Origin of the sequence: Rickettsia endosymbiont of Ceutorhynchus obstrictus, assembly GCF_964026565.1 — a bacterium.
Taxonomy (GTDB): Bacteria; Pseudomonadota; Alphaproteobacteria; order Rickettsiales; family Rickettsiaceae; genus Rickettsia.
The window spans coordinates 1,088,381-1,545,154 of record NZ_OZ032162.1; the positions used below are offsets into that span (position 1 = coordinate 1,088,381).

The following is a 456,774-nucleotide window of genomic DNA, read 5'->3' on the forward strand; positions in this document are numbered from 1 at the left end:
TAGCAGTTTCGGTAATACGATTACTAATATGTCCGGCTAAATTATCTTGAAAAAATTTATGACTATGATACTGAGTGTAATCATAAAGCTCGTCTAGGATTTTACCTTTTATATAAGGCATGGTTTTAAGATAAAGATAATCATATACACGATATGTAATATTAATTGCCTCCCACCAAAGACCGTAAGTTACTGCCCAGAAGATCATAGAAGATACAAGATTATTTGCACGTTCATCGCCGAAAGACTCAATTAAGTCAATAATCTTTTGTAATAATATGCTATCAACGGCCGGTATCATACCAAATATTACGCAGCTTACGGCTAGTAGAATAATTTGTATCTTCTTGAATTTTAGAAAATAACAGCCTAAACTCATTGTAGATTTAGAAAGATTTGGAGTTTCCGTCACAATATATGTCCTATAATTTATAATTTGCAAATAGAATAATAAACAAACCTTGCTTCTTTTTGTAAATAATGCTACAAAAAATGGATAAAATAACCTTAAATCATTAGAAATGAAAGAAAAAGAATTGTCTTCTAATCTTTTAGAAACTCAAGAAAAATCATTAAAAAATAACGATTCGCCTTTTTTTGATGTAAAATATATTTGTCAGGCAAGTTCGTTAATTACCGAATCGATACGAAGAGGGTTTGACGTAACCCAACTGCCTAATGGTGATGTTAATGTAACGGAAGTAAGAATCGTAAATGTTCATTATAGCTGGGATCCTGTAAAAGAAAAATTTATAAAAACCGGTCAAAATGAGTATAATCATATCAAAAACGACTAATTAAAGCAAATATAATATGGAATTTGATCAAGTATTATTATCAAGGATACAATTCGCTTTTACTATAAGTTTTCATATAATTTTTCCGGCATTCACTATCGGGCTTGCTAGTTGGTTGGCTGTCGTGGAAGGATTATGGCTAAAAACAAAAAATAACATTTATCAAGAAATATATAAATTTTGGGTAAAAATTTTTGCCGTTACTTTCGTTATGGGAGTAGTCTCCGGTGTGGTAATGTCTTATCAATTCGGTACTAACTGGTCGGGTTTTTCGGACAAAGTCGGTAACGTACTCGGTCCTTTATTAGGCTTTGAAGTTCTTACGGCTTTTTTTCTTGAGTCCTCTTTTCTCGGTATTATGCTATTCGGCTTTAACAAAGTTAGCAAAAAAATGCATTTTATAGCTACTTTAATTGTAGCGATCGGCACGGTTATTTCGGCCTTTTGGATTCTGTCCGCTAATAGTTGGATGCACACCCCAACCGGCTTTAGATTAAGCGAAGACGGTTTTTTCTATCCTTTAAATTGGTTAGAAATTATTTTTAATCCTTCTTTCCCTTACCGCTTCTTGCACATGCTTACCGCTTCATATCTTACTACTTCTTTTGTCATTGGCGGTGTAGGTTGTTGGTATCTACTAAATAATCGCTATAAAGAGCATGCTAAAATTATGCTTTTTATGGCGGTGTTAATGGCATTATTCGTTGCTCCTATCCAGCTTTTTATCGGCGATCGGCACGGTTTAAATACGCTGCAATATCAGCCTACAAAAATAGCTGCTATGGAAGGAATTTGGGAAACGGGTGAAGGAGTGGGGTTTAATCTTATCGGCTGGCCGGACGAAAAGGCAGAGGAAACGAAATATGCTATTGAAATACCGAAAGCCGCTAGTTTAATATTAACCCATAGCCTTAACGGCAAGATACAAGGTTTAAAAGAGTGGAGAAAAGATCGGCGTCCACCGGTTGCTATAGTATTTTGGAGCTTTCGCGTAATGATCGGCATCGGTTTTTTAATGATATTTACCGGTATTATCGGCTTATGTCTTTATTTACGTAAAAAATTATTTACTACCGAATGGTTTCAATATTGGTATATAGCAATGGCTCCCTCCGGCTTTATAGCAGTACTAGCGGGCTGGTTTGTTACCGAAATCGGTAGGCAACCTTATATTGTTTATAATATTCTTAGAACATCGGAAGTAGTATCGCCCGTGCTTGGGGAGTATGTATTTATTTCTCTTATTGCCTTTATACTGGTTTATGCCGTGGTGTTCGGTTCCGGATTATATTATATCATGCATTTGATTATTAAAGGGGTAGAGGTAATAGACAGTAAGGAAATGTACGGTGAGCATAGCTTGAATAATCCATTGTAATGGATATATTAAAAGTTAATTTGTTCATATTAACTTTCTGGATTCCCGTTTTTAGCTAGAATGACATCGAAAATTCGAGCCATGCGACAACATCAGTCAAGTCATATACAGCATAAATTTTAACATAAATAAATAAAACCCTAACCGAAGTTAGAATAAATTTTATTCTAACTTCGTCTCCTTGACAAAGCAGCTAAATAACTATAATTTCTTTCCTTCTATAATTATCACATTTTTTTATATGACCACTAAAGTAAAAATTCAAAAACTCTCGAATTTCACAAGCTTATTGCCTAGTTATGCAACGGAATATAGTGCAGGTATGGATTTATTTGCCGCAAATATAGAACCTGTTGCTATCAAAGCAGGGGAAATAGTATTAATACCCACCGGTATTGCTATAGCTCTGCCTTTTTCATTTGAAGCTCAAATAAGACCACGCTCTGGACTTGCTGCTAAACACGGTATTACGGTTGCTAATTCTCCAGGCACTATTGATGCTGATTACCGCGGTGAAATAAAAGTTATTTTAATTAATTTAAGTAAGCAAGATTTTATTATTGAACGAGGCATGAGAATTGCTCAAATAGTAATTGCTAAATATGAGCAAATATCATGGGAAGAAAGAGATTCTCTGGAGGAAACGGCGCGAGGCTTAAATGGGTTTGGTTCTACCGGTCACTTATAACTTGTTGCGTGGAACGTTAAACGTCATTGTGAGGAGATGTTGTTGCGTAGATACTAGAATCGTCATTGGGAGAAGCTGTAGGCGTTGTTGCATGGATACCGGAATCGTCATTGCGAGGAGGCATTTATGCCGACGCGGCAATCAAGTATAAACATATTTTTATGCTAAACTATGTTTAGCATTCTAATTAAATCCCTCTTTACATTCGGGATAGCCTGGATTGCCACAGCCACTTCGTGGCTTCGCAATGACGGGTTTTTATTAATTTTCGAGCCATGCAACAACGCCCACAAATGCTCGCAATGACGTTTTGGGTATCCACACAACAATACTTTTTTCGCAATGACTTTTTAGTAGCCAATAACTAAACTAACTAATAGTTATTAAACTTTCATTTTAAGCCATTCAGCAACGCTATTGGTATCGTTTGCATAGATCAACTATAATTATTCATTAGATAATTAAATTCTGCACCGTAAATGAAAATCATATTGATAATATAAAAAAATATTAACGTAACTATTATGCTGCCCAAAGATCCGTACATTATGTTTAATTGATTATAATATACAATATAAGTAGAAAGTAAGTAGCCGCTTATTATCCATAATATTACCGTTAAAAAAGCACCGGGAAATACATCGACAAAATTTAGTTTTATATTAGGTAATATATAATATAGCGAAGAAGCTCCGAGGAATAGTAAAGCTAAAATTAAAGCATATCTTATAAAATTTAAAGTATTTTTATGTTGGTCAATAACTTCTAATATTACCGGAATTTTTGTAAGTATTATCGGGATAAAAACTAAAAGAAACATCGTAAGGGTAATTAATATACTTATTATAAGAAATTGTATAATGCTAAGTAATCTTCTTCTTATATAAGGCGGAGGAGATTTTATTTCATATACGCGGTTTAATATTGTTCTAAGGCACTCGACAAATGATGAAGCCGTCCAGACGCTACCTACCACCGCAAGAGTCATAAGGCTTTGAGGAGGAGCGCTTAATAATTCTTTTATTCTTTTTTGAATTGATTCGGTTGCTTGTTCAGGCATGCTTTCTAGAAAAATTTGTATAAAATTTTGTCCAAGTTCCGAAGCGCCCAAAAAACTTGTAAGAGCTAATAAAAATACTAAAAAGGGAAAAATAGATAAGAGTATCATAAACGACATATAACCGGAATGTTCAATCCCGTCGTGTTCTATGGTTCTGAAAAACGCATAATAAAGGCAGCTAACAATTTTACTCATTAAAGATTTTTTATTTTAGTATACAACTTGGAAAGCATACAAAGTTTTATAGTAAAGTGCAAAGTGATATTAAAAATATATATATTTAAATTATTATAGGTATAAAAAACCACGTTTCTGTTTTTTTAAATTATCTTTTAGTAAAATTTTAAAATTCTTCTTGCTTAAGACTTATAACTCTATATAATACCGGAAATTAAAAAATTTTTATAAGTTGCAATTATTTATATTTTTCAGTAGAAAATAATTTTTAACAACTAGCTGATTTGTTAAAATATAAAGCAGCTACAATTTTTATTAACTTGATCTCTATCTGCGATATTTACGTGATATTTTTACCATATATTTTTATAAAAATATTTTTAAATATTATCGTCAAAAATTAAGTTATTTTTAAACGAATACTAATATACTGCTAAAGTATAAATTTAATAAGAAATATTTTAAATTTATTATAATTTTTTTTTATTTTTAGGTTTCATTTCAAATATATTAAAACATACTTAAGAAATATTTAATAAATAATTACAAAAAGCTTAAAAATTGTTATTTTATAGTTGTATGTAATATTAAAATATGGTACAATTTCCACTCATAATTGTATAACATTTATAAATACTGGATTTTTAGTAATCAGTATTTTTACAACACGCAATAATTGACAATTTTGTTAGAAGAACAATTACTATAACAGTAAACAATAATTAATCAGGGAGATAATAATGGTAAGAAAAAATGACTTCATACAAAAAATTGATGATTTTATCGGAAAAAAGATTTATTCCTTGCGCCTTGCAAAAGGTTTGTCTCGTCAACAACTTGCAGAAGTGATAGATGTTACCCATCAACAACTACAAAAATACGAAAAAGCAATTAACAGGATTTCAGTCGGTAGATTAGTATTTATTGCAAAAGCTTTAGATAGAAATATTGATTATTTTTTTGACGGCTTAGATGAAGCCGATAACCCGCAACCTATTCATACTCAACATCAACGTATGTGTATTGAAGTTTCAAGAAATTTTATGAAAATTGATAGTACGGAACAACAAGCAATTAACAATTTAGTAAAGTGTTTGGCTAACAAAAAGAAAATAAAAGAAAAATTATAAACTCGAAAGCTTTTAAAACCGATATCATCCCCGCGCAGGCATTGGGGTTTGGATAGTTAAAAGCACCTTCGATGTCATTCCTAGCTAAAGGCGGGAATCCAGGCTTTCTTTTGTCATGCTGAAACAAGTTCAGCATCTTTTGAGAAATATCCTGAAATAAATTCAGGATAACTCTATAATTTTTCTGGATTCCCGCTTTTAGCTAGAATGACATCGAAAATTCGAGCCATGCAACAATGCCTCCTCACAATGACGGCTTACGTTTTTGCTCCTTAAGTTGACACCTATACGCGAAGGCGGGAATCCGGAAAAGTACTAAAAAGCCATCCTGAATTTATTTCAGGATCTACTAATGAGATGCTGAACAAGTTCAGCATGACAAAAACTAGATTGCCACAGCCACTTCGTGGCTTCGCAATGACGGGTTTTTTATTAATTTTAGAGCCATGCACGCCGCGCGAAGGGGCGTTGTTGCATGGCTCTAAAAAAGTGCCGTATGTCATTCTAGCTAAAAGCGGGAATCTAGAAAAAAAATAGTCATCCTGAATTTATTTCAGGATCTATTAATGAGATGCTGAACCAAGTTCAGCATGACAAAGAAAAGTCTAGATTCCCGTTTTTATAGGAATGACATAGAAGAGTGCGGGAAAATGAGCTGTATTTTCACTCCCTCGAAATCAATAAAGTACCAACCGGTATGTCCACGCCTCGTAAAAATTCCTCAGTTATTAGCGATCTCTTGCTCTCTTGTTGTAGCTTTTTAATTATCAATATACCGCTGCCGCAAGCTACTTCTAATTTTTTACTAATGACCGTACCGGCTGGAAAATCATGAGGTTGGTCTAGATAATCCGCCTCAAGAATTTTGATAATTTTATCTTTATAACTAAAATATACTCCGGGCCATGGGTTCATTCCGCGGATTTTACAATCTATTTGATAAGCGGTTTCTTCCCAATTAATTTTTCCTTCTTCTTTAGTAAGTTTATGCGCATAACTTACGCCTTTGTCAATTTGAGGAACAGGCGGCAAATTATCTATTTCATCTAATGTTTTAATTAAAAGTTCGGCTCCCATAACAGCACATTTATTATGCAACTCCTCTAACGTCATTCTCGCCGGTATATCAAAATTTTGTTTTACTATTATATCGCCGGTATCAAGTCCCTCATTCATTCGTATAATACATACAGCACTTGTCTTATCGCCGCAGATAATAGTACGCTGCAAAGGCGCAGCCCCACGATGCCTTGGCAAATCAGACGGGTGAATATTTAAACAACCGTATTTCTTAGCATTTAAAATTGCCGTCGGAACTATAAAACCGTAAGCTACTACTATTATTATATCGGCTTCTATAGAATTGATAAGGTTAGTTACTTCATCTGATTTTAATGTGACAGGAGTATAAACAGGTATTTGATGCTGCAGAGCTAATTGATGTACAGGGGATTTTATCTCGTGAAGCCGCCTGCCCTTAGCCTTTGGTCTTTGCGTAAAAACGCTAACTAGGCGGTGGTTATTAGAGGCTATAAGTTTTTCAAGGGCGGGCAGCGCAAAGGCAGGCGTCCCCATGAGGATTATTTTCACACTATATTATTTTTAAGTTTTCGGAGTTTTCTTAGCGCAACATCTCTTTTTAGACTGCTTAAATAGTCGATCATTAATTTACCTTCTAAATGATCATATTCATGCTGGATAACTCTTGCTAGCCAGTCATTCGCCTCAAGCTCTTGCGGATTATTATAATAATCTAAATATTTTATTTTTACGGATTCAGGTCGTGTTATTTCATATCTTTGCTCAGGAACAGAAATACAACCTTCTTTAGCGGTTACTAATTCTGCTGATTTTTCTATTATTTCAGGATTTACTATAAAAAGAGGATAAAAATTTGCAGGTCTTGGCACTTCATCGTGATCTTTCATATCAATTACCAAAATTCTCTTCAAAGCACCGACCTGTACCGCAGCAAGACCGGAGCCATCCTCATGATACATAGTTTCCACCATATCATCCATGAATTTTTGAGTTTCTTTAGTAATTAGCTCTACCGGCAAAGATTTTTGCTTTAATCTATTATCCGGAGCCGTTACTATCGGTAATATCGACATAAATACCTTAGTTTAATATTTATATATTATACTATAAAATAGTGAATATGTAAATACTCGCAAAACGGCTAGAAATATTTATGAATTATTAAGGGGGGAATAAGTGATTTATTGATTATTTTGCGGTGGAGTTGTCTCTCCCATAGGCTCGACGTCGACGACAAGCCAGTCTTCTTCTTCCCTAATAGTAAAATTATTACTACCCGGTTGCTCACTTACTAAATCATTAACATACTTAGTAATAGTATCTGCAATACAAACTACAATACCGGAAGCAGCTCCGGTTGCACTTCTTACTGTACGTGCAAGACCATAAGAAAAAAAATCTAACATTTGAAATTTATTTTTTATATTATAAATAACTTAACACACGGAAATTGAATTATTATTTATATCCCCTATCGGCAATACTTCTTCCATGGTACAATTTTGTAAATCCGAATATGCTAAGGGATATTGATTTATCAACACTAAACTGCCATATTCATGTTCATCAAATAATACAACATCTTTCCCTGTAGATTTTACAGCTTTAAACTGAGCATTGTCCTTATCATTTCTTAATATCGGTTGAGTTCCATTCCAACCCTCTACTGCATAAACAAGCTTATCTAAATCAGCAAAATTATGAAGCTTATGTTGATTGATTTGCTCCATTATACTTGTAATACCTAAATAATCAGCACTTGTTTGAACTATAGAGCCGATTGTATTATACAAATATTCGCCCCATCCCAAAAATCCTGAAGCCTTCGGTGTTTTTTGCTCTTCTACTATATTATTTTTTACTTGCGGAAGAACTAAATTTACTTCTCCCAAGTGATTATTAGTAGTATTGATAAAATTAGGTTTTGCATTATATATTACGGAATGCTTAGCTAATTCTTCTATTGAAGCCTTAACTTCACCCGTAAATAGCTTGTCTTGAATAGCATATTTTACTACTTCACTTGAACCCGGACTATCAAAAGTTGTCGATTTATCAAACTTAAAATTACGCGAATATAACTCCACCGCAGTTAAATCTGATACAATCGCCCCTAGAGAATGCCCGCTAGTGCTAAAAGTATAATTTTGTACTGCTTCTTCGCTATTTTCTTCTTTGGCGATTTTTACAATTATTTCATCAATAAATTCTTTAACCGAGGCTAGTTTATTAGGAGTATAATGAAAAGTAATTAATACATCATCCCATAAATCATACTTATCAGCTTTTGTTCCTGCACTAGCAATATGAATTTCTTTAGTCTGCTTATTAATAAACGCTACGGCTTTATAACCATACTGCGAAGTATTCAACTCCCTTGATGCGGCAAGTATTTCAAAACCGCTACCGACTAACTCTTTACCGTCTATTTCTAAAGCCTTTGCTAAATATTTCTCTGAATCGGCACTATTATAGGCAAGATTTATTGCTGAGTGAGCAAGTTTACTAGAACTTATAGATTTATTAGGAATCTCCGTTAAAGAAACTAGTTCTATATCCTCTAAATTTATGTCTGTAGCAGTATCTAAACTTATTAGGTTTCCACTCATAAAAATATACCCTAAATTAATTTAGGCAAAATATACTAACATTTCATCTAAAAGTCAAGCATTATTTAATTTTTATTAATTAATTATAAAAAACAAAGTAAATTAGTGTTTATAAGTTACCTTACTTCTCCACCCACCGATCTTTTTCATTTTTATGATATTTTTTTTCGACTGCTGCCCAAGCTACTTTATGCGCTACTGTTTCTCTTGAATCATTACCGCGTCTTTTTTCAGGTGATTTATATTCTTCAAAAGCATGGTTAAAAGCTTCTCGATAAATATCTTGAGCATGGGCAGGAAGATGATTTTTAACTGTTTCAGGTAGGCTATCGTTATTTTTGTACGGCATAAATTCCTCTCAATTTAATATATAGGTTCTGTGAACAAAATTAAAATTAATCTATCTAATAATATAATATTTAAGCTTTAAATTCCATACGAAAATTTCACGACCATAAATTTTTCATTTTATTAAAAAAATTACTATCATTATCTTTATCGTTTCCCGATTCTTTTTTAAATTCTTCTAATAATTCTTTTTGTCTTTTGGTTAAATTTTTAGGTATCTCAATATGAATATGGGCAATCATATCGCCCCTAATAGTTGCTCTAATCTTAGACATTCCTTTGCCTCGAAGTCTTAGCTGATCACCGCTTTGCGTACCGGCAGGAATTTTTAAATTTACTTTTCCGCCTTCAATTACCGGCACTTCTATATCATCGCCAAGAGCAGCTTTTACAAAACTAATCGGTAGCTTACAATGTAAATTTACTCCCTCTATTTTATAAAGGTCATGAGGTTTTATGGCAATATCAACATATAAATCCCCGTTACTTCCTCCTCGAATTCCTGCTTCCCCCTCACCGGTATGCCTTATCCTCGTCCCGTTTTCCACGCCCGCAGGAATATTTACCGTTAAGTTCCTATGTTTAGCATAGCGCCCGTTACCACGACATTTTTTACATGGGTTTTTTATAATTTGTCCGCTACCCTGACAATGATTACAGGCCTGCTCTAAGGTAAAAAATCCTTGTTGCATCCTTGTTACTCCATGACCGCCGCAAACACTGCAACTAGTCATTCCTTCATTAGTTTCAGAACCGGTACCGTGGCATGAATCACATTTTACTTCACTAGAAAAACTAACATTTTTATCGACACCGTGAAAAGCTTCTTCTAAACTAATTGTTAAATTATATTTTAAATCCGATCCCCTAATTTTGCTTGAAGTAGAACGCGATCTTTTATTTCCGCCCATGAAATCACTAAAAAAATCTCCGAATATGTCATTAATATCGGCATGAAATCCGCCGGCTTGACCTTGCCCATGATTTTGTGAACCGCCACCGCCTCTATTTTGAAAAGCATCATGCCCGAAACGATCATAAGCCGCTCTTTTTTGCTCATCTTTTAGAACATCATAAGCGGCGCTTATTTCTTTAAATTTTTTCTCGGCGTTTTTATCCTCGACCTTATTATTATCGGGATGATATTGCTTAGCTAGTGTATGGTAAGCTTTTTTTAGCTCTGCTTGAGTCGCGGACTTACTAACGCCAAGTATTTGATAGTAATCAGTTTGTGACATGATTTAAGAATAATTAATTGTATGTTTTTTTAATATCATTGATGCCATTCCCGTGAAGGCGGGGCATTGTTGCATGGCTCAATAAAGCAACAGTATGTCATTCTAGCTAAAGGCGGGAATCCAGAAAATTATAGTCATCCTGAATTTATTTCAGGATCAAATACAAAAAGATGCGCAAAACTTGTTCAGCATGACAAAGAAAAGTCTGGATTGCCGCGTCGATGTTAAAGCATCTCCTCGCAATGACGTTTGAGGCATCCACGTAACAAACTTACTTCTTCTCTATATCTTCAAAATTAGCGTCTACTACTTTTTCGTCATTGGTAGTTTCAGGCTCGGCAGTATTAGTATTTTCCGCTTGAGATTTATACATTGCTTCACCGACTTTCATACTACTAGCCGTTAATGCTTCCGTTTTTTCTTTAATCTGAGCTACATCTTCCGACTCTAAAACAGCTTTTAAACCTGTAATAGCTTCCTCTATTCCGGCTTTATCTTCAGCAGATACCTTATCACCGTAATCTTTAAGAGTCTTCTCGGTAGAATAAATTAGACTATCGGCGTTATTTTTAGCTTCAATTAACTCTTTTCGCTTTTTATCTTCTTCGGCATTTTTTTCGGCATCTTTAACCATCTGCTCAATCTCCGCTTCACTAAGTCCGCCCGATGCTTGGATAGTTACTTTTTGCTCCTTACCGCTAGCTTTATCTTTAGCGGAAACATGCACTATACCGTTAACGTCAATATCAAAAGTCACTTCTATTTGCGGCATGCCGCGCGGCGCAGGAGGTATACCTTCAAGATTAAATTGCCCAAGCAATTTATTACTGGCCGCCATTTCTCGCTCACCTTGGAACACCCGAATAGTTACCGCATGCTGATTATCGTCGGCGGTAGAGAATACTTGGCTCTTTTTGGTCGGAATTGTAGTATTACGATCGATTAACCTGGTAAATACGCCTCCAAGTGTTTCAATTCCAAGCGATAAAGGCGTAACGTCTAATAATAATATATCCGTTACTTCTTTATTTAATACTCCCCCTTGAATAGCAGCACCGAGTGCCACTACTTCATCAGGATTAACTCCCTTATGCGGTTCACGACCAAAAAACTCTTTAACTTTCTCGATCACTTTCGGCATTCTAGTCATACCGCCAACCAATACGACTTCCTGAATATCAGAGGCTTTTAAGCCGGCATCCTTTAACGCCTTACGGCAAGGCTCGATAGTATTATCAATTAAATCGGCTACTAACGCTTCTAATTTTGCTCTAGTAAATTTAATATTTAAATGTTTCGGACCGGTATTATCTGCCGTAATATAAGGCAAGTTAATATCGGTAGTTAAAGCGGTAGATAATTCTTTTTTAGCTTTTTCGGCAGCTTCTTTTAAACGTTGCAATGCGAGTGGATCGTTGCGTAAATCGACGCTACTTTCTTTTTTGAATTCATCTATTAAATAATTTAATATTCTAGTATCAAAATCTTCACCGCCAAGGAAAGTATCACCGTTAGTCGACTTAACTTCAAATACGCCGTCGCCTATCTCAAGTATTGATATATCAAATGTTCCTCCGCCAAGATCATAAACCGCAATGGTTTTACTAGCTGATTTATCGAAGCCGTAAGCAAGGGCCGCAGCCGTCGGCTCGTTAATTATCCGCAAAACTTCAAGACCGGCAATTTTACCGGCATCCTTTGTTGCCTGACGCTGCGCATCGTTGAAATAAGCAGGTACGGTAATTACCGCTTGCGTTACCTTCTCGCCTAGATAATTTTCGGCGGTTTCTTTCATTTTTTGCAAAATATAAGCACTAATCTGACTCGGCGAATATTTTTGTCCGTCTACTTCAACCCATGCATCGTTATTATCGGCTTTTACTATTTTATAAGGAACAATATCTTGATCCTTTTTAACCATCGGATCGGTAAAATTTCTTCCTATTAATCTTTTTACCGCAAAAACGGTATTTCTTGGATTAGTTACCGCTTGCCTTTTTGCCGACTGACCGACTAATTTTTCGCCGTTAGCAAAAGCTATGATAGACGGCGTAGTCCTCTCACCTTCTGAATTTTCTATTACTTTGGGTTCCTTACCCTCCATTACGGCAACACAAGAGTTTGTGGTTCCCAAATCAATACCTATTACTTTTCCCATAATTATCCTCTTTAAAATTTTATTCTTGCAGTATTTTCTTATTTGTGTTTATTATACATCTTTTATTATTGACCTTTTTGATATAATGCTAGGGTGATAATTTTACAAGAGGAATAAATGAAAAAAGTCTCAATTTTAATAAAAATTTTATTTATCATTAGCTTATTTTTCGTAAATATTGTTAATGCGTCCGGCACTTCTAGCACTCTAGAACATACAAAAAAAGCCATAGTGACTATTGACAGTAGAATCGCCGTATCCGCCTATAAGGATATAGGTAGCTGGACCGGTACCGGTTTTGTAACCGATAAAGAAAACGGTTTTATCGTTACTAACGCGCATGTGATCGGTAGGGCTTCTATCGGCACTTATTTTGTTACCTTTCATAGCGGTCAGCAAGCCGAGGCAAAACTTATTTATTACGATAGCTGGCAGGATTATGCTATTTTAAAAGTAGCAAAATCAGACTTACCGGAATCGGTTGAACAAATAGTTTTTTCGGGGGAAGTACCTAAATTAAATCAAAGCGTTTTTGTGGTAGGTAATACCGAAGCGCAAGGTTTTTCCTTTCATAGCGGCTATTTATCCGATTTATATAGTATTGACGGCGAGATGCCGCAAGGCTCTTATATAATTAATCTTAATATTACCGGAGGTGCTAGCGGCTCTCCGGTGTTAAATGAAAAAAATGAAGCTATCGGCATAATATACGGCGGCGGACAAACTTACGCATTCGCTCTGCACTCGGATTATGTGCAACGTAGTTTAGAGAGCCTTAAAAATAATAAAGTTCCAAATAGGAACCATATCGGTATTATTACCGAATTATATTCTTTAAATAAAGCGGTAAGGCATCGTAATTTTCCGCAAGCGGAAATGGATGCATATTTAAAAAAATTCCCCGACGCACGAAATAGAGTAGTGATTGTAAAAACTATTATACCGGCCTCTCCTGCTGAAAAGCTTCTTAAACCGGGTGATATTATTTGGGAAATTAACAATATAGAACTCGGCGGCAATCTTACCGTATTCGATAAAGAAATGGATAATAGTAAAAACACTAATATTAAACTGACAATTTACCGAGAAGGGAAAAAAATAGAACAAACTATAGATTTATATAATATCAATAATAACAAAATAGAGCAGCTTGTTAATTTCGGCGGTGCAATCTTTTTTGAAGCCGATGATTATTGTAGCAGCAAATCAGGTGTACCTCTTAAAGCATTGACGATAGCAACTGTTCAATCGGGCAGCAGCTTTAGTGCTATACCTGCTTATTTTACCCAAGATTATAAAAATTTATATAGAACTCATATCTATGAGATAGAGAATCATAAATTAGATAATATTAAGGATTTAATAAAATATATGCCTGATATTACTAAAGAAAAATTTATAACTATTCGATTTAGAAATTATCAACCTTATTATTCTTCTTTCGGTCATAGTTTTATTTCTTCACATGATGATATGATAGCCGATATAGTCCTCGATTCTATCGATACCAAACCGTATATATTAAAGTATAATAGCATCTCTAACGAATGGAGTACGGAGGATATAGAGTTAAGGGATTAAAATTTATTCTATGTCATTCCTGTGAGGCATTGTTGCGTGGATTGAAATTAATAAACTCGTCATGGCGAAGCCACGAAGTGGCTGTGGCCATCCAGGCTATCCCGAATGCAATGAGGGATTTAATTAGAATACTAAACAAGTTTAGTATAAAATATGTTTTACTGGATGGCCACGGCACCAAGAGGTGCCTCGCCATGACGATTCCAGAAGCCATGCAACAACACCTTCCCGTGAAAACGGGAGTCTAGACTTTTTTCCCTTGTCATGCTGAATTATTTTTTACTAATTTATTTTTCTTTTAAATAATTTATAAACTTCTGCATCATTTCTTTTTCCTATTATAAAAATATAAAATATTTCTTTATTTTTTTGATAAATTATCCGAAATTCTCCTACATCTACTCGATGATACTGTTCTTCAGAGCCTTTTAACAGTTTGCTATCGTGCGGATGAGCTATTACCTCGCTTAGTTCTTTAATCTTAATTGCTATTTGTCTTGATTGTTTCGGGTTTAGTTTTTCTATAAATTTTTGTGAATCTTTTGATATTATTAGAGTCATAATTTACTGCTCTAACATTTTAGTTAAAAAATTTGCACTTTCTTTTTCTGAAAGAAAACCTTTTTTGCTAGCATTTTTTGCTTGCGTTATCCAATACATATCTTCAAGTTGATTAAATTTTTCATATTCTTCATGAGAGATAAGAACTGCAGCAGGTTTACCATACTTATTTATAATTACCGGTCCTTTCATTGCATCATTCATTAATTCTCCAAAATTATTTTGTGCTATTTTACTACTAATATTTTTTTCCATATTATTTACCTAATGATTTATAGTTATGATCACTATAACATATATAATAGTTATTATCAATATAATAGCTATTACTGCTATCTTAATTTATTTCACTAAGAAATAACAAACAAACCCACGAAGATAACAAAAAGCAATCCTTGAAAGCAAAATAATATATCACTATAATAGACTTAAATTAATATAGGCAGCGCAATCGTGACTAATAATAAAGATTATCCTAATTTAATACCGGTAAATATCGAAGACGAGATGAAATCGTCTTATCTTGATTATGCAATGAGCGTTATAGTAAGCAGGGCAATACCGGATGTGCGGGACGGACTGAAACCCGTACACCGCCGTATAATTTACTCAATGTACGAAGCCGGTAATCACGCCGGCAAACCTTATCGCAAATCGGCAAGAATAGTCGGTGACACAATGGGTAAATATCATCCACACGGCGATAGTGCTATTTATGATTCATTAGTTCGTATGGCGCAGGATTTTTCGTTGCGTCTACCGCTCGTTGACGGTCAAGGTAATTTCGGTTCAATAGACGGCGACGCCGCGGCGGCAATGAGATATACCGAATCGCGCCTTGCCAAGGTTGCCCATAAATTAATAGAAGATATCGACAAAGAAACTGTAGGCTTCGTTCCCAATTATGACGGTTCCGAAGAAGAGCCGTTAGTCTTACCTTCAATATTCCCTAATTTACTAGTTAACGGTAGCGGTGGTATTGCTGTCGGTATGGCGACCAATATCCCTCCCCATAATCTCGGTGAAGTTATTGATGCTTGTTGTTTATATGTCGATAATAACGATATAGATATTTTGGACCTTCTAGAAGTAGTAAAAGGTCCTGATTTCCCGACCGGCTCAATGATTTTAGGCACGCACGGTATCAAATCGGCATATTTAACAGGGCGTGGAAGTATCATAACAAGAGGACGGGCGCGAATTGATGATCTTTCAAATAATAGACAAGCTATTATTATTACCGAAATTCCTTATATGGTCAATAAAGCCAAATTGGTAGAGAAAATTGCCGAAATGGTTAAGGAAAAGCGTATTGAAGGTATTAGTGATTTACGTGATGAATCAAATAAAAACGGTATAAAAATATATATCGAGCTAAAAAAAGACGTGGTAGCGGAAATAGTATTAAATCAAATATATGCCTGTACTCAACTCCAAACAAGCTTTGGCGTGATTATGCTTGCCCTGAAAGACGGGTTACCGAAAGTTATGAATTTAAAAGAGGTGATCAGCGCTTTTGTTCATTTTCGGGAAGTAGTAATTACTAATCGCACGATATATTTACTTAATAAAGCCAGAGATAGAGCGCATATATTACTCGGACTCACTATCGCAGTTAGTAATATCGACGAAATTATCCGTATAATTAAATCGGCCCGTGATCCAAATAGTGCGAAACAAGAATTAATGGCAAGAAATTGGGACGCTCAAAGTATTTTACCGCTCGTGAAGCTAGTTGACGATAAAGCTATGATAGATGACCAAGGAAGATGTTATTTTACCGAAGCTCAAACTAAGGCTATCTTAGAAATGAGATTGCAACGTTTAACAGCTATGGAAAAAAATAAGTTAGAAGAAGATCTTAAAAATCTTGCTACCGAAGTTAGTGAATATCTTAATATCCTTGAATCACGGGATAGACTTTTAGAAATTTTAAAAGATGAATTAATTAAGGTTAAAGAAGAATTTGCTACCCCTCGCCTCACCTCGATTGAATTCGGTGATTTCGATCAGGATATGGAAGATTTAATTCAGCGTGAAGAAATGGTAGTAACCGTAACGCTTGGTGGTTATATAAAACGTGTTCCTCTAACGAGCTATCGAGCGCAAAAACGCGGCGGCAAAGGTAGGTCGGGTCTATCAATGAGGGATGAAGATATTACCACTCAAATATTTGTCGGTAGTACTCATACGCCGATGCTGTTCTTTTCCAATATCGGGCAAGTTTATAGCTTAAAGCTTTATAAATTACCGCTAAGCAATCCGCAAGGGAAAGGTAGACCGATTGTTAATATTTTACCTTTAAAAGATAAAGAATATATTACTAATATTATGCCGCTGCCGGAAAATCAAGATGAGTGGGATAATTTAAATATTATGTTTGCAACTTCTTTAGGGAATATTAGAAGAAGTGATTTAGTGGATTTCAAACGTATCCAAGCAAACGGCAAAATCGCCATCAGGCTTGACGATAATGACAAATTAGTGGACGTAAAAGTTTGCAAAGAAGAAGAACATATTTTACTTGCCACAAAAGCCGGTAAAGCTTTAAGATTTCCGGTTGAATCACTCCGAATTATCAAAAGCCGTACCTCTGACGGCGTCCGAGGAATGAGACTAGCAAAAGATGACTCGGTAATTTCTATGACCGTGCTTAAAGGCGTTTCTTGTACTATGGAAGAGCGCGAAGCTTATTTATCAATCCCGACGGAGCGAAGGCTCGCAATTGCTAAGGGAGAAGCATTTTCACCGGAAGAACTCGGCTCAACGCTCAGCTCAGAGATGATTTTACAAATGGCAATTTCAGAAGAATTTATTATGACCGTTAGCGAAAACGGTTTCGGTAAAAGAAGCTCGGCTTACGGCTATAGAATTACTAATCGCGGCGGCAGCGGCATTGTCAATATGGATATATCCGACAAAACCGGTCTTGTGGTCGGTGTAATGCCCGTTGCTATGGATGATGAATTAATGTTAATTACTAATAGCGGTAAGTTAATTCGTTGTAAACTCGAATCGGTGCGTATAACAGGGCGTAATACCGGCGGGGTAATTTTGTTTAAAACCGAAGAAAATGAAAAAGTCGTATCCGTATCATTAATTGCCGAAAATTCTGATGACGAAGAGGAAAGTGAAATTGAAGAGGAAGCTAAAGAAATATAATAGTATTTTATAAATGTTCCGGCAAAAAACCGCCTATTTGTGCAGCTCACAAGGTTTTATACAGTCCATTATTCATTAAAAGTGCATTATGCGTACCGTCTTCGATAATTTTCCCTTTATCAAAAACCAAAATGCGACTCATATGCAAAAGAGTCGATAAACGATGGCGTTGTTGCATGACTCAAATTTTCGATGTTATTCCCGTAAAAACGGGAATCCAGCCTTACTTATGTCATGCTGAACTTGTTTCAGCATCTAATTACCCAAATATCCTGAAATAAATTCAGGATGACTTAAAAGTATTTTTTCTAGATTCCCGTTTTCAAGCGTTGTTGCATGGCTCGAAAATTAATAAAAATCCGTCATGGCGAAGCCACGAAGTGGCTGTGGCCATCTAGGCTATCCCGAATATAATTAGGGATTTAATTAGAATACTAAACAAGTTTAGTATAAAAATATGTTTATACTTAGATGGCCACGGCGCCAAGAGGCGCCTCGCCATGACGATTCCGGTAGCCATGCAACAACGCCCGCAGGCGGGAATCCAGAAAATGTTTAAGCAAATTGTGTGGTAAATTTTTGTGTAGTTTTGTTTATTTTGGGTATTTTTTCTGGATTCCCGCCTGCGCGGGAATGACATACGGCACTTTTTTAGAGCCACGCAACAAAGCCGCGACCAAAGGGAGTGCGGCAATCCAGAAAATAATAAGTTTCATAGCATTTTTTGCTATTTTTTCCTAGATTGCCACGTCGATGCTACACATCTCCTCGCAATGACGGGGTAAGATCGAGCCATGCAACAAGGCTCACCGTAGCTAGAAATAACATTATGGATGCTTGCAAAAAATGCAAGCCTTTAAGAAAACAACTTACCCATACCTTGGCGCATGAGGCTTTTAGGATTCATATTACTTGCTTTTTTCATCATATCGCTTATTTGCTTGAACTGCTTTAATAGTATATTGACTTTTTGAACAGTCGTACCTGCTCCTTGCGCGATACGTTTCCGACGTGAAGCATTAAGTATATCGGGGGTTTTTCTTTCTTTCGGGGTCATAGATAAGATAATAGCCACTTGCTGCTCAATTAACTTACCGCTTAATTTAGATTGATCAATTTGATCCATAATTTTACCGGCACCCGGTAGCATATTAACGATACCGCTAAAACCGCCGAGTTTTTTAATACTTCGCATTTGCTGGAGATAATCATTTAAATCAAATTTACCCTTTTTCATCCTAGCAGCTATTTTTTCTGCCTCTTCCCTATCTACTATATTTGCTGCTTTTTCGACAAAAGAGAGTATATCCCCCATATCTAATATTCTTGAGGCTATGCGTTCAGCATCAAATTCTTCTAAATCGGTTAATTTCTCGCCGCTACTTAAGAATTTTATCGGCTTTTTGGTAATATATTTTACGCTTAAGGCAGCTCCACCTTTAGAATCGCCGTCAATTCTTGATAAAATTAGCCCCGAAATTTCTAATTTTTGATTAAAACTACTAGCCGTTACTACTGCATCTTGTCCCGTCATACTATCAATTACTAATAATGTTTCTGCCGGCTTTACTAGCTCTTTTATAGCCAAAGCCTCTTCCATCATTTCGTTATCAATCTGTAACCTACCGGCCGTGTCGTATATTACAACGTCATAAGCTGATATTTTTGATTCCACAAGCGCCCGTTTGACAATATCAAGCGGCTTCTCGGTTGATATAATAGGGAGCGAATCAACTTCTATCGATTTTGCAAGTATTGCTAATTGTTCCTGCGCAGCCGGACGATAAATATCAAGCGATACTAGCAGAACTTTTTTATTTTGATTTTTAAGCCGTAAGGCGAGTTTTGCGCTAGCGGTAGTTTTACCGCTTCCTTGTAAGCCCACCGCTAAGATATTTACCGGCGGTTTTGAATTTAATTGTAACTTTGCTTCATTTGAGTCCGATGCAAGAAGATTTATCATTTCTTCATGAATGATTTTAATTATCATCTGCCCCGGTGAGACGGATTTGATAACCTCCTGCCCTAAAGCTTTCTGTTTTACTTCCGCTATAAAATCTTTAACTACCGGTAATGCTACATCAGATTCAAGAAGAGCAACTCTTATATCTCTCATAGCATCGTCTATTTGAGTTTCCGATAAAGTACCGGAACTTCTAATATGATCAAAAATTTTTGTTAAATTTTGTGTTAATGTTTTAAACATATAATTAAAATTATTCTGTGAGATTATTAAGGCAACCCACACCTAAAGTGAAAGTCAATCGTGTATAATTAGTATAATATATTTAGGGTCTAATATATTCACACCCCTATTATTTAGCAACAATATATAATATTTTATTTTTAAGTATTTTTAGTTATACAATCTTTTTGATACAGAATACAACTAGTAATTATGTTATTATTTTAGAAAATAACTTAATTTTCTTGATTATTTTTATTATTTTGCTAATATGCAAACCGTTAATGATGTTTAAACTCCATTATTGCAAAATAATCTATTAAATTTCAACCACAATAACAAAAAGCTATTGTTTTTAGGATTAAGTTCAATATTTATTACTTCTTTCTAATTAATTTAATAGATTATTTAATAATATTACAAATGGAGTTAAAAATGACCGATAAAAATAAAGTTGATACAAGTTATTATGATGCAATAATAGAGTCAAAGAATTTAAGTAGAATGAATGAAGTAGTAAAATATTGTGATGAAAAATTAAAACTTAATCCTTATGATATCGTTGCATTATATCGCAAATCCGAAGCATTAGAAGCTTTTGGAAAAATAGAAGACGCAATAGAGATATTAAAAAAAGCTCTTATTGCCGTTGCTAAATTAAGTAAAGAAAATGAAAAAGGATATAATAATTAAAAATTCTACGTTTTTGCTTTTTAAAATTTTTATATGAGTTGATACTATGCGTGCTTATGAGGTTGTTAGCTTAAAACAATACTTGATAAATTGTTAATAATTTAGTATGTAGTTAGCAGTCATTGAAGAAAATAAGTAAAATGAGAACGCTATGTTAGATTATGATATTAAATTGATCGGACCTAAAGTTGAAGAAATATACCCTTCGATGAAAGCTGGATTAGAAAAATTTTCTGATAATGAAGGAAAAATTAATTATGTGCGAGGTAGATTATTTGAATGCATACAGAATGATGATATTATTACTGCTTTAGCAATAGTTGATTGTTTTATCGGGATTACCGGAAATTCAGGTAAAGATTTGAGCCTGCAAAAAAATGACTCTGATTTAATATCTATAGAAAAAATGGCTTATGATACGGAACACGGCGATTTTGCTTTTAGTTTTATTGGACAATGTAAAGCTTTACATTATTTTGATGAATAATAACTAACCTTATAATATTAATAAAAGAATGAAAAAAAGATATTTATATATAGATAGCTCAGACGAAGAAAGAGAGAAGAATGTAATAAAAAATGTTACAAAAATAAATTATAATAGTTATTTATCAAAGAATATATTGAATATAAAAAACATAAATAGTGGGGACGAATTTAAAGCAAAGTTAGGATTAATATTGCATAATTTAGCCGATAGATTATTTAGAAGTCCAGCGATTAATAGTATTTATCAAAAAATTAAAGAGCAAAAATTAAGTTTAAATGAAAATACTTATAAGAAAATATTAACCGATATAAAAACTGCTTTTAATAAAAAGCTAACTCAATTATTTATTGACGATAATAAAGAAAATAAGCCGGCTGATAAAGATTATATTCAATTATTTAATTTTGTATTTAATAAAAAAACTCCTCTTCCGGAAATATTTACTTTAAAAAACAATGTCAAAATAGTTGATGTAAGGAAAATATTACTTAAAGAACTGAAAATTGCTAAAATTAATTTAAAGCCGCTATATAAAAATCCACTAAATATTGATTTAGAATCCGGAAGTTCCAATGAAATCCTCTCGTGTTCTAAAATAGCTAATAGAAATAATAAAAACAAAATAAAATATTTAACTGTAGTAGAAACGGATAATCATAGTTCTTCTAGTATTTATAACATCAGTAATTCCCAATTAGATTCTTTTACCGATAGTCATGTAATACATTATAATACCGGCAATGTTCAAACTGAAATATTTGGTTTCGGTAAGTATAAAGAAATATTACAAAAAATACCTCAAAATGCTTTACATAAGAGTGCTATGGTAAAGCATATTTTTAATATAATCCAAAATAAAGAAATTAATATTGAAGAGCTAGAAATAACTCAAGGCTTAAATAATTTTGCCGAACAATTAGCTCATTTGCTATTTATTGTTGAAATGCAAAGAAATAACGCCACATTATTTACCGCGCCGATGTTCCTTGAACTTATTGCTCAAGATGAAAAATATTTAAAATATGAGAAGTTTTTTCCCATGTCGGCAAAAACTGCCGTTGCTCAAGCAAGGGGAGTAGCTAAAGATAATGGTGAGAAATTACCTAATACTCATAACATGGATTATGATACGACTAACGTAAAAAAAAGCGATCTATTACTTAAAAGAGAAGGAGATATTTTCGTTGAATGGCTAAGTGAGGTGATCGGTAACAATAAATTAAATTGTATAGCTCAAATATATAATGGAATTGATTTAATACAATCTATTAATAGTAAAGAAATAGATAAAGTAAGTATTAAAAATTTACAAAATTTTTTAGAAGATATAAATAAGATAGAAAATTGCCCTCATAATTTATTAACTGACTTAGAGGAAAATCTAAATATATTAGTACTGAAATTTGGCAAAAGACCGGAGCAATATTTAAAGCTTTTTAAGAAAGATCTTATTGAGTGTATAAACTCTAAAGAAGATATTAAAGACCTAATAGAAGTAACATATTGTATATTTCAAGAAACGTTACCTAAACTTGAAAGCTTTTTACTACAAACACAAATAAAATTAGCCGCCGATATTGAGAAGGTTTTACCGGAAATTCTTGCTGTGTTATGCGAGAAAATAAAAGAATGGTATAATATTGAAGTGCCTGAATATATTACCGCTAACCCGCTTCCTAAAGATGTTACGGATAATAAAGCTCTTAAAGATATTATTACTAGTATCTATAATAATAATACTAAATCTTTAAAAATTTCATTTCTTAATCCTAACTTTAATAAAAAAAGAGAGAGAAATGAAAACACTGAAAATGATAGTAATAAAAAAATACTAACTGAAAAAAGCATAGATAATTTTTTTAATATAATGGAGGAACTACCGGTAATAGGTGAAGATTCAAGTTATAGTCTTTAATTTTTTACTTCAATTTTTCTAAAATCAGTGATGATTGTATAATCTTTTTCCGGTCCTAGAATTTGATAATTTAATATAAAGGAGTCTGATTCAAGAAAAGTATAAGTAGCTTCATATCCATCTTGATTACATACATGAATACCAGTCGCCTGTAATAAAGGTGAATGAGCAGTAAAGTTTAGTTGATAAAATAAATTATTATTTTCTTTGGAAATAAAATATTTTGTAATTTTATTATCTTCAAATATATATTGATATTCTTTAACGGCGGCTATTTTATAGTCTATAGTATGATAATTAATTTCTAACTCTTCCTTATATAATAAACTATCAGTGTCATTTTTTAAAAAATATGCCACTCCTTCACCAATGCCGTATTTACCGATAATCCTTTTAATAAAGTATTTTCCCGGAAGTTGTGAAAATATTTTTTTTGTTATTTCACTTTCTAACATTAGTTTAATTATTTTTCAAAAATTGCGTTAATATCATTCCTAGCTACGCCGGGCGTTGTTGCATGGCTCGAAATCCTTATAAAAAAACCCCGTCATTGCGAGGAAGTACGTAGTCTAGAGCGGCAATCCAGGAAAAAATAGCAAAAATTACTATATTTCGGGTATTTTTTAAAAGTACCGCGGTGTCATCTAGTTGCTTGACCACGGCATCCAGTCTTTTACTAAGATTTTTTCTGGATACCGTGGGAGGGGCCTCGGTATGACAAGTTTTAAGCGATTTTAACCATCCACGCAACAAGGCCTTGCGAGGAGGAGCCGCGGGGCCTTGCTGCAATCCGGATTAATATTTATGCTAAACTTGCCATCTTATAAACTTTTTGGCATTCTAATTAAATCCCTCATTACATTCGGGATAGCCTGGATTGTCGCAGCCACTCCGTGGCTTCGCAATGACTGGTTTTTTGTATTAATTTCCGAGCCACGCAACAGCGCCCGCAAGCGGGAATCCAGACTTTTCTTTGTCATGCTGAACTTGTTTCAGCATCTATTGCAAAATATCCTGAAATAAATTCAGGATGACTTAAAAAGTATTTTTCTAGATTCCCGCCTGCGCGGGAATGACATACGGCACTTTTTTAGAGCCGGGCAACAACGCCATGCCTATACGGGAATGACATCGAAAGCATTTAATCTTGCTAAACTATTTTCTTTACCCAAAATCTCAGCCATTTCAAATATTCCAGGGGAGGCAGTCAGGCCGGTCATTAAAGCCCTAACCGGCTGCATCAGCTCATTAAGCTTTAAGCCGTTATGCTTTGCTATTTCTTTAAACTTACTTTGCAACAAATCTTTGTTAAAATGCTCAAGCTCTTCTAAAGCCGTTATTACCTGATTAATTAAATCACGATTGCACCCCTTTATTATTGCTTTTGCTTCTTCCGAATAATTAATAGGTGTATTAACCAAATAAATTTTAGCAAGATTTGCAAGGTCGATTAAAGTTTCGCTTCTAACCGTTAAGCTTGGCAAAGCTTGCTTGATATAATTTATTTCTTGTAGGTTAACTATATGATTTTGTTGTAAAATCTCTATAATCATTGAAATTAAAGTATCATCATCAAGCTCTCGTAAATAATGCGCATTGATATTATTCATCTTGACGAAATCAAGCTTAGAAGGTGACTTGCCAAGCCCCTCAAGGTCAAACCATTCTATAGCTTGGTTTAGGTTAATAATCTCATCATCTCCATGCCCCCAACCGAGCCTTAATAAATAATTACATAAAGCACTCGGTAAGTAGCCCATTTCTTTATAAGCTTCAACGCCAAGCGCACCGTGCCTTTTAGATAATTTAGCCCCATCGGCGCCGTGGATCAAAGGTATATGGGTCATGGAAGGAATTTGCCACGTAAGAGCTTGATAAATGGCAATTTGCCTAGCAGCATTGGTTAAATGATCGTCACCCCTGATAATATGAGTGATGCCCATATCATGATCATCCACCACCACCGCTAGCATATAGGTAGCGCTACCATCGGCGCGGAGCAACACCATATCGTCAATATGGGAGTTTTCAATTACTACCTCCCCTTGCAAGGTATCATGGATCGTGGTACTACCTTCTCTACTAGCTTTAAGCCGTATTACCGGTTTTTTGTCACTTGGGTAAGTAGAAGGATCGCTATCACGCCAAGGACTATCAAAAATAAAATGCTGTTTATTCTCTATGGCTAGCTTCCGCTGCCGCTCTATTTCTTCTTGCGCTGTAAAACAATAATAAGCTTTCCCTTCTTTTAATAATTTTAAAGCGGCTTCCTTATATAGTTCATTGCGTTTTGATTGAAATATAACTTCACCGTCCCAATTTAAGCCAAGCCACTTAAGCCCTGAAAATATAGCCGTAACTGCTTCTTCCGTTGATCTTTCTCTGTCGGTGTCCTCAATGCGCAGAAAAAATTTCCCGCCATTATGCCGAGCAAATAAATAATTAAATAAAGCCGTCCTTGCCGATCCAATATGCAAAAAACCGGTAGGAGACGGCGCAAATCTAGTAATTATATTTTTGTTCATAAAGTTTAGTTAGCTTTATCAAATTTTAAATATCCTGAAGCGTATTTATGTAAAACGCTGGAAATCAAGGTTTGATAAGGCATCCCCTCTTGAGCTGCAATCCTTTTAATGTGATTTAAGTCATGCCCTGGAAGTCTAATATTAATCCTTGCAGTTTTTTTAGAAAAATTAACTGCGGCAACTTTGGCTATATTTTTTTGTCTTTTTAATTCATCCTCAGACAAATGCAAAAGTTTATTATTCTCAAAATAGTCTAATATTCCTTTTTCTTCTTCAGATAATTTATATTTTTTCATTTTGTTCCCTACTATCTTTAATTTTTAAATAATTTTCAGTAGCTTTCCTGCTTGGTATAATGGTTTTTAAAAAAATCTCTTTCCCATTAATGATACAAGGCACTAAATAGCAATATCCATCCACCTCTATAATATAAATTTTTTGGTTTGGGTATTTGCTCTGATTCGGACGATCTATTATATCTAATATGCAATTTTCTTCTATCAAAGCAATTATTTGTTCAAAACTTATACCTCTTTCTTTTAATAAGGTAATATTTTTTTCAGGATTAAATGCAAAGTAAAATTCTATTTTCATATTTAGATTATCATGTTCTGTCTGCCTTTTGTCAACAAAACTTTATTTTTACTATTTTTTACTTATCATATTTTATTAAATATGCAAAGTAATTCACGTCTATATCATCGCTTAATTGCCACTTATTGTTAGCGATGTCAAATACTAAACCTTTTAGTTCTTCTATACTTATGTTATTACCCTTTAATATTTCATAAATCTCCGACGGTTTTAGAAACTTATTATAATCATGAGTATTTTTCGGAACCCAGCTTAATATATATTCCGCTGCTATTATCGCTAGTAAATAAGCTTTTTTAGTGCGGTTAATCGTTGAGATTATTGTCATGCCGCCCGGCTTTACTAATTTTGTCAGATTTAGCATAAAAGCCGGGACATTATCAATATGCTCTATAACTTCCAAGCAAATTATTACGTCATATAATTTAGTATTAGGCAATTCCTCTATCGTCGATCTTAGGTAATTTATCGTTAAATTATTTTTTCTAGCATAATCGTTAGCCGTATTAATATTACCTTCTAACGCATCAATAGCGGTAACGTTAAAACCTAGCTTACTCAGCGGCGCACTAACCAATCCGCCACCACAACCAACATCAAGGATATTTAAATTGGATGAAAAAACATCTTTTTCATTAAGATTGTAATGTGATTTTATCGTATCTACAATATAGGCTAAACGAATAGGAGTTATTTGGTGCAAAATACCGAATTCTCCGTCTTCATTCCACCATTCATGCGAAATTTTAGCAAATTTCTCTAATTCCTTTTTATCAATCGAAGACATAATAGACATTTTTTTATTAGTATTAACAGATTAAAGGTTTATTAGCGTCCCATTATCTGCTATTTTTTATCCTTTGTCATATATAATTTAAAATGATTCCGATAATACTTGCCTTAATTTTAATTAGCCTAATTTTTGCACCGCTTGGCTGTATTGCTTTATGGAAGAAATACGTTTATTTCGGTGACGGTCTTGCTCATGCTAGTTTTCTTGCCGCAAGTATCAGTATTATCGCTAACTTTCCGTTAATATATTCAGGAATAATCGTTGCCGTTTTTTTTGCGATTTTTGTTTTTATTTTTAAAAATTATTCCGGAAGAAATGCCGTTATAAGCTTAATATCAAGTTTTATGCTATCTCTGGCATTAATTATAAATTATCTTAGCTCTAGCCAGAATAATATTACTAACTTATTGTTCGGCGATATTTTATTAGTAGACTTCGGCGATTTGATTTTATTATCGATGATGCTGATGCTAATAATATGTTTTATAGGATATTTTTATAATCAAATTATCCTGATTATAATTAATAGAGATATTGCGGTAATAAAAGGGATCAAAGTTAAAACTATTGAATTAATATTTTTGCTTCTTCTCTCATTATCGGTATTTTCTACTATTAAAATAGTCGGGGCATTAATGGTGACGGCTATTTTATTAATTCCCCCTATGACGGCAAGATTTATTTCCCGCACTCCGCTGCAGATGATTATCCTCTCAATTATCATCTCGATATTTATAAATTTTTGCGGATTCATCGCTTCTTTTTATCTCGATATACCTCTTACGCCGGTAATTATTATAATAGGTACGTTTATTTACGGTATATTTTATGTTGGGAATGTATATAAGCGGAGGTGAATTGAAACGGTGAGGTTGTGGGGATTATAATTATCGTATTATGGTTATTACAAGCAGGGTGTCATACCGTGGCTTGACCACGGTATCCAGAAAAACCTTGATTAAATAAAAAGACTGGATGCCGTGGTCAAGCCACGGTATGACACCGAAACGCTTTGCAAAAGATGGTAAAAATTACTATTTTCTTACCGACACAACAACGCCTTCTCGCAATAGCGAAATTCTTTACAAACTTTCAAACATTTGCTTACGAGCAACTTTTCTTATTCTTCTTGCAGCTTCTTGACCTTTGCGAACACGCTTTGCTGAGCGAGTTTCATAATAACGCTGTTCTTTCATTTTACGAAAAATAAGCTCTCTTTGTGACTTTTTTTTCAAAGTTTTTAGAGTGTTATCACAATTGCCGGCGTGAACATTTACTAATATCACTAAAATTACTCTCCTTAAATAATTGTATATATCGTTGAACAATATTCGTATTATCTATATACTAGACTTATGTGTCAAGCCTAAATAAATATAGGTATCCTAATATGAATATTACTCAAGAATACTATACCAAAAAGATACGATTTATGCAATCGTTATTAACTTTATTACCTTTTAATGAGTGGAATAATAAATTGCTTGCGGAAGCTGAAGAGCAATGCAGGTTTGCTAGTGCGTATAATACGCTACTTTTCCCTGACGGTTTACAAGAAGTGGTAGACTTTTTTGAAAGCCAACAAGATGATAAAATGCTAATGCAGTTAGCAGCAGTTGAAGCTCCAAAAAAAATAAGAGAAAAACTATCCTTAGCTTTAAAAATTAGAATTAAGGATTGTGCTTTGCCGATTATTCATAGTAAAAACGCTGCTTATCTTGCAATGCCTAATAATATATTATTTGCAACAAACTTAGCTATGCGTAGCTGTGATATAATTTGGCGTTATGCCGGTGATAAGTCCCTTGACTATAATTACTATACTAAAAGAGGATTACTATTTACCGTTTACCTGCCTGCAATTCTATATTATATCCAAGATGAATCGGAGAATTATGTTAAAACCGATCAGTTTATTGATGAGTCCCTGGAAAATATAATAAATGGTTTTACACATTTTAAGAATTTGTGTAAATTAGCCGCACCTTCAAATATACCGATTATTAGGCTGTTTGTATGATTTTGTGTCATACCGTGGCTTGACCCACTACTGTACGAACATTTAAATAAAGAGGTAAAAATTCTGTCATTCCGTGGCTACGACCACGGAATCCAGCTTATAATATCATAAAAAGATTCTAAAATAAGTCTAATATGGCTTTATTTTCCTGGATGCCGTGATCAAGTCACGGCATGACACAGCCTTTTTTCAACGTTCGTACAATAGTGGGTCAAGCCACGGTATGACAATATTACCAAATAACTTTTTTATAAAAAACTAAATATCTTAAATAATGACAAAAAAATATTACCCTGAAGTAGGTTCAAACGCTGATTTTGCAGCCATAGAAAAAGAAATATTAACCTACTGGCAAGAAAATAACATATTTCAAAAATCTATAGATAGTAGAAGCGGCGAATCCGAATTCATATTTTATGATGGTCCGCCTTTTGCGAATGGCTTACCGCATTACGGACATTTACTTACCGGCTTTATTAAAGATGTGTATGCTCGCTACCAAACTACGAAAGGTAAAAAAGTTGAAAGGCGTTTCGGCTGGGATTGTCACGGCTTGCCGGCGGAAATGCAATCCGAGAAGGAGCTTGGTATTTCAGGAAGGTTAGCTATTAATAACTACGGCATTGAAAAATTTAACGAGCATTGCCGCCGGTCGGTTATGAAATATGCCGACGACTGGGAAGAATACGTAACTAGACAAGCAAGATGGGTAGACTTCAAAAATCCTTATAAAACGATGGATAAGAATTTTATGGAATCCGTTTTATGGGCTTTCAAGGAGTTATATAATAAGGGATTATTATATGAATCGATGCGAGTAATGCCTTATTCTTGGGCTTGCGAAACTCCGTTATCCAATTTTGAAACTAGGCTTGATAATTCATATCGTGAAAGAGCTGACAAAGCGGTAACGGTTAGTTTTGTGCTAAATCAGATTCCTGCTTTCGCAGGAATGACATCGGGGGAGCATTACGAAGAATATCGCATTCTTGCTTGGACAACTACCCCCTGGACATTGCCATCAAATTTAGCGTTAGCAGTCGGTAGCGATATCGAATATGCGTTAGTTCCTAAAGATAATATTTGTTATATTTTAGCTAAGTCTTCCGTTAGTAAATACGCTAAAGAATTAGGGCTTAGCGGTGAAGAAAATTTTGAGATAATTAAAGGCAGTGAATTAGCCGATCTTTCATATAAGCCGTTATTTAATTATTTTGCCAATCATCCGAACAGCTTTAAAATATTTGCAGGTAGCTTTGTTGTCGAAGGTGACGGCACCGGTATAGTACATATGGCGCCGGGTTTTGGTGAAGATGATCAAATACTTTGCGAATCGAAAGGAATAGAACTCGTTTGTCCGGTAGATAATAGCGGAAAATTTACTAAAGAAATTCCGGATTTTGAAGGATTACAAGTATTTGATGCCAACGATAAAATAATTATTAAACTTAAAAACCAAGGAAATTGGTTTAAGACCGAACAATATATTCATAACTATCCGCATTGCTGGCGAACTGATACCCCTTTAATATATAAAGCCGTGCCGTCATGGTATGTTAAGGTTAGCGAATTCAAAAATAGAATGGTAGAGCTGAACCGGCAAATTAACTGGATACCTACACATGTAAAAGATAATTTATTTGGTAAATGGCTTGAAAATGCCCGTGATTGGTCAATAAGTCGTAATAGATTTTGGGGTACGCCTCTGCCGGTCTGGAAGTCCGACGATCCGACTTATCCACGCATTGACGTATACGGATCGATTGAAGAATTAGAGAAAGATTTCGGCGTTAAAATTACCGATTTACATCGTCCGTTTATTGATGAGCTGACAAGGCCCAACCCGTCTGATCCAACAGGCAAATCCACGATGCGAAGAATAGAAGACGTATTTGATTGTTGGTTTGAAAGCGGGTCGATGCCGTACGGGCAAGCTCATTATCCGTTTGAAAACAAGGAATGGTTTGAAAATCATTTTCCTGCTGATTTTATAGTTGAGTACTCAGCTCAAACTCGTGGCTGGTTCTATACGTTAATGGTATTGTCTACTGCACTTTTTGATCGTCCGCCTTTCTTAAATTGTATATGTCACGGCGTGATCCTTGACGCTACCGGTCAAAAATTATCGAAACGCCTTAACAACTATGCCGATCCACTAGAGTTATTTGATAAATACGGCTCGGATGCTTTAAGGGTTACAATGCTGTCTTCAAATGTCGTTAAGGGGCAGGAATTATTAATTGATAAAGACGGCAAAATGGTATTTGATACTTTACGCTTATTTATTAAGCCTATTTGGAACGCTTATCATTTCTTTACGATGTATGCCAATGCTGATCAAATCAAAGGTGAATTAAATTTTAATTCCGTTAATGTGCTAGATATTTATATAATATCAAAACTTAAAATAGCTGTACAAAAAATCGCAGAAAGTTTAGATAATTTTGATACGCAAACGGCTTATTATGCAGTGACGGATTTTTTTGAAGTTTTAAATAACTGGTATATTCGCCGTAGTAGGGCTAGATTTTGGAAAAGTGAAAAAGACGAAGATAAACAAAATGCCTATAATATTTTATATTCCTGCCTTATAACTATGTCTCAAGCAATGTCGGCATTATTGCCGCTAATTTCAGAGGCTATTTATTTGGGGTTAATGGACGAAAATGTCATACCGTGGCTTGACCACGGTATCCAGAAAGAAAAAGGCCTAGACCCCGTGGTCAAGCCACGGGGTGACAACTCAAGTATAAGCGTACACTTAACCGACTTCCCTACCCTTTCGGAATTTGAAATAAATCACGAATTAGTAAGCACGATGGATAAGGTACTAGATATTTGTAGTAATAGCCTATTTGTCAGAAGTCTTGAAAATATTAGAGTACGCCAACCGCTAGCATCTTTGAGTGTTATAAGCAAAGATAATGATTCTTTGAAAATTTTTGAAGACTTAATTAAAGACGAAATTAATGTTAAATCGGTAATTTACCGTGATGATTTAGAAAGTTACGCAACTAAAAAATTATCAATTAATTTTCCGGTACTCGGTAAACGTTTGCCGCATAAAATGAAAGATATTATAGTAGCGTCTAAAAAGAATGAGTGGGAACTAACAAAAGAAGGTTTAAAAATTAGCGGTGAGATATTAACTTCCGATGAGTTTAGTGTAATTTTAGAGCCGCATCAAACTATAAAAGGCGCAAAAGCTTTTGCCGATAATAGCGGTTTATTGGTACTTGATTTAGAGTTAACAACCAATTTAATCCAAGAAGGTACGGCAAGGGATTTGGTGCGTTCTATTCAACAAGCTCGGAAAGACGCCGATTTTTCAATAAGCGACCGGATTATGATCGAAATCACCGGCGATTTAGATTTATCGGAAATATTAAAGCAATACGGCGATTTTATCCAAGAACAAACTTTAGGTGAATTTAGCCACGATTTCACCGCCAATTATGTAAGCGATGTAGAACTTGAAGGACACAAACTTAAAGTGAAAATTAAGAAATATGCCGAATAATATATATCTTGTAACAATATCATTTGACTGTAGTAACCTCTTACTACCTAAAAAACAAGAAGAAATTTTAGATTTAGCTTGGAGCTTTGTAGCATTTTTATATAAAAACGGTAACATATTAAAACATGCAGAACTTTTTAATCTTGATAAAACACACCTAATTACTTACAACGTAATTCCTAATAAAAACGCCTTAGATGATAATTTTTTAGATACGTTTGCGTTGAAATACAGAAGTGAGTTAGAAGCCGCAGGAGTAATAATTCATTATAATATTACCGGTGAATATGTTAATGAAGGAATGTTATGTTTGGAAAAAAATATAGAGGATATAAAGTTTTTTTATTTATATCCTCTATATATATCGGATGATGAGTTAATATTAAGAACCGATAAGGGAAAATATTTGCCGTTATACATGATTAAGAATAGTGAAAATCCATATCTTACTGAAAAAATAACTTTTTGGAAAAATGATTATGCGGCAGCCGGAAGATTATGGCTTTCAAGCTATAAAAAGCTGGAGCCGCTAATAGCTAAACAATTAGCAAATCTAAATAGTGATATTTCTGTAGAAGGCAGAAAGGTTAGTGAGCAAATAGCAAACCATTTTAATAAAAAAGTTTTTTATCCTTTAGCTGAACTTTGGTCTAGTAAAAAAAGGAAATATACTCGCTCAAATTATACTCAATGCCCGTCTTGCTCCAAAGATTGGCAATTAAAAAAAGAATTTCATAATATTTTTGATTTTAAATGCAACAAATGTTCCTTATTGGGATATGAGTTATCTGTTATATAATGGAAATAATATTGTAAAAATCTAAAACAAAAGCACCTATGAAAACCGCTTTACCTAAACGTTCGCTTGAAGTTCGAGATCGGCTTGATTATAGGTTTAATATCATTCCCGCAATCCTTTATACCATTCCTAGCTAGGGCGGGCGTTGTTGCATGGCTCGAATTTTTGATGTCATTCTAGCTAAAGGCGGGAATCCAGAAAAAACACTCTCTAGTCATCCTGAATTTATTTCAGGATCTATTATAGAGATGCTGAAACAAGTTCAGCATGACAAGAAAAAGCCTGGATTGCCGCGTAGGCACTTTGTGCCTCCTCGCAATGACGGACTTTATGGACCTTTATGGCTTAAGTTGACACTCATGCGCCTTCGCGGGAATGACATACGGCACTTTTTTAGAGCCATGCAACAACGCCATTGTCGCGTGGGAATGACATCTTCTAATACTTAATACCCCCTCCGACATTCATCGATAGGCTTGCCGAAACAAATTTTTCTAAATCGCCGTCAAGCACGCCTTTAGTGTCGGAAGTCTCGTAACCGGTGCGTAAATCTTTCACCATTTGATAAGGTTGTAGCACATACGACCTAATTTGATGCCCCCAACTATTATCGGTTTTAGCGGCATTTTGTTCATTAACGCTATCGGTACGTTTTTGTAGTTCAGCTTCGTAAAGTTTTGCTTGTAACATTTTCATCGCTTCAGCTTTATTCTTATGCTGCGACCTGCCGCTTTGGCACTGGGTTACGGTATTAGTCGGCAGGTGAGTAATGCGAACAGCCGAGTCGGTAGTATTAACATGTTGCCCGCCTGCTCCTGATGATCTGTAAGTATCTATTCTTAAATCTTTATCATCAATAACGACTGCGATATTATCGTCAATCTCCGGAAATACCCAGCTGCTGGCAAAGCTGGTCATTCTTTTACCGGCGGCATTAAAGGGCGATATTCTCACTAATCGATGCACTCCCGCTTCGGTTCTAAACCACCCGTAAGCTTGATGACCTATTACTTTAATAGTACATGATTTTATGCCTGCTTCTTCGCCGTTAATTAAGTTAATTATCTCGGTTTTAAAACCTAAACGCTCGGCAAATCGTAAATACATACGCATCATTATCGATGCCCAGTCATGGCTTTCCGTTCCACCGGCACCGGCATTAATTTCTAGAAAACAATTATTATTATCGGCCTCGCCGGAAAATAAACAAGCCGTTTCAAATTTTTCGGCAATAATGCTTAATTTTTGTAAATCCTTCTCTATTTGGTTAAGCGTTACGGGATCATTCTCAATGCCTGCCAGCTCTTCAAATTCTAAGGCGTCGTTTAAATCAGCTTTAAGTTTGTGAAAGGAGTTTAATTTTTCTTCTAAAATACTTTTTTCTTTTAGGAGTTTTTGCGCACCGGCTCGGTCATTCCATAATTCCGGTTTTGCCGCTAATTCTTCTAGCTCGGCTAATCTTGCCGTAGAAGTTTCGACGTCAAAGTGACCTCCAAAGCAGTTCTAAAGATTGCTCAATTTTTTTTACATAAGTTTCAATTTCGGCACGCATTATTTTTTCCTACTATAAAGTTTTGTTTTGTTATATTATTACTCGTGAATAAAAGGGAGTCATACCGTGGCTTGACCAACTACTGTACGAACGTTGAAAAAAGGCTGTGTCATGCCGTGACTTGATCACGGCATCCAGGAAAATAAAGCCATATTAGACTTATTTTAGAATCTTTTTATGATATTATAAGCTGGACTGAAGTGGTCGTAGCCACGGAATGACAGAATTTTTACCTCTTTATTTAAACGTTCGTACAGTAGTGGGCTTGACCACGGTATCCAGCGTTATCGTCATCCTGAATTTATTTCAGGATCTACTCAAAAAGATGCTGAAACAAGTTCAGCATGACTTTTTGTTTCTGGATGCCGTGGTCAAGCCACGGGGTGACATTTTGTAATTAAACCAAATTATATCACATATATCATGAACAATCAAAAATTTATCCGAAACTTTTCAATTATTGCCCATATCGATCACGGTAAATCTACTTTAGCAGATAGGTTAATTGAATATTGCGGCGGGTTGCAATCAAGAGAAATGAGCCATCAAGTGCTGGACTCGATGGATATAGAAAAAGAACGCGGAATTACTATTAAAGCGCAGACTGTTAGGCTAGTATACCAAGCCAAAGACGGCAATAGTTATTATTTAAATTTAATGGATACGCCCGGTCATGTCGATTTTGCTTATGAAGTAAGTAGATCGCTTGCGGCATGCGAAGGGTCGTTGTTGGTGGTGGATAGTAGTCAAGGGGTAGAGGCTCAAACGCTGGCAAATGTCTATCAAGCAATCGAAAATAATCATGAATTATTCCGGTACTTAATAAAATTGACTTACCGGCAGCAGAGCCTGAGCAAGTTAAACAACAAATAGAAGATATAATAGGTATCGATGCCAGCGATGCGGTATTAATTTCCGCGAAAAGCGGCATCGGTATAGAAGAGGTATTAGAAGCGATTGTTAAAAGACTACCGCCGCCGGTAGAGAATAATACCGATATTTTAAAAACATTGCTGGTGGATAGTTGGTACGACCCGTATCTTGGAGTAGTTATTTTAGTTAGGGTAATTGACGGGGCTTTGCGTAAAAATATGCGCATAAAAATGATGGCAACGAATTCCAGTTATATAGTGGAAAATGTCGGTTATTTTACTCCTAAAAAACATATTTCCGATATTTTATATGCCGGAGAAATCGGCTTTTTTACCGCTTCAATTAAGCAAGTAGCCGATTGCAAAGTAGGAGATACTATAACCGACGAAAAAAAACCCTGCCTTCAAGCTCTTCCGGGTTTTAAACCAAACCTGCCGGTGGTATTTTGCGGTTTATACCCGACAGATAGCGCCGAGTTTGAGCATTTAAAGGATTCCCTTGCCAAGCTTCGTCTAAATGATGCAAGTTTCGAGTTTGAAACGGAGAGTTCGTCGGCTCTCGGCGTTGGCTTTAGGTGCGGATTTTTAGGGTTATTGCATTTAGAAATTATCCAAGAACGTCTAATGCGTGAATTTGATTTAGACATGATTACCACTGCCCCAAGCGTGGTGTATAAAATTCACCTGCGGGACGGCGAGAGTTTTGAGATTCACAATCCGGCAGATTTACCCGACCTGCAGAAAATCGAGTCTATGGAAGAGCCTTGGATCAAAGCAACTATCATGGTACCGGATGAATTTTTAGGAGCCGTTTTATCGTTATGTACGGAGAAAAGAGGTATTCAGCTTGATCTTGGTTATATAGCCGGTAGGGCAAAACTTGTTTATAAATTACCTTTAAATGAAATAGTTTATGATTTTTACGATCGGCTAAAAAGCTGTTCAAAAGGCTATGCAAGCTTTGAGTGGCAAATGGATAACTACCGACCTTCGGAGCTTGTTAAACTCGGAATTTTAGTAAACGGTGAAATGGTAGACGCACTGTCGACAATAGTCCATCGTACGCGGGCTGAGCAAAGGGGCCGGGCGCTATGTGTGCGCCTTAAAGATTTAATTCCGAGACAGCAAATCGATATCGCTATTCAAGCATCGATCGGTAGCCGAATAATAGCACGAGAAACTATTAAAGCACTTCGTAAAGACGTACTGTCTAAATGTTACGGCGGCGATATCACCCGTAAACGAAAACTACTCGAAAAGCAAAAAGCGGGAAAGAAAAAAATGAGACAATACGGCAATATCGATATTCCGCAATCGGCTTTTATTGCCGCTTTAAAAATCGGTAATGAATAAATAGTTCTTTGCTTTTGTTAACAAAAAATATAAAGTTAAAAATAAGTTAAATTTTTTTAATGAGGAATAATATGACGGTTAAAGTAACTATTATATATTATAGCGGATACGGCCATACTACTAAAGTAGCGGAGGCGATACATAAAGGAACGAGTAAAGCCGGAGCTAATAGTTCTTTGATTCAAATAAGTAAGGATAATGTAAATAATTTAGACTGGCGTCCACTTGACGAGGCGGATGCAATTATTTTCGGAGCGCCGACTTATATGGGTAGTATAGCCGGACCGTTTAAAGTATTTATGGATGCCACTTCTCTTAAATGGACTGAACAAAAATGGAAAGATAAAATAGCTGCAGGTTTTACAAATTCCGCTTCTTATTCAGGAGATAAGCTTTGCAGTATTCAACAGCTATTTCATCTAGCTATGCAGCACGGTATGATTTGGGTAGGACAAGGGGAAGCATGCCCTAACTTTGCCGATCATGAATTACCGAATCATGATATTACCAATCGCTTAGGTAGTTGGTCGGGGCTTATGACTCAATCAAATCATAAATCTTCCCCCGATATTGCTCCCCCTAAAGGAGATTTAGCAACCGCCATTTTATTCGGCACACGAATTGTCAATATAACAAAGAAGTTAAGAGCATAATTTTGCAGCCCACCATGCGCGAGGGGCGTTGTTGCATGGCTACCGGAATCGTCATTGCAAGCGACTGCAGGCGTTGTTGCGCGGATAGTTAAAATCACTTAAAATTGTCATACCGTGGCTTGACCCACTACTGTACGAACGTTGAAAAAAGGCTGTGTCATGCCGTGACTTGATCGGCGTTGTTGCATGGCTCGAAAATTAATAAAAAACCCGTCATTGCGAAGCCACGAAGTGGCTGCGGCAATCCAGGCTATCCCGAATGTAATGAGGGATTTAATTAGAATACTAAACAAGTTTAGTATAAAAATATGTTTAACTGGATTGCCACGTCGGCATAAATGCCTCCTCGCAATGACGATTCTGGTAGCCATGCAACAACACCGACTTGATCACGGCATCCAGGAAAATAAAGCCATATTAGACTTATTTTAGAATCTTTTTATGATATTATAAGCTGGACTGAAGTGGTCGTAGCCACGGAATGACAGAATTTTTACCTCTTTATTTAAACGTTCGTACAGTAGTGGGTCAAGCCACAGCATGACAGATAGCATTTTTTAAAATAGAACTAATTATTTTTTTTCATCTTCAAAACTATCTTCGCTAAAAACTTGATTATCTAAATCAGAATAATCTTCTCCTATGTAAATATCCGATCCGCCCGGTATATAATCAAAATTTTCAGTGTTTTCCTCTATTTCACTATCACCGTTATCGTAATTAATAGGCTCAACTCTGCTTTTGGTACGTAAACGATTTAGCAACTCACTTTCTAAATGAGGAATCGATACCTGACCGGCAGCAATTTGACGAAGTATACTTACCGTCGGTTTATCACGCTTTTCTTTATTATTAGGATTAATTTCCGCTCTAGAATTTATATATTTAGCCCCTTGCGCCGCAAGGGCTACTAGCTTAAATTTATCATTAACTTTTTGAGCGCAATCTTCAACTGTAATTCTTGCCATAATTTACTCCATTTATTAAACTTAACTATACACTATTTTATCAAAAAATTATACTCTTATAATATTTGCGCCGCAATTATTTAGTTTTTTTTCAAGTGTTTGAAATCCACGATCTAAATGATAAATCCTATGAACTATCGTTTCATCTTTAGTGCTTAGCCCCGCTAAAATCAGCGAAACCGAAGCTCTAAGATCGCTTGCCATAACTTCCGCACCTTTTAAAGCCGACACTCCTCGCACTATTGCCTTATTACCGTGTACGGTAATATCCGCTCCCATTCTACATAATTCAGGGACATGCATAAGGCGGTTTTCAAAAATATTTTCGGTAATCACCGAAACGCCGCTTCCAAGCGTCATAAGACTCATAAATTGGGCTTGCAAATCTGTTGAAAAGCCGGGATACGGGTTAGTCTCCACATCTACCGAGTTTAATTTATCCATATAGGTTACTTGGAGTCCATTGTCAAACGGTGTAATTTTTATTCCGGCTTCAATAAGCTTTAGAGCTATATTTTCAATGATATGATAATCAATCCCTAAGATTTTTAAATCACCTTTGGTAATTGCCGCCGCAAACATATAGGTACCGGCCTCAATACGATCCGGCATTACTCTATAACTTGTTTCATTTAAAGAAGATTTGCCTTTAATTGTTATTTCGCTAGTACCGATTCCGGAAATATCCGCACCCATTTTATTAAGACAATGACACAAATCGACAATTTCAGGTTCTTTTGCACAATTAAAAAGTACAGTTTCTCCTATCGCTAGAGTTGCAGCCATTATTGCATTAATTGTTGCTCCGACGGAAATTTTATCAAAAACAAAATGAGTAGCTTTTAAGCGACCGTTACTTACCGCCTTTATATAGCCATTCTCAATTTCAATTTTAGCACCCATAGATATTAAGACGGCAACATGCAAATCTAACTGCCTTGCCCCTATGGCGCAGCCGCCGGGCAAAGATACTTCTGCTTTACCGTAACGGCTAACTAGCGGCCCAAGAACCCAAATAGAGGCTCGCATTTTACGAACTATCTCATAGGAAGCAGTGAAATTATTTATATTATTACAATTAATCGTCAGCTCAAATTGCTCAGGATGCTCTACTATATCAATAATACTACCGTGACTTTTAAGCAAATCCTGCATAGTATATACGTCAGTCAATTTCGGGACATTAGTGATATGTAGCTTATCGGTAAGCAAGGAAGCTGCCATAATAGGCAATACGGCGTTTTTAGCACCGCTAATATTAATATTACCTTTAAGCGCCTTCCCTCCTCTAATTATTAATTTCTGCATAATGTTTAGTATTTTATATTTTTGTCGTAAAGCATTGTTGCGTGGATCGAATTTTTGCAAAGCGACCGGTGTCATACCGTGGCTTGTCCACGGTATCCAGAAAAAACCTTAATAAAAAGACTGGATACCGTGGACAAGCCCACTACTGTACGAACGTTGAAAAAAGGCTGTGTCATGCCGTGACTTGATCACGGCATCCAGGAAAATAAAGCCATATTAGACTTATTTTAGAATCTTTTTATGATATTATAAGCTGGACTGAAGTGGTCGTAGCCACGGAATGACAGAATTTTTACCTCTTTATTTAAACGTTCGTACAGTAGTGGGACAAGCCACGGTATGACACCATACTTGTAATAACCATAATACATTATAAGCCACACAACAAGTGTCCACAGTAACCCAAAAACTTAAGCTTTTATAAGCTCCTTATAGTGTTTTGCCAAAACCTTCACTCCGTACATCCAAACAACGCAAACAATAATAAAAACAAACATAAGCATCCCCGCAAGGTCATTATGTACTGCATTCGGAAAAATACTAAAAGAGATAAATTGAATAATTGCCCCTATTGATTTACCTATTTTATAGCCCATAACATCAACGGCAGCTTTACCTTTGGTTTTCATCTCGCTATCAAGAGGAATATATGTCATTTCTTTACTTGAATCAAAAAGCGAATATTTAACACCTTTGGCAAGTACATGCCATAATCCGCCGATCAAAACCGTAATCATTAAAGGCGAGGCATAACCGAGTGCTACAACAATATCTCCTAAATGATTCTCAAGCACTGTAAAAGAGAAAAACATAACTCCGGATATAAACATCATAATAGGTGTTGCGATAGCTCCCCAGAACCACCCGAAAACTCTAATTAAACTACTTCCTAAAAAGGCACTAATCAAAGTTAATATCCCCGTCCAAAATAATACTTCTCCTTGATAGGAAATAAAGCTTTGCGTTGTCGGATAAAGCCGCTTTGTTTTGGACATCCATAAGCCTTCAATCAAATTAATGCTCATAGAATATGAAATCATTAATATACAAATAAGACCTAAATATTTAGAAGTTAGAACTATTTTTGCGCTATCTATTAATCCTAATTTTAATATATCGGTTCTTTGATTTTTAAATTTAATATTTTTATCGGATTCTACTATTGTAGAATCAATAAGTTTATGAAGACCTAAGCAAATTACTCCCGATATTAAAATAACCGTAGTAAACGACTTTAAAAGAATTTCCGTTTTATCGCTTAAATTAGCAAATAACGGTAGCAAGAAATGATTACCCTTCGCAAAATAAACGATTATCGTCCCTGAAATTAATAAATTAGTCTGACCGAATAAAGTAAAGAAGGAGTAAAATCGAGGTGCTTCTTCAACTTTAGTAATTTTATTAGCCAGCTGCCAATATAACAAAGTAAAAACAATTACGGGCCATAATTCACCCATAATATAAAATAATACTAAACTCCATTGTCCCCAAATTACTATGAACCATTTTAAGTGGGGCAACAACGTTATGTAATATTTAATTATTTCGGGATCGGGATGGAAATATTCTCGGTAAGGAAATAAGATAAAACCAAAAACGGCAAAGAAACAAAGAAAAACACAAATTATTATTCTAAAAACCTGCTCCGTCGTCATAATATTACAGAGTTTAGAGTAAAGAATAACGAACAATATCCCCATAGGCATTTCGCCCCAAAGCTTTATAAAACTAATTACCTCAGAGCTAATTAAAGTAACGACGAAACTATCTTTAGTGCTACGAACTAAATTTTGATTAAGCAAAATAAAAAACATCAATAATGCCATCGGGATGAATTTAGTTAATTCATACGATCTAATCGGCCATACAATGTGCCTAAATTTACTATTTCTAGCCTTATTCCAGAGTGTAAAATTAGAATTCACGGCATCCATTAATTACCTTTAAGCTTATTTTAAAGCAACCTAAACCATAAGAAAAACTATGTCAAGATTTTTTAAGTTCGATGTATTTCTTAAGCTTTATAAACAAATATTTAACTTAAAAAGATATTTTGATCTTCATAAAATTTTATAGCCTTTTTCAAATCTTCTTCCGTATCAACGGAAATAGGAATATTATCAACTAAGCATGTACCGATACTCATACCGTTTTCAAGCGCTCTTAGCTGCTCCAAACGTTCTATTTTTTCCAGCGTTGTAGGCTCAAGCTCTACAAATCTTTTTAAAGCACTTTTTCGGAAAACATACATCCCTACATGATATAAAAAATCCTTGGCACCATTTGGAATTATACTGCGTGAGAAATATAACGCTTTACCTTTAAGATCAACCACCGCATTTACATTGCTGTGATCTTTTACAATATCAATACCGACTTTAACTACCGGCGTCATAATATCGTAATTGCTCTTTTTTAGCTCTTCAATTGCTTTTATAATTGAGCTAGGTTCAATAAAAGGCATATCTCCCTGAACATTCACAATATAATTAATATTTGTATTATCAGGAATGTGCTTAAAAGCTTCATATACTCGGTTTGTACCGCAAGAAATATCGCTATCGGTAAATATTATTTTTCCTCCAAGCTTAGTAACTCTATCGGCTATTGCCTGCGAATCGGTTGCCACGTAAATATGTTCAAGTTTGGTTTGTTTTACATTAGTAAATACACGTTCAATTATTGATAATGAACCGATAAGCTTTAACGGTTTTTCAGCTAGCCTAGTTGAGCCAAGCCTTGAAGGAATAATTATTGCAACGTCGGAATGATGCATAAAGATACTATCTATATAATTTGAAATTATTAGGTTATTAAGGAAAATAATTGTTGACAGACTAACCTTTTTCCACGATAAAGTAAAACATAATTTGAATGTAGTTTTAGGTGTTATATTATATAGCACTTTAAATAGCAAGAGCATTGTTGAGTGCAAAAGCACCTTGGATGTCATTCCCGCTCTAGGTGAGGAATCCGGACTTTTCTTTGTCATGCTGAACTTGTTTCAGCATCTCCTTAAATAGATCCTGAAATAAATTCAGGATGACTATAATTTTTCCGGATTCCCGCCTACACGGGAATGACATCACCGTTTAAACTGCCCTGCTATTCTAATATTTAAAACTTATATTCGAGCTCGTAGCTCAGTTGGTAGAGCACTTGACTTTTAATCAGGTTGTCCCGGGTTCGAGCCCCGGCGAGCTCACCATATTTTTAGTTATTTTGAAGATTAATCACCAAGTATACGCGAAGTATTTCAAGAATTGGATTTTATTTTGATGGGCGAGCGTACGCGAGTATGCGAATCCCTCATAAAATGAAAGAGCAATTCTTGAAAGACAAGCAGTATACGGGTTTGTAGCTCAGTTGGTTAGAGCACACGCCTGATAAGCGTGAGGTCGGAAGTTCAAGTCTTCTCAAACCCACCATTTTGACTATCTGCTTTGGTCAATTATTTTCCCCTGTCCTTACCTCTATTTCCTGTTTATTATTTGTTAGTTTATGATTTCTGAAAGCATCATTGAAGAGTTACAAAATAATAGCTTAACTGCTGCATGGCTTAAACTCGGTATTATATCTCTAGGGCTTGCCGGAGTATATTCGGTGATTTTAGTAATTCTTCGTACTCCTCAGCTAGCTAGCTTTTTCCAAAATCCTGAAATTTTTAAATCCGCTTTAATTGTGCATGTTAATTTATCGGTATTAGTTTGGTTGTTATCAATTACGGCTAGTATTTGGAGTTATGGTTTAAGTTCTAAATCGTCATTGCGAGCGGTCAAAGACCGCGCGGCAATCCATAATTTTACTAGATTGCTTCGTCAAAACTTGCAGTTTTTCCTCGCAATGACGTTAAATATCTATCCCAAACTCGCTTTCTTAGGCACCATACTTATAGCTATTTCTCCGATAGCGGGACAAAATCCGGTAATGAATAATTACATACCGATGTTAGAGAATATTATATTTGTTCTAGGACTCTCTTTATTTGGAGTTGCCACATTATTATTTGCCGTAAATACTATATACTACTCATCTTTCAATTCTCGAAATACGAGCAGTATATCTTTACTTAATCGGCAAAATTGGCAGAGTTTAATGAATTTCACTATTTTATCCACGGCAATAATGTTTATTTTAACCTGGGTGTGCTTTACCTGTTCTTACCTCCAACTGCAGCGCATTATTGATGTCATCCCGATTGAGATAGAATTTTATTACGAACTACTTTTTTGGAGCGGTGGACATTTATTACAATTTATATATACGCAAATTTTAATGATTATCTGGGTGATGTTATTTGAAATTTGGTTAGGCAAAAAATTACGATTTCAAAAATTTTATCTTTTTTTATTTTGGTCAAATTTTATTTTTAGCGTGCTTATTGTTGCCGGACATGTTTTTTATGATATTATCGACGGTGAATTTAAGGAATATTATACGAGTCACATGAAATATTTCGGCGGGGTTGCACCAATTAGCTGTTTAGTAGGAATGGTTTTAGAATTGCTTTTTCTGGATTCTCGCTTGCGCGGGAATGACATAGGAAGCGGGAATGACATCAAATCTTGCACCAAAGTAACTATAATCTGCTCTAGTATATTATTTTTATTCGGCGGACTTATTGCTTTCAGCATCGCAGGAATAAATGTAGTAATACCCGCTCATTATCACGGTTCAATTGTTGGAATAAGCATAGCCGGGATGGGGTATTGTTATATTTATTCTGTTTGTGATGTCATTCCTACATCTCATTATGTCATTCCCGCGCGGGCGGGAATCAGGAAAATAATAGTCATTCTGAATTTATTTCAGAATCTACTAAAAAAGATGTTGAAACAAGTTCAGCATAACGTTAGACTGGATTCCCGCCTGCGCGGGAATGACATAGGAAGCGGGAATGACATAGGAAGTAGGAGCGACATAGGAAGCAGGAGCGACATAGGAAGCAGGAGCGACATAGGAAGCAAAAATGACATAATGAGCATAACTATCTGCATACTAACATTCGGGCAGATTTTACATATTACAGGTCTAGCACTCGCCGGCGGTTACGGCGTTCTTCGCAAAGACGCAAGCCCTGAAATGTCTTTGTCTGCCAAGTTATTAATGGGGATGATGGGCGGCGGCGGACTTATTGCTATAGTGGGCGGCTTGATGTTTGTCTTTATTTGTGGTAAGAATATATTTTTTACGAAAGCAAATTTAAAGTATATTCGATGAACTTCAAAAATTGCCTTACTCTTTTGCTTTCAAGAATTGCTCTTTCATTTTATCGAGGATTCCTGTGTTCACGTACTAAGCTGTACGCTGCGCTCAGTCACCTCTCAAAATAAAATTCAATTCTTGAAAGCATGCGAGTATATGTCGTCTTATAAGTTCTGCGGTGTTCACGTATTATTATACGCTGCGCTCCGAGGGCTTTAGACTTCTTGCTCTTTTTGAAGTTGATCTTCGTCTACCAACTTTTCATTCCATAGGAGTATATGATACTTAACAAACCCTCGAAAGAAGAAGCCAAAGAAGCAGTAAGAACGCTTCTTAAATTTATCGGCGAAGACCCGAATAGAGAGGGGTTACTTAAAACACCTGAGCGTATAATTAATAGTTACGCTGAAATGTTTTCCGGCTATGAAAAAGATATAGCGGAAATATTAAGCACTAAATTTTACGATACTTGTAATTTTCAAGATTTTATTTTATTGCGGGATATTCATTTTAATTCCTTTTGCGAGCATCATATATTACCGATGAGCGGCACGGTTGATATAGCTTATATCCCCGATAATTGTATAATCGGTATAAGTAAGCTGGCAAGGATAGTAAACGTCTTTGCGGGAAGGCTGCAAATCCAGGAAAAAATGACCGTCCAAATTGCCGAAAGTCTACAAGAGCATTTAAAGCCCTTAGGCGTTGCCGTAAAAATTTCCGCTTTGCATAGTTGTATGTCGATTCGGGGAGTAATGCAAAATAATAGTATTATGAATACTATGCATTATACGGGTATATTTGCCGAGCAACAAAAATATCGTCATGAATTCCTTAACCTTACTTCAAGAAGGTAAGATATTGTTTTTGGTGTCATACCATGGCTTGACCCGGCTTGGAAATTGCTTTTTATTTCATTCCCGCACAGGCGGGACGTTGTTGCATGGCTCGAAAATTGCTATATTTTGGGTATTCTTTAAAAGTACCGCGATGTCATGCCGTGGCTTGACCCACTACTGTACGAACGTTGAAAAAAGGCTGTGTCATGCCGTGACTTGATCACGGCATCCAGGAAAATAAAGCCATATTAGACTTATTTTAGAATCTTTTTATGATATTATAAGCTGGATTCCGTGGTCGTAGCCACGGAATGACAGAATTTTTACCTCTTTATTTAAACGTTCGTACAGTAGTGGGCTTGACCAAGGCATCCAGTCAGGCTTTTTAATTTTTTCTGGATACCGTGGTCAAGCCACGGTATGACAAGTTTTAAGCGATTTTAACCATCCATGCAACAACGCCTACAGTCGCTCGCAATGACGTTTGAGATATCCATAAGCCACGGCATGACACTATAACAACTATAAATATAGTAAAAAAGTAAATAAATTATGTTATTGTCCAAATATTTCCTACCGGTATTAAAAGAAGAGCCGGCAGAAGCACAAATAATATCCCACAAATTAATGCTTAGGAGCGGGATGATTAGACAGCAGGCAGCGGGTATTTATAGCTGGCTCCCTTTAGGTTTAAAAGTTCTTAAAAATATCGAAAATATCGTACGGCTAAATATGAATAAAGCCGGCGCCCTTGAGGTGTTAATGCCCTGCATTCAACCGGCTTCCTTATGGGTAGAGTCGGGACGTTTTGAAAATTACGGCAAGGAGATGCTGAAATTTCAAGATCGTCACGATAATATTTTATTATTCGGTCCGACTAATGAAGATATGATTACCGATATTTTTAGGCATAATATCCAATCATATAAGGATTTGCCGAAAAATTTATACCATATTCAATGGAAATTTCGCGATGAGATTAGACCCCGCTTCGGTGTTATGCGAGGGCGGGAATTCTTAATGAAAGATGCTTATTCCTTTGATATAGATGAAGAAAACGCCGTTAAGACCTATAACAATATGTATAAGGCATATATTAATACATTTCGTGATCTCGGTGTTAGCGTCGTACCGGTAATTGCCGATAACGGTCCTATTGGCGGCAATCTAAGCCATGAATTCCATATTATCGCCGAAACCGGCGAAAGTACTATTTATTACGATAAAAGATTTAAAACGTTAAAAGAAAATACCGAAATCGATATAGAGGAACTTAAAACTTGGTATGCCGCTGCCGAAGAAAAACACAACCCGACTAAATTATCGATTTCGGAAAATGAAATAATCAGTAGTAAAGGAATCGAAGTCGGGCATATTTTTTATATCGGTGATAAATATTCTATTGCGATGAATGCAATGATAAACGACAAAAACGGCAAGCTCGTACCCGTGCAAATGAGTTCGTACGGCATCGGCATTTCACGGCTAGTTGCCGCCGTAATAGAGGCAAATTACGATGCTAAAGGTATTATATGGTCGGAAAATATTGCGCCTTTCAAAGTCTCTTTAATTAATTTAAATATTCTTGATAGCCGATCTTGCCAAATAGCCGAGCAATTATATAAACAACTTACAGCTCACAATGTGGAAGTGTTATATGACGACACTAATGAACGAGCGGGTAGTAAATTCGCCACGCATGACCTAATCGGCTCACCTTATCAAATCATAATCGGACCTAAAAAAGCGGCAAATAATCTAGTGGAATTAAAAAACCGTAGATCCGGCGTGATAGAGGATATAGAAGTTGATAATATTATTGAGCGGTTTATTAAAACTCGCTGTCATGCCGTGGCTTGATCGGTATTGTGGTGTGGATCAAAATTTGCCTTAAAAAGTATGTCATTCCCGTGAGGTGTTGGCGTTGTTGCCTGGCTCGAATTTTTTTAAAGCAATCCGGTGTCATGCCGTGGCTTGACCCACTACTGTACGAACGTTTAAATAAAGAGGTAAAAATTCTGTCATTCCGTGGCTACGACCACGGAATCCAGCTTATAATATCATAAAAAGATTCTAAAATAAGTCTAATATGGCTTTATTTTCCTGGATGCCGTGATCAAGTCACGGCATGACACAGCCTTTTTTCAACGTTCGTACAGTAGGGGGCTTGACCACGGCATCCAGCATTGTCGTCACCCTGAATTTATTTCAGGGTCTACTCAAAAAGATGCTGAAACAAATTCAGCATGACTTTTTGTTTCTGGATACTGTGGCTTGTATTAAGCGATCGCGATGACGCTGTACCATAACGGCAGTGATAATTTTATATCAATACCCTCTACTTTAATCGCTAAATCTTTCTTAGCAATATATTTTTCCTCTCTAATTAAGGCAATCGCTTTATTTTTATAAGCTGAGCATATCACACCGATTTTATCCTGACCTGTAAAAATCTCATCTTCTTTTACTAAAATAGATAAATCTTTTTCGGCAGAAACTTTAAATATTTTTTTTCTGATAACCCCTTGATATTTTGCTCTTGAAATAACCTCTTGTCCAACATAGCAACCTTTATCGTAACTAATAGCGTTTAATTCTTCTGCCCCGTATTCGATAGGAATAGATTTATTACTAATTAAATCTTCATAACCGTCGATAATTGAAAAATTATATTTATCTTCTAAATATAGTTTTCCAGTAGTAATATTTTGCTTTAAATCGACTCCTTTACTAATTATCGAACGAAACCCTAAAAATATATCACGAGGATCACGAATAGCAATTAATGATCCGGTATTAGGGATTTGATGAGAATAAATTACTTGATAAATATCGCTTAAATCCGTTATCTCTATTTTAGAACGTAATTTATAAAAAATTAAATGACTTATAAATGCTTCTTTATTATTTTTATTTATATCGATAAAAACCTGTTCAATCGAGGGAATAAAAACAAAAAAATCAAATAAATATCTTCCTTGATTGTTTAGGAGATAAGTATAACAATAATTAGTTTTTGTAAGATCGTTAGTTGTCAGGTTTTGTAAAAACTTTACTGCATCCTTGCCGGTAACTTCAATAATCGATCTATCGTTTAATATTTCATACATACTCTGTTACCTGAATAGTTTAGATTTATGTCATTAGCTCGAATTTTCGATGTCATTCCCGCGAAGGCGGGAATGACATTAAAAAATTCACTTATGCACAGTATACTATAATCTTATATTGACTTTATAGCTTTATAACTACTATACTTCAACCATACAATAATTATCTATCAATAATATTTAATAATATCATGAGATGTTCATCTTACTGTACTGCCTCTGAATATAAGATGGACGATTTAGTTGCAAATTTAAACAAAATCGGTCTTGAGCCGCAACATTTTGACGATGTTTTATATGTTCAGAAACAAAGAAGTAAAGATTCAGGTTACATAGATATCTTCTTTTTTCCGTTTGGCTGCCTTACTATTTGGGGAGCCGACGAGAGTCAAGAAAAAATAATTTTAAGCGATATTGAATCAATTACCATAGGTAAAATAAACGAACCGGTTGCCGACTTTATCTATTGTGAATATAATGAAGAAGTAGAAAAAACATTTATCGATGAAGAGCAGAATAAAATTATCCTCGCCGATAAATCAACTTTTGTAAAGCTCTCTATTTCCCATGCGCTTGCTCAATCGGTAAAATTAAGTGTTTTAGAAAAATCGGTAAGTAACTTAATTGTTCAAACAACACCGATTCAGCAAGAATTAGCACGAACAGGCAGCGTATCACTTTCAAAAAAAGAAATATTACAGCAAATAGGTATCTTATTTAACGAGCGATACTCCATTAGCTTACATAGTGATATACTCGATACTCCCGAATTTTTTTGGCGTCGTCCTAGTTATGAACCATTATACCTAATGACTGCCGAATTTCAAGATATTCAAGTACGGCAAAATATTATGAATCACCGTTTAAATATGATTCATGAATTATTAGATATTCTTTCCAATGACCTTAACTATAAACATTCTACTAAACTCGAATGGATCATTATAATTTTGATTGGCTTAGAAGTAGTTTTATCCGTTGCCCATAACAATCTTTTTTATAAGCTTCTTGGAGCTTTTTAATTAGAAATAAGGAAAAATGATAGCTTAAGGCGGCTTAGCGCTATCATTTTTCCCTATAATCCGACATTGTTGCATGGCTTACCAGGATCGTCATTGCGAGGAGGCATTGTTGCGTGGCTCAAATTTTCGAGGTCATTCCCGTGAAAACGGGAATCCAGAAAATATTTAAGCGAATTATATAGTAAATTTTTATATAATTTTGTTTATTTTAAGTGTTTTTCTAGATTCCCGCCTTTAGCTAGAATGACATACTGCTGCTTTTATCGAGCCACGCAACAATGCCTTGCGAGCCGCTGTAAGCTTTGTTACAATTCAGTCCTGCCATGCTGAACCTGGTTTCAGCATCTACGTAAAGAGATCCTGAAATAAATTCAGGATGACCTTTTCCTAGATTGCCGCGTCGGCATAAATGCCTCCTCGCAATCACGGCTTTTTTGTGTTAACTTCTAATCCACACGGGCATTGCCTTGCAGGAATGACATCAACAGCTTAAAGCTTCGGCAAAATTGCGAGATATTTTTCTTTTGAAAGCTCATTATAAAGAACAGGATCAATATTGCCGCCCGATATCAGCACTAATATCTTTTTGCTCCTCGATTGAGTTTTTAACCAATCAACTACCCCTACCATATTTATAGCACTTGACGGTTCGCATATAACTTTTAGTAAATGAGTAAGCCAAGCAGTCCAGTAATATATCCCATATTCATCGGCTAAAAATAATTTATCGAGTTTTTTTAAATAATGAAAAGTACGCGGCGAAATACTTAAAGTCCTAAGACCATCCGCAATAGTCTTCGGGGATTCGGCAAATTTATATATTGAGTTGTTTTTAAGAGATAAAAAAGCATCATTTGCTTCCATAGGTTCACAGCCCATAAGCAAGCTTGAAGGAGAAGCTAGTTCTTTTGCCAGATATGAACCGGCAATTAACCCCCCTCCTCCGCAAGAGGCAAAAATAGCATCGGGACTAAACCCTAATTGCCGTAATGCTTCGTAACACATAGTACCGGCTCCGGCAATGGTCGAATCACTATCTGAAGGATGCAAATAGTAAAAACCATTTTCTGCGTCTTCTTTTGCCTTATCTTCCGCCTCTTGCCTTGTTTCCGTAAATATCACTTCCCCGCCGTAATGCTTTGCCGCTTGCTGTTTGACTTTTGAAGTATTTTGCGGCAAATAAATTCTAGCACGCACGTTAAGCAATTGCGCTACCCAAGCAAGACCGATGCCGTGATTACCCGTACTATACGCTACAATTTTATCGGGTAATTTCCTCTGTTCTTTTAGCTCTAATAAATGATTTAAAACCCCTCTAACTTTAAAAGCTCCGGTTTTTTGAAGTGATTCAACTTTAAAGAAAATATCATGCCCTAGCATTTCATTTAAAGTTTCTGATTGAATTATAGGCGTTAAATGCAGATATTGTTTTACTCTATCATGCGCTATTGCTATTGTTTCAGGAGGTTGAAGTAATAAATTCATATATATTAGATCGGTAGCTTGAAATAAGGTTAATGTTATATTATATATACGTAAGTAACGCGAACTATGGATAAGAATTATCCATAGTTAGGGTTAAGTATAGCCTGAATGAGTGTAGTTTATGTCATTCCTTCAACGGTGCATAGGTATCAATTTAAGCGATAAAGGTCTATAAAGTCCGTCATTGCAAGGTGCCGCGAGACTCCGCGCAATGACGGCTTACGTTTTTGCTCCTTAAGTTGACACCCATACGCCGCACCGGCTTTGTTGCATGGCTCAAATTTTTGATGTCATGCTGAACTTGTTTCAGCATCTTATTAATAGATCCTGAAATAAATTCAGGAGGACTATAATTTTTCTAGATTTCCGCTTTTAGCTAGAATGACATACGGCACTTTTTTAGAGCCATGCAACAACGCCCGCCGCAGCTAGAAATGATATCGAAAAAACCAACTCTTCATTTACGAGCAGTATTTTAATAACTATATACCTAATAATTGGCTTAAACCATATAAAATTTCTTTAAGGTTTTAAATAATGAGAAAAAAAACCCTGCCGTTAATGGCATTACGGGATATAGTAATATTTCCGGGGATTATTGCCCCTGTTTTCGTAGGAAGACAAAAATCCCTTCAAGCGTTATCTAATACCACAATTTCCGCAGAAGATAATAGTAAGCATATGTTATTATCTCTACAGAAAAAAACGAGTCAAGACTTGCCGAATAAACGAGAACTTCATACTATCGGCGTTCTTGCCAAAATTATTCAAGTAGTAAAATTACCGAATAGCACGGCAAAAATTCTTATTGAATCAATCACTAGAGTAAAATTATCCAATATTTCAGATGAAAACGGGTTTGAAGCCGATTACGAAATTATACCCGATGAAGAAATCTTTGATGCCGCTAATATGCGAGAATTGGTAAATAATGCCGTTCAATTATTTACTCAATATGCCGTTACTAATAAAAAAATTAATGCCGAAATTATTGATGCCATAACTAAAGAAATAAACAATAACACTAACTTTATTAATATAATTAATATTTTAGCTTCACATTTAATTACTTCACTTGATGCCAAGCAGAGTTTATTAGAAGAAACAAGTCCATTTAAGCGTATTACCACCATTATTGGAATACTTAATTCTAATTTAGTACATTCAGAAACTGAGCAGGCATTGCAGCAACGAGTAAAAAAACAAATTGAGAAAACTCAGCGCGATTATTATTTGCATGAGCAAATGAAAGCTATCCAGAAAGAATTAGATGAAGATAAGTCGGAGCTTGCACAAATTGAAAAGAAAATTAAGAGTTTAAAACTTTCCAAAGAAGCAAAGGAAAAAGCAGAAGCCGAATTAAAAAAATTGAAGATGATGAATCAAATGTCGGCTGAATCCTCGGTAGTGCGTAATTACTTAGATATTTTGCTTAGCTTGCCTTGGGGTAAGTATGATCAAAATAAAATCAACATTAATCAGGCGGCAAAAATTTTAGAACGTGATCATTTCGGACTTGAAAAAGTTAAGGAGAGGATTATCGAGTATCTAGCCGTACTTGAACGCTCTCAAAAAATTAAAGGACCGATATTATGCTTAATCGGTCCGCCGGGAGTCGGCAAAACTTCATTAGTAAAATCTATTGCTGAAGGGATGGGTAGAAAATACACTAAGCTTGCTTTGGGCGGCGTTAGAGACGAAGCTGAAATTAGGGGACACCGAAAAACATATCTCGGATCAATGCCGGGTAAACCGATTAATTTAATCAAGAAAGTTAAAACCGGTAATCCGGTAATGTTATTAGACGAAATTGATAAAATGGGGTCTGATTTTAGAGGTGATCCGGCATCTGCTTTGCTTGAGCTATTAGACCCCGAACAAAACAGCCACTTTGTCGATCATTATTTAGAAGTAGAATACGATCTTTCAAATGTCATGTTTATTGCCACGGCTAATTCTTATAATTTACCTAGAGCTTTAAGAGATAGGATGGAAATTATCGATATTTCCGGTTATGTGGAAGAAGAAAAAATACAAATTGCTAAAAATTATTTGATACCTAAGCAATTTAAAATGCATAAGATTAAGAAAGATGAAATTAAAATTACCGATGAAGTTATTTTAGATTTAGTTAGATATTATACTAAAGAATCAGGCGTAAGATCTTTAGAGAGAGAAATAGGAGCATTAACAAGAAAAGCTCTTAAACAGATTTTATCTGATAAAGCTATCAAGCATATAGTTATAAATAAAGAAAATCTTGAGGGATATTTAGGAGTCAGAAAATATAATTTCGGGCTTGCCGAAAAGGAAAATCAAATTGGTAGCACTACCGGTCTTGCTTATACCGAGGTAGGAGGAGAACTTTTAACGATCGAGGCGTTAGCATTTCCGGGAAAAGGTGAAGTCAAAACTACCGGTAAGCTTGGGGACGTAATGAAAGAATCAGCTTCAGCCGCTTATAGTTGCTTCCGTAGTAGAGCTAGCAATTTTGGCTTAAAATATGAAGATTATAAAGATCTTGATATTCATATCCACGTTCCGGCAGGTGCTATACCTAAAGACGGTCCTTCAGCCGGCTGCGCATTATTTACTACTATTGTTTCTTTAATGACTAAAATACCCGTTCATCGCACCGTTGCCATGACCGGAGAAATTACCTTAAGGGGGAATGTTCTACCGATCGGCGGACTTAAAGAAAAGCTACTTGCCGCTAGCCGCGGGGGCATTACCACCGTATTAATTCCGGAAGAAAATATCAAAGATTTAAAAGATATTCCGCCGAATATAAAAAATAGTCTTAAGATTTTGCCGGTTGCCAATATTGATCAAGTATTAAAATTAGCCTTAGTAAATAATGCAAATATAACTTGCAGCTCCTCGTAAGGCATTAGCGTTGTTACATGGCTCGAATTTTCGATGTCATTCCCACGCAGGAGGGAATCCAGCCTTACTTATGTCATGCTGAACTTGTTTCAGCATCTCATTAATAGATCCTGAAATAAATTCAGGATGACTATAATTTTTCTGGATTCCCGCCTTTAGCCATAACTGTCCGAAGTTAAAAAATTAAGATTATTAAATAGTACTTTTTTTGCCGTTAATGCTAAAAATACTACTATTTTGATATATAATAGAGTGAAAAACTCAAACAGTTTCTCTATTTATTTTTCAACTTCGGACAGTTATGGCCTTTAGCTAGAATGACACCCTTTTTATGGCAATTTCTAATCCATGCAACAACGCCGGCTTGACCACGGCATCTAGTCTTTTACTAAGATTTTTTCTGGATACCGTGGGAGGGGCCTCGGTATGACACCATACTTGTAATAACCATAATACGGTAAATTATGAACCATGCAACAACGCCCAATCAAGTATAAACATATTTTTATGCTAAACTATGTTTAGCATTCTCATTAAATCCCTCATTACATTCGGGATAGCCTGGATTGCCACGTCGGGACTTTGTCCATCCTCGCAATGACGGATTTTTTATTAATTTTCGTGCCATACAGCTAAATTCAGAAAGATTTAGACAAGATGAATTTAAAGGTGAGCTAAGCTACCGTACTAGAGTAGGTGAGCACAGGCGAGTCTGGAAAAATTCACTTGTATCAACCTTTCTGAATGACGCTGTACAACAACGCTTCCAGTCGCCTGCAATGACGTTTGGGGTATCCACACAACAACAATCTCCACACTTAATGTCTTTTTATCTATTATTAAGTAAAATTTATTATTTAGTAAAATTTACTTAAAAAATAGTTTGCAATATTTAACTTCTTTTCTTATAGTAATGCGCAACAAATATATTCTGAGGATACTATGACAACAATTGTTAATGCTAAGTTAGGTTATGATAACTCTAAACCTACATTTGATCATGATTTTGTAAAAACTAATAGGATATTATCTCTTTCCGGAGGCGGAGTAAAAGGCATAGCTGAATTAGTAGTACTTGTTGAAATTGAAGAAAGAACAGGAAAATCTATATCCGAATTATTTCCTATTATTGCGGGTACCAGTGTTGGAGGATTAATAGCTGCCTTATTAACTATTCCTAAAGAAGAAGGTTCAAAAGAAGCCAAATATTCAGCAAAAGACGCATTAGAAATATTTACTAACAGTGCCTCCGAGATTTTTCCTAATGTATTTTTAGGATCATTAAAACAGATATTTACACATAAATATAGTCAAGCTTCTTTAAAAAAAATATTAGACGAATATTTAGAAAATGATAGGTTAAGCGATACTACTTCTCGTCTTATTATTCCGGTAACCGATTTAAATGCCAAAGAAAAAGAAGCCGCAATCTTTGATAGTAATGATAATTATAGTTCACATGTTAAAGTAAAAGACATAATACTCGCAACAACGGCAGCACCGACTTTTTTTAAACCCATTACAAATAGGGAATATACTAAAGGCCGCCAAGAAGGAGATATGTATGCTTATGCGGATGGGGGACTCGGAGCAAATCGTCCGGCTTATGAAGCTTTAAAAACACTTAAAAAAGGTCATAATAGAACGGAACAAGCAGAAATTCTAGATCATACGATGATTTGTTCTATTAACTTTAATAACGATATAAATGTAAATACGTCAGTACCGAAAATTGGTTTAGACGGAGTGCTAGGATGGTTGATTAAAGGTAAATTAGTAGACAGACTCATGCAGGGTAATGAAAATTTATCTACGGCAGAAGTTAAGGTTGATTTACCGGGAGAAGATGAATTTATTGAAATATCAATCCCTATTACTAAAGAAACTAAGAGCTTGGATAATGCAAATTCCAAAAATATAGAAAATTTGATAGCGGTAGGACAAAAATATATAGCAGAAAATAGCGAATCGATTCAAAAATTATGTGATAATCTACTTGATAATATTAACAAGGAACAAGGGTTTAATACAACAGAAAGCCTTTCTGAAATTACTTCCGATAACGCAAATATTATTGACGTTAGCGATGATGAGGAAGGAGTTGATAAAGAACAAGTTTTAACAATAATACAAGAATATGCTGAAGCATTTTGTGAAAAAAACCCTCTTTTAAAAGAAAATATAGATAAATTTTTTAATGCATTAAAAAATTATACTTACGATGAACTAGAAAAATTAGTCTTAAACTTTAATGAGTTAGGAGACCTTAGTGAAAATGAATTAGAAGCATTTGTTACAAATTTCAATATGTTAGAAAATTATACTAGCAATAACCTACAGAATTTAATTTTAAATTTATCTGAAACTACTAACGAAATATCAAATACACAAAATAATTTCACTCCCTTTACTAGTTGCAGTATGGAAGCATTAAAGGAAGATTCACCGCTTGAAGGAATTGATATAGAAACAGATGATGTATATGCTTAATCTGTAATAAATAAACATCTATTTAAGCGATAAAGGTCTATAAAGTCCGTCATTGCTAGGAGGCGTTGTTGCGTGGCTAATAATTTACCGTATTATGGTTATTATAAGTACGGTGTCATCTAGTTGCTTGACCCACTACTGTACGAACGTTTAAATAAAGAGATGAAATTCTGTCATTCCGTGGCTACGACCACGGAATCCAGTTTTATAATATCATAAAAAAGACTCTAAAATAAGTCTAATATGGCTTTATTTTCCTGGATGCCGTGATCAAGTCACGGCATGACACAGCCTTTTTCTTAATGTTCGTACACTAGTGGGCTTGACCACGGTATCCAATTTTATAATATCATAAAAAAGACTCTAAAATAAGTCTAATATGGCTTTATTTTCCTGGATGCCGTGATCAAGCCACGGCATGACACCGAAACACTTTGCAAAAATTTGAGCCATGCAGCAATGCCACTTGTTTCAGGATGACTTTTATTTCTTGGTGTTTCCTGGATTATTTCGGTTAAAGCCTTACAATAATGCTTTTTGCTTTTTCAATTATTTTATTATCGCTATCTACAGTTAATCTGAAATATTATTATCAAAAAATAAAAAAACTAATTTTTATCTAAAATCCAAGAGTTTATATCTACTATAAATATTTAAATTTTTGTTTTTCCTTTATCTACAAAAAATTAATACCGGATAAAAATGGTGCCGGGAGCTAACTTCAGTCATTGAATAAACAACCTCCTCTACTTTTTATGCATGCATAAAAAATAGAGGGCTCCCGGCATAAAAACCAAGATTTTTTAAAGTTGGTATTATCAATGATGGAAGTTAAGCATCATTAGAGTAGACATGATACCTAAATAATAGAAATAGTCAAGTAATAAATTAATTTATAGTATCAAAAAATGCGAATTAAGATTAAGAATTATCTTCTAGTATTAATATGAATTTCCGGCAGTTTTTTATAGCCTCAATTATAATGAAAATATTGACACTAAAACGGCGATATGTAACCATTAAATTTTATTTTAAATCTGACCAGATGCGGTTTTTAGCAATATAAAATAATATAGTAAATACTACTAAAAACATCATTACTTTAAGTCCCATCGATTTACGGTGTTCCATTTCCGGCTCTGCTGCCCATTGCAAAAATACGGCAACGTCTCTACTCATTTGCTCAATAGTTGCAGGCGTGCCGTCTATATAAGTCACCTGCCCGTTTATAAGCGGCGGCGGCATAGCAATTTGATCATTGGCAAAATACGGATTATAGCTTAGCCCCGACATTAATTTAAAGCCGGCAGGTGCATCGGCATAACCGGTAAGCAAAGAATATAAATAATCGGCTCCGTCATGACGGGCTTTAATAATCAATGACAAATCAGGCGGATAGGCGCCGTTATTCGCACTTCTCGCTGCCTGCTCGTTCGGATAGGGATGTACAAAATGATCAGCCGGCAAAGCCGGTCTATCAAACATTTCGCCCTCATCGTTCGGACCGTCCTTAACGGTGTAACCTTTGGCTATTTCCTTTATTTCATCTTCGGAAAAACCGATATCTTTCAAGTTCCGGTAAGATAAATTATATAGCCCGTGGCAAACGCTACATACTTCTTTATAAACCTGAAAACCCCTTTGCGCTGCCTCACGGTCAACACTACCGAACACCCCGTCAAACGGCCAATTCATCTTTTTCGGCGGCAAAGCTTCGTTGCCTAGCGTTAAGCTGGAAGTTAGTAGTATAAAAATAGAAATGATAAATTTAATTTGCATGTAACGAATTATTTTAAAATATTTAGGAGCTCAAAGAAAATAATATAAATAAATATAATAATAAGAGTAATTAATAAACTTTGGTTGCGATATACTATCTTAAAATTCATTTGTTTATCCCATGAGGTACTTTGAAATTTGATTAAATTCCTATAAGATAAAAATATTGGTATCAAACTAATAATAGGAATTCCTAATGCCATCCCTTTTAATAATGCTAAGAATTCACGTTTAATAAGTCTAATAAGGCTTGGCTCCATATTATTTGATTCCAATACTTTTATACCTAATATTTTTTTTCCAAGCGTATTACCAAAATAATACATTAAAAATGCATTAACAAATAACCATATATAAGTTGTTATCACCCATTGTATAAGATAGCTATTATCGAATTTGTCTTTAATTGTGCAAAAAAAATAATTTGTAGGGAAAGCATAGTTAATCATTTTTAATGTTAAATTGACCAAATACCAATAAAAAAGGCAATCAATACCTCTAGCAAAAAATCTCCTCCAAGCATGTGAGGCTGTTACTTTTTGGGGTTCAGTCCAGTTTGTATTTTTCATAATAATGCTCTCAATGTCATTCCAGCGAAGGCGGGGCGTTGTTGCATGGCTCGAATTTTTGCAAAGTGTTTCGGTGTCATCTAGTTGCTTGACCACGGCATCCAGTCTTTTTACTAAGATTTTTTCTGGATACCATGGTCAAGCCCACTATTGTACGAACGTTTAAATAAAGAGGTAAAAATTCTGTCATTCCGTGGCTACGACCACGGAATCCAGCTTATAATATCATAAAAAGATTCTAAAATAAGTCTAATATGGCTTTATTTTCCTGGATGCCGTGATCAAGTCACGGCATGACACAGCCTTTTTTCAACGTTCGTACAGTAGTGGGTCAAGCCTCGGTATGACATCGTACTTATAATAACCATAATACGGTAAATTATGAGCCATGCAAAGCCCCACCTTTAGCTAGAATGACACCACAAACAATTACCTATCCACGTAACAATACTTATATCTCTTCCGGCAGCGGCAACGGCTTTTCATATTTGCTAATTAACGGTAATGCTACTAAAAAATGGAAGAAATAATAGCTTGCGGCAAAACGACTTAACGTAATATACGGCTCTTCTGCCGGTTGACCGCCTAAATAACCGAGTAGTAAACAATCTGCAATAAATATCCAGAAAGCAACGCGATAGATAGGTCTGTAATTGCTACTCCTTACCTTTGAGCTATCAAGCCAAGGTAGAACAAATAACACAAATATACTTGAAAACATCAGCAATACCCCGCCAAGCTTTGACGGCACGGCTCGCAATATTGCATAGAAGGGTAAAAAATACCATTCAGGGACGATATGTGCCGGCGTTACTAACGGGTTCGCCGGTATATAATTATCGGGATGCCCTAGATAATTCGGCTGATAAAAGATAAAATAGGCAAATATTATAAAATAAACGCCGAATCCGACAAAATCCTTAACAGTATAATATGGATGAAAAGGAATAGTATCTTTAAGCGTTTTAACATCGATACCTTTCGGGTTATTCGAGCCGTGCCTGTGCAGAGCAACTAAATGTAACATCACTAAAGCGACAATAATAAACGGCAGCAAATAATGCAGCGCAAAGAATCTATTAAGAGTGGGGTTATCAACCGAAAATCCACCCCACAGCCAGGTAACTATAGATTTACCGACAAATGGAATGGCGGAAAATAAATTAGTAATTACCGTTGCACCCCAGTAACTCATTTGTCCCCAAGGGAGTACATAGCCCATAAAAGCCGTTGCCATCATGGTTAGGAAAATAATAATACCGATATGCCAAAGCAATTCACGCGGCGCTTTGTATGAACCGTAATACATCCCACGACAAATATGTAAATACACGGCGGCAAAAAACATTGAAGCCCCGACCGCATGCGCATAACGTATTAGCCAGCCGTAATTAACGTTGCGCATTATTTTCTCGACGCTATCAAATGCGTAATCGACATGAGGCGTATAGTGCATAGCTAAAACTACACCGGTAATTATTTGAATTACTAACGCAATGCCGGCTATCGAGCCTAAATTCCACAAATAACTTAAATTTTTAGGAGTTTGATACTGACTAAAATGTTTTAAGAAGGAAAAAACGGGTAATCTATAGTCAATCCATTCTATTATTGAGCCAGAAGATTTTTCCGGAGTATTATTTTCGTGCATAAATAATTATCCGATTCTGATTTTTTTATCGCTGATAAAGCTATAAGGCGGAATTGCTAAATTTAAAGGCGCAGGACCTCTACGGACTCTACCGGAAGAATCATATTGCGAACCGTGGCACGGGCAAAACCAGCCGTCATACTCACCTTGATTAGCCAAAGGAACACATCCCAAATGCGTACAAATGCCGATTGTTATTAGCCAATTATCATGCCCGGCTTTAACTCTATCTTGATCCGCTTCGGGATCGATTAACTCCGACAATTTAACATTCCTTGCTTCGGTAATTTTATCAGGAGTGCGATTAGTAATAAAAACAGGTTTCCCTTGCCATTTCACGGTAACGGTTTGACCCACGGCAATGTTAGATAAATCAACTTCAATTGATGATAAAGCAAGCACATCGGCAGAAGGATTTAAGGAATCAATTAACGGCCACGCAGTACAGACTGCTCCAACCGCTGCTATACCGGTAGCGGATAGTACCATAAAGTCCCTACGTGTCTGCTTATTTGATTCGTCTTCCAAGAATTGCTCTTTCATTTTATCAGGGATTCGCATGCTCACTTATTAAGTATAAGCTGCGCTTGCTCACCCCTCAAAATAAAATTCAATTCTTGAAATACTTTCCATATATTTATATTATCTTCAGTATTTGACATAAAAGTAGAAGTAGATTTTATTTAATATTTTTTTATATGTTAGGATAAAAACATATTTATAGTTTACTAATTATTATTATCAGTAGTAGTATTTTTAGCCGGGTCATAAGGATTTACTACAGGAGTAGCAGGTTCCGGTATTGTCCCATCCGGTTGGTTTTGTATAAGCTTATCCATGCTTTGTTGCAATTGTTTTTCACCGGTACCCTCTCTAACTTCATATTTTCCCGGGTCGCCCAAACAATCCCAAAATCTAACCAGATGATTCCAGTCAGCTCCGAGTTTTGGAGTACAATTTTGAGCAACTGCTTTTGTCTGTTCCAACTCCTCTGAAACAGTTTTAGTTACATAATCTATAAACCCTATATCGTCAAGCCCCTTTGCTACATAATATAGTATGATTAATGATGTAATTGCCACCATTAAGTACCATTTGCTAATAATACCCCAGAGAAACAATCCCATAGGGTTAGCCGCAATTAGCCTTCTTAAAGCTTGCCACATAAATTTTTCCCAACAATTATCAATATATACTCAAATATCTTATACTATCACTTCAATAAAACAAAGAAAATAACTTAATATGCTCTAAATACTATAAATATTTCTAATTAAATACACGGATAAAAAAAATAAAATCGGTAAAAATATTAAATTGATGCCGGTCATAATAAAAATCAATCCCAAATTATCATGTATGTTATTATTTTGCAAAATTAAACCGGTCATTATTACACTCGGTATTAATAAAGGCATAATAAACATACCGAGAAAATTAGCATTAGCCCTAAAATAGCTTTGCATACTACTTGATAAGACAACTAAAGCACTTGCTAACATGAATAAAAGGCATAAGCTAATAAACAAATATATAATTTCCGATAGTTGCAGGCTAAAGAAAACGTAAATAACCGGCATAACTAAAATTATACCTATAAAACTACTTATCAATATAGCACAAAATTTAGCCAATATAATCTTTTCCGAATTAAAGTTTGATAACAATAACTCTAAACTACCGTCTTCTAAATCAGATTTAAATAAAAGCGGCGTAAAACCGATTAACGAAATTAATAAACAAATTACCGAGAAAACTAAACCGAATTTTTTAATATCATCTTGGCTATTAATTAAACTAGTGCTAATAGTACAAAATAAAAAAAATATAACAAGATATTTAGTAATATTATTAATACGATTTTGCACTAATAATTCCCACTTAATCAATAAAAACAAGTTTTTCATGATCAATTTTAATATTTAGTTAGCTGTTGTGTAGATAGGTTAAGCGTGTTTTATGTCATTCCCATGAAAACGGGGCGTTGTTGCATGGCTCGAATTTTCGATGTCATTCTAGCTAAAGGCGGGAATCCAGCCTTACTTATGTCATGCTGAACTTGTTTCAGCATCTCATTAATAGATCCTGAAATAAATTCAGGATGACTATAATTTTTCTAGATTCCCGCCTTTAGCTAGAATGACATACTGCCGCTTTTATCAAACCATGCAACAAGAGTTCCAGTCGCTCGCAATGACGTTGAGGTATCCACACAAGCAATGTCTCCTCGGTTAGCTCTCATACGTAATTAACATATAAATCAAATACATAATTGCCGCAACGCTAAGACCGATACCTATTTCAATTATAAATATTCCGGCATGCTGGGTCGATAATTTATCGATTGTAAAATTTGCCAGAGAATAATAATTTAAATAGTTATCGTTACACAATAAGGATATCACGCCGACGGAAGCATATATTATTACCCCTAAAGTCGCAATAAAAAGCAAAGAATCGGTAGAGAAATATTGTTTTTTACTATCACCGTAAACTAAATCAAAGCCGATAAGGCTTGATGCAAATATAACACCCGCTTGAAACCCGCCCCCAGGTGAGACCTCACCGTTAATTTGAATATATAAACTGTATAAAAATATATAGGGCAATGCAAAAAGCGTAACGTTACTAATAATCGGATAATTTTTAAGCATTTTTATTTTTCCTTGATAGTAATAATAATACCGAAATTCCGGCAATTAAAATTACGCTAGTTTCTCCAAGAGTATCAAACCCCCTATAGCTTGCAAGCAGCGCTGCAACAAATGAGTCTATACCGATATCATTACTAGTATTTTCAATATAATATTTACTTAAATGCGTGTGTAGAGGTGCATTAATGTCACCGTAATGCGGTAATTCAAGCCCTACATAAAGCATTGTTATTATAAAAGCTAAGCATATAATAGCTGCCGGAATAATTTTTGCCGAAGCAATTTTTATTTTTTTGATATTATCTTTTAGCTCTAGCGGTAATTTCTTTAACAGACTTAAATATACGCAAGTCGATAGACAGGCTCCTAGTGCCGTTTCGGTCATGGCAACATCCGGTCCGTCCATAAGAAGATAAGATAAGCTAATAAGTAAACTAAATACCGACATAGCAATTACCGTTTCTAATAAATTTTTAGCAATAACAAGTTTTATGGAGATAATAACCAATAAAAGAGCGATTAGATTAAGTAAATAATTACTTAACTCAAAATCTATAATTGCCGGAAAATTAAAAAAAGAATTATTCATTTTTGTATTTATTTTCTTTTTTCAGAAATGAGCTACCTCTGGATATCATTCCCGCGAGGCAATGCCCGCGTGGATCGTTAAACGTCATTGCGAGCGACTGGAAGCGTTGTTATATGGCTCGAATTTTCAATGTCATTCTAGCTAAAGGCGGGAATCCAGAAAAATTATAGTCATCCTGAATTTATTTCAGGATCTATTAATGAGATGCTGAAACAAGTTCAGCATGACATAAGTAAGGCTGGATTCCCGTTTTCACGGGGATGACATCGAAAATTTGAGCCATGCAACAACGCCGGGCAACTATCATAAAGACATTAATACCGACTTATAACTGTTTTTTCTCTTCAATAAGCTCGAAAACTTCAACTACGTCGCCTTCTTTTATATCTTCGTAATGTTCAAAAGCTATACCGCATTCAAAATTTTCTCTAACTTCTTTAACTTCTTCTTTAAAACGTTTTAGAGTTTTAAGCTTGCCTTCGTGAATTACCACATTATCACGCAATAAGCGCACGCCGGCACCTTTCTTTATAACTCCTTTCGTTACATAAGAGCCGGCTATTTTTCCGACTTTTGAAACGTTAAATACTTGTCTAATTTCTACCGAACCGATATATTGCTCTCGAATAATGGGATCAAGCATACCGCTCATTATCGCTTTTATGTCATCTAATAAATCGTATATTATACTATAGTACCTAATTTCCACCTTTTCTTTTTCCGCCATTGCCGTAGCATTATTACCGGCTCTAACGTTAAAGCCAAGCACAATAGCCTTGGAAGCTTGCGCTAATGTTATGTCGGATTCCGTTATCGGTCCTACCCCGCTATGCAGAACTCGAAGTTTCACTTCATCATTCGGTAATTTTAACAAGCTACCGCTAATAGCTTCAACTGAACCGTGAACATCCCCTTTAATAATTACCGGCAGTTCTTTTATTTTACCCGTGCCGGCAGCTTTAAGGAATAACTCCTCCAAGCTTGATCGCGGAGCAATAGAGATTTTACGCTCTTTTACGATACGTGTGCGATATTCTACGATATCTTTTGCTTGTTTCTCATTTTGAACTACGTTAAATTTATCGCCCGCATGCGGAACTTCATTTAAGCCGTAAACTTCAACCGGTACAGACGGTAATGCTGAATGTATTTCTAATCCTTTATCGTTATTCATTCGTTTAACTTTACCGTAAGAAGTACCGGCAATTATTATATCACCGTTTTTTAAGTTACCTTGTTGTACTAATATAGTTGCAACTATGCCTTTTCCCTTTTCAACTCTTGATTCGATCACGACTCCGGCTGCGGCACCGACCGGGTTTGCTTTAAGATATTGCATTTCGGCAACTAGTAAAATTGCCTCTTCTAATTTATCTAAATTTATTTTTTTCAAAGCAGAAACCGGTATAACCATAACATCCCCGCCAGTCTCATCACTTATAATTTCATGAACAAAAAGCTCATTTTTAACCTTCTCAATATCGATATCGGGCTTATCAATTTTATTAATGGCAACAATTATAGGAACATGAGCAGCTTTGGCATGATTAATTGCTTCGATGGTCTGAGTTTTAATTCCATCGTCTGCGGCAACTACTATTATTACTATATCCGTTACTTGCGCTCCTCGACCGCGCATTTCCGAAAAAGCTTCATGTCCGGGGGTATCAATAAAAGTAATGGCTTTACCGCCCTCCAAAGTAACTCTATAAGCACCGATATGCTGAGTAATTCCGCCGGTTTCCTGTGCCGCAATATCGGTAGATTTTAAAGCATCGAGTAATGAAGTTTTTCCGTGATCTACGTGCCCCATAACAGTCACAATAGGAGCGCGCGGCTTTAAATCTTCATCTTTTTCATTTTTATTAATTAAAATATTTTCAATATCCGATTCTTGAACTCTTTTTACCGTATGACCTAAATTTGTAGCGACTAATTCCGCCGTATCTGCATCGATCATTTGGCTGGTATTTGCCAAAATCCCTAATTTCATTAGTTCTTTTATAACATCAACAGCCCGCTCCGACATACCGCTTGCTAAATCGCTAATACTTATAACTTCAGGGATCGTAACTTCTCTATATATTTTTTCCGGTTGCTGCTGCTGCGCTTTTCGTTTCTCTTTGTCTCTAGCTCTTTTTATTGATGCAAGGCTTCTAGTTTTGCCCCCCAAATCACCGCCGTCTTCACCGAGCATATTAAAGATGTCGGTCTTTTTTAATTTCTTTGGTTCTTCAATTTTGATTTTCGGCGCAACTATTTTTCCTTCCGTTAACTTCTCTCTTCCTATATCACTTTCCGATTCAATGCCAAAACGGCTACGAACGCCGATCAAAGGAGATTTTACAAAAGCTTCTACTTTCTTTTCCGGTTTTTGTAAGTCTGCATTAGTCGTAGTAGCATCTTCTTGCGTCTCTTCAAACCTTACCGATTTGGTATCATTTTCAGGCGGTAAATCTTCCGGAGGTTCTTCTTTTTGAATGGTCGCTTGATTCATACTAGCAAGTCTGCTTAAAGTGCTTATAGGCGCATTTTCGTTAGACCTTGCCTGCTCTGCAGCTTTTTTAAGAATAGATAAACGCCTATTAAACTCTTCATTAGTCGATTCTAGATTTTGATTTGAGTTATTTTTTTCTTTACCTAAAGAAAGTGTACCGCCGGTTACGGTACTTTTTCTAACTTCAACTAATGTTCTAGATTTAGAATTAACAAAGCTTTGAGGCCCACTAAGAGACTCAATAGGTTTATTAAGCGATAGTTTTGAATTGCCAAGCGTCAACTTTTTGGGTTTGATTTCCTGGTTATTCGTCATAAATGTTAAACCTTTCCGTAGCAATATTATATTTAGTATAAAGTTTCTCGAAATACGAGTAGTATAACTTTACCGCCTATAATTAGCAATTATTAAATTATTATAGTCCAATAACGTCATGGCGAGACGCCTCTTGGCGTCGTGGCCATCCAGTAAAACATATTTTTATACTAAACTTGTTTAGTATTCTAATTAAATCCCTCATTACATTCGGGATAGCCTGGATGGCCACAGCCACTACGTGGCTTCGCCATGACGAATTTTTATTAATTTCCGAGCCACGCAACAATGCTTTCCTGCCCTCGCAGGAATGACATACAGCTCAACTAACTATATTATCCTTTTCTTGACTCTCTTTAAATTCTCCGTGTTGACGGGCGGTTTTAATTAACAATTTAATGTTTTCATCCGTCATATTAGAATTCGGAGCTAAAGTTTTAAATTCGGTTAAATTCACTTCTCCCAAATCTTCTATTGTTTTTATGCCGTACTCGGCAAATTTTAATATAGCATCAGGTTGAAGTTCTAATATATCTATTAATTCTTGTTCAACTCCAAGCTCTTCAAGCTTTTTAACAATTTCTTCGTTTTTAATATCAACGTAATCAACCGCTCTTTTTTTGATCTCTATAGCAAGCTCTTCTTCAAAACCTTCGATCGCCGTTAGCGAATTAATTTCACTATTTGCTATTTGCTCGACGGAAGTAAATCCCGTAACCGATAAAAGTTGAGCTATAACTTCTTCAACATCTAAAGCTTCCATAAATAATTCTGTTGAAGTTACAAATTCATCATTTCTTCTTTTTGATTCTTGCTCTTCCGTCATTATATCGATATTCCAGCCCGTTAGCTTTGAGGCTAAGCGCACATTCTGCCCTCGCCTGCCGATAGCTATACTTTGATTTTCCTGAGATACTACAACTTCCACCTTTCTCTTATCTTCATCAATTAAAATTTTGGTAATTTCTGCCGGTGCCAAAGCATTAATTACGAATTGAGCAACGTTATTAGTCCATAATACTATATCTATCTTCTCACCGTTTAGCTCATTTGTCACCGCCCGAACTCTATTACCTCTAATACCGACACATGACCCTACGGGGTCAACACTGGTATCCGAAGCAAATACCGCTATTTTAGCTTTTGAACCCGGATCACGTGCTACTGCTTTTATTTCGATAATATTATCATAAATTTCCGGTACTTCTAATTCAAATAGTTTAATTAACATTTGATTATCGGTTCTAGATAAGAAAATTTGCGGTCCTTTAGCTTCTAATCTTACATCTTGTACATAAGCTTTAACACGATCATTAATTTTAAAGCTTTCTCCTCTAATTAATTGCTCTCTTTTAAGTATTGCTTCGGTACGCCCCAAATCAACAAATACATCACCATATTCTATTCTTTTAATTATACCGTTTATAATTTCACCTTTTCTATCTTTGAAATCATAATATTGTTTTTCTCTTTCTGCTTCTACCATACGTTGGGTTATTACTTGCTTTGCAGCTTGCGCCGCCACCCTTGCATGATCGATCGGCGGTAAGTATTCATATATCTCATCACCGATTTTAGCATCCGCTGTTTTTTCAAGGGCATCCTTCAGAGAAATCTGAGTTAAATAATCTTCTACCTTTTCTACTATTTCAAGAACTCTTAAAAGATTTATTTCACCTGTCTTCTTATTAATTTGCGCTTTAATATTATATTCGTTACCGTATTTTTTTCGTCCCGCAACCTGGACTGCTTGCTCAACTGCCGAAATTAAATTTTCTTTTGATATACCCTTTTCACGAGCTACGGAATCTATAATTTGTAAAATTTCTACATTACCTATGTTAGACATAAATTTTTACCATAAATTTTTTTACCATAAATTTAGTATATTTTTAATGCAAATAAAGTTTTTACGCTATTTTTTGCCTAGTAATTCCTTAAACATTTCATCAGTTAAAACTAAAGAAGCATTTTTAATTAAGTTAAAATTAATTACTAACTCTTCTCCTTTAAGATTTACGTAAACTTTATCATCTTCGGCTTTAATTATCTTACCTTGATAACGAGTTTTACCGTTTAATAATGCTTTAAGTTTTATATTAACTTCTCTACCGCTAAATCTATTATAATCTTCAAATTTCACTAATGGGCGTTCCACACCGCTTGATGACACTTCTAAATTATATGCGTCATCAATAATATCTTCTACATCAAGAATAGCGGAAATATTTTGGCTAACTTTTCGGCAATCTTCTATCGTTACTTTTTCGCCGTCTAACCTATCAATTAATATTTCAAGTGTTTTATAATTTAATCCTCGCAAACGTACAACCACCGGCTCAAACCCCATAGTTGTTAGGGTTTCTTCTATCAAGCTTATTATTTGTTGTTCAATGGATTGCATTTTTAAATTTTACTTATTATTGGTTACAGCTAAATTCAGAAAGCTTCCGACAAGATGAATTTGAGGAAGGGCCTGCGCAGCGTACAGGAGTACGTGAGTACAGGCGAATGCCGAAAAATTTACTTGTATCAAGCGATCGCGATGACGCTGTACCCCAAAGTGTTTCAGTATCGTGGTCAACTAAGCCTTGTTGTGTGAAGCGTAAAAACGCTCTCGATGTCATTCCCGCGTAGGCGGGAATCCAACCTTACTTATGTCAGGCTGAACTTGTTTCAGCATCTCATTAATATATCCTGAAATAAATTCAGGATGACTATAATTTTTCTAGATTCCCGCCTTTAGCTAGAATGACACCCTTTTTATGGCAATTTCTAATCCATGCAACAACGCCGGCTTGACCCCGGTATCCAGAAAAAATCTTAGTAAAAGACTGGATGCCGTGGTCAAGCCACGGCATGACACCATACTTGTAATAACCATAATACAGTAAATTATGAGCCATGCAACAACGCCCCGCCTACGCGGGAATGACATACTACCGCTTTTATCAAGCCACGCAACCACGCCGGTCAAGCAACTAGATGACAATTTTCATGGGATACTTTAAGTATACCACCAACAAAAAAGGTGGGTTAACCCACCTAATTTCCCACCCATATATCGTATTATAAGCAAGATACACCAGTTAGAATATATTAGCAATATTTAATTCAAAATTATGAAATTTTTCGTCTCCCGTAGATTAAAAATTCTTTATTACCTTTTGCCCCTAAAATAGGACTGGCTATTATACCGAATATTTTAAAATTATGCTCGCGCTCAAGCCATGAACTAATTTTATCGCATACTTTTTGATGCAAAAGAGAGTTTTTAATAATCCCGCCTTTTTCTACTTCATGCTTTTCAACTTCAAATTGGGGCTTTATTAAAGCCACAAGCTCACAATCTTGTTTAGCCAGAGTTAAAGAAGCCGGCAATATCGTTGTTAAACTAATAAAACTAGCATCACAAACGATTAAATCAGGCGGTGTAGTAATCTGTTTATCGGTTAAATAACGTGCATTAGTTCGCTCTAACACTATTATACTTGGATTATCTCGTAATCTATGATGTAATTCTCCGTAACCGACATCTACGGCAAAAATTAATTTCGCTTTTCTCTCAAGTAATATTTCGGTAAAACCGCCGGTACTGCTGCCGATATCTAGACAAACCAAATTTTGCGGATTAACTTTAAAATGATCTAAAGCGGCAATTAGTTTTAAAGCTCCTCGTGATACATAATTATGCTGCGGCTGTTTCACGGTAATATTAGTACTATTAACAGCAACTTGCATGCCTGGTTTAGTTAATTGCGTAAATTCGTTATGTACCTTCCCTTGTATGATCAGGCTTTGCGCTAAATTAATGTTTTCAACGAGACCCGACTTTAATAAATATTCATCAAGCCTAATTTTACTCATAATATACCTAAGTGAAATTAAAGTCCGTCATTGCGAGGAGGCAATGCCCGCGTGGATACCCTAAACGTCATTACGAGTGAGGGACGAAGTCCCGACGTGGCAATCTAGTCCTTGTCATGCTGAACTTGTTTCAGCATCTTTTTTTAGTAGATCCTGAAATAAATTCAGGATGACTATGTTTTTCTGGGTTGCCACAGCTACTTCGTGGCTTCGCCATGACGGATTTTTATTATTTTTCGAGCCAGGCAACAACGCTAGTGCCTCCTCGCAATAACGGTTTCTTGTTATGTTTTTATTCAGCCTTAACCAGTATGTGCTTCTTCTTACCGACGGAAAGCTTAATTACCTGTCCATCCAATAAAAAATTACTGTTAATTAACATATTTTCATCAAGCACCGTTTGATCGTTAACTTTGCTGCCCTTACCTCTAATTAATTTACGGCTTTCGGATTTTGAAGAGCTAAGCCCGGCTTTATAAAATAATTCAAATGCCGGAATACCTAGTTGCAATATTTGCTGCTCAATAATAATAGTCGGTAAATTCTCGTCAATTTCTCCTTGTTCAAACAATTTAATTGACGTCTCTAACGCCGATTTTGCCGCCCCCTCTCCGTGACAAAGTTTGGTCAAATTAAAAGCTAATTGTTTTTTTGCACCGTTAATATCCGACTCTGCCAAATTTTCAAATTCCGCTAAAGCATTTTTCGATAACTCACTATATAGCCGAGCAAATCGTACAACATCCGCATCTTCACAATTACGCCAATATTGATAATATTCGTAGGGACTTAAAAGGTCTTCGTTAAGCCATACCGCTCCACCGACCGACTTACCCATTTTCTCCCCTGAAGAAGTCGTAAGTAGCGGCGTCGTCATCCCGAATACTTCTCTGCCGGTTAGCTTTCTGATAAGCTCGGCACCCATCACTATATTACCCCATTGGTCACTACCGCCTAACTGCAATACGCAATCGTAATTTTTGCTTAAATGGTAAAAATCATAAGCTTGCAATAACATATAGTTGAATTCTAGAAAACTTAAATGCTGCTCACGATCTAAACGTAACTTTACCGAATCCATCGTTAACATCCGATTAACGGAAAAAAACGCGCCGAAATCCCTTAAAAAATCCAAATAATTAAGAGAATCTAGCCACTGCGAATTATCTAGCATAATAGCGTCGCTTTCACCGCTACCGAACTTAATAAATTTCGACAAAGATTTTTTAATACCTTCGGCATTTTTGACAATATCTTCTTTAGTTAGAGCCTTACGTTCTTGATTTTTACCCGAAGGGTCACCGATTTTACTAGTACCGCCACCGATTATCACGATCGGTTTGTGTCCCCATTGCTGCAGCAGCCGCAAAATCATTATCTGCATTAAACTACCGATATGTAGCGACGTAGCCGTACAATCAAAGCCGATATAAGCGGCTATTTTTGTTTCTGCCGTTATAGCGGTTAGCCGCTCAAGGTCGGTGCATTGGTGCAAATATCCTCTATTTGCAAATTCTTTAATAAAAGTCATATGTATTTTTTAGTTTACGGTAATTTATAAAGTTAATGTTTGAATATTATATATACTATTATTTAATTTAATTGTATTATAAATTATAATACAATGCTAGTATTTAATGTAATAATAATTTAAATGGTATTTTTATATGTATATTAATACACTTACTATTACCTCTCAAGGGCAAGTATCTTTACCAAAGAAAGTAAGAGAAGTTCTAAATAGTAATATTATCTCTATCGAAATTAATGAAAGTAATCAAGTCATATTATCCCCTATTTCCGATGTTGGCGGTGCACTTGCCGCTTATAAAAAAGATTCCAAACTTTCATTCAATGAAATAAGAGAAAAAGCGTGGCATGAAAATATCTCTCAAACTCTCAAAAAGAATGAGAAATATTTATGAAATATCTCTGTGATACAAATTTTATTGCACGATATCTTCTGGCAGATAATCAAGAAATGTTTGATAAGACAAAAATAGTATTTGATAAAGTAAAAACAGGTCATATTACTTTAATAATAGAACAGACTGTATTTACTGAAGTAATATATTTACTATCCTCATTTTATAAAATACCACGTAAAGAAATATCATTAACACTATCCGAAATGTTTACTTATAAAGGAATAAAATGCAAAAAAGAATGTTTTTTAACTGCTTTAGAATATTATACCAAATATAATATTCATATAGTTGATTGCATTTTACTTGCTGAAGCTACACTTGAAAATATTCCTATTTGCACTTTTGATCAAAAATTACTTAAATTAGCTAGCGAGTATGGAATATCAATTAAGAAAAAACTATAAATATTCAAAGTTTATTGTAAATAACGACATTTTGTGTGACAAACTCTTATAGATAAAGGAAAACTAAATCCTATTAAGAACCAAGTTAAATAAAATTGATTGCCAAAATACTTTAAAAAAATATCCATTGCTTTACTAAATTTTATTTAATATATAATTAAAGTTATTATAAATAAAAATTATAGATATGAAAAATATTTTTTATAGATTTATATTAGTTATTTTCTTATCTTTCATAAATCTATCTGCGGTTGCTGCAAGTCTTAACGAAAAGATACCTTTGTATTTTAAGTTAGTTGATGAAAATCTAGCCGGCCAGAATTCTTTAAATATTAATCTGTGCGATACGCGAATTAAAGACTGGTGTGCTACCCCTAATAGGGATTTAGGGATTGCAGGACAAAAAATAAACGAATATGTAACTATTGAACCTAAAATTGCCGGCGAATGGCGATTTGATCGGAATTATAATATAATTTTTACCCCGAAAGAGCATTTTTTAGCTGACCAAACTTATAAAGTCACTATTAATGAAAAGGCTATTTTCCCACAATTTATAAATTTAGATCAGAATAATATCACTTTCAAAACTCTGCCTTTATTACCTATTATCAAAGAAATGAATTATCTGCAAGATAACGACAAAAAGCTTATTCAAACAAAAATAGAATTTAACTATCCTATTGATCCTAAAACTTTAGAAAAAAGACTTAGCTTTGTTAAATCTACTACCACAGAAAAATTATTTTTTTCGGTAAAATTTAATGATAATAACACTGAAGCTACTATTATTACTAATATAAAGTCTTTAGAAGATAGCGAATATATCGTTTCTTTCATCATCGAAGACGGCGTTAAACCATTATATGGCGGAGAGGATTTTAATCATAAAAATATAAATTCTCAAAAATATTCGTATAAACAACAGTTATTAATACCTAGCCTATCATCATATTTAAAAGTTACAAAAGCAGTAGCTACCATAGTTAAAGATAATAAATATATCCCGCAGCAAATAATAATAGTTACGACTAATGCCCCTATATCAGGTGAAGAGGTTAAAAACCACTTAGAATTATTATTATTACCGAAAGACAAACCGGCTTCTTCTCAAGGAAGCTTAGGGAAAAAGGATTATGCTTGGCAAAGCCCGAAGGAAATTACCGATGATATACTGAAGAAAGCCGAAAAAGTAAATTTTGAACTTTTGCCCACTGCTTCAGAAAATAACACATTAGACCGCTTGCATAACGTAGCTAATAAAGAGGAATTTGAAGGAAACACGGAACGCAGCACCGCAGCGTACTCTAACGTACGTGAGGATGCGAGTACCGGCTTGACGTACAAATTACCTTTAGAAGCAAGTTATGCAACAGGTCTATTACACAGCTTTAAAATTAATACTATTCCCTCTAGGTATTTGTTACTTAAAATAAAGCAAGGCATGGAAGCTAAAGGAAATTTAGTTTTAGGAAATGATTACAGCCAAATACTGCAAGTACCTAACGAGCTTAAAGAAGTTAAATTAATGTCTAACGGCTCAATATTATCGCTTTCAGGTGAGAAGAAACTTTCAGTTTACTCAGTCGGTATAGATAAATTACACGTAGAAATCGATAAAATTAACCAAGCTGATATTAACCACTTAATCAGTCAAACTAGTAGATATAATAGCTTCCAAAATCCGACATTTATCAATGAATATTCTTTCAACGAATATAATATTTCTGAAGTATTTGAAGAAGATATAGCTATAGACTCTAAAAATACCGACTTACCTAGTTATTCTACGCTAGATTTCGGTAAATATTTAAAACTTGGCTCTTCAGATTCTTATAGCAAAGGTTTATTCCTAACAAAAGTTTCTTATAAAGATGAAAGAGGTAACAAGGTAGCAGAAGATAAAAGATTAATTTTGGTAACCGATCTTGGATTTATAGTTAAAACCGATAAAGACGGTTTGCAGCATATATTTGTTTCCTCTATCAGCACCGGTAAGCCGGCACAAGGCGTTAAGGCGGATATTATAGGTCTTAACGGTGAGATAATAGCAAGCGGTATAACGGACGGTGACGGTCATACGACTTTGCCCGCCATTCGTGCCGGCATTCGTGATTTCACTAGAGAAAAGAAACCTATTGCTTACGTGCTAACGGGCGGTGATGATTTTTCTTTTATGCCGTATGGGCGAATTGATCGGGAAGTTAATTATTCACGCTTTGATGTATCGGGAGCGCAAAGCTCACCTGAAGGGCTGAAAGCTTATTTATTTTCCGATCGCGGAATTTATAAACCAGGAGAACGCGGCAATATAGGGATATTAGTGAAACAAAGTAACTGGCAAAGCAAGTTTAACGGCTTACCGCTAGAGTTGCAAGTTACAAATCCGCGCGGAAAAATAATAGATAAAAAGAAAATAGTGTTAAATGAAGAGGGATTTACACAGTATTTATTCCAAACTAGCGAAGACTCTTTTACCGGTTCATATAACATAGATTTATATTTAGTTAAAGATAAAGACGCAACTAATTACCTTAATAATTTATCCGTAAGAGTAGAGGATTTCCTACCCGATAGAATGAAAATAAACATAGATTTTGATGATGTTAAAAATAAATTATGGATTGCACCGAAAAATCTAAAAGCTACGGTTAGCTTAAGTAATCTATACGGCACACCGGCTTTAAATAGAAAAATTACTTCTTATATTAATGTTAAACCTGTCAAATTTTCGGTAGCTGCTTTTAAGGATTATATATTTTATAGCGGCAAAGAAAACAAAGAAAGCTTTAATGATCGGCTTGGTGATGTTACAACCGATGATAAGGGCGTCGGAATATTTGATTTAAATCTGGCAAAATATAATGGAGCTACTTACAACCTCACTTTTTCAGCCGAAGGATTTGAACCTGATTCAGGAAGAAGCGTTAACGCTAATAAGTCAATTATCGTCTCCCCCTTACCTTATATTATCGGCTTTAAAACCGATAATGATTTAAAACATATCAAACAACAATCGAAGGCTAAGCTCGAATTTATAGCAATAGATAGCTATGGTAACAAAATAGATGCTACAAAATTGCAGCTTATCTTGAAGAAAATTAATTATGTAAATAGCTTAGTTGCAAGCGGTGACGGTAGTTATTCTTATCAATCGACACCGGTCGAAGCTCCTTTATCCTCAACCGAGATTAATATAACAAAAAAGTCCGGCTATATTTATAACCTGCCTACTAAAGAGCCGGGGGACTATGTTATTTATTTAACGGATAAAAATAATACTATTTTTTCTCAGGCGGAATTTTCAATACTCGGCGAAGGGAATGTTACCGCAAATTTAACCGAGAACGCTAACCTTACTTTAAAACTAAATAAAAGTGACTATAAATCCGGTGAAAAAATTCTTTTAAATATTATAGCTCCTTATACGGGCTACGGCTTAATTACTATCGAAACCGATAAAGTCCATAATTTCACCCGGTTTAAAGCAGGTAAAACTAGCAGTATTCAAGAAATTAAAATTCCCGAAGATTTTGCCGGCAAAGGATTTATTAATGTACAATTTATAAGAGAGCTAGACTCTAAAGAAATTTTTGTTTCTCCTTTCAGCTATGCAAGTTTGCCCTTTACTGCCGATATCTATAAGCATGAGCAAAAAATTGAATTAACCGTACCTGACAAAATAAAATCAGGTGAGAAATTGACAGTAGAATATCGCACCTCTAAACCCGGCAAAATTATAATATTTGCCGTTGATGAAGGTATCTTATCTTTTAGCAATTATAAAACGCCCGACCCGCTTAATTATTTTATTAAAGATAAAGCGTTAGAGGTCAAAACTTCGCATATTATGGATTTAATATTACCGGAAAATTCTATTATGATGAAAAGCTTTATGGCAGCCCCCGGAGGCGATAATTTTATAGATTTAAACAAAAACTTAAATCCGTTTAAAAGATCAGATCAGCCTCCCGTTGCCTTTTGGTCAGGAATTATCGACTCAACGTTAGATAAAAAAGAAGTTACGTTCGATATTCCCGATTATTTTAACGGCACTTTAAGAGTTATGGCCGTTTCGACAACTCTTGATTCGGTAGGTAGCACCGATGCTAAGCTTTACGTTCAATCAGATTTCGTGATTAGCTCGAATTTACCTTTATTCGTTGCACCGACTGACGAATTTATAACTCCCGTAACAATCGCAAATAACGTGAAGGGTTCAGGAAATGCTAAAGTTTCGATAAATATTGAAACAAGCGAAGGGCTTCAAATACTAGACTATCCTCGTGAGATAAAAATAAGTGAAAATAAAGAAACTAGTATTAACGTTAAATTAAAAGCTACTTCACGCCTCGGTTCGGCAAATTTTAAAGTAACCGCCTCTTTGAATAATACGAAATCGGTAATGACTTCTACCGCTAGCGTCCGCCCTCCTCTACCGAACATTACTACTATCGATACGGGATATGCGCCGCTTGATAAAATTACCCTAAAAACCTCTAGAGACTTATATACAGAATTTGCCAAACTTCAGCTATCGGTTGCTAAATCACCGCTAGCTATTACTAGGGGCTTTAAAAGTTATCTTGATAATTATCCGTTTGCTTCTACCGAGCAATTAATAAGCAAAAATTTTGCTAATGTCATATTATATAACGAACAAGAATTAATAAAAACTCTTGAGCTTGAGCGGAAAAAAATTGATGAATCATTATATAAGGCGTTTCAAACTCTCAGCGAAAGACAAAATTATGACGGTGGATTTAATATGTGGAGTAACGCAGCTAATACTTCAAGCGCTAGTATCTCTGACGATTTTATTTCCGTTTACGCTATGCATTTTTTAACGGAAAGCTCGGCAAAATACTTGCCCGTACCGAGCGATACTTTTACGTCCGGCATAAATTACCTTAAAAATACGGCAAATAGGTCAATTAATTCTTTAAATGCCGCACGAGAAAAAGCCTATGCTATTTATATACTTACCAAAAATAATGAGATCACTACTAATTATATTGCTAATGTTTTAAATTACTTAGAAACTTCTCAGAAAGATATTTGGCGGGATGATCTCACTTCGGTGTATTTAGCAGCTAGCTATAAAATGTTACAAATGAATGAGGAAGCTAATAGTCTCCTTGACAGTTTTACTTTAAATAAACCTATTAACCCGTCCACGCTTTCAAACTATCAATATTATAATGCTTTGATAAAATATAGTCAGTATCTATATATAATATCACGGCATTTTCCGGAAAGATTGAAGACTATCGACAAATTAATCGTTCAGGAAATTGCTAACTTATCGAATGATAATTATAATAGTTTAGCGGCAAGTTACGCAATTATGGCAAGCATTGCTTATGCCGATAATATAAATAATGTAGAAGAAAGTAGTATTAAGGTTAAAGCCTATAGTCATGATAAAGAACAGCAAGAGCTTTCAATGCAAGGCAATAAAATAATGACTGTAGACTTTGCGGCAAGCGATACTCAAAATTTAGAATTAATTTCATCGACGAAGGGATTCTTTTATCAGCTCTTAACTTCAGGTTTTGATAAGTCGTTAAACGATAATAAAGAGATCAATAAAGGAATTGAGATAACAAGAAAATATTTGGATGAAAATAATAAAGAAGTTAATAAAGTAAAATTAGGCGATAATGTTACTGTTTCTCTAACATTAAGGTCAGGTAATAAGGATATACTTAATAATATTGTGGTGTTAGACTTACTGCCTGCCGGTTTTGAATTATTACCGGCAAATAATACTATAAATATATTACGAGATGACAACAAAACGCTTATCTGGCAACCTATCAATATCGAGCGTCGCGAAGATAGAGTAATTCTATTCGGCACTATTCCAAATTACGAAATAAAATATCAATATAAAATAAAAGCTATCAATAAAGGAATATTTGCAACTCCTGCCGTCTATAGCGAATCTATGTATAATCCGAATATTTACTATAGAGGAGTAATCGGCAATATTGTGGTGGAGTAGTTTTTTTTGAGTATGGTGTCATACCATGGTCGCCAATGCCCGCGTGGAACGTTAAACGTCATGGCGAGCCGCTGTGGGCTTTGTTGCATGGCTCGATAAAGCAGCAGTATGTCATTCTAGCTAAAGGCGGGAATCTAGAAAAATACTTAAAATAAACAAAATTATATAAAAATTTACTATATAATTCGCTTAAATACTTTTCTGGATTCCCGTTTTCAGGCGTTGTTGTATGGCTAATAATTTACTGTATTATGGTTATTATAAGTACGGTGTCATACCCGTGGCTTGACACCGAAACACTTTGCAAAAATTCGAGCCATGCAACAAGGTCGCCGCCGTAAGCGGCGTGGCATTCTAATTAAATCCCTCATTACATTCGGGATAGCCTGGATTGCCACGTCGGGACTACGTCCCTCCTCGCAATGACGGTGTTTTTTTGTAATGAGTTTGATCTACGCAACAATGCCTTCGCGGGAATGACATACCGCTGCTTTTATCGAGCCATGCAACAACGCCGGCTTGACCACGGTATGACAAGTTTTAAGCGCTTTTAACCATCCACGCGGGCATTGCCTCCTCGCAATGAGGAAACTTACGGTAAAAATGCTTTTTGAATAGGCAATAATTTTAAATCTGGTAGCATCGGCATAATTAAATCTATACCTTTTTTCTCGTTGCTATTGCCGTGTACTAATATAAAAGAGCCTTCTTTTACAATTTCACCTTTGGCGAGCCAGCTTTTACTTCCAAGCGGAATAAGACCGAATTTTTTTAATTTCATAACTAATGTCTTATCGGAAATTAAACCGGGAAAGCGGAAAAAAGGCGACGGCGCAATATTATATTGTAATAATATTTTTTCCGTTTCAAAAACTTCCTTTTCAAAATCCTTTTTATTAGAAAGCAGGAAATTATTTTCAAACGGAGCATCCTTAAAATAAGGGTGAGTAAGGGAATGATTAACCCAAGTTATTTGTAATTTACCGCTATCCTGTTGTTTTTTTAACCATAAAAATTCATCCGTGTGTTTAACTATCCATAACCCCGATATGCATACGGCGATAGGTAGCGGCTTATGTAATTGATCCGATAGCTCCACTAATTTTTTAAAAAAATCTTCTTCAAAGCTTTTAGAAGAGGGACACATATCAATAGTTAGAAAACAACCCTTTCTTTTATACATTGATTCCGTAGCACCGTAATTTTGCCGGATATAAGGAGGATAACTATATTTATTCAAGGCTTTTAAATAAGGAGTTTTATTTAAAGTTTTTATAATATTACGCTGCTTTTTTTTATTACCGGAAAAGGTTACTTTATTAGCTAAGGATATTTCAGTCTTGAATGAATAAGGGTCTACTAAAACAAAAAATGATTCTGAAAAATGCGTATAAGAACGGATAGCGATTTTTATTTTTTTATTTTGTGTAGAAACCGGTAAGAATATCGGTTTATAATCTTGTATGGCTTCAATTTTTTCATTTCCGTATGATGAGCTACTATATATAAAAATTAATATTACATAGATAAATTTCAATATAGAGGGGGTAAAATATTTTTTCATTCTAGCTTTTCCTATTTAAAAGCTAGAATATACACAGAATATTTAATTTTTGTTAAGTTATTTTTAACAAGATGTTAGTTTTTATTAAAATATGGTCATCCACGTAACAATAGGGCGTTGTTGCATGGCTCATAATTTACTGTATTATGGTTATTACAAGTACGGTGTCATACCGTGGCTTGACCCACTACTGTACGAACGTTGAAAAAAGGCTGTGTCATGCCGTGACTTGATCACGGCATCCAGGAAAATAAAGCCATATTAGACTTATTTTAGAATCTTTTTATGATATTATAAGCTGGACTGAAGTGGTCGTAGCCACGGAATGACAGAATTTTTACCTCTTTATTTAAACGTTCGTACAGTAGTGGGCTTGACCACGGTATCCAGAAAAAATCTTAGTAAAAAGACTGGATGCCGTGGGAGGGGCCTCGGCATGACACCGAAACACTTTGCAAAAAGAGCCGTGCAACAACGCCTAACAATAGACCTTCTTAAATTAATACAAAAACAATTTATTAGAGCTTTTATTGATATTTTTGTTATTATTTGCATTTTGATAGTGAGTATTAGTATCTATTGATTTTAAATACTTATTTATCGCTTGCGTAAATTCTTCAGTTTTATAACGGAAAAAATGATCTGCTCCGGTAACTATTTTATAATCAACTTTTATATGTGATTGTTGCTTAGATAATTTATTTGCTAATTTACGTACTTCATCAACTGACACGATGCTATCATTATCGCCTTGTAAGATAAAGCCGGGGATAGGACACGGCGATAGAAAAGAAAAATCATATTTATTTACCGGCGGCGAGATAGCAATAAAATTATTGATTTCAGGACGACGCATTACCAACTGCATAGCTATCCATGCACCGAATGAAAACCCTAATATTAAATTAATACCGCTATTAGGGTTATTTTGCTGAAGCCAATCAAGGGCGGTTGCCGCATCTATTAACTCACCTACACCATTGTCAAATTTACCTTGAGAACGCCCTACTCCTCTGAAATTAATTCGCAGTACCGTAAAACCGTTATCGGCTAAAATTCTATATGAGTTGTAAACTATTTTATTATTCATAGTTCCCTCATATAACGGGTGAGGATGCAGAACTAACGCAAGGGGAGCATATTGTAAAGCAGATTTTGTATAAACTCCTTCAATTCGTCCGACAGGACCGTTAAAATAAATTTGCGGCATATGATTTATAATAAATTTTTATAGGTTAAAACATAACATACTAACTAATGCGGATCAAGAAAAGTAAATAAGCATAATTAATTTGATGTTATTCCGGCAACGGTCTTGTTGCGTAGCTCAAATTTTCGATGTCATTCTAGCTAAAGGCGGGAATCCAGTCTTGTCATGCTGAACTTGTTTCAGCATCTCATTAATATATCCTAAAATAAATTCAGGATGACTATAATTTTCTAGATTCCCGCCTTTAGCTAGAATGACATACTACTGCTTTTATCGAACCATGCAACAAAGCCGGTATATACTGCTGTGAAATGAAAAATTGATAGACGAAGATCAACTTCAAAAAGAGCAAGGAGTCTAAAACCCTCGGAGTGCAGCGTATACTTAATACGTGGCTACCTGCGAGCTTATAAGACGGCATATACTCACATGCTTTCAAGAATTGAATTTTATTTTGAGAGGTGACTGAGCGCAGCGTACAGCTTAGTACGTGAGTACAGGAATCCTCGATAAAATGAAAGAGCAATTCTTGAAAGCAAAAGAGTAGGCAATTTTTGAAGTTCTATCTGAGTATATCATGTCATCGCAATTGTCATAACCGATATCGAACTAGCACCCGCTCGGCGTAAAATTTTAGCGCATTCATCAATAGTGGTACCGGTAGTTATTACATCATCGACTAATAAAATTTTTTGTTTGGTAATTTTGTGTTTTTTATTAAATTTAATACTCTTTTTGATGTTATTCATCCTTTGCTTTTTAGATAAAAATGTTTGTGATTTCGTCCATTTTGCTTTGATTAATATGTCGGCTTTTATATTCTTATCGGTTATTTTGGCAATTTCCTGAGCTAAAATATGAGCGGGATTATACATTCGCAGTAACCTCTTAAACCTATTCATCGGCACCGGTACGATTAAATCGATATCGGCAATTTCTTTGCCGTATCTATTGTATAACAGCTTTGCGAAAGTCTTGGCAAATACGGTTTTATCTTGATATTTAAATTGATGGATTATTTTTTTACTATATTCATTAAATTTAAGCAAGCTGCGCGCTAAATCATAATTCGGTTTGTTGTTATAACAACGAGTACAGCAAAAATTATCTAAAATCGCTATTGCAAGTTTACGACCGCATAATTGGCAATACGGTTTAGCAATAAAATCAAGCTTACCCCAGCAGCTAGCGCAAAATTCTCCTTTACTATTTAGTATTTCTGAACATGATAAGCATCTCGGCGGTAAAATATAATTTATTAAATAATTATAAAATTTTGTTACAGCGTCATTCAGAAAGCTTGATACAAGCGAATTTTTCGACATTCGCCTGTGCTTACGTACTTTAGTACGCTGCGCAGGCTTGTCCTCAAATTCATCTTGTCTAAAGCTTTCTGAATTTAGCTCTACCGTCAAATTAACCTCGTGATGATTCATTTTGTTTTTTATGAGAAGCATTAGTAGGAGTAACAATAGGTGAAGAGATATTCGGTTTATATGCCGTAACGTTGCCGTGTGTTAAGCTCTCTTGCATATGATGCGCTTGTTCTTTTACTTTTTCTTTAGTTACTTCAACCGATTTAGCTGATTCAGCTTTTACTATAGGGGGACTCACCTCAGTATTTTTTGATTTTTCTTTATCCGAGCTATATAATTCTTTTAAATCCCCAAACTGTGACTCAACAAAATAATCTTTTCCCGCTTTTACTGCTGATTTCACTTTCTCATATCTAGTTTTTTCAGGCGGAGGTAAAAATTCCTGCCTTTCTGCTACTTTTGCTCTTGTTACATTAAAATGCTCTCTTAACTGTCCCTCACTTAATTGATCAATTTTAGGGGTTGTAGTTAAAAACTCTTCTAATGCTTTGGTATCTATTTTTGCTTGCCTTTCTTTTTCAAGTAAGTCTTTCGTATTTTCATAATTTCCTATCGATGCTTTTAAATTATTTATTTGATTTTTTTTGGCGTTGTGTTGCTCCATACGTACTAATTTGTTATCAGCTTCACCTATTATATTAACTCCTCCTCCAATAACACCTGCTGCTACAGCGGCTATAATACCGCCTGCCGAACTTGCTTGTGCAACTAAAGCTGTTACTTCTAAAACATTATCTCGTACTGCTTTTAAAATCTCTTTAGTTCTCGTTGTATTTAATTTTTCAGGTTCAGCTTTTTCTTGATAAATTTTAGGTAACTTAGTATCTAGAAAATTTTTAAGTGCAGGGCTATCTTTTGCTTTATCTTTTTGAGTACTAACTACTAACTCTACTTGCTTTACATAATTAGCTTTAATATTTTCTAAGGTTTCTTTCTTTCTATCTAAATGTTTATCCGCTCTTACTTCTAGAGTTTCTTTTCCGACATTATAAGCAACGGCTGTTAAAGAAAGTGCAGCAAGACCAAGCCCGACGGGAGTGGGGTTAAGAGCTAACGATACCATGACGCCGCCAATTCTAGCCGTACGTTTTACCGCTTTACTACCTAACGTTTTATATGTTTTTTCTAGTACATTTGCTGCAGTTTCAGCACCGGGCATCGTTCTGATTTTATTTAATGCCTTATCAGCTAAACTAGGGCTTCGTGGACCTTTTTCTTTAATTTTTGCACCTTGCTGAAGCTTATCAATCGGATCATAAGCTTTTGCCACTTTTTCTCCTACATTAATTGCTGCATCTGCTATATGAGTAGGATCATGGGTAACGGCAACTTTACTGATCCCCTTTACTATTTCAACTGCTACCCCGCCCGCAGCAAGTGCAGCACGACCGGCTCTAGCACCGAAAAGTGCTTTGTCCTCTTTCAGCGTTCTTTTTTCTATTGGTTTATTATTTTGCGATTGCCGTTCTTTTTGCGGTTCAGGATTGGGCCTCGTTATTCCTTCCGGTGTATTAATTGATGATTTAGTGCTTAAATTTTCTTTACTCATACATATCTCATAAAATTACGTTCTATGTTATTTCTGCGTGGACACCAAATCGTCATTGCGAGGAAAATTACATAGTAATTGACGAAGCAATCTCAGGATATTTGATGAGATTGCCACGCAGCCTACAGCTGCTCGCAATGACGATTCTTAAGCCATGTAACACTGCTCACCTCTCTCCCATCGCATAACTAGTAATTAAATTTTTAATAGGTCTAAAGTTATTTATCGCCTTAAACCCTATTTGTCTTAAACATCTTAAATTTTTTGAATAATTTGAAAAAATATTATTTAGCTCATCAGTAATTTTATACATAATAAAATTATCGTCTTGCCTTAATTTCTGATATTGCCGCAAGGTTTCTTCTTTTATTCCCGTAATATTTATCAGTTTTGTTAAGACTTCTATATCTTTTATACCCTGATTAAGACCTTGACCGGCGAGCGGATGGATAATATGAGCGCTATCGGCAATCAGCACTATCCGGTTGTGGAAATACCTATTTGCTAAACGAGCCTTTAAAGGAAAAGCTGAAATTTCACTATCAATAGTAATTTTGCCTAAAGACTTACCGCAATTTCTTTGCACTAAATATGTAAATTCTTCAGCAGATAAATTTTGCAGCAAAGACGCTTGCGTAAGCTCTGTAGACCATATTACCGAAGAGCTATTTTGATCTCTTAACGGCAAAAGAGCAAAAGGACCGAGCGGCAGAAAATGCTCCATGGCGCAATTATCATGCTTTACTTCATGTTTAATATTAAAGGTAAGTGCCGTTTGATAAGATGCCTCTACTTCCTCACTAAAATAATATGAGCGAACTTTCGAGTGATATCCGTCACAGACTATTAGTAAATTACAAGTGATTTTCTTATTATTATCTAGTGTTATAACACAGTGATCGGGGTTGCTTTCTACTTTTTTATATTCACATTCATCGATTAGATTAATAAAAGAACTCTCTTTTATTTTTGTCACTAAAGCTTTTTTAAACTCACTATTTTTTACTACATATCCAAGAGGAGCTGCTAGCTCGTTGATGTCATTCCCGCGAAAGCGGGAATCTAGGTCTTTTTCCATTCCGCATTTATTTTTGGATTTTAGGATGTTTTCCGGATTCCCGCCTGCGCGGGAATGACATCGTAGCTTATTTCTCAAATGCAATATCTCCGGTGCTTTATTATCAACTACATACACGTCCTGCATTTCAGCCGCTAAATTTTCAATTTTCGACCATATCTCAAGATGGCTCAAAAAATTTTTAGTAGCCGGTGTTAGGGCCGTACTTCTTATATCGCTATAAAAGTTATTTGCCTTAATTGACTTACTTTCGATAATAGTAGTTTTAATACCGATTTTTGCCATCGATAGTGCCGTAAGCATACCACTTAAGCCGCTTCCTAATATTATAACGTGTGCTATGTTTACGACCATGTTTAATTCTGATTAGATTGATGTAAAAAATATTTTAAATAAGCATTACTAGCTATAAAGCTTAAGAAAAGATAAATAAGTGCGATATCTAAATAAGAGCTATTTCTTAGATACGATCCGCAAAAACAAATTAATAACGTCATAATGCTTGTAAAGCTATTTAATATTAACAGCTGAGTAAAAGCATCTATTGCCTTAATGAAAAGGTAAGTCATTAAGCAAATAAATAGGAAAAGAATAATTAAACAAATATTAAGCATGACAACCATTGTGTATTTTATAGTGTTGATGCCCTAAACGTCATTGCGAGCGACTGAAGGCATTGTTGCGTGGATACCTGCAACGTCATTGCGAGCCGCTGCAAGCGGCGTGGCAATCCAGAAAATAATAATTTTCATAGCATTTTTTGCTGTTTTTTTTCCTGGATTGCCACGTCGGCATAAATGCCTCCTCGCAATGACGTTTATGGTATCCATGTGGGAATGACATCAAATCTTTACATTACCATAATCGATTATAATATTGCAAACTTCAATAAATTTATAATTAAAGCTTAGTTATTTTTTAAGAAGGTTGATTATTTGTTCATTCTACAATAAAATCCTGTCAAATTTAAATCTATAAAACTATGCACAGCACGGATGTTATAATAATCGGCACGGGACCGGTTGGATTATTTACTATTTTTCAAGCCGGCATATTAGGTATGAAATGTCATATTATCGACTCTCAAGAAATAATAGGAGGGCAATGTATTACTCTTTACCCTGAAAAACCTATATATGATATACCTGCTCACCCTAAAATTATGGGGGAAGAACTAATAAAACAACTAGAGTTGCAAGCTGCACCCTTTAAGCCTACATATCACCTTAACCAGCAAGCTATAGAGTTAAAACAGCAAGACGGAATTTTTGAGGTTAAAACTTCAAAAAATGTTACTATCAAAGGTAAGATTATTATCATTGCCGCCGGTGCCGGTTCCTTCGGAGCGAATAAACCACCTTTAGCAAATATTGAAGAATTTGAAAATAAATCGGTATTTTATTTTGTAAATAACCGCAATAGCTTTAAGGATAAAGAAATAGTAATAGCCGGTGGCGGCGATTCGGCCGTTGACTGGGCTATTTCGCTTTCCGAGATCGCTAGGAAAATATATTTAGTACATAGGCGTGATAAATTCAGGGCAGCAAGTGAAAGTTTGCGACAACTAAAAAATATAGCAGATAGCGGTAAAATTGAGTTAGTTATCGGCTATCAACTAGATGCTTTACAAGGAAATAACGGCATACTTGAAAAGGTCTGCGTAAAAGATTTGCATGGTAATACTCGTTTATTAACCGCTAATATTTTATTGCCGTTTTTTGGGCTTAAACAGGAACTCGGACCTATTGCTAAGTGGGGGCTAAATGTTAGGCTTCATCATATCGAAGTAGAACCTCCTTATTTCCAAACTAATATTGCCGGCATTTATGCGATCGGCGATATAGCAAGTTACCTCGGTAAGCTGAAATTAATTCTTACCGGTTTTGCCGAAGCTGCAAGCAGTCTTCACCACGCTTATAGCAAAGTATTTGACGGAAAAGCTTTGCATTTTGAATATTCTACTACTAAATTTTCGGCGAAAGAGTAAAAAAAGTAGAAGGGGAAATACCTAAAAACCGACGTCATTCCCGCGCAGGCGGGGCGTTGTTGCATGGCTCGAATTTTCGATGTCATTCCCGCGTAGGCGGGAATCCGGGCTTTTCTTTGTCATGCTGAACTTGTTTCAGCATCTCTTGAAAAAGATCCTGAAATAAATTCAGGATGACTTAAAAAGTATTTTTCTGGATTCCCGCCCGCGCGGGAATGACATCGAGAACGCTTTACCTATCCACGTAACAATGCTCTAGCTAGGTATGACCTCAAAAACTTGATTTTACATAGCTATATTTCTAATAAAGCAATAAAACCTATAAATGAGTAAGAAAATAGTGAATAACATAATTGACGGGAAGTATTTAGCCAACAAAATATTAGCCGAATTAAAATTAGAAATTGAGGCAATTAAAAACAATCTAGGTATTTCTCCAAAGCTCGCTATTATAATGGTAGGCGATAACGCCGCAAGTAATATATACGTACAAAACAAAGTAAGAAGCTCGACTAAAATAGGGGTGGATACCCTACAATTAAAATTGCCGGAAACAATACCGACAAGTGAGCTAATAGAACAAATTAATCAATTAAACGATGACCCTAAAATTTCGGGGATTATCGTGCAATTACCGCTGCCGACTAATATAGACAAAGAAAGTATTTTATCGGCGGTTGCGCCTCATAAAGATGTGGACGGCTTCCATCCTTTAAATGTCGGTTATTTACATAGCGGATTAAATAAGGGATTCGTTCCTTGCACCGCTCTTGGTTGCCTTGAAGTAATTAAAAAATATGAGAAACATTTACCGGGCAAAAATGCGGTGATTATAGGACGCTCAAATATCGTCGGTAAGCCACTCGCCGCTTTACTGTTAAAAGAAAATTGCAGCCTCACTATTTGCCACTCTAAAACACAAAATTTAAGTTCTATAACTTCTAAAGCCGACATAGTAATATCTGCTATAGGCTCACCTTTGCAATTAACGGCGAAATATTTTAATTCAAGTGCATTGGTAATTGATGTAGGAATTACTAGATTATCTAATAATAAGATTGTCGGCGATGTTGATTTTGAACATGTCGTAAATAAAGTAAAATATATCACTCCCGTCCCCGGTGGAATCGGTCCTATGACTATTGCTTTTTTACTAAAGAATACCGTAAAAGCAATGAAGCAGCAGCTTAATTTAGAGTAATTTTATAAATGATTATCCTCTTCATAAAAATGAAATTTATTTAATCTTTTATTACCGATTGGTTATAATTAATAGCATTAAGGTTACTTTGAACTATCAAATATTTCATAATTAGCAGTTTAACCTTAAGAAAAAAAATATATTTCTAAAAAAGATGAGCATTATACACTAAAAATACGTTTGTACAAGGAGTTTTGTAGTAAAATTTCTCCTATATTTTCATGAATAAATAATTAAGATAAGTATCTCTTGGCAGCATATAAGCAATTATGTTATAATACTGCATAAGTAAATTTAAAGGTTATCACTAAAAAGAATAAAACTAATTAAATTTGAGAGTAATATTTATATTATGCATTCAAACATCCCTAAAAATAGCGAAGTGGACGCTTATTCTTATATAAAAAATGAATTAGAAAAGCTAGGTTGGATTGTTAAAAATCCTGCTAGAGTTCCGAATGGAGAAGTATATAAACAAAATGAATCACTCTCTAATTTAGAGATTAAAAATGTTTTAATAAGAGACATGCCTGAAGCTATTATCAAGCTTAATGAGTGTGATTTATGGGTTATCGAAAGTAAAAGAGATAAAAAAGATATTGATAAGGCGTTAGATGAGGCTAAAAATCAATATGCTCAAAAAATCAATAAAAGTACTAAAATCAGATGTATTATTGCAACCGGTATTGCGGGTAATGATACTGACGGATATACGGTAATAAATCAATATCTACATAATAATAAATGGGATACGGTTTTATTTAATGGAAAAGATAAAAACACTTTATTATCAAAGGAGCAAGTTAATTATCTATTAATAAATAAAACCCCTAATTGGCTAGAATTTCCAGATTTTCCGGAAGAAAAATATTTAAGCTCAGCTGAAAATATAAACAAAATATTGCATAATGCCGGAGTTAATAAAAATAAAAGAGCTAGGTTTATTGCCGGTTTAATTTTATCTTTATCCTTAAATGAAGAAATTAATTTAAGGACAGATAATACAACAACACTTGTAAAAAATATAAATAATTTAATAGAACAAAAGTTAAACGAAGTTAATAAACAACATTTTTTTGATTTCATTAAGTTAGAGGTGCCACCTAGTAAAGAAAATCATATTAAGTATAGAAGAGCTATCATTGAGGCGTTAAAAGAGCTGCAAACATTAGATATTAAAAATGCAATGGCATCCGGCAATGATATTTTAGGCAAATTTTATGAAAAGTTTTTAAAATATGGAAACGGTGCTAAAGAAATAGGAATTGTATTAACTCCTAGACATATTGCTCAATTTGCCACGGAAGTTTTAGATATTAAATATAGTGATTATATTTTTGACCCTGCTTGTGGAACCGGTGGTTTTCTGGTAGCTGCTTTTGATTATGTTAAAAGTAATTCTAATGTAAGTCAAATAGATACATTCAAGAATTATAATATATTTGGCATAGAACAGGATGATGAGGTTGTAGCTCTTGCACTTGTTAATATGATTTTTAGAGGTGACGGCAGAAACAATATCAGTGAAGGTAATTGTTTTCAAAAGAATATATTAAAAATAAATACAGGCCTATATACAAGTGGTAAATATGAAAAAAGGAATGGTAATCAAAATGACAATCCTTTAATTACAAAAGTCTTAATGAATCCTCCTTTCGCATTAAAAAAGGGAGATGAAAAAGAAAGTCATTTTATTGATTATGCTTTATCTCAAATGCAAGATGGAGGAATGTTATTTGTTATTATTCCAATTTCAGTGATGATTGAAGCTTCTCTTAAGAATTGGAGAAAAGAATTATTAAAAAATAATACTCTTTTATCAGTTGTAACTTTTCCTCAAGATTTATTTAATCCATCGGCAAGTGTAGGAACAATTGGTGTTTTTGTAAAAAAAGGTATTCCTCATAATTTTGATAGCCAAAAAGTATTTTTTGTTAGAATAACTTATGACGGTTACAAAATGAAAAAGGGGAAAAGAATTAAAAACTCTAAAGTTCCTGATATGACATTAGAGTTAAAAGATGAGTTAAAAGCATTTATGATTAATCAAAATCTTAATTTTAAAGATATTCCAGAAGTTAAAAAAATATGTTTATTAGATAAAAACGATAAAAATATAGAATTAGTACCAGAAAACTATATTGATGGTAAAATTCCAACTTTAGAAGAAATCCAAAATGGAATTGAAGATTTAATCAAAAGTTGTGCTTGCTATATTATTAAAAATAAATAGGTAACATGCTCAACATAGACAATTTATTTCATATAGAGAATGCTAAATCCAAAGGATTTGAACATTACGAAGAAGGAAATATCCCATTTATTACAAATGGCGATTATGAGAATTCGATTGTTGGATTTGTTACACCATTAGAAAAAGATAAAATTTTTGATAGAGCATGTATTTGTATATCATCTTTTTGTGAAGCAACAATTCAAAAACCACCTTTTTTACCTAGAGGTAACGGTGGTAGTGGTTTAGTTGTTTTAGTACCAAAAATACCTATGAAAGAGGAAGAAATTTATTTTTATGCATCTCAAATCAATATGATTAAATGGAAATTTAGCTTTTCAAGAATGTTAATTGGTCGGAGGATTCAAAATTTAAAATTTGTAAAATATGAACCGCTTAAGTTTAAAATTAAAGATACATTAAAAAATTTAGTTCCCGAGGTAAAATTAAAAGATAAAATCCAAGAAAATAAAAATATTCAACTTATAAAGGTTCATATGTTATGTTATGTTGAGAAAAAAACATCATTACCTCAGAATATTTTAAATTTACAAGGTAATGTCCCGTATGTAACTACAACCTCATTAAATAATGGTGTGTCTCAATTTACAGATGAAGAGCCAAATTTTAAAAGTAAATGCCTGTCTATTGCAATGAATGGAAGCGTAGGAGAGGTATTTTTTCAAATTGATGATTTTATTACAAGCGGAGATAATGCTGTATTAACATTAAAAGATGAATATAATCCATATTTATTATTATATATAGCCGTATTACTTAAAAATCATCAATGGCGATATAATTACTCTAGGAAATTAAGTCTGAATAAATTAAAAAATCTTGAATTAGCTATTCCGATAAAAAATGAAAAAATAGATTTAAATTATATAAAAAGCATAGTGATTAATTCGTATGGCTTTGATTTATTAAAACAGTATTTATTTTAATTCCATACTTTAACTTAAATTTACATGCTGCTAGTACTTACCTAACATATAAGCATTCGTAGCTCAGCTGGATAGAGCATTGCCCTCCGAAGGCAAAGGTCGTTGGTTCAAATCCAATCGAATGCACCATTCGACATTTTCGGACAAATTCACAAACATATCGGACTAGAGAACGCAGCACAAAGTCTAGCTTTCGCCCGGTTAACTTTATTATTGGGATAGCCAATTTTATTAATCGGTTTTTTTTCTTAATTCTTACTGTCCGCTAAACTGTTATAATTCATTCCCCATAAGGTAATGGCTTTGCTGCATGGCTCGAATTTTCGATGTCATTCTAGCTAAAGGCGGAGCGTTATTGCATGGCTACCGGAATCGTCATTGCGAGCGACTGGCGGCGTTGTTGCGTGGATCAAAAACTCTACGTCATTGCGAGGAGGCATTTATGCCGACGCGGCAATCAAGTATAAACATATTTTTATACTAAACTTGTTTAGTATTCTAATTAAATCCCTCATTACATTCGGGATAGCCTGGATTGCCGCAGCCACTTCGTGGCTTCGCAATGACGGTGTTTTTTTATAAGGATTTCGAGCCATGCAACAAAACCGCATTTGCGCGGAGCGCGGCAATCTAGAAAATAATAGTCATCCTGAATTTATTTCAGGATCTTTTTATATTAGATGCGGCAAACTTGTTCAGCATGACAAGGAGTCGTTTTAGCTGCTTTAACGCTAGCCTCTTCCAAGCGACCTTAGAGATTCCTTACCGATTTATTTATTTTTAAAATCTTTAATTCATATCTGCTATAGTCCTTACAACCCACGCTTCTTCCACCATTCGCCTGTCCAAAATTCAGCTGGTACTTTACTTCTCTCTTCTCCAATTGGATCAGTAATATTATATTCTTTCTCTAAAATATCATACCATTCATCTGAAAGTTCTTTTGGTAATTTAGTACCACACCATGGGCAATATTGTATATAACAACCTATGTCTTTTCCATGCACGGTCATATATTCCCGATGAGGTGGGTAATATTCAATAATTGTTTCTTCGGTCCTAGTATCATAAAGGGATATAAACCTACCATCTTTTTTACTAGGAAAATTTTGACAACAAAATTTCATCTTATTATTTTTTTTACTATTCTATTTACAACCATATCACCTATTCTATAAAAAGTCTGGATTCCGCACCTAAAGCACTACTGTACGAACGTTGAAAAAAGGCTGTGTCATGCCGTGACTTGATCACGGCATCCAGGAAAATAAAGCCATATTAGACTTATTTTAGAGTCTTTTTATGATATTATAAGCTGGATTCCGTGGTCGTAGCCACGGAATGACAGAATTTTTACCTCTTTATTTAAACGTTCGTACACTAGAGCACCTAAAGCAGGAATGACAGAGCGTGCTTTAATTATCCATGCAACAACGCTTTATTATAGAGGCGTCACGCTCTAATCATTCTTAAATAAATTTTTAGGCATTCTATAATAAATAGTTTTATAAAACTTATCACTTTGTGGGAATTTACGTTGCCGGATAGAAAAACTGCCGAAACCTCTTATTTCAATTCGCTTTTCCTCTTTAAGCGATCGCTGTAAATAATCTAAAACTAGCTTTACCGAATCTACAATATCTTCTTTAGAAAGATAATTTAATTCATTATGTATTTTATCAATAAGATGTGCCTTAGAATGAGATTTAGAGGAAGATTTAGTAGCCATTATTGAAAATTGCCTGCATTAAAAATTGCTTTTGCTCCGTGAAAATTATTTTTAAAGAAACTTGGGACAATATTATCAAAATCCTCAAAAATCATTTCAAATAATTTAGGTTTCGGTTTTAGTTTAAACTCTTTTATCTCTAACTCCGGACTAATCTTTCTAACATCATATAACCATTTTAATGCCGTATCTTCGGAGCCGACACTATCCACTAAATTGAGCTTTAAAGCTTGGCGCCCTGAATATATTCTACCGTCTGCTATTTTTTTCACCTCTACAAGCGGAATTTTTCGACGTAATACGACAAGCTCAATGAAATAATCATAGGTATCATAAATATTTTCCATTATAGCAATACGCACGGCTTCCGTAACTTTTTCGGTGGGATTCGGAACGGCTTTTAGTTCACCCGATTTAAAGCTAATAAACTTAATTCCTAATTTTTCAGCCAAATCCGTAACTTCGGCAGTTTGTAGTATCACACCGATTGAGCCGGTAATCGTGCCGTTATGACTCACTATATAATCACCGCCGAGAGATATTAAATAGCCGCCGCTTGCCGCCATCGTTCCCATGACTATCACCACCGGTTTTTTCTCGGATATTTTACGTAAGATATTATAAATTTTCTCTGACCCTACTACCGTTCCACCCGGTGAATTAACGTTAACTATCAACGCTTTAATTTGCGTATCATTAATTATTTTTTTGAGTTTTTTATCACGCTTTGCATCTTCAAGAATTATACCGTCTATTAGTATTGAAGCTATATATTCCTGATTAATAGACAAGTTATCTTTCGATATAAAATTTTTACCGAGAATAGCAACTAAAACTATGATCAATAAAATCGCAATTAATTTCCAAATTAACAATTGTGATTTCTTCTGTCTTCTTTCAATTAAGTAATCAGGGCTTATATTCATTGCTTGCTTAATATTATTTAAAAAATATCTATCTGCTCAAATGCAAGTGGTATTACTCTAGTGGCGCGAAGAGTATTGTTGTGTAGAACGTTAAACGTCATTGCGCGGCGGGACGAAGTCTAGAGCGGCAATCCAGGAAAAAATAGCAAAAAATGCTATGAAAATTATTATTTTCTAGATTGCCGCGCTCCTTCCAGTCGCAGCTTTGTTGCATGGCTAATAATTTACCGTATTATGGTTATTATAAGTACGGTGTCATACCGTGGCTTGACCACGGTATCCAGAAAAACCTTAATAAAAAGACTGGATGCCGTGGTCAAGCCACGGCATGACACCGAAACACTTTACAAAAATTCGAGCCAGACAACAACGCTCTTAAAAAAACATTAGAAATTATATAATTTTAAGTCAACAAAAAATTACCGTTTTATTAAAAAATATTATTAAACAACCTTAAGAGTCATTACGTCCTTTATATTTTTCATCCTCTTCAGCAACCTCATTTGCTTTGTTTTTTGATTCTTTAAATAAATATTCTATTTCTTTTTCAGTTTTTTCTGAACTATCTATAAAATATTTTAACGGAATATTTAAAATTTTTGCAAAAACATATAGCCTACTTACCGGTATTTTACTTAATCCTTCTTCGTATTTTTGTATTTGCTGAGTACTTATATCAATAGCTTTACCTAAATCTTTTTGGCTTACTCCCAAAGCAATGCGTCGTTGTTTTAGGCGCTCGCTAACAATCTTCTCAACATGTTTTCTTGATTTGTTCATCTTTATAATTAATTTAATTATTGAAATGTTTATTCAACTTTAGATGTATTATAATGATAGTTTTTTCTTAATCAAGTAACTTATTAAAAAATTTTTTATTTTTGTCTACGTATTATTCTGTTTATTAGATAATGAGTTGATAACATAGCAATAATAACTATTAAAATGCATTTATTGCCAAATCGTGAATATATAGTAGGATAATTGATTTTCTGAGGAATTAATCCGTCTATATAACCGATTTTATTTAAGTCTAATTTCTTTATTATGCGCCCTAAAGGGTCAATTATAGAGGAAATACCGTTATTTGCTACCCTAATCATAGGCAAACCGTTTTCCACGGCTCTGCTGCGACTAATTTGAAAATGCTGATAAGGGCCGCTCGATTCACCGTACCAAGCATCGTTAGTAATATTAATTATCAAATCGGCAATTTTATTTGAAGTACGAACAAAATCCGGAAAAATCGATTCATAACAAATAAGCGGTTTGATTTTAAGATTAAGCTTTTCAAGGTAAACAAGCTCTCTTTTTCCTTCGGTATAATCAACAAATCCGTGTGTTAGTTTTTTAAAGGGCAATATATTTTTTAAAGGCATATATTCCCCGAACGGGACTAAGTGAGATTTATGATATTCAAATAATTTACTACCGTTTTTTGCGACTGCATACATACTAGTATAAAGCTCAAAATCATCGCCCGGCTCCTCGTTACTATCTACTCCGCCGGTAATTAAAATTGCTTTAGACGGTCTTAACATTTTCAATAATTCAGACTTTACTTCCGGTTGATTAAAGGGAACTACTAATGCTGCTTCCGACCAAATAATTAAGTCGGCGGAAGAATCTTCGGATAATTTAATATGTAGCATTAAATTCTGCCAAAACTCGCCTGCATCCCATTTAGCGGTTTGCGCAATACTCGGTTGTATTAAGCGTACTTTGATATCGGAAAAATGAGTAGGATTATTATCTAATCTAACTTTGCCGTAAATAGTGATGATTGCTATTATAATAATCGAATTAATTAGTAATATTTTTAATTGCTTGTACTGCTTAGTGAATAACGGATAAAAACTAGTGGAAATATAAATCACGATAAAGCTAAGCCCGTATATCCCTATTATACTAACGGCTTGAATTAATATATCCGAAAATGAAAAAGCATAGCCTATAAGATTCCAAGGAAGACCGGTAAATATCCATGACCTAACCCACTCGAATAATATCCAATATAAACAAAATATAAATTGATAATATTCATTATCTCTCACAAAAAAACTACATATACAGCTAGCCGAAATAAAACAAGCTAAGATAAGCGGTAACCCTATTAACGCAAACGGAATAGCCCACCAAAATTCTTCAATATAAACACTAATCCCAAGGCTAATCCAATACATACCGACCAAAAAATGCCCGAAACCGAATATAAAACTAACTATTGCCGCTTGCTGCCAATTTTTGCAGCTCTTAACCTGATAGCATAGATACGATAAAGTAAAGAGTAGCGGCAAAAAAAATGTCGGTGCAAAAACAAGCCCGCTAAGCATGCCGAGTAATAAAGAGGTTATTCTAGAGTTGAGCATATTATTTAATTTTGAAGTAATGTATATTTGCATAATTTCGAGAATTGAAAACCGTCACCCCATGACTTGATCGGCGTTGTTGCATGGCTCTAAAAAAGTGCCGTATGTCATTCCCGCGCAGGCGGGAATCCAGACTTTTTATTGTCATGCTGAACTTGTTTGCCGCATCTTTTTTAGTATATCCTGAAATAAATTCAGGATGACTTAAAAATATTTCCTGGATTCCCGCCTGCGCGGGAATGACATCAACCGCAACTTTTAAACTACCTTAGAAATTTGGTATATATAATTATTTACAAAATAATACATCATGCTATCATTCCAGCAAGGTTTTAATTATTTAAATAGAGGTAATAAATGTCAACTAACTTAGCGAGATTATTAGAAGGAAAAAAAGGGTTAATTACCGGCATTGCAAATAACATGTCCCTATCTTGGGCAATTGCTCAATTAGCCAAAAAACATGGGGCAAGGCTTGGTTTTACTTATCAATCGGAAATCCTTGAAAAACGCATAATGCCTTTAGCTGAAGAAGTAGATTGCGATTTTGTAACAATGTGTAATGTTACGGATGAAAATTCAATTAATAAGTTATTTGAAATTATTAAAGAAAAATGGGGAACATTTGACTTTCTCGTTCATTCTATGGCCTTTGCCGATAGAAATGAGTTAAAAGGGCGTTATATCGACACGAGCTTAGCCAATTTCCTAAATTCAATGAATATATCCTGTTACTCCCTTACAACATTTGCAAAACATGCAGAGCCTTTAATGACTGACAAGGGAAGTATTATAACGTTAACTTATTACGGTGCTGCAAAAGTAATCCCTAATTATAATGTTATGGGAGTCGCTAAAGCTGCATTAGAAGCAAGCGTTAAATATCTGGCAAGCGACATGGGTAGGAATAACATCAGAGTAAACGCTATTTCGGCAGGACCGATTAAAACCCTTGCAGCTAGCGGTATTAGCGACTTTAATTCTATGCTTACCTCTCATGAAGCAAATTCACCGTTACGCCGGAACACTTCAGGGCAGGATGTAGCAGGAGCGGCGGTATATTTATTAAGCGAGCTATCTTCAGGCGTTACCGGTGAAATACATTATGTCGATTGCGGTTATAATATAATGGGCAGTAATAAGATTAAGGATTAGGCTGTATTTTTGTCGTTTTATACTTTTGTACTTTTTCAAAAATTTCGTTATTATCATGCCGTGACTTGACCCACTACTGTACGAACGTTTAAATAAAGAGGTAAAAATTCTGTCATTCCGTGGCTACGACCACGGAATCCAGCTTATAATATCATAAAAAGATTCTAAAATAAGTCTAATATGGCTTTATTTTCCTGGATGCCGTGATCAAGTCACGGCATGACACAGCCTTTTTTCAACGTTCGTACAATAGTGGACTTGACCACGGCATCCAGTTTTTTTAGGTCTTTTCTGTCACCCCGTGGTCAAGCCAGCTTTGTTGCATGGCTACCGGAATCGTCATTGCGAGCGACTGGAGGCGTTGTTGCGTGGTTCTAAAAAAGTGCCTATGTCATTCCCGCGAAAGCGGGAATCTAGATTTTTCTCTGTCATGCTGAACTTGTTTCAGCATCTCATGTAATAGATCCTGAAATAAATTCAGGATGACTATAATTCTTCTAGATTCCCGCTTTCGCGGGAATGACATCGAAAATTCGAGCTTTGCAACAACGTCGGTCAAGCCATGGTATGACAATAATATACTCCCGCTAAATTCAATATTTAAAAATACCCATGATTATTATAAATAACCTAGCTATGAGCTATGGTGCGAAAATATTATTTACCGACGTAAATCTTCACATAAAAAAAGGCAATAGATACGGGCTTGTCGGAGCTAACGGTGCAGGAAAAACTACCTTTTTTAAGGTTTTACTAAAAGAAGAAGAACCGGCTTTCGGTGAAATTAGTATTTCTAGAAACTCCAAAGTCGGCTGTTTAAAACAAGATCAATTTCGCTATGAAAATACGTTAATTATAGATACCGTAATTGCCGGCAAAGAAGAATTATGGAATGCCTTACAAGAAAAAAATAAATTACTTGAAAAAGTGGAATGTGATGAAAAAACAGGCTTTAGACTCGGTGAACTTGAGCAAATAATATATGATAATGACGGCTATACGGCAGAAATTTTTGCTGCAGAATTATTAGTTGGTCTCGGCATAAAAGAAGAATATCACTATCAACCGCTTTCGGTATTATCGGGCGGCTACAAGCTTCGAGTATTACTTGCTCAAGGGCTATTTAATAATCCTGATATATTATTACTTGATGAACCGACCAATCACCTTGATATAATTTCTATTTACTGGTTAGAGAATTACTTAAAAACTTTATTTAGAGGTACTTTAGTTTTTATCTCTCATGACCGCATGTATGGACCTCCCCAATAATGCAAGAAAAAAATAATATTTAATAGTCAACAAGCAAATGCAGTCATGTATTCGGCTTATAATTGATAAATTACTTTAAATTTATCACTTTAAATTTATCAATTAGCCCTGATGGAATTCGCTACCTACTAACTTTTACTTATCACTTTTCCGGCTTCATTAGAGCCTGTGCGGTAATCAGTTTTTTTGTAGGTTAAGGTTTGTCTTATTTACCATCAATATTATTATCTCACGCATATTTCAGGTTGGAATATATTAGTCTCTATTTTAGAGTAATACTTATTAATATTTTATTTACTAAATTTTGTTAACTTATCAGTTACAAACTTTAGTTTCATTATAATCATTGCCGGTGCGTAATACTGCAAATACTACTCGTGCTAATTTATTCGCTATTGCAACAGTAGTTTTATTATGCCCACATCGTTCTAATAAATTAAACATCCATTTAGTAAATTTACTAAAATCTTTTTTATTTTTTTGTGCTTCAGTTGTAAACCTTAGCTTAGCATTTAATACCGCTCTTGCTCCTTGAATTAATAAAGTACGTAAATAAGTATCACCTCTCTTGCTTATACTAAGTAACCTTTCTTTACCTCCACTCGAATATTGTTTTGGTACTAAACCAAGCCAAGTTGATAATTGTCTACCATTACTAAAATTTTTTGCATTACCTATCGAAGCTATTAATGCTGTAGCAGTAATTAAACCTATACCGGGTATAGCTGTTAATCGTTTATATTCTTCTAACTCACCTGCTAGTATTTTTAATCTTTTTTCTAACTCTATTATTTTTTTATCATTATCTACAAATTCTTCTTTCAACTCGCTAAACGTTTGATAACTAAGACGGCTTAAAGTTTCACTATCTAAAATCTCTGTTAATTTACTGATAACTTTATTTATCCCTTGTGGAATAATTAAGCCAAATTCATACAATAATCCTCTAATCTCATTAGCTAGTGCAGTACGATTTCTTACTAGCCTTGCTCTTATTCTATGAATTGATAAAATATCCTGCTGCTCTACACTTTTGATTGGTACAAATCTCATATTTGGTCTCGCTACTGCTTCGCATATTGCTTCTGCATCAGCTTGGTCGTTCTTATTAGTTTTAACATATGGTTTTACAAATTGTGGTGCTATCAATTTAACCTCATGTCCTAATTTTGTTATTTCTCTTCCCCAATAATTAGCTCCGCCGCATGCCTCCATTCCTACTAAACATTTTGGTAAATTAGCTATAAAGCTTAATACTTGATCCCTAATCAATTTTTTCTTTAATATTGTCTTGCCGTTTTTATCTACTCCATGTATTTGAAAAATTCTTTTTGCAATATCTATGCCAATTGTGTTAACTTCCATTTGGACCTCCTTATTGTTGTCTAGGATTAATTTCCTATTCTAGAACTATAACTACTGTTATTGATTCTGTATATAGGGAGGTCCATTCCATTACTTTTCTTAATAATATTGCTAGTCATATTCTCGATATCGATTACGGTGAAATTAAGCCTTATACCGGCAATTATGATAATTTCATTCGAGAAAAACAATTAGTCGCCGAGCAGAAGCTTAGCGAACATGCTTTTTTAGAGAAAAAAATTGCTACAATGCAAGCAGGTATTGATAGATTTCGAGCCGGCACAAGAGCCAGACAAAGCGCATCAAAGGAAAAACAAATTGAAAAAATGCAACTACCGGATTTACAAAAATCTTCACGTATTAGTCCTGTCTTTAATTTTCAGCAAAATAGACCATCCGGAAAATTAGTATTAAAAGTTAATGATATCTCCAAAAGCTTTGCCGATAAAATAGTATTAAGTAAAGTGAATTTCACCGTTTCTAGAGGCGAAAAAATTATAATTATCGGTCCAAACGGCGTTGGAAAATCAACGCTTTTAAAAATTTTACTCGAAAAAATCCCGTCTGATTACGGTAGTTATGAATGGGGATATGAAACCCAAATTTCTTATTTTGCTCAAGACCATCATGAATTATTAAATGAAAATATTAGCATTCTTAACTGGTTAACAACTCAAGCCGAAACAGAGACTGATCGGACCATTCGCAGCACTTTAGGGCAAGTATTATTTCGTCAAGAAGAAGTGAATAAAAATATTCTAAGTTTAAGCGGCGGTGAAGGAGCAAGATTATTATTAGCGAAAATTATTCTAGAAAAAAGTAATGTCCTAGTACTTGATGAACCGACTAACCACTTAGATATCGAAGCTCGCAATACTTTAAAAGAAGCTTTAGTTAACTATGCAGGTACTTTAATCCTCGTTACTCATGATCGAGATTTTGCCGGCCATATTGCCACCAGAGTTATAGCTATTTCTCACAAATCTATAATAGATTTTAAAGGCAAATATGACGAATATTTAAGCAAATATAATAATGATTATTTGAATAGTAAGTGGGTAATAGATAATAAAAAATAACTAATGACATAAATCTTAATAATTGCTAGTATTTTATTGATATAATATTAATAATTATTAAACTTATATGAACTTATTAGAGCAATTACTTTTAGATAACAAAATATATCAAAATAAATTTAGACAAAATAAACTTTTCCAAATCGTTAAAGAAAATAAATTAAGTACCGACGCACAAAAAGAAAATTTTCTTAATTACTTTCAAATATGGTCAGATGAGTTTCAAAAAATGATTCTGGCAAGAATAGTCTTTTCTGAAGGCAAAAGCTATTCTAACCTTGGATGGCAGCATTTAGAAGAAGAATTCGGTCACAATTTACAGCTTTTAAGGAGCCGTAAAAATTATGCAGCTGTCGAAGACCCTGTTTTTGAAGCATTAGCTAGTTGGTTTACTATGAAAATGTTAACGCTTAGCGATGCTGAGCGAACCGTACTGATCCATTTAGTAATAGAATCCTGCGCTACTATATTTTATGAATATTTAGGACCTATCTTTTTAGATAATAAAGAAGAAGAACATTTTAATACTCACCAGGAACTTGATCCGGAGCATGAACAAATCGGCATAGATTTACTAAGAAAAATGAATATTACAGACTTGTCTTTAATAACCGTTCAAAAAAAAGGCTGGGCGATGATTGAAGCTTTATTTACCCGCCTTGCCGAGAATTGTTTGAAATAGTTTTAAAATGATAGAAAAAAATAAACAAGTAAAAAAATTAATAAAATTAGTAAATAATATTTTTGGTAATGATATTTTTACTGTAGTGAATTATTGGTGTGATGAATCTTCGATTGGATTAAAAAAAGATAATAAACTAATTTACGTATGTATTTACAATAAAAATGGTTATTTCTATGAAAGTGAAATTTTGTTAGATGATCCTGAAGAACCTTATATAGTACAAGATAGCAAGAATGTCTCTGAAGAACAATTATTAGAAGTAATTAGTAAATTTTTTGAAATAGAAAGAAAAAAACTTAATTAATAGCGTCCTACCGAGACATAACTAGCTTTGTTGCATGGCTTAATAAAAAGCAGCAATATGTCATTCCTGCCTGACATTATTGCGTGGATTAGAAAATAGTAATTTTTGCTCATTTTTGCAAAGCGTTCTGTTGTCATACCGTGACTTGATCCACTACTGTACGAACGTTTAAATAAAGAGGTAAAAATTCTGTCATTCCGTGGCTACGACCACGGAATCCAGCTTATAATATCATAAAAAGATTCTAAAATAAGTCTAATATTGCTTTATTTTCCTGGATGCCGTGATCAAGTCACGGCATGACACAGCCTTTTTTCAACGTTCGTACAGTAGTGGACTTGATCACGGTATCCAGTCTTTTTATCAAATTTTTTTCTGGATCCCGTGGTCGAAGCCGCGAGATGACATCATTTTATATGCTATTACCTATCTACGCAACAATGCCTTGCGAGAATGACATTATTGACGCTTTGGGGTATCCACGCAACAAATTAAATGATAGTTATTTCATCATTTCCTGATAAAACTACCCATGGATCTTCGGGATCGTCTAATACTTGATAATTGAAATTAGGAACTTCATCAATATTATATATTCTATTTTCTGGAATCTCTATTTTAAGATGATCAGCTAATTTAGAAAAAGCATTATCCTTTGCCCATTTTTCTCTTACATCCTTAGGAAGTTGTTTATAATATTTTTCGATTTCTGCAACATTACCAAGTTCCCCTACAGAAAGTGTTTGTAATAATTCTTTTTTATATGCTTCCTTAGTACGGCCAACAAGCAAAATGGAACCAATCGCTAACGGCACTGCTATCCATCCAAACAATGTTACTACTCCTACAGTTGCGACGTTTATACCTAATGCACCGAGTTCTATTACTGCTTCTTTATTTTGTATATAGCTGTTATAGGACTTGTTAAGTTCTTCAATAATAAGCTTATAATTTGTATCTTTATCTAAATCTTCCTCAACTTTCATAAATATTTATCTCTAATAAAATTAAATAGATTCCGTAGAGTCTAGTAGCATTGTTGCATGGATAGTTAAAAACGCTTTCGATGTCATTCCCGCGCAGGCGGGAATCCGGAAAAATTATAGTCATCCTGAATTTATTTCAGAATATCTTGAATTAGATGCGGCAAACTTGTTCAGCATGACAAAGAAAAGCCTAGATTCCTGCGTTTGCGGGAATGACATCCTTTTTGTGACAATTTTTGATCCATGCAACAACGCTGAGTCTAGTAAAAGATAAATTTTATTATTCGTCAAAAATTTGTTTAATAATTGTGTTAGTTTATTTTTTACTAGTGATTGAAAAACCATAGCTACTGAGTTAGCTCTTCATTCTGCTGTTCTACCGGCTCTATACCGTATAACGATATCATTCGCTCAATTACCCTACCGGCGGTGGGCGTAGCAGTCCAGCTGGCTGTTGCAAAGCCAAAGCTTTCTTTTGTCCCTTTCGGTTCATCAAACCTGATAAAAATAACATATTGCGGGTTAGATACGGGCAGTACACCTAAAAATGAGGAGGCTCTACTATTTTTTAGATATTTCTTTTTGCCGCCAAGGCCTTGTGAAAGCTTTTCCGCCGTACCGGTCTTACCGCCGACAAGATAGCCTTTTACTTCCGCTCTTTTGCCGTTACCGTCTTTTACTACCGATCTAAATAATTTCCTCATTTGGTTAGAGGTGTTTTCACTAAAAACCCTAGTTCCTACCGGATTATTTCCTTTTCTCTTTAACAATGTAAGATCATGTAACATACCGCCATTTACCACCGGTAACATTGCTTTAACAAAATGCAAGGGGCTAATTGAAATACTATAACCGTAAGACATAGTAGCACTTGTTAATTCGTTCCATCTTTTTTCAGACGGAAAAAGTGGAGTGCCTCGTTCCGGTAACTCTATCTGCAACTGATCTAACAAGCCTAATTTCTTTAAATATTCTTTAAAATCTTTTTTACCGATTTCCAGCATAATTTGACTTGTGCCGATATTTGAGGAATGCAGAAAAATCTCAGGCACGCTATGCCATCCCTGCCTCGGTGTATAATCCTTAATCTGAAATCCTCCGACCTTCATGTAGCTTATATCATACGCATCATTCATAGTTATCGAATTAGTATCGAAGCCAACCGCCATCGTTAATGATTTAAAGACCGAACCCATTTCATAAATACCGAGGCTCGCCGTGTTAAACAACTCTTCCGGCTTGGCTAAATTAGGGTAATGAGGGTCAAAATCCGGTTTATTTACTAACGCTAAAATCTCTCCGTTATTCGGATTAGCAATAATCCCTACCGCTCCTATGGCGTTAAACTGTTTGAATGTTTTATCGATTTCTTCACTTAAGATATTTTGCAGCCTTATATCGATAGATAATTTAAGAGGTTCTTTTTGATTTCCCGGCTCGCTTAAATTTGGATCGGAGTTGGTCAAAAATTTATCGTAAGCAAGTTCAAGCCCGCTAAGACCCACAAGATCCCTACCCACATAACCCACAATATGAGATAATAAATTAGAAAAAGTATAAATTCGTTTTTGCTCTTCTTCAAATTCAAAACCCGGTAATCCTAAATTAGCAATTTTTTCTTGTTCTATCGGGGATAAATCTCTTTTTACCCAAACAAAACTTTTATTTGATTTAAGTTCTGCTAACAATTTTGTTTTATTAATTTCAGGTAATATTTCTGCCAATCTGTCTATTGAGGTTTTAGGATTGATAATTATTTGAGGGTTGGCAAATAATGAAGATGAAGGTACGTTAACCGCTAATAAATTATCGTTACGATCAACTATTTCTTTTCTAAATTGATTATGTTTTTTTGAATACCCGGCATTTTTATCATAGCCGTTTGTGGCAACTATTATTAAACGATAGGATAAACTACAAAAAAGGAAAGCAAAACCGCACATAACTATTATTAATCTTGCCTTGATGTTTTTGTTACAAACATTCCAATTGATAAGATTTTTGATAGCAGGTTTTAGCTTTTCTAAAGTTTTTTTCATATTACAGTGATGTCATTCCCGCGCAGGCGGGGCGTTGTTGCATGGCTCGAAATCCTTATAAAAAAACCCCGTCATTGCGAGGAGGGACGTAGTCTAGAGCGGCAATCCAGGAAAAAATAGCAAAAAATGCTATGAAACTTATTATTTTCTAGATTGCCGCGCTCCGCACAAATGCTCGCAATGACGTTTAGGGTATTCTTTAAAAGTACCGTGGTGTCATACCGTGGCTTGACCCACTACTGTACGAACGTTGAAAAAAGGCTGTGTCATGCCGTGACTTGATCACGGCATCCAGGAAAATAAAGCCATATTAGACTTATTTTAGAATCTTTTTATGATATTATAAGCTGGACTGAAGTGGTCGTAGCCACGGAATGATAGAATTTTTACCTCTTTATTTAAACGTTCGTACACTAGTGGGCTTGACCACGGTATCCAGCGTTGTCGTCATCCTGAATTTATTTCAGGATCTACTCAAAAAGATGCTGAAACAAGTTCAGCATGACTTTTTGTTTCTGGATGCCGTGGTCACGCACGGCATGACACCATACTTGTAATACACCTCAAAAACCTAAACCTCATTCCTTTACTCTACTTGAAACGGTTTGAACATATTTACTATTAACAATTTTTTTATAACGCCATTTATTACCGCCCCCGGAAATTTTAGAAATATTAATATTTTGATTAAATTTCACATATTGCACATCATTCGGAGCTAACGGGTCTTTTATCATCTGAGAAGATTTAATAGTGTCCAATTGCAAATAAGCACCGGAGAGTTTTTTAAGTCTTGACGGTGAAATAAGATAGGCTTTTTCTGCTTTCAAAAGGTGGATATTATTGGTTTCGTCATTAATCTGTTTTAATACGCTACTCAATTGATAATCAAGTGTTGAAACTTTATTTTTAATACTAAACAAGATATAAATAGCAATAATTATTACCGTCAATACTAAATAATGAAATTTTTTAATACTCATATCTATTTTACCCCTGCACTTTTTCGGCAGCTCTAAGCTTTGCCGACCTAGAACGCGGATTTACGGAAGTTTCTTTATCTGAAGGATGTAGCGCTTTATTAGTAATAATTTTAAGCCATTTTTCCGGATTTACGATTACGGCAGATTCCTTTGCATATTTAGATTTAGCTACTATTTTTTCGGAATTTTCTCGAAAAAAACTTTTTACGATTCTATCTTCCAACGAATGAAAAGATACGATTATTAACCGCCCGTTTTTCTCTAATATATTACGCACATTTGCTAAAAATCCTTCAAGCTCTCCAAGTTCATTATTTACATAAATACGAATAGCTTGAAAAGTTTTAGTCGCCGAGTCAATTTTACCCTTTCTAAAACCGATACTATTATGGACTATTAAAGCTAATTTTGCCGTACTATCGATTCTTTCGTTTTTTCTATATTCAACAATTCTTTTTGCAATCCTTCGTGAGAAAGTCTCATCACCGTATTTATAAATAATATCGGCTATTTCCTGCTCTTCCGCGCTATTAATAAAATCCTCGGCACTAAATCCTTCGTTGCTCATTCTCATATCTAAAGGTCCGTCATGTGAAAATGAAAATCCCCTAGCCGCTATATCTAGCTGCATCGAAGACACACCTAAATCTAATATCACGCCGTTAAATTTTTTCTCACCTAATTTAGCAAAACTACCGGCAAAATTTGTTTCAATAAAATCAAACCTACCCGGATAATTTTTGGTAATTTCCGCAGCTCGCAACTTAACACTCGGATCACGATCCAAAGCCGTAACATAACAATTGCAGGAATTTAAAATTGCTTCGCTATATCCTCCTGCTCCAAAAGTACAGTCTAAATAAGATTCTCCGGCTTTTGGCTTCAGATTCTTTAGCACTTCCTGTAACATTACCGGCTTATGAGGTTGAGACATAACTAAATATTCTTTAAAGTCAATCGACTATTTTGAGCAATTTCTCTAGCATGCGCTAAATACTCTGCAAAATTTTGCGGTTGCCAAACTTCAAAAATCACTCCTTTACCGACAAAACAAGCTTGATCTTCAATACCTGCATGCTGCATTAAAGATTGCGGTAAAATAATTCTTCCCTCTCCGTCAAACGAAAGCTGCACAGCTTCCCCAAATATTATGGTCTCAAACGCATCACGCTCTTCGGAATAAGGATCAAGCGTCTCGATCATCTGCTTTAATTTCTCGATATGTGAAATACCGCAAGCCTCTATACAATTATTCCTAATCGACGGATAAGCAATTACACCGTTAAATAATTCTTTTCCTAGTACCGCACGGTAATTTGCCGGCACCGATACCCTGCTCTTTTTATCAACACCATTTACACACTTCGATAAAAATACATTCATTGGTATAATTTGGGTTAACTTGGGATTTAATGGAAAATTACAGAATATTATAGGAATATTATAGAGTCAAGAGGTTTTAATAGGTATGAGTTAAATTATTAACTTGTATTTTAACAAGTGAGTAACATATAATTGAAAAAATTTAAGGAAATTGAAATGCTAGTTATTAAAACTTATGATTATTTATCCATGCTAATACGAAAAATTATTAAGCAGAATAATATTATTAAAAAACGTAAAGCAGGCTATTGGAAAAATAAAGTGGTTATAAAAGAGGATTTTGATGACTTACCCGATGATTTTATGGATTTTTTTAAATAAATTTCTATCATATATTTACCTTGAAAATTCATATTATTTAATATATTAATTTAGCTTTAATAATAAGCGTGGGGGTTTTTATGTTTAGACAAAACAGCATTCCATTTATTGCGGACGAAAACGGCGTAATTCATATCCCAGAACAAATATCTAATCTTTCCATGATTCCCTTAAACTTTGAAGGTAATCAAAATATTCAAGAAGAACCTACTAATATTACGCCGGAAACATTGTTTGAACATTCTACGATCAGGATAACAAAAATGCTGCTCAACTTAAATCTCTTATTGAACAGGCTTTTGCTCAAGGCATTGACCCGAATATTACAGATAAATATGGTGGTAACCTTCTATCTTCTACTTATTACCTGAATTCTAAAGATATAACTCAATTTTTATTAAAAAAAGGGCTTAATCCTAATATTCAAGACATATTAGGATATACTCTTTTACATCATGCGGGACTTAGTTTGAGAAATCAAAAAGAAGAAATTAATATAGCAGAACTTCTTCTTAAAAATGGTGCTCTAACAGAATTAACAAATGCATCCGGTTACACACCTCTTCAAAGAGCTGCTGATGAGGGGCATAAAGAAATAGTTAAATTATTACTACAATATGGTGCTGATCTTAATCCAAAGGCTATCTCATCTGGTATTCATAAAGACAAAAGCCTAATAGAATTAGTACCCGATGATACACCGGAATTAAAGGCTTTCTTACAGCTTGCGAAAGCATGTAAAGATAATGATTTTAGCATAATAGTTACTTCTGAATCTGTAAAAGAATTTTATGACTGGAAAATATCAATAAAGCCTAAAGATATTAATTGCAACTTTAAGCTTTTTTCTAAACATTTAAGTGAATTATATAATTTCAAAGAATTTCTAAGAACTAATAAGGAATACGAAAATAGTCAAGAATTAGAAAAGTTAAATTATACTCTAAATTCCTTTACAAACGCTGAATATTTAAAGGAAGGTGAGACGCCGACTTTAACTTTAAAAACCTTATTAGAGTTTAATATTGCAAAAAATCCTGAGCTATATAAGGAAAATCCTAAAGTTACTGACCTATCTACCGATATAGTAGAAAAACTTAAAGAAGATTATGAGATTCAATTAACCGGTAAAGTAAATAAAGCAACAGAAAGCATAATAGAAGAATAAGCAAATGTTGCGTGGATACCCGAATCATCATTGTGAGCCGCTGTAAAGCGGCGTGGCAATCTAGGCTATCCCGAATTACATTCGGGATTTAATTTAGAATACTAAACAAGTTTAATATAAAAATATGTTTATACTTGATTGCCACGTCGGCATAAATGCCTCCTCGCAATGACGTTGAGAGTAATCCACGCAAGAATGACATTAAAAGCGTTTTTACCCCTCAAAGTAACAACAACCCGAATATACTACTCGCATATCAAAGATTAGGTTCTGTGAACAAGATTTAAATTATTTATATTTTAAGGTATTTTTGCACGAAAATTGATAAGATTTTTGCCGAAATAGCTATTCCTATTTCAAAAAAATCTTATAATTTGCAGTCAAAAAGAGCTGAAATATATTAATTTAAATCTTGTTCACAGAACCTAATAGCTTATAGTTAAATTTTTCAAATTTAAAATTTAACTATATGTCCGGCATTCCGATAGATAATATTATAGTCTTTATATATCTAATATCGATTTTACTGATCGGTATATATTATCGTGCTAGGCATAGTAGTTTTAAAAATTATGCAAATGTTGGAGGGAGCGCTAAAAATAGTAGATTACTCTTAATAGCTACAATATTTGCCAGCTCCGTAGGCGGTGCTACTACTTTCGGGATTACGGAAAAAGCATTTTCCGGTTATGCATATTACGGCTATGCTCTAATACTTACGTTGCCGATCGATATATTAATCGCTATTTACGTAGTACCGCGTATTGCTGACCATTACGGAGCCGAAAGTGTCGGGGATATAATGAGTAAATATTACGGCTATGCCGGACTTCTTATCGGCGGTTTTAGTTCAGTTGTCGTATCTATCGGCTTTGTGGCAGCGCAAATTAGCGTCAGCGGCTATATTTTTCAGTATATTTTAAAGATAAACTATATTGAAGGCGTAATTTTAAGCTATAGCATCGTGCTAATTTATACTACCGTCGGCGGGCTGCAATCAATTATATTCACCAATTTATTACAATTTTTTGCGATGATACTTGCTATACCGATTATAACTATCATCGGCTTAAATAAAATCGGTACAATGACTTTCTTTAGCAACTTATCTAGTAACCAAGCAAATTTTGACCGATCTAACTTACTACCCATGACAATTGCTGCCACATTAAGTTTTTGCGTGATGAATCTATACCCAACCTTTATTCAACGAGCTTTAATTAATAAAAACCCTACTCAAACAACTAAAGCAATATACGCAAAATCTGTTATATACGTAGTTTTTTTAATATGCGTTACTTTAAACGGATTAATTGCTTATAATCTTTATCCAAACCAACCTTCTAATTTGGTACTACCATACTTGATTAACCGGATAATACCGCCGTTTGTGCAAGGGGTCGTAATAACCGGCTTGCTTGCGGCGGTTATGTCTACTGCCGATTCCGATTTAAACGTGACATCGGTAGCTTTGGTAAAAGATATACTGAACCCTATTTTTAAAGTCAAAAACCAACAAAAGTTGTTATTGATTGCTAGGGTTACTAATCTCATAATAGGGAGTTTTGCCATACTGGTAGCCTTAAAATTTAATAATGTTATTGATTTGGTAGTATTTATTACCGGTTTTTGGGGACCGGTAATATTAGTACCGCTAGTAATGGCTTTGTTTGGTATTGTCATATCGACAAAAATAATGGTCTTATCATCGGTAAGCGGTTTACTCGCTTTTTTTATGTGGGAACATTTTTCTCTGCAGTATTTTTATTTTAAAGGCGTCTTTGTCGGTACGATGACAAGCCTTTTGGTCTTTGGTTTGGAAGTTATTAGGAGGAAATTGTAGGTATTAGTTCGATGTACGGTATCATGCCTGCACTCTATATCATTCCCGCAAAAGCGAGAATCTAGAAAAATACTTTTAAGTCGTCCTGAAAGGAAAGACTGGATTCCCGCCTTCGCGGGGGAATGACATCGAAAATTGCCGGAGATTTTAGCGAATTTCTAAATATAGGGGATCAGTTGCCTATAGCTGGAATCTCTTATTAGAATACTCATTAATGGGCTGCCAAAATAACCGGTTTATTAGCACGACAAATAGCGACATCATTCCGACCCCTAAAATTATTTTGTTAAAATCCGCCGCTACCGTCATTTCTGCTATATAACTGCCAAGACCTTTAGCTACTATTTTTTGATCACCGAAATTAATAACCTCAGCAACAATACTTGCATTCCACGCTCCGCCGCAAGCGGTAATGCTACCTACAATAAAATAAGGGGTAATTGCCGGTAACATTACTTCTTTCCACCATTCTAAACCTTTGACGTTTAAAATTTTTGTCGCGTCTTTAAGCTCACTAGGCAAAGACGATACCCCGACTATAACGTTAAATAATATATACCACTGCGTACCCATAATCATTAAAGGGCTAAGCCAAATATTAGGATTTAAATCATATTTAGTGATTATAATAAAAACTATCGGGAATAATAAATTTATCGGGAAGGCGGCAAAGAATTGAGTAAAGGGCTGGATAATTGCCGTTAACCGAGGACGAAGTCCGATATATATACCGATAGGCACCCAAAATAGCGAAGCAAGAATTATCAAAACTATAATCCGCAATAGAGTAATCGAGGCTAGAATAAATACTTTAACAATTTCATGCCAACCTATATTACGTAAAAAAGAACCTATATAAAAAAGAGCAACCGCTCCGCTAACAATTAATATGAAATACCATAGATAATTTAACCATAATTTATTACGATTATTTTCCGTAATTTCGGGAGTGTTTACTGCAAGGTTATTTACACCGTTAAATAAAGGGAAATAAAGAAGAAATTCTGCAACATATATTAAAGGCGAAAAAATTTTTTTAACAATTATACTTCTTTGAAATATAGTTAATACCCATGAATAAGTTGCTTTAATTCCGGTGGAGGTTTCATAACGAAACCTATCCGACCATACTATTAACGGACGCAATAATAACTGATCATATAATATAATTATTAGCGACATTGCTAGCACCGCGTATAAAATTGCCGCCGTATTTTGTTGCCCGATTGCTAAATATATATATGACCCGATACCGGGCAAGGTAATTTTGTTATTACCTACCATAATTACCTCGGAAGCTACTACAAAAAACCAACTACTAGACATTGACACCACCATATTCCACACTAAAGAAGGAATAGCAAAAGGAACTTCTATTTGCCAAAATTTGCGCCACCCTGACATTTTAAAAATACTAGCCGCATCGTTTAATTCTGCCGGCACGGTTTTAAACGATTGATAACAACTAAAAATCATATTCCAGACTTGCGAGGTGAAAATAGCAAATATAGCTGCACATTCCGCCCCCATAATACTAGAAGGGAAAAGAGCTAAGAAAGCCGTAACGGTAAATGAAATATAGCCGAGAATCGGTACCGACTGCAAAATATCTAATAATGGAATTAAAATTTGCTCTAGCTTAGGGTTTTTAGCGGCAAGCGTTGCATATATCAGAGTGAAAATTAAAGAGATGACCATTGCAATCATCATACGCAATAGGGTCCTAAAAGAGTAGCCTATTAAATTACTATATTCAAGGGAAACCGGATCAAGCGTTAGAGTATTTAGCGGCTGGGTCATTTCCTTCAAGCCCCAAGAGATAAATATAAAAGCGGCAATAACTAAACTAAAGGCCAAAAAATTAAAAAATAACGATAAGCCGTTCTTTTTTTTGTACAAAAAATATTTAGCAGGATGCCTAACCATTATTAAATAGTCTCCATTAAATATTCTCCGTAATTTTCGCTTGTTTTAATAAACGTTCTACTTCAGCGGCGTTATCAAACCCGTGATCATAATGAAACCGAATATCCGGAGAAAATTTCATGTTAATTTTCTGAGTTATAAAATTTCGTATAGCATTTTTGGAATTATTCAAAGCTTCCATAAGCTCTGCTTCTTTCAAATTAGTATTAAAAGGCAAAAAATAACAATTTGCGAGTTTCAAATCCCCCGTTACTAAAACTTTTGTGATCGTTACCGGACAATCAAGAAGCCGCCCGTCAAGCATTCGTCCACGCCTTAATATTTCAATTAAAGCTTCATTTATTAAAGTTGCTACTTTATGTTGTCTATGTGAATTTGTTTTATCTAGTTTTTTCATAAGGTTAGATATTTTATTTAATAGTTAATGATATTGTCACCCCGTGGCTTGACCACGGGGTCCAGAAAAAAATAAGTACTGGATACCGTGGTCAAGCCACGGTATGACAGCTTTTTACATTAACGAAGTATACAATACGATTCCATAATAACATGCTTTCACTATACAACCAACGCTTAAAAGCTTTAAAAAATTTATTCTAAAAAAACCGGCAAATAAAGAAATAAAACTTCCCCAAAAAGGAAAAATTATTAAAGAAAGCAAAATTACATCATATTTTAAACAAAATTGTGCAAATTTTTTATGTCTTAGGATATTTTTCTCATCTTTAGAAAAATAAAAAATATTTAGTAATATTCTGCCGAAAATATAATTTACGGTAATAGCGGCAAGGCAGGCGCAAACAGCTACTAACAGCATCATTAAAGGATTGTAAATGCCAAACATTTTCATCGAATGAAATATTAGTTCGCGCTGAAATCCTATAGCAAGATTAGCAACAAAACTATCAACAAATAATAAGCTATATGTTTCAAATGGTGTCATGTTAATATTTTAAAATTTAAAGAACAAAAACCGTCATTGCGAGGAGGGACAGGCATTGTTGCATGGCTCGATAAAACAACAGTATGTCATTCCCGCGCAGGCGGGAATCCAGAAAATTAATAGTCATCCTGAATTTATTTCAGGATCTATTAATGAGATGCTGAACCAAGTTCAGCATGACAAAAAAGCCTGGATTCCCGCCTACGGGCGTTGTTGCATGGCTACCAGAATCGTCATTGCGAGGAGGCATTTATGCCGACGTGGCAATCAAGTATAAACATATTTTTATACTAAACTTGTTTAGTATTCTAATTAAATCCCTCATTACATTCGGGATAGCCTGGATTGCCACAGCCACTTCGTGGCTTCGCAATGACGAGTTTTTTATTAATTTTCGAGCCGTGCAACAACGCCCCGCCTACGCGGGAATGACATCGAGAACGTTTGACTATCCTCACAATAACCATCCACACGCAATGATATCTACCTTAATTCATATTATTAACTGATAATACTAGAAGTTTGTACATATATTTAGTAATATCTGTATCATATAAATAAAAATAATTAATAATGAAAAAACAAATTATTTATCCTAAATTAATTCCACGGATTTTTTCTTCGGCTTTAGATTTAGCTTTATTATCACTCGTAACATTTCCTATTTTACATTATTGTTCTTCGAGTTTAATGGTTTTTTTCTATAAAGACTATTTTATTAAACATAATATCGAGCTATATAATTATGCCCAAATGTTTATCGCGACCGTAAGACCGGAATTTGCGGATTATCTTCAAGCCGGTAATTTTAACAAATATCTCTCATATAATATTTCCATGCTCATCACTAACTTAACAATACTCGGTTCTTATTTTGTCGGATTTTGGTATTATAAGGGTGCAACGCTTAGTAAAATGATTATGCATATGAAAATAGTTGATGCAGCAACTCTTGCAAAGCCGACAATATGGCAGTTAATAAGAAGATTTTTAGGGTATATGACTTTTCCAATCGGCATTTGGCTTGTTCTTTTTTCTTCGCAAAGGCAAGCTTTGCATGATAAAATTGCCGGTACGGTAGTTATTAAAACTTAGTATATTGCTTATAATGTCATTCCCGCCTGCGCGGGAATGACATCAAAAATTCGAGCCAGGCAACAAAGCCCGCCGCAGCTAGGAATGACATCAATCTCAACTTTTCAGATTATATTTGAGTATAATATATGAACGATACCAACGAAATAGAGCAATTAATCTATCTTTTTTCTAAGCTGCCCGGTCTTGGCGGACGCTCTGCTCGGCGCATTGTTTTATATCTGTTACAAGATAAAGACGTAAGATTGAAAGGATTAATTACTAATTTAATAAATGTCGAAAATAAAATAGTAAAATGCGAGATTTGCGGCAATATGGATACCACTAATATCTGCCGTATTTGTTCATCTCCGGTGCGAGATAAAGCCGTTATTGCTATCGTGGAAACGGTGGCGGAATTATGGGCTATGGAACGTAGCGGTATTTTTAAAGGCGGGTATCATGTGCTAGGTCATAATTTATCGGCGGCAGCTAGGCAAAACCCTTCAGTATTAAGGTTACCGGAGTTGCTTACTAGATGCCGAGAAGAAAATATCGAGGAAGTTATTATAGCCACCAATTCCACGCTAGAAGGTCAAACCACCGCTTATTTTATTACCGAATATTTAAAATCCCATCCTGCTAAGATTTCACGCCTAGCCAGCGGTATACCTATCGGCGGCGAATTAGATTATCTAGACGAAGGGACTTTGTCAGCTGCTATTACTCTACGCCAACCGTTTGAATAATATAGTTTCGATCTATTGCAGTCTATACATCAAATTTTGTGAGTCTCGCTTGTGCTCACGTACAAGTGTACGCTGTGCAAGCTCGCTCTAAAATTTAATGTCTATACTACAATAGCTCTTTGCTATACCAAATTCTGCAATTATTAGTATGTGATATGAAATATGTTTTACTTACTAGAAGTATCGAAGGAAATAAAGAGACTATTGAAGAAATAGCAAAGCATAATATCAATAATTTAGGCTTTCATTATATCCACTGCCCTTTAATCGAGTATAAAAATTTAAACCTTTCTCCAGAAATTCTCGGTAATTATTCTAATATAATTATAACTAGTAAATATGCTGCCAATATCCTTAGAGAATGGCAAAATAATAACTATAACATTTGGGTAGTAGGAGAAGCTTCAAAGGCAATTTTAGAGCGTAGCGGTTTTATAGTAAAATACGCCGCAAAAAACGTCGATGATTTGATTAAGCATTTTCCAAGCCGGTTATATAATCAAACAATATATTTATCTTCCAACGAAATCACTCACGATTTACCATCCCAAATAAAGAGGCAAATTATCTATAACGTAAAATATTTAGAGCAACTACCGCCAATAGAATTGTTTAAAAGCAATATAGATTATATTTTGCTTTACTCACAAAACAGCGCCAAAATATTCAAAAAATTATTACTGCAAAATCATTTATCGGAAGTGTTGCAAAACTCATTAGTCATAGCTATTAGCTTGAAAGTAGCAAATATAATTAGACCTTTTAGTAAAAATGTGGTTTATTGTAATAATGAAAATTCACATACAATAATAAATTTATTAATGCATGATGCAAAAATCCGAAATCAATCTTAAAAATAAAAATATTTTTTCTATAGCGGTAATATTAATATTTATGCTACTTGCTTTTATGCTTTATTATAATAGAGCTGAAATTTTTAAGTTATTTAGCAATGAAGTTACTCCTTATAAAGAAGATATTTTACCTATAAACAATATTGACAATGTGACTACTAGCAAAAATGAGCAACCGAGCGAATCTTCTTCGGCTAAATCTTTAATAAATTACGTAAATTCATTTATTCCCTCTATTCCTGCAGTTCCTACCGCTAGTATTAATTTTGATATAAATGATTATCGTAATTACTTATTAAACGTGAATCTATTAATATTTAATTTTTTACAAGATCAAAATTATACTAAACAATTGCAAGCAATAGAAATAATCTCATTGCCACCGGATATAAAAAATATTTTAGCCGATTTAAATAGGTATAATAACAATTATTTGCTCGGTAAAATTGCAAGCACTGAAAAAATTTTCCCTGTTAATTATCGATGGTTAGAAAAATTTATAAAAATAGAAAAAAAATCTTCCGCTGAAAAAGAGAAAGAGCAATTACACGCTGCTATTTTGGAAAAGTTAGAATTTTTTATTAACTTTTTTTATTCGGAGAAATTTGTACTGCGTCATCCTGAATTTATTTCAGGATCTCTTTTAATAGATGCGGCAAACTTGTTCAGCATGACTTTTTGAGTATTTATATGTTCAGACTCCTCGCAATTTGTATTATCTTTCTGCTTCTCTATCTTGGATTTTCCGTTATTGAAACGCTTGACTCGCAAGTCGTTTTGACCTTATACGATTATCATATAGAAACTACGTTTTTTTCACTTCTTACTTTCGGGATTTTGTTATTACTCATAAGTTTTATTGTCATTAAAATTTTAATATTAATTATCGATTTACCGTCAAAAATACAAGATATTTTTACTACACGAAAAATTAACAATAATCAATATTCTCTTGTTAGATCAATATCGGAATATATTATCGATAATAAAAGTAAAGCCGGTGCTATCGCGAGAAAAATTTCTTTACCTATAAAAAAAGAAAATAGAGAGCTTTATATTTTAATTTTAGCTAAAACCGAGGAAGAAATAAGTAAAAAAATTGCCTATTTTGAAGAATTAGAAACATCTAAACCATTTACGTTTTTTGCCGCTAAAAACCTCGCTATATTATTTTACCGTAAAAGTTTTTACCAAGAAGCAGAAGGCTACGCTAGTAAAGCTTATAATTTAAATGAATTTGATAGTGCAGTTTTAGAGATTCTTATTAATTGCTACGGAAAACTTGCATTATGGGAGAAATTTACTTTTGTGGTAGCCAAGCTTGCAAAGCTTAATAAATCCAAATTTGCGATGATGAATTCGGAAATCGCCGAATATTACTTATCGGCAGCAAAAATGATGGTAGAGAATAATCATACTGAAGGCGCAATTGATTATTTAGAGTTAGCCTTAAGCTTGAATTGCGTAACTCCGAAAATATTAGAGCTTTATTTAACTTTAAATTCTAATATCAATAACAATAAAAAAATCAAAATACTAAAAAATGCTTTTAACGCCCATCCTTCTTTAGAAATAGTCAAGATATTTAAGAAATTTACAGAATTGCTTAATTATCAAATCTATGAGGAACTAACCTCAGAACTAAATATCACAGATCATTTAACATTATTCTTAGCTATAGCAGCTTATTTAGATTTACCGGATAAAATAGCCTCTTTAAAAGCCGGTCCAAAGCTTTTATCTTTTTCTGAAGCATAATCAAACACTATTACTGAATTTATACCATCTTCCGTTAAAGGCATAATATCCTCGTTAGCAATTTTAATATGATCAGGATGCTTTAAATACTCGGCTCTATCTTTTGAATTAAGAAACTCCATTATAAAAACGTAATTAAATCCTTTATTTAAATTTTCGGGACTAGAATTTTTTCCAAAGCTAAAAGATTTAATCTGCGGAATATAAGTATTTTTTAAATTTCCTAATTTTTGTAATGCCTGCTCTATTTGTTTATCAGTAACATTAGCAGCAAATTTAAATAACACAATATGCTTGATCAAAATAAATCCCTCCTATTAATTTCTTTCCTTCAAAAGATCGGCTATTAACTGATATGATTCAAAAGCTTTGTTTGGGTCCTCGTGAAGTAGTTCAAAACCAAGTTTCTCGTTATTATTGGCTTGCCACAATCGGCAATTATCCGGACTAATCTCATCGGTTAACATTATTATAGTTTCTTCGCCGTTAAATACTCTACCGAATTCAAGCGTACATTCAACAAGCCTAATACCGATGCCGGTAAATAAGCCGCTTAAAAAATCAAATATTCGGATAGCTTGCTTTTTTACGGCGGAAATTTCAGCTTTGGTTAACCAACCGAAATTTAATATTTGATATTCATTAACGATAGGATAGTTTAACTCGCGACTCCTAACTTTAAAATCAATAATCGGTTTATCAAATACATACCCTTCTTCCATACTAAATTCCTTAACAAATCTACCGCAAGCAACGGAAGAAATTGATAATTGCATCGGAAAAACTTCCACATATTGGATTAATTGCTCTCGCATATTTAGTTTTTCTATAAAATGATTTTCAATTCCGAGCATATCGAGCTTACCCATAATAAAAGAAGAAATATTATTATTAAGCACTCCTTTACCGGAAGTATCAATAATTTCTCCGTTTTCTAAAATAGTCTTATCGGTGAAAGCCATGATAATAAGAAAATCTTCTTCAGAAGTGTATAGGGATTTACGAGAACCTTGATAAAGTATTTTTTTCATTTTATTAAAAATTTTTTTGTATATTGTTATGCAGACAGTTAAAAGCACTATCGATGTCATCCTTGCGCAGCATTGTTGCTTGGATCGTTAAACGCCTATAGTCGCTCGCAATGACGTTCAATTCTTAAAACCATGAGAGCATAACGTTTTATAATAATCAACATTTTTAACTTCCGGTCCGATGATTCCAAGCGTCGGGATCGTCACAAATATTTTGCCGGCTATCTTTAGAATATCTGCGGCTGTTATATTCATAATAAGCTCCATAGTTTCCTCTATAGATATATATTTATTAAAAATAGCATAATTTTTACCGATTTCCTCAGATTTGTAAGCAGGTTTTTCCTGAGCCATGTAAATATTACTTCTTAATTGCGTTTTAGCCCTAATAATTTCAGATTCCTGCACCGATTCCATAATTTTCTTTATTTCATTTATCAATTCCGTACTTAATAATTCTAATTTATCATGAGCGGTGGAAGCATAAATAGTAAATACGCCGCTATCGCAATAAGAACTATTATAACTGCCTACTCCATAGGCTAAACCTAATTTTTCCCTAATTTGCTGAAATAATCTTGACGACATACCGCCGCCAAATATTAAAGCGAGTAGCTGGGCTTGATAAAGTTGTTGCATATTAAGATATCCTACCCCTTCAAAGCCTAATATTAAAGTAGTCTGTTCTAAATCTTTGATAACGGGACAATAACCGCCGACATATCTTGCCGGCTCAAAATTATTACTCGTTCCTTGTTTTAAAGAAGAAAATAATTGTTCTGCCGTCTTTATTATTTCCTCATGGGTAATATTACCTGCTACCGATAAGTAAAGATTTTGCGCGGTATAATGTTTATCGATAAAGTTAGAAAAATGTTTTTTATTAAAAGTAGCGAGAGTTTTACTAGTTCCTAAAATAGGCTTCCCCAGCGGCTGATCCTTATAAACGCTATTATAAAATTTCTCATATATTAGATCATCGGGATTATCTTGGCTATGCGCGATTTCTTGTAAAATTACTTGATATTCTTTAGCGATTTCTTCTTCGGCAAAAGTAGAATTTTGGATTATATCCGCCAATATCTCTAGAGCTTTACGGCAGTTTTCCGGTAACACTTTCGAGTAATATATTGTTTGCTCATGACCGGTATAGGCGTTGAAATGCCCCCCTATCTCGTCAAATTCTTCGGCAATTTGTTTAGCGTTTCTCGTTTTTGTACCTTTAAACGCCATATGCTCAAGAAAATGAGAGATACCTTCTTCTGCATGAGTTTCAAAGCGACTGCCGACTTTGGCAATTAAATTTATCGCTACCGAATTTACATAAGGCATATTATAGGTAAGGATAGTTAAGCCGTTATTAAGCTTACTAACATTAAAAGTTTCTTTCATAAATTTGTTTATAGAATCCAATCAATTAATAAAATCAGTATAAAAACCTGGCTCGATAAAAGCAGCAGTATGTCATTCCCGCGCAGGCGGGGCTTTGTTTCATGGCTCTAAAAAAGTGCCGTATGTCATTCTAGCTAAAAGCGGGAATCTAGAAAAAATACTTAAAATAAACAAAATTATATAAAAATTTACTATATAATTCGCTTAAATACTTTTCTGGATTCCCGCTTTTAGCTAGAATGACATCAAAAATTCGAGCCGTGCAACAAAACCTCCGGTCGCACGCAATGACGATTCCGGTAGTCATGCAACAACGCTTTGCCTCCGCGCAATAATGAGCCTCAGCTATCTACGCAAAAATACATCGAATCATTTTAAATTACTAGTTCTTGAGCAAATTAATATATTACCTTGTACCTCCGCAATAAAAATCCTATCGCCTGCTTTAGCTTCTTCCCGCTCACTTTCTTCTAATAAAGCATTCATAATAACCCCCGACCATTTTACTTGTCCCATTTGGCCGGAAGAGATTGTAGGGCTATAAACTTCTACTTCTTTGTTAATCATATCAGAATAATTACTTTGTTTTAGGTTACTATTTTTATAAATATATTTTTTAAGAGGTCGCCATAATATAATAAACCATAACAAAGATAGTAAGCCGAAAATTGTTAATTGCTCTTTTAATAAAATAGGATAATTATATGTTACGATAGCATTTGATAATGCGCCGAAACCAAAAAATAAAAACCCGATATTAGGAGCAGCACCAAATTCTATAATGAAACAAATTACTCCTATTATTAACCATAATTCCGTTAGTGAGATATTGAACATTTTAATTTATCTATCCTATATTATAAAGTTAGTCGGTAACCCTAGAAGATGCTTTTAACTAGCCACGCAACAACACCTATGGGTGTGTTGTTGCATGGCTAATAATTTACCGTATTATGGTTATTATAAGCACGGTGTCATACCGTGGTCAAGCCCACTACTGTACGAACGTTGAAAAAAGGCTGTGTCATGCCGTGACTTGATCACGGCATCCAGGAAAATAAAGCCATATTAGACTTATTTTAGAATCTTTTTATGATATTATAAGCTGGATTCCGTGGTCGTAGCCACGGAATGACAGAATTTTTACCTCTTTATTTAAACGTTCGTACAGTAGTGGGCTTGACCACGGTATCCAGAAAAAATTAAAAAGCCTGACTGGATGCCGTGGTCAAGCCACGGCATGACATCGCGGTACTTTTAAAGAATACCCAAAATATAGCAATTTTCGATCCATGCAGCAACGCCACGCCTATGTAGTAATGACATCAAAATAGTTACTTATCATGGACATATGTTTTTAAGAATAATATAACATCGGCTACGTCTTGCGGTTTTGATAACCCTATAAAAGACATTTTCGTCCCCGGTGCGTATTTACTCGGCTTATGCAAAAAAGAAAATAGACTATCATCATCCCATACGCCGCCGATTTTAGTTAATGCACCGGAATATTTATAATCTTCTATGCTAGCTTTCGGACGCCCTGCAACATCCCAAAGATGAGGACCTATTTTATTTGGTCCATCCTTATCTAAAGAGTGGCATACTAAGCATTTTTTTGCTATTTCTTTACCGTTGTCGGCATTAGCATTTTTCATTAATTCCGGTATATTTATTACCGCCTCTGCAGCCTCTGCATTAATTTGAGATGAAGGCGATTCATCTACCGCGACGCTATAACCTCGATGCGAGGCTTGTAAATTTGGTTTATAAAGTATATTCGCAATAAATCCTACCATCATTGCAATTAAACTAGCCAACAAGACAGCCGCAACGATTTTGTTTAATTCTTTTCCGGACATTTATTTGTATATTTTAGGTTGAGTAACATTTTAATAATTAAAATCTACTAATAATTTACTGTATTTATTTGATTATAAAATTTTAGGAGCCTATTATAATTTGTTATAATTTAGATTATAGAGGTTATTAATTCAATGACTAAAATAAAGAATTTGAAAAAAAACACAATCGATGATTTAGAAATTGAAAATCAAAAAAAAATCTCAAAGCTTAAAGCAACAATTGTTGAAAAAAGGAGTAAAGACGATTTAGCCTTACCAAGCAGAAAAAACTTACCTTTAAAAAAATCACAAACTAGCAATTTTGAAAACACTATCCCGGAAAAAAAATCAAAAATCGGTCAGATATTTGCTAAAATAAAGCCTAAATGGGAGTTTTTTAAAAATAGTAAAGTAGGTAAAATTTTATTCAGCAATAGTTTTAACTATGTGCTGTCTCTTGGAGGCGCTGCAATTGCGCTTACCGGAATTTTTATGCCTATATCTCCCTTAATTATAGCAGTAGCAAGTATAGCGGCAATAGGGGTAGGAATTCAAGCGGTAAACAAAACTTTAAAGATACACTCTTTACGTAAACTTCATAAGGAAAATAACTTATTAGTTCAGAATAGAAATGCTAAAACTACGCAAAATTATATCTTATCTTTAGAAGCCGGCTTAAAAAATGCTTTAAAAAATGAATTATATATACCGCAACAAATAGAACAGAAAAATCCCAATAAAAATAAATATAATATAAATTCAAAAAATTTATCAAGCACCGGCCGAGTGCTAGCAGATAATATAGGTGGAGCAGCTTATATTGCAGCCGGTATTATTGAAGGAGTTAGCGGTAACGTAATCGCTATTTTAAAAGCTACCGGCTACGGTATAATGACTAGTGTATCTTTAATTACCGACGGGCTTAGTGAAAAAGAAAGAAATGACGTTCAAAAAATATTTAAATTAAATATAAATGAAGAGTTTAAAAAACAAGATACCCCGAATTATAAAAATTTAAAACAATTGGAAGAATTTACAAAAGAACAAACTATTCAAACATTAGCTTTAAAAAAGCTAATAACAGATAAAAATTACCGGGGAATGAAAGATACCGATAAACAAGAAAAGTTTCGTGAAATCAAAAAAGAATTTGAAGAAGAAATAAATAACGATGGGCTAAAAGCATTTTTGACAAGAAAAGAGCGGTATATAGATAACAGTGAGGAAAATTATATAAAAGATTTTACTAAAGGACTGAATCCATTTTATGAGTGTCCTACTAAGGCTCAAGAATATACAAATTTAACAAAAGCTATGGAAGCTAATCCTAAATTTTTTGAAGACACAAAAGATATTTTAAATAAGCGGAATAGAAATAATAAGAAAGAGGTTATAGATTTAACAAAAACTCTAAAAACTAATCAAAATGATACTTTAAATAAGCAAAAAGAGAAAGAAACAAACAAAAAATTGAGAATGAGAGGTTAAAAAATAAATATTCGTTTTTTAAATCGTTATAGCATTGTTGCATGGCTACCGGAATCGTCATTGCGAGCCGCGGAACGCCTTGTTGCATGGCTAATAATTTACCGTATTATGGTTATTATAAGTACGGTGTCATCTAGTTGCTTGACCACGGTATGACAAGTTTTAAGCGATTTTAACCATCCATGCAACAACGCCAATCATTATTATTTCAGGCTTATTTTCAAATCTTCAATAATTGAATGATTGGGCTTAAGAACTATCATCTAAAGATTCTGAAAAATTAGTTTGTTTAACTCATGGGTTAAAATAGAAAAATCTACTTTATCAAAGCCTTTTCGAGGGATTATTATCATACCTAAATTAGTTATTTTAAATTTAGGGTTATTAATAATAAGTCTTGTTAAATGCTTTATACGTCTTTTGATTTTATTGCGAATTACTGCTCTTTTATCTAGTTTTTTACTAACTTTTATTCCTAAAAAAATAGTGTTTTGGCAGTTATTAAGGAGGGCAGAGAAATTTTTTACTATTACTAAAATAAAATATTTCCCATGCAGCTTTTTACCGCGCTTATTTACAAGCTCAAATTCTTTTTGATTTTTTAATGAAGTAATAAACAATTTATTAGGCAGATAATTTTTTTCTACCTTTGGCACGGCGCTTTCTTAATATTTCTCTTCCTGCGACAGTAGCCATTCTTGCTCTAAAACCGTGTCTTCTCTTTCTTACTAAATTACTTGGTTGAAATGTACGCTTCATATAATTTTATACCGAACGAAAAATGAAATTTCTAAATAATAAGTATTTATAATTAAATAATTCTAATTTGTCAATGTCATTCTCGAACGTTATTGGTGTTGTCGCCACCGGCATGACACCGCAGGAATAAAACTAGATAGGTCTATATTAAAATGGTGCAGGTTACACCAAAAAAGCATAAGCTAGGCTTAAGAAAGTTAAAAAGCCGAACGCATCCGTTATAGTGGTGAGAAAAACACCGGAGCCGGCAGCAGGATCTATGTCAAAATAATGTAATGCTATAGGTATAGCCGAGCCGAACAATCCGGCAACAAGAAAATTTAAAATAACGGCAATAGCAAAAATTATGCTAAGATTTGTATCAAGTAACATCACAAAACTTAACCCTGCGCCGATAAAAGCAAGAACAAAACCGTTAAAACCGCAAACGGCAATTTCTTTTAATATTACTTTACTAAAATTATTATAATGAATATCTTTGTTAGCTAAAGCTCTCACCGTGACGGTCATAGCCTGCGTTCCGGCATTTCCTCCCATCGAGGCAACGATCGGCATGATAACTACAAGTGCTACAAGTTTTGAGATAGTATCGTTAAAGTGATTGATAATAAGCGAGGTCATGCAGGCAGTAATCAAATTAACGAATAACCAAGGAAAACGATGTTTAACCGTATAAAATAAATTAAAGAAAGTATCTTGAGTAGGAACACCGCTAAGCGATAAGATATCTTTTTCGGCTTGTTCTTCAATAATATAAATTATATTATTTATCGATACGCTACCTACTAATTTCCCGCTTTTATTTACTACCGGTACTATAGTTAGCGCATATTGCCTAAAAATAAAGCTTAGCTCATTTAAATCCGTAAAAGCATCTGCAAGCTTAAAGTCTTTATTTATTAAATCCTTTATTAATTCTTCATTTTCGTGTTTAAGTAAAGTACTGAGTAATATAATACCTACGGGACGAGATTTATTATCGGTTACGATAGCCGCGTGGAAATCTTGTTTTTTGTGTTTAATAAAATTTATCGATTCTCCGACAGTCCAATTTTCTTGAAGGTTAATAAAGTCTCTTTCGATTACTCTACCGACGGTATTTTCCGGATAAGTACACCCTTCCGCAATTTGTTGCCTTTTTTCTTTATTAAGCCCGTTTAAAATTAGCTGTTTTGTATCATCGTCCAAATCTATTATTACTTCAATAGCGTCTTCTATAACCAGCTTATTAATTAATTCCGTAGTTTTTTGTATGCCGAGTGCTTCTATTACTAAAGGCTTACTATTAGCATTTAACCATACTAATGTTTCCGGTTTTATAGTATCTTTTAAAAAAGGAAGAATTTTTTTGTAGGTTCTGTTGTTGACGTTATCTAAAAAATCAGCCAAATCAGCATAATGCAATTCTGATAGCATTTTTGCCGCAGCAGCAAATTGCTTATCATCTAAAAGATCATTAATTTGATCAAAAATTTCAGCAAAATGATCATGATGATCAGGTAATATGCTTTTGAACATATTAGGCATAATTTTTTACCTACTAGCTAGACCTTGTGAAATTTTCTCATTAATTTATATTTTGAGATGTTTTTTAGCGAACATTAATAAGATTTTTGCAGGAATAGTTATTCATATTTCAAAAAAATCTTATAATTTACAGCAAAAAAGAGCCAAAATTAAGTTATTTTAGAAAACTTCACAAGGTCTAAAGACGCTTGGTGTTAACTTAATGGGCAAAGGTCAAAAAATGTCATTCCGTAATCAAGCCGGCGTTGTTGCATGGATGGTTAAAAACGCTCTCGGTATCATTCTAGCTAAAGGCGGGAATCCAGAAAAATACTTTTTAAGTCATCCTGAATTTATTTCAGGATATTTTTCAAGAGATGCTGAAACAAGTTCAGCATGACAAAAAAAGCTGGATTCTCGCCTACGGGCGTTGTTGCATGGCTACCAGAATCGTCATTGCGAGGAGGCATTTATGCCGACGTGGCAATCCAGTTAAACATATTTTTATACTAAACTTGTTTAGTATTCTAATTAAATCCCTCATTACATTCGGGATAGCCTGGATTGCCGCAGCCACTTCGTGGCTTCGCAATGACGAGTTTTTTATTAATTTTCGAGCCGTGCAACAACGCCAATCAAGCCACGGAATGACAAAATAATATAATTGGTGCGGTCGAGAAGATTTGAACTTCCAATCTTTTTACAGAACAGCACCCTCAATGCTGCGCGTCTACCAATTTCGCCACGACCGCTTAACCGAAATGTCAGAGCTAAAGAGGCAATGCCTGCGTGGATACCGGAATCGTCATTGCGAGCCGCGGAACGCCTTGTTGCATGGCTCAAATTTTCGATGTCATTCCCGCGCAGGCGGGAATCCGGCTTTTTTTGTCATGCTGAACTTGTTTCAGCATCTCTTGAAAAATATCCTGAAATAAATTCAGGATGACTATAATTTTCTGGATTCCCGCCTGCGCGGGAATGACATAGGGAGCAGCGGGAATGACATACTGCTGCTTTTATTGAACCATCCACGCAGTCATTGCTTCCTCACAATGACAACTTTTTTAATGATATAGCAAATTATCACGCTAACATCAATAAATAATATTGCTAGTAAATATCTAATTTAGCTTAATAACAAAACTCGGCATTACGTCCTGCTCGGCAGCGGCAATTTTTAGCTGTACTAGTTTTTCATCTAAATCATGATACTTATTATGAAATTTTTCGGCATTACCGGTTAAGACTAAAGCAGAATCGATGCCAAGTTTATTAGCTCCTAAAATATCGGTATAAAAAGTATCTCCGATCATCAAGATACGGTTTTTCGGTACGTTATCTAACTGCTTTAATACTTTATTATAGATTTCGCCGTAAGGTTTTCCCGTATAAACTACTTCCCCACCGAATTGCTTTAATTTTTGTGCATAATAACCGGAACAATATCTATATACACCGCGCTGGTTAATACCGATATCAGGATTAGCGCAAAGATTAATCATACCGCGTTTAACGGACATTTTGAGGATATCGTCAAATTCGTCTAAGTCTAAATTTTCATTTTCATCTCGATAAAGAGTTAAAAGCAAAATATTTGCTTCTTCAATATTGTTAGTAATCGGGCATTGTATACCGTTTATTATATCATTTTCTTCAAAACCTAAATGATATATTATCGGCTTTTCTATAACAAACCGATCAAAGCTTTCTAAAATCATTTCAACGGCTACTTCTCCTGAGCTAATAATCATTTTTGAAGTAGCGTTAAGTCCCCAAGATTTAACCATTTGAAATAAAGAAAAAGTATTACGAGGTGCATTTGAAACAAAAAATACTTTTTTTTGCGCTATTATTTTATTAATGTTATCTACAACATTTGGGTAGGTATATTGTCCTTCAATTACTACTCCCCAAAGATCAAATAAGAATACGTCGTAGTCATTTACTACTTCTAAAATATTTTTAAAATCTAACTTATTCATTAGTGTCTCTAAATTATTTAATTATGCCTTCCCGATTGCGTATTATGGTTATTACAAGTATGGTGTCATACCGTGGCATGACACCGAATTGCTTTGCAAAAATATTGAGCCATGCAACAACGCCGCCTTTAGCTAGGAATGACATCGAGCATGCTTTAACCATCCACGCAGCAACTACTCCTCACAATGACGATTCCTTTCCTTTCAATAACTTTATTAGAAAACTTTACTCTTCCTACAAGTTTGAGTATACTTGTAAGATTCGTTTTATCAGTATGTGAGATATATGTCAAATAATGAACAAAATATTATAGAAGAATTGATTATCGAGGAATCATATAGTGCCGATTCTATTAAAGTTTTAAAGGGTCTTGAAGCGGTAAAGAAAAGACCCGGAATGTATATCGGCGATACCGATGACGGTTCCGGTCTTCATCATATGATTTATGAAGTAGTCGACAACGCTATTGATGAGTCTCTAGCGGGACATTGTGATTTAGTTCAGGTAACTTTAAACAAAAACGGTTCGGTAACCGTGCGTGATAACGGTCGCGGGATACCTATCGACATCCATGAAGAAGAAGGAATTTCGGCAGCTGAAGTAATCATGACGCAATTACATGCCGGCGGTAAGTTCGATCAAAACTCCTATAAAGTTTCCGGAGGATTGCACGGCGTCGGCGTATCGGTAGTAAATGCGCTATCCGAATGGTTGGAGCTTCGTATATGGCGTGCTAATAAAGAATATTTCATTAAGTTTAATAACGGAGCGGCAGAAGCGCCGCTTGCTTGCCTTGGTGAAGCTATTGAGAGAAAAGGTACGGAAATTACTTTTTTCCCGTCAGTTGAAACTTTTAGTAAAATAGAATTTGACTTTGCAACTATTGAACATCGTTTGCGGGAGCTGGCTTTTTTAAATTCCGGAGTAAAGATTTTATTAACCGATAATAGATTTGAAGAATTAAAGGCCGTAGAATTTTATTATACGGGCGGAGTAGAAGAATATGTTAAATATATAGACCGTGCTAAGCATGCCGTGCATCAATGTATATCGATAAATACTAATAACCCTGAATCCGGTATTAGCCTTGAGTTTGCGATGCATTGGAATGATTCTTATCATGAAAATATTTTATGCTTTACTAATAATATCAGACAACGCGACGGCGGTACTCACCTTAGTGCTTTTAAATCGGGTTTGACCCGTGTTATTAGCGCTTATCTTAAAAGCACCGGACTTGATAAAAAAATGAAAAGTGAGTTTATAGGTGAGGATGCTCGAGAAGGTTTATCTTGCGTTTTGTCCGTTAAAGTACCCGATCCTAAATTTTCTTCGCAAACCAAAGATAAGCTAGTAAGTTCCGAGGTGCGTCCGGTAGTCGAAAATGCCGTACATACTAAAATTCTTGAATGGTTTGAAGAGCATCCTAGCGAAGCCAAATTAATTATCAATAAAATCATGGAAGCGGCAACAGCAAGGGAAGCCGCTAGAAAAGCTAGGGAATTAACTAGACGGAAATCCGCTTTAGAGATATCTAATTTACCCGGTAAGCTTGCCGATTGTCATGAAAAAGACCCGGCACTTTCTGAGTTATTTTTAGTAGAAGGAGATTCTGCCGGCGGTACGGCAAAACAAGGAAGAGATAGCAAAACTCAGGCTATTTTGCCTTTGCGCGGTAAAATTCTCAATGTTGAGCGGGCAAGATTCGATAAGATGCTTAATTCCGACCAAATCGGTACTTTAATTACTGCTCTTGGCACTAATATCGGCGTACAGGATTTTTCGCTTGAAAAACTTAGATATCATAAAATTGTTATTATGACCGATGCGGATGTCGACGGTTCCCATATTAGAACCTTGTTGCTGACATTTTTTTATCGTCATATGCCGGAACTTATTAATAAAGGATATTTATATATAGCGCAGCCACCGCTTTATAAAGTAAAAAAAGGCAGCCAAGAACTTTATTTAAAAAACGAACAAGCACTCCAAGATTATCTAATAAAATCAACCATTAATGATGCCTCACTGATCTTATCCGACCAAGAGCAACTAACCGGTCTAGATTTAGAAGAATTTATTACCAAGGTGATTAAATTTAACGGTTTACTTGATCAGGCTAGTAAAAAATTTAATCGCCCGATTGCCGAAAGTTTAGCCATTAATAATTTGCTAAATAACGAAATATTTAATAAGGAAAGGGAAGCTGATCTTCAAAAAGCCTTGGATATCTTAAATGCTACGCAAATCTCACTTGATAAAACTGTTTGGGAAGTATTACTTCATGAAAATAGTGTAGAATTTTTCCGTTTTAGTCGAGGCTTGAAGGAAAGTAAAATATTACTGCGGGAACAATTAGAGTCTTTTGAATTTGGGCAAATATCTAAAATGGCTCTTGCTTTCTCTAATATCTTCAAAAAGCAGTTAAAGTTTTTAACTAAAAACCAAGAATTTAATATATTAACTCCTTATCAACTGTTAAATATTATTACGGAATACGGTAAGAAAGGTATAACCGTCCAACGTTTTAAAGGTCTTGGCGAAATGAATTCCGAACAATTATGGGAAACTACACTTGACCCGACTACCAGAACTTTATTACAGGTAAGAGTAACGGAAATTGACAGTGCCGAAGAAATTTTTTCAACGTTAATGGGGGATATAGTTGAACCGAGACGCCAATTTATTCAAGCGAATGCTTTAAACGTAGTAAATTTAGATGTTTAGGAAGATATAAAATAATTAATTATAAGACATGAAAGATAAAATATCGAATTTTGTGGCGTTGGATTTCGGCAGTAGTAAAATTTCCTGTATTGCTGCTTATATCGGTAAAAAAGGCGAAACTAAGATAGTTAGCCAAAATTTACATCATTCTAGAGGCATTAAGTCAGGTATTATATTAGATTTAAAAAGTGCAGAGAGCAGCCTTATTGGGGCAATTTACGCTTTGGAAAAAGATTGCGGTAAAAATATCAAAAAAGTAATTGTCTCTTTATCGGGAGCTGCCACTAAATCATATTACGTGAATTATAAAATAAAACTTACAAATATAATTGTTTCAGACCAAGACGTTAAAAAATTACTACAAAAAGCATTATTAGAATTTAAAATTAAAGATCAAGAAATTATTCATTATTTTCCTATAGAATTCACCCTTGATAATAATGCGGTTGAAAACCCTATAGGCATGTACGGTAAAGAATTAGCTTGCGAACTGCATGTTATAGCCGCAAATAGCAATATGCTTTCAAATATCGTTAATTGTTTTGCTAAATGTCACGTTGAAATTACTAACATCATACTCGCTATTTATGCCTCAGGAATTGCTTGTCTTTCAGAAGATGAGAAAAAACTCGGCTCTCTTATTATAGATATGGGAGATAAAACCACTTCCTTCGGTATTTTTTTTGCCGGTAAATTAATATATACGGGTCACGTGTATCTAGGGAGCTTTCATATTAGTTCCGACATCGCCAAAGTTTTTGGAGTGGATCTTATTACGGCAGAAAAATTAAAAATTCTCTACGGTAATGCAATATTATCTTCATTTGACAAAGATTCTATTATCAATTTAGAAGATTTACAAATTGATAGTCCTTATAATCTTAATACGCCAATCACTATTTATAAGCTTACCGAAATAATCGGTCCAAGGGTAGAAGAAATATTAACCATGGTAAAAACAGAATATGATAAAGCAACAAAAGGGCAAATGGTTGTTTCTCGGACTATTATCACCGGCGGCGGGTCAATGCTTAGAGGAGTAAAGGAACTTGCCGGTAGAATTTTTGAGAGACAAGCTAGAATCGGCAAACCGGATATTATTGACGGCTTTGCCGAAGATTATAATCCGGCTATTTATTCCACAATTATCGGTATGCTAAAAATTCATGCCTTAAAACAACAACAGGAATCTTTTCATATTGAATTAAACGAAAATATCGGCTTTCTCAAAAAACTTTTCATTTGGTTGAAGGATAATATTTAGTACCGGTATTTAGTTATTAATACTCAAATGATTTGGAAAATTGAAATGTAAAACGAGGGGCGAGTGCGTGAATCCATAAAACCCGTCATTGCAAGCGACCAAAAGCTTTGTTGCATGGATCGAATTTTTGGTGTCATTCTAGCTAAAGGCGGGGCGTTGTTGCATGGCTCATAATTTACCGTATTATGGTTATTATAAGTACGATGTCATACCGTGGCTTGACCCACTACTGTACGAACGTTGAAAAAAGGCTGTGTCATGCCGTGACTTGATCACGGCATCCAGGAAAATAAAGCCATATTAGACTTATTTTAGAATCTTTTTATGATATTATAAGCTGGATTCCGTGGTCGTAGCCACGGAATGACAGAATTTTTACCTCTTTATTTAAACGTTCGTACAGTAGTGGGTCAAGCCACGGTATGACAAGTTTTAAGCGATTTTAACCATCCACGCAACAATACCGCGCGGGAATGACATCAAAAATTTGAGCCATGCAACAAAGCCGCGAACAAAGGGAACGCGGTAATCCAGAAAATAATAATTTACATAGCATTTTGTACTAATTTTTTCCTGGATTGCCGCGTCGAGACTACGTCCCTCCTCGCAATGACGGGGTAAGATCGAGCCATGCAACAAAGCCAATGCCTCCTCGCAATGACATTCCGGTATCCATGCAACAATACCAAAAACAGAGGAGTATTACTTATCATCCATTTCGGCAAAGACCTCTTCCCAAGAGCCGGTAGTTGCCGCTTTGGTATATTCCGTCGGTCTGTTTTCAAAAAAGTTGGTATGTTCAACGCCGTTTAGCATTTCATCAAGCCAAGGCAAAGGATTATGATCAACTAAATAAATTTCTTTAAGACCCAGCTGCATTAACCTACGATCGGCAATATAACGAATATATTGCCTTACTTCCCTGGCAGTTAATCCTTCAATTCCACCTACTTCAAAAGCCAGCTCAATAAAAGCATCTTCAAAATGCACGATGGTAGCGCATGCTTCATAAAGACGGCTACGAAGCTCTTCAGTCCAAACTTCCGGATTTTCTCTAACAAAAGTTTTAAACAACATAATAATCGAATTAGTATGTAACGTTTCATCTCTTACCGACCAGGCAATAATTTGCCCCATGCCTTTCATTTTATTAAAACGCGGGAAATTTAGCATAATTGCGAAAGATGCGAATAATTGTAGCCCTTCGGTAAAAGCTCCAAAGACGGCTAAAGTAGCGGCGATATCTTCTTTTGTTCCAACACCGAAACGCTGCATATAATCATATTTATCTTTCATTTCCTTATATTTAAGGAAAGCTGAATATTCGACTTCCGGCATCCCCACCGTATCAAGTAAGTGAGAATAAGCCGCTATATGAATTGTTTCCATGTTAGAAAAAGCCGATAACATCATTAATATTTCCGTCGGCTGGAATACTCTTGAGTAATGTTTCATATAACAATTATTTACTTCAATATCGGCTTGCGTAAAAAAGCGAAATATTTGTGTTAATAAATGTTTCTCACCGGGTGTGAGATTATATTTCCAATCCTTAACGTCATCGGCCAGCGGTACTTCCTCAGGCAACCAATGAATTTTTTGCTGGGTATGCCAAGCTTCATATGCCCACGGGTAGGAAAACGGTTTATAAATCGGGCTTGCATCAAGTAGTGACATATATTTCCTTTTATTTATTCTTTTAACTTTTCGGTGTTATACCGTGGTCAAGCCGGCGTTATTGCATGGCTCGATTTTACCTCGTCATTGCGAGGAGTATTGTTGCATGGATGCCCCAAACGTCATTGCGAGCGACTGAAAGGAGCGTGGCAATCCAGAAAAATAATAAATTTCATAGCACTTTTTGTCATTTTTTTCCTAGATTGCCACGTCGATGCTACGCATCTCCTCGCAATGACGGTGTTTTTTGTAACGATTTCGACCCACGCAACAACACCGCCTTGACAGTTTTAAACAATTTTAACCGTTCACGCAACATTGACATCGGTAAAATCTATATTTTACTGACAAACTAAACATTCGTCATATTTATTTGCCTCTGCAATTTTACCGGCATCGTCAATTTTCTCATTGTCTTTCTCGATATCTTTAAAATCAACTTTAAGCACGTTATGGGAAACTTTATCTGCTCGTTGGATTGAAGTCGAGCGGCAATAATACAAACTTTTTACACCCTTTTTCCAGGCTTTAAAATGGATATTATTTAAATAATTTTTACTGACGTTACCGGGCAGAAAAATATTTAAGGACTGAGCTTGTGAAATGTGCGGCGTTCTGTCGGCAGCTAACTCTATCAGCCAATTTTGATCTATCTCATAAGCAGTTTTAAACACTTCTTTTTCTTCGTTCGATAAGAATGTTAAATGCTGCACCGATCCTTCATGCGTGGCAATCGAAGACCAAACTTGCTCATTATTAAAACCTTTCTCCATTAAAAGCTTTTCTAAATGTTTATTACGTACGTTAAAAGAACCGGTTAAAGTTTTCTGAATAAAACTATTAGCGGCAAACGGCTCAATTCCCGGTGAGGCATTGCCGGCAATAACCGAAATTGAAGCAGTCGGCGCAATCGCCGTTTTATTACTAAAACGCTCCTTACTTCCCACTTCTTCCGCATCAGGGCAAGCTCCCCTATCCTCTCCCAAAGCTATTGAAGCTTTATCGGCTTCGCTCCCTATATGCTCAAATATTTTTTTATTCCAAACTTTCGCCATTACCGACTCAATCGGTACATTCTTTAATTGTAGGAATGAATGGAATCCCATTACACCAAGGCCGACGCTACGCTCACGCGTGGCTGAGTATTTGGCTCTTGCCATAGTATCAGGTGCTTTATTGATAAAATCTTCTAGCACATTATCGAGGAAAAGCATAATAGCCGGAATAAATTCTTTATCATGTTGCCACTCTTCAAAATATTCCAAATTTAATGAAGACAGACAGCAAACGGCGGTTCTGGCTTTGCCCAAATGATCGATTCCAGTCGGCAAGGTAATTTCACTACAAAGATTCGACATTTTAACTTGCAGCCCTAGTTTTTTGTGATGCTCCGGTATAGCTCTATTAACACTATCAATAAATAACAGATACGGCTCACCGGTCTCTATTCTGGTAGTTAGTAACTTAACCCACAAATCTCTAGCTCTAACTTTACTGACGACTTTTTTAGTTGCCGGACTAATAAGCTCAAAATCCTTATCATGCTCAACGGCTTTCATAAATTCATCGGTTACGGCTATACCGTGATGAATATTTAGAGCTTTACGATTAATATCGCCGCCGGTCGGACGTCTTATATCGATGAACTCCTCAATTTCCGGATGGTTAATCGGTAAATATACGGCAGATGAACCACGTCTAATAGAGCCTTGTGAAATGGCAAGAGTCATGGAGTCCATCACTTTAATAAACGGTATGATTCCCGAAGAATTACCTTTACCGCTGATTACTTCATTGATAGAACGAACATTTCCCCAATAACTACCGATTCCGCCGCCGCGTGATGCGAGCCAAACATTTTCCGTCCATAATTCTACTATATCGTCTAAACTATCATTAGTTTCATTTAAGAAACACGAAATGGGTAAACCTCTATCCGTTCCGCCGTTACTTAAAATCGGCGTTGCCGGCATGAACCACATTTTACTCATATAGCCATATAATCGCTGTGCATGCTCTTTATTTGCCGCATAATAACTTGAAACTCTAGCAAATAATTCTTGAAAATTTTCATTCTTTAAAAGGTAACGATCTCTTAAAACGGCTTTACCGAAAGAGGTAAGCAAATTATCGTTATTAAGGTCAATATTTATTTGAAATTTAGCTTTTGCAGGTGCGTTCATTATATGTACTTAATATATTGATAAATTTAGTAATAGAGTAAGAATTAATATTTAGCGTGGATAGCTAAAATGATGTTATAAAAACTTAAAACAGCCAAAATATTTCCTGCAACAACGCCAGTATTACCTGAAGATATCATTATAACTATAAAGGCGGGAATCCAGAAAAATTATAGTCATGCTGAACTTGTTTCAGCATCTCTTTTAATATATCCTGAAATAAATTCAGGATGACACAAGAAGCCTGGATTCCCGCCTTTAACTAGAATGACATACGGCACTTTTTTAGAGCCATGCAACAATGCATTTTGTACTAATTTTTTCCTAGATTGCCGCGTCGGCACGATGTGCCTCCTCGCAATGACGATTCTAGTATCCACGCAGGCATTGCCCCGCGGTAATGACATCTCAAGAGTTTTACCTATCCACATAACTCATTAATTAGGTACATTTTCGTACCGATTTTGGGTATCATAATATATCCTTAGTAGACACGAGAATAACATTTTATTCAATATAAATATTTAAAATTATAACAGATTTTTTTCTTGACACTAAGCGCTCCCGCATAACCTAGGGAAAGTAGATTTTTTAACAACTACAATGTAAAAACATAGTCAGTATGTTACGGTAGCAGTAATAGTATCAGTGTAAGAACCGGCTTGGGCAAGAGGCTGCGCCGGGAGCGTTGCGTATATTGTGTGGTTATTAGTTCCCGAACCGATAATAAGGGTGAAACTACCGGTAACCACAATATTAGTGAGATTAAGAATTTGCGTTCTAGGATTATCCTTATATAAATTATAATTAAGCGTCTTTATTCCACTTTTCATTTGACGAGGGGTAAAAGTCCCTGATGAGCCGGTACTAAAACCCACACTATAATTAAGAAGTAACCCAACCAGACCTGTGCATGTTACGGACATATTAATAGTAATCGGTGTAGGAGTATTGGCAAAAGGAGCAAAATTACCGAAGGCAACTGTTGGAATAGTTGCGGTACAAACTGCAAAGCTATTAGAAATTAAGCTTAAATTAATACAAATAAAAATTATTAATTTTACTATTCGCATACCACCTCTCCTAAATCTAATATTGAATCTGAGGCAGTAAAATCATTATTAATTGATGCCTCAAAGCGGCAACAATCATCATCCTGACAGGCCTTACCTTTTAATGACTTTAAATCTTTAATATTATGTATATATAACTTACCGTTATATCCGACAAATAATTCCTCTTCTATACCTTCAATCGTAACAATTTTATCGAAAGGTACAACTTGTTTATTTCCGTCTACTAAAACCATTTCTACGCTATTGACTATAGTAACACCAAAATCTACTACAACTGCACTTTTCCATTTTGGAGCTACTTTTAAAGCTAGAGAATTAAATTCGGTATCTAAAGGAAGAGTTTCGTCATCTAACCTTATCTCCGATGATATGTAAGGCAAGACGTTAGGTATAAGCACTTTTCCATCCTTATTAGTATAACCGGTTATTAGGTTATTATTATAAATAGCAACATCTTTTAGTTTTCCTACTTTAACCAGAGCTAGGCTATCATTAATCGGTCTAGTAAAGTAAAAATCTTTGTCTAAAGTAACAATACTTCCCTTAACTTCCAATTGTGAAGTTAAATTTTTATTATATTTATACAAATATAAGGCAGCATCACCGATTTGACCGTTTCTATTAAATTGTAGATTATAATCGGTAGTCTTACCTTGCATTAAATTTGCAGTATATCCAAAGCCAAGCGGTGTACTTATAGGAGCAGAAAAATTAATTTGTTTAGTATTATATTTATTTTGATAAGAATTACTTACACTAGCGCTTTTTGAGCCGCCAAGATTCATGCCAAAAGTCATATAAGCAAAAGTATGTTGGTGTTTTCTATTTAAATCCGTTCCGGCAGTAATATTAAAAAAAGTGTTTTGGGTAATATCTCGTTGATAACTAGTTGATATAATCTGCAAACGCTTACTTTTCCTTTCACTAGTATCTGAAGCAAAAGATAAAAAATTAACGGAAATACTACCTAATGTTTCACCGTTATAACCTGCTGACATTTGATAACTTATCTCGGAAGAAGTAAGCAGCGGATAATTATAAATATCATAATAATTATTACCGTTTTTACTTATATTAGCATTAAAGTCCCAGCTTGAAGACTCATAACTATAACCTATCAGGACTCTTTGAGCATTATTAATGTTATGGATATTAGATGCCAGAGAAGCGGTAATTACCCCATAATTACCGATTTGAACATTATTAGTAGTACCGATAGTGCCAAAACTCTTTAGGGATTCAAAATGCATACCGGTAGTCCAATAATCGGAGACCCCGTACATATAATCGGCATTCGTAATAAAATATTGATATTCGTTGCTTTCTACTGCAAAATTTTGTCTTTGAATACCGGAGGCGAAAGAAAAATTTGATAATCCTTTCGTCAATAAGACAGGGGCTACATAATAAGGAATAGTAACTGTTTGAATCTTACCGGTAATATCTTGAGTTTTAACTACTAAATCTCCTCTACCGGTGATAACAGGCAGATTAAATACATTAAAATCTCCTACTTTAGATTCGCCGTGAAAAATAGAACTAGAATTTGCATAAACGTCAAGAGTACTAGGCAACTCTGATTTACCGGCAAATTCCAATAAAGGATGAGTAATTAAATTCGGTCTTATCGAAAAGTTAGTAGCATATTGCAGACCGATGAACCTGCTGCTATTAGACCAATCCGCTGCCTTTGTTAGACTATCGCCGATTCTCCATCTAGCGACATTCTCGACATTATCAAATGTCCAATTTGTTTCAAGCCGAGTGAAAATATTGTAATCCCGTTTAAAATTCTTTTGTGGTTTAAAACTGGAATTAATAGGCGCACTTCGCATAACAAAAATATTACTCAATGTTCCATATTCACAAAAATAATTTAACTCTTGAAAGCCGGCTAAATATTTAGCGTCGGAGGTATCGGTTAATGTTAAATCATAATTTAGAAATGCTCCGTTTATCGGCTTACCGGCAATTTCTTGCTCCGGCACCTCTATAGCATTAAACTGTTGAAGTTTCATTTGATTTGGAGGAAATTTGATTTCTAAAGCGAGAGTTTCTTCATCCAAACGATAATTTGTTCCCTGAAGTAAATTTAAATTAATATAATGTATCTCGTTTAAATCTATGCTAGCACCGGCTAAATATTCATCTTTAATATTAAAGGCCTTCAGATCATCTAAAGGAACTAACATATGATTTGCGTTATTTCTTACTACTATAGAAAAATTCTCAGAGTCAATATAATTAACTCTTAACGTTACTATTAATGCTCCACTTTCTATATTATATCCTATACTATTTTCTATATTATCGTCGGCAAAGCTAGTAGCTATTAGTAAGGTAATGCTTGCAATTAATAACACCTTACTAAGAAAAACCATCCTAAGAAATTGTTGATTTATTTTCATTCCCACAATCTCTTTTTCATTCCCATGAGGCATTATTGCGTGGATCGAAAGTTGTTGCAAAAAGGGTGTCATTCCCGCGCATGCGGGAATCCAGAAAAATACTTTTTAAGTCATCCTGAATTTATTTCAGGATCTTTTGCAATAGATGCTGAAACAAGTTCAGCATGACAAAGAAAAGCCTGGATTCCCGCCTGCGCGGGAATGACACCAACAACGTTTATCGAGCCATGCAACAAAGCCCCGTTTTTACGAGAATGACATAACTAGTATACTACCCTATAGTTACCGGTACTCTAAACTCTACTACAAATTGAACCTGAGATTGTATACCTGCCTGCCTATGCGGTAGCTCCTTTACCGCAATTCGATAAGCATCTTGGTCCCTGCTATAGCTCATCTTATTAATTAAAGCAATACGTACTAATTGAGTTCTTCCGGCTCCAATTCTAAACATTACAGGTGTTGCTATCAAATCTTCTGTTTCCTTTAAAACTTCTTTACCGTTTTTATATTCTACTTTATAAATTATTAACTGAAAACTCTTCGGTACATCATTATCATTCCTTAAGTTAAGATTAGCTATCCTATTATCTTTATTTATAGTCAGCTTTACCGGGGCAATAGTAAAAACTGCTTGAACAACAGAGGAAGTTAAGCAGATTAATATTAAAGTTAATAAGGAATAAAATTGTTTTTTCATAATGTAATCTCTATTCTAAAATTATGGAAATGTTACCGTTACGGTTATTGTATCCGTATAAGTAGAATCAACAACGGCAGTATTCTGACCCAAAGGAATCCTACCATATACTATTATCCCTTGAGTGTTACCGTTTCCTGTACCTGCTACCGTATCAGTGCCTATTATATCTCCCCAGTTATTATTTCTACCAAAATCAGAATAAAGAAAGTAGTTAAGGATATTAGTTGTAGGTGTTCCTCTCATTTTGCGAGTTGAGGTGGTAGCACCCGGAGCAAGACCGGCATCTAAGCCGATTTTATATGTCGTACCGTTAGTACAAGTTACGTTAATAGTTGTTATTTGGTCTGAATTAGCCGTATATAAATAACTACCGAAGTTAAGAGGATTTGCTGAAACACTGCAGTTATCCGTAATATTAGCGGTAACTAAAAAATTAGTTGTTGCAGGAGAAGAGAGAGCTACACCGCTAAATATTATTAGACCGATAAGAATAAAATAATGAATTAAATACTTCTTCATAAGCTAAGCTCTATGGAAACGTTAAGGTTACGGTTATCGTATCGGTATAAGTAGAATCTACAAAAGCAGTATTCTGACCTGAAGGAATCCTACCATATACTATTACCCCTTGAGTTGTACCGTTTCCGGTGCCCGCTACAGTATCAGTACCTACTATATTACCCCAGTTAGTAGTCCTACCAAAATCAGAATAAAGAAAGTAGTTAAGGATATTAGTTGTAGGTGTTCCTCTCATTTTGCGAGTTGAGGTGGTAGCACCCGGAGCAAGACCGGCATCTAAGCCGATTTTATATGTCGTACCGTTAGTACAAGTTACGTTAATAGTTGTTATTTGGTCTGAATTGGCCGTATATACATAACTACCGAAGTTAAGAGGATTTGCTGAAACACTGCAAGCGTCAAGGATAGTAGCAGTAACCTGAAAAGTGGTATTAGTAGTAGCTGCTGTAGCATTTTCCGTAAAAATCAATATATTTAATATTATGAAGCTAATGTGCCGAAAACACTTTTTAAGATATTTTTTCATAAATAATTTTTAATTAAAAATAAGTAACTTTCTTAATACTATAATTCATATTTTATTAAGTTTCAATTTTAAGTTATTTATTTAACTTGTTTAAACAGTGTGAAGTCTTTGAGAAAGCTTTTCAATAATATTAAAGTATCCTCCTATCCTTATTATATGAATAAAGTAATGATATTTTAAACACACGATACAGTAAACTTGTTCAGCATGATCTCTAACATTTCATAGATTTCCCTCATAGCGGCGTTGTTACATGACTACTAGAATCGTCATTGCGAGGAGGCAATGCCCGCGTGGATCGGAGATTGCCATAAAAAGGATGTCATTCTAGCTAAAAGCGGGAATCCAGAAAAAACACTTTTTAAGTCATCCTGAATTTATTTCAGGATCTTTTTCAATAGATGCCGAAACAAGTTCAGCATGACAAAGAAAAATCTGGATTCCCGCCTTTAGCTAGAATGACACCGAGGGCGTTTTTAACCATCCATGCAACAACGCCGGTCAAGCCCACTATTGTACGAATGTTGAAAAAAGGCTGTGTCATGCCGTGACTTGATCACGGCATCCAGGAAAATAAAGCCATATTAGACTTATTTTAGAATCTTTTTATGATATTATAAGCTGGATTCCGTGGTCGTAGCCACGGAATGACAGAATTTTTACCTCTTTATTTAAACGTTCGTACAGTAGTGGGTCAAGCCACGATATGACACCCTACTTGTAATAACCTTAATACGAAAATACGAATCCACGCGGGCGTTGCCTTCCCGCTTAAACTAGCATGACATAAGAAGCTTCAGAAACGACAAACGACATAAATTATGCAAAAAATTTCTTTTTGATAAAGTTTTTTCGATTTTACTTGAATTAGTGGAAGTTATTTGCTATGAATTTCCTTGGATAGGTGGCCGAGCGGTTTAAGGCACTAGTCTTGAAAACTGGCGTACGTTCACGCGTACCGTGGGTTCGAATCCCACCCTATCCGCGCCTATATTCCGCACAATTCATTATTTTATAGAAGTTTTGAAGAAGCTATAGCTTAATAATATTTTGATATATAGCGTTTAAAATTCTGCCCTTCATATCGGAAAAAAAAGCAACTGACTCACGCTGTTGCTTTTTTTTGAAGTTATACACGATTTGAAATCCACAAAAATAAAATTCTTTTTTAGATATCTCGTTAAAATTGCTGGATCACACTCGTTACTACGCCCCAGATATAAGTATTTTCTTCTATTTTAGTAGGTAAAAAATCCTTATTTTCCGGCACTAAATATGCTTCATTATTTATTATCTTCAAGCGTTTAACGGTAAATTCATTATTAATAACGGCAATGACTATTTTATTATTAGTCGGCTTTATTGATTTATCGACTATTAACAAATCATTTTCTTTAATACCGGCATCCAGCATAGAATCACCGGTCACCTGAACAAAAAAAGTTGCTTTCGGATGTTTAATTAAATGACTGTTTAAATCAAGGCTATTACTCATATACCCATCCGCCGGCGAAGGAAAACCTGCTTGGACTTTTGTTTCGTATAGAGGTAATTCACAAATCTTTTCAACAGAACATTGTGAAATTTTTGCTACCTTCATTATAACCTATAAATATAATTAATCATAAAATTAATTATAATTCATCCTTAGATTTAAATCAAGTAAGAGTTTTAACTTTAACAATAGATTTTAAAACTCAATTTAGTTGAATTTTTTTACTTTTAATAACTTTAGTCTCTTTTAATTTTCAAGAAAAGTAAGTATTATTAAATCATAACAAAAACAAATAGGTTGAAACTAAAATAAATAAATCAGTTGAAATTAAAATAAATTTTACTACTATAGGTATAGCAAAGATTATTAAGGTATAGACGTTAAATTTTAGAGCGAGCTAAGCTACGCGTAGATTAACTACGTGAGTACAAGCGAGACTCGCGAAATTTGATGTGCTGATCCTGAATGCAGGGAAAGTGAGTAGTTTTTGGCAGCGGTGCTTGATGCAACTTTTTTACCGTTTCGCAAGCTATAATAATTTTTTCATTATTTTCCTTTAAAGAATAGGCTTTCAAAGAAATACCGGAAATAGCGCGTTCAAGAAGTAAAGCATTATGTTGCTGCTCTAAAAGCCTTACGGCTCCGTAGCCTTCAAAAATTTTAAGAGCCTCTGCTTCTTGCATAAGGCTTTCCTTATCAAATCCGAGTTTTAAAATAATAGGCTTATCATTTTGAAAACCTGACAAAACATAGTTAAACGATAAATTATCTACGGGTTTAAGTTCAGATAAATGCCATTTTTTTGCTATTGCTGCTATAATTTGCGGCAAGTCTTTAAGCCAAATTTTTCCTTGCTCTTTATATAAACTAATTATATTTTTTGTAAGTATATTCATTATCATTAAAATATATTATGAATATCCATTTGAAAATAGCAAATTTAATTCCCGATTATTTAACGGTAAAAAATTATGGATAATTTAAAATTTATATTTCAAGCAATAATCGGCACTCCTTTTTGAGTTTGGGGAATCTTTATCTATGTGCTATTTGTTGGATTGAAGGCAGCACATACCCGCGTTATTTCTCTTCCAAAACTTTTTATTATTCCTGTTTAAAAATTTCATAAACAATGAAGGCTATGGCATTGCTATAGCAAATTTAGATAACAAAATAGCGGGGCTTATTGCTTGGTCTAAGTCGATGCTTTTTGTATCCGATAAAGTGCGTTTTCATATAGAAGCATTAATAGTTGAGCCAAATTATCGGGGGCAGCAAATCGGTAAAAAACTTATGAATTATTTAGAAGAGCTAGCAGGAAAATACAATCCTGTAATTATTGATCTTACTTCAGGTTATCGCAGAGCCAAAGACGGCACGCATGCATTTTATGAGAAGCTCGGCTATCATAATTCCGGAGAAATGGCTAAATTATATTTAAGAAAAGAGTTATGAATAATAAATCTATACAAGGGATATCCTTAACCTCAGCAACTCTTGCCGATTACCCAACCGTGCAGAATATGGCACGGTTTTACGTTTATGATTTATCCCGTAGTTGTGGTTTTACCTCTGATGAAGATGACTGGACTATACCACGGGATGGATTATACGAAAGCACTGATTTTAAAAATTATTTTATAGAGGCAGATAAAAAAGCATATTTGGTTAAAATACAGCTAAATTCAGGAAAATAAACGGCGTTGTTGCATGGCTACCGGAATCGTCATTGCGAGGAGGCATTTATGCCGACGTGGCAATCCAGGAAAAAATAGCAAAAAATGTTATGAAATTTATTATTTTCTAGATTGCCTCGCTCCTTGCGGTCGCGGCGTTGTTGCATGGCTCGAATTTTCTATGTCATTCCCGCGCAAGCGGGAATCCGGAAAATACTAATAAGTCATCCTGAATTTATTTCAGGATATTTTTCAAGAGATGCTGAAACAAGTTCAGCATGACAATGAAAAGTCTGGATTCCCACTTTTAGCTAGAATGACATACGGCACTTTTTTAGAGCCATGCAACAACGCCCTTGCCGGGTCCTCTTTATATTAACTTTTTACTAACTTAATATCCCTTGTGGAAATTATTTTATCGACCAAACCGAATTTTTTTCCTTCTTCAGGTGACATGAAATTATCGCGTTCCATATTTTTTTCAATGTGTTTTATATCATGACCGGTGTGTTTACTATATAAGCCGTTAAGTAGTCTTTTAACTTTTAAAGTTTCCTGTGCATGAATTTCTATATCGGTAGCCTGCCCTTGATAACCTCCTGAAGGCTGGTGGATCATTATGCGGCTATGCGGCAATGAAGAACGCATTCCTTTCTCGCCGGCACATAATAATAGTGATCCCATAGAACAAGCTTGCCCTATACAGAGTGTGGCGATTTTTGGTTTTATATATTGCATGGTATCGTAAATAGCAAGACCGGCCGTAACCACGCCGCCCGGCGAATTTATATACATGTAGATATCTTTTTCCGGATTTTCCGCCTCAAGAAAGAGCAATTGTGCTACTACAACATTTGCCATATAATCCTCGACGGTACCGCACACAAAAATTATGCGTTCTTTGAGTAGTCTTGAATATATATCGTAAGCTCTCTCACCTCTTGAGGTTTGCTCAATCACTATCGGTACGTATGATGACATTTAATTTTCTCCTGATAATGTTTTTGTTATTTTTCAAAAGCACTCGGTGTCATACCGTGGCTTGACCACGGTATCCAGTCTTTATTTTATTTTTTTCTGGATGCCGTGGTCAAGCCACGGTATGACAAGAACTAGATTGCCACGTCGGGACTACGTCCCTCCTCGCAATGACGGTTAGGACATCCACGCAACAACGCTCCGTTTTCACGGGAATGACACCAACACTTACTCCTTATCCAAAGCACCGGCAATTATATCACCGATATTCATAGTATTATCACTAGAGCCGTGTTCTTTAATTGCTTTCTCGCGCTCTGCTATTTTCAGCGCTTTTATCGATAATAAAATTTTATTTGATTTATCAACAGAGATAATTTTTGCCTCTATTGTATCTTCTAAAGAAAACATTTCAGGTTTTTGCTCTCCTTTTTCTTCCGATAACTCTGATTTTTTAATAAAGCCGTGAGCCTTATTATCTATCATTACTTCTAAACCGTCATCTTTAATTGCCGTTATAACGGCTTTAACGACGGTGTTCTTTTTATATCCTTCGGAAGGCTCTTGAGCAAGATTTTCACTAAGTTGTTTTATACCAAGGCTAATGCGTTCTTTTTCAATATCGACGGCTAAAACTTTGCATTCTATTACATCATTCTTTTTGAATGATTTTAATAACTCCGTACCGTTACCTTCCCAGCTTATATCCCCTTCATGGATCATACCGTCGAGATTATCGCCGAGAGCTACAAATATACCGAAATCCGTAACATTTCTAACCGGTGCCGTAAGTACGCTTCCTACCGGATTTGCTTCTGCAAATTTTATTAAAGGATTATCCCGACATTGTTTAATACTTAAAGAAACTCTATGTTTTTCCGTATCGACTTCTAAAACTACAAATTCTACTTCCTGCCCGATGGTAAGCATTTTTCTAGGATATTGATTAGATTTTAGCCAACTAATTTCACTTGAGTGAACTAACCCTTCCACGCCGTCTTTTAGCTCAATAAATACCCCGTAATCAGCAATATTTGTTACTTTACCGATCATTTTTTTACCGACAGGAAATTCTTCTTTAATATTATGCCATGGATTATGGTCAAGTTGCTTCATACCTAGCGATATTCTTTTTGTCTCTTCGTTAAATTTAATAACCATCACTTTAACTTTTTGACCAAGCGTTAGAACTTCTGAAGGATGGTTAACTCTACTCCAAGAAATATCGGTTAAATGTAATAAACCGTCAACACTTCCTAAATCAATAAATGCTCCGTAATCGGTTATATTTTTTACAACTCCCTCAAGTACCATACCTTCTTTAATTTTAGACAACATTTCATCTCTAGCTTCCGATCTTGATTCTTCCAAAATAGCTCTTCTTGAAACCACAATATTACCAAGCTTTTTGTCCATTTTTAAAATCTGGAACGGCTGTTTAATATCCATTAATAAAGAAATATCTTTAACGGGTCTAACATCTACTTGACTACCCGGCAAGAATGCAATTACCCCTGATAAATCTACGGTAAATCCACCTTTAACACGACCGAAAATTATACCGTCGACAAATTCACCTTTAGCGCAAGCAACTTCCAATTGTCCCCATAACTCTTCTCTAACGGCTTTTTCACGGCTTAATATAGTTCTGCCGTTACGACCTTCAATTTTTTCAATATAAACATCGACCACATCACCGATTTGCGGCATCACCTGATTAATAGATAGAGCAAATTCCGTTTTTGGAACTCTTCCTTCATTTTTTAATCCGACATCAACAATAATAACTCCTTCATCAATCCCTACTACCTGCCCTTTAACTACAGTACCTTCTTTAATATGGCTTGTATTTACGCTTTCAAGCATCTGGGCAAAATCACCGTCAAATTGGCTATTAATTTCTGCAAGCTGCGGGACAAATCTTTTCTTAAATTTCGGCATATTTTTCTCGATTAATATTAGTCAGTGCTAAACTAATATAATGTTTTTTTATAGGTTAATAAAATTAAGTATAAACAACTTAGCACTTTGGAGTTTTAAATAATTAATTTTAAAACTTCAAGTTATTTTACTCATGCTTAAAATAAATTATAGGCGTTAGTTTATAGAGTAAAGATATATTCGTCATTGCGAAGAGGTGCGTGAATACCTCAAACGTCATTGCGAGCGACCAAAGGCTTTGTCACATGGCTCGAAAATTGCTATATTTTGGGTATTCTTTAAAAGTACCTCGATGTCATGCCGTGGCTTGACCACGGCATCCAGTCAGGCTTTTTAATTTTTTCTGGATACCGTGGTCAAGCCACGGTATGACAAGTTTTAAGCGATTTTAACCATCCATGCAACAACGTCATTGCTTCCTTGCAATGATAAGCCTTATTTTTTTATCTCTTTCTAACACTACCCCTGCAAAATAAATTGTGTTATTTTTTCTACGATTTCTTCAGGCATAAGGTCGGAAGTATCAATTACTAAAGCGTCTATTGCCGGCAGTAACGGTCCTGATTCTCGCTCTTTATCTCTTTTATCTCGTAGCTTTATCTGTTGTAAAGTTTCCGTAAGCATACAAGCTTTTCCCTTTTTTTGCAACTGATTATATCGCCTTTGAGCCCGAAGCTCGGCATTCGCAGTGATAAAAATTTTTAAATCGGCATCAGGGGCTATAACGGTACCGATATCCCTCCCCTCCATAATGATCCGCGCAGTAGATTTTATCAAATTTATCAAATATTTATTTAAGTTATTTCTAACCTCACTTATTGCTGCAACTTTAGAAGCAATATTTCCTATATATTCATCCTCTAAATCAATATTTTCCGTGATTTCTAAAGATTCCGATAAAGAAATAATTGCCTTAATATCATTAATATCTATTTTTTGATTAATACAATTAAAAGCAAGATTTCTATAAACAATACTTGATTGAAAATATGTAAGAGAAAATTTGCGCGCTAACATTTGACCGATCGTACCTTTACCGGAAGCAGCCGGACCGTCAAGAGCAATTACAAAATTTTGAGTGATATCAGAAGCTTTTGATTCCAGGGTCATAATTTAAGAGTCATTTTAAAAATATTATAAACTACGTAATAAATAATCTTATAAATAGCGCAAATAAAACTTGAAATCTAGACTATTATACAATAAATATAAAGTGTAAAAGTTACAAGGGTGATTAGCTCAGTTGGTTAGAGCATTACGTTGACTTCGTAAAGGTCGGTGGTTCGAGCCCACTATCACCCACCATTCAGCATTTTCTAGCAAATTTACGAAGGTATTGAATGGCGGACGTAGCTTATAATCAAGCTTCTCGGCGCTTAATGTAAGATTCGCAAACACTAAATTTATTACATTTCTTTTTTCTAAAATAGTTGAACAAATTATTTTTTACAACCGACAATTATAAAATACTTGACTTATTCGCGTTAATCCTCTACATTAAAAACTGCTTAATGATGTTTTAACCTCTATCATTAACATATATCGACCTAAGGCTAATATTTATTATGCCGGGAGTCCGCTGCTATAAGTATCTTCCGGATATGAAGTGCAGCGGAAAGTCGTTATGTTAATGACTGAGGTTAGCTCCCGGCACCTCTTTTGTTAGCCTTTAGGTTGATTAATATATCACAATAACTAATATTATTAGGGTTAAAAATAAATAATAAAGAAGAGTTAGAAAAACAATACAGAGAAGAAAGAAAGCAAAGATATATTTAAAATTGTTATACCGGCTTTAATTGTTGTTATGATTCTTATAGGTAAAATTCTGTCATTCCGTGGCTATGACGGCTTTGTTGCATGACTCGAAATCCTTATAAAAAAACACCGTCATTGCGAAGCCACGAAGTGGCTGCGGCAATCCAGGCTATCCCGAATGTAATGAGGGATTTAATTAGAATACTAAACAAGTTTAGTATAAAAATATGTTTATACTTGATTGCCGCGTCGGCATAAATGCCTCCTCGCAATGACGTAGAGTTTTTGATCCACGCAACAACGCCGCCAGTCGCTCGCAATGACGATTCCGGTAGCCATGCAACAACGCTGGCTATGACGGCGTTGTTGCATGGCTCATAATACTTCAGGGATGCAAGTCCTCTTTTAGGCGTAATATATTACTTTTACTAATTACCGACCTATAGACTTGCATATTTTCAAATACTCGCTGAACATAATTTCTTGTTTCAGCAAATGGAATTAATTCAATCCAATTAATTACTTGCCGCATATTTTTTAATTCTCGCGGATCACCGAATCGCTCTATCCAGTTTTTTGTTCTATGAGGTCCGGCATTGTAGGAAATGATAGTTAGAAGATATGAATTATCATGTTGTTGTAATAATAATTTCAGATAATTAGAGCCTAAATTAATATTATATTTTGGATCTTTGATAAGTTTTGCGATATCACATTTAGTATTGATAGACTTAGCAGCATCGCAGGCGGTATTTTTGACAAGCTGCATCAAGCCCATAGCATTTGCCGTGCTAATTGCTGAAGTGTTAAAAACCGATTCCTGTCTAATTATACTATAAGTTAAATGCGCCTCTATCGGTGAATTTAAAATTTGATAAGGAGTAGGAAAGGCATGATCTAAAATACAGCTATGATATTGGCAGGCAATTTTTGCTACGTCCACCGTATGATGAAGATTATTATTAGCTTTGATAATATTGGTAATTAGTAAAATTTCCGCCGGAGTCGATACCGTTGCAATAGCTGCTTTAGCGTAGATAATCGCCAAACTAGTTTTACCGTATTTATTTAATAACTTTACGGCTTTAACAATATCATTTTTTTCTATTTTCTGCGTATGTGCTAATGTTATGTTAGGGTTACTAGGTAAAACTATTTTATGCTCTTTTAGCTCTATATTCGCGACTTGTCCGTAGAAAGTACACGGGTATTTAGCGGCTTTTTGATAAAACTCAGTTGCCGTTTTTTGATCACCTTTTGCTTCATAGCTTCTTGCAAGCCAGTAATAGCCTCGTGATAGACTTATAGGGGTTTTTACTATCTTTATAAATTTATTAAAATGCAATAAAGCTTGATCGGGTTTATTTAAAAAGCTTAAAGCCAGCCAACCGGCAAGCCATTCTTGTTCTCTTACCGTCTCAGGACATTTCGCAAAAGGAATGGTAATAATTTTATAGCTACCGGCAAAATCCTTTTGATCAATAAATTCTCGTGCGTAATAAGATTGCAGGCGACACCATTGTGCAAAATGTTTTTTATCGTTTTTTACCTTTTTAAATAAAGCAATATCTTCACTACTCGCTGATTCTTTTTTCTTTGCATCTAAATAACGAAATAATAAACCGGAAGTATAATATTTTTCAGAGACATTTTTAAAAAGTTTTTCTGCCGATTGCGGGTTATTTATCATCGCGATTTGTGCCTTGAAAGAAGCCTGATATCCTACGCTTACATACGGCATCCCACGCTGCGCCGCTCTAATATCCGATTTCCATAAATGTTCGTCGATTCTGTGAACATGATCTTCTACATCTAAATATTTGTTCCACTTAACATAATATTCTTTTTCTTCCGCGTCGGTAAAATCACCGTATATCCACGCGGCTTTAATAATCGGCAGTAATATTTTCCGGTCTTTCACTAATTTACTAGCAGCTAACGCATAAAATTTATAGCCTTTACCGGTGAGCGGAGGATTTTTGTTAAACCATTCTAATATTATTTTTTTATCCGTATCATGATTTAGATATCCTTCCGCCTTTACTTCCAATAAGCTATTTTGCGGCCATTTCGGATTATCTCGTAAAAATTTTATTACTTCTTTGAAGTTATTATTACAATATTTACTATCTAGAAATTTTTGTGAAAGAACGATTTTTGTTAAAGCCGTGTTATTTATTTCTTTAGTCAATTTTTCAGCTTTCACCCAATCTTTTTTATCTAAATAAATAAAAGTTTCTTGAATTTTATCTTGCGTAATAGCTTTTGCGTAAATATAGCTATCTCCTATGGAAAGCTTTAAGATGCCAAAAATAATTAATAGTTTAAACTTAATTCTCATAATTTCGGTAAATTTAATTTGTAACTATAAAATTTAGCTTTTGATCATTTGGCGTTATAGGCAAATAATCTATTATCTGTTCTTTTAAACAAACTCCGACAGTCAATAAATCTTTATTATTACTTATATACTGGTCAAAAAAACCAAAACCTTGCCCTAATCTATGATTATCCTTACTAAAAGCGAGTCCCGGCATAATGATTAATTCCGGTTGATAATCCTCTTCCTTTTTTGGTTCATAAATATTGAATTTATTTAATATTAAATGTGTATCCTTGGTATATAGACTATAATTAATTTCGTTTTTTACAATTTTAGGTAAGAAAAATATAAGCTCAGGATGCCACTTAATTATTTCAAGTATATTAATCTCAGGTAACATAGGATAATATACTCCGACTGTTGTTACCTTAAACTCATTTATTAATATATTAAGCTTGTGTATTATTAACTTTCTGGTTACTTCAGAATTTACTTTATCCTTATTCTTTCTTAAAAAATTTCTAAAATAAGATCGTAGAGCTGGCTTATCCATATAATAACTCATCTATATTAACTGCACAATATAGCAAAAAGCATTAAGGTATAGACATTAATGATTGAAGCTATATATTAATAGTTCTTTTATCTACTGCTAACGCTGCTTCTTTTATCGCTTCACTTAAAGTAGGATGAGCATGGCAAGTCCTTGCTATATCTTCAGCTGCCGCTCCAAACTCCATAAAAGCAACAAGCTCGGCAATCAAGGTGCCGGCATCGGGACCGATAATATGCGCACCGAGTACTTTATCAGTCTTGCTATCGGCAAGGATTTTCACCAACCCATCGGTAGAGCTAACGGCTCTTGCTCTACTATTAGCTAAAAACGGAAATTTGCCTACTTTATACTCAATAGCTTTTTCTTTTAATTGTTCTTCGGTTTTACCGACACTTGCCACCTCAGGCCGGGTATATATCACACTTGGAATTAAGTTATAATTTACATGTCCGGCAAATCCTGCCATAATTTCAACGGCGGCTACCGCTTCTTCTTCAGCTTTATGAGCAAGCATTGGACCTTTTATTACATCCCCGACGGCGTAAATATTTGCTATCGACGTTTGAAAATGTTCGTTAACCTCTATTCTCCCTTGTTTATCTGCCGTAATTCCCAGCTTCTCTAGCCCTAAATTCTGCGTACAAGCTTTTCTACCGACGGCAATCAATACCACATCGGCAGTAAGTATTTGAGCAGTACCGCCCTCCTCTACTGAAAGCATCACCTTACCGCCTTTCTTCTCGGCAGATGTTACTTTAGTATTAAGCTTAAATTCTATTCCTTGTTTTTGCAAAATTTTAGTAAATTGGGTAGCTATTTCCTTGTCCAACACCGGCACAATGCTAGGCGCATATTCGACCACTGTTACTTTAGAACCCAAACGTCGCCATACCGAACCAAGCTCTAAACCGATATATCCGCCCCCTACCACTATCAAGCTCTCAGGAACTTTTGTTAGCTTTAAAGCACCGGTAGAAGAGACTATATATTCCTCATCTATGGTAATATTCGGGATTTCAATTATATCTGAGCCGGTAGCAATCAAAATATTTTTAGCAGAAATTTGCTCGCTAGCCCTATTCTCATTAGTTTGACCGTTATTTACCTCAACGATATTAGCCGAGATAATCGTGCTATTCCCTGTGATTCTAGTAATTTTGTTCTTAACAAATAAGCTTTCTATGCCTTTTGTTAAGTCGGTTACCGTCTTATCTTTCTTAGCTAACATTTTCGGTAAATCTAGCTTCACTTCAGTCATAATACCGATATCAGCAAAATGTTTTAATGCCTCTTCATATTTTTCCGAGGAATTTAATAAAGCTTTCGACGGGATACATCCAACATTTAAACACGTCCCGCCAAGCATACTGTTTTTTTCTATGCATGCTACTTTCATGCCCAATTGCGCCGCTCTGATGCTACCTGTATAACCGGCAGGACCGCTGCCTATTACTACTAAATCAAATTCTTGCATATAATTACCGTAATATGATGTTAATTTAAAAGTAGCAGATACACAAAATATTTCAAGACTTGAATTTTATTTTATTAAGTAAGTATGCGGTGTCATCTAGTTGCTTGACCGGCGTTGTTGCATGGATGGTTAAAATCGCTTAAAACTTGTCATACCGTGGCTTGACCCACTACTGTACGAACGTTGAAAAAAGGCTGTGTCATGCCGTGACTTGATCACGGCATCCAGGAAAATAAAGCCATATTAGACTTATTTTAGAATCTTTTTATGATATTATAAGCTGGACTGAAGTGGTCGTAGCCACGGAATGACAGAATTTTTACCTCTTTATTTAAACGTTCGTATAGTAGTGGGCTTGACCACGGTATCCAGAAAAAATTAAAAAGCCTGACTGGATGCCGTGGTCAAGCCACGGCATGACAGATTCATTTTAACCTTATACTATTCTTCATAGGCGAAGCAATAAAACTAACTAAAATAATTTGATCTTCAAAAATATTTATATCCTTACTAGCTAGTAAAAAAAGCATTTGTTTGGTAATACCGTAATCAGAGCGTTGAGTTAGGGCATTTGATTCGCCGATATTTTTTATTTCTCTCATTAAATCTAGCGGACTTTCAAACTCTAAGCCGATATTTTCATAATCAATAATTACCTCTAGAAAACCTGCTCCCGCCAATAACAAAGGCATATGATCAAAATGGATGAAAGGCGAAATATGAGGAGAATGATTATAAGCAGTACTTATCTCCACTTCAATTAGCCGATTACGTAAATTTTTAAAACTTCCGCCTCCGACAAAATTACCGATAAAAATACCGTCGGATTTTAGGAATTTTCTAATATTAAATAAAAATTTTTGTATGTCGTTTATCCAGTGCAACCCCAAAGAATAAGTTATTAAATCAAAAGAAGATTCACTAAATTCTAATTTTTCTTCATCGATTAATAATTTATGATCATGAACACAGGAATCTAATAACAAAGCCGACATATCGGTAGCGGTAATTTTAGCATTCGGATAATTTATTTTTAACAAATTAGTTAAATAACCCGTGCGACAACCGATATCTAAAATATGACAAAAATCTTTCTCAATTATTTTTAGCCGCTCAATTATATCTTCCGCCGAATGCTTAATGAATAGACTTTTATCAATAGCGTCTTTAGCGTTATTACGGTTAATTTTTAATTTATTTCGATCAAATATATTAGTAGCCTTATTGTTAATCACTTTTAAATAACGGTAGAGAAATATCACTATCATATTTTTTTCTGGAATGTCGGCGATGCATTTTGTTATCAAACCCTTTCATCTTATTTAAAAATTCTTCCTGCCTTTTAAAATGAATATTCGGCGAAGTAACTTTATAATTATGAATATTGCTATCTTTATAATTATAATTCTCTTCACAAAACTTTAAAAAACTCGAAATTACTAAATCTGTTTTAGTAGCAGGCTCTTCGGCAAAACAATGGGTAGAGAAACTAGCCGGATTATTATGCTTTAGATAATATTGTTCGTATTGTTTATGAATTTTCTTTTCTTTTTTTATTTGTTTTTCTGAAAAAGATAATTTCTTTTCAAAATGAGAGTTAAATATATCGGCGTAATCACTCCACGGTAATATTATTATCCTTTGCTCATCTAAGTTTTGTGCTACCTGCCGGTTATTCTCATTAACATTAGCGTTAGCACTAACCGTATATAATAATAAAAAATATATTATTATTCTAATAGTCATAATATCCTCAAGAATTAGAATTTATTTTACCGGCATGGGTATCATAATACTACTCCTATATTTCTTATTACCACTAAAAAGTGATTTTTTTTGTGCCTTACTGTTATTAGTAAATTTACTAAAATTTTCGCTCTCTTTTATAGCGGTTATATCTTCTACTACCCCATCATTGATGTAATTACTTAATGAAGCTTTATATAATGCCATGTTACTAGCAATTTTTACTACATCCTGCTTATATTTATTACCCAAAGAATGAGTAGCCGAATGATAATGCGCGATAGCCTTATGCCAGCTTCCTAACCGGTCATATTTTGAGCGCAAGAACTCGGCACCGTATTTAACGTTTTTAGCCGGATCAAATGCTTGATCAAGCGAATCAAACGCCTCTAAATGGTGTTTAAGGTTGATTTGCATACAACCCACGTCAATATTTTCTTTGCCTTTAATAATTTGTTTTTTTACAAATATTACCGCTTCTTTTTTACTATTAAAATAATATCCTTTGCCCCCGGCATTGACAGTCCACGGCCACACTACGCTAATTTTATGTTCTTTATGCTTCTTCCCTGATTCTTTTAAGGCTATTGAATGTAAAGTATTGGCAGGAATATTAAATTTCCTTTCAAAATAAGGAAAAAGTTTTGAACATTTGTTAGATTCGGCAATTTCTACATCGGCAAGAGCATAAACTGCAGATAACAAACGAAAAGATAAGAATAATGATGTAAATAAGCGTACCGGCATTATATTCTTAAATAATATTATTACATTGCACAGCGTCATCTCGATCGCTTGATACAAGCGAATTTTTCTAGATTCGCCTGTACTCACGTATTATTTTTACGCTGCGCAGGCTCACCTTTAAATTCATATTGTCTAAATCTCTCTGAATTTAGCTGTAGAATGAAGACTATAGTAAACTAGTTTGATACATTGTCAAAAAAAATTAGTATTAAAAGCTTTTCTTAAAAGTAAATTGATTATTGACTGATTTGTTAAAAATGTTTATTATCTCCGGTAAATATAATAATATATGCGCATAGGTTAATAATTATGAAAGTCGTAAGCTCATTGAAATCTTTGAAGAAAAGGGATAAAGATTGCCAAATCGTTAAAAGAAGAGGAAAAGTTTTTGTAATAAATAAGAAAAATAAAAGATTTAAAGCGAAACAAGGTTAATCAATCTAATATCTAAGCGAAATGGCCGGTCACTCAAAGTTTAAAAATATTCAACATCGTAAAGGCGCTCAAGATAAAAAGAGAGCTAAGGTTTTTACTAAATTAATTCGTGAGATAGTCACCGCCGTTAAAGCAGGTTCCGCCGACCCGAACAACAACCCGCGTCTTAGAAGCGCTTTAACTTCGGCACGCAGTCAAAATTTACCTAAGGAAAGAATAGACAAAGCTATTAATAGTGCAGCCGATTCAGCTAATACCGAAAATTATACCGAAATACGTTATGAGGGTTTTGCCCCCGGCGGTATTGCGATAATAGTCGAAGCCTTAACAGATAATAAAAACCGCACGGCTGCCGAAGTGCGTTCAGCCTTCACTAAATTCGGCGGTAATCTCGGAGAAACCGGTAGCGTGAGTTATTTATTTAATCATTTAGGCGTTATACAATATCCGCTAAATATTGCATCTATTGAAAATATTTTAGAGATAGCTATCGAGGCCGGCGCAACTGATGTAAATTCCGATGAGGAATTTCACTCTATTTATACCGATATTGAAAATTTTTCTCATATCCTTGAATATTTAACTAATAAATACGGGATACCTGAGGAATCGTATATCGGATGGGTGCCGTTAAATACCGTAATTATTGACGACACCGAAAGAGCCGAAAAACTATTAAAGTTTATTGAGATTTTAGAAGAAAGCGATGATGTTCAAAGAGTTTTCGGTAATTACGAATTATCGGATAATATTTATGAAATTCTTCAAGGATACTAATGGATTATCAAATAATTATTTTAGCTGCCGGTAACGGCAGCCGAATGAAATCGGATTTGCCTAAAGCGATGCACCCTATCGGCGATACGCCAATGATTGAAATGGTATTGCGCAATTCCACGCAAGTAACTAATGACATTATTCTTGTTTACTCGGAACAATTAAAAAAATATTTAGCACCTTATCAGGATATATGCCGATTTGCTCTGCAAGAAGAGCCACTCGGTACGGCTCACGCGGTATATTCCGCTTTAAATTTAATTGACGATAATAAAATAATAGCTATATTATACGGTGATCATCCGTTAATTACACCTAAAGTTATTAAAGAGCTAATTAATCACTTGGAGTTAACTAATTCAGCCGTCACAACCTTAAGTTTTGAGAGAGACAACCCGGCACAGTGTGGGCGGATAATTACCGACGAGCAGGGAAATTTTTTAAAAATAGTCGAATTTAAAGAAGCAACTGAGGAAGAAAAAAAGATTAAACATTGTAATTCAGGCGTGATGGCTTTTGCGCCCGGTATATTAAAAAAATACTTACCGGAATGCGTACTAAAAACACGCGAAGAGAAAAAAGAATTTTACCTTACGGAAATAGTTAAAATATGCAAAAATCACGACGAAAAAGTATCTTACTTATTGTCGGAAGATTATAATTTAATTATAGGAGTGAATACTCAAGAAGAATTAGAAGAAGCAAATAATATATTTTTACATAAAAAGTAAAAAACCTCGTTATTGCGAGCCGATATTGTTTGCGTAAAACGATAAAATATTCCTGATGTCATTCCCGCGAAAGCATGGCGTTGTTGCTGGGATCGAATTTTTGCAAAAGCGTTCGGTGTCATGCCGAGGCTTGACCCACTACTGTACGAACGTTGAAAAAAGGCTGTGTCATGCCGTGACTTGATCACGGCATCCAGGAAAATAAAGCCATATTAGACTTATTTTAGAATCTTTTTATGATATTATAAGCTGGATTCCGTGGTCGTAGCCACGGAATGACAGAATTTTTACCTCTTTATTTAAACGTTCGTACAGTAGTGGGCTTGACCACGGCATCCAGTCTTTTTATTAAGGCTTTTTCTGGATACCGTGGGAGGGGCCTCGGTATGACACCATACTTGTAATAACTATAATGCGGTAAATTATGAGCCATGCAACAACGCCCATAGATAATTATTGCGTGGATTGAAAAAGATGTCATTCCTGCGGAAGCGTATGGGTGTCAACTTAAGCGAAAAGGTCCATGGGGTCCGTCATTGCGAGGAGGGACGAAGTCCCGGCGCGGCAATCTAGGCTATCCAAAATGTAATGATGGATTTAATTAGAATGCCAAAAAGTTTATAAGATGGCAAGTTTAGCATAAATATTAATCCGGATTGCAGCAATGCTTCACGGCTCCTCGCAAGGCAATGCCCGCGTGGATATACTAAACGTCATTGCGAACCGGCGTTGTTGCATGGCTCGAATTTTCGATGTCATTCTAGCTAAAAGCCATAACTGTCCGAAGTTGAAAAATAAATAGAGAAACTGTTTGAGTTTTTCACTCTATTATATATCAAAATAGTAGTATTTTTAGCATTAACGGCAAAAAAAGTACTATTTAATAATCTTAATTTTTTAACTTCGGACAGTTATGGCTAAAAGCGGGAATCCGGAAAAATTATAGTCATCCTGAATTTATTTCAGGATCTACTAAAAAGATGCTGAAACAAGTTCAGCATGACAAAGTAAAGCCTAGATTCCCGCCTTCGCAGGAATGACATCGAAAATTCGAGCCACGCAACAATCTTCCTCGTAATAACGATTTTTTTTTTGGAGAGGTGGCCGAGTGGTTTAAGGCGCTCGCCTGGAAAGCGTGTTCACGGCAACGTGTCAGGGGTTCAAATCCCCTCCTCTCCGCCAGTCTGGACAGTTAGCCAATTTTTCGAGTTCTGTGAACGGGAAAGCCAGTTGGTAATGCACCTTGCAGCCCTTCAGCTCTAGGTTCGAGAATATGAAATTTAAAAATTCACGTTTTTCGGAAATCGTCGAACCTTTAAAAATTTCGTATGCATTTGTCGTTACATTTATAAAATCTAAAAGTGATCTTGCAACAAAAAAGAGGACAGATTAAAGAGAGGCGTTTTTAATTTTTTTATAGTTTAACTCGTACTCATTTGGAGTTTTATAATTCAAAGTAGAATGCCTTCTTTTTTGGTTATAAAAAGTATAAATATAACTAATATCTGCTACCCAAATGTTATTCGGGCTTGAGACAGAAAAATTTTGTTTAACTAAATCCTATCCCCTATGATAAGGTTTATTGGACTGTTTTGTAGTCTTTTTAAACTTCTTATACATTTTTGCTTGAATGCCGGTCACTGACATCAATCTAGCTACTCGAGGACGTGAGCAAACAAAGCCTTGTTCTCTTAATTCTGCATGAATCCTTGGGCTACCGTAAGTTTGATAGTTTACTGTAAAAATCTCTTTAATCTTTTCTGTTAATTGCCGATTATCTAAAGCTCTTTTACTTGCTAAACGCTTTATAAAACCATAATAACCAGCTCTTGATACCCCTAAAACTTCTGCCATCTTATCTATGCAAAATTCTTCTTTATTATTCTTCATAAATTCGTACCTTTGCTTTGGGGTGCGGAAAAGATGGCTACTGCTTTTTTTAGGATATCTCGCTCCTGTCTTACTAAATATAATTTTCTTTTTAGTTCTCTCATCTCTTGATTAATCGAATTCCCACTCCCAACAAAGCTTTTTTCTTCATGGTCTCTGTAATTTCTTATCCAAATTAAAAAGGTTGAATGAAGAGCAATACCTGCTAGCAGCCGATGAATTTTTAAGGTGGGTTTATGCGGGGGCAAAAAATTAACAGGCTTAGTAAAAGGCCGTACTATAGAGCGAGCGGTGTTTTTAGGTGAGATAAATTTATGCGTGCTGAATGAGAAAGTATAATTTAATATTGCCATCCCCAACACTTTTTTATTAAAAATAATTAATATAATTGTTAGTTATATTCTAATTTTTTTTTACAACTTAAATAATTTGACAATTTTACTTATTTCATTACTATATAGTCAAAATTTATTGATGTTTAGCCTCTCTTAAATAAATTTATTTCACCGTAATATATTAAAAGGTAAAAAATGATTGATCAGGAAGAACCAACTATTTCTGTTGTAGAAGAAAAGTCAGAGGAAGAATATAGGGAAGAAAAAAGGCAAAGAAATGCACGAGTTTGGAAAGACACCAAAGATATGTTTAAAATTATTATACCGGCTTTAATTGTTGTGATGATTCTCATGCGGATACTAAATAGTTATTTAACAGAAAGACACGCTAAAGAAATGGCATTAGAAGACCAACAAATAGAAGCCGAGTTAGACGCGGAAGAAGCGGCAGAAAAGCTAAAATAATAAATAAAGCTTAGACTACAAAATTTTTTGTTGCGAAAATAAAGCAGATAATATGCAGCTTCATAGAACTTTTTAGATTGTATTAACATAACTTAAGCTTTATATTTCGTATTATTTAAAAATTATTATTAAATTGTAAGATTAAAAAAATACTGCTCATTGCAGTTTATTACTTTAAATTATTAATAGAAAATGTTATAAAGATTGATCTAATAAATTGGGGTTAATTTTTGTGGAAGATATCAATTGCTGGGAAGAAAAATTTGAAATGTGCGGTTATGCTAAAAGGCTATTGGATAAAATTACCTATTTAAACAAGTTAGTAAGACATCCAATAGATATTAGAGAAGTTAAAAAGGGTCTTTATTATGCACGGAAATATCACGGCACACAAATGCGGCAATCAGGTGATCCGTATTACTCCCACCCAGTAGAAGTGGCATATATGGTGGCAGAGTATACGGCTCATGAAGCCCCTAAGCTTTTCATCCCTACTATGTTAAATGCTGCTTTATTACATGATACTATAGAGGATACACCGCTTACAGAAGATGATATCGCTAAAATTTTTGATAAAGATATAGCAAAACACGTGGAAGGTTTAACTAGAATTAAACCTTATGGAAAGATTAATTCTGAAAAATTGGTTAATTTATTAATAGCAGAAAAAAATATAGACGCATTATTTATTAAATTATTTGACAGAATCCATAATATGCAAACTATCAGTGCAAAATCTCCTGAAAAAGCAATGAAAATAATTAAAGAAACAACATTAATTTTTATAACTCTTTCTGCATATTTGGGAAATTTAAAATTAGAAAAAGAATTATATAATTTGTGTCTTCAAGCAGCAATTACTTTTAAAATATTTCCGCTTGTGAATGATCTAGATATAGCTCTTTTGGGTCATAGCGTTCCTCTTTTTTCTCCAGTTTCTCAAAATAATAAAGACCTGAAATATAACCTATAATTACCGGTAACATAATAAATAATAAACCGTAATTACCAAAATACTTGATTAAATAAATAACGCCAAAAGAGGTAATAGCATACATTAAGGCACGTGAAAGTGCATAAGTAAAGTTAGTATAAGTAAAACGTTTAAAAACTGCAAAATTTCTAAAAAAAATAGGTCCTGCCGGATAATCACTAGGACCAAATATTACAACAAAAGATTGAATTAAAAATAAATGGAAGGGGGTACTAATATTATTTAACAAATACGGACATAATAAAGTAAAAATACTAAATATACCAACCATAGCTTTAAGAATTTTCAAAGGATATATTTTATAACTCAAAAATGCTAATATTATCATTGTTGGAAAATGCACTAAGGATACTTGAAAATTTTGGTGAATAACCTGTTCGGCAGTAAAGCCAAATTGTTGTTTTAATATATTTCCGCAATGAATATAGCCAAAATAAGCACAAATCGGCCATCCACATTGAACGAAAAAATAAAATATAGCTGGAACTATGCTGGTCTTTTCTTTGAACATTATATTTTCTTTTAAAGAATCTGTACTTATATTCATTCTTTCAATTTGATTTTTTACTCGGAGTTTTGCATCAGCAAATTCCGGTGTTTCCCTTAATTTTGTCCGTGCTACAGAGCCTACTAAAGCAATTGATGCTCCAATCCAAAAAACTATACGCCAATTAAACCCATAAGAAGTAAAAATTGATGCTACTCCTAATGCTGCAACGATTCCTAACACCCCGAAACACCCAACCATTGCTACCACAGGATATTGTAGTGGTGGTTTTGTTATTTCGCTTAAATAAATTTCCGCCCCTATTAACTCGCTAGAACAAGATATACCTTGTACGACACGGCATATACTCATAATCCATGATGCCGTTATACCTATTTGAGCAAAAGTTGAAAGATTAGCCATAGTAAAACAGGATATAGCCATCATCATTGTTGTTATTACAACCATTGATTTACGACCGATATTATCACCGATCCAGCCAAATACAATGGCACTAAGCGGTGCAAAAATAAACATTGAACAAAAAGCAGTAGCTGAATTAATAGAAAAAGCAAAATCGCTAGAAGGCGGGAAAAATAATTCATTTAAAAGAACCGCCATATGTATATAAATAAACAAATCAAAATGCTCTAAGAATGTTCCTATTGATATTAAGCCTATTGCTTGTTTATCTTCTTTATTTAAACTTCTTTGCTTATTTTCATAGCTTAACATTTTCTTAACATTTTAGTTAAAAACTGCAAAAATGATAGGCTTTTTCTGTTGAAAGTCAATAGGAGTTTTTATTTTTATTTATTTTTTTTGAAATTTTTGAAAAAGGCGTTATTTAAAACGCCTTAGAGTAAGGAAATGTTTAGGTGTAGGGGATTATAATATATCACAATGAGAATGCTTATCGGCATTTTGCCCCATGGGTTTAACCGGGGAATGATGAGGATCATTTTCTCTTGCATAAGGTTGGTGGTAAGCAGTAGTTGTTTGGGGGTGAGGAATATTGGGAGCATGCGTTGTTTCTGCTTGATCTAATTTTATAATATCAATATGACTATTATAAGCATCTAATTTTATAGAATTATTTAAGAGCATGTCTTTTAATACTCCTTCTGCATACACTAAATCCGCTGTCGGTATTTCTGCATCTGGATTTCTTTTATTACTTTTTATAAAATTTACCCATATATTAGCCTCTTTTTCAACATTACTGTAATCTCGTTTAGTGATCAAATCTCTACAAGTTGCATCACCTAATTTATTTCCTATGGAGACAAATAATTTATCTTGATATAGATTTTTTTCTATTCCTAGACCTTCTCTATTCATATAAGCCAGAGCCGCAGCGGCTTCGGCTTTACCGAAAAGAAGAGCTTCAGTTAACCTCCATTTAACTATTTTATAACCGTCTATAGCAAGTTTAGTTAAACCTTGCTGCTCTTTTAATATATTGGTATTCTCAAATCCTTTTAATGCATATTTATATAAGTTATTAGCTGTATATAAGTCAGTTTTATTATCATCAAGATAACGATTGGAATCTGATTTTGCCATATAATTTATCCATTTTTAAATTATTTTATCTAGTATGACCGTCATTTTTATTTTGCTGAGTATTTTTAGCTATTTGTTTATTAACTTCATTTTCTTTGCTGTTGACTGAAGTATTTTTTTGGTTTTGCAAACCTATTTTTAACTCACCGGTTATTTTTTCTATTTCACCCTTTAATGCCGGACGAGATTTTAATTGTTCATTTAAATCCACTATTCTATCACCAATAGTATGACTTTCTTTTATAGGATTTTGGTTATTAGTCGGTGTAGGTTTTTGGTTAATAGAGGGTTCTTCTTTGGCAACAATAGAATTTTTCGATATTTTATCTGCTTTAATTGCTTCTTCCGGCACTTCTGATAAATTGCCAAACTTGCTTAATACTGAATATTTTTGTGGATTGGTTTCTTTATGTTTTTCTATTTCTTTTTCAATTTCTTTCTCGATATCTTTTCTTTGCTCCTTTCTTTTCTCTGTCTCTTCAATAACTTTATCTGCCGTAGCTTTAATTTCTGCAGTTTTTTGTAATTTCGGTTTGAAGTCGGCTAATTTAGCATCTTGTTGAGCTAAGCGGTTTTCTAGAGGTTTTAATTTTAGAGTTTCTTTTTCTCGTTCGGCGGGAGGTAAATCTTTAATAGCATTAAGTTTTTCTGCTAATTCTTTAGCAAGTTTTGCACGTTCTTTTTGCATCTCTTCTTCGTGAGCAAGTGCGTCGGCATGATGTTTATTAGCTTCTGCCTGATGCTTACGTAAACTTTCCAGCTCTTGCTGTTCTGCTTGAGTTTGCTCCGGCGTCTTTTTAAATGAATTTAATCGTTCAGGATCAATTTCCTTGCCTGCCCTAATATCTTTGAGTAATTCCTCTAATTTTTCATTTTCTTTTTGTCTTTCCGCAAGATATTTATCAGCAGTTTTCAAAAAAGTTTCATGTTGTGCGTTAAGCCTTTCATGTTCGATATTGAAATTTTCTAATTTTTGTTGCTCTGCAAGTTCTTGAGGGTTTTGTCTCAAGGCTTCCGCTTCGATATTCTGAGCATTTATACCGGAAGAAACTCTATTTTGTGCGGTTTCTTCTTTGGTAGCTATAGAAGCCTGTAAATTTGTAATTTCTTTTATTAAATCCGGGTTATTGGTACTAGATAATAGACCGGCTGCCTCACCGCCTAACCTTGCAAGCTCAGCAGGGTTTGTAGTAGCGGTAAGCTGCGCCTTAATTGCACTTATTGCATTCTCTAGCTGGGCATCCTTATCGGCAGGCATTACATAACCTTATTTATCTTTACAGTACTAATATAATATATTTTGAATTAGCCGGAAGAAACAAGCTTAATAATTTTTTCAGTCTAATTTGTTAAAAAATATATTAATTGCGTTAATGTTTTATGTCAAGTTATTATCAATATTGAATCGTTTTATTCAACTAAATTCGGTGGCAAAAAAACAATATTTAATAATTTATTAGCGTTAGAAAGTGTTTATAAGGATTGCGTAAAAGTATTTTTGATATCTGCTGGATCTAAAAAATCTAAATTTAACTTTCTTTTATTATTTATTCATTTTTAATATTAAGAAGGAAATTTAATGAAATTCCCTTTTCTTCATTTTTTTCTTGCTGCTGCTTTAAAGCCTTTAAACTGAACTGACCAATCCTTTATACAAGCTACTTTTGCCTCGCGATAAAATAAATCAAAAGAACCGGAAAACTCTTATTTATGCAAAGATTCCATATATTTTTAACAAAGACGAACTTGAAACTTTAGATATTTACATGCATCTTGTTAAAAGATTTTCTGATCAAGCATAACTTTTAAATATGAGCTACGGCTAGTTACATAATACACTAACCCTTAACAACAAACCCATCATCTCATGGAAAAACTGCACTCGTAGCAGCTTCGACCTTCTAACCTTCAAAGCCGAATATCCTGAACTTTACGGGCTGTTTCTCAAAGAAACGACTAGTAGAGTGTTTAGGCTATACTAAAAGTTAGCAATATTAAAACGAATCTTTAAACTAATAAATATAATAATTATCAATTATTAAAACTTAATATTATTTTATTTCTTCCTTTTATTCTCGAAGAATTGTTAAAGAATAGTTATCCACCTTAAATATACATTTTAGTTAAATATCTCTTGGCTTTTTAAACTTCTTTATTATGATCTTTATCATATTTAGTTATTTTTTAACAAAACATTAAGAATTATAGAATTTAATTCAGGAGTAAAGTATGAAAGAGCTAATAGAATTTTTAGAAGTAAATAAATTTAATGATGCAGCTAATGATTTAAAAAAGGGAATAAATTGCCTAGACCTTAGCAACAGCTATCTAGGTTTTGAAGTGGCAGAGAAAATCGCTACAGCAATAAAAAACAAGCATGTTTTTATGAGTTTTGATCTTAGTTCGGCTCATATAGGTGATAAAGGAGTAAAAGTAATTTTTGAAGCTTTAAAAACTAATATACCTCCACGCTATTTTAATCTTACGAATAATGATATCACTGACGAGGGAGCAAAAGAAATTAGCGAGTTTCTAAAAACTAATATAGCCCTGCACTTTCTTAACCTTATGAATAACACTATCGCTGACGAAGGAGCAAAAGAAATTAGCGAGTTTCTAAAAACTAATAAAACTCTTATTTCACTTAATCTTAAATGGAATTCCATAGGAGATGAAGGAATGAAAGCAATTGGTAGCACTCTAAAAACTAATATAACTTTGCGCTACCTTGATCTTGGTTTTAATCCCGCACCTGAAGGGTTAAAGGTAATTGCCGAGGCTTTAAAAACTAATACTTCGCTTATTGAATTGGATTTAGGAGTATCTTACTACAATAGATTGATAGAGGATTATATAACAAGAAATATTAACTTAAAAAGTGAGAATGAAAAAAAAGCAACTATATTAGGCACTCAAGGTGACGTTTTTTGTATTGACAAACAATATGATAAGGCGTTAGAAAAATATAATGAAGCAATAAATCTTATTGCTTGGAAAAACACAGATGTTGCTGGAAAACATATTACTAAAAAATTAAGCATAGAAAAAAAGTATAAAAAACAACAAACCCAAGAACTAATAAGCTTGTTAAAAAAAATGGGAGCTATAATACAAGCAGATAACCTAAATAACGGTGACACTTCTCTAAATCTTCAACAGAATAATTTAACTAATAAAGAAGTAGCGCAAATTGCTAAGGCTTTGAAAAGTAATATAGCGCTTACCTCTCTTACTCTTAGAAGTAGCAGTAAAGGAATAGAGCTAATTACAGATGCTTTAAAAATAAATACAGTACTGACTTCTCTCAATCTAGAAGAAAATAAAGATTCAAAAGTAAAAAAAATATTTTCTTCTCTTATTTGGAATACTAACACAAAAGAAAAGGCAATTAATGAATATTTACAACGAAATATTATATTAAAAGAAGAAAATAATCCACAAGCAGAAGCATTAAATGCTTATGGTAATATTTATTGTGCTCGAAAAGAATATTATAGAGCAATAGAATATTATAATGAAGCAATAATAATAAGTCCGAAGCCTTTGTATATTTCTAATAAAAAAAATGCAAAAAAAAATTATAAGAAAGAACAGTCTCAAAGTTCTAATCAAGTAATTTTAGTAGTAAAAAAGGAAAATGATCAAAAAGCCGCAATAAAAATTATTGAAAAACCTTTATATGAAGAAAATAAAATAAATGCAGAAAAGAATTTAGCAGCAGAAGGTGATGTATTTGAGAAAATAGCAAATGAGATAAACGTTAAAATAGCTAATAATACTACTATAAATGCTAAAGATAAAACTATAATGGAAGATATCATAAAAGATATACCACAAAAAACCAAGCTTCTTACTAACAAAACTGATATAGATCAAATAATAAATAGCCTACAAAAGCTTTTAACCGATAAACTTGTAAAGTCAAAGCTCATGGCTATAGACGAACAGCTTGACGAATTAATAGAGCGGCAAAACAAAACAGATAACGATCTTATAGTAAATATAGTAAAAGAAATAATTTACGACAAGCCGCTTTTGAATCATCCGGAATTGCTGGGGGCTGCTTTGAAAAAGTTTAGCTTAAAGGAAATAGGCGAGCGGATTGATGAATTAAGCCCGTGTTTAATAGATACAGCAATTAATAGCGAGGAGGGGGAGCTTATTATATTGGGTGGTTTGATGAGCTTAGACAATAGCGCAGCACCTGGGAGCTAGTTTATATTAGAAATACAAAAGAGAAAGGGGCAAATTACCTCCATTCTGTTACTAGGTTTATTAGTAAGAGACTTTTAAATTACCGATATAATAAGGCTTTGTTAGGACATCAATCAACTTCAACCTATACTGATTTAGGGTTCGCATTGCGTACCACGCTCTCGCCCCGGTAAAGCGCATATTGTCGGTGACGGCGACGAGCTTGAGCTATTTATTCCTCATTCAGTCGGTAGCATTGTACCTTTCAATCAAATACAAGCAGCAGGTGGATATAATATAGTAGTTAACATGAATATCCAAACTCCTTATATTGCTTCCTTTAACCAAAGCCACAGTCAAATAGCTGCCGACATGGCAAGGCAGATATCCAAAAGTAAGCACAATTTATAAGAATACTAATCTTTCAAAAATTGCTCTTTCATTTTAGCAGAGATTCACGAATAATAAAAAAGATATAAAAATGAACAAGCTTGATACTTATTTGAGTCTTTGCGCGGAAGTGTACGACTTAAGGAGACCTACCCCGCCAAAAGATGCTTATGAATTTTATCGCTCTTATATTAAAAATGCTGAAGGTTTAATTCTTGAACCAATGTGTGGAAGTGGAAGATTTCTACTACCGCTTATTGAAGAAGGTTTTGACATACAAGGATTTGATGCAAGCCCACATATGCTTAAGAGATTATGTCATAAAGCAGAGGTTAAAAATCTTAAGCCTAACGTTTGGAACGGATTTATAGAGGATTTAACGAAGCCAGAGCGGTATGCTTTAATTTTTATTCCAAGTGGTTCATTTTGTTTAATTATTGACCAAGAAGCAGTCAAATCTGCACTTAAAATATTTTATGATCATTTAGCAGAAGACGGCATTTTATTATTTGAAAGTGATACAATTAATACTGCACCAACTACAGGTATTTGGGGAGGCTCAAAATGGTCGCGAGAGGATGGTAAAATGATAATATTTTCTACTTGCACAACTTTGAAAGACAATATTTGTTCTTCTATAGGAAGATATGAACTTATTGATAATAATAAAATTATTTGTACAGAAATTGAAGAATTAAAATTTAGGTTATATAACCAAGACGAATTAACTATATTATTACATAGTGTCGGTTTTAGAGAAGTACGGGCTATTAAAACTTTTAATAAAGATAGAAGCCCTGATGAAGATGATGAGATTGTTATTTTTGAATGCAAAAAATAAAAGTATGAATAACTACCCACGTGTCGGCATCGGCATTATAGTTTTTAATAGTAAAAATGAGATTTTGCTGGGCAAGCGTATTAATTCTCATGGGGAATCTAGCTATGCTCCTGCAGGAGGGCATTTGGAATTTGGTGAGACGTTTGAGCAGTGCGCTATTCGGGAAGTTTTAGAAGAGACAAATCTTATAATTGAAAATCCTGAATTTATAGCCGTTACTAATGATATTTTTGAAAAAGAGCAAAAGCATTACGTCTCGATTTTCCTTAAAGCTCATTGTTTAAATGAAGATCAGCTGCAAAATCTAGAGCCTCATAAGGTTAAAAGCTGGCAGTGGTTCGTCCTTGATAATTTACCGAATAACCTATTTCTGCCACTGAAAAGATTGATTAATAAAGAATGTTATTTATATAAAAAGGTTATATGACTCAAATATTTGATTTACATGGAAAAACAGCTCTAATTACCGGAGCTTCAAGCAGACTTGGAAAACAATTTGCACGTACCTTAAATAGTGCAGGTGTACGAGTTTTGTTAGCTGCCAGAAGTCAGGAAAAACTTGAAGCTTTAGCTTTAGAGCTTAGGAATGCAAAGGCTGTAAAAATGGATATCGGGAGCAAAGAATCAGTTGCGCAGGCGTTTTCTTGCCTGGAAAATGCTAATGAAAAAATCGATATTTGTGTAAACAATGCAGGAATTGCTAAACTGACACCTGTTTTTGAAGAAGATGAAAATAGCACGTTTGAAAGCATTATACAAACAAATCTTATAGGGATGTGGCACGTAACAAAAGCGGTCGCAAACCATATGAAAAAACATAATATTCATGGATCAATTATCAATATTGCCAGTGTGAATGGAGCAAATAGGCTACGTGAAGGGCTGGCTTCTTATGCAGCCTCCAAAGCTGCTGTTATACAGCTTACAAAAGCATCGGTCGGTGAATTATCACCACATAAAATAAGGATTAACTGTATTAGCCCCGGACTTTTTCATACACCGCTTACAGATTATAAACTGAATTCCGATGAGCAAAAACAAATTATAGAACGTACTATTCCGCTTGGTTTCGTAGCAAAACCTAAAGACCTTAACGGTGTTCTACTATTACTTGCATCAAATGTAGATTCTTGCTATATAACGGGGACATGTATCACTGTTGACGGCGGAGCTAGTTGGGGAGGCTCTTAAAATGCAAGACCAACTGCCAAAAACTCTTTTTCCATTCATATGGCACTTTTTGCGAAGCTATAAGTCTGTTGTAATTATTTTTGTTTTGCTTAGCTTAAGCGCAGGCTTTTGGGGACCATTTAACAGCATACTAATTAAGCATATCATTAACCTTCTCCCACAAATTCAGGGGGGTGATACCTCAATTCTTGTATTGCCTGCAAGTCTTATTGTCTTGAATTTTATAGTATTTGATAATTTTACTTGGAGAGGGCTTACTTATATACGCTGCAAATTTGTCCCTAGGATTATCAATCATATTATCTGGCAATCGATGGATTATGTGCTTAAGAAATCTCATCAGTTTTTTCAAGATAATTTATCAGGAAAAATATCTAAACAAATTACTAATTTAGCTGATGGCATTGAAAAACTTTTTAGCAGCGTTGCATCTAATTTTTTAAGAGGTGCTTCATTGTTATTTACCGCTTTTGTAGTTGCTTATTTTGTGAGTCCGATATTTTGTTTCATATTAGTTATTTGGTTTATATTATTTACCGGTAGCAGTATTTTAATGTCAAAAAAGCTTGTTTCGCTATCTGATGCACAAGCTTTTGCAGAATCGATAGTTGTAGGGGAATTAGTTGATTCTTTATCTAATCAGAGCAATATCAGAATTTTTGCTAGAAGAAGCTATGAAAATTCAAGAATGATTCCTTATCTTTACAAACAACAAAAAACCTACACGGCCGTCTATTTTTATGCCCTTATAATGCATTCTATTCAAGGAGGGTTAATAGCTATAATGATGGCGTTTTCTTGTTATTTTTTAGTTCATCTTTATAGCAAAAATTTAGTTACCCTAGGTGATTTTGCTTTAATTCTCGGTCTTTCTATGGAAACAGGTCATATTATGTGGTATACCATGTCAGAAGTCGATGAATTTAATAAAGCAGTCGGTAGATGCAAACAAAGTTTATCTGCTTTGATGATGCCACTGGAAATTCAAGATAAGCCTAACGCAATAGCTCTTAAATGCGAGAGTGGTCAAATCACTTTCGATAATGTTAAGTTTCATTACAAAGGGACTGAACCTCTTTTTCAGAACAAGTCAATTGAGATTAAAGCCGGACAAAAAGTAGGACTTGTTGGTTACTCCGGCAGCGGTAAGTCAACCTTCGTCAATCTCATCCTGCGGCTTTATGATATAACAGCGGGTAGCATTTTAATTGACGGTCAGGACATTTGTGATGTAACTCAAGATTCTTTGCGTGCAGCAATAGCCATGATCCCTCAAGATCCATCATTATTTCACAGAAGTTTAATGGATAATATTCGTTACGGACGTATTAATGCGACTGACGAAGAAGTAATAGAAGCGGCTAAAAAAGCTCACGCTCATGAGTTCATAACCATGCTTCCACACGGTTATGAATCATTGGTTGGTGAACGTGGCATAAAACTTTCAGGCGGGCAACGTCAACGTATCGCAATTGCAAGAAGCTTTCTAAAAAACGCTCCGATCCTTATCTTAGACGAGGCTACTTCACAGTTGGACTCTGTAACGGAAAGTCTGATTCAAGAAAGCCTTTGGAAGTTAATGCAGGATAAAACAACAATTATTATCGCTCATCGTCTATCTACGCTTTTACATATGGATCGTATCCTTGTTTTTGATAAAGGTAAAATTGTAGAGGATGGCACGCATAATAAACTGCTTACAAAAGTCGGCTTATATAAACAGCTGTGGGATGCTCAAGTAGGTGGGTTCTTGGGTGATGAGAAGCAAGAAGATAAAATATGACCATCACAGAACATATATTTTGAAAAAGCAATGAGTGAAAATTATATTAGTATACTCCCTGCAACTCTTACTGATTATCCAGTAATCAATATGGCACGGTGAGTTTGCATAACATCTGAGCCACTTTGCATAGTCTCTTAGCTTTGTTGCATGGCTCTAAAAAAGTGCCGTATGTCATTCCCGCGAGGCAATGCCCGCGTGGATACCCAAATCGTCATGGCGAGGCGCCTTTTGGCGCCGTGGCCATCTAAGTATAAACATATTTTTATACTAAACTTGTTTAGTATTCTAATTAAATCCCTCATATATTCGGGATAGCCTGGAGGCCACAGCCACTTCGTGGCTTCGCCATGATGGATTTTTATTCATTTCCGATCCACGCGGGCATTGCCTAGCGGGAATGACATCGAAAATTCGAGCCATGCAACAACGCTTAGTCTCTTTAATCAATGTAATCGAACCAAAGCCCAAATGCATTTTTAATACGAAATTTAGACTCTTGATTTAGCAAAATAATAATCCCAATTTCTTCTGATGGTATAAAACCAATAAAAGTATTAATACCGTTAATATAGCCCGTGTGAAAAATTAAGTCTTTATTTGAGCGTCCTTTTACTTTAAGGATACGCCATCCAAGAGCATAATATGACTCAATCATTTTTTGATCAATCGGCCAATCTAATTGCCAGTTAAAAATATCCTTGTTTGATTTTACTATTTTGTACATACGATCTAAAGTATTCTTAGAAATAAGATTTGGTTTATAGCAAAAGCTAAGTTTAAATATTTCAATCATTCCATCTATTGAGGCAAAAATACCGGCAGATGCCGGAACTGTTTTTGGGTAATAAGGTGGGAACGGCAAAGGCGTTATCACCTCTTTTCCATCTATTATTTTTTTAGAGTGGGGGTAAGCAAGCTCTGCACTAGGCTCTATTGGTAATATTTGTATATCTTGTGTTTTAAGCGTTGTACGCAAATTATTTATTGCAGCATTTAAGCTTGATTTTTTACAATTTAAAGCTTCTTCAACTAAACTAAAAGTCGTGTTACTATATTGATAACATTGTCCCGGTTTGCAACTAGGTTGTTGTTTTTGCAGTAGCATTAAAAGTTTTGGACGAGTCACCCCTTGCTCAATTTCAGTATTTCCTGAGAATTGATAGCCTGTTGTATGACTCAAAATATTACGAAGGCTGACAGCATTTTTCAAATAAGGTAATTTGAATTTTTCATCAAAATTTAAACTTCCTTGATCTGCCATTAATGCAATTGCTATTGCTGAAACAGGTTTTGAAACTGATGCTAACGGAAATAAAGTTTTATCAGTAATAGCTCCTGTATCACCTTTTTGATTTCCAAATGTCGTTTTATAAACAACCTCGCCCTTGTACAAAATTGCAATTGCCCCTCCTTGCAATTCGGTTTTTTGCAGTTCAAGCTTTTCAATAAAATCTGTTAATTTTTTGTTAATTTTTGCGGTAATTCTACTTGTGACTCTGCAAAAGTTGTACGGCACAACAACAGTGCTATTATACTAAAAAATATGGTAAAAAATTTTTTCAAGCTGGTACTCGTGAATAATAAATTAGTTAGAATTGCATACAACTACTAGTATATTTCATACTTGCAATATAGTAAAGTGTACATATTATATACTCGTCTGATTTGAAAAACATTGAAATAAAGATATGATTAAACCTGGTATCTATAAACATTACAAGGGTAACCAGTATAAAGTAATCGGCATTGCTAAACATACTGAAACAGAGGAAGAACTAGTTGTCTATCAAGCTTTATATGATGATTTTGCTCTATGGGTTCGCCCGCTTAGCATGTTTAATGAAATAGTTTTAGCAGACGGAACACAAGTTCCAAGGTTTAAGTTTATTACACAACTAATAACTAAAGAGCATGCGCCTCAACTTTTAACTGTAACCCTAGAATAGTTAACAAAGAGCCAATATTGTCAAAACTAGGATTACCTTTACTAGAGAGCATTTTATATATATGCTGCCTATTGATATGTGCTTCTTTAGATACTTTTGTTATTCCTCCTCTAGCTATGATAGCCTCCTTTAAAGTAGCAAGGAATAGCTCCTTATTATGGTCTAGAAAATATTGCTCTAAGGCAGTATTAACATATTCTACTAATATTTCTTCATTTTGTAATTTTTCTCTTAAATAATCTGTAAATTTTTCCATATAAAACCTAATCTTTTTTATAAATATCTTCCATTATTTCTTGAGCTTGGCGTTGTTGCATGGCTACCGGAATAGTCATTGCGAGGAGGCATTTATGCCGACGTGGCAATCCAGGAAAAAATAGCAAAAAATGCTATGAAACTTATTATTTTCTAGATTGCCGCGCTCCTTCCGGTCGCTCGCAATGACTATTCCGGTAGCCATGCAACAACGCCTTCCACCTCTAACACTCACAGCATTTAAACAATGCTCTTAACGTCGACGAAGAAATATATCACAACTTTTATACTAGATTATTTTTATAAAATCTAAGCATTCCTAACTAAATATAGCAGTTACATATTACTTTCTTTTATTGAGACCTAAAAACCTCTTTTAATAATTTATTTCTATCATACATAAAAATAAATATAGCAAATTTCGCCTTAAAAGATTACTCTAAACAATGTGTTAAAATTGAGAGAAAAAGAAGCGATGCAGGATTAGATAGAACAGAAGTTTGGCCCACTAATAGATCAATGTAGCAAAGCAATGGGCTATAATGGTGCGAAGATTGTTAGCAGCGGATGAGCTTGCAATATTTAAAGAGTGCCGAATATTGGCAGCAATAGTATAAATATAAGCAAATATGGATAATATATATACTGACTTAAGGAAACTGGAGGAGAAAAAATATGAAGGTCATCTCAAATATTTACTTAACTGTTATAGTGTTGATATTAACCGTGTTTATAACAAATACAGCTAATGCAGCGATAGGGTATGATGCAAATGATCCTATTGGTAGTGCTTTCTGTTTGTTTTATTATAAACGTAACAACATAGTAAGAGCTATAGCAGTAATAGGAGTAGTAGCGTTAGGAATACAAAGTTTAAGAGGTAGGATATCTTGGGTTACTACACTAATAGTTACAACAGGCATTATATTAATGATAAAGGGAGATGTAATATTGAGATTTATATTAAAAATCACCTCCGGGGACGGTGGTTATGTGTGTAGATAGCGATATGTAAAAATAAACACGGAAACGCTAATTGAGGGGTTAAGCTGTGAGATTCATAGACATCGTTTCAATAATTTTATAGCTGAATCGTTTTTATAAGCTTGTAAAATGATACGCTCTTTGGATGGGTTATATTTTTCACTCACTTCTTCCTGAAGATTACTGCCAAACTAACCGAGATTTTGGAGGTAGAAAGTTTAAGCGAATTAAGTTACCAAACGTTTAGTGAGTTGAAAAAGGAATTTGTAGAGAATAACAAATTCTAAGCTTGAAGAAATAGCAGATAAACAATTACTATACTAACTATTATGATAAATGTATAAAATATTATTCTCCCATGGTTGACGTTGTTTCTTCCAGAATGACTGATACTATGCTTACAATTAAATCCCTCACTACATTCGGGATAGCCTGGATTGCCACAGCCACTTCGTGGCTTCGTAATGACGAGTTTTTTATTAATTTTCAAGCCATGCAACAAAGCCTAAATGGTTAGAGGTCACACGCAAAAACTTTATTCACCTAGATCACAGATAAGTATATTTAACATGATTATTAATCATGTTTTACCTTTCCTTTACAACTTAAATAATTTGACAATTTTACTTATTTCATTACTATATAGTCAAAATTTATTGATGTTTAGCCTCTCTTAAATAAATTTATTTCACCGTAATATATTAAAAGGTAAAAAATGATTGATCAGGAAGAACCAACTATTTCTGTTGTAGAAGAAAAGTCAGAGGAAGAATATAGGGAAGAAAAAAGGCAAAGAAATGCACGAGTTTGGAAAGACACCAAAGATATGTTTAAAATTATTATACCGGCTTTAATTGTTGTGATGATTCTCATGCGGATACTAAATAGTTATTTAACAGAAAGACACGCTAAAGAAATGGCATTAGAAGACCAACAAATAGAAGCCGAGTTAGATGCGGAAGAAGCGGCAGAAAAGCTAAAATAATAAATAAAGCTTAGACTACAAAATTTTTTGTTGCGAAAATAAAGCATATAATATGCAGCTTCGTAAAATTTTAGATTATATTTAACATAATTTAAGCTTTATATTTCGTGTTATTTAAAGATTATTATTAAATTGTAAGGTTAAAGAAATACTTCTCATTTTGAGTTAATTTTTATGAAAGATATTCCCTGCTGGGAAGAAAAGTTTGAGATTTGCGGTTATGCTGCAAGGCTATTGAATAAAATCACCTGTTTAAACAAGTTGGTAAAACACCCAATAGATGTTAGAGAAGTTAAAAAGGGTATTTATTATGCACGGAAATATCACGGCGCACAAATGCGACAATCAGGCGACCCTTACTACTCGCATCCGGTAGAAGTGGCGTATATGGTTGCGGAGTTTACGGCGATTGAAGCTCCTAAGCTTTTCATCCCTAGTATGTTAAATGCTGCTTTATTACACGATACTATTGAAGATACGCTACTTACTGAAAATGATATCATCAAAATTTTTGATAAAGATGTAGCAAACCATGTGGAAGGTTTAACTAGAATTAAACCTTCCGGAAAAATTAGTGCCGAGGAAAGTATAAATTTATTAATTCAACAAAAAAGACATGATACGGCAGTTATAAAAATCTTTGATCGAGTGCATAATTTACAAACGTTAGGAGCTAAATCTCCTGAGAAAGCTAAAAAAATTATAGGTGAAACTTTTGATTACTTTGTAGTTTTAGCAGAGTATCTTGAATTGAAAGATATTGCATACAAGTTAAGACAAATTTGTTATCAATATTTATCCCTTAAGCAACAGCAGGAGAAGAGTTATTCAGCGATTTTTGAGGATAAAGCCCCGCTTCTTTCTCCAATTTTTCAAAATGAAGTATACCAAATCCAAATCCGATACTTGTTGGAATCATAATAACCAATAATCCCCAATTACCGAAAAACTTGGTTAAATGAATAATACCAAAAGAGCTAATTACATGCATACAAGCCATCGATAAAGCATAAGCAAAGGTAACATATGTAAAACGCTTAAAAATTGGAAAATGTCTCACACAATTTGGTACGGCCGGCATAACATTCAGTGCGAAGGCCATAATAAATGCTTGAATTATAAATATATGAAAGGGGGTTGTAGCATGATCCAGTAAATACGGGCAAGCTAAAGCAGCAATAGTAAACATGCACAATACTATTTTTAAGAGTTTTAAAGGATACACTCTATAACTTAAACCTGCCAATGTTACAATACTAATTAACTCGACTATAGATAAATTAAAATTTTGTTGAATAACTTGTTCAGGGGTATAATTAAAGGAAGTTTTAAGAATCTCCCCGCAATGTATATAAGCTAAATAAAAGGATATTGACCAACCACAATACATTACAAATAATGCTATTGCTGTTTTTTTATTTATTTTTTCTTTCCAAATAGGGTTATTTTCTAATATTTTGGGGTCTCTATTGGCTTTTTCAAAAATTTTTCGTAACCTAAACTTTGCATCTACAAATTCCGGTGTTTCACGTAGAGCTCTTCGTGCTACCGTTCCGATAATGGCAATTATAGCGCCGATCCAAAAAGCAATGCGCCAATTAAAGCCGAATGAGGTAACAATAGTAGCAATCCCTAAAGCCGCAAATGTTCCAACAGTAGCAAAAACAGTTGCTAGCGCTACTACCGGATATTGTATAGGTGGTTTGGCGCTTTCAGTTAAGTAAATTTCTGTACCTATTACTTCTCCCATAGAAGAAAGCCCTTGAACAATACGGCAAATTATTACCGCAATGGTAGCTATAATACCTTTTTCCGCATAAGTCGGCATCAGTGCCATTGCTACACATGAAATTGCCATCATCATTGTTGTTATAACAACTGTAGCTTTTCTACCATGTCTATCACCTATATAACCAAAAATAAGAGCGCCGATCGGTCTAAAAACAAAAGTAGAGCAAAAAACCGCAGCCGAAATAAGAGAAGCAGTATAAGGATCGGTTTCAGGGAAAAATAACTCATTTAGAAGTACCGACATATGCACATAAAGCATTAGGTCAAAATATTCTAGGAAAGTACCTACAGATAACAAACCGACTGCCCGCTTTTGTTCTTTTGTTAAACTTCGCTGTTCTTTTTGATAACCTAACATTTCTTTACATTTTAGTTAAATTACCAACGAAATTAAATATTTTCTATTGAAAGTCAATAAAAAATATCGCATTCTACGATAAAAAAATGAAACGTGGCTTAAACGCTTCATAATACTAAAACATTGTTTTGAAAATTCTCGAAAAGACCGGCGTTGTTGTATGGCTACCGGAATCGTCATTACGCGCTCCTTCCGGCGTTGTTGCATGGATAGTTAAAAACGCTCTCGGTGTCATTCCCGCGTAGGTGGGAATCTACCGTCTTAAAAGTCAAGAGTAAAAATCGTTAAATTTGATAAAATTTTACAGTTGAGGTGTATAGTGGATTTATGGATAAGTCTAACGACTTACCCACAATTCCACTATAGCAACAACAATTACAACATTTTATTTTTGTTGTTTTATTTTATCATTTTTGCTACCTTGGTAGCGTGTTTAAAGTATGCGTACAGGATTGTAAATGCGGTCTCTTTAGGACCATCCTACCGTTCGTACTACACACTTTGTTGATTATAACGAGTGTACCAAGATTCCCTCGATCTTTTAGATCAATCCAGATAAATGGTATCACTCCTTATTTTCTACTTTGACTCTTTTTAACGGTATTTTCAAGATACAATCTAGAAAATTATAGTCATCCTGAATTTATTTCAGGATCTACTATAAGGGATGCTGAACCAAGTTCAGCATGACAAGGTAAAAAAGTCTGGATTCCCGCCTGCGCGGGAATGACATCGAAAATTCGAGCCATGCAACAACGCCTACGCGGCTCGCAATGACGATTTTGATATTCACACAGGAAGAACGTTAAGAAACAAATATTAGAAAAATCTTTTAGCAGCTCATTCGGTAGCTTTTCTTGTTGGTGTAATTTCCTTAATCTGAGTGGGAATTATTAAAGTATAGACTAGTTCTTGGGCATTATTTAAAGTAATTTCTATTCTACCGTAATGAGCGTTAATTATTTTTGTTACCTCTGACAAAACAAAATTATCATATATTTCATTTGAGGAATTCAATAAATTATCTCTGCTATCCGGCTTTACTTTAATCCTAGTAAAAATTAAAATAATTTTTACGGCATCTTTTTTAGTCTTAAGTAAGCCGCTAGAATCTTGACCATATTCAAGCCCATACTCATCAAGATAGGCATCTTCAAATAAAAAATGCGCAATATTACTTTCCGAACTTAATCGTCCGTAATCTAGCAGAGTAATAACAGCACTCCGCATTAACTCTTCATCAATTTCTAGTTTTTCATATTGCACTCTAAAAATAGTGCTAATTTGCATCTCGGAATTAAAATTAATTTCTTTATAGTGATTGAGTACTCCGGCAAAGAACTGTTTTAATTCTACGCCGGCAGGTTTTATTGGTACTTCATCTTTAATTTTTAATATTACTTCATCTAAATATCCGGCTTCGTTTTTTAATTTTTTGGTTGTTCTTAACAAATTAGCTTTTTCGTGAGCTAATTCTTGTTGTTCAGAATTCCCAATATCAGTTTCTAATGTCTCTAGTTTAGCGTATAGTGATTTAAATAGCTGAAGACAATTCTCATCTAATTTATGCAAAAGCTCTTTTCTCTGTTGGCTTTTTCGATGTTGAGTGACTTTAAATAAATTAAACAAACTAATATTGTTTCTGCGCTCTAAATCTTTTTTATAATTTTCGGATAGCTCATCATATTTTTGTTTCAGTTTAATAAAAGCAAGTAAGATACTACTAAATAATAGCAGAAAATAAATCACTTTAAATTGTATGCTACCGAAATTTCCCGGGATAGGCGCATGAGTATATAATTTAAAAAACTCGCTCGAAATAATAATTCCAAGACCCAGCATTAAGATTGTCATTTGCCAACGCAGTATAATACCCATAACAATCATATTCAGCATAAAAACCATTAGCTGTATTTCACTAAAATGACTAATTATAACTAAAATACTACCGACACAAATAAGAATATAAAATATCGCTACATTCCAATATATCGTTATGAATTTTTCATTTTTAAAGCTATTCGGCCATATTGGATATGATAATAAAATTGTCGACATTATTAGCACGGAATGATAAATAAAATTATAAATCTCTTTATAATGAATTCTTAAATTTTCAGGTATGGTATAAAGGGAAGAATAAGTAGAGGCTATTATAAAAATTCCCAGATAAGTGTAAGTGATTTCTTCTCGCGGTAAATTATTAGTACAAAATCTTAATATATTAAATTCCTTAATATTCGTAATAAAATTTTGTATTTTACGTTTCCGCTCCATTCTAAATACTAGTAAAGGCAGAGGAATTTTTACTCCCACCCATCCTCCCGGTTGCTTTAGCACATAATGGCTAGCGAATAAGAAAATCATATTCATAAAAGTAGCGGGTACTACCCCTACAATATCCGTATTCGGAGAAATATATTTCCATAAAATAATCGAGATAAAGCCGGCTGCCATGCCTATTAAAACCGATTTAGAAGAGCTGCGAAACCCTAATACCGCAAAAAGTATCGGCATTGCAACAATAGGCATATAAAATTCATTAATTAATATAAATAAGTTAAATAAATTGCTAGAAGAGAAGGCCGCTATAATTGCAGATATTCCGACCGCTACCGCAAATAATTGAGAAGAAAATAGTTCATGCTTTTTCACCCACTTTATTCCCAAAGGATTACAAAAATCATGGGCAAATATTATAGCCGAAGCATTTATATAGGAATCCGCCGTCGACATTAACATTGATATTATACCTATTAAAACAAATCCCTTAAAACCCGGATAAGTATAATTATCGATAATATAGCTTAATAAACTATCCGCTGCTATATCATTTTTAACGGATAATAATAAAATTGCTATCCAATCCATAAATAGATAAATAACTATCAGAATTATTCCGGAAATAAAAAAAGTCTTCCTTATTTGTTTAGTGTTTTTAGCCATTGAAACCCTTTGAAACATTGCCGGGTCCAGGCATATGGGATATGCAAAAAGAGGAAAAAGTATTATTAAACTCCAAAAATGCGGATTGTGATAGCTAAATACTTCTTTAAAATCAAAGGCTGAATTATAAGTAATCGTATCAAATACAATTTCCGGATTATGCAGAGTTCCCCAAATTACCAATGCTAGAATCGGTATAAAAGCACCGAAAGTAAGAAATTGGATAATATCGGTAAAAGTAACCGCTTTTATGCCGCCGCCGGCTGAATAGATAATTACTACCATACCGCTAATGATAGTGGCATAGATACTATTTATACCGAAAAAATAACTTAAAACTGTTGAAGCCACCTTAAATTGCATGGCAACGGCACCGGCCGTTAAAGCAATACTGCAAATTGCGGTAATAACCCGAATATTCTTACCGAAAAGATTACCCATAGCTTCGGCAATAGATAAGGTACCCAAAAATTCCGCCATTCTTGGGGCTAAAAAATATGCCGTTATAAAAAAAGCCGATATCTCTCCGACATTTAAAAATATATAAGCTAAACCGTCGCTATAAGTTTTAGATAAAGTTAAAGAAAAAACCCCGCCGCCGATAAAAGTTGCAATAATAGTCGCAACAATAGTCGGAGTAGAAAAATTCCTATCCCCTACCGCATATTCTTTTATAGTTTTAATATTGCGGCCGTAATATATGCCGATACCTAAATTAACGGCTAGAAAGCCGAGAAAAATAACAATATCTAAATTACTCATTATTACATCTTTTTTTAATTAAGCTTTACCTGGGTAGTTATTATAATTATACAAAAAAATAATTCTACTAATAATTTTATTAGTAATAACAGATTTAAATTAAATATTATTTTTATATAGTATTTTAGTCAAAATTTATTTATAATAATATTAACTAAAAAGCTTAGTATTACTATTTTTGTTGAAAAGTTATCGCTTTTTCTAAACAATTAAATTTTAGTTGTTAAACCCGCTTTTTAATAAACCCTTGAAAATAGTAGCTTTTGATAATATTATTTTTCTGTTTATAAATTTTTAGTTATATAATTTTAAAAAATTAGATTTATTATAATTGCTTGCTTTCAATGAGTATTACAAAATAATAATTGCTTAACAACTAAAATAATTAATATAAAGGAGGTATGTTTGGTTGATATTATTACTTGCCTTCTTCATGAGGATTTACTTAAACACGGCATAAAAGCAGAAATATCCGGTAGAATTAAAGAACCTGAATCTATCTTAAGGAAAATAATAAGAAAAGAAACTACTTTAGAACAATTAACTGATATTATTGCATTCCGAGTCATAGTAGCAGATAAAAAGGAATGTTATAAAGCGCGCGATATTATTTATAAGCTTTATAATGTGGATTTACAAAAAAGCAAAAATTTCATCGATAGCCCTAAAGAAAACGGCTATCAATCTTTACATATCGTAATTGAGATTAACCCTTATAAACGAAAAATAGAAATACAAATACGTACAGTAGAAATGCATGAACAAGCGGAAACAGGCAAATCGGCGCATTGGCAATATAAATTTGAGAATGAAGAAAAATTTCAAAGGATTGGTAATAGTAGTATTTTATTAAGAAAAGTATACGAAGCTATAAAACAAAATAATTGCACGGAAAACGACCTACTAGTTTATGAAAAAGCATTAAGAGCTACATTAAATTATATGGTTTGTCACATTCAAGATGAACTTTAAAGTATGTCATTCTAGCTAAAAGCGGGAATCTAGAAAAAAGTATAAAAGTCATCCTGAATTTATTTCAGGATATACTAAAAAAAGATGCGCAAAACTTGTTCAGCATGACAAGAAAAAGTTTGGATTCCCGCCTTCGGGCGTTGTTGCATGGCTCGATCTTACCCCGTCATTGCGAGGAGGCACAAAGTGCCGACGTGGCAATCCAGGCTATCCCGAATGTAATGAGAGATTTAATTAGAATGCCAAAAAGCTTATATAGGTGGCAAGTTTAGCATAAAAATATGTTTATACTTGATTGCCGCGTCGGCACTTTGTGCCTCCTCGCAATGACGATTCTGGTAGCTATGCAATAAATCCGGCTTGACCACGGGGTGACAGTTTTAGACACTTTTTACCATCCACGTAACAATGCGTTGCAAGGAGGCGCGGGTATTACCTATTTACAATATAGCCTTTTGCAGCATATCGTTAAGTCTTTTTGAAAAAGCACCGCTATCCGCTACCGGCTCCCCCTCTAAAATACAAGCCTGATCGAATATTAACTTAACTAGCTCTTCGTTATTTTTATTATTCACTTTTAAATCATTAAAGATTTTTTCTATTATTTTGTTTTTAGGATTTAATTCTAGATTCTTCGCTGAAGAATTAAGGATTTGCTTTTGTTCAATTAAAAATCTCTCCATCCGAATATCCATAGCCGCCTCACTAACGGCAAGGCATGCAGGGCTTGAGGTAAGCTTTCTTGAAATTCTTACTTCTTTTACTAAATCTCCTAATATTTCTTTAAAATAATTAGTTAATTCTTGATATTCATCATCTGATTTTTTAGTATCTTTTTCTTCTTCAGAAGTTCCTATTGCTTTTTCAATATCTATATCACTTCTAGTAGCCGATTTAATAGCATAATCTTTATAGTTATTATTAACATTAACCCAAAAATCATCAACGGTATCGGTAAAGAGTAATACATCGATATTTTTACTTAACAATCCTTCAATTTGTGGACTTGAAAGTAACTTTTCAGGATTATCACCGCTAAGATAATATATTGTATTCTGTCCCTCTTTAAAATTGGCGATATATTCGTCTAAACTAATCATTTTATTATGCAGCGCGCTTCTAAATATACAAACTTCTAATAATTTTTCGTGATCGCTTGTTGCCTCACAAAGCCCTTCTTTTAACGCTCCGCCGAAATTAGCCCAAAAACTGTTATAATCTTCGGGAGAATCTTCTTTCTTTTTCTTTAGCTCCCCAAGCACACGCTTAGTAATAGCATTTTTAATTTTCTCAAGCGTACTATTATGTTGTAGTGACTCACGACTAATATTTAAAGGCAAATCCTCCGAATCTACCACGCCGCGTAAAAACCTTAAATATGACGGGATTAAATCAATATTTTCATCGGAAATAAATACTCTTTTTATATATAGCTTAACACGTCTTTTACGATCGGGATGAAATAAATCATAGGTTTTGGTTGACGGAATAAAAAGCAAATTAGTAAATTCTATCGCTCCTTCATTTTTATTATGCATAGTAAGCCAAGGATCATCGAGGGAATAAGATAAAGTTTTATAAAATTCTTTATATTGTTCTTCGGTGATTTCTGATTTTGCCCTAGTCCATAAAGCCGATGCAGAATTTAATTGTATTTCGTTATTACCTGCTTCATCGATAAAATATATCGGTACTGCTATATGGTCGGAATAGCTTTTAACTATATGTTTTAATCGGAAATGATCAAGATAACTATCTACTTCCTCTTTTTTAACATGCAGTACTACCTCCGTACCTCTAGTAAATTCTCTGCCGGAATCCGATACCGTATATTCTCCTAGTCCGTCAGATTCCCAGCTATAAACGTTATCTTCACCGGCTTTCCTGGAAGTAACGGTAATTTTATCCGCTACCATGAAGCCTGAATAAAACCCTACGCCGAACTGCCCTATTAACATATTATCTTTCTTAGCATCACCGGAAAGATTTTGGAGAAAATTTGCCGTACCGGATCTTGCGATAGTTCCAAGATTCTCGATTAAGTCCTCTTTATTCATACCGATGCCGTTATCACGAATAATAATCTGCCCGCTATCCTTATCGACTTTAACGGTAATTTTTAAAATATTATCCTCACCTAACAAAGTAGCGTTGCTTTGCGATAGATATCTTAGCTTATCGCAAGCATCCGAAGAGTTAGAAATTAATTCCCTTATAAAAATTTCTTTATTACTATAAAGAGAATGAATCATTAAATTTAAAATTTTACCGACTTCGGTATCAAATTTCTTTTTTTCTTGTGTCATATTAAAACCCTAATCTTGAAAATCTTTACATTAATATTATACGGTTTTATAAAAGAAGAAATTGATAAGACCGAAAATCATCATTGCGAGGCGTTGTTGCCTTTCGCCCCTTCTCTTCTATAAAACTGTATGACCTTATATAATCTTTGTTATTCTATATAGTGCTTTAAAAAAGAATTTAAATAGTCTTGCTCTATATTTTTTATCCATATAGTCTTTAAATTGCTTGTTTGACCTTTTATAATTTCCAAATTATTCCTTTCAATACGCCATTCTTTAGATAAAAAACTAATAATTTCCGCGTTGGCTTTACCTTTTTCCGGAATCGCTTTAATTGATAATTTTAAATATAGCTTATCATTTACAGCTATAAAATTATTAACCGAATTAGCTTTCGCGCTAGCCTTAACTTTAAGATTTAAAAATGCTGATTTTAATGAAGGATCATAGGTAAAAATTTCCGGCATCTTAATAAATATTTGAAATTTTTATTTTTAATATCCTATCCGTTAAAAAACAAGTTATTTTTGAGAATGTAAGTTTTGTATTAAAGAAAGCTTGAAAAATAAAAGCTGAACTGATATAAGGTTAGCAATATTCCGGCACCCTTAGCTCAGCTGGATAGAGCAACGGATTTCTAATCCGTAGGTCGGAGGTTCAAATCCTTCAGGGTGCGCCAGTCGTCATTTTTTGACAAATTCACGAACATATCGGACTAGAGAACGCAGAGTATAATCAAGTTTTGAGCCGTCTAATTTATACTTTCATATTCCTTTAATTCTTGCTTAAACACTTCCCAATCAGTTTGCCAATCTTCTAAGCTAAGGCTAGAGGGAAAATCATTTGCGGTTTTATAGAGCATTGTTGCATGACTCGATAAAAGCAGCAATATGTCATTCCCGCGCAGGCGAGAATCCAGTCTTTCCTTTTGTCATTCTGAACTTGTTTCAGCATCTATAAAGAATATCCTGAAATAAATTCAGGATGACAGAAAAGTGTTTTTTCCCGGATTGCCGCTCTAGACTACGTCCCTCCTCGCAATGACGGTGTTTTTTTATAAGGATTTCGAGCCATACAACAACGCCGCTTTATAGAAAAATAAGAAAGCTTAAAACCCCTTTTAATTGTAAAACGGATAATCAAACTTTATATCGCCGTCTATAAACTCTTGTAAATTTTCATCCGGATAATCTGTGCGAACTATGTGAAGCCAAGCATTATGTTCCTCGTCTGTCTTAATATGAATAATAGGGAAAGACGGATTAAAACAGTCTTTTTCAGCATTCGGGGTATAAGAAATATTAAATGCTACTCCCATAGAATTAACCTGTAGGCTTTTATGAGCATTTTTATATAAACAATTTCCTATATCATCAGCTACTTCAGTATTTACCTCAGGATTTTGCCAATGCAAAGCAAAATATACTCCATATATAATCAGTAAAAATATACTAAAAAAAACTGTTAATTTGAGAATGGTTTTAGGGTTTAACACAATTTCTGACCATTCGGTACTTTAGGATCAGCTTTAATTAAACATATATCGTTATTGTTATCCGGAAAACCTACTAATAAGAATTGAGATAAGAAGCCGGCAATATTTTTCTCACCCAAATTTACGCAACCGACTATAGATTCACCTATTAGGTTTTGCGTAGTATAATGTTTTGTGATTTGTGCTGAAGTTTGTAGTATTCCGATTTCTTCCCCAAAGTCAGCCCAAACTTTAAAAGCCGGTTTTTTAGCTCTTGGAAATTCTTCTACTTTAGTAATTGTTCCTGAACGTAATTCAACTTTTTCAAATTCTTCATATGTTATAATTTTCATATTTTTATTATCTTTCTTTAGTTATCTCTTTTGCTTCTCTCCATAATTTTAGCATAAATTCTATAGGTTGACCTTGCAAATTCAGGAGGTTATGTTTTTTAGTAAGTATTTTTAGAGCATTCATACGATTAGCAAATTTTTTATTTGTTCTTCTTAACGTCTCTTCTACATCAAATTCTGAAAAAATACATAAAGAAATTGCGGTATGTAGCAAATCGCCTATTTCTTCCTGCACTCTTTCCGGTGGCTCGGCATCGTCAATAGCTTCTTTTATCTCTCTGCACTCATCAATTGCTTGTTCTAAGATCATCTCATGGTTAGACCAATCAAAGCCAAACGCTCTAGCGTCTTTTTCTAGGGTGATTAAATCTTGCAGAGAATTTTTAGGCTCTAAATTCTTAGCCATATAAACCATATTCCATTTATAATTTTGCGGTTTTAGGTTAAATAAAGGTTTAAAGCCGCAAACTTCATAACTTTTTCCCCATTGCTATATCATGCTCTGAACTTTCATATCCATCCGGATCATTAAACGGCATTTCGATATAATGATTTTTTCTATAAAACGCTAAAGCTTGTGGTGAAGATTCAACATGAATAGTTTTATAATTTTTGCTTTTAAGCCATTTTTCACAAACCTGCAAAAACTTACTGCCAAAATTATTGTTTCTCTTTAGCTCATCAATAACAATGATACGCATTGCAGCTCTTTCATCTGACCATAGCTGGATATGAGAATAGCCGATAATTTCTACTCCTTCATATAGCACTAAATGAGCATGCTGGGTATGATTAAATGTCCAGGTGTAAGGATCTTCAATATTATGAAGTCCGAAGAAATATTTTTGACGGAAATATTTTGCAGCTTCCCATTCTGTTTTATCGTTAGCTTTAAGTATACGTAAAGCTTTGAAACCTGCTTTTTTCAAGGTATAAGGAACTACTTCAATAAGTTTATAGGAGGAACTCATAAAATATATTTGTTTAATAGTTATCTATAATATATATTGCGGTTAAAATTTTAAATGATTTTATGAAAATATTTAATGATATTGCCGTGATTTAATTAACTTGATTATATTAAAGATTTATGATTTAATTGAACAAAATAATTAAAATGATTATTCTTATGGAACAATTAAATGCAACCGATGCAAAACGTGAATTTGGTGAATTACTTATCAAAGCTCAAACAGAGCCTATTAGTATCAGTAAAAACGGTAAGCCTATAGCTGTAATAGTCTCGGATAAAGAATTTCAAGAACTCGAAGCTTTTAAAGAACAAGTATTAAAAATGGCTATTGCTGAAGGAATAGACGATTTAGCAAAAAATAAAATACATAGTCATAAAAATGTTTTTGACAGTTTAAAAATGAAAATTAATGAGCAGATGTAATTTTACGGACAGTGCTAAACGTGATCTTGAAGATATTGTGGATTACACCCTAAAGCATTGGGGAAAACAACAAACCGTAAAATATTTAGACGAGATATATGAAAAAACTATTGCTTTGAGCCATAATCCTAATATAGGAACTTTACGTTCCGATATATATCCTACCATCTTAAGCTTTCCTATAAAAAAACATGTGATTTATTATATAAAGTATGAACAAGGTATTACAGTTATTAGAGTGTTACATACACAAATGCATCACAAGATTCGTAATTTTCCACTTCCTAAATATAAAATAGAATAATGATAAAACTTTTAAAAATTCTACTCTTAAGCTTAATTTGTTTATCTTATAACTGCTTTGCGGAAATCATTCCTACTAATGACTTTAAAGTAATAGAAGAGTATGTAAACAAAGCCGATAAAGATACATTAGTTATTTTTGATGTAGATGACGTGTTAATGATGCCGACCGATGAATTTGCCGTTAATGCTCCAATTAGAAAAGAATTAACACAAAAGTTAAAAGAACGATATTCAAAAGATGAGCTTACATATTTATATAGCTGCGTTTTTGAAAAACGTACTGTTCAGCCTGTTAATTCAAATATGAAAGACTTAATTAACCGCTTAGAACAACGAAATATTCCGGCAATTGCTTTGACGGGATGGTGGACAGGTAAATTCGGTAAAATAACCGAAATGGAAAATTTGAGATTTGACGCTTTAAAACAGCTGGATATTTCTTTTATTAACACTTCTCCTTTTAAAGAAAATATGACTTTCCCGGAATTAAAAAATAAAGGCGGTATCCCTATGCTAAAGTCAGGAGTTATTTTAACGGCTCTTGTAGATAAAGGTTTAGTACTTAAATCTGCTCTTGCCAAATCTAATTTACATTTTAAAAAGATTATTTTTATTGATGACGATTTAAAATACCTTGAATCGGTTGAAAAAGTTTGCCATGAGTTAAATATTGATTTTAAGGGTATCCATTACGGAGCTGCTAAAATAGCTCCTTTGCCTATTCTTGATAAAGAAAAAGAACAATTACGTTATGAAATCCTTGAAAAAGAACATATTTGGCTTTTGGATAAAGAATTAGAAGAAAGATTTTTAAAATAAAATATAGATAACATTCGATTTAAACAGTTTAGCTACTATTTTACCGCTTGAAAAAATAAAAGTGCCGTTTTTGTTATTTAGGTTTTGATATCACAGCATGTTTTGATGAGCGTTGTTGCATGGCTCGAATTTTTGCAAAGTGTTTCGGTGTCATACCGTGGCTTGACCCACTATTGTACGAACGTTGAAAAAAGGCTGTGTCATGCCGTGACTTGATCGCGGGATCTCTTGAAATATGCTATCACAGGTTGCTTTATGAGATACCGTGGTCAAGCCACGGTATGACATTGGGACTATTTTCCGAGCCATGCAACAACGTCCCCATTCTTAAAGAAAGGTTTAAGCCCTCTAACGACAATATACAATCAATTCAACAGAACCTAACAAGTAAAAACAAAAAGCATGAGAAAATTAATATTATTACGCGGTGCGCCCGGAAGCGGTAAATCTACTTTTATCAAAAAACAAAATTTAGAAGGTTTTGCATTATCACCCGATACGGTGCGTATATTAATGGGCGGGATAGTTATGTCGCCTGAAGGTAGAATTATTATTAATTCGGCAAATGATAAAAAAGTATGGATCGAAGTAGAGCGTATTTTAAACGAAAAAATGTTTCGCGGTGAGTTTATAGTAATTGATGCAACTTTTCAGCTGGCACAAGATTTTAAAATGCCGATAAAATTGGCTAATAAACATCGTTATGAAATTTATTGCATAGATTTTACTTCCATATCTATAGAAACGGCATTAGAGCAAAATTTACAAAGAGAATTATATAAACAAGTACCTGAAAATGTTATTACTCGTGCTTATGAACGTTACAAGACAAATCCGATTCCGGAGTTTATTAAGGTTTTTCCGTATGCCGATTTTGAGGAAGTTTCGCTTATAGATAATCTTGACGTGAAAGTCATAGATTTAAACGATTATAAAAAAATTCATCACATAGGTGATATACAAGGCTGTTATGAGCCGATAGCTAAATATTTTGCCGATGGTTTTAAGGTGGATGAATTTTACATTTTCGTCGGTGATTTTCTTGATCGCGGCATTCAAAACGGTGAGGTAATACGCTGGCTAGTAGATGAGGTTATGGAGCGAGGAAATATTGTTATGATATGGGGCAACCATGAAACCCATATTCATAGATATGCCGACGGGCAAGATATTTTAAGTGCGGAATTTGAAAACAACACTCTCCCACAACTTGAAAAAGTTAACTTTACGAGAGATGAGGCTAATCGTTTATGTAATAAATTGGTTGATTGTTTTGTCTATGAGTATGGCGGGGTTAAGTGCCTCGTTAATCATGCAGGCATTGCAGCGATGCCTAGGCATTTAATATTGTTGCCGTCTCATCAATTTTGGAAGGGTACCGGCGTTTATAAGCATCTTGTCGATCAAACTTTTAGTGATAATATGATTAATACTGAGTGGTTGCAGGTACATGGTCATCGTAATACGTCATCATTACCGATTAAAGCGGCAGATAAAAGTTATAATTTAGAAGCAGGCGTAGAATTCGGCGGTAATTTAAGGATCATGACCATAGCCAAAGATAATAAAGTTGCAGAAATTGAAATTCGCAATAATATTTTTTGTAAAGAAGCTAGCCCTAAGGCTTTTAAAGCAACTACCGAAAATGAAGAATATAAAATTAGCAAGTCAACCTTTGAAAAATTGCACAAACATAATTACATTAACCGAAAATATTTTGATTCATACCCGCATATTACTTCCTATAATTTTAGCCGCAAAGCTTTAACTAAAGGAATTTGGGATAAGGTAAGTTTAACCGCACGCGGGTTATTTATAGATAATGATTTGAATATCGTCGTGCGTTCATATGACAAATTTTTTAACCTAGGCGAAAAAAGAGAAACGGAGCTATATAACTTACAAAAAAATTTACTTTTCCCGCTTACTTTATTTGTAAAAGAAAATGGATTTTTAGGGCTTTTGGGTTACGATATAAAAAATGATAGGTTATTTTTCAGTTCAAAATCTACTCCTGAATCAGATTTTACCGGCTGGTTTAAAGAAATTTTAACAACTTCCCTTAATGAGTCACAAATGGATTATCTGCATAAGACCGTTAAGGATAGAAATTTATCGTTAGTATTTGAAGTAAATGATCCTGTTAACGATCCGCATATGATAGAATATAATCAACGTCACGTAGTTTTGCTTGATGCGGTAGTACGCAGCGAAAAATTTAAACGTTTAGATTTTCATGAAATAGAGCAAATTGCTATAAGTTTGGGTGTATCTCACAAACAAAAAGCTATGGTTTTCAATAAATGGGATGCATTTGAGGAATGGTATAAAAATATGGTAGAGCAAGGACAAGATTATACTTTTCACGGAAAGCAAATCGAAGGTTTTGTTGCGGAAGATAGTAACGGTTTTATGTTCAAGATCAAAATGTCCTATTATAGCTTTTGGAAAAGCATACGTAGCTTAAAAGAGCGTATTATTCTAGTACGTAAAACAGGAGGGAATTTAAAGCGTAATCTTTCCGAGCCGGAAGTATCGGCATTTTACAAATGGGCAATAATGCAACCTGATGAAATATTAGAGCGCGATATTATATGGGTCAGAAAAATTTATTTAGCAAGCCGTAATTCATTATGAAAATTATAGTACAAATTAAATGCGGCTCACACCTATACGGCACTTCAACGCCTGCTTCCGATTTGGATATTAAAGGTTTATATATACCGGAAGCGCAGGATATATTATTACAACGTGTTCAGCCTATTATATCTTTTAAACGTCCTAAAATGCACGGTGAAAGAAACACGCCCGACGATGTGGATTACGAGCTTTATAGTATTGAGAGGTTTTTATCTTTACTAACGAACGGTCAACCCATGGCTCTTGATATGCTTTTTGCACCGACAAGCTCGATGCTATTAGAAGCTTTGCCGGAATGGCAGGAAATACAAAATTTAGCACCAAAACTTTTCGTCAAACAAGCGGATTCTTTTCTTAATTATTGTAAAAGACAGGCGAACAAATACGGTATTAAAGGCTCGCGCATTGCGGCAATAAAAACGGCGTGCGATTATCTCAATAAAGCAGCTGCGCGATATGGCGATAATACTAAATTAGCCGCCATTGAAGAAGAACTAAAAACCCTAGTTTTTAATAACGAATATTTAAATTTAGGCATAACTGAAGCTAAAGAAAAATACTTTGAGATATGCAGTAAAAAAGCATTATTAAATAGCTCCGTCAAATTTGCGCTTACAATTGCCGAAAGGCTCATGAACGAATACGGTATGCGAGCAATATCCGCCGAGCATAATGAGGGGATAGATTGGAAAGCTTTGTCGCATGCCGTGCGCGTAGGGCATCAAGCTATAGAATTCTTAACTACCGGCCATATTACTTTTCCTCGCCCCGAAGCTAAGCATTTATTAAATATTAAACTGGGTAAGCTTTCTTTCCGGCAAATAAGCGAAGAAATAGAAGAATTATTAAAGGAAGTAGAATTAGCGGCATTAAATTCACGGCTTCCTAATAATTTTGATCAGTCAATTATTGATGATTTTATTGAGCGAATATATAGAAAACAAATATTAAAAGATTCAGGAATTTATACACCTCATAAACATCACGATCAACGTCTATAAAACTTTTAATGGTTTAACTATTTCGGAAAAACATGAATTTTTAAATTTTATATTCTCGAACCTAGAGCTGAAAGATTGCAAGGTTTATTACCAAGCGGCTTTTCCGCTTTCAAAATCTCTAAAAAATAGTAAGTTGTACCGAATGGCTAGCCGTATAGAACTCGAACCTTGTATTTATATGCTATAAGGTGTTATTATTAGGGTTTTGGTATATTAAGTTTCGGAGAGCGTGACATGGGTGTTGCGAACCCTAAATCAGTACCGCATACCTTATCCAACTTCTCTTAAAGCCCGATGTTCATTGTCGGTGTACACTACCCATTCATCTTCACGATTAAGATATTTTACCAAATTTTCTATAGATAGACGTTTAAGAATATCTATGGTAATGGGGCGTTTATCATTCCAAAAAATAAACGACTCTAGAAATAACCGAGCAGTATATGAGTTTAGTAATTCACAGATGAATCTAGCTTCTTTTTCTGAGTCGCACGGTAAAAAATAAACTGTGTCATCAAAAACAACAGGCTTATTATCCATAGGACCTACAGAGAAAAACTTAAGACTTTTATACAAAGAAGAAATAGCAACTTTCCAGGGAGCAAAAGAGTATTCACCTACCCCAAAAATTGAAAAAGTAGGTTTACTTCTATAGATAGAGCTTTTTCTGCTAGCTAAAGCCTCTACATGAGATTGTAAATATTTCCATGTTAATGATGCACACATTTTTATGGAATTCGTATCTTCACCTATGAATCTTTGAGTTACAATCAGACGTTTTCGGCACATTTTTATTCTTTCATTACCTAAATCCGAACTTTTCAATAGTGGGTATAGATAGTCATCTTCTATTGTAACCTCTTCACCGATACCGTTAATTAAGATATCTCCATTGATTGTAAGCTCCATTACACGACTACAGTCGTGTTTTATTCCAGAACGCCAAGTGTAAAACATACTGGCGCCCTTGAGGAAAGAAAGATTAGTGTAATTATCTATATTTGCCAAAATCATATTATCTTTATAGCTGATATGTTGCGATGGTAATTCATCATCTATGCTTTTATAGATACGGCATTCTTGTTTTTCTTCAGGACTGCCGACAACTGCTACAAATAAACAAGCATCAACAGCAGCACCGAATATTGCTAATGCATCGATTTTATAAATTGAAGCACTTCCAATAGGCTTTTTATGTTTCCAGGCATAGGCAAGAATTTTTCTTGCCACATGGGTTTTACATAAAATTGCTAAAGCCCCATGTTTTTGTTCTAACCATTCTAAATACTTAAGAATCATCCATTCAGAGATATCAAAATTTGCCTTTCCGGTAATAGCCTCAAGACCATTTCTGCTTTGAAAATTATTTTTTGCCGGAAGATTTGAGCCTCCTACTGCACTAATATTAGAGTTTGTAACCCATGGTGGATTACCGGTAATCAGAACAGGTTCTATTAAGGAGGCAAGTACTTTATTCCAATCTAATGAAAAGAAATCAGCATTGATTATGTCAATGTGATTTTTAATGTTCTTTTCATAAATGCTATGGCGTAGATATTGAAGGTAAGATTTGTTAATTTCGATCCCTGTATAAGAATCAGCAGTAGGAAATATATTTGTAGCAGCAAATAAAAAAGAGCCTTTTCCACAGGTGGGTTCTAGAATAGATCGTGGTTGAAAGGGAAGACATTTTTGAACGCGTCTTAATACTTGGATAGAAAAATTTTCCGGTGTCTGAAAATCACCAAATATCTTGATCGTTTTTGTGTTCTGTGCTTCCAACATATCTAGCCTTTTCAATTACCTTATTTTATGAATACCCTCAATCTCTCCTGCTTTTTGTATAACTCGACTATATTGTAGCCGCCATTGTAATGCGTTTGAAATTGTCAAATATCCCTGAAAAGGAGGGTTCACGAGGATTTCTTCAGCAATATTTTTTGCTTCTATTTCATCGATTGGCAGATTCCGATCTTGAATGAATGCAATGAGATCATCTACATTTCCATCACGTTCCAAAATTTCACTAATACCTTTTGTTGTTTGATAATCAGAGGTTCTTTCTTTATCAATAAAAATTGTATATTGTATATCAAGACGAGCTGTTTGATTTTTTACGTCATCAGATTTTTCATATACGAATACAAGCAAGTTATATCCTAGTCCATAAATCTTTTGTCGCGCTGATTTATACGGACATGAAGACTGTGGTTGTTTAATGCTGGTTACTTTCATGTCTATTTCGAGGACTGGAAAGTCTATTCCAAAAGCTGAATTACCTTCAACATATTCATAGTTTTCTGCAAGATATGCTTTAAATTTATGTTCTAAATAAGTGCCAACAGCTTTTCCGTCAGTTACACCATAAAGCACAGGTTCGTCATATTTACTTTCCATTTCCGCAAATAGTAAAGCTTCGTTGAAAAGAATTTCTATGGTAAGAGGCTTTTTCATCTGTTTATTCATATGTTAGGAGCAAATTGAGACTCTAGAAATATCCCTTAAAGTTTCATACAAATTACTATATGCAATACTACATTAAAAAATGAGAAGAGGAAGTTATATTTACAAAATTGTAAGTAATATAAAGTGAATTTATACGAATTTGACAACGCATCTCAAGGGTTTTGAGTTTTGTTTCACGGCACGGATATCATAGTTCTACCGTCAAAATGCTAAGGATACAATGGATAATATCTTAAACTAAATATAAGCTATAGTTGATCTTTGCAGGAATAGCTAGCATCGCAACGACTTCGTTATAATAACCCCACCATAAGCAAAAACAATATTCTTAAAACCAGTATCTTGCCGGCACAGATACAACACCGGGGATTGAAAGTTGAATTACAACTAACCCATTCTAATAAAAGGCTTTATCTTTGGAAATTTTTATCCTATTTTTCTATAAAGGAATAGAGAAAACAGTTGTTGCATGGCTCGATAAAGTAGCAGTATGTCATTCCCGCCTACGCGGGAAGGTGTTGTTGCGTGGATCAGAAAATAGTGATTTGACCATTTTTGCAAAGCGATCCGGTGTCATGCCGTGGCTTGACTCACTACTGTACGAACGTTTAAATAAAGAGGTAAAAATTCTGTCATTCCGTGGCTACGACCACGGAATCCAGCTTATAATATCATAAAAAGATTCTAAAATAAGTCTAATATGGCTTTATTTTCCTGGATGCCGTGATCAAGTCACGGCATGACACAGCCTTTTTTCAACGTTCGTACAGTAGTGGGCTTGACCACGGCATCCAGTCTTTTTATTAAGGTTTTTCCGGATACCGTGGGAGGGGCCTCGGTATGACACCGTACTTGTAATAATCATAATACGGTAATTATGATCCACGCAACAATGCTACGCGGAAATGACATAAAAATATCTATGCAACAAAGTCAGGAATGGGAGCAAATGACGGTATCGGTATCAGCAAAACAAGAACCTGAATCAAAAGGAGTCATACCGTTTGTAACGGAAGTGGCTCGTTACTTCATGGACTTTTTGGAAACCGATTTTCATAAAGTTAAAAACCCTAAACGTCATATCCAGCATCGTAACAGCAATAACCTGCAAATTTGTATAAACCTTAACAAATACAAAAAATACACCTCACTAGTGTGGAAAGTCATTAGACAGGGCTTTGAAGATGGAGTTCCGGGCGAGCTTAAGCGTGGCGTACATACCACCGCTATTCCTCAATCTATCCTGCAGCTAGTACAAGACCAAATAGCTGCGATTAAGTCTGAAGAAGTTGAGAAGGTTATAAAACTATTCTACAATGAAATAGACTTAGGGATATCCAAAAACCCTAACAATACCACCGCTGCCATAACCTGTGCGCTTGATGGCATTGCCCGCGTCATTCGTGAAAAATTCCTTGCCTCCTTCGTGGATAAAATTCGAGAGCCGTTAGATAAAATCCGCACGGCTACGATTGATTCCGTATCTCAAATCGAAGAAGAACTCACTGACATTTTAATAGGCTCACTGGAAGATGCGGTTTCTTCGATCATCAACCAAATTAGCTTAGGAAAAGAGATCGAGACCGAGCAATCGCTAGAGCAGGTTTTTGAACTTAAGGACGTGCAAAATAAGTTAGAAAGCTTTTTTAAGGGTTTTGCTGCCGGCGACTTATTTTTTGAAATTTCCGAACTGGTCAATAATAAGAGCCTTATGGAAAAGCAGGAATTTTACTTATATTTCTGCGACATCAGCTATAACAACAAAACTTACCCGCTATTTTATATTCCCATTCAGATACAGAAAAGCACGGAATGTTTTACCTTTAGTTTTGATTCTCTCTTATATGTGAACAAAAAGGCAATGCAATTCATAGTGCAGAATTACAACGTTGCGGTTGAACGTAAAGGCTCTCTGGATGCATTTGTTGAGCGCATTATTTACCTTGCTGAAAAGCGCCGACATCTGGTGAAAGAAATTGACTCGGCACTTAAGGAAGCAATCAACTATTTTTGTCTAACTCCTTACATTGATATTAACAAGCCGGAACGCCAAGTTGCTAAGGGGCAAGGCTTGCAGATTACAAACGACTGCTATCTCGGTGTGTTTGATAAATCAGACGAATCCTTAGTAAATGATTATGAAGACATTTTGCAAAAGCTACAGGGCGGTGATAATTTTTTAGCTGAAGCCTTTCAATCGATGGTGGATGATTTTATTACAAACAACCCTGTTTCGGTGATAGCAGAAACTGAACATGATTGGGATAATACTAAGGTGAGCGAAAAGCTGGTTTACGCTAGTCCCGTACCGCTGAATGAAGAGCAAAGGCAGATTCTCAGCGCTCTAAATAAAAAGCACTGTAAATACATCACTGTGGAAGGTCCGCCGGGTACGGGTAAAAGTCATACTATTACGGCGATAGTATGCAATGCCATCCTTAAAAATCAGTCCGTTTTGGTGCTTTCCGATAAGAAAGAAGCGCTGGACGTAGTGGAAGATAAAATCACGGAAACCATGAATAAAGTGAGGTTAGATAACCAGTTTCAAAATCCTATTTTGCGGCTTGGACGGGGAGGCAATACCTACTCAAAAATTCTTTCCACTACCTCAATGGAGCACATCAAGGAGCATTATAAAGCGGTTAGGAACGAATACAAAAAACTTGAAACCAATATTGAGCAATCAGTATCGAACCTGAAAAATCAGATCGGCAACACCGTTACCGCTTACGAAAAAATCAAGCTGAACGAAATTGCTGAATTCATCAAACTAGAAAACCGGATTACCGAAGCAGAAAACTTGCCCGTGGAGCTGATGGAATTACACGGTGACCAGTTTTTGGCAGATAATTTAGTTAATCTTCGAGTAGAAATGCTGAAATTGAAGGATAAGCTTAACGACTCACAAAGTAAACTGACGAACCTTTTTAAGAATTTTTACCCTAGTGATAGAAGCGTAACCGCATTCCGGCATTTCATTACCTTCATGGCTATTGTTGATGATTTACGCATCAAGGCAAATAGCCAACTGGAGCATGTTGCTAAAATCCGCAATCCTTCTGCTGATGGGTTAGCCGCTTTGGAAAACTACATAACGAAATGCGAGCAGCTTAAAGCAAGCTGGTTCGGGTTTTTATTCAAAGGAAAACAGATTGCGGCACTAAATGAGCAATTAGGCGCAAAACTGGCTAATGATTTTACCGCACCACATACGCAGTTAGAGCAGCTGAAAAGCATTGCTGAACTGTTTAGAATTTGCAAGCAGCTGAAAGAGGCACAAGAAATAGCTAGCGGCTTTGAGTTTATGCAGGATTTCAATAAAAGCGTTCACCTGCTACTTACACTCAATCTGCCTCTGACAACGGCGACTGAGCGCAAAGATTTATTAGATTCTATTTCCGATATCGTGGCACGCCTTAATCAGTATAGCAAAACTGCTGCAAATATAAATGCGAAAAGCAGCAATATTTTTAGCTTTACTGACAATACTCTTACTAAATATCCCGAAACGGAATTTAAGCAGCTAGCAAGATATCTTTACCTAAAAAATGCTCTACAAGATCACTTCAACAAAATCCCGGAACATAATTACATAGCGGAAAAGAAAACGATTGAAGAACTCATTACCACGCAGATGACCTATAAAATGGACGAGCGTGTGGTTGATTTCTTTGAAAACCACAAGAATGATGCTAAAACGCTGTCCGGCGTGATTTCTAAAAAGCAACGCTTTGATAAAACCAGTTTTGATAAGCTTAAAAAATCCTTCCCCTGCATCCTTGCCAGTATTAGGGATTTTGCCGAATATATACCGCTGGAATCGGAAATTTTTGATTTAGTGATTTTAGACGAAGCTTCACAAGTTAGTATTGCTCAAGCATTTCCGGCTCTGCTGCGCGGCAAAAAAATCGTTGTTCTCGGCGACAAAAAGCAGTTTAGCAATGTCAAATCCAACCAAGCACGTTCTGACACCAATCGAGAATATCTTAACCGCTTGCGCGATGTTTTTGTAGAAACGATTTCGGACGAATCTACTAAACTTGAACGTCTTAGTAAGTTCAATATCAAAACTTCCGTTCTCGAATTTTTTGAGCGTATCAGTAATTATAACATCATGCTTAAAAAGCATTTTCGGGGTTATCGGGAATTAATTTCTTATTCCAGTAAGTATTTTTACGGCGACAGCCTACAAGCAGTTAAAATACGCGCCACGCCGATAGAAAGCACAATCCGCTTTAGCTTTATTGAGCATGATGGACGCATTGAACTAATTGAAAATAGCAATCAGCTTGAACGCGCAGCAATTATTGCCGAAATTGAGCGTATTGCTCGGGAGGAACCTAATCGCTCGATCGGCATTATTACTCCGCACACTAACCAGCAAAAATTACTGGTGGACGCATTTTCAAAGCATCCTGATAATGAGCACTTCGTCAAGCAGCATAAGTTAAAAATTATGACGTTTGACACGTGCCAGGGGGAAGAACGTGATATTATTCTTTATTCGATGGTGGCAAGCGCCGTGTCAGATAAGCTTTGGGGCATTTTCATTAAAGATCGCAATAGCGTAGAGCTTGAAGAAGGCGGGACAATCAAATTGCAGCGTCTAAATGTAGGCTTTAGTCGTGCGAAAGAGCGCATGGATTTTTACTTGAGCAAGCCGCTTGAAGATTATACCGGCTCAATCGGTGAAGCATTACGACATTATCAAAAAACCTGTGAGGAAGCCAAGTGTCTGCCGAATTCGGAAAGCACCGATTCACGTTCACCGATGGAAAAGAAAGTGTTGCACTGGATACAGGAATCGGCATTTTTCAAAGCCAATAAATCCGTTATTGAACTACACACGCAATTTCCTCTTGGCAAATACATTAAGCAGCTAGATAAGCGCTACTCACACCCGACCTTCGTGGTGGATTTCTTACTTGTCTATCTAGATGCGGAAAGTAAGCAACACAAGATCATTATTGAATATGACGGCTTTGAATTCCACTTCCAAGATTTTTCTTCAGTGAATGAGTTTAATTATGATGAATATCACACGGAAAAGCACGTTTACCGTGAAAAAGTGCTGGAAAGTTACGGCTATAATTTCCTAAGGCTAAACCGCTTTAACGTAGGTAAAGACCCTGTGGCAACGTTGAGCCTTCGCCTAGAAGGTCTTATAAAAAAAAAGTCTGCGGTAACCACTCAATAGTTACCGAAATTCATAAAAACATCGATGCTCTTCAAAGCGGGTGTATGAAGGAATGCCCACAATGCAAAAAGGTAAAGGAACAAGATAATTTTAGAGATGAGAAACTTCGCACCGGCTATGGTCGTTTCTGCAATAAATGTAAAGGGAGAAAAGAGTCAAAGCTTCGTGAACCGGCTCTTACGAATGTGAAATGCCCGCGCTGTAATTCTGCAATGATTGTACGAAAAAGAAAGTGGGATAAAAACAAATTTTACGGATGTTCGCGATTTCCGCTATGTAGAGGAACACGATCTTATTAGACACTGTTAACAAAGATAATTAAAATACCTTTGTTAACAGTATCTAAGATTTCTTTATCGCTGAAACAGGCATTTTCTATCTCACCAAATTACTTCATATACAGCTAAATTCATAAAGGTTTAGACAAGATGAATTTAAAGGCAAGCTTGCGCTAGCCGTTAAAAATACATGAACACAGGCGAATGTCAAAAAATTTGCTTGTATCAAGCTTTATGAATGACGCTGTACAGTTGGTTAGAGAGGACGAAGTAATAAAGCAAGTTGAAGATATACTTAAAGGCTTGAAAATTAAAGACCCTGAAATACTTAAACAAACTATGGACTATTTAAAAGATATTAACCGAGGCAGAGCTGATGAAATGAGCGGTGAAGTAAAGGCATTAAGAGAAGAACATACAAAGATTCAAAATAAGCTTGATTCGTTAGTAGATTTAGTAGCGGATGGTGTTTTAACTAGAGAGGAGTTTTTACGTAAGAAATCGCAATTAAAAGAGCGTCAATGTGAATTAAGCGAGTTAATTAAGAGTTATGACGGTATAGACGATAAGCTTTCCAAAAAGCTTTTAGATTTTATAAATGTAACGACAAATGCGTATGAAACTTTTAAAGGTTCGACGATTCCCGAAAAACGAGTCAATCATAAATTTTGTGTAAGTATCTAAAATTCATTTTCTAATAATTCATATTTAAAATCTCCGCAAAGTATCTCAAATTGATTTAAAGCAAGGGACCATTCTCTAATGGGCATGGTCCATTTTTTTGCAGCATTTTTTAGAGCCAGAAAGACGATTTTTGTAATAGATTTATCATCTGGAAAAACTCCCTTATTTTTGATAATTTTACGGATTTGACGATTTACCGATTCAATCGTATTAGTAGTATAGATGACCCTTCTAATTTCTTCCGGAAAGGCAAAAAAAGGCACTATTCCAGTCCAATTACGTTTCCATATATCAGAAATAACCGGATATTTGCTATCCCATTTTTTAGCAAACTCTTCTAATGCTAAATTTGCCATGCTCTCATTATTTGCTGTATAGATTTGTTTTAAGTCAGCCGTTACTTCTTTAAGATCTTTATAAGAAACATATTTTACAGAATTACGAACCATATGCACGATACAAAGCTGTACTATAGTATTTGGAAAGATACTGTTTATGGCATCTCTAAAGCCTTTAAGCCCATCAATACATGCTACATAAATTTGTTCTATACCACGATTTTTTAGCTCGGTTACAACTTGCATCCAAAATTTTGCACCTTCATTTTTGCTAATCCAAATACCAAGTAACTCTTTCTTACCTTCTGTATTAACTGCAATAGCAAGGTAAACAGCTTTATTTATAACCATATTATTATCTCTTGCTTTTACCATTATACAGTCTAAATAAACAATCGGATATATCCTATCTAATGCTCGAGCTTGCCATCTTATTACATCTTCCATTACTCCATCGGTAATGGTAGAGATAAGCTCCTTGGAAACTTCTGTATGGTAGATTTCTTCTAAATGTGCTTGTATCTCACTCATGGTCATACCTCGAGCGTAGAGGGAAATAACCGTATCGTCAAATCCGGAAAATCTTCTAACTCCTTTAGGGATTAGTTGCGGTTCAAACTCACTATCTCTATCACGTGGTACATCAATTACTATTTTTTGACCGCTCTCGTCTATTATTGTTTTTTCTGTTGTACCATTCCTACGATTGCTATCTATCTTCGCTACTTTGCTATGCCTAGAATAACCTAATTCATGATTTAGTTCACTTTCCAATATTCTTTCTACTAGACGCTTCTTTAGTTGCTGAAACAGTCCATCTTTACCAAATAGCTCAGAAGGATTAGCTTGCGATAATAGCTCTTCTACTAGTTCATTATTTATATTTGTTTTTGCTGTCTCTTGTTCTAATTTTTTAGCCATAATTTCCTTTGCTTAAGTTGTTATTTTTTACAGTAATTCTTTATCTGCTTTTTTTCAACTTACACAAATTATATGACTGACTCCGAAAAACGTGAATTTTTAAATTTCATATTTGCGAACCTAGAGCTGAAGGGCTGCAAGGTGCATTACCAACTGGCTTTCCCGTTCACAGAACTCGAAAAATTGGCTAACTGTCCAGACCTGGCGGGGAGCGTGGTACGCAATGCGAACCTTTAACCAGTTTAGATTAGCCTTAGTTCAAGCTTTCGTTAAGCCTTGTTATGCATTAGTACCAACCCTAAATATTTAATTTTAATAAAATTTACTCTATTGTTGTTACATCATACCATACGCTTATTAATCCGGTTAAAATAAGCTCCTCATCATTATTATTAATTGCTTCTTGGATTAAATCAGAGCTTAGTTTACTATTTACGGCAGCTTGCAGCAATTTAGGATGATTTAAAAGCGGCTTATCGTAAATTATTTCTGTGACTGCACATGTTGGTACATCGTTGTTTGTTGCTTTATTCATTTGCGGTGCTATAATTGCCTTAACTGCGTCGTCTATATCTATAAGCTTGCCTCTTGTAATTTGTTTGGTAGTAAACTTTTCCATACGAGCCGTTATTTTTTCTATATGGAATACATTTGTTAATTTCGATACTCCGTTTATTATTTCATTTATAGAATTTTGCATTACAACTTTATTGTTTGCAGTAACAGTGTTGTCATTTTCTAAGTTAGTAATTACCTTTGCTACTACCAGCTTAAATATATTTAATTGATCTATACGTGTTAGGCTATCTATTTTAGTTTGTTGCGATATCATATTATCAATTTCATCTTCTAAATCAATCAGCATTCCCCTAGTTACTTTATTACTATTTATAATGCTTTGTATAATGCTCGCTATATTTTGTAAGTTAATTTGATTTTTCTCTAACTTTTGCATTTTGTTAAGTATGTTATTTTTGTTAGTATTAATAGTACCGGCATTTTCTAATTTATCGATCATTTTTGTTAGTAAGTCGTAAATATTTTCTTCTAAAGCCATAAGACTTGCTTGAGTTGTATCTTGTTTTGTTACTTCTTTAGCTGAATCTTTTATCTCTGCCAGCTTATTCTCATGTGTCACTGAAGTTGCTTGTTTCAACTGTAGGCTCTGCTGTTGTTCTTCTTGTTCCTTTTCTATATTTGCTTTATTAGCTAAATTATCTTTTTTATTCGTCAATAAATCACATATATTTTTAAAACCATTTTTTGTAGCTAAGCTCGATGCAGTTTCGCCGTTATTATTAATCTGATTAATAGCTTGCTCTGACATTTTATTAATAAGCATTTCACAAACTTTTTCTAAACCATAACCAACAGCCCAAGTTAATGCCGTATTGCCGTTTTTACCAATATGATCAATAGCCTGATCGGTCATTTTATTAATAAGCATTTCACAAACTTTCTCTAAGCCGCTACGGGCAGCCAAAGTTAATGCCGTATTGCCGTAATGATTAACGTGATTAATAGCTTTATCAGACATTTTATTAATAAGCATTTCACAAACTTTCTCTAAGCCGCTACGAGCAGCCAAAGTTAATGCCGTATTGCCGTAATGATTAACGTGATTAATAGCTTTATCAGACATTTTATTAATAAGCATTTCACAAACTTTCTCTAAGCCGCTACGAGCAGCCAAAGTTAATGCCGTATAGCCATCATTATTAATGTGATTAATAGCTTTATCAGACATTTTATTAATAAGCAATTCGCAAATCTTTTCTGAGCCACTACTGACAGCAAAAGTTAATGCCGTAGTGCCGTCACAAGTAATGTGATTAATAGCTTTATTAGACATTTTATTAATAAGCAATTCGCAAATCTTTTCTGAGCCACTACTGACAGCAAAAGTTAAAGCCGTATAGCCGTTATTATTAACATTATTAATAGCTTTATCAGACATTTTATTAATAAGCATTTCACAAACTTTCTCTAAGCCATTACCGGCTGCCACAGTTAAAGCTGTATCGCCGTTATTAGTAATCTGATTAATAGCTTTATTAGACATTTTATTAATAAGCATTTCACAAACTTTCTCTAAGCCATTACCGGCTGCCACAGTTAAAGCTGTATCGCCGTTATTATTAACATGATTAATAGCTTTATTAGACATTTTAGATATAAGCAGCTCGCAAACTTTTTCTAATTCTTTATTTGCAGCACAAATTAAAGTTGTTTCGCCGTATTTATCAACTTTGCTTAATTCGTTTGTATTCATTTGTGTAATTAAGCTTTGTGCTTCTGATTCGTTTTTTGCTTTTATTGCTTTTATTAACTCTTCATTTGAGGGTTGAAACCATCTAAACATAACTATATCCTTATTAAATTCTATAATTTTAAATATTTTGTTAAAAATGAGCTATCAACAAATAATAAGGAGCATTTAAGGATGCAATAGATATTTAACTAAAAATTTAAAGGTGTTTCACTATATTCTAAATTTGTTGAACCTGCTAAACCAAGCTCATCATTATTATTAACTGCTTCTTGAGCTAAATTAGGATTTAATTTATTGTTTAATTCAACTGTTCCTTGTAATGCAATTTGTTTATCTAAATAATCGTCTACTCCAAAGAGCCACCCTTTAGTAATAATATTACTTTTGTTATTTATAAACTGCTTCATTGCTTCTATTGTTTGTTGTACTTCTATTTTATCTTTAAAATTCAGTAATTTGCTTGATATATTATTTATTTGGCTTTGCATTACTGCTTTATCGCCTGAGGATGCTGAATGAGTAGCAATATTTTTTTCTAATATTTCTTTTATTTCTGTAATTAGTACTAAATCGTTATCTTCTGTCTCTTGAGTTGCCTGTGGTATTTTAAATTTATCTATTTGTTTCCGTATTTCTTCTGCTTGTAATTGTATATCGGTTATTTGCTTACTAAGAACAGTTAAATGAGTTTTATTAAATAAGTCTTGTTTTGCTTGTATTTCTAAATTTTCAAAAGCTTGTTCAGTAATGCTAATTTTAGCTTTTCGGAATTCTTTCAGAAAATAGATTAATTTTTTTACTTCAGGGTTAGCTTGATCAGAATTATTCAATATATTTTGCATTTCCTTAGTAATCGTGTGTAGTGAAGTTAGCTGTTTTAATAAAGCTTTTCTAGCTTGTACTACTTCATGATTAATATTACTTCGGTTGATTTCTAGCCCTTTCGAAAAAGAAACAAAAGCTTCTTCTTCATATCCTATACTATTTAAGAGTTTTCCTTTATTGTAATAATTATCCTTGATATTTTGATCATATATATCCAAAGTTTTTTGATTCTTCACTAATGGTGATATAAGCGCCTCATTATTATCTTCCATTTTAAGCCTTATATTATTATCATAAATTAATTGATTGGGGTCTTTATTAAGATTAGGCAAATCCTTTAAAGGTACTCCATTATTATAAGGGAAAGTAGTAGAGGTTTTTAATTCAATTGCTTTTTTACCATCAATAATTGCTTCTTCAGGTTTATTTAAAGTAAGTAAAATTTTATACCTATTAAAATAAGCATCTGCAAAATTAGGATTAAGATTTATCGCATGATTATAATATTCTAGAGTTTCTAAATATGCTTCCGGTCTCCGCCCCAAAACAGATAAACTTCTGTTTCCTTGGTTAAAATAAGCTTCTGCATCGGTCGGGTTTAGTTCTATTACTTTTTTAAAATCATCACATTGGCTATAAGTCCCCCGCTGTATAGTGGAATAAACTATTCCTCTGTTATAATAAGCATTAACACATGCAGAGTTTAATTTTATGGCTTCAGTATATGAAGCCACTGCTTTGTGCAATTCGCCCAAGAAATAAAAAGCATTTCCTTCTTGGAAGTAATAAGCTGCATCTTTCGTTACTGAATTATTCTCTCGGTTAAATAATGAATTTTTCATAGTTTTTAGTTAAAATTTTTTTTATATAGTAAATTAATTAGGATTAGGTGCAATTTACATAAATGCACTATCCACACCCAATATAATTGCATCATAATTTATGTTTTGGTAGTCTATCACTTCATTAAGTTGATCTGCTAAATCTATAATATTTCCTTTAGTAATTTTACTTTTACTTAAAAGTTCCTGCATATAATTTGTTATTTGTTCTATGCCGGCCTTATATATTAGAGCTTCACCTTTATGTGCTACATTTTTTATTAGATCTTGCATCATTGGTTTATCATTATCATTAATAGTTTTACTATCAACTATTTTAGTATTTATATCTTCTACTATTGTTTGAAATATATTTTGTTCCTCTATGAAGCTTTTATTTCTTTGTAAATAACCTTCAATTATTTCCATATTTTCATGATCTATATTGTTTTGTCCTAAATCTAAATCTGTAATATTAATATTTTTTCGCAAAGCCTCAATAACTGCTCTCGCTCCTTCATTGCTTATATTATTCATTGCGAGATCAAGATATATTAAACTAGTATTTGTTTTCAGGAGTTCAGCTATTAATCTTGCTCCTTCATCCCCCATCTTATTATTGTGAAGGTCAAGATACAAAAGTAATGGAATGGACCTCCCTATATACAGAATCAATAACAGTAGTTATAGTTCTAGAATAGGAAATTAATCCTAGACAACAATAAGGAGGTCCAAATGGAAGTTAACACAATTGGCATAGATATTGCAAAAAGAATTTTTCAAATACATGGAGTAGATAAAAACGGCAAGACAATATTAAAGAAAAAATTGATTAGGGATCAAGTATTAAGCTTTATAGCTAATTTACCAAAATGTTTAGTAGGAATGGAGGCATGCGGCGGAGCTAATTATTGGGGAAGAGAAATAACAAAATTAGGACATGAGGTTAAATTGATAGCACCACAATTTGTAAAACCATATGTTAAAACTAATAAGAACGACCAAGCTGATGCAGAAGCAATATGCGAAGCAGTAGCGAGACCAAATATGAGATTTGTACCAATCAAAAGTGTAGAGCAGCAGGATATTTTATCAATTCATAGAATAAGAGCAAGGCTAGTAAGAAATCGTACTGCACTAGCTAATGAGATTAGAGGATTATTGTATGAATTTGGCTTAATTATTCCACAAGGGATAAATAAAGTTATCAGTAAATTAACAGAGATTTTAGATAGTGAAACTTTAAGCCGTCTTAGTTATCAAACGTTTAGCGAGTTGAAAGAAGAATTTGTAGATAATGATAAAAAAATAATAGAGTTAGAAAAAAGATTAAAAATACTAGCAGGTGAGTTAGAAGAATATAAACGATTAACAGCTATACCCGGTATAGGTTTAATTACTGCTACAGCATTAATAGCTTCGATAGGTAATGCAAAAAATTTTAGTAATGGTAGACAATTATCAACTTGGCTTGGTTTAGTACCAAAACAATATTCGAGTGGAGGTAAAGAAAGGTTACTTAGTATAAGCAAGAGAGGTGATACTTATTTACGTACTTTATTAATTCAAGGAGCAAGAGCGGTATTAAATGCTAAGCTAAGGTTTACAACTGAAGCACAAAAAAATAAAAAAGATTTTAGTAAATTTACTAAATGGATGTTTAATTTATTAGAACGATGTGGGCATAATAAAACTACTGTTGCAATAGCGAATAAATTAGCACGAGTAGTATTTGCAGTATTACGCACCGGCAATGATTATAATGAAACTAAAGTTTGTAACTGATAAGTTAACAAAATTTAGTAAATAAAATATTAATAAGTATTACTCTAAAATAGAGACTAATATATTCCAACCTGAAATATGCGTGAGATAATAATATTGATGGTAAATAAGACAAACCTTAACCTACAAAAAAACTGATTACCGCACAGGCTCTAATGAAGCCGGAAAAGTGATAAGTAAAAGTTAGTAGGTAGCGAATTCCATCAGGGCTAATTGATAAATTTAAAGTGATAAATTTAAAGTAATTTATCAATTATAAGCCGAATACATGACTGCATTTGCTTGTTGACTATTAAATATTATTTTTTTCTTGCATTATTGGGGAGGTCCATACATGTGGTAGGATTTATTTTTAAAGCGTCACTTATTGCTTTTATTCCTATAGCTCCTATATTATTTTCGCTAATATAAAGATGAGTTAAATTAAGATTTACTTTTAAAACTTCAGCAATTAATCTTGCTTCTTTATCCTGTAGATTAGCTCCTCTCAAGTCAGCCCTGACTATAGTATTATTTATTTCTAAAGCTTCAATAATTAGCGTTAAATTTTCTTCACTTATTTGATTACCTGAAAGGCTAATACTAGTCAGTGTAGTACTAATTTTTATATTATTTGCAATGAGTTTTATATTCTTTGCAATAAAGTTTATTTGTTCCTCATTTAGATTTTGAAAGTTAAAATTAAGGGTAGTGCCTCCGTTCTCTAACTCATTAGCTTGTTGTATTAAGTCCTTATCTTTTAAAACATTTATTAACTTTTGTTTTTGTTGTTCTTCATATTTCTTTTTTGCCTTTTCGTGATTAGTAATATATAAAGGCTTACTATTTAACTCTATGGCTGCACTATATTTTTCTATTGCTTTTTTATATTCACCTTGATCTCTTAAACTATCACCTTCACTATTTAACTCAATTGCTTTTTTATTGTTTTCTTCTTCTAATATACGATTTCTTTGCAAAATTTCTTGAACTTTAGGCGGCTGATTTATAGAAAGGTTACAATAAGTAATATGAGTATTTTTGTTTAAATCTTCTATTATTGATTTTATGCCTTCTGGGCTTATATTGTTACCCATAAGCTCAAGAGAAGTAAGAGTAGTATTTTGTATTAAAGCTTTAACAATTGCTTTCAGCCCCTCATCTCCTATTTTATTATTCATAAGGTCGAGCACTTTAAGGGTATTATTTATTTGTAAAGCTTCTGCTATTGCTATTGCTCCTTTATCTCCTATTTCATTATTATGAAGATAAAGCTGAGTTAAAATTTTATTTGTTTTTAAATTTTGAGCAATTTTAATGGCTTGCTCATCATCTATTTTTTTAGCCTCAAAATTAATAATATTTTTTTGCGGAGATTCTTTTATTTGCAAGTCAATATTAAAATCAGCAATTCTATCATTAATATTTGTAGCGGTAGTATTAGCACTGTTAGGATTTAAATTAGCATTAGGCGAAGGAGTATGTTGTTGTGTATCAGCGGCTCTATGTGATGCGTGCTTTGACGTATGCTTCATAACACGATTTGCTTGACTTACAGGTCGTACTGAATTGTTTAGATGCTGTGTTGAATGATTTGCAGCTTGATGTACTCCGTGCTTTACTCCCTGGTGTGCCGCTGCCTTGACAAAGTGTGATCCCATACTTACCTTCTTAAATATTAAATTTTTGTTTAAAAAAAATAATGTTAACTAATTATTAAGAATATAATAATTAAGAAGTTTAAGAAGGCAAGAGAAATATAATTAAAGGTATAAATAAAATATTAATTAAATTATAGTTGAAAATATTTTTTTAAAAGCTTAGTGTTTTACCAGTTCATAATACGACAGTATATTCATAGCAACATTTAATTATGGAAAAAGTTATGAAACGATTTGTATATAATTCTTATAACAAAAATAACCGTAACAATTCTGCTTTTTCTAAAGTAGAAGAAGATATAGCAGAAGCTTATTATCTAAAAGGCAAAGATTATTATTACAAACAAAATAAAGTGCAAGAAGCTTTAGAGTACTTTACTAAAGCAATAAGCCTGTGTCCTTGGTATGTGCAGGCTTACACAGAAAAAGGTAATGTTTTACGTTTTTTAGGCAATTATATGCAAGCACTAGAATGTCTAAGTCAAGCTATAGAGTTAAGTCCTAATTATATTATAGCTCATTATCAACTAGTTAGAGTTTTATCTGCTATAGGCAAAAAATATGAGGCTATTGAATGCTTTAATTTAGCAGAAAAGCTAGGTTGTTATAATGTTGAAGATTGGTTTGTTAAAGCTCATGCCTTATCTGCCTTAAATTATCAACAGCAAGCAATAACAATTTACGATTGGATTATCACATACAACCCAAACTATGCAGATGTTTACAATTGCAAAGGTAATATCTTATCTGACTTAGAACGAAATGAAGAGGCGATTATTGCTTATGATATGGCTATAAAATTCCTGCCTGATTTTGCTGAAGCTTATAACGGTAAGGGCAATACTTTATCCGCTTTAGGTGACTACAAAGGAGCAATTATTGCTTACGATAAGGCTATCAAATATAAATGTGATCATACGCTTGCTCACTGTAATAAAGCAATAGTTTTATTTCTCTTAGGCTACTATAAAGAAGCAGTTATTGCTTATGATATGGTTATAAGGCTCAAACCTGATTTTTGTGATGCTTACAACGGTAAGGGTGATGCCTTATTTGCTTTAGGACGAAATGAAGAAGCTAGAATCGCTTATGATCAAGCTACAAAACTCAAACTAGATATGGAATTTGCAGATGCTTACAATTGTAAGGGCGATGCCTTGGTTTCTTCCAATAGATATAAAGAAGCGATCATTGCTTATGATCAAGCGATTAAATATAAGCAGGATCATACTCTTGCTTGCTATAATAAAGAAGTAGCCTTATCAGTTTTAAGAAAAAAGCAAGAAACAACTATTGATTATGATATGAATACAAAGCTTAAAGAAAATAATGATAAGGTTGATGATGCTAGAGAGGATGTTACGTTAAGCGGTTCGATGGAAATAGATTGAACCAATACTGAAACTTCTTCAGTATGGTAGTTTTAGGAGGTTGCTAAAAAGTCTGTATAAGTAATTATTCCTCAAATAAAATAGCACATTTGTTTAGAGCGAGTTTTAATTATAAATACTAATATAAATCAATACTGGATCAAGTATAAAAAATTTAGGATATAAAATTATGTGGGAAGAATTAGTCACTACAATACAAGCAAAAAATATACAAGAAGCTACAGATTTAATAAAACGAATGACTCCAGCTGAATTAAATATAATAAATAGCGATGGGAATACAATATTCACTTTTGCAGCATTAAACAATTTGGAAGAAATATGCGAGTTACTGATATACAAAATGAATGATCAAGCTTTAAATGCAATAAATAATAAAGGGCATACAGCTCTATCGGCAGCAGCTAGCAGAAAGTTAGGTAAAGTATCTGAATTATTAGTATCAAGAATGAGCGAAGAAGCTATTAATGCTATTAATGATTATGGAGTTACAGCGTTAATGTCCGCTGCCAGAAAAAGATTAGAAAATGTATGTGAATTGCTAATTTTTAAAATGAATACATATTCCATAAATTCTATTACAAAAAATGGTAATACAGCATTGATATATGCGGCTAATTATAGATTAGAGAAAACATGTACTTTGTTAATACCTAAAATGAATGATGAAGCTATTAATTCAATTAATGCAAAAGGGGACACGGCACTAATTTGGGCAGCTAAAAAAGGTTTTAATATTATATGTGAGACGCTAATTTCTAAAATGAATAATGAAACCATTAATATTGTAAATAATAAAAAGCAAACAGCATTTTCTGTAGCATTAGATAACGATTTAGAAAAGAGTTGTGAATTACTAATACCTAAAATTAGTAACCAAGCTATTAACTCTAAAGATAAAGAAAATTTTACTCTATTAATGATCGTGGCGAGTAAAGGATGGGAAAAAAGCTGTGAATTGCTTATACCTAAAATGAATGTTCAGAGTATTAATGCTATTAATAAGTATGGGGACACAGCTTTAATTTGGGCTGCTAAGTCTCGAATGGAGAAAATATGCGAATTACTAATACCAATAATGGATGATGCTACTTTAAATGTTATTACTGAGAAGGGTAATACAATATTAAGCTGGACAACTAAAAGAGGGTGGGAAGAATTATCTAAATTATTGATATCTAAGATGAGCAAAGAGGCTATTAGTTCTATTAATAAGGATGGTAATACAGCATTAATTTGTGCTATACGTAATGATTTAGAGGACGTCAGTAAATTATTGATATCTAAAATGAGTAAAGAGGCTATTAATTTTAAAAATTTTAAATGCGAAACCCCTTTAAGTTTAGCTACTGAGAAAGGGTTAAAACAAATATGTGATTTATTGGATACTAAAATAAGAGAGGAAACTATTAGCATATTTCTAGAAGAAGATTTTAAAAATGAGTTTCTAATTGAAGAATCTCTGGCAAAAAAAAGTGAAGCATATTCTCAGTATTTTGAGAATTTTATATCGCCACAGCTTCAAAAAAGTATAAAACCTGAAAATTCTACTACCACAAACATTCCTACTACTATAAATAATTTAGAATTAAATGCTAATGGAGTAATTCTAACTGGCGAAGAGCAGGAAATCTCTTCTTATAGCTTATAATAAATATTTATTGCTACTTACTTACAGCTTAACTGTAAGTAGAGATTTGCCCTATAGTAACCGCATCATTGGCAGAAATAAACTATATTGCTTTTAAAGCCGATATATTCTTGATTTTTAAACTAATTATTTACATAATTTACTCTAGAGCGTATATATTCTTATATGAATAACAACTAAAAGTACGGAGAGATTTTAATGTTGAATCCAGATATAATTACAATGAAAGACGAAAATCGCCAATTATTTTCAGCATTAAAAGATGGTGATATTAAAGCAATGCGATTTTGGCTTGACAAAGGAGCTAATTTAACGAGTAGTGATAATTTAAGCAAAACTATAAACATTAGGAATCTCTCAGGCGAAACCATCTTGTTTAAAGCGATAGATGAAGATAAGGCAGACGTCGTAAAATTTTTACTTAAAAAGGGTGCAGATAGCAATATTGCGACGTCATGGGGACTCCCTCCTTTACATTTTGCGGCCTTTAGAGAAAATTTGGAAATAATAGAGCTTTTGATTAAGAGCGGTGCTAAGATAAATGCTCAAGATGTTGATGGAGAGACTGCCTTGTATTATTTATTATGTAAGCATACGGTTAATATACCGTTAGTAAAATTATTCTTCATCAAAGGAGCGAATATAGATATTAAAAATAGTGATGGGAAGAGTCTTCTTGAGATGATGAAGAGTAAAAATATTGAGCTAAAAGCATTATTTGAAGATGAAAGTAATGTTTTAACTACTCCTGAAATAACTTCAAATACTCTTCAAGCCGATACGATAGATATGGATGTAACTACTACTAATATGCTCGGTGAAGATGAAGGAAGAAGTTTATTATATAGTAAATTCAATTGAATTAGAGACTAGGCGCAAGGAGTGATGCCTATAATAATAGATGAGCGACGCGTAACAACATCCCTATTTCAAGTCAATTTACTATAAACCAAGAAAATACAATCAGTTTTATTAGGTCAGTATAATATTTAAATGTGTAAAATTCTTGTAAATACCGATACTTCGGCCGAGATGCTAAGCTAGAGAGGTCAAAGGGCTGTAGTAGGTATTGTCTTTGATTGCAACATTAAATTATATTTAACGCTTAGCAAACATAAATCCACCTCACCTAAAAATATAGCCCGCTCCAGCTTACGACGCTTCACTAGTCCTTTAAGTTCTTTGTCTTTCACAAAGACCCATCGGAGGAATTGATCGGCAGCCTCAGCATATTTACCTTCGTTCAACCTTTTTAATAGTGTTGAGTTTCTAAAGGCTGCGCTACCGCAATTAAAAATAAAAGAGATTAAAGCCGCTTTTTGATTAACGGTTAAATGAACGTGACAATATCTGCTCAAATCCATTTGTACTTGCTTAACATCTTCGTCAAGTAATCGCTCGGCTTGTTCTTTAGTTATTTCACTATCTAATTGCGCTTGCTCATGGGGTTTTATTGCGTGACCATAGCCAATTGTTTTACGACCTGCAGGGCAGTAATAAGGAACAAGCCTTAAGGATTCAAATTGCTTGATTAACTGTTTTGCTAGTTTTTGAGTGGACATTTAACGTAACCTCAATTATTTTTGATTGCCTTATTCTTCAGTGGTTCTGCTGCCTCTTTTTTGCCGATCGGGGTTTTGGTGATTAGCCTTAAGATAATATTAATAATTGCTATAAAAGTTACGCTTATTGCCGTTTTTTGCTCTTCCGGTAATTCAATATTTAAATCAGCAAGCCAAGCTGTTAATAATGCTGTTCCATTAAATATAATTGTTCTAAATCCTTGTAATGTTTTCATAAAAATACCTTTTTGTTAATGTTGATGGTTTTGATGAGTGTATTATTCCCAGTGCCAAGAGCCATGGGGTTTTAGTAGTTGGACGGTTATTTTGACTAAACCGCTAATGAAATTGTTATTATCGTTTAGTATCTTCCGTAACTCCGACGCTAAAAGAGCTACAGCCATATATTTCCTCTAGAACCCTGATATTAACGGCAATGACGTAAGTGTGATGCGGTATTTTTATTGTCGTGTCCGTATATTCCCCCGATAATTTTACATCTTCCTCCAAATGCATTATTTGCAAATACTCGCCGCTACCTTTTTTAATTAGATAATCATTTTGAACTTGCACAGGCGTAACGGATAAAGCTGAAACGTCGATTTGCTCCCAGCTTTTACCGGTAAATCGGTATTTTGTTCCATCTTTATTATGGGTAACTTCTAACCATTTATGGGGAATAATAAACCGCCAGCTATTATCGAGCCTTTGAGCTATTTTATTTGAATGATTTGCAAATTCCCCGGTAGCATTTTGACCGATTATATATAACTGCCCCGGTCTTGGCGAATCAGGCGGCGAGGTTATATTAATCTCGTGAATTACCGAATTTACTAGTACGTCAAGCATATTTAACGCTTCGTTATGGGTAATTTCCTTCTGTGCCTGCCCGCTATGGATAAGCGGCAGTTTTAACCGATTTGTATACATATAATTATTTTAGTTAAGGGTTATAGTAGTGCTGTAGCCTCTGCCGATTTGAGCGGATAGTTGGTAAATAGTGGCGGTTAGTTCTACCGGGGGATTTCTAAAGTCGTTATTTATTTGCTCTTTTGTATAAGTAACTGATTCGGTGGTAGTTTCTAAAGTTCTGATTAATTTCTTTTTCTTGCTTATATCGATTTCGTATTTTTCTAGAGTTTCGCCAATCGGTATATCAACATAGTCCCGCCAATCGTTGTCAATTCTACTCCGACGTATCCAGCTAATTATTATACTGCCTTCTGCATCTTTTGTAGCTTGTGCGTAAACCGGAGCAAAGGGCTTTAAAGCTCTGCCGATATAGGTAAAAGTGAAGCTGTCAGTTTCGGCAAGAGTTTTGCCAAGAGTTACGGCTTTGTAATTTACGGGTTTGCCGATTAAATTATTGGGTATAGGAACGCTAATAATTTCATTATTTAAAAGAATAAACTTATCACTGATTTTATGGCTATTAATTGCCCATTCCGTGCCGCTTCTGCCTCGTAGCAATCTAGTTAACTTATATTTCTGATCTTTGATAAGCTCGGCATTTTGAAATTGAATTAACTCATTCCCGATAAGAGCCTTATTGGCGCCATTAAGCAGTAGCCCATGTAGTAATTGTACTATTTATTTTACTAGATATACCCAGTATTAGAGCCTATCAGTAAATAAAAATTAAAGAATAAAGAGTAGAAAAATAGAAGAAGAAATGTTATATAAGGTAGCAAAAAAGCAAAAGAACTATGAGCTATCCAAGTGAATTACGGGATGAAGAGTGGGAAATAATAAAAGAATATTTTGCCTATAAGAAGAAAGGCAGGAAAATAAAAATAGATAGAAGATCAATAGTAAATGCAATATTTTATCAGAGCCGTACAGGGTGTCAGTGGCAATATTTACCAAAAGAATATCCAAATTATAAAATAGTTAATGAATATTATAATAAATGGAATCGTAGAGGATTATGGCAAAAGATAAATGAAGAACTGGTTTCAAGATGCCGAGAATCAATGGGGAAAAAAAGCAAATCCGAGAATTGGAATAATTGATTCGCAATCAATTAAGAATACGCAAAGAAGTGAAGTAAAAGGGTATGATGCCGGTAAAAAGATAAAAGGAATAAAGCGTCATATAGTAACAGATGCAAATGGTTTATTACTAGCTGTTAATGTACATTCAGCAAGTATACAAGATAGGGACGGTGCTAAAGAAAGCTTGCTTGTAGCAAAGAATAAATATCCATCAATTGAAAGATTTTTTGCAGATGGAGGCTATAGTGGTAATTTACAAAATTGGTGTTTTTTGAATACAAAATCATTGTTATCTGTAGTAAAGAGAAAATCAGAAAAATTTGAAATCTTACCGATTAGATGGATAGTAGAGCGTACTTTTGGTTGGTTAAATAATTTCAGAAGGTTAAGTAAACATTACGAACATACTGTCAAATCTGCTACTAATCAGATTTATATTGCTATGATTCGGTTAATGCTTAATAAACTGATTTGTTAACACTTATTTACTGATAGACTCTAAGAGGAGGAAGAAAAAATTTTCCTTAATTATTTATAACAATAGCTTATTTTCTAAATATTGGATAAAATCTTTAGTTTTTAATAGAGATTTTTTTATTATTTCTTTGTCAGAAATATTTAATTTAGTGTGTAGTAATTCTCGATACAAAGTTGTTTCTATTTGATATAGGTGACAAGCATCTAAATAATTATTTAAAATTTTATTTCCGGTTTTTATTGCAATTATTACGCCTGGGTTATTTTTATCAAATTGGATTATATGAGAAAGATATTTTAATCCTTTATCATTAGTTAAATGCCAGCATTCTATATTAGAAGGATTCACCTTATACGGATTTTGCTCTAACATAGCACATGTTCTAAAAAAATGAATGTCATGAGCTGCATTCCAACTATTATGCATTGTTTCTTCTTTTGCTTTTTTAATATCTCTAAATTTACTCTTTTTAACAAAGTTATTTACCATTTCTTGTAAATTATTATCTAAAAGTGTTTCATTAAAGAAAGAATATTTAGCTACCTCAGCTACTACACCATCGACTAAGCCTATATTATGTGACATGGTATCAATTAGAAGCTTAAATTTATCCAATCTTGATAAATTAGCATAAAACTTATGAATATAATGTATACATAATATACCTGCATATATCGTTAATAAAAATTCGTATTTTTGTTCTTTGTGAAATTGAGATAATATAGTTTCATAAGGTAGTGAATCATAAGCATTTCTAAATTTAGGTAGATAATCTTTTAAAAATATTTCAAAAGCTTTATAATTTACTTTTTTATATTTTTCAGCCGCTTCGCTTAAAGCAAAACCTGGAGATAAAAATATTTCTGGTAGTTCTTGAAGAAGTGTTATTATATTCTTTATATTTTGACTATCATAATTACTTTTACTAGAGATGTTCTGGATATCATTTATTTCTAATCTATTTCTACTGACTATAAACTTACGTATATCGCATAAAATATTTAAATCTATATATATAGTGGTCTCTATCTTCTTAAATGCATTAGAGATACATCTTTCTTTTGTTAAAGTTTGATTAGAAAAAATTAATTCAGGAGAACTGATAACTCTAAATAAAAATAATCGTTTAGTATGTTTCATATTCTTTTGCTATCTATAATAAAAAAGCAATTGAATGATAGCTTAATAAATAGATTATTCAACTATAAATCATATAATATTACCGGCTAACCTTAATTGTCCGTAGACCTTCGGGATTACCTCGCCGTAACTTGATATTTGGACTTTTAGGTCATTTAACCTTGCCCCCTCTCTTGCATCACCAAAGCCAAAATTGTTTTGAGCTTTTTTCTTTTTACCGAATAAATTACCGATAGCATTACCGAGTACTGCACCTTTAATGCCGCCGCCAAAACCCGAAAGCTCCACCGACTACAGGCAGTATTTTACCAAGCCCAAACATTTTAGATTTTTACTAGAGTAATTTTTAATCTCTATCTTTGTACACAGAATCTCTTTTACCGATTCTAATTACTAATACGGTAATTTCTTGATCTTTAATTTGGCAAATTAATCTATAATCTCTTACTCTATAACGCCATAATTTAATAGCATTACTACCTTTAAGTTGTTTGCCATGATTTCTAGGAGATACAGAAACATTTTTAATTAAAAATTGGTAGATAGATTGTTTTATATCTTTAGTTAGTTTACTAAATTCTTTTTCACTACTTGTTGTAAATTCAATCTTCCAAGCCATATTTTTCCTTTATTTCACTTAAAGAGATTGTTTCTTCACCTTTTTCGATTCGAGATAAAGCAAGTAATAAATCGGCTTTTTCTTGTATATAATTTTCTATTGCTTTACGAATAATATATCCTTTTGGTCTATCTGTTTCTTTAGCAATAGTTGAAAGAACCATATCAAGTTCTTCCGGAATTCTAGTAGTAATAACAGTCATAAAATACCTATAATACATTATACTACTTAATATTACAGTATATTAAAAAAAATACAACGTATTATTATAATCTTGAGCTTAATCTATCTATCCCTGGTAAATCAGACTCACCGCGGAAGTTGATAATATTATTAAATTTTTCTATGCAAGTTTTGCTACTCTTATCGCAACCGGCGACTATAGTAAACTCATCACCTACATTAATAACAAAAGGCATCGGTAAAACTAAAGTGATGCGACTATTAATAAAGCTTTTCACTTCCATTTGTAGACCAATATTTTTGCCTGTTTGCCAGCTGATATAGCCATAAGTAAACCAATCGTTTTGCTGCATTAATTTAGCAGAAGTAAAAGTTTGTCGGTCGATTACTTCGGTAACTATTGCCTGCACGGTAAAATTTTCCTGATGCAAATTAAATTTACAACGCTGATCCCCTAAATTTGTTCGGCAATGAGGCAAGTAAGTTTCACACATAGTTTGCGATAGAAATTGCGTTAGCCCTCTTACCTCGGCATGGAATAGATTTTTATTTAATGTTACTTCGCCTAAAATTCCATACTTTTGGATTATTTTACCGGTATTCGGCGATTGATAATTAACTAAAAATATTTCCACTTCAGCAAAATCATATTTACCGGCTAGCAAATCTATTTCAGTTATTTTATTGTCGTGGAATTGTCCGGCTAAATCGAGATTATCAACCGCCATATTACTATTGCTTTCTACATTGGTTGGCGTAAAACCTGCTATTGAGTCGTATTTGATCTCATCAACAAATAAAGCCTGGTCGTGATCGGTAAAAGCAAAAACTTTGTTGTTATCTTTGCGTGTTAATTTCCAGCAAGTGGCAATAGTAGTTACTTCTGCGCTTAAATGATTCTTAAGCTGCGGGCTTAAATTCCTCATATTCTAACTTCAACTAAAGGAATATTGCCCCAAGAGCCTATGGCGAAACTATCTATTGAAAAATCTAGGTGATCGGTATCGAAACGTACTGGTACGTCAAACTCAAAATCGGCGGTTATTTCTTCGTCATTTTTTGGTGCTAAATTAAAACTTACTCCACCGGTTGTAAAATCAATATTAAATCCTTGATTTATAGGCAAAGCATCTATATAGATTTTACAGAAATTATTATTTACCGGCTTATTTATAACTCTAGTATATTCATAATTGCCGCTTGAATAATGTTTAACTAGTTGAAACTCTTTTTGTTGACCATTACCTTTGCCTATTATTTGATGAACAGCTTTATAATCCGACCAATCTTTATAGCGAAAGCCTATTGCTCTGCCTCTTCTTGACCTGAAAAAGGCTATTAGCTGCTGCCATTGTTCTTCCGTTTTTATACCACTACTTATGTCATATCTAGCCCGTGCCTCTTGCCAGTTAATATTGCGCTGCTCGTGACCGCTAAAAGTTGTAACGATATCGGTTGAAAACATCGCTCCACCCTTCGAGCCATAAGATATTTCCGGCGGAAATTGTATTTCGGCAAAGGGATTAATCATATTTAGAGAACAAAGAATGCTTATATTTTAGAAATTGAATTTTATTTTGAAGGGTGAACGCACGCAGCTTATTATAATAAGTGAGTACGTGAATCCCTGATAAAATGAAAGAGCAATTTTTGAAAGATGAGTATTCTTATAGGTTTCGCTTACTTCTGGATATCTGCCTTGCCATGTCGGCGGCTATTTGACTACGGCTTTGATTAAATGAAGCAATATCGGGCGTTTGAATATTCATATTAACTACTATATTGCCCCCACTTGCTCCGGCTGCTTCTAAATTGCCGAAAGGTACTATATTACCGATTGAATGCGGAATAAATAACTCCGGCTCGCCGCCATCACCGACAATATGGGCTTTGCCTGGTTTTACAGTGCCACCTTTAGCAAAAAAGCCGCCAAATGAGCCAAGCCCTGATAAAAAACCGCTGCCATTGCCGCTTTTATTGCTACCACCCAATAACCCTAGCAATCCACCACCGCCTTTAGTACCTATTATATCCTCCTTCAGAGTCATTTTTAATATATCGCTTTGTAACTCCTTGAAAAAATCCCCGCAAGTTTCCTTTAAACTTTTAATATGACCGCCGGCACCGAAAGCAGCATCGGCGAAATTATCAATTAAATTATTAGCGCCTTCTTGTGATTTTTCCTTAATTAGATCAAATACGTCTTTGCTATGCTCGCCGAATTTATCAAGCTGCTCTTCGCTTTGTTTTAAAGCTCTGTTATAGGTCTCTTGATCGATTAAACCTTGTTTTAGTAGTTTATTTAGCTTCTCGATTTGAGTGTTATGTTTTTCAAGCGGTGTTCTGGTTTGCTCGAATATTTGCCTAGCATCGCCTAACATTTCATTACTTTTGCTCATAACTGCCATTTCTTCCTTTTTAGGAAGATTTAGCTTTAAAGCCTCTATTACTCTTGGTTCTGCAAGTGCCTTGTTATGTTCTCTAGCCGCTTCACTGCTTTTATTAAACCATTTTGTTAAAGTTACGAGTCCTGCAATAGTTGCCGATATCGCTACCGCCGTTAACCCCAATGGATTTGCCATTAAGGCAATTGTAAAAGCTCTTACTGCCATAGTGACGCTCACAAACCACGCAGCTAATTTCAGCCCTAAAATAGTCGTAATAGCCGTAATAATAAAAGTAATAGCCGGATGACCTTCACGTATAGCTTCAAAAAATGCCGTCAACATCGGCAATATCGGCACTAAACAGCAGGTTATCAGGCTTATCAGCACTGTCTGTAATTTATTCAGTTCACTATTAAACTGCTCCATCGCTTTACAATCTTCTTCCGATAAAGAAACCCCAAGTTTTCTAGCTTCTTCACGGAGTTTTTGAATTCCTACCGAACCTTGCTCGGCAATTCTTGCCAAAACAGCCCCTTCCGAACCGAATAATTTAGCGGCAATAGTCGCTTTGTCCGATTCATTAACTAGTCTCTCAAACCCTGCGGCTATTTTTTCTAGCTGTTGATCGGGACTTAATTTAATTAGCTCTTTAGCCGATAAACCTAAGGCTTGCAGAGCCTGTTTTGCCTCACCGCTATTTTGTGCAGCTTCCGTAATTCTCATCGACATTTGTTGCAGTCCTGAAGTTAAACTATTAAATTCTACACCGCAATTGCTAGCGACATATTTAAGTTCCGACAAGCTTTTAGTACTCATATCCAACTTACCGGCAAATTTGCCTATTTCCGCCCCGCTATCGATTATTTTCTTTAAAGCATGAGTACTAAAAGCCACAGCAATCGCCGTGCCGATTCTACCGAAACCAAAACTAAGCTTATTTGTTAGCTCTTGCAGTTTTTTAAAATTCTGCCTAATTCTGCCAAAAGCTTCCCTAGTTTTATCGATACCCCGGAACGTTACCCTGACTTCCTTGTTTGTCACTTCCTTAATTTATTCTGTTTTTCTTTTTTAATCTTAAAATAAGCGAGCCAATGATGCCATTCGTCGATTGTCATTTGTTCAATCTCGGCAATTGTCTTATGCAAATGCTCGGCTAAAATAAACATATTAAACAATATTGGCTCATTTATTAGTTTTTTTCCGACATCTCTAAATCGCTTCCTATAGTCGATAAGCCGTATTTTACTTCTGTAATTTCATCTTCGGTGCATTCAAATAGTGGTTTACTGCCGGCTATGCCGCTATCAATATCAAAATACTCCTCTGCTATAATCCCCTTAATTACATAAGACTCACCGAATGCCGGCGTTAAAACTGCATTTACGGCAAATCCTTGCTCAACATCTAAAAACTCGCTAAAATCTTCTTGAAATGCCATATTTTAAATTCGTACTTTTATTTTTAGTTATTTAATGATATACTTATCTAAGTAACTACTTAGGTGAGCTAAATATAATGACTAGATTAAGCATAGATATTCCAATTGAACTACATAAATTTCTAAAAGTTCACACTGCTTATAAAAACGACACAATAATGAATTATGTAAGGGAAGCTATATACAGTAAAATAGAGCAAGAAAAAGAGCTAAATGAAGAATCTATTAAAGTTTTAGAAGAATCCAAACAAGGCTTAAATATAAACAAATATCCCTCTTACCAAGAAATGTATAAAAAGCTTAAATTATAGTATTTTAGTATGATTATCCAAACTTCCACTAAACGGTTTGAGAAAGAATTATTATTGATGCACAAACGTGGAAAAAACATCAAAAAATTAATTACAGTTACTGATTTATTAGTACAAAATATTAATTCCGGTATAGCTCATCATTTATTGCTACCTCCAAAATACTGCTTACATAAAATTGTAAATATGGATAATGTTTGGGATTGTCATATAGAACCTGATTGGTTATTGCTTTACTATTTAGATAATGAAGTATTACGGTTAGAACGAACCGGAACACACAGTGACCTTTTTAAGTAAAAATTGACTTTAGGTATTATTTTCCTCGCTACGGCGAAAGATTCGGCATGTCTAATAGCGATGTCGATATCTTGCATAAGCCTTATTCTTATGCCGCCGCTAGTACCTAAAGCGTATGGATCCACTAGTACGTCTAACACGCCCCATTGCCCAATAATTAGATCGGCGAAATAACCGAAGACCAAGCACGCCAAGCAGCAAGGAATTTCATTGCATTTTGCCAAAAGCTTATTGAAGTACAAACGAGACTAGAAAAGGAAAAAAATAATAAAACTTAATTGAGAGTTGACTTTTTAAGGGATTTATATAAAATCATAACTGGAACAGCTGCAAGGCTGCTCTGGGGTGTTACAACCCGTGTCAATATGGTATGTATCAGCCACAAATGATACACTCCTTGGTACGTTATGGTCTGGGAGATACTAGGACATGTCCAGGGCTTAGAGCATTAGCTTTAAGCCTAAAACCTAGTATAGCTGTTATTGACGGTTTTGTAAACTCCCCGACCACCTTAAAGCAATTTCTGGTGGTTAAAACTTAATAACTTTAAGTTTAACAAAATGGGGTAAACCAAAATGACTAACAATAAAAAAGCAATAATTTTTCTAAAAGCCCTTTCAAATTCTGCAAGTCGCAAACATCGACAAAACCTCATTACTGACTACTGCCACCGACATAAATTTACATTGTTAAAAATCATAGAACATAAAGGATCGTTTGATTATCCTATCTTACACAAATTAATTGATGAGATGATGTGTGAGCCTGTCGGATCGGTTACTGCCCTAGTTGAAGATAAATTATTAAATATCCCTCATAGTATAATACTTTTTGCAGTGCTTGGTACTTTATCACTGACCAAATTAATAAAGGTCGATATCTACCGAAAATCTAACCAAGAATTTAAACTTTATGAGTCTGTATGTTCTCAAAACGACTTGTTAAGCGTTGCTGCGTTTGTTCTTAAATATACCTTAAAAAATTATGAAGATGAAGCTACTAAACAAGAGGTAAAATAATATGAGTAATAAAGCAATTGAGGCATATACATTATCCCGTGTGTCTTCAGATGAGCAAGCTGACGGCTATTCGCTAGAAGTACAAGACGATAGGTTAGAAAAATATTGCGAGCGGAAAGGTATACGTATTTTAGAAAGATTTAGATTGGTTGAATCTTCTAATGGGCTGGAACAAAAAACCTTTTCAATATAGAGGTAAAGAATTTTTATTTAGAGGTATACTCAAATGTGCGGTTACAGGTAAATTAGTTACTGCCGACACAAAAACTAAAAAATACAAAAATGGTGAAGTATCGGAATGGACATATTTACGTACTTGGAATCCTGACGACCCAACAAAAACAATGTGGGTTAGAGAAGACGAGGTAATTAAGCAAGTAGAAGATGTATTAAAAGGCTTAAAAATCAAAGACCCTGAAATTTTAAAGCAAACTATGGACTATTTAAAAGGAATGAATCATGGCAAAGCATATGAGCATAATAGAGAAATAGCAGCTTTAAAAGAAGAACATACAAAAATACAAAATAAGCTCGATTCATATATGGATTTAGTAGCGGACGGAGTTTTAACAAGAGAAGAATTTTTGCGTAAGAAAAAGCAGTTAAAAGAGCGTCAATATGAATTAAACGAGTTAATCAAAAGTTATGATAAGGTAGACGATAAGCTTTCTAAGAAGCTTCTAGACTTCATAAATGTTATGACAAATGCATATGAAACTTTCAAAGGTTCGACAATCGAGGAAAAACGTGAATTTTTAAATTTCATATTTGCGAACCTAGAGCTGAAGGGCTGCAAGGTGCATTACAAACTGGTTTTCCCGTTCGATAAACTGCAAGAAGTAGCTAATTGTACGGAATGGCTCCCCGTATCGTACGTGTTGCGAACCTTAAACGAGTACAGATTAGCCTTGATTCAGGCTTTCGTTAAGCCTTGTTATGCATTAACTTAAAAGTCAATGATTTTAAAAAATATGGCTTACTACCCATATAAATATATGTACATTTAATATAAAACAAACTATTATTAAATTAATCGATTAAAGGTTAAAAATGCATTCTTCTTTTGAATGGGATGAAGAAAAAAATAAAATTAATATCCAAAAACATAATGTAAATTTTTATGAAGCTCAAAAAGCATTTTTAGATATAGATAGGATAATTTTAGAAGATATAGACCATAGTATTACCGAGAAAAGATATTTTTGTTTAGGTAAAGTTGATGATAATATTTTAACAGTCCGTTTTATATTTAGGAATAATTGTATAAGAATTTTTGGAGCAGGATATTGGCGTAAAGGTAAGAGGATTTATGAACAAGAAAATAAAATACACTGATGGGGAAATAGGTACAGTAAAAATAGTAAAAGATTTTTTACCACCCCCTAAAGAGTTATTATTAAAAGATGATTCATTAAAAGTAACTATTTCTTTAAGTAAAGAAAGTATAGAATTTTTTAAAGATCAGGCGGCTATTGCTCATGTTCCTTATCAAAAAATGATTAGAATTTTATTAGATAAATATACTAAACATTATAAAGAAAATAAGCGAGCTTAAAGCTTCTTCTATTATGTGGCTTCCATATCTCATATGTTGCGAACCTTTAGCCAGTTTAGATTAGCCTTGATTCAGGCAACGCTTAAGCCTTGTTATGCATTAGTACCAACCCTAAATATTTAGTTTAAATACAATCTACCCTGCCGGTGCTTCAGCATTTCCTAAGCTTACTAATCCGGCTAAAATAAGCTCATCATCATTGTTATTAATTGCTTCTTGTACTAAATTAGGGCTTAGCTTATTGTTTAATTCAGCTATTTCTTGTATACCAAATTTGCTCAAAGCTGTCTTTAGTAATTCCGGATGATTTAAAAGCGGTTTGTCATAAATTACCTCTACTTTATTTACTATAATATCGTGACTTGGTTTGTTTTGTTGTTCTATTAATTGATCAACCTCCTCTTCTATAACTCCAAGTCTTGCCTTAGTAATTTTGCTGCTTACAATCTCTTTCGTGCTTTCGGTTATTGTTTCTATGTCAGTTTTATTGGCTAATCTCTGCACCTTATCTATTATCCTCTTTACGCTGTTTTGTATTATATCTTTATCTTGTACACTAATAGTTGTATTACTCTCTGTTTTAATCGTTATGTCTGCTACTACTTTCTGAAATATCACCAATTTTTCTGTACGTATATGCTCCTCTAATTTAACCTGTTGTTCTATTATTTCAGTTAAATCCTCTTCTACAACTGCAATTCTTGCTTTAGTAATTTTGCCGCTTACAAGCTCTTTCATACTTTTGGTTATTGTGTATATATCGTCTTTATTTGTAAAAGTCTTTACCGTTCTTGTTATTTCATTTATACTGTTTTGCATTAAAACTTTGTCTTTTGCACTAATGGCTATAGTACTTTTTAGTTTATCAGTTGTTTCTACTAATATTTTTTGAAATATAGCTAATGTGTCTTTAAGATTTTCTTGAACGATATCTTGTTTTTCTGCTTCTTTATATAAATCTTTTATATCTGCCGGCTTATTCTCATTTGCTACTGAAGCTGCTTGTTTCAATTTTAAGCTCTGCTGTTGTTCTTCATATTTCTTTTTTGCATTTATTTTATTTTTTTCATATAATTTGTTTTCTTTGTGTAAAAATTCTTTTGTAATTTTTATTGCTGCTTTATATTTTTCTATAGCTTCATTATACTTTTCTTGACTGCATAAATTATTACCCTCTGCATTTAAGCTTTCTGCTTTTTTTTCTGCTATAGTTTTGTTTCTTTGTAAATAACCGGCTATACCTGCATCACTTATGTTGTTCCCGGAATAAAGGTAAAGGGACGTCATAGAATTATTGGATTTTAGGGCTACTGCTAGTTCGTTTGCTCCGCCTTGATCTATTCTGTTATACTGAAGGTTAAGGAACGTCAAAGAATTATTGGACTTTAAGGCTGCAGCTAGTTCCTTTGCTCCAACGTCACCTATGTTGTTACTGCTAAGGTCAAGGGACGTCAAAGAATTATTGGACTTTAGAGCTGCAGCTAGTTCCTTTGCTCCAACGTCACCTATGTTGTTACTTTCAAGGTAAAGGGACGTCAAAGAATTATTGGACTTTAAGGCTGCAGCTAGTTCCTTTGCTCCGCCTTCACCTATATTGTTACTGTAAAGAGTAAGAGACGTCAAAGAATTATTGGACTTTAGGGCTTCAGCTAGTTCCTTTGCTCCGCCTTCACCTATTTTGTTACCCCTAAGGTCAAGGTACGTCAAAGAATTATTGGACTCTAGGGCTGCAGCTAGTTCCTTTGCTCCGCCTTCACCTATTTTGTTCTCCCAAAGGTAAAGGGACGTCAAAGAATTATTGGACTTTAGGGCTGCAGCTAGTTCCTTTGCTCCGCCTTCACCTATGTTGTTACTGCTAAGGTCAAGCCGCGTCAAAGAATTATTGGACTTTAGGGCTTCAGCTAGTTCCTTTGCTCCGCCTTCACCTATGTTGTTACTGCTAAGGCTAAAGGAGGTCAAAGAATTATTGGACTTTAGGGCTTCAGCTAGTTCCTTTGCTCCGCCTTCACCTATGTTATTATCGTGAAGGTTAAGCGTTGTAGCACCGTTTCTTAAACTATCGGCTTGCTGTTTAAATCCTTTTTTTTCTAAAAACTCTATTAATTCTTTCATATCTTTATCCTTATTAAATTCTATAATTGTTAATATTTTGTTAAAAATGAGCTATAAACAAAATCATAGTAAGGAGTTTTAAAAATGCAATAGAAATTTAACTAAAAATTAACTCAAGAACAATGACCGCTCTAGCTGTCAGCATTTTACCAAGCCTTGCAATTTCGCACCGCCTTTAGCATGCACTCACCGCAGTAACTCATCGGCAGCTGCTGCATATTCACCTCGGTTGAGTTTTTGCCGCAATGTCGATGCTTGAAATTTCCCGCCGCGGCAATTAAAGATAAACGAGATTAAGACGGCTTGTTGGTTTTCGGTTAATGGTATACACAATATTTATATAATACTCTTTGTGCTTGTTTTATATCTTTCTCAAGTAAATCTTCGGCTTGCTGTTTATTAATAGGCTCTCTTATCTTTGCTTGTTCGTGCGGCTCTAATACCTGTAACCGATGGTTTTATGACCTGCTGGGCAGTAATAAGAATTAAGGCATAACCCCCTCAAATTGTTTGATTAAATAAGTAACAATTGTTACGGCTAGCATAAATTTATAGCCTTGTTTTATTTATGCTTCGCTGACCAAACCAAAAAGTCGTAACTCCGAAAAATAATGCCCAATCTTCTTCAGTCCATATCTTGTCTATTAAGTTAAGGTTAATACAGCCGATTATGCTCAAGCAAAAATAAACTATAAAAATCTTCAAAGAGCAGTACATTAAGAAAGTAGCATAAGTAACTACCGGACGCACTAGAGCTGTGATTATTTCAATGGATTTGAATTTAATAGTTTGCACGGGTAACATGTATTTACTTTCTTCAAGGACAGTATAACTCTGTATATCCTCAAGCTTAGCTTACTGCTTTAATTTCATATGCAACAAAATTTACAAGCAGCATAAAAATTTAAAGGGTGAGGCAAACTGTCTCTATCATTACTTAATTAATTAACGTTACATCATACCCTACGCTTATTAATCCGGCTAAAATAAGCTCCTCATCATTATTATTAATTGCTTCTTGGATTAAATCAGAGCTTAGTTTACTATTTACGGCAGCTTGCAGTAATTTTGGATGATTTAATAGTGGTTTGTCATATACTATTTCCTCTACTTTATTCACTATAACATCGTGACTTGGTTTGTTTTGTTGTTCTATTAATTGATCAACCTCTTCTTCTATAACTCCAAGTCTTGCCTTAGTAATTTTGCTGCTTACAATCTCTTTCGTGCTTTCGGTTATTGTTTCTATGTCAGTTTTATTGGCTAATCTCTGCACCTTATCTATTATCCTCTTTACGCTGTTTTGTATTATATCTTTATCTTGTACACTAATAGTTGTATTACTCTCTGTTTTAATCGTTATGTCTGCTACTACTTTCTGAAATATCACCAATTTTTCTGTACGTATATGTGCATCTAATTTAACCTGTTGTTCTATTATTTCAGTTAAATCCTCTTCTACAACTGCAATTCTTGCTTTAGTAATTTTGCCGCTTACAAGCTCTTTCATACTTTTGGTTATTGTGTCTATATCGTCTTTATTTGTAAAAGTCTTTACCGTTCTTGTTATTTCATTTATACTGTTTTGCATTAAATCTTTGTCTTTTGCACTAATGGCTATAGTACTTTTTAGTTTATCAGTTGTTTCTACTAATATTTTTTGAAATATAGCCAATTTGTCTTTAAGGTTTTCTTGAGCTGAATCTTTTATTTCTGTTTGCTTGTTCTCATTGCTTGTGACTAAATTTGTTTGTTTCAATTTTAGGCTCTGTTGTTGTTTTTCATATTTCTTTTCTGCATCTGCTTTATCAGCTAAATTATCTTTTTTATTCATCAATAAATCACATATATTTTTAAAGCCATTTTTTGTAGCTAAACTTACTGCTGTATCACCATTTTTATTTACGTGTTTAATAACTTGTTCTGACATTTTAGGAATAAGGAGCTTGCAAACTTTGTCTAAACCTTTACTAGCAGCCCAAGTTAAAGCCGTATTGCCGTCATTAGTAATCTGATTAATAGCGTAGTTGGACATTTTAGAAATAAGTAACTCACAAACTTTGTCTAAACCTTTACTAGCAGCCCAAGTTAAAGCCGTATTGCCGTCATTAGTAATCTGATTAATAGTGCCGCTGGATATTTTAGGAATAAGTAACTCGCAAACTTTTTCTAAATCATTACTAGCAGCCCAAGTTAAAGCCGTATTGCCGTCATTAGTAATCTGATTAATAGCATAGTTAGACATTTTAGGTATAAGTAGCTCACAAACTTTCTTTAAACCTTTCCTAGCAGCACAAGTTAAAGCTGTATCGCCACCGTAATTATTAACGTGATTAATAACCTGATCGGACATTTTATTAATAAGCAATTCACAAACTTTGTCTAAACTTTTATCTATAGCAAAACTTAAAGCCGTCTCACCTTTATAATTAAAGTGATTAATAGCCTGCTGCGACATTTTATTAATAAGCAATTCACAAACTTTTTCTAAACCATTACTAGTAGCCCAAATTAAAGCTGTATAGCCGTAATTCTTTTCAATAGCATTAATAGCGTTGCTGGACATTTTAGAAATAAGCAGCTCACAAATCTTTTCTAACCCTTTCCAAGCAGCCAAAGTTAAAGCTGTACAGCCGTTGTTATCAACAATATTAATAGCATCGTCGGACATTTTAGGAATAAGCAGTTTGCAAACTTTTTCTAAACCATTACTAGCAGCCCAACTTAAAGCTGTACAGCCGTTGTTGTCAACAGTATTAGTAGCTTCGTTGAACATTTTAGGAATAAGCAGCTCACAAACTTTTTCTAATCCTCTATCGGCAGCATACATTAAAGCTGTTTGACCATTATTGTTAACCTTACTTAACTCGCTTTGGCTCATATTTGCGATTAGTCTTTGAGCTTCTGAGATATTATTTTCTTCTATCGCTTTTATTAGAGTAGTACTAGCACTCGGCTCAAGTAATTCACATACCTTTTTTAAACCATTTTTAGTAGCTAAGCTTAAAGCCGTTTCGCTGTAATTAGTAATATGATTAATAGCCTGATCGGTCATTTTAGGTATTAACAGCTCACAAACCTTTTCTAAGCCTCTATGAACAGCCAAAATTAATGTCGTTACGCCGTAATTAGTAACATGATTAATAGCCTGATCGGTCATTTTAGGAATAAGTAGCTCACAAACTTTTTCTAAACTTCGATCTACAGCAACACTTAAAGCTGTTTGATCATCATTATTAATCTGATTAATAGCTTGGTTCGACATTTTATTAATAAGCAATTCACAAACTTTTTCTGAACCATGACTAGCAGCCAAAGTTAAAGCCGTATCACCTTTATTATTAACCTGATTAATAGCCTGCTTAGACATTTTAGGAATAAGCATTTTGCAAGCTTTCTCTAAACCGCACCTAACAGTCCAACTTAACGCCGTATTGCCGTCTTTGTCAATATGGTTAATAGCCTGAATAGACGTTTTAGGAATAAGCATTTCACAAACCTTTTCTAATCCGTTCTCGGCAGCACACATTAAAGCTGTTTTGCTGTTATTACTAACGTGATTAATAGCTTGGTCAGACATTTTAGGAATAAGTAGCTCACAAATCTTTTCTAAACGTATACCTATCCAAGCAGCATACATTAAAGCCGTAATACCGTCATTATCCACATTGCTTAACTCGCTCTGACTCATGCACTCGATTAAGTTCTGTGCTTTTTCTATATTTTTTGTATGTATTGCTGTTATTAATTCTTCATGTCGTGATTGTGTTAATCCTTTCCGTACAAACATAATTACCTCTTTAGCTTGTGTTTATTAATATTTATTAATCTTGGGTTAACCTTTATATTTACTAAAAAAACTACAAGTATATCAGTAACAAGTCAAATAAAAAAATAAGGAAATGTTAAAAAATTAAATATAGCGTTAAAAAGTGAGGTAATAACTAGAGAATATTATTGTAAGATTTAATTTGGATTAGCTTAATCTAAATACTCTACTATTCGTTTCCTTGAGAAACAGCCCGTAAAGTTCCGGATATTCGGCTTTGAAGGCTAGAAGGTCGAGACTGCAACGTGCGTAGTTTTTCCATGAGATGATGGGTTTGTTGTTCAGGGTTAGCGTATTATGTAACTAACATGTAGCTCATATTTAAAAGTTATGCTCGATCAGAAAATATTTTAACTAGATGCATGTAAATATCTAAAGTTTCAAGTTCGTCTTTGTTAAAAATGTGTGGAATCTTTACATAAATAAGAGTTTTTTGATTCTTTTGATTTATTTTATCGCGAGGTAAAAATACGTATAACCGATGTACATGATCAGACTCGGTATTTAACTTTCGGTCTAAAACTTTGTATAAAGCCGCTATATTTCTTTGCGGTTCAGATAAAAAGGCGGCAATAGCAGAATCTAATTTCTCTTTAAATAAAAAACTTAGTTCTTTATCTTCCTCTAGGTCTTGAATCGATATTATTCTCGCATCATCTAATTTAAAATAAAATTTAATGTCTTCAAAAAAAGAATCAGGATATTTTTGTGAATTTTGAAGCTCGAAGTTTTTAGTAAGTTTATTATCAAGAAATTTTTTGTCTAAATAAAATTGTATTATTCTCAAGTCATTCCCTACTATTTTTTTCTTGTAATGCAATAATTGAATAATAAGAATTACAATTGTGGCAATAAGAGCGGCAAATAATATCGGATATAAAATATTTATTTGATTAAGCATATTTTTAACGGCTATTAATGTAAATAACCTATAGTAATAAAATTTATTATTATTTCAACTTAATTTATTTATTTTCTATCTTAGGAGGTTAAAATTACGTATGAACAAATAATATTTAAATAGCAACATAATTACAGCTAATAGATTTTATTCCTTTCACTTCTAAAAAATCGAGATTAAAAAATTAAGAAAAGTCCCCTACGTGTATAATTGTTACTAGTAATAGTATAATACACTACTACTTTAAATAATCTATTTTGAGAAGGTAATTTAAGAATGGTATAGTTTTATTAAGTAATTTTTTAAAGTACATCATGACTGAAGAAAAAGAGAAGATTACTAAAGAGCTAGAAATAATAAACACGGCTTTAGATGCTTCTATTGTAAATGCTCAAATAATTTCTGGAGAATTAATGCCTTTAATCTCTGGGGATTCTCATACTACACTGATACCGCTAGAAGCCCAAAATCAAATATTACTTCTACCTTCTGAAGCTCTTAATATAATTAAATGTTTAGAATTAAGAAAAGAAAAACCCTGCTATTTAATATATAAGCTCAAATTAGATTCTATAGATGGGAAAAATATAGAAAACCTTGGAGCTTTAGTAAAGATTCATAGTATAAAATTAGAAAAACCCAATGAAAATGGATATAGTTTCGCTTGGGTAGAATTAAGTACCGAAAAAACAGTCAAAATTATTGAAGCAATAACATTTGAATCACAAAAATATGTTAAGATTGAAGAAATAAAATATTTTACTAATTTTAAAGAAGCAGAGCTTAAAAAATTAGTAGAAGAAACGCTTGAAGTCGCAAGGAAACTTTATATAAAAAAAAGAAAAAATCTTGGATCATTACCGGCAATTAATATAGAAGTTCTTAATTACCGAGATTATGCCATAAATTTAAGTATTTATTTCACAGATACCCTATACTCGTTACAAAATTATAAGTCAAAAAGCATTTACATATTATTAGAGCCAAAAATAGAACAAAGAATTTTATATATACAAACTGAATTACTAAATTTAATAAAAGAAGTACCGGAAATAGCAGAAGCAATAAGTACATCTATCCAACAAGTTACTAGTTTACAGTCAGGCTATATTCCTACAATATTTTATAATAGGACAGAAGAAATCATCTCGTTATTTACTCGAAAATTAATATTAGCATTTTTGCATAAAGATACTCCTGAAATCGATATTTTAATGAAACTATTTTATGAAGGACAAAAAGATATAATTTTATTAGATGGTAATATAGAAACTTATTCCCCTAATGATAATTTGCTGCCTGCAATACACGCAAACATTGATAATGTTAATTTACAAAGTGATAATTCATTTTTTATATATGTTACTCCTAAAAAGAGAATAAAGCTGACTGAAATAATCTTATATCAAGGATTACTTTATAGTAAAGGAGAAGAGATACAACCTTTATTACCTACGGATTCAAATAAAGCTAAATTATTAAAAGAATTAGTAGAAGCAGTTATAAAATTATATCAAGAAAAAAAAGATAAATATATTCCGTTTTTTAATTCGCCTCTTTTATCTTTTGAAATATACGCAGAAAATTTAAGCTTTTACGTTGCTGAAAAAATATTTTCTTATCCTTCCAAAGAAAAAATAAAAGAATTCTCGCAAAAAGATTTATATACAAGATTTGAAGACTTAAAAGCGATTTTGAATCCAAAACCAACTGACATACACTCTTGTACTACTGCGCAAGAATGCGTAGAGCTAGCGAATTCTTTACCAAACGGCGAAACAGAAAAAGGATTGAGTTTTTTTAATAAAGCTCTTGAATTTGAACCTTCTAATCAGGATATTTTATACTCAAAAGCGTTAGTATTAAATTATCTTCTAAAAAGATATGAAGAAGCTATAGATACTTATAATAAAATTTCTACAAATATTTATGAGTATAAATACTTAAATGATAAAGGTAATGCATATATAGCTTTAAAACAATATAAGGAAGCTATTAATTGTTACAATAAAGTTCCTTTATCTGCTAAGAGTTACATAAGCGCACGTTATTTTTTGGGTTCTACATATTTTGAATTAAAAAATTATAAAAACGCTATAAAATATTTTGATGAAGCCATTAAATTATGTGAAGAGGCAAAACTATTCGCACCTGAAGGTTTTTCTGATCCTTTATTATATATTATATTTCATACTGTGCCAGAGGAAAAAGAAATAAAAGCATTTGAAATATTTAATAAAATATTAAAGGCAAATCCTAATAGTAAGAGTGCATTAATATTAAAAATACGCCTATTAAGTGATTTAAACGATTATGAAGAGGCATTAATTTATTGTAATAAATTATTTGAATTAAAACCTATTTGTTATACAGCTATTTATATTAAGGCATTAATGTTACTCGGTCTTAAAAAAGTTGAAGAAACGCTTAAATACTTAAATGAAGCTATTTTAATAAACGATTCATATGAAATATGTAATATACTTAAAGCGTTGTGTCTAAGCAATATAGGTAAATACGAAGAAGCAATAAAGGAATGCGATACTATCCTTGCTAAAAATTCTCAATGTAAAGAAGCCTTAATATATAAAGCTTTAGCAATGGCAAAAATGGGAAATTCAGATGAAGGTTTTAAATTCATAGAATCTGCACTTACTATAGATTCTAATTACGCTCAAGCTTGGTTTTACAAGGGTCACATTTATTGTTCTTTAGGAAATTATAGAGAAGCAATTAAAGCATTTGACGAAGCAATAAAATTAAGCCCTAATCCTTCTAAAGAGTTAACAGATTTAACTGTAACCAGAGAAGAGACTTATAATAAATTATGTGAAATACCTTTAGTTAATAGTGACGATATAGCTTATTTAATAGAGAACACACCTTTATCTCCCCAGGCAAAGGCTTATGCTACAATAAATCTTAATTTTGTTCAAACCCTTACTAGTGAGAGCGAAAAAAGCGATCATGTGAAGTATTTAAAAAATTTACTACGACTACCTTGGGGGAAATATGACGATGTTAATATTGATCTTAACAGAGTGGAAAAAGTGCTTGAAAAAGAGCATTATGGACTTAAAGAAGTAAAAAATCGTATTTTAGACTCTTTGGTATTTATGGCGCGCTCTCCTCACGCCAAGCCTTTAATACTCTGTTTAGTCGGTCCACCTGGAGTTGGTAAAACCTCAATAGCAACTTCAATAGCAAATGCCTTAAAACGTAAATGTGTTACTATTTCTCTCGCTGGAGCTTATGATTCTACCTTAATTAGGGGATGTATGAGTGTATATCGTGGGGCAACATCAAGCAAAATTTTATCCTCAATATCGGAAGTTGGGACTTGTAACCCTGTAATGATTTTAGACGAGTTGGATAAAATAGATTTATCTCGAAGTGGTAATTTAGAAGGAGCATTATTACAGCTGATCGATCCATCACAAAATAATAATTTTACAGATGAGTATTTTGATTTTTCTTTTGATTTATCAAAAGTATTCTTCATTATTACGGCTAATGAGTTAAATAAAATTTCCGAGCCTCTTCTTAATCGTATGGAAGTAATTGAATTAACTAGTTATACAGAAAGTGAAAAACTTAAAATAAGTCAGAATTATATATTACCGAAAATATTAGAAGAGGCTAACTTATCTGCTAATGAATTTAAAATTAGCGAAGAGATTATTAAACATTTGATTAACAATTATACTAACGAACCAGGAGTGCGCGAAATCGAGAGGCTACTCCGAAAATTGGTACAAAAATATTTACGAGAAAAACTAAAAGGCAAAAGACCAGTATTAAATTTAAAATTAGTTGAAAAATATTTTTCTACAGGCAATTATCGTATTGCAAAAGTTGGATTTAAAACTTAGTTTTGAGGCGAGTATATAAAAATATATGTTCAGGGTCAGGAGGTGATTACTACTAAAATAATTTCCAATGTGTAGGAATTCGTTGAACATTGTTTTTTTGCAACCGGAATAAAAAATAGTTAAGTGAAATGGTTATATATTTAGTAATAATTTGACATAAAACATTACATATAATTAATATATTCTTAACAAATTAGACTGAAAAAATTATTAAGCTTGTTTCTTCCGGCTAATTCAAATATATTATATTAGTACTGTAAAGATAAATAAGGTTATGTAATGGCTGACGATAAGGATGCCCAGCTAGAGAATGCAATCAACGCTCTTAAAGCGCAACTTGCCGGGGCTAAAACTCCGGGTGAAGTACAAAGAGTACTTGGTGGCATAGCTAATTTACCTACCACTGATGATCCAAAAATGATGGAAAGAGTTAAGGGTTTAGAGGCTGCTGCAATTGCAAAAGAAAATAATTTGAACCAAGGCGTTTCCTCTAATATAACACAAGCAAATATAGACCAAGAACATCAAATAGAGCAGTCACAGAAAGAAATTGATAGCTTAAAAGAGATCGGTAAAGCTCTTGAAAAAGAATATCCCGCCTTTGAAAACTTAAGCAATAAGTATATTGAAGAAAAAGAAGAGGAACTAAAAAAATTACAAGCTTTACGAAACAATATTGAAGATAATTTAAAAAATAACAAACCTATTCCCCAAGAAGAACTTGATAAGCATATAAAAAGTCCTGAGCAAGTTAATAAAGATCGTGAAACAGTAAGAAAAACTCGTGATTATCATAAAAAAGTAACTAATCATCACGATAATTTAACTAATAAAATTGGTGAATTAGAAAAAAGCTTAGAGAATAAAAATTTAACAAAAGAGCAACGGGCAGAAATTACCAAGCAATTAACCGAAGTAAAAACTGAACATGCTAAACATAGTAAAGTAAAAGAAAAAGTAGATAAGCAACTTCAAAAAACTGATGCTTCAATTAATAAATTAGAAGAAGAGCAGAAAGAATATAGCAAAGTTATTGATAAATTACCTGATTCACATCCAGAAAAGCCAAAGTTAAAAAGTTTCGCTAGGTTAAAGAAAGAAGAGCATATAGCTATTACCACAGATACAGAATTACCTAAAACCCCTGAGCGAGATGCAGCATTAAAAAGAGCTGAGGTCAGAGGTACTGGGGACGATGTAAGAAAACCACTAAGTAAAAATACTGTAAAAACAACTACACAAAATAAGATTGGTCCTCCTTACTCTACTCCCTCAAAAGGCGGTGGTCCTGGACCTGGCGGACCTGGAGGAGAAGGCAGAGGTTAAAATATAATTAATAGGTAAATTTATGTCAAAACAACTTTATGTAGACCCTAACCACACAATTACACGAACACCATTGCATTTATATAATTATTGTTTAGATCGGCTAGATAAAGTAGAGAGGGTAAAAGCTGTTCAAGGTATAACAGAAATTGTAACAAGAGAATATAAAGGCATAATATCAAATTTAGGTGAAGCTCTAATGTTTGGTGAAGCTGAAGCAGCTGCAGTTTTAGCGTATCTTTATTATCATGGTTATGGATATAAGCAAAATATTAATAAAGTAAAATTATATATAGCTATAGGAAATAACCTTGGGAGTGAAGTATGCAATAAATATATGAAAGGGCAAGATGATGAAACGCTTGACATCGGTGATTTTTTAAAAACTAAACCGGTATACTCAACTGCTCTTTTAAATACGGCAACCAATTATGCTAATGCTTGCAAAGTCAATGCAAAAAATCACCCTAGTAATGAACTAATCACTTCAGAAATAATAGTGGAAGCTCAAAATATTTTTGAAGCTGCTGATCCCTCACATATTCTTGATGATCCTTTAAATATAGAACATTATGGAAAAACTAACTTAGCTGGTGATTCTGCTAAACATCACCATTGCGATATATTATAATCTTTTTTACCCTGTCATTTCCTCAATCCAAGGCGTTTTATTAACGCCTTTCTTAAAAATTTCAAAAAAACTAAAAATGAAGCGTTTAAGCCACGCTTCATTTTTTTATCGCAAAATGCGAAATTTTTTATTGACTTTCAACGAAAAAAATATAATTTCTTAACATTTAATTAAAATGTTAAGAAAATGTTAGGCTACGAAGAAGAGCAGAGGAGTTTAACAAAAGAACAAAAGCAGGCTGTTGGTATACTTTCTATAGGTACTTTTCTTGAGTATTTTGATTTATATCTCTATGTCCATATGTCGGTTCTTCTTAATGAGCTGTTTTTTCCAGAAGCTGATCCTCATACAGCTAATCTTTATACTGCCGCTGCCTTTTGTTCTACATTTGTTTTTAGACCGATTGGAGCTTTATTATTTGGTTGGATTGGCGATAATATAGGTCGTAAATCGACTGTTATAATAACAACAATGCTAATGGCTATATCTTGCTTCCTTATGGCTAACTTAAAAACGTACGCAGAATTAGGAGAGCTGGCTACATGGTTAATGATATCTTGCCGTATAGTTCAAGGTATGTCTTCTATGGGAGAAGTAATAGGAGCCGATATTTATTTAACTGAATCAATCAAGCCTCCCATACAATATCCCGCTGTAGCAACGTTAGATAGTTGTTGTATATTAGGAGGGTTCGGAGCTTTATGTATGGCTTCTCTTGTTACTTCCTTTGGATTTAGTTGGCGTATAGCATTTTTGATAGGTGCAGGAATTGCATTAGTTGGAGCAGTTGCAAGGACTGCTCTTAGAGAAACTCCAGAATTTATAGATGCAAAACGCCAATTAGAGACAATTTTAGAACAAGCTAATATAGATGGAAAAGAGATAGAAAGCCTTCCTTTATATAAAGAGAAAACCAACAAAAAAACTGTACTAGCTTTTTTTCTATTAGATTGTGCGGGTCCGATAGCCTTTTATGCATCATATATTTATTGCAGCAATATCTTAAAAGATTCTTTTGGTTACAGCCCAGAACAAATTATTCATCAAAATCTATTTGTTGCTGCAGTAGAGTTATTTGGTGCTTTTGTATTAATATATTTAAGTCGTAAAATATATCCTTTAAAAATTCTTAAAATAAAATTAGTAATATTTACAGCTTTTATTTTAATATTCCCATATTTACTTTTTAAAGTTAACACACCATTTCAGGTATTTTTAATTCAAGGATATATTATGTTGTTTGGTTGTTTTATGAGTCCAGCGTTTCCAATTTTTTGCAAGCATTTACCTATTTTTAAACGTTTTACCTATGCTAGTTTTTCTTTTGCTTTATCACGTGCTATGATGTTTATTATTACCTCTTTTGGAACTATTTACCTAACAAAGTATTTAGGTCATTGGGGGCTATTGGTCATCTTAATTCCAGTTACTTTAGGTTTTGGGTTTGGAGTATATTATTTTGAAAAATTGGAAAAAGAGGTTGGTAATTATCCAAGAGACTTATTTGAAATTGATCCTGTAATGGCGTAATAGCTAAACTTTGATAACATAAGTTTGTTAAATATCGTCTTAGTTGTGGAATCTCTAAGTATAAAGTAATTGCGATAAAATTTATTAAAGTTTCTTCTATAATTTTTTTAGCTTTTTCCGGAGACTTAGCTCCCAAAGTTTGTATATTATGCACTCGATCAAAAAGTTTTATAAGTGCTGTTTCGTGTCTTTTTTGCTTAATTAATAAATTTAAACTTTCTTCAGCACTGATTTTGCTATAGGGTTTGATACGAGTTAAGCCTTCTACATGGTTTGCTATATTTCTATCAAAAATCCTTGTAATATTTTCTTCTGTAAGCGGCGTATCTTCTATCGTGTCGTGTAATAAAGCAGCATTTAACATACTAGGGATGAAAAGTTTAGGTGCTTCGGTTGCTGTAAACTCAGCTAACAAATAAGCCACTTCTATTGGATGGGAGTAATACGGGTCGCCTGATTGCCGCATTTGTACGCCGTGATATTTCCGTGCGTAGTAAATACCCTTTTTAACTTCTCTAATATCTATTGGGTGTTTTACTAACTTGTTTAAAGACGTAACCTTATCTAATAGCCTTGCAGCATATCTGCACATCTCAAACTTTTCTTCCCAGCAATTAATATCTTCCACAAAAATTAACCAAAATTATTAGATTAATTCTTATAGCATTTTCTATTGAAAATTTAAAGCAAAAAAATTGCAAAAAGATATATTTTTTTAACCTTATAATATATAATGATTCTTAAGTAATTTGAAATAAAGTATTAAATTAATTTAACTTTTTATTGTATACCTATTGCTCTTGCTATACTTTCCCGCTCAACAAAGATAAATCCACCTCACCTAAAAACACTGCTCGCTCTAGTTGTCGGCGTTTTATTAAGCCTGTTAATTTTTTGTCCCCTACATAAACCCATTTTAAAAATTCATCGGCTGCAGCGGAATATTGACCTTTATTAAGCTTTCGTCTAAGCGTTGATGCTTTGAATGCTCCGGCACCGCAATTAAAAATAAAAGAGATTAAAGCCGCTTGTTGATTAACTGATAAATAAACGTGGCAGTATTTACGCAAAGCTATTTGTACTTGCTTAACATCTTCGTCAAGTAATCGCTCGGCTTGTTCTTTGGTTATTTCAATGTCTAAATATGGCAATTCATGGGGTTTTATCACATGACCATAGCCGATAGTTTTAACTCCTGCAGGGCAGTAATAAGAAACAAGCCTTAAGGATTCAAATTGCTTGATTAACTGTTTTGCTAGTTTTTGAGCGGACATTTAACGTAACCTCAATTATTTTTGATTGCCTTATTTTTCAATGGCTCTGGCGCTTCTTTTTTGCCGATCGGTGTTTTCGTTATCAGCCTTAAGATAATATTAATAATTGCTATAAAAGTTACGCTTATTGCCGTTTTTTGTTCTTCCGGTAATTCAATATTTAAATCAGCAAGCCAAGCTGTTAATAATGCTGTTCCATTAAATATAATTGTTCTAAATCCTTGTAATGTTTTCATAAAATTTTCCTTTTTGTTAATGTTGATGAGAGATACGAGTATATTATTCCCAGTGCCAAGAGCCATGGGGTTTTAGTAGTTGGACGGTTATTTTGACTAAACCGCTAATGAAATTGTTATTATCGGCGGTTAGTCTGATCGGCGTATCGTGCCAATAAGTTAATGGATGGTTAGTTAAGCCGATGTTGGTAGTATCTTTCGTTATGGTTAGTGCATTGCCGTAGCGTTTAGTATCTTCTGCAACACCGACACTAAAAGAGCTACAGCCCTGTATTTCCTCTAGAACCCTGATATTAACGGCAATGACGTAAGTGTGATGGGGAATTTTTATTGTTGTGTCGGTAAATTCTTCCGATAACTTTACATCTTCCTCCAAATGCATAACTTGCAAATACTCGCCGCTATCTTTTTTAATAAGATAATCATTTTGAACTTGCACAGGCATAACGGATAAAGCTGAAACGTCAATTTGCTCCCAGTTTTTACCGGTGAATCGGTATTTTGTTCCATCTTTATTATGGGTAACTTCTAACCATTTATGAGGAATAACAAACCGCCAGCTATTATCGAGCCTTTGAGCTATTTTATTGCTTTGGTTTTTAAATTCCCCCGTTGGCTCAAGCCCAACTATATATAACTGCCCCGGTCTTGGGGATTCAGGCGGCGAAGTTATATTAACCTCTTGAATTACCGAATTTACTAGTATATCAAGCATATTTAATGCTTCGTTATGGGTAATTTCCTTCTGTGCCTGCCCGTTATGAATAAGCGGCAGTTTTAACCGATTTGTATATGTCATATAATTATTTTAGTTAAGGATTATAGTAGTGCTGTAGCCTCTACCTACTTGAGAAGAAAGCTGATAAATGGTTGCGGTTAAGTTATCGGGGATTTCGGTAAAATCGCTTAATATTTGTTCTTTGGTATAAATGATTTTTGAGGTATTGCTTTCTAAAATTCTAACAGTTTTATTTTTCTTTTTTATATCGATTTCGTACTTTTCAAGATCTTCGCCGATCGGTATATCGACATAATCCCGCCAATTGTTATCGATTCTTGAACGGCGTAGCCAACTGATTTTTATATTGCCGTCTGCGTCTTTTTCGGCAGTAGCGTAAATAGGAGCAAGGGGCTTTAAAGCTCTGCCTGTATAGGTAAAAATAACGCTTTCAGTTTCGGCTAAAGTTTTGCCGATTGTTACCGCTTTGTAATTAATAGGCTTGCCGATTAGATTGTTTGGAATAGGAACGCTAATAATTTCATTATTTAACAGAATAAACTTATCGCCGATTTTATGGCTATTAGTTGCCCATTCCGTGCCTTGTCGACCGCGGAGTAATTTGGTTAGCTTATATTTCTGATCTTTGATAAGCTCGGCATTTTGGAACTGGATTAACTCCTCCCCGATAAGTGCCTTATTGGCACCGTTTAATAATGCTAACTCATTGACGCTTTGCAAAGAACCATATAGTAACTGTACTATTATCTCGCTAGATTCGTCGAATAGTAAACTAGAGGCTGCGGGGATTTTATTTAAGACAAAACCTGTAGTGCTTTGAGTATTTACTGCCGCAATAGGTTTATAATTTTCCGTTTCATGGCTGTAATATATAATAGCACCCGACCAATTAGTATCGTCGCTATTTACTGCTAGTGTTAAAACTGCTTGATTGGGGTTGTTATCATTTAGCGGCGGTGCATCTATTACCCATAATATGCTATTTGCTATCGGCTTTGGCAGCTGGTATTTTGTCGGTAAATAATTCGTTTTGCCGCTAAAGTCATACATCGATATATTAAAACTTACAGCAAGGACTTTCATTTGTCCGGAGCGTTGCATGTCGGTTTTGATAATGCGAAGGCTATGGGTAGCATTTTGGCAAATAATATTTATGATATCGCTCGGCTCTAGATAAGCATATTTCGGCGGTAATGTTAATTTATAATTGATACGTTCCTGCCAAGCGTTATAAAGCGTAATATCGGCAATTTGCTTGGCAATGCTATTGTCTAAAACTATCGGCAAAGAAAAATTTATTTGATCACGAGTACTAACTATTTGCCGTTGAGATTCAACTGTTAAAGTATCGTAATTTTGTCCTCTATCAATATGACTGACACTAACCTTTTGCGGCAGCTCTAATTCTTGTGCTACAGTAATTTCTAGGGTTTCTTTGATATCATTATTATTGCCCGGCACTAATTCGGTTTCAGCAATTTCCGTGGTTAACAAGCTATCAGTGCGATGAATAAATTTTAAAATCCCGTCACTTTCCACGCAATCAAAAAAATATGCACTTTGTAGCTGCTCAATTGCTTCCCTAGCCGTTATATGCTGTGATATAATATAACCGCTAACCTCATCAGTTAGCCTTGATACGTCATAATCACTGGGCTTTAAACCGACGTTATTTAAGATATCTGCAACGATTGCCGCTAAATTTGAGTTGCCGAGCTTGCCGTTAAGCCAGTGACCGGTTGCCCATAAATCCCCGTCTTGCCAAATATGCTTTAAATCCGGAAAAAACGGAAAGGGACGAGCATCGTAACACCAAACAAAACGCTTAGCTATTAGCTCTCTTAAGCCTTCTTGCTCATTCTTATTTTGCCAATAATCAAGCGTGGCATTTAGAGCCTGACGTTGAGCATAAAAGCTAGTTTTCCCGTTTGAGCCTCTGGGAAAATGCGACTCTACGGAAGCGGGATCATAAAATACGTTAGGTTGATTACTGCAGCAATCGACTGAAGGAAAGCCGAATTCCGTAAACCATACCGGCTTTAATTTAGGTTGCCAATTTGTTTGAGTTCCATCGGGGTTGTGATGCCTGTTACTCCACCAATGTTCAATATTCTTCCAAGCATATTTAGGATCGTTAAAATAATGTTTTTGGCTTCTTGTGGGATCCCAGTAATATTCCCAACCTTCGCCGCTTCCCCATCCTTGTTTGATTATTTCTTCGGTAATTTGTTTTTGCGGTAGATCTCTGGTTAGAGGAAAATAGGCATCAATGCCGATAAAATCAATATTAGGACTTGCCCAAAGCGGATCGAGATTAAACCAGCCATTTTCGGTATGATGATATTCCGACCAATCAGCGGCGTAAGTAACTAAGCTATTTGAGCCTAATTTATTTTTAACGAGAGATGCTAAATTAACGAGCTGATCTACAGCAGGATATGAGCCTGCCTTATCTGTAAAACTAGTAAGTCCTATTAATTCCGAGCCAATTATAAACGCATCAATTAAGCCATTTGTTAAATTCGCATAATGCAAAATAAAATTATTATAGCCTTGATTTTTATTGAACCATTGTACTATATCATTTGTGTTATTTGCCTTAATACGACCACGCCAAACTTTAGGGTGTGGTTTAATCTCATCGACAAAAAGCATCGGATAAAGCATTATTTTATAACCACGCTCTTTTAGATGGTTACAAATTTCTAAAATAGTGTGATCGGAAGGAGTGCCGCCGTAAGTTGGGGTAAATTCATCAAAATATAATACCGTCTCGGCTTTTTCTCTAGTAATTCCCGCAACCTGCCAATCATGCAGCATTACAGCAGTATCTTTATTATTAAATTCTATTTTAGGAATTATCCGACAATTACCGGCATTGCTAGACGTCGCAAACCAGCAAACAACAACCGCCACCCACTCTAAATTAGGCAGCGTTTTAGCCATCTGCTCAATGCTAAGCAGCATATTAGCTTTACCATTATAGTTATGCATATTGAGGTAGTTTTTGCCCCAAAAATCTACAGTCTTCCTGCCAACTTTTTTGCAGTATTGCTTATAATGCACTGTGCTTGAATAAACAAATTCCCCAGCTCCTGGAATTAACACAATTTCCTTAATTTTATTTTCGACACTTGGCTTAATTAAAGCTTTCTTTTTAACCTCAAAAGTAAAATTAGGGATGTGATTACCAAATTCTGCAAGCGGTAAATCTTCAAATACTACGTAACACAATCCTCGATAGGCGGGATAAGTATTGGGAGCTTTATGTTTGCCGATAATATCGTCGGGCAACTGTTCTTCCGTCCCTAAATGCACGTTAAATTTGCCGTTGCCACTTCTTAGCATTGCTTCAGTTATCAGCGTGCCGTCCGCCCAAATCCTTACTATTTCCTCTACTTCCCCCTCACAGATAGCAATCGCCAGACTTACCGAATAGCTATAATTAATTACTTTTCTAATTCCTTCCCCGTATTCTTCAAAATCTTTAGTTTCTAACTCCTTAATATCCGTTGCCCAGATGATATTACCGGCTAACCTTAATTGTCCGTAGACCTTCGGGATTACCTCGCCGTAACTTGATATTTGGACTCGTAAATCCGAAAGCCTTGATCCTTCTTGCGTCGGTAGATTAACGGCTTGTTTTTTCTTACCGCCGAATAAATTACCGATAGCATTACCGAGTACTGCACCTTTAATGCCGCCGCCCAAACCTCCAAGCATAAAGCCGCCAACAGCACCGAGAACCGGTAATATTGCCCCAAACATTTTCGCTTAAATCATCGCTTAGTTAATTGATCCATGCCGGGCAGATCAGGCTCACCGCGGAAGTTGATAATATTATTAAATTTCTCGATGCAAGTTTTGCTACTCTTATCGCAGCCGGCGACTATAGTAAACTCATCACCTACATTAATAACAAAAGGCATCGGTAAAACTAAAGTGATGCGACTATTAATAAAACTTTTCACTTCCATTTGTAGACCAATATTTTTGCCTGTTTGCCAGCTGATATAGCCATAAGTAAACCAATCGTTTTGCTGTATTAATTTAGCAGAAGTAAAAGTTTGTCGGTCGATTACTTCGGTAACTGCTGCCTGCACAGTAAAATTTTCCTGATCTAAATTAAACTTACAACGCTGATCCCCTAAATTTGTCCGACAATGAGGCAAATAGGTTTCACACATGGTTTGCGATAGAAACTGCGTTAAGCCTCTAACTTCTGCATGAAATAGGTTTTTATTTAATGTTACTTCGCCTAAAATTCCGCACTTTTGAATTATTTTACCGCTTTCAGGTAGCAGGTAATTTACTAAAAATATTTCCACTTCGGCAAAATCATATTTACCGGCTAGCAAATCTATTTCCGTTATTTTATTGTCGTGAAATTGTCCCGCTAAATCGAGATTATCAACCGCCATATTACTATTGCTTTCTACATTGGTCGGCGTAAAACCTGCTATTGAGTCGTATTTGATCTCATCAACAAATAAAGCCTGGTCGTGATCGGTAAAAGCAAAAACTTTGTTATCTTTGCGTGTTAATTTCCAGCAAGTGGCAATAGTAGTTACTTCTGCGCTTAAATGATTCTTAAGCTGCGGGCTTAAATTCCTCATATTCTAACTTCAACTAAAGGAATATTGCCCCATGACCCAACCGCGAAACTATCTATTGACAAGTCAAGCTGATCGGTATCGAATCTTACCGGCACGTCAAACTCAAAATCGGCGGTTATTTCTTCGTCATTTTTTGGTGCTAAATTAAAACTTACTCCACCGGTTGTAAAATCAATATTAAATCCTTGATTTATAGGCAAAGAATCTATATAGATTTTACAGAAATTATTATTTACCGGTTTATTTATAACTCTAGTATATTCATAATTGCCGCTTGAATAATGTTTAACTAGTTGAAACTCTTTTTGTTCACCATTACCTTTGCCTATTATTTGATGAACAGCTTTATAATCCGACCAATCTTTATAGCGAAAGCCTATTGCTCTGCCTCTTCTTGACCTAAAAAACGCTATTAGCTGCTGCCATTGTTCTTCCGTTTTTATACCGCTACTTATATCGTATCTAGCCCGTGCCTCCTGCCAGTTAATATTACGCTGCTCGTGTCCGCTAAAAGTCGTAACGATGTCGGTTGAAAACATCGGTCCCCCTTCGAGCCGTAAGATATTTCCGGCGGAAACTGTATTTCAGCAAAAGGATTAATCATATTTTAAGAGTATAGAATGCTTATAGGTTACGCTTACTTCTGGAAATTTGCCTTGCCATGTCGGCGGTAATTTGATTACGGCTTTGATTGAATGAGGCAATATCGGGCGTTTGAATATTCATATTTACAACTATATTACCCCCACTTGCTCCGGCTGCTTCTAAATTGCTAAAAGGGACTATACTACCGATTGAATGCGGAATAAATAACTCCGGCTCGCCGCCGTCACCGACAATATGGGCTTTGCCTGGTTTTACAGTACCGCCTTTTGCAAAGAATCCACCAAATGTAGAGCCAAGCCCTGATAAAAAACCACTGGCATTGCCGCTTTTATTGTTACTACCAAATAATCCGCCTAACATTCCACCCTTGCTGCTTGTGCCTATTATATCCTCCTTCAGCGTCATTTTTAAAATATCGCTTTGAAGTTCCTTAAAAAAATCACTGCAAGTTTCCTTTAAACTTTTAATATGACCGCCTGCACCAAAAGCAGCATCGGCGAAATTATCAATTAAACTATTAGCTCCGTCTTTAGATTTTTCGCTGATTAAATCAAATACGCCTTTACTATGCTCGCCGAATTTATCAAGCTGCTCTTCACTTTGTTTTAAAGCTCTGTTATAGGTCTCTTGATCGATTAAACCTTGTTTTAGTAATTTATTTAGCTTCTCGATTTGAGCGTTATGTTTTTCAAGCGGTGTTCTGGTTTGCTCGAATATTTGCCTAGCATCGCCTAACATTTCATTACTTTTGCTCATAACTGCTATTTCTTCTTTTTTAGGAAGATTTAATTTTAAAGTCTCTATTACCCTTGGGGATTCAAGTGCTTTATTATGTTTCTCTGCTGCTTCCGTACTTTTATTAAACCATTTTGTTAAAGTCACAAGCCCTGCAACTGTACCGGTGATTGCTATAGCGGTTAAACCCAAAGGATTTGCCGTTAAAGCTATTGTAAAAGCTCTTACCGCTGCAGCAGTAGTTACAAACCATGCAGCTAATTTCAGCCCTAAAATCGTTGTAATAGCAGTTATAATAAAAGTAATTGCCGGATGACCTTCACGCACCGCTTCAAAAAAGCTCGTTACAAGCGGCAATATCGGCACTAAACAGGAGGTTATCAGGCTTATCAGCACCGTCTGTAATTTATTTAGTTCGCTATTAAATTGTGCCATTGCGGTGCATTCTTCTTCAGATAAAGAAACGCCTAGTTTTTGTGCTTCTTCCCGCATTCGCTGAATTCCTACCGCTCCTTGCTCAAGAATCCCCGTTAAAGTGCTACTTTCAGAACCAAATAATTTAGCAGCAATAGTAGCTTTATCTGTGCTATCTGTTAACCTTTCAAACTGCCCGGCTATTTTCTCTAATTGCTGATCAGGGCTTAGACTAGCAAGTTCCTTAGCTGACAAACCTAAGGCTTGCAAAGCTTGTTTTGCTTCACCGCTACCTTTTGCCGCTTCTGTAATTCTTGCAGACATAACAGTTAAGCCTGACGTCAGGCTATCAAACTCCACCCCGCAATTACTAGCCACATATTTTAGTTCCGATAAGCTACGAGTCGACATATCAAGCTTTGCTGACAATTTGCCGATCTGCTCCCCGCTATCAATTATTTTCTTAAGTGCATGGGTACTAAAAGCCGCAGCAATAGCCGTGCCGATTCTACCGAAACCAAAACTAAGCTTATTTGTTAGTTCTTGTAGTTTTTTAAAGTTTTGCCTAATTCTGCCAAAAGCTTCCCTAGTTTTATCGATACCCCGGAACGTTACCCTGACTTCCTTGTTTGTCACTTCCTTAATTTATTCTGTTTTTCTTTTTTTATCTTAAAATAAGCGAGCCAATAATTCCATTCATCTACTGTCATTTGCTGGATTTCCATAATTGTTTTATGTAGTAATTCCGCAAGTGCAAATTGGTTAAATAACATTGGCTCGTTTATTAGTTTTTTTCCGACATCTCTAAATCGCTTTCACTCATAATATTATTAGCAATTCTGATTAAAACATCAGGGTCACAACTACGCATTAATTCAGGCTTATCAGCTCTACTAAATAAGCAATTGCCTTCCTTATCTTTAGCTTTCATAATTAAAGCCTCAACCATCAACCCTAAATCATCCTCTTTAGCCATTTTGTATAAGCGATTCTTTTGAGCCAAAGTTAAAGGGGAACAGTAAATATATAGCGGATTATCCCCGTCCCCCCATTCCGGGACTTCAATTATTTTGATTTCCTTAGCGTCAAAATGTGCTTTAACTCGATCTATAATTTTCTCTTGCATATTAACCTTCAGTTTTAGTTAGTATTTTGTTTTAATTCGCCGTTACCTTGAAAGGTAAAAGAGCTTTCAACTAAGCCGTCAAATGATGCTTGCCTTGAAATGCCGGTAACAATTGCATTGCCGTTAAAATATTTGCCGTTATTATCGCCTTCAGGATAAAGTCGTAATTCTACAGTATTGCCGATAACAAGTTTACCTTGCCCCTCTAAATCTTCCGTATCCCAAAACGCATCAATCGAACCTGACCAGCTTTTAATAGTTGCTTGATTCTTCCGCCACTCCGTACCGATAACACTAGCATCCACAGTGTCGCAAACTTCTTCCAATGACCATGATTTTACCTCCATAATTTGCTTTTCGCCTATTTTGACGATCCCTTCCGATCCTGCATGGGTTGACATTTTCTTTTTCCTCCTTTTTTAGTTAATTTTTATATAATAATTTCCGGCTTGTCTTCCTTGGTTCTGTAACTCACTGAAAATGTCAATGTTGCAACCGCTACAGGCTGGTCACCATCAGAATTAATATTGATGTCGGTTGACTGTAAGCGGTAATCTTTGCAGAGTTTTTTAAGGATAATGCTATTTGCAACTAACCGCTCAATTTCAGCCGCTATATTATCAACCGTTATATTAGCTTCTTTTGTTGCTTTGGCGTAGCACTCGACGATTATTTTAACTATTCGATCTTGTGAGCGTGGCGGCGTTATGGTGTTTGTCGTAACTTCTTCATTGATTGAAAAAACAATAATCCCAGGTAATGAAGTAAACTCCATTGTATAAAGTCTACTATCAAAAACCTTGTGACCGACTAAAGTTTTACCTTGCAACAACTCTATAAATACTTGCCTTATTTTAGTTCTTGCATGCATGATTTAGCTTTGCCTCTCAAGTAATAAACTAGCAAAGCCCGTGCCGTCGGGTTTGATTGCCACAATGCGATAATTTCGGTTTCTTATAGTCAGCAGATCTCCATACTCAACTTCTACAATATCATCCTCAGCACATTCAAATATTGGCTTACTACTAGCAACTCCACTCATGCCGCTATCAATATCAAAATACTCCTCTGCCATAATGCCCTTAATTACATAAGGCTCACCGAATGCCGGCGTTAAAACTGCATTTACGGCGAATCCTTGCTCAACATCTAAAAACTCGCTAAAATCTTCTTGAAATGCCATAAATGTTATTTCCTCGCCACGGCGAAAGATTCGGCATGTCTAATAGCGATGTCGATATCTTGCATAAGCCTTATTCTTATGCCGCCGCTAGTACCTAAAGCGTATGGATCCACTAGTACGTCTAACACGCCCCATTGCCCAATAATTAGATCGGCGAAGTTACCGAATAATAAAGTATCTGCCGGCATTTGGTTAGTCGTGCCGACTCGGTAGCCGTTAAGATAGCCGAATCCTGCCGCCGCGCCTCGACTTTCCCAGATAAATTGTGCCGTATTTTCAGCTTTTTCCGTTTGTTTTAGGTGACCGCGTAAGTTAGCGTTACATAAATAACCAAGCGTACCGATATCGGCATTTTTGGAGGCTAACGCGCTTTCTAAATCAACAATTTTATCCCAATCAATTTGCTCTTCATCGGCAATAGTTACTTTGTTTATATTGTGGTTCAGAATGCCCAAAGGCTCTGCTCCTAGCCCGTTTCCCATTATAGCTGCTCTATCAATCTCAAGTGCTATAGTCGTTGCTAAATCATCCCGCACTAAATTTTCAATATCGGGACTTGCTTGTAATATTAATTTGCGGCTGAAATCGGTATAAGCGGCAATGCTTTTAGGCGATAATGTTACTTGTCCGAATATTTGCTGCGAATGCTGTGGTGCCTGTCCTTCTGCTACCCAGAAAGCAGTTGCACCGCCCGTTTGTTTAGGTATTGCTATGTCGCCTTGTAAGCCGCTCATAACTTTTGCGCCCATTTGCTGCACTAACATTTTGTTACGTAATAACTCGATAAAGTTACTGCTTAAATAGTCCGTACCTACTAAATAGCCACCGGCAATATTGGTTAGTTTTTGCAAATCTCTTTTTTCTAGCATTACGTCGAGCGGAATAAAAAAGCTAGCCGGTTCTCGCCCCACTCGTTTTGCTATTTCAGTTGAAGCGTCACGCTCTAACTCTGCGCCTTTCCAGTTGCCGGCAACTGCTGCTTTAATTGCTTTAAGTATTGAAAAACTACGGGCTTCCCGCTCACTCATACCGATTATTGTCCGGTCGGGTGAAGAGGTGGTGATAGTAATAGGGGCGGAGCTTAGATTTTCTAAAATCTTCTGCCTAAAAGCATCTAAACTTTTACCTTCACGGATAAATTCCATTGCAGCTGATTTCATATTATGCTTATCACCTAAAGCTAATATTTCACTTATTCTAGCAGTTTCATTTTGTCTGACATCTTTGGTAATTTGTTCGGTATTAACATTATTTATTGTTCTTACTTCATTGATAAAATTATTTGCTGTATTTTCAGTAGTTATTTGTTCATCTGCCATTTTACTTCTTACTCCATATTTATAATTAATTGTTTTCTTTGGTTCTTTGTTATCTTGCTTTTCTTTAGCTCTACCAATGCCGACAGTCGGATCGGCAGGAATTGAAACAACTGATATCTCTAGAGGTTCCCAGGTCTTTATTCTAAATACTGCCGCTTTACTGCCTTTTGCTTCTTTTTCTAAAATTATATCGGTTTGTAGATAGCGATATCCCACCGAAATATTACTCCTAATTCCGTCAAGCACATCCTGGTAAATGCTTTCAGCTAAGGCACTTTTACTAAAACGTACCTTTGCCCTAGCTTTGCCGTCACCTGTAAGCTCGGCTGCCTCAATGACGCCGATTTGCTTAGTAGTATCGTGGTCAAGCAGTAGCGGCGCACTACCTGAATTAAGCCAATCTAACTGCACGCTTCCGTGTTTATGGTCAAGTATTTCAAGACCGTAAAATCGTTCTGCCGGTTCTTCACTAGAAAAAGTAATCCAAAATCGGCGATTCCTTGTTTCTTCGATATTAAGCACCGGCATATTAGCATAGCGCCTCTCAATTATCCCTCGAACATTTAAATTATTCATCTGTTTCATCATTTGTAATTTCTTGTCGGTCATTAGTTTCTTGCTCCTTATTTAAATTTAATCCGTATTTTTTAGCGAGTTCCTCTTCAAAAACTATTTGTTTAAATAGCTCTTCAATGTCTATTCCTTGATCGGCTACTATTTGGCTGCGGCTTCGAGTTTTTTGGTCTATTGCAATTTGATTAGCGTGATTGTCTTTTAACGGATCAACCCAAGCCCAGCCGCGAGGTCGCCATATCGGTTTGTTGTAACGATCAAATTCACCTATCGAGATAGGGATTTTGTTGTTAGTAATCGCCATTAACAACCAGCTTTCAAATATCGGATTACAAAAATGTTCTATCAGCCAGTTTTGCAGCATTCGCCAGCTATCGCGATCTTCTAAACTACCGTGCCTGATTGATGAGAAATTGACATTTTCTAAATCATTTGCAAGGGTGGCGTAGGAAATATCAAGACCGCTAGCAATGCCTCTAAGTATTGACTTCTCAAAATCGGCAAAACTAGAAGTCGGATGGTTTGGATCGAATAATTTAACATCCATTCCCGAAGGTAATTGCTCAAAAATTCCCGGTTCTGCTTCCATTAGTTTATTGCCTCGCCCGTCATCACTACCTAAATAACCGCTGCCGTCCGGTGAGACGAAAAAACCCATTTTGGAAGCTCCGACCCTTGCCGCTACTAGCTCCGCCTCTTCATAACCTGCCAGCATACGAAGCCTTAACATTGCGCTATGCATCCAAGGCACGCCTCGACTTTGCGAAGGGCGATCGATTATAAAAGCGTGGATGATTTCACCGGCAGGGATTCGTTGATATTTTTTATTTTCTCTGCATTTAAATAGCTCGCCAGGATGTGAAGTAAGTAGATGATAAGCAACGGGGCGATTCCATTTGTTAAACTCAATACCCATTCTTATATAAGAGCCATCCGTTAGGGTTTTATTTAGCTCTTCGTCTAAATGATCGGCTTCGATAAATTGCAGCGCAAAGCCAAACCCATTATCAAAACCTTTAACGAGCCGGATAATTACTTCGCCGTCTCTAGCTACGGATTCCAAAAACAAACGCTGGCAATCAATCCAGGATAACCTGCCGTCGACGGTGCAATTATTTTTTTTACTCCAGCTTTCAAATTGCGCCATTATTTGGTTATTTATACCGCTTAAGAAATTGCCGCTATTGTCTACGGCTCTAACCTGTAAACGAATCCCGCTATTACCTATTACATTCGTTGAAGTGCGCTTTAAAAACCTGCGGGCATAATCGTTATTAATACATAGCTCTCGTGACCTATTGCGCAGTAACCGCAAACTCTTATAAAGCTCGGCGTCGGCAGACAAACCGCTTGTTATCCAGTCACTAGTGAGCCTATTTATATTTGCGGCGCTATATTGGCGTTTTACCGGCGGTGGACGCTTGAATAGATTAAATAAATTGGGGAATTTCATATTAAGTAAAAATCGTCATAGCGAGGAGGCATTGTTGCGTGGATACCTGCAACGTCATTGCGAGCCGCTGCAAGCGGCGTGGCAATCCAGAAAATAATAAAATCCCTAGTATTCTTTACTATTTTTTCCTGGATTGCTTCGTCAAAACTACGTTTTTCCTCGCAATGACGATGGAATATTTAAGGATTACCGAATCTAACTTTAATAAGGTTGCTACTGCTAAACCCTTTATTAAGCTGTTCTTCTTGTAAATTTCTAGCATATTCAGCTTTATAGATATCTCGCCATTTTAGTAACTCTGTCGGACTTAATCGTGATAGGCTTCTGCCGCTAATCGAGTAAGAAAGCTGATCTCGACTAGCTTTACCAAGAATCGTAGCCTCTAATGCATCGAGTACCTGTTTAACATGACTACGACCGTCGTAAGAATCAAGCAAAGCTAGATTAGGCTTAATGACAAACTCGCCGTTTTCTAGCACATATTGCATTTCTTCTTTGATAATTCGTGACTGCCACCAATAAATAGCCGGTTTATATTTGCTAGTATCTTCAGAGCTTAAACGAATGATATAGTGGACTTCCCGGGCTTCCGCTTTAATTTCAAATCTATATTCAAAATTACGGAAGCAATAAATTAACTGCCAGCCGTCTTTAGGTGGATAATTAACTATTTCTTTCTGCCACTGCACAGTTTCACCGACTGTAAAGCTTGTAGGTTCAATATTTGCAATAGTCATTTTATTTATTTACCAGTTCTTAACAAAACCGCCTATTCGGGGTTTTCTTAGCGGAATATAGGAAGTAAGTAGCTCTTCTTTTTCTTCTTTAATTTCAGGCTTAGCTTCTTGCATTTTATTTGCCAAAACTTCTAAATTAGGATTTAATATATGCAGTGCAGCAAGCGCATAAACTCGGCAGTCTAAGGCTTCGTTACGTCTGCCGCTAGGTTTTTCCCATTTACGAACAGGAAAACCTTTATTATAACGAGTTACGCATTTCTCGGCTGTTAACTGCTTAAAATATTGCTCATCATAAATAGCCGGAAAATGACAATAACCGCTACCGGGTTCTGTAATTTTAAGCCTGCTGTAAATCATTTCTTTTGCTGTATCCGTGCCGATGGAAAATAATTTAACTTTCATTTTATTAGCAATCGAAGGACGGCTTACTAAACCCTTTCCGGTAACAGAAGAACCTTTAACGGCAAATATTCGCCGTAGCTGTCTTTTTTTGCAGTAAGAATAAACGCTTTGCGTATGATGTCCCCCTGAATCGATACAAACGCAAGTGATACGTAATTTAACGCCTATATTATTTTCTATTTGTTTTTCTAATATATTATCTAAATCATCCCATACTTGATTTTGTGCAGGGTCGCCGTAAATTACTCGATAATCAAGTGACCAACTCTCTTCTCCTATCCCGAAGCCGACTATTTCCATTTCTAGCCGATCATTTTGTACATCTACGCCGGCAGTAATTATGACAATTTCTTTTGGAATTAAAACGCCCCAATTTTCCTTACGAGAAAGTAAATTAGTCTCATCAACGCTGTCGCCGCTTTCTTCCCATGTCTCACCTAAACTAGTATTTACCCAGGTTTTAAGGGTTTCGGGCATTAGCTTTGCTTTCAGAAACTCACAGGCTATTTTACTCCAACTAACCCATGGGGAATAAAGCTCGCTTAAATGAAAGCCTGCGACATTCCCGCTTATTCCTTCAGCTCGCCACTCGCCATTTTTTAGCATTTGTTGTTTGTCTGTATCTTGCAAAATACAATTATTTATTTCACACACATAATAAGCTTCTTCAGGCTTACCTTCATCCCATTTAACTTGTGACCATTTTAGCGTTTGATACTCATTGCAATACTTGCAAGGTACGTAATAACGCCTTTGATCACTCTGTAAATATGCTTGTTCAATTCGGCTTAAATCTTTGATGGTCGGGGTGGAGGTTAGGACTATTTTACGATTCCAGAAGGTAGTAGCTCTTTTTTTAGCTAGATTAACGGGATCGCCTTCAGCTCCGGCACTTGCCGGATATCGATCAACTTCGTCACAAAGTACTATTCTTACAGGTCTACTTGCCAGGGAAGACGGTGAGTTACTACCCGCCATAGTGATATGACCGCCTGGAAATTTTTTATATAAAATCTTATTGCCGGAATCTCTACTTCGTGGGTCTTTAACTAAATTCTTAAATACTTCACTGTCCCGTAGCATGGGCGAGAGCCTATCAGTTGACCAGCTTTCCGCTAGCTTCTCGGTCGGTTGCACTACTAGCATCGGTGCGGGGTCTTGGTGAATATGAAACCCCACTATATTATTGATGATTTCCGTTTTACCCACTTGAGCTGAAGACATAACAACAATCATCTCTATTTGCTGATCATTCAGTGCATCCATAATAGCTTGTTGATACGGGGCTTTTGCAGTTTTCCAACTTCCAGGCTCTGCGCTTGCTTCACTAGATAGCTTGCGATAACTATCAGCCCATGCTGATACTGTCAGTTTCGGCGGCGGTGCTAACTTGCTGCTGATTGTTCCCGTTATCTGATTCTTCTTCCGGCTCATATTTGCTAAGCTCTAATAACGCCTCGTATATCTCTGTTTCTAATATTTTCTCAATTTCTACAAAATTACCGCCTGCTTCGGCAAGTGATCTGACTAATTTAGTCGGTAATGCCAGCATCTTTGAACGAAAGGCTAATACTAAATTACTCCACTCAAATTCTACTTCAGACACTTCCATATATTTACTTTCCAATATTTGTACTTCAAGCTCTGCCTTATCTGCTTTCGCTTTTATAAGTCGAGATTTTTCTGCATGCTGATCAATTGAATCAGTCCCTGTTTTACCAAATGCTCGTTGCTGTAAATATTTAACGTATTTTTGAGTACAAGCTTTTAAGTCATATTTTCCTTTATCGGGTTTAGGTATAACTTTATCTTTTACCAATAATTGTATTCTTCTATCGGTTAAATTTAACCATTCTGCTAATTCTAAAACTGTGTATTGAGTCATTTTAACCTTGAAACCGTTATAAATTATAATGCTTTGTAAATAAAAAAACGAAATCGCTTATTTTATTCTGCCGCTAGGGAAGGTGTGGGGTGGGGCGTTACCCGCAAGCTAAAAGGGCAGGAAGTACCTTTTGTTTTATTTGGCGGTGTCTAATGCATAATTAAAGCTCTCGGTAAATACTCTATCAAACTGCTTGTTAAACGTTGATACAGCCATGTTCTTAAAGCCAAAGCGGGGTTTAATATTAGCCTTGGGTGTTAGGGTGTATAGACGCTGTAACCGCCCAGCGCCAAGCCGTCTGTATATTGATTTACCGAGCTTAAAGATATTCTTATTACCTTCTTCTTTCCTTAAAGCATTAGAAGCCCGTAGTTTCTTTGGTACATTAGCTGTTGGAACAGCAATCAGTTTGCCTGAATAAGGTTTTTTTATGCCGCCTTCTTCTTGGATACCCGCAAAATGCGCTCTAGTATAAACTGCGGAACTCCGTATATATTTGGTTGCAAACTCAACTTTTATACCGGTTCTTTGGTGCTTGTCCCACCATTTCTTGCTATTATTGAAGATGCGCGGAATAGCCTTGCAAATTGTTTCTTGCGATAATACCGCTATTTTATTTAAAGCAAGGCTTGTAGCAAACGGCAACTGCTTTTTCTCTAGGTCATTCATATAACGCTCAAGATGTTTGATATTGTTTATTACTGCGATCTCAAAACTCATATTCCGAATAGTTCCTCAAGTGATACCGGTTTATATTTAGGAGCTTGTAATAAAGCGGCAATGCCTATTATCACTCCTTGATTCCCAAATTCTGCAGTTGTAGTTATTACCGGTTTAACATAATTTTTAGCTCCGATATAACCCATCATAAACCTTGTGTTAATGTCGGGAGCTGCTTTTAGCTCAATTATATTGCCGTGATTTTGTTCGTTACTTACTACTTCTTTATCACTGCAATCTACAAAATTAGCCTCTTTATCGTTTGAGTGTTGCAGCTTGATTTGTATGTACCGATCATTATTTAACTGACCGCTTGAGGCTCCTACTAACACCAAAAAAGTTAAGCTATCAAATCCGGCTGTTTTTACTGCTTTTATATCATCTTTATTAGCATTAATTGCTATCGGCGGTAATAGTTGCTCTAAATCGCTATTACTAACTTCTTCCCTAATTATTGCCATATTAAACCTTGCCTGTTGCTCTACTAATTTTATTCTTACAGATTATTATATACCGAGGTTTTCCTGATAGCAATAGGGGGAAAGGCACTAGTTACTTACAGTTATAAAATTTTCTCTTAAAACCTTTTTACTTAGCTAAACAACCTGCAAAACTAATTACTGCCGGTTATATTTTTTAGCGTTTTCCTTACCTTTTACCGATAATTTTTGGTAGATTTCAACTAAATCATCAAGAGCTTCACGTAATCTGGTTGTACCTGCTCCTTTAATCCATTGCGGTATTTGCTTCAATTCAAACTGCCGCATTGGTAGCTCCTTCAAGCAAAAATGTTCAATGATTTCCTGCGATTTCCTGTTTAGACTACCGAATACCAGCTTGTGGCTATGCAGTGCGTCTAGTTGCCTTTCAACCCTGTCGGAATTATAGCCGTTCTTGATCTGCTTAATTCTCTCGGCGTTAATCACGCTGCCGCCTGTTCGTAAGTTAAAAGCTCGCTCATAGTTGCTCACTAACCGATCAGCTGCCCTAAACTGCTCGTAGCTGATACCTCGACATCTATCAAGCGTGATACCGTTTTTTATATCCTCTGCATGGCAGCGGTAAAATTTCGCTATCGGTCTTTTGTCGTGTTTTGATATTTCTGTCGTTTTTGCTATTTTCATTTTTGCCTCCATGATTTTTTATTGTCGTGTTTAATTTTCATAAATCCCCCTGCGCACGAAACCCTAATACTGCGTATAAAGACTTTTATAGTCCTATACTATAAGTATAGGGGGGTTATTTCCCAAACTTGAAATACCCCCTTTAAACCCTAATAACTAATAGGCTTGTAGCGGTTCCAAACTTGATTTTTTGTAAATAAACATTCCGTAAACTTGAATCCCTTTAAATCCTTGATTCTCTGCGGGTTTTGAGAGATTGAAGTTTACGGCTTATTTTTTACATTCCGTAAACTTGAAATTCCTAGTTTGCCTTGTTCTCTTGCGTGTTCCACGGCTTTTTTCATTTTTATTAATTTCAAGTTTCCAAGTACTCCGTAAACTTGCCGTAAACTTAACTGTAAACTTCAAGAAACCTTATATATTAGCCTGTTCCACGGCTTTCAAGTTTACGGATCACACTTTAAACTTGGTTTTCGGTAAATTCTTTATATTCAATTTCTTCTTTATAAATTTTCCAAATTTCAGAGTTTTCTACCGGATATAATTCCTCGAATTCATGATGTAAATAATGAGTAGGAAAAACGTTTTGTATCTTGCCGCGTTTTTTAACTAGCTGCATATTTTCAAAACACATTAAACCATAATTAGAGGTACATTTACCAAAACCATAATCCATAGTGTTTTTAAAAAACTTTATATAGCCTTTTCGTGTTAAAACTTTAATTCTCGATCTAATAGACTCTCTGCTACCTAAAGCCCTCTCACTGTCAAAAGCTTCACAAAAAGCACTAACTGAATACGCACGTCCTTTTTGTGCTTCTTCTTGCAAAATATCCATAATAAGCTGATCTCGGCGGTCTCGTTCGGCATTAAGCCTTGTACTGTAATGTTGATTAGTAACCGGTATATTTAAAGGATTTACTTCAGTCCATAAACCGTTAGTTTTATTAATTATCTTAGTAGGAATATTTTTGCCGTTACGTAGCTCAAATATTAGGTGCTTGTTATCATTTTCCGGTTCAGGCTTATACAGCAATGCTCCGGTAGTGTAGTAACCTCGCAAGCTACTTGCACCGCTGAACGCTTGGAACGGGTCTTCCTCAAACTGTGTATGTGTTATTTTTTTAGTATGATGAACTAAAATAACGCCGGCATTAGGATTTGTTTTATTTCGGAGTACGTCAATCCTATTTTGCAAAAAAAATATCATTGCCTGGTTTTCATTTTCCGTAGCTCCGTCTCTACCGCCGTCAAAAACATTGCGCAATGGGTCAATTGCTATAATATCGGGAATTATGTTTAATTTTTCCTTAATATGCTCGGCTACGGCATTTGTACCGCTCTCGTCTAACAACACCTTATTACTGTGCGTAGTATATAAATTATCTTGCGCCTTATCTATTAACTCCTTAGATAATCGCATATTTTGTAATCTCTCACGCAAATAATGGTAATCTACCTCGGTCTGAAAATAGAAAATCTTTAGCGGCTTACTAGGCTTGAATCCTAAAAATTCTACACCTGCCGCTAGATGCACGAATAACGATAATAAAAAATCACTCTTGCCGACTTTTGGCGCACCGCCGAAAACAAATAACCCTCCAGGCGTTAATATACGTGGTGCTATTAAATCCTGCGGCAATTCACTTTGATCGTCTAAAAAAGCCCTTAGCGAAAAGCTTTTAATTGCTTTAGCATTATTAACAGCTTCTAGTATTTTCCGAGGCTCGCCGTATTTCTTTAAATGTAATTTCCATAAGCCGTTAACCTCTTGTTTTATTCTTTCTAGAGACCAAGAAGGAACAACATTGGCTAAATTATAACTATGTATTTCCTCCAAGGCTTGCGCTTCGGTAATTAATCCATCATGAAGGCGGCGCAACCAGTAGCCTATTATCCTGCTTAATCGGTTGAAACGGCTAGCTTCACCGCTGCCGCCTTCATACACTTTGCTTGTCAAAATATTATTAAAAGGTAAGGAAGTATTGTTAATGTTTGGTAAGTTTTTAGTAAAATTCTGGAGATCTAAAGTATTAACGCCAATTAACTTTTTAACTCCCTCTACTAATTCCTCAAGCGTATACTCTATACGACTATACGACCTAATTTTAACAAGCTTCGCAACTCCGCCTTTGTAATAAACCGAGCCTGCTACCCTAATTGGTTGATGCGCCGATTTAAAGCTTGTATCACCGCCCACGGCTAAAGCTATTTTGTGCCTTAGCTCTAGCAATTGTTTTAACTCCTCACCGCTCGCAGCCTCCATTAATTGCCAATAAACATGCAGCTTAGTATGTCCCTCGCTAGTCATACCTCCCGACTCAACAACCATGCTAGCCTTACCTAAAGCGTTTTCAAGTAATGCTAACTTGCTTTCGGTATCCCCGTCGTCAATATCGATTAGCAGCACTTGCATTTGTAATATATCGCCGCTAGAAGCTTGCCCGTGTTCTGCAACCGCTCCAGGAATTACGTAAAATGCCGTTTGTCGTTGGTTTGTTGTCATAGCAAAATTTAGAGCATTAACAGCCATATCGTCATTTGCTTCAATCCAAATATTAGCAGGGGGCTTATTAGTTCCGCCCCCTTTCTCTTGAAACGATCGTAACGGAATTAATCCGTCTAAATAACCGAATACCATCCAAAAATAAGCCTTAATATCATCTTTTACGGGTAAGATTTCACTCACGGCTTAATCCCCCCAGCATTTAGTTTGATAAGGGCATATTTTGCAGTCAAAAACCTCCTTACTACTAAAGCCCCTAGGTAATGTTTCCCCCGCTTCGGTTGATTTAATAATATTAACAGCCTTATCGCTCATCCTCTGTGCTAATTCGGTATCAAATGGGATAAGCTCATGATATAGTTCCGAAGTATCTTTATTAATTGCCGTGAATAAACAAGGATTCTTGGAAATACCTGTAATAGTCTCTTCCATATAAGCCTGATAAAGAGCAATTTGTGCAGCATATACGGGCTTAGATAATACTAAACCCTTATTAACTGTTTCCCGCCAGTTTTTGCCGTTCATCGTTTTAACCTCCCATAGCATCGGACAAGGTAACTTTAGCGTCAAGGTCAAAGGTATTCCCGTAATAATCCCGTCGACATGTCCGGCAATCTTACCGTGTGCCGCCTTAAAGCCGAATTGCTGCCCGTTTTCGTCTCTAGTATCAAGTCTAAACCCCGAAAATCGTAACCATCTAATGGCTAGCTCCTCGAATACATGCCCCGTTTCAAAAATACGTAAGGTTTGACCGTCAAGGGGGTAGCTCTCGTTATTTTCTGCCGCCATATACTCATATTGCAACGCCCGAGAGCAAGGCATCCCCAAACGAGATGCCCCTAGATATTTACGTGCCGGCTCCATTTGATGCTTAAACCATAACCCCATATCTATATGTTTATTTACTTGCTCCGTTATTGCATTTAAGCTGACGTTTTTGTGATTAAAATTCAACATAATCACCTCCACTCTGCTATATCAGTTATGTCAGCGTTGTTATCCATAAACTTTGCATAATCCTTATGGCTTGGGTCTACAGCAACTTTAATTACATTCTTCTCATGCCCCAAACTGTCAAGCTCTATATCAATCTTAGCTACAAACTCTAATCCGTCTAATTCGCTAAAATCGTTAATCTTGCGAGCTTCTTGTGCTGCTACTGAATCGTCCTTATTGCTAAAACCTCTGGCAGAGTTAAGAATAGAGCGAATAACCCCCCTACCTATATCGCCCCAGCTATTATTGTTCTTCTCACTATAAAGTCCGATCATGCTCCAAATTTTCCGCTTAGCATATTCACCCGACAAAATGGTAAATTCGCAATCTAAGTAAATCGCTCCGCTTATATTGTTGCGAGTAGCATAACCGCCTATCCAGCCTTGAGCTTCATCGTTATAACCGCCGCGTTTTATTCTAAGATTTACCTTGGCTATTGTCCCTTTCGGGATTAAATCAAAGTTTGCTTGATTAGTCGCAGTATTAAAATCGTAATAGTTCATAATGTTACTCCTTAATTAATTGTTGTTTTTAAAAGCTCGTCATTGCGAGGAGCGTAGCGACGTGGCAATCTAGTTTTAATTTTATGAGATTGCCACGCTCCCTTTAGTCGCTCGCAATGACGACGGGTTATGTGATTTGATTTTGTCCATTAAATTACCCAAATGCGGCGGCTCGATCATTTCCAGCTTCCCCGACCGATCTTTAGCAGGGTAGCCGTAAGGGTTTAAAGTGTGATTGATGAAACTCCGAGATTCCCCGTTTTCGGTTTTTACCTGTGCCATAGTAATAACCTGGTCAACTATTCCGGGTAACTCATTAGCAGTTTTGCTGCCGTCTATCTGCAAGCCGAATGTCCGACGATTATATTCGTCTTGCTTCTCTTCCAATATCCCGACAAACCAGATATTTTTATTTCTGGCATGTTGTAGATGCGTTAGCCAGGTGATCATTTCTTGACCGTGCAAGCCGTACATACTCCGCATGTCCTCCTTGCCGGTTCTCTCGCTAACGGCTTGCGGTTGAGATTTACACCATTGCAAACATAAGCGTCCTGCAAACGTTATGGAGTCAATAAAGATAGTTTCGTATTTATCAATAGCGGCAGAATCCCCGAACCTACGGCAAACATCTTCATAATGTGCTTTGCCATAAATGCCGTTGTCCCTAACAGAAGGATTAGCACCGCCGATAAATACGGCAAAGTCTCTACATTCCTGCCATGTACGAGGTCTAACAGAATCACCTTGCCAGCCTTCTACGGCTAAATCCCCAGCCTCTAAATCAAAGAATAAAGTACTTTCAGGCGGCAAAGTCCACAGTAGGCTTGTCTTACCGATGCCGTACCCCCCGAAGATACAGCCCTTAATGCCTCGCTTCTCTGCTAAACGTTCGTCGGCGCTAATAATCGGTAATTTACTCATAAACTACCTCCTCATTTAGCCCTTCCTTATCTAATCTAGTAAGCTTATAAACAGGATTACCGAGTCTAATTATTCTGGCTGGTAGCAGCATATCCTTAAATACTTGCGATAAGCTGTTATATTTAGCTTCCGGCACGTGATAATGAACTTCAATATAGTCCGATAACTTTCCCCCTCTGGCTAGTATATTGCCGGCAATTTTACTAAGTACGCTTTGCTGCCACTCAACTTTTTTCGGTACGTCGCTAGTTATCTTAAAGCCTTTATCCTCATAATGAACAACACCGGTATCCTTCTCTAAATACAGGCGTTTATTTTGTATACGCGCCTCATATTTAAGAGCTATTGCCGATTGTAGCCATTGTTTGAGCCGCTTAGCTTTTTCTAGCTCTTCGGTAGCTTGTACTAAATGCCGGTGTAAATCTTCAACGTCATATTTTGCTAGTAACCCGATCGGCACCTTTAAAATGTCGATGATAGATTTTAAACCCAACAAATTTGAAGGGAGCGGAATGGTGTTTTTACGTTTTAAGAAATGGTTAGTAGACCTTAAGAATAGTGAAGGCGGCTTTGATGAAGTTTATTTTGAAGCGGTACGCAGTCACAAAGGAATAGATGCCGCTCATAAATACGGCGGCTTTCTTGCTCATCTAACGGCTTTTTGTGAACATCATCAAATAGCTTATAAAGGCGTGCCGGTCGGTACTATCAAGAAACATATCACCGGCAAAGGCAACGCTAATAAATATGACGTAATCGATGCAATAAAGGATAAAGGTTTTAACCCTGTAGACGATAACGAAGCCGATAGCTTGGCTTTAATGGATTATGTTTTAGTAAAATACAACAACGGAAAACTATTATGACAAATACAGAAATAACATATGAAAATGCCCATAACAAAGCTCACTTAATTATGCAAGATAAACGCAGCAGTGAGGAAATATATAACTCAATTTTAGAAAAAATAAGGAAAATGTACAACAATAAATTACCTGAAGCTGAAATACACGAAGCAGCAAGAAGATTAATTGAATTCATGAAAATTATTATGGAGGTACAAATGCGTTTAGAAAAAGAGAAAGAAAATAATAAAGCGAGTTGACTTTTTCGGGGAGTTGAGTATAAAATCATAACTGGAATAGCTGCAAAGCTTTTCTGGGGTGTAAGAACCTCTATCCTAAGCGGTAGTATCTGCCGTATAAATGATATAAACCCTCGACCCTACGGTCGGGGCGATTTTGGTCATGTTCAGGGTCTAAAGTGCAAACTTTAAACCTAAAAGCCATTATAACTGTCTTAGGCGGTTTTCTTACCTCCCCGGCCACCATAGGTTAATAAATTCTGTGGTGGTTAAAACTTAACTCAATAAGTTTAATCAAAACGGGGTAAACCAAAATGACTAACAATAACAAAGCAATAATTTTTCTAAAAGCCCTTTCAAATTCTGCAAGTCGCAAACATCGACAAAACCTCATTACTGACTACTGCCACCGACATAATTTTACATTGTTAAAAATCATAGAACATAAAGGATCGTTTGATTATCCTATTTTACATAAATTAATTGATGAGATGATGTGCGAGCCTGTCGGATCGGTTACTGCCCTAGTTGAAGATAAATTATTAAATATCCCTCATAGTATAATACTTTTTTCAGTACTCGGTACTTTATCGCTAACCAAATTAATAAAGGTTGATATCTACCGAAAATCTAGCCAAGAATTAAAACTTTATAACTCGGATTTTCCTCAAAACGACTTGTTAAGCGTTGCTGCGTTTGTTCTTAAATATACCTTGGAATGTTATAAAGGCAAAAATACAAAACAGGAGGTAAAATAATATGAGTAATAAAGCAATAAAAGCAATAATATTGTCAAGGGTATCATCTAGAGATCAAGAAGACGGTTATTCGTTAGAAGTACAAGAAGATAGATTAGAAAAATATTGTGAACGAAAAAATTTACAAGTTATAGAGCGTTTTAAAATAGTTGAGTCATCAAGCAGAGGTAATCGTAAACAGTTCATGGAAATAATAAAATGTATAAAAAAACAACGTGAGCCGATAGCACTTATTATAGACAAGGTAGATCGTTTACAACGTAGGCAAACCGAAACACCAATACTAGATGAGCTTATAAAACAAAGTAGATTAGAACTACATTTTAATAGTGAGGGGTACGTTATTGATCAAAATGCAAGTTCTCATCAATTTTTTATGTGGGGAATAGGAGTTGTTTTTGCTAAATCTCAAACTGATTTATTAAGTGAAACTGTTAAAAAGAGTTTAAAACATAAAGTGGAAGTATACGGGGAATGGTTTGCATATGCTCCTTTTGGTTACTTAAACGCAAGGGATGAAAGAGGTAGAGGGGTAGTAGTACCTGATCCTATTAATGCACCTATAATTAAAAAACTATTTGAAGAATATGCAACAGGTAACTATACTCTAGGGCAATTAGTAATCAAAGCGAAAGCATGGGGTTTACGTACTAAAACAGGGCAACCTATAGCAAAGTCAGTGATTCATAGGCTAATACAGAATCCTTTTTACTATGGTGAAATGCGCTTTAAAGGGGAAATATTACCACATTGTCACGAAACTATTATTACTAAAGAAACATTTAAAGCATGTGAGGCTGTTAGAATGGGCTGGAATAAAAAACCTTTTCAATATCGAGGTAAAGAATTTTTGTTTAGAGGTATATTTAAATGCGCTGCTACCGGTAGAGTAGCTACCTCATACACTAGAACTAAAAAATATAAAAGCGGTAAAGTATCTGAATGGACATATTTACGTGTTTGGAATCCTGACGACCCTACAAAAGAGATGTTAGTACGTGAGGACGAAGTAATTAGACAAATTGAAGAGATACTGAAAGGCTTAAAGATTAAAGACCCTAAAATTTTACAAGAAACTATGGACTATTTAAAATGTATCAATAGAGGCAGAGCTGATGAAATGAGCGGTGAAGTAAAGGCATTAAGAGAAGAACATACAAAGATTCAAAATAAGCTTGATTCGTTAGTAGATTTAGTAGCAGATGGTGTTTTAACTAGAGAGGAGTTTTTACGTAAGAAATCGCAATTAAAAGAGCGTCAATGTGAATTAAGCGAGTTAATTAAGAGTTATGACGGTATAGACGATAAGCTTTCCAAAAAGCTTTTAGATTTTATAAATGTAACGACAAATGCATACGAAATTTTTAAAGGTTCGACAATTAACGAAAAAAGGGAATTTTTAAATTTTATATTCTCTAACCTAAGCTTGAGAGGCGAGAAGGTGCATTACCAACTGGCTTTTCCCTTCGATAAACTGCAAGAAGTAGCCAACTGTCCCACGTGGCGGAGAGAGAGGGATTCGAACCCTCGATACAGTTTGACCCGTATAACGGTTTAGCAAACCGTCGCCTTCGGCCACTCGGCCACCTCTCCATGCTTTCGGCTTTACTTTATACCATTTAACTATTGAAATTTCTATAATTATTTTATAATTTTCATTACTTATTTAAATATTATTCATAATCATGCTTGGATGATTCTGTAGAAGTTTCGCCCATAGCACATATTGTCGTATCATCATAACACCAAAAAACAGGTAATCCTTTCCGGCACTCTAAATGATCAATTAAACATTCTATAGCTTCAAGCTTTGTCGTATTTTTACAAATATTAAAAAGTTGTGTGGTTATGTGACAAATAGAGTCAGTGTCATCTTTATATTTATCTATCACGGATGTTAAGATTTCAATTCGCTTTTCTAAATCAAGAGAGATAGAATTTAAAATTAATAACTTTACTATTTTAAATTTTGTTGCATCGTTACAAATATTAAAAAGCTGGGTTGACAACTAGAATCAGTATCACCTTTATATTTATCCATCATATATGTTATGGTTATGGTTTGCTTTTCTAAATTGCGAGAGATAGAGTCTGAAACCAATGATTTTATTAAGTTAATTTAAAAGTTTTATAAATCAGAAGTTACTAAAAAATTTTGTAATTCTTCTAAATTACTTATATTACTTAATTTAAATGGGTAATTAGTTTTTTTAAGCATGTTTATTAGTATATTTCCGGCACCTATTTCGACTATATTCGTAACCTGTAATTTATTTAATTGTTCGAGAGTTTCTCGCCATCTTACTCGACCGCATATTTGCAAAATTAGATTTTGTTTAATTTGATTAATATCCGTTACCGGCTGAGCGGTAAAATTTTGTATCACCGGAATAAGCGGTTTATTAATAACCGTTTGATTTAACGCAATTTGCATTTTCTCCTCGGAAGGCTTCATTAAACTACAATGAAAGGGTGCGCTAACTTTTAATTTTATAGCTTTATATCCCAAATCCTTGACTATAGAGATAACTTTCTCGACCGCTAGGACTTTACCGCTAACCACTATTTGACCTACTATATTATCGTTAGCTATTTGACATACGCCGAATTCACTTACCTCTTCGACTATTTGCTCAAGCTCCTTTAAATTAATATTTATGCAAGCCGCCATAGCCCCCTCCCCTTCAACGCATGCTTCCTGCATTGATCGGCTTCGTACGTTTAGCAATTTCGCCGTATCCTCTAGGCTAATGCTACCTGCTGCACATAATGCCGTGTATTCTCCTAAAGAATGACCGGCAACGTAACTACATAGCTCATCAATATTTTTTTTCGTTTGCTCTTTAATGACATTTATTATTGCCATGGATACAGCCATTAATGCCGGTTGTGCATTGATAGTTAGTGTAAGTTTATCCAAGGGACCGTTAAAAATAATATCTTTAAGTTTATGCTGTAATACTTCATCGACAATATCAAATGTTTCTCTAGCTATTTTAAAGTTATCGTAAAACTCTTTGCCCATCCCTACTATTTGCGATCCTTGCCCGGGAAAAATAAACGCTGTGTTCATAATTAATTATCTTGAAGGTTAATATAGTGACATTACGAGAATTAGCCTTAACCTGTCAATTATTTTAGTTATTTTTGAGCTTCTTAAATGCTTAACTGTTGCTCAAAATATAATTGTGAAGACAAACGGGCGTTGTTGCATGGTCCGATAAAAGCAGCAGTATGTTATTCTAGCTAAAGGCGGGAATCTAGACTTTTTCTTATCATGCTGAACAAGTTTTGCGCATCTTTTTTAGTAGATCCTGAAATAAATTCAGGATGACTTTTATACTTTTTTCTAGATTCTCGCCTGCGCGGGAACGACATCAAAAATTTGAGCCATGCAACAACGCTTAAAGCAGAAAAGTATCACACTTCTGAAAGTTTTTTTGCTTCATCATCCGCTACTAAAGCTTCGATGAATTCATCTAATTGACCGTTTTTTACTATTTCTTCTATTTTATAAAGGGTTAAATTTATTCTATGATCCGATACCCTCCCTTGCGGAAAGTTATAAGTACGGATACGCTCCGACCTATCACCTGAACCGATTTGACCTTTGCGGGTATCTGCTCGTGACCGGTCTTTTTTACGACGCTCTTCTTCGTAAATTCTGGCTCTTAAGATTTTTAACGCTTTAGCTTTATTTTTATGCTGGGATTTCTCATCTTGCAATGCAACGACGATACCGGTAGGGAGATGGGTAATTCTGACTGCCGAATCTGTCGTATTAACATGCTGCCCTCCGGCACCGGAAGCACGATAAGTGTCAATCCTTAAATCTTTCTCTTCAATTTTAATGTCAACTTCTTCTACTTCGGGAAGCACTGCAACCGTTGCAGCGGAGGTGTGAATCCGACCGTTTGATTCGGTTTCCGGTACTCTTTGAACTCTATGAACGCCGGACTCAAATTTTAATTTAGAAAATACGTCTTTGCCCTTTATTGAAGCAGTGGCTTCTTTATAACCGCCGATGCCGGTATCGGAAATTGACAATATTTCAAAACGCCATTTTTTTAACTCGGCATATCTTTGATACATATTAAATAACACTGCCGCAAAAAGCGCGGCTTCCTCGCCGCCGCTTCCGGCTCTCACTTCGATAATAGCACTTTTACTATCGGCTTCATCTTTCGGCAAAAGGGCTATTTTTACCGCTCGTTCTAATTTAGGAGTCAAATCCTCCAAACGATTAACTTCATCATTCACCATTTCATAAGTTTCGTTATCTAAGCCTTCTTCTAACTTAAGTTCCCGCGCTTGCTCTAACTCCGATACGGCTTTATTATATTGTGTAATTTTCTCAACTATATTTTCAAGTTCCGCATATTCTTTAGAGGCTTTAACAAACTCTTCCCCGACTATACCGGTAGATAATTTTTTGGATAATTCTTCGTATTTATCCAAAATCTTTGCTAAATTATCAGAAAAACTCATATATCTTTTGTTGTTAATTATCTGTAGATTGTGATTGTAGGCGGAGGATTAAAAAAACATTGTCATACCGTGACTTGATCACGGTATCCAGAAAAAACCTTAATAAAAAGACTGGATACCGTGGTCAAGCCTACTACTGTACGAACGTTTAAATAAAGAGGTAAAAATTCTGTCATTCCGTGGCTACGACCACGGAATCCAGCTTATAATATCATAAAAAGATTCTAAAATAAGTCTAATATGGCTTTATTTTCCTGGATGCCGTGATCAAGTCACGGCATGACACAGCCTTTTTTCAACGTTCGTACAGTAGTGGGTCAAGCAACGGTATGACACCGAGCCGTTACTCATTTATATCAGCATCAACGCAGGACTCTCTATAAATTTCTTGAATGAGGATAAAAATTGAGCGCCGACAGCTCCGTCAACGACTCGATGATCGGAAGAGAGAGTAACATCCATAATAGTTGCTATTGTCACTTGATCATTTACTATTATAGGACGTTTTGAGCTAGCTCCTACTCCTAGGATACAACTTTGCGGCGGATTAATAATAGCACTAAAATTTTTGATACCGTACATACCGAGATTTGAAATACTAAACCCTCCCCCCTGAAATTCGGCAGGAGTAAGTTTATTTTCTCTAGCTTTTTTTATTAACTCTTTCATTTCACGAGATAAATCAATAATATTTTTTTGATCGGCATTTCTAATTACCGGCGTAATTAAACCACCCTCAATTGCTACCGCCACTGAAATATCGATATTGTTATAATATTTAATTGCCTCGTCTTGCCAGCTGGCATTTGCAGCCGGGACTTCTTTTAAAGCTTTCCCTACCGCTAAAATAATAAAATCATTTACGGAAATTTTACTATGGTTTTCAGCCCCGAACGACTTATTAATATCCTCTCGTACGATAAGTAACTTATCGACATTACACTCAATAGATAAATAAAAATGCGGTATTGTCTGCTTTGAGTCAAGCAAACGTTTGGCTATAATTTTACGGATATTATTATTCGGGACTAGATAATATTCTTCTTCACTTCTTCTGAAAACCTTATTATTAGCTGTAACAGAAACATTAGAAGCTAATACGTCTTTCTTGACAATCCTGCCGTGGGGACCGGTACCTTTAATGTTTTTAAGACTAATATTATCGATAGCAGCCAGCCTTTTCGCAAGCGGTGAAGCAAATATCCTGTTATCATTGCTGTTTTCTGCAACCTGTATGTGCTTTTCTTCCGAATAATTTTTTTCTTCTACGTTATTAGATAACGGCGGCGGTGATTTCTCTACTAATTTCACAGTAGAGTTATTTTTAACAAAGTCGGCAACTACGGAAAGCTCTTCACCTTCTTCAATCAAAACAGCAATAAGGGAATTTACCGGTACGTTTTCCACGCCTTGCGCTATAACTATTTTAGCAAGAATACCTTCGTCAACCGCTTCTACTTCCATAGTTGCTTTATCGGTTTCGATTTCGGCGATTACATCACCGGGGTTAACGTTGTCCCCTTCTTTTTTTAACCACCTGGCGATATTGCCCTCAAGCATAGTAGGGGATAAGGCCGGCATTAAAATTTTGATTGGCATAATTTAATTTTAAGATTTAAGAAATTCGTCATGGCGAGGCGGCATAGCCCGCCGTGGCCATCCAGGCTATCCCGAATGTAATGAGGGATTTAATTAGAATACTAAACAAGTTTAGTATAAAATATATTTAACTGGATTGCCACGTCGATGCTAACGCATCTCCTCGCAATGACGGTTTTGGTATCCGCGTAACAACGCATTCTTACAATAACTTCTGAAGTATTCACATAACAACATTTATTTCACTACCACTTTAACGTCGGGGCTTACGATCATAATAATTTGCTTACCTTCCATCTTAGCGGGCTGATCAATCTTTGCTAGTCCTTCTAATTCTATTTCAATACGTTCAAATAATTTTTTACCGAGTTCATTATGAATAATTTCCCGACCTTTAAACCATAAAGAAATTTTTACTTTATCGCCGTCTTTCAAGAACTCTTTTATTTTACGCACCTTAACGTCAAAGTCGCCCTGACTAATATTAGGCTTAAATTTCATTTCCTTAAGTACGATAATTTTTTGCTTTTTACGTGCTTCATGTAAACGCTTTTTACTTTCATACTTAAATCTACCGAAATCCAAAATCTTACACACGGGCGGTTCCGCATTGGGTGAAATCTCCACTAAATCGAGACCGGCTTTTTCAGCTTGCTCCATTGCTTCCCTTATACCCACAATACCGTGCATTTCACCGTTTTCGCCTACTAAACGAACTTTGCTAGCTCTAATTTCTCTATTCGCTTTAGGAAAATTATTTTTACCTTTAGAAATAAACTTATCTCCTATTATTTAAAATGTTATACCCAACCAATTTGAAGAGTTACGATTTATATCATTCCCGCCTTCGCGCGGCGTTGTTGCATGGCTAATAATTTACCGTATTGTGGTTATTATAAGTACGGTGTCATACCGTAGCTTGACACCGAAACACTTTGCAAAAATTCGAGCCATACAACAACGCCTACAGCTTCTCGCAATAACGGCTTACGTTTTTGCTCCTTAAGTCAACACCCCTGCATCTTTAGCTAGAATGACACCGATAAAGTAGGAAAACAATAACACTAAAACCGACTCTTCATTTCTTATGAGTAGTATTATACTACTCGCATATAACTTATTCTATATCAAATTACAAGTTAAATAGCATCATATTATTTTATTTGCCTGTAAAAATTATGAATTTGTGTAATTTTTACTTTTTATATATTCATTTTTCTTGGTAATTTTTTGTGAACAAATTATTCCAAAACCGATAATAAATAAAACTAACACTCCGGTAACTGCAAATTCTTTAAGTAACATGAGGAATATTATCGAGCTTAATAAAAATATTCCAAACACAAGCGCACAAATTTTACTTATTTTTGCGTTTTTTTCATAAGCTTTTAAATTTTTTAAATCTAGATCATGACGGTGAATTTGTTCTTTTTGCGCCATATTTATTAGCTTCTCTAAAGTACCGGGGTGAAGATTTTCATATTCGGACATTACATCAATCGGCGGTAAAATATGTTGAAATTTTTTACGGTAAAAATTATTGTCTAGCTCACGCGAGTTTAAAGGTTTAGAATATCCTTTATTTAATCTATTATTTTTTGTAAAAAAATTTTTAGTCTCTTTCATATTCATTTCTATTTTTTGTCACTTCTTATTTTTTGAAACGAGCAATTTAGATCATCTTCAATTATTTTAAAATAATCAACTATATGTATTTCTTTTCTTTTTCTTATAGAATTTTTAGTAATGCTGAACATATTTATAATATCCCGCAAAACAAGTCTTATAAAATTATAATCGGGAATTAAAGGCTCACCCCTAAAATTTATAGCATTATTAAATTTATTGCAACAAGTTATAAATTTTTTATCGCAACCGCTAGTGAGCCGTGTATTCTTGGTAGCTTTAACATTTTCCGGTATAATACTCTCAACTATAATCAAATCACCTAAATGATCAAGGATTTTACTACTAAATAAATTATTACCTAACTTGACTTCCCCGCCTCTATAATATCCACTTTCCTTATCTAAATTTGATATAGTAAAGCTTTTCTTAAAAAATTCTTTTACGTTATAGAGCGAGCTATATAAATTTTTATCTACAGTGCATTTATTATCGCCGAAACTTGCTCGACAGGTTTTACTAAAACTATTAATTATGGTTTTATTGTATTTTACCGTTTCAGGCTTTAAATGCATTTTAAAGTTTAAATCATATTTGGTGTAGATACTACAATAATATGTTATAAAATGCTCGAAAATATCGTTAGTATATAATATTATTTTTACTGCCGCACCTGTTAAATCCATAAACTTCTCTATCCCGCCGCTTTCAAATATTCCTTCTACGGTAATATAATTTTGCGCAGAATCGTTAAACTCCCCTTGTTTTACAAATAAACCTGAATTCGGAAAAAAACTTATATCACCGTTTTTAAGCAGCTTATCGCTACTTGTTAGATATAGCTCTTTTCCTTCAGGTAATTTAATTTGAAAACAATAAGTAAAATTTTGTAGTTTTGCAGTAATTTCTTCAATATTTTCGGATGATAAAATACTCATAATATCACTTCCGTTAATTCTATAGTTGATAATTCAATAGAGCCGTCACTGCAATAAGCATATTCAAAACTATCGCTTTTGAACCTTACGGCTACGTCAAAAATAAAGTCGGCAGTTAAAGTTTGCCCTAGCTCTAGAGTTTGCGGCAAAGTAATTATTCCTTGAGTATAATCTGCAGTATAGTCGGTTTTTACATTATTAATATATAGATTTATACTTCCTTCCACGGGTTTAGTAATAGCGCGGCTATATGGCAAAATAGGATCGTCATATAATTTGCTTAAAACAAATTGTTGCAAATTACCGTCTCCTTTAGCAACAAATTCACCGCTTACTTTATAATCTGCATAATCTCTAAAGCGAAAAGCAAAATTACTACCCCGTCTAGCCTTAAAAAAGCTATTAAAGTGATTGAATTCGCCAGCACTTAACCGACAATCTTTAATTAAATATTTTTGACAAGCATTCATGCGGTCTAAATGCCGAACTTCTCTCCCCGACATAGTTAAAACATGAGAAGTTGAAAATTCCGCCTTCCCCACGGCAAAAACTTCTATAAATTCCGGCATACGTATATTATGAAAATTCATAAATCTACCTCATTATTTTCTATGTGACAAAGGAGTTATATCTTTTTCAATCAATGAACGAAACCCCGCATTCATATCTATAAACCACCTTTTTACATCAATTTTTATTGATATATCAGATTCTTCCAAAACATTTTGCAAAGCAAATAATTGCTCATCACTAATATTTTCCATAATACAAAGATCAAGATCAGAGAATTTTTTGTAATTATCCTTAACCCGTGACCCATAAGCATAAAATTTATACGGATATTTTTGTAATATAGAGCGTAATATTAATAAATCTTGTTTATCAAGATGGATCATTATACTTCTCCAAATTTCTTAAAAGTTCATTTACCGCATTTGAAAAATCATCAAAAATACTAATCACTTTTTCAACATTTTCTTCATTATAAGTATGAACAGTAATATTACGAATTTCAATAAATTTAAACCATATGCGAGGATCTGAAATTAAACCGCTAACGGCAGCCTCACGAAATATTTCTTTTAAAGTATAAGGAGTTTTGCCAGCTTTTTCGCAAAAACGCTTCATTATTTTCCAGCTCAATTCATAACAAAACTCAAATGCCTTAATACTACCTGCTTTATTTTGCTCCGTGTCTAAATGCAAGCGAAACTCTTCAAACTTATTGCTCGCTCGAAGTAAACTACTAATATCGATCCCCTCAATTAAATGTGTCATAATCTATACCCTTATAAAATGAAGAATTGATATACGAAGTTCAACTTGGAAAAGAGCAAGGAGCCTGTAAGCCGAGGAGCGGAGCGTACTCTTGTACGTGAGCATCTGAGGACTTACAAAGGCGACGATGCCAATTTTTCAAGTTCAACGAGTATACCTCATTATTTTTTGCTTTAACAAAGCTTGGTAATTTATTATTAGTTTTGTACTAATCAAGTCATTACTATCTTTGAATTTCATATTACCCGCTTTTATACCCGCTAATATATAATTTTGTAATTCAAATGAATATACGGCTATTTTATTAATAATTTTGTCCGCAAGCTCTAGCGAAATATTACGATTCTTATCATTAGCAAAAATACATATTTCAAATTCTATCCTCGAAATATTTTGTTTCAAATTTGCCATATTATCAACATTTAACATATTAATTAGCAAAAACGGATATTTTGCATCTTGCATAATAGAAAGATATATTTGATCAATGCTTTGCCTTATTTCATCTTCATTGGCGAGTAGCTTATATAAGCTTAATTGAAAATCACCGATAACATCATGATACATATATTTCTAACGCTATAATATTTAAAAATTTACTTTTTTCATCAACATTAATAATACGTTTAATTTCAAATTGCCGTTCCTTAAATAAAATACGCATTTTAGTAGTGACGTTCTTTATGAACCTAATTTTAAAAAGAAAAAACCCCTCCGTTACTACATGCCCGAAATTTATATTCTCTAACGCAATAAATTTATTATCGCATAAAGGTTTTATTTCGGCATAGACAGTTAACTTCTCTTCCCATCGATCTTTATCTATAGAACTTGCGGCAAAATTCTCTAAAAACTTAATTTGATGCTGAAAATTCCTTACTATTGATTTTGTCATTTTATTACCTATTAAATTAAGTAGGGTGTCATGCCACGGCTTGTACCTGCGTTGTTGCATGGATACCCAAAACGTCCTCGGTGTTATTCCCTCGAAGGCGTTGTTGCATGGATGGTTAAAATCGCTTAAAACTTGTCATATCGTGGCTTGACCCACTACTGTACGAACGTTGAAAAAAGGCTGTGTCATGCCGTGACTTGATCACGGCATCCAGGAAAATAAAGCCATATTAGACTTATTTTAGAATCTTTTTATGATATTATAAACTGGATTCCGTGGTCGTAGCCACGGAATGACAGAATTTTTACCTCTTTATTTAAACGTTCGTACAGTAGTGGGCTTGACCACGGTATCCAGAAAAAATTAAAAAGCCTGACTGGATGCCGTGGTCAAGCCACGGCATGACATCGCGGTACTTTTAAAGAATACCCAAAATATAGCAATTTTCGATCCATGCAACAAAGCCTTCGCTCGCTCGCAATGACGATACAACTATTGACACAGTATTACCTAAATTTGAATATTCCTATACGGCAGGTATAAATTTTTTACTTCCTGCGATAAGCCAACCGAGTTTTGCCCCTGACGATCATACATTTCGGCAATATGCAGCATAATTCCATGTTTTACCGAATGAGGAATATTGTTATCGTCAAAGCCGCTAATATATTCTACGGTCAGCTCCTTACTCGCCAATTCCTGCTTTAACCTTAAAATACCATTATCAAAAAAATAGCTACTAGCCTCTTGCTCTTTCCCTTGTATTGTTACCTTCAATATTTCTTTTATAGGCTGATATTTTAGAGCAAAATTATTTTTACCTTGAATGTTACAAATAAATTTTACATATTTTGAGATAAAATTTAGCTTAGTAAAATTTTCTGCTGCCGTGATTGCTGCATCAATTAGCCCTAATATTAAATCATCGTCATAACCGCCTTCAATTCGCATATAATTTTTTACTTGTTCTAAACTCCATATTTTTTGCGGAAATATTTTAATAATTTGAAAATTATTTTTGTGAAACATAGCGAATTCAACTCCTCCTTTGATGATGTCATTCCCGCGTAGCAATAGCTTTGTTGCATGGCTCGATAAAAGCAGCAGTATGTCATTCTAGCTAAAAGCGGGAATCTAGAAAAAACACTTTTAAGTCATCCTGAATTTATTTCAGGATATCTTTTAATAGATGCTGAAACAAGTTCAGCATGACAAAAGAAAGCCTGGATTCCCGCTTTTAGCTAGAATGACATACGGCACTTTTTTAGAGCCATGCAACAACGCCTTCGGTCGCTCGCAATGACGTTTGCAGTATCAACGCAACAATGCCGCCACGGGGTTGACAATTTAACCAAACAACCCAAGCTTAATAGCCTCAGGATTTACTACGTCGCCCCCTACTCTTTTTACTGCATAAAATTTAACAAAAGGCTTTTCGGTATAAGGATCACGCATAATATTAATGCCGCTGCGATCGACTATTTTATACGCTGCTTTAAAATCACCGATCGCAATAGCGCATGTATCTTTGCCGATCGGTTTCATATCCGAACAGCAAATAACCGGCACACCGAAAATAGTTTGTTTAAACGAATCGGAAAGTGATTGCTGCCAAATAAAATGCCCGTTATTATCTTTTAGTTTTTGTATTTCCGATAATGTCACACGATTCATTAACAACGTCGCATTCGCTAAATATTCTTCCTTAAGAGAATTAATAAAATCTAATAATTTTTCCGGAGTGACTTTGTTACCCATCTTAAATTTTTCTATTTTGTCATGGTCAGGCGATAAGATGCCTTTCGGTTTTTTTACTCCGTCACCGTTAATAAAAGCGTCATTCTCCATTTTGACAAAACTATCACGCAAACGCTCCGTTAGCCAATTTTCTACCCTAATCGTTGCATCGTCAAGCAACGCTTGGCTTGCTTTCGGCTGCGCATAAAGCTCATGCACAAAAATTCTTTGTTGTTTTAATTTTGCTGACGACGTTTCTTCTCTTAACTCCACATCACCGACCCAGCCACTGGTGAATTTGCCGTTTTCGCTTATCACGTCAAGGGCACTGGTAGAAATTGTTTCAATTGAAGCTATTTGCCTCATCGGCGAACGAGCATTAATCTCACTAATAATGCTATTATATAAAGTTTGCAATATTAGCACGCCGCCTTCTTCGGCATTACTATTTAAAGATGATGATTTTTGCATTAGCAAGTCTTCATTTCCTTTGCGTATATAATCAATAAAAGCAGTTTTATACTCGGTATCTTCGATATTTAAGCCGGTCGGTCTTGCTAGAAAATTTTGTATACTATGTATTTTTTCTTGCAACTCATTAATTTTCTGGGCATTAATTTGATCGGTGATTACATCTTTGGTTACTATATTTTGCTCCATATTATCCTCTTGTTTAGTGATATATAAAATTTTAGCATTATGGTTGGCAGGAAAAGTTACGATACTTACCTCCACAAGCTCCGCTTCGGTAATTACTCGTTGCTTTACTTCGTTATAATTTGACATTTTCACGTAAAACCCAATAGATAAGCCGTCTATTGCTCCTTGCTTTATTAACTCTATTGCTTCACTACCGGCTTTAACTTTATTGTTAATTACGGCTTCCATCTTTAGACCGTAATCATCTTCCGATAGATACGTAATAACCCCTATCGGTTTTTTGCTATCATGCTGCCAAAGAAATCTAACATTACTATGATTTACTGAAGCAAAAGCTCCTTTAACGATTAAATCGTTATGATGATCCGCAAGATTATAAACGCTTGCATAACCGACAATTACCACTTCATTATCGGTAGCCGACTTTATTATCATATTTTGGAAAGTTTGATTGCTATATATTATTTTTTTCATATATTACCTTTAATTGTAAAAGTGGCGTTGTTGCATGGCTCAAATTTTTGCAAAGTGTTTCGGTGTCATACCGTGGCTTGACCCACTACTGTACGAACGTTGAAAAAAGGCTGTGTCATGCCGTGACTTGATCACGGCATCCAGGAAAATAAAGCCATATTAGACTTATTTTAGAATCTTTTTATGATATTATAAGCTGGACTGAAGTGGTCGTAGCCACGGAATGACAGAATTTTTACCTCTTTATTTAAACGTTCGTACACTAGTGGGCTTGACCACGGTATCCAGAAAAATCTTAATAAAAAGACTGGATGCCGTGGTCAAGCCACGGCATGACACCGTACTTATAATAACCATAATACGGTAAATTATTAGCCATGCAACAAGGCTTGCAGCGGCTCGCAATGACGGATTTAGGTATTTTCTGAGCCATACAAAAAAACCGTAAAAGCTAAAGATAATATATATGAAAAATGGATAGCACTAAGTGGTACAAGCAAAATACGTAAAAAATAGTTTGTACTTTGATATATTACATTATATTAATGGTATATACTGCTAATAAATGAAGGGTTAGAAATGTCACCCCGTGGCTTGACCACGGGATCCAGCCTTTTTATTAAAGGTTTTTCTGGATTCCGTGATCAAGTCACGGAATGACATCGGAGAAACTCTTAAACTCAAAACGCCCCTTAATAAAAATCAAAACAATGCTCCTAAAGAAAATTTTTAAAGATTATCGATTATTTGAAATATTAATTTTAGGAGTAATTAGCGGAATGCCTATTGCTATAATTTTTTCTACGCTGGGAGTATGGCTTAAAGAGTCGGGAATCGACATTGCCGTTATTACCACCTTTGCCGTTGCAAGATTATCATATTCTTTAAAAGTATTTTGGTCGCCTTTAATCGATAGTTTTAAAGTGCCTTTGTTAAGTAAATTCGGTCACAGAAAAGGCTGGCTTATATTATGCAGTAGCCTAATCGCCCTAGTGTTAATTACTATGAGCAGCGTTAAACCCTCGGCTTCTTTAACTTTACTATATTTTTTAACGATAGCACTAGGATTTTTATCCGCCACATTTGATATTGCCGTTGATGCTCTTCGTATTGATAAGTTTGATCAAGAAACACAAAGTTTAGCGAGCGCAACTGCCGTACTCGGTTACCGAATCGGTATGCTTATTACCGGTGCCGGTGCTTTATATTTTACAGAAATAACCGGTGATGATTGGCAAGCAACATTTCTTGGGATGGGTATCATTTTTGCTATTGCAACAATTTTTATAATAACCGTAAAAGAAAAAGAATTGTTAAGAGAAAAAATTAATATTATTTCTTTTACGTCCTGGGTATACGCGGTAATTAATCCTTTTAAAGAATTTTTTACTCGAAAATTTGCGGTAACTATCCTCTTAGCGGTAATATTTTTTAAACTAGGCGATGCGATGCTTGGCGCTGTTGCCTCGCCCTTTTACATAGAACTAGGCTATACAAAAGGACAAATAGCCGTAATTGTTAAATTTTACGGACTGCTTGCAACGCTAATCGGCGGTTTTGCCGGCGGGATTGTAATGTATCGCCTTGGAAATTTCAAAGGGTTAATTATTACCGGCATAGCCCAAAGTCTTACACATTTTGCATTTATCTGGCTTAATCACCAAACGCCGTCTTTTGAAGCATTACTAGTTGCTATTTCTATAGAAAATTTTGCTTGTGCTATGGGAGCTACTGCATTAACTGGCTATATCGGCAATTTATGTAATAAAAAATATTCCGCTACACAATATGCATTACTTAGTAGTGCTGCCTCTTTATGTAACAATACGGTCACTATTTATGCCGGCAAATTAGTAAATATACTAGGATGGGACGGGTTTTTTATATTAACTATAATTTTAGCCTTGCCTGGGCTTGCTATATTAGTTTATCTTAATAAGAAAGTAGAGTTGAGTTAATGTCATTCTAGTTCCTTGATCACGGCATCCAGTCTTGTCATGCTGAACTTGTTTCAGCATCTAATTAAAATATCCTGAAATAAATTCAGGATGACTATAATTTTTTACAAAAAAAAATTCTATGTTAAAAAAAACTTTATTATCTTTTATTGTTTTTATCGTAACTTTTATTGCGCCGATAAGCGAAGCGAAAAAAACTATCAAAATTTCGCCGAAACCCCCTATTCAAACTAGCTTAGTAGTTGATGCAAAAACCGGCAAGGTTTTACATGCTCAAAATGCTCAAATCAGAATTTATCCCGCTTCTCTAACAAAGCTTATGACTTTGTACTTAATGTTTGAAGCAATCGAAACCGGCAAGTTATCTCTAAATAAAAAATTAGTCGTATCAAAAAAAGCTGAAAACATGGCTCCGTGTAAACTTGGGTTAAAAGCCGGTGAGACTATTACCGTAAAAGAGGCAATTATAGCTTTAATCGTGAAATCCGCTAATGACGTCGCAGTAGCCGTAGCGGAGAATATGAAAGGCTCAGAAAAAGATTTCGCTCATTTAATGAATGTTCGCGCACATCAATTGGGCATGAAAGATACTTATTTTAAAAATGCTTCCGGCTGGCATGATCCTTTGCAAAAAACTACGGCCAGAGATCTTGCAAAATTAGCATTGGCATTACAAAAAAATTATCCTTCATTCTATCCTTTATTTTCAAAAACCAGTTTTGTTTTTAGAGGTAATACGGTATATGGTCATAATAAAATTACTCAAAATTATCAGGGTGCCAACGGATTAAAAACGGGTTATCATACCCCTGCCGGTTTTAATTTAGTAACTACTGCCTCTAGAAACGGCAAATCTTTAATCGCCGTAGTTACCGGCAGGAAAACTGCCCTTTCTCGAGATAAACAAATGATCGGGTTGTTAGATCAACATTTTAACGTTGCTCCATCTAAGCCTTCTATTAAACTTGCCTCTAATAATAAATCCAAAGCTAAGAAACTAGGAAAGAAAAAAGTTATACGTAGTTAAAAGTGTATTAGCACCTAGAACTGTGTCACCCCGTGGCTTGACCGGCGTTGTTGCATGGCTTGATCTTCCCCCGTCATTGCGAGGAGGGCATTGTTGCGTGGATGGTTAAAATCACTTAAAACTTGTCATACCGTGGCTTGACCCACTACTGTACGAACGTTTAAATAAAGAGGTAAAAATTCTGTCATTCCGTGGCTACGACCACGGAATCCAGCTTATAATATCATAAAAAGATTCTAAAATAAGTCTAATATGGCTTTATTTTCCTGGATGCCGTGATCAAGTCACGGCATGACACAGCCTTTTTTCAACGTTCGTACAGTAGTGGGCTTGACCACGGTATCCAGAAAAAATTAAAAAGCCTAACCGGATACCGTGGTCAAGCAACTAGATGACAGTTTTAACCTTTTTCACAACAAATTCTTTATTTGTTCTTGTTGCAATTTTTCTTCTTGCTCCAATTTATCTAAAAATTTTTTATAAAAATTATCCGTTACATATGTAAGTTCCATATCAAAGCTAATCTCCGGGGCTTCAAGTATTATTGAACAATCACCGTCCGTAAAAGCAGCGCTTTTACTTCCTTCCGGCTTTATATCTTGTTTTACTAACATATATTTATTTGTTAAAGCGGTATAAAATTCTTCAAACCGGTTTTTATCGATTGTTAAAATTACGGCTTCTACAATGTTAAAATCATTACATATTACTAAAACCTGCGATATCTTTTCTAAATTAATATCTTTAATATCTATAAAATAATTATATCCTTGCCAATAATTAGATTCTTTTTTAGTAATTTTATATTTTTTCATTATGTCGGTTATCGTTGCTTTATTTAATTCGAGTCCGATAGGAACAGGTATTGCATAAGAATTTATATAAAAAAATATAACAAATACAAAAAATGAAATTTTAACAAACATGTGCATAATAGACTTATTTTACGCACCTTAAATAACATAAGTAATAGTAATTTACAATTAAAAATTGCTTAAAGAGTAATAATTAAAATTATTATTAATGAAAAAATGAAATTTTTGGTTATTATAAGTAGGTGTTGTTGCATGGATCAATTTCACTTCGTCATTGCGAGGAGGGACAAAGTCCCGACATGGCAATCCGGTTTTTGTCATGCTGAACTTGGTTCGGCATCTATTGTAGTATATCCTGAAATAAATTCAGGATGACTTAAAGTATTTTTCTAGATTCCCGCCTGCGCGGGAATGACATACTGCTGCTTTTATCGAGCCACGCAACAACGCCTTATAAGTATGACTCCGGATAAAACTTAATAAGCAGCCTATAAATATTATTTGCTATTTTTACTAAGATTCAGTAGGTTCTCTGACGGTTATAGATCATTTGATACAGCTAAATTCAGAAAGCTTCAGACAAGAGGAATTTAAGGGAGAGCTAAGCTACCGTACTAGAGTACGTGAGCGCAGGCGAATCCAGAAAAATTCGCTTGTATCAAGCGATCGAGATGACGCTGTAGTTATTTTTGGCTTTTTTCATGATAATCTTTAGTATAGTTTTCTTTAAAACCATTTCCGTATTGCTAAGCGTAGTAATAGGCTTTTTAGCAGGTAAATACTCAAATGTTGAGAAAGATAGTATTTCTTCTTTATTATTCTATTTTATCTCACCTATAGTATTTTTTACCATTCCCGCTAGTACTACCCTTACACTTTCTGCCTTAAGCGTTACGGTCGTGACGTTTATCATTGCTACTTTGCTATCGCTATTTTCTTATTATTTCTTCGGTAAATTCTGGCAAGATCATACACGTAACATTATAGCATTATCGGCAGGCACGGCAAATGGCGGTTATTTTATGCTGCCGATAGCTGCCGCTCTATTTGACGATTATACTTTAGGTATCTATATGATGGCGGTAATAGGCGTGAATATTTATGAATCTTCGATTGGGTTTTATATTTGCATGCGAAGTTTTGCTAATACTACGGATAGTATTTTAAAAGTAATAAAACTTCCTATTTTAAACGCTTTTTTATTAGGATGCTTATTTAGTTTTTGCGGTCTTACTTTACCGGATTTTTTAGATGATTTTTTGTATAATATGAGAGGGGCCTTTTCTATACTAGGCATGGTTATGGTCGGTCTTGCCCTATCAAGCCTTAAAAAATTTGAAATAGATATAAAATTTACTCTTGCTACTTTCACGGCAAAATTTTTATTTTATCCACTCGGCGTAGGTATTTTTATTTTATTTGATCATTTTATTACCGGATGGTATAATAATGATCATTATAATGCTTTAAAGCTGCTTTCTACGGCACCGCTTGCCGCGAACACTATAGTTATAGCCAACTTACAAAAATTTTATCCTGAGAAAGTGGCAGCTACAGTTTTTTTATCTCTACTTTTCGTAGTAATATATATGCCGACTATGGTAAGTATATTTTTAAATAATTTAAATTAACCTTTTAAAATAAGATTTTAAAAATATCGGTAGCATAAATGCAAACAAATTCAATCAAAATCGGTCCTTATATTAATTGGCTATCTGCGCAATATATTCCGTCGCACAAAATTTCTTATCTTGAATTCGGTAACCATAAAAACCCTAACATAATAGTGTGCGCACATGGTTTAACTAGAAATGCTCATGATTTCGATAAAATTGCCGAAGGGTTAAGTAATAACTTTAGAGTGATTGCTTTAAGTTATCCGGGACGCGGCGATAGCGAAAATTTTGAAATGAATAAGCATTATAATTATCATGTCTATGTTAAAGATACTTTGCTTTTTCTAAAAAAATTAAATATCAAAAGACCTATTTGGCTTGGCACCTCAATGGGTGGTATAATCGGTATGGTACTTGCAAGTAAATATAAGAATATTTTTAAAGCTATGATATTAAACGATATCGGTCCGTTTATTTCTTCAGCTCCTTTGGTTAAAATCGGCAAATATGCTAAAAAAACTGTTATTTTTGATGATTTAGATAGTGCAAAACAACATTTAAAGGTTATTTATTCCCAAATCGGCATTAATAACGAAGAAGATTGGAATTATCTAACTAAATATAGTGTTATCCCTACACTCGGCGGCAAATATAAAATGAATTACGATTCCGGCATAGTTCATAGCATGGCAATTGATGATACTAAATCAAAAGATGTTAATATGTGGATGATATGGCACAGAATAGTATGCAAATTACTAGTTATTCATGGAGTAAAATCTGATATTTTGACCAAATCCACTATTGAAGAAATGCAAAAAACAAAAAACTTTGATCTTTATGAAGTAAGCTATGCAGGTCATACTCCTTCTTTAATGAATGTTGATCAAATTAATTATATAAAATCATGGTTGGAAAAGGTTTAGTATACTCTATGGTTATTATAATATGGTTGTTACAAGTACGGCGTCATACCGTGGTCAAGCCCACTATTGTACGAACGTTGAAAAAAGGCTGTGTCATGCCGTGACTTGATCACGGCATCCAGGAAAATAAAGCCATATTAGACTTATTTTAGAATCTTTTTATGATATTATAAGCTGGATTCCGTGGTCGTAGCCACGGAATGACGGAATTTTTACCTCTTTATTTAAACGTTCGTACAGTAGTGGGTCAAGCCACGGTATGACACCAAACGTTTTACAAAAATTCAAGCCATACAACAATCCTAATAAAACAACAAAATACATATTATGACAATTACAACTAAAATATTAATAATAGGTTCAGGGCCTGCAGGACTTAGCGCAGCAATTTATACGGCAAGGGCAGCCTTAAAACCGATATTAATCCACGGCAGTCAACCTGGCGGGCAGCTTACTATTACTACCGATGTTGAAAATTATCCAGGCTTTGCGGAAAGCGTGCAAGGACCGTGGCTTATGGAACAAATGACGCTGCAGGCAAAGAATGTCGGTACTGAGATTATAACCGATTATGTTGCAAAAGTTGATTTATCGAAAAGACCTTTTTTAGTTTTTACCGGCTCAGGTACGGAATACGAAGCAGAGAGTATAATTATTTGTACCGGTGCGGAAGCGAGATGGCTTAATATTCCTTCAGAAAAAAAATTTCAAGGATTTGGCGTATCGGCTTGTGCTACTTGTGACGGGTTTTTCTTTAAAAAGCAGGAAGTAATAGTAGTAGGCGGAGGCAATAGTGCCGTTGAAGAAGCATTATATTTAACTAACCATGCAAGTAAAGTTACCGTAATACATCGCCGTAACAATTTTAGAGCCGAAAAAATATTACAAGAAAGGTTATTTCAAAATCCAAAAATATCGGTGATTTGGGATCATATCGCCCATGAAATAATCGGTAGCGAAAATCCAAATGCGGTCACGGGTGTAAAAATTCAAAATGTTCATACTAAAGAGATAAGCTTAATTAATTGTAGCGGGGTATTTATAGCTATCGGTCATAAACCTAATACTAATTTATTCAAAGGACAAATTGAAATGGATAGCGATGATTATATTATCACTAAACCGAATTCAACTAAGACTAATATAGAAGGAGTTTTTGCCGCCGGCGACGTACAAGATAAAATTTTTAGGCAAGCGGTTACCGCCGCAGGAACCGGTTGTATGGCTGCCCTTGAAGCAGAAAAATTTTTAAATAGGTGATGTTATTTTCGTATAATATTGGTGTGTGGATACCCCAAACGTCATTGCCGCGCTCCTTTTAGTCGCGGCGTTGTTGCATGGCTCGAAAATTAATAAAAAACCCGTCATTGCGAAGCCACGAAGCGGCTGCGGCAATCCAGGCTATCCCGAATGTAATGAGGGATTTAATTAGCATACTAAACAAGTTTAGTATGAAAATATGTTTATACTTGATTGCCACGTCGGCATAAATGCCTCCTCGCAATGACGATTCTGGTAGCCATGCAACAACACCTTTAGTCGCTCGCAATGACGATTTTGGGTATTATGAAGATAACAAAGACTAATTTTGAAAGTAAAAATATAAAATGGCACGCAATAAAGTTAATAATGAATCAAAAATAGTAAATCTTTCTAATAAGGAGGAAGATAAAGCCCTACCTGTACCTAGAACTTTACCGTCAAATGTTCAAGCCGAACAAATGCTACTCGGAGCAATTTTAACTAATCACGATTCTTTAAACTACGTATCGGAATTTTTGCGCGTCGAACATTTCTTAGAGCCTATTCATCAAAAAATTTATAATGCAATTGAAGTAATTACCGAAAAAGGTTTAATAGCCACTCCTATAACTCTTCGTAGCATGCTACACCAAGATGTTTTATTTCAAGAAATAGCAGGAGTCGAATATCTTACCAAGCTAGTGACCCTGGCGATGATGGTAATAAATCCGTTAGATTACGGCAAAATAATATATGATTTGGCGTTAAGACGTAACTTAATCCAAATCGGTGAAGAAGTAGTAAATAACGCTTATAATGCTTCTTTAGATTTGGATGCGCCTCAGCAAATTGAACATGCGGAAGTAAAGCTTTATAATTTAGCAAGTGAAGGAATAAATGAAAAAAGCTTTATAAAAATAGGTACGCCTATTTCTGAGTCGTTAGCTAGTATTAATAGAGCTATGAAAAATAGCGATCACGTAATAGGCGTCCCTACCGGTTTGAGTGATTTAGATCAAACATTATCAGGGTTTCATAATTCAGATCTTATAATTCTTGCCGGTCGCCCTTCAATGGGTAAAACGGCATTTGCCGTAAATCTAGCAATTAATGCCTGCAAAGCAATGCAGTTAAAAAATACCAAACAACAGGAAGAAATGCAGTCCGTAGGTTTTTTCTCGTTGGAAATGTCTTCGGAACAACTTACCACGCGTTTGCTGTCAATGCATACGGAAATTAATTCTTCTGCGCTACGTACCGGACATCTTAACGAAGAGAATTATAATAATCTCCGCACTGAGGCGGCAAAATTATCTGAATTACCGTTTTTTATCGATGATAGCGCAGCTTTGTCAATTTCTGCTATTCGCACACGCGCAAGGAAAATGAAACGAAAGCATAATCTTGGAATATTATTTATAGATTACCTGCAATTAATTAGAGGAGTCGGTAAATCCGAAAATAGGGTAAACGAAATTTCAGAGATTACCCAAGGTTTAAAAGCAATAGCCAAGGAGTTAAATATACCGGTTATCGCTTTATCTCAGTTATCGAGAGCCGTGGAGCTTAGAGAAGATAAAAGACCGATGTTATCAGACCTTAGAGAATCAGGAACGATTGAACAAGATTCGGATATAGTAATGTTTATTTACCGTGAAGAATATTATTTAACAAGAAAAGAACCGTCTGTAGGTGATGTAAAACACCTTGAATGGCAAGAGAAACTTAATAAAGTTTATAATATTGCCGATATTATAATAGCCAAACATCGTAACGGCAGAGTCGGCAATGTGCAGCTTCATTATGATAGCCAATATTCTAAATTCAGTAATTTAGCAAAAAATCTTTAAGCACTATTATTTAAATCTTGGAAACTAACGTAAGTTGCCGGTTAGACTTTCGCTGTCATTCCCGCGCAGGGGCGTTGTTGCATAGCTCATAATTTACCGTATTATGGTTATTATAAGTACGCTGTCATACCGTGGCTTGACCCACTACTGTACGAACGTTTAAATAAAGAGGTAAAAATTCTGTCATTCCGTGGCTACGACCACTTCAGTCCAGCTTATAATATCATAAAAAGATTCTAAAATAAGTCTAATATGGCTTTATTTTCCTGGATGCCGTGATCAAGTCACGGCATGACACAGCCTTTTTTCAACGTTCGTACAGTAGTGGGCTTGACCACGGTATCCAGAAAAAATCTTAGTAAAAAGACTAGATGCCGTGGGAGGGGCCACGGCATGACACCGGATTGCTTTGCAAAAATTCTAGCCATGCAACAAAGCCAATGCCTCCTCGCAATGACGATGTTTTTGTAACGATTCCAATCTACTCAACAAGGCTGAACTAAAATAACATCGAAAGTAATTCTAAGCGGTAACTCACATTAAACTAATTTTCTTGCACAAATTTATTATTTGCTCACTATATTTTTGTTTACGTAAATATCGACTTTTTAGCTTTAGATTCTTAAAATCTTCTGCCGTTACCGGCAATGCTTGACAAAGCTTTATTAAATCTTCATCTATAATAAAATGTCTACGAGGAATATTTATTTGCTTTACTTGCTCTTCACGATATCTAGCAAGAATTTGCATTTTAGCAATAAATTCGCTTGATTCTCTTCTAAATCTAACTTTTTGCCAAGCATCTGCAGGTTTGACAAAATAGTTTTTAATATTAAGTAAATATTGCAGTTGAGTATTATATTCATTTATTAAATTATTTTCGGTAATTATCTTATATAATTCTTTATAAATTACCTCCAGATATTCTACATCCTGCATTGCGTAATTTAACATTTCTTCTTTTATCGGACGTTTTAACCAATTGGATTTTTGACAAGTTTTATCGATTTTTACATCATAAATTTTATAGCAAAGATCATCATAGCTTAGTTGCTTACCGAAACCGCAAATATCAGCGGCAATTTGAATATCAAAGATATTACAAGGCAACACCCCGAATAAATAATAAAAAATCTCCAAATCTTCGCGAGGAGCATGAAATAATTTAAGGATTTTATCGTTAATTAATATCTGATTAAAAACGGCAAGGTCTAGGTTACTTAAGCCGTCAATTATAGCGCTATAACTTCCGGCTTTAACTTGAATAATACTTAACTTAGCATAATAAGTATTACGGCGTGAGAATTCCGTATCAATACTTATTATATCAATATTAGACAGCCTAACGCAAAACTCATCTAATATTTTTTGATTATCAATAATCAGCATAAATTTAGGAATTTATTAAGAATCGGTATTGCGTGAAACCGAGAGGATTTGAACCTCCGACCTAGCGATTAGGAATCGCTCGCTCTATCCAACTGAGCTACGGCTTCTTACACACATTTTATAACATAGGCAGTAGAGTCAAACAAGGGATATTTGTTAATAATAAATATATTCGTTATTTTGCATATTTTAGCTTGCTTTTTAGTTAGTTGTTTTTTATATTCAAGTTTCGCTTATTATTTAAGTTAAGCGGGTGTAGCTCAGGGGTAGAGCGCTACCTTGCCAAGGTCGAAGTCGAGGGTTCAAATCCCTTCACCCGCTCCAGATATTTATTTAGTTCGTATTATAATTATTATAAGTACGGTGTCATACCGTGGTCAAGCCCACTACTGTACGAACGTTGAAAAAAGGCTGTGTCATGCCGTGACTTGATCACGGCATCCAGGAAAATAAAGCCATATTAGACTTATTTTAGAATCTTTTTATGATATTATAAAGCTGGATTCCGTGGTCGTAGCCACGGAATGACAGAATTTTTACCTCTTTATTTAAACGTTCGTACAGTAGTGGGTCAAGCCACGGCATGACACCGAGCCATATAAGCCACCTATCCCTTTCCTATGTAAAATTTTCGTTTATTTTCCCTTGCATAAAAACTATTCAGAAGCTATTTTTAACATACTAAAATTTAAAATATGTAGAGGGAAATATGTCGTCTAACGAAACTAATACAGCAAATAATAGCGATATAATAGAAATACAGGAAACGGAAGTCGTGCCGGTAGAAACGGCACAAGCTCCGTCAGGATGGACTAGCTTGATCCCGATGGTGTTAATTTTCGCGGTATTTTATTTTTTATTACTTCGCCCGCAAGAAAAACGCCGCCGTCAAAGAGAAAGTTTAGTTAGCGACGTAAAAAAAGGTGAAGAGATTTTAACAAATAGCGGTATTTTCGGAACAGTCAGTAAAGTTAACGATACGGATAATAAAATTGAAGTTGAAATAGCTAAAGACGTCCATATTAAAATCTTAAAAAGCGCAATTGTTGATATTACCAGTCGCCCGAAAGAAATTAAAACCAACAAGAAAGATATTAATAAAAAAGATAAGAAGGTAATCAGTGCAAAATCTTCCTAAAGGGAAAATTTTTCTTTCTATTATATGTACAATAATTGCGATTATCTGCGCTTTGCCTAATTTTATAGCGGTAAATTCTAGATTTTTACCGCATAATACGGTGAATTTAGGACTCGATCTCCGAGGCGGAGCGCATCTATTATTAGACGTAGATTTTGATAGTTATTTAAACGACTCGATGGAGAATTTAGCCGATACTTTACGAAAATCTTTTCGAGAAGATAAAATAGGTTATAAAAATCTTACAATTAGACAAAATATTCTGCAATTAGAATTGCGTAACTCTGAAGAATTGAAACTAGTCAAAAACATCGTTAATAAAATCGATTCTGAAATTACTATTGACTATGAAGATAATAAACTTAAGCTTAGCTATAGCGATGCAAAATTAGATCATCTTCTTAATGAAGTAGTCGATCAATCTATTGAGGTTGTTCGGATGCGGGTTGACAGTACCGGCACAAAAGAACCTACCTTGCATAGACAAGGCGATAAACATATATTATTGCAAGTACCGGGCGAGGAAGACCCGACTCACTTAAAAAATATCTTAGGCAAAACCGCAAAGCTAACTTTTCATTTAGTCGATGAAACGGCAAATATAGAAGAAGCGGTTAAGGGGCATGTGCCTAGCGGCTCGATTTTAGTGAAAGGAGAAAGCGAGAATAATCAAGAATATTATGTAGTTATCAAGAAAAAAGCTATTTTAGGCGGTGATCAACTGACTAATGCTTCAGCCTCTTTTAATCAAAATTCACAGCCGGTGGTGGCTTTTTCCTTCAATAATTTAGGTAGTAAATTATTCGGCGAAATAACTAAAAATAATGCCGGTAAACGTTTGGCTATCGTGCTGGATAATAAATTACTTAGCGCACCGGTAATAAATGAGCCGATTTTAGGCGGTAACGGCATAATTTCCGGTAATTTCACCGTCGAATCGGCAAATGAATTATCCTTATTACTTAGAGCCGGTTCACTCCCTGCCCCGCTAAAAATAATAGAAGAAAGAAGTATCGGTCCGAATCTCGGCGCTGATTCTATCGAAGCCGGTAAAAAAGCCGGGATTATCGGCTTTATTGCCGTAGTAATATTTATGATTTGGTCATACGGTGTGTTAGGACTGTTTGCTAATATTGCCTTAAGCATTGCAATGCTATATATTTTAGCATTATTGTCTCTTTTTCAGGCAACATTAACGTTACCCGGAATTGCCGGCATAATATTAACGATCGGCATGGCAGTTGATGCTAACGTATTAATTTATGAAAGAATCAAAGAAGAGCTACGCAAAGGAGCTTCAAATCTTTATTCAATCAAAATAGGTTTTGAATCTGCTTTTGCTACTATTCTTGATTCCAATATTACGACCTTGATCGTCGCCTTTTTACTTTACATATTCGGTGTCGGAGCAATAAAAGGCTTCGCGGTTACGCTAACAATCGGTATTATTTCTTCGATGTTCTCGGCAATTATTATTACCAAATTACTAGTAGATATTTGGGTTAAATATTATAAGCCTCGAAAATTAGGGTTGTAATTTATACTGTATAACTTGCAGGATTTGGACTGATGTCATTCCTACGCGACAATAGCCTTGTTGCATGGCTCATAATTTACCGCATTATAGTTATTACAAGTATGGTGTCATACCGTGGCCCCTCCCACGGTATCCGGAAAAAGCCTTAATAAAAAGACTGGATGCCGTGGTCAAGCCGGCGTTGTTGCATGGATCGAAAATTGCTATATTTTGGGTATTCTTTAAAAGTACCGCGATGTCATGCCGTGGCTTGACCACGGCATCCAGTCAGGCTTTTTAATTTTTTCTGGATACCGTGGTCAAGCCACGGTATGACAAGTTTTAAGCGTTTTTAACCATCCATGCAACAAAGCCGGTCAAGCAACTAGATGACACCGCGGTACTTTTAAAGAATACCGAAATATAGCAATTTTCGTTCCACGCAACAATACCGCGTGGAATAACATCACAAAAAAAAATTATAAAAATGCAACGTTGCGGATGGACTAAAAGTGAATTAGATATTCTTTATCATGATTTAGAATGGGGGAATCCTGTCTATGATGATCAAAAGTTATTTGAGTTTATTATACTTGAAACTGCTCAAGCCGGTCTTAGCTGGTCAACTATTTTAAAAAAGCAAGAAAATTATCGCAACGCCTATGATAATTTTGATTTTGTTAAAGTAGCCGCTTACAACGATACAAAAAAACATTTATTATTACAAAATTCCGGTATTATACGGAATAAGCTGAAAATTGAAGCATCAATTAGTAATGCGCAAGTTTTTTTACAAATTAGAAATGAATTTAAAAGCTTTAGTAATTATATTTGGCACTTTACACAGGGTGAAGTTATTTATAATAATTTTAATATGCTATCGGATATTCCGACTCAAACAGACCTATCTTTAATAATTAGCAAAGACTTAAAAGCTAGAGGCTTTAAGTTTTTTGGTCCTGTTACTTGTTACGCATTTTTGCAAGCAATCGGTGTAGTTAACGATCATATTACTTCTTGTTTCCGATTTTTAAAACCATAAGAGAAAAGATAATGTCTAATAAATCACAGTTTAAAGGATGGAAGTTTTTAAAAGGTAAAGAAGGAGGAGCTAACGAATCCGGAGAGTATGGCGGTGTATATGAAAGCATAGACGCCAAAACCAAAGCCATGATAAAAAAAGAGGGCTTACCTGCAAAAAATATATCGGAATTTTTAGGCTCAAAAATTTTTGAAGCAATAAGCCCGGGTAACGGCGCACAAGTTTCTATCCTTGCTCCGAATCGGTTAGAAGATAAAATATCTCGCGGAGAAAAATCAAAAAATACCGATTCTAATATCTATGTAAAATCTGAATTCTTTAAAAATTATAGCAATGACATGTATGTTGACATGGATAAATATATGTCTCCTGCAACTAAACCAAATTCTTGGTTTAGAAAAGACGGCGGCAGACCTCTTTTTATGGGAACAAGAAACTTAGTACATAGAACTTATGACAAAGCATTTGAACAACTTAAATATCAAGGTTTTGAAAAAGTTATGCCGGCAAGTTTATTAATCGGTGATTTTGATATCCATGCCGGTAATATAGGAATTATTAGAGATACTAAAACCTCTAACCTTTTACCCCAAATGGTGCGAATAGATTTTGCCGGCAGCCTTGATAAATTAACAAATAAGATTCATCCTAATTCCAGAATGAAACACCTGCCCGGCTTTGGTCCTACCAACCATTTTAGAGAATTTCCGTCATATCTCCGAAGCAATAACCCTGAATTTGCCGATAGTTTGCTAGCAGCTTCCAAAAATAATCTAGATAGCACTATAGATAAAAGTTTTGAAGAAATGTCTAAATATTATAGCAACGACGCCCTAGCTGCTTGGGCAAAACAAGCAATGCCTAAAATATTTAACGATAAAAAGCCACAAGAAGTTACACCGGAAGAAATTAAAAATTCCTTTAAAACTATTATTAAAAAGAGACAAGAATCATTAAAAGAATACGGCTTAGAAGTTAAATTAAGCACTTTAATAACTAAAAAATTTACTTCTCCTTACTATCAAATAGATGAAAAACAGTTAAAAATATTAATTCAAGAATATCCCGACCATTTTGAGAAAATTATTAATTATGAAAAAGGAAAAAAAGGCGGGAAAAAACTTAAATTAAGTGATAAATCCCTTCGAGGTATTTTTCTTAAAAAAAGTAATGTCGAGAAGCATTTAATAGAAAAAATTGCCGATTTAAGAAAATCTATTAAAACAGAAATAATATTAAACTTAACTAGAAAAATTGAAGAACTAGAAGGAAAACTAAAACAAAGAGTAACAGAAGACAATAAAGTTACTACATCCAAAATTTCTAAGCTAAGTCGAGATATTATTAATCAGAAAGCAAATAATCTCCTTAGCGTATTACAAGAAAATATTTTAAATAAGCAGCAAGCAATATTAGCTGCTTTTCAAAAAAAATTCGGTGAGAATAAAATAAAAGACAATTATCTTATACAAAAAGATTTTGAGAATAAAATCAATAGCTTAGAGATATCAGGATATAAAAAACTTCTTGCGGCAGCTGATTTCCGGCCCATAAATTGGGATAGAGCAAAAACCACAAATAAAGAATCTATTAAAACAAAAACCATAAAAAAAGATGATAAAGAATTATTTACTTTAACTGAAACAACTATAAATATTCCAATTAATATTACCGAGAATGATGAAGAAAAAACTATCTTTATTCATAGAAAAATAGATTTTCCTATAAATATCGATTCTCCTGAAACCTCTATTAATCTTTCTTTAGTTTTGCAGGATCATCACGGTCAAAATATGCTGCTAAGTAAAGCAGTTTACTTTACCGTTCATTACAATGAGCAAGGGCAGCTTATAAAGTTAAGTAATCCACTTGGTTTAAAATTTTCCGGCACAGATAAAAATGCAATAGGTTATATTGAGCGAGAAGGTAATATTTATACTTTACCGGTAACTAAAGGTAAATATGAAGAAATGAAGAGAGCAATTGAAAAAAATAAAAACCTTAATAAAGACATCAAAAAATCAATAGAGCCTTTATCGGTAGATTTTCTTTCTACAACCGATTTAGAAATTATACAAAAAGTAAGCGACACTATTACTGCAAAGGAAAATAATACCTACTCTTCTACAATATCTATGACACCTAACAAAAAGGCAAATAGGGGCAAAGGATAAAATATAATCCTTACCCTAAAAGCCACCAATTCTTCAAACCGGCGGTATAGGTGTAAACAAAGATGAACTCCATAATTGCCAAATCAATACAATAAATACCGATAGTATGGCGACTTATCCATTTTAAGTTTATTATAGTTTTTTGAGTAAAATCTCTTGTTACCATCAATATATAGACAGTGATTGATAAAATAATCGTCAAAATAATATAAGCATCGGACAAATTAAAACCGGTCACCGTATGCAATAACGAAATCACTAGCGAGACAAAAACACAAAGCCGCAAATTCAACGGATCATGTTTGGCAATATACCCCAGCACCATAACAGCAATCACGACGGTACCGTAGTCAATAAGAAACCAGCTAACGCACCATAACATCGCAAGCACTACGGCATGACAATAACCGCAATAAAAGAAGTTATTTAAGTCATTGCGAAAATAGTAAAGATACCATTGCCCTAAATAAATAGGAATTAAAATATTGGCGGTAAGAAATTGGTTAAATAATATAGTAGTATATATCTGTAACAAAACACCGAATATTATTATTTTATGTTTTGGCTTATCATGAAAATTATATCCGGCAAAAAAGCAAAAAACCGGCATACTTATCCGCCCGATAACTCTCATAACCGTCACTTCAGGATATAAGTAAAGCCCCGCATGATCGATGATCATCGCTATAATAGCCAAGCTCTTTAACAAATCTTGGTAATTTGATTCATTTTTATTGGTTGTAATCATTTTAGTTATCTTTCTTAAGTGAGCGGTATAATTGTGGATCGAAACCACATTTAAAAAAATCGTCATTGCGAGGAGGCATAGGCGTTGTTGCATGGCTAATAATTTACCGTATTATGGTTATTATAAGTACGGTGTCATACCGTGGCTTGACCACGGTATCCAGAAAAATCTTAATAAAAAGACTGGATGCCGTGGTCAAGTCACGGCATGACACAGCCTTTTTTCAACGTTCGTACAGTAGTGGGTCAAGCCACGGCATGACACCGAAACACTTTGCAAAAATTCGAGCCATGCAGCAAAGCCTACGGCTCCTTGCAATGACTATCCCCGGAGTAATGTAACTTAAATAAAAAAGCCAAACCGAAAAAAACAGTTATGCCGGCTAAAATAGTTCCGCCTAAAGCAAAAATTTTAACTAATAAATATTCAGAATAAAAATATTCTTGATAACAAGATTTTATTAGCCAAATTACTAAAATCATTATTAAACAATTAGCTAAGATTTTATAACAAAAAATTTTTACTTCAGACTCTATATAAAATTTATTTTGTTTTTTACTATAACTATATAATAGCCATAAATTATACCATGCCGCTACGGAAGTTCCAACAGCAATCCCGATATGTTTTAAAGGAACCATTAAAATGATATTAAGCAATGTGTTAACGATAAGTGAGTATAAAGTTATCTTAAGCGGAGTTTTAGTATCTCCGTTAGCATAAAAAATAGGAGTCAAAATTTTTGCTAAGATAAAAGCCGGAAGACCCAGCGCAAAAGCAGAAATCGCCTCTGCAGTATAAATTGTATCTTGCGGGGTAAAAAGCCCTCGCTCATAAATTACATGAATTATAGGATGCGATAAAATAATAATACCGAAAGTAGCAGGCAGGGATAGTAACAACCCCATTTTAATTGCGTTATTTTGAATTTTGACAGCTGCCTTAAAATCATTTAACTTATAGACTCTGGATAATTCCGGCAATAATATAGTAGCAAAACTAGTACCTATCATCGACAGTGGGAATTGATATATTCTATCGGCATATGATAATATGGAAATTGCTCCTTCGATAAAACTAGCGAGAGACTGAGAAATAAAAAGATTTAATTGTTGAACGCCTGAGCTAATAGCCGCCGGTCCCATATTAATTAAAAACTTTTTTACATCCTTATCTTGGGGTTTAAAAACTAACGGAAAAACTAAGCCGGCTCTTTTTACACAAATAAACATAAACGAAACTTGTAATATACCCGCAATTATTAAAGACATACTTATTGCTATTACGGATTCTAAATAATTATCTAGCCATAAAGTACAAATTATTACGCAGATGCTTAGAATGCTAGGGACAAAAGCAAAGGCGGCAAATTTCTTTACCGAATTTAAAATTCCGCCAAACAAAGCAGTTATAGAGATAAATATCAAATACGGCATAGTAATACGGCACAGCAAAACCGTCAGAGTAAATTTTTCCGCGTTGCCGTGAAAGCCGGGAGCGATAATAAACATTAGCGAGGGCATAAAAATTTGCATTAATACTATTAAAATTATTAAAGTTAATAATAAAATAGTAAAAACCTCACCGGTAAAATAGCTAGCAGCCTTTTTTGAGGTTAACATTTTCTCGTTAAAGATCGGAACAAATACGTTTGAAAGCGCTCCTTCGGCAAAAATTCGTCTAAATAAATTTGGAAGTTTAAAAGCCACGTTAACGCCGTCGGCAATATTTGTCGAACCGAATAATGAAGCAATAAATAACTCCCGCGCTAGACCGAAAATACGAGAAATTAACGTAAAAAAAGCTACTATAATCCCTGAACGAAATAAGCTCACTGTGTGTTTCTCATAAGTAGCTTAACTCTTGACGTGTAACCTTATTTTGTTCTATCTCGTTTATAGCTTTATTTAAGCACTTAAAATTGGGGGGACTGGCCATTAAATAAGCTGTTTCTTCATATGATTTGAAATCTTCCAAAGAAATAATTACCGACGGTTTACCTTTTTGACGAGTAACGATTATAGGAGAATGATTTTCGTTTACTTTATCAAAAATACTAGCAAGATTGCCACGAAGCACAGAGTAATTTATAGTATCCATAATAAACCTTTATTTAGACAATAATATTTCTATAGTTTTAATCGGTAAGTATAAAGATTTTGGTTTATTATGAAAATTTATAAAACCAAAATGCTCATAAAATAATTTAGCTTTGTCATTCTTAGCTTCTACTATTACCGCATAGATACCAAAAACATTTTTACTAGCAATATATATTCTTTTCAGGGCATCTATAAGAAGCTCTGAACCGATACCCAAACCTTGATATTTCATATCTACTGCCAGCTTTCCGATTAATATCCCGGGTAAAGGATAATACGGTACAGCGTCATCTCGATCGCTTGATACAAGCGAATTTTTCTGGATTCGCCTGTGCTCACGTATTATTATACGCTGCGCAGGCTCACCTTTAAATTCACATTGTCTAAATCTTTCTGAATTTAGCTGTAACTTCTTTTGTTCAGATAACGATAAATTATCTCTTTGAAATGAAGTAGGACTTAATGTATAAAAACCTGAAAGTTGATTATTTTGCTCCAAAGAGACAAAAACCTTATTCAGCTTACTCTTCATATCTTGTATGGAGTATTTTTTTAAATATTCATCAAGCTCATCAACACCGCATAAAAATGTTGATCTATCATGTTCACTTTTATTTAATAGTATAAATCTATGCATGACCTGCAGATTTACGATATTTTTTTAATGCATTTTTTAAATTTTCATTAGGTAAAGGAGGATTCTCTAAGACTTCTAAAAATTTACTCCAATCATCTTTTGATAAATATATATTTTCATGTTCATTTATAATTTCTTTTGCTTTTATTAAAGAAACATTTTTAATAAAACTGCTTAAAGTTTCATGTGAGAAAGAGGCAGCTTGCTTTAAAATGTTATAAGAATCAAAGTCTATTCTTATTTGCATTCTTTCACTTTTAAGAGAATTTTTATTATTATGAGTTACTTGCATAATTTTATTTTTCTTTTATTGTACTCCAATCAAGCTCACATGTCAAAAGTATTGTATTATTTTCTTGCTCTATCAATCCCTTCTTCAATCAAAGCTTGAGCTTTCACTGCATTTTCCCATCCGGTAACTTTCACCCATTTACCTTTTTCTAAATCTTTATAATGCTCAAAAAAATGTACGATTCGTTGTTTGAGCATGTCCGATATATCTTCTAATTCTTTTATATTATCAAAAGTAATATCAAGCTTAGAGGCAGGCACCGCAATAATTTTTTCATCTAAGCCCGACTCGTCTTCCATCATTAATACTCCGATAGAGCGACATTTAATAACGCAGCCCGGTATCACCGGATAAGGCGCTATAACAAGCACGTCTACCGGATCGCCGTCATTGGAAAGCGTGTGCGGAATAAAGCCGTAATTACAAGGATAGCTCATCGAGGTTTGCATAAATCTATCAACAAAAATTGCTCCCGATTCTTTATCAAATTCGTATTTAACCGGCTTATCATTCATCGGAATTTCAATAATTACGTTTATTTCCTCGGCGTTTGCTTTTGCTTTAATTTTATTGATTAACATATTTACTCTTTTTTTGTATTGTTTTGTATTGTCGGTGGATAGTAATTTTCATCATGTTTGGTTAATAATTGCCGAGCAATAAATTTATTATTTGATAATTTTCCTATAGCTATTATACCTTGATTTTCACGAAATAGAGCAGGAAGTACACCTTTATAAAATATTTCTAAATCTTTAATATTGTCGGTGATAATAAAACTAATTTTATCTGCCTCGATTTTATTTATTGAAGCTACTTTTACAAGCCCCCCTACTCTAAATTCTTTGGTATTATCAATTTCATTAATTTTAGACGGCGGCAGAAAAAAAATTATATTTTTCTCTAAATTATATAATATAATACATATACCTGATGCTGCTAAGAACAAACAAATTATTATTGCTATTAATCTATTTTTTACCCCTTTTTGCATCAAAACTCTTTTGAAAATTTACTTCTTTTTATAGTTAAGCCACGTTTTAATTAAAATTAACGCAAGAACTAAAAAAGTAAATAAATATGATAATAGTAAATAATTGTCCATTTAATTTTTTCTATTTGCGGAATTAATTACTCTTAAAAAATCTATTATTTCATTAGGAGGAGAATCTAAATAAAAATGCTTCAAATATTTACCTTCTGCATCCATTAAATAAACAAAAGATGAGTGATCAATCATATAACTTGACTTATCACTATCATGATTTGCGACAGCATAATATACTTTAAATTTATCAGCCGTCTCTTTAATTTGTTCTTCACTGCCGGTAAGACCGATAAATTTAGGAGAAAAATGTTTTAAATATTCTTTAAGAACAACAGGAGTATCGCGCCTTGGGTCAATAGTAATAAATACCGGCGTAACATCCACGTCGTATTTATCAAGGCTATTTACAACTTCTGTTATTTTTTGCAAGGAAGTCGGGCAAATATCGGGACAGTAAGTAAAACCAAAGTAAATTAAACTTAATTTTCCTTTTAGGCTATTACTGTTAAATATTTTCCCGCCTTGATCTATCAACTCAAAATTGCCGCCGATCTGAACTTCACCGTCATGCATATTACCATACATATTTCCCTGACCGGCAAGAGGTTTTTTAGGCATTTCTATTGATAATAACAAATATAAGGAAATTACTCCTATTACTAAACCGATACCGATAATTATTTTAATAATATTCGTTTGCTTTTGTTTATTCATAATTATTGTTCTTTGTTTTTATTTTGTACTAATTGCAAATCATCTTTTATCAACTTGCGAAAATCTTCACCACATTTGTTATAATCAATTACTTCCACTATAAAAGGCAAATCCGACTCTTCAAAATCTTCGTCAATATGAGACCGGACACTCCAAGGAATATTTTCGATAAAACATAAATCCAAATCTGATAACCTTCTAGGGTTTCCTTTTACCCTAGAACCATAAGCATAAAAATTATAAGGATATTTTGCTAAAATTTCCTGCACTATTTTAAAATGCTTAGGTTCCATATGAATCATAGATTTTCACTTAGTTTAACAATTAACTTATCTAGTTCAGTTGAAAATAAATCAAAAATTTCAATAATTTCCTCTGCTACTTTCTGTTCATAAATATGAGAAGTTAAATTACGTTTTTTTTGAAATTCAAACCATATTTCAGGATCTACAATAATTTCCTCTAAGGCAGCACTTCTAAAGGCGGTTTTTGGTGAACCAGTTTCTATACCCCGCGCCAAAAGAAATCTTTTCATCATTTTCCAGCTAAGCTCATAACAAAATTCAAACGCTTGGATTGCCCCTGCTTTATCTCGATCGGTTTGCATATCAATACGGAATCTTTCAAAAACTTTTTGAGCTTTAACAAGGCTGCTTATATCTATTTTTTCTTGCATCATTTCCTTATATTCAATATTTGCGCAGCCTCAAGCGCTGCATAAGTAAAGATGGCACTTGCGCCGGCTCGTTTAAAACTTATTAACGATTCTAATAAACTTTTATGCCACTCGATCGCTCCGGCTTGTGCTGCGAATTTTAGCATGGCATATTCACCGCTAACCTGATAGGCAAAAATTTTGGTATTAAAATTATTTGCCGCCTCACGAATAACATCCAAAAACGGCATACCCGGCTTGATCATGACTATATCAGCTCCTTCGGCGATATCATGTTCTATTTCCAGCATCGCCTCTTTTATATTGCGTATATCCATTTGATAGCTAGACTTATCTAAATAATTTTTTTTATTACTACCTAACCCATCTCGAAAAGGTCCATAAAAACTTGAGGCATATTTAGCGGCATAAGCAAGAATATTAACATTTATAAAACCTGCATGATCTAAATACTCCCTGATAGCCATAATCCGCCCGTCCATCATATCGGAAGGAGCAACAATATCGGCACCTGCTTTAGCAAGGACTAATGCTTGATTGCAAAGGGCTTTAACTGATCTATCATTATCTACCTCACCGTTATGTAAAATACCGTCATGCGAGTGAGTAGTATAAGGGTCTAACGCCACATCGCAGATAATACCTATATCAATATCGGCATTCCTGATGCTGCGTATCGTTCGACAAATTAAATTATCCAAATTGTAAGCTTCATCGGCATTATCACTTTTCAATTCCTCATCAATACAAGGAAATAAAGCAATAGCATTAATGCCCATTTTATATGCTTGTTTCGCAGTCTCTATTACTTGGTCGATAGATAAACGATATATACCGGGCATGGTTTTAATTTCTTGCCTTTCATTATGACCTTCAACAATAAATAACGGCAATATTAAATCATTTACCGTTAAACGATTTTCTGCGAGCATCTCGCGAAGCCAAAAGGTTTTTCTATTTCTTCTTAGCCTTACTAATGGATACATAAATTTAATCTTTTTAATTTTCCTTTCATTTTAATATTATATCCAAATAATTTCAAGTATTCTATAGCATTTCTAGCTAGAGATGGCGTTATTGCGTGGATTATAATTATTATTTTCCGTTCCGCGCAACAATACTAAACGAGAATGACATTAAGCTTTAATAAAAACTTTTAGGATCAATATCAATTTTCACCTGACAGCTAGCCGGAATTTTCATTAAACTTAGCCAAAATTTTAAATATTTTTGCAAATTAAATTTTTTATCGACTATTATGAGTATTCGGTAGCGATATTTACCGGCAAGTTTCGACATTAAAGAGCTAGCGGGACCAAGAATTTTTGCCCTACTGCTTGGCGCAATCCTTACCAAATTTTTAGCTATTTCAAGTATTTTATGCTCATCGGTACCGGATAAAATTATTGAAGCCATTTTTGTAAATGGCGGCATATCGGCAGTTTTTCTTGTTTGCAACTCATATTGAAAAAATGCATCTTCATCGGGGTTTTTAATATAGGCAAAAATCATATTATCGGGATAATAACTTTGCATTAACACCGTCCCTTTTGCCTCTCCTCTCCCTGCTCTGCCTCCTACTTGATGAAGCAGCTGGTAAGTCCGCTCACTTGATCGCAAATCGGCGTTACTACTTCCGAGATCGGCATCTATTACACCCACTAAAGTAAGATTCGGGAAGTGATAACCTTTTGTTATTACTTGCGTCCCTATCAAAATATCAATCTCCAAATGCTCCATTTTATGCAGTAACTCGGCTATTTTTTCCGGCTTCCCCGCGTGATCTTTACTAATTATCGCAATTACACTATTTGGGAAAAGTGCTTTTGCCTCTTCCTCTATTCTCTCTATTCCGGGTCCGCAAATTGTTAATGAATCCTCCTCTTTGCATTCCGGACAGCTAGTATAAATTTTGCTTTGATAACCGCAATGATGACATTCGAGTTTTTTGGTTCGTTTATGCACCACCAACCAAGCAGAACAAGATTTGCAAGTAAAACGATGACCGCAAAGCTTGCATAGCATTAAAGGTGCGTAGCCTCGGCGATTAAGGAATAATAATATTTGCTTATTATTGTTTAAATTTTCGTGAATAGCTGTTATTAAAGGTTTCGATAAATAAGAATTTTTTGCTAAATTTTCTTTTTTCATATCAATTATTTGCATTGTCGGCAGAGCAGCATCTTTATACCTAGAAGCCAAAGTAATTAACTGATATTTCCCTTGAATTACATTATATATTGTTTCGATAGAAGGAGTAGCGGAGCATAAAACGATTTGCGCCTTATCAAATCCTGCCCTTATTATTGCCGTATCTCGTGCATTATATAATATGCCGTCATCTTGTTTATAAGAATCGTCATGCTCCTCATCAATAACGATTAGACCAAGATTTTTATACGGCAGAAAAAGACTACTTCGCGCGCCGATTACTATTTTAATTTTATTACTTAATATCCCCCGCAAAATCATTTTCTTTTGAGCTTTAGATACGGAAGAATTCCATATTACCGGCGCAAAACCGAAACGCTCGGTGAAACGATTAATAATTTGCATACTAAGAGCAATCTCCGGCAGCATGATCAACGCTTGCTTTCCTTGATGTAAATAATCGGCGATTAAATTAAAATATACTTCCGTTTTACCGGAGCCGGTAACTCCTTTGATTATGATAGGTTTATCGGTTTGCTTTATTAACTTGATTGCCTGCTGCTGTTCGTTAGATAAATCAGGCAACGTAAAATCTGCATTTATTATTTGTTCTTTAACTTTAATCGGTTTCTCGGCAATATCTATAGGCAGCACTAATTTAGCAACCCCTCCTAGTTCACTTAAATAATACTCACTCATCCATTTTATTAATTCTAAAATTTCTAAATTAAGCCTAAATTCCAACGGTACTTTTTCTATTACCGCTTTAAGTTTTTCCTTATCTGTTGTAACCTCTAATTCCCATACTATCCCCGTTACCTCTTTATTTCTAAAAGGCACTATTACCAAATCCCCTAAATGTAAATCTAGATGAGTCGGGACTATATAATCTAACGGAAATAATTTCGGCAGCGGTAATAATATTTTAGCAATTTGCATAATTAGGTATGACGAATTAATGGCCTTGTTGCATGGATGGTTAAAAACGCTCTTGATGTCATTCCTAGCTCAAGGCGGCGTTGTTGCATGGCTCGAAAATTAATAAAAAAACTCGTCATTGCGAAGCCGCGAAGTGGCTGCGGCAATCCAGGCTATCCCGAATGTAATGAGGGATTTAATTAGAATACTAAACAAGTTTAGTATAAAAATATGTTTAACTGGATTGCCGCGTCGGCATAAATGCCTCCTCGCAATGACGATTCCGGTAGCCATGCAACAACGCCGCTCAAGGCGGGAATATAGAAAATACTTAAAACAAGCAAAATTTATATAATAAATCTACTATTTAATTTGCTTATATGACTTCCCGGATTCCCGCCTTGAGCTAGGAATGACATCGAAAATTCGAGCCATGCAACAACGCCCCGCCTTGAGCTAGGAATGACAACCTTTTTGCAACAACTTCCGATCCATGCAACAACGCTCGAATTAATAGAAGTGGGGTTGAGGAATTTTTAGACAAAGTGCAAGCTATACATTTTATTTAAATTATTAATCTAGGGTTCTAGTACATTTTTCAAAAGGCGTGTTTAACCCCTCAATAATTGAGTCGCTTAATTTTTTATTAGAAGCTACAAATAAGGTTTCTTCTATATCTTCCCAATCATCAATTAATTTATATAAGCTTTTTCTAGATTCACTAACAATTAAATATGTCATAATTTATCCTCTTAATTCCCTTACCTATAATGGTACTACATGAAATACTGTTAATCAACAAATATCAGACTCAATTAACGAGCATTGCTAAATAATTCCCTTCACAGAACCTAATGCTAATCAATTTATTATAGTTCTAAAAATACTATTGGATACTATAACTTTCTTATGATAAATTATTATTATATACTATTTTAAATACATATAGAATTAATTATGACATGCAGAGCAAAAGGGGAAATTATACTTCCTTTAAGATTTATTCTAAAAAAAGCTCGTAATACAGTTAATAAATATCATTCTTCTGAAGAAAGCTTGGTAGATAAATTAATTGAGCAGCGCAGAAAAGAAGCTAAAGATGAATAATGTAAATATTGTAGTAATAAGATAAGGTTTTTATTTAAAATGGATCAAAAGAAAAAACTAATTATAGCGATTTCCGGCGCATCGGGAGCTATCTACGGCATTCGGCTACTCGAAATATTAAAAGAGCAAAATATCGAAACTCATTTAGTTATTTCAAACGCCGCCCACCTTACTATTACTGCTGAAACTAAATATTCAGTAAAAGAAGTTAAACACCTTGCCGATCATTATTATAATATTATGGATATGGGGGCCGCTATTTCAAGCGGTTCGTTTAAAACGCTAGGCATGATAATAGCACCTTGTAGTATGAAGACCGTAGCATCGATTGCCCATTCATTTGAAGATAATTTAATTAGCAGAGCAGCGGGAGTAGTGTTAAAAGACAAAAGAAAACTTATTTTAATGGTTAGGGAAAGCCCGCTTCATACGGGATATTTGGAGAATATGCTAAAAATATCGAATTACGGCGGAATAATCGCCCCGCCGGTACCGGCTTTTTATAGCAATCCTGAAAAAATAGGCGATATAATTAACCATTCAGTTACTCGGGTATTAGATTTTTTCGATATCGATACTAAGTTAATCAAACGCTGGCACGGGCTATAAATATAAATTACAATAAAATTTTTAAAATTCTTGAAAATAGATTGCAGACTATTTCCATAAGCATTTCATAATAAGTATCGCTCCGGATAAGATTAAGGTTATTGTTTCTGTTATAATAAGCGGAAATGAATTAATCAGAATACCGTAAATAAGCCATAATACTACACTAGTACAATATATAACATACATAGATAATGAAATATTTTGAGTAGAACGAGATTGATAAGTTTTAATTACTTGCGGGACAAAAGCAATCGTAGTTAATATACCGGCAATATATCCCATAATTTCCGTATAATCTGACATGTGGGTTTTTTATAATTGTGTAAATTTCTTAAATCCGCCAATTTTCTATTTTAAGATTATCAATGCGAGTAAACTCGTTAATATTAGAAGTAACCAATATAAGATCTTCTGCTTTTGCTATACTAGCAATTAATATATCATAAGCTCCTATAGGAGTACCTTTACTCTCTAAAACTTTACGCATCATAGAACACTCTACTGCTGCTTTTTGATCAAAAGGAAGTATGGTAATGTTGGATAAAAATTCTTTAAATACCGTAAAATAAGAATGCGTTTTTTCAAATCTTCTTAATAATCCGTAAGTTATTTCCATTTGAGTTATTGTAGAAGTATATATTAATGTTGGTGATAATATCTTAATTTTATTAAGAGTAGCACTATCTCCTCTCATAAAATCACTAATAGTACAACTATCAAGTAGATACATAAAAAATTTTCCTAAAATAATTCTTTTTTAGATTCATTAAGATTTTGCCTTAATGTCTTAACATCCGGAAAATCCTTAATACCTTTAAATTCCATAATAAGTTTTGACCATTCTTTTCCTTCATGACTATCAATCCAATCTTTTATTGCTTCTCTGACAATTGAATTACGTTTACGGTGAAACTGCTTTGAATAATTCGTTAGTTTAAGCCCCAAATTATCTTCTAAATAAATGTGTAAATTCATAATAACACCATATTTATATATTATAATATATGTTATAATATATATTATGCTTAAATGTCAAATAAAACTATGTATTATATCAGAATCTGAAGGATGGAGGAACTTACATATTCGATATTGCGAGGAGGTATTTTGCGTGGATACTTCAAACGCCCTCGGTGTCATTCCCTCGAAAGAGGGGCGTTGTTGCATGGCTACCGGAATCGTCATTGCGAGGAGGCATTTATGCCGACGCGGCAATCCAGTTAAACATATTTTTATACTAAACTTGTTTAGTATTCTAATTAAATCCCTCATTACATTCGGGATAGCCTGGATTGCCGCAGCCACTTCGCGGCTTCGCAATGACGAGTTTTTTTATTAATTTTCGAGCCATGCAACAACGCCCAAAAGAGGGAATCTACTTAACAATATGACAAAAGTTAGATACCAGCTTTCGCTGGTATGACACCAAAAATTCGATCCATGCAACAAGGTTTTCAGTCGCTCAGCTCAGACATTTGAGGTATCCGCACAACGTTATGATTCAACTTCTTGAAATTCTAAAATATCACCGGGTTGACAGTTGAGATACTGGCAAATATTTTCAAGGGTTGAAAAACGTATAGCTTTAGCTTTACCGGTTTTTAAAATCGATAAATTTTGAACCGTAATCCCCACCGCTTCGGCTAAATCTTGAAGTTTTACTTTCCTTTTAGCAAGCATTACGTCTAGATTTACAACAATACTCATTGAAATATTTTTTTAAATAGTGAATTTATATTCGGTTTGTATTTTGCTTGCCTCAAGCATTACCCACGAAATAACAATAATTAATATTCCAAAAAATATATCTTGTAAATTTGGCGTTCCAAAATACAGAGCAATATAACGTTGCCCGACAGGATTAGACATAGTCACCGCAAAAGTCAGTAACATATCACTTAGAGGCTTTATCAAAACAGCACTTAAGAAAAATATCCAAGCAATATTATTGTAATATTTGGCATTTAAAACATTAAATATTTCACCTACCGAATAATTTATAAAAATCTTTTTTAGGTAATATAAATTAAATAATAAAGGTAATACTCCAAAAAAATAAGCAATAAACCCTAGAAATTTTGAGAATATCGTCCATTTTATTAAACTAAAATTAGTATAAACTCCGTCATAAGAATAAGAAATTGCAACAATACCTCTATTAGTTAAATTTTTCATGATTTCTGAATCTATAAAAATCCAACTTAATAGTAAAAAACTTGGAACCACAATAATTAAGGAGTTAAGAAGCCAGGAAACGTAATAACTTACTTTCTGAATTTTATTCATATATATACCTTGTATAATTCTTAAATAGAAATATATTACGAGATAACTTGCTTGTCAATAATTATTTATCGTTTTTCAATAAATAATTGTTGTAATTCAAATAAAAAATTCAATTGGGTAGCATACAACTAAATCATAAAAACACCGTCATTGCGAGCGAAGCGAAGCAATCTAGCTAGCTTCATAAGATTGCCGCGCTCCTTTTAGTCGCTCGCAATGACGATTTAGGCATCCACGCAACAATGCCATAGGTAGCCGCAAGTAACATCGTCAGCCAATTCAATTCAATCTACTATAACAATTACTGCTTAAATAATGCATAATATAAAATATAAAACCAACCGCAAAAACCGTGAATTATTGCCCATAATATTGATTTGTTTGCATTATACGATACAATTATTGCTAATACCGTTCCAAAGGATACGCCACCGTAACCTAAATAATTCATATATTTATCCTTAATGTTTTAATTTTATAATATTATCTTAAAGATATAATTGATTATTTAAACCATTTATTATTTTTTAACTAAAAAATAATAAATATAAGATATAGGCATGGCAAAACAAAGAATGACAGAGAGGAAAAAAAGAGATATTCAAAAGGTATAGTAACGGAATATTGTAAAGAATGCGAAGCGTTGTTGCGTGGCTCGAAAATTAATAAAAACCCGTCATGGCGAGCGGGCATTGTTGCGTGGCTCAAAAAACGCATTCAGTGTCATACCGTGGCTTGACCCACTACTGTACGAACGTTGAAAAAAGGCTGTGTCATGCCGTGACTTGATCACGGCATCCAGGAAAATAAAGCCATATTAGACTTATTTTAGAATCTTTTTATGATATTATAAGCTGGACTGAAGTGGTCGTAGCCACGGAATGACAGAATTTTTACCTCTTTATTTAAACGTTCGGTACACTAGTGGGCTTGACCACGGTATCCAGAAAAACAACTTACAATGGTAATTGTTTTAGATTTTTAACTGGCTCTAGTTCATAAATCACGGGATGACATCCGTTAGAAGTATCCACGCAACAATGCCTCCTCGCAATGACGAGGTAAAATCGATCCATGCAACAACGCCGCTTTAACCATTAAATTATTGACACTAAATTTTATAGAATTCGCTTGTGTGCTGCGTTTATATTATACGCATAACTATAAACTATCTTTTATTGTGGATTTAACTAGATAATTCTATAAAGGAACTGAAGATAAGAAAGAGGGGTAATAGATTTTTTAAATCGTAAATAATTAGTTAAAGATAGTGACAGCAAAAATCGGACTTTGATATACTCTTCGTCTTTATTAAAATTGGACGTCGTCGTCTGCATGAATTCGTACTTCGTTACGTATCTAAATACGCTCCTCATACTCATCATTTGTCTCCTAGCCAATTTTAAAAATACTTTGAGTATATTTTTTGTAGTATATTCCTTACCAAAGTAAGCAATATACTAAGTTAGTCTTTAAAGGAGGTAATCCAGCCGCAGGTTCCCCTACGGCTACCTTGTTACGACTTCACCCCAGTCGCTAATTTTACCGTGGTTGGCTGCCTCTTGCGTTAGCTCACCACCTTCAGGTAGAACCAACTCCCATGGCGTGACGGGCAGTGTGTACAAGGCCCGAGAACGTATTCACCGCGGCATGCTGATCCGCGATTACTAGCGATTCCAACTTCATGCTCTCGAGTTGCAGAGAACAATCCGAACTGAGATGTCTTTTAGGGATTTGCTCCACGTCGCCGTATTGCTTCCCTCTGTAAACACCATTGTAGCACGCGTGTAGCCCAACCCATAAGGGCCATGATGACTTGACGTCGTCCCCACCTTCCTCCGGCTTATCACCGGCAGTTTTCTTATAGTTCCCGGCCGTTACCGCTGGCAAATAAGAATGAGGGTTGCGCTCGTTGCGGGACTTAACCCAACATCTCACGACACGAGCTGACGACAGCCATGCAACACCTGTGTGTGGTCCAGCCGAACTGAAGGAAAGCATCTCTGCGATCCGCGACCACCATGTCAAGGGTTGGTAAGGTTTTTCGCGTAACATCGAATTAAACCGCATGCTCCACCGCTTGTGCGAGCCCCCGTCAATTCCTTTGAGTTTTAATCTTGCGACCGTACTCCCCAGGCGGAGTGCTTAATGCGTTAGCTACGAAACCGAAAGAAATTCCTCCGATATCTAGCACTCATCGTTTACGGCGTGGACTACCAGGGTATCTAATCCTGTTTGCTCCCCACGCTTTCGTGCATCAGTGTCAGTTGTAGCCCAGATGACCGCCTTCGCCACCGGTGTTCCTCCTAATATCTAAGAATTTCACCTCTACACTAGGAATTCCATCATCCCCTACTACACTCTAGATTAGTAGTTTTGAAAGCTATTCCGAGGTTAAGCCCCGGGCTTTCACTTCCAACTTACTAAACCACCTACGCACTCTTTACGCCCAGTAATTCCGAACAACGCTAGCCCCCTCCGTCTTACCGCGGCTGCTGGCACGGAGTTAGCCGGGGCTTTTTCTGCAGGTAACGTCATTATCTTCCCTGCTAAAAGAGCTTTACAACCCTAAGGCCTTCGTCACTCACTCGGTATTGCTGGATCAGGCTTTCGCCCATTGTCCAATATTCCCCACTGCTGCCTCCCGTAGGAGTCTGGGCCGTGTCTCAGTCCCAGTGTGGCTGATCATCCTCTCAGACCAGCTACAGATCGTAGGCTTGGTAGGCCATTACCCCACCAACTACCTAATCTGACGCGGGCTCATCCATCAGCGATAAATCTTTCCTCCGTAGAGAATATACGGTATTAGCTTTTATTTCTAAAAGTTATTCCGTACTGATGGGCAGATTCCCACGTGTTACTCACCCGTCTGCCACTAATTAATTAGAGCAAGCCCTAATTAACTCGTTCGACTTGCATGTGTTAAGCATACCGATAGCGTTCGTTCTGAGCCAGGATCAAACTCTCAAGTTTGATTCTGTCTATTTTTACTTCAAAAAATTGACAGGTTTAATTAATCACTTAAAGTGATATGTACATTTCGCTGTCACTATCTATATCTAATTATTTACTTTTAAAACAGCTGCGAAACCTTTGTAAGCCATCGCCTTCGTAGGAGTAGTTATAAGCAAGATATCGCCCCTTGTCAACTACATTTTTTAAATTATTTCTATTTTTTTTATTTTATTTTAAATCGTCATTGCGGAAAGTCGTAGGTGTTGTTGCATGGTTTGAGAAATTAATAAAAATCCGTCATGGCGAAGCCACGAAGTGGCTGTGGCCATCTAGGAAAATAATAGTCGTCCTGAATTTATTTCAGTATCTACAAAAAAGATGCTGAAACAAGTTCAGCATGACAAAAACTGGATGGCCACGGCGCCAAGAGGCGCCTCGCCATGACGATTCCGGGAGCCGACGATTTAGTTATTCACGAAAACACTACACTTCCAAACGTTTAATTTTGCTCTTTAGTTCTTCGGTATTAAATTCTATATTAATTACTGCCCCGCCTTGTTTGCTGTTAGCTATATCTAAGGTAGCGCAATGTTCTTGGGCTATTTTCTTAACGATAGCAAGCCCTACCCCCATACCTTTATTCCGAGTAGTTACGTAAGCTTCCGCCGCTCTACCGATTAGCTCCGGCGGGAAGCCTTTGCCGTTGTCTATCATGGATATAGTAACTATCGAAGATGAAGATGCTATAGCAACCGAAATATTACCTTTTGTTGCATTTTTTGTAGACTCTATGGATTCTTCAGCATTTTTTAACAAGTTAATCATTATTTGATTTATTTGCGTAGCATCACAGACAAAATCAATCGAATTAACATCACTATTAAAAACATATGATATTTTGTCATTTATTAATTTACGCGATTTGACTATTTCTTTTATAAGCAAGACTAAATCGCAATGAGCAAAACTAGGAGCGGGGAGCCTCGCAAAAAGCACAAATTCGGAAACAATCTTTTTTATATCGTTAGTATGACGGATAATCATGTACAAATAATTCTCAAATTCTACCTTGTCTTTTACGTCATTACTAAATTTTTTAAGCAATCTTTCCGAAGCAAGTAAAATAGGAGTTAACGGATTTTTAATTTCATGCGCTACTTTCTTTGCAACATCCGACCAGGCAAGCGCGCGCTGGGCAATAACTAAATCTCTTTGTTGACGGCTAAGCTGTTTAATCATTCTATTAAATGCCGAATAGAGCGCGCCTATTTCATCTTTGTCGACTTCATCTTCAGAAACTTGAATAGTTAAATCACCGTCTTTTACTTTATCCGTGGCATTAACTAATTTTTTTATAGGATTTACTATTTTAGCGGTAAACATCACGCCGAAACTTATCGCCACTAACAAAAGCAATAAGGCAATGAAAATAAAAATTATCGAAAATTTAATTTGCATGCCGGAAACTTGATTTTTAAGACGATAATACTCTCCTGCCGCACCGTTAGTTTTATCGATATGATCAATAATTTTATTATCAACCAACCTGCCGACTAATAAATATACGTCATTATATTCTTTGAGCTTAATCAGCATACGGATTTTAGTAGGATCGGACTTTACTTCCACTATCTCACCTAAATCCGCTTTTTTTATTAAATGCGCCGGTATAGTTGCAAAGGATAATGAAAAGCTTAAAAAAGTATTCGCAATAATAGTGTTGGTAGATTTATTCAAAACTATTGCTTCATCTAGTGAGCGCATCTCGGCTTCGGTATTTAGCGTTTTGGTAAATAAAGCGGGATTATGTACCAAGTCGTAATACATATCGCTTAAATCCTCGGCAACGGATAAAACGGTTTCTTTTAGCTGTAATTTATGTTCGTCAATATAAGATTCGGCGACTATTATGGATTGATCTAAAACGGCCGAAATTTTTTTATCAAACCAAACTTGAATACCGAAATTAAAGAAATAAGCGGAAAACACCGAAACAATAATAGTCGGAACGGTAGCAACCAAACTAAAAGCAATAATAATGCGGTTTTGTAATTTAGAAACATTTTGATCGTCGCCCTTAGTAAAAAAGCTTTGAAAGAATTTGCGAGCGAGTAATATACCTAAAATTAAAAAAATTACTAAATCGACTAATATAAATCCTATAACTTTACTAGGGTCTAGCCCGCCTTTTCTTGACTCTACCGACATTACGTAATAAGTAGCACAAGCTAAAATAGTCGCAACGATCATTAAAATAAAAATTATTGTTCTACTGTGAAGATACTGACTATGAAGATATTTTTGTAATAGCGGTTTAAAATAATTTGGCATAATGATTAATTACTATGAGTGTTGTCTCTGGATGCGGCAAGAACTTAGTAAAATTAAAGTCATCCTGAACTTGTTTCGGCGTTGTTGCATGGCTCGAAATCATTACAAAAATCGTCATTGCGAGGAGCGTAGCGACGCGGCAATCTAGGAAAAAAAACAGCAAAAAATGCTATGAAAATTATTATTTTCTGGATTGCCACGCCGCTTGCAGCGGCTCGCAATGACGTTTAGGCATCTATGCAACAAAGCCACTTGTTGCAGGATATTTGCAAGAGATGCTGAAACAAGTTCAGCATGACATTCTGAGTAATAATGCTAATATCCTGAAACAAGTTCAGGATGACTTTTCCCTCTTCAACCAAACTCCAGCAACGTCTGCCCTCTTAATACATGATCTTTTTCATTAACGAAAACTTTGGCTATTTTTCCGTCTCTTTCTGCTAGAATTATATTTTCCATTTTCATAGCGGTTAGTATCATGATTTCCTGCCCTGCTATTACTTCTTCACCTTCTTTTACTTTAATTGCGGCAATTTGTCCCGTTAGAGGAGCTTGTAGTTCCGAGCTTTCTTCTTTAACGATTTTTGCAATCATTAATGCCTCAAGCTCCGATATACGCGGGGAACGGACAAAGGCTTTTACGCTAATACCAGCATGCGATAAAATATAGCCGGTCGGTATATTTTCAATTCTAACATTAGCTTTTTTACCGTTAACTAAGCATGAAAAAAGATCACTACCTAAATGCCAACTACTACGAATATATAACCGATCACTCTCATGGCGTATATTATAACCGTTTTCAACCGGCGTAATTAACACCGGAAATAATTTATCGTCAATTGATACTACCCATCTAGTACCGATTTTATTACTTTGGTTATTAATATTGCCGGAAATTGACGAAGCACGTTTTTGTTCCGAAATATAAATAAAAATAGCGGTGGCAACAAATACGCCGGTAACTTCAGAAGTTAAGCTGGCACCTGAAAAGCCGTCCGGATATTCTTCTTCTATAAAGGCAGTATTAATATCACCGCTGACAAAACGCGGATGTAACATTACCGCTTCTAAAAAACTTATATTGTGAGAAATACCGTTAATTATATATGAGCTTAAAGCCGATCTCATAACTTCGATTGCCTGCTCTCTAGTCTCGCCGTAAGTGCATAATTTTGCAATCATCGAGTCATAAAACATGCTTACCTCACCGCCGAGTCCGATACCGGTATCTATGCGAATATTAGAATTTTTCGCAGGTTCAGAATAGGCGGTAATCCTACCGCTAGATGAGAGAAATCCTCGACTTGGATTTTCTGCGCAAATTCGTGATTCAAACGCCCAACCTTTTAACTGCACATCCTCTTGAGAAAATGAAAGTTTCTCGCCGGCGGCAATTTTTATCATCTCTGCAACTATGTCTATGCCGGTAATCAGCTCGGTAACGGGATGCTCTACCTGCAACCTAGTATTCATCTCTAAAAAGTAAAAATTTTTCTCGCTATCTACTATAAACTCAACAGTACCGGCTGAATAATATCCGACCTTTTTGGCTAAAGATATTACTTGGCTGTACATTTGTTGCCTGATCTCTTCGGTAATAAAGGAACTCGGAGCTTCTTCAATTACTTTTTGATGATGACGCTGGATAGAGCATTCCCGCTCCCCTAAACAAACGTTATTGCCGTGCTGATCGGCAAGTAATTGAATTTCAATATGCCTAGGCGATTGGATTAATTTTTCAATAAATAATCTACCGTCGCTAAAACTATTTACCGCTTCAAGCTTAGCCGATTCAAAAGCACTAGCCATTTCTTCTTGATCTTTTACTACTCTCATACCGCGCCCGCCGCCGCCGGCAGTCGCTTTAACTATTACGGGGAAACCTATTTCATTGGCAATATCGATTGCTTGCTTAACATTACTGATTGTTCCCATATAACCCGGAACGGTACTAACTCCTGCTTCAATCGCAATTTTTTTTGCCTCAATTTTATCGCCCATTTTTTTAATAGCCGTAGCACTCGGGCCGATTAAAGTAACGCCTTCCCTCTTTAAAATATTAGCAAAATTCGGATTTTCGGACAAAAATCCGTAGCCGGGATGCACGGCACCCGCCCCGCTCTCACGAATAGCCGAGATAATATTCTTGGTGGATAAATAACTTTCTGTTGCCGGAGAATTACCGATATAATAAGCCTCATCCGCATATTGCACATGCATTGAGCTGGTATCTGCTTCAGAATATACCGCAACTGATTTAATGCCCATTTTCCTTAGGGTACGGATTATTCTCAAGGCAATTTCACCGCGATTAGCGATTAAAACTTTATCAAATAATGGTTTAGTCATAATTTATGTATTGTTAGTTTTTTTAATATCGTTTTCGCATAAAATGCCGCATCGTCATTGCGAGGAGGCATTGTTGCGTGGATACCCTAAACGTCATTGCGAGCGACTGAAAGGAGCGCGGCAATCCAGAAAACAATGATTTTCATAGCATTCTTTGCTAATTTTCCCTAGATTGCCACGTCGGCACGATGTGCCTCCTCGCAATGACGAGGTGAGTAACAACGCCCTCGCCTGCACAGGAATAACATTAAAGCGGCAAATTATCGTGCTTTTTCCAAGGTAATTCGACTTTTTTAGTACGCAGGAAATTTAACGCCTTACATATCCGCCATCTAGTATTTTGCGGTTTTATAATATCGTCTAAATACCCCCTAGAAGCCGCAACAAACGGCGATGTTACCGTATCTTTATATTCAGCGATTTTCTGCTTTTTTGCTTCCGGGTCTTTACATTCTTCTTTAAATATTATTTCTGCCGCTCCTTCGGCTCCCATAACGGCAATTTCCGAATTAAACCACGCATAATTTATATCACCTCGCAAATGCTTTGAATTCATAACTATATAAGCTCCTCCGTAAGCTTTGCGGGTAATTACGGTAATTTTAGGAACGGTTGCCTCGGCATAAGCGTATAAAAGTTTAGCTCCGTGCTTAATAATACCGTCATGCTCCTGAGCGGTACCGGGTAAAAAGCCGGGTACGTCGACCAAACTAACGATTGGAATATTAAAAGCATCGCAAAAACGGATAAATCTTGCCGCCTTTCTTGAGGCGTTAATATCTAAGCATCCGGCTAAATGCAACGGCTGATTAGCTACAAAACCGATCGGATACCCTTCCATATAACCAAAACCGATAATAATATTTTTAGCAAAATCCGGCTGTAATTCAAAAAATTCTCCTTCATCGACAATACGCTCTATTAATTCCTTCATATCATAAGGTTTATTAGGGGTAACGGGTATTAAGGTACTTAAAGACATATCCACCCTATCGGCCGGATCGACTGTACAGCGCACAGGCATAGGACTACGATTAGATAAAGGCAGGAAATTAAAGAATTTACGGACTTCTAAAAGAGCTTCCACGTCATTTTTAAATGCCAAATCGGCGACACCGCTTTTAGTCGTATGCATATGCGCACCACCGAGTTTTTCTTGGCTTACTTCTTCACCGGTAACGGTTTTAACTACGTCAGGACCGGTGACAAACATATAAGAAGTATTTTTAACCATAAATATAAAATCGGTTAAAGCCGGAGAATATACGGCACCGCCGGCGCAAGGCCCCATAATTAAAGTAATTTGCGGAATAACTCCCGAAGCCAAAACATTTCGCTGAAATATTTCGCCGTAACCGGCAAGCGCGTCTACGCCTTCTTGAATTCTAGCGCCCCCTGAATCATTAATACCGATAACCGGCGCACCGCTAGCTATAGCAGCATCGAGAATGTTACAGATTTTTTTAGCATGATGCTCACCGAGCGAACCGCCAAACACCGTAAAATCCTGACTATAAATAAAAACTAACCTACCGTTTATAGTGCCGTGACCGGTTACTACCCCGTCACCTAAAAATTTTTTATCTTTCATGCCGAAATTATCGCATCTATGTGATACATACATACCCGTCTCGGTAAAGCTACTAGGGTCTAACAATATTTCTATTCGTTCCCTACTTGTTAGTTTACTTTTTTTATGTTGCAAGTTAATTTTTTCTTCACCGCCTCCTTGCCTCGCAATATTTCGCTTTTCATCAAGTAACTCAGAAGAATGTATATTAAATTGACTCATATGTACTTTTATCTGTTTAATGATTGATGTATACTATATAATAAAATTGTGAAAAGCCTAGTAGAAATTTTTATTGCGGCTTTAAAACCCTAGTTTATAAGGCAATAACTAAGTAACGGTAATATCAAGTGACTATAACAAAAGAAAATTCAGAAAAACCCGTAAAATCAAAAACAAAATTTGATAATTTATCAAGTGCGTTAAAAGAAAATTTACAAAGACGTAAAAAGTCTCAAAAAGCTACCTCCATAAAAAAGATAGAAGTTAAAAATGAAATACCTACTCCTTAAGCGCATAGCCTGGACGTTATTACAATTGTAACTTAATTCAATCAATAAAATTATATGCCATACAAATACTTAGCTATCGGCGTACTAATTATTCTTATCGCCGCTTTATATTTTCGCAATTATTTACCTTTTTTTAATAATAAATCCCAGTTTATCTTAAATGAAAATGAAAAGGAATTAGCAGCATATGATAAAGCGATAGAATTAAACCCAAGTTATAGCGATGCGTATTTTGGAAAAGGTATAACACTTGAAGAACTAGGCAAATATGATTTAGCCATTGAATCATATAATAAAGTAATTGAATTAGAACCTATTGACCCAGATGCCTATTTTAATCGAGGTGTAACATTAGAAAAATTAGAGAAATATGATTTAGCTCTTGAGTCATATAATAAAGTAATTGAGCTAAATCCTAATTACCCTAATGCAGAATTTAACAAAGGTAATACATTACTTTATTTGGAAAAATACGACTTAGCTCTTAAGGCATATGATAAAGCAATTGAGTTAAACCCTAATTATGCTAATGCATATCTTAATAAAGGTAGAACATTACATGAATTAGGTGAATACGATTTAGCTCTCAAATTTTATGATAAAGCTATTAAGTTAAATGTGAACGATTTTAAAATATATTTTAATAAAGGTGAAACACTAGAAGAAATAGAGAAGTATGATTTAGCCATTGAATCATATAATAAAGCAATTGAGTTAGAACCTAATGATATCGATATTTATTTAAACAAAGGAAGGGTTTTATATATATTAAGAAGATATAATTTAGCTTTTGAAGCATATAATAAGGCAGTTGAATTGGATTCCAATAATTCTGAAGCTTATATCAATCAAGGTGCTGCATTAGGAATGCTTGGCAAGTATGAGCTTGCTCTTGAATCACAAAATAAAGCACTTGAATTAAATCCTGAAATCTCTAGTTTATTATATCTTAATAAAGGTGCTACATTATATAAATTAGGTAAATATCAACTTGCACTTGATATGTATGAAAAAGTAATAGAACTAAATCCTAATGATGACAAAGCACATTTCAATAAAGCAATAACATTAGAAGAACTAGGCAAATATGATTTAGCTATCGAATCATATAACACGGCGTTAGAGATAAATCCGGACTATTCAGAAGCAAAAGCTAGAAAACAAGCGATATTAGATGGTACGTGAACACAAGCGAGTCTTACAAAATTTAGTGTGCTGTTGCCAGAAAATAATCAACTAGCAACCTTAGATATTTGCATAATACGTATACGATCCTTTATATATGGCCATTCGTTACGTTCTGCAAGCTCTAAATCATAATGTGATTGTAGATTAATCCACAATTGGGCTGAAGTTTGGAAATATTTACCTAATCGCAAAGCCATATCAGCAGTAATCGATCTTCTACCATGTATTATTGCATGAACACGGCTAGGTGGTACATCAATATCACGAGCTAACTGATTTTGACTTATGTTTAAAGGCTTCATAAATTCTTCTTCTAACACCTCGCCAGGTATTACAAGATCGAGTAATTGAGTCATATAACCTCCTTAATGATAATCAACAATTTCAACATTATGAGCATTTCCATCATGCCAAACAAAGCATATCCGCCATTGATCATTAACACGAATACTATGCTGGTCTGCTCTATCTCCTTTTAATGATTCAAGTTTATTTCCTGGCGGAGAACGCAAATCATTAATATTACTAGCTGAATTTAATAATTTAAGCTTCCTTTGTGCTGAACGGATAATCGAGTGAAAGCGTTTTACAGATTGGTTATAAAATAACTTTTCCGTATCAGAGCAAGTAAAGGATACAATCATGTTGTAATAGTTTTAGTGTTATTTAAATAGTATTAACAAAAATAGAATACATCAAATTTTATGTCATTTCAAGAAGATTTAAGCATTGTTGCATGGATATAACTGACTATGATGAATATTTGAAAACCATTTCATTACTCTAATATCAGGATTTTTTTTACGTAATTCCGATATAATATTAGTATCTAACAAATATCTCATAAGTCAACCTCTCTAGCCTTACCTCTTGCTCTCTCAATTTCTAAATCGTCAAATTTTGGACCGCTTAATAAGAATTCACTAAAATTAAGTTTTTGCTTTATAAGCTTTTCATAATCATTTATTCCTATGATTATTACCGCATCTTATCCTCTTTTAGTAATACATTGCGGTTTGCCGTGCATTGCCGTATCAATAATGTTACTCAACTTATTTTTTGCTTCATGTAACTGCCATTTATTCATACTAACCTCCTAATAATGCCTAGCTTCTATAGCTAGACCGGCTAGATTATAATAACATAATAATCTAGCTATGTAAACAGATCGAAGCTGTATATAGCAAAAAGCATTAAGGTATAGACATTAAATTTCAGAGCGAGCTTGCGCTAGCCGTCAGCTAGTACGTGAGTACAAGCGAGACTTGCAAAATTTGGTGTATAGACCTTAATGCTTGAAGCTATATATTTGACATGCTGGGATAAATTGCATAATATACCTCATATTTTTAAAATGAGTATTATGGAATCAGATAAATTATATCTTTTTAAAGATAAGCGTTTTTTACCGAATTTTATAGTACAATTTTGCGGTTGCCTTAATGATAATATATTAAAAAACGCTCTTATTATTCTGATAACTTACGGCTTATCAAATCATTTAAGCGAATATAGTAATATGCTGGTGTTAGCCGCAAATACTATCTTCGTATTACCTTTTATAATATTTGCCAGTATTGCCGGGCAAGTTGCCGATAAATATGAACGATCCACTTTAGTTAAAATTATTAAAAGCTGCGAAATTGCTATAATCGGTGTTGCTATTTACGGCTTTCTTCATAATAGCCTGCTAATCCTTTTCTTCTCCATTTGTTTTATGGGGATTCATTCAACATTTTTCGGTCCTATAAAATATAGCGTTTTACCGGATCATTTAAATAAAGATGAGTTACTAGGTGCTAACGGTTTTGTCGAAGCGGGAACTTTTATTAGTATTTTTATCGGTACTATAATAGGTAGTTATTATACTATCAGCAGCAATTTCATTATCCTAGCCTTAGTTATAGTTGCTATTTTGGGATTTATTACTAGTTTTTTCACACCGAAATCAAATAATGCCAATCCGGGTATTAAGATAAATTTTAATATCATAAGCGAAAGCTTAAACATGCTAAAATATGCTAAAGCTAAGAAACAAGTATATTTAGCGATACTCGGCATCTCCTGGTTTTGGTTTATCGGGGCTGCAATAATTGCTCAAATTCCTCTGCTTGCTAAAGAAACTTTCGGTGCCGATGAAAATGTCGCTAATTTATTTTTAGCAATTTTTTCACTTGGGGTAGGAGCAGGATCATTTTGGTGTAGCAAGATTTTTGAAAATGAAATTACTTCCAAATATGTTTTTATTTCGGCACTCGGAATTAGCATATTCGGTATCGATCTGTTTTTTGCCAGCAGAATAAGCGCAATTCACTATGAACCTGAACAACTAAAAAGCATTTTGGTATTTTTATCGAAAAAGCATAATTGGCGTATCGTTATAGATTTATTTTTTATTGCAGCTATCGGTGGCTTATATATCGTACCGCTTTTTGCGGTATTGCAATATTTCACAAGCCCCGCTCATCGCAGCCGCATTATAGCCGTAAATAATTTAATCAATTCAATTTTTATGGCGGCCTCTACTATAATATTATCATTATTATTTTACTTAAATTTCTCAATTCCGTTCGTTATATTGGTGGTAAGCTTACTTAATATAAGTGTTGCTTTTTATATTTATCGTTTAATGCCGGAAATTAAGATTATTCCGTTTAGCGTGATAAAAAGTATCTTTCAAGCATTTTTTGACTTAATGTATAAAGTTGAAGTTAAAGGAATCGAGAATTTTTATAAAGCCGGAAAAAGAGCCGTAATTATAGCTAATCATATTTCTTATCTTGATCCGCCGCTACTTGCAACTTACTTGCCGGAGCAAATGACTTTTGCTATCAATACTGAAATAGCAAAAGTATGGTGGATTAAGCCTTTCTTAAAAATGGTAAAAACTTTGTCGGTTGATCCGACTAACGCCATGGCTATAAAAACTTTAATAAAAGAAATTCAAAAAGATAAGAAAATAGCTATTTTTCCTGAAGGAAGAATAAGCATGACCGGTTCTTTAATGAAAATTTACGAAGGTCCCGGCATGATTGCTGATAAAGCCGACGCAGTAATTTTACCGGTTAGAATAGACGGAACACAATTTACACATTTCTCCAAACTAAAAAATATATTAAAAAGAAAAATATTCCCCAAAATTACTATTACCGTTTTACCGCCGGTAAAGTTTTCACCTCAAGAAATAATGGATAATAGAGAAAGACGTAAATATATCGGGCAAGCTCTGTATGATATCATGGCCGATATGATGTTTGAAAGCTCCGATTATAAGAATACTTTATTTCAATCTCTTATTGAATCTGCTAAAATTCACGGTTTTAATAAAAAAATAATTGACGATATCGAGAATAATTCAGCTACTTATCGGCAGTTATTATTTAAATCTTTTATTTTAGCCGATTTAATTAAAAAAAATACTGCTTTAAATGAACATGTAGGGCTAATGCTGCCTAATATATCCACAACAATTATTACTTTTTATGCTACGCAATTTTGTCAGCGTATACCCGCCATGATTAACTGGGTAGGCGGCGCAAGTACCATTGTCGCCTCATGCAAAACGGCTGCAGTTAAAACCATTTATAGCTCACGACAATTTATTGAAAAAGCCGCTTTACAGGAAGTAATAGCTAAGCTTCTTGAGGCTAATATAAAAATAATTTACCTTGAAGACGTGAAAGACGATATCGATTTATGGCTAAAAATAAAATCGTATGTCGGTAGTTTTTTTCCACAAAGCTATTATAATCACTTATGCAGTAATCCGAGCGACAAAGATGCGGCTGTTATCCTCTTTACTTCAGGTACTGAAGGCACGCCTAAAGCCGTAGCATTATCTCATCAAAATTTACAAGCTAATAGATATCAAATATCCGCAAAAATACATTTTAGTCCTGAGGATTTAGCTTTTATTGCGCTGCCCATGTTTCATTGTTTCGGTCTTACCGGCACGGTTATTATGACGCTTAACGGTATAAAATCATTTTTCTATCCTTCACCGCTGCATTACCGCGCTATACCCGAAACAATATATGATGTCGGAGCGACTATTTTAATCGGTACCGATACGTTTTTAAACGGCTATGCCTGCTATGCTCATCCTTATGATTTTTATTCCGTACGTTATATATTTGCTGGCGCAGAAAAACTTCAAGAAAAAACCAGACAATTATGGCTTAATAAATACGGCATCAGAATTTTTGAAGGATACGGCATTACCGAAACCGCACCGGTTATCGCCTGTAACACTCCTATGCACAATAAACAAGGGACAGTCGGAAGATTATTATCTAAAATCGAATACAATATTAAACCGGTGGAAGGAATAAAAGAAGGCGGGCGTTTATTCGTCAAAGGACCGAATATTATGCTTGGCTATTTAAACCTAGATAAGCCCGGCACTATTCAATCGGTAGCGTCACAGGAAAAAGGTTGGTATGATACGGGCGATATCGTAAAAATCGATTCGGAAGGCTATATAACTATCATCGGAAGAGTTAAACGCTTTGCCAAAATAGCCGGCGAGATGATTTCGCTGGCAGCTATAGAGGAATTAGCAACACGAATAGATTCAGATCCTAACAGTATAAATGCCGTCATTTATTTAGCTGACGAAAAAAAAGGCGAGCAGATTTTACTTTTTACCACTAGCCCTATTATTACTAAAGAAAGCTTTATAAACATAATAGACAAAGTCATGGTTTCAGCAATGCATTTGCCTAAATTTATTATTAACGTTCCAGAAATACCGATATTCCCGACCGGTAAAGTTAATTACCCGGAAGTGATTAAAATGGCGCGGGAATATGTGCAAAGCTGAGGAGGTATTTAGGAAATGAATAGTCATTTAATAAAAATTATATTAGATATAGCTATTTTCTTAGAATTTTCTAATGAAGATATTATAAATGACGACTCTGCTATTCAAATGATGGAGAGCATAGCTTATGAATTGCAGAAAATGGAAGAATCACATAAAAATGATTTTATAAAAAAAATAAATGAGTTAGCTAATGAATATAAAGACGAACAAAAAGTATTTGTACAAACATTCGCTTACAATTGTGGGCTTATTGAAAAGTAAATATTTATATAGTCTTTTGATTTAAATGTATTTTTAAAAAAACTGCGTCGGCTACATTTCTGCAGAGGCGTTATTACGTGGATCGATTCTACTCTGTTATTGCGAAGAGGCGTTACCCGCGTGGCTCAAAAATTAATAAAAATCCGTCATGGCGAAGCCGCGTAGTGGCTGTGGCCATCCAGGCTATCCCGAATATATGAGGGATTTAATTAGAATACCAAAAAATTTATATAGGTGGCAAGTTTAGTATAAAAATATGTTTATACTTAGATGGCCACGGCGCCAAGAGGCGCCTCGCCATGACGGTTTGGGTATCCACGTAACAATGCTGCGCGGGAATGACATCGAAAATTCGAGCCACGCGGGCATTGCCACTCACACTATCTATCTTCTTCTAGAACTAGAACGATGATCAACCTTTTTCAGTTGATGTTTTTTTATTGCGTTCGCTAATTCTTGTTTATGATCATTTTGCTCGCCGCTTTTAGTAGGTTCTTGCTTAATTACCTCTCCGGCCTTAATCACCTGTTGTTGTATATTAATAGGAATTTCCGATTTATTTACGACTGATTGTTGTTGCGGTTTCCATCCAACAGGAGGCGGAGGTGGAGGCATTGGAGTAGCGCTAGGTGATAGCAGCGATTTAGAAGGTTGGCGCGGTTCATTACTTACTACTCCCGATATTTGCTGTTTTTGTTTCTCTACCTCTTCTTTTTTACGCTTTATCGCGGCCATAGCTCCTTGAGCCTGTCTCTCTACAGCTGTCGGTTCTGATTTTGTAGCCTTATTACTACTGTTTTTATTATTAAACTGCTCTGCTCTTTTGGCAGTATCCTTTATAGTATTTATTTCTTTTTCACAACTTTTTAACGTAGCCTCAGCCTCCGGTATAATTTTATTATTAATCTCTCTCATGCGTTCGTTAATATTATTTATTATTGCTTTACTTGGAGCCTTTTCTTTGCTTGCTCTCAATTTTTTTAGTTCGGCTTCAGCAACTTTTTTTGATTTCTGCGCTACTATTTGCTTTTGTTTTAACTCTTCTAAACGTTTTTCATGATTATTTATTTTCTCTTCAGAAGATTTTACTTGAGAGGATGAAGTCCTAACAGTAGCATCTTGTTTCTTGCTAACGGCAAATTTTGTTGCAAGTTCTTCTGCAAGAGTAAGTGCTTTCTTCTCGGTTACTTTGCTAATTTTATTATCTGATGATTTATCTCCTAAGTCTGCTGTTTCAAGATCATTAAATTTTGCTTCAGGTGATAACTGCTTATCTTTAACTTTTTGTAATTCCGGCTCTTCCTTTTGCACCTTCCGTGTTGTCTCTTTTAACAAATTATGAAGCTGTGTGGTAGTGCTGACAATAGGAGTTTTTACCTGATCAGGAAATCGCAAAATTTTATAAGCTTTTTCTAAGTCTTCTTTTAAATAATCATAAGTCGCTTTAATACCGATTACGTCCGTATCAAAACTTGCAGCAATTTGAGCAGCTAAATTGACAGCCTCCGGTGTCGGTTGCTTTCCCTCCTCACATAAAGGTTGTATTATAACTTTAGATTTTCCCCCCAACAACCATTGTGAGAAAATATTCGGCTCATAAATTTGTATTTGAACTTCCGCACCTTTTATATCTTGGATTTTTATCTCTCCTTCGTAACCCGTAAATTTATTTAACCAAAATTTTGGTTGATTTAGCTCAGTTTTTAATCCATCAATATCTTTTAACTTAGGAAAAATATTTTTTATATCATTATCGTTACTCTTAAGAAAATTATTTAAATTCTTAAAAACCGTATCATTCTGATAATTTACATTGTTTATCTCATAACCGACGGCATTTTCCGTAAAATTTAATTCAAACGGCTCTGCTTTTATTTTATTATATAATTTTTTTAAAAATTCTTCATTAAAATCTCTATTATCATTTGTACCGCGCAAATTTTTCTTCAACTCTTCAAAAGTCATTTTTCGAGAAGCGGCAATACTAGAACTATGCAGATCGGTATTAAGCATGATTGTTTGAAACGCTAATATATATGCGGCATCTTTACTTTTTATTTCCCCGTCAGGGTTTTGTTCACAATATTTTTTTCCGAAAGCTTCAACTAATCTATCTATTTTTTGAGCTTCACCCGGCAACTTAAATGTTTTTAAATAATCCCGCAAACTTTCTAAAAAAAACTTTTCTTTAAAATCAAATTGTTTAACAAAACTTTTTAATATTTTTTGGTTATCTTCTCCGCGGGTTCCTAGGTAATCTCCTACCGATTCTAAATTTAAATTTCTTTTTTCTTCACAAAAAAACTTAGCGATTTCTTCTACAAAATCTTTATTTTGCTGCAAACATAAATCTTTAATTTTTTTTATACCATCTTTAGAATGATTATTAAAAAAATTAATTATTTCTTTTTTATTTTTTTCAGAGAAAGGCATAATATTCCCTCTTAAGTTAATTAATTTTAATCTTTATATATATCTTTATACATATAAAGTTATTTTAATTCAAATACTTTATATATTTTATTAAATTAACTAAGCCTTGTTGCACGGCTACCGGAATCGTCATTACGAGCGACTGGATACCTTGGCGACTGGATACCTTGTTGCATGGCTTGAATTTTCGATGTCATTCCCGCGCAGGCGGGAATCCAGAAAATATTTAAAATAAGCAAAATTATATAATAAATTACTATGTTAATTTGCTCATATTAACTTTCTGGATTCCCGCCTTTAGCCATAACTGTCCGAAGTTAAAAAAATTAAGGTTAAAAATAGTATTTTTGAGCATCAATATTAAGAATTTTTACTATATATAGCCATTAAATACAGTAAAAATCTATATTTCTTTCTACTTCTTTATGTAACTTCGGACAGTTATGGCCTTTAGCTAGAATGACATACGACACTTTTTTAGAGCCATGCGGGCAACGCTAATTAACTACTAAAAGCTGCTTCAATACAAGCAAAAGTTGCAATTTTTAATATATCATTAGCAGTAGCACCGGTTTGTAAGATTTGAACAGGATATTCAAAACCGTTAATTATCGGACCGATAAAGGCATTAGAAGAAAATTCCTGTAATAATTCGGTAGAGATAGCGGCGGAATTTAAACCGGGCATAATTAGCACATTAGCCGGTCCCGATAACCGACAAAATTTATATAATTTACGTAAATTAGAGTTCAGAGCTACATTTACCGACATTTCACCGTCATATTCAAAATCTAACTTCATATTATTGAGTTCCGACTCCTCATCTTCCCGCAAACTATCTAATATTTTTACCGCTTCACGAATACGAGCGGTTTTTTCTTTGGTAGCATTACCGAAATTGGAGAATGAAAGAAGTGCAACCCGCGGTATCATGCCCATATTTTTAGCAATTTCTGCGGTCTGCACGGCAATCTGAGCAAGCTCCCAGCTATTTGGAAATTCAGTGATACTATTATCGGCAATAATTATGTTCTGTTCCTTAGCGATCATAATAGAATAGCCTAAAATTCTACGCTTCCGTTTTACCGGGATTACCTTCATTATATCTTCAAGGCTATCTGCATAACTCTTGGTAATCCCTGTTAGAACCGCATCGGCATCTTTGCACGCTACCATACAGCTTGCGAAAATATTTTTATCTGTTTTGACAAGTTTTGCACAATCTCGGTAGAGATACCCTTTCCGTTGCAACCTTTCATATAAATAATCAATATATTTATCAAGATTCTCATTGATAGACGCATTCATTATTTCTATGCCGTCTAAATTAGTATCATGACCTATTTTTTTTAAAGTAGCTTCTATTTTTTCACGACGTCCTACTATAATAGGATAACCTAGTTTATCGTTACGCATCATAATAGCCGCCATAATTACTTCCTCTTCTTCACCTTCGGCAAACACGATTCTTTTAATAGATGCATTATGTATTTTTTCAGAGAGTAAGCTCATATAATTAGAAGTAGGGTTTAATCTACTTTCTAATTCTTTTTTGTACTTGCTAATATTAAAATCAAGGATTTTAGCGACTTTGCTATCTATGGCAGCTTTGGCAACAGCGAGGGGAATAGTGGTAATTAATCTTGGATCAAAAGGCACGGGAATGATGTAATCAGCTCCGAAAACCATTTTACGCCCGAAATAAGCTTTATATACTTCTTCCGGTACAGGCTTTCTAGCAAGTTCGGCTATTGCACGGGCGGCCGCTATTTTCATTTCTTGATTAATAGTTCTAGCTCGGACGTCCAAGGCTCCGCGAAAGATATACGGAAATCCCATAACGTTATTTATTTGGTTATTATAATCCGAGCGACCGGTTGCAATAATTGCATCATCTCGAACTAGTTTTATTTCTTCAGGCGTAATTTCCGGATCGGGGTTAGCCATGGCAAAAATAATCGGGTTTTTAGCCATTTTTGCTACCATTTCTTTTGATACCGCACCTTTAGAAGATAACCCTAAAAATACGTTAGCCGATTCCATAGCCTCCGAAAGAGTACGTAAATTTGTCTCTTGCGCATATATCTCTTTCCACTTATTCGTGCCGCTAGCACGACCTTTATATATTACTCCCTTCGTATCGCATAAAATTATATTTGACTTATCCGCTCCTAGAGCTATTAACAACTCAATACAGGCAATCGCTGCCGCTCCTGCGCCGTTTACGACAATTTTAAGATCACTAAACGAGCGGTTAGTAAGATATGAGGCATTCATAAGCCCTGCAGCAATAATAATTGCCGTACCGTGCTGATCGTCATGAAATACCGGTATATCCATGCAGCTTTTTAACTTTTCTTCAATTATAAAACATTCAGGGGCTTTAATATCTTCAAGGTTAATACCCCCGAAACTATAATTAAGATATTTTACCGCATTAATAAATTCCTCAGGATCTTCCGTATTAATCTCTAAATCTATAGCGTCAATATCAGCAAAATTCTTAAATAAAACTGCCTTCCCTTCCATTACCGGTTTTGAAGCGGCAGCCCCTAAATTACCTAGCCCCAAAACTGCAGTGCCGTTAGATATTACGGCAACCATGTTACCCCTAGCGGTATATTTATAAATATCATCGATATTTTTAGCAATCTCAAGACAAGGAGCAGCCACGCCCGGGGAATAAGCTAGAGACAAATCTTGCTGCGTAACTAAAGGTTTTGTCGGAGAAATAGCAATTTTCCCCGGCTTATCTTTGCTATGATATTCTAACGCTTCAGCATAATTAATTTTATTCATTTCATCCATGGTAATTTATATTTATATTATTTGGTTGTAATTTATAACTTATAGCTTCTTAGATCAAGAAATTATTGATAGGTTTTTGCACACAACCTAAATTAGCAACAGAAATATTTACCAAAAATATTATATAATTAAAAACTTAAGAGAATATTAATTATTTAATTGATTTATTAAGACTAATCCTCTATAATGGCATCCTAATTAATAATTACTTAACAATTAAATTGAGGAAAATAGATATGCCTAAATTAACAATAAAAGGAAACGCTTTAAATCCCAGTGTGAAATTAAGCGAAAATAATTCATTCGTTACAATGTCAGCAGATGCTGGTCTAACAATTAATGGTACTTATAATATTAATGGCTCTGATAATTTACCTCTTATAATACGCGGTCTTACTGATATTGAAGTTAATGATAATTGTAAGCTTACAGTTGCTAGTAGTGAATTACCTTTAAATAATATTAATATTGTCCATGGTACTATAGATTTAAATAATAATTATGAAGGAGCAGTAGCTGTAGCTATTTCTGTAGGAGAAAATAGTAAATTGACTCAAACCGGTAAAGATTTACCAATGAACACAGTAACTATAGGTGCGCAATCAGATTTTAATTTTACTCATCATGGAGCTGATTATACTATTCATAATTCAGCCCCGGCAACTAATAGTGCGGCTAATGGAGCATACATTGCTTCAATTACTGGAGCAGGAACTAAGATAGAATTTAAAAACCCCCATGAAAAATTAGATTCAATAATAGAAATTGCTAAAAACCTTGAATCAGCTAGCCTTAATGACTTTAAGAAATATGAAGAAGGTAAAGAAGAAAGTAAAAAATTCATAGATTTACTGTCAGGAACAAATAATTTATCTGATAAAGTGCAAAAGATTGATTCTCATATCAATCAGCATTATTTTGAGCTTACAAAGGTTGTACAACATAATAGTACTGTAGAGAGTGATCTAGGACTGCCTAATGAAATACTAGCACATATTAGCTCTTATTTAAATTTGAGTGATATAAAACTAGATTTAGCAGGAGAAACCCATAATTTTACAGGTGAGTAAAATTAAGTTTTCGATGTCATTCTAATTCAAATGGGAATCTAGAAAAAACACCGTCATTGCGAGGAGATTCGAAGAATCGACGCGGCAATCTAGTAAATAATAAAAACACCGTCATTGCGAGCGAAGCGAAGCAATCTAGCTAACTTCATAAGATTGCCGCGCCGCTTGCAGCGGCTCGCAATGACGAGGTAAAATCGTTCCACGCAACAATGCCCCCTTACCCCAACATATACATAATAAGCGACAAAGTAATTACCGAGAAGAAAGTAGTAAATGTTATGATAGACGCCATTGATTCCGGATCACCGCCAAGTTGACGAGATAGTACGTAAGCCGTACTTGCACAAGGCAAGCAACTATATAGTACTCCCACGGATTTAGTAACTCCTTCAATTGACATTAACCATAAAACTATTACCGTTACGATCGGAAAAGCTATTAATTTAACAAAACCCGTTAATATTACGTTAAACAAAAGCTCTTTATGAATAGTGAAATTAAGACCTGCGCCGACATTCAACATTCCTATAGCTAAAGCAGCATTAGATAGACTATCTAATGTTTTTTTCAAACCTAGATGTAGTTCAAGGTTAGAATAATTAAACATAAACCCGAAAATAGTTGCGATAATTAACGGATTGCGAATTATTAGCTTAACCATTAAAAGAATGCTGGTTTTAAGAGTAGTAGCTACTGATTTATCGGGAATATAATAAGCAAAGATTATAACCGATAAAATATTAGTAAAAATAATCATATAAGAAGAGATGACGGCAACTATAGCCAGCCCTTCTTGACCTAGTAGTGGCGCACTTACGCCAAAGAAAATATAACTATTATAACGAATTGAACCTTGAAATATTGAGGTAAATTGTACTTTATTGATATTGTATTTTTTTTGATAAATAGCTAAAATAATCGAGATAATACAAGTGGAAATAATAAGAGCGAATACTAATTTTATTATTGAGGAAACGCTTAAATCGGCGGTGGACACATAATTAAACAGCATTGCCGGAAATAATACGAAATATGATAGTTTTTCTATCCCACGCCAAAATTCTTCCGAAGTCAACCATTTCGTTTTGATAATACTACCAAGGATAGTAATCAAAAAAATAGGTAATGTACTAGAAAAAATATCGTTCATTTTTTATGTAATCTAATTTGGCTTAACGCAAAGTAGTATAGCTCGGTGTCATACCGTGGCTTGACCACGGTATCCAGTCTTTTTATTAAGGTTTTTTCTGGATACCGTGGTCAAGCCACGGTATGACAGTAAAACCTCTACAGCTTCTCATTAATCAATTCTATTGTTTCCGCTACTCCGAAAAGCTTAATAAAGGTTCCAAGCCTTGGACCTTCGCTTTGCCCAAATAGTATTTGATATAATTCTTTAAAATAATCACGTAAATTTTCATAGCCGGCTTTCATACCGATATCATATATTGTAGTCTGAATTTGCTCAGCACTGATAGTATCAGGTAAATCAACCAACATTTTTAAAATATCTTCTAAAATACTTTTATGTTTAGCCGTCGGCATTAAATATGATTTATGCGTTTTAATAAAGTCATTAAAGTATTTTACCGCAAAATCTGCTAAATGATCAAGATATAAAGCAGTTGCAGGCGTTGCTCTCGGTTCATATCTTGTAATAAACGCCCAAAGCACTGATTTATCTGAAGGATTACATACTGATGCGAGGTTTAAAAGTAATGCGTAAGTGATGCCGAAAGTTTCAATGTTAGGAACCTGCCCGTGATGAATATGATAAACGGGATTTGCTAATCTCTTTACGGGGTCTTCTTCTGCATGATATTTTTTATTAAAAGTAATATATTCATCAACATTTTTGGGTATTATATCAAAATATAAGCGTTTTGCTCTGGTCGGCGATTGATACATAAAAAGCGACATACTTTCCAGCGGCGCATATTTTAGCCAATCATCGACGCTAATACTATTACCTTTAGATTTAGAAATTTTTTCGCCGTTCTCATCGAGAAATAATTCACAACATAATTGCACCGGCGGAACGCCCCCAAGAATTCGGCAAATCTCGGAATAAAGCCGTGCATTTGCTAAATGATCTTTGCCGTACATTTCATAATCGACGCTTAAAGCTGCCCAGCGCATACCGAAATCCGGCTTCCATTGTAATTTACAATGTCCTTTTGTTACCGGCACTTCTACAAAATTATCTTTTTCATTTTTATAAGTAACTGTTCCGCTACTCGGATCAATTTTTTCAATAGCCACTTGCAAAACTTTACCGGTTTCGGGGCAGATAGGCATAAAAGGCGAATAAGTTGCTTTTCGTTCCGCTCGAAAAGTCGGCAGCATCAACTCCATTATTTCGTCATATTTTTTAAGTACCCTAATCATCATCTCATCAAACATGCCGGATTTATAACAATGCGTGCTACTATAAAACTCATATTTAAAACCGAATCTATCAAGGAATGACCGCATTTTAGCATTCATATAATGACCGTAACTTTCATATTCACCGAACGGATCGGGAATAGCGGTTAACGGCTGATCCATATGAGCAGCTACCATTTCAGGATTCGGGATATTACTAGGCACTTTACGCAAACCGTCCATATCATCGGAGAAACAAATTAATTTTGTCGGGATATCGGATAATTGTTTAAATGCTTCCTGTACCATAATTGTCCGTGCATTTTCCCCAAATGTTCCGATATGCGGCAAACCAGAAGGTCCGTAACCCGTTTCAAATAATACATAACCTTTAGCCGGAACTTTGCCTTTTAAATGATCTAATATTTTTTTTGCCTCTAAAAAAGGCCAAGCATTCGATCTAATCGCCTCTTCAAATATTTCTGACATTTTTTTATTTTACTTGTACTATATTAACAATGAAAGACAATCTACACTAAATTTAATTAATTGTAAAATATGACTTGTGTTTTTTATAGTTTTATACAATTTTATTCTTTAAGATTATAATAAAAACCTCGTCATTGCGAGGAGGCGTTGTTGCATGGCTCGAATTTTCGATGTCATTCCCGCGAAAGCGGGAATCCAGAAAAATTAAACTAAAAATGTAACGATAGCTTACAGTTATATAGAAAAAAGCTTTACAAGCTAAGGCTTTTTAGCCTGGATTCCCGCCTTGCGGGAATGACATAGAAAACGCTTTATCTATCCACGCAACAATGCGATAAAGCCTATACTTAGTTAAGAATACTACATTTAAAAAGATTTAAATATGTTAATCGCTTCAGTTATAAATTTCATTAGGAAAGACAGTTTCCGTATTCTTCATTTAGGTCTAATTACGATTTCTATAATCGCTTTAGCTACCGCCTATTTCGCAGAATATGTATTATACTACACCCCCTGCCCTTTATGCGTATATGAAAGATTTCCTTATTTAACTTTAATTAAAATTTCTCTAACTGCTTTAATAATCAGAAAATTAAGCAAATATACCTTAGGTTTTATTTTCCTTACCTTATTTTGTTCTTGTCTATTATCCGCTTACCATAGCGGTGTAGAGAGAGGAATTTTTGAGCCGAGCGCTCTTTGCTCTTCAATGATTCATATCCCGAAAGGTTTATCTATAAAACATATCAAAGAAATATTTTATAGCCAGCCGATAACCTCATGTACCAAAGCAGCATTAAAGATATTCGGCTTATCAATAACCGAGTATAATTTGCTTTTAAATCTTTGCCTTTTATTTTGGCTATTAGTTATTTGGTTTTATCCAAAAGATAAAAATTTAGAATCATAAAGCAATTATTGACATTGAACAAGCAACCGATTATCTTTATACTAATCTCTTAATATATTTAGGTCATTTATGAATAAAAATTATTTGATACTTTTTTTTGCTGCTGCTATTTTAATAGGCTGCAAAGATAAAGCACCTACTAAACCAAATCCTGTTTTAACAATTGAGGCCGATCCGAGTCCGGCTATTATGAGAACGATAGAGGATACGAATAGGAATATAGGCAATAATATTTCAAGAGTTCCTACTCCCCCTACTCGTTAATATCTTTAAAATGGTTTATGTAGGCTTTCTTATACTAACTTGAAAGCCTTACGATCGATATGTTATAAATATAATGCTTAGTATAATTTCTCCCGCAAAAACCCTTAATTTTAAGGCTATCTCGTTTCAAGAGTCAACCGTACCGGTATTTTTAAGCACGACAAATTACTTGCTTGGCATAGTTAAAAATTATTCTCAAGAGCAATTAACGGAAATAATGAATATAAGTTCCAACCTTGCACAGCTTAATCGACAAAGATTTCAAAATTTTGAGAAGCAAGAGCTTAAACAAGCAATTTTTGCTTATGACGGTGATGTCTATAATAATATTAAAGTCGAAGAATTAAAGTATAAACAATTAAATTTTTTACAATCTCATTTACTAATTATATCCGGGTTATACGGCGTTTTAAGACCTTTAGATGTTATTAGACCTTATCGGCTAGAAATGGCAACTAAATTACCTGATATAAAGAACCTTGCCGATTTTTGGCAAGAAAAAATTACTAGCTATATCAATCAAACCCTTGAACAACATAAAAATAAGTATTTGCTTAATTTGGCTTCTATTGAATATTCTTCCGCTATTGCTATTAGCCATCTTCAATATCCAATGATTAATGTATTTTTTAAAGAAAATAAAAACGGTAAATTACAAACTATCGGAATAAATGCTAAAAAAGCACGCGGCAATATGGTTAATTTTATAGCTACCAACTCAATCGATAATCCTTGCGAATTAAAAAATTTTTCATATTTAAATTACAAGTTTAGCGTAGCCGATTCTTCAGAAAATAATTTAGTGTTTATTAAATAAGATTAACCCTGATACTATATCTTTCTTTAATTCAAATATTCGTTAACTCTACTTCCTCGTCGCTTAGATTAATATCTACCCCCTATAAATAATCCTTAGCTTAGCTTTCAGGTTGAAATAGGCTTTGTTGCATGGCTCATAATTTACCGTATTATGGTTATTACAAGTATGGTGTCATACCGTGGCTTGACACCGGTTTGCTTTGCAAAAATTCGAGCCACGCAACAACGCCTCCAGCCGCTCGCAATGACGATTCCGGTAGCCATGCAACAACGCCGTTGAAATATCGTTCGTGTATTTTTAACATCACTACAACCGAAAATTAGATTAATATCTTAAGGAAACAACTTAATTTCCTTGATTATCTAAATTATTCTGTTACAGTACCATCCGTTAATGGTGTTTAAACTCCATCATTGCAAAACATTTATTAAACCTTAGTGTTATTATGCTAGGGGGCCGTTTCATGAGTGCTGCAGCATTAAATGCAACGGGAAATTATTGTTTTCAATGATTGAGTTTATCCCCTAGCACCCGGCTCTAATTAGTTTAAGATATGATTGAATAATTATAACAATCTCTTATATCTGTTTAGCTTTATGCTAAAATTACTATGCAAAAAAATTTTGCTTTTAAAGTAAAAATAAAATATTAAGCTACAGCTAAATTCAGAAAGCTTCAGACAAGATAAATTTAAAGACGAGCCTGCGCAAGCAGTACCAAAAGTACGTGAGTACAGGCGAAGGTCGAAAAATTTGCTTGTATCAAGCTTGGCGTTGTTGCATGGCTAGAATGTGACATACGGCACTTTTTTAGAGCCATGCAACAACACCATCAAGCGATCGAGATGACGCTGTACGAGAAGGAGGAAAGAAGTTGGCATCGTCAAGTTAAATAAAATAGCTTTCCCTTAAACTGATTTTTTACGATATATTTTCAAGAACACTATTATAAATAACATACTAAATAAAGCATTGCCTAAAAAAAATTGTGACCAAGGGATATATTTTGCACAAAAACCGCCTAAAGAAGCAAGCGTAATTCTAGCAAACGAGCTAAGAGAGGCAATTAATGAATATTCCGTTGCGATAAACTCACTATTACAAAGGCTAGCAAGATAGATAGTAATTACCGTTCCGGCGAGACCGCAGCAAAAATGTTGTATAGTAATAGTAGCTATAAATGCCGGAATATTATGCCCCATAATCGCAAGTATCATAAACATTAGAGGCGATAATAATTGGATAGTACCGCTAATTAGCACACTTTTAAATATGCCGATTTTTGAGGTTAAAATTCCTCCTAATCCTCCCCCTATAATCATCACTACCAAACCGTATGCTTTGGATATTGAAGCAATTTCATGAGCGGTAAAAGATAAATCAAGAAAGAAAGGGGAGCTCATAGCCATCGGCACCGAATCACCTGCTTTATATAGGAAAATAAATAAAATAGTTAGTAGCCAACGAGGCTGACTTAATTTTAACGATAAAATACTCTTGCGGATAACCTCAAAATATTGCTTTATCGATATTAAATGTAGAGTAGCATGGCGTTTTTCTTTCGGTTTCGGCTCTTTAATACATAAGATTACTATAGGTCCGGCTAAGGCTACGACAAATGCTCCTTGATAAGCCGCCTGCCAGCTAAAAATACTAGATAAATATAAAGCCCCGACACTAGCTATTAATATCCCAAGACGAAACCCTATACCGCCAAAAGTAATTGCGAGCGCTAATTCTTCTTTATTAGCAGGGCGCTCTATGCGATAAGCATCTAGTACGATATCCTGAGTAGCCGCGCAAAAAGAAATAATAAAGGCAATAATTGCGGTAATATATAAATTATCACTCGGATTAATAACTAAAAAACCTACTATAGATAATAATAAACATATTTGAGCCGTCAACGCCCAGCCTCGTCTTTGTCCGAATTTAGCACATAGAAACGGTACGGAATATTTATCGATAAAAGGTGCCCATATTATTTTTAAACAATAAGGAAATGCCGCTAAAGACATCGAGCCTATTATATCGGTAGTATATTTTGCTTCGGATAATTGATACGGAATAGTGAAAAATACTAAGGTAAACGCAAAACCGGAGGTTAGACCTAATAATAAAATTCCTATTAGATAATATCGATTGGGGTTAATTAATGTTATTAACAATTTTTTCATTTTATTTATTTGTAATATAGGTTTAGGCTTTGATGTTATTCTCTGCACTCTTATGTCATTCCCGTGAAAACGGGAATCCAGGCTTTTCTTTGTCATGCTGAACTTGTTTCAGCATCTTTAGTAGATCCTGAAATAAATTCAGGATGACTATAATTTTTCTGGATTCCCGCCTTTAGCTAGAATGACATAGAACATGCTTAACCTATCCGCACAACAATTTAATACTTCACTTCCAGCGAGTAAGGTGCTACTTTAGAAAATATTTTACCTACTACCGGTATTTTTGTTATAACAGTACTAATTAAGAAAAATGACGGGATAACATTTCCTGTGAGCTTAATTTGCTGTTTCTTAGTATCAATATTACCTTTCATCGTAAAATCAAAAAACGGTCCTTGCGCTTCTACATCGGACAAGGTTATAATATTGCCGTTATAGCTAAACTTACCTGTCATATTTTCAAATAAAACATTTTTATTATTCACCACGAAACTAATAAAACCGGGTAGCGACACAAAAGATACTATTCGCGTTAAAAAAGGCGTATCCGTTATCACAAAACGTTTGATAGTAAACCTGCCGTCTAATATCGGTATTATTTCACCTTTCTTAACCTCATATCTTTTGGTGTTGAGAGTAAGCTGCATATTACCGTTTTTCATATTATTATATAGACCGATTCCTCTAAGCAAGCTACCTGCATTATCACAATCAATTAACCATTGTTCAAAACCTTCTTTAGCTACCAGAGACATTTGAACTTTTTTATCCCCGATAGCTGCGTTTAAGGAGCCGGCAAAACACTTTACTTTATCGCAATTTATTTTTAAATCTAAATTATTGAGCATTACGTTATTCTTTAGCCTTACCGTTCCTATATTAGCTTTTAAGGAGATATTACGAGCCTCTCCTTCTTTTTCTAAAAATTGCAACATATTAGAGTGTGATAAATCAAGGTTAGCCCCCGTAAGCTCGGTAGTGAGACTATTCTTATTCATAGTAATTTTTTCCCTCAAGCTTGTTTGAGCGTAGTTAATGACCGGTAAAGTAATGTTATAGGTGTCATTTTTTATTAGAGTATTGCCGATAATTTTTAAATTATCTTCTCCCGAAAGGTTAAACTCAATATTATTGCCTGAAGAAGTATTGCTTAATCTAGATTTTAAAGTTAAATTGGCTTTTTTATGCAATTTTTTATGGATAGATATTTTATCGATATAAAATTCTAAATTATCTAAGTTAGAGCTAACATTGATAAAATTTTTATTATTTTTTTGTTTGTTATATTCAAAATTAAAAACGCTACTGCCGGAAATTAATTTAAATATTCCTATTTTTTGGTTTGCGGCAGTAATATTAGTTTTAATTTTTAACACACATTCATTAGTATTTTCTGCCATATTATGATCATACGTAAAACTACTAGTATAATCGTTAATCTTACCCTTGCCGCTAAAACTTATTTTATTATCTTTATAAGTGCCTTTTGCTTCAGCATTTCGTAACAATATATTATTATTAAAAGCATCAAGCGAAATATTTGTTAATATTGAAGAAACATTATAGCTATTCGGTATATCGGGACTAATAAAAATTATTAGTTCAATTACGGAGCTTGCCGTCCCTTTAATTTTTTTAAGATCGATACCTTGAGCTTTAGTATTTTGATATGCCTCTTCAGGAATAAAATCAATTAAATCTACGACTTCACCTTTGGCGGTAGCGTTAAAAATAAATTCCGATTTTGCAAGCCCCTTCCATTTAAAACTCATAATTCCGTTTGAAATAAGGCTTTTGCCGGTATAAGCCTGTTTTACTAAAAACTTTACATTAGGTCCGGACACCACAATATTAGTATCAATATTTTTAAGAGCCGGTAAGTCTTTATGATATTTATATTCAAAATCTGATATATGCAAATTGGCTTTTAACGCCTCTTCTTCTAAAATATCATCTTCAACAAAATTTTTATCGAGCTTTAAGCTAACTTCACCGTTCTGGATATAACCGGATTTAATATGTTTTTGTAAATATAATATTACCCCGTTATTTGGGATAATTTTTTCTATTGTTTGATAAATCATTATCGGGATATTTGTAGCACTAGCAGTTGCTTCAATATTTTTATCGGTTATTATGCCGTTAAACGATAAAAAAGCTTGCTCTTCAAAGGTAAGTTTACAATCAATCTTTTTTTTATTACCTTGCAAAGGATTAGTTTTATATAAGCATGCGGCTTGTCCAAGCGGTAAATTGGCACCCTTTTTATCGGCTAAGATATCGCTTCTTATTTCAGCTAAATTTAACTTAGTAATAGCACTCTTTTTTATTATATTTAAAGTATAATCACCGTTTATTTTAGTATTTATAATTTCTTCATTATTATTTGAGATAACGGCAAACTTATCGATATTAATATTAGCCGATAACGAAGAGTGAGATATTAAATCATGCAAATTAAAAACAAGCTGAAAATTAGAAATTTCTCCTTGTGCATTATCTATAAAATTTAATGAAATTTTATTAATTGATAGATGATTTTCCTTAAATTTCAAATCACTTATTACGGCTTTTATATCTTGCCTATTTAAATAAAATTCGATTATTTTTTTAATCGGCTCATCCATATATCCTTTATTAGCTCTATATATAAGAAAAGTCATAATTATCGAAAATATAACAAGAAATATAAAGAGGTTAAGGAAAGTTTTTTTGATAAAATTCATTTTATAATTATATGTAGATATACTGCTCGTAAGTGAAGCATTGTCATACCGTGGCTTGACCCACTACTGTACGAACGTTGAAAAAAGGCTGTGTCATGCCGTGACTTGATCACGGCATCCAGGAAAATAAAGCCATATTAGACTTATTTTAGAATCTTTTTATGATATTATAAGCTGGATTCCGTGGTCGTAGCCACGGAATGACAGAATTTTTACCTCTTTATTTAAATGTTCGTACAGTAGTGGGCTTGACCACGGTATCCAGATTGTTACTTTCTGGACCCCGTGATCAAGTCACGGGGGGACAATTCCCAATTCTTAAAAGACGAGCAGTATAATTAAAAAAGTCTTGTCTAAATTAACGCTAATCAAGTATAAAGTATACTCTAAAGTTTTATAATACAAAATTAAATAATACATAATAAAAATTTTATGAATATTACCTTTATCGGTTGTGGTTATGTCGGACTCGTATCGGGGACTATAATGAGCTATCTTGGTCATAATGTCGTGTGTCTTGATACCGATCAATCTAAAATTGCTAAGCTAAATAGAGGTATATCGCCGATTTATGAAGCCGATCTTGATAAATATTTACGGCAATCGATAAAATCCGGAAGATTAAAATTTACCCGTAATTATGATGCCGAGCTTGCAACTGCCGAGGCGGTTTTTATTACCGTCGGGACTCCGCCGTTACCGTCAGGTGATGCGGATTTAAAATATGTTTTTGAAGTTATCGATAAAATTTGTAATCGGATAAATAAGGATTGTCTGTTAGTGGTTAAATCTACTGTTCCACCGACCAGTTGCAATAAAATTATTAGTTATTTAGCAGAGAAAAATTTTACATTTAATGTTGCATCAAACCCTGAATTCTTAAGGGAAGGAACAGCCGTTAATGATTTTTTAGTTCCTGACAGAATAATTATCGGAGTTAATAATAAAAAATCGGAAGAATTGCTTAAAGAAATTTATTTGCCTCTAACTAACCAAAATATAAAGCTGCTAGTGACTGATTTAGTTACGGCAGAACTTATTAAATATGCTTCCAACAGTTTTTTAGCCGCTAAAATTAGCTATATTAATGAAATGGCAAATTTATGTGAAAAAACAGGCGCAAATATTCAAGACTTAGCTTACGGTATGGGTCTTGATCAAAGAATAGGCACAAAGTTTTTAAATGCCGGTCCCGGCTTTGGCGGCTCTTGCTTTCCGAAAGACATTTTAGCCTTAAGGGTGCTTGCTAAAAATTACCGTGCTGATTGTAAAATCCTTGAGGCGGTAATTGATAGTAACCGGAAGCGCCCTTTTGATATGGTAGATAAAATTAGCAATTTAATAGGTAATGATTTACTCGGTAAAAATATCGCCGTTCTAGGGCTTACTTACAAAGCCGGCACCGATGATATCAGAGCTAGTCCGGCAATTGAAATTATCAAAATTTTACTAACTAAAGGTGCGTATGTTAAAGCATTTGATCCTGTAGGCTTAGATAATGCTCAAAAACATTTTGAAAATGAAAATTTATTATATATAAAATCGGCAATTGAGACCTGCTCCGGAGCGGATGCAATTGTTATTACTACCGAATGGTCGGAATTTAATGAATTAAATTGGGAAATAATTTATAATTCGGTTAAATCGCCGATAATTATCGATCTTAGAAATATTTTAGATGCAGACTCAGTAAAAGCGGCAGGTTTTGAATATTACGGAGTTGGGTGTAGGGTATGATGAGCATCGTGTTCTGTCACCCCGTGGCTTGACCACGGGGTCCAGAAAAATTAAATACCGGATACCGTGGTCAAGCCCACTACTGTGCGAACGTTTAAATAAAGAGGTAAAAATTCTGTCATTCCGTGGCTACGACCACGGAATCCAGCTTATAATATCATAAAAAGATTCTAAAATAAGTCTAATATGGCTTTATTTTCCTGGATTCCGTGGTCGTAGCCACGGAATGACAGAATTTTTACCTCTTTATTTAAACGTTCGTACAGTAGTGAGTCAAGCCACGGTATGACACCGAGCTATTTTATAAATCGAACAATAATTTATATACATAAATAAAATGCAAGCTGAATTTGTACATTTAAGAGCGCAAAGTTCTTATTCTTTTTTAGAAAGCGCGTTAACGATCGACAAAATAGTTGAATTAGCCGTACGGCAAAAAATGCCGGCTATTTGTCTTGCCGATCGGGGTAATTTATTCGGCTCGTTGGAGTTTGCCTTGCAAGCTGCTAAAAAAGGCGTGCAGCCTATACATGGTGTTATTCTTAATATAGAGAATAATATCGATAAAGTAGCTATTGATAATATTAGGGGGTCATTTGACTATAAAGCCGATTTTGCCGAGATTCTACTTATTGCAAAAGATGAAATAGGTTATAAAAACTTACTTAAGCTATCTAGCTTAATCTTCACTAAAAATGATCGCAAAATTTGTGATCACATCACTTTTGACGACCTTATTACTTATAATGAAGGCTTAATTGCGCTTTGTTGTTATACAGACGGTATTATCGGTAAAAGCTTGCTCGCCAAAGATGAAACGCAGGCTGTCCTAGCCGCTCGTAAATTAAAAGAAATCTTCGGTGACCGGTTTTATTTTGAAATTATGCGGCATAATTTACCGGAAGAACAATTTATCGAAGCCGCTCATATTAAAATAGCATATGATTTAGATATTCCGCTTGTTGCTACTAATAAACTATTATTCAGTGATGCAAGCATGCATTACGCGCATGACGTATTATTGTGTATTTCTGCCGGCGTTACCAAAGAATATCAAGATCGTAAAACGATTAGCGATAATTGCTATTTTAAATCCCCTAAGGAAATGAGAGAGCTTTTTGCAGATTTGCCGGAAGCAATAGAGAATACCGTAAATTTGAGTCAGCGTTGTTACATAGCGGCGCATCCCAACCCGCCGATGCTTCCTAATTTCTCTACCGAAAATATTAGCGAAACGGATTTAATTAAAAAAGACGCAGAAGACGGTTTGCTTGCGAGATTATCGACAAAATTTAAATTAGAAAATATTTCTCCGAAGGAGCAAGAAACAATTAAGGAGGAATATTTTACTCGTCTTAATTATGAATTAGAGATTATTTGTAAAATGGACTTTGCCGGCTATTTTCTCATAGTATCGGATTTTATAAAATGGAGTAAGGAGCAAGGAATATTAGTCGGTCCCGGTAGAGGTTCGGGAGCGGGTTCAATAGTAGCTTGGAGTCTGTTAATTACCGATCTTGACCCGATTAAATTCGGTTTATTATTTGAGCGATTTTTAAATCCGGAACGTATTTCAATGCCGGATTTTGATATTGATTTTTGCCAAGAAAGACGTGAAGAAGTTATAAATTACGTTCGTTCAAAATACGGCAATAATAGGGTCGGTCAAATAATTACTTTCGGAAAAATGCAAGCAAAGGCGGTAATTAAAGATGTCTCCCGCGTACTTGGCTTAGCATATAGATATGCCGATTATTTAACGGAGCTAGTACCGTTTAGTGCCGTTCATCTCATAACTTTAGATCAGGCTATTAAGGAAGTCCCTGAGCTTTCAAGTGCGGCTAAAGGCAAAGGATTATATAATTTAGAGGGCGAAGAGGAGTTAATAAAGCAAGTTTTAGATACTTCGCTAATTTTGGAAGGACTACATAGGCACGCCTCTACCCATGCCGCGGGAATCGTCATAGCCGGCAAAGATTTAGTCGAAATAGTACCCGTTTGCAAAGATACTAATTCCGATATGTTAATAGTGCAATATTCGATGAAATACTCGGAAATTGCCGGTTTAATTAAGTTTGATTTTCTGGGACTACAAACTCTTACTGTCATTACCGACTGTAAAAAGCTTTTAAAAGAACAAGGCATCGAGATCGACTTTAATAACATGACGTTTGACGACGAAAAAACTTATCAAATGTTATGCAAAGGTAAAGGGGGCGGGGTTTTCCAGTTTGAAAGTGCGGGTATGAAAGATACGCTTCGGCGTCTAAAGACTGATTCCGTACAAGACTTGATAGCTCTTGGCGCCTTATATCGTCCCGGTCCTATGGAAAATATCCCGACCTATATCGCTTGTAAACACGGCACGCAGCAACCGGACTATTTACATGAATTACTAAAGCCGATACTTAAAGAAACTTACGGCGTAGTAATATATCAAGAGCAAGTATTAGAAATTGCTAAGAAACTTGCCGGTTACACTCTTGGCAGCGCTGATTTACTCCGTAAAGCTATGGGTAAAAAAATCAAAAAAGAAATGGAGGAGCAGGAGGAAATCTTTGTTAAAGGGGCGGTAGCTAATAATATTTCAGCAAGTCAAGCTAAATCAATTTTTGCGACGCTTGCTAAATTTGCCGGATACGGTTTTAACAAAGCGCATGCTTCGGCTTACGGAGTTATTTCGTATCAAACGGCTTATCTTAAAGCTAACTACCCTGCTGAATTTTTGGTAGCATGTTTGAACCTTGAGTTAAGTAATCACGATAAGATCGGCTTATTTTCACAAGAAGCAAAAGATAATGATATCAAAATCATCCCGCCGAATATTAATATTTCCACCGGTTATTTTAGTATAGGATGTCATGCCCGCCAAGGAGGGAATGACATCGAAGCTACTATATCGGCAGAACAAAAGTCTATAATATTCGCTTTGGGCGCAATTAAAGGTGTTACCGTGAATTTCGGTAAGTTAGCGGCGGAGGAAAGAGAGAAAGGAGGGCGATTTACGACCATTATCGATTTCATCGAGCGTATGCCGCCTAAATCTATCAATAGTAAGTTACTGGAAAACCTTATCAAATCCGGTTGTTTTGATGAGTTACACGATAATCGTCAGCAATTATTTTTAAGTATTGCTAAGCTTTTAGCCTATTCAATTTCTTATCATGAAGAACAAGCTTCTAATCAATTTAGTTTAATTAAGGTAAATAGTTTAAGCCCGCAGCTTTTAATAGCAAGCAACCATGCCGATAAAAATACGCTAGCCTTTTATGAATTTGAGGCATTGGGATTATTTATAACTCATCATCCGTTATCGGAATATCAAGAAATATTTAATCGATTAAATATTTTAAGTTCGGCAAATTTGCATAATGATTTACCGCACGGCACTAGCCGAGTAACGCTTGCCGGCGTGATTCAGAAAAAAGATTCTCGCATGTCGGCAAGAGGAAGATTTATTACGCTACAGCTTTCCGATCCCGATGATATTTTTGAGTTAACTATTTTTAGCGAGGAGGTGTTACGCGATTATAATCACTTGCTGAACGTTAAAAGCCTAGTGATCGTTAATTGCGATATAATAAAAGACGAAGGCGGCATAAAACTGACCGCTAAAAGCTTCATGTCTATTGAAGAAGCAATTAACAATCAGCAAATTGAGTTACAACTTTTCCCAAGTAGTTATACGGAATTGGAACAGATAGTAAGTTTATTAACAAAATGCTCCGGACTAGAGCAGAGTAACACAAAAATAACTTTATTCGTAAAGACGGAAGTAACTGACGGATTTGTAGCTAAAATAACCTTGCCGGAATCTTTTTGCTTACAAAGCAAAGACTTTGAGTTTTTAAAGAATTTTCAGTATTGCGAGAAGCTATAAGCGTTGTTGCAGAGTTCTAAAAAAGTGCCGGATGTCATTCTAGCTAAAGGCGGGAATGACATCCTAGCAAACCCCAAACGCCTACTTATTTGCTGCTTTTAATTTTTCTAAAACTTCCTTAGCATGATTTTTGACACTTACTGCAGGCCAGATATGAAGGATTTTACCATGGGTATCAATTAAAAAAGTTGCTCTATTAATTCCCATATATTTCTTACCGAACATTGATTTTTGAACCCACACTCCATATTGCTCGCACATATCAGAGTCTGCATCAGAGGCTAGGTCAAACTCTAAACAATATTTTTCTTTAAACTTATCATGTGATTTTAAATTATCTTTTGATACTCCTATAATTACGGCATTTAATTTTTCAAATTCCGGTTTTAATTTATTAAAATCCTGTGCTTCGATAGTACAGCCGGGAGTATCGTCTTTCGGATAAAAATATAGTATAACAAATTTTCCTTTTAAATCTGATAATTTGATATTTTTATTGCTACTTACCGGCACTGAAAAATCAAATGCAACATCACCTATTTTTAACATCATAAAACCCCTATATAATTAAAATTGTATACTATAATAAATTTTAACAAAAAGCATTTGTTTTTTATATAGTTTTTCTATTAATAATTTTTGTAGTAGTTGCTTTTTTATATAACATAATTTATTATTTAAATAACTTACATTTTAAGTTATAGTTTATAGTATTTATTTTCAATAATGAGGTTATTATGAAAACAATAGGCAAAGCGATTGAAGAATTACAAAATACCCTTAAAGATTCCGCTAAAATTATCGCTGCTGAATTTAATAAGAAATGCCATGATATAGCCGATAATTTATCTTCTAAAATAGATGAATTGAAAAAGCACGCTAAAGATAATAAAGATCGCTCTTTAGAATCGATACAAAAACAATATGACGGCATAAAAGAAAATATGACGGAATATCAAAAAGCGACAGGTAAGAAAGCAGAAGAATATCACAAGGTTTTAGTGAAAAAACTTAGTGAATTAAGTAAAAAAATCGAAGACTATAATAACAAACATAAAAATTAAAGCCCATTTAAAAATTATTTTGGAGTCCTAACAATGAAAAATAAAATTTTATTAACACTTGCAACAACTGCTGCTTTAGTATTTGCCTCTAACGCTTTTTCTTCAGCAACAACGCAAAACGAAGAGGATAATGCAGAAACTACCTCGCAAACTAGAACAGTAACCGAAAATCTTCAGGAATTAAAAGATAATTTGAAGGATTTAGCTAAAACCGGCATAGATAAATTTAATCAAAGCCTTAGCGATACCTATACTCAATTATCCGATCAAGTAACTGCAATTCAGGAAAAGATGAAAGATAAAAAAGATGAAGGAGCCAAAAAGCTACAGGAATCTTTAGATCATCTAAACAAAAAAATGGCAGAATATAAAAATGCTAATGCCCAAAAACAAGAAAAAATGCGCAAACATATTGTTAATAAGTTAGAAAAGCTAAATGAAAATATTAGCGAGTATAACGAAAAGGCAAAAGCAGATTCGTGATTTACCGTATTATGGTTATTACAAGTATAGTGTCATACCGTGGCTTGACCATGTGTTGTACGAACGTTAAAGAAAAGGCTGTGTCATGCCGTGACTTGATCACGGCATCCAGAAAAAAACTTAATAAAAAGAGTGGATACCGTGGTCAAGCCACGGTATGACACCGAACGCTTTGCAAAAAGGTTATATTTTATGACCGTTACCAAAGAAAAAATTACCGCTATGTTAAGCTCTAAATTGGGGTTATCAAACAGTTTATGCGAAGAAATTGTTAATGCTATTTTCTCTAATATTTTAGAAACAGCATTTACCGAAAAATTAACTTTAAAAAATTTCGGTAGTTTTGAAATTAGCGAAAAAAAATCACGACCCGGTATAAATTTCCATACTAAATTACCGGTTACTATAGAGTCAAAAAGAATATTGCGTTTTACCCCTTCTGCTAACTTAAAAACATTAATTAACGAATCTTCGGAAAAAAATGTCTCAAAAAAAGATACCGGAAAAAATATTTAATAAGAAGCTAGATAAAAAATATTATTCTACTAGCGAAGCAATAAAATTTTTAAATATCTCTTCTCATCAATTAAGGTATCTAGAAGTTAATATCCTTAATTTGAGCATTTATAAAATAAAAAACAGAAGATACTACACCGATAGGGATCTTAAAACTATACAAGATTATATAACTAATAATAAAAAAATATCGGTAAAACAAGATACTACTCCCCTCTCTTATAAAATCGATATACTGATTAAAAATCTTAATATTTTGTCAAATGATATTACAAAATTCCTTGCTAATTTCTCTGCGCCGCCTATATAAATGCTTTACAAAAATAGTTGATTAATCTTTATAAATATAGTATTATACGTATAATACACGTATGAAAGGTATATTATGCAGAAGAAATTAACACTTACTATTGATGAAGCTGTTTATTATAAGTTACATTCAGTAATCGGTGAACGTAAAATTAGTAAATTTATAGAGCGTTTAGTAAAACCATATGTAATTAACGAATATCTTGAAGCAGCTTATCAAGATATGGCTCATGATATAGCAGCAGAGCAAGAAGCATATAACTGGGTAGAAGGATTGGCGCAAGATGGGTTTCATGAAAAGAGGTGAAGTATGGTGGGTAGACTTTAATCCTTCTATTGCCGGAGAAATATATAAAACAAGACCGGCGATAATTATTAGCAATGATTATTCAAATCAAGCATTAAATCGCGTACAAGTTATTCCTTTAACTAACAATACTAGTAAATGTTATCCTTGTGAAGCTTATATATTGCTAAACGGTAAACAAAGTAAAGCAATGGCTGATCAAATAATGACGATAAGTAAGACAAGATTAAAATCAAAAATTACAATAATTTCTAATAATGATATGCAGTTGCTTGAATATTCCCTTAGAATACAATTAGGCTTGTAGTACAACTAAATTCAGAAAGCTTCAGACAAGATGAATTTAAGGAAGAGCTAAGCTACCGTACTAGAGTACGTGAGTACAGGCAAATGTCGAAAAATTTGCTTGTATCAAGCGATCGAGAGGACGCTGTACATACAAAATAATATCAAGAGGTATCTTTATGAAAGAAAAACAAGTAAAGCCGATAATTATCGGTATAGCAGGTACTGAATTAACTGCGCAAGAAATAGAGTTATTTCAAAATCATCCTCCTCTAGGAGTAATTTTATTCAGGCGTAATATAAAATCGGAAACTATTACGGATGGTTTAGGTGAAAAAATACAAATTCAGGATAGAGAACAACTTACTAACCTTATCGGTAGTATAAAAGAGGTGTTAGGGGAGCATTGTATAATTTCCGTCGATCAAGAAGGCGGCAGAGTTAAAAGGCTTATCGCTCCTACTTTCAAATCAGCGCCTAGCGCTAAAACATTCGCCGATATAGCCCGGCAGGAAGGCATAGACATTGCGGTCGAAAGATGTAAACAAAATTATAAAGAAATAGCAAAAGAGCTTAAAGAACTAGGCTTTAATTTAAACTTCGCGCCGGTAGCGGATTTAAGACATGAAGGAGCGCATGATATTATCGGCGATAGAAGCTTCGGCTCTACTCCCCCTACCGTAATTCGCTTATGTCAAGCTGCACTTGAAGGGTTGGCTGAAGCAAAAGTAATCGGCTGCATTAAACACATACCGGGGCACGGGCGAGCTACAAAGGATAGCCACAAAGCCTTACCGAGCGTAGAAGCTTCTTTAGAAGAGCTAGAGAAAACGGATTTTTATGTTTTTAAGGAGTTGGCTATATTGCCGGTTAGCAAACTCGCTATGACGGCACATATAATATATAAAGCACTTGATCCGGATAATCCCGCTACCTTATCAAAAAAAGTTATTAATTATATCAGAGAAGAAATCGGCTTTAAAGGACTGATCATTTCCGATGCGATAGAGATGAAAGCGTTATCCGGCGGGATGGCTGACATTACCGAAAAAGCTTTTGCCGCCGGCATTGACATAGTGCTTGAGTGCAGCGGTAATTTCGATAACATGACTGCGGTTCTTGGTGCTGCTCCGGCATGCGGGGTAGAAAATTTTTCCGAGTTGTTTATCGGTTGAAGTTTAAGCTTGTGCTTTTTCAAAAATTGCGGTGATGGCGTTACCCACGTGGACGGCTGAAGCCGCCATTGCGAGGAGGCAATGCCCACGTGGATCAAAAATTGCTATATTTCGGATATTTTTTAAAAGTACCGCGGTGTCATACCGTGGCTTGCCCCACTACTGTACGAACGTTTAAATAAAGAGGTAAAAATTCTGTCATTCCGTGGCTACGACCACTTCAGTCCAGCTTATAATATCATAAAAAGATTCTAAAATAAGTCTAATATGGCTTTATTTTCCTGGATGCCGTGATCAAGTCACGGCATGACACAGCCTTTTTTCAACGTTCGTACAGTAGTGGGCTTGACCACGGTATCCAGAAAAAGCCTTAATAAAAAGACTGGGTTCCGTGGTCGTAGCCGGCTTTGTTGCATGGATCGAATTTTCGATGTCATTCTAGCTAAAAGCGGGGCGTTGTTGCATGGCTACCGGAATCGTCATTGCGAGGAGGCATTTATGCCGACGTGGCAATCCAGTTAAACATATTTTTATACTAAACTTGTTTAGTATTCTAATTAAATCCCTCGTTACATTCGGGATAGCCTGGATTGCCGCGCTCCTTCCAGTCGCTCGCAATGACGAGTTTTTTATTAATTTTCGAGCCATGCAACAACGCCCGAAAGCGGGAATCCAGCCTTTTCTTTGTCATGCTGAACTTGTTTCAGCATCTATTAACAATATCCTGAAATAAATTCAGGATGACCTAAAAAGTGCTTTTTTCTAGATTCCCGCTTCCGCGGGAATGACATACTAGTGCTTTTATCAAGCCATACAACAACGCCTACGGCTCCTCGCAATGACGACTATGATATCCACGCTGGCAACGCCAGTCAAGCCACGGAGTTACACATAATTCCCCAAATTTTCCTTCTTAAAATACAAATCTAAGTAAATTTTAAATAAAATATTATCAAATAATTAAATAAATATATTGAAAATATCTAATTTTAATATTAATCTGTTTTTTAAATTTTAAGTTAAAGAATTAATTTCACCTATCATACCAGGTGTTTTATGGTTGTTATCAAATTGCAAAGCGTGCAATAATTTGAAGTTGCTAACAAAATGATTTTTTAAAATAAACACTCACGGCAACACTTATATTTTATATAACGTAACAGATTTATAAATTTAAAAAACAATTTGAATTAATCTCATATTTAGTTTTAATAGGAGGAGTACTTGATTCACGAAACTATTAACCTGCTTCAAAATATGCTGCATAAAAACGGAGTAGGTGCTGAAATATACGCCAGACTAAAGGATCCTTATTCTATTTTAAAGAAAATGAAAAGGAAAGAAATTACTATTGACAAATTGAGCGATCTTATTGCGTTCAGGGTTATTGTTGGTTGTAAAGCCGAATGTTATACGTCTCTCGATATAATTAATGATTTTTACCATTTTAGTTTAAAACATATCAAAGATTATATTGAGAAACCTAAAGAAAACGGTTATCAATCTATTCATGCGATAGTGGAATTCCTTCATTCTAGGCGTAATGCCGAAATTCAGGTGCGTAGTCGTGAAATGCATAAAGTGGCTGAACTCGGTAGAGCCGCGCATTTAAATTATAAGCAAGAACAAGATAAACATTTAGAAGAAGTTTTTAATAAAAATAATAATACGGTGCTTCAAGCGGCAAATGAGATGTTTCACAAATTTAGCTGGTCTGAAGCGGAAATTGTTGCTTATGAGCAAGAAATTATGCGAATTTGGCATAACAAAATCGATGAAATATTAAGATGGGAAAACAACCCGAAAGAATTAGCGTTTGAAGAACGGTAAGTTGCTATATCATTATTGTTGCGTGAAGGCTTTGTTGCATGGCTCAAATTTTTGATGTCATTCCCGCGAAGGCGGAAATCTAGCTTTTTTTGTCATGCTGAACTTGTTTCAGCATCTCTTGAAAAATATCCCGAAATAAATTCAGGATGACTATAATTTTCCGGATTCCCGCTTTTAGCTAGAATGATACGGCACTTTTTTAGAGCCATGCAACAACGCTTTTGGTCGCTCGCAATGACGGTGTTTTTTGCAACGATTTCTATCCACGCAACAATTCCTGCTCGTAGTCAAATACAGTATCCACCTAGAGCAAAAATAATTTACAAAAATTAATTAATATTTTGTGATAAAAATATCGCGACGTTTAAAACTATATAAAAAAACTTAACGCGGTTCTTGTAATTGTGTAGTTTTTATATTATACTGACCGAGGTGTTTAGAGACCTTTGATATAGGCTTTAAGTATTTGCGGTAATCATCGGCAAACACTGATTATTACAGCAATAAATCGTTAAGATATACTACTTAAAGTGTATTTCAATGTTTATACTAAAATTTTTAAACTTAAAATAGGAAAAAATATGGCTCAAAAACCAAGTTTTTTAAAAAGAATAACGACCGCCTCGACCGTGGCTTTCGCTGCGGCTGCAATCGTCGGAACCGGAAGTACGGCTTTTGCGCAAGCTAGTAGAACGACAATAGCTGCTGCTACTACTCTTGATGGTACAGGGTTTGATCAGACTGCTGCGCCAGCTGACTTACCAGTTCAATCTGCAGCTGGAGCTGTGCCTGGTGCAGTTATTACTGCTACTTTTAATGGAGCAATCAATTTTAATACCCCGAATGGTGATTTTAACGGTATACTTTTAAATACTGCGAACAATTTAGCTGTTGCTATTACTAACAATACTCAGTTAGGGTTTATATCTAATGGTAATGCTGCCAACGCCTTTAACTTCACTCCCGCTGCTAATCAATCACTTACCATAACAGGTCAAGGTATTACTGCTGCTAATGCTGCTTTAGCACAAAGCGCTGCTGGTGTTCCTGGATTTAATGGTAATGCTGCTATTAACAATAACGATATTAGTGGTCTTGGAAATTTTGATTTTGCTGCCGGAGGTATTACCCTTAATCTTAATTCTGCTGATGCTACAAAAGCTATGACTGCTACCAACTTTAAAGTTGCTAATGGTGCAGCAGCTGGCGTTATTACCGTTAATAATAATGGTGCTACAGCAGGAAATCTTGATATATTAGAATTTAATGATTTAAGCGTTGCTACTACAAAAACTATCACTGTTGCTGCTGGCAGTGCTATCAGGTTTAATTCGACTCCAACGGCCGGTAATTCTTTAACACTTCAAGCTGTAGCAAATAGCACAATCGGTCTTACTAATGATGCTACCCTTATACTTAAGAGTAAAGCAGCGGCAGCTTTTAGTTTTGCCGTTGCTAATGGAACTCTTGGAGCAACTGGCGGAGATAATAACGGTGTAATCGTTTTTGATTCTTCTCTTGCTGGTGCAGCCGCTAACCTTACAAGTAATAAAGCAGGAAATGCAGTTGCGGTAGTTGGTACTAACAATACTACTAGAGCTCAAGGATTTATATTAAAAGGTATGGCAGCTAATGCTACCACTATTGATGGTCAAGTTTATGCTAAAGCTATTGAGTTACAAGGAGGACAACTTACTTTCGGTCAAGCAGTTGATGTTGGAGCTAATGGTACTACTAACTTTACTACAGCTGCTTCGCAAGCTACAATTAGTAAAACTTCAAATCTTGGTGCTGTAACTTTCGGTGCCTTTGCAGGTAACACTCTTACTGTAAATAGTACTGCAGATAACACAACTCTTACAGGTAACTTTACCGGGGATGCAACGGGCCTTAATGGTGCTAATTTTCCAACAATACTCTTTACCGGTGCAAATACTGCTAAGTTAGCTGCTGCCGATGCTACCCAGCCTGTAGCAACAAATATAAAAGCAATTGAAAATAACACAGCTGTAGCCGTAACATTAGGAGCAGGTGACTATAATACCGATCTTAACCTGTCAAATGTTGGTGGTAGCTTTATTCTTGCCGACGGTTTCAAGTTGACAGGTAATGTTAACGCAACAGCAGGAGCTAATGCTCTTCAAGCTGGAACACTTGTTGCTCAAGGAAATGCTACAATTAGCGGTGACATCGGCTTTAACGCCACTGCAGCTAAGAACCCTGTTCCTCTAGGTAATATTACCGTTGCTGATGTTGCGAATAAAGCCTTAACTCTTGGCGGAGCAAATATTATTGGTAGTAACGCTCCTGGTGCAAGTATTAATTTTGGAGCAAATGTTGGTGGTGTCGTTAACCTTACTAATACTACAGATAATGTTAATCTTCAGTATAATGTAACATTAGCGGCTGATAATAAAGGTGTTATTAATGCTGATGCTATGATTGCAGGTAAAACTTTAACTATTAGCGGTACGATTGGTACATTTGATGCTGCTGCTCCTATTAAGAATGCTACTAAATCTCTTGCTTCATTAAGCGTAGCTGGAGGTGCTAATATTGATTTAAGTGCCGGTGATGTTGCTATCAATAATTTGATTATGGGAGATACTACAACAGTAAAATTAGCTCACAATACTTATAAAATTATAACAACAAATAGCCCAGGTAAAGGTGTAGTTAATATTAGCCCGGCTGCTGCTGCGAACCCTAATGCAACAACCCTTGCCGCAGGGACAAGTTTGGGTAGTGAAGACAATGTATTAAAAGAAATTAAATTTAGCGGCCTTCCTAACCCAAATCCAGATGCTTTAACTGATGTTATATTAAATGTCGGAAAAGATGTTGCTCTATATGCTACTAACATTACTAATACGACTCCTGGCATAGGTTCTTTCACCTTTAGTGGCGGTGGTACGAATATTGTCGGCGGTCAAGTCGGTACTGCAGCTAGTAAATTTAACACTGTTGCAATCACAAATGGTACTACAGTTCAGTTTAAAAATCCTGTATTTTTTGCTGGTGCTACTACAATTGATGCTACTTCTACCTTGCAGATCGGTGGAGCTTATCAAGCAGATTCAATTGGTGGTGTTGCAGCAAATCAAGGAACAGTAGAGTTTGTTAATACTACTCCTATTACACTGACTACTGCAAATGCAGGAAATACCATATCAACAATAAAAGTTTCCGGTTCAGATAATGTTACATTAACAAAAGCGCTAGGGGCTACGAATATAGTTTTTGGAGATAATAGTGGCGGAGCAGGCTTAAAATTAGCTGCAACAGATAAAATTCAAGGGGCAACAATTACAAGTACAGCCGGTAATAATCATCCTGCAGTTATTACTTCATTTGCAGCGGGTGATTTTATTGATGAAGGTCAAGCAGTAGGTGATGCAAATAATATTGTTAACATTGGTTTAGGTGCCGATATCGCTTTTACAGTTAACGAAGGAACTAATTTCTTTGCAGAAATTATTCCGGTAGCTAACGGTCAAGGTACTGTAGTGCTTAATGCTGCAACCGGTGGTCAAGTATACGGATTAGGACTTGCGAATTTTAAACTAAAAAGTGTAACTATTGCTACTAATACTACAAACTTCGGTGATACTTATGTAACAAATAATACTCTTATAGTTGACGACAATACAACCTATACAGCTGGAGGTACAGTTGACGCCGGTATTCAACTAGGAAGTACTGTCGGTACCGGTAATGTAGTCTTCTTAAACGGCGCGGATTTATTACCTACAACTACTATTAATGCATTAGTACCTAACAAAGGTAACGTAACATTCCAAGGAAGTGCTACAGTCGGTAATATAGCCGAATCAGGTACATCTGTTGCATTAGTAGAATTTACCGGTGTTAGCGGTTCAGTAGCCGGTTTACGAGGTGATATATATTCCAAAACTATTAATTTTAATGGATATAATCTAACTGTTTTGGATGAGGAAGTAGTGCTTAGCGGTGCTTCATCAGTAAACGGTCAAATTACCCTTGGAACTAATGAATTAGTATTTACGGGCGGTGCTTCTACATGGGGACCTAACACTTCTCTTAATACAACCTTGGCCGGCGGCGATCTCGGTCACATCGTGATCAACGGCGGAACTATTACGGCATCAGGTAATGTGTTAACTAACGTAACAATTAACGATCAAGATAGCGTAAATACACCTACTACCAAATACTTATTGATAGGAGGCGGGACTAATCTTACTCTGCCAAACGGTAATTCCGTTAGTTTAGACGGCACGACTTTCACTTCTAATCAAAGATTCTCTGATTATAGTATAATTCAAGATGCTACAAGTAAGGATTACTTCTTACAGCGTACGAATATTGCAGGGAAAGTAATAGCCGGTGATTTAGCGTCAAATCCCCAATATAGTAATATTCCCGGTTTAGCTTCAAACGCTGGGGCAATTTTAAATCCTAATAATACGGGTGATGCGGAGAAGTTCCTTACTAATATAGGTAACTTAAATTCAGCGGATACCGCTCAAGCCATCGTAGCTCTTACTGCACAAGACACTAATAACCTTGCAGTAATGCAAGATATAGCTGCAGAGAATATCAGTGTTTTAGCTAACAGGGTACACGGAGTTAGATATCTTCACGGTCCTGCCGGAGCTCCTGAAGGCGTACTTGCAAGTCCTGAGGGCGGAGTAGTCGGAGCTGCCGATGATGCTGAGGATAATGTTAGTTACGGCGGTTGGGCTAAAGCTATATATAGTGATGCAACTCAGAAATCAAAAGGCGGTGTTGCCGGTTATAGTGCTAAAACTACCGGCGGTATCTTCGGTTTCGATACCATGGCTAATGATAACTTAATGATCGGTGCCGCTATCGGTGTTACAAAAACCGATATGAAGTATAAAAATTATAGAGCAGGCGATAAAAGCACAATTAACGGCTTCTCATTCTCTTTATACGGTGCGCAACAACTTGTTGATAATTTCTTCTTCCAAGGTGCAACAACATTTAGCACTAACCAGGTGAAGAACAAAAACAAACGTTACCTGGCAAATGATAGCGCTCAGAAAGTTACGGAAACTGCTAGTGCTAGTTATGATAACTTGACATATGCAGTTGAAGGAATGTTCGGTTACGATGCTAAAGTAATGGAAAATGTGTTACTTACTCCGATGGCCGGAATCAGATATATTAAATCATCTGATGAAAGTTATAAAGAAACCGGTACTACATTCCAGAACAAAAGCGTTACTGGCAAGTTTAGTGATAAGACGGATGTAATAGTCGGTGCTAGAGTTATCGGTGATTCTATGAATTTAAGTCAATTTATGTTCTATCCGGAAGCGCATGCTTTTGTTACTCACAAAGTAAGCGGTAAACTGGCTAAAATTCAGTCTAGCTTAGATGGACAAGTTACTCCGTTCATCGGTCAACCTGACAAAACTGATAAAACATCTTATAATTTAGGTTTAAGCGTAACTACAAGACCGGGTCCTCAAATGGAGTATGGAATTGGTTATGATGCAAACTTAGCAAGTAAGTATGTTGCTCATACTGGTACATTAAAAGTTCGCATAAACTTCTAATTACCGATCTATAGACTTTCCCAAATATATCTTTGGGATTCTAACGGAAGGCTCTCTTTGCAAAAAGAGAGCCTTTTTGTTTATGTACAGCGTCATCGCGATCGCTTGATACAAGCGAATTTTTCTGGATTCGCCTGTGCTCACGTACTCTAGTACGGTAGCTTAGCTCACCTTTAAATTCATCTTGTCTAAATCTTTCTGAATTTAACTGTATATTACTTCATGGATAATCTATGTGCCATTGTGAAAAGGCATTGCCCGCGTGGATACCGGAATCGTCATTGCGAGCGACCGGAGGCGTTGTTGCATGGATGGTTAAAATCGCTTAAAACTTGTCATACCGTGGCTTGACCACGGTATCCAGAAAAAATTAAAAAGCCTGACTGGATGCCGTGGTCAAGCCACGGCATGACATCGCGGTACTTTTAAAGAATACCCAAAATATAGCAATTTTCGATCCATGCAACAAAGCCGCAACCGGAGGCGTTGTTGCATGGATCAAAAAAAGTGCCGTATGTCATTCCCGCACAGTATTATTGCGTGGATCGAAAATTAATAAAAACCCGTCATGGCGAAGCCACGAAGTGGCTGTGGCCATCCATACTATCCCGAATATAATGAGGGATTTAATTAGAATACTAAACAAGTTTAGTATAAAAATATATTTATACTTAGATGGCCACGGCGCCAAGAGGCGCCTTACCATGACGGTTTGGGTATCCACGCAACAAGACCTTCCCGCGCAGGCGGGAATCTAGAAAAAACAAAAAAGTCATCATGAATTTATTTCAGGATCTACTAAAAAGATGCGCAAAACTTGTTCAGCATGACAAAAAAAGCCTGGATTCCCGCCTTTAGCCATAACTGTCCGAAGTTGAAAAATAAATAGAGAAACTGTTTGAGTTTTTCACTCTATTATATATCAAAATAGTAGTATTTTTAGCATTAACGGCAAAAAAAGTACTATTTAATAATCTTAATTTTTCAACTTCGGACAGTTATGGCCTTTAGCTAGAATGACAAGCGTTGTTGCATGGCTCAATATTTTTGCATAGCAATTCGGTGTCATACCATGGCTTGACCCACTACTGTACGAACGTTTAAATAAAGAGGTAAAAATTCTGTCATTCCGTGGCTACGAACGGAATCCAGCTTATAATATCATAAAAAGATTCTAAAATAAGTCTAATATGGCTTTATTTTCCTGGATGCCGTGATCAAGTCACGGCAGGACACAGCCTTTTTTCAACGTTCGTACAGTAGTGGGCTTGACCACGGTATCCAGAAAAAATCTTAGTCAAAGGCTGGATGCCGTGGTCAAGCCGGCGTTGTTGCATGGATCGAAAATTGCCATGAAAAGGGTGTCATTCCCGCGTAGGCGGGAATCCAGAAAGTTAATATGAGCAAATTAAATAGTAATTTATTATATAATTTTACTTATTTTAAGTATTTCTCCGGATTCCCACCTTCGCGGGAATGACACCGAGGGCGTTTTTAACCATCCATGCAACAACGCCGGTCAAGCCACGGCATGACACCATACTTATAATAATCATAATACAGTAAATTATGAGCCATGCAACAAGGCGGGAATGACATCGAAAATTCTAGCCATGCAACAACACCTTTTAAACTACAATCCTGCTAATTATATTTAATTTTATAATCAAGGGTGAAACCGCTTTTACCCTTGATTATTCAATATTTTAAACCGAACTATGGATAATTCTTATCCATAGTTCGCGTTATCTAAGGTTGTAGTGTTTTAACGCGTATAAACTTAACTTGACGGTGCAACCTCCTTCATTACCGACTCACTTAACCGGACGATGCTTTGAGTTGCACAATGCTACTAAATATGGTATGTTGCCGCTTAAAATTAAAAATTATTAACTAATACGGTTTTACTGGCTTAAAATAAGTAAAAAATCGGTAAGAAATTGGTTGTTAGAACTAGCTCATAATGATTGTAAAATAATAGAGTATTCATGGTGGGGACATGGGTGTCAACTTAAGGGCATTGCCCGCGTGGCTCAAAAACTCTACGTCATTGCGAAGAGGGACGCAGTCTTGACGCGGCAATCTAGTCTTTGTCATGCTGAACAAGTTTTGCGCATCTTTTTAGTAGATCCTGAAATAAATTCAGGATGACTTTTTTGTTTTTTCTGGATTCCCGCTTTTAGCTAGAATGACATACTGCCGCTTTATCGAGCCATGCAACAACGCCGGCGTGACCTATAAGTGTTGAAAGTGAGAAGGGGTTATAATTTTAACTCCGAAAGATATAGTATAAAATATGATTTTCACTACAAAAAAACACTATTTTATAACTTTTTATACTATATTTTTCATCTAATTTAATTGACTACTTCTCACTTTCAACACTTATGCAGCGTGACCACGGTATGACAAGTTTTAAGCGATTTTAACCATCCACGCAACAACGCCGCATTTGTGCGGAGCGCGGCAATCCAGAAAATAATAGTCATCCTGAATTTATTTCAGGATATTTTTGTATTAGATGCTGAAACAAGTTCAGCATGACAAAGACTAGATTGCCACGTCGGGACTACGTCCCTCCTCGCAATGACGTAGAGTTTTTGATCCGCGCAATGACGGACTTTATAGACCTTTATCGCTTAAATTTAACGCCTATACCTTAATAATCTTTGCTATACGAAGTAAGATCAAATTTAACAACCGGTAAAATCGGTAGAGTTATTTTTTGTATTGAAGATAATCAAATGATTTTTCTAAGAATTCTTCCTCTTTAATCTATTACAACTTAACTTGACGGTACCTGATTGTGATATAGGAAAATATACTAGGGTATAATTAAGACAAATATCTAATCTAATTTAGTAAATAACAGTAAATTAAAATAAGAAAAAAATCATGAACAAGAATAAACAAATAATTCAGAAAATAATCAGAGCGGGATTAGTAACAATATCGGTATTGACGGTACTATCAGAGGCACAAGCATACCCGCCTAGTTCTTATAGCCGTGTTTCCGGGTCAGAGCGTATTAGCCCACAAGGAGCAACAGCACTAATAGACCCGTTACCTGAATTAGATAGGCAGCCATTACTACGAGCAGTATCAAGACCAAGAACACCGGGCAGAAAGCCATCAAAATATTCCAAAGTGCAGCAGTTAAAGCAGGAGCAAAAAGACGGGACGCCTCAGGATGAGGATAACGAAGCTATCTTGACATGGGATGATAGCGATTATACTACTTTATTATATGGAGTAGATAGTGAGGTAGAAGATGTTAGGCTTAGCAATAAAATATTAGAGGATTGGGACGTAGATGATGATTCAAACCTTGACCTGGACGTCCTAGATTCGCTATGCCCTGCTCCGGCAATCACCTATATTTTAGATAGTGTGTTACAAACTAATAAAGAAGCAGGTGCTTTACTATCTAGAGCATTGCCTAATAATAATGCGGATGATGCCATAACTTTTGAAGATATAGAGCTTGTGCTACAAGAAATAGAGCAAATGGCTTTAGTTGAAGGGAATAATAGCTTATCGGTAGCCGGGGCATTAGAAACTAATGATGCATTGGATGATAATAGCGTTGCTTATGAAGATGAGAAAAAAATAGGAGTTACGGCGGTTATTAAAGAGTTTTTAGAGCAAACTAGTTTAGAAGAAGATTTAGAAAATGAAGAAAATAGTAAAAATAATGCTGCCAATCATGCCGATAATAGCGTGACGCAGCAAATAGAGGAGCAAGTAAATAAGCCGTCAGATGAGCCTGTAGTAAAAGGAGCAGAACAAATACTAGCAAATGCCGGGATGTACAATGCAGAGCGGGCATCTATGGTGGTTAGAGGTCATAACCAATTAATTATGTCAGTTATTAATCAGAGAATGAATACAGATGCATCTAATAGGACGTTAGGAATAGTGGGAGCAGGAGATGAGACCTATAATCAGCACGGCATATGGGTAAGCCCTTTTATCGGTAATTCTGCGCAAAAATTCTCTGCTAGCATCAGTGATTATAAAAGTAAGAATAGTGGGGCAACGCTAGGCTATGATGGCTTTGTCAGTGATAATTTATTATTAGGGTACGCATATACTAGAGCTATAACTAAGATTAAATATAAGAATGAGAAGCTAGGAGATGAGAGCAAAGTAAGAAGTAATATTTACTCAATATACGGCTTATATAATGTTCCTAATAAGAATTGGTTTATCAGCGGCATAGGGTTATATGGGGATAGTATAGTTAAAAACTATGCGCAGAGAGCGGTAGTTATCGGAAATAAAATATCCGGTTATCAAACAGCTCATAGTAAACATAAGTCATATGTCTATACCGGTCAATTAATGGTCGGTTATAATTATATCTCGTCTTCTTCCGTGAGTTTCAAACCGATGATCGGTATGAGATATGACAAAATGCGTGATGCTAGCTATCAAGAAAGCGGTACGGATTATCAGAATTTGGCAGTTAAGGGTATTTCAGCAAGTTTAATAGAGGGGATAGTAGGGGTTAGAGGAGCAAAACACATTAATCTCGGTCATATGGTCATAACACCGGAAATATACGGTTTTGTACATCGTAATTTTAGAGATAAAGCATCGGCTATTGATGCGAGATTGTTTGGTATGGAGAACCCGCTGCCGAGTATGACATTAACGAGAGCTAAAACTAGTATTAATTTTGGTGGCGGCATAACTGCGAAATATAAGAGTTATGAATACGGCATTCACTATAATGGTAATGTCGCCAATAAGTATTTAGCGCATCAAGCTAGTGTGAAGCTAAGGGTCAACTTCTAGATTTTGGGAACACCGTGGCGTTGTTGCATGGCTCAAAAATTGCTATATTTCGGTATTCTTTAAAAATACCGCGGTGCCATGTCGTGGTCAAGCCCACTACTGTACGAACGTTGAAAAAAGGCTGTGTCATGCCGTGACTTGATCACGGCATCCAGGAAAATAAAGCCATATTAGACTTATTTTAGAATCTTTTTATGATATTATAAGCTGGACTGAAGTGGTCGTAGCCACGGAATGACAGAATTTTTACCTCTTTATTTAAACGTTCGTACAGTAGTGGGTCAAGCCGGTGTTGTTACGTGGATGGTTAAAAACGCCCAAAATTATAGAGAATGACAAATTAAATCATCCCAATTAAAATAAAAATATATATTGGGCTATTATTTGCTAATTACTGCAAAAGCAATACAAACAGGATAATCATCCGAGATGGATAGATGAATATTTACGGAAGTAAATTTTTCTAAGTAATTTGAGGCAAGCTCAACAAAAGGTTTCCCAAAGCTATCATTTAATATTATGATATCTTTAAAGCTTATTCCTCTACCGACTCCGGTACCGAGAGCTTTACTAATCGCCTCTTTTGCGGCAAAACGTTTTGCTAAAAAACCGGCATGTACTTCTTCATTTAGTAAAGCAAGTTTTTTTAACTCGCTTACCGCTAGAATTCTTTTAGTAAAACGCTCTTTATATAAAGATAATATTTTTTCGATTCTAGGAATTTGTACTATATCTGTTCCAACGCCGACAATCATAAATATACTGCTCGTAAATGAAGAGTTAGTTTAATTTATTATTTTTCTACTTTTTTGATGTCATACGTTGATATGTAAGGCGTTGTTGCATGGCTACCGGAATCGTCATTGCGAGGAGGCATTTATGCCGACGTGAATCAAAAATTACTATATTTTGAGTATTTTTAAAAACGCGTCGGTGTCAAGCCACGGTATGACACCATACTTGTAATAACCATAATACGGTAAATTATGAGCCATGCAACAACGCCTATATGTAACCCAATCGTGATCAGCAAACAATGCAAGTAATACAGGATAATCACCGTCTCTATATTTAATATTTTCATTTATGAAATCCCTATTTTCTAATATTACAATATTTGTATCTATAAAGCAAGGATAGTATAAGCAAAGGGCTTGCTCCCTGCTTATACTATTCTCTTTAAAAACTAATAAAAATATAAAATTTATACTAATAATTAAATATTACTTGGCTTTTTTAATTATATTAATATTATACTACCATGTTAATTAGTATTTTAAGAATCATAGTTATTTAACCAAGGAGTATAATATGAAAGAATTAATAGATTTTTTAGAAAAGAAAGGATTTACCGCGGAAGCTAATAATTTAAAAAACGGCGCTACTACTCTTGACCTCCGTAATAAAAATATAGGAGCTGAAGGAGCTAAGGCTATTGCCGAAGGCTTGAAAACTAATAACTCTATTACTCTGCTTCAACTTCAAAGTAACAACATAGGAGCTGAAGGAGCTAAGGCTATCGCCGAAGCTCTAAAAACTAATAATTCTATTACTCAACTTAATCTGTGTGGTAATTACATAGGGGATGAGGGAGCAAAAGCTATCGCCGAATGGTTGAAAACTAATAACTCTATTACTTACCTTAATCTTTACAATAATAAAATAGGAGATGAAGGAGCTAAGGCTATCGGCGAAGGATTGAAAACTAATAATTCTATTACTCAACTTAATCTACGAGCTAATCAAATAGGAGATGAAGGAGCGAAAGCCATTGCTGAAGCCATAAAAACCAACAATACTATTACTCAAAAAACCAACAATACTATTACTCAACTTAATCTCAGTACTAATCAAATAGGAGATGAAGGAGCGAAAGCTTTAGGCGAGGGTCTGAAAACTAATAACTCTATTACTCAGCTTGATATTAACAATAATCAAATAGGATATGAAGGAGCGAAAGCTTTAGGCGAGGGTCTGAAAACTAATAACTCTATTACTCAGCTTTATCTAGACAGTAATCAAATAGGATATGAAGGAGCGAAAGCTTTAGGCGAGTGTCTAAAAACTAATAACTCTATTACTACCCTTCAACTTCAAAGTAACAAAATAGGAGATAAAGGAGCGAAAACTTTAGGCGAGTGTCTGAAAACTAATAACTCTATTACTCAGCTTCATCTTTACAATAATCAAATAGGATATGAAGGAGCGAAAGCTTTAGGCGAGTGTCTGAAAACTAATAACTCTATTACTTCTCTTGAGCTCAATAGTAATCAAATAGGATATGAAGGAGCGAAAGCTTTAGGCGAGTGTCTGAAAACTAATAACTCTATTACTTCTCTTGAACTCAATAGTAATCAAATAGGATATGAAGGAGCGAAAGCTTTAGGCGAGGGTCTGAAAACTAATAACTCTATTACTTACCTTGAGCTTGGAGCTAACAAAATAGAAGCTGAAGGAATAAAACAACTCCAAGAATATACACAAAGAAATATCAAAATTGCTCAAGAATATAATCCTCAAGCAGAAGCATTAAATGCTCAAGGTAATGTTCTTTCCAATAATGGAGAATATGACAAAGCGATAGAAAAATATAATGAAGCAATGGCGATTAGTAAAAAACCTTTATATGCTAAAAATAAAGTAAACGCAGAAAAGAATTATGCAAAACAACAAGCAGAGTTAGTGGCTAAGCAAAAGGCAGAATTAGAAGCAAAACAAAAAGCAGAGTTAGTGGCTAAGCAACAGGCAGAACTAGAGGCAAAAAAACAAGCAGAGTTATTGGCTAAGCAACAGGCAGAACTAGAAGCAAAAAAACAAGCAGAGTTATTGGCTAAGCAACAAGCAGAATTAGAAGCAAAAAAACAAGCAGAGCTATTGGCTAAGCAACAGGCAGAATTAGAAGCAAAAAAACAAGCAGAGTTATTGGCTCAAATACAACAAGAGCAACAAAAAATAATTCAAGAAACGATGACATTAATAGCCGAAGGGAATGATAGGATAACAGAGAAAAGTGACAAAGGAATATTAATATTAGGCAAAACCGGAGCAGGTAAAAGTACCCTAGCTTACTACTTAGCTAAAGAAGAGCTAACTGTAGTTAAATATAAAGGGGGTTTTCGCTTACAACCTAAAAACGATAAAAACGGTATTATAGTTAATCACTCCATGAAATCAGAGACTAAAATTCCAGCTAAACTTATCGACACAAACGGTATAACAATTTGGGATTGTCCGGGTTTTATGGATACAAGAGAAATAGCGCAAGAAATTGCAAATGCTTTTTATATAAAACGATTATTTGAGACTAGCAAACAATTAAAATTTATTTTGGCAATACCGGATACACTATTAGAAGATAAATTTGACATTATTAAACCAATATTCGATCAATTTAGTAAAACTTTTACTAATACTGAACCTTTAAAAAATAGTTTATCACTAATAGTCACAAAAGCAGATACTAATAAGAAAGTGATAGATATTCAAGAAACTCTTAACGAAATTTCCCAACAATATAAACTAACCCACCCTAAAATTTCTGAAATATTAGAGATTTTACGGGAATCCATATACTCTTTTGTTCGTCCTACGGGTGAAGGAAACATACCAAATTCTGATTTATTGGAAGCCATTGAGGATAACACCGAATATGTAGATTTATCTACAACCCCTAATCTTGCTAATATATCTATTTCAGATGAAGCAGATAAATGTGCAAAAGACTTGCTCCAAATTACTTATAACAATATTAATCAATTATTAGGAATTTTTACAAAAGCTATTAGTGATCCTAATAAATGTATGACAGGTATTAAGGGTAACACGTTTATAGATTCTTATAGCATTGTGGAATCTTTACCTAAATCATCAACTTCGGAAAAAAATGCTTCATTTGACAATTTACCCTTACACGGTTCTCTCGATCCATTTTTAAAGCTTGACCAAATTAAATCTTTACAAGAAAAATTGTTTGAAAATTTATCCAATAATAATTCAAATTCTATTCAAAATATTTTTCAAAACGTACTAAAAGTATTTGCAGAATTTGTAATAAATGATAATAAATTAAAGCAAAAAATACAAGACTATGACTATGTATTTAAACAACAAATAGATATTAATAAATGTTTTAGTGAAGTATGCGGAAATAAACCGGTATATAATATGGAGCAAGATTTACAGGAATGTAAAGAGAAGATAGAGGAGGCATTAAAAAGAGAAATCAAACTCCTAGAAGTAGAAGATGGTAAAATAAATGCTGAAAACGGTGAGCCTGATATAGCTTATTACACAAAAGCCGTCGAATATTTAGATATCTATAAAGATGATCAAAATTGTATTAAACAAAAAGCTAAGGCATATAAAAACTTAGGGAATATATACGATGCTCAAGGTGATTACATTCAAGCAGCAACAAACTATACTAAAGCGTTAGAAATGAATAAAGAATTACCTGAGATATATGAAAGATTAGGTGAAATGTTATTTGAGAAAAAACACTATAAGGAAGCCATTAAATTTTTGAAAGTTAAAGGAAACGTAGAAAAAATTAAAGAGTGCTTTGAAAAGCTCACTAAAGCTAGTCCTAATGATCCTAATCTTATAAAAGATAAAGCGGATTATATTTTTTCCATAGAAGATTATGGTAAAGCTATGAAATATTATAACATAGCCTTATATCATAGTCTTAAAGATGATAACTTGTACTCAATTATTGGTGAAAAGATAGTCAATTTTAAAACTGAGAAATCGAAAAATAAAGCACAAATTATAGAATTTATAAAAAGCGGAGAAAAATATCATTATAATGAAGTTAATGTACAGGAACTAAATAATCAATTTATAGAAAAAATGAAAGAACCGATACAAAATTTACCTATTGAACAAACTAACTTAGTTCCTATTCCTTGTAACGACAATCATGAAGTACATATCAACGGTGGTATATTAGATTCACATATTTCATAATAACTTACATAAGTACATAAGAAATTTCGCTGTCCATAAAATTATAATATAATGGACAGCAGAAAAACCCCTAAAAATACTGTATATTAAATCATGAAATTATACTTAGTGGACGGCTTTGTTTACTAATAGATTTAATATACAGTATTAAATCTTTATTGTTAATAAGTTAGAAAAGCTAAATGAAAATATTAGCGAGTATAACGAAAAGGCAAAAGCAGATTCGTAATTTAACATAAAAATTACCGGGGCATTTCCTGTTTTTTGGTGTCATTCTAGCTAAAGGCGGAAATCTAGGCTTTTCTTTGTCATGCTGAACTTGTTTCAGCATCTTTAGTAGATCCTGAAATAAATTCAGGATGACTATAATTTTTCTAGATTCCCGCTTTTAGCTAGAATGACATACGGCACTTTTTTAGAGCCATGCAACAACGCCCCTATAACGGACGAAGGGCTTGGCGGTGGTGATGCGCAAGTTTATTCCGGAGTGTTATATATACGAATAATGGTTCAACCGGGATGCAAGCAGTGCCTGGGCATGGTGAGTACAGCTAAATTCAGAAAGATTTAGACAAGATGAATTTAATGGTGAGCCTGCGGAGCGTACTGGAGTACGTGAGTACAGGCGAATCCAGAAAAATTCGCTTGTATCAAGCTTTATGAATGACGCTGTATGTAGTAAATAGTAAAGGCAAAGTGTAGATACCATTATTAAGCATGGTATAAATTACACATATTATAAAACTCTGTTATTTTCTCTTTCACGGCTATCGGATCATTCATTAAATTAATAGCTCCCCTAAATTCCGCCGAGTTAGGCAGACCGCTACTATACCAACCTATATGTTTTCGAGCAAGCGGCACGCCGGTATTATTGCCGTAATATTCTAGTAGTGCTTCGTAATGCTCAATTATTACGTTAAGCTGTTCGGTTATAGAAGGAGGCGGGGTTTCTTCGCCTGTTTCAAGATAATGAGCGATTTGGGAAATAAGCCAAGGCTTGCCGTAAGCACCTCGCCCAATCATAACCCCATTTGCTCCCGATTGTTTTAAAGCCTCTTTAGCTTTGTCAAAACTATTAATATCACCATTAGCAATAACCGGAATTTTTACCGCTTCTTTGACGTGTCTTATAAACTCCCAATCAGCACTGCCTGAATAAAACTGGCATCTTGTCCTGCCGTGGACGGTAATCATTTGAATTCCGGAGTCTTCGGCAATTTTTGCGAGTATCGGCGCATTTCTGGTTTGATCGTCCCAGCCTGTGCGCATCTTAACGGTTACCGGAACTTTTACCGCCTTAACGGTTGCTTCAAAAATTTTTGCCGCCAGTCCCTCATCTCTCATTAAAGCCGAACCGGAATAGCCGCCTACTACTTTCTTTGCCGGACAGCCAAAATTAAGGTCAATAATCTTAGCACCCATATCTTCGTTCATTTTTGCCGATTCCGCTATAACTTCAGGCTCGCAACCGGCAAGCTGAACGCATGCTCCGGTTTCGTCGTCATGAATGATTGCACATTTTTGCAAGGATTGCCGTGATTCTACAATCATTGCCCTACTTGCTAACATTTCAGAGATAACGAGTCCCACCTTAAATCTTCTGCCGAATTTTTTGACCAGCTTCCTAAAAGGTAAATCCGTAACGCCCGACATAGGGGCCAATATCACGTTAGAAGCTAGTGTTATATTACCGATTTTAATCATTTATACTACTCCTCTTTCAAGAATTGGAAACTGTCATACTGTGTTGTTGCATGAAATCCTCATTGCGAGCGACTGGAGGCGTTGTTCCATGGCTAATAATTTACCGTATTATTATAAGTACGGTGTCATACCGAGGTCCCTCCCACGGTATCCAGAAAAATCTTAATAAAAAGACTAGGATACCGTGGTCAAGCCCACTACTGTACGAACGTTTAAATAAAGAGGTAAAAATTCTGTCATTCCGTGGCTACGACCACGGAATCCAGCTTATAATATCATAAAAAGATTCTAAAATAAGTCTAATATGGCTTTATTTTCCTGGATGCCGTGATCAAGTCACGGCATGACACAGCCTTTTTTCAACGTTCGTACAGTAGTGGGTCAAGCCGGCTTTGTTGCATGGATGGTTAAAAACGCTCTCGGTGTCATTCTAGCTAAAGGCGGGAATCTAGGCTTTTCTTTGTCATGCTGAACTTGTTTCAGCATCTTTAGTAGATCCTGAAATAAATTCAGGATGACTATAATTTTTCTAGATTCCCGCTTTCGCGGGAATGACATACGGCACTTTTTTAGAGCCATGCAACAACGCTCCGCCTTTAGCTAGGATGACATTGAAAATTCGAGCCATGCAACAACACCATTGCCGCGCGGGAATGACATCTAAGCACTTTTACCTATCCGTGTAACAAAACAAGCCCCCCTTACTTCTCCGACGATAACGTGGAGTAAATACCGTTTTCTTTTCTAATAATATCATATTGCCTTTGGGCTATTGAATCGACAAAGTGAATATTACCGGATAAGCCGATATAAGGTTGTCGGCTTTTCATTCTATTTAAAAATCTTTCAATGGCAAATTCTTCGCCGATATAGCTAGCGGTCACCTTGCCGAGATCATAGGCTAAGGCGTGCATAAAATTTATATGATTAATTCCGAGTTCCTTAGCTCTTTCAGGTACATTGCTATTAAGAATATTTAAAGAGCCGGTAAAATTAATATTAATATTCTCCGGATAATCGATATCAATACGATTATCGCCGATTAAAATAGCTTTTTTATCTAAATTATGTTTTCTTATGCTGCTTGCAACTAAATTTAAATTTTTTGGATCGTCCGATAAATAAATCACCGGTTTTGCCGCATCTTCTCTTTCATTGATGATATCGACGTTATCGGAAATAATCGCTGCCGCTTTTGCTATCGATTCAGGAGTATCAAGATAAAGTTCAGTGCGTACCAAAGTCGCGCTTTTCTGAATTAATATATTTTGTATTACTTGATTAACGGTTTGAGAATGCTTTCCTTCAGGTAAGAGAGCCATAAAATCCTTATAATTATTATTACCGAAATAATTGATGATTCTAATTAACTGTTTTAAAGGCGCATGTCCGAAAACAAATAATTTTTCTTCCGCTAATGCCGGATTATTAGACATGGTGATTATAACAATGTCATTAGCTTTTGCTTTCTCGGCTATTAGCGAAGTAAAATTAGAATATAAAGGTCCAAGGATAATCTTAGTTTTGCGCTTTACTATCTTATCCATAGCGGCAAGCACGTTTTTTTCATCCGAGCCGTCATAAGAAGTAACGTGGATATAAGATTTTACCGCATCGCTAAGACCCATTTTAATTAAATCTTTATATTGCTTGCCGGCTACTCCATCTGCTCCGGTCGTCGGCATTAAAATTGCAATCTCAATTTCTTCTTTCACGGATTTTGGTTTTGTTACAGGTATATCTTCCTTAAAGCTTTGACAAGCCGATAAGTAAATTAAGCAAAAAAATGATAAAGTGATTCTCAGGTTCAGTGAAGATTTCTCAAATAATCTAATTATGGTTCTTTTTTGCTGCAAATTATAAGATTTTTTTGAAATAGGAGTGCAGCTAAATTCAGAAAGGTTTAGACAAGGTGAATTTAAAGATGAGCCTGCGGAGCGTACAGAAGTATGTGAGCATAGGCGAGTTCTGAAAAATTCACTTGGATCAAGCGATCGCGATGACGCTGTAGCTATTCCTTCAAAAATCTTATTAATCTTCGCTAAAAAATATCCTATAATATAAATTATTTGAGAAAACTTTACTGAACCTGGAAATTTTTGTTTTATACTAGCCATAAAATATTATTATAAAATTTAAAAAATTATGATTTTAAGAGCAGGGCTATATATTGTTTCAACTCCTATAGGGAACTTAGAAGATATAACGTTAAGAGCATTAACAACCTTAAAAAATTCAAGCGTTATTTTGTGTGAGGATACCAGAATATCGCAAAAATTACTAGCAAAACATGGCATTCGCGTAAAATTACAAGTTTATAATGATCATAGTGATGAAAGCAATAGGAAAAATATTATGCGGCTAATTGATCAAGGGGAAATAGTAAGCCTTATTTCCGATGCCGGTACGCCTTTAATTTCCGATCCGGGGTATAAGTTAGTACGAGAATTACGTAACCTTAATTATCATCTAGAAATAGCACCCGGAGTTTCATCGCCGATTGCTGCTTTAACTTTATCGGCTCTTCCGACCGATCGTTTTTTATTTTGCGGTTTCTTGCCTAAAACAATCGAGGGTAAAAAGAAAACTTTTAATGAATTTGCAAATCTTCGTGCTACTTTAATCTTTTTTGATACGGCAATACGGCTAATAGAGTCGTTAGTTATAGCTAAAGAAGTTTTAGGTAATAGAGAAATATGCGTAGCGCGGGAGCTGACTAAGCTTTACCAGCAAGTAAAAACAGCTCCTATTAACGAGGTAATTGAATTCTATAAAAATAATCCTTTAAAAGGTGAAATAGTTTTATTAATCTCCGGCTTAGCAGATGAAAATGATGAAAAATTAGCAAGCGATTTACAAGCTTTCATAAAACTGTCATTAGCTGAAAATTTAACCGCTAAAACAATTACCGATCTTGCCTATGAACGATTCGGCAATAGTTACAGCAGAAAGGAAATATATAAGGAAGTGAATAAAGTGAAGTGATTATTATAATTACTACGCCCATATCTACATATAATTTATATTCTTGATAAACATAAAATTACGAGCTATAATTAGTACTTAATTTGATATTTATTATAGGTACAATAATGGAGCATATTTATGCAAATCTTACGGCTAGCATATCAGAATTTAAAAAAAGTCCTACCGCTTTACTAGATAAATCTAGCGGTGAACCTATTGCTTTACTAAATCACAACAAACCGACAGCTTACTTAATTCCGGCTAAGTTGTATGAACAAATAGTTGAGGTTTTAGATGACGGGTATTTACTTGAACTTGCTCAAATTCGATTGAAAGAAAAAACCAACGCCGTTGCGGTTGATTTGAATGACTTATAAGCTGGCATTTATTCCTACTGCAAAGAAGGAGGGATAAACTAGATCAGGCAATAAAAGAGCAATTTAAAAAGAAATTAGCTGAGAGGCTAAAGCATCCTCATATATTAAAAGATGCAATAAGTGGCGGTAGTAATCTATATAAAATAAAGTTAAAATCTGTAGGATATAGATTGGTTTATGAAGTAGATGACAAACGCGTAATAATTCTTGTTTTAGCTATAGGTAAAAGAAACCGTAGCGAAGTATATAAAAAGCTATTTACTCGGATTTAAATAATATTATACTTATGATAGAATATGATCTAATGAAAGAACCTCCCCTGCTCTTTTTTCAAAGGCATTAATCATTTTTTCCGTTGCTTTGACAAAATACCCCCCTATCAACTTATCTAATATAATCGATTGCATTTTAAAATCGATATTAAACTCTACTAAACTTCCTTTAACATCCGGTGAAAATTGCCATATATTCTTTAAATATTTAAAAGGTCCGGAAATAGCTTCGACATTAATTAAATATCTTTCGCCGTCTAATATTTTACAGGTAACACTTGATTGATATTTTTCCGAAAATCCTTTTACCCGTAGCACTAACTCGGCAATAATTTGTTCATTATTTTTAGAAATAATTTTAGCAGCCGCACACCAAGGCAAAAATTTAGGATATGCTTCTACATCAAGCACTAAATAAAATAATTCGGCAGGGCTATACGGCAAGATTTTTACTTGACTGAATGAAGGCATAAAAAAACTCGGTTAATTTCATATAATGAAAAATTGATAGACGAAGATCAACTTCAAAAAGTGTAAGGCAATTTTTGAAGTTCTATCTGAGTATAGTGAATTCAGTTGAATTTTGTGACAGGCGCGAGGAGCGAAGCCTATATATTAATAGGCGAGACGACGAGCAACGTGCTACAGCGTTCAAATCAATTTACTATATATACTAAAAGTCTGTTACTTTGCCCTTATGCTGCCAATCACCGTATCTTGTAGGTTCTAACCCTTTGACTCCGCCTATTTCTTTACTGCTTTCTTTTTCTTTTGGCAAATTTTCTTGTTCTAATATATTATCTTTTTTATTATCCATAATTTGATATTTTTTAATTTATGAAATTTTCCAATCTTAATAGAATTTATATTAATAATGCTTTAGCTGCAAATAGTAAAATAGAATTAACGGGCAATCATGGACATTATATTAAAACAGTGCTTCGATTAAAAATACAAGATCAGTTTCGAGTTTTTAATAATGTCGACGGTGAATTTATAGCACAAATTCATGATATCGGCAAAAATAATTTATCGATAAATATTACGAAACCGTTAAGGAAAGCGACCTTAATGTTGCCCTTAACTCTTGGGCTGGCAATAATAAAACCGGAAAAATTTTTATTAGCGATAAATATGGCGGTGCAACTCGGCGTGACTAAAATTGTGCCGTTAATTACCGAAAGATGTCAATTTAAAATTATTAATAACGAACGATTGCTTAAATGCACTATTGAAGCGACGGAGCAATCGGAACGCCTTACCCCGCCGATTATCGAACCGGTTATTTCGCTTGAAAAATTTTTAAAAAACCATAGCAACAACCTAATATTATATGCTAATGAGTGCGAGGATAAAACTAATTCTTTGCTTAAAATCTTACCTAGCGGCTTAAATAATATATCGGATATTTTATTTATTGTCGGACCGGAAGGAGGATTTAGTAGCGGCGAACTCAAAAAATTAGCAGCACAAGAAAACGCTAAATCCTTTAGCTTCGGCTCTCATATCTTACGAACCGAAACTGCCGTAGCCGCGGGACTCTCACAAATAGGGTTGGTGAGGAATTTTTAAAGTTATATAATTTATTCCTTAAAATTCTTTATTTCGTCGTTTGACATCAATCATGTTATTGTAGCATTCCGCAGCTTCATCAAGGCGACCGAGCTTTTCAAATACCATACCTTTTCTATCATAAAGTTTTGCATTACCCGGATCATTCATTATTAATCGATCATATTCTGCAAGCAATTCTTCATATCTTTCGGCTTTTTCTAATATATAAATTAAATCTTCCGTTAAAATCTCTGAATATGGAGTATCAAAATCTTTATTATTCCTTAAAGTTTCTAGAGCTTCATCGTATTTAGTAAGCTTACATAAAATTTTAACTTTTAATTGTATATATATTTCTAAGTCGTATAAAGAATACTGCATAATTCCTTTATTTAAGCATATTATAGCTTCAGAATACTCACCTATTTCGTCTAGTATAACCGCTTTTTGATGATATGAATAAGCACCTCCCAACTCAATTGCTTTATCACATGCTACTAGCGCTTCTTCAAATCTGTTTAATTCCTTTAAACTTTTTGCTTGGCAGGCATAAAAATACCAATATTCGTTTGGTTTTAACTCTATAGCTTTATTAATATGCTCTAACGCTTCATTATATTTGCGTATTTCAAACAATACTTCGCTTATTTTATAATATGAATGAGCAGCAGAAGGGTATTTTGTAATGCTATTATTAAAAGCCTTTACCGCAAGATCATATTTGCCGATTTCAAATAATAGATCACCATCTAAATGTTGCTGTTTTTTATCAAGTTCAATTGCTTTATCAACAACTTTAATTAATTCTTCTTGCTTACCATCGAGACCATTTAACGCATCAGCTTTTCTCCAATATAATTCTGCATTTTTAGGCTCAAGTGCTATTGCTTTGTCATAAAAATTTATGGCTTCTTCGTATTCTTCAAGAAAGTCATCATTTAAAATATCTCCTATACGTTCATATGCTTTTGCACTGTCAGGATTGAGTTTAATAAGTTTTTTATAGATTTCAATAGCTTCGTATTTTTCTCCCCACATACTTAATATTGAGGCTTTACATAAATATGACTCATTTTCATTAGGATATAGTACAATTAACCTATCATAAATTTCCATTGCTTTTTTATAATTGCCGCTTCTATGAAATTCGTCAGCTTGCTTATATAAAGCTTGATATTCTTTATTATTTATTTTTAAAAATAATTTTTTTAATTTTTGGAGCAGAGACATTTTGAACGATCCTATAATTATTTTAAACCGGCGAAAACTCACTCATCAATAAAATACAGCCGGTTCTTAAATCAAGGTCGTAATCGATAGTGTCATAGATTAAACGCTTAATTTTAGTAAATTTTTCAAGTAAATAAGAGGGAGTTTTAGTCGGTAATTTATTTAATATTTTATCTTCTAACTCCGTAAGCTCGATATTAACGCCCGAAGATTTTTTTATAATTCGATTCATTAATTGTAAAATATTATCAATAAACTCTAACCATAATTCTCTATCTTTACCGGAAAATTGATTAATGAAAGCTAGCCTAGTATTTAAATCCGCATAATCGGCAATCGGCTTAATGAATTTTGCATATGCTTCATTACCTATAAAATATTTCGGCGATCTAATACTAATCTTAAAACATCTTGATCTTATAGTAGTAAGGATACTCGCGGCTTTTAAAGTAATTAAAAAAATATAACTATTTTTTGGGGTATCTTCTAAGATTTTAAGGCAGGAATTTGCGGCATTTAAATTCATTAAATCCGCTTGATAGATTATAGCAACCTTGTAACCGGAAATGACCGAAGTTTTATTTAAGAATTCTTGAAGCTTTCTTATCTGATCTACAGAAATATCTTTAGAATTGGTTGTAACTGAAATTTCTTTTGCTACAAAATAATAATCAGGATGATTTTCTAAAGCAATATTCTCTCCGAATATTTTTTGACGTATAAATTCTTGAACATCTTTTAAAGATTGATCTACGTCTCCGGTTTCAATAAGCCAGCTATTATAAAGTTTTTTTTGGTTGAAACTAAATTTAAGACGTTCGATTATCATATTTTTTGGGTATTGATGTCGGTTTAGAGAATCGTCATTGCGAGGAGGCATTGCCCGCGTGGATACCGGAATCGTCATTGCGAGCGACCAAAGGCTTTGTTGCATGGATGGTTAAAAACGCTCTCGGTGCCATTCTAGCTAAAAGCGGGCGTTGTTGCATGGCTCGAAAATTAATAAAAAAACTCGTCATTGCGAAGCCACGAAGTGGCTGCGGCAATCCAGGCTATCCCGAATGTAATGAGGGATTTAATTAGAATACTAAACAAGTTTAGTATAAAAATATGTTTAACTGGATTGCCGCGTCGGCATAAATGCCTCCTCGCAATGACGATTCCGGTAGCCATGCAACAACGCCCTAAAGGCGGGAATCCAGAAAAGTATTTAAACGAATTATATAGTAAATTTTTATATAATTTTGCTTATTTTAAGTGTTTTTTCTGGATTCCCACTTTTAGCTAGAATGACATACTATTGCTTTTATCGAGCCATGCAACAACGCCGGCTTGACCACGGCATCCAGTCTTTTTATTAAAATTTTTTCTGGATACCGTGGGAGGGGCCACGGTATGACACCGTACTTTTAAGAATTACTCGCTTCCTTCATTCTAGTACCAGCTCTAAAAACCGGTTGCTTATAAGCAGGGATGGTCATTTTTTCTTTTGTTTTTGGGTTACGCCCTTCACGTGTTGCTCTATGCTGAACCACAAATGAACCGAAGCCTATTAAACTAACACCTTTACCGCGTTTAATTGCTTCAAGAATACTATCTAGAACTAAGTTAAGTGATCTTTCAGCTTCGGCTTTTGTCGGTGATTTATCCGTAGAATTTTTAGAATGTCCTAAATCAACCATTAAATTAATTAATTCTGCTTTATTCATTCCTTTATTTACTGCTTTATTCATAATGAAATTAACTCCTATTTGATAATTTATAGTATTAAACCTGAAGTACTAATGATAATATATACAACTAGCTATAATATACATCAATACATATTTTTATTTTTAATGTATGAAAATGATTATAACAAACCGTTAATTGACTGCAAATGAGAGTTATTTGTAAAGTTTAAATATCTATGTTTATTATGTAATTTTATAAAAATATGTAACCATATTACATCAGTTTTGTCTTTCAAGCTAAATATAATTGAATAATTTTAATGGAAACATATAATCATGGGATAGTACGAACTTTATAAATATATACTTATTTGCTTAGAAAAAGTTACTCATCCCTATTTTTGGTTATATAAATGCTATTATCTGAAATTTGTATAAAACGTCCTGTATTTGCAACGGTCTTAAGCCTGATTATCGTAACACTCGGAGCAGTATTTTTTACTAAATTACAAATTAGAGGTACACCTGACATTTCAGTACCCATTATTAACGTAACGGCTCTTTACCCGGGAGCCGATGCTTTATATATGGAAAAAGAAATTACCACCCGCATTGAAAAAGCTTTAAAGACGGTAAAAAACCTTGATTTTACAACCTCCCAAAGCTCAACCGGTCAAACTAATATAACTTTGTCTTTTTTGTTATCTACCGATATTGAGGTAGCTCTAAATGACGTACGCTCCAAAGTCTCCGACATAACTTATATGTTTCCTAAAGATATGAAAGCACCGTCGGTAGCAAAGCTTGATGCCGATAGTTTTCCGAGTCTTTTTTTAAGCATTGAAAGTAATCAATATAATGATTTAGAATTAACAAAAATTGTTGAAGATAGTTTGCAGACTCCTTTAGATAAGCTTGAAACGGTCGGACAATCAAATATATACGGCGGATATGATTATGTAATGAAAATAGAACCTGATCCTAAAAAATTATATCAGTATAAAATTTCTCCGTTAGAAATTGAAGCAGCCATTACTGAGCAAAATAAGGATTATCCGGCGGGAACAATCAAAACGGGTATCAATAATTTTATAGTAACTCTTGCAGGGTCTTTAACAAAACCGGAAGAATTCGGTAATATTATACTAAAAGCCAGAGACGGCGGAATAATAAAATTAAGGGATGTAGCAAAAGTATATTTAGGTGCTCCCGATCAAGACGTTATTTTTAGATATAACGGCAAAAGCTCTATTGCTCTTGGGCTTATAAAAGAATCAAAAGCTAATATTATAGATTTATCAAATGAGGTGAGAAGTGTTTTAGATCAAATTAAAGCATCATTGCCGAGCGGTATAAATATCAGCATTGCCTATGACGGGGCAACACCGGTCAACGCCTCGGTCTATGCGGTGTTTAATACTATTTTTGAAGCTTTAATATTAGTAATTTTGGTTACTTATTTATTCCTGGCATCAGCTAGAATTACTTTAATTCCCTTTGTAACGATTCCGGTGTCGTTAATCGGTACTTTTAGCGTTATGTATGCAATGGGCTTTTCCATTAATATTTTTACTCTTCTAGCGATGATTTTAGCTATCGGGTTAGTAGTCGACGATGCAATCGTCATGCTTGAAAATATTTTTAGATATAACGAAATGGGGCATCCTTCAATGGAGGCAGCTTTTCTTGCTTCCAAGGAAATCGGTTTTGCTATTATCGCCATGACTATTACCCTTGCCGCCGTATTTTTACCGATCGGCTTTATCGACGGCTTTGTCGGCAAATTATTTATCGAATTTGCTTGGACTTTAGCATTTTGCGTTTTACTCTCAGGCTTTGTCGCACTAACGTTAACACCGATGATGGCAAGCCGCATGATCAAAAAACATGATAAGCCGCTACCGAAATTTTTAGCTAAATTTAATGAAATTCTGCAGCTTGTGCAAAGTAAATATCTTTATTATTTAAATCTTACCTTTGATAATAAAAAGAAATTTTCTCTTATTATTGCTTTATCTTTCATAGTGCTAATAATCAGCTCTAAATTTGTACAAAAAGTTTTTGTTCCGCAAGAAGATGACGGATTTTTGCAGCTTTCTTTTACCGGACCTGAAGGGTCGAGTATTGAACACTCGACAGCAATAGTTATGGAAGCCGAAAAAATCCTAGAAAATTACAGAGAAATACTCGGTTACTTAATGGTAATCGGCGGAAATGGCAGCGATAGCGTTTTTGCTTATGTTCCCCTTAAAGACTGGAGTGAAAGAGCGCGTTCACAAGAAGCTATTAAAAATAAGCTTAACGAACAATTCGCACAAATAGCCGGTATGTCAATTTTTGTTATGGATCCCCGTTCCATGATTAGTAATAATGCTCAAAGCCCGATCGAATTTACTTTGCAAACAACGCTTGAATATGACGATTTAGATAAATTATCCGATAAATTTGTCGATTTGATGAAAGCAAATCCTGTATTTTCTAACGTAAATAGGGATTTGCAGTCCGCAATGCCGACGATTAATATCGATATTGATCGTGATAAGGCGTATTTATACGGGATGAGCATGGGTAATATAGGAAGAACCGTACAATATTTACTTGCCGGTCAGCAAATCGGCGATTTTAGAATGGGCAACGATCTATATAATGTCGTATTACAATATAATTTAAAAGATCGTAGCAATGTTAATGACTTTAGTAAAATTCTAATTCCGGCAAAAAATAATACTATGCTACCGCTTGGAGTAATTGCCGAGATGACGGAAAAAGTATCGGTAAAATCATACGGTCATTATAATAATTCAAAAGCGGTTACTATCTCCTCGGATTTAGCACCTAATAAGAAAATCAGCGACGCGATAAAAGAAATTAATAATATAAGCGACAAGCTACTCGATCCTAACACGACGATACTTGAATATATAGGCGAAATTAAACAAATGAGTGAATCGGATAGTAATATGCTTATGACTTTCTTATTTGCGCTAATATTTATTTATTTAGTACTCTCCGCACAATTTGAAAGCTTTATTGATCCTTTGTTAATATTGCTTGCCGTGCCTTTCTCGATAACAGGGGGAGTATTAACTCTTTGGATATGCGGCAATAGCCTTAATATGTATAGTAATATCGGGCTTATTACTTTGGTCGGATTGGTTACTAAAAATTCTATTATGATAGTAGAATTCGCAAATCAGCTAAAAGAAAAAGGAGCGAATGTAAGGGAGGCGATAGTTAAATCCTGTAGCCTCCGACTGCGACCGATATTAATGACGACACTTGCCTCAATAGTAGGTACGCTGCCGCTAGTCTTTGCTTCCGGCGCAGGTGCCGCCGCCCGTAACTCTATCGGTCTGGTAATAGTCGGAGGTATGAGCATAGGGACTATATTTACTATTTTCGTTATTCCCGTAATATATCAAACCTTTAAACGGGATTAGTTGCTTTCAGTGTATGAAAATCAGGTTAACGAGGCCCAATGCCCCGCGTGGATGGTTAAAATCGCTTAAAACTTGTCATACCGTGGCTTGACCCACTACTGTACGAACGTTTAAATAAAGAGGTAAAAATTCTGTCATTCCGTGGCTACGACCACGGAATCCAGCTTATAATATCATAAAAAGATTCTAAAATAAGTCTAATATGGCGTTATTTTCCTGGATGCCGTGATCAAGTCACGGCATGACACAGCCTTTTTTCAACGTTCGTACACTAGTGGGCTTGACCACGGTATCCAAAAAAAATCTTAGTAAAAAACTGGATGCCGTGGGAGGGGCCTCGGCATGACACCGAATTGCTTTGCGAAAATATTGAGCCATGCAACAACACCTCAATTCGATTCAAAAGCAATTTATTACTTTAAATTATTAATAGAAAATGTTATAAAGATTGATCTAATAAATTTGGATTAATTTTTGTGGAAGATATCAATTGCTGGGAAGAAAAGTTTGAGATGTGCGGTTATACCGCAAGGCTATTAGATAAGGTTACTTCTTTAAACAAATTAGTACAATATCCTATAGACATCAGAGAAATTAAAAAGGGCGTTTACTACGCGCGGAAATATCACGGTAGTCAAATGCGCCAATCAGGTGACCCGTATTACTCCCATCCGATAGAGGTGGCGTATATGGTGGCTAAATATAGCAGTTTGCAAAAACAAGAATTTTTTAGAACAGATATGATTGTTACTGCATTGCTTCACGATACTATCGAGGATACTGAATTTACTAAAGCTATGATTACAAATATCTTTGGGTGTAAAATTGCTTGTCAAGTAGAAGATTTAACTAGAATTAAGCTAGATAAAAAAATCAGCTCTGCAGAAATGGTCAACTCTTTATTGTTACAAAATAATAAAGATATGTTATTTATTAAATTATTTGATCGTCTTCATAACATGCAAACGATCGGGGCTAAGTCCCCTGAAAAAATGAAAAAGATAATGTTAGAAACTCTAAGTGTATTCATCACTCTTAGTATGTATCTCGGAATGCCACAAATAAAAGAGGAATTAATAGAACTTTATTCAAAAGCAACTCCTACTTTAAAGGATGATCAACAATTTCCTTGTAAGGATAATTTTCTGCATTCTTTTCTAACCGCTCAAAGTGCAGTATCCCGAATCCGTAACCTATACTTACAGGAATCACAATAACTAATATTCCCCAATGACCAAAATAATCTACTAAATAGATAAGACCAAAAGAAGTAATTAGATACACTAAAGCCCGAGATAAAGCATATAAAAAACTTGAATAAGTGAATCGTTTAAAAACTGGGAAATGTTTAAAGAAAATAGGAGCAGCTGGCGCATCTCCTAAACCAAAGACAATTATAATTGATTGTAGCAAAAGCAATTCCCCAGGAGTTCTAAGGTAACTCAGCAAACAAGGAGTCATTATAGTAAATAATGAAAACACTACCAAGCACGTTCTAAGGATTTTTAAAGGATGTACTATAGTACTTAAATAACACCTTAGAATTAATCCTCCAACTACTTGTATTAAAGATACAATAAAATTATGGTTTATAATTTCTTCAGCACTATAATTAAAAGAATTCTTTAGAATATTGCTGCAATATACGTATACAAAAAAAAATGTTACCGGCCATGCGCACTGAATTAAAAAATATGCTAAGCTAGTTTTCCAATTAACTTTTTCTTTCCACAGTAGATCATTTTCAAGTATTTTTATATTTACTTTCGCTTTACTAAAGCTATTTTGAACTTGCCGTTTTGCATCTATAAAATCTTGCGTTTCTCGCAAACGATTTCTCGCATAACCTCCAGTTATTGCAATTCCCGCTCCGATAAAAAAAGCTATTCGCCAACTAACTCCAAAATTAGTAATTAGTGATGCCATACCTAAAGCAGCAACACCACCAAATGTAGCAAAAGAAGAAACTAACGATACAAAAGGATATTGTTTTTTAGGGGATTTTATCATTTCAGTAAGGTAAAGTTCTGCACCAATTATTTCCCCTAGCGATGATACCCCTTGAACAATCCGACATAATGTAACTATTATAGTAGCGATTAGTCCTTTTTCGGCATAAGTTGGACTAACAGCCATAACAATGCATGATATAGCCATTAAAAAACTCGTAATAACCACAGTAGATTTACGACCGATATTGTCACCTATCCAACCAAATATAAGTGCTCCAAACGGTCTAAAAACAAATGTAGAACAGAAGGCAGCAGCAGAATAAATAGCTGCAGTATGAGGATCGGCTTTAGGAAAAAATAATTCATTAAGTAGTACTGCCATATGGACATAAAGCATAAGGTCAAAATACTCTAGGAAAGTACCTATGGATAGTAACCCGATAGCTTCCTTTTGTTGTCTAGTTAAACTCTTTTGTTCTACTTCATAGCCTAACATTTTTTGCAACATTTTAATTAAATGTGCAAAGAAGTTATATTTTTTTTGTTGAAAGTCAATAAAAAAATGAAGAGATTAAAGAATTTTTAGAAAAGATAAGAAGTTAATTAACCAAGCTAATAATTTAAAAAACGGCGGGCGGCATTTCTCTTAACCTTTATAGTAAGGTTGATAATAAAAAGGCGTTGTTGCATGGCTCGAAATCCTTATAAAAAAACCCCGTCATTGCGAGGAGGGACGTAGTCCCGACGTGGCAATCCAGGAAAAAATAGCAAAAAATGTTATGAAACTTATTATTTTCTAGATTGCCGTGTTCCGCGCAAATGCTCGCAATGACGATTCCGGTAGCCATGCAACAATGCCGCGCGGGGAATGGTATCAAACCCCAACTATGTATAAGTTTTAGCTTAAAAACTTATACATAGTTCGCGTTATTTAAATTATTACCCTTTCACTACGGCGGCTACTTCATCGGCAAAGTTTTTTTCTTCCTGTTCTATGCCTTCACCAAGTTCGTATCTAATGAATTTTGTGATTTTAATATCGGCCCCTAATTCTTTAGCAGCATTGGCAATAACTTCGGAAACTCGAAGTTTAGTATCAAATAAAAAATTCTGCTCAAGTAATACAATCTCCGCTAAAAATTTACGTATTCTTCCTTCTACCATTTTAGCAATTATATCGTCGGATTTACCAGCAGCTTTTGATTGCTCAAAGAATATTTTCCGCTCATGCTCTATTAAGGCAGGGTTTAAGCTTGATGCATCCAAACTTTGCGGATTGTTACCCGCGATATGAACGGCAATTTGCTTCCCTACTTCTTCTAGTCTGGCTTTATCTTTAGCAGTTGATTCGAGTCCTACTAATACGGAAATTTTACCCAAATTTTTTGTAACTTCATTATGAACATATGAGCCGATTACTCCTGCAGATACTTTTAATATATCCATACGACGCAAAGTTAAATTTTCGCCGATAGTAGCAACATTTTCTAAAATTTCTTCGTTAACCGACTTACCGTTTGCTAATTTAACTTCTTTTAGCTCGTCAATATTTTCTAGTTTTATTGCACAATCAGCAATATTTCTTACTAAATCTTGAAATTGCTCATTACGCGCAACAAAATCCGTTTCGGAATTCACCTCAACGAGTACACCGATTAGACCATCAACTTTTACGGCAGTTAACCCTTCCGATGCAACTCTACCGATTTTTTTTGCCGCAGCAGATAAACCTTTTTGCCTTAACCAGTCAACAGCCGCTTCAAAATCACCTTTAGCTTCAATTAAAGCTTTTTTGCAATCCATCATACCGGCGCCGGTTTTTTCTCTTAATTCCTTGACGCTTGCAGCACTTATAGTTACTTCACTCATATTTTATTTGCTCCTTTTATTTGTTCTATTTTACGTAGGGATATCATTCTAGTTCAAATGGAGCGTTGTTGCATGGCTCGAAATTTATAGCAAATTCCCCGATGTCATTCCGTGATTTATTCACGGAATCCAGGAAAATATATAAATAATACCATTATAAGTTACTTTTCTGGATACCGTGGACAAGCCACGGTATGACAAGCTGAGGTCTTTTTAAGAACCATGCAATAACACTGATAGCATTTATTTACCCTTCCTTTTTATCCGATGTTGCCGTTAACGCTTGTTCAAACTCGGTAGTTATCTCTTCACTTATATTTTTAGTTTGAGAGAATTTTTTAGTTGACTTTAATTTAGAAATATTTTGAGGTGCTTTACCTTTTTCCCCATGATCTTCTATAGCGCCGAGATCTACTCCTGAAGCTCTCATTGCTTCCTCAAGTCCCTGCAATGCGGCATCGGCAAATAAGCTACAATAAAGTCTAATTGATCTGATTGCATCGTCATTACCCGGAATCGGATAATCAATATTATCAGGGTTAGAATTAGTATCAACGACTGCAATAATAGGAACACCTAGCTTTACGGCTTCATTAATTGCTATATGTTCTTTGTTAGTATCGATTATTACTACTAAATCCGGTTTAGAATTAATATTCCTAATTCCGCCTAGCGAAAGAAGTAATTTATCTTTTTTGCGGCTCATATCCAATATTTCTTTTTTGGTATAACCGGCGCAAGCTTCTTCGCTTTCTAAAGTCTTTTCAAGCTTATTTAATTTCTCTATTGAACCGGAAATAGTTTTCCAGTTAGTAAGCATTCCGCCGAGCCATCTATGATTTACGTAATATTGCCCGCATTTTTCGGCATATTCAGCTATTATATCGCTCGCTTGAATTTTGGTACTTACAAATAATATTTTGCCGTCCTTCTTCACCGTTTCATAGATTGCATTTAGCGCAACTCCCATTAAAACAGAGGTTTGCCTTAAATCAATAACATGAACGTCATCGCGTTCTCCATAAATATAAGGAGCCATTTTAGGATTCCAGCGTGAAGTTTTGTGACCGAAATGCACGCCGGCATCAAGTAAATCTTTAATATTAACTGGTTGTATTTTCGACATTATAATAAATCTCCTTTAATGTTAGTTTTATACCTCCGCAAGATGTGATTCATTTAAATAAATGAACTAACCTTAATATCTTACGTGCGAATTTTTATATTGTGTTATGCTTATAAAAGTGATGTGTCTGTCATACCGTGGCTTGACCCACTAGTGTACGAACGTTGGCTTTCAGGTTGTTTTTCCGTCATTGCGAGGAAATTTACTATAGTAAATTGACGAAGCAATCCAGTAAAAATGCTAATTTTAGCATAATTTTATTATGTTTTATGGATTGCCACAGCCACTTCGTGGCTTCGCAATGACGATTTTGCAACGTTCGTACACTAGTGGGCTTGACCACGGTATGACAAAGGTACATAAGCCCTACCATTATATATATTTATTTCAATATTTACAAGGGTCTACTTGTTTTTTCTCCAAATAGTCGTGCCGTCTGTTTTATCTTCGAGAATTATTCCCTCTTCTAATAACTGTTTGCGTATTTGATCGGCGAGCAGCCAATCTTTCTGTTTCTTTGCCTCTAAACGTTTATCAACTAACTGATTAATGTAAATTTCATCTATTCCGGCATGAAACCATTCTTGCGGTTTTTGGGTCATTAAACCGATGAAATTAGCACAAGCAAGAAGAGAAGAGACGTTAATCCGTTTTTCTTCGACGGTTTGTACCAAAAAAACCTGTTTGGCATAATCATTGATTATTTTTATCGCCAGCGGCGTGTTCATATCATCAAGCAGTGCCTGCATAAAATCCTGCGGCATCGTAGAAAGCTTTATAGTATTAACATTTTCAATTGCTCGATACCAGTAATCCATAGTTTTTTTGGCATCATCTAAAGCTTTATCGTTATAATCAAGCGGCTTACGGTAATGGACAGTTAGTAACAATAATCGCACTATATCCCCCGGGATTTTTTTATTTATCAAATCTTTTACCGTAATAAAATTCCCCAGGGACTTACTCATCTTTTCGCCGTTTGACGTTAGAAATCCGTTATGAACCCAATATTTGGCATATAGAGAATCAGGAAAAGCGCATTTACTTTGGGCAATTTCGTTAGTATGATGGGGGAAAATTAAATCCGCACCGCCGCCATGTATATCAAAATTCTCGCCTAAATATTTATAACTCATGCTAGAGCATTCAATATGCCAACCCGGACGCCCTAATCCCCATGGACTCTCAAAATTTGCCTCTAAAGATTCATTCGGTTTTGCCGGCTTCCATAACACAAAATCGTGCGGATGTTTTTTTGCTTTACTGTTTTCTATCCGTACACCGTCCGCCATTTCGTCTAAATCACGATTAGATAACTCCGTATAATTCGGTGCAGTCGAAATATCGAAATAAACATGATTATCGACAATATAAGCATGATTTGTCGCTATTAATTTTTCTATCATCTCTATCATTTGATCGATATGCTCGGTGGCTCGCGGCTCTAAGGTTGGAGTCTTACATCCTAAATAATACATATCCTGATGGAATTCATCGGTAATTTTTTTAGTTAACTCCCCGATAGTAATTTTAAGCTCTGCCGCTCTATCAATGATTTTATCATCCACGTCGGTAATATTCCGCACATATTTTACATTCGCCTCACCGAATATTTCTTCAAGCAAACAATATAATATATCATACACTATTACCGACCTAGCATTGCCGATATGAGGTCTGTCGTAAACGGTAGGACCGCAAACATACATTTTTATCAAATTCTTATCTATCGGCTGAAAAATTTCTTTAGTGCGGGTAAGAGTGTTATGTAAGTAAAGCTTCATGATTTTGTTATGAACTAATTTATTGTCATTATAGAGACTATATTTTACTTAGACAAATTATAAGTAACGCGAGCTATGGATAATTCTTTCCTTTATTTTGCAGGGCATTATAAATAATTATTTTTGCCGCTTAAATTATCTAAATTTCCTTAAACATCTTAATTTATCATATCCGGTCATTAAATCTCACTCAATAACTAAAAAGTATTAATATTTTTTAATTTTTTTAAAAAGAGATCTTGATAGATCTTAATTTTTTCTTATAATGTCTGCTAAAAGTAGCTAGCTCTCTCAAAGTTAGTTTATAAAAAAATAATAGCAGTGTTCATGAAAAAAAATTTACGAAATAAATTCAGTTTATTTAAATATTTTTTACTAATTTGTGTTAGTATTACCACCCTAATTTTTGGAATGAATGAGGGATTTGCACAATCCGACGATGATCTTGAGAGCCGGTTGCTTAATCTCAAGCCGCACAACTCAAAAACTACCCGGAAGAAAAGGGGAATTCGATCAAACTCTTCTACATATAATCTTAATAATAATCGAGAAAGAGACACACAGCCGCCCACAGCTAGCGAAAAGCCAAAAGCAAAAAAAAACTTCCTTGGAAAAATTTTTGGAAAAAAAGCACCTACAGAAGAAAAATTTACCACTATTCCTAATGACTTTTCATTAGTACAAGACCCACCTAAGCAAGAAGGATATAATTTAAGAGCCTCAGTTTCCGACCTGCTAAAAAATAATCAGGAAATGACAAATAATCCCCTATTAACACACCTTAATCAACAATATACATTACAAGAGCATATCGAAAGGTTTGACGAATACCTTAATAATAATGAGGCTATCACTGCTTTAGAATATGCCGAAGATACAAAACTATCTTCAGAACTAAAAAAAACTGCAGTTGACAAAATTTTATCTGATCTAAATGAGCAAAATATAAAACAAATATTATTTGTCGATAATCTTAAAGATGTAAGAATTTTGGATTTTACAAAACCTATTAATAAAGAAAACAGACCTATATTAGCCGCAATAATACAAAATGCTTCCGAAGAACAAAAGGATGTATTTTTTGATCGAGTTGTGGATTATGTAGACAGGAATCTAATTACTTTAGAAACACAAAGGCCTAGCTTGGGAGTTCGATTAGTATTAACACAACTCAAAAGCATTAATAATAAAAAAGAAATTGAAAAGCTTTTATTAAGAAAAAATAAAATAAAAGAAAAATTGAAAAAATATTATAAAAACGGTAAATATGAAAATATACCCCAAAAGGTAATAGCAGAGATTAATAAAAAACTTAAAGCCGATTCTTTAATAACTAATGATTTAAATCAAAATGAAATAATTTCATTAATTAATGGTTTTGATACAAGTTTTTTAGAAAAATCAATTAATATTATTTCATCTTCACCCGAAACTATAACAAAAGAAATTAAGGAAAAACTTTTATCTACTTCACAACCGGTACTTACAGAAGCAGCGTGGACAGGTACGACTCCACCGCCGCTGCCAAATGCACCGCCGCCGCCTATTCACAATAATCATAATCTTAATATTAATGATCTTGAACAGAACCATCCGGCACTGTATGAATTACATGAAGAATTAGCAAAGCAAGGTAACAATACACAGCAAAAGCCTTTATCAACAAAAGCAAATAAGACTGTGGAAATAACTGAACCAACCACAGAATACGGTGAATTGTACAAAACATATTTAACAGAATCTAACAAACAACTTCCTACACTGTATGCTCAACAAATTGGAGCCGAAATAAATATAACGAACACTATACGTCAAATATTAACGGATAAATATAAAGATATACTTAAAGAGGAAGCACTTATTAATTTATTCAGCAAAGATAATCAGGATAGTCAGGCGGGAAGGGACCTTAAAAGTAAAGCCACAAAGATATATGAGGAACTTTCAAAAGATCCATACGTTACTCAAATTATAAGCTTTAAAAAAAGTAAAGATAGAATACTTAATAATCTTTTCCAAGAAGACTCAGATAAGGCAATGGATCGCCTTCTGCTACCGTCTAGCAAAATATCCGAAAACCAAAAAAACTTTATTCTAACGATACAAACAAAAGAACAAAAAGAACAAGAATTAGCAGGTTATAACGATAGATTAGAACAATTAAGATTTATAGCTAACAACTCTAACGTTTTCGGTAGTCAAAAGTTAAATGACATTATAGAAGAATTAGTTAATGATTCTAGTAAGTTAACTAATATGAATAAAGTGCATATTTTACTTGATAAAGACAAAATAATTACAAACCTAAAAAATATTGCTTCCGTTTCCAAGGAGCAAATAAATAATTTAAGAACTAACATAATAAAAACAATTAATCTTGAAGCTATTAAAGCATTTGCATCAGACAATAATATAAATTCAGCTGATTTTATCAGGTTAATACAAGAATCTAAAAAACATGAAATATTAAGAGAATTTTTAGCAGTTGTAGTTACTATCGAGGAAAATAAACAAACTAATACTCTTCCGCAATATAATAAATTAGCATTACCCTCTATAGCTAATTTTTCACAAGAAGACGTAGCTCTATTATCTCAACGCATGACCGTAGCGGGGTTAATAAAAGCTTTGACGGAAATAGGTCAGGAAAATATAGTCGCACAACAACAAAACAAGCTGCCGACTGCCGGCGCTGTTCCGCCTCCACCCCCGCCGTCAATGATGACATCTTCAGAACTAGATAAGCCAAAGTTAAAAGCTGCCGGAATTAATGATGATTTGATAGAAAAAGCATTAAAACTTAAAGCCAATAATAATAAAATAATTCCTAAGACGCCTATAACACCTAATAAATTTAATTCATCCGCAGGGAAAAAATACTCAGAACGTATCACAAAAAATGCTACTTCTTTTGAATTCAATATCAAGATGCACGGTGCCGGCAAAGTACTAAACGATATAATATTAGAAAGTGTGCTAGAAATATATGCTAAGAAACCCTTCGATAAACTCGATGAAAAAGTAAATACGGAAACCTTTGAAGAAGCGTTATCTACACTCTCACCGGATTTTATAGGGCCTAGGACTGAACTCGGTGACGAAATACATAAGATTTATAATGAAATAATAGCTGAAACAGTAAAGGATACAGAATTTTTAAAAAACTTAGCTAAGGACATAAAACCATTAACAGGTAATAAACTATTAGATAAAGCTATTAAAACACAAGCTGATGCTTTAGAAGAAGAAAAAGCCTTAGAACTAGTACCGGAGTTATTTGCACAAGCAGAAAAAGATTATGAAAATCAACAAGAAGCACTAAAAGCTAAAGTTTTAGAACAACAAAAGTTAGAGCAAGAAAGGATAAACGCTGAAGCTTTAGAACAACAAACTAAATTAGCAAGAGAACAAAAAAAACTAGAAGCAGACGCCGCCGCTATAGCTTTAGAACAACAAAGGTTAGAGCAAGAAAGGATAGACGCTGAAGCTTTAGAACAACAAATTAAATTAGCAAGAGAACAAAAAAAACTAGAAGCTGACACCGCCGCTAAAGCGTTAGAAGAAGAAAAAGCCTTAGAACTAGTACCGGAGTTATTTGCACAAGCAGAAAAAGATTATGAAAATCAACAAGAAGCACTAAAAGCTAAAGCTTTAGAACAAGAACAACTAAACGCTGACGCTAAAGCTATTACTCAACCTCAAACTCAAGAAGAAGTCACTGAAGAGGCTGCAACTACGGGAATAATACAAAGTAACGATGAGGAAAATAATACCTCAAAAGCTCTTACCGATGATGAATCAGACATAAGTAAACAATCGCTAGACAATTCAATAATCAAAGAAGAGGAAAACATTAATGATGAAAAAGAGAAAGATAATGATCAACAATTATCTCAAAACCTTGAGCCATTAGAAGTAGAAGTTTTAGTAAGTAAAAAAATTTCAGGAATTGATCAATCAGAAGAAATAATTTTAGAAGAAGATAGGCTAGAAAATATTAAAGCAAAAATTCATTCTGCATATAATTATATTCGAGATATTATTAATAAACCTGCTATATTGGAGAGAGTAAAGTATTTTCTCTCCGCCGGCCCTGCTGCAGCCGGTGATGAGGATACAACTATCGAAAAAGGCGTATGGATTAGCGGTTTATACAATATTAATAAACATGGGGTATGGAAAGATATGCCTGGATATAAAGGTCGTACTACCGGTGTTACTATAGGTGCCGATACTGAATTTAACGATAATGATTTACTCGGAATTGCTTATACTAATCTGCGCTCTAATCTAAAATATAATAAGAATTGTGATAAAGTAAATATTGACGGGCATGCTTTTAGTCTTTACGGCTTAAAAGAATTGAAAAAGAATTTTTCCCTACAAGCAGTAGCGACTATTTTACATAACTATGTTAAGAACAAAATTATCTATTCCGGTAATCATATCACCGGAAAATATCGAAATACTAGTTTGAGCTTTGAAACATTGCTAAATTATAGACACCAAGCCAAGAGAGGTATAAATATTATACCTCATATCGGGCTTAGATACGGACATACAAAAGACGGGAGTTATAAGGAGCATGATATCGGTACTCAGCATTTAACGGTTGCCGGAAAATCGCAACAATTATGGACCGGAATTATCGGCGGTAGAATATTATTTGCTCCGAAAAACATTTCTGACTCTATAATTTTAATACCCACTTTACACGGCTCTATCGAAAAGCATTTTAATAGCAAAAATACAGCAGTTAATGCTACAATAACATGGAAAGATAAGAGCTTAGAGGACATTATTACTTTACCGAAACAACCGAAAATCGGTTATAATATAGGAGCAGGTATAGTTGCTAAAAAAAGCAATACTACAATATTCATGGAGTATAATTGCCGTTTGCATAAAAAATATCAAAGCCATCAAGGAATGGCTAAATTAAAAATTCATTTCTAATCCTGCACGGCGTTGTTGCATGGCTCAATATTTTTGATGTCATTCTAGCTAAAAGCGGGAATCTAGGCTTTACTTTGTCATGCTGAACAAGTTTTGCGCATCTTTTTAGTAGATCCTGAAATAAATTCAGGATGACTTTGTGGTACTTTTTTCTGGATTCCCGTTTTCACGGGAATGACATCGAAAATTCGAGCCATGTGACAAGACCATCCTACACGGTAAAAAGGTTAATAAAATGATAATTGATAAAACTACTTATAAAGCTACTGTTTTTGACAGACGTGTTAGATTTTTAGTATTACATTATACCCAAGAAAATTTTAAAAAATCTATTGAATCCTTGACAGGACCGAAAGTAAGCGTCCATTATTTAGTAAATGATCAAAACTCGGATCATATATTCCGGCTAGTAAAGGAACAAGATAGAGCTTGGCATGCCGGAGTTAGCCGGTGGAAGGGGCGTAACAATATAAACGATACTTCTATCGGTATTGAAATTGTTAATTTAGGATTTACTTTAGATAAAGAAGATTACAAAACTTGGTATCCTTATCCTCCGGAGCAAATTAACAGCGTAATTAGCTTATGTAAACAAATTATTAGTGATTATGATATTGCGCCAACGAACGTTATAGGACATTCCGACATTGCACCCGGTAGAAAAGAAGACCCCGGTCCTTTATTTCCTTGGAAACAACTTTATGATAACAATATAGGTGCTTGGTATGATGAAGAAACGGTTAAATCTCTAATGCCGCATATAGATATTTCTAATATAAAAGCTATTCAAGAAAAATTTATAAAATACGGCTATGGGCTTAATCCCACCGGCGTAATGGATTCTCAAACGCAAGAAGTAATAATTTCTTTTCAAATGCATTTCCGCCCTAGCAATTTCTCAGGGGATTTGGATATTGAAACAGTCGCTATTTTGGAAGCTTTAATAGAAAAATATTATGATGAATTAGCATTAGAAAATAGAGTCGCTTACTTAAAATAATATTTTCATGGATCGAAAATTACTTCAAAAAGTATGTCATTCCCGCCTGCGGGCATTGTTGCATGGCTACCGGAATCGTCATTGCGAGCGACTGGAAGCATTGTTGCATGGCTCAATATTTTTGCAAAGCAATTCGGTGTCAAGCCACGGTATGACATCATACTTATAATAACCATAATACGGTAAATTATTAGCCATGCAACAATGCCCCGCCCGCACGGGAATGACATCGAAGATGCTTTTACTATCCATGCGAAACAAAGTTAAAACGCCGCTCTTTTTAATCGGTCATTGATAGCGATACCGATATTTACGGAAGGGATCGGGGCAATAGCAACTCTTACTATATTATGGTTTATAGCATAATTATCGAGCATTCTTAAATGCGCATAAAGATTTGCCGCCGCTTCCGCTAAATCGCCGTTTAAGCTTAAATTCAACGAAAATTCACCTTGTAAATTACTATCGGCAAAATTTAAGCCTATTTCTCCATTTTCTAAATTTGCGGCATTTAACCTAATCGGTACTTTAGGCGAGTAATGTTTAGCTAGCATCCCTGGAGCTTTAACTTCCATTGCCGCATTAGCTTTAGCAATTTTCATCCCTAATATTGTTTGTAGCAATTCGGTAGTGATAAATCCCTCTCTAAGGATTATCGGCTCTTTTAAAGTCGTATCTATTATTGTTGATTCCAAACCATACTCAGATTGATAGGCTTCCGGCGCTAATATAAAAACCTCCGAGTTACCTGAAAAATGCTCTTTAACATGCTGTGCATTGGTCGGACTAATATAGCTAGAAGGGTTAGCACTCGGCGCCGCTATAGGTCTTCCTACTTTTTCTATTAGTTCCAAAGCTAAAGGATAAGCGGGCATACGCAGCGCTACAGTCTTAAGCCCGGCCGTAACTGCCGGTGCTATATCGGCAGTATCTTTTAAAGGCACCACGATAGATAAAGCTCCCGGCCAGAATTTATTTGCTAGCAGATTCGCAATTTCATTAAACTCACCGATAGTTTTAGCATGTTCTAAGCTTGCCACATGAACAATTAGCGGATTAATAGCAGGGCGGTTTTTTAGCCGAAAGATTTTTAAGCAAGCCTCTTCATTCGTAGCATCGGCGCCGAGTCCGTAAACTGTTTCGGTCGGGAATGCAACCACTCCGCCCGATTTAATAAATTTCGCTGCTTTATTAATCATAAACAATTAAAATTAGCTACTTTACGAAATGTTTGACGTACCAGTTGCAATAATAACAAACGATTATCGGCAATTTTACGGTCTTCATCATTAACAAGCACGTTATCGAAAAAATCGGCAATAGGCGTAAGTAGTGTACTTAATAAACTTAAAGCTTTCGTAAAATCTTTTTCACTAATAGTAATTTCAATTTGCTTAGAATTTTCATTAAGCAAATTATATAATTCTCTTTCATATTTTGAAGTAAAAATATCAGTATTAATTTCGCCGTTTATTTTTTTATCTCCTAAAATATTACTAGCTCTTTTATAAGCGATTAATAATTGCGTTCCTTCATCACCCGATAAAAATTTTTGTAAAGCCTCAAGCTTTAGCTTTGTAGTAACTAAATTATCTTCAGCTTTTAAGTCAAGAACGGCATTAATTAATGAAATATCATATTGATTTTTGAAATAAAATTTAGCTCTCTCTTCAAAGAAAGAATTTATTAAATCATTATTCTCGTCAAATAAATCTTTATATAAGGCACCGGCAAAATTAATTAACTCTATAATATTTATTTGCAATTTATTATCTAATATTATCCTAATTATACCGAGCGCTTGACGCCTTAATGCATAAGGATCACCTGAACCGCTAGGAGCTTCACCTGCTAGCATTAAGCCGACTAAACTATCTAATTTATCGGCTATCGCCAGCAAAGCAGCGTTGCCGGTAGGTACATTATCCGAAGGGCCTTGCGGTTTATAATGATCTCTAATTGCAACGGCTACTTCTTCCTCTAATCCTTCATGTATTGCATAATAATAGCCCATAATCCCTTGTAACTCAGGGAACTCTCCGACCATTTCACTAACAAGATCACTTTTGCAGAGTTTAGCCGCCAAACGCAGCAATTTATTTTCCGGAGCTAAATAATGACAAATTTTGGTGATCCTTTCTGTCTTTTGCTTTAAATTACCGAGTTTGGCATGAAATGTTACCCGCTCAAGTTTTGATAATTGTGATTCCAAAGTATGAGATAAATCTTGCTTATAAAAATATAAAGCATCGGCTAGCCTTGCCGCTAATACTTTTTCGTTACCTTTAACAACTAACTCAGAATCGCTAAATTTACCGTTACAAACAAACAGAAAATACGGCGCAAAATTTCCTTTATTATCAAATAAGCAAAAATATTTTTGATGAGTTCGCATTGAAGAAATTAATACTTCTTTCGGTAATTTTAGGAATTTCTCCGGTACTCTGCCGATCATCACAACGGGAAATTCCGCTAGCCCCGTGACTTCTTCAATTAAACGCTCATCTTCTTTTATGTTTAGATTATGTATACTCTTCTCCTTTGAAGAATTGGCTCCGCAAAACTTCGAGGGATTCGTGTACTCACCTATTAAGTATAGGCTGCGCGCACTCACCTCTCGTTTTACGTTCCAATTATCCAAATCATTTGAGTATAGATTCGCCATTTCAGCTAAGCCGGCTTTAATTATTTCTTGCCGCTCTAATCTCTCTAAAATAACGTCATTTTCTAGAAGCTTACTTTTATATTCGGTAAAATTATTTACCGTTATCGTCTTATTGCCCTTAAGCCTGTGGGCGTAAGTAACATTATTAGCCGTTAAATGACCGAATTTTAAAGGTAGTATTTCATCGTCAAATATACATAATATATTGCGCAAAGGGCGAATCCATTTTATTTTATAATCGCCCCAATACATCGATTTCGCCCAACTATATCTATTAATCGCTGTAACTATAATCTCCGGTAAAACTTCTTTAATATCCTTTTCCGCTATTTTTTTAATGAAAAAATAATATAGATGATTATTTATTAGTTTAGTAGAAAGTTGTAATTTACTAGTATTATGCGCCTTGCAAAACCCTTGAATAGCTGCATCCGATGCCCCTACCGCCGGACCTTTAATCTCTATTTCCTGCGGTAAAATAGATTTCGGTAAATGGGTAATATGCGCCGTGATTCTTCTGGGTCCCGAAAATACTTGAATTTTGGCAAATATTTTCTGCTCTTCAAAAATTTTCGTAAAGATATTTAAATAAGCTTCTTCAGCGGTTCTTTGCATGAAAGCCGGTATTTCTTCACTAAAAAGCTCTAATAATAATGCACTCATATTAATTTTTGATTCCCTCAACTCCTAAATTTTATAATATTACCTATAGGAAATATTAAAAGTACTACCGATGTCATTCCTGCCATCCCTATGTCATTCTAGCTAAAGGCGGGAATCCAGGCTTTTTTTGTCATGCTAAACTTGTTTAGCATTCTAAATTAAATCCCTCATTACATTCGGGATAGCCTAGATTGCCGCGTCGGCACTTTGTGCCTCCTCGCAATGACGATTCTAGTATCCACGCAACAACGCTGGCTTGCCAACTAGGTCCAGAAAAGGCACCAAAAAGGACTGGATGCCGTGGTCAAGCCGGCGTTGTTGCATGGATACCCAAACCGTCATGGCGAGGCGCCTTTTGGCGCCGTGGCCATCCAGTTAAACATATTTTTATACTAAACTTGTTTAGTATTCTAATTAAATCCCTCATATATTCGGGATAGCCTGGATGGCCACAGCCACTTCGTGGCTTCGCCATGACGGATTTTTATTAATTTTTCGATCCATGCAACAACGCTGGTCAAGCCCACTACTGTACGAACGTTGAAAAAAGGCTGTGTCATGCCGTGACTTGATCACGGCATCCAGGAAAATAAAGCCATATTAGATTTATTTTAGAATCTTTTTATGATATTATAAGCTGGATTCCGTGGTCGTAGCCACGGAATGACAGAATTTTTACCTCTTTATTTAAACGTTCGTACAGTAGTGGGTCAAGCCACGGCATGACAAACATTGTTATATTAATTTCCTTCCATATCCAGCCATTTACTGCAACATAATTTCGCCAAATTCCGTACCCTCAAAATGTACGAAGCGCGCTCGGTGACACTAATTACGCCGCGAGCATTTAACAAATTAAATAAATGGCTTGCTTGCATGCAATAATCATAAGCCGGCAGCGGCAAATTCTCTTTAATTAATGCCACGCATTGCTCTTCGCAATCAGCAAAGTGCCGCAGTAACATCTCGCTATCGGCTAGCTCTAAATTAAACTTTGAAAATTGCTTTTCCGCTTCAAAATCTACTTCACTGTATTTTAAGGCTTTCTCGCCCGTTTGACCGTTCCAGTCAAGATTTTTTACTTCATCAATGCCTTGAATATAAAGAGCTAGCCGCTCAAGTCCGTAAGTAATTTCTCCTGCCACCGGGCGGCACTCAATTCCGCCTACTTGCTGCATATAGGTAAATTGCGAGACTTCCATACCGTTACACCATACTTCCCAACCGAGACCCGACGCGCCGATAGTCGGCGATTCCCAATCATCTTCAACAAAGCGAATATCATGTTTACTTAAATCGATCCCCAACTGCTCTAGGCTCTTTAAATATAGCTCTTGAATATTATCGGGCGAGGGTTTTAAGATAACTTGAAACTGGTAGTAATGCTGCATTCTGTTAGGGTGCATTGCATAACGACTATCACCGGGACGCCTTGAGGGCTGCACATACACCACAAACCACGGCTTCGGTCCCAACGAACGCAACACGGTTGCTGGATGGAATGTACCCGCCCCGACATGCGCATCATAGGGCTGCAAAATCGCACAACCGTAATCCTGCCAATAATTTTGCAAAGTTAGGATAATTTGTTGAAAAGATAGTTTTTTCATAAAATATTAATGTGTTTGACTTGGTATTTATGTTCTATGTCATTCCTGCGAAGGCAGGAATCCAGCCTTTTCTTTTGTCATACCGTGGCTTGACCCACTACTGTACGAACGTTGAAAAAAGGCTGTGTCATGCCGTGACTTGATCACGGCATCCAGGAAAATAAAGCCATATTAGACTTATTTTGAATCTTTTTATGATATTATAAGCTGGATTCCGTGGTCGTAGCCACGGAATGACAGAATTTTTACCTCTTTATTTAAACGTTCGTACAGTAGTGGGCTTGACCGGCGTTGTTGCATGGCTCTAAAAAAGTGCCGTATGTCATTCCTGCGAAGGCAAGAATCCAGCCTTTTCTTTTGTCATACCGTGGCTTGACCACGGCATCCAGTCTTTTTATTAAGGTTTTTTCTGGATGCCGTGATCAAGTCACGGCATGACGGTAACGCATTTAAATATCCACCTTCTCCCACGAGCCGTTTTGGTTTTGTTTATAGCAATCAATTAGTTTTTCCGCAACGGTTAGTTTATTGATCGATAAAAGTAAGATTTGCAAATCAACAGGTAAGTCATAAATTATAATTATTCTTTGAAAGCGGGTAATATATTCTTTATCCTGTAAAATTTTCTCTATATCACTAGGTGAAATAATTAATAAAACGCTAGCGTCATTAGGGTTTTGTAGCTCATCGGTAATATATATCGGCTGCTTTTCAGGCATTGGGTCAAGCTTGCTGCCGTGCGGGATAAATTGCCTTCTCGAATATGTCCAGAGTGTTTTATTCAACAATTCTTGCTGTTCGCTATCCGCTACTAAAACAACACTTTTAAGATTGCCGTGGTAACATTTCTCTACCAGAAGAATTATCGCTTTTAATAACAACTCCTGCGTCGTTTGATAAATACTAAATTGCTGCATATAAATATTTCCTTGTAATTATAATTTAGCTTTTTGCATATCTAATATCGCTTGTTTTCGAGCTTTTGCTTCGGAGTCATTTGGGTTTAGTTCTAGTACTTTATTATAGGATTCAACGGCTAGATCGTATTTATTTAGTGCTTCTAATACACGACCTCGATTATTATAAGCATAAGAAGAATCGGGATTTAGCTTAATTGCTTTATTGCATGACTCAAGAGCTAATTCATACCTGCCAAGCCCAAGCAATATTGCTCCTCTATTATTGTAAGCCTTAAAATCACTAGGATTTAATTTAATTGCTTTATTGAATGACTCTAGTGCTAATTCATATTTTTCTAAATCAAATAAAATAATTCCTTTATTATAATAAGCATCAAAATCATCAGGAGCTAATTCTAGTACTTTGTTATATGATTCAACGGCACGCTCATATTTGCCTAATTCTTGTAATGTGATCGCTCGCTTAAAATACCCTCTAGGATTATTAGGATTTAACTCAATAACTTTATCAAATGCCTCAAGAGCTAAATCATGCTTATTTAACTGATTTAAAATTAGTCCTTTATTGTAATATGCTTCAAAATTCTCAGAATCTAATTCCATTGCTTTATCAAGAGTTTTAAGAGCTAGCTGATGCTTTTCAAGTACATATAAAATGCTAGCTTTTTCAAAATATGTATCTGCTTCATCCGGGTCTAGCTGTATTGCTTTATCAAAAGCTTCAATAGCAAGCTCAAATTCTCCTAACTCTTTTAATAATTTACCTTTATCAAAATATGCTTCAGCATCATTCGGATTTAGCTTTATTGCTTCGTCATATGCTGCTAGTTCTTTTTCGTATTCGCTCATAACCGGTTGAGGTTTATTATTAAAAAATGAAAGAGAAGGCAAATAATTACGAAAACATAAACCCACAATAAGAATAATTAAAGTGCCGGTAATTAGGTATTTGTATGACATATAAATATTTGTAATTTTATTAATGTTAATAATAATAAAAAAACTAAATATTGAAAGGATAATATGAGGAGTTGAGAATTTTATTAATCAAAATACAATAGTGGCTATTTATAATTTACACTTTATAAATAGTTCGATTTGTCTATAATGGTTTAATATAACTAAATAGGTCGCTAAACCTTCAATGAATAAATCTAAATTCATTTTTTTATCTGCTATTTCAGGTAATGTACTGGAATATTATGATTTTACGGTATATTCAGTTTTTTCACCGATTATTGGACGTGTGTTTTTTCCCGGAGAATCGGAATTTGTCGGGATTCTCTTAAGTCTTGGGGTGTTTGCCGTCGGATTTTTAACTAGACCTATAGGGGGGATAGTCTTTGGCTATATCGGCGATAGATACGGCAGGCGTATTGCTTTGATAATCTCGATGCTAGGTATGACAGTCCCCACCTTTATTATGGGCTTAATTCCCTCGTACGAGAGTATAGGGGTTTACGCCCCGGTAACATTAATTATTATGCGCCTTATACAAGGTTTATGCATTAGCGGCGAAGGCACCGGCGCGGCCATTTTCATCCTTGAACATCGGCAAAATTTAAGACCGGGTTTTACGGCCGGCTTAGTCCATGGCTCTAATATCGCCGGTACTTTAATCGCAACATTTATCGGTATTATTATTGAGCGATATTTTTCTTATATCGATTTTGCTTGGCGCTTCGCTTTCCTGCTTGGCGGTTTTATGGGACTTGCAGGGTTTTATTTACGTTTACGCGTAGCGGAAACACCGATTTTTATCATGCTGGAGAAGAAGAAAAAAGTCCTAAAAGCCCCTTTTTCAAACGTGGTAAGAACTGCTTGGAAGTCGATGTTTATCACTATTTGCGTAGCAGCTATCGCTAGCAGCATTATGTATTTAGTGAAAACCTATATAAATGTTTTCTATCATAACGTTATGCATTACGACAATACGCTAGCCTTATCGTATTTAGCCTACTCTTCTTTTGTTGCGATGGTGGCGATGCCGCTTGCCGGTGGCACTGCCGACATTATCGGTAAATTTAGGATGCTAGTTCTTGCAAGTATTGCTATTTTAATATTAATTTTACCGACCATGCTGTTTATGTCATCGGAAAAATTATGGCAACAAATTGCCGCACTTACGGTTCTCGGTATGCTAGCCGGAACAATAGCGGGTACGGCTTATATATTCGTTATCTCGCTATTTACGCCGGAACAAAAATTTTCCGGCGTTGCTTTTAGTTATAATTTCGGGGTGGCGATATTCGGCGGGACTTCGCCGATTATTTCCCGATGGCTTGTCGAAAAAACGGAGTTATTTTATGCCCCTGCTTTTTATATCATGATTATTGCGAGTATATTTTTGATAATTATGTATTTGATGAGGAATATCGTTAGGCGAAACCTTCGATGATACTACTCACTATTCAATGTCATTCCTGCGAGGTGTTGTTGCGTGGATAGGTTAAGCGGGTTCTATGTCATTCCCGTGAAAACGGGAATCCAGGCTTGTCATGCTGAACTTGTTTCAGCATCTCTTATAGTAGATCCTGAAATAAATTCAGGATGACTATAATTTTTCTGGATTCCCGCCTGCGCGGGAATGACATCGAGGATATGCAATAATTCGTAATTCAAATAACAAATATATGACCTTACAAAATAGAGAAGTAACAAGCAAGTGGTTTACAGATTTGCGTAATCAAATATGCACTGAATTTGAAAAAATTGAACAAGAATATGCAAGGGGGGGAAATATAGAGTCTGCTAAATTTATACGATCGCCTTGGGAAAGAACAGGCGGAGGCGGCGGGGTTATGTCCGTCATGAAGGGTGAAGTTTTTGAAAAAGTAGGGGTTAATATTTCTACTGTTTTCGGTGAGTTCTCAAAGGAATTTCGAGAACAAATCCCGGGAACGGAAAAGAGCGGAGAGTTTTTTGCTACGGGTATCTCCGTTGTTGCTCATCTTAAATCTCCTTTAGTGCCGGCAATGCATTTTAATACTCGTTATATAGAAACGTCTAATCATTGGTTTGGCGGCGGCGGGGATTTAACGCCTTTTTACCCTGAAAAGCTTGAGACGGCAAAATTCCATCAAGCTTTTAAAGAGGCTTGCGATAGGCATGATAAAGATTATTACCCTAAGTTTAAAAAACAATGCGATGAATATTTTTACTTAAAGCATCGGAAAGAAGCAAGAGGTATCGGCGGGATATTTTTTGATTATTTAAATAGCGGCAATTTCGATAATGATTTTTCTTTTACCCAAGATGTCGGCAAGGCTTTATTGTCGGTATATCCTGAAATTGTCAGAAAAAAAATGTTTTTGCCTTGGTCGCTAGAGCAGAAAGAATACCAGCTTATAAGACGCGGTAGATATGTGGAATTTAATTTATTATATGATCGCGGAACTAAATTCGGCTTAATGACCGACGGAAATGTTGAGGCGATATTAATGTCCCTACCGCCGGAAGTACGCTGGCCTTAATTTTACATAAAAATACATTAACCCCAAAACATAACTTGACTATTTGCTGATTTAGTTTTATTCTGCTTCTTTTTAGAATAATATTTAAATAATATCCTGATTTAAGGTTTGTAATAATGGCCAAAAAAAATAAAAATATTTTAGTGAAGCTGGTAAGTACCGCAGGTACCGGAGTTTTTTGGGTAAAAAAACGTAACCCGAAAACTCTAACCGAAAAGCTTTCTTTTCGTAAATATGATAAAGTAGTTAGAAAACATGTTGTTTTCAAAGAAGAAAAAATAAAATAGTATTTATTAGAGTATATATGGCAGTAAAAATCCGTTTAGCTAGAGGTGGAGCAAAAAAACGTCCTTATTATAGAGTGGTGGTAGCTAATGTAACGGCACCGCGTGACGGCAATTTTTTAGAAAAAGTCGGTACTTATAACCCGATGCTTGCAAAAGAAGATGCAAGCCGTGTAGTTTTAAAGTTAGACCGTATAGAATATTGGTTAGGTACAGGCGCACAGCCTACCGAACGTGTCGCTAGATTTATCGAAGAAGCCGGCGTTGCTCTTCCTACTTCAATTAAGAAAAAAATAGAAATTAAGGCAAAGGCTCAAAAGCCTAAACCTAGTAAAAAAGAAGCTAAGAAGGCGTAAGTTTAAGGAATAAAGCTCGTAATTACGGTAGGCAATGGGCGTTGTCGCCTGGATCAAAAAATTAATACCAAAAACCCGTCATTGCGAGAAGGGAAGCGCGTTGTTGCATGGCTCGATCTTACCCCGTCATTGCGAGGAGATGCGTAGCATCGACGTGGCAATCTAAGAAAAAATAGCAAAAAATGCTATGGAAATTATTATTTTCTAGATTGCCGTGTTCCTTCCAGTCACGACGTTGTTGCATGGCTCGATAAAAGCAGCAGTATGCCATTCCCGCTTTCGCGGGAATGACATCAAAAATTCGAGCCATGCAACAACGCCGGAGGGACGAAGTCTAGAGCGGCAATCCAGGAAAAATAGTCATCCTGAATTTATTTCAGGATCTATTACAAAGATGCTGAAACGAGTTCAGCATGACGAATATTAGATTGCCGCGGCGGCACTACGTCCCCGCCTCGCAATGACGATTCCGGTATCCACGAATACCCCTAGCTTTGTTGCATGGATACCCCAAACGTCATTGCGAGCGACCAAAGGGAGCGCGGCAATCTAGGAAAAAAGTCATCCTGAATTTATTTCAGGATCTATTACAAAGATGCTGAAACGAGTTCAGCATGACGAATATTAGATTGCCACGTCGGGACTACGTCCCTCCTCGCAATGACGATTCCGATATCCACGCAACACCCCTTCACAATGACAAGTTTTTCTCTTGTCATATCCTTCTACAAAACTGTAGATATTCATGCCGGATTAGCTCAGTGGTAGAGCAACCGCCTTGTAAGCGGTAGGTCATCAGTTCAAATCCGATATCCGGCACCATGCACAAAGAATTTACAAAAATCAATAACTTATACACTGCTATATTTTTATCTTTCCGTGATACCTCTCATAGCTATAAGTCATGCTTTAACTCCAAGCGGCGTTGTTGCATGGCTCGATCTTACCCCGTCATTGCGAGGAGATGCTAGCTATCTCCGTGGCAATCTAAGAAAAAATAGCAAAAAATGCTATGGAAATTATTATTTTCTAGATTGCCGTACTCCTTCCGGTCGCGACGTTGTTGCACCGACGTTGTTGCATGGATGGTTAAAATCGCTTAAAACTTGTCATACCGTGGCTTGACCACGGTATCCAGAAAAAATTAAAAAGCCTGACTGGATGCCGTGGTCAAGCCACGGCATGACATCGCGGTACTTTTAAAGAATACCCAAAATATAGCAATTTTCGATCCATGCAACAAAGCCTGTTGCACCCTGGAACAGCTTTTCAACTATTCCGGCCGTGATTTTAGCTAAATATTTGCATAAGTCAACTTGATTTTCAAAAAAAACTTACAATTATATTATAAATAAGCATATTCTACTTTTAGTGGCATTATTACGTCGGTATTTACTCATAATTTTTTATTTTTTAAACCATTTACTTTTGTAAAAAAAAACGTTATGTTATATCAGATAATGATAACATACATAAGGAGGCTTACTATGCGAACTATTATTGACATTCCTGATACACAAATTAAAATTTTAGATCAATTATCTCAAAAAAAGAAAATATCAAGAGCACAAATTGTAAGGCAAGCCGTAACCAATTATATTACTGATTATACCGAAAGCAAAAAAAGTTATGAATCTGCCTTTGGTATTTGGAAAGATAAGAAATTAGACAGTTTAACATATCAATCTAAATTACGAGAGGAATGGAAAAAATGAAAGCAGTATTTGATACTAATATATTAATAGATTATTTGCTAGGTAAATTACCCGCAAGTAATGAACTCAAGCAATATAAAAATCCACAAATCAGTATAATCACTAAAATGGAAATACTAGTCGGTACATCAGAAGATACGGAAGAAATTACAAAGAAATTTCTAGATAATTTTACCGTAATTAGTTTAAATGAAGAAATTGCAGAAATTGCCGTAGCTATTAGAAAAGAATATAAAATTAAGTTACCTGATGCTATAATATGGGCAACCGCTAAGTATAATAATAGTTTATTAATCACTAGAAATATAAAAGATTTTCCTATTCACGCCTCGGATATAAAAATTCCATATAATATATAATTTCTCTCATTTTAACCCTGATTTAAAATAATAATTTATAATTTAATTAAGAATTAAATAGACTTTAATTACAAAATAGGAAATGATTATTAAATAATAATCATTCAATAAGAGGTTAGAATATGTTAATAAATACTTCTTGCGCCCCTGTTACTTCCATTGCAAGCTTACTATCTTCAATAGGAGCAATAAATTGGGGGCTTATCGGTATCTTTGATTTTAATTTAGTAACGTATTTACTCGGCTCAATGACCGGCGTTACAAAAATACTTTATATCCTTATCGGTCTAAGCGGGTTGTATTCATTCCTTTGCTTAGGTAGATTTTTATGTAAACCAACCGCCCAGGAGGTTAAGTAGTTGTAAAAAAATTGTCATTCCTGCGAAGGCGCATGAGTGTCAACTTAAGAGATCGTCATTGCGAGGAGGCACAAAGTGCCGACGTGGCAATCCAGGAAAAAATAGAAAAAAATGTTATGAAACTTATTATTTTCTAGATTGCCGCGCTCTTTCCAGTCGCGGCGTTGTTGCGTGGCTCGAATTTTCGATGTCATTCCCGTGAAAACGAGAACCCAGCCTTGCTTATGTCATGCTGAACTTGTTTCAGCATCTATTAAAAGATATCCTGAAATAAATTCAGGATGACTTAAAAGTGTTTTTTCTGGATTCCCGCCTACGCGGGAATGACATACCGCACTTTTTTCGAGCCACGCAACAAGGCTTCCAGTCGCGGCGTTGTTGCATGGATGGTTAAAATCGCTTAAAATTGTCATACCGTGTCTTGACCCACTAGTGTACGAACGTTTAAATAAAGAGGTAAAAATTCTGTCATTCCGTGGCTACGACCACGGAATCCAGCTTATAATATCATAAAAAGATTCTAAAATAAGTCTAATATGGCTTTATTTTCCTGGATGCCGTGATCAAGTCACGGCATGACACAGCCTTTTTTCAACGTTCGTACAGTAGTGGGCTTGACCACCGTATCCAGAAAAAATTAAAAAGCCTGACTGGATGCCGTGGTCAAGCCACGGCATGACATCGCGGTACTTTTAAAGAATACCCAAAATATAGCAATTTTCGAGCCACGCAACAAGGCTTCCAGTCGCTCGCAATGACGATTCCGGTAGCCGCAACAACGCCTGTGCCACGCGGGAATGATATCCTAAATAATTACGCTAGCTTCGCCCTTTTAATTTCTCTTTCAACAACTGATTCACCAGTGACGGATTTGCTTTTCCTTCTGTTTTTTTCATCACTTGACCGACAAAGAAACCGAGTAATTTATCTTTACCGCTTCTATATGATTCAACAGAGTCCATATTGTCAGCTAATATTTCATCTATTATAGAAGTAAGTATATTTGCATCCGATACTTGTACTAAGCCTTGCTCTTCTATTATTTTTTCTGCCGCCTGCCCGCTTGCAAACATAACTTCAAAAACCGTTTTGGCGATTTTTCCGGAAATAACGTCATCTTCTATTAGCTTAATTAATTTAGCAAAATTTTCCGGCATAATTTTACATTCATTGATACTAATCGATGCTTTATTTAACTGCCCAAATAATTCACTCGTCAACCAATTAGCAAGAATCTTAGGGCTACATAAATTGGCAGCTATCTCAAAATAATTAGCGACCGACTCATCGGCAACGATTACTTCGGCATCATATTTGCTTAAACCGAACTTGTTGATATATTTCTCAATTTTCTGATCCGGAAGCTCCGGTAAGTCGGCAGCTAATTTATCTATTAATTCTTGCGATATAATAACCGGTAACAAATCAGGATCGGGGAAATATCTGTAATCATGCGACTCTTCTTTTAATCGCATTGTTCTTGTCTCACCGCTATCGGCGTTAAATAAACGTGTTTCTTGAATTACGCTCTCACCGCCTTCAATTAGCTTTACTTGCCTTGCCGCTTCAAACTCAATAGCTTTGATAATATTACGAATTGAATTGATATTTTTAATCTCGCATCTTGTCCCAAGTGGCTCGCCGCTGCGCCTTACCGATATATTAGCATCACAGCGCATGGAACCTTTCTCCATATCGCCGTCGCAGCTACCTATATAACGTAGTAAATTTCTAAGTTTTTTAACAAACTCAGCTGCCTCATCAGGCGATGATAAATCCGGTTCGGTTACTATCTCCATTAAGCCGATCCCTGCCCTGTTTAAATCAATAAAACTATAATAAGGCGATTGATCATGCATTGATTTACCGGCATCTTGCTCCAAATGCAAACGATTAATCCGAACAGTTTTAAGCCCTGCTTCTTCCGTTATAATATCTAGGCTGCCTTCCTGCACTATCGGATAATAAAATTGTGAAATTTGATAGCCTTGCGGTAAATCGGCATAAAAATAATTTTTCCGATCAAATACCGAATAACGGTTAACACGAGCTTTTAACCCAAGACCGGTTTTAATTGCTTGATGCACACAATATTCATTTAATACCGGTAGCATGCCGGGCATTGCGGCATCAATAAAAGAAACTTGTGAATTAGGAGCTGCCGCAAATTTTGTTGAGCTACCGGAAAAAAGTTTTGACTCTGAAGAAATTTGAGCATGAATTTCAAGCCCGATTACATATTCCCATTTACCTGTGTTACCTTTAATAAACCTCTTACGAAACTCTACTTCTTCTGGTAATTTGTACGTCGCACCTAGACTCGAATCCTCACGTACATTAAAGTACGCTGCGGTTTGAGGTGAAGTATCTCCTTCAAATTCCTGAGAATAAGCGAGTTTGGGAAGAGGTTTAATATATGCCATAATTAGAAACCTTCCGGTGTAAAATTGATATTTTTCATGCCTTTTTCAATGGCAGCAGCTACTTTTAAAACATTATATTCATCAAGATGTTTACCGACTATTTGCATACCTAGAGGCAGCCCTCTACTCGATAAAGCAGCCGGAACAGAAACACACGGCAATCCGGCAAGGCTTGCAGGGATGGTAAATAAGTCATTTATATACATAGTGGTAGGGTTATCTTGTTTTTCACCGATTTTAAAGGCCTCTGTCGGTGTAGAAGGTAACAAAATAGCGTCAACATCCATAAAAGCATTTTTAAAATCATTAAGAACTAACCTGCGCACTTTTTGAGCTTTTAAGTAATAAGCATCCATAAAAGCCGAGGACAATACATATGTCCCAATCATAATACGGCGTTTTACCTCATCGCCGAAGCCGGCTGTTCTAGTCATCTCATACATTTGATCAAGAGTCATGTTTTGCTCGGAAACTCTAAAACCATATCTAACGCCGTCATATCTTGCCAAATTTGAAGAAGCTTCGGCGGGTGCTATTACATAATAAACGGCAACGGCATATTTAGCGTACGGCAGAGAAATATCAACAATTTCGGCACCTTCACTTTTTAATAAGTCAATTGCATTATGCCACATTTTCATAATATCCGGCTCTATTATATTATCTTCCGTAAGATTCAAAGGCACGCCTATTTTCATGTTTTTGATAGAAGCACCGCAAGCAGGAATTAACTTTGGCACTTCAGCTTGAATTGAAGTTGAATCTTTCTCGTCAAATTCCATCATTGCCTCAAGCATCAAAGCACTATCTTCAACGCTTCTGGTAAGAATACCGGCTTGATCAAGAGAGCTGGCAAAAGAAACCATACCGTATCTTGAGCAACGCCCGTAAGTCGGCTTAAAGCCCACAAGACCCGTAAAACTAGCAGGTTGACGTACCGACCCGCCCGTATCGCTACCCAAAGCCGCCATAGTTAAGAATGCGCTCACTGCCGCAGCCGATCCGCCTGATGATCCCCCCGGTACTAAATCGGCATTATCGCCTTTAGCTTTCCAGGGGCTAATAACATTACCGAAATAACTATTAATATTGGCGGAACCCATAGCAAACTCGTCCATATTGGTTTTGCCGAGCATAATCCCGCCTTTATCAAAAATATTTTTCGTAACGGTAGATTCATAATTAGGTATAAAATTACTAAGAATTTTAGAGCAAGCAGTAGTTCGTACACCTTTAGTACAAAAAAGGTCTTTTACGGCAATCGGTATCCCTTCAAGCGGTCTTGCTTCATTTTTACCGTAATTTTGATCGGCGATTTTAGCAGACTGCAAAGCTATATCAAAAGTTTCGGTAACATAAGCATTTAAATTTTTATGCTTTTCTATCTGCTTGATATGAGAATTAACTAATTCTTGACTTGAAAATTCTTTATTTTTTAAACCTTTTAAAGCATTTGCTACGGTTAATTTAGTTAGTTCTGACATAATTTACTCAACGACTTTTGGAACAATAAAATATTTTACTTCACGAGCAAGCTCCGCTTGCTCTCCTGGGACATTATTAAATAACTCATCTAAAATATCTGCAGAGGTTACTTCATCTTTTCTGGTTCTAGCAGTCATATCGCAAACCGAGGTTAAAGGTTTAGCATCTTCGCAATCAATTTCATTTAAGATATCAATCATATCCATAATTTTACTTAACTGATCCGTAAATTCGACTATTTTTTCTCCTTCACATTTTAGCCTTGCTAGCTTCGCTATTTTTTGCACTTCTTCTTGTGTGATCATAATTTTATTATTTTGAGTGGTAGTGGTTTTATCAGCATAATTTATAGTATGTCATACCGCGACTTGTGAGCTATATCCGGGATACAGCCAGTGATACAATATCCCGTAGCTGGCTTTATTGCATGACTCCTTTATTTCATTAAGGCATAAAAGCTAATTAGTTATTTTTTCTAAAACTATCTTATTATCAAAACCACCATTAACTTTCTTTTTTTGTTTTTTAATTTTTAATATATCTTTTAGTTTATAGTCATTAATATTACAGATTGTTTCAAGTACTTCTAATATATCAGCAACTTCTTCCATATACTCATCTTGTAAAAATTCTTCTACTTCTTCTAGTAGTTTATTTTTTAATAATTCTTTATACTCACCTGATTCAGCAATATGAGTAACCGGTATTCTGCCTGATTTTAAGATAATTTCTGGAATTAAATCTCTAACTAATTTTGTCATTTTATTTTGTCAGTATAGATTCAATTTATGTCATTCCCGTGAAAGCGGGGCTTTGTTGCATGGATCGAATGTTTCAAAGCACTCGGTGTCATACCGTGGCTTGACCCACTACTGTACGAACGTTGAAAAAAGGCTGTGTCATGCCGTGGCTTGACCACGGCATCCAGGAAAATAAAGCCATATTAGACTTATTTTAGAGTCTTTTTATGATATTATAAGCTGGATTCCGTGGTCGTAGCCACGGAATGACAGAATTTTTACCTCTTTATTTAAACGTTCGTACAGTAGTGGGCTTGACCACGGTATCCAGTCTTTTACTAAGTTTTTTTCTGGATACCGGGGACAAGCCCCGGTATGACAACTTAGTGCTTTTCAAGAGCCATGCAACAATGCCTTCGCAGGAATGACATCGAGCATCAAACAGTCAATATTTCTTGCTCTTTTTGTTTCACTGCAGAATCTACCTTATTACTAAATTCATCAGTTAATTTCTGTACTTCTTCAGATAAATTATGATGTTCGTCTTTAGCAATGATATTATCTTTTTCCAATTTCTTTAATTCTTCATTCCCGTCTCTTCTGATATTACGCAAAGAAATTTTAGTATTTTCGCCATATTTATGAGCAAGCTTTGCCAGCTCTTTACGGCGCTCTTCCGTTAAACTCGGAATAGCTAACCTAATTAACTGACCGTCGGCGGCAGGAGTTAAACCGAGATTTGCCTCGGTAATTGCTTTCTCTACGGACTTTACCATTTCTTTATCCCAAACTTGCACGACAATTGTCCTTGCATCAGGTGTTGACAAGCTTGATATTTGAGATAATGGCATCCTATCGCCGTAAGCTTCCACTACTACGCTATCGAGTAAGTTAACCGAAGCTCTACCGGTACGTAAGCCTTTAAGTTCATGGTCTAAAACTTTTAAAGCTTTTTCCATTCGTTCTTGTAAATCTTTCTTCAGAGTTGCTTTATCCATAATATTTTATCCGTATATTTAATTCTGATTTGGTATACTGCTTGTAAATGAAAAGTTGTCATACCGTGGCTTGACCACGGGGTGACAGTCCTCAAATCCTTCATTCACGAGTAGTATATTATATTTCCTCTATTGTCGTATACTCACCTAAGCCCTGTATTACTTTAGCAAAATTTCCTTGTTCTTTTATAGAAAATACTTTTATAGGTAACTTATTCTCTCTAGCAACCGCAATGGCTGCCATATCCATAACTTGTAGGTTATTAGTTATAACATCTTTATAGCTAATAGTGAAATATTTTTTAGCCGCGGGGTTTTTCTTCGGATCGGAATCATATACACCGTCAACTTGCGTTGCTTTCATTAAAATATCGCAATTCATTTCGATTGCCCGAAGCACTGCCGCGCTATCGGTTGTGCAAAACGGATTACCGGTACCGCCGGCAAAAATTACTACTCGCCCTTTTTCCATATGCCTTTTTGCCCGACGGCGAATATACGGCTCGCATACACTCATCATGGGAATTGCCGATAATACTCTAGTGTATATATTGAGGCTTTCCATGATGTTTTGTAGAGTCAAGGCATTAATGACCGTCCCAAGCATCCCGATATAATCGGCCGAGGCTCTTTCCATCCCGACAAAAGCGGCATTAATACCGCGATAAATATTGCCGCCGCCGACTACAATACAAACTTCTACGCCTAGGTCAATAACCTCTTTTATATCTTCGGCAATTTTTCTTATTACACTATATTCATGACCGAATTGTTTTTCTCCCATCAAGGCCTCGCCTGAAACTTTAAGCAAAACCCGCTTGTATTTTAATGATGTCATATTTCTGAAATTTTTCCTTTTTAGGTTTTTATTTTTTTGATGGCATTGTTGTGTGGATAGATTAAAGCGTGTTCGGTGTCATTCCCTATACTCTTATGTCATTCCCGCTTTCGCGGGAATGACATCGAAAATTCGAGCCATGCAACAAGGCTTCCGGCCGCTCGCAATGACGATTCCGGTAGCCATGTAACAACACCGGTCAAGCCACGGTATGACAACGTTACAAATACTTTTTTTCCAAATATTTTATATATATGTCGGGATTAATTTTTTCTTCGCCCGTGGCATCTTTTAATAAATCATTAGAATTTTTTAACGAACCGAAATTTCTAATATTACTATTTAAGAATTTATTTAAATTACTAAATTCGCCCTTTAAAATATCTTGCTTAATATTATCATGCGTTTCCTGTGCTTTTTTCATTAACATCGAAGCGATAATTGCCCCGTTAGTATAAGCAGGAAAATAACCGAAACTGCCGTTCGACCAATGTATATCTTGCAGGCAACCTTTACTAACCGTTTCCGGTTTAATATTTAAATATTCTTGCATTTTAGTATCCCAAAACTTAGGTAATTCATCAAGATTTAAATCACCTTCAATAAGCAATTCCTCAAGCTCAAATCTTAATATTACATGCATCGGGTAAGTGACTTCATCGGCATCGACTCTTATAAAATCCGGTTTAACCCTTGTTACTTTTTTATAAAGATTATCGGCGGAAAATTCCGCGCCTTTAAAAGCGAATTCATCCCTTAAAATTTTAGCCAAAAATTCTATAAATTCTTTTGACCTTCCTACTTGCATTTCCATAAATAAAGATTGGCTTTCATGAAAAGCCATACCTTTTGCCGTTCCTACCGGTTGATTTTTATACAGACTCGGTAAATTCTGCTCATATAAACCATGTCCCGTTTCGTGGATAATCCCCATTAATCCGGAAATAAAATTATTCTCGTCATATCTAGTTGTTAGCCGCACATCATCCGAAGTGCCGCCGCAAAAAGGATGTAATGATTCATCAAGCCGCCCTTTAGTAAGGTCAAACTGCATTATTTCCATAATACGCTTTCCTATATTTTTTTGTATATCCGCGCTTACTTTATTACTGCTTACTATTATTTCTTCACTTTTCTGTTTTTCTAAGGCTTTGCCTATCAATTCCGGAATATTTTTCTTTAGTATCTTATAAACTTCTCTAATCTCTGCACTTTTCCTATTAGGATCGTACATATCAATTAGAGCATCATACACCCCGCAATTAAATGTGCTAGCCCGCGCTTTAGCTAGTTCCTTCGTATAATTAAGCACTTTTTGCAAATGCGGTTTAAACAGATTATAATCATTATTTGCTCGCGCTTTTCGCCAAACTAATTCACATTCGGTAGTAACTGCAACAATTTTCTTCTGTAATTCATCATCAATGCAATTTGCATCTAATATATTCCTTTCCATCTCTCTAATATTGGCTATTTGCCAATTATTCAGCTCCTTTATTTCTTCTTTAGCTCTACCGACTAAGTCATTTAGCTCATTAGATTTTAACATCCCATGTACTAACGAAGTTAAAGTTACTATTTCATTAGTACGACTTTCTGCCGACCCGACAGTCATATTGGTCGATATATCCCAATAAAGTATATCAAGCGCATTATTAATATGTGAAATTTTTAAAAATTCATTTTCTAGTTTTGTATAATTATTCATAAATGATACTCTGTTAATTTGAAACGTTATTCCGATATTATTACGTGAATATCGGAATTATCATTGCGAGAAGCTGTAAGCGTTGTTGCATGGCTACCGGAATCGTCATTGCGAGGAGGCAATGCTTCGCGTGGATGGTTAAAATCGCTTAAAATTGTCATACCGCGGCTTTGACCACGGTATCCAGAAAAAGCCTTAATAAAAAGACCGGATGCCGTGGTCAAGCCCACTACTGTACGAACGTTTAAATAAAGAGGTAAAAATTCTGTCATTCCGTGGCTACGACCACGGAATCCAGCTTATAATATCATAAAAAGATTCTAAAATAAGTCTAATATGGCTTTATTTTCCTGGATGCCGTGATCAAGTCACGGCATGACACAGCCTTTTTCAACGTTCGTACAGTAGTGGGTCAAGCCACGGCATGACACCGAACACTTTGCAAAAATTTGAGCCATGCAACAACGACCGTCCCTCTTCGCAATGACGTAGAGTTTTTGACCCGCGCAACAACGCCTCCACAATACCACTACTCAACAATATTTCTTACATTAATTCCTTCGCCGCCATCAAACTAGCATCCGTAATAGACTGTCCGGAGATCATGCGCGCCAGCTCTCTTTGTCTTTCTAAAATATTCAAAATTTTTACCGTAACTTCCGTCCTTTCTTCTAATTGTAATTTGTTAACCATAATATGATGATCGGCTTTACCGGCTATTTGCGGCTGATGAGTTATAACTATAACTTGCGCGATCGATCCCAAATTTTTTAGCCGTTCTCCGACTTTATCGGCAACTTCTCCGCCGATTCCTGCATCTATTTCATCAAATATAATAGTGGATTTTATTTGCTTATCAAATAAAGATGTTTTCAAAGCCAACATAAATCTTGATAATTCTCCGCCGGAAGCAATTTTATTAATCGGCGCAATACTCATCCCGGGATTAGTAGACGCCATAAAACTAATATTATCAAGCCCCGTAGCCGTCGGATCACTTTTGGTAGCTATATCTATCTTAAAAATTGCTTTTTTCATTTTAAGCTGCCCCAGCTCTTTTTGTACTATTTTTTCAAGACTTTCAGCAGCAAAGCGGCGTTTAACCGATATATTTTGCGCTATATTATAATATTCTGCTTGCTTAGCAAACTGTTTTGTATTTAATTCTTCGGCACTTGCTACTTTATTTTTCAATATATTTAATTGTCCTAGTGATTTATCTAAAAATGCTCCTATTTCATCAGGACGAACATTATATTTGCGGGCAGCTGCCTTTATTAAAAATAATCTTTCTTCTATTTCGTCAAGATTATGTTCATTTTGATTAAAATTATCGGCAATGGCGGCTAATTTTTCCCTAGCTTCTTCTAAATTATTATAAGCCTCTTCTAAATCTGTCGCAATATTTACAAATTTTTCGTTTTGAGCAGTAGAGCGCGCAAGCAATCTCTCCGCCTTGTTAATTGCACCGTTTATTTCAGGATTATTAATTTGCTCGGAAATATCTTTAATTAACTGCAATTCTTTATCACGATTTTGTAAATTTTTCCTGATATTTACCAGCTTTTCTTCTTCGCCGATTATCACATCAAGCTTTGTTAATTCTTCAATTACAAAAGTTAAATAGTCGATTTCTTGATCTATAGAATTTTTTTCCGCGGTGATTTTAGCAATTTCTTTGAGGATATTTTGCCAATCATAAAAACATTTAGCAAGCTCTAAACGTGCTGCTAAAAGCCCGCCGTAATTATCTAAGATATCTAGATGGGTAGATAGGTCTAACAGAGAAGTATTATTATTTTGTCCGTGAAGCTCTAGTAAATGATCCGCTAATTGTTGCATAGTAGTTTTGTTAACTACTTGGTCATTAATGAAAAAAATTTTTCGATTATTCGGGGTTTGTGTGCATTTAATAAGTAGTATGTCATCATATTTAATAAATGCTTGTGTCAAAAAGTTTTTTACTTCTTCATTTAAAGAAAAAACTAAGTTAACAATAGCGTAATCTTTACCGTGCTTTATTACATTACCGGAAGAGTAACCCAAACAAAATAAAATAGCATCGAGTAAAATAGATTTACCTGCACCTGTTTCGCCGGTAATAACACATAAACCTTTTTTAAACTCAATATCTAGCTGGTCTATCAGAATAAAATTTTTAACTGAAAGACTATCCAGCATGATTTACCCGCCTAAAGAACCTTTAATTAATTTATAGGCGTAAGAATACCACTGACTATTCGGATAATTATATCCAAGTACCGAAGCATATTTTTTAGCTTCATCAGGTAATCCAAGCATTATATAACTTTCAACGAGGCGATAAAGCGCTTCCGCAGTATGAGACGTAGTTTGATAATTATCGACGACTTGCTGAAATCTATTAATCGCCGCTATCGGGTTTTTTTCATTTAGGTAATAACGCCCGACGGCTATTTCCTTGCCTGCTAAATGATCGTTTACTAAATCAATTTTTAAAGACGCATCAATAGCATATTTGGTTTTAGGGAATTTTAAAATTACGTCCTCAAAACTTCTTTTAGCTAAGAAAGTTCTTGATTGATCAAGATTCACGTTCGAGATTAGCATATAATATGATAATGCCTTAAGGTAATAGGCATAAGCAATATCTTCGTTAGCCGGATGCAGAGTAATAAAAACATCCAGCACATCAATCGCTTCATCATATTGAGAAGCTAAAAACAAGGAATAGGCTTGCATTAACTCGGCCCTAGGAGTAAATTCGTTACCCGGATGCTGATAAAAAACCTTACCGAATTCCTCGGAAGCTTTTAGATATTTTTGTTTTTGCAATAAAGCAACACCGCCGTTGTAAAGCTCTTCGACCGGAGTTACTAAATCGTTATCCGTTTTTTTGCTTTTACAGCCACTTAAGGAAAAACCGATAATTAAAAGAATACTCAGTAATTTTATTAATTTCATAAGAAGTTTTAAGTTTATACTTTAATATTATCTATATACGAAATATAGAGGGTTACACAAGAACATTTTATTTAATTATTAACCTTTTGCCGATAATAATCCTACTATAAAATTTATTTGTCACCGGATAACGACTTAACTCTAAATTCGTTTAAAAAGCGGTGCCTCTGACCGGACTTGAACCAGCACGCCTTTAGGGCAGTAGATTTTGAGTCTACCGTGTCTACCGTTCCACCACAGAGGCATCTATCTCCCCCTCCTCGCAAAGCATTGTTACGTGGATACTAAAATCGTCATTGCGAAGAGGCATTGTTGCGTGGATCGAAATCCCCCGTCATTGCGAGGAGGGACGTAGTCCCGACGTGGCAATCTAGCAAAAAATACTATGAAATTTATTATTTTCTAGATTGCCGCGCTCCTTTCAGTCGCTCGCAATGACGTTTGGGGTATCCACGCAACACCCCTCCTCGCAATGACGGTGTTTAAGCTATATTAAAATAACTACATCTTTTTCCCCTGTAAACAATTTTTAACATAAAATCAAATTAGATTAATTATTACTTGAAAAAGAGACTTTGAAAGATTATAATATTGGAAATAATAACTTAATTTTTTAAGTAGGTTTGTTTATGTTAGATTACACGAAAACTTTTACGGTTTCATCAAAAAATAAGTCTTTCGATGAAGGGCTTAGAAAATACATGTTGAAAGTTTATAACTACATGGCTTTAGCACTTTTGTTAACAGGAGTAACGGCGATTGCTACCGTTTCATATGAGCCTCTTGCTAATTTGATGTTTCAAACCGGTTTCGGCACCGTCATAATGTTTGCCCCTTTAGGCATTGCTTTATACTTTTTTATGGGTTTCGGCAAGATGAGTCTACAAACGGCGCAAACGCTGTTTTGGGTTTATGCCGCTCTAACCGGTATGTCACTTTCTTACTTAAGCCTTATATATACGGGCGAATCAATAGCGCGTACTTTCTTTATTTGCGCTTCCGTCTTTGGTGGAATGAGTCTATACGGTTACAATACGAATAAAGATTTAACATCGATCGGGTCTTTTTTCGCTATGGGACTTATAGGACTTATTCTTGTATCATTAGTGAATATGTTTTTACAAAGCTCGGCAATAAGTTTTGCTACTTCTATCGTCGGCGTCGTGGTATTTATGGGATTAATTGCTTGGGATACGCAGAAAATTAAATCCATGTATTATACGGCCGGCAATGATGAACTTGGACAGAAACTATCCATTATGGCAGCGTTCAATCTCTATTTAGATTTTATTAATCTGTTCCTATATTTGCTTAGATTTTTAGGTAATAGAAGAAATTAGTAATATTGATGTTGTTACGTAATATAAAACATCTTCGGTGTCATTCCCGTGAAAACGGGGCGTTGTTGCATAGGATACCCAAGCCGTCATGGCGAGGCGCCTCTTGGCGCCGTGGCCATCCAGGAAAATACTTTTAAAGTCATCCTGAATTTATTTCAGGATCTACTGCATAAAGAGATGCTGAAACAAGTTCAGCATGACAAGAAAAAATCTGGATTCCCGCCTTTAGCTAGAATGACACCCTTTTTATGGCAATTTCTAATCCATGCAACAACGCCGGCTTGACCCACTACTGTACGAACGTTTAAATAAAGAGGTAAAAATTCTGTCATTCCGTGGCTACGACCACTTCAGTCCAGCTTATAATATCATAAAAAGATTCTAAAATAAGTCTAATATGGCTTTATTTTCCTGGATGCCGTGATCAAGTCACGGCATGACACAGCCTTTTTTCAACGTTCGTACAGTAGTGGGCTTGACCACGGTATGACATATACTTTACCTTCCCGTCAAATAATCCTTTAAATACCTACCGGTATGGCTCGCAGGGCAAGCAGCAACATCCTGCGGAGAGCCGCATATAACTATTTTGCCGCCTTTATCGCCGCCTTCAGGTCCTACGTCTATAATGTAATCCGCTGTTTTTATAACATCTAAATTATGCTCGATGACCAGCACGGTATTACCCATATCAACAAGTTTATGTAATACCTTTAATAATTTATTAATATCATCGACATGAAGACCGGTAGTCGGTTCATCGAGTATATAAAGAGTTTTGCCGGTTGAGCGCCTTGATAATTCTTTAGCAAGCTTAACTCGTTGCGCCTCTCCACCCGAAAGGGTAGTAGCGGATTGACCGATTTTTATATAACCGAGACCTACCTCATTTAAAGTTATAAGTTTTTCATAAATCAGCGGTATTTTATCAAAAAATTTCATTGCATCTTCTACCGTCATCATTAATATTTCGGCAATAGATTTTCCTTTATATTTTATTTCTAACGTTTCTCTATTATATCTATAACCATTACAAACGTCACATTTTACATAAACATCCGGTAAAAAATGCATTTCAATTTTAATTAATCCGTCACCCTGACATGATTCACATCTCCCCCCTTTGACATTAAAGGAAAATCTTCCCACTTTATAGCCTCTAGCTTTTGATTCGGGTAACTCTACAAACCAATCTCTAATATGAGTAAATGCTCCGGTATAAGTAGCAGGGTTAGACCTCGGCGTTCGACCGATCGGGGATTGATTAATGTCGATAATTTTATCAATATATTCAAGCCCCCTAAGTTCTCGGTATTTTCCTGAAAAGACTTTTGCAGTCGGCTCCAAATGCTTTAAGGCAGCTTTATATAATGTATGAATCATCAAGCTTGATTTGCCGCTTCCTGATACGCCCGTTATAACGGTAAACGTACCGAGCGGGATTTTTATATCGACATTATCTAAATTATTAGAAGTAGCCCCTATTAATTCTATAACTCTATTAGTGTGTCCGGGTCGCCTCTCGGTTGGTACTGCAATAGATTGTCGACCGCTTAAATAATGCCCCGTGATACTTTCTTCAAAATGTTTTATCTCTTCGGCAGTACCTTCGGCAATAACCCGCCCGCCGTGGATACCGGCTCCGGGTCCTATATCAATAATATGATCGGCTTCATACATTGTTTCTTCATCATGCTCAACTACTAAAACAGTGTTGCCGAGATCTCTAAGCCTTTTTAAGGTCTCAATTAATCTAGTATTATCTCGCTGATGTAAACCGATAGACGGCTCATCTAACACATATAAAACCCCGCTAAGACCCGAACCTATTTGCGAAGCAAGGCGGATACGTTGGCTTTCTCCGCCTGATAAAGTTCCTGATTCTCTGGCTAACGTCAAATAATCAAGCCCGACATTCATTAAGAATTTTAACCTCTCGTTAATTTCTTTTAATATTCGCTCGGCAATAAATAAGTGTTTTTTATTTAATTTTTCTTCTAGATGACTAAACCAGTCTTGCAATTGTGCGATACTAAGTGCTGCTACTTTACCGATATGAAGATCGGCTATTTTAATACATAACGATTCTTCTCTTAATCTATAACCTTGGCAAGCCGTACATTTATGTTCCGATTTAAATTTCGTTAATTCTTCTTTAATCAAAAGAGATTCTACCGTACGATCTTTTTCTTTCAAACTCGGTATTATTCCGGCAAAGGGTTGCTCTATTATTTGAGTTTTAGAACCGTCATGATATTCAAATTTTATTGCTTCTTCTTCCGAACCGTTAAATAAAATTTCTTTTACCTTATTCGATAAGCTCGAAAAAGGTACATTAATAGAAAATTTATAATGATCCGCTAATGCTTTTAACGTCTCAAAAATAAATTTGGAGGTAGTGCTTCCCCAAGGGATAATAGCGCCGTCTTTAATGGAAACTCGTGGGTCGGGAACAATTAAATCGCGGTCAAAGAAAAACTCTTTTCCTATCCCTTCGCATTTTTGACAAGCACCGAAAGGGCTATTAAACGAAAAGATTCTCGGCTCAATTTCCGTAAGCTGGAAACCTGATACCGGACAAGAATATTTTTCCGAAAAGGTAATACGTTGATTTTTCTCAAATTTTGTCTTCACTCCTACCGGTAATTCAACGATTTCTAAGTAAGTTATGCCTTCCGCCAACTTAAGAGAACTCTCTAAACTATCGGCTAACCTATTACCTAAATTATCCTCTAAAACTATTCTATCGACTATTACTTCTATATTATGTTTCTTATTTTTATCTAATTTCGGTAAATCATCGATCTCGCAAACTTCGCCGTTAACAATTAACTTTTGAAAACCTTGTTTTCTTAAATTGAGAATTTCACGTTTAAATTCTCCTTTATGCCCTCTAATAATCGGCGCTAATAAGTATAATTTCGTACCTTTAGGCAGTTCATTAATTATATCTACCATTTCGGAAACGGTTTGGCTATGGATAGGTAAGCCCGTGGTAGGGGAATAAGGAATTCCTACCCTTGCATATAATAATCTCAAATAATCATAAATTTCAGTTATAGTTCCGACGGTAGAACGAGGATTTTTAGATGTCGTTTTTTGATCGATTGCTATAGCAGGCGACAAACCTGAAATCGATTCGACATCGGGTTTATTCTGCAAATGCAAAAATTGTCTTGCATAAGAAGATAAGCTTTCGACATAGCGCCTTTGACCTTCGGCATAAATCGTATCAAATGCCAATGAAGATTTACCTGAACCGCTAAGGCCCGTAATAACGACAAATCGGTTTCTGGGGATATCGACACTTATATTTTTTAAGTTATGTTCTTTAGCCCCGCGGACCTTAATATATTCTTGAACCATACTTGAACCATATATTTACTGAAATTTTTTAAGATATTTTTTAAAAAACAGTAGTATTATAGGCTCTTTTATTTTATTATTGCAATAATAATATTTTTAATAGGTAGTGATCTATGGCTGGTAGCTTAAATAAAGTAATATTAATAGGTAATTTAGGACGTGATCCGGAAATTAGAACAACCGGCGAAGGGAAAGAAATAGCAAATTTTTCTATAGCGACAACCGAAAGTTGGAAAGATCGCAATACCGGTGAAAAAAAAGAAAGAACGGAATGGCATAGAGTCGTAATATTTAGCGAAGGGTTAGTATCAATTGTAAAAAGTTATGTAAAAAAAGGCGCTAAAATTTATCTGGAAGGTAGTTTGCAAACTAGAAAATGGAACGATAATTCAGGGCAAGAAAAATATACTACCGAAGTGGTGCTACAAAACTTTAATTCTCAATTGATATTATTAGATAGCAGAAATTCCGGCAATAATAGTTCAGACAATTACACGGAAGCAAAACAACCGGAACATAAAAATAATTCCTTTGATCATAGCGATCTGGATGATGAGATACCTTTTTAACTGTAGATCAGGTTAAGCATGCTCTATGTCATTCCTAGCTAAAGGCATTGCTGCGTGGACCGAAAAAAGCGTTCGATGTCATTCCTGCGAAAGCAGGAATCCAGGCTAAAAAGCCTTAGCTTGTAAGGCTTTTTACTATATAACTGTAAGTTATCGTTATATTTTTAGTTTAATTTTTCTGGATTCCTGCTTTCGCAGGAATGACATCGAAGCCACGCAACAATTTAAAATAAAAAATTATGACTACCAACGCCATTAAGCTATTTTTTATATCCATTTTATTATTTGCCTGTACTCCGGACGTAGCTACCAGAACTAAAAATTCAGCAGCGCTGGCTACTCAAAATAATTTTCAACCTAAATACGTCAAAGGCGGCGATTTTATCCTTACGACTTATCAACGTATTACCGATAAAAATTTACCTTATGTATTTTATATTGAAGGCGACGGTCATATTTCTGAAAAATATGCTGTCACCTCGGATAATCCGACTCCTCTTAGCACGCTGTTATTACAACTTGCAATAATGGATAACAGACCTAACATTGTCTATATTGCGAGACCTTGTCAATATACACCTTTAGAGTTAAATCCTAAATGCAGCTCGAACACTTATTGGATCGAAAAAAGAATAGGGCGAGAAGTTGTAGATTCTATTAACGATGTAATAAATAACATAAATAACGGTCGGAAATTTAGCTTAATCGGTTTTTCAGGCGGTGGCGGAGTTGCTGTTACGGTTGCGGTAAAAAATAAAAATGTTAAGGATATAATAACTATCGCCGGTAATTTAGATACCGTTACATTTGATAATACTCATAACGGCAGAGGTTGTTTATCTCGTTCGTTGAATCCAATAGAATACGCCGTTCAAGTTAATAACATCCCGCAATTACACCTTTCGGGCGCAGAGGATAAAAGAGTGCCGCCCTTTATTGCACAACGCTATGTAGAGGCTAGTAATTCGCCTTGCGTTAAGCAGAAAATTATCCCAAATACTACTCATGTAAAAGGTTGGGAACAAATATGGCCTAGCCTATTAAAAATAGAGATTAACTGTAATTAGAATAACAAGATTTTGAATTTTAAAACGACTGACGGCAATATCCGCGTGGATATATCCGCACGTCATTAGTAAGAGGCATTGTTACGTGGATAGTAAAAAGCAGCAGTATGTCATTCCCGCGCAGGGGCGTTGTTGCATGGCTACCAGAATCGTCATTGCGAGGAGGCATTTATGCCGACGTGGCAATCCAGTTAAACATATTTTTATACTAAACTTGTTTAGTATTCTAATTAAATCCCTCATTACATTCGGGATAGCCTGGATTGCCGCAGCCACTTCGTGGCTTCGCAATGACGGTGTTTTTTGTAACGATTTCGAGCCACGCAACAAGGTCCCGCGCAGGCGGGAATGACAGCGAAAATTCGAGCCATGCAACAACCCCTGCAGTGGCTCGCAATGACGACTTACGTTTTTACTCCTTAAACTAATGTCTATGCGGCACAGCTATGAATGACATCGTTACTTACAACTAAATTCAGAAAGCTTCAGACAAGATGAATTTAAAGACGAGTCTGCGCAAGCAGTCAAAAATACGTGAGTACAGGCGAGTTCTGGAAAATTCGCTTGTCTGAAGCTTTCTGAATGACGCTGTATTTGATCTTCCGAACCCTAATCATCCCATAACTGCAGATTATCCAAAAAATACTCCACAATCCCCTACTATATCCGTATCAGGACCGTTGGGATATAATTCTGAGTATTGATAATCAATTTTGCTTACGAAGTAATTTAAAGCACACGATTCATGCAATGGTTCTAAGCTAGAACGCAAGATATAGATAGGAGCGTTAGAGTCTTCTTGTGCTTTATTAATTAAATTATAATCATACCTTCCGCCACCGAGAAGTTTATTTTCTTCACAATCTATATCCCTATTAAACTGCACACTAGTAATATTACTCTTATTATCGGGAGTGCTAGCAATAATTGCCGTATGGCTTTTATAAAGGTAAATATCACCGTTTTGAATTAATTTTAATTGTTCATCGCTTATATTTTTACCCTCTAAAAGAGTAACCGGCTTATAGTTATATTCATTTCCCGTATTCAAGTAAGCTTTTCTAATTTCCGTAGTATTTATGCCTGTTATTTGCTTAATAGTAAGACCGGTTGCTTTACCTACACTACTAGAACAATCTTCAGGACCAAATAATAATTGTTCATTAAAATAACGATGACCCCCAAATTGATAATCTCCGAAAAGTGTTATGCTTTCTTCGGTAGCAAAAGGATATGATAATATTATATCCTCCGATAGTTGATAATTAGAATTATAAAAAGGATAAAATGTAGCGGCCCCCGGTATAGTATTTGCTTCTATCCCATAACTAGCGGCAATACTAGCAAGCAAGATTGAACTGACTGAAGGGTTTTCGTTACCCCAATATGCAACGCTGCTAGGCGACTGTAATGTCGGTAATTCATTAAACGATGAATCATTAGTTAATTTATGATAAAACTCGCCTTTCTCTATTTGCCCGATTACATCCTCTTCCTGGCTTTCAACCCATTTCTTAGCCATATCCAATTGTAAAGAAGTTTTATTAAATTTTATAGGATAGCCGATATTATTTACGTCCTGAGCTTTTAGGAAGTTGTTTAGTAAGTTACTAGTATTTAAAAAATCTTTTAATTTTTCGGAAATTTCTTGTACTAATTTCTCACCGGAAATATCTTTCCTATCTTCCCAACACTCAACTATATTTTTTTGTAATCTATCCTGTACATCCTTGGTGGCTAATTGTTTTGCTCTAATTTGAGCTAACATGTGAGCTACTGATTTTGAATTAATATCAAACATAACTTATCCTCCAATTATAAAATTTAAGGCTTAAATTATTACTGAAAATAAATATTTAAGCAATATTTATTTCTATAAACTTAAATTTTATTAATAAATTAAGAGGGGGTATGTAAGTATAACTTGAATGAGGCTTATGTCGCGCTTATGTGTATGTAATAAGAGATAAGAAGTAATACTCAAAGACGCGTAATTCCGGCAAGGCGCATGGGCGCCGACTTAAGAGATCGTCATTGCGAGGAGGGACGTAGTCCATCAGTGTTGAAAGTGAAACGAGAAGCATAAAATATTCTTTATATAAAGCAAAAATTGCTACCAATAGTGTTATATTGCCGTAGTTATTTCTTGCTTTAGTAGTAAGATTTTAATTAAATTATATTCACTTTCAACAGTTATGGGACGAAGTCCCGACGTGGCAATCCAGGAAAAAATTAGTACAAAATGCTATGAAATTTATTATTTTCTAGATTCCCGCCTTCGGGGCGTTGTTGCATGGCTCGAAAATTAATAAAAAAACTCGTCATTGCGAAGCCACGAAGTGGCTGCGGCAATCCAGGCTATCCCGAATGTAATGAGGGATTTAATTAGAATACTAAACAAGTTTAGTATAAAAATATGTTTAACTGGATTGCCGCGTCGGCATAAATGCCTCCTCGCAATGACGATTCTGGTAGCCATGCAACAACGCCCGCCTTCGGCGGGAATGACATAGAGCATGCTTAGCCTATCACACAACAACACCTGTGCAGGTAACATCTAGCACTAGAACTCACTATTTCTCTTTTTTCTTTGTAGAAAATATAGCCATAATAGCCCTATCGGTGCAATAAATGGAGAAAAGCAAAAACAAAATGCCATTGTTATAACTTTAAAACATAACCTGAATATCATTGAAAAAAGACTTTCATTTTCGTTTATTGTCACATTAATTACTATTGTATTGTCATCTGTTGTTAGATTGTTGCCTATTATTATATCTATTATTGCCTCATATACAAATCGTGAGTACGGATATAGAAGCGTACAAACGACGACCATTATAACCAATTGAAAGCGTACTCCACCATTTAGTATAATTACAGTGGACAGGGCAACAGCAAAAAAAAAGTGCCTAAAATAGTAATATGGATTTATATTACAAAAAAGGGCTATAATAAATTTAATTAATCTCATATAAGTATATTATTTTTGTAAAATAATACCAAGTACAGCGTCATCTCGATCGCTTGATACAAGCAAATTTTTCGACATTCGCCTGTACTCACGTACTCTAGTACGGTAGCTTAGCTCGTCTTTAAATTTATCTTGTCTGAAGCTTTCTGAATTTAGCTGTATAATAATGGTTCACGACTAAAAGGAGCGCGGCAATCCAGGCTTTTCATTGTCATGCTGAACTTGTTTCAGCATCTTTTTGTAATAGATCCTGAAATAAATTCAGGATGACTATTTTTTTCTGGATTCCCGCCTTCGCGGGAATGACATCGAAGGTGTGTTAACTTATCCACGCAACAATGCCACGCGGGAATGACATACGGCACTTTTTTAGAGCCATGCAACAAAGCCCCGCCTTCGGCCGGGAATGACATAGAACATGCTGACCTATCCACCCAATAATACCCTACAAATGGTATCGAAAAAGTTTTTTATTAATTACCCTTCAGGGGTAGCATCAGGGTTATCACCGGCTAAGTGTACCTCCACCTTCTCAGGATTTTCCGAAGTACCGCCACCGCCAAGTCCGGTTTTTTCTTTTGCAATTTGTACTGCTTTTTTATGATCGGAGGCATTAGGGTTAGCAATATGACTTACATGAATGCCTGTATTATTTTCAATAGATTGATCGGCAGCTTTACCTAATTTATCCGCTTCTTTGTCCAATTGCTTGGTACCTTTATCTATTTCATGCGCAAGTTGTTTTCCAAAATTTTTCATAACTTCCTCTCTAATTTATAGTTTATAATATAACTATAATATTTAACTTCATTGCGGGCAAGAATTTTTTAGAAAAAGTTGACCATTAATTTTTGTACGGATGAATTAAAGACTTTGAAAATAGAGTTTGGCATTAGACCGAAATAAATAATCAAAAAACATAAAGGAGCGATAGCGATTATTTCGTACGCATATAAATCTTTAAAACTTAGTATTTCTTTATTAGTTATTTCACCGAGCATTACTTCTTTGTAAAGTTTTAGCATATAAATTGCCCCAAGAATTACCCCAAGCGCCGCCGCAAAAGCAGCTATTATATTCACGTGATAGATACCGAGCAAACTTAAAAATTCTCCTATAAAACCGCTAGTACCCGGCAAACCGACAGAACCAAGCATCGCGATCATGAAAAAAACGGCAAGCAACGGCATTTTACTTGCTACCCCGCCATAGAGAGCTATTTCTTTCGTATGGAGTCTTTCATATAAAGTGCCGACTATCAAAAATAAGCAAGAAGATATCACGCCGTGGCTAAGCATTTGAAACAAAGCCCCTTTAATTCCGGCTTCCGTAAAACTAAAGATACCCGCCGTGACATATCCCATATGAGCAACCGATGAATAGGCAATCATTTTCTTCATATCTTTCTGCGCTAAAGCAACGAGTGACGCGTATATTATTGCTAAAATACTCAAAGCCAGCACATAAACGGCAAATTCTTTGGAAGCTATGGGCAGCAAAGGCAGTAGCACCCGCAAAAAGCCGTACCCGCCGAGCTTTAACAGAATGCCCGCAAGTATTACCGAACCGGCAGTCGGTGCTTGAACGTGAGCGTCGGCAAGCCAAGTATGGAAAGGCAACATCGGAATCTTAACGGCAAAAGCTATAAAAATTGCCCACCATAAAATTTGCTGTGCAAATAACGGTAAATCGGTAAGCAAGCCGCCCAACTCTAATAAATTAAAACTATGAAATTTACTATAAATATAGATTAACGATAGCAGGAAAAATACCGAACCAAAGAAAGTGTACAGAAAGAATTTGAGCGCAGCGTAAACTCTATTTTCCCCTCCCCATACCCCGATAATAATATACATCGGGATTAATATTACCTCGAAAAAAAGATAAAATAATAATAAATTTATGGAAGTAAATGCACCGATACAAAACGATTCTATTAATAAAAAACATAATAAATATTCTTTTATATATTTTTTAACGGTAAATAAGCTAGCTATTATACAAATAAGCGTAAGAAAAGAGGTTAAAGCCACAAATAATATTGATATACCGTCAACGCCGACATGGAACTCAAGCCCGATTTTATCGATCCAACTATAGCGTTCAACAAATTGATAAGAGGAATTTTTTGAATCAAATTCTATTAATATATAAATGGTGGATATAAAAGTTAAAACAGAGCTAAGCACCGCTACATACATTGTATATATTTGCCTATTCGGCTTTTTGCTCTGGCTAATAAATAATATGATATATAATGCACTTATCAGCGGCAGGAAAATACTAATTGATATAATCGGTAATTCTAACATTTGAAACTCTAAAATATTCTTTCAGTTTAAGGGTATAACGCTTGTCATACCGTGGCCCCGCCCACTACTGTACGAACGTTTAAATAAAGAGGTAAAAATTCTGTCATTCCGTGGCTACGACCACGGAATCCAGCTTATAATATCATAAAAAGATTCTAAAATAAGTCTAATATGGCTTTATTTTCCTGGATGCCGTGATCAAGTCACGGCATGACACAGCCTTTTTTCAACGTTCGTACACTAGTGGGTCCCGCCACGGTATCCAGTCTTGTCGTCATCCTGAATTTATTTCAGGATCTACTAAAAAGATGCGCAAAACTTGTTCAGCATGACTTTTTTTCTAGACCTAGTTAGCAAGCCACGGGGTGACAGTATTTTACCCAATCAACCACAAAAAATTTACTATAAAACCGGTAATGACGATAATAACAAATAACACTATATATAACGTATAATTAAAAACATAACCGGTTTGGGTTCTGCTTGCTAGAAAGCCAAAGCAGTTAACAATTTTTGCAAAGCCTTCGGGTCCGAAACGGTCAATTATTTTTTGATCGCTAAAATAGAATAAGCGACTAATTTGGGCAAGCGGTTTCACTATTACTAGATCATAAATTTCATCAAAATAATATTTATTTTGCAATATCTGCCGGATTAACTTGAAGGGTGTCATATTGTAACTTCGTCTGCTTTGTTGCATGGTTTTGGAAATATCTTCGATGTCATTCCCGCGAAGGCAGGAATCCAGGCTTTTTTTGTCATGCTGAACTTGTTTCGGCATCTTTTTAATAGATCCTGAAATAAATTCAGGATGACTTTTTTGTATTTCCTGGATTCCCGCCTTCGCGGGAATGACATAGGAAGCGGAAATGACATCGGAAATTCGTGCCATGAAACCAAGCCTGCCTCGCCACGGAGTGACGGTTCTTAATTTGTAAAAACAAACACCTACAACAATCCCTATTATACCGACTATCATAGGTAGTAATTTAATATATAACGGTGGATGATTAATTAATAATTTGTAGATATGCAGATTAAATATACTTTCATGGAAATAGCCACCGGGCTTATCTATTGATAGCAAATAATAACCGATCATGCCGCAAAAAAAGCTACCCGCTACTAGTATTGTAAGGGGATTATTCATAACACTCGGCGGTTCATGCGCATGTTCAAAAATAGGAGGCGGTAATTTGGTTGTACCGTGAAATACTAATATAATAATTTTCATTGAATAAATTGCCGTCAAGATTGCGGCAATAATACCGAATACGAACATAAAGGAACCGGCACTATATGCCGAATCTAAAATTGAATCTTTAGAATAGAATCCGGCCAAAGGATAGATACCGATTAAAGCAAGCGAACCTATTAGAAAATTCCCGTAAGTAACCGGCATTTTATCTCGCAGTCCCCCCATCTTAAATATATCCTGCTCATGTACGGCATGGATTACGCTACCGGCCGATAAGAATAATAGCGCCTTAAAAAATGCATGCGTTACCAAATGAAATATGCCGCTATTATAGGCAGATACGCCGCATGCAAGGAACATATAACCGAGCTGGCTACATGTTGAGTAAGCAATAATTTTCTTGATATCGCTTTGCGCTATCGCAATGCTCGCTGCAAAAAGGCAGGTAATACCGCCGATAATAGTAATAAATTGTAAGATAGCTGGGCTATATTCAAACAAGTAAGAGCAGCGCGCTACTAAAAATACTCCCGCCGTTACCATAGTTGCCGCATGAATAAGCGCCGATACCGGCGTCGGTCCTTCCATTGCATCAGGCAGCCAGACATGCAAACCTATTTGCGCCGATTTACCCATACAACCGATGAATAACAGCAGGCATATAATATCTAACCTCGAAGGCTCAAAACCAAGTAAGAGAATTTTTACATTAGCTAGCCCTTTTGCGGCTAAAAATACATCTGTAAAATTTGCCGAACGACAGGAGAAAATAATGGCAATAATACCTAAGATAAAAGCAAAATCTCCTACCCTATTCACGATAAACGCTTTTATAGCCGCTTTATTTGCGCTATCTTTTTTATACCAAAACCCAATTAACAAATATGAGCAAAGACCGACTCCCTCCCAGCCGAAAAATAACTGCAGAAAATTATCGGCAGACACTAGCATCAGCATAAAAAAAGTGAACAACGAGAGAAATGAGAGAAACTTGGGAAGTCCTTTATCTTCTGCCATATAACCGAGCGAATAAACATGCACTACGCTAGATACGCACGTCACCACCAAAAACATAATAGCCGTGAGCTGATCGATATAAATTGCCCAATTTACCTTAAATTCGGCAACTTCAAACCACTTGCCTAAAGTGATATGTAATATATTTTGATTCAGTCCCGTATAATAAAATATGTATAACGAAAATAGTGCTGAAATAATTATAGCACTACTAGAAATTATAGACCCATATTTCTTGTTTATTACGAGGCATAACGCACCGTTGATAATAGCCGAAGCTAGGGGTAGCATCACAATCAATAAGGCAATAGTTCCCTGCATTTTATCCCTTCATCTGATTAACGTCCGCTACCTCAATTGAGCCTTTATTACGGAAATATACTAGTAATATAGCAAGCCCGATAGAAGTCTCGGCAGCTGCGATCGTCAAAATTATTATACTGAAAACCTGCCCCGACAATTCTTGCATATACACGGAAAATGCAATAAAATTTATATTTACCGCTAGCAGCATCAGCTCGATCGACATTAAAATAGTAATAATATTTTTGCGATGCATAAATAACCCTACCATACCGATAGTAAAAACTAAACAGCTTATGGTCAAATAATGTTGTAGTCCTATATAATTATTCATGGTGTTTTTTTCTTCTTATTTTGTGGTGTCATTTCTATGCAGTATTGTGTAGACCAAAATCGTTACAAAAAACACCGTCATTGCGAGGAGCGTAGCGACGTGGCAATCCAGAAAAAAAATTAGCAAAATGCTATAAAACTTATTATTTTCTGGATTGCCGCACTCCTTACAGTCGCTCGCAATGACGATTCTAATATAACTCTTCATTCATATTTAATTCCTTCTATACCCTTATTTAAATCAGGGTTAGTCATTAATATAGCATTAGCTTTATTCTTACTATTTTGCTGAGATATATTTTGCCGCTTTACTCCTGAACGTTTTCGGAGCGTTAGCGTAATACACGATATCATCGCCACAAATAAAATAATACCGGCAATTTGAAACGGTAATATAAAATCGGTATAAAGCACCAGACCGATTGCCTCGGTATTGGTAATATTATTCGGTATAGCAAATAATTTATCGGAATTAAAATTAATATTTTTAGTGCCGAGCAAAATAATTACTATTAAATCGGTGAACATAACTAACGCCACCACGATACTTAAAAATAAATTTTCCTTTAGCTGTGAGATTGCGGCGCTTAAATGAATATCTAACATCATTATTACAAATAAAAACAATACCGCCACCGCACCGACATAAATAATGATTAGCATCATCGCTAAAAACTCGGCACCTAGTAATATCATAAGCCCGGAACCGTTACAAAATGCAAAAATCAACCACAAAACCGAATAAACGGGATTTTTGCTTAAAACCACGCAAACACTGCTTATAGTAATGAGTGTAGCAAATAAATAAAAAAATATCGGCATATTGTAGATTCTTTCACTTAATATTTGTATTAAAATTTATAATCCTCGCTTCTTCCACCATTCGTCAGTACGAAATTCTGCAGGAATACGCTTGTCTTTTATATATTCCCCAATATCAGTTTCTATTCCGTATTCCTCTAATATATCAAAAAATTCATCTCTAAGTTCCTTGGGTAATTTAGTACCGCACCAAGGACAATAAGACATAGTGATAATATTAAAACTCCCTTTTATTTCAATATAATACTCTCTAAATACTGGGTCATACTTTATAGGGTCTCTAGACTCTGATAGAAATATTTTCATCTCTTTACAACTGTGTTCTTTCATTGCTTTCTCTTTCGTTATATTAATTTAACTCCAAAGATTGATGACCTGTTACATCTTTACATGTTGTGATATTGTTTTTATAGTAATATTTTATATGTCATCTAGTTGCTTGACCCACTACTGTACGAACGTTTAAATAAAGAGGTAAAATTCTGCCATTCCGTAGCTACGACGGCTTTGTTGCACGGCTCTAAAAAAAGTGCCGTATGTCATTCCCGCGCAGGCGGGAATCCAGGCTTTTTTTGTCATGCTGAACAAGTTTTGCACATCTTTTTAGTAGATCCTGAAATAAATTCAGGATGACTATAAGTATTTTCTAGATTCCCGCCTTTAACTAGAATGACATCGAAAATTTGAGCCACGCAACAACGCCGGCTTGACCACAATACAACCCTTATACTACCTATATTTATAATCCTGATGTAACTTAACAGCTAGTTCTTGCTCCCAAAGGTCACCGTTTCGTAGTAATCGCTCCTTATCATAAAGTAGCTCCGTATGAGTAAGAGTTGCAAATTCAAAATTAGGACCTTCGACTATCGCATCAACAGGGCAAGCCTCTTGACATAACCCACAATAAATGCATTTCGTCATATCGATATCGTAACGAGTAGTACGGCGGCTGCCGTCTTCGCGTTCGTCTGCTTCGATTATTATCGCTTGCGCCGGACAAATTGCTTCACAAAGCTTGCAGGCAATGCAACGCTCTTCACCGTTTTCATAACGCCGCAGCGCATGCTCGCCTTTAAATCTTGGACTTACCGAACTTTTTTCGTAAGGATAATTAATTGTGACTTTCGGCTTAAACAAATATTTCAAAGTTAACGCCAATCCCGTTATTATCTCAAATAGAAAAAAGGATTTTAAGTAATTTATCATAAAAATTATGTATTTAATAAGTAGACGAAGTTTAATTTGGAAAAGAGCAAGGAGTCTATAAGGCGAGGAGCGGAGCGTATACCCTAATACGTGAACACCGCAGAACTTATTAGACGACGTAGCCAATTTTTCAAATTAAACGAGTATACTCGGTAAATTATCGGTATACATTAATATACTTGACATTAGTATAACCCAAAATAAAGTTAGCGGTAAAAATACTTTCCACCCTAAACGCATTAGCTGATCATAGCGATATCTAGGCAAAGTTGCCCTGATCCATAAGAAACAGAATAATAAAAATCCGACTTTTAAGGCAAACCAAATAAATCCAGGCACGAAAGCCAACCATGATATATTAAAAGGCGGTAAATACCCTCCTAAAAAGAAAGTTGTAGTAATAGCACTCACTAATATCATATTAGCATATTCGCCTAAGAAAAATAAAGCAAATCCCATCGAAGAATATTCGACGTTGTAACCGGCTACTAGCTCCGACTCTGCTTCCGGCAGATCAAACGGCAATCTATTAGTTTCGGCTAGAACCGAGATAAAAAACACGACGCACATCGGTAATAACATCAAATCTATCCACCAAGGCAAGTTTTTTTGCGTTTCAATGATTTCGCTAAGATTTAAGCTACCGGTAGTTAAAAGCACGGTAACGATAACAAGTCCCATCGATACTTCATAAGAAATCATTTGTGCCGACGAGCGGATCGCGCCAAGAAAAGCATATTTTGAGTTACTCGCCCAGCCTGCTATAATAATTCCGTAAACGCTTAAGGAAGAAATCGCTAGAATATATAAAACGCCGACATTTATATCGGCAAGTACTAAGCCTTTATTAAAAGGTATTACCGCCCAGCCTATTAGGCTTAAGATAAAAGTAATCATCGGCGCAATAACAAATAGTATTTTATCGGCTTTAGTCGGAATAATAGGCTCTTTAAATAACAATTTAACCGCATCGGCTATAGGCTGTAATAGACCGAAAAGTCCAACGACATTCGGTCCTTTTCGTAGCTGCATTAGCCCGATTACTCGGCGCTCCGCATAAGTTAAATAAGCAACGCATAATATTAACGGGACAGTAATCGCAATTACTTTTAAAGCAATAATAATTAGCGGCCAAGCATATTCGTAAAAAAGTTCGGTCATAATAAAGGTATGTACTCCATTAATATGGAAGGTTGTCATACCGTGGCTTGACCACGGTATCCAGAAAAAACTTAGTAAAAAGACCGGATACCGTGGTCAAGCCACGGTATGACAATTCAAGCAAAAATAATATCATTGTACACATCATGCTATTTTCTCTCTTTCTTGCTTAGCCTGCACGCATTTCGCCATGGTAACCGAAGCCTTGCTAATTACGTCCGTCATATAATAATTAATCGGCGAATTAACTATCTCATCCTTCAACAACTTATCTTTAGAATTAAATTTTACAAATTTATTTTCTATAATTTTATTAATATTGGCAAATATCGGATATTCTGCTGCTAGCTTACTTCTTACTTCCTCTAAGTTATTTACGTTAAGTTCGATTTTTAGATGATCGGCTAAATTTTTAATAATTAGAAAATCTGCTTTAGCCTCGCCTACCGGTTGTACTGCTTGATTTGATATTTGCGGTCGACCTTCTAAATTGACGTAAATACCGCTTTTTTCAGTATAAGTACAGCCAGGGAAAATCACATCGGCATTTGTTGCGCCTAAATCTCCGTGATGACCGTGATACACAATAAAAGCTGATTTTAGTTTATCAAAATCAATTTCATCGGCTCCGAGCAGATAAACTAATTTTATTTGTTCTTGTTCTGCTTTAGCTAAAATTTCGTTACTAGTAACAGAGTTAAAACCGATATCAAACCCACCGACTATAGAGGCATGGTTATGAAGTATATTAAAACCGTTCCAATCTTCTCGTACAATATTATATTTATCGGTAATTTTATGTATAAGCGATAAAATAGCATAGCCGTCACTTCTTGAATATACCCCGTCGCCGATAATAATCATCGGATATTTTGCTTGGCTTAAATCTTTTGCAAATTCGTGGCTGCCATCGGCTAAATCTTTAATTATTTCTACGCTACTTCCTAGTTCCTGCACTTTATATGTTTGATCATGCCCCCCGCCGATCCTTGCAACTTTTAATGCACCTGATCGTTGCCGTTTACCGATACGACTATTTAATACCGGTGCTACCTGTCTTGGATTTGCACCTATTAATAAACATAAATCGCCTTTTTCTATACCGACTATGCTAGTGTTAAATAGATAATTCCCCCTACTTGAAGTGTCAATTTTATAATCAAACTGATTAACGTCGAAATTATTACAACCGATTTTTTGCAATAAAATTTTTAGAGTAAACATTGATTCCACACAAGCAAGAGGTCCGGCTATCGCGGCTATTTGATTTCCTTGCAGCGATGTTATTTTATCGGCTACGATCTTTAAAGCATCAAGCCAACTTGCTTCAATTAATTTGCCGTTTTTTCTGATATACGGACGATCTAAACGCTGATATTTTAAGCCGTCATAACTAAAGCGAATCTTATCCGAAATCCATTCTTCGTTAATTTCTTCATTGATTCGCGGTAATATCCTCATTACCTCGTTGTCTCTGCTATCAATACGGATGTTAGTACCTTCCGCATCAGATATCCCTATACCGTCGGTGTGTTTTAACTCCCAGCTACGAGCTTTAAAGGCATATGGCTTAGAGTTTAAAGCACCGACCGGACAGATATCGATCATATTACCGGAAATTTCAGAATCTAAACTTCGCTCTAAATACGAGGTTACCTCCATATGCTCACCTCTATATATAGCACCCATTTCCTCTATTCCGGCTATATCGTTGGCAAATCTAATGCATCTAGTGCATTGTATGCATCTAGTCATTGCCGTTTTAATGAGCGGCCCCGTATATTTATCTTTAACGGTTCTTTTATTTTCATGGAATTTGTTACTAGCTTTGCCGTATTTAAAAGCCTGATCCTGCAAATCACACTCTCCGCCTTGGTCACAAATAGGACAATCTAAAGGGTGATTGATCAATAAAAACTCCATCACCCCTTCGCGTGCTTTCTTAACCATAGGCGTATCGGTATGAATTACCATATCGTTACCTGCCGGCATGGCACATGAAGCGATGGGCTTCGGCGATTTATCCATCTCGACCAAACACATACGGCAATTACCGGCAATTTTCAGCCTCTCATGATAACAAAAATGCGGGATTTCTATACCGGCTTTTGTACATGCCTGAAAAACTGTACTACCTTCTGTTACCTCCACCTCCTGCCCGTTTACGGTAAGTTTTATCATTCTTTATACTATTAATCTTATACTAATTTTAGAGGTCATTCATGCACCCCTTTATGTCATTCCTAGCTGCGGCGGGCGTTGTTGCATGGCTACCGGAATCGTCATTGCGAGGAGGCATTTATGCCGACGCGGCAATCCAGGCTTTTTTTGTCATGCTGAACAAGTTTTGCGCATCTTTTTAGTAGATCATGAAATAAATTCAGGATGACTATAAGTATTTTCTAGATTCCCGCTTTCGCAGGAATGACATCGGAAATTTGAGCCATGCAACAACGCCTGTCCCTCCTCGCAATGACGTTTAGGGTATCCACGCAGGCAATGCCCGCCGCAGCTAGGAATGACATCTCGCCTCAATTATTTAATCCAAAACGTCTCAGGATTCGGATGCGCTTGATCGTTTAATAAATATTTAAAACCGACGGCAATGCGCAGCAAAAACCAAATAGATACGGCAATATATAACACTAATCCGATATAAATTATCATAGTAATTGTTGATATGACATAGCCGATAAATGCAAGCCAAAAAGTACGAAATAAAAATATATAATGACTTGATAAAAATCTATCGCTAACATCTTTATTAACATAGGCAAAAAATGCACCGACTACCGGTAATAAAGGAGCAACGATCCCACATAAATATAAGATATATAATATAATTAAGTTTTTCTTACCCGCTTGGGTGTATTCTTTTATTTGTTTATCCATAATACTACTCGTAAATGAAAAGTTGGGTTGTTTTTCTGTTTTTTAGGCTTTGTTGCATGGCTCTAAAAAAGTGCCGTATGTCATTCTAGCTAAAAGCGGGAATCTAGAAAAATTATAGTCATCCTGAATTTATTTCAGTATCTGTTGAATTAGATGCTGAAACAAGTTCAGCATGACAAAAGAAAAGTCTGGACTCCCGCCTTTAGCTAGAATGACATCGAAAATTCGAGTCATGCAACAACGCCCCGTTTTCACGGGAATGACATCGAACACGCTTTAACTTATCCACACAACAATACCGGTCAAGCCACGGGGTGACAATATAACAACGTCAAACCGCATTCTTTAAATTCTGCACTACTAAATGCATTATACTACCGTGTTTTATATAATTTATCTCATTATCCGTAAATATTTGCAATATTAAATCACAAGTTTCTACCTTACCGCTTTGTTTTTTTATCACACATTTAAGTTTTTGATAAGGTTTTATTTGATCATTTAATCCTTCAATATTAACAAATTCCGATCCATCGAGCTGCAAGTCTTTTCTAGTCATACCATTTGTAAAAATAAGCGGTAAGACTCCCATTCCTACCAAATTCGATCGATGAATTCTTTCAAAGCTTTCGGCAATCACGGCTTTCACGCCCAGCAGCTGCGGTCCTTTTGCCGCCCAATCTCTTGACGAACCGCTACCATACTCTTTTCCGGCAAAAATTACTAACGGAATATTACGCGTTTTATAATTCATTGCCGCCTCGTAAATACTTACTTGCTGATTATTCAACTGATCTACAGTAACGCCTCCTTCAACTCCACCGCACATTTCGTTTTTTATACGAATATTGGCGAATGTCCCACGCATCATTACTTCATGATTACCGCGACGCGATCCGTAAGAATTGAAATCTGCAATATCTATATTATGGTCCGTTAAATATTTAGCCGCAGGGCTTGATTTGCTGATATTTCCTGCCGGTGAAATATGATCGGTAGTAATAAAATCACCGAAAATAGCAAGTATTCGCGCCGATATTATGTTCTGCACTCCTTCTAGCTTATTTTCAAAATAAGGCGGGTTTTTTATATAAGTACTATCTTTACGCCAATTATAAGTAGCCGTGTTGCTAATTTTCAGCTCTTGCCATTCTTTAGTCCCCATAAATATATCAGAATATTTATCTATAAACATAGAAGATTTAATTGAGCTTTCAATTACCCGGTTTATTTCTTGTTTTGTCGGCCAAATATCCTTTAAATAAATATCTTTTCCTTTATCATTTTGCCCTATGGGCTGATTAGTAAGGTCGACATTAATAGTACCGGCTAATGCATATGCTACAACCAATAAGGGAGATGCAAGATAACTGGCTCTAGTAGAAGGGTTTATTCTACCCTCAAAATTTCTATTACCGGAGAGAACCGAGGCAACAACCAGCTGATTTTTATTAATAACTTCTTCTATTTCCGGCATAAGCGGTCCCGAATTACCTATACAGGTAGTGCAGCCGTAACCCACTAACTCAAACCCTAATTTATTCAGATATTCATCAAGACCGCTAGCTTTGAGATATTCCGTTACTACTTTTGAACCCGGAGCAAAAGAGGTTTTTACCCACGGTTTTGTAACCAGCCCCAGCTCAAGCGCTTTTTTCGCAAGCAATCCGGCTCCTATCATCACATCAGGATTTGAGGTATTAGTACAGCTAGTAATCGCCGCAATTACTACGTCACCGTTTCCAAGCTTATAGCCTTTATTATTAACCGAATATTTTTTATCGATATCTGCTTCATTTAAAGCAAGAGAGGGCAATGCCTGTTTGAAGCTATTTGCCGTATCTTCTAAATTAACTCTATCATGCGGACGCTTCGGTCCCGCTAAAGAAGAAGTTACTTGATTTAAATTTAGTTCTAAAATATCGGTATATTCCGGCGCATCGTCATGGCTATACCATAAATTTTGTGCTTTAGCATATTGTTTTACTAATTTAATATGTGAGGAAGGTCTACCGGTTAGCTCCAAATATTTTATAGTTTCGTTATCGATCGGGAAAAAACCGCAAGTAGCACCGTATTCAGGCGCCATATTAGCAATAGTTGCTCTATCGGCAAGCGACAGAGATTCAAGTCCCTCCCCGTAAAACTCAACAAATTTTCCGACAACTTTTTTCTTCCTAAGCAACTCGGTCACCGTTAAAACAAGGTCGGTAGCAGTAGCCGTACCGCTTAAAGTACCGCTTAATTTAACACCTATTACTTCCGGTAAAATCATAGACAAAGATTGCCCCAGCATTGCCGCTTCCGCTTCAATTCCACCGACTCCCCAACCCAGCACGGCAAGACCGTTAACCATCGGGGTATTGCTATCCGTGCCGACTAATGTGTCGGGATAAGCGATATTTACACCGTTTTCTTCTTTTGCCCATATTACTTTTGCGAGATACTCTAAATTTACTTGGTGACAAATTCCGGTACCTGGAGGTACTACTCTAAAATTATTAAATGCTTGCTGCCCCCATTTTAAAAATTCATAACGCTCTAAATTACGCTTCATCTCCATTTGTACATTTTTATTAAATGAATCTTTAGAACCGTAATAATCAACACTTACCGAGTGATCTATAACAAGATCTACCGGAATAAGCGGGTTAATCTTTATAGGGTCTCCGCCTAGTTTTTGCATAGCATCCCGCATGGCAGCCAAATCAACGATGGCCGGCACGCCGGTAAAATCTTGCATTAAAACCCTTGTCGGCATAAAAGCTATTTCTGCCGTTGATTTTTTATTTATCAACCATTCTTTAAAAACAAGCAGATTTTGCTCGCGTCCTCCTGTACGCAATATATTTTCAAATAACACCCTTAAACTAAAAGGAAGCTTCTTAAGAGGAAGATTAATGTCGCTTGCAGCTTTATTGATATCAAATATTTTATATGAAATGCCGTTTACTGATAATTCCTTAATATATTTTGAATTATTGACTTTAGTCATCTTGCCCTCGAATTAAATCACTTTAATTAGCTTACTTGAAAAAACGAATATTTTAAATGATTTAATTTGTTTAACCCCAAATTTACTAATTTTATTTTTCCTTGTATTAATGTTATTAGTTGTTGTATAATAATCAATAACATTAATTTTAAATTATGAGTAATATTATGAGAACACTTAGTATTAGCTTGCAAGAAACTTTATATGATCAATTAAAACACTCCGTCCCTTCTAAAAAAATTAGTAAATTCGTAAGTCTAGCTATTACTAAAGCATTAGAAAAAGACGAGCAAATCCTTATAGAAGATTATACAAAAGCAGAACAAGATGAAGAACGCCAAAAACTTTTAACTGAATGGGATGCTATAGTAGATGATTTTGATCCGAAATAAAGAAGTTAATAGAGGCGATGTTTATTGGGTAACTCTTGATCCGACTATTGGTACTGAAATTAATAAAACAAGACCGGCAATAGTTATCTCTAATAACACTCAAAACAAGATATCAAGTAGAATAGTAGTTATTCCTATCACTTCAAATACCAATAATCTTTATCATTTTGAAGCAAAAATAACAATAAATAATAAAGAAGCAAAAGCATTAACTGATCAAATTAGGACTATAGATAAAATTAGACTAGGTAGCTTTATTGCTAGATTAAATAGAGCTGAGATTATAGAAGTTGAAAAAGCTCTTAGAATTGCCTTAAGTTTAAGCTAAACCATATAATTCATAAATATATTAATGCTCTCATTTCATCAGCTAATATTTAATATAGAGCAAAGAAATTTGTTCAATTTGAGCATTACCTTTTTACCCTCTTCTATTATTTGCGTGCAAGGAGCAAACGGCTCCGGAAAAACTTCTCTTCTTAAAATGATTGCAAATATTATGCAGCCGACTAACGGGAATATTTATTATAAGAATGTAAATTGCAGCCTTATAGAAAAACCTTACTGCAACTATATAGGTCATAATTTAGGTTTAAAAGCTGAAATGACTGTTTTTGATAATCTTAAATTTTGGTCGGAAATTTATAACTCACCTGAAACACTTGAGGCAGCAATACATTATTTTAAATTATATGAGTTGTTAAATGAGAAATGCTATAAACTCTCTAAAGGCATGCAGAAGACAGTGGCGTTAGCAAGGCTTATTGCTTGTCAATCGGATTTATGGTTATTGGATGAAGTAGAGACTCACTTAAGCAAAGAGAACCGAGATTTATTAAATAATTTGATTGTTATGAAAGCAAATAGCGGCGGGATCATTCTTTTAACGTCACACACGGAAACGACAATTAAATCTGCACAAATATTGAATCTTGAAGAATATAATGCTTATTGTCACCCCGTGGCCTGAACAAGCGTTGTTGGTGTCATTCCCGCGTAGGCGGGAATCCATTCTTGTCATGCTGAACTTGTTTCAGCATCTCTTGTAGTATATCCTGAAATAAATTCAGGATGACTTAAAAGTATTTTTTCTAGATTCCCGCCTTTAGCTAGAATGACATACAGCACTTTTCTAGAGCCATGCAACAAAACCAATAGATGCTGAAACAAGTTCAGCATGACAAGGTGAGAAAGTCTGGATTCCCGCTTTTGCGGGAATGACATAGAACATGCTTTAACCTATCCACACAATAACACCTTAGCTATTATTATTTTTTCTTTTGCACATTTTCAGCTGCATGATGTACATTCTCGGCAACATTTTTATTTACGGCTTCTAATATTTTTGCAGAAGATTCATAAGCAATATTTGCTAGTTCTTTTGCATTATTTATAGATGTTTCATAAACTGATTTTAAACATTGTTGATGACAATCCGCTGCTTGTTTAATATCTCCGGAATTCATTGCTTCTTTAGTAGAATTCACAATATTATTAACGTTACTTTGTAAAATCTCGGAATTTTTTTTAATTAGCGTCTGCATGCTTTCAATAGCTATTTGGTTGGTCGTCGTAAAAATATTCATAGCTCTTTGTATAGTCCCTGTAACAGACGAAAGATCGACATTAGGTATATTTTTTATGGAACTCATATAAGCCTCCGGATTCATATAAGATTTCATCATATCCAAAAATTGTGTATTATTTAACATTGCCTTTCTCCTAAAAATATTGTTTTACTTTATACATAAGTATTAATAAAGAATTTTAGCCTACAAGATTTACGTTAAGCAAACGTAAACCGTATAAATTTATGCTAACATTTATAAAAATACGAGTCAATAACAGTTAGACTTTTATTAGACATAAAAATTTATAATTTAGTAAAATTTATTATTTTATGTTAAAATGGTAAATTACCAAATTATTGAAGATTTAATAATGCTACTGGATATTCAAACTAAAGAGCTAATAGACAAATGGCAGAAATATCTTAAATTACAAAAAAATTATTCTGATCATACTATAATTGCCTATAATAACGACCTTAAACACTTTCTTGAATTTATGAATTACTATAATTCGGAATTAGTAACTATTAATCATATACAAGAGACAGATATAAGGTTTATACGAAGTTGGTTATCAAAAAGGCAGTGTGATAATTTTGTCGTTTCTTCTATTGCTAGGGGCTTATCTGCCGTAAAAAATTTTTATAAATTTTTAGAAAAGACAATTCATATAAATTGTCATATTATTTTTTCCGTTAAAAATCCTAAAAAAAATAAATTATTACCTAAAGCTTTATCACAAGACGATACTATTATATCACTTGAACATATTAATGAATTTACTAATATTGAGTGGTTGGAACTTAGAAATAAGGCACTTCTTATTCTTATTTATGCTTCAGGTTTAAGAATTTCCGAAGCATTATCTATTACTAAAATTCACCTGCAAAATTTAGATTTTATTAAGATAGTAGGCAAAGGCAATAAAGAAAGAGTTATTCCATGGTTACCCATGGTTCGCAGCTTAATTGAAGAATATTTAAAATTATTACCTTATGAGTTACATGATCAGGAATCAATATTTAGAGGAAAACAAGGCAAAAAATTGCAACCTCCTGTTTTTAATCGCGAACTTATTAAATTGAGACGTTTTTACGGTCTACCGGAATATTTAACGGCGCACTCATTTAGACACAGCTTTGCGTCTCATTTACTTGAAAACGGCGCTGATTTGCGCTCTATTCAAGAATTGTTGGGACATAAAAGCTTATCTACTACCCAAAGTTATACTAAAACGAATATTAAGCATTTAGAAGCGGTATATAACGTTTCCCATCCTATTAAAAAAGAAAAATATCTTAAATTAACATAAACTTCTTGCTTTAATTTTAAGTTATCCATTATATTATTTTAAAGTTTTAGTATCGAGAAATTAATATGCCTAAACTTATATTACCATCAGGTTACACCCCTTCTAAAGAAGAGGAATATATGAACCCTTTGCAACTAGAATATTTTAGACAAAAACTTTTAGAGTGGAAAGATTCGTTATTAGGTGAATCACGAGAAACTTTAAACCATCTTAAAGAAGAAAATTGGAACGAACCCGATTTTAACGATCGAGCTTCGATTGAAACAGATACGGCTTTTGAACTTCGCACAAGAGACAGATATCGAAAATTACTTGATAAAATAGAAGACGCTTTATTACGTATAGAAAATAAAGACTACGGTTATTGTGAAGAAACAGGTGAGCCGATCGGCATAAAACGACTACAAGCACGACCTGTTGCCACATTGTGCATTGAAGCACAAGAACGGCACGAAAATTATGAAAAAAATCATCTAGACGAACCGACTCGTTAGTTTGTTATTGCGAGAAACGACATTGTTACGTAGATGGGAATAATATCCGAAATCATCATTGCGAGCGACTGGAGGCGTTGTTGCATGGCTAATAATTTCCGTATTATGGTTATTATAAGTACGGTGTCATACCGTGGCTTGACCCACTACTGTACGAACGTTGAAAAAAGGCTGTGTCATGCCGTGACTTGATCACGGCATCCAGGAAAATAAAGCCATATTAGACTTATTTTAGAATCTTTTTATGATATTATAAGCTGGACTGAAGTGGTCGTAGCCACGGAATGACAGAATTTTTACCTCTTTATTTAAACGTTCGTACACTAGTGGGCTTGACCACGGTATCCAGAAAAACCTTAATAAAAAGACTGGATGCCGTGGTCAAGCCACGGCATGACACCGGAACACTTTGCAAAAATTCGAGCCATGCAACAACGCCTTTGGTCGCTCGCAATGACGTTTAGGGTATCCACGCGGGCATTGCCTCCTCGCAATGACAATACTGGTATCCACGCAACATTTTCAAGTTCATCGAGTACTAGATTAGGATAAGATTAAATCTTATCCTAATCTAGTTTGGCGTTTTAATTAAAGATTAACTTTAATTTTGATCGTACCACTCTGAGCTTGGTATTTTTTTGCAAGGTTCAAACCGTAGTGCAAACCGTACTCCATTCTACCTTTCTTAAACTCAACGCCTGCACCCAAATCATATAGCATTTTAGTAGCTTTCGGCGTAGGCACAGTCAACGGATCGGTAAGTCCGTTAAGCTCGGCAATGATCGGCGGCGTTTTACCTTTAAAGTCGTAATTAATAAAGGCATGTACTTGCGGTCTTATTAAAAATTCTCCTTTATAGAAGGTGGTTTTAATTTCTCCGCCCGCTATTCCTTCAACCTTGTTATATTGGCGCTTCTTAATAGTTAAGTTCTGGAATGACGTACCGAATTCATGATAACCGGAGTCTTTTATTTTAGCAAGTCTAAGCCCAAACATTGGCGACAAGGTTGTTTCGTTCCATAAATAATTATATCCTCCGACTACTTGACCGCTATAAGAATAAGAGCGATATTTACCGTGAGCCGTTTCCGTGCCGTTTATTATATTACGTATCTCGTTAGTTTTGATTATACTACGTGAATACGAGGTTATACCCTCTACAAACCAATTATTTATAAAGTTATATAAACCGTATGCAGAGAACATATCCGTGTTAACCTTAGTATGATTACCGGCTTTAGCACCTTGGTAATTTAACTTAGTATCAACTTTCGTATAAGCGGCTCCAACTACTATATTATCATTTATTAAAGTATCAACCCCGATCGATCCACCTGCGGATTTTGCTTTATAACCCATAAGATTATTTTGCTGCTTTTGGGTAGCTTTACCGAAATAAGGAGCACCCCATAGACCATAAATAATTTCATTACTATCACAATCACCGGCACCGACAGCTGCCCCTCTTTTTCGAGAAACACCTTGATCTTGCTCTGAAGGTATAGTATCCGGAGCATTTTCGGCATCTCTAATTTTAGAAGTTCTATCAGAAACCTCTTTAGTACCGGCATTCGTATTACCTCTTGCTGCATCAAAGCCGTCATTGGGGTTAGTAGTTGTAGCTCCCGTACTTGCTGCGCCGGAACTTACGCCACTGCTATTGCCGCTACTGCCAATACTACTATCTTTACCTGTCTCAATAATCGGCATATTGCTACCGGAGCTACCGCCTACTCTACTATTACCGGCACTACTATTATTGGTATTTGTAGAAGAACCTCCGACGGCATTACTACCTACAGAATTTGTAGAAGCTGCCGGAATATTACTATTACCGGAACTTCCTATAGTTGCAGCTGATGGACTTGTAGCCGATGTACCGACATTATTACCGAATGGAGTATAATTACTACCACCGGGATTAACTGAACTGCCTACACTAGCCGGACCGTTTACTGATGTACTGCCGGAACCGATTGATGGAGTATAATTACTACCACCAGGAGTAACTGAACTTCCTACGCTAGCCGGACCGTTTACTGATGTACTGCCGGAACCGATTGATGGAGTATAATTACTACCACCGGGAGTAACTGAACTTCCTACGCTAGCCGGACCGTTTACTGATGTACTGCCGGAACCGATTGATGGAGTATAATTACTACCACCAGGATTAACTGAACTTCCTACGCTAGCAGGACCGTTTACTGATGTACTGCCGGAACCGATTGATGGAGTATAATTACTACCACCGGGAGTAACCGAACTTCCTACGCTAGCCGGACCATTTACTGATGTACTGCCGGAACCGATTGATGGAGTATAATTACTACCACCGGGAGTAACTGAACTTCCTACGCTAGCCGGACCATTTACTGATGTACTGCCGGAACCGATTGATGGAGTATAATTACTACCACCGGGAGTAACTGAACTTCCTACGCTAGCCGGACCGTTTACTGATGTACTGCCGGAACCGATTGATGGAGTATAATTACTACCACCGGGAGTAACTGAACTTCCTACGCTAGCCGGACCGTTTACTGATGTACTGCCGGAACCGATTGATGGAGTATAATTACTACCACCAGGAGTAACTGAACTTCCTACGCTAGCAGGACCGTTTACTGATGTACTGCCGGAGCCAATTGATGGAGTATAATTACTACCACCAGGATTAACTGAACTTCCTACGCTAGCCGGACCGTTTACTGATGTACTGCCGGAACCGATTGATGGAGTATAATTACTACCACCGGGAGTAACTGAACTTCCTACGCTAGCCGGACCGTTTACTGATGTACTGCCGGAACCGATTGATGGAGTATAATTACTACCACCGGGAGTAACTGAACTTCCTACGCTAGCCGGACCGTTTACTGATGTACTGCCGGAACCGATTGATGGAGTATAATTACTACCACCAGGAGTAACTGAACTTCCTACGCTAGCAGGACCGTTTACTGATGTACTGCCGGAGCCAATTGATGGAGTATAATTACTACCACCAGGATTAACTGAACTTCCTACGCTAGCCGGACCGTTTACTGATGTACTGCCGGAACCGATTGATGGAGTATAATTACTACCACCAGGATTAACTGAACTTCCTACGCTAGCCGGACCGTTTACTGATGTACTGCCGGAACCGATTGATGGAGTATAATTACTACCACCAGGATTAACTGAACTTCCTACGCTAGCCGGACCGTTTACTGATGTACTGCCGGAACCGATTGATGGAGTATAATTACTACCACCAGGATTAACTGAACTTCCTACGCTAGCCGGACCGTTTACTGATGTACTGCCGGAACCGATTGATGGAGTATAATTACTACCACCGGGAGTAACTGAACTTCCTACGCTAGCCGGACCGTTTACTGATGTACTGCCGGAACCGATTGATGGAGTATAATTACTACCACCGGGAGTAACTGAACTTCCTACGCTAGCCGGACCGTTTACTGATGTACCACCTGTAGAACCGCCAGGAGCTGATGGGCTATATCCGCCGGTGCCGGGACCATTTGGACCGGTACCTACTACCGCAGGACCGCTCGGCGTAAATGTACCGCCTATTACACTGCCACCAGCTGCCGGACCGGTACCTACTACTGCAGGACCGTTTGGACCTACTCCTACTACGCCACCTGTGCCGGGGCCGTTTGGACCTGTACCTACTACCGCAGGACCACTCGGCGTAAATGTGCCGCCTATTACACTGCCTCCTGTTGCCGGACCGGTACCTACTACTGCAGGACCGTTAGGATTTACTCCTACTACTCCGCCTGTACCGGGGCCGTTTGGACCGGTACCTACTACCGCAGGACCGCTCGGCGTAAATGTGCCGCCTATTACACTGCCACCAGCTGCCGGACCGGTACCTACTACCGCAGGACCGCTCGGCGTAAATGTACCGCCTATTACACTGCCACCAGCTGCCGGACCGGTACCTACTACTGCAGGACCGTTTGGACCTACTCCTACTACTCCGCCTGTACCGGGACCGTTTGGACCGGTACCTACTACCGCAGGACCGCTCGGCGTAAATGTACCGCCTATTACACTGCCACCAGCTGCCGGACCGGTACCTACTACTACAGTACCGTTTGGACCTACTCCTACTACTCCGCCGGTACCGGGACCATTTGGACCGGTACCTACTACCGCAGGACCGCTCGGCGTAAATGTACCGCCTATTACACTGCCTCCTGTTGCCGGGCCGGTACCTACTACTGCAGGACCGTTTGGACCTACTCCTACTACGCCGCCGCCGGTTACAGGAACCGATGGACTATACCCCCCAATTGGACCGATAATCGGAGTTTCCGGTATAATGAACGGATGGTTAATTTGTGTTATTTTATGTATTGTAATTGAAGGGCGTTCAATTATCGGTATTAAATGATCAACTACAACTTTTCTTTGACCGATAGGTGTATTTACTATTACGTTAGCAACTTTTGCTGCATCTGTTCCGGGAGGAGCAGTAATTATATTTTTAATTATATTATCTACAGTTATATCACCGGTAGTTTCTATAGGATAAAGTATAAAGGAACTGGCATTAATAACCCATCTTACAAACACCCCTTCATTAGCGGTAACGTTAAATGGAAGATTCGCAGCATTTCCTACGGTTATTCCATTACCTGATAATGAAGTAATTATAGGGTAAGCACTATTTGCACTTATGCTAGCCGGATTAGAAGCAGCCGTTAACAATACTTTAAGTGCAGTTACGCCGGATAAGTCAATATTTGCTCCATTTGCTATAACTATATTACCGCTATCGGTATTATTCTCTACCCCGCTATTTACTGTATCATATAAGACATTAATAGTAAGCTCACCGGTCGGAGCAGCGTTACCTGTATAGATAATTTTGTTATTACCAAGGTCAAAAGTGATATTACTACCCGATATATTACCCCCGACATTTACGCTAGCGTTATCTCCGGTAAACATCATCGTTGCTTGATCGGCAACTATGGTACTTGCTCCTAAATCCGATTGGATGAAAGCAGTTTTCTTCGGTGCAAAAGTAATATTGTTAGTACCTGTTACCGCTTTTTGTAGCCATACATCATCATCGAATTTATGACTTCCACCGTTAATCGGTGCTTGCAGCAGTACGGCATTAGTGTATTCCGCCGAAGAGTTGCTGCTGCCTTTGAAATTATCTGAAACGACTTTTGTTTTATAATTAAATTTTGTTGTTGCTCTTGGAACTTTAACGCCGCCGACGGTTGCTGCAGGTATATCTAAACTTCTACTGTTATAACCGGTAAATACAGCTGATTTACCGACATCAATAGTAATATCTTTAGCATAGGTATCCCCTTTTACCGTGCCTTTATTACTACTGAACTGAACTAGTTTAAGACTTAAATTCTCACCGCCTAAATCATCGGTAAAGCCGTTATTAGCATTAAATATTGCACTGCCTTGATTATTAGTTTTGGTTGTTATACTAGAATAGAAATCTTGGCTATCAATAGTGATTTTACCATCTACGCCGTTAAACTGAACGGTTTTAAGGTGATTTGAGTCTGAACCAAACGGCAAAGTACCTGTTGTTAAATCACCGGATATGGCGATGGTATGAAGGCGATTCGCATTAGTAGTAGCACCGCCTACTATAGCATTTTGAGATGCAAAAGTAGCAGTAACACCTTGAGGAGAGGTAAAGTCAATATTTGAGATATTTATTACATCGTTAGTAAACGTTACATCATTGCCATTTATTTGTATTGATACTGCTCCTTGGCTTCCCACAGGTTTACTATTAGTTTCAGGATTCGGACTATTAAGTATAAAATCAGGGTCTATTGGAGCTACAGCTAAAGCTACCGGTGTCCTTAAAGCATTAGGGGTAGCTAATCTTTCAAGACCTATATTTACATCATCGTTAAACTGAATAGTTGCCCCATCTATCATAAAGGCAGTATCCCCTGTAACTTTACCCTCTAAAATTAATAAACCGGTTTGTGCGGTTATAGTACCGATAGGATTATTAGCACTACCGACATCACCGCTAATACTACCACCGCTTGGGAATACTAAATCAACCGCTGTACCTCCTGTTTGGTTGACCACGCCTTCTAAGTCAGTAGGGGTAGCTTGAGCAAATAGTATTGTACCGGTTCCTATTCCTTGGATTTCGCTGATAGACATATTACCGCCGGTATTAAATCTTACTATGCTACCATCCGCACCTGCTTTTAACATTGCGAGATTCGTAACCGTCCCACCTATTATACCGTTGTCCATAAACACTACGGTACCGTTAGGTCCGCCGGTACTGGTTATATTTCCGGTAATTTGTGCGGTCCCTCCAACTTCTACTGCTGCACTGGCAAAGATTGCGGTACCTGCTTGATTTGCAAAGTCCATATTACCGGTAATACTTCCAACTCCAAATTGGGTATTGGCAGCATATGTAATATTTGAAGTTACGTTGGTAAGACCTATTTCAGCTATATTTAACAGGATTTCCGGAGTAAAAGTTTTTGCTACTATAGCAATCGCTCCTTGACCGGAAAAAGTTAACTGCTTTAATGGATGAGCCGCAGTACCAAAAGTAAACCCTCGATCATCTATTATAAGATTAGCACCTTTATTGGCAGAATTTAATTCAACTATACCACCAGTGGCTCCTGGATCAAAATCCCCTAGCAGGCTAACTATAGAATTTATACCGGAGGGTGCCGTAGACTGCAGCTTTAATATTGATGCGGGATTTGCAAAATTAACCTTAGCCGTAAGATCAAATTGGCGACCTGCCGGGAGGAGTGGTGGAACTGCTGGCGCCATCGGTGCATTAACAGCATCAAGAGCATAAGTTGCAAAACCCGTATTATCACCTATATTAATAGCACCCACTGTTGCCGAAGTAAGGCTTTGATCGGTAAATACGGAAGCAGGAGCGAGGTTAAGTATAGTTGTTTTACTAACATCGAGTTTAGTAGTACCGGCAGCTCCTGAAATTGTAACATTGCCGCTAACATTAAGCACTGCAAGTGTATTAGCACCGCCAAGTGTTTCAACGCCTGTATTACCTGCAAGGGTTAAAGTATTACCGTTACCGTTCAAATTAACTATTCCCGTATTACCGGCTCCACCGTTTAAACTATTATTAAAAGTTACCGTTTGCGCCGTGTTAGTAGTTAATCCAAATACTGAATTTGCATTACCGAATGTAATAGTGCTTCCATTTGCTTGTAGAAGATTAACCGCTCCGGCACTTGCATCGACGGTAAATATTTTACCTGCGCCTATATTAATCGTCTTTACTTTTCCGATATCTGCATTGGTAGCAATGAGCGTAGTGTTAACGGCTAAGATACCGGTATTCCCATTTGCTACTGTACTGTCAAAAGTATAATTAGCAGGATTAACGCCGCCGACAAGACCGGAAAATTCTAGGGTACCGCCGCCGACACCGAAATCAACATTACCTGTAGTAAGCGATCCTTGTAAATTTGCCGTACTTGCATTGGCAAAAGTAAGAGAAGCAGCTGATACATCTTGTTGGAAGTTAATGATCTTATTAACACCATTAACGGTAATCGTACCTATATTGCTTACTTTCCCTGTAACCGTTCCGCCTCCTAAAAATGCCAAATTACCTGCTGCCGCTGCACTATTACTAGTAACGGTTGCTAAAGTACCGGTATCATTAACAGTTACCGTACCGTCAGATCCACCAAAATCTATTGTTCCTCCAACGTTAGTAGTATCTACGGTACCTACCCCTGTAAAATTAACGGTGGTAACAACATCACCAATAAACTGTCCGCCGGATATTACTACGCTATTTGCATTTCCTGTGAAAACACCACCGGCTATTGTTGCACTACCTGTCACATTTCCCTTAAACGTACCACCGGCTACTGAGCCATTACCGTCTACAGGACCGGTAAACTGCCCGCTGCCGGCTGCAACATTACCTACAACTCCCGCATCTGCTGCACTTGCATTCAGTATACCATTCCCCATAATAGTTACATTGCCGTTTATCACTGCTGCCGCTGCCGATGTGACATTTGCACCATTATTAACTGTAAAAGTCTGAGAAAAAGAAGGCTGTGCTAAAGTGGTAACACCGTCAAAAGTAACAGTATTTAAAGCAGCTCCATTAGCACCAATAGTTCCCGTAACGCTACTATTTCCAGTGAAAGTTAAACTTCCGTTATTATTAGCTGCGGTAGTTATTGCCCCATTTACCGTTACGCCGTTATTAAGTGTAAGGACTGAAAGCCCGTTTGTTAGAGCCACAACCTTGGAAAAAACATCCTCTCCAAAACTAGCCGCACCTGCTCCTATATTTACTGCAGCTAAAGCGGCTGCATTAGCTCCGATAATACCGTTAACACTACTACCGGGATTTAATATAAGTATACCGCTATTATTATTACCGCTTGTGTTAGTTATTGCCCCGTTTACTGTTGCATTATTAAGTGTAAGGACTGAAAGTCCGTCTGTTAGTTGTACTGCATTAGCCCATACATTCGCTCCGAAAGCAGCCGCTCCTAATATATCTACTTGGGCAAGTGCAGCACCCACACCGCCTATAGTACCTGAGACACTACTCCCCGGATTAAAAGTCAATATTCCGTTATTTGCATTAGCAGTAGTTACCACTCCCGTCAATGCTACGTTATTTCCAAGAGTAAGAGCGGAGGCATTATCTGTTAGTGCTACTGTATTTGCGAATACACTTGCTCCGAAAATAACTGGATTCGCGCCGATATTTACTAAGTTTATAGCACCACCGACACCGATAGTCCCCGTAACATTTCCGCCGTCAATAGTTAATATTTCATTACCCCCGGCAGTACTGGTTACCGCTCCCTTAATACCATTTTGTACGGTTAACGTACCTGCTCCCGCGTAATTCACGGCTCCGGTCATCAAACCGCCCGCCGTGGCGGTAGCTCCGCCGCTAACAGTGAAAAGATTGGCATCAGAGGCCGCAGTTAAATTAATATCTGCTCCGTTAAAATTTACAGCCGTGAGCGCGTTCGTTGTCCCTATTACTCCGGTGACCGTAGTATTCGCTGCTAGGTTTAACTTACCGCCAACACCTACAGTACTATCTACCGTACCGTTAATTGTTGAATTAGCCGTAAGATTAAGAGCAGCGGCAGTTTGACCTTTAAAATCTATGTTACCGGTAACATTATTTACCGTAAGGTTGGTAGCAGCCGTAAAATTGATACCGGCGTTAACATTACCTAAAGTTAAAGCGCCTGTTATACCTGTAGAAATAGCATTTGCGGTGTTAATTGTTGGT

General features: G+C 35.1%; 517 protein-coding genes, 13 tRNA genes, 1 rRNA gene and 17 pseudogenes (2 of these 548 only partly in view). 234 read left to right on the forward strand and 314 right to left on the reverse strand.

Annotated elements, in window-relative coordinates; translation table 11 throughout:
* Positions 1-379 carry the start of an ABC transporter ATP-binding protein gene (locus AAGD64_RS06100; protein ID WP_410526092.1) on the reverse strand. Its footprint begins 1,358 nt before the window's first position, so only the first 379 of its 1,737 coding nucleotides appear in the window; the start codon lies at positions 377-379; its stop codon lies off the left edge, out of view.
* Positions 380-521: 142 nt separating this feature from the next.
* On the opposite strand from AAGD64_RS06100, the gene AAGD64_RS06105 reads away from it, so the two are divergent.
* From AAGD64_RS06105 to dut, 3 genes are all read left to right on the forward strand, one after another.
* Positions 522-797 carry a DUF2671 domain-containing protein gene (locus AAGD64_RS06105; protein WP_253307551.1) on the forward strand — a complete coding sequence of 92 codons (276 nt, stop codon included), beginning with the start codon at positions 522-524 and terminating at the stop codon, positions 795-797.
* A 16-nt stretch (positions 798-813) separates the two neighbouring features.
* Positions 814-2,175, forward strand: coding sequence for a cytochrome ubiquinol oxidase subunit I (locus AAGD64_RS06110; RefSeq protein WP_341792757.1), 1,362 nt, complete (start codon positions 814-816; stop codon positions 2,173-2,175).
* Positions 2,176-2,416: 241 nt separating this feature from the next.
* The gene (gene dut, locus AAGD64_RS06115; RefSeq protein WP_341794172.1) at positions 2,417-2,863 is read left to right on the forward strand and encodes a dUTP diphosphatase; all 447 of its coding nucleotides are present in this window, start codon (positions 2,417-2,419) and stop codon (positions 2,861-2,863) included.
* On the opposite strand, the gene AAGD64_RS06120 is transcribed toward dut, so the two are convergent.
* Positions 2,858-3,004: a hypothetical protein gene (locus AAGD64_RS06120; protein ID WP_341792758.1), complete on the reverse strand. Its 147-nt coding sequence runs from the start codon at positions 3,002-3,004 to the stop codon at positions 2,858-2,860. The two genes, dut and AAGD64_RS06120, sit on opposite strands and share 6 nt — an antisense overlap.
* Before the next feature lie 295 nt (positions 3,005-3,299).
* Positions 3,300-4,118, reverse strand: a complete 819-nt coding sequence (locus AAGD64_RS06125; protein WP_253307548.1) for a YihY/virulence factor BrkB family protein — start codon at positions 4,116-4,118, stop codon at positions 3,300-3,302.
* A gap of 722 nt (positions 4,119-4,840) precedes the next feature.
* Between AAGD64_RS06125 and AAGD64_RS06130 the strand changes: the two genes are divergently transcribed.
* Positions 4,841-5,230, forward strand: coding sequence for a helix-turn-helix domain-containing protein (locus tag AAGD64_RS06130; protein ID WP_253307547.1), 390 nt, complete (start codon positions 4,841-4,843; stop codon positions 5,228-5,230).
* Here AAGD64_RS06130 and AAGD64_RS06135 read toward each other — a convergent pair.
* Positions 5,199-5,366: a hypothetical protein gene (locus tag AAGD64_RS06135; RefSeq protein WP_341792759.1), complete on the reverse strand. Its 168-nt coding sequence runs from the start codon at positions 5,364-5,366 to the stop codon at positions 5,199-5,201. The two genes, AAGD64_RS06130 and AAGD64_RS06135, sit on opposite strands and share 32 nt — an antisense overlap.
* Before the next feature lie 221 nt (positions 5,367-5,587).
* Between AAGD64_RS06135 and AAGD64_RS06140 the strand changes: the two genes are divergently transcribed.
* Complete coding sequence (locus AAGD64_RS06140; protein ID WP_341792760.1) at positions 5,588-5,767, forward strand: hypothetical protein; 180 nt, start codon at positions 5,588-5,590, stop codon at positions 5,765-5,767.
* A 126-nt stretch (positions 5,768-5,893) separates the two neighbouring features.
* On the opposite strand, the gene fmt is transcribed toward AAGD64_RS06140, so the two are convergent.
* The 6 genes from fmt to dnaJ all read right to left on the reverse strand — a co-directional run bounded on the left by fmt (position 5,894) and on the right by dnaJ (position 10,466).
* Positions 5,894-6,820 carry a methionyl-tRNA formyltransferase gene (fmt, locus tag AAGD64_RS06145; RefSeq protein ID WP_341792761.1) on the reverse strand — a complete coding sequence of 309 codons (927 nt, stop codon included), beginning with the start codon at positions 6,818-6,820 and terminating at the stop codon, positions 5,894-5,896.
* On the reverse strand, positions 6,817-7,344 hold the full coding sequence (def, locus tag AAGD64_RS06150) for a peptide deformylase (protein ID WP_341792762.1): 528 nt from the start codon (positions 7,342-7,344) through the stop codon (positions 6,817-6,819). The genes fmt and def overlap by 4 nt, the downstream gene beginning before the upstream one ends.
* 108 nt (positions 7,345-7,452) lie before the next feature.
* Positions 7,453-7,677 carry a hypothetical protein gene (locus AAGD64_RS06155; protein ID WP_253307544.1) on the reverse strand — a complete coding sequence of 75 codons (225 nt, stop codon included), beginning with the start codon at positions 7,675-7,677 and terminating at the stop codon, positions 7,453-7,455.
* Between the two features lie 30 nt (positions 7,678-7,707).
* Positions 7,708-8,880, reverse strand: coding sequence for a hypothetical protein (locus AAGD64_RS06160; protein WP_341792763.1), 1,173 nt, complete (start codon positions 8,878-8,880; stop codon positions 7,708-7,710).
* A gap of 121 nt (positions 8,881-9,001) precedes the next feature.
* Entirely contained in the window at positions 9,002-9,229 is a 228-nt protein-coding gene (locus AAGD64_RS06165; protein ID WP_341792764.1) for a ChaB family protein, read from the reverse strand.
* Between the two features lie 97 nt (positions 9,230-9,326).
* Positions 9,327-10,466, reverse strand: coding sequence for a molecular chaperone DnaJ (gene dnaJ, locus AAGD64_RS06170; RefSeq protein WP_341792765.1), 1,140 nt, complete (start codon positions 10,464-10,466; stop codon positions 9,327-9,329).
* A gap of 69 nt (positions 10,467-10,535) precedes the next feature.
* On the opposite strand from dnaJ, the gene AAGD64_RS06175 reads away from it, so the two are divergent.
* Positions 10,536-10,694: a hypothetical protein gene (locus AAGD64_RS06175; RefSeq protein WP_341792766.1), complete on the forward strand. Its 159-nt coding sequence runs from the start codon at positions 10,536-10,538 to the stop codon at positions 10,692-10,694.
* A gap of 43 nt (positions 10,695-10,737) precedes the next feature.
* Here AAGD64_RS06175 and dnaK read toward each other — a convergent pair whose 3' ends face one another.
* Positions 10,738-12,624: a molecular chaperone DnaK gene (dnaK, locus tag AAGD64_RS06180; protein WP_253307540.1), complete on the reverse strand. Its 1,887-nt coding sequence runs from the start codon at positions 12,622-12,624 to the stop codon at positions 10,738-10,740.
* A 117-nt stretch (positions 12,625-12,741) separates the two neighbouring features.
* Here dnaK and AAGD64_RS06185 point away from each other — a divergent pair, with 117 nt between their 5' ends.
* Both AAGD64_RS06185 and AAGD64_RS06190 read left to right on the forward strand, forming a co-directional pair.
* Positions 12,742-14,205 (forward strand): S1C family serine protease, encoded by a 1,464-nt coding sequence (locus AAGD64_RS06185; RefSeq protein ID WP_341792767.1) that lies wholly within the window; start codon positions 12,742-12,744, stop codon positions 14,203-14,205.
* 32 nt (positions 14,206-14,237) lie between these two features.
* Positions 14,238-14,453 carry a hypothetical protein gene (locus AAGD64_RS06190; RefSeq protein ID WP_341792768.1) on the forward strand — a complete coding sequence of 72 codons (216 nt, stop codon included), beginning with the start codon at positions 14,238-14,240 and terminating at the stop codon, positions 14,451-14,453.
* Between the two features lie 34 nt (positions 14,454-14,487).
* Here the strand turns inward: AAGD64_RS06190 and AAGD64_RS06195 are convergent, their stop codons facing one another.
* Together AAGD64_RS06195 and AAGD64_RS06200 are read right to left on the reverse strand one after the other, a co-directional pair.
* Positions 14,488-14,766 (reverse strand): type II toxin-antitoxin system RelE family toxin, encoded by a 279-nt coding sequence (locus tag AAGD64_RS06195; RefSeq protein ID WP_253307537.1) that lies wholly within the window; start codon positions 14,764-14,766, stop codon positions 14,488-14,490.
* A 3-nt stretch (positions 14,767-14,769) separates the two neighbouring features.
* Complete coding sequence (locus tag AAGD64_RS06200) at positions 14,770-15,021, reverse strand: type II toxin-antitoxin system Phd/YefM family antitoxin (protein WP_253307536.1); 252 nt, start codon at positions 15,019-15,021, stop codon at positions 14,770-14,772.
* Between the two features lie 252 nt (positions 15,022-15,273).
* Here AAGD64_RS06200 and gyrA point away from each other — a divergent pair, with 252 nt between their 5' ends.
* Positions 15,274-17,928, forward strand: coding sequence for a DNA topoisomerase (ATP-hydrolyzing) subunit A (gene gyrA / locus AAGD64_RS06205; RefSeq protein ID WP_410526093.1), 2,655 nt, complete (start codon positions 15,274-15,276; stop codon positions 17,926-17,928).
* Between the two features lie 46 nt (positions 17,929-17,974).
* Here the strand turns inward: gyrA and AAGD64_RS06210 are convergent.
* The 3 genes and pseudogenes from AAGD64_RS06210 to ffh all read right to left on the reverse strand — a co-directional run.
* A pseudogene (locus tag AAGD64_RS06210) lies at positions 17,975-18,094 on the reverse strand (ABC transporter ATP-binding protein); the annotation flags it as partial.
* Between the two features lie 427 nt (positions 18,095-18,521).
* A complete protein-coding gene (locus AAGD64_RS06215) occupies positions 18,522-18,644 on the reverse strand; it encodes a hypothetical protein (protein ID WP_301282630.1) in 123 nt (40 codons plus the stop codon).
* Between the two features lie 140 nt (positions 18,645-18,784).
* Positions 18,785-20,134: a signal recognition particle protein gene (gene ffh / locus AAGD64_RS06220; protein WP_341792770.1), complete on the reverse strand. Its 1,350-nt coding sequence runs from the start codon at positions 20,132-20,134 to the stop codon at positions 18,785-18,787.
* A gap of 414 nt (positions 20,135-20,548) precedes the next feature.
* Between ffh and AAGD64_RS06225 the strand changes: the two genes are divergently transcribed.
* The 3 genes from AAGD64_RS06225 (at position 20,549) to AAGD64_RS06235 (ending at position 23,211) form a co-directional block, all read left to right on the forward strand.
* Entirely contained in the window at positions 20,549-20,806 is a 258-nt protein-coding gene (locus AAGD64_RS06225; protein ID WP_341792771.1) for a hypothetical protein, read from the forward strand.
* 151 nt (positions 20,807-20,957) lie between these two features.
* Complete coding sequence (locus tag AAGD64_RS06230; RefSeq protein ID WP_253307532.1) at positions 20,958-21,293, forward strand: hypothetical protein; 336 nt, start codon at positions 20,958-20,960, stop codon at positions 21,291-21,293.
* Positions 21,294-21,321: 28 nt separating this feature from the next.
* Entirely contained in the window at positions 21,322-23,211 is a 1,890-nt protein-coding gene (locus tag AAGD64_RS06235; RefSeq protein WP_341792772.1) for a hypothetical protein, read from the forward strand.
* Here AAGD64_RS06235 and AAGD64_RS06240 read toward each other — a convergent pair.
* The 7 genes from AAGD64_RS06240 to ubiG all read right to left on the reverse strand — a co-directional run bounded on the left by AAGD64_RS06240 (position 23,208) and on the right by ubiG (position 27,117).
* The gene (locus AAGD64_RS06240) at positions 23,208-23,666 is read right to left on the reverse strand and encodes a DUF6314 family protein (RefSeq protein ID WP_341792773.1); all 459 of its coding nucleotides are present in this window, start codon (positions 23,664-23,666) and stop codon (positions 23,208-23,210) included. The two genes, AAGD64_RS06235 and AAGD64_RS06240, sit on opposite strands and share 4 nt — an antisense overlap.
* 76 nt (positions 23,667-23,742) lie before the next feature.
* The gene (locus AAGD64_RS06245; protein ID WP_341792774.1) at positions 23,743-24,000 is read right to left on the reverse strand and encodes a hypothetical protein; all 258 of its coding nucleotides are present in this window, start codon (positions 23,998-24,000) and stop codon (positions 23,743-23,745) included.
* 32 nt (positions 24,001-24,032) lie between these two features.
* Positions 24,033-24,191 carry a hypothetical protein gene (locus tag AAGD64_RS06250; RefSeq protein WP_341792775.1) on the reverse strand — a complete coding sequence of 53 codons (159 nt, stop codon included), beginning with the start codon at positions 24,189-24,191 and terminating at the stop codon, positions 24,033-24,035.
* A gap of 135 nt (positions 24,192-24,326) precedes the next feature.
* Complete coding sequence (gene gltX / locus AAGD64_RS06255; RefSeq protein WP_341792776.1) at positions 24,327-25,736, reverse strand: glutamate--tRNA ligase; 1,410 nt, start codon at positions 25,734-25,736, stop codon at positions 24,327-24,329.
* Positions 25,737-25,741: 5 nt separating this feature from the next.
* Complete coding sequence (locus tag AAGD64_RS06260; protein ID WP_253307528.1) at positions 25,742-26,032, reverse strand: CopG family antitoxin; 291 nt, start codon at positions 26,030-26,032, stop codon at positions 25,742-25,744.
* Positions 26,019-26,330 (reverse strand): toxin, encoded by a 312-nt coding sequence (locus AAGD64_RS06265; RefSeq protein WP_253307527.1) that lies wholly within the window; start codon positions 26,328-26,330, stop codon positions 26,019-26,021. The genes AAGD64_RS06260 and AAGD64_RS06265 overlap by 14 nt, the downstream gene beginning before the upstream one ends.
* A 58-nt stretch (positions 26,331-26,388) precedes the next feature.
* On the reverse strand, positions 26,389-27,117 hold the full coding sequence (ubiG, locus tag AAGD64_RS06270; protein ID WP_341792777.1) for a bifunctional 2-polyprenyl-6-hydroxyphenol methylase/3-demethylubiquinol 3-O-methyltransferase UbiG: 729 nt from the start codon (positions 27,115-27,117) through the stop codon (positions 26,389-26,391).
* Positions 27,118-27,209: 92 nt separating this feature from the next.
* Between ubiG and AAGD64_RS06275 the strand changes: the two genes are divergently transcribed.
* Both AAGD64_RS06275 and AAGD64_RS06280 read left to right on the forward strand, forming a co-directional pair.
* Positions 27,210-27,980, forward strand: coding sequence for a metal ABC transporter permease (locus tag AAGD64_RS06275; protein WP_341792778.1), 771 nt, complete (start codon positions 27,210-27,212; stop codon positions 27,978-27,980).
* A 118-nt stretch (positions 27,981-28,098) separates the two neighbouring features.
* Positions 28,099-28,266: a hypothetical protein gene (locus AAGD64_RS06280; RefSeq protein ID WP_341794220.1), complete on the forward strand. Its 168-nt coding sequence runs from the start codon at positions 28,099-28,101 to the stop codon at positions 28,264-28,266.
* Here AAGD64_RS06280 and rpsU read toward each other — a convergent pair.
* On the reverse strand, positions 28,206-28,409 hold the full coding sequence (gene rpsU, locus AAGD64_RS06285) for a 30S ribosomal protein S21 (RefSeq protein ID WP_253307525.1): 204 nt from the start codon (positions 28,407-28,409) through the stop codon (positions 28,206-28,208). The two genes, AAGD64_RS06280 and rpsU, sit on opposite strands and share 61 nt — an antisense overlap.
* Positions 28,410-28,513: 104 nt before the next feature.
* On the opposite strand from rpsU, the gene AAGD64_RS06290 reads away from it, so the two are divergent.
* The 4 genes from AAGD64_RS06290 (at position 28,514) to AAGD64_RS06305 (ending at position 33,911) form a co-directional block, all read left to right on the forward strand.
* Complete coding sequence (locus tag AAGD64_RS06290) at positions 28,514-29,143, forward strand: COQ9 family protein (protein ID WP_341792779.1); 630 nt, start codon at positions 28,514-28,516, stop codon at positions 29,141-29,143.
* Between the two features lie 274 nt (positions 29,144-29,417).
* The gene (gene ileS / locus AAGD64_RS06295; RefSeq protein ID WP_410526068.1) at positions 29,418-32,663 is read left to right on the forward strand and encodes an isoleucine--tRNA ligase; all 3,246 of its coding nucleotides are present in this window, start codon (positions 29,418-29,420) and stop codon (positions 32,661-32,663) included.
* Complete coding sequence (locus AAGD64_RS06300; RefSeq protein ID WP_341792780.1) at positions 32,653-33,462, forward strand: DUF2310 family Zn-ribbon-containing protein; 810 nt, start codon at positions 32,653-32,655, stop codon at positions 33,460-33,462. Before ileS ends, AAGD64_RS06300 begins: the two co-directional genes overlap by 11 nt.
* A 152-nt stretch (positions 33,463-33,614) precedes the next feature.
* The gene (locus AAGD64_RS06305; RefSeq protein ID WP_341792781.1) at positions 33,615-33,911 is read left to right on the forward strand and encodes a hypothetical protein; all 297 of its coding nucleotides are present in this window, start codon (positions 33,615-33,617) and stop codon (positions 33,909-33,911) included.
* On the opposite strand, the gene prfB is transcribed toward AAGD64_RS06305, so the two are convergent.
* Positions 33,901-35,014 (reverse strand): peptide chain release factor 2 gene (gene prfB / locus AAGD64_RS06310; protein WP_341792782.1). Its coding sequence is split into 2 segments (ribosomal slippage): positions 33,901-34,950 and positions 34,952-35,014, totalling 1,113 coding nucleotides; the frame shifts between segments, so codons are not numbered across the junction. The two genes, AAGD64_RS06305 and prfB, sit on opposite strands and share 11 nt — an antisense overlap.
* Before the next feature lie 217 nt (positions 35,015-35,231).
* Between prfB and AAGD64_RS06315 the strand changes: the two genes are divergently transcribed.
* From AAGD64_RS06315 to AAGD64_RS06335, 5 genes and pseudogenes are all read left to right on the forward strand, one after another.
* The gene (locus AAGD64_RS06315) at positions 35,232-35,411 is read left to right on the forward strand and encodes a palindromic element RPE4 domain-containing protein (RefSeq protein ID WP_341792783.1); all 180 of its coding nucleotides are present in this window, start codon (positions 35,232-35,234) and stop codon (positions 35,409-35,411) included.
* Between the two features lie 26 nt (positions 35,412-35,437).
* Positions 35,438-37,239: pseudogene (gene lepA / locus AAGD64_RS06320) on the forward strand (translation elongation factor 4).
* Positions 37,240-37,310: 71 nt separating this feature from the next.
* Positions 37,311-37,640, forward strand: a pseudogene (locus AAGD64_RS06325) (flavodoxin family protein); the annotation flags it as partial.
* Between the two features lie 36 nt (positions 37,641-37,676).
* Positions 37,677-37,892 carry a transcriptional regulator gene (locus AAGD64_RS06330; protein WP_341794174.1) on the forward strand — a complete coding sequence of 72 codons (216 nt, stop codon included), beginning with the start codon at positions 37,677-37,679 and terminating at the stop codon, positions 37,890-37,892.
* Between the two features lie 186 nt (positions 37,893-38,078).
* Positions 38,079-38,324: a hypothetical protein gene (locus tag AAGD64_RS06335; protein ID WP_341792784.1), complete on the forward strand. Its 246-nt coding sequence runs from the start codon at positions 38,079-38,081 to the stop codon at positions 38,322-38,324.
* On the opposite strand, the gene AAGD64_RS06340 is transcribed toward AAGD64_RS06335, so the two are convergent.
* Genes AAGD64_RS06340 through murA form a run of 3 tightly spaced genes read right to left on the reverse strand, consistent with a single transcriptional unit; the run spans position 38,321 to position 40,168 of the window.
* Positions 38,321-38,446, reverse strand: coding sequence for a hypothetical protein (locus tag AAGD64_RS06340; RefSeq protein WP_341792785.1), 126 nt, complete (start codon positions 38,444-38,446; stop codon positions 38,321-38,323). The genes AAGD64_RS06335 and AAGD64_RS06340 overlap by 4 nt on opposite strands.
* 18 nt (positions 38,447-38,464) lie before the next feature.
* Positions 38,465-38,860: a DNA-directed RNA polymerase subunit omega gene (gene rpoZ / locus AAGD64_RS06345; RefSeq protein WP_253307518.1), complete on the reverse strand. Its 396-nt coding sequence runs from the start codon at positions 38,858-38,860 to the stop codon at positions 38,465-38,467.
* 48 nt (positions 38,861-38,908) lie between these two features.
* Positions 38,909-40,168 carry a UDP-N-acetylglucosamine 1-carboxyvinyltransferase gene (gene murA, locus AAGD64_RS06350; protein ID WP_341792786.1) on the reverse strand — a complete coding sequence of 420 codons (1,260 nt, stop codon included), beginning with the start codon at positions 40,166-40,168 and terminating at the stop codon, positions 38,909-38,911.
* A 41-nt stretch (positions 40,169-40,209) separates the two neighbouring features.
* Between murA and AAGD64_RS06355 the strand changes: the two genes are divergently transcribed.
* Entirely contained in the window at positions 40,210-40,356 is a 147-nt protein-coding gene (locus AAGD64_RS06355) for a hypothetical protein (RefSeq protein ID WP_341792787.1), read from the forward strand.
* 39 nt (positions 40,357-40,395) lie between these two features.
* Here the strand turns inward: AAGD64_RS06355 and AAGD64_RS06360 are convergent, their stop codons facing one another.
* From AAGD64_RS06360 to AAGD64_RS06375, 4 genes are all read right to left on the reverse strand, one after another.
* On the reverse strand, positions 40,396-40,551 hold the full coding sequence (locus tag AAGD64_RS06360; protein ID WP_341792788.1) for a hypothetical protein: 156 nt from the start codon (positions 40,549-40,551) through the stop codon (positions 40,396-40,398).
* A 27-nt stretch (positions 40,552-40,578) separates the two neighbouring features.
* On the reverse strand, positions 40,579-42,102 hold the full coding sequence (gene tlc2 / locus AAGD64_RS06365) for a nucleotide exchange transporter Tlc2 (RefSeq protein WP_341792789.1): 1,524 nt from the start codon (positions 42,100-42,102) through the stop codon (positions 40,579-40,581).
* A gap of 101 nt (positions 42,103-42,203) precedes the next feature.
* A complete protein-coding gene (locus AAGD64_RS06370; RefSeq protein ID WP_253310024.1) occupies positions 42,204-42,944 on the reverse strand; it encodes a 3-deoxy-manno-octulosonate cytidylyltransferase in 741 nt (246 codons plus the stop codon).
* A 184-nt stretch (positions 42,945-43,128) separates the two neighbouring features.
* Complete coding sequence (locus AAGD64_RS06375) at positions 43,129-43,254, reverse strand: hypothetical protein (protein WP_341792790.1); 126 nt, start codon at positions 43,252-43,254, stop codon at positions 43,129-43,131.
* A 46-nt stretch (positions 43,255-43,300) separates the two neighbouring features.
* On the opposite strand from AAGD64_RS06375, the gene AAGD64_RS06380 reads away from it, so the two are divergent.
* From AAGD64_RS06380 to AAGD64_RS06400, 5 genes are all read left to right on the forward strand, one after another.
* Positions 43,301-43,376 (forward strand) — tRNA-Lys (locus tag AAGD64_RS06380).
* A gap of 143 nt (positions 43,377-43,519) precedes the next feature.
* A tRNA-Ile gene (locus AAGD64_RS06385) sits at positions 43,520-43,596 on the forward strand.
* A 73-nt stretch (positions 43,597-43,669) separates the two neighbouring features.
* Positions 43,670-45,388, forward strand: coding sequence for a hypothetical protein (locus AAGD64_RS06390; protein ID WP_341792791.1), 1,719 nt, complete (start codon positions 43,670-43,672; stop codon positions 45,386-45,388).
* A 263-nt stretch (positions 45,389-45,651) separates the two neighbouring features.
* Entirely contained in the window at positions 45,652-46,230 is a 579-nt protein-coding gene (gene folE / locus AAGD64_RS06395) for a GTP cyclohydrolase I FolE (protein ID WP_253307512.1), read from the forward strand.
* A complete protein-coding gene (locus AAGD64_RS06400; protein ID WP_341792792.1) occupies positions 46,199-46,432 on the forward strand; it encodes a hypothetical protein in 234 nt (77 codons plus the stop codon). Before folE ends, AAGD64_RS06400 begins: the two co-directional genes overlap by 32 nt.
* A 220-nt stretch (positions 46,433-46,652) precedes the next feature.
* On the opposite strand, the gene AAGD64_RS06405 is transcribed toward AAGD64_RS06400, so the two are convergent.
* On the reverse strand, positions 46,653-46,778 hold the full coding sequence (locus AAGD64_RS06405; protein WP_341792793.1) for a hypothetical protein: 126 nt from the start codon (positions 46,776-46,778) through the stop codon (positions 46,653-46,655).
* Between AAGD64_RS06405 and proS the strand changes: the two genes are divergently transcribed.
* Genes proS through AAGD64_RS06420 form a run of 3 tightly spaced genes read left to right on the forward strand, consistent with a single transcriptional unit; the run spans position 46,765 to position 48,462 of the window.
* Positions 46,765-48,072, forward strand: coding sequence for a proline--tRNA ligase (gene proS / locus AAGD64_RS06410; protein WP_341792794.1), 1,308 nt, complete (start codon positions 46,765-46,767; stop codon positions 48,070-48,072). The genes AAGD64_RS06405 and proS overlap by 14 nt on opposite strands.
* A gap of 8 nt (positions 48,073-48,080) precedes the next feature.
* Complete coding sequence (locus AAGD64_RS06415; RefSeq protein ID WP_341792795.1) at positions 48,081-48,278, forward strand: hypothetical protein; 198 nt, start codon at positions 48,081-48,083, stop codon at positions 48,276-48,278.
* A gap of 46 nt (positions 48,279-48,324) precedes the next feature.
* Positions 48,325-48,462, forward strand: a complete 138-nt coding sequence (locus tag AAGD64_RS06420) for a hypothetical protein (protein WP_341792796.1) — start codon at positions 48,325-48,327, stop codon at positions 48,460-48,462.
* A 29-nt stretch (positions 48,463-48,491) separates the two neighbouring features.
* On the opposite strand, the gene AAGD64_RS06425 is transcribed toward AAGD64_RS06420, so the two are convergent.
* Positions 48,492-49,322 (reverse strand): folate-binding protein, encoded by an 831-nt coding sequence (locus tag AAGD64_RS06425; protein ID WP_341792797.1) that lies wholly within the window; start codon positions 49,320-49,322, stop codon positions 48,492-48,494.
* 230 nt (positions 49,323-49,552) lie between these two features.
* Here AAGD64_RS06425 and AAGD64_RS06430 point away from each other — a divergent pair, with 230 nt between their 5' ends.
* Positions 49,553-50,344, forward strand: a complete 792-nt coding sequence (locus AAGD64_RS06430) for an RMD1 family protein (RefSeq protein ID WP_253310023.1) — start codon at positions 49,553-49,555, stop codon at positions 50,342-50,344.
* 238 nt (positions 50,345-50,582) lie between these two features.
* Here the strand turns inward: AAGD64_RS06430 and AAGD64_RS06435 are convergent, their stop codons facing one another.
* From AAGD64_RS06435 to AAGD64_RS06445, 3 genes are all read right to left on the reverse strand, one after another.
* A complete protein-coding gene (locus tag AAGD64_RS06435; protein WP_341792798.1) occupies positions 50,583-50,771 on the reverse strand; it encodes a hypothetical protein in 189 nt (62 codons plus the stop codon).
* A gap of 62 nt (positions 50,772-50,833) precedes the next feature.
* Positions 50,834-51,829 (reverse strand): serine/threonine dehydratase, encoded by a 996-nt coding sequence (locus tag AAGD64_RS06440; protein WP_341792799.1) that lies wholly within the window; start codon positions 51,827-51,829, stop codon positions 50,834-50,836.
* A gap of 181 nt (positions 51,830-52,010) precedes the next feature.
* Positions 52,011-52,142 carry a hypothetical protein gene (locus AAGD64_RS06445; protein WP_341792800.1) on the reverse strand — a complete coding sequence of 44 codons (132 nt, stop codon included), beginning with the start codon at positions 52,140-52,142 and terminating at the stop codon, positions 52,011-52,013.
* A gap of 224 nt (positions 52,143-52,366) precedes the next feature.
* Here AAGD64_RS06445 and lon point away from each other — a divergent pair, with 224 nt between their 5' ends.
* The 3 genes from lon (at position 52,367) to AAGD64_RS06460 (ending at position 57,205) form a co-directional block, all read left to right on the forward strand.
* Entirely contained in the window at positions 52,367-54,715 is a 2,349-nt protein-coding gene (gene lon / locus AAGD64_RS06450; protein ID WP_253307508.1) for an endopeptidase La, read from the forward strand.
* Between the two features lie 566 nt (positions 54,716-55,281).
* Positions 55,282-55,590: a palindromic element RPE3 domain-containing protein gene (locus AAGD64_RS06455; RefSeq protein WP_341792801.1), complete on the forward strand. Its 309-nt coding sequence runs from the start codon at positions 55,282-55,284 to the stop codon at positions 55,588-55,590.
* Between the two features lie 67 nt (positions 55,591-55,657).
* The gene (locus tag AAGD64_RS06460) at positions 55,658-57,205 is read left to right on the forward strand and encodes a patatin-like phospholipase family protein (RefSeq protein WP_341792802.1); all 1,548 of its coding nucleotides are present in this window, start codon (positions 55,658-55,660) and stop codon (positions 57,203-57,205) included.
* Positions 57,206-58,231: 1,026 nt separating this feature from the next.
* Here the strand turns inward: AAGD64_RS06460 and AAGD64_RS06465 are convergent.
* The 7 genes and pseudogenes from AAGD64_RS06465 to AAGD64_RS06495 all read right to left on the reverse strand — a co-directional run bounded on the left by AAGD64_RS06465 (position 58,232) and on the right by AAGD64_RS06495 (position 64,447).
* On the reverse strand, positions 58,232-58,984 hold the full coding sequence (locus AAGD64_RS06465; protein ID WP_341792803.1) for a cytochrome c1: 753 nt from the start codon (positions 58,982-58,984) through the stop codon (positions 58,232-58,234).
* Positions 58,985-58,992: 8 nt separating this feature from the next.
* Entirely contained in the window at positions 58,993-59,649 is a 657-nt protein-coding gene (locus tag AAGD64_RS06470; protein ID WP_341792804.1) for an RDD family protein, read from the reverse strand.
* A gap of 355 nt (positions 59,650-60,004) precedes the next feature.
* On the reverse strand, positions 60,005-61,204 hold the full coding sequence (locus AAGD64_RS06475; protein WP_341792805.1) for a cytochrome b: 1,200 nt from the start codon (positions 61,202-61,204) through the stop codon (positions 60,005-60,007).
* A 6-nt stretch (positions 61,205-61,210) separates the two neighbouring features.
* Positions 61,211-61,747: a ubiquinol-cytochrome c reductase iron-sulfur subunit gene (gene petA, locus AAGD64_RS06480; protein ID WP_341794175.1), complete on the reverse strand. Its 537-nt coding sequence runs from the start codon at positions 61,745-61,747 to the stop codon at positions 61,211-61,213.
* A gap of 185 nt (positions 61,748-61,932) precedes the next feature.
* A complete protein-coding gene (locus AAGD64_RS06485) occupies positions 61,933-62,370 on the reverse strand; it encodes a DUF2670 domain-containing protein (RefSeq protein WP_341792806.1) in 438 nt (145 codons plus the stop codon).
* Between the two features lie 84 nt (positions 62,371-62,454).
* Positions 62,455-63,111 carry a heme exporter protein CcmB gene (locus AAGD64_RS06490; RefSeq protein ID WP_253307501.1) on the reverse strand — a complete coding sequence of 219 codons (657 nt, stop codon included), beginning with the start codon at positions 63,109-63,111 and terminating at the stop codon, positions 62,455-62,457.
* A 324-nt stretch (positions 63,112-63,435) separates the two neighbouring features.
* Positions 63,436-64,447 (reverse strand): annotated as a pseudogene (locus tag AAGD64_RS06495) (DUF4040 domain-containing protein).
* Positions 64,448-64,449: 2 nt separating this feature from the next.
* Here AAGD64_RS06495 and AAGD64_RS06500 point away from each other — a divergent pair.
* Entirely contained in the window at positions 64,450-64,617 is a 168-nt protein-coding gene (locus tag AAGD64_RS06500; protein WP_341792807.1) for a hypothetical protein, read from the forward strand.
* A gap of 155 nt (positions 64,618-64,772) precedes the next feature.
* On the opposite strand, the pseudogene infB reads toward AAGD64_RS06500, so the two are convergent.
* The 5 genes and pseudogenes from infB to rimP form a co-directional block, all read right to left on the reverse strand.
* Positions 64,773-66,827: pseudogene (gene infB / locus AAGD64_RS06505) on the reverse strand (translation initiation factor IF-2); the annotation flags it as partial.
* Between the two features lie 107 nt (positions 66,828-66,934).
* Positions 66,935-67,259: pseudogene (locus tag AAGD64_RS10625) on the reverse strand (translation initiation factor IF-2); the annotation flags it as partial.
* A gap of 100 nt (positions 67,260-67,359) precedes the next feature.
* On the reverse strand, positions 67,360-67,545 hold the full coding sequence (locus tag AAGD64_RS06510; protein ID WP_341792809.1) for a hypothetical protein: 186 nt from the start codon (positions 67,543-67,545) through the stop codon (positions 67,360-67,362).
* A 36-nt stretch (positions 67,546-67,581) separates the two neighbouring features.
* Positions 67,582-69,108, reverse strand: a complete 1,527-nt coding sequence (nusA, locus tag AAGD64_RS06515) for a transcription termination factor NusA (protein ID WP_253307499.1) — start codon at positions 69,106-69,108, stop codon at positions 67,582-67,584.
* 66 nt (positions 69,109-69,174) lie between these two features.
* Positions 69,175-69,663: a ribosome maturation factor RimP gene (rimP, locus tag AAGD64_RS06520; RefSeq protein ID WP_341792810.1), complete on the reverse strand. Its 489-nt coding sequence runs from the start codon at positions 69,661-69,663 to the stop codon at positions 69,175-69,177.
* A gap of 107 nt (positions 69,664-69,770) precedes the next feature.
* Between rimP and AAGD64_RS06530 the strand changes: the two genes are divergently transcribed.
* Positions 69,771-69,896, forward strand: a complete 126-nt coding sequence (locus AAGD64_RS06530; protein ID WP_341794221.1) for a hypothetical protein — start codon at positions 69,771-69,773, stop codon at positions 69,894-69,896.
* Positions 69,897-69,976: 80 nt separating this feature from the next.
* On the opposite strand, the gene AAGD64_RS06535 is transcribed toward AAGD64_RS06530, so the two are convergent.
* The 4 genes from AAGD64_RS06535 to tyrS form a co-directional block, all read right to left on the reverse strand.
* The gene (locus AAGD64_RS06535; RefSeq protein ID WP_341792811.1) at positions 69,977-70,165 is read right to left on the reverse strand and encodes a hypothetical protein; all 189 of its coding nucleotides are present in this window, start codon (positions 70,163-70,165) and stop codon (positions 69,977-69,979) included.
* Positions 70,166-70,379: 214 nt separating this feature from the next.
* A complete protein-coding gene (locus AAGD64_RS06540; protein WP_253307496.1) occupies positions 70,380-71,126 on the reverse strand; it encodes a TlyA family RNA methyltransferase in 747 nt (248 codons plus the stop codon).
* A 114-nt stretch (positions 71,127-71,240) separates the two neighbouring features.
* A complete protein-coding gene (locus tag AAGD64_RS06545; protein ID WP_341792812.1) occupies positions 71,241-71,375 on the reverse strand; it encodes a hypothetical protein in 135 nt (44 codons plus the stop codon).
* Between the two features lie 43 nt (positions 71,376-71,418).
* Positions 71,419-72,657, reverse strand: coding sequence for a tyrosine--tRNA ligase (gene tyrS, locus AAGD64_RS06550; protein WP_341792813.1), 1,239 nt, complete (start codon positions 72,655-72,657; stop codon positions 71,419-71,421).
* A 136-nt stretch (positions 72,658-72,793) separates the two neighbouring features.
* Here tyrS and AAGD64_RS06555 point away from each other — a divergent pair, with 136 nt between their 5' ends.
* From AAGD64_RS06555 to AAGD64_RS06565, 3 genes are all read left to right on the forward strand, one after another.
* Positions 72,794-73,051: an AbrB/MazE/SpoVT family DNA-binding domain-containing protein gene (locus AAGD64_RS06555; protein WP_253307494.1), complete on the forward strand. Its 258-nt coding sequence runs from the start codon at positions 72,794-72,796 to the stop codon at positions 73,049-73,051.
* The gene (locus AAGD64_RS06560) at positions 73,048-73,458 is read left to right on the forward strand and encodes a PIN domain-containing protein (protein ID WP_341792814.1); all 411 of its coding nucleotides are present in this window, start codon (positions 73,048-73,050) and stop codon (positions 73,456-73,458) included. The genes AAGD64_RS06555 and AAGD64_RS06560 overlap by 4 nt, the downstream gene beginning before the upstream one ends.
* A 187-nt stretch (positions 73,459-73,645) precedes the next feature.
* A complete protein-coding gene (locus AAGD64_RS06565; RefSeq protein ID WP_341792815.1) occupies positions 73,646-79,465 on the forward strand; it encodes a palindromic element RPE1 domain-containing protein in 5,820 nt (1,939 codons plus the stop codon).
* A gap of 405 nt (positions 79,466-79,870) precedes the next feature.
* Here the strand turns inward: AAGD64_RS06565 and AAGD64_RS06570 are convergent, their stop codons facing one another.
* Positions 79,871-80,002, reverse strand: coding sequence for a hypothetical protein (locus AAGD64_RS06570; RefSeq protein ID WP_341792816.1), 132 nt, complete (start codon positions 80,000-80,002; stop codon positions 79,871-79,873).
* Positions 80,003-80,057: 55 nt separating this feature from the next.
* On the reverse strand, positions 80,058-81,029 hold the full coding sequence (locus AAGD64_RS06575; RefSeq protein ID WP_341792817.1) for a hypothetical protein: 972 nt from the start codon (positions 81,027-81,029) through the stop codon (positions 80,058-80,060).
* Between the two features lie 325 nt (positions 81,030-81,354).
* On the opposite strand from AAGD64_RS06575, the gene AAGD64_RS06580 reads away from it, so the two are divergent.
* Complete coding sequence (locus tag AAGD64_RS06580) at positions 81,355-81,612, forward strand: hypothetical protein (RefSeq protein WP_341792818.1); 258 nt, start codon at positions 81,355-81,357, stop codon at positions 81,610-81,612.
* On the opposite strand, the gene AAGD64_RS06585 is transcribed toward AAGD64_RS06580, so the two are convergent.
* From AAGD64_RS06585 to AAGD64_RS06605, 5 genes are all read right to left on the reverse strand, one after another.
* Positions 81,529-82,239 carry an alpha/beta hydrolase gene (locus tag AAGD64_RS06585; protein ID WP_341792819.1) on the reverse strand — a complete coding sequence of 237 codons (711 nt, stop codon included), beginning with the start codon at positions 82,237-82,239 and terminating at the stop codon, positions 81,529-81,531. The two genes, AAGD64_RS06580 and AAGD64_RS06585, sit on opposite strands and share 84 nt — an antisense overlap.
* Before the next feature lie 575 nt (positions 82,240-82,814).
* On the reverse strand, positions 82,815-83,675 hold the full coding sequence (locus tag AAGD64_RS06590) for a palindromic element RPE3 domain-containing protein (protein WP_341792820.1): 861 nt from the start codon (positions 83,673-83,675) through the stop codon (positions 82,815-82,817).
* Positions 83,656-85,164, reverse strand: coding sequence for a hypothetical protein (locus tag AAGD64_RS06595; RefSeq protein WP_341792821.1), 1,509 nt, complete (start codon positions 85,162-85,164; stop codon positions 83,656-83,658). The genes AAGD64_RS06590 and AAGD64_RS06595 overlap by 20 nt, the downstream gene beginning before the upstream one ends.
* Positions 85,165-85,330: 166 nt before the next feature.
* Positions 85,331-86,596: an FAD-dependent monooxygenase gene (locus tag AAGD64_RS06600; RefSeq protein WP_341792822.1), complete on the reverse strand. Its 1,266-nt coding sequence runs from the start codon at positions 86,594-86,596 to the stop codon at positions 85,331-85,333.
* Between the two features lie 2 nt (positions 86,597-86,598).
* Positions 86,599-86,856, reverse strand: coding sequence for a monovalent cation/H+ antiporter complex subunit F (locus tag AAGD64_RS06605; protein WP_253307486.1), 258 nt, complete (start codon positions 86,854-86,856; stop codon positions 86,599-86,601).
* A 43-nt stretch (positions 86,857-86,899) separates the two neighbouring features.
* Here AAGD64_RS06605 and AAGD64_RS06610 point away from each other — a divergent pair, with 43 nt between their 5' ends.
* The 7 genes from AAGD64_RS06610 to AAGD64_RS06640 all read left to right on the forward strand — a co-directional run bounded on the left by AAGD64_RS06610 (position 86,900) and on the right by AAGD64_RS06640 (position 93,094).
* Positions 86,900-87,082 (forward strand): hypothetical protein, encoded by a 183-nt coding sequence (locus AAGD64_RS06610; RefSeq protein WP_341792823.1) that lies wholly within the window; start codon positions 86,900-86,902, stop codon positions 87,080-87,082.
* A 142-nt stretch (positions 87,083-87,224) separates the two neighbouring features.
* A complete protein-coding gene (locus AAGD64_RS06615; RefSeq protein ID WP_341792824.1) occupies positions 87,225-88,229 on the forward strand; it encodes an NAD(P)/FAD-dependent oxidoreductase in 1,005 nt (334 codons plus the stop codon).
* 340 nt (positions 88,230-88,569) lie between these two features.
* Positions 88,570-89,430, forward strand: coding sequence for a tetrahydrofolate dehydrogenase/cyclohydrolase catalytic domain-containing protein (locus tag AAGD64_RS06620; protein ID WP_341794176.1), 861 nt, complete (start codon positions 88,570-88,572; stop codon positions 89,428-89,430).
* A 352-nt stretch (positions 89,431-89,782) separates the two neighbouring features.
* On the forward strand, positions 89,783-91,663 hold the full coding sequence (locus AAGD64_RS06625) for a class I SAM-dependent DNA methyltransferase (RefSeq protein WP_341792825.1): 1,881 nt from the start codon (positions 89,783-89,785) through the stop codon (positions 91,661-91,663).
* 5 nt (positions 91,664-91,668) lie between these two features.
* Positions 91,669-92,610 (forward strand): restriction endonuclease subunit S, encoded by a 942-nt coding sequence (locus AAGD64_RS06630; protein ID WP_341792826.1) that lies wholly within the window; start codon positions 91,669-91,671, stop codon positions 92,608-92,610.
* A gap of 52 nt (positions 92,611-92,662) precedes the next feature.
* A tRNA-Arg gene (locus AAGD64_RS06635) sits at positions 92,663-92,739 on the forward strand.
* Positions 92,740-92,920: 181 nt separating this feature from the next.
* Positions 92,921-93,094, forward strand: coding sequence for a hypothetical protein (locus AAGD64_RS06640; protein ID WP_341792827.1), 174 nt, complete (start codon positions 92,921-92,923; stop codon positions 93,092-93,094).
* On the opposite strand, the gene AAGD64_RS06645 is transcribed toward AAGD64_RS06640, so the two are convergent.
* Positions 93,051-93,206 carry a hypothetical protein gene (locus AAGD64_RS06645; RefSeq protein ID WP_341792828.1) on the reverse strand — a complete coding sequence of 52 codons (156 nt, stop codon included), beginning with the start codon at positions 93,204-93,206 and terminating at the stop codon, positions 93,051-93,053. The two genes, AAGD64_RS06640 and AAGD64_RS06645, sit on opposite strands and share 44 nt — an antisense overlap.
* Here AAGD64_RS06645 and AAGD64_RS06650 point away from each other — a divergent pair.
* Positions 93,205-93,330, forward strand: a complete 126-nt coding sequence (locus AAGD64_RS06650; protein WP_341792829.1) for a hypothetical protein — start codon at positions 93,205-93,207, stop codon at positions 93,328-93,330. The genes AAGD64_RS06645 and AAGD64_RS06650 overlap by 2 nt on opposite strands.
* A gap of 92 nt (positions 93,331-93,422) precedes the next feature.
* On the opposite strand, the gene AAGD64_RS06655 is transcribed toward AAGD64_RS06650, so the two are convergent.
* From AAGD64_RS06655 to sppA, 3 genes are all read right to left on the reverse strand, one after another.
* Positions 93,423-93,737 (reverse strand): DUF6980 family protein, encoded by a 315-nt coding sequence (locus AAGD64_RS06655; protein WP_341792830.1) that lies wholly within the window; start codon positions 93,735-93,737, stop codon positions 93,423-93,425.
* Positions 93,738-94,069: 332 nt separating this feature from the next.
* Positions 94,070-94,339 (reverse strand): HU family DNA-binding protein, encoded by a 270-nt coding sequence (locus tag AAGD64_RS06660; RefSeq protein WP_253307483.1) that lies wholly within the window; start codon positions 94,337-94,339, stop codon positions 94,070-94,072.
* On the reverse strand, positions 94,339-95,265 hold the full coding sequence (gene sppA / locus AAGD64_RS06665) for a signal peptide peptidase SppA (RefSeq protein ID WP_341792831.1): 927 nt from the start codon (positions 95,263-95,265) through the stop codon (positions 94,339-94,341). The genes AAGD64_RS06660 and sppA overlap by 1 nt, the downstream gene beginning before the upstream one ends.
* 234 nt (positions 95,266-95,499) lie before the next feature.
* On the opposite strand from sppA, the gene AAGD64_RS06670 reads away from it, so the two are divergent.
* Positions 95,500-95,655, forward strand: a complete 156-nt coding sequence (locus tag AAGD64_RS06670; RefSeq protein WP_341792832.1) for a palindromic element RPE4 domain-containing protein — start codon at positions 95,500-95,502, stop codon at positions 95,653-95,655.
* Between the two features lie 63 nt (positions 95,656-95,718).
* Here AAGD64_RS06670 and AAGD64_RS06675 read toward each other — a convergent pair whose 3' ends face one another.
* Complete coding sequence (locus AAGD64_RS06675; protein ID WP_253307481.1) at positions 95,719-96,045, reverse strand: helix-turn-helix domain-containing protein; 327 nt, start codon at positions 96,043-96,045, stop codon at positions 95,719-95,721.
* A 95-nt stretch (positions 96,046-96,140) separates the two neighbouring features.
* Positions 96,141-97,634 (reverse strand): apolipoprotein N-acyltransferase, encoded by a 1,494-nt coding sequence (gene lnt / locus AAGD64_RS06680; RefSeq protein WP_341792833.1) that lies wholly within the window; start codon positions 97,632-97,634, stop codon positions 96,141-96,143.
* 357 nt (positions 97,635-97,991) lie between these two features.
* Between lnt and fabI the strand changes: the two genes are divergently transcribed.
* Together fabI and AAGD64_RS06690 are read left to right on the forward strand one after the other, a co-directional pair.
* Complete coding sequence (fabI, locus tag AAGD64_RS06685) at positions 97,992-98,789, forward strand: enoyl-ACP reductase FabI (protein ID WP_253307479.1); 798 nt, start codon at positions 97,992-97,994, stop codon at positions 98,787-98,789.
* Positions 98,790-99,008: 219 nt separating this feature from the next.
* The gene (locus tag AAGD64_RS06690; protein ID WP_341792834.1) at positions 99,009-99,167 is read left to right on the forward strand and encodes a hypothetical protein; all 159 of its coding nucleotides are present in this window, start codon (positions 99,009-99,011) and stop codon (positions 99,165-99,167) included.
* Positions 99,168-99,180: 13 nt separating this feature from the next.
* Here AAGD64_RS06690 and AAGD64_RS06695 read toward each other — a convergent pair whose 3' ends face one another.
* Positions 99,181-99,363 (reverse strand): hypothetical protein, encoded by a 183-nt coding sequence (locus AAGD64_RS06695; RefSeq protein ID WP_341792835.1) that lies wholly within the window; start codon positions 99,361-99,363, stop codon positions 99,181-99,183.
* Positions 99,364-99,401: 38 nt separating this feature from the next.
* Between AAGD64_RS06695 and AAGD64_RS06700 the strand changes: the two genes are divergently transcribed.
* On the forward strand, positions 99,402-100,061 hold the full coding sequence (locus tag AAGD64_RS06700; RefSeq protein ID WP_341792836.1) for an ATP-binding cassette domain-containing protein: 660 nt from the start codon (positions 99,402-99,404) through the stop codon (positions 100,059-100,061).
* Positions 100,062-100,376: 315 nt separating this feature from the next.
* On the opposite strand, the gene AAGD64_RS06705 is transcribed toward AAGD64_RS06700, so the two are convergent.
* Entirely contained in the window at positions 100,377-101,426 is a 1,050-nt protein-coding gene (locus AAGD64_RS06705; protein ID WP_341792650.1) for an IS110 family transposase, read from the reverse strand.
* 176 nt (positions 101,427-101,602) lie between these two features.
* On the opposite strand from AAGD64_RS06705, the gene AAGD64_RS06710 reads away from it, so the two are divergent.
* The 3 genes from AAGD64_RS06710 (at position 101,603) to AAGD64_RS06720 (ending at position 103,494) form a co-directional block, all read left to right on the forward strand.
* Positions 101,603-102,505, forward strand: a complete 903-nt coding sequence (locus tag AAGD64_RS06710; RefSeq protein ID WP_341794177.1) for an ABC-F family ATP-binding cassette domain-containing protein — start codon at positions 101,603-101,605, stop codon at positions 102,503-102,505.
* 67 nt (positions 102,506-102,572) lie between these two features.
* The gene (locus AAGD64_RS06715) at positions 102,573-103,187 is read left to right on the forward strand and encodes a hypothetical protein (protein ID WP_341792837.1); all 615 of its coding nucleotides are present in this window, start codon (positions 102,573-102,575) and stop codon (positions 103,185-103,187) included.
* Positions 103,188-103,194: 7 nt separating this feature from the next.
* Positions 103,195-103,494, forward strand: coding sequence for a hypothetical protein (locus AAGD64_RS06720; protein ID WP_341792838.1), 300 nt, complete (start codon positions 103,195-103,197; stop codon positions 103,492-103,494).
* On the opposite strand, the gene AAGD64_RS06725 is transcribed toward AAGD64_RS06720, so the two are convergent.
* Positions 103,491-103,631 (reverse strand): hypothetical protein, encoded by a 141-nt coding sequence (locus AAGD64_RS06725; protein WP_341792839.1) that lies wholly within the window; start codon positions 103,629-103,631, stop codon positions 103,491-103,493. The genes AAGD64_RS06720 and AAGD64_RS06725 overlap by 4 nt on opposite strands.
* A gap of 146 nt (positions 103,632-103,777) precedes the next feature.
* On the opposite strand from AAGD64_RS06725, the gene AAGD64_RS06730 reads away from it, so the two are divergent.
* Positions 103,778-103,951, forward strand: a complete 174-nt coding sequence (locus AAGD64_RS06730; RefSeq protein ID WP_341792840.1) for a hypothetical protein — start codon at positions 103,778-103,780, stop codon at positions 103,949-103,951.
* 34 nt (positions 103,952-103,985) lie between these two features.
* On the opposite strand, the gene AAGD64_RS06735 is transcribed toward AAGD64_RS06730, so the two are convergent.
* The 4 genes from AAGD64_RS06735 to AAGD64_RS06750 are packed head-to-tail and all read right to left on the reverse strand — an operon-like array spanning position 103,986 to position 106,519.
* Positions 103,986-104,480, reverse strand: coding sequence for a hypothetical protein (locus AAGD64_RS06735; RefSeq protein WP_341792841.1), 495 nt, complete (start codon positions 104,478-104,480; stop codon positions 103,986-103,988).
* Complete coding sequence (locus AAGD64_RS06740; RefSeq protein WP_341792842.1) at positions 104,470-104,604, reverse strand: hypothetical protein; 135 nt, start codon at positions 104,602-104,604, stop codon at positions 104,470-104,472. Before AAGD64_RS06740 ends, AAGD64_RS06735 begins: the two co-directional genes overlap by 11 nt.
* Positions 104,601-104,771 (reverse strand): hypothetical protein, encoded by a 171-nt coding sequence (locus tag AAGD64_RS06745; protein ID WP_341792843.1) that lies wholly within the window; start codon positions 104,769-104,771, stop codon positions 104,601-104,603. The genes AAGD64_RS06740 and AAGD64_RS06745 overlap by 4 nt, the downstream gene beginning before the upstream one ends.
* Positions 104,772-104,827: 56 nt before the next feature.
* Positions 104,828-106,519 carry a peptidoglycan D,D-transpeptidase FtsI family protein gene (locus AAGD64_RS06750; RefSeq protein ID WP_253307474.1) on the reverse strand — a complete coding sequence of 564 codons (1,692 nt, stop codon included), beginning with the start codon at positions 106,517-106,519 and terminating at the stop codon, positions 104,828-104,830.
* A gap of 153 nt (positions 106,520-106,672) precedes the next feature.
* On the opposite strand from AAGD64_RS06750, the gene AAGD64_RS06755 reads away from it, so the two are divergent.
* Positions 106,673-106,801, forward strand: coding sequence for a hypothetical protein (locus AAGD64_RS06755; RefSeq protein ID WP_341792844.1), 129 nt, complete (start codon positions 106,673-106,675; stop codon positions 106,799-106,801).
* Positions 106,802-106,893: 92 nt separating this feature from the next.
* Positions 106,894-107,076, forward strand: a complete 183-nt coding sequence (locus AAGD64_RS06760; protein WP_341792845.1) for a hypothetical protein — start codon at positions 106,894-106,896, stop codon at positions 107,074-107,076.
* 21 nt (positions 107,077-107,097) lie between these two features.
* Here AAGD64_RS06760 and AAGD64_RS06765 read toward each other — a convergent pair whose 3' ends face one another.
* Genes AAGD64_RS06765 through mraZ form a run of 3 tightly spaced genes read right to left on the reverse strand, consistent with a single transcriptional unit; the run spans position 107,098 to position 108,885 of the window.
* The gene (locus tag AAGD64_RS06765) at positions 107,098-107,502 is read right to left on the reverse strand and encodes a hypothetical protein (RefSeq protein WP_253307473.1); all 405 of its coding nucleotides are present in this window, start codon (positions 107,500-107,502) and stop codon (positions 107,098-107,100) included.
* 7 nt (positions 107,503-107,509) lie between these two features.
* Positions 107,510-108,436 carry a 16S rRNA (cytosine(1402)-N(4))-methyltransferase RsmH gene (rsmH, locus tag AAGD64_RS06770; RefSeq protein WP_341792846.1) on the reverse strand — a complete coding sequence of 309 codons (927 nt, stop codon included), beginning with the start codon at positions 108,434-108,436 and terminating at the stop codon, positions 107,510-107,512.
* A gap of 2 nt (positions 108,437-108,438) precedes the next feature.
* Positions 108,439-108,885 (reverse strand): division/cell wall cluster transcriptional repressor MraZ, encoded by a 447-nt coding sequence (gene mraZ / locus AAGD64_RS06775; RefSeq protein ID WP_341792847.1) that lies wholly within the window; start codon positions 108,883-108,885, stop codon positions 108,439-108,441.
* A gap of 132 nt (positions 108,886-109,017) precedes the next feature.
* Between mraZ and AAGD64_RS06780 the strand changes: the two genes are divergently transcribed.
* The 5 genes from AAGD64_RS06780 (at position 109,018) to AAGD64_RS06800 (ending at position 112,217) form a co-directional block, all read left to right on the forward strand.
* Entirely contained in the window at positions 109,018-109,206 is a 189-nt protein-coding gene (locus tag AAGD64_RS06780) for a hypothetical protein (protein ID WP_341792848.1), read from the forward strand.
* 80 nt (positions 109,207-109,286) lie between these two features.
* Entirely contained in the window at positions 109,287-109,577 is a 291-nt protein-coding gene (locus tag AAGD64_RS06785) for a hypothetical protein (protein WP_341792849.1), read from the forward strand.
* Positions 109,578-109,675: 98 nt separating this feature from the next.
* The gene (locus AAGD64_RS06790) at positions 109,676-110,374 is read left to right on the forward strand and encodes an ankyrin repeat domain-containing protein (RefSeq protein ID WP_341792850.1); all 699 of its coding nucleotides are present in this window, start codon (positions 109,676-109,678) and stop codon (positions 110,372-110,374) included.
* A gap of 155 nt (positions 110,375-110,529) precedes the next feature.
* Positions 110,530-110,661, forward strand: coding sequence for a hypothetical protein (locus AAGD64_RS06795; RefSeq protein WP_341792851.1), 132 nt, complete (start codon positions 110,530-110,532; stop codon positions 110,659-110,661).
* A gap of 182 nt (positions 110,662-110,843) precedes the next feature.
* Positions 110,844-112,217: a sodium:solute symporter family protein gene (locus AAGD64_RS06800; RefSeq protein WP_341792852.1), complete on the forward strand. Its 1,374-nt coding sequence runs from the start codon at positions 110,844-110,846 to the stop codon at positions 112,215-112,217.
* Between the two features lie 180 nt (positions 112,218-112,397).
* On the opposite strand, the gene AAGD64_RS06805 is transcribed toward AAGD64_RS06800, so the two are convergent.
* The 3 genes from AAGD64_RS06805 to AAGD64_RS06815 all read right to left on the reverse strand — a co-directional run bounded on the left by AAGD64_RS06805 (position 112,398) and on the right by AAGD64_RS06815 (position 115,086).
* The gene (locus AAGD64_RS06805) at positions 112,398-114,017 is read right to left on the reverse strand and encodes an ABC transporter permease (RefSeq protein ID WP_341792853.1); all 1,620 of its coding nucleotides are present in this window, start codon (positions 114,015-114,017) and stop codon (positions 112,398-112,400) included.
* Between the two features lie 142 nt (positions 114,018-114,159).
* The gene (rbfA, locus tag AAGD64_RS06810; RefSeq protein WP_253307466.1) at positions 114,160-114,540 is read right to left on the reverse strand and encodes a 30S ribosome-binding factor RbfA; all 381 of its coding nucleotides are present in this window, start codon (positions 114,538-114,540) and stop codon (positions 114,160-114,162) included.
* A gap of 114 nt (positions 114,541-114,654) precedes the next feature.
* Positions 114,655-115,086 carry a DedA family protein gene (locus tag AAGD64_RS06815; protein WP_253307465.1) on the reverse strand — a complete coding sequence of 144 codons (432 nt, stop codon included), beginning with the start codon at positions 115,084-115,086 and terminating at the stop codon, positions 114,655-114,657.
* Between the two features lie 58 nt (positions 115,087-115,144).
* Here AAGD64_RS06815 and AAGD64_RS06820 point away from each other — a divergent pair, with 58 nt between their 5' ends.
* Positions 115,145-115,363, forward strand: coding sequence for a hypothetical protein (locus AAGD64_RS06820; protein ID WP_341792854.1), 219 nt, complete (start codon positions 115,145-115,147; stop codon positions 115,361-115,363).
* A 31-nt stretch (positions 115,364-115,394) separates the two neighbouring features.
* Here the strand turns inward: AAGD64_RS06820 and AAGD64_RS06825 are convergent, their stop codons facing one another.
* Positions 115,395-115,559, reverse strand: a complete 165-nt coding sequence (locus AAGD64_RS06825) for a hypothetical protein (RefSeq protein ID WP_341792855.1) — start codon at positions 115,557-115,559, stop codon at positions 115,395-115,397.
* Positions 115,560-115,659: 100 nt separating this feature from the next.
* Between AAGD64_RS06825 and AAGD64_RS06830 the strand changes: the two genes are divergently transcribed.
* From AAGD64_RS06830 to AAGD64_RS06850, 5 genes are all read left to right on the forward strand, one after another.
* Entirely contained in the window at positions 115,660-116,181 is a 522-nt protein-coding gene (locus AAGD64_RS06830; RefSeq protein WP_341792856.1) for an RDD family protein, read from the forward strand.
* Positions 116,182-116,309: 128 nt separating this feature from the next.
* The gene (recR, locus tag AAGD64_RS06835) at positions 116,310-116,909 is read left to right on the forward strand and encodes a recombination mediator RecR (protein WP_341792857.1); all 600 of its coding nucleotides are present in this window, start codon (positions 116,310-116,312) and stop codon (positions 116,907-116,909) included.
* A gap of 155 nt (positions 116,910-117,064) precedes the next feature.
* Positions 117,065-117,763, forward strand: a complete 699-nt coding sequence (locus tag AAGD64_RS06840) for a uroporphyrinogen-III synthase (protein ID WP_341792858.1) — start codon at positions 117,065-117,067, stop codon at positions 117,761-117,763.
* Entirely contained in the window at positions 117,735-118,445 is a 711-nt protein-coding gene (locus AAGD64_RS06845) for a hypothetical protein (protein ID WP_341792859.1), read from the forward strand. The genes AAGD64_RS06840 and AAGD64_RS06845 overlap by 29 nt, the downstream gene beginning before the upstream one ends.
* An 8-nt stretch (positions 118,446-118,453) precedes the next feature.
* Complete coding sequence (locus tag AAGD64_RS06850) at positions 118,454-119,521, forward strand: tetratricopeptide repeat protein (RefSeq protein ID WP_253307460.1); 1,068 nt, start codon at positions 118,454-118,456, stop codon at positions 119,519-119,521.
* Here the strand turns inward: AAGD64_RS06850 and AAGD64_RS06855 are convergent.
* The 6 genes from AAGD64_RS06855 to AAGD64_RS06880 all read right to left on the reverse strand — a co-directional run bounded on the left by AAGD64_RS06855 (position 119,449) and on the right by AAGD64_RS06880 (position 123,806).
* Positions 119,449-119,823 (reverse strand): Dabb family protein, encoded by a 375-nt coding sequence (locus tag AAGD64_RS06855; RefSeq protein WP_253307459.1) that lies wholly within the window; start codon positions 119,821-119,823, stop codon positions 119,449-119,451. The two genes, AAGD64_RS06850 and AAGD64_RS06855, sit on opposite strands and share 73 nt — an antisense overlap.
* Positions 119,824-119,838: 15 nt before the next feature.
* On the reverse strand, positions 119,839-120,552 hold the full coding sequence (locus AAGD64_RS06860; RefSeq protein WP_253307458.1) for a phosphoribosylaminoimidazolesuccinocarboxamide synthase: 714 nt from the start codon (positions 120,550-120,552) through the stop codon (positions 119,839-119,841).
* Positions 120,553-120,669: 117 nt separating this feature from the next.
* On the reverse strand, positions 120,670-121,944 hold the full coding sequence (locus tag AAGD64_RS06865) for a M16 family metallopeptidase (RefSeq protein WP_253307457.1): 1,275 nt from the start codon (positions 121,942-121,944) through the stop codon (positions 120,670-120,672).
* Between the two features lie 148 nt (positions 121,945-122,092).
* Positions 122,093-122,251: a hypothetical protein gene (locus AAGD64_RS06870; protein WP_341792860.1), complete on the reverse strand. Its 159-nt coding sequence runs from the start codon at positions 122,249-122,251 to the stop codon at positions 122,093-122,095.
* A 62-nt stretch (positions 122,252-122,313) separates the two neighbouring features.
* Positions 122,314-122,781, reverse strand: a complete 468-nt coding sequence (locus tag AAGD64_RS06875) for an NfeD family protein (protein WP_253307456.1) — start codon at positions 122,779-122,781, stop codon at positions 122,314-122,316.
* 497 nt (positions 122,782-123,278) lie between these two features.
* A complete protein-coding gene (locus tag AAGD64_RS06880) occupies positions 123,279-123,806 on the reverse strand; it encodes a cytochrome c family protein (protein ID WP_341792861.1) in 528 nt (175 codons plus the stop codon).
* Between the two features lie 315 nt (positions 123,807-124,121).
* On the opposite strand from AAGD64_RS06880, the gene AAGD64_RS06885 reads away from it, so the two are divergent.
* Positions 124,122-125,276, forward strand: coding sequence for a hypothetical protein (locus AAGD64_RS06885; RefSeq protein ID WP_410526094.1), 1,155 nt, complete (start codon positions 124,122-124,124; stop codon positions 125,274-125,276).
* 263 nt (positions 125,277-125,539) lie between these two features.
* On the opposite strand, the gene rnpA is transcribed toward AAGD64_RS06885, so the two are convergent.
* From rnpA to mgtE, 3 genes are all read right to left on the reverse strand, one after another.
* Entirely contained in the window at positions 125,540-125,896 is a 357-nt protein-coding gene (gene rnpA / locus AAGD64_RS06890) for a ribonuclease P protein component (RefSeq protein WP_253310021.1), read from the reverse strand.
* A gap of 4 nt (positions 125,897-125,900) precedes the next feature.
* Entirely contained in the window at positions 125,901-126,035 is a 135-nt protein-coding gene (rpmH, locus tag AAGD64_RS06895) for a 50S ribosomal protein L34 (protein WP_253307453.1), read from the reverse strand.
* Positions 126,036-126,197: 162 nt separating this feature from the next.
* Complete coding sequence (gene mgtE, locus AAGD64_RS06900; protein ID WP_341792863.1) at positions 126,198-127,562, reverse strand: magnesium transporter; 1,365 nt, start codon at positions 127,560-127,562, stop codon at positions 126,198-126,200.
* Positions 127,563-127,782: 220 nt separating this feature from the next.
* Here mgtE and AAGD64_RS06905 point away from each other — a divergent pair, with 220 nt between their 5' ends.
* The gene (locus AAGD64_RS06905; protein WP_341792864.1) at positions 127,783-127,941 is read left to right on the forward strand and encodes a hypothetical protein; all 159 of its coding nucleotides are present in this window, start codon (positions 127,783-127,785) and stop codon (positions 127,939-127,941) included.
* A 21-nt stretch (positions 127,942-127,962) separates the two neighbouring features.
* Here the strand turns inward: AAGD64_RS06905 and AAGD64_RS06910 are convergent, their stop codons facing one another.
* The 4 genes from AAGD64_RS06910 to AAGD64_RS06925 form a co-directional block, all read right to left on the reverse strand.
* Positions 127,963-128,118 carry a hypothetical protein gene (locus tag AAGD64_RS06910; RefSeq protein WP_341792865.1) on the reverse strand — a complete coding sequence of 52 codons (156 nt, stop codon included), beginning with the start codon at positions 128,116-128,118 and terminating at the stop codon, positions 127,963-127,965.
* Between the two features lie 88 nt (positions 128,119-128,206).
* Positions 128,207-128,293, reverse strand: a tRNA-Leu gene (locus AAGD64_RS06915).
* 136 nt (positions 128,294-128,429) lie between these two features.
* Entirely contained in the window at positions 128,430-128,573 is a 144-nt protein-coding gene (locus AAGD64_RS06920) for a hypothetical protein (RefSeq protein ID WP_341792866.1), read from the reverse strand.
* A gap of 89 nt (positions 128,574-128,662) precedes the next feature.
* Positions 128,663-129,523 (reverse strand): TIGR01459 family HAD-type hydrolase, encoded by an 861-nt coding sequence (locus tag AAGD64_RS06925; protein WP_341792867.1) that lies wholly within the window; start codon positions 129,521-129,523, stop codon positions 128,663-128,665.
* A 44-nt stretch (positions 129,524-129,567) separates the two neighbouring features.
* Between AAGD64_RS06925 and AAGD64_RS06930 the strand changes: the two genes are divergently transcribed.
* From AAGD64_RS06930 to ftsA, 3 genes are read left to right on the forward strand one after another with little or no spacing between them, the layout of a single operon-like run.
* A complete protein-coding gene (locus AAGD64_RS06930; RefSeq protein ID WP_341792868.1) occupies positions 129,568-129,804 on the forward strand; it encodes a hypothetical protein in 237 nt (78 codons plus the stop codon).
* Positions 129,805-129,809: 5 nt separating this feature from the next.
* A complete protein-coding gene (gene gyrB, locus AAGD64_RS06935) occupies positions 129,810-132,251 on the forward strand; it encodes a DNA topoisomerase (ATP-hydrolyzing) subunit B (RefSeq protein ID WP_253307448.1) in 2,442 nt (813 codons plus the stop codon).
* Between the two features lie 28 nt (positions 132,252-132,279).
* On the forward strand, positions 132,280-133,515 hold the full coding sequence (ftsA, locus tag AAGD64_RS06940) for a cell division protein FtsA (RefSeq protein ID WP_341792869.1): 1,236 nt from the start codon (positions 132,280-132,282) through the stop codon (positions 133,513-133,515).
* Between the two features lie 432 nt (positions 133,516-133,947).
* On the opposite strand, the gene AAGD64_RS06945 is transcribed toward ftsA, so the two are convergent.
* A complete protein-coding gene (locus tag AAGD64_RS06945) occupies positions 133,948-134,151 on the reverse strand; it encodes a hypothetical protein (protein WP_341792870.1) in 204 nt (67 codons plus the stop codon).
* Between the two features lie 66 nt (positions 134,152-134,217).
* Positions 134,218-135,192, reverse strand: coding sequence for a ribonucleotide-diphosphate reductase subunit beta (locus AAGD64_RS06950; RefSeq protein ID WP_253307446.1), 975 nt, complete (start codon positions 135,190-135,192; stop codon positions 134,218-134,220).
* 65 nt (positions 135,193-135,257) lie between these two features.
* Here AAGD64_RS06950 and AAGD64_RS06955 point away from each other — a divergent pair, with 65 nt between their 5' ends.
* Positions 135,258-135,548 carry a hypothetical protein gene (locus tag AAGD64_RS06955; protein ID WP_341792871.1) on the forward strand — a complete coding sequence of 97 codons (291 nt, stop codon included), beginning with the start codon at positions 135,258-135,260 and terminating at the stop codon, positions 135,546-135,548.
* Here the strand turns inward: AAGD64_RS06955 and AAGD64_RS06960 are convergent.
* The 4 genes from AAGD64_RS06960 to AAGD64_RS06975 all read right to left on the reverse strand — a co-directional run bounded on the left by AAGD64_RS06960 (position 135,534) and on the right by AAGD64_RS06975 (position 140,859).
* Positions 135,534-137,375, reverse strand: a complete 1,842-nt coding sequence (locus AAGD64_RS06960) for a ribonucleoside-diphosphate reductase subunit alpha (protein WP_341792872.1) — start codon at positions 137,373-137,375, stop codon at positions 135,534-135,536. The genes AAGD64_RS06955 and AAGD64_RS06960 overlap by 15 nt on opposite strands.
* Before the next feature lie 176 nt (positions 137,376-137,551).
* On the reverse strand, positions 137,552-137,782 hold the full coding sequence (locus AAGD64_RS06965) for a hypothetical protein (RefSeq protein ID WP_341792873.1): 231 nt from the start codon (positions 137,780-137,782) through the stop codon (positions 137,552-137,554).
* Between the two features lie 210 nt (positions 137,783-137,992).
* Positions 137,993-138,448, reverse strand: a complete 456-nt coding sequence (locus AAGD64_RS06970; RefSeq protein WP_253307443.1) for a spore coat U domain-containing protein — start codon at positions 138,446-138,448, stop codon at positions 137,993-137,995.
* Positions 138,439-140,859 carry a fimbria/pilus outer membrane usher protein gene (locus AAGD64_RS06975; protein ID WP_341792874.1) on the reverse strand — a complete coding sequence of 807 codons (2,421 nt, stop codon included), beginning with the start codon at positions 140,857-140,859 and terminating at the stop codon, positions 138,439-138,441. Before AAGD64_RS06975 ends, AAGD64_RS06970 begins: the two co-directional genes overlap by 10 nt.
* Positions 140,860-140,898: 39 nt before the next feature.
* Between AAGD64_RS06975 and AAGD64_RS06980 the strand changes: the two genes are divergently transcribed.
* The gene (locus AAGD64_RS06980; protein WP_341792875.1) at positions 140,899-141,027 is read left to right on the forward strand and encodes a hypothetical protein; all 129 of its coding nucleotides are present in this window, start codon (positions 140,899-140,901) and stop codon (positions 141,025-141,027) included.
* A 103-nt stretch (positions 141,028-141,130) separates the two neighbouring features.
* Here AAGD64_RS06980 and AAGD64_RS06985 read toward each other — a convergent pair whose 3' ends face one another.
* From AAGD64_RS06985 to AAGD64_RS07000, 4 genes are all read right to left on the reverse strand, one after another.
* Positions 141,131-141,559, reverse strand: a complete 429-nt coding sequence (locus AAGD64_RS06985; RefSeq protein WP_253307440.1) for a molecular chaperone — start codon at positions 141,557-141,559, stop codon at positions 141,131-141,133.
* 21 nt (positions 141,560-141,580) lie between these two features.
* Complete coding sequence (locus AAGD64_RS06990) at positions 141,581-142,081, reverse strand: spore coat U domain-containing protein (RefSeq protein WP_341792876.1); 501 nt, start codon at positions 142,079-142,081, stop codon at positions 141,581-141,583.
* A 10-nt stretch (positions 142,082-142,091) separates the two neighbouring features.
* Complete coding sequence (locus AAGD64_RS06995; RefSeq protein WP_253307438.1) at positions 142,092-142,607, reverse strand: spore coat U domain-containing protein; 516 nt, start codon at positions 142,605-142,607, stop codon at positions 142,092-142,094.
* 415 nt (positions 142,608-143,022) lie between these two features.
* Positions 143,023-143,151: a hypothetical protein gene (locus AAGD64_RS07000; RefSeq protein ID WP_341792877.1), complete on the reverse strand. Its 129-nt coding sequence runs from the start codon at positions 143,149-143,151 to the stop codon at positions 143,023-143,025.
* Positions 143,152-143,505: 354 nt separating this feature from the next.
* Between AAGD64_RS07000 and AAGD64_RS07005 the strand changes: the two genes are divergently transcribed.
* A tRNA-Ser gene (locus AAGD64_RS07005) sits at positions 143,506-143,592 on the forward strand.
* A 195-nt stretch (positions 143,593-143,787) separates the two neighbouring features.
* On the opposite strand, the gene AAGD64_RS07010 is transcribed toward AAGD64_RS07005, so the two are convergent.
* Both AAGD64_RS07010 and AAGD64_RS07015 read right to left on the reverse strand, forming a co-directional pair.
* Complete coding sequence (locus AAGD64_RS07010; RefSeq protein WP_253307437.1) at positions 143,788-144,207, reverse strand: LexA family protein; 420 nt, start codon at positions 144,205-144,207, stop codon at positions 143,788-143,790.
* A gap of 308 nt (positions 144,208-144,515) precedes the next feature.
* Entirely contained in the window at positions 144,516-144,998 is a 483-nt protein-coding gene (locus AAGD64_RS07015) for an aminoglycoside phosphotransferase family protein (protein WP_341792878.1), read from the reverse strand.
* A gap of 217 nt (positions 144,999-145,215) precedes the next feature.
* On the opposite strand from AAGD64_RS07015, the pseudogene AAGD64_RS07020 reads away from it, so the two are divergent.
* A pseudogene (locus AAGD64_RS07020) lies at positions 145,216-145,557 on the forward strand (GNAT family N-acetyltransferase); the annotation flags it as partial.
* Positions 145,554-145,799 (forward strand): hypothetical protein, encoded by a 246-nt coding sequence (locus AAGD64_RS07025; protein WP_341792879.1) that lies wholly within the window; start codon positions 145,554-145,556, stop codon positions 145,797-145,799. The pseudogene AAGD64_RS07020 and the gene AAGD64_RS07025, both read left to right, overlap by 4 nt.
* A 354-nt stretch (positions 145,800-146,153) precedes the next feature.
* On the opposite strand, the gene clpP is transcribed toward AAGD64_RS07025, so the two are convergent.
* Entirely contained in the window at positions 146,154-146,759 is a 606-nt protein-coding gene (gene clpP / locus AAGD64_RS07030; RefSeq protein WP_253307434.1) for an ATP-dependent Clp endopeptidase proteolytic subunit ClpP, read from the reverse strand.
* Positions 146,760-146,805: 46 nt separating this feature from the next.
* On the opposite strand from clpP, the gene AAGD64_RS07035 reads away from it, so the two are divergent.
* Positions 146,806-146,937 (forward strand): hypothetical protein, encoded by a 132-nt coding sequence (locus AAGD64_RS07035; RefSeq protein ID WP_341792880.1) that lies wholly within the window; start codon positions 146,806-146,808, stop codon positions 146,935-146,937.
* 47 nt (positions 146,938-146,984) lie between these two features.
* Here AAGD64_RS07035 and AAGD64_RS07040 read toward each other — a convergent pair whose 3' ends face one another.
* Positions 146,985-148,697, reverse strand: a complete 1,713-nt coding sequence (locus tag AAGD64_RS07040) for a 30S ribosomal protein S1 (protein ID WP_341792881.1) — start codon at positions 148,695-148,697, stop codon at positions 146,985-146,987.
* 196 nt (positions 148,698-148,893) lie between these two features.
* Between AAGD64_RS07040 and AAGD64_RS07045 the strand changes: the two genes are divergently transcribed.
* Entirely contained in the window at positions 148,894-149,034 is a 141-nt protein-coding gene (locus AAGD64_RS07045; RefSeq protein ID WP_341792882.1) for a hypothetical protein, read from the forward strand.
* A gap of 122 nt (positions 149,035-149,156) precedes the next feature.
* Here AAGD64_RS07045 and cmk read toward each other — a convergent pair whose 3' ends face one another.
* Entirely contained in the window at positions 149,157-149,810 is a 654-nt protein-coding gene (gene cmk, locus AAGD64_RS07050; RefSeq protein ID WP_341794178.1) for a (d)CMP kinase, read from the reverse strand.
* Positions 149,811-149,925: 115 nt separating this feature from the next.
* Here cmk and AAGD64_RS07055 point away from each other — a divergent pair.
* The 3 genes from AAGD64_RS07055 to AAGD64_RS07065 all read left to right on the forward strand — a co-directional run bounded on the left by AAGD64_RS07055 (position 149,926) and on the right by AAGD64_RS07065 (position 150,836).
* Positions 149,926-150,002: transfer RNA gene (locus AAGD64_RS07055), tRNA-Val, on the forward strand.
* 555 nt (positions 150,003-150,557) lie between these two features.
* On the forward strand, positions 150,558-150,713 hold the full coding sequence (locus tag AAGD64_RS07060; RefSeq protein WP_341792883.1) for a hypothetical protein: 156 nt from the start codon (positions 150,558-150,560) through the stop codon (positions 150,711-150,713).
* Positions 150,714-150,836: a hypothetical protein gene (locus AAGD64_RS07065; protein ID WP_341792884.1), complete on the forward strand. Its 123-nt coding sequence runs from the start codon at positions 150,714-150,716 to the stop codon at positions 150,834-150,836.
* A 4-nt stretch (positions 150,837-150,840) separates the two neighbouring features.
* Here AAGD64_RS07065 and AAGD64_RS07070 read toward each other — a convergent pair whose 3' ends face one another.
* The 6 genes from AAGD64_RS07070 to AAGD64_RS07095 all read right to left on the reverse strand — a co-directional run bounded on the left by AAGD64_RS07070 (position 150,841) and on the right by AAGD64_RS07095 (position 157,301).
* On the reverse strand, positions 150,841-152,796 hold the full coding sequence (locus AAGD64_RS07070) for a lytic transglycosylase domain-containing protein (protein WP_341792885.1): 1,956 nt from the start codon (positions 152,794-152,796) through the stop codon (positions 150,841-150,843).
* Positions 152,797-152,809: 13 nt separating this feature from the next.
* Complete coding sequence (locus AAGD64_RS07075; protein WP_341792886.1) at positions 152,810-153,331, reverse strand: 5-formyltetrahydrofolate cyclo-ligase; 522 nt, start codon at positions 153,329-153,331, stop codon at positions 152,810-152,812.
* Positions 153,332-153,401: 70 nt separating this feature from the next.
* On the reverse strand, positions 153,402-154,808 hold the full coding sequence (gene lpdA / locus AAGD64_RS07080; protein ID WP_341792887.1) for a dihydrolipoyl dehydrogenase: 1,407 nt from the start codon (positions 154,806-154,808) through the stop codon (positions 153,402-153,404).
* A 425-nt stretch (positions 154,809-155,233) separates the two neighbouring features.
* The gene (locus tag AAGD64_RS07085) at positions 155,234-155,911 is read right to left on the reverse strand and encodes a methyltransferase domain-containing protein (RefSeq protein ID WP_341794179.1); all 678 of its coding nucleotides are present in this window, start codon (positions 155,909-155,911) and stop codon (positions 155,234-155,236) included.
* A 124-nt stretch (positions 155,912-156,035) separates the two neighbouring features.
* A complete protein-coding gene (locus AAGD64_RS07090) occupies positions 156,036-156,554 on the reverse strand; it encodes a DUF2532 domain-containing protein (protein ID WP_341792888.1) in 519 nt (172 codons plus the stop codon).
* A 21-nt stretch (positions 156,555-156,575) separates the two neighbouring features.
* Positions 156,576-157,301, reverse strand: a complete 726-nt coding sequence (locus AAGD64_RS07095; RefSeq protein ID WP_341794180.1) for a lytic transglycosylase domain-containing protein — start codon at positions 157,299-157,301, stop codon at positions 156,576-156,578.
* 309 nt (positions 157,302-157,610) lie between these two features.
* Between AAGD64_RS07095 and ykgO the strand changes: the two genes are divergently transcribed.
* From ykgO to AAGD64_RS07110, 3 genes are read left to right on the forward strand one after another with little or no spacing between them, the layout of a single operon-like run.
* Positions 157,611-157,736: a type B 50S ribosomal protein L36 gene (ykgO, locus tag AAGD64_RS07100; protein WP_253308650.1), complete on the forward strand. Its 126-nt coding sequence runs from the start codon at positions 157,611-157,613 to the stop codon at positions 157,734-157,736.
* Between the two features lie 21 nt (positions 157,737-157,757).
* Complete coding sequence (locus AAGD64_RS07105) at positions 157,758-158,513, forward strand: YebC/PmpR family DNA-binding transcriptional regulator (protein WP_341792889.1); 756 nt, start codon at positions 157,758-157,760, stop codon at positions 158,511-158,513.
* A complete protein-coding gene (locus AAGD64_RS07110; RefSeq protein ID WP_341792890.1) occupies positions 158,513-159,244 on the forward strand; it encodes a sugar phosphate nucleotidyltransferase in 732 nt (243 codons plus the stop codon). The genes AAGD64_RS07105 and AAGD64_RS07110 overlap by 1 nt, the downstream gene beginning before the upstream one ends.
* Here the strand turns inward: AAGD64_RS07110 and AAGD64_RS07115 are convergent.
* Entirely contained in the window at positions 159,196-159,432 is a 237-nt protein-coding gene (locus AAGD64_RS07115) for a hypothetical protein (RefSeq protein WP_341792891.1), read from the reverse strand. The genes AAGD64_RS07110 and AAGD64_RS07115 overlap by 49 nt on opposite strands.
* 107 nt (positions 159,433-159,539) lie before the next feature.
* Positions 159,540-159,725, reverse strand: coding sequence for a hypothetical protein (locus tag AAGD64_RS07120; RefSeq protein ID WP_341792892.1), 186 nt, complete (start codon positions 159,723-159,725; stop codon positions 159,540-159,542).
* 613 nt (positions 159,726-160,338) lie between these two features.
* Here AAGD64_RS07120 and AAGD64_RS07125 point away from each other — a divergent pair.
* A tRNA-Ser gene (locus AAGD64_RS07125) sits at positions 160,339-160,426 on the forward strand.
* 378 nt (positions 160,427-160,804) lie between these two features.
* Here AAGD64_RS07125 and AAGD64_RS07130 read toward each other — a convergent pair.
* Both AAGD64_RS07130 and AAGD64_RS07135 read right to left on the reverse strand, forming a co-directional pair.
* Entirely contained in the window at positions 160,805-161,134 is a 330-nt protein-coding gene (locus AAGD64_RS07130; RefSeq protein WP_341792893.1) for an IS3 family transposase, read from the reverse strand.
* Positions 161,131-161,493 carry a hypothetical protein gene (locus AAGD64_RS07135; RefSeq protein ID WP_341792894.1) on the reverse strand — a complete coding sequence of 121 codons (363 nt, stop codon included), beginning with the start codon at positions 161,491-161,493 and terminating at the stop codon, positions 161,131-161,133. Before AAGD64_RS07135 ends, AAGD64_RS07130 begins: the two co-directional genes overlap by 4 nt.
* 171 nt (positions 161,494-161,664) lie before the next feature.
* Here AAGD64_RS07135 and AAGD64_RS07140 point away from each other — a divergent pair, with 171 nt between their 5' ends.
* Together AAGD64_RS07140 and AAGD64_RS07145 are read left to right on the forward strand one after the other, a co-directional pair.
* Positions 161,665-161,934, forward strand: coding sequence for a hypothetical protein (locus AAGD64_RS07140; protein WP_341792895.1), 270 nt, complete (start codon positions 161,665-161,667; stop codon positions 161,932-161,934).
* 232 nt (positions 161,935-162,166) lie between these two features.
* Positions 162,167-162,907 (forward strand): HD domain-containing protein, encoded by a 741-nt coding sequence (locus tag AAGD64_RS07145; protein WP_341792896.1) that lies wholly within the window; start codon positions 162,167-162,169, stop codon positions 162,905-162,907.
* Here the strand turns inward: AAGD64_RS07145 and AAGD64_RS07150 are convergent.
* The 3 genes from AAGD64_RS07150 to AAGD64_RS07160 form a co-directional block, all read right to left on the reverse strand.
* Positions 162,798-164,150, reverse strand: coding sequence for an MFS transporter (locus AAGD64_RS07150; RefSeq protein ID WP_341792897.1), 1,353 nt, complete (start codon positions 164,148-164,150; stop codon positions 162,798-162,800). The genes AAGD64_RS07145 and AAGD64_RS07150 overlap by 110 nt on opposite strands.
* Positions 164,151-164,303: 153 nt before the next feature.
* Complete coding sequence (locus AAGD64_RS07155) at positions 164,304-164,981, reverse strand: hypothetical protein (protein ID WP_341792898.1); 678 nt, start codon at positions 164,979-164,981, stop codon at positions 164,304-164,306.
* Between the two features lie 25 nt (positions 164,982-165,006).
* Complete coding sequence (locus AAGD64_RS07160) at positions 165,007-166,239, reverse strand: hypothetical protein (protein WP_341792899.1); 1,233 nt, start codon at positions 166,237-166,239, stop codon at positions 165,007-165,009.
* A gap of 971 nt (positions 166,240-167,210) precedes the next feature.
* Here AAGD64_RS07160 and AAGD64_RS07165 point away from each other — a divergent pair.
* From AAGD64_RS07165 to AAGD64_RS07185, 5 genes and pseudogenes are all read left to right on the forward strand, one after another.
* A complete protein-coding gene (locus AAGD64_RS07165; protein ID WP_341792900.1) occupies positions 167,211-169,196 on the forward strand; it encodes a tetratricopeptide repeat protein in 1,986 nt (661 codons plus the stop codon).
* 460 nt (positions 169,197-169,656) lie between these two features.
* Positions 169,657-170,406, forward strand: a complete 750-nt coding sequence (locus AAGD64_RS07170) for a class I SAM-dependent methyltransferase (protein ID WP_341792901.1) — start codon at positions 169,657-169,659, stop codon at positions 170,404-170,406.
* A 4-nt stretch (positions 170,407-170,410) separates the two neighbouring features.
* Positions 170,411-170,737, forward strand: a pseudogene (locus AAGD64_RS07175) (nucleotide triphosphate diphosphatase NUDT15); the annotation flags it as partial.
* A 92-nt stretch (positions 170,738-170,829) separates the two neighbouring features.
* Positions 170,830-171,597 (forward strand): SDR family oxidoreductase, encoded by a 768-nt coding sequence (locus AAGD64_RS07180; RefSeq protein WP_341792902.1) that lies wholly within the window; start codon positions 170,830-170,832, stop codon positions 171,595-171,597.
* 1 nt (position 171,598) lies between these two features.
* On the forward strand, positions 171,599-173,380 hold the full coding sequence (locus AAGD64_RS07185) for an ABC transporter ATP-binding protein (RefSeq protein WP_341792903.1): 1,782 nt from the start codon (positions 171,599-171,601) through the stop codon (positions 173,378-173,380).
* Between the two features lie 137 nt (positions 173,381-173,517).
* On the opposite strand, the gene AAGD64_RS07190 is transcribed toward AAGD64_RS07185, so the two are convergent.
* Genes AAGD64_RS07190 through AAGD64_RS07200 form a run of 3 tightly spaced genes read right to left on the reverse strand, consistent with a single transcriptional unit; the run spans position 173,518 to position 174,899 of the window.
* Positions 173,518-173,685 (reverse strand): hypothetical protein, encoded by a 168-nt coding sequence (locus tag AAGD64_RS07190; RefSeq protein ID WP_341792904.1) that lies wholly within the window; start codon positions 173,683-173,685, stop codon positions 173,518-173,520.
* On the reverse strand, positions 173,669-173,803 hold the full coding sequence (locus AAGD64_RS07195) for a hypothetical protein (RefSeq protein ID WP_341792905.1): 135 nt from the start codon (positions 173,801-173,803) through the stop codon (positions 173,669-173,671). Before AAGD64_RS07195 ends, AAGD64_RS07190 begins: the two co-directional genes overlap by 17 nt.
* A gap of 19 nt (positions 173,804-173,822) precedes the next feature.
* Positions 173,823-174,899, reverse strand: a complete 1,077-nt coding sequence (locus AAGD64_RS07200; protein WP_341792906.1) for a serine hydrolase domain-containing protein — start codon at positions 174,897-174,899, stop codon at positions 173,823-173,825.
* A 172-nt stretch (positions 174,900-175,071) separates the two neighbouring features.
* On the opposite strand from AAGD64_RS07200, the gene AAGD64_RS07205 reads away from it, so the two are divergent.
* The gene (locus AAGD64_RS07205; RefSeq protein ID WP_341792907.1) at positions 175,072-175,329 is read left to right on the forward strand and encodes a DUF1653 domain-containing protein; all 258 of its coding nucleotides are present in this window, start codon (positions 175,072-175,074) and stop codon (positions 175,327-175,329) included.
* Here the strand turns inward: AAGD64_RS07205 and AAGD64_RS07210 are convergent.
* Positions 175,286-175,585, reverse strand: coding sequence for a transcriptional regulator (locus AAGD64_RS07210; RefSeq protein ID WP_341792908.1), 300 nt, complete (start codon positions 175,583-175,585; stop codon positions 175,286-175,288). The two genes, AAGD64_RS07205 and AAGD64_RS07210, sit on opposite strands and share 44 nt — an antisense overlap.
* Positions 175,586-176,259: 674 nt before the next feature.
* Between AAGD64_RS07210 and AAGD64_RS07215 the strand changes: the two genes are divergently transcribed.
* The 3 genes from AAGD64_RS07215 (at position 176,260) to AAGD64_RS07225 (ending at position 178,474) form a co-directional block, all read left to right on the forward strand.
* Positions 176,260-176,589: a TrbC/VirB2 family protein gene (locus AAGD64_RS07215; RefSeq protein WP_341792909.1), complete on the forward strand. Its 330-nt coding sequence runs from the start codon at positions 176,260-176,262 to the stop codon at positions 176,587-176,589.
* 694 nt (positions 176,590-177,283) lie between these two features.
* Positions 177,284-177,553 carry a hypothetical protein gene (locus AAGD64_RS07220; RefSeq protein WP_341792895.1) on the forward strand — a complete coding sequence of 90 codons (270 nt, stop codon included), beginning with the start codon at positions 177,284-177,286 and terminating at the stop codon, positions 177,551-177,553.
* A gap of 174 nt (positions 177,554-177,727) precedes the next feature.
* Complete coding sequence (locus AAGD64_RS07225) at positions 177,728-178,474, forward strand: HD domain-containing protein (protein WP_341792910.1); 747 nt, start codon at positions 177,728-177,730, stop codon at positions 178,472-178,474.
* Here the strand turns inward: AAGD64_RS07225 and AAGD64_RS07230 are convergent.
* Together AAGD64_RS07230 and AAGD64_RS07235 are read right to left on the reverse strand one after the other, a co-directional pair.
* Positions 178,356-179,702, reverse strand: a complete 1,347-nt coding sequence (locus tag AAGD64_RS07230; protein WP_341792911.1) for an MFS transporter — start codon at positions 179,700-179,702, stop codon at positions 178,356-178,358. The two genes, AAGD64_RS07225 and AAGD64_RS07230, sit on opposite strands and share 119 nt — an antisense overlap.
* An 840-nt stretch (positions 179,703-180,542) precedes the next feature.
* Entirely contained in the window at positions 180,543-183,410 is a 2,868-nt protein-coding gene (locus AAGD64_RS07235) for a sodium:solute symporter family protein (protein ID WP_341792912.1), read from the reverse strand.
* 405 nt (positions 183,411-183,815) lie between these two features.
* On the opposite strand from AAGD64_RS07235, the gene AAGD64_RS07240 reads away from it, so the two are divergent.
* Positions 183,816-184,382 carry a bifunctional (p)ppGpp synthetase/guanosine-3',5'-bis(diphosphate) 3'-pyrophosphohydrolase gene (locus AAGD64_RS07240; protein WP_341792913.1) on the forward strand — a complete coding sequence of 189 codons (567 nt, stop codon included), beginning with the start codon at positions 183,816-183,818 and terminating at the stop codon, positions 184,380-184,382.
* Between the two features lie 104 nt (positions 184,383-184,486).
* Positions 184,487-184,654: a hypothetical protein gene (locus AAGD64_RS07245; protein ID WP_341792914.1), complete on the forward strand. Its 168-nt coding sequence runs from the start codon at positions 184,487-184,489 to the stop codon at positions 184,652-184,654.
* A gap of 168 nt (positions 184,655-184,822) precedes the next feature.
* Here AAGD64_RS07245 and htpG read toward each other — a convergent pair whose 3' ends face one another.
* Both htpG and AAGD64_RS07255 read right to left on the reverse strand, forming a co-directional pair.
* On the reverse strand, positions 184,823-186,688 hold the full coding sequence (gene htpG, locus AAGD64_RS07250; protein ID WP_253308616.1) for a molecular chaperone HtpG: 1,866 nt from the start codon (positions 186,686-186,688) through the stop codon (positions 184,823-184,825).
* A 149-nt stretch (positions 186,689-186,837) separates the two neighbouring features.
* Positions 186,838-187,155 carry a DUF167 family protein gene (locus AAGD64_RS07255; protein ID WP_341792915.1) on the reverse strand — a complete coding sequence of 106 codons (318 nt, stop codon included), beginning with the start codon at positions 187,153-187,155 and terminating at the stop codon, positions 186,838-186,840.
* Positions 187,156-187,290: 135 nt separating this feature from the next.
* Here AAGD64_RS07255 and AAGD64_RS07260 point away from each other — a divergent pair.
* Positions 187,291-187,367 (forward strand) — tRNA-Arg (locus AAGD64_RS07260).
* Between the two features lie 441 nt (positions 187,368-187,808).
* Here the strand turns inward: AAGD64_RS07260 and AAGD64_RS07265 are convergent.
* The 4 genes from AAGD64_RS07265 to AAGD64_RS07280 form a co-directional block, all read right to left on the reverse strand.
* Positions 187,809-188,183: a hypothetical protein gene (locus tag AAGD64_RS07265; RefSeq protein WP_341792916.1), complete on the reverse strand. Its 375-nt coding sequence runs from the start codon at positions 188,181-188,183 to the stop codon at positions 187,809-187,811.
* Positions 188,177-188,515 carry a tRNA-binding protein gene (locus AAGD64_RS07270; RefSeq protein WP_341792917.1) on the reverse strand — a complete coding sequence of 113 codons (339 nt, stop codon included), beginning with the start codon at positions 188,513-188,515 and terminating at the stop codon, positions 188,177-188,179. The genes AAGD64_RS07265 and AAGD64_RS07270 overlap by 7 nt, the downstream gene beginning before the upstream one ends.
* A gap of 7 nt (positions 188,516-188,522) precedes the next feature.
* Positions 188,523-188,921 (reverse strand): MazG nucleotide pyrophosphohydrolase domain-containing protein, encoded by a 399-nt coding sequence (locus AAGD64_RS07275; protein WP_341792918.1) that lies wholly within the window; start codon positions 188,919-188,921, stop codon positions 188,523-188,525.
* Between the two features lie 64 nt (positions 188,922-188,985).
* Entirely contained in the window at positions 188,986-189,486 is a 501-nt protein-coding gene (locus AAGD64_RS07280; protein WP_341792919.1) for a GNAT family N-acetyltransferase, read from the reverse strand.
* 158 nt (positions 189,487-189,644) lie between these two features.
* On the opposite strand from AAGD64_RS07280, the gene AAGD64_RS07285 reads away from it, so the two are divergent.
* From AAGD64_RS07285 to AAGD64_RS07295, 3 genes are read left to right on the forward strand one after another with little or no spacing between them, the layout of a single operon-like run.
* Positions 189,645-189,911, forward strand: a complete 267-nt coding sequence (locus AAGD64_RS07285; protein WP_341792920.1) for a type II toxin-antitoxin system Phd/YefM family antitoxin — start codon at positions 189,645-189,647, stop codon at positions 189,909-189,911.
* Entirely contained in the window at positions 189,898-190,215 is a 318-nt protein-coding gene (locus AAGD64_RS07290) for a type II toxin-antitoxin system RelE/ParE family toxin (RefSeq protein WP_341792921.1), read from the forward strand. Before AAGD64_RS07285 ends, AAGD64_RS07290 begins: the two co-directional genes overlap by 14 nt.
* Positions 190,215-191,036, forward strand: coding sequence for a DUF2608 domain-containing protein (locus tag AAGD64_RS07295; protein WP_341792922.1), 822 nt, complete (start codon positions 190,215-190,217; stop codon positions 191,034-191,036). The genes AAGD64_RS07290 and AAGD64_RS07295 overlap by 1 nt, the downstream gene beginning before the upstream one ends.
* Positions 191,037-191,186: 150 nt before the next feature.
* Here the strand turns inward: AAGD64_RS07295 and AAGD64_RS07300 are convergent, their stop codons facing one another.
* Entirely contained in the window at positions 191,187-191,345 is a 159-nt protein-coding gene (locus tag AAGD64_RS07300; RefSeq protein WP_341792923.1) for a hypothetical protein, read from the reverse strand.
* A gap of 93 nt (positions 191,346-191,438) precedes the next feature.
* Here AAGD64_RS07300 and AAGD64_RS07305 point away from each other — a divergent pair, with 93 nt between their 5' ends.
* Both AAGD64_RS07305 and AAGD64_RS07310 read left to right on the forward strand, forming a co-directional pair.
* Positions 191,439-193,673, forward strand: coding sequence for an RNA ligase (locus AAGD64_RS07305; RefSeq protein ID WP_341792924.1), 2,235 nt, complete (start codon positions 191,439-191,441; stop codon positions 193,671-193,673).
* Positions 193,670-194,677: a DNA polymerase beta superfamily protein gene (locus tag AAGD64_RS07310; protein WP_253308635.1), complete on the forward strand. Its 1,008-nt coding sequence runs from the start codon at positions 193,670-193,672 to the stop codon at positions 194,675-194,677. The genes AAGD64_RS07305 and AAGD64_RS07310 overlap by 4 nt, the downstream gene beginning before the upstream one ends.
* 270 nt (positions 194,678-194,947) lie before the next feature.
* On the opposite strand, the gene AAGD64_RS07315 is transcribed toward AAGD64_RS07310, so the two are convergent.
* Together AAGD64_RS07315 and AAGD64_RS07320 are read right to left on the reverse strand one after the other, a co-directional pair.
* Positions 194,948-196,462: an N-6 DNA methylase gene (locus AAGD64_RS07315; RefSeq protein WP_341792925.1), complete on the reverse strand. Its 1,515-nt coding sequence runs from the start codon at positions 196,460-196,462 to the stop codon at positions 194,948-194,950.
* Between the two features lie 15 nt (positions 196,463-196,477).
* A complete protein-coding gene (locus AAGD64_RS07320; protein ID WP_253308637.1) occupies positions 196,478-197,131 on the reverse strand; it encodes a hypothetical protein in 654 nt (217 codons plus the stop codon).
* A gap of 428 nt (positions 197,132-197,559) precedes the next feature.
* Here AAGD64_RS07320 and AAGD64_RS07325 point away from each other — a divergent pair, with 428 nt between their 5' ends.
* Positions 197,560-197,820 carry a hypothetical protein gene (locus AAGD64_RS07325; protein ID WP_341792926.1) on the forward strand — a complete coding sequence of 87 codons (261 nt, stop codon included), beginning with the start codon at positions 197,560-197,562 and terminating at the stop codon, positions 197,818-197,820.
* A 50-nt stretch (positions 197,821-197,870) separates the two neighbouring features.
* Here AAGD64_RS07325 and AAGD64_RS07330 read toward each other — a convergent pair whose 3' ends face one another.
* Entirely contained in the window at positions 197,871-198,029 is a 159-nt protein-coding gene (locus AAGD64_RS07330; protein WP_341792927.1) for a hypothetical protein, read from the reverse strand.
* A gap of 36 nt (positions 198,030-198,065) precedes the next feature.
* Here AAGD64_RS07330 and AAGD64_RS07335 point away from each other — a divergent pair, with 36 nt between their 5' ends.
* The 3 genes from AAGD64_RS07335 to AAGD64_RS07340 all read left to right on the forward strand — a co-directional run bounded on the left by AAGD64_RS07335 (position 198,066) and on the right by AAGD64_RS07340 (position 203,302).
* On the forward strand, positions 198,066-202,340 hold the full coding sequence (locus AAGD64_RS07335) for an AAA domain-containing protein (RefSeq protein WP_341792928.1): 4,275 nt from the start codon (positions 198,066-198,068) through the stop codon (positions 202,338-202,340).
* Between the two features lie 212 nt (positions 202,341-202,552).
* Positions 202,553-202,639: a hypothetical protein gene (locus AAGD64_RS10630; protein WP_366518266.1), complete on the forward strand. Its 87-nt coding sequence runs from the start codon at positions 202,553-202,555 to the stop codon at positions 202,637-202,639.
* Between the two features lie 183 nt (positions 202,640-202,822).
* On the forward strand, positions 202,823-203,302 hold the full coding sequence (locus AAGD64_RS07340; protein ID WP_341792929.1) for a hypothetical protein: 480 nt from the start codon (positions 202,823-202,825) through the stop codon (positions 203,300-203,302).
* On the opposite strand, the gene AAGD64_RS07345 is transcribed toward AAGD64_RS07340, so the two are convergent.
* The 4 genes from AAGD64_RS07345 to AAGD64_RS07360 form a co-directional block, all read right to left on the reverse strand.
* Positions 203,299-204,561: an IS256 family transposase gene (locus AAGD64_RS07345; RefSeq protein ID WP_341792930.1), complete on the reverse strand. Its 1,263-nt coding sequence runs from the start codon at positions 204,559-204,561 to the stop codon at positions 203,299-203,301. The genes AAGD64_RS07340 and AAGD64_RS07345 overlap by 4 nt on opposite strands.
* Positions 204,562-204,883: 322 nt before the next feature.
* The gene (locus tag AAGD64_RS07350) at positions 204,884-206,923 is read right to left on the reverse strand and encodes an ankyrin repeat domain-containing protein (RefSeq protein WP_341792931.1); all 2,040 of its coding nucleotides are present in this window, start codon (positions 206,921-206,923) and stop codon (positions 204,884-204,886) included.
* Positions 206,924-207,021: 98 nt separating this feature from the next.
* Positions 207,022-208,500, reverse strand: a complete 1,479-nt coding sequence (locus AAGD64_RS07355) for a tetratricopeptide repeat protein (RefSeq protein ID WP_341792932.1) — start codon at positions 208,498-208,500, stop codon at positions 207,022-207,024.
* A gap of 54 nt (positions 208,501-208,554) precedes the next feature.
* The gene (locus AAGD64_RS07360; RefSeq protein WP_341792933.1) at positions 208,555-209,154 is read right to left on the reverse strand and encodes a hypothetical protein; all 600 of its coding nucleotides are present in this window, start codon (positions 209,152-209,154) and stop codon (positions 208,555-208,557) included.
* Between the two features lie 60 nt (positions 209,155-209,214).
* Here AAGD64_RS07360 and AAGD64_RS07365 point away from each other — a divergent pair, with 60 nt between their 5' ends.
* A complete protein-coding gene (locus AAGD64_RS07365) occupies positions 209,215-210,264 on the forward strand; it encodes an IS110 family transposase (RefSeq protein WP_341792650.1) in 1,050 nt (349 codons plus the stop codon).
* A 299-nt stretch (positions 210,265-210,563) separates the two neighbouring features.
* Here the strand turns inward: AAGD64_RS07365 and AAGD64_RS07370 are convergent, their stop codons facing one another.
* Positions 210,564-211,904 (reverse strand): hypothetical protein, encoded by a 1,341-nt coding sequence (locus AAGD64_RS07370; protein WP_341792934.1) that lies wholly within the window; start codon positions 211,902-211,904, stop codon positions 210,564-210,566.
* A gap of 224 nt (positions 211,905-212,128) precedes the next feature.
* On the opposite strand from AAGD64_RS07370, the gene AAGD64_RS07375 reads away from it, so the two are divergent.
* The 3 genes from AAGD64_RS07375 to AAGD64_RS07385 all read left to right on the forward strand — a co-directional run bounded on the left by AAGD64_RS07375 (position 212,129) and on the right by AAGD64_RS07385 (position 215,807).
* Positions 212,129-213,295, forward strand: a complete 1,167-nt coding sequence (locus AAGD64_RS07375) for a tetratricopeptide repeat protein (RefSeq protein ID WP_341792935.1) — start codon at positions 212,129-212,131, stop codon at positions 213,293-213,295.
* 169 nt (positions 213,296-213,464) lie between these two features.
* Complete coding sequence (locus AAGD64_RS07380) at positions 213,465-214,946, forward strand: ankyrin repeat domain-containing protein (RefSeq protein WP_341792936.1); 1,482 nt, start codon at positions 213,465-213,467, stop codon at positions 214,944-214,946.
* Between the two features lie 222 nt (positions 214,947-215,168).
* Positions 215,169-215,807 carry an ankyrin repeat domain-containing protein gene (locus AAGD64_RS07385; protein ID WP_341792937.1) on the forward strand — a complete coding sequence of 213 codons (639 nt, stop codon included), beginning with the start codon at positions 215,169-215,171 and terminating at the stop codon, positions 215,805-215,807.
* 188 nt (positions 215,808-215,995) lie between these two features.
* On the opposite strand, the gene AAGD64_RS07390 is transcribed toward AAGD64_RS07385, so the two are convergent.
* The 4 genes from AAGD64_RS07390 to AAGD64_RS07405 form a co-directional block, all read right to left on the reverse strand.
* Positions 215,996-216,508: a lysozyme gene (locus AAGD64_RS07390; RefSeq protein WP_341792938.1), complete on the reverse strand. Its 513-nt coding sequence runs from the start codon at positions 216,506-216,508 to the stop codon at positions 215,996-215,998.
* 11 nt (positions 216,509-216,519) lie between these two features.
* Positions 216,520-216,744: a hypothetical protein gene (locus AAGD64_RS07395; RefSeq protein ID WP_341792939.1), complete on the reverse strand. Its 225-nt coding sequence runs from the start codon at positions 216,742-216,744 to the stop codon at positions 216,520-216,522.
* Between the two features lie 118 nt (positions 216,745-216,862).
* A complete protein-coding gene (locus AAGD64_RS07400; RefSeq protein ID WP_341792940.1) occupies positions 216,863-217,438 on the reverse strand; it encodes a DUF2793 domain-containing protein in 576 nt (191 codons plus the stop codon).
* 9 nt (positions 217,439-217,447) lie between these two features.
* Complete coding sequence (locus AAGD64_RS07405) at positions 217,448-217,978, reverse strand: hypothetical protein (protein ID WP_341792941.1); 531 nt, start codon at positions 217,976-217,978, stop codon at positions 217,448-217,450.
* A gap of 236 nt (positions 217,979-218,214) precedes the next feature.
* On the opposite strand from AAGD64_RS07405, the gene AAGD64_RS07410 reads away from it, so the two are divergent.
* A complete protein-coding gene (locus AAGD64_RS07410) occupies positions 218,215-218,520 on the forward strand; it encodes a transposase (RefSeq protein ID WP_341792942.1) in 306 nt (101 codons plus the stop codon).
* A complete protein-coding gene (locus AAGD64_RS07415; protein ID WP_253307782.1) occupies positions 218,450-218,980 on the forward strand; it encodes an IS5 family transposase in 531 nt (176 codons plus the stop codon). The genes AAGD64_RS07410 and AAGD64_RS07415 overlap by 71 nt, the downstream gene beginning before the upstream one ends.
* A gap of 54 nt (positions 218,981-219,034) precedes the next feature.
* Here the strand turns inward: AAGD64_RS07415 and AAGD64_RS07420 are convergent, their stop codons facing one another.
* The 9 genes from AAGD64_RS07420 to AAGD64_RS07460 form a co-directional block, all read right to left on the reverse strand.
* A complete protein-coding gene (locus tag AAGD64_RS07420) occupies positions 219,035-220,120 on the reverse strand; it encodes a hypothetical protein (RefSeq protein ID WP_341792943.1) in 1,086 nt (361 codons plus the stop codon).
* Positions 220,121-220,189: 69 nt separating this feature from the next.
* A complete protein-coding gene (locus AAGD64_RS07425; RefSeq protein WP_341792944.1) occupies positions 220,190-220,408 on the reverse strand; it encodes a hypothetical protein in 219 nt (72 codons plus the stop codon).
* Between the two features lie 58 nt (positions 220,409-220,466).
* A complete protein-coding gene (locus AAGD64_RS07430) occupies positions 220,467-220,739 on the reverse strand; it encodes a type II toxin-antitoxin system RelE family toxin (RefSeq protein ID WP_253308592.1) in 273 nt (90 codons plus the stop codon).
* Entirely contained in the window at positions 220,723-220,941 is a 219-nt protein-coding gene (locus AAGD64_RS07435; protein ID WP_253308591.1) for a DUF6290 family protein, read from the reverse strand. Before AAGD64_RS07435 ends, AAGD64_RS07430 begins: the two co-directional genes overlap by 17 nt.
* Positions 220,942-221,005: 64 nt before the next feature.
* Positions 221,006-221,848: a DUF2163 domain-containing protein gene (locus tag AAGD64_RS07440; RefSeq protein WP_341792945.1), complete on the reverse strand. Its 843-nt coding sequence runs from the start codon at positions 221,846-221,848 to the stop codon at positions 221,006-221,008.
* Entirely contained in the window at positions 221,845-222,453 is a 609-nt protein-coding gene (locus tag AAGD64_RS07445; RefSeq protein WP_341792946.1) for a DUF2460 domain-containing protein, read from the reverse strand. Before AAGD64_RS07445 ends, AAGD64_RS07440 begins: the two co-directional genes overlap by 4 nt.
* 136 nt (positions 222,454-222,589) lie before the next feature.
* A complete protein-coding gene (locus AAGD64_RS07450; RefSeq protein WP_341792947.1) occupies positions 222,590-224,350 on the reverse strand; it encodes a hypothetical protein in 1,761 nt (586 codons plus the stop codon).
* Complete coding sequence (locus AAGD64_RS07455) at positions 224,347-224,475, reverse strand: hypothetical protein (protein WP_341792948.1); 129 nt, start codon at positions 224,473-224,475, stop codon at positions 224,347-224,349. The genes AAGD64_RS07450 and AAGD64_RS07455 overlap by 4 nt, the downstream gene beginning before the upstream one ends.
* A gap of 23 nt (positions 224,476-224,498) precedes the next feature.
* Positions 224,499-224,747 carry a hypothetical protein gene (locus AAGD64_RS07460; RefSeq protein WP_341792949.1) on the reverse strand — a complete coding sequence of 83 codons (249 nt, stop codon included), beginning with the start codon at positions 224,745-224,747 and terminating at the stop codon, positions 224,499-224,501.
* Positions 224,748-224,824: 77 nt separating this feature from the next.
* Here AAGD64_RS07460 and AAGD64_RS07465 point away from each other — a divergent pair, with 77 nt between their 5' ends.
* The 7 genes from AAGD64_RS07465 to AAGD64_RS07495 all read left to right on the forward strand — a co-directional run bounded on the left by AAGD64_RS07465 (position 224,825) and on the right by AAGD64_RS07495 (position 227,932).
* A complete protein-coding gene (locus AAGD64_RS07465) occupies positions 224,825-225,058 on the forward strand; it encodes a hypothetical protein (protein ID WP_253308585.1) in 234 nt (77 codons plus the stop codon).
* 57 nt (positions 225,059-225,115) lie between these two features.
* Positions 225,116-225,358 carry a type II toxin-antitoxin system YafQ family toxin gene (locus tag AAGD64_RS07470; protein WP_253308584.1) on the forward strand — a complete coding sequence of 81 codons (243 nt, stop codon included), beginning with the start codon at positions 225,116-225,118 and terminating at the stop codon, positions 225,356-225,358.
* Between the two features lie 575 nt (positions 225,359-225,933).
* Entirely contained in the window at positions 225,934-226,377 is a 444-nt protein-coding gene (locus tag AAGD64_RS07475; protein ID WP_341792950.1) for a hypothetical protein, read from the forward strand.
* Position 226,378: 1 nt separating this feature from the next.
* A complete protein-coding gene (locus tag AAGD64_RS07480) occupies positions 226,379-226,570 on the forward strand; it encodes a recombinase family protein (RefSeq protein ID WP_341792951.1) in 192 nt (63 codons plus the stop codon).
* Positions 226,539-227,327, forward strand: a complete 789-nt coding sequence (locus AAGD64_RS07485) for a hypothetical protein (protein ID WP_341792952.1) — start codon at positions 226,539-226,541, stop codon at positions 227,325-227,327. Before AAGD64_RS07480 ends, AAGD64_RS07485 begins: the two co-directional genes overlap by 32 nt.
* Before the next feature lie 100 nt (positions 227,328-227,427).
* On the forward strand, positions 227,428-227,712 hold the full coding sequence (locus tag AAGD64_RS07490) for a BrnT family toxin (RefSeq protein ID WP_341792953.1): 285 nt from the start codon (positions 227,428-227,430) through the stop codon (positions 227,710-227,712).
* Positions 227,687-227,932 (forward strand): CopG family transcriptional regulator, encoded by a 246-nt coding sequence (locus AAGD64_RS07495; RefSeq protein WP_341792954.1) that lies wholly within the window; start codon positions 227,687-227,689, stop codon positions 227,930-227,932. The genes AAGD64_RS07490 and AAGD64_RS07495 overlap by 26 nt, the downstream gene beginning before the upstream one ends.
* A 135-nt stretch (positions 227,933-228,067) precedes the next feature.
* Here the strand turns inward: AAGD64_RS07495 and AAGD64_RS07500 are convergent, their stop codons facing one another.
* The 5 genes and pseudogenes from AAGD64_RS07500 to AAGD64_RS07520 all read right to left on the reverse strand — a co-directional run bounded on the left by AAGD64_RS07500 (position 228,068) and on the right by AAGD64_RS07520 (position 234,774).
* Complete coding sequence (locus AAGD64_RS07500) at positions 228,068-230,044, reverse strand: leucine-rich repeat domain-containing protein (protein ID WP_341792955.1); 1,977 nt, start codon at positions 230,042-230,044, stop codon at positions 228,068-228,070.
* A 189-nt stretch (positions 230,045-230,233) separates the two neighbouring features.
* Positions 230,234-230,371 (reverse strand): annotated as a pseudogene (locus tag AAGD64_RS07505) (glycoside hydrolase family protein); the annotation flags it as partial.
* Between the two features lie 222 nt (positions 230,372-230,593).
* Positions 230,594-230,839, reverse strand: a complete 246-nt coding sequence (locus tag AAGD64_RS07510; protein WP_341792956.1) for a hypothetical protein — start codon at positions 230,837-230,839, stop codon at positions 230,594-230,596.
* Positions 230,840-230,981: 142 nt separating this feature from the next.
* Entirely contained in the window at positions 230,982-233,834 is a 2,853-nt protein-coding gene (locus tag AAGD64_RS07515; RefSeq protein WP_341792957.1) for an ankyrin repeat domain-containing protein, read from the reverse strand.
* A gap of 367 nt (positions 233,835-234,201) precedes the next feature.
* Positions 234,202-234,774 (reverse strand): hypothetical protein, encoded by a 573-nt coding sequence (locus tag AAGD64_RS07520; protein WP_341792958.1) that lies wholly within the window; start codon positions 234,772-234,774, stop codon positions 234,202-234,204.
* Positions 234,775-235,088: 314 nt separating this feature from the next.
* Between AAGD64_RS07520 and AAGD64_RS07525 the strand changes: the two genes are divergently transcribed.
* The 4 genes from AAGD64_RS07525 (at position 235,089) to AAGD64_RS07540 (ending at position 242,133) form a co-directional block, all read left to right on the forward strand.
* Entirely contained in the window at positions 235,089-238,646 is a 3,558-nt protein-coding gene (locus AAGD64_RS07525) for a tetratricopeptide repeat protein (protein ID WP_341792959.1), read from the forward strand.
* 279 nt (positions 238,647-238,925) lie between these two features.
* Positions 238,926-239,972 carry a hypothetical protein gene (locus AAGD64_RS07530; RefSeq protein ID WP_341792960.1) on the forward strand — a complete coding sequence of 349 codons (1,047 nt, stop codon included), beginning with the start codon at positions 238,926-238,928 and terminating at the stop codon, positions 239,970-239,972.
* Positions 239,973-239,994: 22 nt separating this feature from the next.
* The gene (locus AAGD64_RS07535; protein ID WP_341792961.1) at positions 239,995-240,603 is read left to right on the forward strand and encodes a hypothetical protein; all 609 of its coding nucleotides are present in this window, start codon (positions 239,995-239,997) and stop codon (positions 240,601-240,603) included.
* Between the two features lie 186 nt (positions 240,604-240,789).
* The gene (locus AAGD64_RS07540) at positions 240,790-242,133 is read left to right on the forward strand and encodes an MFS transporter (RefSeq protein ID WP_341792962.1); all 1,344 of its coding nucleotides are present in this window, start codon (positions 240,790-240,792) and stop codon (positions 242,131-242,133) included.
* Here the strand turns inward: AAGD64_RS07540 and AAGD64_RS07545 are convergent.
* The 26 genes from AAGD64_RS07545 to AAGD64_RS07670 form a co-directional block, all read right to left on the reverse strand.
* The gene (locus tag AAGD64_RS07545; RefSeq protein ID WP_341792963.1) at positions 242,030-242,761 is read right to left on the reverse strand and encodes an HD domain-containing protein; all 732 of its coding nucleotides are present in this window, start codon (positions 242,759-242,761) and stop codon (positions 242,030-242,032) included. The genes AAGD64_RS07540 and AAGD64_RS07545 overlap by 104 nt on opposite strands.
* 175 nt (positions 242,762-242,936) lie before the next feature.
* Complete coding sequence (locus tag AAGD64_RS07550; protein WP_341792964.1) at positions 242,937-243,407, reverse strand: lysozyme; 471 nt, start codon at positions 243,405-243,407, stop codon at positions 242,937-242,939.
* 11 nt (positions 243,408-243,418) lie between these two features.
* Positions 243,419-243,643 (reverse strand): hypothetical protein, encoded by a 225-nt coding sequence (locus AAGD64_RS07555; protein ID WP_341792965.1) that lies wholly within the window; start codon positions 243,641-243,643, stop codon positions 243,419-243,421.
* 43 nt (positions 243,644-243,686) lie between these two features.
* On the reverse strand, positions 243,687-244,442 hold the full coding sequence (locus tag AAGD64_RS07560) for a DUF2793 domain-containing protein (protein ID WP_341792966.1): 756 nt from the start codon (positions 244,440-244,442) through the stop codon (positions 243,687-243,689).
* Between the two features lie 9 nt (positions 244,443-244,451).
* Positions 244,452-248,150, reverse strand: coding sequence for a glycoside hydrolase TIM-barrel-like domain-containing protein (locus AAGD64_RS07565; RefSeq protein WP_341792967.1), 3,699 nt, complete (start codon positions 248,148-248,150; stop codon positions 244,452-244,454).
* Positions 248,151-248,161: 11 nt separating this feature from the next.
* Positions 248,162-248,998, reverse strand: coding sequence for a DUF2163 domain-containing protein (locus tag AAGD64_RS07570; protein WP_341792968.1), 837 nt, complete (start codon positions 248,996-248,998; stop codon positions 248,162-248,164).
* Positions 248,995-249,537: a DUF2460 domain-containing protein gene (locus AAGD64_RS07575; protein WP_341792969.1), complete on the reverse strand. Its 543-nt coding sequence runs from the start codon at positions 249,535-249,537 to the stop codon at positions 248,995-248,997. The genes AAGD64_RS07570 and AAGD64_RS07575 overlap by 4 nt, the downstream gene beginning before the upstream one ends.
* 85 nt (positions 249,538-249,622) lie before the next feature.
* Entirely contained in the window at positions 249,623-251,389 is a 1,767-nt protein-coding gene (locus AAGD64_RS07580) for a hypothetical protein (RefSeq protein WP_341792970.1), read from the reverse strand.
* Positions 251,386-251,526: a hypothetical protein gene (locus AAGD64_RS07585; protein ID WP_341792971.1), complete on the reverse strand. Its 141-nt coding sequence runs from the start codon at positions 251,524-251,526 to the stop codon at positions 251,386-251,388. Before AAGD64_RS07585 ends, AAGD64_RS07580 begins: the two co-directional genes overlap by 4 nt.
* Before the next feature lie 11 nt (positions 251,527-251,537).
* Positions 251,538-251,879, reverse strand: coding sequence for a hypothetical protein (locus AAGD64_RS07590; protein ID WP_341792972.1), 342 nt, complete (start codon positions 251,877-251,879; stop codon positions 251,538-251,540).
* Positions 251,880-251,893: 14 nt separating this feature from the next.
* The gene (locus tag AAGD64_RS07595) at positions 251,894-252,280 is read right to left on the reverse strand and encodes a phage tail tube protein (protein WP_341792973.1); all 387 of its coding nucleotides are present in this window, start codon (positions 252,278-252,280) and stop codon (positions 251,894-251,896) included.
* A 29-nt stretch (positions 252,281-252,309) separates the two neighbouring features.
* Positions 252,310-252,750, reverse strand: coding sequence for a hypothetical protein (locus tag AAGD64_RS07600; protein WP_341792974.1), 441 nt, complete (start codon positions 252,748-252,750; stop codon positions 252,310-252,312).
* 3 nt (positions 252,751-252,753) lie between these two features.
* The gene (locus AAGD64_RS07605; RefSeq protein WP_341792975.1) at positions 252,754-253,062 is read right to left on the reverse strand and encodes a hypothetical protein; all 309 of its coding nucleotides are present in this window, start codon (positions 253,060-253,062) and stop codon (positions 252,754-252,756) included.
* A 5-nt stretch (positions 253,063-253,067) separates the two neighbouring features.
* A complete protein-coding gene (locus tag AAGD64_RS07610; protein WP_341792976.1) occupies positions 253,068-254,990 on the reverse strand; it encodes a phage major capsid protein in 1,923 nt (640 codons plus the stop codon).
* Positions 254,950-256,407, reverse strand: a complete 1,458-nt coding sequence (locus AAGD64_RS07615) for a phage portal protein (RefSeq protein WP_341792977.1) — start codon at positions 256,405-256,407, stop codon at positions 254,950-254,952. The genes AAGD64_RS07610 and AAGD64_RS07615 overlap by 41 nt, the downstream gene beginning before the upstream one ends.
* A 179-nt stretch (positions 256,408-256,586) precedes the next feature.
* Positions 256,587-257,144 (reverse strand): hypothetical protein, encoded by a 558-nt coding sequence (locus tag AAGD64_RS07620; protein WP_341792978.1) that lies wholly within the window; start codon positions 257,142-257,144, stop codon positions 256,587-256,589.
* Positions 257,145-257,153: 9 nt separating this feature from the next.
* Positions 257,154-258,983, reverse strand: coding sequence for a phage terminase large subunit family protein (locus tag AAGD64_RS07625; RefSeq protein ID WP_341792979.1), 1,830 nt, complete (start codon positions 258,981-258,983; stop codon positions 257,154-257,156).
* Positions 258,898-259,434 (reverse strand): hypothetical protein, encoded by a 537-nt coding sequence (locus AAGD64_RS07630; protein ID WP_341792980.1) that lies wholly within the window; start codon positions 259,432-259,434, stop codon positions 258,898-258,900. Before AAGD64_RS07630 ends, AAGD64_RS07625 begins: the two co-directional genes overlap by 86 nt.
* Before the next feature lie 135 nt (positions 259,435-259,569).
* A complete protein-coding gene (locus AAGD64_RS07635; RefSeq protein ID WP_341792981.1) occupies positions 259,570-260,154 on the reverse strand; it encodes a hypothetical protein in 585 nt (194 codons plus the stop codon).
* The gene (locus AAGD64_RS07640) at positions 260,151-260,615 is read right to left on the reverse strand and encodes a hypothetical protein (protein WP_341792982.1); all 465 of its coding nucleotides are present in this window, start codon (positions 260,613-260,615) and stop codon (positions 260,151-260,153) included. The genes AAGD64_RS07635 and AAGD64_RS07640 overlap by 4 nt, the downstream gene beginning before the upstream one ends.
* 156 nt (positions 260,616-260,771) lie before the next feature.
* The gene (locus tag AAGD64_RS07645) at positions 260,772-261,278 is read right to left on the reverse strand and encodes a hypothetical protein (RefSeq protein WP_341792983.1); all 507 of its coding nucleotides are present in this window, start codon (positions 261,276-261,278) and stop codon (positions 260,772-260,774) included.
* 460 nt (positions 261,279-261,738) lie between these two features.
* The gene (locus AAGD64_RS07650) at positions 261,739-263,967 is read right to left on the reverse strand and encodes an AAA family ATPase (protein WP_341792984.1); all 2,229 of its coding nucleotides are present in this window, start codon (positions 263,965-263,967) and stop codon (positions 261,739-261,741) included.
* Positions 263,968-263,970: 3 nt separating this feature from the next.
* Positions 263,971-264,741: a hypothetical protein gene (locus AAGD64_RS07655; RefSeq protein WP_341792985.1), complete on the reverse strand. Its 771-nt coding sequence runs from the start codon at positions 264,739-264,741 to the stop codon at positions 263,971-263,973.
* 2 nt (positions 264,742-264,743) lie between these two features.
* A complete protein-coding gene (locus AAGD64_RS07660; protein ID WP_341792986.1) occupies positions 264,744-265,283 on the reverse strand; it encodes a hypothetical protein in 540 nt (179 codons plus the stop codon).
* Between the two features lie 81 nt (positions 265,284-265,364).
* Positions 265,365-266,204: an ATP-binding protein gene (locus AAGD64_RS07665; RefSeq protein WP_341792987.1), complete on the reverse strand. Its 840-nt coding sequence runs from the start codon at positions 266,202-266,204 to the stop codon at positions 265,365-265,367.
* On the reverse strand, positions 266,197-266,664 hold the full coding sequence (locus AAGD64_RS07670; RefSeq protein ID WP_341792988.1) for a hypothetical protein: 468 nt from the start codon (positions 266,662-266,664) through the stop codon (positions 266,197-266,199). Before AAGD64_RS07670 ends, AAGD64_RS07665 begins: the two co-directional genes overlap by 8 nt.
* 7 nt (positions 266,665-266,671) lie before the next feature.
* On the opposite strand from AAGD64_RS07670, the gene AAGD64_RS07675 reads away from it, so the two are divergent.
* From AAGD64_RS07675 to AAGD64_RS10635, 4 genes and pseudogenes are all read left to right on the forward strand, one after another.
* A complete protein-coding gene (locus AAGD64_RS07675) occupies positions 266,672-267,070 on the forward strand; it encodes a hypothetical protein (RefSeq protein ID WP_341792989.1) in 399 nt (132 codons plus the stop codon).
* The gene (locus tag AAGD64_RS07680) at positions 267,067-267,309 is read left to right on the forward strand and encodes a hypothetical protein (protein ID WP_341792990.1); all 243 of its coding nucleotides are present in this window, start codon (positions 267,067-267,069) and stop codon (positions 267,307-267,309) included. Before AAGD64_RS07675 ends, AAGD64_RS07680 begins: the two co-directional genes overlap by 4 nt.
* A gap of 293 nt (positions 267,310-267,602) precedes the next feature.
* Positions 267,603-268,046 (forward strand): hypothetical protein, encoded by a 444-nt coding sequence (locus AAGD64_RS07685; RefSeq protein WP_341792991.1) that lies wholly within the window; start codon positions 267,603-267,605, stop codon positions 268,044-268,046.
* A 1-nt stretch (position 268,047) separates the two neighbouring features.
* Positions 268,048-268,785, forward strand: a pseudogene (locus AAGD64_RS10635) (recombinase family protein); the annotation flags it as partial.
* A 762-nt stretch (positions 268,786-269,547) separates the two neighbouring features.
* Here AAGD64_RS10635 and AAGD64_RS07690 read toward each other — a convergent pair.
* The 18 genes and pseudogenes from AAGD64_RS07690 to AAGD64_RS07780 all read right to left on the reverse strand — a co-directional run bounded on the left by AAGD64_RS07690 (position 269,548) and on the right by AAGD64_RS07780 (position 282,174).
* Positions 269,548-269,639, reverse strand: a tRNA-Ser gene (locus AAGD64_RS07690).
* An 80-nt stretch (positions 269,640-269,719) separates the two neighbouring features.
* Positions 269,720-270,055 (reverse strand): hypothetical protein, encoded by a 336-nt coding sequence (locus AAGD64_RS07695; protein WP_341792992.1) that lies wholly within the window; start codon positions 270,053-270,055, stop codon positions 269,720-269,722.
* A 119-nt stretch (positions 270,056-270,174) separates the two neighbouring features.
* Positions 270,175-271,119 carry an ACP S-malonyltransferase gene (gene fabD / locus AAGD64_RS07700; protein WP_341792993.1) on the reverse strand — a complete coding sequence of 315 codons (945 nt, stop codon included), beginning with the start codon at positions 271,117-271,119 and terminating at the stop codon, positions 270,175-270,177.
* A 173-nt stretch (positions 271,120-271,292) separates the two neighbouring features.
* On the reverse strand, positions 271,293-271,424 hold the full coding sequence (locus AAGD64_RS07705; RefSeq protein WP_341792994.1) for a hypothetical protein: 132 nt from the start codon (positions 271,422-271,424) through the stop codon (positions 271,293-271,295).
* 42 nt (positions 271,425-271,466) lie between these two features.
* Positions 271,467-272,534, reverse strand: a complete 1,068-nt coding sequence (prfA, locus tag AAGD64_RS07710; RefSeq protein ID WP_253308574.1) for a peptide chain release factor 1 — start codon at positions 272,532-272,534, stop codon at positions 271,467-271,469.
* 351 nt (positions 272,535-272,885) lie between these two features.
* Positions 272,886-274,133, reverse strand: coding sequence for a pyruvate dehydrogenase complex dihydrolipoamide acetyltransferase (locus AAGD64_RS07715; protein ID WP_341792995.1), 1,248 nt, complete (start codon positions 274,131-274,133; stop codon positions 272,886-272,888).
* Between the two features lie 101 nt (positions 274,134-274,234).
* The gene (locus AAGD64_RS07720) at positions 274,235-274,360 is read right to left on the reverse strand and encodes a hypothetical protein (protein ID WP_341792996.1); all 126 of its coding nucleotides are present in this window, start codon (positions 274,358-274,360) and stop codon (positions 274,235-274,237) included.
* Between the two features lie 10 nt (positions 274,361-274,370).
* Complete coding sequence (gene infC, locus AAGD64_RS07725) at positions 274,371-274,925, reverse strand: translation initiation factor IF-3 (protein WP_341794181.1); 555 nt, start codon at positions 274,923-274,925, stop codon at positions 274,371-274,373.
* A 516-nt stretch (positions 274,926-275,441) separates the two neighbouring features.
* Positions 275,442-275,759 (reverse strand): annotated as a pseudogene (locus tag AAGD64_RS07730) (DUF2335 domain-containing protein); the annotation flags it as partial.
* Positions 275,760-275,767: 8 nt separating this feature from the next.
* A complete protein-coding gene (locus AAGD64_RS07735; protein ID WP_341792997.1) occupies positions 275,768-276,697 on the reverse strand; it encodes a DUF2163 domain-containing protein in 930 nt (309 codons plus the stop codon).
* A complete protein-coding gene (locus AAGD64_RS07740; protein ID WP_341792998.1) occupies positions 276,694-277,287 on the reverse strand; it encodes a TIGR02217 family protein in 594 nt (197 codons plus the stop codon). Before AAGD64_RS07740 ends, AAGD64_RS07735 begins: the two co-directional genes overlap by 4 nt.
* Positions 277,288-277,299: 12 nt before the next feature.
* Positions 277,300-277,593, reverse strand: a complete 294-nt coding sequence (locus tag AAGD64_RS07745; RefSeq protein WP_253308569.1) for a nucleotidyltransferase domain-containing protein — start codon at positions 277,591-277,593, stop codon at positions 277,300-277,302.
* Positions 277,580-277,975, reverse strand: a complete 396-nt coding sequence (locus AAGD64_RS07750; protein WP_341792999.1) for an HI0074 family nucleotidyltransferase substrate-binding subunit — start codon at positions 277,973-277,975, stop codon at positions 277,580-277,582. The genes AAGD64_RS07745 and AAGD64_RS07750 overlap by 14 nt, the downstream gene beginning before the upstream one ends.
* A gap of 144 nt (positions 277,976-278,119) precedes the next feature.
* Positions 278,120-278,542, reverse strand: a complete 423-nt coding sequence (locus tag AAGD64_RS07760; RefSeq protein ID WP_253308566.1) for a hypothetical protein — start codon at positions 278,540-278,542, stop codon at positions 278,120-278,122.
* Positions 278,532-278,930 carry a phage head closure protein gene (locus tag AAGD64_RS07765; protein WP_341793000.1) on the reverse strand — a complete coding sequence of 133 codons (399 nt, stop codon included), beginning with the start codon at positions 278,928-278,930 and terminating at the stop codon, positions 278,532-278,534. The genes AAGD64_RS07760 and AAGD64_RS07765 overlap by 11 nt, the downstream gene beginning before the upstream one ends.
* A 450-nt stretch (positions 278,931-279,380) precedes the next feature.
* A complete protein-coding gene (locus tag AAGD64_RS07770) occupies positions 279,381-279,899 on the reverse strand; it encodes a head-tail connector protein (RefSeq protein ID WP_341793001.1) in 519 nt (172 codons plus the stop codon).
* 318 nt (positions 279,900-280,217) lie between these two features.
* Positions 280,218-281,741, reverse strand: coding sequence for a phage major capsid protein (locus AAGD64_RS07775; protein WP_341793002.1), 1,524 nt, complete (start codon positions 281,739-281,741; stop codon positions 280,218-280,220).
* 295 nt (positions 281,742-282,036) lie between these two features.
* Positions 282,037-282,174 carry a hypothetical protein gene (locus AAGD64_RS07780; RefSeq protein ID WP_341793003.1) on the reverse strand — a complete coding sequence of 46 codons (138 nt, stop codon included), beginning with the start codon at positions 282,172-282,174 and terminating at the stop codon, positions 282,037-282,039.
* Positions 282,175-282,451: 277 nt separating this feature from the next.
* Between AAGD64_RS07780 and AAGD64_RS07785 the strand changes: the two genes are divergently transcribed.
* Together AAGD64_RS07785 and AAGD64_RS07790 are read left to right on the forward strand one after the other, a co-directional pair.
* Positions 282,452-283,699, forward strand: a complete 1,248-nt coding sequence (locus AAGD64_RS07785) for an AmpG family muropeptide MFS transporter (protein ID WP_253308562.1) — start codon at positions 282,452-282,454, stop codon at positions 283,697-283,699.
* A gap of 121 nt (positions 283,700-283,820) precedes the next feature.
* Positions 283,821-284,726: a D-alanyl-D-alanine carboxypeptidase family protein gene (locus AAGD64_RS07790; RefSeq protein WP_341793004.1), complete on the forward strand. Its 906-nt coding sequence runs from the start codon at positions 283,821-283,823 to the stop codon at positions 284,724-284,726.
* A 410-nt stretch (positions 284,727-285,136) separates the two neighbouring features.
* Here the strand turns inward: AAGD64_RS07790 and AAGD64_RS07795 are convergent, their stop codons facing one another.
* On the reverse strand, positions 285,137-285,652 hold the full coding sequence (locus AAGD64_RS07795; protein ID WP_341793005.1) for a hypothetical protein: 516 nt from the start codon (positions 285,650-285,652) through the stop codon (positions 285,137-285,139).
* A gap of 141 nt (positions 285,653-285,793) precedes the next feature.
* Between AAGD64_RS07795 and AAGD64_RS07800 the strand changes: the two genes are divergently transcribed.
* From AAGD64_RS07800 to AAGD64_RS07815, 4 genes and pseudogenes are all read left to right on the forward strand, one after another.
* A complete protein-coding gene (locus tag AAGD64_RS07800; RefSeq protein ID WP_341793006.1) occupies positions 285,794-285,916 on the forward strand; it encodes a hypothetical protein in 123 nt (40 codons plus the stop codon).
* Positions 285,917-286,094: 178 nt separating this feature from the next.
* Positions 286,095-286,223, forward strand: a pseudogene (locus tag AAGD64_RS07805) (palindromic element RPE3 domain-containing protein); the annotation flags it as partial.
* A 19-nt stretch (positions 286,224-286,242) separates the two neighbouring features.
* A complete protein-coding gene (locus AAGD64_RS07810; RefSeq protein WP_253308558.1) occupies positions 286,243-287,172 on the forward strand; it encodes an AEC family transporter in 930 nt (309 codons plus the stop codon).
* A 38-nt stretch (positions 287,173-287,210) separates the two neighbouring features.
* Positions 287,211-288,083, forward strand: coding sequence for an alpha/beta hydrolase (locus tag AAGD64_RS07815; protein ID WP_341793007.1), 873 nt, complete (start codon positions 287,211-287,213; stop codon positions 288,081-288,083).
* Between the two features lie 159 nt (positions 288,084-288,242).
* On the opposite strand, the gene AAGD64_RS07820 is transcribed toward AAGD64_RS07815, so the two are convergent.
* Positions 288,243-288,407 carry a hypothetical protein gene (locus AAGD64_RS07820; RefSeq protein ID WP_341793008.1) on the reverse strand — a complete coding sequence of 55 codons (165 nt, stop codon included), beginning with the start codon at positions 288,405-288,407 and terminating at the stop codon, positions 288,243-288,245.
* Between the two features lie 3 nt (positions 288,408-288,410).
* Between AAGD64_RS07820 and trxB the strand changes: the two genes are divergently transcribed.
* The 4 genes from trxB (at position 288,411) to AAGD64_RS07840 (ending at position 291,646) form a co-directional block, all read left to right on the forward strand.
* The gene (gene trxB / locus AAGD64_RS07825) at positions 288,411-289,343 is read left to right on the forward strand and encodes a thioredoxin-disulfide reductase (protein ID WP_253308556.1); all 933 of its coding nucleotides are present in this window, start codon (positions 288,411-288,413) and stop codon (positions 289,341-289,343) included.
* Positions 289,344-289,420: 77 nt separating this feature from the next.
* Entirely contained in the window at positions 289,421-289,573 is a 153-nt protein-coding gene (locus tag AAGD64_RS07830) for a hypothetical protein (protein ID WP_341793009.1), read from the forward strand.
* A gap of 117 nt (positions 289,574-289,690) precedes the next feature.
* The gene (locus AAGD64_RS07835) at positions 289,691-291,175 is read left to right on the forward strand and encodes a replicative DNA helicase (protein WP_341793010.1); all 1,485 of its coding nucleotides are present in this window, start codon (positions 289,691-289,693) and stop codon (positions 291,173-291,175) included.
* 291 nt (positions 291,176-291,466) lie between these two features.
* Entirely contained in the window at positions 291,467-291,646 is a 180-nt protein-coding gene (locus AAGD64_RS07840) for a hypothetical protein (protein ID WP_341793011.1), read from the forward strand.
* 63 nt (positions 291,647-291,709) lie between these two features.
* Here AAGD64_RS07840 and AAGD64_RS07845 read toward each other — a convergent pair whose 3' ends face one another.
* Positions 291,710-292,564, reverse strand: a complete 855-nt coding sequence (locus AAGD64_RS07845; RefSeq protein WP_341793012.1) for a ribonuclease D — start codon at positions 292,562-292,564, stop codon at positions 291,710-291,712.
* A 33-nt stretch (positions 292,565-292,597) separates the two neighbouring features.
* Positions 292,598-292,671, reverse strand: a tRNA-Arg gene (locus tag AAGD64_RS07850).
* Positions 292,672-292,813: 142 nt separating this feature from the next.
* On the opposite strand from AAGD64_RS07850, the gene AAGD64_RS07855 reads away from it, so the two are divergent.
* From AAGD64_RS07855 to AAGD64_RS07880, 6 genes are all read left to right on the forward strand, one after another.
* Positions 292,814-292,888 (forward strand) — tRNA-Gly (locus AAGD64_RS07855).
* 385 nt (positions 292,889-293,273) lie between these two features.
* On the forward strand, positions 293,274-293,702 hold the full coding sequence (gene yajC, locus AAGD64_RS07860; protein WP_253308553.1) for a preprotein translocase subunit YajC: 429 nt from the start codon (positions 293,274-293,276) through the stop codon (positions 293,700-293,702).
* Positions 293,686-295,239 (forward strand): protein translocase subunit SecD, encoded by a 1,554-nt coding sequence (gene secD, locus AAGD64_RS07865; RefSeq protein ID WP_253308552.1) that lies wholly within the window; start codon positions 293,686-293,688, stop codon positions 295,237-295,239. The genes yajC and secD overlap by 17 nt, the downstream gene beginning before the upstream one ends.
* A gap of 64 nt (positions 295,240-295,303) precedes the next feature.
* A complete protein-coding gene (locus AAGD64_RS07870) occupies positions 295,304-295,519 on the forward strand; it encodes a hypothetical protein (protein ID WP_341793013.1) in 216 nt (71 codons plus the stop codon).
* 186 nt (positions 295,520-295,705) lie between these two features.
* Positions 295,706-296,260: a DNA-3-methyladenine glycosylase I gene (locus AAGD64_RS07875; RefSeq protein WP_341793014.1), complete on the forward strand. Its 555-nt coding sequence runs from the start codon at positions 295,706-295,708 to the stop codon at positions 296,258-296,260.
* Between the two features lie 11 nt (positions 296,261-296,271).
* Positions 296,272-298,434, forward strand: coding sequence for a Sca4 family protein (locus AAGD64_RS07880; protein WP_341793015.1), 2,163 nt, complete (start codon positions 296,272-296,274; stop codon positions 298,432-298,434).
* A gap of 10 nt (positions 298,435-298,444) precedes the next feature.
* Here the strand turns inward: AAGD64_RS07880 and AAGD64_RS07885 are convergent, their stop codons facing one another.
* Positions 298,445-299,182 (reverse strand): TraX family protein, encoded by a 738-nt coding sequence (locus tag AAGD64_RS07885; protein WP_253308549.1) that lies wholly within the window; start codon positions 299,180-299,182, stop codon positions 298,445-298,447.
* A 191-nt stretch (positions 299,183-299,373) separates the two neighbouring features.
* Between AAGD64_RS07885 and AAGD64_RS07890 the strand changes: the two genes are divergently transcribed.
* Positions 299,374-299,523, forward strand: a complete 150-nt coding sequence (locus AAGD64_RS07890) for a hypothetical protein (RefSeq protein WP_341793016.1) — start codon at positions 299,374-299,376, stop codon at positions 299,521-299,523.
* Here AAGD64_RS07890 and murJ read toward each other — a convergent pair.
* The 12 genes from murJ to AAGD64_RS07955 all read right to left on the reverse strand — a co-directional run bounded on the left by murJ (position 299,485) and on the right by AAGD64_RS07955 (position 307,887).
* Positions 299,485-301,017, reverse strand: a complete 1,533-nt coding sequence (murJ, locus tag AAGD64_RS07895) for a murein biosynthesis integral membrane protein MurJ (protein ID WP_341793017.1) — start codon at positions 301,015-301,017, stop codon at positions 299,485-299,487. The genes AAGD64_RS07890 and murJ overlap by 39 nt on opposite strands.
* Before the next feature lie 10 nt (positions 301,018-301,027).
* Positions 301,028-301,282 (reverse strand): type II toxin-antitoxin system prevent-host-death family antitoxin, encoded by a 255-nt coding sequence (locus tag AAGD64_RS07900; RefSeq protein ID WP_341793018.1) that lies wholly within the window; start codon positions 301,280-301,282, stop codon positions 301,028-301,030.
* A 9-nt stretch (positions 301,283-301,291) separates the two neighbouring features.
* A complete protein-coding gene (locus AAGD64_RS10640; protein ID WP_410526069.1) occupies positions 301,292-301,921 on the reverse strand; it encodes a GNAT family N-acetyltransferase in 630 nt (209 codons plus the stop codon).
* Positions 301,914-302,213 carry a DUF1778 domain-containing protein gene (locus AAGD64_RS07915; RefSeq protein ID WP_253308545.1) on the reverse strand — a complete coding sequence of 100 codons (300 nt, stop codon included), beginning with the start codon at positions 302,211-302,213 and terminating at the stop codon, positions 301,914-301,916. Before AAGD64_RS07915 ends, AAGD64_RS10640 begins: the two co-directional genes overlap by 8 nt.
* A 56-nt stretch (positions 302,214-302,269) precedes the next feature.
* Positions 302,270-302,794 (reverse strand): inorganic diphosphatase, encoded by a 525-nt coding sequence (gene ppa, locus AAGD64_RS07920; RefSeq protein WP_253308544.1) that lies wholly within the window; start codon positions 302,792-302,794, stop codon positions 302,270-302,272.
* A 2-nt stretch (positions 302,795-302,796) separates the two neighbouring features.
* The gene (gene ccmE, locus AAGD64_RS07925; protein WP_253308543.1) at positions 302,797-303,207 is read right to left on the reverse strand and encodes a cytochrome c maturation protein CcmE; all 411 of its coding nucleotides are present in this window, start codon (positions 303,205-303,207) and stop codon (positions 302,797-302,799) included.
* A 111-nt stretch (positions 303,208-303,318) separates the two neighbouring features.
* Positions 303,319-303,975 carry an SCO family protein gene (locus AAGD64_RS07930; protein ID WP_341793019.1) on the reverse strand — a complete coding sequence of 219 codons (657 nt, stop codon included), beginning with the start codon at positions 303,973-303,975 and terminating at the stop codon, positions 303,319-303,321.
* A 2-nt stretch (positions 303,976-303,977) separates the two neighbouring features.
* Positions 303,978-304,268: a nucleotidyltransferase family protein gene (locus tag AAGD64_RS07935; protein ID WP_341793020.1), complete on the reverse strand. Its 291-nt coding sequence runs from the start codon at positions 304,266-304,268 to the stop codon at positions 303,978-303,980.
* A 5-nt stretch (positions 304,269-304,273) separates the two neighbouring features.
* Positions 304,274-304,651, reverse strand: coding sequence for an HI0074 family nucleotidyltransferase substrate-binding subunit (locus AAGD64_RS07940; RefSeq protein ID WP_341793021.1), 378 nt, complete (start codon positions 304,649-304,651; stop codon positions 304,274-304,276).
* Positions 304,651-305,637 carry a porphobilinogen synthase gene (hemB, locus tag AAGD64_RS07945; protein WP_253308539.1) on the reverse strand — a complete coding sequence of 329 codons (987 nt, stop codon included), beginning with the start codon at positions 305,635-305,637 and terminating at the stop codon, positions 304,651-304,653. The genes AAGD64_RS07940 and hemB overlap by 1 nt, the downstream gene beginning before the upstream one ends.
* A gap of 157 nt (positions 305,638-305,794) precedes the next feature.
* Entirely contained in the window at positions 305,795-307,741 is a 1,947-nt protein-coding gene (locus AAGD64_RS07950; protein WP_341793022.1) for a primosomal protein N', read from the reverse strand.
* Between the two features lie 2 nt (positions 307,742-307,743).
* Positions 307,744-307,887 carry a hypothetical protein gene (locus AAGD64_RS07955; protein ID WP_341793023.1) on the reverse strand — a complete coding sequence of 48 codons (144 nt, stop codon included), beginning with the start codon at positions 307,885-307,887 and terminating at the stop codon, positions 307,744-307,746.
* Between AAGD64_RS07955 and AAGD64_RS07960 the strand changes: the two genes are divergently transcribed.
* Complete coding sequence (locus AAGD64_RS07960) at positions 307,875-308,075, forward strand: hypothetical protein (RefSeq protein ID WP_341793024.1); 201 nt, start codon at positions 307,875-307,877, stop codon at positions 308,073-308,075. The genes AAGD64_RS07955 and AAGD64_RS07960 overlap by 13 nt on opposite strands.
* A gap of 51 nt (positions 308,076-308,126) precedes the next feature.
* Here AAGD64_RS07960 and AAGD64_RS07965 read toward each other — a convergent pair whose 3' ends face one another.
* Both AAGD64_RS07965 and AAGD64_RS07970 read right to left on the reverse strand, forming a co-directional pair.
* A complete protein-coding gene (locus AAGD64_RS07965) occupies positions 308,127-308,264 on the reverse strand; it encodes a hypothetical protein (protein ID WP_341793025.1) in 138 nt (45 codons plus the stop codon).
* Between the two features lie 29 nt (positions 308,265-308,293).
* Positions 308,294-308,461 (reverse strand): hypothetical protein, encoded by a 168-nt coding sequence (locus tag AAGD64_RS07970; RefSeq protein ID WP_253308537.1) that lies wholly within the window; start codon positions 308,459-308,461, stop codon positions 308,294-308,296.
* 216 nt (positions 308,462-308,677) lie between these two features.
* Between AAGD64_RS07970 and AAGD64_RS07975 the strand changes: the two genes are divergently transcribed.
* Positions 308,678-308,827 (forward strand): hypothetical protein, encoded by a 150-nt coding sequence (locus tag AAGD64_RS07975; protein WP_253308536.1) that lies wholly within the window; start codon positions 308,678-308,680, stop codon positions 308,825-308,827.
* A 39-nt stretch (positions 308,828-308,866) separates the two neighbouring features.
* On the forward strand, positions 308,867-309,436 hold the full coding sequence (locus tag AAGD64_RS07980) for a UbiX family flavin prenyltransferase (protein WP_253308535.1): 570 nt from the start codon (positions 308,867-308,869) through the stop codon (positions 309,434-309,436).
* 48 nt (positions 309,437-309,484) lie between these two features.
* Here the strand turns inward: AAGD64_RS07980 and AAGD64_RS07985 are convergent, their stop codons facing one another.
* The 12 genes from AAGD64_RS07985 to AAGD64_RS08040 form a co-directional block, all read right to left on the reverse strand.
* A complete protein-coding gene (locus AAGD64_RS07985; protein ID WP_253308534.1) occupies positions 309,485-309,742 on the reverse strand; it encodes a SemiSWEET transporter in 258 nt (85 codons plus the stop codon).
* A 28-nt stretch (positions 309,743-309,770) separates the two neighbouring features.
* The gene (locus tag AAGD64_RS07990) at positions 309,771-310,169 is read right to left on the reverse strand and encodes a PIN domain-containing protein (protein WP_341793026.1); all 399 of its coding nucleotides are present in this window, start codon (positions 310,167-310,169) and stop codon (positions 309,771-309,773) included.
* 11 nt (positions 310,170-310,180) lie between these two features.
* Entirely contained in the window at positions 310,181-310,414 is a 234-nt protein-coding gene (locus AAGD64_RS07995; protein ID WP_341793027.1) for a hypothetical protein, read from the reverse strand.
* A 57-nt stretch (positions 310,415-310,471) separates the two neighbouring features.
* Positions 310,472-310,744 carry a hypothetical protein gene (locus AAGD64_RS08000; protein WP_341793028.1) on the reverse strand — a complete coding sequence of 91 codons (273 nt, stop codon included), beginning with the start codon at positions 310,742-310,744 and terminating at the stop codon, positions 310,472-310,474.
* Positions 310,745-310,933: 189 nt separating this feature from the next.
* Entirely contained in the window at positions 310,934-311,146 is a 213-nt protein-coding gene (locus tag AAGD64_RS08005; RefSeq protein WP_341793029.1) for a helix-turn-helix transcriptional regulator, read from the reverse strand.
* 12 nt (positions 311,147-311,158) lie between these two features.
* Positions 311,159-311,725, reverse strand: coding sequence for a DUF2975 domain-containing protein (locus AAGD64_RS08010; protein ID WP_341793030.1), 567 nt, complete (start codon positions 311,723-311,725; stop codon positions 311,159-311,161).
* 531 nt (positions 311,726-312,256) lie between these two features.
* Positions 312,257-312,418 carry a hypothetical protein gene (locus AAGD64_RS08015; protein WP_341793031.1) on the reverse strand — a complete coding sequence of 54 codons (162 nt, stop codon included), beginning with the start codon at positions 312,416-312,418 and terminating at the stop codon, positions 312,257-312,259.
* Between the two features lie 781 nt (positions 312,419-313,199).
* Positions 313,200-314,698: ribosomal RNA gene (locus AAGD64_RS08020) — 16S ribosomal RNA — on the reverse strand.
* A 465-nt stretch (positions 314,699-315,163) separates the two neighbouring features.
* On the reverse strand, positions 315,164-317,011 hold the full coding sequence (locus tag AAGD64_RS08025) for a sensor histidine kinase NtrY-like (protein WP_253308526.1): 1,848 nt from the start codon (positions 317,009-317,011) through the stop codon (positions 315,164-315,166).
* Positions 317,012-317,070: 59 nt separating this feature from the next.
* Positions 317,071-317,232 carry a hypothetical protein gene (locus AAGD64_RS08030; RefSeq protein ID WP_341793032.1) on the reverse strand — a complete coding sequence of 54 codons (162 nt, stop codon included), beginning with the start codon at positions 317,230-317,232 and terminating at the stop codon, positions 317,071-317,073.
* 6 nt (positions 317,233-317,238) lie between these two features.
* The gene (locus AAGD64_RS08035) at positions 317,239-317,373 is read right to left on the reverse strand and encodes a hypothetical protein (protein ID WP_341793033.1); all 135 of its coding nucleotides are present in this window, start codon (positions 317,371-317,373) and stop codon (positions 317,239-317,241) included.
* Positions 317,366-319,363, reverse strand: coding sequence for an acetyl/propionyl/methylcrotonyl-CoA carboxylase subunit alpha (locus AAGD64_RS08040; RefSeq protein WP_341793034.1), 1,998 nt, complete (start codon positions 319,361-319,363; stop codon positions 317,366-317,368). Before AAGD64_RS08040 ends, AAGD64_RS08035 begins: the two co-directional genes overlap by 8 nt.
* A gap of 10 nt (positions 319,364-319,373) precedes the next feature.
* Between AAGD64_RS08040 and AAGD64_RS08045 the strand changes: the two genes are divergently transcribed.
* Positions 319,374-319,502: a hypothetical protein gene (locus tag AAGD64_RS08045; protein WP_341793035.1), complete on the forward strand. Its 129-nt coding sequence runs from the start codon at positions 319,374-319,376 to the stop codon at positions 319,500-319,502.
* A gap of 108 nt (positions 319,503-319,610) precedes the next feature.
* Here AAGD64_RS08045 and AAGD64_RS08050 read toward each other — a convergent pair whose 3' ends face one another.
* The gene (locus AAGD64_RS08050; RefSeq protein WP_341793036.1) at positions 319,611-321,155 is read right to left on the reverse strand and encodes an acyl-CoA carboxylase subunit beta; all 1,545 of its coding nucleotides are present in this window, start codon (positions 321,153-321,155) and stop codon (positions 319,611-319,613) included.
* 128 nt (positions 321,156-321,283) lie between these two features.
* Here AAGD64_RS08050 and AAGD64_RS08055 point away from each other — a divergent pair, with 128 nt between their 5' ends.
* Positions 321,284-321,445, forward strand: coding sequence for a hypothetical protein (locus AAGD64_RS08055; protein WP_253308523.1), 162 nt, complete (start codon positions 321,284-321,286; stop codon positions 321,443-321,445).
* Positions 321,446-321,499: 54 nt separating this feature from the next.
* Complete coding sequence (locus AAGD64_RS08060; RefSeq protein WP_341793037.1) at positions 321,500-322,630, forward strand: tetratricopeptide repeat protein; 1,131 nt, start codon at positions 321,500-321,502, stop codon at positions 322,628-322,630.
* Between the two features lie 47 nt (positions 322,631-322,677).
* Here the strand turns inward: AAGD64_RS08060 and AAGD64_RS08065 are convergent, their stop codons facing one another.
* The 4 genes and pseudogenes from AAGD64_RS08065 to AAGD64_RS08080 form a co-directional block, all read right to left on the reverse strand.
* A complete protein-coding gene (locus AAGD64_RS08065; RefSeq protein WP_341793038.1) occupies positions 322,678-322,989 on the reverse strand; it encodes a HigA family addiction module antitoxin in 312 nt (103 codons plus the stop codon).
* A 9-nt stretch (positions 322,990-322,998) separates the two neighbouring features.
* Positions 322,999-323,277 carry a type II toxin-antitoxin system RelE/ParE family toxin gene (locus AAGD64_RS08070; protein ID WP_341793039.1) on the reverse strand — a complete coding sequence of 93 codons (279 nt, stop codon included), beginning with the start codon at positions 323,275-323,277 and terminating at the stop codon, positions 322,999-323,001.
* A gap of 78 nt (positions 323,278-323,355) precedes the next feature.
* Positions 323,356-323,478, reverse strand: a complete 123-nt coding sequence (locus AAGD64_RS08075) for a hypothetical protein (RefSeq protein WP_301282643.1) — start codon at positions 323,476-323,478, stop codon at positions 323,356-323,358.
* Positions 323,475-323,720 (reverse strand): annotated as a pseudogene (locus tag AAGD64_RS08080) (type II toxin-antitoxin system Phd/YefM family antitoxin). Before AAGD64_RS08080 ends, AAGD64_RS08075 begins: the two are co-directional and overlap by 4 nt.
* A gap of 276 nt (positions 323,721-323,996) precedes the next feature.
* On the opposite strand from AAGD64_RS08080, the gene AAGD64_RS08085 reads away from it, so the two are divergent.
* The 4 genes from AAGD64_RS08085 (at position 323,997) to AAGD64_RS08100 (ending at position 328,131) form a co-directional block, all read left to right on the forward strand.
* Entirely contained in the window at positions 323,997-327,455 is a 3,459-nt protein-coding gene (locus AAGD64_RS08085; protein ID WP_341794183.1) for an acyl-[ACP]--phospholipid O-acyltransferase, read from the forward strand.
* Between the two features lie 15 nt (positions 327,456-327,470).
* A complete protein-coding gene (locus AAGD64_RS08090; protein WP_341793040.1) occupies positions 327,471-327,719 on the forward strand; it encodes a hypothetical protein in 249 nt (82 codons plus the stop codon).
* 77 nt (positions 327,720-327,796) lie between these two features.
* Positions 327,797-327,919 carry a hypothetical protein gene (locus AAGD64_RS08095; RefSeq protein WP_341793041.1) on the forward strand — a complete coding sequence of 41 codons (123 nt, stop codon included), beginning with the start codon at positions 327,797-327,799 and terminating at the stop codon, positions 327,917-327,919.
* Positions 327,920-327,975: 56 nt separating this feature from the next.
* Positions 327,976-328,131 (forward strand): hypothetical protein, encoded by a 156-nt coding sequence (locus tag AAGD64_RS08100; protein ID WP_341793042.1) that lies wholly within the window; start codon positions 327,976-327,978, stop codon positions 328,129-328,131.
* Here the strand turns inward: AAGD64_RS08100 and ralF are convergent.
* On the reverse strand, positions 328,104-330,152 hold the full coding sequence (gene ralF / locus AAGD64_RS08105; RefSeq protein WP_341793043.1) for a T4SS guanine nucleotide exchange effector RalF: 2,049 nt from the start codon (positions 330,150-330,152) through the stop codon (positions 328,104-328,106). The two genes, AAGD64_RS08100 and ralF, sit on opposite strands and share 28 nt — an antisense overlap.
* 109 nt (positions 330,153-330,261) lie before the next feature.
* Here ralF and AAGD64_RS08110 point away from each other — a divergent pair, with 109 nt between their 5' ends.
* Positions 330,262-330,387, forward strand: a complete 126-nt coding sequence (locus tag AAGD64_RS08110; protein WP_341793044.1) for a hypothetical protein — start codon at positions 330,262-330,264, stop codon at positions 330,385-330,387.
* Between the two features lie 266 nt (positions 330,388-330,653).
* Here AAGD64_RS08110 and AAGD64_RS08115 read toward each other — a convergent pair whose 3' ends face one another.
* Positions 330,654-332,960, reverse strand: a complete 2,307-nt coding sequence (locus AAGD64_RS08115) for an NADP-dependent malic enzyme (protein ID WP_341793045.1) — start codon at positions 332,958-332,960, stop codon at positions 330,654-330,656.
* A 236-nt stretch (positions 332,961-333,196) separates the two neighbouring features.
* Here AAGD64_RS08115 and AAGD64_RS08120 point away from each other — a divergent pair, with 236 nt between their 5' ends.
* Positions 333,197-334,030 carry a hypothetical protein gene (locus AAGD64_RS08120; RefSeq protein ID WP_341793046.1) on the forward strand — a complete coding sequence of 278 codons (834 nt, stop codon included), beginning with the start codon at positions 333,197-333,199 and terminating at the stop codon, positions 334,028-334,030.
* 217 nt (positions 334,031-334,247) lie between these two features.
* Here the strand turns inward: AAGD64_RS08120 and AAGD64_RS08125 are convergent, their stop codons facing one another.
* Positions 334,248-335,180 carry an AEC family transporter gene (locus AAGD64_RS08125; RefSeq protein WP_253308514.1) on the reverse strand — a complete coding sequence of 311 codons (933 nt, stop codon included), beginning with the start codon at positions 335,178-335,180 and terminating at the stop codon, positions 334,248-334,250.
* Positions 335,181-335,317: 137 nt separating this feature from the next.
* Complete coding sequence (locus AAGD64_RS08130) at positions 335,318-336,886, reverse strand: lysine--tRNA ligase (RefSeq protein WP_341793047.1); 1,569 nt, start codon at positions 336,884-336,886, stop codon at positions 335,318-335,320.
* Positions 336,887-337,268: 382 nt separating this feature from the next.
* On the opposite strand from AAGD64_RS08130, the gene AAGD64_RS08135 reads away from it, so the two are divergent.
* From AAGD64_RS08135 to AAGD64_RS08150, 4 genes are all read left to right on the forward strand, one after another.
* Positions 337,269-337,796: a disulfide bond formation protein B gene (locus AAGD64_RS08135; protein ID WP_341793048.1), complete on the forward strand. Its 528-nt coding sequence runs from the start codon at positions 337,269-337,271 to the stop codon at positions 337,794-337,796.
* Between the two features lie 69 nt (positions 337,797-337,865).
* Positions 337,866-338,060, forward strand: a complete 195-nt coding sequence (locus tag AAGD64_RS08140; protein WP_253308510.1) for a hypothetical protein — start codon at positions 337,866-337,868, stop codon at positions 338,058-338,060.
* Between the two features lie 73 nt (positions 338,061-338,133).
* Positions 338,134-338,877 carry a YaaA family protein gene (locus AAGD64_RS08145; RefSeq protein WP_253308509.1) on the forward strand — a complete coding sequence of 248 codons (744 nt, stop codon included), beginning with the start codon at positions 338,134-338,136 and terminating at the stop codon, positions 338,875-338,877.
* Between the two features lie 131 nt (positions 338,878-339,008).
* The gene (locus AAGD64_RS08150) at positions 339,009-339,203 is read left to right on the forward strand and encodes a hypothetical protein (RefSeq protein WP_341793049.1); all 195 of its coding nucleotides are present in this window, start codon (positions 339,009-339,011) and stop codon (positions 339,201-339,203) included.
* A gap of 367 nt (positions 339,204-339,570) precedes the next feature.
* Here the strand turns inward: AAGD64_RS08150 and AAGD64_RS10645 are convergent, their stop codons facing one another.
* From AAGD64_RS10645 to AAGD64_RS08165, 3 genes are all read right to left on the reverse strand, one after another.
* Positions 339,571-339,699, reverse strand: a complete 129-nt coding sequence (locus tag AAGD64_RS10645; RefSeq protein WP_410526070.1) for a hypothetical protein — start codon at positions 339,697-339,699, stop codon at positions 339,571-339,573.
* Positions 339,700-339,787: 88 nt separating this feature from the next.
* The gene (locus AAGD64_RS08160; protein WP_253310120.1) at positions 339,788-341,056 is read right to left on the reverse strand and encodes an MFS transporter; all 1,269 of its coding nucleotides are present in this window, start codon (positions 341,054-341,056) and stop codon (positions 339,788-339,790) included.
* 218 nt (positions 341,057-341,274) lie between these two features.
* Positions 341,275-343,782 carry a DUF3971 domain-containing protein gene (locus tag AAGD64_RS08165; RefSeq protein ID WP_341793050.1) on the reverse strand — a complete coding sequence of 836 codons (2,508 nt, stop codon included), beginning with the start codon at positions 343,780-343,782 and terminating at the stop codon, positions 341,275-341,277.
* Positions 343,783-343,982: 200 nt separating this feature from the next.
* Between AAGD64_RS08165 and AAGD64_RS08170 the strand changes: the two genes are divergently transcribed.
* From AAGD64_RS08170 to dnaE, 4 genes are all read left to right on the forward strand, one after another.
* Entirely contained in the window at positions 343,983-344,120 is a 138-nt protein-coding gene (locus AAGD64_RS08170) for a hypothetical protein (RefSeq protein ID WP_341793051.1), read from the forward strand.
* A 94-nt stretch (positions 344,121-344,214) separates the two neighbouring features.
* Positions 344,215-345,519, forward strand: coding sequence for a UDP-glucose/GDP-mannose dehydrogenase family protein (locus AAGD64_RS08175; RefSeq protein ID WP_341793052.1), 1,305 nt, complete (start codon positions 344,215-344,217; stop codon positions 345,517-345,519).
* The gene (locus AAGD64_RS08180; RefSeq protein ID WP_341793053.1) at positions 345,488-345,682 is read left to right on the forward strand and encodes a hypothetical protein; all 195 of its coding nucleotides are present in this window, start codon (positions 345,488-345,490) and stop codon (positions 345,680-345,682) included. Before AAGD64_RS08175 ends, AAGD64_RS08180 begins: the two co-directional genes overlap by 32 nt.
* Before the next feature lie 174 nt (positions 345,683-345,856).
* The gene (gene dnaE, locus AAGD64_RS08185) at positions 345,857-349,399 is read left to right on the forward strand and encodes a DNA polymerase III subunit alpha (RefSeq protein ID WP_341793054.1); all 3,543 of its coding nucleotides are present in this window, start codon (positions 345,857-345,859) and stop codon (positions 349,397-349,399) included.
* A gap of 81 nt (positions 349,400-349,480) precedes the next feature.
* Here dnaE and bcp read toward each other — a convergent pair whose 3' ends face one another.
* Entirely contained in the window at positions 349,481-349,951 is a 471-nt protein-coding gene (gene bcp / locus AAGD64_RS08190) for a thioredoxin-dependent thiol peroxidase (RefSeq protein ID WP_253308505.1), read from the reverse strand.
* Positions 349,952-350,136: 185 nt separating this feature from the next.
* Here bcp and AAGD64_RS08195 point away from each other — a divergent pair, with 185 nt between their 5' ends.
* The 11 genes and pseudogenes from AAGD64_RS08195 to AAGD64_RS08245 all read left to right on the forward strand — a co-directional run bounded on the left by AAGD64_RS08195 (position 350,137) and on the right by AAGD64_RS08245 (position 354,060).
* Positions 350,137-350,463, forward strand: coding sequence for an apolipoprotein A1/A4/E family protein (locus tag AAGD64_RS08195; RefSeq protein WP_253308504.1), 327 nt, complete (start codon positions 350,137-350,139; stop codon positions 350,461-350,463).
* 33 nt (positions 350,464-350,496) lie between these two features.
* Positions 350,497-350,946, forward strand: coding sequence for a hypothetical protein (locus AAGD64_RS08200; protein ID WP_341793055.1), 450 nt, complete (start codon positions 350,497-350,499; stop codon positions 350,944-350,946).
* Positions 350,947-350,957: 11 nt separating this feature from the next.
* The gene (locus tag AAGD64_RS08205) at positions 350,958-351,107 is read left to right on the forward strand and encodes a hypothetical protein (RefSeq protein ID WP_341793056.1); all 150 of its coding nucleotides are present in this window, start codon (positions 350,958-350,960) and stop codon (positions 351,105-351,107) included.
* 31 nt (positions 351,108-351,138) lie between these two features.
* Entirely contained in the window at positions 351,139-351,462 is a 324-nt protein-coding gene (locus AAGD64_RS08210; RefSeq protein WP_341794185.1) for an HU family DNA-binding protein, read from the forward strand.
* Positions 351,428-351,772, forward strand: coding sequence for a MerR family transcriptional regulator (locus AAGD64_RS08215; RefSeq protein WP_410526071.1), 345 nt, complete (start codon positions 351,428-351,430; stop codon positions 351,770-351,772). Before AAGD64_RS08210 ends, AAGD64_RS08215 begins: the two co-directional genes overlap by 35 nt.
* A gap of 75 nt (positions 351,773-351,847) precedes the next feature.
* On the forward strand, positions 351,848-352,078 hold the full coding sequence (locus tag AAGD64_RS08220; protein WP_253308501.1) for a hypothetical protein: 231 nt from the start codon (positions 351,848-351,850) through the stop codon (positions 352,076-352,078).
* The gene (locus AAGD64_RS08225) at positions 352,056-352,385 is read left to right on the forward strand and encodes a type II toxin-antitoxin system PemK/MazF family toxin (RefSeq protein WP_253308500.1); all 330 of its coding nucleotides are present in this window, start codon (positions 352,056-352,058) and stop codon (positions 352,383-352,385) included. The genes AAGD64_RS08220 and AAGD64_RS08225 overlap by 23 nt, the downstream gene beginning before the upstream one ends.
* Positions 352,385-352,513, forward strand: a pseudogene (locus AAGD64_RS08230) (palindromic element RPE3 domain-containing protein); the annotation flags it as partial. The gene AAGD64_RS08225 and the pseudogene AAGD64_RS08230, both read left to right, overlap by 1 nt.
* A gap of 29 nt (positions 352,514-352,542) precedes the next feature.
* A complete protein-coding gene (nagZ, locus tag AAGD64_RS08235; RefSeq protein WP_341793057.1) occupies positions 352,543-353,538 on the forward strand; it encodes a beta-N-acetylhexosaminidase in 996 nt (331 codons plus the stop codon).
* A gap of 34 nt (positions 353,539-353,572) precedes the next feature.
* Positions 353,573-353,716 (forward strand): hypothetical protein, encoded by a 144-nt coding sequence (locus tag AAGD64_RS08240; RefSeq protein ID WP_341793058.1) that lies wholly within the window; start codon positions 353,573-353,575, stop codon positions 353,714-353,716.
* A 128-nt stretch (positions 353,717-353,844) separates the two neighbouring features.
* Positions 353,845-354,060, forward strand: coding sequence for a hypothetical protein (locus tag AAGD64_RS08245; protein ID WP_341793059.1), 216 nt, complete (start codon positions 353,845-353,847; stop codon positions 354,058-354,060).
* On the opposite strand, the gene AAGD64_RS08250 is transcribed toward AAGD64_RS08245, so the two are convergent.
* Both AAGD64_RS08250 and AAGD64_RS08255 read right to left on the reverse strand, forming a co-directional pair.
* The gene (locus AAGD64_RS08250) at positions 353,977-354,186 is read right to left on the reverse strand and encodes a hypothetical protein (protein WP_341793060.1); all 210 of its coding nucleotides are present in this window, start codon (positions 354,184-354,186) and stop codon (positions 353,977-353,979) included. The genes AAGD64_RS08245 and AAGD64_RS08250 overlap by 84 nt on opposite strands.
* A 65-nt stretch (positions 354,187-354,251) precedes the next feature.
* The gene (locus AAGD64_RS08255; RefSeq protein ID WP_341793061.1) at positions 354,252-354,377 is read right to left on the reverse strand and encodes a hypothetical protein; all 126 of its coding nucleotides are present in this window, start codon (positions 354,375-354,377) and stop codon (positions 354,252-354,254) included.
* A 385-nt stretch (positions 354,378-354,762) separates the two neighbouring features.
* On the opposite strand from AAGD64_RS08255, the gene AAGD64_RS08260 reads away from it, so the two are divergent.
* The 8 genes from AAGD64_RS08260 (at position 354,763) to AAGD64_RS08300 (ending at position 365,732) form a co-directional block, all read left to right on the forward strand.
* Entirely contained in the window at positions 354,763-355,368 is a 606-nt protein-coding gene (locus AAGD64_RS08260) for a bifunctional (p)ppGpp synthetase/guanosine-3',5'-bis(diphosphate) 3'-pyrophosphohydrolase (RefSeq protein WP_341793062.1), read from the forward strand.
* Between the two features lie 207 nt (positions 355,369-355,575).
* Positions 355,576-355,701 carry a hypothetical protein gene (locus AAGD64_RS08265; protein WP_341793063.1) on the forward strand — a complete coding sequence of 42 codons (126 nt, stop codon included), beginning with the start codon at positions 355,576-355,578 and terminating at the stop codon, positions 355,699-355,701.
* 248 nt (positions 355,702-355,949) lie between these two features.
* The gene (locus AAGD64_RS08270; RefSeq protein ID WP_341793064.1) at positions 355,950-360,932 is read left to right on the forward strand and encodes an autotransporter outer membrane beta-barrel domain-containing protein; all 4,983 of its coding nucleotides are present in this window, start codon (positions 355,950-355,952) and stop codon (positions 360,930-360,932) included.
* 222 nt (positions 360,933-361,154) lie between these two features.
* Complete coding sequence (locus tag AAGD64_RS08280; protein ID WP_341793065.1) at positions 361,155-361,283, forward strand: hypothetical protein; 129 nt, start codon at positions 361,155-361,157, stop codon at positions 361,281-361,283.
* A 41-nt stretch (positions 361,284-361,324) separates the two neighbouring features.
* Positions 361,325-361,690, forward strand: coding sequence for a hypothetical protein (locus AAGD64_RS08285; RefSeq protein ID WP_341793066.1), 366 nt, complete (start codon positions 361,325-361,327; stop codon positions 361,688-361,690).
* A 1,186-nt stretch (positions 361,691-362,876) separates the two neighbouring features.
* On the forward strand, positions 362,877-363,083 hold the full coding sequence (locus AAGD64_RS08290; protein ID WP_341793067.1) for a hypothetical protein: 207 nt from the start codon (positions 362,877-362,879) through the stop codon (positions 363,081-363,083).
* Positions 363,084-363,472: 389 nt separating this feature from the next.
* A complete protein-coding gene (locus tag AAGD64_RS08295) occupies positions 363,473-363,595 on the forward strand; it encodes a hypothetical protein (RefSeq protein ID WP_341793068.1) in 123 nt (40 codons plus the stop codon).
* 232 nt (positions 363,596-363,827) lie between these two features.
* On the forward strand, positions 363,828-365,732 hold the full coding sequence (locus AAGD64_RS08300) for an autotransporter outer membrane beta-barrel domain-containing protein (protein ID WP_341793069.1): 1,905 nt from the start codon (positions 363,828-363,830) through the stop codon (positions 365,730-365,732).
* Here the strand turns inward: AAGD64_RS08300 and AAGD64_RS08305 are convergent.
* Together AAGD64_RS08305 and acpS are read right to left on the reverse strand one after the other, a co-directional pair.
* Positions 365,722-365,862 carry a hypothetical protein gene (locus AAGD64_RS08305; protein WP_341793070.1) on the reverse strand — a complete coding sequence of 47 codons (141 nt, stop codon included), beginning with the start codon at positions 365,860-365,862 and terminating at the stop codon, positions 365,722-365,724. The genes AAGD64_RS08300 and AAGD64_RS08305 overlap by 11 nt on opposite strands.
* Before the next feature lie 250 nt (positions 365,863-366,112).
* Entirely contained in the window at positions 366,113-366,487 is a 375-nt protein-coding gene (gene acpS, locus AAGD64_RS08310) for a holo-ACP synthase (RefSeq protein ID WP_341793071.1), read from the reverse strand.
* A 556-nt stretch (positions 366,488-367,043) separates the two neighbouring features.
* Here acpS and AAGD64_RS08315 point away from each other — a divergent pair.
* Both AAGD64_RS08315 and AAGD64_RS08320 read left to right on the forward strand, forming a co-directional pair.
* The gene (locus tag AAGD64_RS08315) at positions 367,044-370,700 is read left to right on the forward strand and encodes a tetratricopeptide repeat protein (RefSeq protein ID WP_341793072.1); all 3,657 of its coding nucleotides are present in this window, start codon (positions 367,044-367,046) and stop codon (positions 370,698-370,700) included.
* Positions 370,701-371,097: 397 nt separating this feature from the next.
* Positions 371,098-371,271 carry a hypothetical protein gene (locus AAGD64_RS08320; RefSeq protein ID WP_341793073.1) on the forward strand — a complete coding sequence of 58 codons (174 nt, stop codon included), beginning with the start codon at positions 371,098-371,100 and terminating at the stop codon, positions 371,269-371,271.
* Between the two features lie 140 nt (positions 371,272-371,411).
* On the opposite strand, the gene dusB is transcribed toward AAGD64_RS08320, so the two are convergent.
* Positions 371,412-372,407 (reverse strand): tRNA dihydrouridine synthase DusB, encoded by a 996-nt coding sequence (gene dusB, locus AAGD64_RS08330; RefSeq protein WP_341793074.1) that lies wholly within the window; start codon positions 372,405-372,407, stop codon positions 371,412-371,414.
* A 23-nt stretch (positions 372,408-372,430) separates the two neighbouring features.
* Here dusB and AAGD64_RS08335 point away from each other — a divergent pair, with 23 nt between their 5' ends.
* Positions 372,431-372,688: a hypothetical protein gene (locus AAGD64_RS08335; RefSeq protein WP_341793075.1), complete on the forward strand. Its 258-nt coding sequence runs from the start codon at positions 372,431-372,433 to the stop codon at positions 372,686-372,688.
* Between the two features lie 100 nt (positions 372,689-372,788).
* Here the strand turns inward: AAGD64_RS08335 and AAGD64_RS08340 are convergent, their stop codons facing one another.
* A complete protein-coding gene (locus AAGD64_RS08340) occupies positions 372,789-372,986 on the reverse strand; it encodes a hypothetical protein (RefSeq protein WP_341793076.1) in 198 nt (65 codons plus the stop codon).
* A gap of 122 nt (positions 372,987-373,108) precedes the next feature.
* Entirely contained in the window at positions 373,109-374,218 is a 1,110-nt protein-coding gene (locus tag AAGD64_RS08345) for a penicillin-binding protein activator (protein ID WP_253310117.1), read from the reverse strand.
* Between the two features lie 334 nt (positions 374,219-374,552).
* Here AAGD64_RS08345 and rsmI point away from each other — a divergent pair, with 334 nt between their 5' ends.
* From rsmI to AAGD64_RS08365, 3 genes are all read left to right on the forward strand, one after another.
* Positions 374,553-375,392: a 16S rRNA (cytidine(1402)-2'-O)-methyltransferase gene (gene rsmI / locus AAGD64_RS08355; protein ID WP_341793078.1), complete on the forward strand. Its 840-nt coding sequence runs from the start codon at positions 374,553-374,555 to the stop codon at positions 375,390-375,392.
* 107 nt (positions 375,393-375,499) lie between these two features.
* On the forward strand, positions 375,500-375,751 hold the full coding sequence (locus AAGD64_RS08360; RefSeq protein ID WP_253308489.1) for a type II toxin-antitoxin system Phd/YefM family antitoxin: 252 nt from the start codon (positions 375,500-375,502) through the stop codon (positions 375,749-375,751).
* Between the two features lie 50 nt (positions 375,752-375,801).
* Positions 375,802-376,023 (forward strand): type II toxin-antitoxin system RelE family toxin, encoded by a 222-nt coding sequence (locus AAGD64_RS08365; RefSeq protein ID WP_253310116.1) that lies wholly within the window; start codon positions 375,802-375,804, stop codon positions 376,021-376,023.
* A 12-nt stretch (positions 376,024-376,035) separates the two neighbouring features.
* On the opposite strand, the gene AAGD64_RS08370 is transcribed toward AAGD64_RS08365, so the two are convergent.
* Together AAGD64_RS08370 and AAGD64_RS08375 are read right to left on the reverse strand one after the other, a co-directional pair.
* Entirely contained in the window at positions 376,036-376,494 is a 459-nt protein-coding gene (locus AAGD64_RS08370; RefSeq protein ID WP_253308488.1) for a type II toxin-antitoxin system RatA family toxin, read from the reverse strand.
* Positions 376,495-376,696: 202 nt separating this feature from the next.
* Positions 376,697-376,822, reverse strand: a pseudogene (locus AAGD64_RS08375) (DUF1674 domain-containing protein); the annotation flags it as partial.
* 38 nt (positions 376,823-376,860) lie between these two features.
* Here AAGD64_RS08375 and AAGD64_RS08380 point away from each other — a divergent pair.
* A complete protein-coding gene (locus AAGD64_RS08380) occupies positions 376,861-377,595 on the forward strand; it encodes a 16S rRNA (uracil(1498)-N(3))-methyltransferase (protein ID WP_341793079.1) in 735 nt (244 codons plus the stop codon).
* An 18-nt stretch (positions 377,596-377,613) separates the two neighbouring features.
* Here AAGD64_RS08380 and AAGD64_RS08385 read toward each other — a convergent pair whose 3' ends face one another.
* The 4 genes and pseudogenes from AAGD64_RS08385 to AAGD64_RS08395 form a co-directional block, all read right to left on the reverse strand.
* Complete coding sequence (locus tag AAGD64_RS08385; RefSeq protein ID WP_341793080.1) at positions 377,614-378,693, reverse strand: tetratricopeptide repeat protein; 1,080 nt, start codon at positions 378,691-378,693, stop codon at positions 377,614-377,616.
* Positions 378,694-378,699: 6 nt separating this feature from the next.
* Positions 378,700-378,807, reverse strand: a pseudogene (locus tag AAGD64_RS10650) (hypothetical protein); the annotation flags it as partial.
* Positions 378,808-378,829: 22 nt separating this feature from the next.
* On the reverse strand, positions 378,830-379,636 hold the full coding sequence (locus tag AAGD64_RS08390) for a DNA polymerase III subunit delta' (RefSeq protein WP_341794189.1): 807 nt from the start codon (positions 379,634-379,636) through the stop codon (positions 378,830-378,832).
* A 34-nt stretch (positions 379,637-379,670) separates the two neighbouring features.
* Positions 379,671-379,853: a hypothetical protein gene (locus AAGD64_RS08395; RefSeq protein ID WP_341793081.1), complete on the reverse strand. Its 183-nt coding sequence runs from the start codon at positions 379,851-379,853 to the stop codon at positions 379,671-379,673.
* On the opposite strand from AAGD64_RS08395, the gene AAGD64_RS08400 reads away from it, so the two are divergent.
* On the forward strand, positions 379,841-380,095 hold the full coding sequence (locus AAGD64_RS08400) for a hypothetical protein (RefSeq protein ID WP_341793082.1): 255 nt from the start codon (positions 379,841-379,843) through the stop codon (positions 380,093-380,095). The genes AAGD64_RS08395 and AAGD64_RS08400 overlap by 13 nt on opposite strands.
* 121 nt (positions 380,096-380,216) lie before the next feature.
* Here AAGD64_RS08400 and AAGD64_RS08405 read toward each other — a convergent pair whose 3' ends face one another.
* On the reverse strand, positions 380,217-380,516 hold the full coding sequence (locus AAGD64_RS08405; protein WP_253310114.1) for an HU family DNA-binding protein: 300 nt from the start codon (positions 380,514-380,516) through the stop codon (positions 380,217-380,219).
* A gap of 377 nt (positions 380,517-380,893) precedes the next feature.
* Between AAGD64_RS08405 and AAGD64_RS08410 the strand changes: the two genes are divergently transcribed.
* From AAGD64_RS08410 to AAGD64_RS08420, 3 genes are all read left to right on the forward strand, one after another.
* On the forward strand, positions 380,894-383,920 hold the full coding sequence (locus AAGD64_RS08410; RefSeq protein WP_341793083.1) for an efflux RND transporter permease subunit: 3,027 nt from the start codon (positions 380,894-380,896) through the stop codon (positions 383,918-383,920).
* 342 nt (positions 383,921-384,262) lie between these two features.
* Entirely contained in the window at positions 384,263-384,391 is a 129-nt protein-coding gene (locus tag AAGD64_RS08415; RefSeq protein WP_301282642.1) for a hypothetical protein, read from the forward strand.
* A gap of 5 nt (positions 384,392-384,396) precedes the next feature.
* Complete coding sequence (locus AAGD64_RS08420) at positions 384,397-385,137, forward strand: HD domain-containing protein (protein WP_341793084.1); 741 nt, start codon at positions 384,397-384,399, stop codon at positions 385,135-385,137.
* On the opposite strand, the gene AAGD64_RS08425 is transcribed toward AAGD64_RS08420, so the two are convergent.
* The 4 genes from AAGD64_RS08425 to rpsB form a co-directional block, all read right to left on the reverse strand.
* Positions 385,022-386,368, reverse strand: a complete 1,347-nt coding sequence (locus AAGD64_RS08425) for an MFS transporter (RefSeq protein ID WP_341793085.1) — start codon at positions 386,366-386,368, stop codon at positions 385,022-385,024. The genes AAGD64_RS08420 and AAGD64_RS08425 overlap by 116 nt on opposite strands.
* Positions 386,369-386,525: 157 nt before the next feature.
* Positions 386,526-386,720: a hypothetical protein gene (locus tag AAGD64_RS08430; RefSeq protein WP_341793086.1), complete on the reverse strand. Its 195-nt coding sequence runs from the start codon at positions 386,718-386,720 to the stop codon at positions 386,526-386,528.
* Positions 386,721-386,811: 91 nt separating this feature from the next.
* Positions 386,812-387,741, reverse strand: a complete 930-nt coding sequence (tsf, locus tag AAGD64_RS08435; protein ID WP_341793087.1) for a translation elongation factor Ts — start codon at positions 387,739-387,741, stop codon at positions 386,812-386,814.
* A 247-nt stretch (positions 387,742-387,988) separates the two neighbouring features.
* On the reverse strand, positions 387,989-388,867 hold the full coding sequence (rpsB, locus tag AAGD64_RS08440) for a 30S ribosomal protein S2 (protein ID WP_341793088.1): 879 nt from the start codon (positions 388,865-388,867) through the stop codon (positions 387,989-387,991).
* 274 nt (positions 388,868-389,141) lie between these two features.
* On the opposite strand from rpsB, the gene AAGD64_RS08445 reads away from it, so the two are divergent.
* Positions 389,142-389,294: a hypothetical protein gene (locus AAGD64_RS08445; RefSeq protein ID WP_341793089.1), complete on the forward strand. Its 153-nt coding sequence runs from the start codon at positions 389,142-389,144 to the stop codon at positions 389,292-389,294.
* Here the strand turns inward: AAGD64_RS08445 and cysS are convergent.
* A complete protein-coding gene (cysS, locus tag AAGD64_RS08450; RefSeq protein ID WP_253308482.1) occupies positions 389,272-390,651 on the reverse strand; it encodes a cysteine--tRNA ligase in 1,380 nt (459 codons plus the stop codon). The genes AAGD64_RS08445 and cysS overlap by 23 nt on opposite strands.
* 327 nt (positions 390,652-390,978) lie before the next feature.
* On the opposite strand from cysS, the gene AAGD64_RS08455 reads away from it, so the two are divergent.
* Both AAGD64_RS08455 and AAGD64_RS08460 read left to right on the forward strand, forming a co-directional pair.
* Positions 390,979-395,607, forward strand: a complete 4,629-nt coding sequence (locus AAGD64_RS08455) for an autotransporter domain-containing protein (RefSeq protein ID WP_341793090.1) — start codon at positions 390,979-390,981, stop codon at positions 395,605-395,607.
* Between the two features lie 235 nt (positions 395,608-395,842).
* Positions 395,843-396,607, forward strand: a complete 765-nt coding sequence (locus AAGD64_RS08460; protein ID WP_341793091.1) for an N-acetylmuramoyl-L-alanine amidase — start codon at positions 395,843-395,845, stop codon at positions 396,605-396,607.
* Between the two features lie 5 nt (positions 396,608-396,612).
* On the opposite strand, the gene AAGD64_RS08465 is transcribed toward AAGD64_RS08460, so the two are convergent.
* The 6 genes from AAGD64_RS08465 to AAGD64_RS08490 all read right to left on the reverse strand — a co-directional run bounded on the left by AAGD64_RS08465 (position 396,613) and on the right by AAGD64_RS08490 (position 401,545).
* A complete protein-coding gene (locus AAGD64_RS08465) occupies positions 396,613-396,837 on the reverse strand; it encodes a hypothetical protein (protein WP_341793092.1) in 225 nt (74 codons plus the stop codon).
* A gap of 33 nt (positions 396,838-396,870) precedes the next feature.
* Positions 396,871-397,806 carry an L-threonylcarbamoyladenylate synthase gene (locus AAGD64_RS08470; RefSeq protein WP_341793093.1) on the reverse strand — a complete coding sequence of 312 codons (936 nt, stop codon included), beginning with the start codon at positions 397,804-397,806 and terminating at the stop codon, positions 396,871-396,873.
* A complete protein-coding gene (glyS, locus tag AAGD64_RS08475; protein WP_341793094.1) occupies positions 397,803-399,935 on the reverse strand; it encodes a glycine--tRNA ligase subunit beta in 2,133 nt (710 codons plus the stop codon). The genes AAGD64_RS08470 and glyS overlap by 4 nt, the downstream gene beginning before the upstream one ends.
* Positions 399,936-400,239: 304 nt before the next feature.
* Positions 400,240-400,410 carry a hypothetical protein gene (locus AAGD64_RS08480; RefSeq protein WP_341793095.1) on the reverse strand — a complete coding sequence of 57 codons (171 nt, stop codon included), beginning with the start codon at positions 400,408-400,410 and terminating at the stop codon, positions 400,240-400,242.
* On the reverse strand, positions 400,359-400,511 hold the full coding sequence (locus AAGD64_RS08485) for a hypothetical protein (protein WP_341793096.1): 153 nt from the start codon (positions 400,509-400,511) through the stop codon (positions 400,359-400,361). Before AAGD64_RS08485 ends, AAGD64_RS08480 begins: the two co-directional genes overlap by 52 nt.
* Before the next feature lie 164 nt (positions 400,512-400,675).
* Entirely contained in the window at positions 400,676-401,545 is an 870-nt protein-coding gene (locus AAGD64_RS08490) for a glycine--tRNA ligase subunit alpha (RefSeq protein ID WP_341793097.1), read from the reverse strand.
* A 294-nt stretch (positions 401,546-401,839) separates the two neighbouring features.
* On the opposite strand from AAGD64_RS08490, the gene AAGD64_RS08495 reads away from it, so the two are divergent.
* The gene (locus AAGD64_RS08495) at positions 401,840-401,983 is read left to right on the forward strand and encodes a hypothetical protein (protein WP_341793098.1); all 144 of its coding nucleotides are present in this window, start codon (positions 401,840-401,842) and stop codon (positions 401,981-401,983) included.
* An 11-nt stretch (positions 401,984-401,994) separates the two neighbouring features.
* Here AAGD64_RS08495 and AAGD64_RS08500 read toward each other — a convergent pair whose 3' ends face one another.
* Positions 401,995-402,462, reverse strand: a complete 468-nt coding sequence (locus AAGD64_RS08500; RefSeq protein WP_341793099.1) for a DNA polymerase III subunit chi — start codon at positions 402,460-402,462, stop codon at positions 401,995-401,997.
* An 18-nt stretch (positions 402,463-402,480) separates the two neighbouring features.
* On the reverse strand, positions 402,481-403,425 hold the full coding sequence (locus AAGD64_RS08505; protein ID WP_341793100.1) for a tetratricopeptide repeat protein: 945 nt from the start codon (positions 403,423-403,425) through the stop codon (positions 402,481-402,483).
* 184 nt (positions 403,426-403,609) lie between these two features.
* On the opposite strand from AAGD64_RS08505, the gene AAGD64_RS08510 reads away from it, so the two are divergent.
* The 6 genes from AAGD64_RS08510 (at position 403,610) to AAGD64_RS08535 (ending at position 407,005) form a co-directional block, all read left to right on the forward strand.
* On the forward strand, positions 403,610-404,863 hold the full coding sequence (locus AAGD64_RS08510; RefSeq protein WP_341793101.1) for an MFS transporter: 1,254 nt from the start codon (positions 403,610-403,612) through the stop codon (positions 404,861-404,863).
* A gap of 235 nt (positions 404,864-405,098) precedes the next feature.
* Positions 405,099-405,938: an oxygen-dependent coproporphyrinogen oxidase gene (hemF, locus tag AAGD64_RS08515; RefSeq protein ID WP_341793102.1), complete on the forward strand. Its 840-nt coding sequence runs from the start codon at positions 405,099-405,101 to the stop codon at positions 405,936-405,938.
* Positions 405,939-406,054: 116 nt separating this feature from the next.
* On the forward strand, positions 406,055-406,225 hold the full coding sequence (rpmG, locus tag AAGD64_RS08520) for a 50S ribosomal protein L33 (RefSeq protein WP_253308471.1): 171 nt from the start codon (positions 406,055-406,057) through the stop codon (positions 406,223-406,225).
* A gap of 17 nt (positions 406,226-406,242) precedes the next feature.
* Positions 406,243-406,578 carry a 30S ribosomal protein S16 gene (gene rpsP, locus AAGD64_RS08525; RefSeq protein ID WP_253308470.1) on the forward strand — a complete coding sequence of 112 codons (336 nt, stop codon included), beginning with the start codon at positions 406,243-406,245 and terminating at the stop codon, positions 406,576-406,578.
* 34 nt (positions 406,579-406,612) lie between these two features.
* A complete protein-coding gene (locus tag AAGD64_RS08530) occupies positions 406,613-406,744 on the forward strand; it encodes a hypothetical protein (protein WP_341793103.1) in 132 nt (43 codons plus the stop codon).
* 48 nt (positions 406,745-406,792) lie between these two features.
* On the forward strand, positions 406,793-407,005 hold the full coding sequence (locus AAGD64_RS08535; RefSeq protein ID WP_341793104.1) for a hypothetical protein: 213 nt from the start codon (positions 406,793-406,795) through the stop codon (positions 407,003-407,005).
* A gap of 197 nt (positions 407,006-407,202) precedes the next feature.
* Here AAGD64_RS08535 and AAGD64_RS08540 read toward each other — a convergent pair whose 3' ends face one another.
* A complete protein-coding gene (locus AAGD64_RS08540) occupies positions 407,203-407,325 on the reverse strand; it encodes a hypothetical protein (protein WP_341793105.1) in 123 nt (40 codons plus the stop codon).
* On the opposite strand from AAGD64_RS08540, the gene AAGD64_RS08545 reads away from it, so the two are divergent.
* Positions 407,326-407,400 (forward strand) — tRNA-Thr (locus tag AAGD64_RS08545).
* 57 nt (positions 407,401-407,457) lie between these two features.
* Positions 407,458-407,703, forward strand: a complete 246-nt coding sequence (locus AAGD64_RS08550; protein ID WP_341793106.1) for a hypothetical protein — start codon at positions 407,458-407,460, stop codon at positions 407,701-407,703.
* A 19-nt stretch (positions 407,704-407,722) separates the two neighbouring features.
* Here the strand turns inward: AAGD64_RS08550 and AAGD64_RS08555 are convergent, their stop codons facing one another.
* A complete protein-coding gene (locus AAGD64_RS08555; RefSeq protein ID WP_341793107.1) occupies positions 407,723-407,851 on the reverse strand; it encodes a hypothetical protein in 129 nt (42 codons plus the stop codon).
* A 214-nt stretch (positions 407,852-408,065) separates the two neighbouring features.
* Here AAGD64_RS08555 and AAGD64_RS08560 point away from each other — a divergent pair, with 214 nt between their 5' ends.
* From AAGD64_RS08560 to AAGD64_RS08570, 3 genes are all read left to right on the forward strand, one after another.
* Complete coding sequence (locus tag AAGD64_RS08560; RefSeq protein WP_253308469.1) at positions 408,066-408,293, forward strand: CopG family transcriptional regulator; 228 nt, start codon at positions 408,066-408,068, stop codon at positions 408,291-408,293.
* Positions 408,281-408,652 (forward strand): type II toxin-antitoxin system VapC family toxin, encoded by a 372-nt coding sequence (locus AAGD64_RS08565; protein ID WP_341793108.1) that lies wholly within the window; start codon positions 408,281-408,283, stop codon positions 408,650-408,652. Before AAGD64_RS08560 ends, AAGD64_RS08565 begins: the two co-directional genes overlap by 13 nt.
* 122 nt (positions 408,653-408,774) lie before the next feature.
* Positions 408,775-409,011 (forward strand): DUF378 domain-containing protein, encoded by a 237-nt coding sequence (locus AAGD64_RS08570; protein ID WP_253308467.1) that lies wholly within the window; start codon positions 408,775-408,777, stop codon positions 409,009-409,011.
* A gap of 44 nt (positions 409,012-409,055) precedes the next feature.
* Here the strand turns inward: AAGD64_RS08570 and AAGD64_RS08575 are convergent, their stop codons facing one another.
* Positions 409,056-409,205, reverse strand: a complete 150-nt coding sequence (locus AAGD64_RS08575) for a hypothetical protein (protein ID WP_341793109.1) — start codon at positions 409,203-409,205, stop codon at positions 409,056-409,058.
* Positions 409,206-409,238: 33 nt separating this feature from the next.
* Positions 409,239-409,424 (reverse strand): hypothetical protein, encoded by a 186-nt coding sequence (locus AAGD64_RS08580; RefSeq protein WP_341793110.1) that lies wholly within the window; start codon positions 409,422-409,424, stop codon positions 409,239-409,241.
* On the opposite strand from AAGD64_RS08580, the gene AAGD64_RS08585 reads away from it, so the two are divergent.
* Positions 409,390-409,524: a hypothetical protein gene (locus tag AAGD64_RS08585; RefSeq protein ID WP_341793111.1), complete on the forward strand. Its 135-nt coding sequence runs from the start codon at positions 409,390-409,392 to the stop codon at positions 409,522-409,524. The two genes, AAGD64_RS08580 and AAGD64_RS08585, sit on opposite strands and share 35 nt — an antisense overlap.
* Positions 409,525-409,829: 305 nt before the next feature.
* Here AAGD64_RS08585 and gatB read toward each other — a convergent pair whose 3' ends face one another.
* The 5 genes from gatB to AAGD64_RS08610 form a co-directional block, all read right to left on the reverse strand.
* Positions 409,830-411,434 (reverse strand): Asp-tRNA(Asn)/Glu-tRNA(Gln) amidotransferase subunit GatB, encoded by a 1,605-nt coding sequence (gene gatB, locus AAGD64_RS08590; RefSeq protein WP_341793112.1) that lies wholly within the window; start codon positions 411,432-411,434, stop codon positions 409,830-409,832.
* A gap of 2 nt (positions 411,435-411,436) precedes the next feature.
* Positions 411,437-412,918, reverse strand: a complete 1,482-nt coding sequence (gene gatA, locus AAGD64_RS08595; RefSeq protein WP_341793113.1) for an Asp-tRNA(Asn)/Glu-tRNA(Gln) amidotransferase subunit GatA — start codon at positions 412,916-412,918, stop codon at positions 411,437-411,439.
* A gap of 3 nt (positions 412,919-412,921) precedes the next feature.
* Positions 412,922-413,224 (reverse strand): Asp-tRNA(Asn)/Glu-tRNA(Gln) amidotransferase subunit GatC, encoded by a 303-nt coding sequence (gene gatC / locus AAGD64_RS08600; protein ID WP_253308464.1) that lies wholly within the window; start codon positions 413,222-413,224, stop codon positions 412,922-412,924.
* 153 nt (positions 413,225-413,377) lie between these two features.
* On the reverse strand, positions 413,378-413,680 hold the full coding sequence (locus AAGD64_RS08605; protein WP_341794222.1) for a nucleoside triphosphate pyrophosphohydrolase: 303 nt from the start codon (positions 413,678-413,680) through the stop codon (positions 413,378-413,380).
* Between the two features lie 20 nt (positions 413,681-413,700).
* Complete coding sequence (locus tag AAGD64_RS08610; protein WP_341793114.1) at positions 413,701-413,838, reverse strand: hypothetical protein; 138 nt, start codon at positions 413,836-413,838, stop codon at positions 413,701-413,703.
* Positions 413,839-413,925: 87 nt separating this feature from the next.
* Between AAGD64_RS08610 and AAGD64_RS08615 the strand changes: the two genes are divergently transcribed.
* Entirely contained in the window at positions 413,926-414,087 is a 162-nt protein-coding gene (locus AAGD64_RS08615) for a palindromic element RPE4 domain-containing protein (protein ID WP_341793115.1), read from the forward strand.
* A 9-nt stretch (positions 414,088-414,096) separates the two neighbouring features.
* On the opposite strand, the gene frr is transcribed toward AAGD64_RS08615, so the two are convergent.
* On the reverse strand, positions 414,097-414,657 hold the full coding sequence (gene frr / locus AAGD64_RS08620; protein WP_341793116.1) for a ribosome recycling factor: 561 nt from the start codon (positions 414,655-414,657) through the stop codon (positions 414,097-414,099).
* 118 nt (positions 414,658-414,775) lie between these two features.
* A complete protein-coding gene (pyrH, locus tag AAGD64_RS08625) occupies positions 414,776-415,495 on the reverse strand; it encodes a UMP kinase (RefSeq protein WP_341793117.1) in 720 nt (239 codons plus the stop codon).
* A gap of 75 nt (positions 415,496-415,570) precedes the next feature.
* Here pyrH and AAGD64_RS08630 point away from each other — a divergent pair, with 75 nt between their 5' ends.
* Positions 415,571-415,762 carry a hypothetical protein gene (locus AAGD64_RS08630; RefSeq protein WP_341793118.1) on the forward strand — a complete coding sequence of 64 codons (192 nt, stop codon included), beginning with the start codon at positions 415,571-415,573 and terminating at the stop codon, positions 415,760-415,762.
* Here AAGD64_RS08630 and AAGD64_RS08635 read toward each other — a convergent pair.
* From AAGD64_RS08635 to AAGD64_RS08660, 6 genes are all read right to left on the reverse strand, one after another.
* Positions 415,716-417,203 (reverse strand): carboxypeptidase M32, encoded by a 1,488-nt coding sequence (locus AAGD64_RS08635; RefSeq protein ID WP_341793119.1) that lies wholly within the window; start codon positions 417,201-417,203, stop codon positions 415,716-415,718. The two genes, AAGD64_RS08630 and AAGD64_RS08635, sit on opposite strands and share 47 nt — an antisense overlap.
* A 26-nt stretch (positions 417,204-417,229) precedes the next feature.
* Complete coding sequence (locus tag AAGD64_RS08640) at positions 417,230-417,427, reverse strand: hypothetical protein (RefSeq protein ID WP_341793120.1); 198 nt, start codon at positions 417,425-417,427, stop codon at positions 417,230-417,232.
* A gap of 166 nt (positions 417,428-417,593) precedes the next feature.
* A complete protein-coding gene (locus AAGD64_RS08645; protein ID WP_341793121.1) occupies positions 417,594-417,740 on the reverse strand; it encodes a hypothetical protein in 147 nt (48 codons plus the stop codon).
* 9 nt (positions 417,741-417,749) lie between these two features.
* On the reverse strand, positions 417,750-419,384 hold the full coding sequence (recN, locus tag AAGD64_RS08650) for a DNA repair protein RecN (RefSeq protein WP_341793122.1): 1,635 nt from the start codon (positions 419,382-419,384) through the stop codon (positions 417,750-417,752).
* 3 nt (positions 419,385-419,387) lie between these two features.
* On the reverse strand, positions 419,388-420,146 hold the full coding sequence (locus tag AAGD64_RS08655) for an outer membrane protein assembly factor BamD (RefSeq protein WP_253308458.1): 759 nt from the start codon (positions 420,144-420,146) through the stop codon (positions 419,388-419,390).
* 162 nt (positions 420,147-420,308) lie between these two features.
* A tRNA-Leu gene (locus AAGD64_RS08660) sits at positions 420,309-420,390 on the reverse strand.
* On the opposite strand from AAGD64_RS08660, the gene AAGD64_RS08665 reads away from it, so the two are divergent.
* From AAGD64_RS08665 to AAGD64_RS08675, 3 genes are all read left to right on the forward strand, one after another.
* The gene (locus AAGD64_RS08665; protein WP_341793123.1) at positions 420,355-420,501 is read left to right on the forward strand and encodes a hypothetical protein; all 147 of its coding nucleotides are present in this window, start codon (positions 420,355-420,357) and stop codon (positions 420,499-420,501) included. The two genes, AAGD64_RS08660 and AAGD64_RS08665, sit on opposite strands and share 36 nt — an antisense overlap.
* Before the next feature lie 274 nt (positions 420,502-420,775).
* Positions 420,776-421,486 carry a Bax inhibitor-1/YccA family protein gene (locus tag AAGD64_RS08670; protein ID WP_253308457.1) on the forward strand — a complete coding sequence of 237 codons (711 nt, stop codon included), beginning with the start codon at positions 420,776-420,778 and terminating at the stop codon, positions 421,484-421,486.
* Between the two features lie 111 nt (positions 421,487-421,597).
* A complete protein-coding gene (locus tag AAGD64_RS08675; RefSeq protein WP_341793124.1) occupies positions 421,598-421,771 on the forward strand; it encodes a hypothetical protein in 174 nt (57 codons plus the stop codon).
* Between the two features lie 213 nt (positions 421,772-421,984).
* Here AAGD64_RS08675 and uvrA read toward each other — a convergent pair whose 3' ends face one another.
* Entirely contained in the window at positions 421,985-424,852 is a 2,868-nt protein-coding gene (uvrA, locus tag AAGD64_RS08680; RefSeq protein ID WP_341793125.1) for an excinuclease ABC subunit UvrA, read from the reverse strand.
* A 113-nt stretch (positions 424,853-424,965) separates the two neighbouring features.
* Between uvrA and ssb the strand changes: the two genes are divergently transcribed.
* Together ssb and AAGD64_RS08690 are read left to right on the forward strand one after the other, a co-directional pair.
* The gene (gene ssb / locus AAGD64_RS08685; RefSeq protein WP_341793126.1) at positions 424,966-425,421 is read left to right on the forward strand and encodes a single-stranded DNA-binding protein; all 456 of its coding nucleotides are present in this window, start codon (positions 424,966-424,968) and stop codon (positions 425,419-425,421) included.
* A gap of 239 nt (positions 425,422-425,660) precedes the next feature.
* Positions 425,661-426,488, forward strand: coding sequence for an alpha/beta hydrolase (locus tag AAGD64_RS08690; RefSeq protein ID WP_253308453.1), 828 nt, complete (start codon positions 425,661-425,663; stop codon positions 426,486-426,488).
* Between the two features lie 81 nt (positions 426,489-426,569).
* Here the strand turns inward: AAGD64_RS08690 and AAGD64_RS08695 are convergent, their stop codons facing one another.
* Together AAGD64_RS08695 and AAGD64_RS08705 are read right to left on the reverse strand one after the other, a co-directional pair.
* On the reverse strand, positions 426,570-426,863 hold the full coding sequence (locus tag AAGD64_RS08695) for a hypothetical protein (RefSeq protein WP_341793127.1): 294 nt from the start codon (positions 426,861-426,863) through the stop codon (positions 426,570-426,572).
* A gap of 256 nt (positions 426,864-427,119) precedes the next feature.
* Positions 427,120-428,289 carry a hypothetical protein gene (locus tag AAGD64_RS08705; RefSeq protein ID WP_341793128.1) on the reverse strand — a complete coding sequence of 390 codons (1,170 nt, stop codon included), beginning with the start codon at positions 428,287-428,289 and terminating at the stop codon, positions 427,120-427,122.
* A gap of 538 nt (positions 428,290-428,827) precedes the next feature.
* On the opposite strand from AAGD64_RS08705, the gene AAGD64_RS08710 reads away from it, so the two are divergent.
* On the forward strand, positions 428,828-429,001 hold the full coding sequence (locus AAGD64_RS08710; RefSeq protein ID WP_341793129.1) for a hypothetical protein: 174 nt from the start codon (positions 428,828-428,830) through the stop codon (positions 428,999-429,001).
* 470 nt (positions 429,002-429,471) lie between these two features.
* Here AAGD64_RS08710 and AAGD64_RS08715 read toward each other — a convergent pair.
* From AAGD64_RS08715 to AAGD64_RS08730, 4 genes and pseudogenes are all read right to left on the reverse strand, one after another.
* Positions 429,472-429,624 (reverse strand): annotated as a pseudogene (locus AAGD64_RS08715) (palindromic element RPE3 domain-containing protein); the annotation flags it as partial.
* A 65-nt stretch (positions 429,625-429,689) separates the two neighbouring features.
* Positions 429,690-429,896, reverse strand: coding sequence for a hypothetical protein (locus AAGD64_RS08720; RefSeq protein WP_341793130.1), 207 nt, complete (start codon positions 429,894-429,896; stop codon positions 429,690-429,692).
* A gap of 43 nt (positions 429,897-429,939) precedes the next feature.
* Positions 429,940-430,221, reverse strand: a complete 282-nt coding sequence (locus AAGD64_RS08725; protein ID WP_341793131.1) for a hypothetical protein — start codon at positions 430,219-430,221, stop codon at positions 429,940-429,942.
* A 68-nt stretch (positions 430,222-430,289) separates the two neighbouring features.
* Entirely contained in the window at positions 430,290-431,774 is a 1,485-nt protein-coding gene (locus AAGD64_RS08730; RefSeq protein WP_341793132.1) for an NADH-quinone oxidoreductase subunit M, read from the reverse strand.
* A 194-nt stretch (positions 431,775-431,968) separates the two neighbouring features.
* Between AAGD64_RS08730 and AAGD64_RS08735 the strand changes: the two genes are divergently transcribed.
* On the forward strand, positions 431,969-432,106 hold the full coding sequence (locus AAGD64_RS08735; RefSeq protein ID WP_341793133.1) for a hypothetical protein: 138 nt from the start codon (positions 431,969-431,971) through the stop codon (positions 432,104-432,106).
* A gap of 44 nt (positions 432,107-432,150) precedes the next feature.
* Here the strand turns inward: AAGD64_RS08735 and nuoL are convergent, their stop codons facing one another.
* The 9 genes from nuoL to nuoG form a co-directional block, all read right to left on the reverse strand.
* The gene (gene nuoL, locus AAGD64_RS08745) at positions 432,151-434,310 is read right to left on the reverse strand and encodes an NADH-quinone oxidoreductase subunit L (protein WP_410526072.1); all 2,160 of its coding nucleotides are present in this window, start codon (positions 434,308-434,310) and stop codon (positions 432,151-432,153) included.
* Between the two features lies 1 nt (position 434,311).
* The gene (gene nuoK, locus AAGD64_RS08750) at positions 434,312-434,626 is read right to left on the reverse strand and encodes an NADH-quinone oxidoreductase subunit NuoK (protein ID WP_341793134.1); all 315 of its coding nucleotides are present in this window, start codon (positions 434,624-434,626) and stop codon (positions 434,312-434,314) included.
* Between the two features lie 15 nt (positions 434,627-434,641).
* A complete protein-coding gene (locus AAGD64_RS08755; protein ID WP_341793135.1) occupies positions 434,642-434,833 on the reverse strand; it encodes a hypothetical protein in 192 nt (63 codons plus the stop codon).
* The gene (locus tag AAGD64_RS08760; RefSeq protein ID WP_341793136.1) at positions 434,830-435,447 is read right to left on the reverse strand and encodes an NADH-quinone oxidoreductase subunit J; all 618 of its coding nucleotides are present in this window, start codon (positions 435,445-435,447) and stop codon (positions 434,830-434,832) included. The genes AAGD64_RS08755 and AAGD64_RS08760 overlap by 4 nt, the downstream gene beginning before the upstream one ends.
* Before the next feature lie 36 nt (positions 435,448-435,483).
* On the reverse strand, positions 435,484-435,777 hold the full coding sequence (locus tag AAGD64_RS08765) for a DUF6980 family protein (protein WP_341793137.1): 294 nt from the start codon (positions 435,775-435,777) through the stop codon (positions 435,484-435,486).
* A 399-nt stretch (positions 435,778-436,176) separates the two neighbouring features.
* A complete protein-coding gene (gene nuoI, locus AAGD64_RS08770; protein WP_253308446.1) occupies positions 436,177-436,656 on the reverse strand; it encodes an NADH-quinone oxidoreductase subunit NuoI in 480 nt (159 codons plus the stop codon).
* A gap of 135 nt (positions 436,657-436,791) precedes the next feature.
* Positions 436,792-437,817, reverse strand: coding sequence for an NADH-quinone oxidoreductase subunit NuoH (nuoH, locus tag AAGD64_RS08780; protein WP_341793138.1), 1,026 nt, complete (start codon positions 437,815-437,817; stop codon positions 436,792-436,794).
* A gap of 19 nt (positions 437,818-437,836) precedes the next feature.
* Positions 437,837-437,953 (reverse strand): palindromic element RPE4 domain-containing protein, encoded by a 117-nt coding sequence (locus AAGD64_RS08785; protein ID WP_341793139.1) that lies wholly within the window; start codon positions 437,951-437,953, stop codon positions 437,837-437,839.
* Positions 437,954-437,961: 8 nt separating this feature from the next.
* Positions 437,962-439,998 carry an NADH-quinone oxidoreductase subunit NuoG gene (gene nuoG / locus AAGD64_RS08790; protein WP_341793140.1) on the reverse strand — a complete coding sequence of 679 codons (2,037 nt, stop codon included), beginning with the start codon at positions 439,996-439,998 and terminating at the stop codon, positions 437,962-437,964.
* Between the two features lie 53 nt (positions 439,999-440,051).
* On the opposite strand from nuoG, the gene AAGD64_RS08795 reads away from it, so the two are divergent.
* Positions 440,052-440,180, forward strand: coding sequence for a hypothetical protein (locus tag AAGD64_RS08795; protein WP_341793141.1), 129 nt, complete (start codon positions 440,052-440,054; stop codon positions 440,178-440,180).
* A 39-nt stretch (positions 440,181-440,219) separates the two neighbouring features.
* On the opposite strand, the gene AAGD64_RS08800 is transcribed toward AAGD64_RS08795, so the two are convergent.
* The 3 genes from AAGD64_RS08800 to acnA form a co-directional block, all read right to left on the reverse strand.
* Entirely contained in the window at positions 440,220-440,342 is a 123-nt protein-coding gene (locus AAGD64_RS08800) for a hypothetical protein (protein WP_341793142.1), read from the reverse strand.
* 10 nt (positions 440,343-440,352) lie between these two features.
* Positions 440,353-440,709 (reverse strand): DUF4870 family protein, encoded by a 357-nt coding sequence (locus AAGD64_RS08805; RefSeq protein WP_253308443.1) that lies wholly within the window; start codon positions 440,707-440,709, stop codon positions 440,353-440,355.
* A gap of 331 nt (positions 440,710-441,040) precedes the next feature.
* Positions 441,041-443,704, reverse strand: a complete 2,664-nt coding sequence (acnA, locus tag AAGD64_RS08810) for an aconitate hydratase AcnA (RefSeq protein WP_341793143.1) — start codon at positions 443,702-443,704, stop codon at positions 441,041-441,043.
* A 155-nt stretch (positions 443,705-443,859) separates the two neighbouring features.
* On the opposite strand from acnA, the gene AAGD64_RS08815 reads away from it, so the two are divergent.
* Genes AAGD64_RS08815 through ccmA form a run of 3 tightly spaced genes read left to right on the forward strand, consistent with a single transcriptional unit; the run spans position 443,860 to position 445,066 of the window.
* Positions 443,860-444,096, forward strand: coding sequence for a hypothetical protein (locus AAGD64_RS08815; RefSeq protein ID WP_341793144.1), 237 nt, complete (start codon positions 443,860-443,862; stop codon positions 444,094-444,096).
* Positions 444,083-444,424, forward strand: a complete 342-nt coding sequence (locus AAGD64_RS08820; RefSeq protein WP_253308440.1) for a type II toxin-antitoxin system PemK/MazF family toxin — start codon at positions 444,083-444,085, stop codon at positions 444,422-444,424. The genes AAGD64_RS08815 and AAGD64_RS08820 overlap by 14 nt, the downstream gene beginning before the upstream one ends.
* An 18-nt stretch (positions 444,425-444,442) precedes the next feature.
* Positions 444,443-445,066: a heme ABC exporter ATP-binding protein CcmA gene (gene ccmA, locus AAGD64_RS08825; RefSeq protein ID WP_341794192.1), complete on the forward strand. Its 624-nt coding sequence runs from the start codon at positions 444,443-444,445 to the stop codon at positions 445,064-445,066.
* A 47-nt stretch (positions 445,067-445,113) separates the two neighbouring features.
* On the opposite strand, the gene AAGD64_RS08830 is transcribed toward ccmA, so the two are convergent.
* Positions 445,114-445,320: a hypothetical protein gene (locus AAGD64_RS08830; RefSeq protein WP_341793145.1), complete on the reverse strand. Its 207-nt coding sequence runs from the start codon at positions 445,318-445,320 to the stop codon at positions 445,114-445,116.
* A 44-nt stretch (positions 445,321-445,364) separates the two neighbouring features.
* Positions 445,365-445,808, reverse strand: a complete 444-nt coding sequence (gene phaP, locus AAGD64_RS08835; protein ID WP_253308438.1) for a phasin family protein — start codon at positions 445,806-445,808, stop codon at positions 445,365-445,367.
* A 229-nt stretch (positions 445,809-446,037) separates the two neighbouring features.
* Here phaP and AAGD64_RS08840 point away from each other — a divergent pair, with 229 nt between their 5' ends.
* From AAGD64_RS08840 to AAGD64_RS08855, 4 genes are all read left to right on the forward strand, one after another.
* On the forward strand, positions 446,038-446,979 hold the full coding sequence (locus tag AAGD64_RS08840) for a tyrosine recombinase XerC (protein WP_341794193.1): 942 nt from the start codon (positions 446,038-446,040) through the stop codon (positions 446,977-446,979).
* Positions 446,980-447,044: 65 nt separating this feature from the next.
* On the forward strand, positions 447,045-447,473 hold the full coding sequence (gene dksA / locus AAGD64_RS08845; protein ID WP_253308437.1) for an RNA polymerase-binding protein DksA: 429 nt from the start codon (positions 447,045-447,047) through the stop codon (positions 447,471-447,473).
* A 284-nt stretch (positions 447,474-447,757) separates the two neighbouring features.
* Positions 447,758-447,937, forward strand: a complete 180-nt coding sequence (locus tag AAGD64_RS08850) for a palindromic element RPE4 domain-containing protein (RefSeq protein ID WP_341793146.1) — start codon at positions 447,758-447,760, stop codon at positions 447,935-447,937.
* Positions 447,900-448,025, forward strand: coding sequence for a hypothetical protein (locus AAGD64_RS08855; RefSeq protein WP_341793147.1), 126 nt, complete (start codon positions 447,900-447,902; stop codon positions 448,023-448,025). The genes AAGD64_RS08850 and AAGD64_RS08855 overlap by 38 nt, the downstream gene beginning before the upstream one ends.
* Positions 448,026-448,061: 36 nt before the next feature.
* Here the strand turns inward: AAGD64_RS08855 and AAGD64_RS08860 are convergent, their stop codons facing one another.
* A protein-coding gene (locus AAGD64_RS08860) for a hypothetical protein (RefSeq protein WP_341793148.1) crosses the window boundary here: on the reverse strand, positions 448,062-456,774 show its 3' portion. It continues 1,919 nt past the right edge of the window; 8,713 of the gene's 10,632 nt are visible here — the last part of the coding sequence; the start codon falls outside the window, past its right edge; the stop codon is at positions 448,062-448,064.

What these genes read in the sequence shown, in the direction of transcription:
- AAGD64_RS06850 (WP_253307460.1), top strand. Translation starts at nt 118,454, where the DNA reads ATGTTCAGACTCCTCGCAATTTGTATTATCTTTCTGCTTCTCTATCTT.
- AAGD64_RS08295 (WP_341793068.1), top strand. Translation starts at nt 363,473, where the DNA reads ATGACAAAGACTAGATTGCCACGTCGGGACTACGTCCCTCCTCGCAAT.
- AAGD64_RS06460 (WP_341792802.1), top strand. Translation starts at nt 55,658, where the DNA reads ATGACAACAATTGTTAATGCTAAGTTAGGTTATGATAACTCTAAACCT.
- AAGD64_RS06275 (WP_341792778.1), top strand. Translation starts at nt 27,210, where the DNA reads ATGATTCCGATAATACTTGCCTTAATTTTAATTAGCCTAATTTTTGCA.
- AAGD64_RS06785 (WP_341792849.1), top strand. Translation starts at nt 109,287, where the DNA reads ATGTTTAGACAAAACAGCATTCCATTTATTGCGGACGAAAACGGCGTA.
- AAGD64_RS08670 (WP_253308457.1), top strand. Translation starts at nt 420,776, where the DNA reads ATGTTAGATTACACGAAAACTTTTACGGTTTCATCAAAAAATAAGTCT.
- AAGD64_RS08240 (WP_341793058.1), top strand. Translation starts at nt 353,573, where the DNA reads ATGGCGTTACCCACGTGGACGGCTGAAGCCGCCATTGCGAGGAGGCAA.
- AAGD64_RS06965 (WP_341792873.1), bottom strand. Translation starts at nt 137,782, where the DNA reads ATGTCATTACCGCGGGGCAATGCCTGCGTGGATACTAGAATCGTCATT.
- AAGD64_RS06595 (WP_341792821.1), bottom strand. Translation starts at nt 85,164, where the DNA reads ATGAGTAAAGAAAATTTAAGCACTAAATCATCAATTAATACACCGGAA.
- AAGD64_RS07630 (WP_341792980.1), bottom strand. Translation starts at nt 259,434, where the DNA reads ATGACTCAATACACAGTTTTAGAATTAGCAGAATGGTTAAATTTAACC.
- AAGD64_RS08815 (WP_341793144.1), top strand. Translation starts at nt 443,860, where the DNA reads ATGAGTAATATTATGAGAACACTTAGTATTAGCTTGCAAGAAACTTTA.
- AAGD64_RS07280 (WP_341792919.1), bottom strand. Translation starts at nt 189,486, where the DNA reads ATGAGTTCCTCCTATAAACTTATTGAAGTAGTTCCTTATACCTTGAAA.
- AAGD64_RS07950 (WP_341793022.1), bottom strand. Translation starts at nt 307,741, where the DNA reads ATGCAAATTGCTAAAATATTATTACCGCTGCCGAAATTATTTCCGTTA.
- AAGD64_RS07195 (WP_341792905.1), bottom strand. Translation starts at nt 173,803, where the DNA reads ATGGCTCGAATTTTCGATGTCATTCCCGCTAGGCAATGCCCGCGTGGA.
- AAGD64_RS08560 (WP_253308469.1), top strand. Translation starts at nt 408,066, where the DNA reads ATGCGAACTATTATTGACATTCCTGATACACAAATTAAAATTTTAGAT.
- AAGD64_RS08280 (WP_341793065.1), top strand. Translation starts at nt 361,155, where the DNA reads ATGGATAATCTATGTGCCATTGTGAAAAGGCATTGCCCGCGTGGATAC.
- AAGD64_RS08210 (WP_341794185.1), top strand. Translation starts at nt 351,139, where the DNA reads ATGACCGTTACCAAAGAAAAAATTACCGCTATGTTAAGCTCTAAATTG.
- AAGD64_RS06575 (WP_341792817.1), bottom strand. Translation starts at nt 81,029, where the DNA reads ATGAAAAAATATTTTACCCCCTCTATATTGAAATTTATCTATGTAATA.
- AAGD64_RS06445 (WP_341792800.1), bottom strand. Translation starts at nt 52,142, where the DNA reads ATGCTGAAACAAGTTCAGCATGACATCAAAAATTTGAGCCATGCAACA.
- AAGD64_RS07315 (WP_341792925.1), bottom strand. Translation starts at nt 196,462, where the DNA reads ATGTTGGAAGCACAGAACACAAAAACGATCAAGATATTTGGTGATTTT.
- htpG (WP_253308616.1), bottom strand. Translation starts at nt 186,688, where the DNA reads ATGACACAAGAAAAAAAGAAATTTGATACCGAAGTCGGTAAAATTTTA.
- AAGD64_RS08135 (WP_341793048.1), top strand. Translation starts at nt 337,269, where the DNA reads ATGTTAATCGCTTCAGTTATAAATTTCATTAGGAAAGACAGTTTCCGT.
- AAGD64_RS07785 (WP_253308562.1), top strand. Translation starts at nt 282,452, where the DNA reads ATGCTCCTAAAGAAAATTTTTAAAGATTATCGATTATTTGAAATATTA.
- bcp (WP_253308505.1), bottom strand. Translation starts at nt 349,951, where the DNA reads ATGATGTTAAAAATAGGTGATGTTGCATTTGATTTTTCAGTGCCGGTA.
- AAGD64_RS07940 (WP_341793021.1), bottom strand. Translation starts at nt 304,651, where the DNA reads ATGCAAGAAAAAATAGATATAAGCAGCCTTGTTAAAGCTCAAAAAGTT.
- AAGD64_RS07220 (WP_341792895.1), top strand. Translation starts at nt 177,284, where the DNA reads ATGATTGATCAGGAAGAACCAACTATTTCTGTTGTAGAAGAAAAGTCA.
- AAGD64_RS07795 (WP_341793005.1), bottom strand. Translation starts at nt 285,652, where the DNA reads ATGTTTGTTAAAATTTCATTTTTTGTATTTGTTATATTTTTTTATATA.
- AAGD64_RS06280 (WP_341794220.1), top strand. Translation starts at nt 28,099, where the DNA reads ATGCCGTGGTCAAGCCACGGTATGACACCGAAACGCTTTGCAAAAGAT.
- AAGD64_RS08455 (WP_341793090.1), top strand. Translation starts at nt 390,979, where the DNA reads ATGAAAAAAAATTTACGAAATAAATTCAGTTTATTTAAATATTTTTTA.
- ftsA (WP_341792869.1), top strand. Translation starts at nt 132,280, where the DNA reads ATGAAAGATAAAATATCGAATTTTGTGGCGTTGGATTTCGGCAGTAGT.
- AAGD64_RS08405 (WP_253310114.1), bottom strand. Translation starts at nt 380,516, where the DNA reads ATGAATAAAGCAGAATTAATTAATTTAATGGTTGATTTAGGACATTCT.
- nusA (WP_253307499.1), bottom strand. Translation starts at nt 69,108, where the DNA reads ATGTCTAACATAGGTAATGTAGAAATTTTACAAATTATAGATTCCGTA.
- AAGD64_RS08530 (WP_341793103.1), top strand. Translation starts at nt 406,613, where the DNA reads ATGGGCGTTGTCGCCTGGATCAAAAAATTAATACCAAAAACCCGTCAT.
- AAGD64_RS07415 (WP_253307782.1), top strand. Translation starts at nt 218,450, where the DNA reads ATGAAGAACTGGTTTCAAGATGCCGAGAATCAATGGGGAAAAAAAGCA.
- sppA (WP_341792831.1), bottom strand. Translation starts at nt 95,265, where the DNA reads ATGAATATAAGCCCTGATTACTTAATTGAAAGAAGACAGAAGAAATCA.
- AAGD64_RS07470 (WP_253308584.1), top strand. Translation starts at nt 225,116, where the DNA reads ATGCACAAACGTGGAAAAAACATCAAAAAATTAATTACAGTTACTGAT.
- ykgO (WP_253308650.1), top strand. Translation starts at nt 157,611, where the DNA reads ATGAAAGTCGTAAGCTCATTGAAATCTTTGAAGAAAAGGGATAAAGAT.
- AAGD64_RS06930 (WP_341792868.1), top strand. Translation starts at nt 129,568, where the DNA reads ATGGTTATTACAAGTATGGTGTCATACCGTGGCATGACACCGAATTGC.
- AAGD64_RS08415 (WP_301282642.1), top strand. Translation starts at nt 384,263, where the DNA reads ATGACACCGAATTGCTTTGCGAAAATATTGAGCCATGCAACAACACCT.
- AAGD64_RS07765 (WP_341793000.1), bottom strand. Translation starts at nt 278,930, where the DNA reads ATGCAACAACGCAGGTACAAGCCGTGGCATGACACCCTACTTAATTTA.
- AAGD64_RS07350 (WP_341792931.1), bottom strand. Translation starts at nt 206,923, where the DNA reads ATGTTTAGATGGTTTCAACCCTCAAATGAAGAGTTAATAAAAGCAATA.
- AAGD64_RS08805 (WP_253308443.1), bottom strand. Translation starts at nt 440,709, where the DNA reads ATGGATAAACAAATAAAAGAATACACCCAAGCGGGTAAGAAAAACTTA.
- AAGD64_RS10640 (WP_410526069.1), bottom strand. Translation starts at nt 301,921, where the DNA reads ATGCATAGATTTATACTATTAAATAAAAGTGAACATGATAGATCAACA.
- ccmE (WP_253308543.1), bottom strand. Translation starts at nt 303,207, where the DNA reads ATGCAAAAAGGGGTAAAAAATAGATTAATAGCAATAATAATTTGTTTG.
- AAGD64_RS07355 (WP_341792932.1), bottom strand. Translation starts at nt 208,500, where the DNA reads ATGAAAAATTCATTATTTAACCGAGAGAATAATTCAGTAACGAAAGAT.
- AAGD64_RS08725 (WP_341793131.1), bottom strand. Translation starts at nt 430,221, where the DNA reads ATGAAAAATTTTGGAAAACAACTTGCGCATGAAATAGATAAAGGTACC.
- AAGD64_RS06300 (WP_341792780.1), top strand. Translation starts at nt 32,653, where the DNA reads ATGCCGAATAATATATATCTTGTAACAATATCATTTGACTGTAGTAAC.
- AAGD64_RS07490 (WP_341792953.1), top strand. Translation starts at nt 227,428, where the DNA reads ATGCATTCTTCTTTTGAATGGGATGAAGAAAAAAATAAAATTAATATC.
- glyS (WP_341793094.1), bottom strand. Translation starts at nt 399,935, where the DNA reads ATGAGTGCATTATTATTAGAGCTTTTTAGTGAAGAAATACCGGCTTTC.
- rpmG (WP_253308471.1), top strand. Translation starts at nt 406,055, where the DNA reads ATGGCCAAAAAAAATAAAAATATTTTAGTGAAGCTGGTAAGTACCGCA.
- AAGD64_RS06535 (WP_341792811.1), bottom strand. Translation starts at nt 70,165, where the DNA reads ATGGCTCATAATTTACTGTATTATGGTTATTACAAGTATGGTGTCATG.
- AAGD64_RS08470 (WP_341793093.1), bottom strand. Translation starts at nt 397,806, where the DNA reads ATGATTAATAAAGCAGCGAAATTTATTAAATCGGGCGGAGTGGTTGCA.
- AAGD64_RS08425 (WP_341793085.1), bottom strand. Translation starts at nt 386,368, where the DNA reads ATGTTAGGCTATGAAGTAGAACAAAAGAGTTTAACTAGACAACAAAAG.
- AAGD64_RS07060 (WP_341792883.1), top strand. Translation starts at nt 150,558, where the DNA reads ATGACTCGAAATCCTTATAAAAAAACACCGTCATTGCGAAGCCACGAA.
- AAGD64_RS07625 (WP_341792979.1), bottom strand. Translation starts at nt 258,983, where the DNA reads ATGAGCCGGAAGAAGAATCAGATAACGGGAACAATCAGCAGCAAGTTA.
- AAGD64_RS08065 (WP_341793038.1), bottom strand. Translation starts at nt 322,989, where the DNA reads ATGACTCAATTACTCGATCTTGTAATACCTGGCGAGGTGTTAGAAGAA.
- AAGD64_RS06650 (WP_341792829.1), top strand. Translation starts at nt 93,205, where the DNA reads ATGCAACAAAACCGCATTTGCGCGGAGCGCGGCAATCTAGAAAATAAT.
- AAGD64_RS07230 (WP_341792911.1), bottom strand. Translation starts at nt 179,702, where the DNA reads ATGTTAGGTTATCAAAAAGAACAGCGAAGTTTAACAAAAGAACAAAAG.
- AAGD64_RS06625 (WP_341792825.1), top strand. Translation starts at nt 89,783, where the DNA reads ATGCATTCAAACATCCCTAAAAATAGCGAAGTGGACGCTTATTCTTAT.
- AAGD64_RS06565 (WP_341792815.1), top strand. Translation starts at nt 73,646, where the DNA reads ATGAAAAATATTTTTTATAGATTTATATTAGTTATTTTCTTATCTTTC.
- AAGD64_RS07495 (WP_341792954.1), top strand. Translation starts at nt 227,687, where the DNA reads ATGAACAAGAAAATAAAATACACTGATGGGGAAATAGGTACAGTAAAA.
- AAGD64_RS06400 (WP_341792792.1), top strand. Translation starts at nt 46,199, where the DNA reads ATGAATTCCTTAACCTTACTTCAAGAAGGTAAGATATTGTTTTTGGTG.
- AAGD64_RS06800 (WP_341792852.1), top strand. Translation starts at nt 110,844, where the DNA reads ATGTCCGGCATTCCGATAGATAATATTATAGTCTTTATATATCTAATA.
- ileS (WP_410526068.1), top strand. Translation starts at nt 29,418, where the DNA reads ATGACAAAAAAATATTACCCTGAAGTAGGTTCAAACGCTGATTTTGCA.
- AAGD64_RS06960 (WP_341792872.1), bottom strand. Translation starts at nt 137,375, where the DNA reads ATGAACGCACCTGCAAAAGCTAAATTTCAAATAAATATTGACCTTAAT.
- AAGD64_RS06375 (WP_341792790.1), bottom strand. Translation starts at nt 43,254, where the DNA reads ATGTCATTCCCGTGTAGGCGGGAATCCGGAAAAATTATAGTCATCCTG.
- AAGD64_RS07915 (WP_253308545.1), bottom strand. Translation starts at nt 302,213, where the DNA reads ATGCAAGTAACTCATAATAATAAAAATTCTCTTAAAAGTGAAAGAATG.
- AAGD64_RS07110 (WP_341792890.1), top strand. Translation starts at nt 158,513, where the DNA reads ATGGATTATCAAATAATTATTTTAGCTGCCGGTAACGGCAGCCGAATG.
- AAGD64_RS07205 (WP_341792907.1), top strand. Translation starts at nt 175,072, where the DNA reads ATGATTAAACCTGGTATCTATAAACATTACAAGGGTAACCAGTATAAA.
- recR (WP_341792857.1), top strand. Translation starts at nt 116,310, where the DNA reads ATGAACGATACCAACGAAATAGAGCAATTAATCTATCTTTTTTCTAAG.
- AAGD64_RS07590 (WP_341792972.1), bottom strand. Translation starts at nt 251,879, where the DNA reads ATGCAAGAGAAAATTATAGATCGAGTTAAAGCACATTTTGACGCTAAG.
- AAGD64_RS08205 (WP_341793056.1), top strand. Translation starts at nt 350,958, where the DNA reads ATGGTTATTACAAGTATAGTGTCATACCGTGGCTTGACCATGTGTTGT.
- AAGD64_RS07165 (WP_341792900.1), top strand. Translation starts at nt 167,211, where the DNA reads ATGAAAGAGCTAATAGAATTTTTAGAAGTAAATAAATTTAATGATGCA.
- AAGD64_RS07235 (WP_341792912.1), bottom strand. Translation starts at nt 183,410, where the DNA reads ATGAGTAATTTAGATATTGTTATTTTTCTCGGCTTTCTAGCCGTTAAT.
- gatA (WP_341793113.1), bottom strand. Translation starts at nt 412,918, where the DNA reads ATGTCAGAACTAACTAAATTAACCGTAGCAAATGCTTTAAAAGGTTTA.
- AAGD64_RS07335 (WP_341792928.1), top strand. Translation starts at nt 198,066, where the DNA reads ATGCAACAAAGTCAGGAATGGGAGCAAATGACGGTATCGGTATCAGCA.
- hemF (WP_341793102.1), top strand. Translation starts at nt 405,099, where the DNA reads ATGACCTTACAAAATAGAGAAGTAACAAGCAAGTGGTTTACAGATTTG.
- nuoH (WP_341793138.1), bottom strand. Translation starts at nt 437,817, where the DNA reads ATGACCGAACTTTTTTACGAATATGCTTGGCCGCTAATTATTATTGCT.
- def (WP_341792762.1), bottom strand. Translation starts at nt 7,344, where the DNA reads ATGTCGATATTACCGATAGTAACGGCTCCGGATAATAGATTAAAGCAA.
- AAGD64_RS07290 (WP_341792921.1), top strand. Translation starts at nt 189,898, where the DNA reads ATGAGCAGATGTAATTTTACGGACAGTGCTAAACGTGATCTTGAAGAT.
- AAGD64_RS07555 (WP_341792965.1), bottom strand. Translation starts at nt 243,643, where the DNA reads ATGAAAACATTACAAGGATTTAGAACAATTATATTTAATGGAACAGCA.
- AAGD64_RS07735 (WP_341792997.1), bottom strand. Translation starts at nt 276,697, where the DNA reads ATGAGTATTTTATCATCCGAAAATATTGAAGAAATTACTGCAAAACTA.
- gyrA (WP_410526093.1), top strand. Translation starts at nt 15,274, where the DNA reads ATGAAATCGTCTTATCTTGATTATGCAATGAGCGTTATAGTAAGCAGG.
- AAGD64_RS06590 (WP_341792820.1), bottom strand. Translation starts at nt 83,675, where the DNA reads ATGAATCATCACGAGGTTAATTTGACGGTAGAGCTAAATTCAGAAAGC.
- AAGD64_RS08250 (WP_341793060.1), bottom strand. Translation starts at nt 354,186, where the DNA reads ATGGCTCGAAAATTAATAAAAAACTCGTCATTGCGAGCGACTGGAAGG.
- AAGD64_RS06985 (WP_253307440.1), bottom strand. Translation starts at nt 141,559, where the DNA reads ATGAAAAAACAATTTTATTCCTTATTAACTTTAATATTAATCTGCTTA.
- AAGD64_RS08140 (WP_253308510.1), top strand. Translation starts at nt 337,866, where the DNA reads ATGAATAAAAATTATTTGATACTTTTTTTTGCTGCTGCTATTTTAATA.
- AAGD64_RS07390 (WP_341792938.1), bottom strand. Translation starts at nt 216,508, where the DNA reads ATGTCCACTCAAAAACTAGCAAAACAGTTAATCAAGCAATTTGAATCC.
- AAGD64_RS08760 (WP_341793136.1), bottom strand. Translation starts at nt 435,447, where the DNA reads ATGCCGATATTTTTTTATTTATTTGCTACACTCATTACTATAAGCAGT.
- AAGD64_RS07985 (WP_253308534.1), bottom strand. Translation starts at nt 309,742, where the DNA reads ATGTCAGATTATACGGAAATTATGGGATATATTGCCGGTATATTAACT.
- AAGD64_RS08410 (WP_341793083.1), top strand. Translation starts at nt 380,894, where the DNA reads ATGCTATTATCTGAAATTTGTATAAAACGTCCTGTATTTGCAACGGTC.
- AAGD64_RS08005 (WP_341793029.1), bottom strand. Translation starts at nt 311,146, where the DNA reads ATGAGTATTGTTGTAAATCTAGACGTAATGCTTGCTAAAAGGAAAGTA.
- AAGD64_RS06540 (WP_253307496.1), bottom strand. Translation starts at nt 71,126, where the DNA reads ATGAGTAAAATTAGGCTTGATGAATATTTATTAAAGTCGGGTCTCGTT.
- AAGD64_RS06795 (WP_341792851.1), top strand. Translation starts at nt 110,530, where the DNA reads ATGCCTCCTCGCAATGACGTTGAGAGTAATCCACGCAAGAATGACATT.
- AAGD64_RS07130 (WP_341792893.1), bottom strand. Translation starts at nt 161,134, where the DNA reads ATGAAGAATAATAAAGAAGAATTTTGCATAGATAAGATGGCAGAAGTT.
- AAGD64_RS07365 (WP_341792650.1), top strand. Translation starts at nt 209,215, where the DNA reads ATGGAAGTTAACACAATTGGCATAGATATTGCAAAAAGAATTTTTCAA.
- pyrH (WP_341793117.1), bottom strand. Translation starts at nt 415,495, where the DNA reads ATGACATCATTAAAATACAAGCGGGTTTTGCTTAAAGTTTCAGGCGAG.
- AAGD64_RS07460 (WP_341792949.1), bottom strand. Translation starts at nt 224,747, where the DNA reads ATGGCATTTCAAGAAGATTTTAGCGAGTTTTTAGATGTTGAGCAAGGA.
- AAGD64_RS06230 (WP_253307532.1), top strand. Translation starts at nt 20,958, where the DNA reads ATGTTAGATTATGATATTAAATTGATCGGACCTAAAGTTGAAGAAATA.
- AAGD64_RS06265 (WP_253307527.1), bottom strand. Translation starts at nt 26,330, where the DNA reads ATGAAAATAGAATTTTACTTTGCATTTAATCCTGAAAAAAATATTACC.
- rpsB (WP_341793088.1), bottom strand. Translation starts at nt 388,867, where the DNA reads ATGTCGAAAATACAACCAGTTAATATTAAAGATTTACTTGATGCCGGC.
- AAGD64_RS06240 (WP_341792773.1), bottom strand. Translation starts at nt 23,666, where the DNA reads ATGTTAGAAAGTGAAATAACAAAAAAAATATTTTCACAACTTCCGGGA.
- AAGD64_RS08315 (WP_341793072.1), top strand. Translation starts at nt 367,044, where the DNA reads ATGAAAGAATTAATAGATTTTTTAGAAAAGAAAGGATTTACCGCGGAA.
- AAGD64_RS08170 (WP_341793051.1), top strand. Translation starts at nt 343,983, where the DNA reads ATGACAGAATTTTTACCTCTTTATTTAAATGTTCGTACAGTAGTGGGC.
- trxB (WP_253308556.1), top strand. Translation starts at nt 288,411, where the DNA reads ATGACAATTACAACTAAAATATTAATAATAGGTTCAGGGCCTGCAGGA.
- AAGD64_RS07575 (WP_341792969.1), bottom strand. Translation starts at nt 249,537, where the DNA reads ATGTTTTCAACCGACATCGTTACGACTTTTAGCGGACACGAGCAGCGT.
- AAGD64_RS07275 (WP_341792918.1), bottom strand. Translation starts at nt 188,921, where the DNA reads ATGGCTAAGAATTTAGAGCCTAAAAATTCTCTGCAAGATTTAATCACC.
- petA (WP_341794175.1), bottom strand. Translation starts at nt 61,747, where the DNA reads ATGAAAGAGCAATTCTTGGAAGACGAATCAAATAAGCAGACACGTAGG.
- AAGD64_RS07215 (WP_341792909.1), top strand. Translation starts at nt 176,260, where the DNA reads ATGAAGGTCATCTCAAATATTTACTTAACTGTTATAGTGTTGATATTA.
- AAGD64_RS08115 (WP_341793045.1), bottom strand. Translation starts at nt 332,960, where the DNA reads ATGGATGAAATGAATAAAATTAATTATGCTGAAGCGTTAGAATATCAT.
- AAGD64_RS08100 (WP_341793042.1), top strand. Translation starts at nt 327,976, where the DNA reads ATGTTTATACTTAGATGGCCACGGCGCCAAGAGGCGCCTCGCCATGAC.
- AAGD64_RS06440 (WP_341792799.1), bottom strand. Translation starts at nt 51,829, where the DNA reads ATGAATTTATTACTTCAACCTCCTGAAACAATAGCAATAGCGCATGAT.
- AAGD64_RS07070 (WP_341792885.1), bottom strand. Translation starts at nt 152,796, where the DNA reads ATGAGAATTAAGTTTAAACTATTAATTATTTTTGGCATCTTAAAGCTT.
- AAGD64_RS08795 (WP_341793141.1), top strand. Translation starts at nt 440,052, where the DNA reads ATGTCATTCCTAGCTGCGGCGGGCGTTGTTGCATGGCTACCGGAATCG.
- AAGD64_RS07840 (WP_341793011.1), top strand. Translation starts at nt 291,467, where the DNA reads ATGACACAGCCTTTTTTCAACGTTCGTACAGTAGTGGGCTTGACCACG.
- AAGD64_RS07835 (WP_341793010.1), top strand. Translation starts at nt 289,691, where the DNA reads ATGGCACGCAATAAAGTTAATAATGAATCAAAAATAGTAAATCTTTCT.
- AAGD64_RS06655 (WP_341792830.1), bottom strand. Translation starts at nt 93,737, where the DNA reads ATGAAATTTTGTTGTCAAAATTTTCCTAGTAAAAAAGATGGTAGGTTT.
- AAGD64_RS07560 (WP_341792966.1), bottom strand. Translation starts at nt 244,442, where the DNA reads ATGACATATACAAATCGGTTAAAACTGCCGCTTATTCATAACGGGCAG.
- AAGD64_RS07610 (WP_341792976.1), bottom strand. Translation starts at nt 254,990, where the DNA reads ATGACCGACAAGAAATTACAAATGATGAAACAGATGAATAATTTAAAT.
- AAGD64_RS07660 (WP_341792986.1), bottom strand. Translation starts at nt 265,283, where the DNA reads ATGAACTATTACGATTTTAATACTGCGACTAATCAAGCAAACTTTGAT.
- AAGD64_RS06705 (WP_341792650.1), bottom strand. Translation starts at nt 101,426, where the DNA reads ATGGAAGTTAACACAATTGGCATAGATATTGCAAAAAGAATTTTTCAA.
- gltX (WP_341792776.1), bottom strand. Translation starts at nt 25,736, where the DNA reads ATGAACAAAAATATAATTACTAGATTTGCGCCGTCTCCTACCGGTTTT.
- AAGD64_RS07520 (WP_341792958.1), bottom strand. Translation starts at nt 234,774, where the DNA reads ATGCTTAATCAAATAAATATTTTATATCCGATATTATTTGCCGCTCTT.
- AAGD64_RS06155 (WP_253307544.1), bottom strand. Translation starts at nt 7,677, where the DNA reads ATGTTAGATTTTTTTTCTTATGGTCTTGCACGTACAGTAAGAAGTGCA.
- AAGD64_RS06160 (WP_341792763.1), bottom strand. Translation starts at nt 8,880, where the DNA reads ATGAGTGGAAACCTAATAAGTTTAGATACTGCTACAGACATAAATTTA.
- nuoG (WP_341793140.1), bottom strand. Translation starts at nt 439,998, where the DNA reads ATGATAAAACTTACCGTAAACGGGCAGGAGGTGGAGGTAACAGAAGGT.
- AAGD64_RS07180 (WP_341792902.1), top strand. Translation starts at nt 170,830, where the DNA reads ATGACTCAAATATTTGATTTACATGGAAAAACAGCTCTAATTACCGGA.
- AAGD64_RS06250 (WP_341792775.1), bottom strand. Translation starts at nt 24,191, where the DNA reads ATGACAAAGAAAAGTCTGGATTCCCGCTTGCGGGCGCTGTTGCGTGGC.
- AAGD64_RS07830 (WP_341793009.1), top strand. Translation starts at nt 289,421, where the DNA reads ATGGCTCGAAAATTAATAAAAAACCCGTCATTGCGAAGCCACGAAGCG.
- AAGD64_RS07440 (WP_341792945.1), bottom strand. Translation starts at nt 221,848, where the DNA reads ATGAGGAATTTAAGCCCGCAGCTTAAGAATCATTTAAGCGCAGAAGTA.
- AAGD64_RS08025 (WP_253308526.1), bottom strand. Translation starts at nt 317,011, where the DNA reads ATGCCAAATTATTTTAAACCGCTATTACAAAAATATCTTCATAGTCAG.
- nuoK (WP_341793134.1), bottom strand. Translation starts at nt 434,626, where the DNA reads ATGAATAATTATATAGGACTACAACATTATTTGACCATAAGCTGTTTA.
- AAGD64_RS07515 (WP_341792957.1), bottom strand. Translation starts at nt 233,834, where the DNA reads ATGTTTGTACGGAAAGGATTAACACAATCACGACATGAAGAATTAATA.
- AAGD64_RS07120 (WP_341792892.1), bottom strand. Translation starts at nt 159,725, where the DNA reads ATGACATCTTTTTCAATCCACGCAATAATTATCTATGGGCGTTGTTGC.
- AAGD64_RS06130 (WP_253307547.1), top strand. Translation starts at nt 4,841, where the DNA reads ATGGTAAGAAAAAATGACTTCATACAAAAAATTGATGATTTTATCGGA.
- AAGD64_RS06840 (WP_341792858.1), top strand. Translation starts at nt 117,065, where the DNA reads ATGAAATATGTTTTACTTACTAGAAGTATCGAAGGAAATAAAGAGACT.
- AAGD64_RS07605 (WP_341792975.1), bottom strand. Translation starts at nt 253,062, where the DNA reads ATGGCATTTCAAGAAGATTTTAGCGAGTTTTTAGATGTTGAGCAAGGA.
- murA (WP_341792786.1), bottom strand. Translation starts at nt 40,168, where the DNA reads ATGCAGAAATTAATAATTAGAGGAGGGAAGGCGCTTAAAGGTAATATT.
- AAGD64_RS07150 (WP_341792897.1), bottom strand. Translation starts at nt 164,150, where the DNA reads ATGTTAAGCTATGAAAATAAGCAAAGAAGTTTAAATAAAGAAGATAAA.
- AAGD64_RS07975 (WP_253308536.1), top strand. Translation starts at nt 308,678, where the DNA reads ATGACATGCAGAGCAAAAGGGGAAATTATACTTCCTTTAAGATTTATT.
- uvrA (WP_341793125.1), bottom strand. Translation starts at nt 424,852, where the DNA reads ATGGTTCAAGAATATATTAAGGTCCGCGGGGCTAAAGAACATAACTTA.
- AAGD64_RS08090 (WP_341793040.1), top strand. Translation starts at nt 327,471, where the DNA reads ATGAATAGTCATTTAATAAAAATTATATTAGATATAGCTATTTTCTTA.
- AAGD64_RS07615 (WP_341792977.1), bottom strand. Translation starts at nt 256,407, where the DNA reads ATGAAATTCCCCAATTTATTTAATCTATTCAAGCGTCCACCGCCGGTA.
- ppa (WP_253308544.1), bottom strand. Translation starts at nt 302,794, where the DNA reads ATGTTAATCAATAAAATTAAAGCAAAAGCAAACGCCGAGGAAATAAAC.
- rpoZ (WP_253307518.1), bottom strand. Translation starts at nt 38,860, where the DNA reads ATGGCAAGAATTACAGTTGAAGATTGCGCTCAAAAAGTTAATGATAAA.
- AAGD64_RS06580 (WP_341792818.1), top strand. Translation starts at nt 81,355, where the DNA reads ATGACAGAATTTTTACCTCTTTATTTAAACGTTCGTACAGTAGTGGGC.
- AAGD64_RS07420 (WP_341792943.1), bottom strand. Translation starts at nt 220,120, where the DNA reads ATGAAACATACTAAACGATTATTTTTATTTAGAGTTATCAGTTCTCCT.
- AAGD64_RS06335 (WP_341792784.1), top strand. Translation starts at nt 38,079, where the DNA reads ATGGCTCGAAAATTAATAAAAAACCCGTCATTGCGAAGCCACGAAGTG.
- AAGD64_RS07870 (WP_341793013.1), top strand. Translation starts at nt 295,304, where the DNA reads ATGGCTCATAATTTACCGCATTATAGTTATTACAAGTATGGTGTCATA.
- AAGD64_RS07065 (WP_341792884.1), top strand. Translation starts at nt 150,714, where the DNA reads ATGCCTCCTCGCAATGACGTAGAGTTTTTGATCCACGCAACAACGCCG.
- AAGD64_RS07740 (WP_341792998.1), bottom strand. Translation starts at nt 277,287, where the DNA reads ATGAATTTTCATAATATACGTATGCCGGAATTTATAGAAGTTTTTGCC.
- AAGD64_RS08215 (WP_410526071.1), top strand. Translation starts at nt 351,428, where the DNA reads ATGTCTCAAAAAAAGATACCGGAAAAAATATTTAATAAGAAGCTAGAT.
- AAGD64_RS08300 (WP_341793069.1), top strand. Translation starts at nt 363,828, where the DNA reads ATGAACAAGAATAAACAAATAATTCAGAAAATAATCAGAGCGGGATTA.
- AAGD64_RS06860 (WP_253307458.1), bottom strand. Translation starts at nt 120,552, where the DNA reads ATGAAAAAAATACTTTATCAAGGTTCTCGTAAATCCCTATACACTTCT.
- AAGD64_RS06615 (WP_341792824.1), top strand. Translation starts at nt 87,225, where the DNA reads ATGCACAGCACGGATGTTATAATAATCGGCACGGGACCGGTTGGATTA.
- AAGD64_RS07225 (WP_341792910.1), top strand. Translation starts at nt 177,728, where the DNA reads ATGAAAGATATTCCCTGCTGGGAAGAAAAGTTTGAGATTTGCGGTTAT.
- AAGD64_RS07570 (WP_341792968.1), bottom strand. Translation starts at nt 248,998, where the DNA reads ATGAGGAATTTAAGCCCGCAGCTTAAGAATCATTTAAGCGCAGAAGTA.
- AAGD64_RS06865 (WP_253307457.1), bottom strand. Translation starts at nt 121,944, where the DNA reads ATGAAAGAAACTTTTAATGTTAGTAAGCTTAATAACGGCTTAACTATC.
- AAGD64_RS07535 (WP_341792961.1), top strand. Translation starts at nt 239,995, where the DNA reads ATGTCAAAACAACTTTATGTAGACCCTAACCACACAATTACACGAACA.
- AAGD64_RS06430 (WP_253310023.1), top strand. Translation starts at nt 49,553, where the DNA reads ATGGACGATTTAGTTGCAAATTTAAACAAAATCGGTCTTGAGCCGCAA.
- AAGD64_RS07800 (WP_341793006.1), top strand. Translation starts at nt 285,794, where the DNA reads ATGGATCAATTTCACTTCGTCATTGCGAGGAGGGACAAAGTCCCGACA.
- AAGD64_RS08340 (WP_341793076.1), bottom strand. Translation starts at nt 372,986, where the DNA reads ATGGCTCTAAAAAAGTGCCGTATGTCATTCCCGCGAAAGCGGGAATCT.
- AAGD64_RS07815 (WP_341793007.1), top strand. Translation starts at nt 287,211, where the DNA reads ATGCAAACAAATTCAATCAAAATCGGTCCTTATATTAATTGGCTATCT.
- AAGD64_RS06195 (WP_253307537.1), bottom strand. Translation starts at nt 14,766, where the DNA reads ATGACTCTAATAATATCAAAAGATTCACAAAAATTTATAGAAAAACTA.
- AAGD64_RS07185 (WP_341792903.1), top strand. Translation starts at nt 171,599, where the DNA reads ATGCAAGACCAACTGCCAAAAACTCTTTTTCCATTCATATGGCACTTT.
- AAGD64_RS08150 (WP_341793049.1), top strand. Translation starts at nt 339,009, where the DNA reads ATGGCTCATAATTTACCGTATTATGGTTATTACAAGTATGGTGTCATA.
- AAGD64_RS07465 (WP_253308585.1), top strand. Translation starts at nt 224,825, where the DNA reads ATGACTAGATTAAGCATAGATATTCCAATTGAACTACATAAATTTCTA.
- gatB (WP_341793112.1), bottom strand. Translation starts at nt 411,434, where the DNA reads ATGGCATATATTAAACCTCTTCCCAAACTCGCTTATTCTCAGGAATTT.
- AAGD64_RS07600 (WP_341792974.1), bottom strand. Translation starts at nt 252,750, where the DNA reads ATGCATGCAAGAACTAAAATAAGGCAAGTATTTATAGAGTTGTTGCAA.
- AAGD64_RS08305 (WP_341793070.1), bottom strand. Translation starts at nt 365,862, where the DNA reads ATGACACAGCCTTTTTTCAACGTTCGTACAGTAGTGGGCTTGACCACG.
- AAGD64_RS07400 (WP_341792940.1), bottom strand. Translation starts at nt 217,438, where the DNA reads ATGTATACAAATCGGTTAAAACTGCCGCTTATCCATAGCGGGCAGGCA.
- AAGD64_RS07245 (WP_341792914.1), top strand. Translation starts at nt 184,487, where the DNA reads ATGACAAGAAAAAGTTTGGATTCCCGCCTTCGGGCGTTGTTGCATGGC.
- rsmH (WP_341792846.1), bottom strand. Translation starts at nt 108,436, where the DNA reads ATGTCTCAACCTCATAAGCCGGTAATGTTACAGGAAGTGCTAAAGAAT.
- AAGD64_RS06950 (WP_253307446.1), bottom strand. Translation starts at nt 135,192, where the DNA reads ATGTCACTACTTGATGCAAGCCCGATTTATAAACCGTTTTCCTACCCG.
- AAGD64_RS07140 (WP_341792895.1), top strand. Translation starts at nt 161,665, where the DNA reads ATGATTGATCAGGAAGAACCAACTATTTCTGTTGTAGAAGAAAAGTCA.
- rimP (WP_341792810.1), bottom strand. Translation starts at nt 69,663, where the DNA reads ATGCAATCCATTGAACAACAAATAATAAGCTTGATAGAAGAAACCCTA.
- AAGD64_RS06135 (WP_341792759.1), bottom strand. Translation starts at nt 5,366, where the DNA reads ATGCTGAACTTGTTTCAGCATGACAAAAGAAAGCCTGGATTCCCGCCT.
- AAGD64_RS07000 (WP_341792877.1), bottom strand. Translation starts at nt 143,151, where the DNA reads ATGACACAGCCTTTTTTCAACATTCGTACAATAGTGGGCTTGACCGGC.
- gatC (WP_253308464.1), bottom strand. Translation starts at nt 413,224, where the DNA reads ATGATCACACAAGAAGAAGTGCAAAAAATAGCGAAGCTAGCAAGGCTA.
- AAGD64_RS06290 (WP_341792779.1), top strand. Translation starts at nt 28,514, where the DNA reads ATGAATATTACTCAAGAATACTATACCAAAAAGATACGATTTATGCAA.
- AAGD64_RS08840 (WP_341794193.1), top strand. Translation starts at nt 446,038, where the DNA reads ATGCTACTGGATATTCAAACTAAAGAGCTAATAGACAAATGGCAGAAA.
- AAGD64_RS07395 (WP_341792939.1), bottom strand. Translation starts at nt 216,744, where the DNA reads ATGAAAACATTACAAGGATTTAGAACAATTATATTTAATGGAACAGCA.
- AAGD64_RS08060 (WP_341793037.1), top strand. Translation starts at nt 321,500, where the DNA reads ATGCCATACAAATACTTAGCTATCGGCGTACTAATTATTCTTATCGCC.
- AAGD64_RS06720 (WP_341792838.1), top strand. Translation starts at nt 103,195, where the DNA reads ATGATAGAAAAAAATAAACAAGTAAAAAAATTAATAAAATTAGTAAAT.
- AAGD64_RS06315 (WP_341792783.1), top strand. Translation starts at nt 35,232, where the DNA reads ATGACAGAATTTTTACCTCTTTATTTAAACGTTCGTACAGTAGTGGGC.
- AAGD64_RS06475 (WP_341792805.1), bottom strand. Translation starts at nt 61,204, where the DNA reads ATGCACGAAAATAATACTCCGGAAAAATCTTCTGGCTCAATAATAGAA.
- AAGD64_RS06185 (WP_341792767.1), top strand. Translation starts at nt 12,742, where the DNA reads ATGAAAAAAGTCTCAATTTTAATAAAAATTTTATTTATCATTAGCTTA.
- AAGD64_RS06955 (WP_341792871.1), top strand. Translation starts at nt 135,258, where the DNA reads ATGGCTCGATTTTACCTCGTCATTGCGAGGAGTATTGTTGCATGGATG.
- rpsP (WP_253308470.1), top strand. Translation starts at nt 406,243, where the DNA reads ATGGCAGTAAAAATCCGTTTAGCTAGAGGTGGAGCAAAAAAACGTCCT.
- fabD (WP_341792993.1), bottom strand. Translation starts at nt 271,119, where the DNA reads ATGAACACAGCGTTTATTTTTCCCGGGCAAGGATCGCAAATAGTAGGG.
- AAGD64_RS07640 (WP_341792982.1), bottom strand. Translation starts at nt 260,615, where the DNA reads ATGGCAATAATTAGGGAAGAAGTTAGTAATAGCGATTTAGAGCAACTA.
- AAGD64_RS07550 (WP_341792964.1), bottom strand. Translation starts at nt 243,407, where the DNA reads ATGTCCGCTCAAAAACTAGCAAAACAGTTAATCAAGCAATTTGAATCC.
- AAGD64_RS08430 (WP_341793086.1), bottom strand. Translation starts at nt 386,720, where the DNA reads ATGGCTACCGGAATCGTCATTGCGAGCATTTGCGCGGAACACGGCAAT.
- AAGD64_RS07635 (WP_341792981.1), bottom strand. Translation starts at nt 260,154, where the DNA reads ATGAGTTTTGAGATCGCAGTAATAAACAATATCAAACATCTTGAGCGT.
- AAGD64_RS08200 (WP_341793055.1), top strand. Translation starts at nt 350,497, where the DNA reads ATGAAAAATAAAATTTTATTAACACTTGCAACAACTGCTGCTTTAGTA.
- AAGD64_RS08040 (WP_341793034.1), bottom strand. Translation starts at nt 319,363, where the DNA reads ATGACTAAACCATTATTTGATAAAGTTTTAATCGCTAATCGCGGTGAA.
- AAGD64_RS06125 (WP_253307548.1), bottom strand. Translation starts at nt 4,118, where the DNA reads ATGAGTAAAATTGTTAGCTGCCTTTATTATGCGTTTTTCAGAACCATA.
- AAGD64_RS07300 (WP_341792923.1), bottom strand. Translation starts at nt 191,345, where the DNA reads ATGGCTCGGAAAATAGTCCCAATGTCATACCGTGGCTTGACCACGGTA.
- AAGD64_RS07430 (WP_253308592.1), bottom strand. Translation starts at nt 220,739, where the DNA reads ATGGCTTGGAAGATTGAATTTACAACAAGTAGTGAAAAAGAATTTAGT.
- AAGD64_RS07980 (WP_253308535.1), top strand. Translation starts at nt 308,867, where the DNA reads ATGGATCAAAAGAAAAAACTAATTATAGCGATTTCCGGCGCATCGGGA.
- AAGD64_RS06700 (WP_341792836.1), top strand. Translation starts at nt 99,402, where the DNA reads ATGATTATTATAAATAACCTAGCTATGAGCTATGGTGCGAAAATATTA.
- ssb (WP_341793126.1), top strand. Translation starts at nt 424,966, where the DNA reads ATGGCTGGTAGCTTAAATAAAGTAATATTAATAGGTAATTTAGGACGT.
- AAGD64_RS08570 (WP_253308467.1), top strand. Translation starts at nt 408,775, where the DNA reads ATGTTAATAAATACTTCTTGCGCCCCTGTTACTTCCATTGCAAGCTTA.
- AAGD64_RS08615 (WP_341793115.1), top strand. Translation starts at nt 413,926, where the DNA reads ATGACAGAATTTTTACCTCTTTATTTAAACGTTCGTACAGTAGTGGGC.
- AAGD64_RS06925 (WP_341792867.1), bottom strand. Translation starts at nt 129,523, where the DNA reads ATGAATAAGTTAGATTTTAAAAATATTTTAGAAGTAGTAAATGACTAC.
- AAGD64_RS06585 (WP_341792819.1), bottom strand. Translation starts at nt 82,239, where the DNA reads ATGCCGCAAATTTATTTTAACGGTCCTGTCGGACGAATTGAAGGAGTT.
- AAGD64_RS07655 (WP_341792985.1), bottom strand. Translation starts at nt 264,741, where the DNA reads ATGTTGAATTTTAATCACAAAAACGTCAGCTTAAATGCAATAACGGAG.
- AAGD64_RS07665 (WP_341792987.1), bottom strand. Translation starts at nt 266,204, where the DNA reads ATGAGTAAATTACCGATTATTAGCGCCGACGAACGTTTAGCAGAGAAG.
- AAGD64_RS07475 (WP_341792950.1), top strand. Translation starts at nt 225,934, where the DNA reads ATGACTAACAATAAAAAAGCAATAATTTTTCTAAAAGCCCTTTCAAAT.
- AAGD64_RS08730 (WP_341793132.1), bottom strand. Translation starts at nt 431,774, where the DNA reads ATGTTAGAATTACCGATTATATCAATTAGTATTTTCCTGCCGCTGATA.
- folE (WP_253307512.1), top strand. Translation starts at nt 45,652, where the DNA reads ATGATACTTAACAAACCCTCGAAAGAAGAAGCCAAAGAAGCAGTAAGA.
- prfA (WP_253308574.1), bottom strand. Translation starts at nt 272,534, where the DNA reads ATGAGTTTTTCTGATAATTTAGCAAAGATTTTGGATAAATACGAAGAA.
- tsf (WP_341793087.1), bottom strand. Translation starts at nt 387,741, where the DNA reads ATGAGTGAAGTAACTATAAGTGCTGCAAGCGTCAAGGAATTAAGAGAA.
- AAGD64_RS06225 (WP_341792771.1), top strand. Translation starts at nt 20,549, where the DNA reads ATGACCGATAAAAATAAAGTTGATACAAGTTATTATGATGCAATAATA.
- AAGD64_RS08490 (WP_341793097.1), bottom strand. Translation starts at nt 401,545, where the DNA reads ATGAAAAAACTATCTTTTCAACAAATTATCCTAACTTTGCAAAATTAT.
- clpP (WP_253307434.1), bottom strand. Translation starts at nt 146,759, where the DNA reads ATGTCATCATACGTACCGATAGTGATTGAGCAAACCTCAAGAGGTGAG.
- AAGD64_RS08160 (WP_253310120.1), bottom strand. Translation starts at nt 341,056, where the DNA reads ATGAAAAAATTGTTAATAACATTAATTAACCCCAATCGATATTATCTA.
- AAGD64_RS07410 (WP_341792942.1), top strand. Translation starts at nt 218,215, where the DNA reads ATGAGCTATCCAAGTGAATTACGGGATGAAGAGTGGGAAATAATAAAA.
- mraZ (WP_341792847.1), bottom strand. Translation starts at nt 108,885, where the DNA reads ATGAATGTATTTTTATCGAAGTGTGTAAATGGTGTTGATAAAAAGAGC.
- AAGD64_RS06995 (WP_253307438.1), bottom strand. Translation starts at nt 142,607, where the DNA reads ATGAAAAAATATCTTAAAAAGTGTTTTCGGCACATTAGCTTCATAATA.
- AAGD64_RS08460 (WP_341793091.1), top strand. Translation starts at nt 395,843, where the DNA reads ATGATAATTGATAAAACTACTTATAAAGCTACTGTTTTTGACAGACGT.
- AAGD64_RS06370 (WP_253310024.1), bottom strand. Translation starts at nt 42,944, where the DNA reads ATGCATCATTCCGACGTTGCAATAATTATTCCTTCAAGGCTTGGCTCA.
- AAGD64_RS06880 (WP_341792861.1), bottom strand. Translation starts at nt 123,806, where the DNA reads ATGTCCGGAAAAGAATTAAACAAAATCGTTGCGGCTGTCTTGTTGGCT.
- AAGD64_RS08635 (WP_341793119.1), bottom strand. Translation starts at nt 417,203, where the DNA reads ATGAATAATTATACAAAACTAGAAAATGAATTTTTAAAAATTTCACAT.
- AAGD64_RS08785 (WP_341793139.1), bottom strand. Translation starts at nt 437,953, where the DNA reads ATGATATTATTTTTGCTTGAATTGTCATACCGTGGCTTGACCACGGTA.
- AAGD64_RS07340 (WP_341792929.1), top strand. Translation starts at nt 202,823, where the DNA reads ATGTCAAAAAATTTGCTTGTATCAAGCTTTATGAATGACGCTGTACAG.
- AAGD64_RS08465 (WP_341793092.1), bottom strand. Translation starts at nt 396,837, where the DNA reads ATGTCATTCCCGTGCGGGCGGGGCATTGTTGCATGGCTAATAATTTAC.
- AAGD64_RS07210 (WP_341792908.1), bottom strand. Translation starts at nt 175,585, where the DNA reads ATGGAAAAATTTACAGATTATTTAAGAGAAAAATTACAAAATGAAGAA.
- AAGD64_RS10645 (WP_410526070.1), bottom strand. Translation starts at nt 339,699, where the DNA reads ATGGCTCTAAAAAAGTGCCGTATGTCACATTCTAGCCATGCAACAACG.
- dusB (WP_341793074.1), bottom strand. Translation starts at nt 372,407, where the DNA reads ATGATTAAAATCGGTAATATAACACTAGCTTCTAACGTGATATTGGCC.
- AAGD64_RS07775 (WP_341793002.1), bottom strand. Translation starts at nt 281,741, where the DNA reads ATGAAAAAAATAATATATAGCAATCAAACTTTCCAAAATATGATAATA.
- gyrB (WP_253307448.1), top strand. Translation starts at nt 129,810, where the DNA reads ATGTCAAATAATGAACAAAATATTATAGAAGAATTGATTATCGAGGAA.
- AAGD64_RS06110 (WP_341792757.1), top strand. Translation starts at nt 814, where the DNA reads ATGGAATTTGATCAAGTATTATTATCAAGGATACAATTCGCTTTTACT.
- AAGD64_RS07385 (WP_341792937.1), top strand. Translation starts at nt 215,169, where the DNA reads ATGAAAGACGAAAATCGCCAATTATTTTCAGCATTAAAAGATGGTGAT.
- AAGD64_RS06715 (WP_341792837.1), top strand. Translation starts at nt 102,573, where the DNA reads ATGAACTTATTAGAGCAATTACTTTTAGATAACAAAATATATCAAAAT.
- AAGD64_RS06845 (WP_341792859.1), top strand. Translation starts at nt 117,735, where the DNA reads ATGATGCAAAAATCCGAAATCAATCTTAAAAATAAAAATATTTTTTCT.
- AAGD64_RS08540 (WP_341793105.1), bottom strand. Translation starts at nt 407,325, where the DNA reads ATGAATATCTACAGTTTTGTAGAAGGATATGACAAGAGAAAAACTTGT.
- AAGD64_RS06975 (WP_341792874.1), bottom strand. Translation starts at nt 140,859, where the DNA reads ATGAAAATAAATCAACAATTTCTTAGGATGGTTTTTCTTAGTAAGGTG.
- AAGD64_RS08380 (WP_341793079.1), top strand. Translation starts at nt 376,861, where the DNA reads ATGAAATTTTCCAATCTTAATAGAATTTATATTAATAATGCTTTAGCT.
- AAGD64_RS07160 (WP_341792899.1), bottom strand. Translation starts at nt 166,239, where the DNA reads ATGCCTGCCGATAAGGATGCCCAGCTAGAGAATGCAATAAGTGCAATT.
- AAGD64_RS06725 (WP_341792839.1), bottom strand. Translation starts at nt 103,631, where the DNA reads ATGACAACAGAACGCTTTGCAAAAATGAGCAAAAATTACTATTTTCTA.
- AAGD64_RS06165 (WP_341792764.1), bottom strand. Translation starts at nt 9,229, where the DNA reads ATGCCGTACAAAAATAACGATAGCCTACCTGAAACAGTTAAAAATCAT.
- lnt (WP_341792833.1), bottom strand. Translation starts at nt 97,634, where the DNA reads ATGCTCAACTCTAGAATAACCTCTTTATTACTCGGCATGCTTAGCGGG.
- AAGD64_RS07015 (WP_341792878.1), bottom strand. Translation starts at nt 144,998, where the DNA reads ATGAATATACTTACAAAAAATATAATTAGTTTATATAAAGAGCAAGGA.
- AAGD64_RS06605 (WP_253307486.1), bottom strand. Translation starts at nt 86,856, where the DNA reads ATGCTTAATATTTGTTTAATTATTCTTTTCCTATTTATTTGCTTAATG.
- nuoI (WP_253308446.1), bottom strand. Translation starts at nt 436,656, where the DNA reads ATGATAAATTACTTAAAATCCTTTTTTCTATTTGAGATAATAACGGGA.
- AAGD64_RS07885 (WP_253308549.1), bottom strand. Translation starts at nt 299,182, where the DNA reads ATGATTACAACCAATAAAAATGAATCAAATTACCAAGATTTGTTAAAG.
- AAGD64_RS07875 (WP_341793014.1), top strand. Translation starts at nt 295,706, where the DNA reads ATGCAACGTTGCGGATGGACTAAAAGTGAATTAGATATTCTTTATCAT.
- AAGD64_RS07480 (WP_341792951.1), top strand. Translation starts at nt 226,379, where the DNA reads ATGAGTAATAAAGCAATTGAGGCATATACATTATCCCGTGTGTCTTCA.
- dnaK (WP_253307540.1), bottom strand. Translation starts at nt 12,624, where the DNA reads ATGGGAAAAGTAATAGGTATTGATTTGGGAACCACAAACTCTTGTGTT.
- yajC (WP_253308553.1), top strand. Translation starts at nt 293,274, where the DNA reads ATGTCGTCTAACGAAACTAATACAGCAAATAATAGCGATATAATAGAA.
- mgtE (WP_341792863.1), bottom strand. Translation starts at nt 127,562, where the DNA reads ATGCCTAATATGTTCAAAAGCATATTACCTGATCATCATGATCATTTT.
- AAGD64_RS07585 (WP_341792971.1), bottom strand. Translation starts at nt 251,526, where the DNA reads ATGTTATTTAACCAATTTGCACTTGCGGAATTACTACATAAAACAATT.
- AAGD64_RS08165 (WP_341793050.1), bottom strand. Translation starts at nt 343,782, where the DNA reads ATGAATTTTATCAAAAAAACTTTCCTTAACCTCTTTATATTTCTTGTT.
- AAGD64_RS08175 (WP_341793052.1), top strand. Translation starts at nt 344,215, where the DNA reads ATGAATATTACCTTTATCGGTTGTGGTTATGTCGGACTCGTATCGGGG.
- tyrS (WP_341792813.1), bottom strand. Translation starts at nt 72,657, where the DNA reads ATGACTTTTATTAAAGAATTTGCAAATAGAGGATATTTGCACCAATGC.
- AAGD64_RS07040 (WP_341792881.1), bottom strand. Translation starts at nt 148,697, where the DNA reads ATGCCGAAATTTAAGAAAAGATTTGTCCCGCAGCTTGCAGAAATTAAT.
- AAGD64_RS06990 (WP_341792876.1), bottom strand. Translation starts at nt 142,081, where the DNA reads ATGAAGAAGTATTTAATTCATTATTTTATTCTTATCGGTCTAATAATA.
- AAGD64_RS07970 (WP_253308537.1), bottom strand. Translation starts at nt 308,461, where the DNA reads ATGACATATTTAATTGTTAGTGAATCTAGAAAAAGCTTATATAAATTA.
- AAGD64_RS06675 (WP_253307481.1), bottom strand. Translation starts at nt 96,045, where the DNA reads ATGAACAAATCAAGAAAACATGTTGAGAAGATTGTTAGCGAGCGCCTA.
- AAGD64_RS07845 (WP_341793012.1), bottom strand. Translation starts at nt 292,564, where the DNA reads ATGCTGATTATTGATAATCAAAAAATATTAGATGAGTTTTGCGTTAGG.
- AAGD64_RS06305 (WP_341792781.1), top strand. Translation starts at nt 33,615, where the DNA reads ATGGCTCGAATTTTTGATGTCATTCTAGCTAAAGGCGGGAATCCAGAA.
- AAGD64_RS08360 (WP_253308489.1), top strand. Translation starts at nt 375,500, where the DNA reads ATGGAGCATATTTATGCAAATCTTACGGCTAGCATATCAGAATTTAAA.
- AAGD64_RS07780 (WP_341793003.1), bottom strand. Translation starts at nt 282,174, where the DNA reads ATGGCTCAGAAAATACCTAAATCCGTCATTGCGAGCCGCTGCAAGCCT.
- AAGD64_RS07810 (WP_253308558.1), top strand. Translation starts at nt 286,243, where the DNA reads ATGATAATCTTTAGTATAGTTTTCTTTAAAACCATTTCCGTATTGCTA.
- AAGD64_RS06105 (WP_253307551.1), top strand. Translation starts at nt 522, where the DNA reads ATGAAAGAAAAAGAATTGTCTTCTAATCTTTTAGAAACTCAAGAAAAA.
- acpS (WP_341793071.1), bottom strand. Translation starts at nt 366,487, where the DNA reads ATGATTGTCGGCGTTGGAACAGATATAGTACAAATTCCTAGAATCGAA.
- lpdA (WP_341792887.1), bottom strand. Translation starts at nt 154,808, where the DNA reads ATGCAAGAATTTGATTTAGTAGTAATAGGCAGCGGTCCTGCCGGTTAT.
- AAGD64_RS06235 (WP_341792772.1), top strand. Translation starts at nt 21,322, where the DNA reads ATGAAAAAAAGATATTTATATATAGATAGCTCAGACGAAGAAAGAGAG.
- AAGD64_RS06560 (WP_341792814.1), top strand. Translation starts at nt 73,048, where the DNA reads ATGAAATATCTCTGTGATACAAATTTTATTGCACGATATCTTCTGGCA.
- AAGD64_RS06690 (WP_341792834.1), top strand. Translation starts at nt 99,009, where the DNA reads ATGACACAGCCTTTTTTCAACGTTCGTACAATAGTGGACTTGACCACG.
- AAGD64_RS06870 (WP_341792860.1), bottom strand. Translation starts at nt 122,251, where the DNA reads ATGACTACCGGAATCGTCATTGCGTGCGACCGGAGGTTTTGTTGCACG.
- AAGD64_RS07645 (WP_341792983.1), bottom strand. Translation starts at nt 261,278, where the DNA reads ATGAAAATAGCAAAAACGACAGAAATATCAAAACACGACAAAAGACCG.
- AAGD64_RS08075 (WP_301282643.1), bottom strand. Translation starts at nt 323,478, where the DNA reads ATGAGATATTTGTTAGATACTAATATTATATCGGAATTACGTAAAAAA.
- AAGD64_RS06260 (WP_253307528.1), bottom strand. Translation starts at nt 26,032, where the DNA reads ATGAAAAAATATAAATTATCTGAAGAAGAAAAAGGAATATTAGACTAT.
- frr (WP_341793116.1), bottom strand. Translation starts at nt 414,657, where the DNA reads ATGGATAAAGCAACTCTGAAGAAAGATTTACAAGAACGAATGGAAAAA.
- AAGD64_RS07880 (WP_341793015.1), top strand. Translation starts at nt 296,272, where the DNA reads ATGTCTAATAAATCACAGTTTAAAGGATGGAAGTTTTTAAAAGGTAAA.
- AAGD64_RS07295 (WP_341792922.1), top strand. Translation starts at nt 190,215, where the DNA reads ATGATAAAACTTTTAAAAATTCTACTCTTAAGCTTAATTTGTTTATCT.
- AAGD64_RS06740 (WP_341792842.1), bottom strand. Translation starts at nt 104,604, where the DNA reads ATGACTATAATTTTTCCGGATTCCCGCCTGCGCGGGAATGACATCGAA.
- AAGD64_RS07820 (WP_341793008.1), bottom strand. Translation starts at nt 288,407, where the DNA reads ATGTATTTTGTTGTTTTATTAGGATTGTTGTATGGCTTGAATTTTTGT.
- AAGD64_RS07025 (WP_341792879.1), top strand. Translation starts at nt 145,554, where the DNA reads ATGAATAATAAATCTATACAAGGGATATCCTTAACCTCAGCAACTCTT.
- AAGD64_RS08265 (WP_341793063.1), top strand. Translation starts at nt 355,576, where the DNA reads ATGCAACAACGCTTTTGGTCGCTCGCAATGACGGTGTTTTTTGCAACG.
- AAGD64_RS06815 (WP_253307465.1), bottom strand. Translation starts at nt 115,086, where the DNA reads ATGACACCATTTGAAACATATAGCTTATTATTTGTTGATAGTTTTGTT.
- AAGD64_RS07675 (WP_341792989.1), top strand. Translation starts at nt 266,672, where the DNA reads ATGTCGATGATAGATTTTAAACCCAACAAATTTGAAGGGAGCGGAATG.
- AAGD64_RS08270 (WP_341793064.1), top strand. Translation starts at nt 355,950, where the DNA reads ATGGCTCAAAAACCAAGTTTTTTAAAAAGAATAACGACCGCCTCGACC.
- AAGD64_RS08390 (WP_341794189.1), bottom strand. Translation starts at nt 379,636, where the DNA reads ATGATAATCGAACGTCTTAAATTTAGTTTCAACCAAAAAAAACTTTAT.
- AAGD64_RS08370 (WP_253308488.1), bottom strand. Translation starts at nt 376,494, where the DNA reads ATGCCTTCATTCAGTCAAGTAAAAATCTTGCCGTATAGCCCTGCCGAA.
- AAGD64_RS07285 (WP_341792920.1), top strand. Translation starts at nt 189,645, where the DNA reads ATGGAACAATTAAATGCAACCGATGCAAAACGTGAATTTGGTGAATTA.
- AAGD64_RS06830 (WP_341792856.1), top strand. Translation starts at nt 115,660, where the DNA reads ATGAAAAAACAAATTATTTATCCTAAATTAATTCCACGGATTTTTTCT.
- AAGD64_RS08855 (WP_341793147.1), top strand. Translation starts at nt 447,900, where the DNA reads ATGCAACAACGCCTTTGGTCGCTCGCAATGACGTTTAGGGTATCCACG.
- AAGD64_RS08800 (WP_341793142.1), bottom strand. Translation starts at nt 440,342, where the DNA reads ATGTCATTCCTAGCTGCGGCGGGCATTGCCTGCGTGGATACCCTAAAC.
- AAGD64_RS06630 (WP_341792826.1), top strand. Translation starts at nt 91,669, where the DNA reads ATGCTCAACATAGACAATTTATTTCATATAGAGAATGCTAAATCCAAA.
- AAGD64_RS06645 (WP_341792828.1), bottom strand. Translation starts at nt 93,206, where the DNA reads ATGGCTCGAAATCCTTATAAAAAAACACCGTCATTGCGAAGCCACGAA.
- AAGD64_RS07680 (WP_341792990.1), top strand. Translation starts at nt 267,067, where the DNA reads ATGACAAATACAGAAATAACATATGAAAATGCCCATAACAAAGCTCAC.
- AAGD64_RS07525 (WP_341792959.1), top strand. Translation starts at nt 235,089, where the DNA reads ATGACTGAAGAAAAAGAGAAGATTACTAAAGAGCTAGAAATAATAAAC.
- AAGD64_RS08655 (WP_253308458.1), bottom strand. Translation starts at nt 420,146, where the DNA reads ATGAAATTAATAAAATTACTGAGTATTCTTTTAATTATCGGTTTTTCC.
- AAGD64_RS07930 (WP_341793019.1), bottom strand. Translation starts at nt 303,975, where the DNA reads ATGAATAAACAAAAGCAAACGAATATTATTAAAATAATTATCGGTATC.
- AAGD64_RS08510 (WP_341793101.1), top strand. Translation starts at nt 403,610, where the DNA reads ATGAATAAATCTAAATTCATTTTTTTATCTGCTATTTCAGGTAATGTA.
- recN (WP_341793122.1), bottom strand. Translation starts at nt 419,384, where the DNA reads ATGCTGGATAGTCTTTCAGTTAAAAATTTTATTCTGATAGACCAGCTA.
- AAGD64_RS08070 (WP_341793039.1), bottom strand. Translation starts at nt 323,277, where the DNA reads ATGATTGTATCCTTTACTTGCTCTGATACGGAAAAGTTATTTTATAAC.
- AAGD64_RS07455 (WP_341792948.1), bottom strand. Translation starts at nt 224,475, where the DNA reads ATGTTTATTTTAGCCGAGCATTTGCATAAGACAATTGCCGAGATTGAA.
- AAGD64_RS07500 (WP_341792955.1), bottom strand. Translation starts at nt 230,044, where the DNA reads ATGAAAGAATTAATAGAGTTTTTAGAAAAAAAAGGATTTAAACAGCAA.
- tlc2 (WP_341792789.1), bottom strand. Translation starts at nt 42,102, where the DNA reads ATGGATGCCGTGAATTCTAATTTTACACTCTGGAATAAGGCTAGAAAT.
- AAGD64_RS08125 (WP_253308514.1), bottom strand. Translation starts at nt 335,180, where the DNA reads ATGAACGATATTTTTTCTAGTACATTACCTATTTTTTTGATTACTATC.
- AAGD64_RS08225 (WP_253308500.1), top strand. Translation starts at nt 352,056, where the DNA reads ATGGGTTTCATGAAAAGAGGTGAAGTATGGTGGGTAGACTTTAATCCT.
- AAGD64_RS07345 (WP_341792930.1), bottom strand. Translation starts at nt 204,561, where the DNA reads ATGGCTAAAAAATTAGAACAAGAGACAGCAAAAACAAATATAAATAAT.
- AAGD64_RS07595 (WP_341792973.1), bottom strand. Translation starts at nt 252,280, where the DNA reads ATGTCAACCCATGCAGGATCGGAAGGGATCGTCAAAATAGGCGAAAAG.
- AAGD64_RS06200 (WP_253307536.1), bottom strand. Translation starts at nt 15,021, where the DNA reads ATGGAAAAAAATATTAGTAGTAAAATAGCACAAAATAATTTTGGAGAA.
- rpmH (WP_253307453.1), bottom strand. Translation starts at nt 126,035, where the DNA reads ATGAAGCGTACATTTCAACCAAGTAATTTAGTAAGAAAGAGAAGACAC.
- AAGD64_RS07305 (WP_341792924.1), top strand. Translation starts at nt 191,439, where the DNA reads ATGAGAAAATTAATATTATTACGCGGTGCGCCCGGAAGCGGTAAATCT.
- ubiG (WP_341792777.1), bottom strand. Translation starts at nt 27,117, where the DNA reads ATGTCTTCGATTGATAAAAAGGAATTAGAGAAATTTGCTAAAATTTCG.
- AAGD64_RS07715 (WP_341792995.1), bottom strand. Translation starts at nt 274,133, where the DNA reads ATGCCAATCAAAATTTTAATGCCGGCCTTATCCCCTACTATGCTTGAG.
- AAGD64_RS10630 (WP_366518266.1), top strand. Translation starts at nt 202,553, where the DNA reads ATGATTGTACGAAAAAGAAAGTGGGATAAAAACAAATTTTACGGATGT.
- AAGD64_RS06600 (WP_341792822.1), bottom strand. Translation starts at nt 86,596, where the DNA reads ATGGTCGTAAACATAGCACACGTTATAATATTAGGAAGCGGCTTAAGT.
- AAGD64_RS06640 (WP_341792827.1), top strand. Translation starts at nt 92,921, where the DNA reads ATGGCTCGAATTTTCGATGTCATTCTAGCTAAAGGCGGAGCGTTATTG.
- AAGD64_RS06390 (WP_341792791.1), top strand. Translation starts at nt 43,670, where the DNA reads ATGATTTCTGAAAGCATCATTGAAGAGTTACAAAATAATAGCTTAACT.
- AAGD64_RS08130 (WP_341793047.1), bottom strand. Translation starts at nt 336,886, where the DNA reads ATGTCAGAAATATTTGAAGAGGCGATTAGATCGAATGCTTGGCCTTTT.
- AAGD64_RS08385 (WP_341793080.1), bottom strand. Translation starts at nt 378,693, where the DNA reads ATGGAAATTTATGATAGGTTAATTGTACTATATCCTAATGAAAATGAG.
- rbfA (WP_253307466.1), bottom strand. Translation starts at nt 114,540, where the DNA reads ATGAAAAAACTAGATAAAACAAATTCACATAGACAACATAAAGTAGCA.
- AAGD64_RS07770 (WP_341793001.1), bottom strand. Translation starts at nt 279,899, where the DNA reads ATGTTTCACAAAAATAATTTTCAAATTATTAAAATATTTCCGCAAAAA.
- AAGD64_RS06530 (WP_341794221.1), top strand. Translation starts at nt 69,771, where the DNA reads ATGCCGAAAAATTTACTTGTATCAAGCGATCGCGATGACGCTGTACCC.
- AAGD64_RS08085 (WP_341794183.1), top strand. Translation starts at nt 323,997, where the DNA reads ATGGAATCAGATAAATTATATCTTTTTAAAGATAAGCGTTTTTTACCG.
- AAGD64_RS07190 (WP_341792904.1), bottom strand. Translation starts at nt 173,685, where the DNA reads ATGAGGGATTTAATTAGAATACTAAACAAGTTTAGTATAAAAATATGT.
- AAGD64_RS06215 (WP_301282630.1), bottom strand. Translation starts at nt 18,644, where the DNA reads ATGAAACTTATTATTTTCTGGATTGCCGCACTCCCTTTGGTCGCGGCT.
- AAGD64_RS07565 (WP_341792967.1), bottom strand. Translation starts at nt 248,150, where the DNA reads ATGTTTGGGGCAATATTACCGGTTCTCGGTGCTGTTGGCGGCTTTATG.
- AAGD64_RS07155 (WP_341792898.1), bottom strand. Translation starts at nt 164,981, where the DNA reads ATGGCAAAATCAGATTCCAATCGTTATCTTGATGATAATAAAACTGAC.
- AAGD64_RS08220 (WP_253308501.1), top strand. Translation starts at nt 351,848, where the DNA reads ATGCAGAAGAAATTAACACTTACTATTGATGAAGCTGTTTATTATAAG.
- nagZ (WP_341793057.1), top strand. Translation starts at nt 352,543, where the DNA reads ATGAAAGAAAAACAAGTAAAGCCGATAATTATCGGTATAGCAGGTACT.
- AAGD64_RS08050 (WP_341793036.1), bottom strand. Translation starts at nt 321,155, where the DNA reads ATGAGTCAATTTAATATACATTCTTCTGAGTTACTTGATGAAAAGCGA.
- AAGD64_RS07540 (WP_341792962.1), top strand. Translation starts at nt 240,790, where the DNA reads ATGTTAGGCTACGAAGAAGAGCAGAGGAGTTTAACAAAAGAACAAAAG.
- AAGD64_RS07075 (WP_341792886.1), bottom strand. Translation starts at nt 153,331, where the DNA reads ATGGATAAGCCAGCTCTACGATCTTATTTTAGAAATTTTTTAAGAAAG.
- AAGD64_RS07485 (WP_341792952.1), top strand. Translation starts at nt 226,539, where the DNA reads ATGGGCTGGAACAAAAAACCTTTTCAATATAGAGGTAAAGAATTTTTA.
- AAGD64_RS08245 (WP_341793059.1), top strand. Translation starts at nt 353,845, where the DNA reads ATGACACAGCCTTTTTTCAACGTTCGTACAGTAGTGGGCTTGACCACG.
- AAGD64_RS06340 (WP_341792785.1), bottom strand. Translation starts at nt 38,446, where the DNA reads ATGCTATCTGTCATGCTGTGGCTTGACCCACTACTGTACGAACGTTTA.
- AAGD64_RS07090 (WP_341792888.1), bottom strand. Translation starts at nt 156,554, where the DNA reads ATGACTATTAGAATAATAATATATTTTTTATTATTATATACGGTTAGT.
- AAGD64_RS08195 (WP_253308504.1), top strand. Translation starts at nt 350,137, where the DNA reads ATGAAAACAATAGGCAAAGCGATTGAAGAATTACAAAATACCCTTAAA.
- acnA (WP_341793143.1), bottom strand. Translation starts at nt 443,704, where the DNA reads ATGACTAAAGTCAATAATTCAAAATATATTAAGGAATTATCAGTAAAC.
- proS (WP_341792794.1), top strand. Translation starts at nt 46,765, where the DNA reads ATGTTATTGTCCAAATATTTCCTACCGGTATTAAAAGAAGAGCCGGCA.
- AAGD64_RS07375 (WP_341792935.1), top strand. Translation starts at nt 212,129, where the DNA reads ATGAAACGATTTGTATATAATTCTTATAACAAAAATAACCGTAACAAT.
- lon (WP_253307508.1), top strand. Translation starts at nt 52,367, where the DNA reads ATGAGAAAAAAAACCCTGCCGTTAATGGCATTACGGGATATAGTAATA.
- AAGD64_RS07745 (WP_253308569.1), bottom strand. Translation starts at nt 277,593, where the DNA reads ATGATCCATCTTGATAAACAAGATTTATTAATATTACGCTCTATATTA.
- AAGD64_RS07995 (WP_341793027.1), bottom strand. Translation starts at nt 310,414, where the DNA reads ATGAATTTACACATTTATTTAGAAGATAATTTGGGGCTTAAACTAACG.
- AAGD64_RS08765 (WP_341793137.1), bottom strand. Translation starts at nt 435,777, where the DNA reads ATGAAAGAACACAGTTGTAAAGAGATGAAAATATTTCTATCAGAGTCT.
- AAGD64_RS08830 (WP_341793145.1), bottom strand. Translation starts at nt 445,320, where the DNA reads ATGTCATTCCCGCAAAAGCGGGAATCCAGACTTTCTCACCTTGTCATG.
- AAGD64_RS07370 (WP_341792934.1), bottom strand. Translation starts at nt 211,904, where the DNA reads ATGGGATCACACTTTGTCAAGGCAGCGGCACACCAGGGAGTAAAGCAC.
- fabI (WP_253307479.1), top strand. Translation starts at nt 97,992, where the DNA reads ATGTCAACTAACTTAGCGAGATTATTAGAAGGAAAAAAAGGGTTAATT.
- dnaJ (WP_341792765.1), bottom strand. Translation starts at nt 10,466, where the DNA reads ATGTCACAAACTGATTACTATCAAATACTTGGCGTTAGTAAGTCCGCG.
- AAGD64_RS08500 (WP_341793099.1), bottom strand. Translation starts at nt 402,462, where the DNA reads ATGCAGCAATTTAGTATTTATCAAACGACGCAGGAGTTGTTATTAAAA.
- AAGD64_RS08120 (WP_341793046.1), top strand. Translation starts at nt 333,197, where the DNA reads ATGCCTAAATTAACAATAAAAGGAAACGCTTTAAATCCCAGTGTGAAA.
- AAGD64_RS06555 (WP_253307494.1), top strand. Translation starts at nt 72,794, where the DNA reads ATGTATATTAATACACTTACTATTACCTCTCAAGGGCAAGTATCTTTA.
- AAGD64_RS06760 (WP_341792845.1), top strand. Translation starts at nt 106,894, where the DNA reads ATGATAGAATTTTTACCTCTTTATTTAAACGTTCGTACACTAGTGGGC.
- AAGD64_RS07990 (WP_341793026.1), bottom strand. Translation starts at nt 310,169, where the DNA reads ATGTATCTACTTGATAGTTGTACTATTAGTGATTTTATGAGAGGAGAT.
- AAGD64_RS08015 (WP_341793031.1), bottom strand. Translation starts at nt 312,418, where the DNA reads ATGCCCGCTCGCCATGACGGGTTTTTATTAATTTTCGAGCCACGCAAC.
- AAGD64_RS08480 (WP_341793095.1), bottom strand. Translation starts at nt 400,410, where the DNA reads ATGGCGAAGCCACGAAGTGGCTGTGGCCATCCAGGCTATCCCGAATAT.
- AAGD64_RS08320 (WP_341793073.1), top strand. Translation starts at nt 371,098, where the DNA reads ATGACATACGGCACTTTTTTAGAGCCATGCAACAACGCCCCTATAACG.
- AAGD64_RS06465 (WP_341792803.1), bottom strand. Translation starts at nt 58,984, where the DNA reads ATGCAAATTAAATTTATCATTTCTATTTTTATACTACTAACTTCCAGC.
- AAGD64_RS07620 (WP_341792978.1), bottom strand. Translation starts at nt 257,144, where the DNA reads ATGACTATTGCAAATATTGAACCTACAAGCTTTACAGTCGGTGAAACT.
- dnaE (WP_341793054.1), top strand. Translation starts at nt 345,857, where the DNA reads ATGCAAGCTGAATTTGTACATTTAAGAGCGCAAAGTTCTTATTCTTTT.
- AAGD64_RS06765 (WP_253307473.1), bottom strand. Translation starts at nt 107,502, where the DNA reads ATGAGTATTAAAAAATTTCATTATTTAGTATTGACGGTAATAATTATT.
- nuoL (WP_410526072.1), bottom strand. Translation starts at nt 434,310, where the DNA reads ATGCAGGGAACTATTGCCTTATTGATTGTGATGCTACCCCTAGCTTCG.
- AAGD64_RS06425 (WP_341792797.1), bottom strand. Translation starts at nt 49,322, where the DNA reads ATGTATGAAATATTAAACGATAGATCGATTATTGAAGTTACCGGCAAG.
- AAGD64_RS08705 (WP_341793128.1), bottom strand. Translation starts at nt 428,289, where the DNA reads ATGTTTGATATTAATTCAAAATCAGTAGCTCACATGTTAGCTCAAATT.
- ralF (WP_341793043.1), bottom strand. Translation starts at nt 330,152, where the DNA reads ATGCCTTTCTCTGAAAAAAATAAAAAAGAAATAATTAATTTTTTTAAT.
- AAGD64_RS08690 (WP_253308453.1), top strand. Translation starts at nt 425,661, where the DNA reads ATGACTACCAACGCCATTAAGCTATTTTTTATATCCATTTTATTATTT.
- AAGD64_RS07105 (WP_341792889.1), top strand. Translation starts at nt 157,758, where the DNA reads ATGGCCGGTCACTCAAAGTTTAAAAATATTCAACATCGTAAAGGCGCT.
- AAGD64_RS07900 (WP_341793018.1), bottom strand. Translation starts at nt 301,282, where the DNA reads ATGGATACTATAAATTACTCTGTGCTTCGTGGCAATCTTGCTAGTATT.
- AAGD64_RS06750 (WP_253307474.1), bottom strand. Translation starts at nt 106,519, where the DNA reads ATGAAAAAAACTTTAGAAAAGCTAAAACCTGCTATCAAAAATCTTATC.
- AAGD64_RS08580 (WP_341793110.1), bottom strand. Translation starts at nt 409,424, where the DNA reads ATGACAATTTTAAGCGATTTTAACCATCCATGCAACAACGCCGCGACT.
- AAGD64_RS08505 (WP_341793100.1), bottom strand. Translation starts at nt 403,425, where the DNA reads ATGTCATACAAATACCTAATTACCGGCACTTTAATTATTCTTATTGTG.
- AAGD64_RS07380 (WP_341792936.1), top strand. Translation starts at nt 213,465, where the DNA reads ATGTGGGAAGAATTAGTCACTACAATACAAGCAAAAAATATACAAGAA.
- AAGD64_RS07435 (WP_253308591.1), bottom strand. Translation starts at nt 220,941, where the DNA reads ATGACTGTTATTACTACTAGAATTCCGGAAGAACTTGATATGGTTCTT.
- AAGD64_RS07255 (WP_341792915.1), bottom strand. Translation starts at nt 187,155, where the DNA reads ATGCCGGAAATTTTTACCTATGATCCTTCATTAAAATCAGCATTTTTA.
- AAGD64_RS06735 (WP_341792841.1), bottom strand. Translation starts at nt 104,480, where the DNA reads ATGAAAGTTGAGGAAGATTTAGATAAAGATACAAATTATAAGCTTATT.
- AAGD64_RS07010 (WP_253307437.1), bottom strand. Translation starts at nt 144,207, where the DNA reads ATGAAGGTAGCAAAAATTTCACAATGTTCTGTTGAAAAGATTTGTGAA.
- AAGD64_RS07685 (WP_341792991.1), top strand. Translation starts at nt 267,603, where the DNA reads ATGACTAACAATAACAAAGCAATAATTTTTCTAAAAGCCCTTTCAAAT.
- AAGD64_RS07270 (WP_341792917.1), bottom strand. Translation starts at nt 188,515, where the DNA reads ATGAAAATTATAACATATGAAGAATTTGAAAAAGTTGAATTACGTTCA.
- AAGD64_RS07320 (WP_253308637.1), bottom strand. Translation starts at nt 197,131, where the DNA reads ATGAAAAAGCCTCTTACCATAGAAATTCTTTTCAACGAAGCTTTACTA.
- AAGD64_RS07095 (WP_341794180.1), bottom strand. Translation starts at nt 157,301, where the DNA reads ATGCCGGTACGCTTATTTACATCATTATTCTTATCTTTTCGTTTGTTA.
- AAGD64_RS06805 (WP_341792853.1), bottom strand. Translation starts at nt 114,017, where the DNA reads ATGACCCAGCCGCTAAATACTCTAACGCTTGATCCGGTTTCCCTTGAA.
- AAGD64_RS06670 (WP_341792832.1), top strand. Translation starts at nt 95,500, where the DNA reads ATGGTTATTATAAGTACGGTGTCATACCGTGGCTTGACCACGGTATCC.
- cysS (WP_253308482.1), bottom strand. Translation starts at nt 390,651, where the DNA reads ATGAAGCTTTACTTACATAACACTCTTACCCGCACTAAAGAAATTTTT.
- AAGD64_RS06970 (WP_253307443.1), bottom strand. Translation starts at nt 138,448, where the DNA reads ATGCGAATAGTAAAATTAATAATTTTTATTTGTATTAATTTAAGCTTA.
- dut (WP_341794172.1), top strand. Translation starts at nt 2,417, where the DNA reads ATGACCACTAAAGTAAAAATTCAAAAACTCTCGAATTTCACAAGCTTA.
- AAGD64_RS06490 (WP_253307501.1), bottom strand. Translation starts at nt 63,111, where the DNA reads ATGAAAAACTTGTTTTTATTGATTAAGTGGGAATTATTAGTGCAAAAT.
- AAGD64_RS07705 (WP_341792994.1), bottom strand. Translation starts at nt 271,424, where the DNA reads ATGTCGTTCCCGCGCAGGCGAGAATCTAGAAAAAAGTATAAAAGTCAT.
- AAGD64_RS07790 (WP_341793004.1), top strand. Translation starts at nt 283,821, where the DNA reads ATGTTAAAAAAAACTTTATTATCTTTTATTGTTTTTATCGTAACTTTT.
- AAGD64_RS07530 (WP_341792960.1), top strand. Translation starts at nt 238,926, where the DNA reads ATGGCTGACGATAAGGATGCCCAGCTAGAGAATGCAATCAACGCTCTT.
- rsmI (WP_341793078.1), top strand. Translation starts at nt 374,553, where the DNA reads ATGATTTTAAGAGCAGGGCTATATATTGTTTCAACTCCTATAGGGAAC.
- AAGD64_RS06330 (WP_341794174.1), top strand. Translation starts at nt 37,677, where the DNA reads ATGATTTGGGTAGGACAAGGGGAAGCATGCCCTAACTTTGCCGATCAT.
- AAGD64_RS06485 (WP_341792806.1), bottom strand. Translation starts at nt 62,370, where the DNA reads ATGTGGCAAGCTTTAAGAAGGCTAATTGCGGCTAACCCTATGGGATTG.
- AAGD64_RS07445 (WP_341792946.1), bottom strand. Translation starts at nt 222,453, where the DNA reads ATGATTAATCCCTTTGCCGAAATACAATTTCCGCCGGAAATATCTTAT.
- hemB (WP_253308539.1), bottom strand. Translation starts at nt 305,637, where the DNA reads ATGTATCCATTAGTAAGGCTAAGAAGAAATAGAAAAACCTTTTGGCTT.
- AAGD64_RS08755 (WP_341793135.1), bottom strand. Translation starts at nt 434,833, where the DNA reads ATGAAGAGTTATATTAGAATCGTCATTGCGAGCGACTGTAAGGAGTGC.
- AAGD64_RS07760 (WP_253308566.1), bottom strand. Translation starts at nt 278,542, where the DNA reads ATGTATCATGATGTTATCGGTGATTTTCAATTAAGCTTATATAAGCTA.
- phaP (WP_253308438.1), bottom strand. Translation starts at nt 445,808, where the DNA reads ATGTTAAATAATACACAATTTTTGGATATGATGAAATCTTATATGAAT.
- AAGD64_RS08605 (WP_341794222.1), bottom strand. Translation starts at nt 413,680, where the DNA reads ATGACAAAATTAGTTAGAGATTTAATTCCAGAAATTATCTTAAAATCA.
- AAGD64_RS08850 (WP_341793146.1), top strand. Translation starts at nt 447,758, where the DNA reads ATGACAGAATTTTTACCTCTTTATTTAAACGTTCGTACACTAGTGGGC.
- AAGD64_RS07750 (WP_341792999.1), bottom strand. Translation starts at nt 277,975, where the DNA reads ATGACACATTTAATTGAGGGGATCGATATTAGTAGTTTACTTCGAGCG.
- AAGD64_RS08145 (WP_253308509.1), top strand. Translation starts at nt 338,134, where the DNA reads ATGCTTAGTATAATTTCTCCCGCAAAAACCCTTAATTTTAAGGCTATC.
- AAGD64_RS07935 (WP_341793020.1), bottom strand. Translation starts at nt 304,268, where the DNA reads ATGGAACCTAAGCATTTTAAAATAGTGCAGGAAATTTTAGCAAAATAT.
- AAGD64_RS06660 (WP_253307483.1), bottom strand. Translation starts at nt 94,339, where the DNA reads ATGGCTACTAAATCTTCCTCTAAATCTCATTCTAAGGCACATCTTATT.
- dksA (WP_253308437.1), top strand. Translation starts at nt 447,045, where the DNA reads ATGCCTAAACTTATATTACCATCAGGTTACACCCCTTCTAAAGAAGAG.
- AAGD64_RS07310 (WP_253308635.1), top strand. Translation starts at nt 193,670, where the DNA reads ATGAAAATTATAGTACAAATTAAATGCGGCTCACACCTATACGGCACT.
- AAGD64_RS06905 (WP_341792864.1), top strand. Translation starts at nt 127,783, where the DNA reads ATGTCATTCCGTAATCAAGCCGGCGTTGTTGCATGGATGGTTAAAAAC.
- AAGD64_RS08575 (WP_341793109.1), bottom strand. Translation starts at nt 409,205, where the DNA reads ATGACATCGAAAATTCGAGCCACGCAACAACGCCGCGACTGGAAAGAG.
- AAGD64_RS06140 (WP_341792760.1), top strand. Translation starts at nt 5,588, where the DNA reads ATGCTGAACAAGTTCAGCATGACAAAAACTAGATTGCCACAGCCACTT.
- ffh (WP_341792770.1), bottom strand. Translation starts at nt 20,134, where the DNA reads ATGTTTAAAACATTAACACAAAATTTAACAAAAATTTTTGATCATATT.
- AAGD64_RS08010 (WP_341793030.1), bottom strand. Translation starts at nt 311,725, where the DNA reads ATGAATAAAATTCAGAAAGTAAGTTATTACGTTTCCTGGCTTCTTAAC.
- AAGD64_RS06875 (WP_253307456.1), bottom strand. Translation starts at nt 122,781, where the DNA reads ATGTTCAATATCTCACTAACGGAATTATGGTTAATAATAGGAGTAATT.
- AAGD64_RS07170 (WP_341792901.1), top strand. Translation starts at nt 169,657, where the DNA reads ATGAACAAGCTTGATACTTATTTGAGTCTTTGCGCGGAAGTGTACGAC.
- AAGD64_RS08565 (WP_341793108.1), top strand. Translation starts at nt 408,281, where the DNA reads ATGGAAAAAATGAAAGCAGTATTTGATACTAATATATTAATAGATTAT.